The 446,056-nt window shown below is 68.1% G+C and carries 404 protein-coding genes, 1 tRNA gene and 1 pseudogene (2 of these 406 running past the window's edge); 216 read left to right on the top strand and 190 right to left on the bottom strand.

All coding sequences use genetic code 11. The features are described 5' to 3' along the window. The 5 genes in view from rbbA to AC57B5_RS18240 are tightly spaced (at most 33 nt apart) and all read right to left on the bottom strand, a layout consistent with a single transcriptional unit that may run on beyond the window. Positions 1-525 carry the start of a ribosome-associated ATPase/putative transporter RbbA gene (gene rbbA / locus AC57B5_RS18260; RefSeq protein ID WP_043820141.1) on the bottom strand. Its footprint begins 2,232 nt before the window's first position, so 525 of the gene's 2,757 nt are visible here — the first part of the coding sequence; the start codon lies at positions 523-525; the stop codon falls past the left edge of the window. Next, positions 522-1,613: an HlyD family secretion protein gene (locus AC57B5_RS18255; protein WP_012202692.1), complete on the bottom strand. Its 1,092-nt coding sequence runs from the start codon at positions 1,611-1,613 to the stop codon at positions 522-524. Before AC57B5_RS18255 ends, rbbA begins: the two co-directional genes overlap by 4 nt. Positions 1,614-1,630: 17 nt before the next feature. Then, positions 1,631-3,106, bottom strand: coding sequence for an efflux transporter outer membrane subunit (locus AC57B5_RS18250; protein ID WP_496400066.1), 1,476 nt, complete (start codon positions 3,104-3,106; stop codon positions 1,631-1,633). 33 nt (positions 3,107-3,139) lie between these two features. After that, positions 3,140-3,907, bottom strand: coding sequence for an enoyl-ACP reductase FabI (fabI, locus tag AC57B5_RS18245; protein ID WP_013804678.1), 768 nt, complete (start codon positions 3,905-3,907; stop codon positions 3,140-3,142). Between the two features lie 15 nt (positions 3,908-3,922). Beyond that, positions 3,923-4,087 (bottom strand): hypothetical protein, encoded by a 165-nt coding sequence (locus AC57B5_RS18240; RefSeq protein WP_155294163.1) that lies wholly within the window; start codon positions 4,085-4,087, stop codon positions 3,923-3,925. Positions 4,088-4,468: 381 nt separating this feature from the next. Between AC57B5_RS18240 and AC57B5_RS18235 the strand changes: the two genes are divergently transcribed. From AC57B5_RS18235 to AC57B5_RS18185, 11 genes are all read left to right on the top strand, one after another. Continuing rightward, positions 4,469-5,965, top strand: coding sequence for a hypothetical protein (locus AC57B5_RS18235; protein ID WP_496400065.1), 1,497 nt, complete (start codon positions 4,469-4,471; stop codon positions 5,963-5,965). Positions 5,966-6,104: 139 nt separating this feature from the next. Beyond that, positions 6,105-7,217 carry a hypothetical protein gene (locus AC57B5_RS18230; RefSeq protein ID WP_492905925.1) on the top strand — a complete coding sequence of 371 codons (1,113 nt, stop codon included), beginning with the start codon at positions 6,105-6,107 and terminating at the stop codon, positions 7,215-7,217. 22 nt (positions 7,218-7,239) lie between these two features. Continuing rightward, positions 7,240-8,472, top strand: a complete 1,233-nt coding sequence (locus AC57B5_RS18225; protein ID WP_496400064.1) for a toxic anion resistance protein — start codon at positions 7,240-7,242, stop codon at positions 8,470-8,472. A 2-nt stretch (positions 8,473-8,474) separates the two neighbouring features. Beyond that, a complete protein-coding gene (locus AC57B5_RS18220) occupies positions 8,475-10,085 on the top strand; it encodes a vWA domain-containing protein (RefSeq protein WP_238001410.1) in 1,611 nt (536 codons plus the stop codon). Between the two features lie 28 nt (positions 10,086-10,113). Then, complete coding sequence (locus tag AC57B5_RS18215) at positions 10,114-10,737, top strand: hypothetical protein (protein WP_013804673.1); 624 nt, start codon at positions 10,114-10,116, stop codon at positions 10,735-10,737. A 398-nt stretch (positions 10,738-11,135) separates the two neighbouring features. Further along, positions 11,136-11,723, top strand: coding sequence for an anthranilate synthase component II (locus AC57B5_RS18210; RefSeq protein WP_012202700.1), 588 nt, complete (start codon positions 11,136-11,138; stop codon positions 11,721-11,723). 29 nt (positions 11,724-11,752) lie between these two features. Beyond that, positions 11,753-12,787, top strand: a complete 1,035-nt coding sequence (trpD, locus tag AC57B5_RS18205) for an anthranilate phosphoribosyltransferase (protein WP_013804671.1) — start codon at positions 11,753-11,755, stop codon at positions 12,785-12,787. A 50-nt stretch (positions 12,788-12,837) separates the two neighbouring features. Next, the gene (trpC, locus tag AC57B5_RS18200) at positions 12,838-13,641 is read left to right on the top strand and encodes an indole-3-glycerol phosphate synthase TrpC (protein WP_012202702.1); all 804 of its coding nucleotides are present in this window, start codon (positions 12,838-12,840) and stop codon (positions 13,639-13,641) included. A gap of 193 nt (positions 13,642-13,834) precedes the next feature. Beyond that, entirely contained in the window at positions 13,835-14,569 is a 735-nt protein-coding gene (locus AC57B5_RS18195; RefSeq protein ID WP_197485502.1) for a right-handed parallel beta-helix repeat-containing protein, read from the top strand. 18 nt (positions 14,570-14,587) lie between these two features. Continuing rightward, positions 14,588-16,081, top strand: coding sequence for a fibronectin type III domain-containing protein (locus AC57B5_RS18190; protein ID WP_496400063.1), 1,494 nt, complete (start codon positions 14,588-14,590; stop codon positions 16,079-16,081). A gap of 157 nt (positions 16,082-16,238) precedes the next feature. Further along, positions 16,239-16,970, top strand: a complete 732-nt coding sequence (locus tag AC57B5_RS18185) for a uracil-DNA glycosylase (RefSeq protein WP_043780562.1) — start codon at positions 16,239-16,241, stop codon at positions 16,968-16,970. On the opposite strand, the gene AC57B5_RS18180 is transcribed toward AC57B5_RS18185, so the two are convergent. Further along, the gene (locus AC57B5_RS18180) at positions 16,964-18,997 is read right to left on the bottom strand and encodes an alkyl/aryl-sulfatase (RefSeq protein WP_496400062.1); all 2,034 of its coding nucleotides are present in this window, start codon (positions 18,995-18,997) and stop codon (positions 16,964-16,966) included. The two genes, AC57B5_RS18185 and AC57B5_RS18180, sit on opposite strands and share 7 nt — an antisense overlap. A gap of 89 nt (positions 18,998-19,086) precedes the next feature. Here AC57B5_RS18180 and AC57B5_RS18175 point away from each other — a divergent pair, with 89 nt between their 5' ends. Continuing rightward, on the top strand, positions 19,087-19,800 hold the full coding sequence (locus tag AC57B5_RS18175) for a Crp/Fnr family transcriptional regulator (protein ID WP_496400061.1): 714 nt from the start codon (positions 19,087-19,089) through the stop codon (positions 19,798-19,800). Positions 19,801-19,827: 27 nt separating this feature from the next. On the opposite strand, the gene AC57B5_RS18170 is transcribed toward AC57B5_RS18175, so the two are convergent. The 5 genes from AC57B5_RS18170 to AC57B5_RS18150 form a co-directional block, all read right to left on the bottom strand. Then, a complete protein-coding gene (locus AC57B5_RS18170) occupies positions 19,828-20,187 on the bottom strand; it encodes a hypothetical protein (protein WP_043820161.1) in 360 nt (119 codons plus the stop codon). A 95-nt stretch (positions 20,188-20,282) separates the two neighbouring features. Beyond that, positions 20,283-20,666, bottom strand: coding sequence for a roadblock/LC7 domain-containing protein (locus tag AC57B5_RS18165; protein WP_016449547.1), 384 nt, complete (start codon positions 20,664-20,666; stop codon positions 20,283-20,285). After that, positions 20,656-21,204 (bottom strand): GTP-binding protein, encoded by a 549-nt coding sequence (locus AC57B5_RS18160; protein WP_496400060.1) that lies wholly within the window; start codon positions 21,202-21,204, stop codon positions 20,656-20,658. Before AC57B5_RS18160 ends, AC57B5_RS18165 begins: the two co-directional genes overlap by 11 nt. After that, a complete protein-coding gene (locus tag AC57B5_RS18155; RefSeq protein WP_034389665.1) occupies positions 21,201-21,869 on the bottom strand; it encodes a hypothetical protein in 669 nt (222 codons plus the stop codon). The genes AC57B5_RS18160 and AC57B5_RS18155 overlap by 4 nt, the downstream gene beginning before the upstream one ends. Before the next feature lie 436 nt (positions 21,870-22,305). Beyond that, positions 22,306-23,226: a LysR family transcriptional regulator gene (locus AC57B5_RS18150; RefSeq protein WP_198820613.1), complete on the bottom strand. Its 921-nt coding sequence runs from the start codon at positions 23,224-23,226 to the stop codon at positions 22,306-22,308. Between the two features lie 153 nt (positions 23,227-23,379). Here AC57B5_RS18150 and AC57B5_RS18145 point away from each other — a divergent pair, with 153 nt between their 5' ends. From AC57B5_RS18145 to AC57B5_RS18130, 4 genes are all read left to right on the top strand, one after another. Continuing rightward, positions 23,380-24,387 (top strand): Bug family tripartite tricarboxylate transporter substrate binding protein, encoded by a 1,008-nt coding sequence (locus tag AC57B5_RS18145; protein WP_043825478.1) that lies wholly within the window; start codon positions 23,380-23,382, stop codon positions 24,385-24,387. Between the two features lie 157 nt (positions 24,388-24,544). Then, positions 24,545-26,146, top strand: coding sequence for a gamma-glutamyltransferase family protein (locus AC57B5_RS18140; RefSeq protein WP_496400059.1), 1,602 nt, complete (start codon positions 24,545-24,547; stop codon positions 26,144-26,146). Positions 26,147-26,243: 97 nt separating this feature from the next. Then, a complete protein-coding gene (locus tag AC57B5_RS18135) occupies positions 26,244-26,534 on the top strand; it encodes a hypothetical protein (protein ID WP_034366457.1) in 291 nt (96 codons plus the stop codon). Positions 26,535-26,544: 10 nt separating this feature from the next. Beyond that, positions 26,545-27,126: a DUF6036 family nucleotidyltransferase gene (locus AC57B5_RS18130; protein WP_233174748.1), complete on the top strand. Its 582-nt coding sequence runs from the start codon at positions 26,545-26,547 to the stop codon at positions 27,124-27,126. 36 nt (positions 27,127-27,162) lie between these two features. On the opposite strand, the gene AC57B5_RS18125 is transcribed toward AC57B5_RS18130, so the two are convergent. The 6 genes from AC57B5_RS18125 to AC57B5_RS18100 are packed head-to-tail and all read right to left on the bottom strand — an operon-like array spanning position 27,163 to position 33,236. After that, positions 27,163-27,804, bottom strand: a complete 642-nt coding sequence (locus AC57B5_RS18125; protein ID WP_012202713.1) for a nucleoside/nucleotide kinase family protein — start codon at positions 27,802-27,804, stop codon at positions 27,163-27,165. Continuing rightward, positions 27,801-28,670 carry a sugar phosphate isomerase/epimerase family protein gene (locus AC57B5_RS18120; RefSeq protein ID WP_496400058.1) on the bottom strand — a complete coding sequence of 290 codons (870 nt, stop codon included), beginning with the start codon at positions 28,668-28,670 and terminating at the stop codon, positions 27,801-27,803. The genes AC57B5_RS18125 and AC57B5_RS18120 overlap by 4 nt, the downstream gene beginning before the upstream one ends. Further along, positions 28,667-29,704 carry an ABC transporter permease gene (locus tag AC57B5_RS18115; protein ID WP_496400057.1) on the bottom strand — a complete coding sequence of 346 codons (1,038 nt, stop codon included), beginning with the start codon at positions 29,702-29,704 and terminating at the stop codon, positions 28,667-28,669. Before AC57B5_RS18115 ends, AC57B5_RS18120 begins: the two co-directional genes overlap by 4 nt. Continuing rightward, a complete protein-coding gene (locus AC57B5_RS18110) occupies positions 29,701-30,741 on the bottom strand; it encodes an ABC transporter permease (protein WP_496400056.1) in 1,041 nt (346 codons plus the stop codon). Before AC57B5_RS18110 ends, AC57B5_RS18115 begins: the two co-directional genes overlap by 4 nt. Continuing rightward, positions 30,734-32,233, bottom strand: coding sequence for a sugar ABC transporter ATP-binding protein (locus AC57B5_RS18105; protein WP_496400055.1), 1,500 nt, complete (start codon positions 32,231-32,233; stop codon positions 30,734-30,736). Before AC57B5_RS18105 ends, AC57B5_RS18110 begins: the two co-directional genes overlap by 8 nt. Before the next feature lie 13 nt (positions 32,234-32,246). Continuing rightward, positions 32,247-33,236: a substrate-binding domain-containing protein gene (locus AC57B5_RS18100; RefSeq protein WP_099752576.1), complete on the bottom strand. Its 990-nt coding sequence runs from the start codon at positions 33,234-33,236 to the stop codon at positions 32,247-32,249. Between the two features lie 177 nt (positions 33,237-33,413). Between AC57B5_RS18100 and AC57B5_RS18095 the strand changes: the two genes are divergently transcribed. Next, on the top strand, positions 33,414-34,433 hold the full coding sequence (locus AC57B5_RS18095; protein WP_496400054.1) for a LacI family DNA-binding transcriptional regulator: 1,020 nt from the start codon (positions 33,414-33,416) through the stop codon (positions 34,431-34,433). Positions 34,434-34,482: 49 nt separating this feature from the next. Here the strand turns inward: AC57B5_RS18095 and AC57B5_RS18090 are convergent, their stop codons facing one another. The 3 genes from AC57B5_RS18090 to AC57B5_RS18080 are packed head-to-tail and all read right to left on the bottom strand — an operon-like array spanning position 34,483 to position 37,059. Beyond that, on the bottom strand, positions 34,483-35,316 hold the full coding sequence (locus tag AC57B5_RS18090) for a DUF3037 domain-containing protein (protein ID WP_074923592.1): 834 nt from the start codon (positions 35,314-35,316) through the stop codon (positions 34,483-34,485). Next, positions 35,313-36,041: a HipA family kinase gene (locus AC57B5_RS18085; protein ID WP_017405896.1), complete on the bottom strand. Its 729-nt coding sequence runs from the start codon at positions 36,039-36,041 to the stop codon at positions 35,313-35,315. The genes AC57B5_RS18090 and AC57B5_RS18085 overlap by 4 nt, the downstream gene beginning before the upstream one ends. Further along, on the bottom strand, positions 36,022-37,059 hold the full coding sequence (locus AC57B5_RS18080; protein WP_496400053.1) for a LysR family transcriptional regulator: 1,038 nt from the start codon (positions 37,057-37,059) through the stop codon (positions 36,022-36,024). The genes AC57B5_RS18085 and AC57B5_RS18080 overlap by 20 nt, the downstream gene beginning before the upstream one ends. 111 nt (positions 37,060-37,170) lie before the next feature. Here AC57B5_RS18080 and AC57B5_RS18075 point away from each other — a divergent pair, with 111 nt between their 5' ends. The 3 genes from AC57B5_RS18075 (at position 37,171) to AC57B5_RS18065 (ending at position 40,088) form a co-directional block, all read left to right on the top strand. Beyond that, positions 37,171-38,400: an alpha-hydroxy acid oxidase gene (locus tag AC57B5_RS18075; RefSeq protein ID WP_496400052.1), complete on the top strand. Its 1,230-nt coding sequence runs from the start codon at positions 37,171-37,173 to the stop codon at positions 38,398-38,400. 51 nt (positions 38,401-38,451) lie between these two features. Continuing rightward, positions 38,452-39,438, top strand: a complete 987-nt coding sequence (locus AC57B5_RS18070; protein ID WP_496400051.1) for a tripartite tricarboxylate transporter substrate binding protein BugE — start codon at positions 38,452-38,454, stop codon at positions 39,436-39,438. A 146-nt stretch (positions 39,439-39,584) separates the two neighbouring features. Then, entirely contained in the window at positions 39,585-40,088 is a 504-nt protein-coding gene (locus AC57B5_RS18065; RefSeq protein ID WP_012202723.1) for a carboxymuconolactone decarboxylase family protein, read from the top strand. 15 nt (positions 40,089-40,103) lie between these two features. On the opposite strand, the gene AC57B5_RS18060 is transcribed toward AC57B5_RS18065, so the two are convergent. The 5 genes from AC57B5_RS18060 to AC57B5_RS18040 form a co-directional block, all read right to left on the bottom strand. Continuing rightward, a complete protein-coding gene (locus AC57B5_RS18060; RefSeq protein ID WP_180288355.1) occupies positions 40,104-41,084 on the bottom strand; it encodes a Bug family tripartite tricarboxylate transporter substrate binding protein in 981 nt (326 codons plus the stop codon). 42 nt (positions 41,085-41,126) lie between these two features. Beyond that, a complete protein-coding gene (gene tcuB / locus AC57B5_RS18055; protein ID WP_496400050.1) occupies positions 41,127-42,329 on the bottom strand; it encodes a tricarballylate utilization 4Fe-4S protein TcuB in 1,203 nt (400 codons plus the stop codon). Positions 42,330-42,334: 5 nt separating this feature from the next. After that, on the bottom strand, positions 42,335-43,759 hold the full coding sequence (gene tcuA, locus AC57B5_RS18050) for an FAD-dependent tricarballylate dehydrogenase TcuA (protein WP_496400049.1): 1,425 nt from the start codon (positions 43,757-43,759) through the stop codon (positions 42,335-42,337). A gap of 87 nt (positions 43,760-43,846) precedes the next feature. Continuing rightward, positions 43,847-44,809, bottom strand: coding sequence for a LysR substrate-binding domain-containing protein (locus tag AC57B5_RS18045; protein WP_012202727.1), 963 nt, complete (start codon positions 44,807-44,809; stop codon positions 43,847-43,849). A gap of 56 nt (positions 44,810-44,865) precedes the next feature. Next, positions 44,866-45,672 (bottom strand): IclR family transcriptional regulator, encoded by an 807-nt coding sequence (locus AC57B5_RS18040; RefSeq protein ID WP_496400048.1) that lies wholly within the window; start codon positions 45,670-45,672, stop codon positions 44,866-44,868. A 143-nt stretch (positions 45,673-45,815) separates the two neighbouring features. On the opposite strand from AC57B5_RS18040, the gene AC57B5_RS18035 reads away from it, so the two are divergent. The 6 genes from AC57B5_RS18035 to AC57B5_RS18010 all read left to right on the top strand — a co-directional run bounded on the left by AC57B5_RS18035 (position 45,816) and on the right by AC57B5_RS18010 (position 52,615). Then, complete coding sequence (locus AC57B5_RS18035; RefSeq protein ID WP_071954077.1) at positions 45,816-46,844, top strand: tripartite tricarboxylate transporter substrate binding protein; 1,029 nt, start codon at positions 45,816-45,818, stop codon at positions 46,842-46,844. Between the two features lie 56 nt (positions 46,845-46,900). Beyond that, complete coding sequence (locus AC57B5_RS18030) at positions 46,901-48,400, top strand: class I adenylate-forming enzyme family protein (protein ID WP_496400047.1); 1,500 nt, start codon at positions 46,901-46,903, stop codon at positions 48,398-48,400. A gap of 31 nt (positions 48,401-48,431) precedes the next feature. Further along, on the top strand, positions 48,432-49,193 hold the full coding sequence (locus AC57B5_RS18025) for a citryl-CoA lyase (RefSeq protein ID WP_034398065.1): 762 nt from the start codon (positions 48,432-48,434) through the stop codon (positions 49,191-49,193). Positions 49,194-49,610: 417 nt separating this feature from the next. After that, on the top strand, positions 49,611-50,777 hold the full coding sequence (locus AC57B5_RS18020) for a CaiB/BaiF CoA transferase family protein (protein ID WP_496400046.1): 1,167 nt from the start codon (positions 49,611-49,613) through the stop codon (positions 50,775-50,777). A 36-nt stretch (positions 50,778-50,813) separates the two neighbouring features. Next, on the top strand, positions 50,814-51,827 hold the full coding sequence (locus tag AC57B5_RS18015; protein WP_133072506.1) for a Bug family tripartite tricarboxylate transporter substrate binding protein: 1,014 nt from the start codon (positions 50,814-50,816) through the stop codon (positions 51,825-51,827). A gap of 11 nt (positions 51,828-51,838) precedes the next feature. Further along, on the top strand, positions 51,839-52,615 hold the full coding sequence (locus AC57B5_RS18010) for an enoyl-CoA hydratase (protein ID WP_496400045.1): 777 nt from the start codon (positions 51,839-51,841) through the stop codon (positions 52,613-52,615). A gap of 8 nt (positions 52,616-52,623) precedes the next feature. Here the strand turns inward: AC57B5_RS18010 and AC57B5_RS18005 are convergent, their stop codons facing one another. Next, positions 52,624-53,550, bottom strand: coding sequence for a LysR substrate-binding domain-containing protein (locus AC57B5_RS18005; protein WP_333905366.1), 927 nt, complete (start codon positions 53,548-53,550; stop codon positions 52,624-52,626). 103 nt (positions 53,551-53,653) lie between these two features. Between AC57B5_RS18005 and mnmA the strand changes: the two genes are divergently transcribed. Next, positions 53,654-54,772, top strand: coding sequence for a tRNA 2-thiouridine(34) synthase MnmA (gene mnmA, locus AC57B5_RS18000; protein WP_047219070.1), 1,119 nt, complete (start codon positions 53,654-53,656; stop codon positions 54,770-54,772). Positions 54,773-54,914: 142 nt separating this feature from the next. After that, positions 54,915-56,474, top strand: a complete 1,560-nt coding sequence (locus AC57B5_RS17995) for a serine hydrolase (protein ID WP_496400044.1) — start codon at positions 54,915-54,917, stop codon at positions 56,472-56,474. On the opposite strand, the gene AC57B5_RS17990 is transcribed toward AC57B5_RS17995, so the two are convergent. Together AC57B5_RS17990 and AC57B5_RS17985 are read right to left on the bottom strand one after the other, a co-directional pair. Continuing rightward, positions 56,443-58,425, bottom strand: coding sequence for a sensor histidine kinase (locus tag AC57B5_RS17990; protein WP_496400043.1), 1,983 nt, complete (start codon positions 58,423-58,425; stop codon positions 56,443-56,445). The two genes, AC57B5_RS17995 and AC57B5_RS17990, sit on opposite strands and share 32 nt — an antisense overlap. A gap of 5 nt (positions 58,426-58,430) precedes the next feature. Further along, positions 58,431-59,114, bottom strand: coding sequence for a LuxR C-terminal-related transcriptional regulator (locus AC57B5_RS17985; protein WP_088165764.1), 684 nt, complete (start codon positions 59,112-59,114; stop codon positions 58,431-58,433). A gap of 191 nt (positions 59,115-59,305) precedes the next feature. On the opposite strand from AC57B5_RS17985, the gene AC57B5_RS17980 reads away from it, so the two are divergent. After that, positions 59,306-59,941 (top strand): TetR/AcrR family transcriptional regulator, encoded by a 636-nt coding sequence (locus tag AC57B5_RS17980; protein WP_496400042.1) that lies wholly within the window; start codon positions 59,306-59,308, stop codon positions 59,939-59,941. Positions 59,942-59,956: 15 nt separating this feature from the next. Here the strand turns inward: AC57B5_RS17980 and paaN are convergent, their stop codons facing one another. Next, complete coding sequence (paaN, locus tag AC57B5_RS17975; RefSeq protein WP_496400041.1) at positions 59,957-61,615, bottom strand: phenylacetic acid degradation protein PaaN; 1,659 nt, start codon at positions 61,613-61,615, stop codon at positions 59,957-59,959. Between the two features lie 148 nt (positions 61,616-61,763). Between paaN and paaK the strand changes: the two genes are divergently transcribed. From paaK to paaE, 6 genes are read left to right on the top strand one after another with little or no spacing between them, the layout of a single operon-like run. After that, positions 61,764-63,083: a phenylacetate--CoA ligase PaaK gene (gene paaK / locus AC57B5_RS17970; RefSeq protein WP_496400040.1), complete on the top strand. Its 1,320-nt coding sequence runs from the start codon at positions 61,764-61,766 to the stop codon at positions 63,081-63,083. Between the two features lie 45 nt (positions 63,084-63,128). Further along, complete coding sequence (paaA, locus tag AC57B5_RS17965; RefSeq protein ID WP_012202742.1) at positions 63,129-64,151, top strand: 1,2-phenylacetyl-CoA epoxidase subunit PaaA; 1,023 nt, start codon at positions 63,129-63,131, stop codon at positions 64,149-64,151. Beyond that, positions 64,148-64,453 carry a 1,2-phenylacetyl-CoA epoxidase subunit PaaB gene (gene paaB / locus AC57B5_RS17960; protein WP_012202743.1) on the top strand — a complete coding sequence of 102 codons (306 nt, stop codon included), beginning with the start codon at positions 64,148-64,150 and terminating at the stop codon, positions 64,451-64,453. Before paaA ends, paaB begins: the two co-directional genes overlap by 4 nt. Before the next feature lie 13 nt (positions 64,454-64,466). Next, positions 64,467-65,249: a 1,2-phenylacetyl-CoA epoxidase subunit PaaC gene (gene paaC / locus AC57B5_RS17955; RefSeq protein ID WP_017406894.1), complete on the top strand. Its 783-nt coding sequence runs from the start codon at positions 64,467-64,469 to the stop codon at positions 65,247-65,249. Continuing rightward, on the top strand, positions 65,249-65,818 hold the full coding sequence (gene paaD / locus AC57B5_RS17950) for a 1,2-phenylacetyl-CoA epoxidase subunit PaaD (RefSeq protein ID WP_071954092.1): 570 nt from the start codon (positions 65,249-65,251) through the stop codon (positions 65,816-65,818). Before paaC ends, paaD begins: the two co-directional genes overlap by 1 nt. Beyond that, entirely contained in the window at positions 65,815-66,912 is a 1,098-nt protein-coding gene (gene paaE, locus AC57B5_RS17945) for a 1,2-phenylacetyl-CoA epoxidase subunit PaaE (RefSeq protein WP_013804628.1), read from the top strand. The genes paaD and paaE overlap by 4 nt, the downstream gene beginning before the upstream one ends. A gap of 33 nt (positions 66,913-66,945) precedes the next feature. Here the strand turns inward: paaE and AC57B5_RS17940 are convergent, their stop codons facing one another. From AC57B5_RS17940 to AC57B5_RS17910, 7 genes are all read right to left on the bottom strand, one after another. After that, positions 66,946-67,638, bottom strand: a complete 693-nt coding sequence (locus AC57B5_RS17940; RefSeq protein WP_016449342.1) for a hypothetical protein — start codon at positions 67,636-67,638, stop codon at positions 66,946-66,948. A gap of 2 nt (positions 67,639-67,640) precedes the next feature. Next, the gene (locus tag AC57B5_RS17935) at positions 67,641-67,949 is read right to left on the bottom strand and encodes a hypothetical protein (RefSeq protein ID WP_496400039.1); all 309 of its coding nucleotides are present in this window, start codon (positions 67,947-67,949) and stop codon (positions 67,641-67,643) included. 396 nt (positions 67,950-68,345) lie between these two features. After that, positions 68,346-69,800 carry a SulP family inorganic anion transporter gene (locus AC57B5_RS17930; RefSeq protein WP_496400038.1) on the bottom strand — a complete coding sequence of 485 codons (1,455 nt, stop codon included), beginning with the start codon at positions 69,798-69,800 and terminating at the stop codon, positions 68,346-68,348. A 349-nt stretch (positions 69,801-70,149) separates the two neighbouring features. Continuing rightward, positions 70,150-71,403: a type II toxin-antitoxin system HipA family toxin gene (locus AC57B5_RS17925; RefSeq protein WP_496400037.1), complete on the bottom strand. Its 1,254-nt coding sequence runs from the start codon at positions 71,401-71,403 to the stop codon at positions 70,150-70,152. Further along, positions 71,387-71,707: a helix-turn-helix transcriptional regulator gene (locus tag AC57B5_RS17920; RefSeq protein WP_496400036.1), complete on the bottom strand. Its 321-nt coding sequence runs from the start codon at positions 71,705-71,707 to the stop codon at positions 71,387-71,389. The genes AC57B5_RS17925 and AC57B5_RS17920 overlap by 17 nt, the downstream gene beginning before the upstream one ends. Positions 71,708-71,931: 224 nt before the next feature. Further along, positions 71,932-72,498, bottom strand: a complete 567-nt coding sequence (gene ssb, locus AC57B5_RS17915; RefSeq protein WP_088165774.1) for a single-stranded DNA-binding protein — start codon at positions 72,496-72,498, stop codon at positions 71,932-71,934. A 160-nt stretch (positions 72,499-72,658) separates the two neighbouring features. Continuing rightward, positions 72,659-73,834 carry an MFS transporter gene (locus AC57B5_RS17910; RefSeq protein ID WP_496400121.1) on the bottom strand — a complete coding sequence of 392 codons (1,176 nt, stop codon included), beginning with the start codon at positions 73,832-73,834 and terminating at the stop codon, positions 72,659-72,661. Positions 73,835-74,107: 273 nt separating this feature from the next. Here AC57B5_RS17910 and uvrA point away from each other — a divergent pair, with 273 nt between their 5' ends. Together uvrA and AC57B5_RS17900 are read left to right on the top strand one after the other, a co-directional pair. Next, on the top strand, positions 74,108-77,221 hold the full coding sequence (uvrA, locus tag AC57B5_RS17905; RefSeq protein WP_496400035.1) for an excinuclease ABC subunit UvrA: 3,114 nt from the start codon (positions 74,108-74,110) through the stop codon (positions 77,219-77,221). 8 nt (positions 77,222-77,229) lie between these two features. Further along, positions 77,230-78,384, top strand: a complete 1,155-nt coding sequence (locus tag AC57B5_RS17900; protein WP_496400034.1) for an NAD(P)/FAD-dependent oxidoreductase — start codon at positions 77,230-77,232, stop codon at positions 78,382-78,384. Positions 78,385-78,405: 21 nt separating this feature from the next. Here the strand turns inward: AC57B5_RS17900 and AC57B5_RS17895 are convergent, their stop codons facing one another. From AC57B5_RS17895 to pyrF, 4 genes are all read right to left on the bottom strand, one after another. After that, a complete protein-coding gene (locus AC57B5_RS17895) occupies positions 78,406-79,383 on the bottom strand; it encodes a M14 family metallopeptidase (RefSeq protein WP_496400033.1) in 978 nt (325 codons plus the stop codon). Between the two features lie 150 nt (positions 79,384-79,533). Then, on the bottom strand, positions 79,534-80,517 hold the full coding sequence (locus AC57B5_RS17890; RefSeq protein ID WP_496400032.1) for a Bug family tripartite tricarboxylate transporter substrate binding protein: 984 nt from the start codon (positions 80,515-80,517) through the stop codon (positions 79,534-79,536). A gap of 156 nt (positions 80,518-80,673) precedes the next feature. Next, positions 80,674-81,579 (bottom strand): LysR family transcriptional regulator, encoded by a 906-nt coding sequence (locus AC57B5_RS17885; RefSeq protein ID WP_012202755.1) that lies wholly within the window; start codon positions 81,577-81,579, stop codon positions 80,674-80,676. 20 nt (positions 81,580-81,599) lie between these two features. Continuing rightward, positions 81,600-82,427, bottom strand: coding sequence for an orotidine-5'-phosphate decarboxylase (pyrF, locus tag AC57B5_RS17880; protein ID WP_012202756.1), 828 nt, complete (start codon positions 82,425-82,427; stop codon positions 81,600-81,602). An 88-nt stretch (positions 82,428-82,515) separates the two neighbouring features. Here pyrF and AC57B5_RS17875 point away from each other — a divergent pair, with 88 nt between their 5' ends. Beyond that, the gene (locus tag AC57B5_RS17875; RefSeq protein ID WP_034389732.1) at positions 82,516-83,397 is read left to right on the top strand and encodes a DMT family transporter; all 882 of its coding nucleotides are present in this window, start codon (positions 82,516-82,518) and stop codon (positions 83,395-83,397) included. A gap of 74 nt (positions 83,398-83,471) precedes the next feature. Here the strand turns inward: AC57B5_RS17875 and AC57B5_RS17870 are convergent, their stop codons facing one another. The 8 genes from AC57B5_RS17870 to def all read right to left on the bottom strand — a co-directional run bounded on the left by AC57B5_RS17870 (position 83,472) and on the right by def (position 89,375). Further along, a complete protein-coding gene (locus tag AC57B5_RS17870) occupies positions 83,472-84,071 on the bottom strand; it encodes a FlgO family outer membrane protein (RefSeq protein WP_012202758.1) in 600 nt (199 codons plus the stop codon). Continuing rightward, positions 84,068-84,607 carry a hypothetical protein gene (locus AC57B5_RS17865; protein WP_012202759.1) on the bottom strand — a complete coding sequence of 180 codons (540 nt, stop codon included), beginning with the start codon at positions 84,605-84,607 and terminating at the stop codon, positions 84,068-84,070. The genes AC57B5_RS17870 and AC57B5_RS17865 overlap by 4 nt, the downstream gene beginning before the upstream one ends. 119 nt (positions 84,608-84,726) lie before the next feature. Beyond that, positions 84,727-85,920, bottom strand: coding sequence for a phosphoglycerate kinase (locus AC57B5_RS17860; RefSeq protein WP_043783159.1), 1,194 nt, complete (start codon positions 85,918-85,920; stop codon positions 84,727-84,729). Between the two features lie 192 nt (positions 85,921-86,112). After that, positions 86,113-86,448, bottom strand: coding sequence for an AzlD domain-containing protein (locus AC57B5_RS17855; protein WP_012202761.1), 336 nt, complete (start codon positions 86,446-86,448; stop codon positions 86,113-86,115). Then, positions 86,448-87,311 (bottom strand): AzlC family ABC transporter permease, encoded by an 864-nt coding sequence (locus AC57B5_RS17850; protein WP_492906007.1) that lies wholly within the window; start codon positions 87,309-87,311, stop codon positions 86,448-86,450. Before AC57B5_RS17850 ends, AC57B5_RS17855 begins: the two co-directional genes overlap by 1 nt. Next, the gene (fmt, locus tag AC57B5_RS17845; RefSeq protein ID WP_496400031.1) at positions 87,308-88,291 is read right to left on the bottom strand and encodes a methionyl-tRNA formyltransferase; all 984 of its coding nucleotides are present in this window, start codon (positions 88,289-88,291) and stop codon (positions 87,308-87,310) included. The genes AC57B5_RS17850 and fmt overlap by 4 nt, the downstream gene beginning before the upstream one ends. A gap of 35 nt (positions 88,292-88,326) precedes the next feature. Continuing rightward, positions 88,327-88,866, bottom strand: a complete 540-nt coding sequence (locus AC57B5_RS17840; RefSeq protein ID WP_063327534.1) for a hypothetical protein — start codon at positions 88,864-88,866, stop codon at positions 88,327-88,329. Beyond that, positions 88,863-89,375: a peptide deformylase gene (gene def, locus AC57B5_RS17835; protein WP_012202765.1), complete on the bottom strand. Its 513-nt coding sequence runs from the start codon at positions 89,373-89,375 to the stop codon at positions 88,863-88,865. Before def ends, AC57B5_RS17840 begins: the two co-directional genes overlap by 4 nt. Positions 89,376-89,574: 199 nt before the next feature. On the opposite strand from def, the gene AC57B5_RS17830 reads away from it, so the two are divergent. Together AC57B5_RS17830 and dprA are read left to right on the top strand one after the other, a co-directional pair. Beyond that, a complete protein-coding gene (locus tag AC57B5_RS17830) occupies positions 89,575-90,780 on the top strand; it encodes a LysM peptidoglycan-binding domain-containing protein (RefSeq protein ID WP_063327532.1) in 1,206 nt (401 codons plus the stop codon). A gap of 25 nt (positions 90,781-90,805) precedes the next feature. Next, complete coding sequence (gene dprA, locus AC57B5_RS17825) at positions 90,806-92,023, top strand: DNA-processing protein DprA (RefSeq protein ID WP_496400030.1); 1,218 nt, start codon at positions 90,806-90,808, stop codon at positions 92,021-92,023. A 144-nt stretch (positions 92,024-92,167) separates the two neighbouring features. Here the strand turns inward: dprA and AC57B5_RS17820 are convergent, their stop codons facing one another. The 5 genes from AC57B5_RS17820 to AC57B5_RS17800 form a co-directional block, all read right to left on the bottom strand. Further along, positions 92,168-94,561: a DUF1631 family protein gene (locus AC57B5_RS17820; protein ID WP_496400029.1), complete on the bottom strand. Its 2,394-nt coding sequence runs from the start codon at positions 94,559-94,561 to the stop codon at positions 92,168-92,170. Between the two features lie 39 nt (positions 94,562-94,600). Next, positions 94,601-95,551: a protein translocase subunit SecF gene (gene secF, locus AC57B5_RS17815; RefSeq protein ID WP_012202769.1), complete on the bottom strand. Its 951-nt coding sequence runs from the start codon at positions 95,549-95,551 to the stop codon at positions 94,601-94,603. A 13-nt stretch (positions 95,552-95,564) separates the two neighbouring features. After that, positions 95,565-97,487 (bottom strand): protein translocase subunit SecD, encoded by a 1,923-nt coding sequence (gene secD, locus AC57B5_RS17810; RefSeq protein WP_043825337.1) that lies wholly within the window; start codon positions 97,485-97,487, stop codon positions 95,565-95,567. Between the two features lie 91 nt (positions 97,488-97,578). Further along, positions 97,579-97,914: a preprotein translocase subunit YajC gene (gene yajC / locus AC57B5_RS17805; protein WP_012202771.1), complete on the bottom strand. Its 336-nt coding sequence runs from the start codon at positions 97,912-97,914 to the stop codon at positions 97,579-97,581. Positions 97,915-98,245: 331 nt separating this feature from the next. Beyond that, positions 98,246-101,827: an indolepyruvate ferredoxin oxidoreductase family protein gene (locus AC57B5_RS17800; RefSeq protein WP_496400028.1), complete on the bottom strand. Its 3,582-nt coding sequence runs from the start codon at positions 101,825-101,827 to the stop codon at positions 98,246-98,248. A 188-nt stretch (positions 101,828-102,015) separates the two neighbouring features. On the opposite strand from AC57B5_RS17800, the gene AC57B5_RS17795 reads away from it, so the two are divergent. Next, positions 102,016-102,519: an Lrp/AsnC family transcriptional regulator gene (locus tag AC57B5_RS17795; protein ID WP_071954106.1), complete on the top strand. Its 504-nt coding sequence runs from the start codon at positions 102,016-102,018 to the stop codon at positions 102,517-102,519. 161 nt (positions 102,520-102,680) lie between these two features. After that, positions 102,681-104,441, top strand: a complete 1,761-nt coding sequence (locus AC57B5_RS17790) for an MFS transporter (RefSeq protein ID WP_063327528.1) — start codon at positions 102,681-102,683, stop codon at positions 104,439-104,441. Positions 104,442-104,462: 21 nt separating this feature from the next. Here the strand turns inward: AC57B5_RS17790 and mltA are convergent, their stop codons facing one another. Next, positions 104,463-105,647, bottom strand: coding sequence for a murein transglycosylase A (mltA, locus tag AC57B5_RS17785; protein WP_034389752.1), 1,185 nt, complete (start codon positions 105,645-105,647; stop codon positions 104,463-104,465). Between mltA and AC57B5_RS17780 the strand changes: the two genes are divergently transcribed. From AC57B5_RS17780 to AC57B5_RS17770, 3 genes are all read left to right on the top strand, one after another. Next, positions 105,646-105,816 carry a hypothetical protein gene (locus tag AC57B5_RS17780; protein ID WP_016449371.1) on the top strand — a complete coding sequence of 57 codons (171 nt, stop codon included), beginning with the start codon at positions 105,646-105,648 and terminating at the stop codon, positions 105,814-105,816. The two genes, mltA and AC57B5_RS17780, sit on opposite strands and share 2 nt — an antisense overlap. Positions 105,817-105,962: 146 nt before the next feature. Then, on the top strand, positions 105,963-106,673 hold the full coding sequence (locus AC57B5_RS17775; RefSeq protein ID WP_017404061.1) for a YiaD family glycine zipper/OmpA-like lipoprotein: 711 nt from the start codon (positions 105,963-105,965) through the stop codon (positions 106,671-106,673). Between the two features lie 105 nt (positions 106,674-106,778). Continuing rightward, positions 106,779-108,053, top strand: coding sequence for an amino acid deaminase (locus AC57B5_RS17770; protein WP_496400027.1), 1,275 nt, complete (start codon positions 106,779-106,781; stop codon positions 108,051-108,053). A gap of 5 nt (positions 108,054-108,058) precedes the next feature. Here the strand turns inward: AC57B5_RS17770 and AC57B5_RS17765 are convergent, their stop codons facing one another. Genes AC57B5_RS17765 through AC57B5_RS17750 form a run of 4 tightly spaced genes read right to left on the bottom strand, consistent with a single transcriptional unit; the run spans position 108,059 to position 115,776 of the window. Further along, positions 108,059-108,688, bottom strand: coding sequence for a response regulator transcription factor (locus AC57B5_RS17765; protein WP_012202778.1), 630 nt, complete (start codon positions 108,686-108,688; stop codon positions 108,059-108,061). 16 nt (positions 108,689-108,704) lie between these two features. Next, complete coding sequence (locus tag AC57B5_RS17760; RefSeq protein WP_496400026.1) at positions 108,705-110,792, bottom strand: two-component system sensor histidine kinase NtrB; 2,088 nt, start codon at positions 110,790-110,792, stop codon at positions 108,705-108,707. A 26-nt stretch (positions 110,793-110,818) separates the two neighbouring features. Next, positions 110,819-111,634, bottom strand: coding sequence for a carbon-nitrogen hydrolase family protein (locus AC57B5_RS17755; protein ID WP_496400025.1), 816 nt, complete (start codon positions 111,632-111,634; stop codon positions 110,819-110,821). Beyond that, positions 111,631-115,776, bottom strand: coding sequence for a YhdP family protein (locus AC57B5_RS17750; RefSeq protein ID WP_496400024.1), 4,146 nt, complete (start codon positions 115,774-115,776; stop codon positions 111,631-111,633). Before AC57B5_RS17750 ends, AC57B5_RS17755 begins: the two co-directional genes overlap by 4 nt. A 133-nt stretch (positions 115,777-115,909) precedes the next feature. On the opposite strand from AC57B5_RS17750, the gene glnE reads away from it, so the two are divergent. Beyond that, on the top strand, positions 115,910-118,654 hold the full coding sequence (gene glnE / locus AC57B5_RS17745) for a bifunctional [glutamate--ammonia ligase]-adenylyl-L-tyrosine phosphorylase/[glutamate--ammonia-ligase] adenylyltransferase (protein ID WP_034389764.1): 2,745 nt from the start codon (positions 115,910-115,912) through the stop codon (positions 118,652-118,654). Positions 118,655-119,027: 373 nt separating this feature from the next. Here glnE and AC57B5_RS17740 read toward each other — a convergent pair whose 3' ends face one another. Beyond that, on the bottom strand, positions 119,028-119,648 hold the full coding sequence (locus tag AC57B5_RS17740) for a glutathione S-transferase family protein (RefSeq protein ID WP_013804599.1): 621 nt from the start codon (positions 119,646-119,648) through the stop codon (positions 119,028-119,030). Between the two features lie 115 nt (positions 119,649-119,763). Between AC57B5_RS17740 and purB the strand changes: the two genes are divergently transcribed. The 3 genes from purB to AC57B5_RS17725 are packed head-to-tail and all read left to right on the top strand — an operon-like array spanning position 119,764 to position 122,815. Then, positions 119,764-121,143 carry an adenylosuccinate lyase gene (purB, locus tag AC57B5_RS17735; RefSeq protein WP_492906024.1) on the top strand — a complete coding sequence of 460 codons (1,380 nt, stop codon included), beginning with the start codon at positions 119,764-119,766 and terminating at the stop codon, positions 121,141-121,143. A 4-nt stretch (positions 121,144-121,147) separates the two neighbouring features. Continuing rightward, entirely contained in the window at positions 121,148-122,227 is a 1,080-nt protein-coding gene (locus tag AC57B5_RS17730; protein WP_496400023.1) for an acyltransferase family protein, read from the top strand. A gap of 27 nt (positions 122,228-122,254) precedes the next feature. Further along, complete coding sequence (locus AC57B5_RS17725; protein WP_012202786.1) at positions 122,255-122,815, top strand: YaeQ family protein; 561 nt, start codon at positions 122,255-122,257, stop codon at positions 122,813-122,815. Positions 122,816-122,840: 25 nt separating this feature from the next. Here the strand turns inward: AC57B5_RS17725 and AC57B5_RS17720 are convergent, their stop codons facing one another. The 3 genes from AC57B5_RS17720 to AC57B5_RS17710 form a co-directional block, all read right to left on the bottom strand. After that, positions 122,841-123,554: a hypothetical protein gene (locus tag AC57B5_RS17720; RefSeq protein WP_013804596.1), complete on the bottom strand. Its 714-nt coding sequence runs from the start codon at positions 123,552-123,554 to the stop codon at positions 122,841-122,843. Between the two features lie 140 nt (positions 123,555-123,694). Then, complete coding sequence (locus AC57B5_RS17715) at positions 123,695-123,829, bottom strand: hypothetical protein (protein ID WP_260263915.1); 135 nt, start codon at positions 123,827-123,829, stop codon at positions 123,695-123,697. A gap of 131 nt (positions 123,830-123,960) precedes the next feature. Beyond that, on the bottom strand, positions 123,961-124,392 hold the full coding sequence (locus tag AC57B5_RS17710; protein WP_012202788.1) for a DUF3717 domain-containing protein: 432 nt from the start codon (positions 124,390-124,392) through the stop codon (positions 123,961-123,963). A 511-nt stretch (positions 124,393-124,903) separates the two neighbouring features. Between AC57B5_RS17710 and AC57B5_RS17705 the strand changes: the two genes are divergently transcribed. From AC57B5_RS17705 to AC57B5_RS17695, 3 genes are all read left to right on the top strand, one after another. After that, positions 124,904-125,644: a TerC family protein gene (locus AC57B5_RS17705; protein WP_012202789.1), complete on the top strand. Its 741-nt coding sequence runs from the start codon at positions 124,904-124,906 to the stop codon at positions 125,642-125,644. Positions 125,645-125,779: 135 nt separating this feature from the next. Beyond that, a complete protein-coding gene (locus tag AC57B5_RS17700) occupies positions 125,780-126,238 on the top strand; it encodes a hypothetical protein (protein ID WP_496400022.1) in 459 nt (152 codons plus the stop codon). A 152-nt stretch (positions 126,239-126,390) separates the two neighbouring features. Further along, the gene (locus tag AC57B5_RS17695) at positions 126,391-126,738 is read left to right on the top strand and encodes a phage holin family protein (RefSeq protein ID WP_012202791.1); all 348 of its coding nucleotides are present in this window, start codon (positions 126,391-126,393) and stop codon (positions 126,736-126,738) included. Here the strand turns inward: AC57B5_RS17695 and AC57B5_RS17690 are convergent. Next, positions 126,712-128,337, bottom strand: coding sequence for a M48 family metalloprotease (locus tag AC57B5_RS17690; protein ID WP_496400021.1), 1,626 nt, complete (start codon positions 128,335-128,337; stop codon positions 126,712-126,714). The genes AC57B5_RS17695 and AC57B5_RS17690 overlap by 27 nt on opposite strands. A 154-nt stretch (positions 128,338-128,491) precedes the next feature. Between AC57B5_RS17690 and moaC the strand changes: the two genes are divergently transcribed. Next, positions 128,492-128,965 (top strand): cyclic pyranopterin monophosphate synthase MoaC, encoded by a 474-nt coding sequence (gene moaC, locus AC57B5_RS17685; RefSeq protein WP_496400020.1) that lies wholly within the window; start codon positions 128,492-128,494, stop codon positions 128,963-128,965. 30 nt (positions 128,966-128,995) lie between these two features. Here the strand turns inward: moaC and tfpZ are convergent, their stop codons facing one another. The 10 genes from tfpZ to sucC all read right to left on the bottom strand — a co-directional run bounded on the left by tfpZ (position 128,996) and on the right by sucC (position 139,492). Continuing rightward, positions 128,996-129,757: a TfpX/TfpZ family type IV pilin accessory protein gene (gene tfpZ, locus AC57B5_RS17680; protein WP_496400019.1), complete on the bottom strand. Its 762-nt coding sequence runs from the start codon at positions 129,755-129,757 to the stop codon at positions 128,996-128,998. Between the two features lie 14 nt (positions 129,758-129,771). Further along, positions 129,772-131,283: an MFS transporter gene (locus AC57B5_RS17675; RefSeq protein ID WP_496400018.1), complete on the bottom strand. Its 1,512-nt coding sequence runs from the start codon at positions 131,281-131,283 to the stop codon at positions 129,772-129,774. Continuing rightward, positions 131,280-131,927, bottom strand: a complete 648-nt coding sequence (locus AC57B5_RS17670; protein ID WP_496400017.1) for a fused MFS/spermidine synthase — start codon at positions 131,925-131,927, stop codon at positions 131,280-131,282. The genes AC57B5_RS17675 and AC57B5_RS17670 overlap by 4 nt, the downstream gene beginning before the upstream one ends. Before the next feature lie 26 nt (positions 131,928-131,953). After that, a complete protein-coding gene (locus tag AC57B5_RS17665) occupies positions 131,954-133,720 on the bottom strand; it encodes a phosphoethanolamine transferase (protein WP_496400016.1) in 1,767 nt (588 codons plus the stop codon). 59 nt (positions 133,721-133,779) lie between these two features. Continuing rightward, on the bottom strand, positions 133,780-134,304 hold the full coding sequence (locus AC57B5_RS17660; RefSeq protein WP_496400015.1) for a pilin: 525 nt from the start codon (positions 134,302-134,304) through the stop codon (positions 133,780-133,782). 224 nt (positions 134,305-134,528) lie between these two features. Continuing rightward, positions 134,529-135,239: an FHA domain-containing protein gene (locus tag AC57B5_RS17655; RefSeq protein ID WP_333906294.1), complete on the bottom strand. Its 711-nt coding sequence runs from the start codon at positions 135,237-135,239 to the stop codon at positions 134,529-134,531. 244 nt (positions 135,240-135,483) lie between these two features. Further along, a complete protein-coding gene (locus AC57B5_RS17650) occupies positions 135,484-136,266 on the bottom strand; it encodes a PP2C family protein-serine/threonine phosphatase (protein ID WP_496400014.1) in 783 nt (260 codons plus the stop codon). Positions 136,267-136,558: 292 nt separating this feature from the next. Continuing rightward, positions 136,559-137,251: a TerC family protein gene (locus AC57B5_RS17645; protein WP_013804582.1), complete on the bottom strand. Its 693-nt coding sequence runs from the start codon at positions 137,249-137,251 to the stop codon at positions 136,559-136,561. A gap of 166 nt (positions 137,252-137,417) precedes the next feature. After that, a complete protein-coding gene (sucD, locus tag AC57B5_RS17640; RefSeq protein ID WP_012202800.1) occupies positions 137,418-138,311 on the bottom strand; it encodes a succinate--CoA ligase subunit alpha in 894 nt (297 codons plus the stop codon). A gap of 20 nt (positions 138,312-138,331) precedes the next feature. Next, positions 138,332-139,492, bottom strand: a complete 1,161-nt coding sequence (gene sucC / locus AC57B5_RS17635) for an ADP-forming succinate--CoA ligase subunit beta (RefSeq protein ID WP_012202801.1) — start codon at positions 139,490-139,492, stop codon at positions 138,332-138,334. A 436-nt stretch (positions 139,493-139,928) separates the two neighbouring features. On the opposite strand from sucC, the gene argC reads away from it, so the two are divergent. Genes argC through yddG form a run of 3 tightly spaced genes read left to right on the top strand, consistent with a single transcriptional unit; the run spans position 139,929 to position 143,687 of the window. After that, positions 139,929-140,861 (top strand): N-acetyl-gamma-glutamyl-phosphate reductase, encoded by a 933-nt coding sequence (gene argC, locus AC57B5_RS17630; RefSeq protein WP_034389794.1) that lies wholly within the window; start codon positions 139,929-139,931, stop codon positions 140,859-140,861. Beyond that, a complete protein-coding gene (locus tag AC57B5_RS17625) occupies positions 140,858-142,744 on the top strand; it encodes a hypothetical protein (protein ID WP_496400013.1) in 1,887 nt (628 codons plus the stop codon). The genes argC and AC57B5_RS17625 overlap by 4 nt, the downstream gene beginning before the upstream one ends. Before the next feature lie 22 nt (positions 142,745-142,766). Further along, entirely contained in the window at positions 142,767-143,687 is a 921-nt protein-coding gene (gene yddG / locus AC57B5_RS17620) for an aromatic amino acid DMT transporter YddG (RefSeq protein ID WP_496400012.1), read from the top strand. Here yddG and recX read toward each other — a convergent pair. Together recX and recA are read right to left on the bottom strand one after the other, a co-directional pair. Then, a complete protein-coding gene (gene recX, locus AC57B5_RS17615) occupies positions 143,684-144,160 on the bottom strand; it encodes a recombination regulator RecX (protein WP_043825371.1) in 477 nt (158 codons plus the stop codon). The two genes, yddG and recX, sit on opposite strands and share 4 nt — an antisense overlap. A 201-nt stretch (positions 144,161-144,361) precedes the next feature. Then, a complete protein-coding gene (recA, locus tag AC57B5_RS17610; protein WP_496400011.1) occupies positions 144,362-145,465 on the bottom strand; it encodes a recombinase RecA in 1,104 nt (367 codons plus the stop codon). Positions 145,466-145,612: 147 nt separating this feature from the next. Between recA and AC57B5_RS17605 the strand changes: the two genes are divergently transcribed. The 3 genes from AC57B5_RS17605 (at position 145,613) to AC57B5_RS17595 (ending at position 148,484) form a co-directional block, all read left to right on the top strand. After that, on the top strand, positions 145,613-146,113 hold the full coding sequence (locus tag AC57B5_RS17605) for a MarR family winged helix-turn-helix transcriptional regulator (RefSeq protein ID WP_012202807.1): 501 nt from the start codon (positions 145,613-145,615) through the stop codon (positions 146,111-146,113). A gap of 99 nt (positions 146,114-146,212) precedes the next feature. Then, positions 146,213-146,887: a response regulator gene (locus tag AC57B5_RS17600; protein WP_012202808.1), complete on the top strand. Its 675-nt coding sequence runs from the start codon at positions 146,213-146,215 to the stop codon at positions 146,885-146,887. Between the two features lie 94 nt (positions 146,888-146,981). Further along, positions 146,982-148,484, top strand: coding sequence for a sensor histidine kinase (locus AC57B5_RS17595; protein WP_496400010.1), 1,503 nt, complete (start codon positions 146,982-146,984; stop codon positions 148,482-148,484). Here the strand turns inward: AC57B5_RS17595 and AC57B5_RS17590 are convergent. Beyond that, the gene (locus AC57B5_RS17590; protein ID WP_496400009.1) at positions 148,441-149,451 is read right to left on the bottom strand and encodes a LysR substrate-binding domain-containing protein; all 1,011 of its coding nucleotides are present in this window, start codon (positions 149,449-149,451) and stop codon (positions 148,441-148,443) included. The two genes, AC57B5_RS17595 and AC57B5_RS17590, sit on opposite strands and share 44 nt — an antisense overlap. Before the next feature lie 109 nt (positions 149,452-149,560). Between AC57B5_RS17590 and AC57B5_RS17585 the strand changes: the two genes are divergently transcribed. Then, complete coding sequence (locus AC57B5_RS17585; protein WP_012202811.1) at positions 149,561-150,529, top strand: Bug family tripartite tricarboxylate transporter substrate binding protein; 969 nt, start codon at positions 149,561-149,563, stop codon at positions 150,527-150,529. Between the two features lie 175 nt (positions 150,530-150,704). Then, positions 150,705-151,637, top strand: coding sequence for an N-formylglutamate amidohydrolase (locus tag AC57B5_RS17580; RefSeq protein WP_496400008.1), 933 nt, complete (start codon positions 150,705-150,707; stop codon positions 151,635-151,637). A gap of 75 nt (positions 151,638-151,712) precedes the next feature. On the opposite strand, the gene AC57B5_RS17575 is transcribed toward AC57B5_RS17580, so the two are convergent. From AC57B5_RS17575 to AC57B5_RS17565, 3 genes are read right to left on the bottom strand one after another with little or no spacing between them, the layout of a single operon-like run. Continuing rightward, positions 151,713-152,459, bottom strand: coding sequence for an SPOR domain-containing protein (locus tag AC57B5_RS17575; protein WP_199138210.1), 747 nt, complete (start codon positions 152,457-152,459; stop codon positions 151,713-151,715). A gap of 35 nt (positions 152,460-152,494) precedes the next feature. After that, positions 152,495-153,325 carry a biotin--[acetyl-CoA-carboxylase] ligase gene (locus AC57B5_RS17570; RefSeq protein WP_012202814.1) on the bottom strand — a complete coding sequence of 277 codons (831 nt, stop codon included), beginning with the start codon at positions 153,323-153,325 and terminating at the stop codon, positions 152,495-152,497. Beyond that, the gene (locus AC57B5_RS17565) at positions 153,322-153,984 is read right to left on the bottom strand and encodes an SET domain-containing protein (RefSeq protein ID WP_013804571.1); all 663 of its coding nucleotides are present in this window, start codon (positions 153,982-153,984) and stop codon (positions 153,322-153,324) included. Before AC57B5_RS17565 ends, AC57B5_RS17570 begins: the two co-directional genes overlap by 4 nt. Positions 153,985-154,111: 127 nt before the next feature. Between AC57B5_RS17565 and AC57B5_RS17560 the strand changes: the two genes are divergently transcribed. Further along, positions 154,112-157,027 (top strand): DNA topoisomerase III, encoded by a 2,916-nt coding sequence (locus AC57B5_RS17560; RefSeq protein ID WP_445608473.1) that lies wholly within the window; start codon positions 154,112-154,114, stop codon positions 157,025-157,027. Between the two features lie 203 nt (positions 157,028-157,230). Next, positions 157,231-158,010 (top strand): tyrosine-protein phosphatase, encoded by a 780-nt coding sequence (locus AC57B5_RS17555; RefSeq protein WP_013804569.1) that lies wholly within the window; start codon positions 157,231-157,233, stop codon positions 158,008-158,010. 647 nt (positions 158,011-158,657) lie between these two features. Here AC57B5_RS17555 and AC57B5_RS17550 read toward each other — a convergent pair. Then, positions 158,658-161,183 carry a penicillin-binding protein 1A gene (locus tag AC57B5_RS17550; protein ID WP_496400007.1) on the bottom strand — a complete coding sequence of 842 codons (2,526 nt, stop codon included), beginning with the start codon at positions 161,181-161,183 and terminating at the stop codon, positions 158,658-158,660. Between the two features lie 163 nt (positions 161,184-161,346). Beyond that, positions 161,347-161,916: a ferritin-like domain-containing protein gene (locus tag AC57B5_RS17545; protein ID WP_013804567.1), complete on the bottom strand. Its 570-nt coding sequence runs from the start codon at positions 161,914-161,916 to the stop codon at positions 161,347-161,349. A gap of 241 nt (positions 161,917-162,157) precedes the next feature. On the opposite strand from AC57B5_RS17545, the gene AC57B5_RS17540 reads away from it, so the two are divergent. From AC57B5_RS17540 to AC57B5_RS17530, 3 genes are all read left to right on the top strand, one after another. After that, positions 162,158-162,664, top strand: coding sequence for a glutathione peroxidase (locus tag AC57B5_RS17540; RefSeq protein WP_180318300.1), 507 nt, complete (start codon positions 162,158-162,160; stop codon positions 162,662-162,664). Positions 162,665-162,783: 119 nt separating this feature from the next. Then, positions 162,784-163,848 carry an asparaginase gene (locus AC57B5_RS17535; RefSeq protein WP_496400006.1) on the top strand — a complete coding sequence of 355 codons (1,065 nt, stop codon included), beginning with the start codon at positions 162,784-162,786 and terminating at the stop codon, positions 163,846-163,848. A 113-nt stretch (positions 163,849-163,961) separates the two neighbouring features. After that, entirely contained in the window at positions 163,962-164,420 is a 459-nt protein-coding gene (locus AC57B5_RS17530; protein WP_013804563.1) for an RDD family protein, read from the top strand. Between the two features lie 37 nt (positions 164,421-164,457). On the opposite strand, the gene AC57B5_RS17525 is transcribed toward AC57B5_RS17530, so the two are convergent. The 5 genes from AC57B5_RS17525 to sbcD all read right to left on the bottom strand — a co-directional run bounded on the left by AC57B5_RS17525 (position 164,458) and on the right by sbcD (position 171,710). Continuing rightward, positions 164,458-164,901 carry a lysozyme inhibitor LprI family protein gene (locus AC57B5_RS17525; RefSeq protein ID WP_496400005.1) on the bottom strand — a complete coding sequence of 148 codons (444 nt, stop codon included), beginning with the start codon at positions 164,899-164,901 and terminating at the stop codon, positions 164,458-164,460. Then, positions 164,889-165,629, bottom strand: a complete 741-nt coding sequence (locus AC57B5_RS17520; RefSeq protein ID WP_047326375.1) for a LysM peptidoglycan-binding domain-containing protein — start codon at positions 165,627-165,629, stop codon at positions 164,889-164,891. The genes AC57B5_RS17525 and AC57B5_RS17520 overlap by 13 nt, the downstream gene beginning before the upstream one ends. Before the next feature lie 606 nt (positions 165,630-166,235). Then, positions 166,236-166,844 carry a hypothetical protein gene (locus tag AC57B5_RS17515; protein ID WP_496400004.1) on the bottom strand — a complete coding sequence of 203 codons (609 nt, stop codon included), beginning with the start codon at positions 166,842-166,844 and terminating at the stop codon, positions 166,236-166,238. 94 nt (positions 166,845-166,938) lie between these two features. Next, a complete protein-coding gene (locus AC57B5_RS17510) occupies positions 166,939-170,436 on the bottom strand; it encodes an AAA family ATPase (protein WP_496400003.1) in 3,498 nt (1,165 codons plus the stop codon). Next, positions 170,433-171,710, bottom strand: a complete 1,278-nt coding sequence (gene sbcD, locus AC57B5_RS17505) for an exonuclease subunit SbcD (RefSeq protein ID WP_496400002.1) — start codon at positions 171,708-171,710, stop codon at positions 170,433-170,435. Before sbcD ends, AC57B5_RS17510 begins: the two co-directional genes overlap by 4 nt. Positions 171,711-171,849: 139 nt before the next feature. On the opposite strand from sbcD, the gene AC57B5_RS17500 reads away from it, so the two are divergent. From AC57B5_RS17500 to AC57B5_RS17485, 4 genes are all read left to right on the top strand, one after another. Further along, entirely contained in the window at positions 171,850-172,236 is a 387-nt protein-coding gene (locus AC57B5_RS17500; protein WP_154836116.1) for a VOC family protein, read from the top strand. A gap of 90 nt (positions 172,237-172,326) precedes the next feature. Then, entirely contained in the window at positions 172,327-172,938 is a 612-nt protein-coding gene (locus tag AC57B5_RS17495; RefSeq protein ID WP_013804555.1) for a class I SAM-dependent DNA methyltransferase, read from the top strand. 8 nt (positions 172,939-172,946) lie between these two features. Continuing rightward, positions 172,947-173,792, top strand: coding sequence for a tRNA-uridine aminocarboxypropyltransferase (locus tag AC57B5_RS17490; RefSeq protein ID WP_496400001.1), 846 nt, complete (start codon positions 172,947-172,949; stop codon positions 173,790-173,792). Between the two features lie 500 nt (positions 173,793-174,292). Then, on the top strand, positions 174,293-175,441 hold the full coding sequence (locus tag AC57B5_RS17485) for an acyltransferase family protein (protein ID WP_013804553.1): 1,149 nt from the start codon (positions 174,293-174,295) through the stop codon (positions 175,439-175,441). Between the two features lie 81 nt (positions 175,442-175,522). Here AC57B5_RS17485 and AC57B5_RS17480 read toward each other — a convergent pair whose 3' ends face one another. From AC57B5_RS17480 to AC57B5_RS17470, 3 genes are all read right to left on the bottom strand, one after another. Further along, on the bottom strand, positions 175,523-176,170 hold the full coding sequence (locus tag AC57B5_RS17480) for a DUF924 family protein (RefSeq protein ID WP_496400000.1): 648 nt from the start codon (positions 176,168-176,170) through the stop codon (positions 175,523-175,525). A gap of 199 nt (positions 176,171-176,369) precedes the next feature. Beyond that, the gene (gene yjjJ / locus AC57B5_RS17475) at positions 176,370-177,740 is read right to left on the bottom strand and encodes a type II toxin-antitoxin system HipA family toxin YjjJ (RefSeq protein WP_496399999.1); all 1,371 of its coding nucleotides are present in this window, start codon (positions 177,738-177,740) and stop codon (positions 176,370-176,372) included. 280 nt (positions 177,741-178,020) lie between these two features. Beyond that, positions 178,021-179,094 carry a porin gene (locus tag AC57B5_RS17470; RefSeq protein WP_043825391.1) on the bottom strand — a complete coding sequence of 358 codons (1,074 nt, stop codon included), beginning with the start codon at positions 179,092-179,094 and terminating at the stop codon, positions 178,021-178,023. Positions 179,095-179,367: 273 nt separating this feature from the next. On the opposite strand from AC57B5_RS17470, the gene AC57B5_RS17465 reads away from it, so the two are divergent. Continuing rightward, positions 179,368-179,937, top strand: a complete 570-nt coding sequence (locus tag AC57B5_RS17465; protein WP_065346849.1) for a DUF1439 domain-containing protein — start codon at positions 179,368-179,370, stop codon at positions 179,935-179,937. Positions 179,938-179,976: 39 nt separating this feature from the next. Here the strand turns inward: AC57B5_RS17465 and AC57B5_RS17460 are convergent, their stop codons facing one another. Then, positions 179,977-180,963 (bottom strand): Bug family tripartite tricarboxylate transporter substrate binding protein, encoded by a 987-nt coding sequence (locus AC57B5_RS17460; protein WP_013804548.1) that lies wholly within the window; start codon positions 180,961-180,963, stop codon positions 179,977-179,979. Between the two features lie 142 nt (positions 180,964-181,105). Between AC57B5_RS17460 and AC57B5_RS17455 the strand changes: the two genes are divergently transcribed. After that, on the top strand, positions 181,106-181,828 hold the full coding sequence (locus AC57B5_RS17455) for a glutathione S-transferase C-terminal domain-containing protein (RefSeq protein WP_012202839.1): 723 nt from the start codon (positions 181,106-181,108) through the stop codon (positions 181,826-181,828). Positions 181,829-181,960: 132 nt separating this feature from the next. Then, on the top strand, positions 181,961-183,007 hold the full coding sequence (locus tag AC57B5_RS17450; protein ID WP_496399998.1) for a pirin family protein: 1,047 nt from the start codon (positions 181,961-181,963) through the stop codon (positions 183,005-183,007). 16 nt (positions 183,008-183,023) lie between these two features. Here the strand turns inward: AC57B5_RS17450 and AC57B5_RS17445 are convergent, their stop codons facing one another. Genes AC57B5_RS17445 through AC57B5_RS17435 form a run of 3 tightly spaced genes read right to left on the bottom strand, consistent with a single transcriptional unit; the run spans position 183,024 to position 185,896 of the window. Next, entirely contained in the window at positions 183,024-183,476 is a 453-nt protein-coding gene (locus AC57B5_RS17445) for a carboxymuconolactone decarboxylase family protein (protein ID WP_088165816.1), read from the bottom strand. A 16-nt stretch (positions 183,477-183,492) separates the two neighbouring features. Then, complete coding sequence (locus tag AC57B5_RS17440) at positions 183,493-184,863, bottom strand: lyase family protein (RefSeq protein WP_492385948.1); 1,371 nt, start codon at positions 184,861-184,863, stop codon at positions 183,493-183,495. 16 nt (positions 184,864-184,879) lie between these two features. Further along, complete coding sequence (locus tag AC57B5_RS17435; protein ID WP_496399997.1) at positions 184,880-185,896, bottom strand: Bug family tripartite tricarboxylate transporter substrate binding protein; 1,017 nt, start codon at positions 185,894-185,896, stop codon at positions 184,880-184,882. A 100-nt stretch (positions 185,897-185,996) separates the two neighbouring features. On the opposite strand from AC57B5_RS17435, the gene AC57B5_RS17430 reads away from it, so the two are divergent. Both AC57B5_RS17430 and AC57B5_RS17425 read left to right on the top strand, forming a co-directional pair. Next, on the top strand, positions 185,997-186,899 hold the full coding sequence (locus AC57B5_RS17430) for a LysR family transcriptional regulator (RefSeq protein ID WP_013804542.1): 903 nt from the start codon (positions 185,997-185,999) through the stop codon (positions 186,897-186,899). 111 nt (positions 186,900-187,010) lie between these two features. Beyond that, the gene (locus AC57B5_RS17425; RefSeq protein ID WP_034399899.1) at positions 187,011-187,481 is read left to right on the top strand and encodes an FKBP-type peptidyl-prolyl cis-trans isomerase; all 471 of its coding nucleotides are present in this window, start codon (positions 187,011-187,013) and stop codon (positions 187,479-187,481) included. Between the two features lie 87 nt (positions 187,482-187,568). Here AC57B5_RS17425 and AC57B5_RS17420 read toward each other — a convergent pair whose 3' ends face one another. Both AC57B5_RS17420 and AC57B5_RS17415 read right to left on the bottom strand, forming a co-directional pair. Then, complete coding sequence (locus tag AC57B5_RS17420) at positions 187,569-188,414, bottom strand: class III extradiol dioxygenase family protein (RefSeq protein ID WP_496399996.1); 846 nt, start codon at positions 188,412-188,414, stop codon at positions 187,569-187,571. Between the two features lie 47 nt (positions 188,415-188,461). After that, on the bottom strand, positions 188,462-188,803 hold the full coding sequence (locus tag AC57B5_RS17415) for a protocatechuate 4,5-dioxygenase subunit alpha (protein ID WP_012202847.1): 342 nt from the start codon (positions 188,801-188,803) through the stop codon (positions 188,462-188,464). 76 nt (positions 188,804-188,879) lie between these two features. Here AC57B5_RS17415 and AC57B5_RS17410 point away from each other — a divergent pair, with 76 nt between their 5' ends. After that, the gene (locus tag AC57B5_RS17410; protein WP_496399995.1) at positions 188,880-189,905 is read left to right on the top strand and encodes a LysR family transcriptional regulator; all 1,026 of its coding nucleotides are present in this window, start codon (positions 188,880-188,882) and stop codon (positions 189,903-189,905) included. Here the strand turns inward: AC57B5_RS17410 and AC57B5_RS17405 are convergent. Then, positions 189,807-190,688 carry a gamma-glutamyl-gamma-aminobutyrate hydrolase family protein gene (locus AC57B5_RS17405; RefSeq protein WP_012202849.1) on the bottom strand — a complete coding sequence of 294 codons (882 nt, stop codon included), beginning with the start codon at positions 190,686-190,688 and terminating at the stop codon, positions 189,807-189,809. The genes AC57B5_RS17410 and AC57B5_RS17405 overlap by 99 nt on opposite strands. Positions 190,689-191,060: 372 nt before the next feature. Between AC57B5_RS17405 and AC57B5_RS17400 the strand changes: the two genes are divergently transcribed. Then, complete coding sequence (locus AC57B5_RS17400) at positions 191,061-191,441, top strand: HPF/RaiA family ribosome-associated protein (RefSeq protein WP_012202850.1); 381 nt, start codon at positions 191,061-191,063, stop codon at positions 191,439-191,441. Between the two features lie 101 nt (positions 191,442-191,542). On the opposite strand, the gene AC57B5_RS17395 is transcribed toward AC57B5_RS17400, so the two are convergent. After that, complete coding sequence (locus tag AC57B5_RS17395; protein ID WP_445608455.1) at positions 191,543-192,496, bottom strand: pirin family protein; 954 nt, start codon at positions 192,494-192,496, stop codon at positions 191,543-191,545. A 191-nt stretch (positions 192,497-192,687) separates the two neighbouring features. Between AC57B5_RS17395 and AC57B5_RS17390 the strand changes: the two genes are divergently transcribed. Further along, entirely contained in the window at positions 192,688-192,984 is a 297-nt protein-coding gene (locus tag AC57B5_RS17390; RefSeq protein ID WP_012202852.1) for a hypothetical protein, read from the top strand. Positions 192,985-193,065: 81 nt separating this feature from the next. Here AC57B5_RS17390 and AC57B5_RS17385 read toward each other — a convergent pair whose 3' ends face one another. Both AC57B5_RS17385 and AC57B5_RS17380 read right to left on the bottom strand, forming a co-directional pair. After that, the gene (locus AC57B5_RS17385; protein WP_034389837.1) at positions 193,066-193,476 is read right to left on the bottom strand and encodes an OsmC family protein; all 411 of its coding nucleotides are present in this window, start codon (positions 193,474-193,476) and stop codon (positions 193,066-193,068) included. 56 nt (positions 193,477-193,532) lie between these two features. Continuing rightward, positions 193,533-194,428 (bottom strand): annotated as a pseudogene (locus AC57B5_RS17380) (MBL fold metallo-hydrolase). Between the two features lie 85 nt (positions 194,429-194,513). On the opposite strand from AC57B5_RS17380, the gene AC57B5_RS17375 reads away from it, so the two are divergent. The 4 genes from AC57B5_RS17375 (at position 194,514) to AC57B5_RS17360 (ending at position 197,683) form a co-directional block, all read left to right on the top strand. After that, positions 194,514-194,831, top strand: coding sequence for an ArsR/SmtB family transcription factor (locus AC57B5_RS17375; RefSeq protein WP_012202855.1), 318 nt, complete (start codon positions 194,514-194,516; stop codon positions 194,829-194,831). Between the two features lie 27 nt (positions 194,832-194,858). Next, positions 194,859-195,389 carry a rhodanese family protein gene (locus tag AC57B5_RS17370; RefSeq protein ID WP_496399994.1) on the top strand — a complete coding sequence of 177 codons (531 nt, stop codon included), beginning with the start codon at positions 194,859-194,861 and terminating at the stop codon, positions 195,387-195,389. A 100-nt stretch (positions 195,390-195,489) separates the two neighbouring features. Beyond that, positions 195,490-196,872 (top strand): aminopeptidase P N-terminal domain-containing protein, encoded by a 1,383-nt coding sequence (locus AC57B5_RS17365; protein ID WP_043825414.1) that lies wholly within the window; start codon positions 195,490-195,492, stop codon positions 196,870-196,872. Then, positions 196,865-197,683, top strand: a complete 819-nt coding sequence (locus AC57B5_RS17360) for a hypothetical protein (protein ID WP_012202858.1) — start codon at positions 196,865-196,867, stop codon at positions 197,681-197,683. Before AC57B5_RS17365 ends, AC57B5_RS17360 begins: the two co-directional genes overlap by 8 nt. Before the next feature lie 2 nt (positions 197,684-197,685). Here the strand turns inward: AC57B5_RS17360 and AC57B5_RS17355 are convergent, their stop codons facing one another. The 3 genes from AC57B5_RS17355 to AC57B5_RS17345 form a co-directional block, all read right to left on the bottom strand. Next, positions 197,686-198,951 carry a TIGR03118 family protein gene (locus AC57B5_RS17355; protein ID WP_012202859.1) on the bottom strand — a complete coding sequence of 422 codons (1,266 nt, stop codon included), beginning with the start codon at positions 198,949-198,951 and terminating at the stop codon, positions 197,686-197,688. A 190-nt stretch (positions 198,952-199,141) separates the two neighbouring features. Then, positions 199,142-200,803, bottom strand: a complete 1,662-nt coding sequence (locus tag AC57B5_RS17350) for an AMP-binding protein (RefSeq protein WP_063327485.1) — start codon at positions 200,801-200,803, stop codon at positions 199,142-199,144. After that, positions 200,800-201,783, bottom strand: coding sequence for a cyclase family protein (locus AC57B5_RS17345; protein ID WP_063327484.1), 984 nt, complete (start codon positions 201,781-201,783; stop codon positions 200,800-200,802). The genes AC57B5_RS17350 and AC57B5_RS17345 overlap by 4 nt, the downstream gene beginning before the upstream one ends. Positions 201,784-202,156: 373 nt before the next feature. Between AC57B5_RS17345 and pyk the strand changes: the two genes are divergently transcribed. After that, positions 202,157-203,593, top strand: a complete 1,437-nt coding sequence (gene pyk / locus AC57B5_RS17340) for a pyruvate kinase (RefSeq protein WP_012202862.1) — start codon at positions 202,157-202,159, stop codon at positions 203,591-203,593. A gap of 75 nt (positions 203,594-203,668) precedes the next feature. Here the strand turns inward: pyk and AC57B5_RS17335 are convergent, their stop codons facing one another. Continuing rightward, the gene (locus AC57B5_RS17335) at positions 203,669-204,238 is read right to left on the bottom strand and encodes a phosphatase PAP2 family protein (RefSeq protein ID WP_063327483.1); all 570 of its coding nucleotides are present in this window, start codon (positions 204,236-204,238) and stop codon (positions 203,669-203,671) included. A 12-nt stretch (positions 204,239-204,250) separates the two neighbouring features. Then, positions 204,251-205,027, bottom strand: coding sequence for a phosphatase PAP2 family protein (locus AC57B5_RS17330; RefSeq protein ID WP_063327482.1), 777 nt, complete (start codon positions 205,025-205,027; stop codon positions 204,251-204,253). A gap of 93 nt (positions 205,028-205,120) precedes the next feature. Here AC57B5_RS17330 and AC57B5_RS17325 point away from each other — a divergent pair, with 93 nt between their 5' ends. The 3 genes from AC57B5_RS17325 to fba all read left to right on the top strand — a co-directional run bounded on the left by AC57B5_RS17325 (position 205,121) and on the right by fba (position 208,395). Beyond that, positions 205,121-205,819 (top strand): response regulator transcription factor, encoded by a 699-nt coding sequence (locus AC57B5_RS17325; protein WP_013804530.1) that lies wholly within the window; start codon positions 205,121-205,123, stop codon positions 205,817-205,819. Further along, positions 205,816-207,201, top strand: a complete 1,386-nt coding sequence (locus tag AC57B5_RS17320) for an ATP-binding protein (protein ID WP_097204082.1) — start codon at positions 205,816-205,818, stop codon at positions 207,199-207,201. Before AC57B5_RS17325 ends, AC57B5_RS17320 begins: the two co-directional genes overlap by 4 nt. A gap of 129 nt (positions 207,202-207,330) precedes the next feature. Further along, positions 207,331-208,395: a class II fructose-bisphosphate aldolase gene (gene fba, locus AC57B5_RS17315; RefSeq protein ID WP_013804528.1), complete on the top strand. Its 1,065-nt coding sequence runs from the start codon at positions 207,331-207,333 to the stop codon at positions 208,393-208,395. Between the two features lie 56 nt (positions 208,396-208,451). Here the strand turns inward: fba and AC57B5_RS17310 are convergent, their stop codons facing one another. Beyond that, on the bottom strand, positions 208,452-209,288 hold the full coding sequence (locus AC57B5_RS17310; protein ID WP_496399993.1) for a TSUP family transporter: 837 nt from the start codon (positions 209,286-209,288) through the stop codon (positions 208,452-208,454). 132 nt (positions 209,289-209,420) lie between these two features. After that, positions 209,421-210,206, bottom strand: a complete 786-nt coding sequence (locus AC57B5_RS17305) for a nucleotidyltransferase family protein (RefSeq protein ID WP_454725546.1) — start codon at positions 210,204-210,206, stop codon at positions 209,421-209,423. Between the two features lie 117 nt (positions 210,207-210,323). Here AC57B5_RS17305 and tkt point away from each other — a divergent pair, with 117 nt between their 5' ends. The 3 genes from tkt to AC57B5_RS17290 all read left to right on the top strand — a co-directional run bounded on the left by tkt (position 210,324) and on the right by AC57B5_RS17290 (position 213,991). Then, complete coding sequence (gene tkt, locus AC57B5_RS17300) at positions 210,324-212,369, top strand: transketolase (RefSeq protein ID WP_496399992.1); 2,046 nt, start codon at positions 210,324-210,326, stop codon at positions 212,367-212,369. A 109-nt stretch (positions 212,370-212,478) separates the two neighbouring features. After that, positions 212,479-213,480 (top strand): type I glyceraldehyde-3-phosphate dehydrogenase, encoded by a 1,002-nt coding sequence (gene gap / locus AC57B5_RS17295; protein ID WP_012202871.1) that lies wholly within the window; start codon positions 212,479-212,481, stop codon positions 213,478-213,480. A gap of 151 nt (positions 213,481-213,631) precedes the next feature. Beyond that, positions 213,632-213,991, top strand: coding sequence for a tRNA-binding protein (locus tag AC57B5_RS17290; protein WP_496399991.1), 360 nt, complete (start codon positions 213,632-213,634; stop codon positions 213,989-213,991). A gap of 28 nt (positions 213,992-214,019) precedes the next feature. Here the strand turns inward: AC57B5_RS17290 and AC57B5_RS17285 are convergent, their stop codons facing one another. The 3 genes from AC57B5_RS17285 to AC57B5_RS17275 all read right to left on the bottom strand — a co-directional run bounded on the left by AC57B5_RS17285 (position 214,020) and on the right by AC57B5_RS17275 (position 217,271). After that, positions 214,020-214,994, bottom strand: a complete 975-nt coding sequence (locus tag AC57B5_RS17285) for a tripartite tricarboxylate transporter substrate binding protein (protein ID WP_043825429.1) — start codon at positions 214,992-214,994, stop codon at positions 214,020-214,022. Next, positions 214,991-216,244: a M20 aminoacylase family protein gene (locus AC57B5_RS17280; RefSeq protein ID WP_043825431.1), complete on the bottom strand. Its 1,254-nt coding sequence runs from the start codon at positions 216,242-216,244 to the stop codon at positions 214,991-214,993. The genes AC57B5_RS17285 and AC57B5_RS17280 overlap by 4 nt, the downstream gene beginning before the upstream one ends. Positions 216,245-216,377: 133 nt before the next feature. Continuing rightward, positions 216,378-217,271 (bottom strand): LysR substrate-binding domain-containing protein, encoded by an 894-nt coding sequence (locus AC57B5_RS17275; RefSeq protein ID WP_496399990.1) that lies wholly within the window; start codon positions 217,269-217,271, stop codon positions 216,378-216,380. A 141-nt stretch (positions 217,272-217,412) separates the two neighbouring features. Here AC57B5_RS17275 and dkgB point away from each other — a divergent pair, with 141 nt between their 5' ends. Beyond that, the gene (gene dkgB, locus AC57B5_RS17270) at positions 217,413-218,234 is read left to right on the top strand and encodes a 2,5-didehydrogluconate reductase DkgB (protein WP_349613930.1); all 822 of its coding nucleotides are present in this window, start codon (positions 217,413-217,415) and stop codon (positions 218,232-218,234) included. A gap of 158 nt (positions 218,235-218,392) precedes the next feature. Further along, on the top strand, positions 218,393-220,072 hold the full coding sequence (locus AC57B5_RS17265; RefSeq protein ID WP_099734856.1) for a long-chain-fatty-acid--CoA ligase: 1,680 nt from the start codon (positions 218,393-218,395) through the stop codon (positions 220,070-220,072). Positions 220,073-220,140: 68 nt separating this feature from the next. Here AC57B5_RS17265 and AC57B5_RS17260 read toward each other — a convergent pair whose 3' ends face one another. Continuing rightward, the gene (locus AC57B5_RS17260; protein ID WP_496399989.1) at positions 220,141-221,586 is read right to left on the bottom strand and encodes an L-lactate permease; all 1,446 of its coding nucleotides are present in this window, start codon (positions 221,584-221,586) and stop codon (positions 220,141-220,143) included. Positions 221,587-221,729: 143 nt separating this feature from the next. Here AC57B5_RS17260 and AC57B5_RS17255 point away from each other — a divergent pair, with 143 nt between their 5' ends. The 9 genes from AC57B5_RS17255 (at position 221,730) to AC57B5_RS17215 (ending at position 229,413) form a co-directional block, all read left to right on the top strand. Then, entirely contained in the window at positions 221,730-222,221 is a 492-nt protein-coding gene (locus AC57B5_RS17255; RefSeq protein ID WP_016449824.1) for an Lrp/AsnC family transcriptional regulator, read from the top strand. An 81-nt stretch (positions 222,222-222,302) separates the two neighbouring features. After that, entirely contained in the window at positions 222,303-222,893 is a 591-nt protein-coding gene (locus tag AC57B5_RS17250) for a TetR/AcrR family transcriptional regulator (RefSeq protein ID WP_013804518.1), read from the top strand. A gap of 136 nt (positions 222,894-223,029) precedes the next feature. Further along, a complete protein-coding gene (locus AC57B5_RS17245; protein ID WP_016449823.1) occupies positions 223,030-223,914 on the top strand; it encodes an NAD(P)-dependent oxidoreductase in 885 nt (294 codons plus the stop codon). A 22-nt stretch (positions 223,915-223,936) separates the two neighbouring features. Further along, positions 223,937-225,133 carry an MFS transporter gene (locus AC57B5_RS17240; protein ID WP_496399988.1) on the top strand — a complete coding sequence of 399 codons (1,197 nt, stop codon included), beginning with the start codon at positions 223,937-223,939 and terminating at the stop codon, positions 225,131-225,133. A 182-nt stretch (positions 225,134-225,315) separates the two neighbouring features. Beyond that, positions 225,316-225,846, top strand: coding sequence for a cupin domain-containing protein (locus tag AC57B5_RS17235; protein WP_012202881.1), 531 nt, complete (start codon positions 225,316-225,318; stop codon positions 225,844-225,846). A 188-nt stretch (positions 225,847-226,034) separates the two neighbouring features. Next, on the top strand, positions 226,035-226,865 hold the full coding sequence (locus tag AC57B5_RS17230) for an alpha/beta fold hydrolase (protein WP_496399987.1): 831 nt from the start codon (positions 226,035-226,037) through the stop codon (positions 226,863-226,865). A 22-nt stretch (positions 226,866-226,887) separates the two neighbouring features. Beyond that, positions 226,888-227,694 (top strand): IclR family transcriptional regulator, encoded by an 807-nt coding sequence (locus AC57B5_RS17225; protein WP_012202883.1) that lies wholly within the window; start codon positions 226,888-226,890, stop codon positions 227,692-227,694. Positions 227,695-227,748: 54 nt separating this feature from the next. Continuing rightward, positions 227,749-228,546, top strand: a complete 798-nt coding sequence (locus tag AC57B5_RS17220; RefSeq protein ID WP_486301014.1) for an aspartate dehydrogenase — start codon at positions 227,749-227,751, stop codon at positions 228,544-228,546. A 111-nt stretch (positions 228,547-228,657) separates the two neighbouring features. Further along, on the top strand, positions 228,658-229,413 hold the full coding sequence (locus tag AC57B5_RS17215) for a 5'-methylthioadenosine/adenosylhomocysteine nucleosidase (protein WP_088165838.1): 756 nt from the start codon (positions 228,658-228,660) through the stop codon (positions 229,411-229,413). Between the two features lie 367 nt (positions 229,414-229,780). Here AC57B5_RS17215 and AC57B5_RS17210 read toward each other — a convergent pair whose 3' ends face one another. Further along, on the bottom strand, positions 229,781-230,056 hold the full coding sequence (locus tag AC57B5_RS17210; protein WP_012202887.1) for a hypothetical protein: 276 nt from the start codon (positions 230,054-230,056) through the stop codon (positions 229,781-229,783). A gap of 832 nt (positions 230,057-230,888) precedes the next feature. Here AC57B5_RS17210 and AC57B5_RS17205 point away from each other — a divergent pair. The 12 genes from AC57B5_RS17205 to AC57B5_RS17150 all read left to right on the top strand — a co-directional run bounded on the left by AC57B5_RS17205 (position 230,889) and on the right by AC57B5_RS17150 (position 243,345). Then, positions 230,889-231,659, top strand: a complete 771-nt coding sequence (locus tag AC57B5_RS17205; protein ID WP_197944800.1) for an SDR family oxidoreductase — start codon at positions 230,889-230,891, stop codon at positions 231,657-231,659. Positions 231,660-231,670: 11 nt separating this feature from the next. Then, a complete protein-coding gene (locus tag AC57B5_RS17200) occupies positions 231,671-232,564 on the top strand; it encodes an IclR family transcriptional regulator (protein ID WP_192367399.1) in 894 nt (297 codons plus the stop codon). Next, entirely contained in the window at positions 232,557-233,354 is a 798-nt protein-coding gene (locus tag AC57B5_RS17195) for an SDR family oxidoreductase (RefSeq protein ID WP_047217882.1), read from the top strand. Before AC57B5_RS17200 ends, AC57B5_RS17195 begins: the two co-directional genes overlap by 8 nt. 34 nt (positions 233,355-233,388) lie before the next feature. Beyond that, a complete protein-coding gene (locus AC57B5_RS17190) occupies positions 233,389-235,095 on the top strand; it encodes a thiamine pyrophosphate-binding protein (protein ID WP_065348026.1) in 1,707 nt (568 codons plus the stop codon). A gap of 35 nt (positions 235,096-235,130) precedes the next feature. Continuing rightward, positions 235,131-236,606 carry an aldehyde dehydrogenase gene (locus tag AC57B5_RS17185; RefSeq protein WP_096914723.1) on the top strand — a complete coding sequence of 492 codons (1,476 nt, stop codon included), beginning with the start codon at positions 235,131-235,133 and terminating at the stop codon, positions 236,604-236,606. Between the two features lie 11 nt (positions 236,607-236,617). Then, complete coding sequence (locus AC57B5_RS17180) at positions 236,618-237,580, top strand: VOC family protein (RefSeq protein WP_099735220.1); 963 nt, start codon at positions 236,618-236,620, stop codon at positions 237,578-237,580. Positions 237,581-237,631: 51 nt separating this feature from the next. Then, positions 237,632-238,609 (top strand): Bug family tripartite tricarboxylate transporter substrate binding protein, encoded by a 978-nt coding sequence (locus AC57B5_RS17175; protein ID WP_199135944.1) that lies wholly within the window; start codon positions 237,632-237,634, stop codon positions 238,607-238,609. 38 nt (positions 238,610-238,647) lie between these two features. Next, complete coding sequence (locus AC57B5_RS17170; protein WP_012202895.1) at positions 238,648-238,869, top strand: recombinase-like helix-turn-helix domain-containing protein; 222 nt, start codon at positions 238,648-238,650, stop codon at positions 238,867-238,869. 24 nt (positions 238,870-238,893) lie between these two features. Next, a complete protein-coding gene (locus AC57B5_RS17165) occupies positions 238,894-239,919 on the top strand; it encodes a Rieske 2Fe-2S domain-containing protein (protein ID WP_012202896.1) in 1,026 nt (341 codons plus the stop codon). Further along, positions 239,916-240,875: a PDR/VanB family oxidoreductase gene (locus AC57B5_RS17160; RefSeq protein ID WP_496399986.1), complete on the top strand. Its 960-nt coding sequence runs from the start codon at positions 239,916-239,918 to the stop codon at positions 240,873-240,875. Before AC57B5_RS17165 ends, AC57B5_RS17160 begins: the two co-directional genes overlap by 4 nt. A 77-nt stretch (positions 240,876-240,952) precedes the next feature. Further along, entirely contained in the window at positions 240,953-242,020 is a 1,068-nt protein-coding gene (locus AC57B5_RS17155; protein ID WP_496399985.1) for a porin, read from the top strand. Positions 242,021-242,049: 29 nt separating this feature from the next. Next, entirely contained in the window at positions 242,050-243,345 is a 1,296-nt protein-coding gene (locus AC57B5_RS17150; protein ID WP_099752337.1) for an MFS transporter, read from the top strand. Between the two features lie 6 nt (positions 243,346-243,351). Here AC57B5_RS17150 and AC57B5_RS17145 read toward each other — a convergent pair whose 3' ends face one another. Continuing rightward, positions 243,352-244,260 carry a LysR family transcriptional regulator gene (locus AC57B5_RS17145; RefSeq protein WP_496399984.1) on the bottom strand — a complete coding sequence of 303 codons (909 nt, stop codon included), beginning with the start codon at positions 244,258-244,260 and terminating at the stop codon, positions 243,352-243,354. 72 nt (positions 244,261-244,332) lie between these two features. Here AC57B5_RS17145 and AC57B5_RS17140 point away from each other — a divergent pair, with 72 nt between their 5' ends. The 3 genes from AC57B5_RS17140 to AC57B5_RS17130 are packed head-to-tail and all read left to right on the top strand — an operon-like array spanning position 244,333 to position 246,563. After that, the gene (locus AC57B5_RS17140) at positions 244,333-245,007 is read left to right on the top strand and encodes an HAD-IA family hydrolase (RefSeq protein ID WP_496399983.1); all 675 of its coding nucleotides are present in this window, start codon (positions 244,333-244,335) and stop codon (positions 245,005-245,007) included. Between the two features lie 28 nt (positions 245,008-245,035). Next, positions 245,036-246,178 (top strand): DSD1 family PLP-dependent enzyme, encoded by a 1,143-nt coding sequence (locus AC57B5_RS17135; RefSeq protein WP_496399982.1) that lies wholly within the window; start codon positions 245,036-245,038, stop codon positions 246,176-246,178. Further along, complete coding sequence (locus tag AC57B5_RS17130) at positions 246,168-246,563, top strand: RidA family protein (protein ID WP_043822535.1); 396 nt, start codon at positions 246,168-246,170, stop codon at positions 246,561-246,563. The genes AC57B5_RS17135 and AC57B5_RS17130 overlap by 11 nt, the downstream gene beginning before the upstream one ends. 34 nt (positions 246,564-246,597) lie before the next feature. Here AC57B5_RS17130 and corA read toward each other — a convergent pair whose 3' ends face one another. The 4 genes from corA to tsaB form a co-directional block, all read right to left on the bottom strand. Further along, complete coding sequence (gene corA / locus AC57B5_RS17125; RefSeq protein ID WP_013804498.1) at positions 246,598-247,584, bottom strand: magnesium/cobalt transporter CorA; 987 nt, start codon at positions 247,582-247,584, stop codon at positions 246,598-246,600. 173 nt (positions 247,585-247,757) lie between these two features. Beyond that, positions 247,758-248,696 (bottom strand): uracil-DNA glycosylase family protein, encoded by a 939-nt coding sequence (locus AC57B5_RS17120; RefSeq protein ID WP_207475798.1) that lies wholly within the window; start codon positions 248,694-248,696, stop codon positions 247,758-247,760. Beyond that, a complete protein-coding gene (gene rimI / locus AC57B5_RS17115; protein WP_496399981.1) occupies positions 248,687-249,217 on the bottom strand; it encodes a ribosomal protein S18-alanine N-acetyltransferase in 531 nt (176 codons plus the stop codon). The genes AC57B5_RS17120 and rimI overlap by 10 nt, the downstream gene beginning before the upstream one ends. Beyond that, positions 249,214-249,954 (bottom strand): tRNA (adenosine(37)-N6)-threonylcarbamoyltransferase complex dimerization subunit type 1 TsaB, encoded by a 741-nt coding sequence (tsaB, locus tag AC57B5_RS17110; protein ID WP_088166335.1) that lies wholly within the window; start codon positions 249,952-249,954, stop codon positions 249,214-249,216. Before tsaB ends, rimI begins: the two co-directional genes overlap by 4 nt. A 102-nt stretch (positions 249,955-250,056) precedes the next feature. On the opposite strand from tsaB, the gene dacB reads away from it, so the two are divergent. The 3 genes from dacB to AC57B5_RS17095 all read left to right on the top strand — a co-directional run bounded on the left by dacB (position 250,057) and on the right by AC57B5_RS17095 (position 253,681). Continuing rightward, on the top strand, positions 250,057-251,592 hold the full coding sequence (gene dacB / locus AC57B5_RS17105) for a D-alanyl-D-alanine carboxypeptidase/D-alanyl-D-alanine endopeptidase (RefSeq protein ID WP_238003595.1): 1,536 nt from the start codon (positions 250,057-250,059) through the stop codon (positions 251,590-251,592). Positions 251,593-251,844: 252 nt separating this feature from the next. After that, positions 251,845-252,978, top strand: a complete 1,134-nt coding sequence (locus AC57B5_RS17100) for an SGNH/GDSL hydrolase family protein (protein WP_496399980.1) — start codon at positions 251,845-251,847, stop codon at positions 252,976-252,978. A 31-nt stretch (positions 252,979-253,009) separates the two neighbouring features. Continuing rightward, positions 253,010-253,681 (top strand): OmpW/AlkL family protein, encoded by a 672-nt coding sequence (locus tag AC57B5_RS17095; RefSeq protein ID WP_013804492.1) that lies wholly within the window; start codon positions 253,010-253,012, stop codon positions 253,679-253,681. A 64-nt stretch (positions 253,682-253,745) separates the two neighbouring features. On the opposite strand, the gene AC57B5_RS17090 is transcribed toward AC57B5_RS17095, so the two are convergent. Beyond that, a complete protein-coding gene (locus AC57B5_RS17090; RefSeq protein WP_496399979.1) occupies positions 253,746-255,284 on the bottom strand; it encodes a CoA-acylating methylmalonate-semialdehyde dehydrogenase in 1,539 nt (512 codons plus the stop codon). Between the two features lie 82 nt (positions 255,285-255,366). Here AC57B5_RS17090 and AC57B5_RS17085 point away from each other — a divergent pair, with 82 nt between their 5' ends. Next, on the top strand, positions 255,367-256,341 hold the full coding sequence (locus AC57B5_RS17085) for a LysR family transcriptional regulator (protein WP_496399978.1): 975 nt from the start codon (positions 255,367-255,369) through the stop codon (positions 256,339-256,341). 10 nt (positions 256,342-256,351) lie between these two features. Here AC57B5_RS17085 and AC57B5_RS17080 read toward each other — a convergent pair whose 3' ends face one another. The 4 genes from AC57B5_RS17080 to AC57B5_RS17065 form a co-directional block, all read right to left on the bottom strand. Continuing rightward, positions 256,352-257,332 (bottom strand): Bug family tripartite tricarboxylate transporter substrate binding protein, encoded by a 981-nt coding sequence (locus AC57B5_RS17080; RefSeq protein ID WP_183017304.1) that lies wholly within the window; start codon positions 257,330-257,332, stop codon positions 256,352-256,354. Positions 257,333-257,374: 42 nt separating this feature from the next. Beyond that, complete coding sequence (locus AC57B5_RS17075; protein ID WP_012202915.1) at positions 257,375-258,394, bottom strand: Bug family tripartite tricarboxylate transporter substrate binding protein; 1,020 nt, start codon at positions 258,392-258,394, stop codon at positions 257,375-257,377. Positions 258,395-258,438: 44 nt separating this feature from the next. Continuing rightward, positions 258,439-259,242, bottom strand: coding sequence for a 5-deoxy-glucuronate isomerase (gene iolB, locus AC57B5_RS17070; protein ID WP_496399977.1), 804 nt, complete (start codon positions 259,240-259,242; stop codon positions 258,439-258,441). A gap of 62 nt (positions 259,243-259,304) precedes the next feature. After that, positions 259,305-261,278, bottom strand: coding sequence for a bifunctional 5-dehydro-2-deoxygluconokinase/5-dehydro-2-deoxyphosphogluconate aldolase (locus tag AC57B5_RS17065; RefSeq protein ID WP_496399976.1), 1,974 nt, complete (start codon positions 261,276-261,278; stop codon positions 259,305-259,307). Positions 261,279-261,378: 100 nt separating this feature from the next. Here AC57B5_RS17065 and AC57B5_RS17060 point away from each other — a divergent pair, with 100 nt between their 5' ends. Then, positions 261,379-262,275: a MurR/RpiR family transcriptional regulator gene (locus AC57B5_RS17060; RefSeq protein WP_496399975.1), complete on the top strand. Its 897-nt coding sequence runs from the start codon at positions 261,379-261,381 to the stop codon at positions 262,273-262,275. 15 nt (positions 262,276-262,290) lie between these two features. Here AC57B5_RS17060 and AC57B5_RS17055 read toward each other — a convergent pair whose 3' ends face one another. From AC57B5_RS17055 to AC57B5_RS17035, 5 genes are all read right to left on the bottom strand, one after another. Beyond that, on the bottom strand, positions 262,291-263,289 hold the full coding sequence (locus AC57B5_RS17055; protein WP_034389903.1) for an L-threonylcarbamoyladenylate synthase: 999 nt from the start codon (positions 263,287-263,289) through the stop codon (positions 262,291-262,293). A gap of 11 nt (positions 263,290-263,300) precedes the next feature. Then, positions 263,301-264,464 (bottom strand): 5-(carboxyamino)imidazole ribonucleotide synthase, encoded by a 1,164-nt coding sequence (locus AC57B5_RS17050; protein ID WP_047470698.1) that lies wholly within the window; start codon positions 264,462-264,464, stop codon positions 263,301-263,303. After that, positions 264,461-264,958, bottom strand: coding sequence for a 5-(carboxyamino)imidazole ribonucleotide mutase (gene purE, locus AC57B5_RS17045; RefSeq protein ID WP_012202922.1), 498 nt, complete (start codon positions 264,956-264,958; stop codon positions 264,461-264,463). The genes AC57B5_RS17050 and purE overlap by 4 nt, the downstream gene beginning before the upstream one ends. A gap of 83 nt (positions 264,959-265,041) precedes the next feature. Continuing rightward, complete coding sequence (locus AC57B5_RS17040) at positions 265,042-266,430, bottom strand: hypothetical protein (RefSeq protein ID WP_496399974.1); 1,389 nt, start codon at positions 266,428-266,430, stop codon at positions 265,042-265,044. Continuing rightward, positions 266,427-267,413 carry an ABC transporter ATP-binding protein gene (locus AC57B5_RS17035; protein ID WP_496399973.1) on the bottom strand — a complete coding sequence of 329 codons (987 nt, stop codon included), beginning with the start codon at positions 267,411-267,413 and terminating at the stop codon, positions 266,427-266,429. The genes AC57B5_RS17040 and AC57B5_RS17035 overlap by 4 nt, the downstream gene beginning before the upstream one ends. A 275-nt stretch (positions 267,414-267,688) precedes the next feature. On the opposite strand from AC57B5_RS17035, the gene trxA reads away from it, so the two are divergent. Continuing rightward, positions 267,689-268,645 carry a thioredoxin gene (gene trxA, locus AC57B5_RS17030; RefSeq protein WP_012202925.1) on the top strand — a complete coding sequence of 319 codons (957 nt, stop codon included), beginning with the start codon at positions 267,689-267,691 and terminating at the stop codon, positions 268,643-268,645. Positions 268,646-268,709: 64 nt separating this feature from the next. Here trxA and AC57B5_RS17025 read toward each other — a convergent pair whose 3' ends face one another. After that, positions 268,710-269,516 carry an aminotransferase class IV family protein gene (locus AC57B5_RS17025; RefSeq protein WP_013804480.1) on the bottom strand — a complete coding sequence of 269 codons (807 nt, stop codon included), beginning with the start codon at positions 269,514-269,516 and terminating at the stop codon, positions 268,710-268,712. A gap of 96 nt (positions 269,517-269,612) precedes the next feature. Between AC57B5_RS17025 and AC57B5_RS17020 the strand changes: the two genes are divergently transcribed. After that, positions 269,613-270,524, top strand: coding sequence for a LysR substrate-binding domain-containing protein (locus AC57B5_RS17020; protein ID WP_279210770.1), 912 nt, complete (start codon positions 269,613-269,615; stop codon positions 270,522-270,524). Between the two features lie 3 nt (positions 270,525-270,527). Here the strand turns inward: AC57B5_RS17020 and AC57B5_RS17015 are convergent, their stop codons facing one another. Further along, entirely contained in the window at positions 270,528-271,424 is an 897-nt protein-coding gene (locus AC57B5_RS17015; RefSeq protein WP_065345957.1) for a LysR family transcriptional regulator, read from the bottom strand. Positions 271,425-271,518: 94 nt separating this feature from the next. On the opposite strand from AC57B5_RS17015, the gene AC57B5_RS17010 reads away from it, so the two are divergent. Further along, positions 271,519-272,379 carry a DMT family transporter gene (locus tag AC57B5_RS17010; protein WP_012202929.1) on the top strand — a complete coding sequence of 287 codons (861 nt, stop codon included), beginning with the start codon at positions 271,519-271,521 and terminating at the stop codon, positions 272,377-272,379. A 29-nt stretch (positions 272,380-272,408) separates the two neighbouring features. Here the strand turns inward: AC57B5_RS17010 and AC57B5_RS17005 are convergent, their stop codons facing one another. Together AC57B5_RS17005 and AC57B5_RS17000 are read right to left on the bottom strand one after the other, a co-directional pair. Continuing rightward, positions 272,409-272,993 (bottom strand): DJ-1/PfpI family protein, encoded by a 585-nt coding sequence (locus AC57B5_RS17005; RefSeq protein ID WP_012202930.1) that lies wholly within the window; start codon positions 272,991-272,993, stop codon positions 272,409-272,411. A 155-nt stretch (positions 272,994-273,148) separates the two neighbouring features. Further along, the gene (locus AC57B5_RS17000) at positions 273,149-274,072 is read right to left on the bottom strand and encodes a phosphoribosylaminoimidazolesuccinocarboxamide synthase (protein ID WP_012202931.1); all 924 of its coding nucleotides are present in this window, start codon (positions 274,070-274,072) and stop codon (positions 273,149-273,151) included. Positions 274,073-274,436: 364 nt separating this feature from the next. On the opposite strand from AC57B5_RS17000, the gene hpf reads away from it, so the two are divergent. The 9 genes from hpf (at position 274,437) to AC57B5_RS16955 (ending at position 284,428) form a co-directional block, all read left to right on the top strand. Further along, positions 274,437-274,796 carry a ribosome hibernation-promoting factor, HPF/YfiA family gene (gene hpf, locus AC57B5_RS16995; RefSeq protein WP_012202932.1) on the top strand — a complete coding sequence of 120 codons (360 nt, stop codon included), beginning with the start codon at positions 274,437-274,439 and terminating at the stop codon, positions 274,794-274,796. 155 nt (positions 274,797-274,951) lie between these two features. Then, positions 274,952-275,425, top strand: a complete 474-nt coding sequence (locus AC57B5_RS16990; RefSeq protein ID WP_013804474.1) for a PTS sugar transporter subunit IIA — start codon at positions 274,952-274,954, stop codon at positions 275,423-275,425. Between the two features lie 40 nt (positions 275,426-275,465). Continuing rightward, positions 275,466-276,422: an HPr(Ser) kinase/phosphatase gene (gene hprK / locus AC57B5_RS16985; RefSeq protein WP_012202934.1), complete on the top strand. Its 957-nt coding sequence runs from the start codon at positions 275,466-275,468 to the stop codon at positions 276,420-276,422. Positions 276,423-276,662: 240 nt separating this feature from the next. Then, positions 276,663-278,852 (top strand): TonB-dependent receptor, encoded by a 2,190-nt coding sequence (locus tag AC57B5_RS16980; RefSeq protein WP_496399972.1) that lies wholly within the window; start codon positions 276,663-276,665, stop codon positions 278,850-278,852. 4 nt (positions 278,853-278,856) lie between these two features. Beyond that, positions 278,857-280,623, top strand: a complete 1,767-nt coding sequence (locus AC57B5_RS16975; RefSeq protein ID WP_496399971.1) for an enterochelin esterase domain-containing protein — start codon at positions 278,857-278,859, stop codon at positions 280,621-280,623. Positions 280,624-280,637: 14 nt separating this feature from the next. Beyond that, positions 280,638-281,648 (top strand): siderophore ABC transporter substrate-binding protein, encoded by a 1,011-nt coding sequence (locus AC57B5_RS16970; RefSeq protein ID WP_063327444.1) that lies wholly within the window; start codon positions 280,638-280,640, stop codon positions 281,646-281,648. 46 nt (positions 281,649-281,694) lie between these two features. Then, positions 281,695-282,678 (top strand): ABC transporter permease, encoded by a 984-nt coding sequence (locus tag AC57B5_RS16965; protein ID WP_063328031.1) that lies wholly within the window; start codon positions 281,695-281,697, stop codon positions 282,676-282,678. Next, the gene (locus tag AC57B5_RS16960; RefSeq protein ID WP_496399970.1) at positions 282,675-283,673 is read left to right on the top strand and encodes an iron chelate uptake ABC transporter family permease subunit; all 999 of its coding nucleotides are present in this window, start codon (positions 282,675-282,677) and stop codon (positions 283,671-283,673) included. The genes AC57B5_RS16965 and AC57B5_RS16960 overlap by 4 nt, the downstream gene beginning before the upstream one ends. Further along, positions 283,670-284,428: an iron ABC transporter ATP-binding protein gene (locus AC57B5_RS16955; protein WP_197953804.1), complete on the top strand. Its 759-nt coding sequence runs from the start codon at positions 283,670-283,672 to the stop codon at positions 284,426-284,428. Before AC57B5_RS16960 ends, AC57B5_RS16955 begins: the two co-directional genes overlap by 4 nt. A 182-nt stretch (positions 284,429-284,610) precedes the next feature. On the opposite strand, the gene queA is transcribed toward AC57B5_RS16955, so the two are convergent. Beyond that, complete coding sequence (queA, locus tag AC57B5_RS16950) at positions 284,611-285,711, bottom strand: tRNA preQ1(34) S-adenosylmethionine ribosyltransferase-isomerase QueA (protein ID WP_034389929.1); 1,101 nt, start codon at positions 285,709-285,711, stop codon at positions 284,611-284,613. Between the two features lie 98 nt (positions 285,712-285,809). Then, complete coding sequence (locus tag AC57B5_RS16945; protein ID WP_013804466.1) at positions 285,810-287,069, bottom strand: HD-GYP domain-containing protein; 1,260 nt, start codon at positions 287,067-287,069, stop codon at positions 285,810-285,812. 194 nt (positions 287,070-287,263) lie between these two features. Here AC57B5_RS16945 and recG point away from each other — a divergent pair, with 194 nt between their 5' ends. The 6 genes from recG to ubiA all read left to right on the top strand — a co-directional run bounded on the left by recG (position 287,264) and on the right by ubiA (position 294,366). Next, on the top strand, positions 287,264-289,486 hold the full coding sequence (gene recG, locus AC57B5_RS16940; protein WP_496399969.1) for an ATP-dependent DNA helicase RecG: 2,223 nt from the start codon (positions 287,264-287,266) through the stop codon (positions 289,484-289,486). A 335-nt stretch (positions 289,487-289,821) separates the two neighbouring features. Beyond that, on the top strand, positions 289,822-290,595 hold the full coding sequence (locus AC57B5_RS16935; protein ID WP_013804464.1) for an MHYT domain-containing protein: 774 nt from the start codon (positions 289,822-289,824) through the stop codon (positions 290,593-290,595). A 226-nt stretch (positions 290,596-290,821) separates the two neighbouring features. Next, positions 290,822-291,787: a LysR substrate-binding domain-containing protein gene (locus AC57B5_RS16930; RefSeq protein WP_013804463.1), complete on the top strand. Its 966-nt coding sequence runs from the start codon at positions 290,822-290,824 to the stop codon at positions 291,785-291,787. 120 nt (positions 291,788-291,907) lie between these two features. After that, positions 291,908-292,513 (top strand): Dps family protein, encoded by a 606-nt coding sequence (locus AC57B5_RS16925; RefSeq protein WP_043822499.1) that lies wholly within the window; start codon positions 291,908-291,910, stop codon positions 292,511-292,513. A gap of 59 nt (positions 292,514-292,572) precedes the next feature. Beyond that, complete coding sequence (locus AC57B5_RS16920) at positions 292,573-293,370, top strand: phosphatase PAP2 family protein (RefSeq protein WP_496399968.1); 798 nt, start codon at positions 292,573-292,575, stop codon at positions 293,368-293,370. Positions 293,371-293,496: 126 nt separating this feature from the next. Beyond that, positions 293,497-294,366, top strand: a complete 870-nt coding sequence (gene ubiA, locus AC57B5_RS16915) for a 4-hydroxybenzoate octaprenyltransferase (RefSeq protein WP_496400120.1) — start codon at positions 293,497-293,499, stop codon at positions 294,364-294,366. Here ubiA and AC57B5_RS16910 read toward each other — a convergent pair. The 5 genes from AC57B5_RS16910 to AC57B5_RS16890 form a co-directional block, all read right to left on the bottom strand. Further along, complete coding sequence (locus tag AC57B5_RS16910) at positions 294,299-297,238, bottom strand: IPTL-CTERM sorting domain-containing protein (RefSeq protein WP_496399967.1); 2,940 nt, start codon at positions 297,236-297,238, stop codon at positions 294,299-294,301. The genes ubiA and AC57B5_RS16910 overlap by 68 nt on opposite strands. Positions 297,239-297,661: 423 nt before the next feature. Further along, entirely contained in the window at positions 297,662-298,501 is an 840-nt protein-coding gene (gene proC, locus AC57B5_RS16905) for a pyrroline-5-carboxylate reductase (RefSeq protein WP_445608410.1), read from the bottom strand. Positions 298,502-298,533: 32 nt separating this feature from the next. Further along, a complete protein-coding gene (locus tag AC57B5_RS16900) occupies positions 298,534-299,325 on the bottom strand; it encodes a VOC family protein (protein ID WP_496399966.1) in 792 nt (263 codons plus the stop codon). 40 nt (positions 299,326-299,365) lie between these two features. After that, positions 299,366-300,346 (bottom strand): tripartite tricarboxylate transporter substrate binding protein, encoded by a 981-nt coding sequence (locus AC57B5_RS16895; protein ID WP_496399965.1) that lies wholly within the window; start codon positions 300,344-300,346, stop codon positions 299,366-299,368. A 65-nt stretch (positions 300,347-300,411) separates the two neighbouring features. Further along, on the bottom strand, positions 300,412-302,109 hold the full coding sequence (locus AC57B5_RS16890) for a thiamine pyrophosphate-binding protein (protein WP_496399964.1): 1,698 nt from the start codon (positions 302,107-302,109) through the stop codon (positions 300,412-300,414). 96 nt (positions 302,110-302,205) lie between these two features. Here AC57B5_RS16890 and AC57B5_RS16885 point away from each other — a divergent pair, with 96 nt between their 5' ends. Continuing rightward, on the top strand, positions 302,206-302,901 hold the full coding sequence (locus tag AC57B5_RS16885) for a GntR family transcriptional regulator (RefSeq protein WP_097205430.1): 696 nt from the start codon (positions 302,206-302,208) through the stop codon (positions 302,899-302,901). Between the two features lie 7 nt (positions 302,902-302,908). On the opposite strand, the gene AC57B5_RS16880 is transcribed toward AC57B5_RS16885, so the two are convergent. From AC57B5_RS16880 to AC57B5_RS16870, 3 genes are all read right to left on the bottom strand, one after another. Continuing rightward, positions 302,909-304,114 carry an esterase-like activity of phytase family protein gene (locus AC57B5_RS16880; RefSeq protein ID WP_496399963.1) on the bottom strand — a complete coding sequence of 402 codons (1,206 nt, stop codon included), beginning with the start codon at positions 304,112-304,114 and terminating at the stop codon, positions 302,909-302,911. Continuing rightward, entirely contained in the window at positions 304,083-305,579 is a 1,497-nt protein-coding gene (gene glpK, locus AC57B5_RS16875) for a glycerol kinase GlpK (RefSeq protein ID WP_012202955.1), read from the bottom strand. Before glpK ends, AC57B5_RS16880 begins: the two co-directional genes overlap by 32 nt. A 73-nt stretch (positions 305,580-305,652) precedes the next feature. Next, positions 305,653-306,417: a DeoR/GlpR family DNA-binding transcription regulator gene (locus tag AC57B5_RS16870; RefSeq protein ID WP_012202956.1), complete on the bottom strand. Its 765-nt coding sequence runs from the start codon at positions 306,415-306,417 to the stop codon at positions 305,653-305,655. Positions 306,418-306,687: 270 nt separating this feature from the next. On the opposite strand from AC57B5_RS16870, the gene AC57B5_RS16865 reads away from it, so the two are divergent. The 25 genes from AC57B5_RS16865 (at position 306,688) to AC57B5_RS16745 (ending at position 324,719) form a co-directional block, all read left to right on the top strand. Beyond that, on the top strand, positions 306,688-307,767 hold the full coding sequence (locus AC57B5_RS16865; protein WP_315529972.1) for an ABC transporter ATP-binding protein: 1,080 nt from the start codon (positions 306,688-306,690) through the stop codon (positions 307,765-307,767). Position 307,768: 1 nt separating this feature from the next. After that, positions 307,769-308,848 (top strand): ABC transporter ATP-binding protein, encoded by a 1,080-nt coding sequence (locus AC57B5_RS16860; protein ID WP_496399962.1) that lies wholly within the window; start codon positions 307,769-307,771, stop codon positions 308,846-308,848. A 156-nt stretch (positions 308,849-309,004) separates the two neighbouring features. Next, positions 309,005-309,895, top strand: coding sequence for a carbohydrate ABC transporter permease (locus tag AC57B5_RS16855; protein ID WP_496399961.1), 891 nt, complete (start codon positions 309,005-309,007; stop codon positions 309,893-309,895). A gap of 75 nt (positions 309,896-309,970) precedes the next feature. After that, on the top strand, positions 309,971-310,786 hold the full coding sequence (locus AC57B5_RS16850; protein WP_013804448.1) for a carbohydrate ABC transporter permease: 816 nt from the start codon (positions 309,971-309,973) through the stop codon (positions 310,784-310,786). A gap of 160 nt (positions 310,787-310,946) precedes the next feature. Further along, a complete protein-coding gene (locus AC57B5_RS16845; protein ID WP_043820414.1) occupies positions 310,947-311,255 on the top strand; it encodes a DUF2160 domain-containing protein in 309 nt (102 codons plus the stop codon). Between the two features lie 100 nt (positions 311,256-311,355). Continuing rightward, positions 311,356-313,089, top strand: a complete 1,734-nt coding sequence (locus AC57B5_RS16840) for an ABC transporter substrate-binding protein (protein WP_012202962.1) — start codon at positions 311,356-311,358, stop codon at positions 313,087-313,089. A gap of 358 nt (positions 313,090-313,447) precedes the next feature. Beyond that, positions 313,448-315,037 carry a glycerol-3-phosphate dehydrogenase/oxidase gene (locus AC57B5_RS16835; protein WP_496399960.1) on the top strand — a complete coding sequence of 530 codons (1,590 nt, stop codon included), beginning with the start codon at positions 313,448-313,450 and terminating at the stop codon, positions 315,035-315,037. Positions 315,038-315,724: 687 nt separating this feature from the next. Beyond that, positions 315,725-316,093 carry a 50S ribosomal protein L14 gene (gene rplN, locus AC57B5_RS16830; RefSeq protein ID WP_012202964.1) on the top strand — a complete coding sequence of 123 codons (369 nt, stop codon included), beginning with the start codon at positions 315,725-315,727 and terminating at the stop codon, positions 316,091-316,093. Between the two features lie 10 nt (positions 316,094-316,103). Then, positions 316,104-316,424, top strand: coding sequence for a 50S ribosomal protein L24 (gene rplX / locus AC57B5_RS16825; protein WP_012202965.1), 321 nt, complete (start codon positions 316,104-316,106; stop codon positions 316,422-316,424). Positions 316,425-316,434: 10 nt separating this feature from the next. Next, positions 316,435-316,974: a 50S ribosomal protein L5 gene (gene rplE, locus AC57B5_RS16820; RefSeq protein WP_012202966.1), complete on the top strand. Its 540-nt coding sequence runs from the start codon at positions 316,435-316,437 to the stop codon at positions 316,972-316,974. 8 nt (positions 316,975-316,982) lie between these two features. Further along, positions 316,983-317,288 (top strand): 30S ribosomal protein S14, encoded by a 306-nt coding sequence (gene rpsN / locus AC57B5_RS16815; RefSeq protein WP_012202967.1) that lies wholly within the window; start codon positions 316,983-316,985, stop codon positions 317,286-317,288. Between the two features lie 20 nt (positions 317,289-317,308). Continuing rightward, the gene (rpsH, locus tag AC57B5_RS16810; protein ID WP_012202968.1) at positions 317,309-317,704 is read left to right on the top strand and encodes a 30S ribosomal protein S8; all 396 of its coding nucleotides are present in this window, start codon (positions 317,309-317,311) and stop codon (positions 317,702-317,704) included. A 24-nt stretch (positions 317,705-317,728) separates the two neighbouring features. Further along, on the top strand, positions 317,729-318,262 hold the full coding sequence (rplF, locus tag AC57B5_RS16805; RefSeq protein ID WP_013804444.1) for a 50S ribosomal protein L6: 534 nt from the start codon (positions 317,729-317,731) through the stop codon (positions 318,260-318,262). Positions 318,263-318,273: 11 nt separating this feature from the next. After that, positions 318,274-318,639, top strand: a complete 366-nt coding sequence (rplR, locus tag AC57B5_RS16800) for a 50S ribosomal protein L18 (RefSeq protein WP_012202970.1) — start codon at positions 318,274-318,276, stop codon at positions 318,637-318,639. Between the two features lie 15 nt (positions 318,640-318,654). Continuing rightward, entirely contained in the window at positions 318,655-319,176 is a 522-nt protein-coding gene (rpsE, locus tag AC57B5_RS16795; RefSeq protein ID WP_012202971.1) for a 30S ribosomal protein S5, read from the top strand. 14 nt (positions 319,177-319,190) lie between these two features. After that, positions 319,191-319,373 carry a 50S ribosomal protein L30 gene (gene rpmD / locus AC57B5_RS16790; protein WP_012202972.1) on the top strand — a complete coding sequence of 61 codons (183 nt, stop codon included), beginning with the start codon at positions 319,191-319,193 and terminating at the stop codon, positions 319,371-319,373. A gap of 11 nt (positions 319,374-319,384) precedes the next feature. After that, positions 319,385-319,816: a 50S ribosomal protein L15 gene (gene rplO, locus AC57B5_RS16785; protein ID WP_012202973.1), complete on the top strand. Its 432-nt coding sequence runs from the start codon at positions 319,385-319,387 to the stop codon at positions 319,814-319,816. A 24-nt stretch (positions 319,817-319,840) separates the two neighbouring features. Continuing rightward, positions 319,841-321,160 carry a preprotein translocase subunit SecY gene (gene secY, locus AC57B5_RS16780; protein WP_012202974.1) on the top strand — a complete coding sequence of 440 codons (1,320 nt, stop codon included), beginning with the start codon at positions 319,841-319,843 and terminating at the stop codon, positions 321,158-321,160. 132 nt (positions 321,161-321,292) lie between these two features. Beyond that, entirely contained in the window at positions 321,293-321,406 is a 114-nt protein-coding gene (gene rpmJ, locus AC57B5_RS16775; RefSeq protein WP_003050535.1) for a 50S ribosomal protein L36, read from the top strand. Between the two features lie 22 nt (positions 321,407-321,428). Continuing rightward, positions 321,429-321,794, top strand: coding sequence for a 30S ribosomal protein S13 (gene rpsM / locus AC57B5_RS16770; RefSeq protein WP_012202975.1), 366 nt, complete (start codon positions 321,429-321,431; stop codon positions 321,792-321,794). An 18-nt stretch (positions 321,795-321,812) separates the two neighbouring features. Further along, complete coding sequence (gene rpsK, locus AC57B5_RS16765; protein ID WP_012202976.1) at positions 321,813-322,217, top strand: 30S ribosomal protein S11; 405 nt, start codon at positions 321,813-321,815, stop codon at positions 322,215-322,217. 90 nt (positions 322,218-322,307) lie between these two features. Next, the gene (gene rpsD, locus AC57B5_RS16760) at positions 322,308-322,931 is read left to right on the top strand and encodes a 30S ribosomal protein S4 (RefSeq protein WP_012202977.1); all 624 of its coding nucleotides are present in this window, start codon (positions 322,308-322,310) and stop codon (positions 322,929-322,931) included. Positions 322,932-323,043: 112 nt separating this feature from the next. Then, a complete protein-coding gene (locus AC57B5_RS16755; protein WP_012202978.1) occupies positions 323,044-324,042 on the top strand; it encodes a DNA-directed RNA polymerase subunit alpha in 999 nt (332 codons plus the stop codon). Positions 324,043-324,228: 186 nt separating this feature from the next. Further along, complete coding sequence (gene rplQ, locus AC57B5_RS16750) at positions 324,229-324,621, top strand: 50S ribosomal protein L17 (RefSeq protein WP_012202979.1); 393 nt, start codon at positions 324,229-324,231, stop codon at positions 324,619-324,621. A gap of 21 nt (positions 324,622-324,642) precedes the next feature. Next, positions 324,643-324,719: transfer RNA gene (locus tag AC57B5_RS16745), tRNA-Met, on the top strand. Positions 324,720-324,801: 82 nt separating this feature from the next. On the opposite strand, the gene AC57B5_RS16740 is transcribed toward AC57B5_RS16745, so the two are convergent. Beyond that, the gene (locus AC57B5_RS16740; RefSeq protein ID WP_012202980.1) at positions 324,802-325,119 is read right to left on the bottom strand and encodes a hypothetical protein; all 318 of its coding nucleotides are present in this window, start codon (positions 325,117-325,119) and stop codon (positions 324,802-324,804) included. Between the two features lie 294 nt (positions 325,120-325,413). Here AC57B5_RS16740 and AC57B5_RS16735 point away from each other — a divergent pair, with 294 nt between their 5' ends. After that, the gene (locus AC57B5_RS16735) at positions 325,414-326,919 is read left to right on the top strand and encodes a DASS family sodium-coupled anion symporter (protein WP_496399959.1); all 1,506 of its coding nucleotides are present in this window, start codon (positions 325,414-325,416) and stop codon (positions 326,917-326,919) included. A gap of 12 nt (positions 326,920-326,931) precedes the next feature. Here AC57B5_RS16735 and AC57B5_RS16730 read toward each other — a convergent pair whose 3' ends face one another. From AC57B5_RS16730 to AC57B5_RS16700, 7 genes are read right to left on the bottom strand one after another with little or no spacing between them, the layout of a single operon-like run. Further along, positions 326,932-327,519: an alkylhydroperoxidase domain protein gene (locus AC57B5_RS16730; protein WP_013804442.1), complete on the bottom strand. Its 588-nt coding sequence runs from the start codon at positions 327,517-327,519 to the stop codon at positions 326,932-326,934. Continuing rightward, entirely contained in the window at positions 327,516-328,211 is a 696-nt protein-coding gene (locus tag AC57B5_RS16725) for a CMD domain protein (protein ID WP_097203996.1), read from the bottom strand. Before AC57B5_RS16725 ends, AC57B5_RS16730 begins: the two co-directional genes overlap by 4 nt. Next, the gene (locus AC57B5_RS16720; RefSeq protein WP_496399958.1) at positions 328,208-329,338 is read right to left on the bottom strand and encodes a putative FMN-dependent luciferase-like monooxygenase; all 1,131 of its coding nucleotides are present in this window, start codon (positions 329,336-329,338) and stop codon (positions 328,208-328,210) included. The genes AC57B5_RS16725 and AC57B5_RS16720 overlap by 4 nt, the downstream gene beginning before the upstream one ends. Continuing rightward, on the bottom strand, positions 329,319-331,010 hold the full coding sequence (locus AC57B5_RS16715; RefSeq protein WP_496399957.1) for a dipeptide ABC transporter ATP-binding protein: 1,692 nt from the start codon (positions 331,008-331,010) through the stop codon (positions 329,319-329,321). Before AC57B5_RS16715 ends, AC57B5_RS16720 begins: the two co-directional genes overlap by 20 nt. Then, the gene (locus AC57B5_RS16710) at positions 331,007-331,963 is read right to left on the bottom strand and encodes an ABC transporter permease (RefSeq protein ID WP_496399956.1); all 957 of its coding nucleotides are present in this window, start codon (positions 331,961-331,963) and stop codon (positions 331,007-331,009) included. The genes AC57B5_RS16715 and AC57B5_RS16710 overlap by 4 nt, the downstream gene beginning before the upstream one ends. Continuing rightward, the gene (locus AC57B5_RS16705; protein ID WP_496399955.1) at positions 331,960-332,907 is read right to left on the bottom strand and encodes an ABC transporter permease; all 948 of its coding nucleotides are present in this window, start codon (positions 332,905-332,907) and stop codon (positions 331,960-331,962) included. The genes AC57B5_RS16710 and AC57B5_RS16705 overlap by 4 nt, the downstream gene beginning before the upstream one ends. A 28-nt stretch (positions 332,908-332,935) precedes the next feature. Beyond that, on the bottom strand, positions 332,936-334,609 hold the full coding sequence (locus AC57B5_RS16700) for a TIGR04028 family ABC transporter substrate-binding protein (protein WP_097203985.1): 1,674 nt from the start codon (positions 334,607-334,609) through the stop codon (positions 332,936-332,938). 251 nt (positions 334,610-334,860) lie between these two features. Here AC57B5_RS16700 and AC57B5_RS16695 point away from each other — a divergent pair, with 251 nt between their 5' ends. From AC57B5_RS16695 to AC57B5_RS16685, 3 genes are all read left to right on the top strand, one after another. Further along, a complete protein-coding gene (locus AC57B5_RS16695) occupies positions 334,861-335,412 on the top strand; it encodes an OsmC family protein (RefSeq protein WP_013804436.1) in 552 nt (183 codons plus the stop codon). 25 nt (positions 335,413-335,437) lie between these two features. Beyond that, on the top strand, positions 335,438-336,277 hold the full coding sequence (locus tag AC57B5_RS16690) for a VOC family protein (protein ID WP_496399954.1): 840 nt from the start codon (positions 335,438-335,440) through the stop codon (positions 336,275-336,277). A gap of 116 nt (positions 336,278-336,393) precedes the next feature. Beyond that, the gene (locus AC57B5_RS16685; protein ID WP_043783186.1) at positions 336,394-337,650 is read left to right on the top strand and encodes an Hsp70 family protein; all 1,257 of its coding nucleotides are present in this window, start codon (positions 336,394-336,396) and stop codon (positions 337,648-337,650) included. Here AC57B5_RS16685 and rsmI read toward each other — a convergent pair whose 3' ends face one another. After that, positions 337,651-338,592, bottom strand: coding sequence for a 16S rRNA (cytidine(1402)-2'-O)-methyltransferase (rsmI, locus tag AC57B5_RS16680; RefSeq protein ID WP_088165889.1), 942 nt, complete (start codon positions 338,590-338,592; stop codon positions 337,651-337,653). Between rsmI and AC57B5_RS16675 the strand changes: the two genes are divergently transcribed. From AC57B5_RS16675 to AC57B5_RS16665, 3 genes are all read left to right on the top strand, one after another. Next, positions 338,592-339,008 (top strand): YraN family protein, encoded by a 417-nt coding sequence (locus AC57B5_RS16675; RefSeq protein WP_043820402.1) that lies wholly within the window; start codon positions 338,592-338,594, stop codon positions 339,006-339,008. The genes rsmI and AC57B5_RS16675 overlap by 1 nt on opposite strands. Before the next feature lie 73 nt (positions 339,009-339,081). After that, positions 339,082-339,690 carry an SIS domain-containing protein gene (locus tag AC57B5_RS16670; RefSeq protein WP_012202994.1) on the top strand — a complete coding sequence of 203 codons (609 nt, stop codon included), beginning with the start codon at positions 339,082-339,084 and terminating at the stop codon, positions 339,688-339,690. Then, on the top strand, positions 339,687-340,418 hold the full coding sequence (locus AC57B5_RS16665; protein WP_063327425.1) for a BON domain-containing protein: 732 nt from the start codon (positions 339,687-339,689) through the stop codon (positions 340,416-340,418). The genes AC57B5_RS16670 and AC57B5_RS16665 overlap by 4 nt, the downstream gene beginning before the upstream one ends. 199 nt (positions 340,419-340,617) lie before the next feature. Here AC57B5_RS16665 and AC57B5_RS16660 read toward each other — a convergent pair whose 3' ends face one another. From AC57B5_RS16660 to AC57B5_RS16645, 4 genes are all read right to left on the bottom strand, one after another. Further along, positions 340,618-341,529 (bottom strand): NAD(P)-dependent oxidoreductase, encoded by a 912-nt coding sequence (locus AC57B5_RS16660; protein WP_012202996.1) that lies wholly within the window; start codon positions 341,527-341,529, stop codon positions 340,618-340,620. Between the two features lie 125 nt (positions 341,530-341,654). After that, the gene (locus AC57B5_RS16655; protein WP_012202997.1) at positions 341,655-342,791 is read right to left on the bottom strand and encodes a PilT/PilU family type 4a pilus ATPase; all 1,137 of its coding nucleotides are present in this window, start codon (positions 342,789-342,791) and stop codon (positions 341,655-341,657) included. Positions 342,792-342,912: 121 nt separating this feature from the next. Beyond that, positions 342,913-343,545: a cyclic nucleotide-binding domain-containing protein gene (locus AC57B5_RS16650; RefSeq protein WP_012202998.1), complete on the bottom strand. Its 633-nt coding sequence runs from the start codon at positions 343,543-343,545 to the stop codon at positions 342,913-342,915. 31 nt (positions 343,546-343,576) lie between these two features. Further along, positions 343,577-344,620 carry a type IV pilus twitching motility protein PilT gene (locus AC57B5_RS16645; RefSeq protein WP_012202999.1) on the bottom strand — a complete coding sequence of 348 codons (1,044 nt, stop codon included), beginning with the start codon at positions 344,618-344,620 and terminating at the stop codon, positions 343,577-343,579. A 37-nt stretch (positions 344,621-344,657) separates the two neighbouring features. On the opposite strand from AC57B5_RS16645, the gene AC57B5_RS16640 reads away from it, so the two are divergent. Continuing rightward, the gene (locus AC57B5_RS16640) at positions 344,658-345,383 is read left to right on the top strand and encodes a YggS family pyridoxal phosphate-dependent enzyme (protein WP_013804429.1); all 726 of its coding nucleotides are present in this window, start codon (positions 344,658-344,660) and stop codon (positions 345,381-345,383) included. A 38-nt stretch (positions 345,384-345,421) separates the two neighbouring features. Here AC57B5_RS16640 and AC57B5_RS16635 read toward each other — a convergent pair whose 3' ends face one another. Continuing rightward, positions 345,422-346,705, bottom strand: a complete 1,284-nt coding sequence (locus AC57B5_RS16635) for a branched-chain amino acid ABC transporter substrate-binding protein (protein WP_496399953.1) — start codon at positions 346,703-346,705, stop codon at positions 345,422-345,424. A gap of 26 nt (positions 346,706-346,731) precedes the next feature. After that, positions 346,732-347,454, bottom strand: a complete 723-nt coding sequence (locus tag AC57B5_RS16630; protein WP_016446678.1) for a TetR/AcrR family transcriptional regulator — start codon at positions 347,452-347,454, stop codon at positions 346,732-346,734. Positions 347,455-347,612: 158 nt separating this feature from the next. Between AC57B5_RS16630 and AC57B5_RS16625 the strand changes: the two genes are divergently transcribed. The 5 genes from AC57B5_RS16625 to AC57B5_RS16605 all read left to right on the top strand — a co-directional run bounded on the left by AC57B5_RS16625 (position 347,613) and on the right by AC57B5_RS16605 (position 355,223). Beyond that, entirely contained in the window at positions 347,613-349,208 is a 1,596-nt protein-coding gene (locus tag AC57B5_RS16625) for an AMP-binding protein (protein ID WP_496399952.1), read from the top strand. A gap of 16 nt (positions 349,209-349,224) precedes the next feature. Beyond that, positions 349,225-352,518 carry a carboxyl transferase domain-containing protein gene (locus tag AC57B5_RS16620; RefSeq protein WP_496399951.1) on the top strand — a complete coding sequence of 1,098 codons (3,294 nt, stop codon included), beginning with the start codon at positions 349,225-349,227 and terminating at the stop codon, positions 352,516-352,518. 100 nt (positions 352,519-352,618) lie between these two features. Continuing rightward, entirely contained in the window at positions 352,619-353,761 is a 1,143-nt protein-coding gene (locus tag AC57B5_RS16615) for a pyridoxal-phosphate-dependent aminotransferase family protein (protein WP_013804424.1), read from the top strand. A 33-nt stretch (positions 353,762-353,794) separates the two neighbouring features. Further along, entirely contained in the window at positions 353,795-354,214 is a 420-nt protein-coding gene (locus AC57B5_RS16610; protein ID WP_043820392.1) for an FKBP-type peptidyl-prolyl cis-trans isomerase, read from the top strand. Positions 354,215-354,302: 88 nt separating this feature from the next. Beyond that, complete coding sequence (locus AC57B5_RS16605; protein ID WP_496399950.1) at positions 354,303-355,223, top strand: DMT family transporter; 921 nt, start codon at positions 354,303-354,305, stop codon at positions 355,221-355,223. Here the strand turns inward: AC57B5_RS16605 and norR are convergent. Further along, positions 355,207-356,790, bottom strand: coding sequence for a nitric oxide reductase transcriptional regulator NorR (norR, locus tag AC57B5_RS16600; protein WP_496399949.1), 1,584 nt, complete (start codon positions 356,788-356,790; stop codon positions 355,207-355,209). The two genes, AC57B5_RS16605 and norR, sit on opposite strands and share 17 nt — an antisense overlap. Before the next feature lie 120 nt (positions 356,791-356,910). On the opposite strand from norR, the gene hmpA reads away from it, so the two are divergent. After that, positions 356,911-358,137, top strand: a complete 1,227-nt coding sequence (hmpA, locus tag AC57B5_RS16595; RefSeq protein ID WP_043820387.1) for an NO-inducible flavohemoprotein — start codon at positions 356,911-356,913, stop codon at positions 358,135-358,137. Between the two features lie 80 nt (positions 358,138-358,217). On the opposite strand, the gene AC57B5_RS16590 is transcribed toward hmpA, so the two are convergent. After that, entirely contained in the window at positions 358,218-360,173 is a 1,956-nt protein-coding gene (locus tag AC57B5_RS16590) for a putative bifunctional diguanylate cyclase/phosphodiesterase (protein ID WP_013804419.1), read from the bottom strand. A 73-nt stretch (positions 360,174-360,246) separates the two neighbouring features. Between AC57B5_RS16590 and purU the strand changes: the two genes are divergently transcribed. The 3 genes from purU to AC57B5_RS16575 all read left to right on the top strand — a co-directional run bounded on the left by purU (position 360,247) and on the right by AC57B5_RS16575 (position 363,701). Continuing rightward, positions 360,247-361,095 carry a formyltetrahydrofolate deformylase gene (purU, locus tag AC57B5_RS16585; protein ID WP_013804418.1) on the top strand — a complete coding sequence of 283 codons (849 nt, stop codon included), beginning with the start codon at positions 360,247-360,249 and terminating at the stop codon, positions 361,093-361,095. A 19-nt stretch (positions 361,096-361,114) separates the two neighbouring features. Next, complete coding sequence (locus AC57B5_RS16580; protein ID WP_012203013.1) at positions 361,115-362,038, top strand: LysR substrate-binding domain-containing protein; 924 nt, start codon at positions 361,115-361,117, stop codon at positions 362,036-362,038. A gap of 151 nt (positions 362,039-362,189) precedes the next feature. After that, complete coding sequence (locus tag AC57B5_RS16575) at positions 362,190-363,701, top strand: FAD-linked oxidase C-terminal domain-containing protein (protein ID WP_013804417.1); 1,512 nt, start codon at positions 362,190-362,192, stop codon at positions 363,699-363,701. 104 nt (positions 363,702-363,805) lie between these two features. Here the strand turns inward: AC57B5_RS16575 and AC57B5_RS16570 are convergent, their stop codons facing one another. Beyond that, positions 363,806-364,828: a hypothetical protein gene (locus AC57B5_RS16570; RefSeq protein WP_496399948.1), complete on the bottom strand. Its 1,023-nt coding sequence runs from the start codon at positions 364,826-364,828 to the stop codon at positions 363,806-363,808. Between the two features lie 118 nt (positions 364,829-364,946). Here AC57B5_RS16570 and AC57B5_RS16565 point away from each other — a divergent pair, with 118 nt between their 5' ends. After that, complete coding sequence (locus AC57B5_RS16565) at positions 364,947-365,369, top strand: hypothetical protein (protein WP_063327414.1); 423 nt, start codon at positions 364,947-364,949, stop codon at positions 365,367-365,369. A 62-nt stretch (positions 365,370-365,431) separates the two neighbouring features. Here AC57B5_RS16565 and AC57B5_RS16560 read toward each other — a convergent pair whose 3' ends face one another. From AC57B5_RS16560 to AC57B5_RS16530, 7 genes are all read right to left on the bottom strand, one after another. Next, on the bottom strand, positions 365,432-365,782 hold the full coding sequence (locus AC57B5_RS16560) for a DUF4148 domain-containing protein (RefSeq protein ID WP_012203017.1): 351 nt from the start codon (positions 365,780-365,782) through the stop codon (positions 365,432-365,434). 186 nt (positions 365,783-365,968) lie between these two features. Continuing rightward, positions 365,969-366,721, bottom strand: coding sequence for a carbon-nitrogen hydrolase family protein (locus AC57B5_RS16555; RefSeq protein ID WP_496399947.1), 753 nt, complete (start codon positions 366,719-366,721; stop codon positions 365,969-365,971). Continuing rightward, positions 366,718-368,250, bottom strand: a complete 1,533-nt coding sequence (locus tag AC57B5_RS16550; RefSeq protein WP_496399946.1) for a purine-cytosine permease family protein — start codon at positions 368,248-368,250, stop codon at positions 366,718-366,720. Before AC57B5_RS16550 ends, AC57B5_RS16555 begins: the two co-directional genes overlap by 4 nt. A 227-nt stretch (positions 368,251-368,477) precedes the next feature. Further along, positions 368,478-371,651 (bottom strand): efflux RND transporter permease subunit, encoded by a 3,174-nt coding sequence (locus tag AC57B5_RS16545; protein WP_199960527.1) that lies wholly within the window; start codon positions 371,649-371,651, stop codon positions 368,478-368,480. A 23-nt stretch (positions 371,652-371,674) separates the two neighbouring features. Then, a complete protein-coding gene (locus AC57B5_RS16540; protein ID WP_071954220.1) occupies positions 371,675-373,045 on the bottom strand; it encodes an efflux RND transporter periplasmic adaptor subunit in 1,371 nt (456 codons plus the stop codon). Between the two features lie 30 nt (positions 373,046-373,075). Then, positions 373,076-374,410 (bottom strand): TolC family protein, encoded by a 1,335-nt coding sequence (locus AC57B5_RS16535; protein ID WP_496399945.1) that lies wholly within the window; start codon positions 374,408-374,410, stop codon positions 373,076-373,078. Between the two features lie 167 nt (positions 374,411-374,577). Next, positions 374,578-374,982: a hypothetical protein gene (locus AC57B5_RS16530; protein WP_063328026.1), complete on the bottom strand. Its 405-nt coding sequence runs from the start codon at positions 374,980-374,982 to the stop codon at positions 374,578-374,580. Positions 374,983-375,146: 164 nt separating this feature from the next. On the opposite strand from AC57B5_RS16530, the gene AC57B5_RS16525 reads away from it, so the two are divergent. Genes AC57B5_RS16525 through AC57B5_RS16515 form a run of 3 tightly spaced genes read left to right on the top strand, consistent with a single transcriptional unit; the run spans position 375,147 to position 377,679 of the window. Then, positions 375,147-375,836 (top strand): heavy metal response regulator transcription factor, encoded by a 690-nt coding sequence (locus tag AC57B5_RS16525; protein ID WP_169807217.1) that lies wholly within the window; start codon positions 375,147-375,149, stop codon positions 375,834-375,836. Further along, on the top strand, positions 375,833-377,215 hold the full coding sequence (locus AC57B5_RS16520) for a heavy metal sensor histidine kinase (RefSeq protein WP_496399944.1): 1,383 nt from the start codon (positions 375,833-375,835) through the stop codon (positions 377,213-377,215). Before AC57B5_RS16525 ends, AC57B5_RS16520 begins: the two co-directional genes overlap by 4 nt. Positions 377,216-377,250: 35 nt before the next feature. Further along, entirely contained in the window at positions 377,251-377,679 is a 429-nt protein-coding gene (locus tag AC57B5_RS16515) for a hypothetical protein (protein ID WP_016446659.1), read from the top strand. A gap of 7 nt (positions 377,680-377,686) precedes the next feature. Here the strand turns inward: AC57B5_RS16515 and AC57B5_RS16510 are convergent, their stop codons facing one another. The 6 genes from AC57B5_RS16510 to AC57B5_RS16485 are packed head-to-tail and all read right to left on the bottom strand — an operon-like array spanning position 377,687 to position 384,430. Continuing rightward, positions 377,687-378,124, bottom strand: a complete 438-nt coding sequence (locus AC57B5_RS16510; RefSeq protein WP_013804406.1) for a PaaI family thioesterase — start codon at positions 378,122-378,124, stop codon at positions 377,687-377,689. Beyond that, positions 378,121-378,345 (bottom strand): acyl-CoA carboxylase biotin carboxyl carrier protein subunit, encoded by a 225-nt coding sequence (locus tag AC57B5_RS16505; RefSeq protein WP_012203026.1) that lies wholly within the window; start codon positions 378,343-378,345, stop codon positions 378,121-378,123. The genes AC57B5_RS16510 and AC57B5_RS16505 overlap by 4 nt, the downstream gene beginning before the upstream one ends. Before the next feature lie 11 nt (positions 378,346-378,356). Then, complete coding sequence (locus AC57B5_RS16500) at positions 378,357-379,718, bottom strand: acetyl-CoA carboxylase biotin carboxylase subunit (RefSeq protein ID WP_496399943.1); 1,362 nt, start codon at positions 379,716-379,718, stop codon at positions 378,357-378,359. Further along, entirely contained in the window at positions 379,715-381,823 is a 2,109-nt protein-coding gene (locus AC57B5_RS16495; RefSeq protein WP_496399942.1) for an acetate--CoA ligase family protein, read from the bottom strand. The genes AC57B5_RS16500 and AC57B5_RS16495 overlap by 4 nt, the downstream gene beginning before the upstream one ends. Positions 381,824-381,833: 10 nt before the next feature. Next, entirely contained in the window at positions 381,834-382,853 is a 1,020-nt protein-coding gene (locus tag AC57B5_RS16490) for a tripartite tricarboxylate transporter substrate binding protein (protein WP_063327405.1), read from the bottom strand. Between the two features lie 29 nt (positions 382,854-382,882). Next, positions 382,883-384,430, bottom strand: coding sequence for an acyl-CoA carboxylase subunit beta (locus AC57B5_RS16485; RefSeq protein ID WP_012203030.1), 1,548 nt, complete (start codon positions 384,428-384,430; stop codon positions 382,883-382,885). Positions 384,431-384,652: 222 nt separating this feature from the next. Between AC57B5_RS16485 and AC57B5_RS16480 the strand changes: the two genes are divergently transcribed. After that, positions 384,653-386,335, top strand: coding sequence for a sigma-54 interaction domain-containing protein (locus tag AC57B5_RS16480; protein ID WP_496399941.1), 1,683 nt, complete (start codon positions 384,653-384,655; stop codon positions 386,333-386,335). Between the two features lie 114 nt (positions 386,336-386,449). Further along, a complete protein-coding gene (locus tag AC57B5_RS16475; protein ID WP_496399940.1) occupies positions 386,450-387,451 on the top strand; it encodes an arsenic resistance protein in 1,002 nt (333 codons plus the stop codon). On the opposite strand, the gene AC57B5_RS16470 is transcribed toward AC57B5_RS16475, so the two are convergent. Together AC57B5_RS16470 and AC57B5_RS16465 are read right to left on the bottom strand one after the other, a co-directional pair. Further along, entirely contained in the window at positions 387,427-388,371 is a 945-nt protein-coding gene (locus AC57B5_RS16470; protein WP_202758011.1) for a siderophore ABC transporter substrate-binding protein, read from the bottom strand. The two genes, AC57B5_RS16475 and AC57B5_RS16470, sit on opposite strands and share 25 nt — an antisense overlap. Positions 388,372-388,491: 120 nt before the next feature. Continuing rightward, positions 388,492-390,519 carry a ligand-gated channel protein gene (locus AC57B5_RS16465; RefSeq protein WP_496399939.1) on the bottom strand — a complete coding sequence of 676 codons (2,028 nt, stop codon included), beginning with the start codon at positions 390,517-390,519 and terminating at the stop codon, positions 388,492-388,494. On the opposite strand from AC57B5_RS16465, the gene AC57B5_RS16460 reads away from it, so the two are divergent. Continuing rightward, positions 390,518-390,685, top strand: a complete 168-nt coding sequence (locus tag AC57B5_RS16460; RefSeq protein ID WP_156815065.1) for a hypothetical protein — start codon at positions 390,518-390,520, stop codon at positions 390,683-390,685. The two genes, AC57B5_RS16465 and AC57B5_RS16460, sit on opposite strands and share 2 nt — an antisense overlap. A 166-nt stretch (positions 390,686-390,851) precedes the next feature. On the opposite strand, the gene AC57B5_RS16455 is transcribed toward AC57B5_RS16460, so the two are convergent. Continuing rightward, positions 390,852-392,156, bottom strand: coding sequence for a DUF445 domain-containing protein (locus AC57B5_RS16455; protein WP_496399938.1), 1,305 nt, complete (start codon positions 392,154-392,156; stop codon positions 390,852-390,854). 121 nt (positions 392,157-392,277) lie between these two features. Between AC57B5_RS16455 and AC57B5_RS16450 the strand changes: the two genes are divergently transcribed. Beyond that, complete coding sequence (locus tag AC57B5_RS16450; RefSeq protein ID WP_013804396.1) at positions 392,278-392,535, top strand: DUF3297 family protein; 258 nt, start codon at positions 392,278-392,280, stop codon at positions 392,533-392,535. A gap of 51 nt (positions 392,536-392,586) precedes the next feature. Here AC57B5_RS16450 and AC57B5_RS16445 read toward each other — a convergent pair whose 3' ends face one another. Further along, a complete protein-coding gene (locus AC57B5_RS16445; RefSeq protein ID WP_496399937.1) occupies positions 392,587-393,462 on the bottom strand; it encodes a ChaN family lipoprotein in 876 nt (291 codons plus the stop codon). A gap of 161 nt (positions 393,463-393,623) precedes the next feature. Here AC57B5_RS16445 and AC57B5_RS16440 point away from each other — a divergent pair, with 161 nt between their 5' ends. Together AC57B5_RS16440 and AC57B5_RS16435 are read left to right on the top strand one after the other, a co-directional pair. Then, positions 393,624-395,522 carry a type IV pili methyl-accepting chemotaxis transducer N-terminal domain-containing protein gene (locus AC57B5_RS16440; RefSeq protein ID WP_496399936.1) on the top strand — a complete coding sequence of 633 codons (1,899 nt, stop codon included), beginning with the start codon at positions 393,624-393,626 and terminating at the stop codon, positions 395,520-395,522. A 28-nt stretch (positions 395,523-395,550) separates the two neighbouring features. Continuing rightward, positions 395,551-396,222 (top strand): response regulator, encoded by a 672-nt coding sequence (locus AC57B5_RS16435; RefSeq protein ID WP_198820065.1) that lies wholly within the window; start codon positions 395,551-395,553, stop codon positions 396,220-396,222. Positions 396,223-396,226: 4 nt separating this feature from the next. Here the strand turns inward: AC57B5_RS16435 and AC57B5_RS16430 are convergent, their stop codons facing one another. From AC57B5_RS16430 to AC57B5_RS16420, 3 genes are read right to left on the bottom strand one after another with little or no spacing between them, the layout of a single operon-like run. Further along, the gene (locus AC57B5_RS16430; protein ID WP_496399935.1) at positions 396,227-397,468 is read right to left on the bottom strand and encodes an MFS transporter; all 1,242 of its coding nucleotides are present in this window, start codon (positions 397,466-397,468) and stop codon (positions 396,227-396,229) included. Continuing rightward, entirely contained in the window at positions 397,465-398,544 is a 1,080-nt protein-coding gene (locus tag AC57B5_RS16425; RefSeq protein WP_496399934.1) for a class I SAM-dependent methyltransferase, read from the bottom strand. The genes AC57B5_RS16430 and AC57B5_RS16425 overlap by 4 nt, the downstream gene beginning before the upstream one ends. 26 nt (positions 398,545-398,570) lie before the next feature. Continuing rightward, entirely contained in the window at positions 398,571-400,565 is a 1,995-nt protein-coding gene (locus AC57B5_RS16420) for a TonB-dependent receptor (RefSeq protein ID WP_496399933.1), read from the bottom strand. Positions 400,566-400,695: 130 nt separating this feature from the next. On the opposite strand from AC57B5_RS16420, the gene AC57B5_RS16415 reads away from it, so the two are divergent. The 12 genes from AC57B5_RS16415 to AC57B5_RS16360 all read left to right on the top strand — a co-directional run bounded on the left by AC57B5_RS16415 (position 400,696) and on the right by AC57B5_RS16360 (position 417,338). Then, the gene (locus tag AC57B5_RS16415; RefSeq protein ID WP_013804390.1) at positions 400,696-401,658 is read left to right on the top strand and encodes a helix-turn-helix transcriptional regulator; all 963 of its coding nucleotides are present in this window, start codon (positions 400,696-400,698) and stop codon (positions 401,656-401,658) included. A gap of 156 nt (positions 401,659-401,814) precedes the next feature. Next, positions 401,815-403,137 (top strand): MFS transporter, encoded by a 1,323-nt coding sequence (locus AC57B5_RS16410; protein ID WP_012203038.1) that lies wholly within the window; start codon positions 401,815-401,817, stop codon positions 403,135-403,137. Between the two features lie 16 nt (positions 403,138-403,153). Beyond that, the gene (locus tag AC57B5_RS16405) at positions 403,154-404,614 is read left to right on the top strand and encodes an MFS transporter (RefSeq protein WP_013804389.1); all 1,461 of its coding nucleotides are present in this window, start codon (positions 403,154-403,156) and stop codon (positions 404,612-404,614) included. Between the two features lie 67 nt (positions 404,615-404,681). After that, a complete protein-coding gene (locus AC57B5_RS16400) occupies positions 404,682-408,467 on the top strand; it encodes a nitrate reductase subunit alpha (protein WP_496399932.1) in 3,786 nt (1,261 codons plus the stop codon). 18 nt (positions 408,468-408,485) lie between these two features. Continuing rightward, positions 408,486-410,027, top strand: coding sequence for a nitrate reductase subunit beta (gene narH, locus AC57B5_RS16395; protein ID WP_012203041.1), 1,542 nt, complete (start codon positions 408,486-408,488; stop codon positions 410,025-410,027). A gap of 11 nt (positions 410,028-410,038) precedes the next feature. After that, the gene (gene narJ, locus AC57B5_RS16390) at positions 410,039-410,752 is read left to right on the top strand and encodes a nitrate reductase molybdenum cofactor assembly chaperone (RefSeq protein ID WP_047326399.1); all 714 of its coding nucleotides are present in this window, start codon (positions 410,039-410,041) and stop codon (positions 410,750-410,752) included. After that, positions 410,749-411,486 (top strand): respiratory nitrate reductase subunit gamma, encoded by a 738-nt coding sequence (gene narI, locus AC57B5_RS16385; protein ID WP_012203043.1) that lies wholly within the window; start codon positions 410,749-410,751, stop codon positions 411,484-411,486. The genes narJ and narI overlap by 4 nt, the downstream gene beginning before the upstream one ends. Positions 411,487-411,583: 97 nt before the next feature. Next, entirely contained in the window at positions 411,584-412,405 is an 822-nt protein-coding gene (locus AC57B5_RS16380) for a peptidylprolyl isomerase (RefSeq protein WP_043780720.1), read from the top strand. Positions 412,406-412,419: 14 nt separating this feature from the next. Continuing rightward, positions 412,420-413,097, top strand: coding sequence for a carbonic anhydrase (locus tag AC57B5_RS16375; RefSeq protein ID WP_034390039.1), 678 nt, complete (start codon positions 412,420-412,422; stop codon positions 413,095-413,097). Positions 413,098-413,152: 55 nt separating this feature from the next. Continuing rightward, positions 413,153-415,597 (top strand): adenosylcobalamin-dependent ribonucleoside-diphosphate reductase, encoded by a 2,445-nt coding sequence (locus AC57B5_RS16370; protein ID WP_496399931.1) that lies wholly within the window; start codon positions 413,153-413,155, stop codon positions 415,595-415,597. Next, positions 415,594-416,172, top strand: a complete 579-nt coding sequence (locus AC57B5_RS16365) for a hemerythrin domain-containing protein (RefSeq protein WP_496399930.1) — start codon at positions 415,594-415,596, stop codon at positions 416,170-416,172. The genes AC57B5_RS16370 and AC57B5_RS16365 overlap by 4 nt, the downstream gene beginning before the upstream one ends. 71 nt (positions 416,173-416,243) lie before the next feature. Continuing rightward, complete coding sequence (locus AC57B5_RS16360) at positions 416,244-417,338, top strand: AbrB family transcriptional regulator (RefSeq protein WP_043820322.1); 1,095 nt, start codon at positions 416,244-416,246, stop codon at positions 417,336-417,338. 8 nt (positions 417,339-417,346) lie between these two features. On the opposite strand, the gene AC57B5_RS16355 is transcribed toward AC57B5_RS16360, so the two are convergent. The 8 genes from AC57B5_RS16355 to AC57B5_RS16320 all read right to left on the bottom strand — a co-directional run bounded on the left by AC57B5_RS16355 (position 417,347) and on the right by AC57B5_RS16320 (position 426,977). Then, the gene (locus AC57B5_RS16355; RefSeq protein ID WP_012203049.1) at positions 417,347-417,913 is read right to left on the bottom strand and encodes a glycerol-3-phosphate responsive antiterminator; all 567 of its coding nucleotides are present in this window, start codon (positions 417,911-417,913) and stop codon (positions 417,347-417,349) included. Between the two features lies 1 nt (position 417,914). Then, on the bottom strand, positions 417,915-419,465 hold the full coding sequence (locus AC57B5_RS16350; protein ID WP_012203050.1) for an FAD-binding oxidoreductase: 1,551 nt from the start codon (positions 419,463-419,465) through the stop codon (positions 417,915-417,917). Further along, positions 419,459-421,141 (bottom strand): glycerol-3-phosphate dehydrogenase/oxidase, encoded by a 1,683-nt coding sequence (locus AC57B5_RS16345; protein ID WP_496399929.1) that lies wholly within the window; start codon positions 421,139-421,141, stop codon positions 419,459-419,461. The genes AC57B5_RS16350 and AC57B5_RS16345 overlap by 7 nt, the downstream gene beginning before the upstream one ends. After that, on the bottom strand, positions 421,138-422,679 hold the full coding sequence (locus AC57B5_RS16340; RefSeq protein WP_496399928.1) for an FGGY family carbohydrate kinase: 1,542 nt from the start codon (positions 422,677-422,679) through the stop codon (positions 421,138-421,140). The genes AC57B5_RS16345 and AC57B5_RS16340 overlap by 4 nt, the downstream gene beginning before the upstream one ends. A 13-nt stretch (positions 422,680-422,692) precedes the next feature. After that, positions 422,693-424,141 carry an MFS transporter gene (locus AC57B5_RS16335; protein WP_034390051.1) on the bottom strand — a complete coding sequence of 483 codons (1,449 nt, stop codon included), beginning with the start codon at positions 424,139-424,141 and terminating at the stop codon, positions 422,693-422,695. A 241-nt stretch (positions 424,142-424,382) separates the two neighbouring features. Beyond that, a complete protein-coding gene (locus tag AC57B5_RS16330; RefSeq protein ID WP_012203054.1) occupies positions 424,383-424,676 on the bottom strand; it encodes a BTH_I0359 family protein in 294 nt (97 codons plus the stop codon). Positions 424,677-424,881: 205 nt separating this feature from the next. Continuing rightward, on the bottom strand, positions 424,882-426,030 hold the full coding sequence (locus AC57B5_RS16325) for a DUF3108 domain-containing protein (RefSeq protein ID WP_496399927.1): 1,149 nt from the start codon (positions 426,028-426,030) through the stop codon (positions 424,882-424,884). A gap of 167 nt (positions 426,031-426,197) precedes the next feature. Beyond that, entirely contained in the window at positions 426,198-426,977 is a 780-nt protein-coding gene (locus tag AC57B5_RS16320) for an IclR family transcriptional regulator (protein WP_012203056.1), read from the bottom strand. Between the two features lie 126 nt (positions 426,978-427,103). On the opposite strand from AC57B5_RS16320, the gene AC57B5_RS16315 reads away from it, so the two are divergent. From AC57B5_RS16315 to AC57B5_RS16305, 3 genes are all read left to right on the top strand, one after another. After that, positions 427,104-428,126 (top strand): fumarylacetoacetate hydrolase family protein, encoded by a 1,023-nt coding sequence (locus tag AC57B5_RS16315; RefSeq protein ID WP_034390060.1) that lies wholly within the window; start codon positions 427,104-427,106, stop codon positions 428,124-428,126. Beyond that, complete coding sequence (locus tag AC57B5_RS16310) at positions 428,123-429,136, top strand: TraB/GumN family protein (RefSeq protein ID WP_496399926.1); 1,014 nt, start codon at positions 428,123-428,125, stop codon at positions 429,134-429,136. Before AC57B5_RS16315 ends, AC57B5_RS16310 begins: the two co-directional genes overlap by 4 nt. An 81-nt stretch (positions 429,137-429,217) precedes the next feature. Beyond that, on the top strand, positions 429,218-430,192 hold the full coding sequence (locus tag AC57B5_RS16305) for a Bug family tripartite tricarboxylate transporter substrate binding protein (RefSeq protein ID WP_071954246.1): 975 nt from the start codon (positions 429,218-429,220) through the stop codon (positions 430,190-430,192). A 239-nt stretch (positions 430,193-430,431) separates the two neighbouring features. Here the strand turns inward: AC57B5_RS16305 and AC57B5_RS16300 are convergent, their stop codons facing one another. Both AC57B5_RS16300 and AC57B5_RS16295 read right to left on the bottom strand, forming a co-directional pair. After that, on the bottom strand, positions 430,432-432,189 hold the full coding sequence (locus AC57B5_RS16300) for an ABC1 kinase family protein (protein WP_496399925.1): 1,758 nt from the start codon (positions 432,187-432,189) through the stop codon (positions 430,432-430,434). A gap of 90 nt (positions 432,190-432,279) precedes the next feature. Further along, entirely contained in the window at positions 432,280-434,358 is a 2,079-nt protein-coding gene (locus tag AC57B5_RS16295) for a molybdopterin-containing oxidoreductase family protein (RefSeq protein ID WP_099735211.1), read from the bottom strand. 198 nt (positions 434,359-434,556) lie between these two features. Here AC57B5_RS16295 and AC57B5_RS16290 point away from each other — a divergent pair, with 198 nt between their 5' ends. From AC57B5_RS16290 to AC57B5_RS16275, 4 genes are all read left to right on the top strand, one after another. Then, on the top strand, positions 434,557-435,714 hold the full coding sequence (locus tag AC57B5_RS16290) for an ABC transporter substrate-binding protein (RefSeq protein WP_013804370.1): 1,158 nt from the start codon (positions 434,557-434,559) through the stop codon (positions 435,712-435,714). A gap of 26 nt (positions 435,715-435,740) precedes the next feature. Then, positions 435,741-436,949 carry a M20 aminoacylase family protein gene (locus AC57B5_RS16285; RefSeq protein WP_496399924.1) on the top strand — a complete coding sequence of 403 codons (1,209 nt, stop codon included), beginning with the start codon at positions 435,741-435,743 and terminating at the stop codon, positions 436,947-436,949. 61 nt (positions 436,950-437,010) lie between these two features. Next, complete coding sequence (locus AC57B5_RS16280) at positions 437,011-437,790, top strand: ABC transporter ATP-binding protein (protein WP_496399923.1); 780 nt, start codon at positions 437,011-437,013, stop codon at positions 437,788-437,790. A 115-nt stretch (positions 437,791-437,905) separates the two neighbouring features. After that, a complete protein-coding gene (locus tag AC57B5_RS16275; protein WP_012203065.1) occupies positions 437,906-438,160 on the top strand; it encodes an acyl-CoA-binding protein in 255 nt (84 codons plus the stop codon). 226 nt (positions 438,161-438,386) lie between these two features. Here the strand turns inward: AC57B5_RS16275 and AC57B5_RS16270 are convergent, their stop codons facing one another. Next, positions 438,387-439,409 carry an isopenicillin N synthase family dioxygenase gene (locus AC57B5_RS16270; RefSeq protein ID WP_012203066.1) on the bottom strand — a complete coding sequence of 341 codons (1,023 nt, stop codon included), beginning with the start codon at positions 439,407-439,409 and terminating at the stop codon, positions 438,387-438,389. A 597-nt stretch (positions 439,410-440,006) separates the two neighbouring features. Between AC57B5_RS16270 and AC57B5_RS16265 the strand changes: the two genes are divergently transcribed. The 6 genes from AC57B5_RS16265 (at position 440,007) to AC57B5_RS16240 (ending at position 444,850) form a co-directional block, all read left to right on the top strand. Beyond that, positions 440,007-441,035 (top strand): ABC transporter substrate-binding protein, encoded by a 1,029-nt coding sequence (locus AC57B5_RS16265; protein ID WP_071954250.1) that lies wholly within the window; start codon positions 440,007-440,009, stop codon positions 441,033-441,035. A gap of 10 nt (positions 441,036-441,045) precedes the next feature. Further along, a complete protein-coding gene (locus tag AC57B5_RS16260) occupies positions 441,046-441,561 on the top strand; it encodes a nucleoside deaminase (RefSeq protein WP_496399922.1) in 516 nt (171 codons plus the stop codon). Between the two features lie 55 nt (positions 441,562-441,616). Next, positions 441,617-442,654, top strand: a complete 1,038-nt coding sequence (locus AC57B5_RS16255; protein WP_203400039.1) for an ABC transporter substrate-binding protein — start codon at positions 441,617-441,619, stop codon at positions 442,652-442,654. Positions 442,655-442,723: 69 nt separating this feature from the next. Further along, the gene (locus AC57B5_RS16250) at positions 442,724-443,566 is read left to right on the top strand and encodes an ABC transporter ATP-binding protein (protein WP_012203070.1); all 843 of its coding nucleotides are present in this window, start codon (positions 442,724-442,726) and stop codon (positions 443,564-443,566) included. A 16-nt stretch (positions 443,567-443,582) separates the two neighbouring features. Beyond that, positions 443,583-444,350 carry an ABC transporter permease gene (locus tag AC57B5_RS16245; RefSeq protein WP_012203071.1) on the top strand — a complete coding sequence of 256 codons (768 nt, stop codon included), beginning with the start codon at positions 443,583-443,585 and terminating at the stop codon, positions 444,348-444,350. 14 nt (positions 444,351-444,364) lie between these two features. Further along, positions 444,365-444,850 carry a nucleoside deaminase gene (locus tag AC57B5_RS16240; RefSeq protein ID WP_123694698.1) on the top strand — a complete coding sequence of 162 codons (486 nt, stop codon included), beginning with the start codon at positions 444,365-444,367 and terminating at the stop codon, positions 444,848-444,850. A 24-nt stretch (positions 444,851-444,874) separates the two neighbouring features. On the opposite strand, the gene AC57B5_RS16235 is transcribed toward AC57B5_RS16240, so the two are convergent. Beyond that, positions 444,875-446,056, bottom strand: the 3' portion of a protein-coding gene (locus AC57B5_RS16235) for a phosphoethanolamine transferase (RefSeq protein WP_496399921.1). 576 nt of this gene lie beyond the right edge of the window; only the last 1,182 of its 1,758 coding nucleotides appear in the window; its start codon lies off the right edge, out of view; its stop codon occupies positions 444,875-444,877.

Below are 446,056 nucleotides of genomic sequence, written 5' to 3'. Positions count from 1 at the left end.
GGGCTCGTCAAGAATGAGCAGGTCGGGGTCGTGGATCAGCGCGCAGCACAGGCCCAGCTTCTGCTTCATGCCGCCAGACAGCTTGCCGGCCGGCCGCTCCAGGAATTTGCGCAGGCCCGTGGCCTGGGTGAGGTCGTCGATGCGCCGGCGCCGCTCGGCCGCGTCATGGCCGAACAGGCGCGCGAAGAACTGCAGGTTCTCCTCCACCGACAGGGTGGGATAGAGGTTGCGCCCCAGGCCCTGCGGCATGTAGGCCACGCGCGGGCAGACGGCCTCGCGGTGGCGGCGCTGGGCCATGTCGCCGCCCAGCACCTCGACGCTGCCTTCCTGGATCTTGCGCGCCCCGGAGATCAGCGCCATGAGGCTGGACTTGCCCACGCCGTCCGGCCCGATCAGACCGACCATGCGGCCTTCGGGAATGTCCAGATCTATGCCCGCCAGCGCCTCGACCTGGCCATAGCGCTGGTGCACGCCCTTCAGGCGCACGACCCAGCCGCTGGCATGGGGCGTCGTGCTCTCGCTCATTGCGCGGGCTGGGCTGGCAGCTTGATGGCCAGGTTGGCGGGCCACTCATGGCTGGCATCGGTGCGCAGCCAGGCCATGCCGGGCACGCCGGTCTTGACCTGTTCCAGATGGCGGCGCAGCAGCTCCGGCGGGATCTGGGCGCGCACGCGGAACATCAGCTTCTGGCGCTCGCTGGCGGTCTCCACGGTCTTGGGCGTGAACTGGGCCTGGCTGGCGACGAAGGAGACGCGGGCGGGGATCACGTACTCGGGCGCGGCGTCCAGCACCAGGCGCACCTCGCTGCCCAGGGCGATGCGCCCGGCGGCGGTCTCGGGCACGAAGAAGGTCATATAGACATCGGACAGGTCCAGCAGGTTGAGCACGCGCCCGCCTGCGCCCAGCACTTCGCCGGGCTGGGCCACGCGCAGCTGCACGCGGCCGTCGCGCGGGGCCTTGAGCACGCCGTCGTCGATGTCGGCCTGCACGCGCGCCACCGTGGCCGTGGCCGCCTGCACCTGGGAGCGCACGCCGACCACCTGGGCCTCGGCCGCCTTCACGGCGGCCTGGGCAGCGGCGGCCTGGGCTCGCGTGGCGGCCAGCGCCGCCTCGCTGCCGCGCACGCGGGCGCGGTCGTCATCGAGCTCCTGCACCGAGGAGGCACCCTCGCGCGCCAGCGTTTCCGAGCGCTTGAAGCGGCGCTGCGCGGCGTCCACCTCGGTCTCGCGCTGCACGATCAGGGCCTGGGCGGCGGCCAGGTCGCTGCGGCGCAGGGTGACCTGGGCCTCGGCCGCGGCCACGCTGTGCTCGGCCTGCTGGCGCATGGCGTCGGCTTCCTGGCGCTGGGCGCGCAGGGTGTCGATCTGCATGCGCGCCACGGGCTGGCCGGCCTGCACGAAGTCGCCCTCGCGCACCAGGATTTCCTCCACGCGGCCGGGCAGCTTGGTGGAGATGTCGATCTCGGTGGCCTCGACACGGCCGTTGCTGCCGACGAAGCCCTCGCCCGGGCCCTTGGGCGTGAAGGTCTTCCAGGCCCACCAGGCCACGAGGGCCAGGACCGCCACGGCGGCGATCGGCACGATCTTGTTCTTCAGAGAGGTGTTCTTGTCCATGGGCGGGTCCGGAGGCTTCAGGAATTCGGGGGATCGGCAGGCGTGGCCGGCAGGGTGGCGGGCAGCGCGGCAGGTTCGGCGCCGCTGCCGCCGCCCAGGGCGGCATACAGGCCCACCTGGCTGGACAGCAGGGCGCGCCGCGCCTGCACCAGTTGCTGGCGTGCGGCCAGCAGGTCGCGCTGGGCGTCCAGCACCTCCAGGTAGGCGGCCGAGCCGTTGTCGTAGCGCAGCTGCGCCAGCCGCGCACGCTCGGCCTGGGCCTGCACGGCGGTGCGCTGCACGGTGATCTGCTCGGACAGCCAGCGGCGCGCGGCCAGGCCATCGGCCACCTCGCGGAAGGCGGTCTGGATGGCTTTCTCGTACTGGGCCACGGCCATGTCGCTGCGGATCTCGCCCAGCTCCAGGTTGGCGCGGCGCCGGCCGCCGTCGAAGATGGGCAGGGACACCGTGGGCACGAAGGCCCAGGCGCGGCTGCCGCCGTCGAACAGGCCGTCGAGTTCGGCGCTGGCCGTGCCCCAGCGGGCCGTGAGCGCAATGCGCGGGAAGAAGGCGGCGCGCGCCGCGCCGATCTGGGCCCGGGCCGCGCGCAGCTGATGCTCGGCGGCGGCAATGTCGGGCCGCGCCGTGAGCAGTTCCGAGGGCAGGCCCGGCCGCAGCTCGGTTAGCACCAGGGCGTCGTCAAAGGGTGCGGCGGCGGGCAGCGGGCCCGGGTGGGCGCCGACCAGCTGGGCCAGGGCATGCAGCTGCTGCGCGCGTGCCAGCTCCAGCTGGGCCAGCAGGGCCTGCGCCTGGGTCAGCAGGGTCTGGACCTGGGCCAGCTGCAGGCGCGAGCTGGCGCCCACGGCCTCGCGGCGCGTGAAGATGCGAAAGGATTCCTGGCGCGTGGCCAGCGTCTCGCGCGCAATGGCCACGCGCTCGTCCAGCTCGCGCAGGCCCAGGTAGCCGTCGGCCACCTGGGCGATCAGCGCGGTCTGCACGGCGTGGCGGCCCGCATCGCTGGCCAGCCAGGTCTGCAGGGCCGCGTCCTTGAGGCTGCGCACGCGGCCCCACAGGTCCAGCTCCCAGCTGCTGAAGCCGACCTCGGCGCGGTACTCGCCGCTGACCACGGAGCGGCCCGAGAGGTTGAGGTCGCCAGGCACGCGCGCCCGTGCGGCCTGGCCGCCCACGCCAATGGCCGGGAACAGCTCGGAGCGCTGGATCTGGAAGGCCGCGCGCGCCTCTTCGGCGCGCAGCGCGGCCACGCGCAGGTCGCGGTTGTGCTCCAGCGCGGTGGCGATCAGCTGGCGCAGCACGGGGTCGGTGAAGTAGTCGCGCCAGGGCAGGCCGGCGGCGGCGACACCCTGGGCGCCCGCCTGCAGATGGGCAGGCCAGGCCTCGGGCGTGGGCAGGGGCGGCGGCTCGTGCGGCGGCGCCAGGGAGGCACATCCTGCCAGTGCGGCGGCCAGTGCGGCTGCCAGCGCGGCGGCGGCGGTTCGGGGGAATGGGAGGGTCATCTGCAGTGCTGCGGGGCGCCGGTGCGGCAGCCGCTAGTTGAGGATGTGGTGGCCGCCATCGACATACAGCGTGCAGCCCGTGATGGCGCGCGCCCCGTCCGAGGCCAGGAAGGCGCACAGCGGCCCCACGTCGTCGGGCTGCAGCTCGCCGGCAATGGGCGAGCGGCGCACGCTGTCGGCCACGAGTTCATCGAACGCGGCAATGCCCGAGGCCGCGCGCGTGGCGATGGGCCCGGGCGAGACGGCATTGACGCGGATGCGCGAGGGGCCGAGCTCGGCCGCCAGGTAGCGCGTGGTGGACTCCAGCGCGGCCTTGACCGGGCCCATGATTCCGTAGTGCGGCATGACCTCGCTGGCGCCCAGGTAGCTCAGCGTCATGAGGCTGCCGCCGCTGGCGGCCATCAGCGGCTCGGCCAGGTGCGCCATGCGGATGAAGGAGTGGCAGGAGATGTCCATGGCCAGCGCAAAGCCCTCGCGGGAGCTGTCCACCACGCGGCCCTGCAGGTCCTTGCGCGGGGCGTAGGCCACGGCGTGCAGCACGAAGTCCAGCCGGCCCCAGCGCACGGCGGCGGCATCGAACAGTGCGCGCATCTGCTCGTCGTCGCCCACGTCCAGCGGCATGCGCAGCTCGGCACCGATCTCGTCGAGCAGGGGCTCCACATGCACACGGGCCTTGTCGTTCTGCCAGGTCGCGCCGATCTCGGCGCCCGCCGCATGCATGGCCCGGGCACAGGCCCAGGCAATGCTGTCGCGGTTGGCGATGCCGACGATCAGGCCCTTTTTGCCAGCCAATAGCGTCATCTCGAATGCTCCAGATCAGAAGGTCTGCCGGGAAACAGGCCGCCTTGGGGCGGCTTCGTCAGGAATCACGGGGCATGGCGCGGCATTGCCGACATATGCGCCACGGCGAATGTTTGTATTTCCTGTGACTACGAAGCTTTTGATAGCTTGTTTTGATGCATGCAAATCAAAGGTTTGCATGCCAATATCGTCTCCTGGTCTTTTTCATTCTATCTATGTTGCACTGCAGCGACCGATTTTGGCGATGCCGTTTCGTTATATCGATGCAGTTCACTCCATAGTCTTGACTCAGGTCAAAGAGGGCGGCGTCACTGAGAGGATGCCGCTTGCCGCCAGTCGCTGCGTCCAGTAGAGCAATGGCGTCTTTTCTGCGCCAAAAGCCAAACATTCCCTGTATTGGCCGGATTTCAATGAATACAAGGTTTTCACACCATATTGGTGCACGGGGGTAAAGAAAATCGGAAATCTGCCGATGGTCCATGAACAGAGAAAATCCCCTGCCTGCAAAGGCCTGGGCCGCCACATTCAGTCAGGACAAGACCGAAGGAAGACGATCAATCCATGACCAGCATTTCATCCACCGGCGCCAGCTTTGCCGCCAGCGCAGCGGGCATGCGGCCCACGGTGTCCGTGAGGTCGTCAGCGACCACGGCAGCTGCTGCACCCGCCGACCCGGGCACGCAGGTCACGCTGGGCCAGTCCACAGGGTCCAGCGTCATCTATGCCAAACCGCAGCCCGTGGAACTGGGCCAGTTCAGGCTGACCCGGGCCTGGGCCTCGCAAGACAGGGACGACATCAGCACCCTGATGGCGCGCAACCTGAGCCTGGGCCCGTCGGCCAGCCTGGCCGACCGCTGGCGCGGCCTGGGCGGCGCCCTGCTGTCGCGCTTTGCGGCCACGCCGTCGGACTACCAACAGACGGTTGCGGAGTACCAGGCGCCCACGGCGGCCGACTCCGTCGCAGGCAGCGCGGATGCGCAGGCCCTGGACAAGTCCGCACTGAGCGATGTGTCCGTGGGCGCTGCCACCGTGAGCCTGAAGATCCGCACGCAATCGGGCCAGACCGTGGAGCTGCGGATTGCCACGAACGACGGCAGCGAAGCGGGCAGCAGCAGCGGGCTGCGGGTCAAGGTCAAGAGTTCCGGCACCTTGAGCCAGGCCGAGAGCGCGGCCATTGCCCAGCTGGCCGACGGGCTGGACGAAGCGCTGGAAGGCCTGGGAAAGCCGGGCAAGCCCCAGCTGGAACTGGGCAAGCTGATGGACTTCGACCGCAGCGTGCTGTCCGGCCTGGACCTGGACATCAAGAACCCCAAGCCTTCGCAGCCCCTGTCCTCGTTCAGCCTGCATGTGGGCGCCGATGGCCGATCGGTGGCGATGAAGGGCGCGGCGGGCGAGCTGGCCGTCAACCTGGAGTCCGATGCCCCCGTGGGCGCCAGCGCTTCACAGCGCCAGTCCGCGCTGGACCAGCATCTGAAGCGCTTTGATGCCGCCGCGCAGCGCGGCCGTGCGGATGCGGCGCTGGTGGACATGTTCAAGAGTGCCTTCAGTCAGCTGCACAACGCGCAGGCGCCGGCCGCGCCGGGCGCCATCGTCGCGCTCTCCGGGCTGGAGCGTTCCGTGCAGTCCCTGCAAAGCGGCCTGGCCGATTTCCAGGCCAGCTTCAGCGGTGACTTCGAGAACACCAATGAATTCGGCGCCGTGACCGAAATCGGCCGCGCCGAGTACCAGGTGGGCCAGAAGACCACCCGGCAGTCCCGCGGCAGGGAGGGCGAGTCGATCGCCCAGGTGGTGACCGAGTCCCTGAACGCCGAATCCAAAAAGGCGCGCAACCGCAGCATGCTGGATTTGCAGTCGGGCAACTATGACCTGACCAAGGTGCAGGACAGCCGCACCATCACCACGCTGATCGAGACAGCCGGCAAGCAGGTCACCGGCGCGCTGCGCAAGACGCAAGAGCGCCAGATGCAGACGTGGGACCAGCTGGTGGAGCACCGCACCCAGCAGCACCGCGAAACGCCCGGTGGGCGCAGCTTCACTGAGCAACTCGCGCTGAGGTAGTCGCGGCGCGGGCCGGGCCGCGTGTCGTCGTTGTGTCACAAAACTTCCGTATAAGAAGTTTTTTTGAACAAGACATGACAACGGCCCGCGCGTTCATGACCGAATTTCATCTTGCCGTCATCCAGGGCGGAGCCACTCAATGAACGCCCGCCGCGCTTTGGCGGCGTCGCTGGCGGCGCTGCTGCTGGCGGCCGTGGGCGGCGGCATCTGGTACTCGCGCACGGCCCTGGTGCAGGACCGCCAGGCGCAGCTGACGCAGCAGCAGTCCGTGACGGCACGCGGCCTGATCGGCTCCGAGAAGGAAGCCTTCTTCCAGGACGAGCGCGTGCGCGACGTGCTGGCGCGCCACGGCGTGACGGTGACGGTGCAAAAGGCCGGCTCGCGCAGCATTGCCAACAGCTACGACCCCAAGCAGTACGACTTCGGCTTTCCCTCGGGGGCGCCGGCTGCGGCCCAGCTCAAGGCGGCGGCCAGGGCCGGCACGGTCTATACGCCGTTCTACACGCCCATCGTGTTCGCCAGCTGGCGGCCCATTGCCGAGATCCTGATCGCCAACGGCGTTGTGCAAAAGCAGGGCGACTTCTTTTACGTGACCGATCTTCCCGCCCTGCTGGCCATGGCCGGCAAGGGCACGCGCTGGCGTGACCTAAAGGCCTCCGGCGCCTTTGCCACCGGCAAGGCCGTGCTGCCCGCCAGCACCGATGTGCGCAGCTCCAACAGCGCCGCCATGTACCTGGCGCTGGCCAGCTATGTGCTCAACGGCCAGCAGGTGGTGCAGAGCCCGGCCGACCTGGAGCGCGTGATGCCCCAGGTGGCGCCGCTGTTTTTGCGCCAGGGCTTCCAGGAAAGCTCGTCGGCCGGCCCCTTCGAGGACTACCTGGCCCTGGGCATGGGCAAGGCGCCGCTGCTGGTGGCCTATGAATCGCAGCTGGTGGAGTTCCTGCTGCGCCACCCGCAGCGCAGGAGCGGCGAGATGGTGATGCTCTACCCGCAGCCCACGCTGTATTCCAAGCATGTGCTCGTGCCCTACACGCCTGCGGGCGATCGCGTGGGCCAGCTGCTTGAATCCGATCCGCAGCTGCGCGCATTGGCGCAGGAATACGGCTTTCGCACCGGCGGCGACACGCACGGGCCCGAGCGTTGGGCCGGGCAGGGCGTGCAGGCGCCCGCGCAGCTGGTGGAGGTGATCGATCCGCCCAGCCAGGAGTGGCTGGAGCGAATGATCGTGGACATGGAACAGCGCTTCAAATGACTCAAGGACCCAGGAGCAACCGATGAGCAACACCCCCCAGGCCACCACTGCCGCCGTGCCTGCACAGGCGCAGGATTTCGTGCTGGAGCCGCCTGCGCCCGCCCTGCCCGTGCCCATCGAGTCGGCCAGCGGCAAGGTCCGCCTCAAGGCCGAGGAAGTGCAGCAGCTGGACGCGCAGGTGGCGCAGTTCATCGACGACATCACCGCCAACGACAGCCAGTCGCCCGCCTTCAAGAGCGCGGTCGAGCGCATCCACGGCATGGGCAACAAGGAGGTGCAGGCCGCTGCCGCCGTCTCCAACCGCATGCTGGAGCGCCCCGTCAAGACGCTGAACAACGGCCTGTTCGACCAGGGCAGCCAGATCGGCCAGGGCCTGATCGACCTGCGCCGCCAGGTGGAGGCGCTGGACCCCTCGCGCCAGGACGACCTGTTCAAGCCGCGCAAGCTGCTGGGCCTGATCCCCATGGGCAACAGGCTGGTGGACTACTTCGACAAGTTCCAGTCCAGCCAGAGCCACCTGAACGCCATCATCGACAGCCTCAAGCGCGGCAAGGACGAGCTGCTGCGCGACAACGCCGCCATCGAGCAGGAAAAGGCCAACCTGTGGGGCCTGATGGAGCGGCTGGAGAAATACATCCACATCGGCAAGAAGCTGGACGCGGCGCTGGAGGCCAAGGCCGCACAGCTGGACGCCAGCGACCCGGAAAAGGCCCGCGTGGTGCGCGAGGACATGCTGTTCTACGCACGCCAGAAGGTCACCGACCTGCTCACCCAGATGGCGGTGAACGTGCAGGGCTACCTGGCGCTGGACCTAGTGCGCAAGAACAACCTCGAACTGGCCAAGGGCGTGGACCGCGCGACCACCACCACGGTCTCTGCCCTGCGCACGGCCGTCATCGTGGCGCAGGCGCTGGCCAACCAGAAGCTGGTGCTGGACCAGATCACGGCGCTGAACACCACCACGGGCAACCTGATCGCCGGCACCAGCGAGCTGCTGCGCGAGCAAAGCGGGAAGATCCACGAGCAGGCGGCCAGCAGCACCATCGACATCGCCAGGCTGCAGCAGGCCTTCGGCAACATCTACCAGACCATGGACGCCATGGCCGACTTCAAGGTCAAGGCCCTGGCCTCCATGCAGACCACGGTGGACACGCTGTCGCAGGAGGTGGACAAGTCCCGCGCCTATCTGGAAAAGAGCCGCCGCGAGGACGTGCGCGAGGCGCTGCAGGCGCCCGCCGGCGAGGTGGTGCTGTGAGCATGTTCCGGCGCCTGGCGGCCTGGTGGCTGCTGGGCCTTGCGCTGGCCCTGGCCGGCTGCGGCAAGTCGCCCGAACCCGCGCCGCAGGCCGCCGCCAAGTCCGATCCGTCCGCCGCTCCCCAGGGTGCATTCACCGTGCTGGCCGGCTCCGAACTCAAGGACGTGGCGCCCGCGCTGGAGCAGGCCGCCACGGCGGCGGGCGTGCCGCTCAAGCTCAGCTATGCGGGCACGCTGGAGATGGTCGAGCGCATCAATGCGGGCGAGCAGTACGACGCCATCCTGCCGCCCAATGGCGCCTATCCCGCGCTGGCGCTGGCGAACAAGCCGCTGGCGCGCGAAAAGCTTTTCTACTCGCGCGTGGCCCTGGGCGTGAAGGCCCCCGTGCTGCAAAAGCTGGGCTGGGACAAGGCACCGCCCACCTGGGCCGACATCGCACGCGCTGCCGTCCAGGGCCGGCTGCGCTACGGCATGACCAATCCGGCCAGCTCCAACACCGGCATGAGCGCGCTGTTCGCCGTGGCCTCGGCCGTGGCCGGCAAGACCGAGGACCTGGACGCCAGGGAGGTCAACGCCAAGGTGCTCAAGGATTTTCTGTCGGGCCAGAAGCTCACCGCCGGCAGCTCCGGCTGGCTGGCCGAGGCCTTCGAGCGCGAGCCCGGCGCCGTCGATGCGCTGGTCAACTACGAGGCCGTGATCCTGCGCCTGAACGAGAAGCTGCCCGCCGCCGACCGGCTCACCCTGGTCTACCCGCGCGACGGCGTGATCTCGGCCGACTATCCGCTGATGCTGCTCAACGCAGCACGGCGCGCAGACTATGACAAGCTGGTCGCCCAGTTCAAGGCCCCCGCCTTCCAGGGCCAGCCGCTGCGCCAGGCCCAGCTGCGCCCCGCCAGCCCCGAGGCACAGGCCAGCCCGGCGCTGCCCACGGCGCCCGTGGTGGAGTTGAGCTTTCCGAACCGGCTGGAGGTGATCGATGCCGTGCTCTCGGCCTACCAGAGCGATCTGCGCCGCCCGGCCACCAGCATCTTCGTGCTGGACGTGAGCGGCTCCATGAAGGGTGCGCGGCTGGCGCAGATGAAGGAGGCGCTCAAGCTGCTGTCCGGCGCCGAGGCCTCGGCCGCCAGCCAGCGCTATGCCGCCTTCCAGGCGCGCGAGCGCGTGCTGCTGATTCCGTTCTCGGGCCTGGTCGGCCAGCCCGCGCGCGTGCAGTTCGCGGCGGGCGACCTGCAGGCCGCAAGCGCCCAGGTGCTGGCCTATGCCGACAGCCTGGTGGCCGACGGCGGCACGGCCATCTACGACGCGCTCACGCTGGCCCAGCAGCAGGCACGCCAGGAACTGCGGGCCGATCCCGAGCGCTTCGTCAGCATCGTGCTGCTGACCGATGGCGCCAACACGGCCGGCCGCGACTGGGCCGCATTCGAGCGCGAGCAGCGCATGGCGCGCGACGGCGGCGCGCCGCTGGTGCGCGTCTTTCCCATCATCTTTGGCGAGGCGCAGTCCGGCGAAATGCAGGCCCTGGCCGCGCTGACGGGCGGGCGCGCCTTCGATGCGCGCAACACCGGCAAGAGCGGGCTGCCGCTGGTGTTCAAGGAAATCCGGGGCTACCAGTGACAGCGCCGCCAGCGATCGGACCCGCCTGATGCGCCGCCTGCAGCTTTTCTTCTACGGCAACGGCAACCTCGCCGGCCTGGCGCTGGCCCTGCTGGGGCCGGTGCTGCTGTTTGCGGGCGTGATCGGCGGCGGCTGGGGCTGGATCACGCTGGGGCTGTACGTCGCGGGCCTGCTGCTGGGCTGGGCCCTGCAGCCCGCGGGCGCCAGCTTCGAGCGGGCGCTGCAGCAGCACTGGAGCGCCGAGGACATCCGCGAACGCATCGACGAGCTGGTGCAAAAGGCCCGCCCGATGCTCACGCCCGAGATGCAAAAGCACCTGGACAGCGTGCGCGGCTCGGTGCACGAGGTGCTGCCCTCGCTGGCCGAGGCCGGCCCGGTCTTCAACGACGGCCTGTTCACAGTGCGCGAGACGGTGCTGCAGTACCTGCCCGCCACGCTGTCGCACTATGCGGCGCTGCCGCCGCTATTCCGTGTCACCCAGCCCGTGCAGGACGGCAAGACGGCCAGGCAACTGCTGACCGAGCAGCTGGCGCTGCTGGCCGGGCAGATGCAGCAGGTGGTGGCCCATGTGGCGGCCAGCGATGCGCAGGCGCTGCTGGCCAATGGCCGTTTTTTGAAGCAGAAGTTCGACCAGCCGGATTTCCTGAAGTGAGGCGCCCGCAGGGTCGTCCCGCCACGCTGCGCGGACCCTGTGTTAGCATGCTTCGCCATGCAGCCTGCTGCATTCCCGTCTTCCAGACACCTGAACTCTCGATCCAAGACAGCCATGAACGGTACGCCCGTTTCGATCATCGTTGCACAGTGGTGGCGCTTCCAATAAGGAAGCGGCACGTCGTTGCGGTTGCGTACCGCGCCTTGCCGCCGTGACGGCAGCAAGGCTCACCCAGCAGATGGCTCCCCGGCACGGCGGCTCCCAGAACCCAGGAGATTGCCCAGATGCCCTCAGATTCCCCCTTCCAGACCCAGGCAGCATTGCGCGCATTCCCGCGCCAGCCTTCGCTGCGGCATGCCCGCGCCACCCGTTTTTCCCTTTGAGACCCAGGAGCCGGTATGACCAGACTGCTGATGATCGACAACTACGACAGCTTCACCTACAACATCGTCCAGTACTTCGGCGAGCTGGGTGCCGATGTCACCGTGGTGCGCAATGACGAGGCCACGCTGGACGAGGTGATCGCCCTGGTCGAGCGCGAGAAGATCGACCGCCTGGTGATCTCGCCCGGCCCCTGCTCGCCGGCCGAGGCCGGCATTTCCGTGGCGGCCATCCAGCACTTTGCAGGCCGCCTGCCCATCCTGGGCGTGTGCCTGGGCCACCAGAGCATTGGCGCGGCCTTCGGCGGCGACATCGTGCGCGCGGGCCAGCAGATGCATGGCAAGACCAGCGTCATCACCACCGACCGCAAGGGCGTGTTCGCCGACCTGCCCGAACAGTTCACGGTCAACCGCTACCACTCGCTGGCCATTGCGCGCTCCAGCCTGCCCGAATGCCTGGAGATCACGGCCACCAGCGAGGACGGCGAGATCCAGGGCGTGCGCCACACCAGCCTGGCCATCGAGGGCGTGCAATTCCACCCCGAGAGCATCCTCACCGAGCATGGCCACGCCATGCTCAAGAATTTCCTGGAACAGAAGGCCTGAGCAGGCCGGCACCCAACCGAGACACCGCAATGACCCAGATCACCCCCCAGGAAGCGCTGCAGCGCACCATCGAGCACCGCGAAATCTTCCACGACGAGATGCTGCACCTGATGCGCCTGATCATGCGCGGCGAGCTGTCGCCCGTGATGACGGCCGCCATCGTCACCGGCCTGCGCGTGAAGAAGGAGACCATCGGCGAGATCACGGCCGCGGCCGAGGTCATGCGCGAGTTCTCCAACAAGGTCCATGTGGAGGACAAGCGCCACCTGGTGGACATCGTGGGCACGGGCGGCGACGGCGCCAACACCTTCAACATCTCCACCTGCTCCATCTTCGTGATCGCGGCGGCGGGCGGCAAGGTCAGCAAGCACGGCGGGCGCAGCGTCAGCAGCAAGAGCGGCAGCGCCGACGCCATGGAGGCGCTGGGCGTCAACATCCAGCTCAGCCCCGAGCAGATCGCGCGCAGCATCGCCGACGTGGGTATCGGCTTCATGTTCGCGCCCAACCACCACCCGGCCATGAAGAACGTGGCGCCCGTGCGCAAGGAGCTGGGCGTGCGCACCATCTTCAACATCCTGGGCCCGCTGACCAATCCGGCCAGCGCGCCCAACATCCTCATGGGCGTGTTCCACGAGGACCTGGTCGGCATCCAGGTGCGCGCGCTGCAGCGCCTGGGCGCCGAGCACGCCATCGTGGTCTATGGCCGCGACGGCCTGGACGAGATCAGCCTGGGCGCGGGCACCCTGGTGGGCGAGCTCAAGGACGGCGTGGTGCGCGAGTACGAGATCCATCCCGAGGACTTCGGCCTGCGCATGGTGGGCACGCGCGCCTTCAAGGTGGACAATCCCGAGGAATCCAAGGCCATGCTGCTGGGCGTGCTCCATGGCGAAAAGAGTGCCGCGCGCGACATCGTCTGCCTGAACGCGGGTGCCGCCCTGTATGCGGCCAACGTGGCCTCCAGCATCGAGGACGGCATGGCCCGCGCCCAGGCGGCGCTGGACAGCGGCGCGGCCCTGGCCAAGCTCAACGAACTCGTGGCCTACACGGCCCGGCTGACGGCCTGAGCCGCGCAGCCCCCATCGACCACCGAATACAAGAAACCAAGGAAAGCAACGTGTCCGACATCCTCAAGCAAATCTGCGACGTGAAAGTGCAGGAAGTGGCCGCCGCCCAGAAGCGCATGCCCTTCGCGGACATGCGCCGCGACGCCGAAAGCCGCGTGCTCACGCGCGACTTCGTGGGCGCGCTGCGCGCCAAGATCGCCGCCGGCCAGGCCGGCGTGATCGCCGAGATCAAGAAGGCCAGCCCCAGCAAGGGCGTGATCCGCGAGGACTTCATCCCCGCCGACATCGCGCAAAGCTATGCCGATGGCGACGGCAAGGGCGTCAGCGCCGCCTGCCTCTCGGTGCTGACCGACAAGCAGTTCTTCCAGGGCAGCGTGGACTATCTCAAGCAGGCGCGCGCCAGCTGCCACCTGCCCGTGCTGCGCAAGGACTTCATGGTCGATCCCTACCAGATCTACGAATCGCGGGCCATGGGCGCCGACTGCGTGCTGCTGATCGCCGCCTGCCTGGACGACGCGCAGATGGCCGAGATGGAACAGATCGCCCACAGCCTGGACATGGCCGTGCTGGTCGAGGTCCACGACGGCGCCGAGCTGGACCGCGCCCTGCGGCTCAAGACGCCGCTGGTGGGCATCAACAACCGCAACCTGCGCAGCTTCGAGGTCAGCATCCAGACCACGCTGGACCTGCAAAAGAACGTGCCGGCCGACCGCCTGCTGGTCACCGAGTCGGGCATCGGCAGCCGCGAGGACGTCAAGGCCATGCGCGATGCCGGTATCCACAGCTTCCTGGTGGGCGAGGCCTTCATGCGCGCCAAGGAGCCGGGAGAGGCGCTGGCCAAGCTGTTTGCCTGAAGCCAAGACCGGATCGGTCCCTCGGTGGTGCGCCACCGAAGCAGCCCGCCGCAGCCATGCGTGCGGGCTTTTTTTGTGCAAATAGTGTTTCTAAAAGTTTTTCGTTTGCATGATAATTATTGACAATGCGCATGAAATGCCGATCCGGCAACATGGCCGCAGCCCATCGCCTACGGAGACTCCGATGTCGTTCATGCCCCGTGCCCCTTTCCTGTCCAGCCGCGGCTGGGCTGCCCTCATCGTTTGCGCATCGGCCACGCTGGCATCGTCCGGCGCCTGGGCACAGGCCACGCGCACCTGGGTCTCGGGCGTGGGCGATGACGTCAACCCCTGCAGCCGCACGGCTCCCTGCAAGACGTTTGCGGGGGCCATCGCCAGGACGGCCGCCAACGGCGAGATCAACGTGCTGGATCCTGCGGGCGTCGGTGGAGTCACCATCACCAAGTCCATGCAGGTGGACGGCACAGGCGTGCTTGCCGGCGTGCTGGTCTCCGGTAGCGCGGGCATCACCATCAACGCGGGTGTTTCTGACACCGTGGTGCTGCGGGATCTGGACATCGTCGGCAACGGCACAGGAACGTTCGGCGTCAGAATCTTCCAGGCAGGCAAAGTGGTGCTGGACAACGTCAGGATCCAGGGCTTCACGCAGGCGGCGGTCAAGGTCGAGACGAGCGCTACTTCTGTGTCTGTTCTGGTGCAACGCTCGCAATTGCTGGGCAATGCAGTGCCAGCACAGGGCGAGCCGGAACGCGCCGCCATCAGTGTCCAGAGCACGACCGCCCAGGTCTACCTGTCCAACACCACGGTGTTCGGCAATGACAAGGCGTTCAACGCTGTGGCTGGCGGGAAGATCACCTCGTTCAACAACAACCGGGTCATGGGCAACACCCAGGACAGCGCGCCCACCGACACCGTCTACGAACGCTGATCGGCGCAAGGCAGCATCATGCACAGCGTAAAAGGCGTTGCCCGCAAGTCCTGTCTGGGGCTTGCGGTGTTTGCGGCCCTGGGCCCGGCGCAGGCCGCCGAACTGCTGGCCAACGGCAGTTTCGAGCAGAACTCCGGTCCGGGTTCCCTGGTTTTCACGGGCTGGCAATCCGTGTCCCAGGCCGGCTCCAAGGGCGGCTTCGCCGCCCAGCAAGGCACCAAAGGCGCCATCACGCCCGTGGCCGTGCCTGCACCTCCCGACGGGGCGTTTGCCCTCATGAGCGACCAGCCCGGCCCCGGCAGCCATGTGCTCTACCAGGACGTCGCCATTCCGGCGGGCAGCCCGGCCACGCTGAGCGCCCGCGTCCATGTCCAGAATGCGGCCAAGGTCGCTGCGGCGCCGGCCACGCTTGACTACACGGTGGCTGCGCCCAACCAGCAGGTGCGCATCGACGTCATGAACCCTGCCGCCGCGCCCGACAGCCTGGGCGCCGGTGTGCTGGCCAATGTCTTCCAGTGGCCGCCGGCCACGGCGCCCGGTCCTTCGGACAGCGGCAGCGGTTACCAGTCGCTGCAGTTCGACCTGTCGGCCTACGCGGGCCAGACCGTGCGGCTGCGCATTGCCGAGGTGGACAACCGGCAAAGCCTGTTCTTCGGCGTGGATGCGATGAGCGTCTGGTCCGGCAGCGTTCCGGGCGCACTTCAGCCACCTGCCGATACGGGCTTTTTCGCGCAGGGCACGGCCGTGCAGCTGACCTTCGATCCGGTGGCCTCCATCCCCGGCCAGACGGTCACGGGCTATGTGGCGCAATGTGTCCCGCAAGGCGGCGGTGCGGTGCTGACGGGTACGTCCAGCACTCCGACGGTGGCGGTCAACGGCCTGACGCCCGGCGTGGCCTACAACTGCAGCGTGGCGGCACAGTCCAGCAGCGGTGCGGGGCCCGCCTCGCAGCCCCTGACGGTCAACGCCCCTGTCGCTGGCGCCACCACCATCTCGACCCTGCAAGGCGGCAGCGCGACGCTGACCGTCAGCAATCCGGCCAGCGGCTGCAGCCTGCAATCGGCATCGCTGGTGCGTGCGCAAAGCCTGCCCACGGCGCCGCCCCAGGGTGCGGCGGCCTATCCGCTGGGTGTGCTGGACCTGCGCTCGTCGGGCTGCAACTCAGGCGCGACGCTGAAGCTCAGCGTCACCATGCCGCAGGCCCTGCCTTCGGGGGCCCAGTACTGGAAGTACGGTCCCACGGCGGCCAACCCGGCACCGCACTGGTATGCCTTCAACGATGGCTTCAAGGTGACCTCGGCCAATACCTACACCCTGGAAGTCCAGGACGGTGGCCTGGGCGACGATGACCTGCAGGCCAATGGCGTGGTGGTCGATCCGGGCGGTCTGATGGTGATGGCGGCGACCTCTCCTGCAGCCATTCCCGTGTGGAACCTCGCGGGTCTGGCGGCCACATCGGCCTCGGTGCTGCTGGCCATGGCGGCAATGCGCCGGCGCCGCCGGACGCGCTGATGCGCTGAGGTGCATGTCGCACACGCCGGGCGGCTGTGCGACTGCGGGTATCCTCAGGACATCAATGCACCGGCCGCGCGCCGGTGCATTCCCGTTTCTTTCGTACCTTCGAGGAACCACCATCGCGCGCCATGCGTGCGCTGGTGCCCCATCCGCCATGGCCCTTCAAGACGACGCAATCGCCCCGGCGCAAGCCGACCAACTCCAATCCGCCGATCCCGCCGACTGGCCCGTTGCGCCCGACTGGCAGCCCCTGGTCGAGGACTTCTTCGCGGGTGCCACGGGCCAGCAGCTGCTGACCTTTCTGCACCAGCGCCTGGAAGCCGGCGCGGTGATCTTTCCGCCCCAGCCGCTGCGCGCGCTGGAGCTGACCCCGCCCGAGGAGGTGCGCGTGGTCATCCTGGGGCAGGACCCCTACCACGGCCGGGGGCAGGCCGAAGGCCTGTCGTTCTCGGTGGCGCCGGGCGTGCGCATGCCGCCCTCGCTGCAGAACATCTTCAAGGAGATGCAGCGTGACCTGGGCGTGCCCTTCCCGCCGTTCCCCAACCCGGGCGGCAGCCTGGTCAAGTGGGCCAGGAACGGCGTGCTGCTGCTCAACACCTGTCTCACGGTGGAGGAAGGCCAGGCGGCCAGCCACTCGGGCAAGGGCTGGGAGCTGCTGACCGATGCGGTGATCCGGCACATCGCCCAGGGCGCGCGCCCCGTGGTCTTCATGCTCTGGGGCAGCCATGCGCAGTCCAAGCGCGCCTTCATTCCGGCCGACCGGGGCCATCTGGTGCTGACCAGCAACCATCCCTCGCCGCTGTCGGCGCTGCGCCCGCCCGTGCCCTTCATCGGCAACGGGCACTTCGGCAAGGCGCGCGACTTCCGCGCACAGCACGGTTACTGAGCGGCCCGCTCGGGGCGTGGCTCCACCATGGGGAACACGCTGTCGAAGCGGTCCAGCATGGACATGAGCGCCATCACCTTGGAGGCGTCGCCCTCGATGCGCAGCTGGCCGCTCTTGATGGCCTCGGCCATCGTGGTCTCCTGGCCTGCAATGGCGTCCAGCGTGGCGCGCGTCAGGCGCAGGCTGGCATGGGCGGCGGGCGCAAGGCCCGGGCTCTGGGTGAGGGCGCTGTTCTCCAGGTTCAGGCTGCGCTGCTCGCCGGTGTCGGTGAAGGTCCAGTTGAGCACGATGCGCTGGCCTGCGGCCTTGCCCGCGTCCAGCCGCACGCCCAGGTAGTCGAAGAACATCTCCAGCGGCAGGCTGCGCACCAGGTCGCGCGCGGTGCTGCCGGGCCTGGGCAGCTGGGGCACGCCCTGGCGCAGTTCCGCCGCGCCCTGCAGGAAGGCGTTGCGGGCCGTGGCCGATTCCATCTGGTAGCCCAGCTGTTCATAGGCATTGGCCGCCAGGCGGCGCGCGGCCTGGTTGGCCGGGTCGGCGAAGACCAGCTGCGAGGCGATCTGCGCAACCCAGCGGTATTCGCCGCGCTCGTAGTCGGCCTGCGCACGGCGCAGCACGGCGTCGGCGCCACCCATGTATTCCACGGTCTTGCGCGCGGCGGGCACGGGCGGCAGCGCCTCCAGCTGGGCCGGGTTGCCTTCGTAGTAGCCCAGGTAGTGCTGGTAGATGGCGCGGATGTTGTGGCGCAGGTGGCCGTAGAAGGCATGCGTTGCGCCGTCGCGGGCCAGGGATTCGGGCATCTTGAGCATCTCGGCGATCTCCGAGCCCACGTAGCCGTGGTTCATGAGGCGCACGGTCTGGTCGTGCAGGTATTTGTAGGTGTCGCGCTGGCCGGCCAGCAGGTGCTGCAGCCGGGGCTGGCCCCAGACCGGCCAGTGGTGCTGGGCGATCAGGATCTCGGCCTTGCCACCATAGGCGTGCAGGGCGTCGTTCAGGTGGCGGGACCAGCCCAGCGCGTCACGCACCTGGGCGCCGCGCAGCGGCAGCAGGTTGTGCTGGGTGTGCACGGCGATCTCGGCCATGTTCAGCACCTTGAGCTGGGGGTAGTACATGATCATCTCGGCCGGCGCCTCGGCCCCGGGCGTGAGCGCGAACTCGATGTCCACGCCGTCGATGCGCAGGGTCTCGCGCGGCTTGTCGATCACGCGCGTGGGCGCGATCAACCCCATGGTGCCGGGCGCACCCGCCTTGCCCAGCCCTGCGTCCACCTGTCCCCTGGCATCGCGCGGCAGCAGCATGCCGAACTGGTAGAGCGCGCGCCGGCCCATGGCGTGGCCGGCGATCACGTTCTCGCCCACGGCCTCGGCCATGAAACCAGCGGGCGCGATGACCTGCACGCGGCCCGTATCCACCTCTTCCTGGCGCACCACGCCGCGCACGCCGCCGAAATGGTCCACATGGCTGTGCGAGTAGACGACGGCCACCACGGGCTTGCGCGGGCGGTGCTGGAAGTACAGGTCCATGGCGGCCTGGGCGGTCTCGGTGTACATCAGCGGATCGACCACGATCAGGCCGGTCTCGCCCTCGATGATGCTCATGTTCGACAGGTCCAGGCCGCGCACCTGGTAGAGCCTGTCGGTCACCTGGAACAGGCCGCTGACGCGGTTGCGCTGGGCCTGGCGCCACAGCGCGGGGTGCACGGTGTCGGGCGCCTGGTCCTGCTCCAGGAAGGCATAGGACTGCATGCTCCAGATGGGACGGCCCTGGGCATTGCGCACGACCAGGGTGTCGGCCGGTGCGATCAGGCCGCGCCGGGCGTCCTCCATGGCCTGCGCATCGTCCAGCGGCTGCTGCGCCAAGGCCGCCTGCTGGGCCGCGCGCGTGGCGGCGCTGGCCGGCTGGGGCCTGGCCATGTCGGAGACGGGCAGGCTGCCGTGGGCGCAGGCACCCAGCAAAGCGGCTGTGGCCAGGCTGGCCAGCAGGCGGGAAGGGCGCGCCAGCGCGCGGGGCAGGGGGTGTGAGGCTTGCATGGGAAGGTCTCCTGGCATGTGTTCGATGTCAGCGGCGAAAATACGCAGGCCCGCCGGCTGTGTCTGTCAGCCACCCGACATCCCTTTCCATGCAAGCTTCCCTCGCCTCTTCCTACCTGCCCACGCTGCGCGCCGGCCGCTGGTTCAGCGCATTGGCGCCGCAGTTTGCCGATTTGCTGCTGGCGCTGGCCCAGCCGCGCAGCCTGGAGACGGGCGAGGCCCTGTTCCTGCGCGGCGATGCGCTGGAGGGTGGGCTGTTTGCCGTGGTCCGGGGCAGCATCGGTTTTTCCGGGGTGGGTGGCCAGAGCGAGCATGCGCGCGAGGCCCTGCTCACGCGCATGGGCCCGGCCACCTGGTTTGGCGAGATCGCGCTGTTCGACGGTTCGCCGCGCACCCACGATGCCCACGCCATGGAGCCCAGCGTGGTGCTGCAGGTGCCGCGCCAGCCGCTGCTGGACTGGCTGCAGCAGCATCCCGCGCACTGGCATGACCTGGGCGTGCTGATGTCGGGGCGCATGCGCGCGGCCTTTGCGGCGCTGGAGGACCTGGCCCTCCTGCCCGCGCCCCAGCGCCTGGCGCGCCGCCTGGTGGCCATGGCGCGTGGCTACGGCGAGCGGCTGGACGATGTGCCGGCCCGGCCGCGCCTGGATATCACGCAGGAGCAGCTGGCGCGCATGCTGTCGATCTCGCGCCAGACCACCAACGTGCTGCTGCAGGGCCTGCAGGCGCGCGGCCTCATCCGGGTGCAGCGCGGCGAGATCGAGATCCTGCAGTGGCAGGCGCTGTGCGCCGAGCGGTTCTGAGCGGCGCAGCCAGTCAAGGGCTGTTGTTCAGACCACCAGCGCATTCTCCACGTCCTGCACCTTGCGGCGCGCCAGCGCGAGATTGGCCTTGGTCTTGTCGAGCACCAGGTACAGGAACAGGCCCTCGTGGTGGGTGGAGGGGCGCAGGATGTGGTACTGCTTGCTCAGCGTGATGAGGATGTCCTCGATGGTGTCTTCCAGGCCCAGCGAGCGCATGGTTTTGAGTTTGGCGCGCACCAGTTCGGTGTTGCCGGCAGCAGCCAGCTCCAGGTCCACGCCCGAGCCTTCCTGCCCCAGGATCATGCCGCTGTTGTAGTCCACCAGTGCAGCGCACATGGCGCCGTCGCAGCGCATCAGTTCATCCATGGTTTGCTTGATATTGGCCATTGTTTTCCTAACTCCCTTGTGTTGCGAAAATGTTCTGCACCTTCGCGGTGCCTTCTTGCCGGATGCATATGAGCAGCCCTTGCCTGCCTTTGCCATCACGCTTGTTCCAGCGTCCGCACGGCCTCGCGCGACACATAGAGAACCTGGCCCAGAACGGCCTCGCGCGAGGCCACCACGCTGATGACCAGCGTCAGGCCCGGGCGCTGTGCCTGCAGCATGACGATGAAGCCCTCGGCCGCCTCGACCACCACGTTGGCGCAATGCCCGAGCTGGTTCTCCTCGCCGGCGATCATGCCCAGCGCCGCCATCGAGCTGGCCATGGCCGACAGCCGCGCCGTGCTGCCCTGGCCTTGCGCACGGGCGGCCACCTCGAAGCCGTCCTCGGTGCTGACCACGCAGCCACGCACGCCGTGCAACCTGCTCATCAGCGACTGCACCGCCGCCTGGGCTGCAGCCTTCAAGGCAGCGTCATTCTTCATGGGACTTCTCCTGGGCAAGGGCTTCAATCTGCAGCAGCAACAGCTCGATCAGGGCCACCACCTGCTGGGGGTTGCGCACATCGGCCGGCACCACGGGGCACAGCAGGCCGCGCGATTGCAGGTGCACGGCAAAGCTGTCCAGATCAGGCGCTGTGTACTCCTGCATGCGGCATACCGCCACCACGCATGCCGTGCTGCGCAAGATATCGGACAGGCCCTGGACATAGATATCCAGGTCGGCCAGCGGATCGGAGCGGCTGTTGTCGATCAGCAAGATCACGCCCAGCGCGCCGCGCGAGAGGATGCGCCACATGAAGTCAAAGCGCTCCTGCCCGGGCGTGCCGTAGAGGTACAGCTTCTCGCCGTTGTCCAGGGTCAGCTCGCCATAGTCCATGCCGGCCGTCGTCAGCGCCTTGTCCAGGGTGTCATCGGTGTTGCGCACGTCGGTGCTCACGGGGGCGATCTCGCTGACGCAGCGGATGGCCGTGGTCTTGCCTGCGCCTGGAGGGCCGGAAATCAGGATCTTGAGTTCGCTCATGGGCGCGCTCCTGCAAACCGGGCCAGGCGAAGGCGTATGCGTTCGAGCACGCCCCTGTCCGGCGCAGGGTTGCCGGGGGGCGGTGCGGCGGGCGGGCGGGCCGAGGCCCAGCGCAGCAGGCCGGCGGCGTCCAGCTCGTTCAGAAAACCGGCACATATCTCGGGCGGCAGGCCCGAGCGCTGGCACAGGGTCTGCATCGTCGTGGGCTGGCCTGTCAGCAAGGTGGCCAGGCGGATATGGTGGGATCTCGTCAGCAGTTGCGGCGACGGCCAGCGCCGCAGCTGCAGCAGCATCAGCTGATGCTGCGTGTGCAGGCCGCTGGCGTGTGCCTTGGCGCTGGCCGGTTTGCCGTGCACCGACAGGATGCGTGCGCCCATGGTGTTGAGGCATTCCTCCAGCGCATCGGCGCGCAGGGGCATGCTCAGATGACCGCCCGCAGGAAAGGCCCCCTTGGGCTGCCCGCCCACGCGCAGCGTCAACGCGGGCGGGGCGGCAGGCGCTTCGGCCAGTTCGCCATGCGCCACCGTCATGTCCGCCTGGGATTCGCGCCACGTCCAGCGGTGCCGTGTGCGGTGATTCACCATCAGCACATAGGAGCGGAACAGCTTGGCGTCGCGGTCCGACAGGCCATGCAGCATGAAGGTCAGTTCGGTTCGCTCATCCATGCTGTGCCTCCCGCTGCAATTGCCGCTTGCGCCCTCCGGTCTGGTTCGTGTACATGCCTTGCCTCTTGTTTGCAGGTCCGGCGATGGCCGGGTTGTCCGTGTATTCATTCAGGAGCGGGAGTCCAGGGGTTCCGTAAAGGAAGCCCGGCGACAGAGATGCGAATGATAGGAACGGCGCCGGCGGCTGGCTGTCCGGTCGCGCAGGAGAATCCGAATCGGCTGAGGCAGAATCAGAGTAGTCCTATCCGATTCATGCCCGATCCGCTCCCGTCTTCGGTGGACCGATCAGGGCGATGGAGGAATCACGGGTCTGCAGGGCAGTAAAAACCGGAGCTTTCCGAGTTTTGCCCCTCCGCCCATGTTCGGACTGTGGTCTCTTTTCTGGCCGGCCCTGTTTCCGTGGTGTCTGGCGGGCGCTGCCCGCGATGCCCTCCGGTTACCAGGGACCGGGCAACCGCAGCTGCAGCATTTCCAGGAAGGACTGCGCCGCATGCGGCAGCGTGCGGCCGGCCAGGGTCTGCACCTCGATGTCGCGCAGGTCCATGCCCCGGTCGCTGAGCGCCACGGCCACCAGTGCGCCTGTGGCCACCATGTGGCGCGCGGCGATCTCGCTGGCCACGGCCACGGCGGCGCCCTGGGCTGCAAAGTTCAGCAGGGTCTTGCCGTGGTTGCTCTCCATCACCGGCATCAGCATCAGGCCCTGGCGGCTGCAGGCCGCGTCCAGCAACTGGCGCACGGCAGTATCGGCCGGTGTGAGTGCCAGGGGGTGGCGTACCAATTGGGCCAGCGACAGGCGCCGCGCCTGCGCCAGCGCATGGCCGGGGGCGACCAGGGCCACCAGCGGCGCCGCCACGCGGCAGGCCACGGCAATGCCTTTTTCAGGCGCGCGGCTGAAGCACAGGCCGATGTCGGCCGTGCCGCTGCGCACGGCCTCTGGCACGGCAGGCGTGGGCAGCACCATCACCTCGAAGACGATGCCGGCATGCGCGCGCTGGAACGCTGCGCACAGGCGCGGCAGGAACTCGTTGGCAAAGGCGTCGGAGCTTGCGATGCGCACGCGGCCGCTGCGCAGCCCCTGCAGGGCCTCGATCTCGCCCAGCGCGCGCTCGGCGTCCAGGCCGGCGCGGCGCACATGGTCGGCCAGGATCTCCCCGGCCGCATTGAGCACCATGCCGCGCGGGTGGCGTTCGAACAGCGGCGTGCCCAGCAGCGACTCCAGCGCCGCGATCTGGCGGCTGATGGCCGAGGCCGCCACATGCAGCCGCGCCGAGGCCTCGGTCAGCGATCCGCATTGCGCCACTTCGTGGAAGTAGCGCAGCGCGGTGTCCTGCAAAAGAAGGTGGCGGGCGTCGGGCATGTCGCCCCGATTGTCATCAATTTGCCGCAGAGGCAACGCAGGTTTGCAAATTTGCTGATGGCGGCAAAGGGGAGAGGGTTCTACGATGGCCTGTTGCGGCGTTGCTGGGGAGCAGCGGCTGCAGCCGTCCAACCCCTGTCCAGGAGTGTGCCCATGAAGGCATTGCCCAGCGTTTTACTTCCACGCCGCGCCATCGTGGCTGCAGCCTGTGCCCTGGCTGGCGCCATCGCCCTGCCCGCCGTGGCACAGGGCCAGGCGTCCTGGCCCTCGCACCCGGTGCGCCTGGTCGTGCCCTTTCCGGCCAGCGGCGCCACCGACCTCGTGGCGCGCGTGGTGGCGCAGCGCATGTCCCAGGACCTGGGCCAGCAGCTGGTCATCGACAACCGCCCCGGCGCGGGCGGCACCATCGGCACGGGCGAGGCCGCCAAGGCCTCGCCGGACGGCTACACGCTACTGTTCACCACCAGCAGCACGCATGCCATCTCGCCGCACCTGATGACCCGTCTGGCCTACAAGGCCGACAAGGATTTCACGCCCATTGCCGAGATCGGCGGTGCGGCCAGCATCCTGCTGGTCACGCCCTCGCTGCCCGTGCGCAACGTGCAGGAGCTGATCGCCTATGCCAAGGCCCATCCGGGCGCCCTCAACTACGCCAGCAGCGGCAATGGCACCATCGTCCACCTGAACGCGGCGGCCTTCGCGGCGCGCGCGGGACTGCAACTGACCCATGTGCCCTACAAGGGCACGGCCCAGTCCATCACCGACCTGGCCGCTGGCCAGGTGCACCTGCTGTTCGACTCCATTCCCACCGGCATGCCCCATGTGGCCAGCGGCCGCCTGCGTGCCCTGGCCGTGACTGGCGACAAGCGCAGCGCGCTGGCGCCCGACCTGCCCACGGTGGCCGAGTCCGGCCTGCCTGGCTATTCTTCGGTCACCTGGTTCGGCGTCTATGGTCCGGCCGGCATGAAGCCCGAGCTGGTGGCGCGGATCAATCAGGCCTTCAACAAGGCCATCCAGAATCCCGAGGTGGTGGCCAGCCTGGCCAAGCAGGGCGTGGAGGCCGCTTCGCCCCGCACGCCCGCGCAGTTCGCTGCCATGGTGCAGGCCGACAGCGCGCGCTGGGCGCAGGTCATCAAAGACAACAAAATCACATTGGATTGAGTGAAGCACCCCCTGGGCGGCTTTGCCGCTTCCCCCTCTCCTGCGGGAGGGGGACGACGCCCTTGCTGCGGGGCGGCCCTTGCTTGGCGTCCCTGAGCTGGGCCGTGCCTGCGGTTCCTCAAGCTATCGGTGGCGCGTTGGCGCTATGGAAATTGATATGACAAGCACTGTTACGGACTGGACACTTCCCTACGCCTCGCACCGCTCTTCGGTGCTGGGTCGCAACATGGTCTCCACCTCGCAGCCGCTGGCCGCGCAGGCCGGCCTGTCCATGCTGCTGGCCGGCGGCAATGCCGTGGATGCGGCCATTGCCACGGCCATGGCGCTGACCGTGGTCGAGCCCACGGGCTGCGGCCTGGGCAGCGATGCCTTCTGCATCCTGTGGGATGGCAAGGAGCTGCGCGGCCTCAATGCCTCGGGCCGCTCGCCCGAAGCCTGGACGCCCGAGTACTTCGCCGCGCTGGGCGGCATTCCCGAGAAGGGGTGGAACGCCGTCACCGTGCCCGGCGCCGTCTCGGCCTGGGTGGAGCTGTCGCGCCGCTTCGGCAAGCTGCCGTTCGAGCAACTGGCCCAGCCCGCCATCCGCTATGCGCGCGACGGCTTTGCGGTCTCGCCCACCATCGCCACGCTGTGGGCGCTGGGCGGCGCCAAGCTCGGTGACCAGCCTGGTTTTGCCGAGTGCTTTCTGCCCGATGGCAAGGCCCCCAAGGCGGGCGAGGTCTTCCGCAGCGAAGCCCATGCGCGCACGCTGGAGGAGATCGCCGCCACCAAGGGCGAATCCTTCTACCGTGGCGCACTGGCGCGCTCGATGGCCGAGCACGCCAAGGCCTGCGGCGGCGCCATGACCGAGGCCGACCTGGCCGCCCACCAGGCCGACTGGGTCGGCACGGTGTCGCAGACCTTTGGCGATTCGGTGATCCACGAGATCCCGCCCAACGGCCAGGGCATTGCCGCGCTGATGGCGCTGGGCATGCTGGACGCACTGGGCGTGGGCGCCGAGCCGCTGGACGGCGTGGAGTCCGTGCACCTGCAGGTCGAGGCCATGAAGCTGGCCCTGGCCGACCTGCACGAATACAACGCCGACGGCGACCACATGCGCGTCGAATCCGCCCATCTGCTGGACGCCGGCTACCTGCGCGAACGCGCGGCGCTCATTGACCGCGAGCGCGCCAGCGCGCCCACCTACGGCGCACCGCGCCCCGGCGGCACGGTCTACCTGGCGGCGGCCGATGCCAGCGGCATGATGGTCTCGTTCATCCAGTCCAACTACATGGGCTTCGGTTCGGGCGTGGTCGTGCCGGGCACCGGCATCAGCCTGCAAAACCGCGGCCACGGCTTCACCACGCAAGCCGGCCATGCCAACGAGGTCGCGCCGCGCAAGCGCCCCTCGCACACCATCATCCCGGCCTTTGCGATGAACGCCGACGGCACGCCCCAGATGGCCTTCGGCGTCATGGGCGGCCCCATGCAGAGCCAGGGCCACCTGCAGATGGCCCTGCGTGTGCTGCGCTACGGCCAGAACCCCCAGGCCGCCGCCGATGCACCGCGCTGGCGCGTGACGGGCGGCAAGGGCTTGGCCGTGGAGCCGGCCTTCGACGCCGAGGTCGTCGCCGCCCTGCGCGCACGCGGCCACGAAGTCACGATCGAGGAAGGCCATGGCGTCTTCGCCTTCGGCGGCGCACAACTGGTTCTGCGCGACGGCGACCACTACATCGGCGGATCGGACCCGCGCAAGGATGGGGGCGTGGTGGCGTTCTGAGCGCGCGAAAGCCCCAAGGCCTGCCGCGCAGATCGAGTTCGCTTTAGAGTCATGGCATCGAAATCTTGATGCCATGGTGCGAACGGAGGTGGATGCAATGACGGCCAGAGATGATGAATCGGCGCTGCTATCGCGCTGCTCCTTCGTCGCCCGGGAGCGTGCGCAGCCCGCCCAGGACCAGCGCGAAGCCAACGTGTTTCGCCTGGCCGCCATGATCGTCCGTTCACGATTCCCCCAGGAATCTGCGAGCCTGATGCAGGCCAGCGAGCGATATTTCGCCTTGCATCCAGAAGAAAGACTGCCATCGGAAGATGTGGTCAGGCGGGGTTGGGTTCTGAGCCTGCCCCGTCTGCGCGACATGCTCAGCCTTCGGCTGCGTGGGCACTGAGGCCATGTCCATGCTCCCGATTTTTCATACCCATACGGCGCTGGCAGAAGGCCTGCGGGAGCTGTTCAAGCAGTTGGAGCAGCGGCTTGCGCTGGGCCGCCCCTTGAATGTCTATCTGGCTGGCGGCATGGCCGTTCACCTCTACACAGCAGACCGCGTCACTACCGATGTGGATGCGGAATTCGGCGGGCGCGTCCATCTGCCGAACGACCTGATGGTCGAGGTGATGCTGGAGGACGGCACCCCGCAGGTGGTCTACCTCGACACCAACTACAACTCCAGCTTTGCGCTGATGCATGAGGACTATCTGGATGACGCCATCCCTATCGATCTCGGTGTGGACCAGATTCGCGTGCATGTCCTCTCTCCCGTGGATCTTGCCGTAAGCAAGATTGCCCGGTTCGCCGACAACGACAAAGAGGACATCGCGGCCCTGGTTCGGCTCGGGCTGACCAGTGCCGATGCCATAGAGCAGCGCGCAACAAGCGCCCTGGCCGGCTACATCGGCGGACAAGCCATGCTGAAGCTGAATTTGCGGGACGCGGTGGCATTGGCGCGTCGGGAGGAAGGCGGTCGCTCCGGCACCCCCTGAAAGGCCTGGCTGCCGCAACCGTGTTCGCTCCCCCTCTCACCCCCAGCGCAACACCCAATCCGCCCGCCCCCGCGTTGCCGCAATGCGGCGCGCATTGGGCTCGTCCACCTGCGCCACCCAGTCGCGTGCGGCCTGGGGGCTGCGGCCGTGGAGTTCGTGGCGGCGGGTCAGGCGCTCGATGCGAAGGCGGTCGTCCATGTCCACGTACCAGACCTCGTCCAGCAGCGCGTGCACGGCATGCCAGTGCGTGCCCGGCGCATCCTGTTCATCCATCAGCAGGTAGTTGCCTTCGGTGATGACCAGGGGCACGCCTGGCGCGATGGCGATGGCGCCTGCAATGGGCTCCTCGATGGCGCGCCGGAATTCGGGGGCGTAGACCGTTTCACCGGCCACGGGCGTGTGCAGGCGGCGCAGCAGGGCCACGTAGCCGGCCGAGTCGAAGGTGTCGGGTGCGCCCTTGCGCTGCGCGCGGCCTAGGCGCTCCAGTGCGGACTGCGCCAGGTGGAAGCCGTCCATGGGCACGGCCGCCGCCAGCGGGCCCAGCGCCTGCAGCAGGGCGGCGCAGACCGTGCTCTTGCCTGCGCCGGGCGGGCCAGCCAGGCCCAGCAGGCGGCGGGGGCCGGAGCGTGCCAGCGCAAACGCACGCGCCAGGGCTTCGGGCGGCAGGATGGCCGTCATGCGCGTGCCTGCTGCGCGCTGGCCAGCGCGCCGGCCATGAAGCCGCGTGCGTGCAGGGCCAGGTCCATGCCGTCTTCCCACATCGGGCGCCAGATGGCCAGCGCGTTCGACAGCTGCTCGTTGACGATGGCGGACGAGAAACTCTCGAAGGTGACGGTGCCCTGGTAGCCGATCTGCGCGAGCGCACCGAAGAACTGCGCGAAGTCGATGTGGCCCGCGCCCAGGTAGCCGCGGTGGTTCTCGCCGATGTGCACATAGCCCAGCCGCTGTCCGCAGGCCAGCACGGGGGTGGCGAGGTCGGTTTCCTCGATGTTCATGTGGTAGGTGTCCAGGTGCACGCAGACATGGGGCTGGCCGACTTCGTCGATGAACTCCAGCGCCTGCGCGGCCGTGTTCAGCAGATTGCTTTCGTAGCGGTTGACCACCTCCAGGCCCAGCGTGACGCCGCGCTCGCCCGCGAAGTCGGCAATGCGCCGCACGGCCTCGATCGCGTTGCGCCGGCCCCGTGGCGTGCAGGGGTGACCGTATTTCGCCATGGCGCCGTAGAGGATGCCGCCGAAATAGCGCCCGCCCAGGCGCGCCGTGATGTCCACGCCCTCTTGCAGCAGCGCCAGGCCGCGCGCGACCACGGCGGGGTCTTCGCTGGAGACATCGGCCTCGAAGGTCAGCCCGCGCGAGCAGCCCACGCCCAGGCCGTGCTCCTGCAGCAGATCACGCGTGAGCGCCAGGTCCATGAGCCGGGGGCCGTGAAGGGACAGCTCGACCAGGTCGTAACCGGCCTGGCGCGTCTGCTCGATCACATGGCGGGTGGAGGCCGGCGACAGGTCGCCGGCCCATACAAGGGCGTGGATGCCGAGGGGGTTCATATGGGCTCCGGGTGGACGCTGCGAGAGCGTGAAGGGGAGGGTTCGGCGGGTGCCCGGGCACGGCCCCGCCAGCGCGCGAGCAGGTGGCGCGCGGCCACGGCGGCGATCATGGTGGCGCCCCACAGGGCCTGCGTGAGCTGGGCATTGGCGCCCAGCAGGTTCACCCCGCTGGACAGCACCTGCAGGATGAGCAGTGCGACGAACAGCCCCGACACCCGGCCGAAGCCGCCCATGGGATCGGTGCCGCCCAGGATGGCCGCAAGCACCGTGACCAGCAGGTAGGACTGGGCGTAGCCCGCGCTGGCCGAGTTGAAGCGCGCCATCATCAGCACGGCCGCGATCCAGCACAGCAGCGTGGACAGGGTGTAGACGCCGATCAGCACGCGGCGCGTGTCGATGCCCGCATGGCGCGTGGCCTCGGCATTGGAGCCGACCATGCAGATGGCCAGCCCGTGGCGTGTGCTGCCCAGGTACAGGCCCACCAGCAGGCACACGGCCTCGAAGATCCAGAACGGCAGCGGCAGGCCCAGCCACTGGGCGGAGCCCAGGGCCTGGAAGGTCTCGGGAAAGCCTGCAATGGGCTTGCCGCGCGTGAGCCAGACGCACAGGCCGTTGATCAGCGACATGGTGCCCAGCGTGACGAGGATGGGATGGGCGTTGACGCGCGCCACCAGCCAGCCGCTGGCCAGGCCCACCAGCAGGCTGGCGAGGGCGCCCACGGTCAGTGCCGCGGCGATGAGCAGGCCCTCATGGCCCGACAGGTCCAGGCCCAGCGCCGACAGGCCTCCCACCAGTACCCAGGCCATGGCCAGGCCCGCCATGTTGGCGCTGGCGACCACGGCCAGGTTGATGCCGCCACTGACCAGCGGCAGCATCTGCGCCAGTGCCAGCAGGCCCAGTTCCGGGATCTGCAGCAGCACCGATTGCAGCGTGCCGAGGGTGGCGAAGCTGCCGGGCAGCAGCAGCGTGAACACGGCGCACAGCAGCGCCAGCAGCGCGATCAGGCCCAGCGGCGCGCCAGGGCTGCGGTTCATGGCGCGGCCCCCGCCAAAGGCGCTGCAGGAGTGGCGTCAGCGCTGCGCTGCTGGTTGCGTCGCTGCGTGCGCCGCAGTCCCGTTGCGGCCGCGCAGGCCAGCACCACGGCGCCCAGCAGCACCTGGAAGAAATACGGCGACACGCCCAGCAGGTTCAGCCCGTTGCGCAGCACGGCCAGCAGCAGCACGCCCATCAGCACACCGCTCACGCTGCCCGTGCCGCCGAACAGGCTGGCGCCGCCCAACACGGCGGCCGCGAGCACGAACAGCTCCGTGCCGACCAGGGCGTTGGGCACCGACTCGCCCACGCGGTGCGCCTGCACCAGGCCTGCGATGGCCGCCATCATGCCGAGCCAGCCATAGGCCACGCCCTGGATGGCGCCCAGCCCGATGCCCATGCGGTGCGCGGCCTCGGGGTTGCCGCCGAAGGCGTACAGGCGCCGCCCCAGCGCGCTGCGGCCCAGCAGCAGTGCGGTCAGCAGGGCGGCCGCAGCGGCCACGGCGATGGGCAGGGTCAGGCGCACGGGGTCTGCGCTGTCGGTGCCCGCGAAGCGGGCCAGCACCACGGAGTCGCTCCACCACGACGGCAGGTCGTAGATGGACCGTCCGCCCGTACCATGCATCAGCAGCGCGAAGTACAGGTTCAGCGTGGAGATGGTGATGATGATGGAGGTGGCGCGCAGGCGGTGGATGAGCAGGGCGTTGAATGCGCCCAGCGCCAGTCCCGTGGCCAGGCCCAGCGCGATGCTGGCCGCCGGTGCCCAGCCCAGGCGTGTGGCCGCGAGGGCCGCAAGGTACTGCGCCACCGTGGCCGTGGCGGCAAACGAGATGTCGATGCCGCCCGCGACCAGCACCACCAGCAGGCCCACGGCCATGATGGCGGTGACCGATGCGCCCTCGGCCACGTCCATCCAGTTGCCCAGCGTCCAGAAGCCCGGCGCCAGGGCGCCGAACAGCAGGGCCATGGCGGCAATGGCCAGGCCGAGCCGGGCCACGGGGTGTTGCAGCAGCGCGTGTGCGTGTGCGTGTTCAGGCATGGACGGCCTCCTCGATCTGGCTTTCGGAATGCACCCCCGGCACGAACTCGCCGGCCATGCGCCCGCCGCGCATGTGCAGCACGCGGTCGCAGTGGGCATGGACCTCGGCCACCTCGTCCGAGATGACGATCACCGCCATGCCCTGTGCGGCGAGCCTGTGCACAATCTCGAAGATGCCCTGCCGGTTGCCGATGTCCACGCCCACGGTGGGCGAGTCGAGAATCAGCAGGCGTGGCGCGGTCGCCAGCCAGCGGGCCAGCACCACGCGCTGGGCATTGCCGCCGGACAGCTGGTGCACGGGCGCGTCCAGCGCGGGCAGGCGCATGTGCAGGCGGTCGCGCCACTGGGCCGCAGTGGCGGCGCGGCGACTGGCGGGCAGCCAGCCCAGCGGGCCGGACAGGCGCGGCAGCATGGCCAGCACCAGGTTGTCCTGCACGGACTGGCGCAGGTTCAGGCCGATGGACTGGCGGTCCTCGGGCACATAGGCAATGCCCGCGGCCATGGCGTCGCGGTTGCTGCGCAGCGCCAGCGTGCGGCCGCCCAGGCGGATGCTGCCGCGATCGGGCCGGCGCATGCCGAACAGGCCCAGGGCCAGCTCGGTGCGGCCCGCGCCCAGCAGCCCGGTCAGGCCCAGGATCTCGCCCTCGCGCACATCGAAGCTCACGTCCTCGTAGTCGCCGTCGCGGCCCAGGCCGCGCACTTCCAGCAGCGCGGGCGCGGCGGACATGTCGCGCGCATGCAGGCTTTCCTTCAGTTCCTGCCCGGTCATCAGCGCGGCCAGTTGCCGGCCCGACAACTGTTCGGCGGGCCAGGTGCCGAGCTTGCGCCCGTCGCGCAGCACGGTGACGCGGTCGGCGATCTCCATGACCTCGTCCAGCTTGTGGCTCACGAAGACGATGGCCATGCCATCGGCCTGGAGCCGGCGCACCACGGCCAGCAGCGCATCGACCTCGGCGCGCGTGAGCGAGGCCGTGGGCTCATCCATGAACAGCAGCCTGGCCCGGGCCGCCATGCCCCGGCAGATGGCCACAAGCTGGCGGCCCGCAATGGGCAGGTCGCCCACCCGCGCATCCAGCGGCAGCGCGATGCCCAGGCGCCGCATCACGGCCTGGGCCGCCTCGCGCTGGCGCCTGCGGCGCACGGGCGCCCACCAGCGGCCCATGGCCTGGTCGAAGGCAATGTTCTCGGCCACGCTCAGGTTGGGAAACAGCGACAGGTCCTGGTAGATCACCTGGATGCCCAGGGACTTGGCCAGGGCCGGGTCCAGCCGCTGCACGGGCTGTCCGCCGATGTCGATGCGCGCGCCCGGCTGCGGCGCATGCACGCCGCTGAGCACCTTGATCGCCGTGCTCTTGCCGCTGCCGTTGCTGCCCATCAGGCAGTGCACTTCGCCGGGCATCACGTCCCAGTCCAGCGCATGCAGCGCCGTGGCGTCGCCAAAGCGCACGGTGACCGCCTGCATGCGGACCAGTGCCGTTGTGGTGGCATCCATGGCAGCGCGCGGCTCACAGGCCCAGGTTGACCAGCCGGTCTATGGTCTGCCGGTTGATCGGCTCCAGCTTCTGGCCCTGGATGTTGCGGCGCTCGCGGTCCACCTGCACCTTGCCCAGGCCCGGTATCTCCATGCCGTCTGTGGGCTCGCGGCCGTCGATCAGCATCTTGCCCACATGCACGATGACCTCGCCGGCCAGCGCGGGGTTCCAGATGAAGCCCTCGCGGATCACGCCATCGCGCACCAGCTTTGCGCCCTGGCCCGGCGAGAACGAGCCCACCACGGCAATGCGCTCGGCTTTGCGCGCATCGGCCACCGCGCGGCCCGCGCCAATGGGGCCCTGGCTGCCGAAGGCCAGAAAGCCCTTGAGGTCGGGATGGGCGCGCATCAGGTCCTGGGCGCTGCGGTAGGAGTCGTCCAGGCTCTCGGCCACGCCGAAGCGCTCGGACACCAGCTGCATCTTCGGCCACTGTTTTTTCTGGTGGGCGATGGCCGTATCGGCCCAGGCGTTGTGCAGCGGCACGGTCAGCGAGCCCACGAAGACGACGTACTTGCCTTCGCCACCCATGGCCTTGGCCAGGCTGTCCATGTGGCGCTCGCCAAATCCCGCGACGCTGCTCAGCTCGATGTTCCAGTCGGCGCCCTTCTGGTCGGGTGACTCGTGCGTGAGCACCTTGATGCCCGCGCTGCGCGCACGCCGGAACACGGGCTCCAGCGCCCTGGCATCGTTGGGCACCACGGCGATGACCTTGCTGCGGCGCGCGATCAGGTCCTCGACCGCGCGCACCTGCTGGGCCGCATCGGCCTCGGTGGGGCCGACCATGCCGCTGGAGATGCCCAGCTCGCGGCCCGCCTTGCGGATGCCGGTCTCCATGGCGTTGAACCACGGAATGCCCCCGACCTTGGCCACCACCGACACATCCTCGGCGCTGGCCGCGCCTGCCAGCACCGCCAGGGTGAAGGCCAGCAGTGCCCTCGAGAACCGGCTGAATCCATGGAACATGGCGCTCCTCCCTGTGTTTTGCACAATCGATTGCGCAAACTATAGACAGATGGACTTCCATTGCCGATGCGGGATTTCCCGGGCCGCTGCTGCGTGCCGGTGCCGGTCCGCCCGAATCGCTGCCGCAGCGGCTACGATGGCCGCCGAGCGCTCCCGTCCCAACCCCTGCAGAGCACCGTGAACCGCCCCCGAACCTCCACCATCTACGACCTGGCCGAACTGGCCGGCACCTCGGCCTCGACGGTCAGCGCCATCCTCAACGGCAGCTGGCAGTCGCGGCGCATCAGCGAGGAGACCGCGCGCCGCGTGCAGCAGCTCGCCCAGGAACACAGCTTTGCCGTGAACCGCCAGGCCAGTGGCCTGCGCCGCCAGCGCTCGGGGCTGATCGGCATGGTGATTCCCACGCACGAGGACCGATTCTTCGGCGCGCTGTCCCAGGCCTTCGAGCGCATGGCCCATGGGCGCGGCCTGTGCCCGCTGGTGGTCAGCACGCTGCGTGACGGCGCGCTGGAGGTGGAGACCGTGCGCTCGCTGATCGCCTTTCGCGTGGAGCACCTCATCGTCACGGGCGCCACCCGGCCCGACGCCATCAGCGCCGAATGCCGCCAGGCCGGCGTGCGCCATGTCAACGTGGATCTTCCCGGGAAAAAGGCGCCCTCCGTCACCAGCGACAACCGCTGGGGTGCGGCCGAACTCACACGCCTGCTGCTGGCGCGCTCCAGGCCCCCGGCAGGTGCGCCGCAGGACGCCGTCTGCTTTCTGGGCGGCGTCCGCAAGGAGTACGCCACCGAGCAGCGCCTGGCCGGCTTTCGCGAAGCCCTGGCGCCCCACACGCCGGTGGCGGACGAGCACATCCTCTGCTGCGGCTACGACCCCGAAGCGGCCCGCCTTGCCATGGCAGCGCTCTACCAGCGCCTGGGCGGCCTGCCGCGCGCGCTGCTGTTTTCATCGGGCATCACGCTGCAAGGCGCCATCCGCTTCCTGCGCGCACTGCCCGATGCGGAACTGGCGCAATGCAGCTTTGGCAGCTATGACTGGGACCCCTATGCCGAATGCCTGCGCTTTCCGGTCCACATGGTGCGCCAGAACGTCGAAGGCCTGATGGCCGAGGCCTTCCGCGCCATCGATGGGGACGGCTTGCGCGCGGGGCAGGTGGTGCAGGTGCGGCCGCAGTTGGTGGAGTGGGGGGAGGGCTGACCGCTGGACGGCGCTGTGCCCAGTAAACGCGCGGTCGGCAGGGCTGCGCCTAGTGCTGCGCGAATTCCTTGATACTCTGCATGGCGGACTGGCCTTCGCCAGCCACCACGATCACCTTGTGGTGCTCGAGCTCCCGCATGATGTCCTGGCTGACTTCCCTGTGAGCCTGCTTGTCCTGTGGAGGCAGGTTCACGTTGACGAGGATGTCTCCGGGCAATTCACGCTGCCGGATCAGTCGCGCGATCTTGCCGGTCCAGACGTCGCCATGCGCAGCAATGTCGTTGGCATCGCTTTGGCCCAGATGCAGGGCCTTGATGATCTTGCGGGGCTTGTCGCCCACCGTCTGCACGAAGTCGAACCGGGCACTGACGTACTCGTTGCCTATGCGCGCCGGCCTGAACGGCGCATCCAATTCGAGGCCGCCCAACAAAGCCCTCAGGCGTTCGTTCATCGTGCGTTCCACGTACTCGGGCGTGGCAAAAGCATGGTCGACATAGTGGTCGAACTGCTGCTGCAACTCCCGGGCCGGATCCTGGGTGAGCACCACTCTGGCGGGGCTGAAGCGCACAATGGCTTCACGTGGCTGCTCGAGCGCGGCCATCATCCCCCTCAAAGCATCTGTCTTCGCCTGCGGCGCCAGGCTGTGGGCGAGGGTCTCGAGCCGCGACAACTCTTCCTCCACGGCCTTGACTGCGCTCTTGTAAAAATCCCTGTCAAGCGCATCGAAGAAATCGGTGACGCGCTTGGACTTGCGGCTTTGCAGCAGAAAACCGAAGTACCCGCTTTGCGGGCAGGTCAGCACAATGCCGACGTTGGCGAACTCGCCGGTCTCGGCATACGGGACAAATTGGACTATCGAATAGCGGCAGGCAAGAGGCTTCATGTGAACCTCCAAAAGTCGGGCGATTTGCACTTCGCAAGCGTCGCGGCAATGGCATTGATGTCCACCCTGGCGGGGATGTCGCATTCCGGGTTGTTCCAATGCCATTCCGGTGGAATATTGTCGCAGGCAAAGCGGAAAACGGCATCCATCGCCTCGGAAAGTTGATCCTGTAGCCGGTCGCGCGACACAAGATCTGTCTTCTGCCAGCAGCCTCTGAAAATGTGATTCTCGATAAAGGTTGCGGCGTCCAGATGCGGGTCGAAGGCGAGGTTGTGGTCGATGACCACCAATGCGCTGCGATGCGCATCCCACAGCAGGTTGGAGTTGCCGTCCATGCGGTCCACGTTCTGTACCCACCAGTCGAAGGCGAGGATGTTGGCCTGCAGGTCCTGCGGTACATGCAGGATCTGGGCTTTGTCGAACCAGGTGCATCCGGGATGACGCTGCGAGCCGAACGCTATGCCGCAGCCCAATTCACGCCATGGCCTGGGCGCCTCGTCCAGAAGTTCCTGGCTGACATGCAGCAGCTTGAAGGGCGGCAGCGGCAGGCCCAACTGCACGGCCAGATGCGCACAGATCCACTCGTTGCACAGGCTGGACCGATCCGTCTGCCGTCCTTTGACGTAGTAGGTCTGGCCATCGTCGGCCCGGCACAGAAACGGCTTTTGCGCGCCTTGCTCGGAGCGGCCCTGGATTTCAATGACTTCAGCGATGGCAGGCGGCATCTTCGTCTGTGTCGTACAGGTTACGGGAGGTCTGCTTCCACGTGCCATCTTGCCCGATTTCGGCTGGATGGCCTTTGCTGCGAGTGTGATGCGGCGAGGCGTGCGGCCCTGACCCCAACAACCCCGGCATCACCGTGAAATCCACTTGCGCCTGCGCCAGTTGCTGCATGGCCGGGATCAGGGCGCGGGCGTCGCCGCGCCGCCATTGGAAGGCGTAGTGCAGGGGCGCGAGGGCGGCCTTGGGATGGGCGCCCCCGACGGCGCGCAGGCCCAGGGCGGCGATCCAGCCGGTGGGCAGGAAGCCCACGCCCAGGCCGGCGCGCAGCATGCCGGCCACGGCGCCCCAGCTGTTGCACAGGATGCGCTCGCGCACGCTGGCGCCCTGGGCGAGCAGCCAGTCGTCCAGCAGGCGCGTGGTGCCGGCCTGCGGGGGCAGGGTGACCAGTGCATGGCGCTGCAGCAGGGCCGTGGCGCCCAGGCGGCCCGCGCCTGCCAGGCCGGGGGCCACGGCCCAGGCAAAGCGCGCGGCGCCCACGGGGCGGGACAGCAGGCTGCTGCGCGAGGAGCGGCCCGCGATGACGGCAAAGTCCAGCTCGCCGTCGTCCAGGCGCTGCTCCAGCACGCCGCCCACGTCCACATGGGGCTCCAGCACCAGTTGCGGATGGGCCTGGCGCGCGGCGGCCACGAAGGCCGGCAGCCAGGTCAGCGCCGACAGGTCGCCCACGCCGAAGCGGCAATGCCCGGCCAGCGCCTCGCGCGTGTCCAGGGCCTGGCCCAGCGCGGCCATGGCGTTGAGCACCTCCAGCGCGGCGGGCAGCAGGCGCTGGCCGGCGTCGGTGAGCACGGCGCGGTGGCCGCTGCGGTCGAACAGCGGCTGGCCCAGCGCGGATTCCAGTTCCGTGATGCGCTTGGACAGCGAGGACACGGACAGGTGCACGCGCTGCGCTGCCGTGGCGAAGTTGCTGCAGGTGGCGGCCCACCAGAAGGCTTCGAGCTGCTTGACCGAGGGTGTGGACATGGGTTTGTCATTGGCAAAAAGCGAACAAGTGCATTCTAAATAATCCACTTTCATTCAATGGGTCCGCGCCCTACAGTGGCGCCGGTTCCTGAACATTCCGAGGTCCGCACCATGGCCGCCATCGCTTCCTCCTCTGCCTCCACGCCTTCGGCATCCGCCCTGCCGGCGCCGCGCGCCCCGGCCGTGCTGCGCCGCATGCTGTCGCTGCATGATTTCGAGGGTGCCGCGCGCCGCAGGCTGCCCCGGCCCATCTTCGGCTACATCGCCGGGGCGGCAGAGGACAACGCCTCGCTGCGCGACAACCGCGAGGTGTTTGGCGAATGGGGCCTGACCACGCGCGTGCTGGCCGATGTGTCGCAGCGCTCGCAGGCCGTGGAGCTGTTCGGCGAGCGCTATGCCAGCCCCTTCGGCATTGCGCCCATGGGCATCAATGCGCTGTCCACCTACCGGGGCGACCTGGTGCTGGCGCGCGCGGCCCAGCGCGCGGGCATTGTGTCGGTGATGAGCGGCACTTCGCTGATCCCCATGGAGGAGGTGGCGCGCGAGAGCCCGGCCACCTGGTTCCAGGCCTATATCCCCGGTGACCAGGCCCGCATCGACGCGCTGATCGACCGCGTGGAGCGCGCAGGCTTTCGCACCCTGGTGGTGACGGTGGACATACCGATCTCCGCCAACCGCGAGAACAACATCCGCACCGGCTTTTCCACGCCGCTCAAGCCCAGCCTGCGCCTGGCCTGGGACGGCATGGTGCGCCCGGGCTGGGTGGCCGGCACCTTCCTGCGCACGCTGCTGCGCCACGGCATGCCGCATTTCGAGAACTCGTTTGCCACGCGCGGCGCGCCCATCATGTCGTCCAGCGTGATGCGCGATTTTTCGGCACGCGACCACCTGAGCTGGCGCCACATCGAGGCCATCCGCCGCCGCTGGAAGGGGCCGCTGGTCATCAAGGGCGTGCTCAGCGTGGAGGACGCGCTGCAGGCGCAGCGCGTGGGGGCCGACTGCATCGTGCTGTCCAACCATGGCGGGCGCCAGCTCGACGGCGCGGTGTCGGCCATGCGCATTCTTGAGGACGTGGTGGCGGCCCTGGGGCCGGACTATCCCGTGCTGATCGACGGGGGCTTCAGGCGCGGCTCCGATGTGCTCAAGGCCGTGGCGCTGGGCGCGCGCATGGTGCTGGTGGGCCGGCCCTTCAACTATGCCGCCGCCGTGGGCGGCGAGGCCGGCGTGCTGCACGCCATCGGCCTGCTGCGCGACGAGGTGGACCGCAACCTGGCCATGCTGGGCGCCTCCTCCTGCGGCGCGCTGGACCGCTCGCACATCGTGCGCCGCGCATCGGCCTGACAGAAACCTCCACCGTCCGTTCAAAACACAGCCATTCCCAGGAGACATTCCATGAACCACTTCGCTTCACGCCGCAGCCTGTGCGCCCTGCTGCTGGCCGCAGGCGCCGCACCGGGCGCCATGGCGGCCGATGCCGGCGCCTATCCCACGCGCCCGGTGCGCCTGATCGTGCCGTTTGCGGCCGGCGGCACCACCGACATCGTGGCGCGCGCGATCGCGCCGCGCATGGCAGAGGCCCTGGGCCAGCCGCTGGTGGTGGACAACAAGGGCGGCGGCGGAGGCGCCATCGGCGCGCACGAGGCCGCGCGTGCCCAGCCCGACGGCTACACGCTGGGCGTGGCCACCGTGTCCACCACGGCCACCAATCCGGCCATCAACCCGCGCCTGCCCTACAACCCGCTCACCGATTTCACGCCCATCACCAACATTGCGGCCACGCCCAATGTGCTGGCCGTGCATCCGGGCTTCAAGGCGCAGAGCTTTGCGGCCTTCGTGGAGGAGGTGAAGAAGAACCCCGGCAAGCATGCCTACGGCACGGCGGGCACGGGCTCCATAGGCCACATGCTGATGGAGCTGATGTCCAGCCGCTCGGGGCTGTCGCTCACGCATGTGCCCTACCGGGGTTCGGGCCCTGCGCTCAACGATGCGGTGGCGGGCCAGGTGCCCATCGTCTTCGACAACCTGCCCTCGGCCCTGCCCTTCATCAAGGCGGGCCGGCTCACCGCGCTGGCAGTGGCCGCGCCCGAGCGCCTGGCCCAGCTGCCCCAGGTGCCCACCTTCAAGGAGCTGGGGCTGGAGCCGGTCAACCGCAGCGCCTTCTATGGCATCTACGGCCCCAAGGGGCTGTCGCCCGAGATCGTGGCGCGCCTGCATGCGGCCGCCCAGCGCGCGCTGGCCAGCCCCGAGGTGCGCCGCCAGATCGAGGACACGGGCTCGCGCGTGATCGGCAACCGCCCCGAGGAGTTCGCGCGCGAGATCGCGGCCGAGAACGCCCTGTACCGCAAGATCGCCACGGAGCGGCGCATCGTGGCGGACTGAGCGCCAGCCAGGGCGGGAATGGGGGAGGGGGCCGGGGCTGCGAAAAAATTTTCGCCAACGCTGTCACAACGCGCACGCCCCGCGCGTCTTGAAGGTATGGGCCAGCCATTCCGGCCGGCTGCTACATCCCTCAAGGAGTGTTTTCCATGACCGCTTCGTCTTCCGCTGCCACCGGCGCCCGTCCTCTTGCCGCCCCCACGCCGCGCCTGAACTTCCAGGCCGTGGCCCCCGAGCTGTACAAGGCCCAGGCCGGCATCAACGCGCTGCTCAACCAGTCCAGCCTGGGCATCCAGCTGCTGGAGCTGGTGTTCCTGCGCGTCTCGCAGATCAACGGCTGCGCCTTCTGCGTGGACATGCACACGCGCGAACTGCTGTCCCGGGGCGAGGACCTGCAGCGCATCAACAGCATCGTCACCTGGCCCGAGGTGGATTTCTACGACGGGCGCGAGCGCGCTGCCCTGAACTGGGCCGAGCGCTGCACGCGCCTGAGCCAGGCCCATCCCGAGCAGCAGGACTTCGAGGCGCTGCGCCCGCATTTCAGCGAGCGCGAGATGGTGGAGCTGACCTATGCCATCGGCAGCATCAATGTCTGGAACCGCCTGTGCGCGGGCTTTGCAGCGCCCGTGGCACGCAAGCCCATCAAGCTCTGAACGCCTGCAAGCCGCTCACTCCGCCGAGAGCTTTCGTTCCTTCACCAGCCGGCCCCACTGCTCGTACTCCTTCTTCATGAAGGCCGCGAACTCGGCGCGCGTGGTGGGCTGGGGGGTGAGGCCGTGCTTGTTCAGCGCCTCCTTGACGCCAGGGTCATTGAGTACCTTGACGATCTCGGTGTTCCAGCGGTCCAGCATCGGCTTGGGCGTCTTGCCCGGTGCCACGAAGGCATACCAGTTCAGCGCCTCGAAGCCGGGATAGCCGGCTTCGGCCACCGTGGGGATGTCGGGCATGTACGCCGGGCGCGTGAGGCCCGTGGTGGCCAGCGGGATGAGCTTGCCGGCCTCGATGTGGGGCAGGGCCGTGGGCGGCGCGGCGAAGTAGCTGGTCACGCGCTCGCCCAGCAGGTCCTGCAGCGCGGGCGCGCCGCCCTTGTAGGGCACGTGCACCATGTCGATGCCCGCGCGCTGGTTGAACAGCTCGCCTGCCAGGTGGGAGGCCGAGCCCGCGCCCGTCGAGGCGTAGTCCACCGTGCCCGGGTTCTTCCTGGCCTTGGCCACGAACTCGGCCAGGGTCTTCACGCCCGCGCCCTTGTGCACCACCAGCACGTTGGGAAAGTTCACGCCGCCCGAGATGGGCGCCAGGTCCTTGAAGGGGTCGTAGGGCAGCTTCATCAGGTGCGGCGCAATGGTCAGCGGCCCCACCGAGCCGAACAGCAGCACCGAGCCGTCGGCCGCCGCATTGGCCACCTGCTGGTGGGCGATGTTGCCGCCCGCGCCGCCCTTGTTCTCCACCACCACGCTCTGGCCGATGTTCTCGCCCAGCTTCTTGGCGATCAGGCGCGCGGCCGCATCGGCGGCGCCTCCGGCGGCGAAGCCCACGACCAGGGACACGGGCTTCTTGGGAGGAAAGTCCTGGGCCTGCGCACTGGCGGCCAGTGCGAGCAGGGAGGCGGCCAGGGCGGTGGCGTGCAGGAAGTTGCGCTTGTTCATCATGGGGTTGTCTCCGTCATTGGCTGGGAATCGGGGCGGATGCGGCTAGTCGGCGCCCAGCCCGATGGGGCTGGGCTGGCGCTTTTCGGTGTTGTGGCGCAGCAGGGATGCCGTGCGGAACACGCCGTGCGCGAACTTGCCGTAGGGCAGGGTGGCGAACAGGGCGATCACCGCGCCCAGGTGCAGGCACAGCAGCAGGGCCAGGGCCGGCGTGCCGCGGCCCAGCCACAGCGCCATGCCGCTGGCGGCGACCAGGAACAGCAGGGCGATGAAGCCCAGGTCCATGGGTTTCTGGCGCGCGTCGCCATGCATCGGGTGGCGCCTGCGGTTCAGGCGCCACAGGCCTGCAGTGCCCAGCATGAGGCTGGTGCCGCCCACGGCGCCCAGCAGCTTGGGCAGGCTGGGGAATTCGTAGGGCGCGGCCCAGCCGAACAGGTAGTGGTAGACCGTGGCCAGCGCCGTGGCCGCAAAGCACAGCATGAATCCGTAGAAGGTCAGGTGGTGAAAGCGCCTGCGGCTCAGGGTGTAGGCATCGTCCTCGTTGTGGCAGCCCTCGCCGTGGCCGCCGTCCAGGTATTTGAGGCGCAGCACGTCGTGCGCGGCCTCGGCCGCCGCCGGCGTGCCCACGTCCACGCCGCCGGTGGCGGGCTTGACGTCCTTCCAGAAGCGGCGCACGCCCATGGCCAGTGCCAGCACCACGAACAGGAACACGGGCGCGAAGATGCCCACCAGCAGGTTGTGCGGGAACAGGTTGTAGAAGTTGGCGCCCAGGTCGGCGCCCCATAGCCGGCCCAGGCCGCCCTGCAGGGCCACGGCCAGCACCAGGAACAGCGACAGGCCTGCGGCCAGGGCCAGCGACAGCGTGAGCCCGTTCCTCTGGTACAGGCGCCCCAGGGCGGGCGGCCAGGCGTAGTCGGCATAGGTCTGGCCGCGCACCTCGGCCATGGCCTTGGGGATGTTGATGGCGAACTCGTGAGGCGGCGCGTACTGGCAGGCATGCAGGCAGGCGCCGCAGTTGTGGCACAGGTTGGCCAAGTAGTGCACATCGGCCTTGCCGAACTCCAGCCGCCGCGTCATGGCCGGGAAGACCGCGCAAAAGCCTTCGCAGTAGCGGCAGGCGTTGCAGATCTGCAGGGCGCGCGCCACCTCGCCTTCGGCGGCCGTTTCGGTGGAGACCGGCAGGATGGGGATGACCCGGCCGGCGGCCAGGTCCTGGGCTTCTTGGGCCAGGGCGTTCAGGGTCTGCATCTCGGTCAAGCCTTCTCTGTCACTGCGCCGCGCACGGCGGGTTGGCCCGCGGCGGCCAGGGCTGCGTTGCGGCCCGCGATGCGGCCGAACGCCGTGCCGATGGACATGCCCACGCCGGCCGTATAGCCCTTGCCCAGCACGTTGCCGGCCATCATTTCGCCGGCCACGAACAGGTTGGTGCTGGGCTGGCCGGCAAAGCGCACGGCCGCCGTGTCGTCGGTCTCCAGGCCCAGGTAGGTGAAGGTCACGCCGGGGCGCAGCTGGTAGCCGTAGAAGGGCGCCGTGTCGATGGGGCGGGCCCAGTGGGTCTTGGCGGGCACCAGGCCCTCGGTGTGGCAGTCGTCCAGCGCCGTGTGGTCGAAGTGGCCGACGCGGCAGGCGCCGTTGTAGGCATCCAGGGTCTGCATGAAGCGTTCCTCGTCCAGGCCCAGCTTGCGTGCCAGCTCGGGCAGGGAGTCGGCGCGCACGCCCGGGAAGACCGGCGGCATGAAGCGGCCTATGGCCTTGGAGTCGATGACGGACCAGGCGGTCTGGCCCGGCTGCTGGGCCACCAGGCGGCCCCAGATGGCATAGCGCTTGGGCCAGAAGTCCTCGCCCTCGTCGTAGAAGCGCTCGGCCTCGCGGTTGACCACCACGCCCAGCGAGACGCAGTCGATGCGCGTGCAGATGCCGCCGTCGTACAGCGGCGCGCGCGCATCGATGGCCACCATGTGGGCCTGGGTGGGGTCGCCGATGCGGTCGGCGCCATGGTCTTCGAGCAGGTGGCGCAGCAGCACGCCGCGGTTGAAGGCCGTGCCGCGGATCAGGAAGTTGTCGGACGGCCACTCGCCGCGTGCGTTCTGCCCCCAGGCCTCGCGCAGCCACTCGCGGTTGGACTCGAAGCCGCCCGCCGCCAGCACGCAGGTCTTTGCGGTGATGCGCTGCTCGCCCACCCAGGCGGCCTTGAACTCGCCGTCCTCGATCTCCAGCCGGTCCACGGGCGACGCGTAGCGCACCTGCACGCCCAGCCGTTCGGCGCTGCGGTAGTAGGCATTGACCAGGGCCTTGCCGCCGCCCATGAAGAAGGCATTGGTGCGCGCCACATGCAGGGCGCCCGACAGCGGCGGCTGGAAATGCACGCCGTGGCGGCGCATCCAGTCGCGGCAGGTGGAGGAGGCACGGATCACCATGCGCGCCAGGTGCTCGTTGGTGATGCCGCCCGTGACCTTGAGCAGGTCCTGCCAGAACTCCTCTTCGGGGTAGGCCTCGACCAGCACGTCCTGGGGCGCGTCGTGCATGCAGCGCAGGTTGCGCGTGTGACCGGAATTGCCGCCGCGCCAGTCGCGCGGCGCCGCCTCCAGCAGCAGCACGCTGCGGCCTGCCTCGCGCGCCATCAGGGCCGCGCACAGGGCGGCATTGCCGCCGCCTATGACCAGGACATCGGGGTCCATGGAGTTCTCCTTGCATTCGCCATCGTGGGGATTGCGAATGTAGGGAGAACGCCGCGCGGCGGGCAGGGGCCCGCCGGCATGGGGGTATCAGTCTTCGTGATGGATGAGGGCCGTGCCAGCCCAGGCGCCGCCGCGCAGCAGCTGGCGCACGCAGTCGATCAGCACCACGCGCGCGGCCAGGGCGGCGGGCGACAGCTCATCCTCGGACAGGCTGCACAGCAGGTTGGTGCGCAGGGCATCTTTGTCCGTGATACGCGACCACTCGAAGCGCTGCGCGGCATCGGCATAGCGGCCCATGGAGGCCCAGGGCTGCACCGTGCTGCCCAGGCCTGCATCCACGGCCGCCATGACCATGGACAGCGAGTCCACCTCCAGCACCAGATGCGGCGTGAAGCGCGCCTGCGAGAAGGCCGTGTCCAGCGTGCTGCGCAGGCCGTGCAGGCCCGTGGGCAGGATCAGCGATTCGCCGGCCAGGTCGGCCAGCGCCATCTGCGGCGGCAGCGGCTCGGGGTGGTGGCCGCGCGCGCGGATCAGGAACAGCTCCTCCTCGATCAGCGGGTGCACCTGCCAGCGCCGCCCGCCTGCGCGGGCCTGACCGCCGTGCAGGCGGGCGTCGAACAGCACGGCCATGTCCAGCGCGCGCGCATTGAGCATGTCGGTCAGGTGGCCGGACATGCCCTCCACCATGTGCAGGCGCACATCGGGGTAGCGCGCGCGCATGGCCTGCATCATGGGCAGGCCCAGCATGGCCGAGGTGGTGGGCGCCAGGCCCACGCTGACCGAGCCCGACAGCCGCGCCTGCTGCGCGCTGCGCACGGCCTGCTCGGCATGGCGCAGCGTGAGCTGGGCCTCGCGGAAGAAGGCCACGCCCGCCTCGGTGGGCACCACGCCGCGCGGCGTGCGCTGCAGCAGCCGGGTGGACAGCTCGCTTTCCAGGCGGCTGACCTGCTGGCTCAGCGCGGACTGGACCATGTCCAGGTCCAGGGCGGCGCGGCTCATGGAGCCCAGTTCGACGATGCGGACGAAGTAGCGGAGTTGTCTCAGTTCCATGGGGGCGGCGCTCGTGGTGTGCAGCGCCGATTGTCGGTGCAGACCGGGGCTTGGCCTCAGATGCCGCGCGGCAGCAGGGCCGCCAGGGCCTCGCCTATCGAGCGCGCAATCAGCTTCTGGCGCTCGCCGGGCATGCGCTCCAGCGTGGAGGCCACGCTGACGGCGGCCACGGGCTCGCCTTCGGCATTGCGCACCGCCATGCCCACGGCCAGCACGCCGCGCGTGGCGTGGTTGCCGATGACGGACCAGCCGCGCTGGCGCGTGGCCTTCACCAGCAGGGCCATGCGCTCGGGCGTCATGCCGCCGTACTGCTCCAGCACGGGCGCGTTGGCCGCCATCGCGGCCTGCACCTCGGCATCGGGCAGGGCGGCCAGCAGGGCCAGTCCCGCCGCTCCCACGCCCAGCGGCTGGCGCGTACCCACCTGGATCACCAGGATCTGCACCGGATGCGTGCCCACATGGCGGGCGATGCAGTGCGATGCCGCGCCTTCGCGCACGATGGCAAAGGCCGCATCCGCGCAGCCCGCGCTCACGCGCTCCAGCACGGGCTGCAGCCGCACGGCCATGTTGGGCTGGCCCGCGCTGGCGGCCGTGGCCGCCAGCCGGTGGCCGGCCGCATAGCCGAAGCGCCCCCTGTGCGCCACATAGCCGCTGTCCACCAGGGTGGACAGCAGGCGGTACACCGTGGCGCGCTCCAGCCCCGTGGCGCGGCACAGGTCAGCGACGCGCAGGCCTTCGCGGCCAGCGGCCAGCACGGCGTCCAGCACCTGCAGGCCACGGCGCAGCGTGCGGCTGCCGGCATCGTCGGCGGAGACTGAAATGTCCGCTGGCCGGACGTTTGGATTGGTGCTGCGCGAAGGCATGGAAAAGAATTTCCCGGTGATTGCAGGCAGGGCAGAAAAGGGCCTGCGTGCAGCGCGCAGTGTGCCGCAGGCCGTCGAAAGCCCACACAGGCAGACATGAGCGGACATAAGCAGACATCAGAACGATCACCTGGAGACAAGACATGACAACCCCTGCCCGTTTCAATCCGTGGGCGCGCCGGCGCCTGCTGGCCTGTTCCTTCACCTGCGCACTGGCCGGCATGGCCGCCGCGACCGTGGCGTTGGCGCCCGCGCCCGTGCTGGCGCAGCCGGCGGCCTGGCCGGCCCGGCCCGTGCGGCTCGTGGTGGGCTATGCGGCCGGCGGCGCCACCGACGTGATCGCACGCCTGGTGGCCGCCCGGATGGGCGAGCAGCTGGGCCAGAGCGTGGTGGTGGACAACCGCACGGGCGCCAACAGCAATGTGGGCGCCGAAGCCGTGGCGCGGGCGCCTGCGGACGGCTACACGCTGTATGTCTACACCATTGCCAACACCATCAATGCCTCGCTCTACCCCCGGCTCGGCTATGACCCGGTCAAGGACTTCGAACCCATCGGCCTGATCGCCAAGATTCCCAACATCCTCGTGGTCAACCCGCGCCTGCCCATACAGAACGTGGCCGACTATGTGCGCTACGCCCGTCAGAGTGCGCAGGGCATCAGCTTCGCTTCGTCGGGCAGCGGCTCGTCGATCCACCTGTCGGGCGAGATGTTCCGGCAGCTGTCGGGCCTGCGCATGCTGCACGTGCCCTACCGGGGCAGCGCACCGGCCATCACCGACCTGCTGGGCGGGCAGGTGGATTCCATGTTCGACAACGCGCCCTCGGCCCTGCCCCACGTGCAGGCCGGCAAGCTGCGCGCGATCGCCATCACCAGCGCCCGGCGCTCGGCGCTGCTGCCCGATGTGCCCACGCTGGCGGAGTCGGGCTATGCGGGCTTCGACGTGCAGTCGTGGTTCGGCCTGGCCGCCCCTGCGGGCACGCCGCCCGCCGTGATCGAGCGCCTGAACCATGCCCTGAACACCGCCCTGGCCGCACCCGAGCTGCGCCAGCGCCTGGGCGAGATGGCCGCCACGCCCGAGCCCGGCACCCCGGCGCAGATGCGCAGCTTTGCGGCGTCGGAGATCAAGCGCTGGCGCGAGGTGGTCAAGGCCTCGGGCGCCACCGCCCAGTAGTTCGGCACACGTTCGGCAAAAGCTCAACACAACCGCCCCACAAGGAGACGACCCCCATGCAACCCATTGATTTTTTCTGGCGCGCGGCCGAACGCTGGCCGCAGCGCATCGCCATCGACGCGCCGGGCGGCTGCATGCGCTATGACGCGCTGGCCCGCAAGGTGGCCGCGCTGGCGGCCGGCCTGCAGGCGCTGGAGCCCGCCGTGCAAAGCCGCGTGGGCATCTGCGCGGGCAACAGCGCAGACCATATCGCCGCGCTGCTGGCGGTGATGGCCAGCGGCAAGGTCTGGGTGCCGCTCAATCCCAAGAGCACGCAGTCCGAGGTGCGCCGCATCATCGATGCCACCGAGCCTTCCATCGTGCTGTGCGATGCCGGCGGCGCTGCACTGGTGCAAGGGGCGCCGGGCATCCACCTGATGCTGGGCGAGGGCACGGCGGCCCTGGAGCAGGCGCAGACCGGCGCTTTGCCTGTGACACCCGACCTGCCCGCCGATGCCATCCAGGCCATCAAGTTCACGGGCGGCACCACGGGCCTGCCCAAGGGCGTGATGCAGCCCTGCCGCGCCTGGATGGCCGGCATTGCCAACCAGATCCAGGCCTGGGGGTTCGATGAGCATGACCGCTACGTCATGGCCGCGCCCATCACGCATGGCACGTCCACCTATCTGCTGCCCATCCTGGCGCAGGGCGGCTGCCATGTGCTGCTGGACGGTGCGGGTGCCGAGGCCGTGCGCAGCGCCTTTGCCCTGCGCGGCGGCACCGTGTGCTTCATGCCGCCCACCCTGATCTACATGCTGATGGCGCTGCCGGGCGCCAGCCGTGCGGACTTCCCCGGCCTGCGCCGCCTCATCTACGGCGGCGCCGCCATGCCGCCCGAGAAAATCCGCCAGGTGCGCGCCTTCTTCGGCCCCGTGCTGGCCACCACCTATGGCCAGACCGAGGCGCCGCAGATCCTCACGGCCATGCGGCCCGAGGACTTCGAGGACGAAGGCCTGTGGACCTCCGTGGGCCGGGCCACCTGGTTCAGCGACCTGGCCGTCATGGCGCCCGATGGCCGCCTGCTGCCCCGGGGCGAGGTGGGCGAGGTCGTGGCGCGCGGCGATCTGCTGATGAGCGGCTACTGGCGCCTGCCCGGCAAGACCGCCGAGACCCTGGTGAACGGCTGGCTGCACACAGGGGACCGGGGCCTGATCGATGCGCAGGGCTACCTGCACCTCAAGGACCGCCTGAAGGACCTGGTCATCACGGGCGGCTTCAACGTCTATCCCGTGGATGTGGAAAACGCCCTGGGCCAGCACCCGGCCGTGCACGAGTGCGTGGTCTTCGGCATCCCCGACGATCACTGGGGCGAGGCCGTGCAGGCCGCCGTGCAATTGCGCGCCGAACTGCGCCCCGACCAGCGCCCGGACGAGGCCGAACTGATCGCCTTCGTGCGCCAGCGCCTGGGCCCCGTGCAGACACCCAAGCGCATCCACTTTCACGCCAGCCTGCCGCGCTCGCCCGTGGGCAAGCTGCTCAAGACGGCCGTGCGCGAGCTTGCGCTGGCACCCCGCTGATCCCGCACACCATCACAAGGAGACCCTGGCCATGGCAACCCCCCAACCCCCCGTCACCCGCCTGTGCACCCACACCCTCACCAGCCTGCATTACCGCGATGCCGACCTGGTCGAGGACCTGATGGGCAAGAAGACCTTCACCGAGGTGATGCTGATGCAGATCCTGGGCCGCACGCCGCGCCCCGTGGACCTGCGCATCGCCGATGTGGTGCTCATCGTGCTCATGGAGCATGGCCTCACGCCCAGCGCCATCGCCACGCGCCTCATCTACATGAGCGCGCCGGAGAACCTGCAGGGCGCCGTCTCGGCCGGCCTGCTGGCCGTGGGCAGCTCCTTCGTGGGCACCATGGAGAACTGCGCCGCGCTGCTCGACCGCATTGCCGCCGCCGCCGACCCCGAGGCCGAGGCCCGCGCCATCGCCCAGCACCACAAGGCGTTGAAAAGCCCCGTGCCCGGCTTTGGCCACCACCTGCACAAGCCCGTGGACCCGCGCGCCTACAAGCTGCTGGACATGGGCCGCGCCGAACCCGAACTGGCGGGCAGCAGAATCCGCGCGCTCGAAATCCTCTCTGCCGCCGTGGACGCCGCAGCGGGCCGGCCCATCACCATCAATGCCACGGGGGCCGTGGCCGCCCTGCTGGGCGAGATCGGCGTGCCCACGGCAGTGATGCGCGGCTTTGCCGTCATCTCGCGGGCGGCCGGGCTGGTGGCGCATGTGGTGGAGGAGCAGCAAAGCCCGTCGGGCCGGTTCATCTGGGAAACGGTGGAGGAAGCAGTAGCGCATGCCCGGTAAAGGGGCCGAGCGCAGCGACGCCCCGCAGCAACTTCCCCGTATGTCAGCGCCTGCGCCGGGTTGTCTGCGGGGTTGCAGTCCTGCCGAAGGACAGGACTGCCTCGTCATCTGACTCGCCGTGATTGTCTGAACGGAGCGCGCAGCGCGAAGTGAGTTTCACGGCGAACCCCGCAGGCGGCCCGGTGCAGGTTGCCCGCAGCGAAGCGAAGGGTCGCGGACATTCGGGGTCGCCTTCTTTGTCCCCCTTTCTTGGCGATCAAGAAAGGGGGGCGGCCGCCGGGCCGAGACCCGGCCCCTGCCTGCCGCGCAGGCAAGCCGCTGGACACGCCAAGGCACAAGCAGCATGAAGCCCACGCGAACGCAGCATGAAGCAATGACCGATGGACCGCCGGCCCCCCTGCCGCGACCATCACCCCCATGCAACACAGCCATGGACTGTCCAGCGCCCTCGACGGCCTGCGCGTGGTGGACCTGTCCCGCATCCTGGCGGGACCCTGGTGCACCCAGAACCTTGCCGACCTGGGCGCATCGGTACTCAAGATCGAGCGTCCCGGCACGGGCGACGACACGCGCGCCTGGGGCCCGCCCTTCGTGCAGGCGCCCGGTGGCGAGGCCGTGTCGGCCTACTTCCTGTCCTGCAACCGCGGCAAGCAGTCGGTGGCGCTGGACTTCACCGAGCCGGCCTCGCATGCCTGGCTGCTGCGCCAGATCCGCGATGCCGACGTGCTGGTGGAAAACTACAAGGCCGGCGCGCTGGCGCGCCACGGGCTGGACTACGCGGCGCTGGCCGCCATCAACCCCGGGCTGATCTACCTGTCGATCACGGGCTTTGGTCAGAGCGGCCCGTTTGCGCACAAGCCCGGCTACGACTATGTGTTCCAGGGCCTGGGCGGCCTCATGGGCTACACGGGCGTGGCCGATGGCGAGGAGGGCGCGGGCCCGCTGCGCACGGGCGTGGCCGTGGTGGACCTGATGACGGGCATGTATGCCACCAGCGCCGTGCTGGCGGCCGTGGTGCAGCGCCAGCGCACGGGGCGCGGCCAGCACATCGACCTGGCGCTGCTGGACGTGGCCGTGGCCATGAATGCCAACCAGGCGGCCAACTACCTGGTCAGCGGCGAGAACCCGCGCCGCACGGGCAACGCCCATCCCAATTGCGCGCCCTACGAGGTGTTTGCCTGCGAAGACGGGCATTTCATCCTGGCCATCGGCAATGACGGGCAGTTCGCCGCCCTGTGCTCCGTGCTGGGCACGGACTGGCACCTGGACGCACGCTTTGCCACCAATGCCGCGCGCCTGACCGGCATGGCGCAGCTGCGCCCGCTGTTGCGCGCGGCGCTGGGCCGCTGGCCGCTGCAGACCCTGACCGATGCGCTGGACACCGCCCAGGTGCCCTGGGGCTGCATCAACACCATGGAACAGGTCTTCGCCCATCCGCAGGTCCGGCACCGCCAGATGCTGCAGACGGTGGAGCACCCGCAGCTGGGCACGCTGAAGCTGGTGCGCAACCCCATGGTGCCGGCCGGCAGCGGCGCCCAGGTGCCGCCGCCGCCCGTGCTCGGTGCGGCGCCGCAGGACCTCTGAATCCCTAGACATCGACAAGCCAAGAAGGAGACAAGGATGACGAAACGCATGAAAGCACTGAAGGCCGCCGTGGCAGCCGCCGCGCTGGCGGGGATGCCGCTGGCATATGCAGCGGGGGCGGCAGGGGCGGCAGGGGCACCGGGGGCCGGAAGCTATCCCGAGCGGCCCGTACGCCTGGTCGTGCCCTATGCGGTGGGCGGCGCCACCGATGTGATCGCGCGCGTGGCGGCGCGCTACCTGGGCGAGACGCTGGGCCAGCCCGTGGTGGTGGAAAACCGCCCCGGCGCGGGCGGCAGCACGGGCTCGGCCTATGCGGCCAAGCAGCCGGCCGACGGCTACACCCTGGTGATGATGGTGGAGAGCTCGCATGCCGTGAATCCCAACGTCTACGCCAAGCCCGCGTATGACCCGGTGAAGGACTTCACCCCCATCACCAACATCGCCAACGTGCCGGGCGTGATGGTGGTCAGCGCGGGCTCGGCCTACAAGAGCGCCAAGGATGTGAGCGACGCGGCGCGCGCCGCGCCGGGCAAGCTCAACTATGGCTCCTCGGGCAATGGGGGGCTCAGCCACCTGAGCGGTGCGCTGTTCGGCAGCACCACGGGCACCACCCTCACCCATGTGCCCTACAAGGGCCTGGGGCCGGCGCTCAACGACCTGATGGCGGGGCAGCTCGATGTGGTGTTCGACAACATGCCGTCCTCGGGCGCGCTGATCGCGGGCGGCCAGCTGCGTGCGCTGGCCGTGTCCAGCCCCGTGCGCCTGCCGGCCCTGCCGGGCGTGCCCACCTATGCCGAGGCCGGTCTCAAGCCCATGAACGACATGTCCTGGTATGGCCTGGGCGCGCCTGCCAGGCTCGATCCCGCCATTCTTGCCAGGCTCAGCGAAGCCATGCGCAAGACCTTGCAAAAGCCCGAGCTGATCAAGACCATCGAGCAGCAGGGCGCCGTCGTGGACTTCCAGGAGCCTGCGCAGTTCAGGCAGACGGTGGAGCGCTCCAACCGCGCCTGGTCCCAGCTGATCCGCGACATCGGATTCGAGAAACTTTGAGGAGATCTGCCGTGTATGCACAAGTGACCTTTCCCACCCCGCAGACCGCCGTGCTCACCATCACCGGCGGCGGGCCGCTGAACATCCTGGGCACACCCGTGATCCGCGCGCTGACCGCGCAATTGGCCGAACTGGCCGAGCGCCCCGATCTGCACTGCCTGGTGCTGCGCGGATCGGGCACGCGCGCCTTCGTGGCGGGGGCCGACATCCGCGAGATGGCGTCGCTCAACGCCGCCTCGGCACGCGCCTTCATCAGCGGGCTGCGCGACCTGTGCAACGCGGTGCGGCATTTCCCCGTGCCCGTGATCGCCAGGCTGCAGGGCCATACGCTGGGCGGCGGGCTGGAGCTGGCCATGGCGGCCGACCTGCGCATCGCGGCCGATGATGCCGTGGTGGGCATGCCCGAGGTCAAGGTCGGCATTCCCTCGGTGATCCACGCGGCCATGATGCCCGCGCAGATCGGCGGCACGCGCGCCAGCTGGCTGCTGCTCACGGGCGAGAACATCGGTGCCCTGCAGGCCGAGCGCTGGGGCCTGCTCAACGAATGCGTGCCCGGCGACCAGCTCGATGCGCGCATCGCGCAGATTGCCGAGGGGCTGGGCGGGATCGGCATCGAGGCGCTGCGCCAGCAAAAGCGCCTGCTGCGCCGCTGGGAGGGCATGGGCGTGGACTCGGCCATCACCGACAGCGTGGCCGAGTTCGGCGCGGCCTTCAACACGGGCGAGCCGCAGCACCACATGAATGCCTTCCTGGAGCGCAAGCAGGCCAAGGCCCAGCCCCAGCCCTGAACCCGGGCCTAGGCCTTGTCGGCCAGCCCTTTCAGAAAGCTGCGCAGCCGCTGCGCGGTGGGCGTCAGCGGCCGTTCGCTGGAGCGCACCAGCTGTAGCGGGCGCCGTGCCCAGGTTTCCTCCAGCGGCAGGCAGGCCACCGCATGCGCGGTGCCGAGCCTGCGGTAGATGCTGTGCGGAATGATGGCCAGGCCCACGCCCTGCGAGACCAGCCGCACGATGGAGGTGAAATCGTCCACGTGGATGCGGCAGCGCAGCGGCCGGCCATGGCGCTTGGCCAGCTCGCGCAGAAAGGCGTAGTTGCTGCTGGTCAGCGCCATGCCCACGAAGGCATGGGACAGGGTGTCGAAGAACCGGCAGGAAGGGCCTTCGCCGTCCTCTGGCCTCTCGCCCGGCTGGGGCACCAGCGGATGGCCGGGCGGGGCGATCACCACCAGGCGGTCCAGCGCAAAGGTCTCGCAGGCCACGGCGCCCGCCATGGGCTCGCCCGCGTAGACGCCCAGGTCGGCCTCGCCCTCGGCCACGCTGGCGGCAATCGTCTCGCTGGTCTGCTCGACCAGGGTCAGGTTCACCTCGGGAAATGCGGTCAGGAACTCGCCGATGTGCGGGCCGATGAAGCCGTGCAGCGAGGAGCTGTTGGCCGCCAGCGTTGCCTTGCCCTGCAGGCTGCTGCCCAGCAGGGCGGCCTCGGCCTCCATGCCGTCGATGGCAGCGAACACGCCGCGCGCATGCTCGAGCATGGCGTGGCCTTCCTCGGTCAGCCGCATGCCCTTGTGCTCGCGCGTGAACAGCTGGCAGCCCAGGGCCTGCTCCAGATTGCGCAGGCGCTGGCTGGCGGCCGAGGGCGTCAGGTGCCGCGCCTGGCTGGCACGCGAGAGATTGCCGGCCTGGGCGATGGCCATGAACAGCTTGAGATCGGTCAGGTCGTAGCGCATGCGGGCGTTTCCTAGGGGGCAAGAGGGCCATTATTCCTGCTGGCGCAGGGCTGCAAAGCCCGTGGCGCGCAGCCTTTGAAGGGCGCGGGGATAATCGCTGCCCATGACTAAACACCGCGTCGTGGTGGGCCTGTCGGGCGGTGTGGACTCCGCTGTCACGGCCCATCTCCTCAAGCAACAGGGCCATGAAGTGGTCGGCATCTTCATGAAGAACTGGGAAGATGACGACGACAGCGAATACTGCTCGTCCAATGTCGATTTCGTCGATGCCGCCGCCGTGGCCGACGTGGTCGGCATCGAGATCGAGCATGTGAACTTCGCCTCCGAGTACAAGGACCGCGTCTTCGCCGAGTTCCTGCGCGAGTACCAGGCCGGCCGCACGCCCAACCCCGACGTGCTGTGCAATGCCGAGATCAAGTTCAAGGCCTTCCTGGACCACGCCATGCGCCTGGGCGCCGAGAAGATCGCCACGGGCCACTACGCCCGCGTGCGCCAGAACCCCGACACGCAGCTGTTCGAGCTGCTCAAGGGGCTGGACCCGGCCAAGGACCAGAGCTACTTCCTGCACCGCCTCAACCAGGCCCAGCTGTCCAGGTCCATGTTCCCCGTGGGCGAGCTGAAGAAGACCGAGGTGCGCCGCATTGCCGAGGAGATCGGCCTGCCCAACGCGAAGAAGAAGGACTCCACGGGCATCTGCTTCATCGGCGAGCGGCCGTTCCGCGACTTCCTGAACCGCTACATCAGCAAGGAGCCCGGCAACATCCTCGACGACCGCAACCGCAAGCTGGGCAAGCATGTGGGCCTGTCGTTCTACACGCTGGGCCAGCGCTCGGGCCTGGGCATCGGCGGCGTCAAGGAAAAGGGCGCGCCGCGCGGCGGCGGCGACCACGAGCCCTGGTTCGTGGCGCGCAAGGAGCTGGACACCAACACGCTGCGCGTGGTGCAGGGCCATGACCATCCCTGGCTGCTGTCGCAGTCGCTGCTGGCCGACCAGGTCAGCTGGGTGGCCGGCCATGCGCCCGCCGAGGGCAAGGCCTACGGCTCCAAGACGCGCTACCGCCAGCCCGACTCGCCGGCCCTGATCTCGGGCGCCACGCCCGAAGGCTTCCGGCTGGATTTTCCCGAGCCGCAATGGGCCGTCACGCCCGGCCAGTCGGCCGTGCTCTACGACGGCGACGTGTGCCTGGGCGGCGGCATCATCGCGGCGGTGGATCCGCGCTGATGCAGCAGTGACGCGGCACTGATGCGGCATTGATGCCGGGCAGGATTCGGCCCGGCGCGTTTTGCTATCGTCACGGGGGGCGGCACAACCGCCCCTTTTTCTTTTTCCTTTTGTTCTTCACGACAGCACCACAGGAGACCCCATGGCTTCATCGATTCTTGCGCGCCGGCATTTTCTGGGAGCGGCCCTGGGCGCCGTGGCCACGGCCGGATGCAACGGCGAGGTGTCCTGGGGCGATCCCATCGATCCGCCCGTGACGGACCGCGTCAAGCGTGCGCTCGATCAGCTCGACGGCCAGGTGCGCGCGCAGATGCGGCGCACGGGCGTGCCCGGCGTGGCCGTGGCCGTGGTGCATGAGGGGCGCCTGGTCTATGCCCAGGGCATGGGCGTGCGCCGTCTGGGCTCGTCGCTGGCCGTGGATGCGGACACGGTGTTCCAGCTCGCCTCCGTCTCCAAGTCCGTGGGCGCCACCGTGGTGGCGCAGCAGGTGGGCCAGCGCCGCGTGTCCTGGGACACGCGCGTGCAGCAGGGCCTGCCCTGGTGGACGCTGGAGGACGCCGACGCGGCCCAGCGCATCACCGTGGGCGACATGTATGCCCACCGCTCGGGCCTGCCCGGCCAGGCCGGCGATGCGCTGGAGGAGCTGGGCTACAGCCAGCGCCAGATCCTGGAGCGCCTGCGCTATCTGCCGCTGCGGCCCGTGGGCACCCAGTACGCCTACAGCAACTTCGGCCTGATCACGGGCGCCGAGTCCGTGGCCGCCATCGCGGGCCAGTCCTGGGCCGCGCTGTCGCAGCAGGCCGTCTACGGCCCGCTGGGCATGACCCGGACCAGTTCGCTGTTTGCCGATTTCGAGGCGCGCGCCAACCGCGCGGCCGGCCATTTGCGCGTCAACGGCGTCTGGCAGACGGGGCCGGTGCGCCGGCCCGATGCGCAGTCGGCTGCGGGCGGCGTCAGCTCCACGGTGCGCGACATGGCGCGCTGGATGACCATGCTGCTGGACGAGGGCCGCTTCGAGGGCCGCCAGGTGGTCGATGCGCAGGCGCTGCGCACGGCGCTGTCGCCGCAGATGCTGCAGTCGCCGGCCGGCAACGGCGAGCCTGCGCGCTACTACGGCTTCGGCTTCAACGTGGGCGTGTCCGAGGCGGGGCGCACCACCTACAGCCACTCGGGCGCCTTCGGCACGGGCAGCGCGACCAGCTTCACCGTCATGCCCGAGCTCAAGCTGGGCATCGTGGTGCTGACCAACGGCATGCCCATCGGCGTGCCCGAGATCGTGGTCTCGCAGTTCCTGGACCAGGTCGAATGGGGCCGCCAGCGCCAGGACTGGGAGAGCATCTGGACCAAGCGGCTGGCACCCATCATGCAGCCGCATGGCGAGCTGGTAGGCAAGACCCGGCCCCCTTTCCCGCGCCCGCCCCGGCCGCTGGGCGCCTATGTGGGCAGCTACGCCAACCGCTTCTACGGGCCGGCCCAGGTCAGCCTGCAGACGGGTGGCGGGGGGCTGCAGGTCAGCCTGGGTTCGCAGCGCATGCTGCTCAGCCACTGGGATGGCGAAGTCTTCAGCTTCGTGCCCGAGGGCGATTCGCCGGGCAGCCTGTCCAAGGCCACGTTCGACGGCAACCAGCTCACGCTGGAGTATTTCGACGATGTGCTGACCCCGGCCGGCGTCAGTGCGGGGATAGGGCGCTTTTCGCGCTGAGGGTGGCCTGCTCCGTGCCTTCGTGCAGGTGATCGCCGGGCACGGGCAGCCAGGCGGCCAGCACGGTGGCGCCGGGTTCTGAGTCCATGTCCAGATGGCCGCCCAGGCGCTGCAGGCGCGCCTGCATGCTGCGCAGGCCCACGCCCATGCCGGCCTGCTGCACGGCGGCCACGTCAAAGCCTGCGCCGTCGTCGGTGATGCGCAGCATCAGCCAATGCGGCTCGGGCCACTGCAGCTGCACCTGCACGCACTGGGCGCGGCTGTGCTTGATCACATTGGCCAGCGCTTCCTCCAGCACGCGCGTCAGCGCCAGGCACTGCAGCGCACCGGGCGGCTGCGGCCAGGCGGCCGGCACCTGCCAGTCGGACTGCATGTCCAGCGCGTCGAACAGGCTGGCAAAGCGGTGGCGCAGCGGCGCGATCCAGGCCTGGGGCGTGTCCGGCACGGTGACGGAGACGCTGGTGCCGCTGTCGATCATCTGGCGCAGGTCGTCGCGCAGCAGCTTGAGCACGGACAGGAACTGGCGGTTGTGCATGGGGCCGCCCGCCTGCTCCACCATGGCGATGGAGCGCACCAGGGAGCCGCCCAGGCTGTCGTGCAGGTCGTGCGCCAGCTGCATTCGTTCCTGCAGCCGCGAGTGGCTGAGCGCCAGCGCATGCTCGCGCGCCAGCGTGCCGCCGAGCTCGTCGCAGGCACGCGCCACGCTGTCGGTCAGCTCCTGGTTGAACTGTTCGATGCGGCGCATGCTGAGCACGAACTGCCGGCCCAGCACCATGGACAGGGCCAGCATGGTCAGCGGCGCGGTGTAGGGCATCCAGGGCGTGGCGGGGCCGATCACCTTCTTGAGCGCCAGCATGTCGTGCAGGCCCGCGCACAGGAAGACCAGCAGGCAGGCCGCGTAGACCAGGTGGCCCGGCTCGCGCGTGCGCCAGGCGTGCAGCGGAAAGTGCAGCGACACGGCCACGCAGATGCCGAAGTACACCAGGCCGATGTGCAGCACGCCGTCCACCAGCCACCAGGGCGCGAAGATGGCGGCGGCCATGCCGGCCAGCGTCAGCGCCCACAGCAGCTTTTCCAGCCGGGGCAGGTGCAGCCTGCCGAAGCGCCAGGTGAACAGGCAAAAGCTCTGGCTGAACAGCAAAAAGACCAGCAAATTGCCGCGTGCCACGGCCAGGGTGTCGGGGAAGGGCCAGGCCTCGGTGGCCAGGATATTGGCCAGGAACAGCGCCCAGCAGAAGGCATTGAGCGCGTACCAGCCAAAGGCCTTGCTGGCGCGCCGCTGCAGCCAGGCAAAGGCGAACAGCACGCCCAGCACCAGCGAGACCACGATGTTCATGGCAAACAGCGTGCGCTGGTTCCACCAGGTCTGCTCGTGCCACTGGCGCAGCGCCTCGGGCTCGCCCAGGCGCACCTCGCCCAGGCCCGGCGTCTGCTCGGCCAGGCCGTGCACGCGTATCCACACGCTGTTGGTGCCCGCATGCAGGGCGGATTCGGGCAGCAGCCAAAAGCGCGGCATGTTCCAGCTGCGCGACAGGGGCTCGACCAGGTGCCGGTCGCGCCACAGCAGGTCGCCGTTCACGAAGACCTCGCCGGCCATGACCATGGAGTGCAGGGCCAGCGCCACGGGATCGGCGGCGGCGGGAGCGGTGGCAGCGGCGGCAGCGGGGTGAGCGCAGCCGCGCTGCCAGTCGATGCGGTACCAGGCGGCGCCGCTGTAGCCGGGCCAGCGGTCCAGCCAGTGGTCGGGCAGGGTCACGTTGTGCCAGTCGCGTACCGCGCTGGCGATGGGCGGCGGTCCCTGGCCTGCGGCCTTGGCGGACTGGATGGACAGGATCTGCGGCAGGCAGGCCTGGGCCAAGGCGCAGGTACTGCACAGGAGAAACGCAAGGCTCAGGGCGAGGCCCAGGGCGAAGTGCCGCACCGGGCCAAACCACCGGCGCCACCCGCCCATGGCCGTCAGCCCAGCAATCCGCGCACGCGTGCCGTGTTGACGGCGCGCGTGCGCGAGGACACGGCCAGCTTGCGGTAGATGTGCTTGATGTGGCATTCCACCGTGTAGCGCGACAGGTGCAGCTGCTCGGCGATCTCGCGGTTGGTCAGGCCGTCGGCCACCAGGCGCAGGATCTGGCTTTCGCGCGCGCTCAGCGTGGACTCGGTGCCGCCGCTCTCCGGCGTGGCGGGTGCCGCGCCCTGCAGCTCGGCGATCACGCGGCGCGCAATGAAGGGGTCGATGGGCGCGCCGCCGCGCAGCACGCTGCGGATGGACAGCGACACTTCCAGGTCGTCGCGCTCCTTGAGCACATAGCCGGTGGCGCCTGCGCGCAGCGCCGCGAGGATGGCGTCCTCCGTGCTCCAGGCCGAGATCACCAGGATGCCCACGGCCGGGTCTGCGCTGCGCATCTCGGCGATCAGGTCGATGCCGCTGCCGTCGGGCAGGCCCAGGTCCACCAGGGCCAGCGCCACGGGCTCGGCCAGGCAGGCGCGGGCCTGGGCCAGGGAGCCGGCGAACAGCAGGGCATCGGGCGTGTAGCCCAGCTGGCCCAGCACGGACTGCAGCCGCTGGCGGATCAGCGGCTCGTCCTCCACCACCAGCACCGGGGCCGGAAGCGTGGACTCTGGGACAAGCAGGTGGGCGGGCATGGAAAAGGCGTGCGCAGCGGCGGGCGTAAAAAGGGGCAGGATGGCCGCCCGACTGTGGGCGAAGCCCGCATCTTTGCATATCCCTGAAAACTGGTAATCGCGGGGGCGCGCGCCGCTGCGCCGTCCATAATTCCGGCCCGGGCCGCACGGGCGGACCCTGGCAACGACACCTACCGAAAGGACGCCGCCGCATGGCACGCGTACGTGACCCTGCTGGCTACGATGGCCAGCGTGAAATGATCCTCTCCCACGCCGCCCAGCTGTTCGCGCAGCGCGGCTATGCGGGCACCTCCATGAACGAGGTGGCTGCGGCCTGCGGCGTCTCCAAGGCCACGCTCTACCACTATGTGATCGACAAGCACGACCTGGCCGTGCGCATTGCCGAAGAGCATGTGCTGCGTCTCGAAGCCCTGGTCAACGACACCCTGCAGGCCCATGCCGATCCCGAGCAGCGCCTGCATGCGCTGATCCGCGGCTTCGGCCAGGAGTACGCCCAGGCCCAGAATGCCCACCGCGTGCTGACCGAGGACGTGCGCTTCCTGCGCGAGGAAGACCAGCAGCGCATCCTGGACGTCGAGCGCCGCGTGGTCGCCGCCTTTGCGCAGACCATTGCCCAGGTGCGCGGCGAGTCCGCCGACAGCGCCCTGGGCAAGCCCCTGGCCATGCTGCTGTTCGGCATGATCAACTGGACCTTCACCTGGCTCAAGCCGGGCGGCACGCTGGACCATGACGCCATTGGCACCATGGTGTCCCAACTGTTCTTCGGCGGCGTGCGCGCGGTCAGCGTGCCGGACGGCAAGAAGCCGCGCAAGGCCCGCCAGGCCTAGGCTCGGCCCGGTCCCTCACCACCTGCGCTGCACGACCACGAAGCGGTCGGCCACGAAGGCCAGCGTGGTGTAGCTGGCATTGGCCGCGGGATTGCCGCCCGTGGCGTGGAAGTCCGAGAAGCCTGCCGACTGGTTGACCATCACGCCCTGCGTGAGGTTGATGGACAGGGCCACGCGCGAGCGCAGCGCCGAGGCCGCCACGGCATCGACAAAGGCCGCATCCGTGGAGTACAGGCCCAGCGTCATCGCGCCATGCGCGCGCACGCTGCGCTCGGCCAGCTCGCGCGCGGCCTGGGCCGAGGGCACGGCCACCAGGTAGGAGACGGGGCCGAAGCATTCGCGCTCGTAGATGGCAGCGTCCGACACGTCCAGCGCGCGCAGCGCGGGCGTGCGCACCTCGGCCTGCGGGTACTCGGGATGGGTGAGCTTTTGCGAGGCGCGCACGGCGCGGCCCACGGTGGCGGCCTGTTCCACGCGCTCCACGGTCTGCGCAGAGCCTATGGCGCCCAGCACGGTGAAGGCCACCTTGGGATCGGCCAGCAACTGGTCGATGGCGGCGGCCAGATCGGCGCCGACCTGCTCGAAGCTCTTGTGGCCCTGGTCAGTCTCTATGCCGCCGGCCGGAACCAGCAGGTTCTGCGTGGTGGTGCACATCTGGCCGCTGTACAGCGACAGTGACAGGGCCAGATTGCGCAGCATGCCTGCGTAGGCATCGGTGGACTCGATCACCACCAGGTTCACGCCGGCCATCTCGGCATACAGGCGTGCCTGCGGCGCGTTGGACTGCAGCCACTGGCCGAAGGCATTGCCGCCGGTGAAGTCGATGGAGGCCACGGCCGTGTGCGTGGCCAGGGCCTGGGTCAATTCGGGCTTGTCGCTCACGGCCAGGGTCACGAGGTTGGGGTCCAGGCCCTGCTCGGTCAGCACATCGCGCAGCACGCTCACGGTGAGCGCGGCCGGCAGCACGGCGTTGGGGTGGGGCTTGACGATCACGGGGTTGCCCGTGGCCAGCGCGGCGAACAGGCCCGGGTAGGTGTTCCAGGTCGGGAAGGTGGCGCAGCCGATGACCAGGGCCACGCCACGCCCCACGATCTCGAAGCGCTTGTGCAGCACGGCGGGCGCATGCTTGCCCTGGGGCTTTTCCCAGACGGCCTCGGCAGGCACGTCGGCCATGGCCTTCCAGGCCACGGCAATGGCTTCCAGGGCGCGGTCCTGCGCATGGGGGCCGCCGGCCTGGAAGGCCATCATCGCGCCCTGGCCCGTGGTCAGCATCACCGCATGCGCGATCTCGAAGCTGCGCTGGTGGATGCGCGTCAGCGCCTCCAGCAGCACGCCGGTGCGGCCCTGGGGTCCGAGCGCCTGCCATGCGGGCTCGGCCGCCTGGGCGGCATCCACCAGTGCCTGGGCATCGCACTCGGGGTAGCGGATGTCCAGGGCCACGCCATAGGGCGATTGCTCGGTGGCCACGCGGGCGCGTTCACCGGGCTGCTGCAGCGGATAGTCCTTGCCGAACAGCGCCTGCACGGCGGCGTGGCCCTGGGCCTGCGCGGTCTCGCCATACACCTTGGGCGAGGGCGCTTCGGGGAAGGGCGACCAGTGGCCCCGGCGGGACAGGGCCTGCAGCGCGTCGTCGAGCAGGGGGCGGTGGCGTTCGTAGAGGGCGTGGGCGGGCATGGGATGTCTCCTGGTTTGGAATGTGGCGTCGCTATCAGGGTTAGTACCGGACAACAAGCCTTGTTGCTCAAGAAAGCTGCATCTTATAATCCTACCGTCCGGTCGGTCAATTATTCTGAACCCCTTGCCTCACGACGCCAGAACCCCGATGAACAAAGACCTGCGCCCCGCCCCCGGCGACCTCGACCCCATCGAAACCGCCAGCCGCGACGAGATCGCCTCGTTGCAGCTGCAGCGCCTGCGCTGGTCGCTGCAGCATGCCTACGACAACGTGCCGCACTACCGCCGCGCCTTCGACGAGAAGGGCGTGCATCCGTCTGACCTGCGCACGCTGTCCGACCTGGCCCGCTTTCCCTTCACCACCAAGAAGGACCTGCGCGAGAACTACCCGTTCGGCATGTTCGCCGTGCCGCGCCAGAAGGTGGCGCGCGTGCATGCCTCCTCGGGCACCACGGGCAAGCCCACGGTCGTGGGCTACACGTTGAATGACATCGACAACTGGGCCAACCTGGTGGCGCGCTCCATCCGCGCGGCGGGCGGGCGGCCCGGCGACATGGTGCATGTGGCCTATGGCTACGGCCTGTTCACGGGCGGCCTGGGCGCGCACTACGGTGCCGAGCGCGCGGGCTGCACCGTGGTGCCCATGTCGGGCGGGCAGACCGAAAAGCAGGTGCAGCTGATCCAGGACTTCCGGCCCGACATCATCATGGTCACGCCCAGCTACATGCAGGTGATCGTGGAGGAGATGCAGCGCCAGGGCCTGGACCCGCGCGAGAGCTCTTTGCGGATCGGCATCTTCGGCGCCGAGCCCTGGACCGAGGCCATGCGCCGCGAGATTGAGGGCAAGGCGGGGCTGGATGCCGTGGACATATACGGCCTGTCCGAAGTCATGGGCCCGGGCGTGGCCAGCGAATGCGTGGAGAGCAAGGACGGACCGGTGATCTGGGAAGACCATTTCTACCCCGAGATCATCGACCCGGACACGGGCGAGGTGCTGCCCGACGGCAGCGAGGGCGAGCTGGTCTTCACGTCGCTGTCCAAGGAAGCCATGCCCATCATTCGTTACCGCACGCGGGACCTGACGCGGCTGCTGGCGCCGACTTCGCGCAGCTTCCGGCGCATGGGCAAGATCGTGGGGCGCAGCGACGACATGATGATCATCCGCGGCGTCAACGTGTTTCCGACCCAGATCGAGGAAATCGTGCTGGCCAATGCCAGCCTCACGGGCCTGTACCAGATGCACATCAGCCGTGAAGGCCTGCTGGACACCGTCGAGGTGCACTGCGAGCTGCAGCCGCAGCGGCGCGGCCTGGGCGATGCCGAACGCGGCGAGATCGCGCAGTGGGTGCAGCAGCGCATCAAGACCCTGGTGGGCATTTCCACGGCGGTGCGCGTCTTCGATCCCGACACCATCGAGCGCACGCAGACCGGCAAGGCCCGGCGCGTGTACGACAGGCGGCCGCGTTGAGGCACCGCCGGCCGTCGTCAACCATTTCATTGAAGGAGATCGCACATGTATACCCAGGCCATGGACACCATGGGCAAGGAAGCGGGCGATGGCGGCAAGGCCGTGCGCTCGGCCGACGAAATGCGCCTGCAGCAGCGCTTTGACGAGCGCATCGATGCCGGCGAATTCATCGAGGCCAAGGACTGGATGCCCGACAACTACCGCAAGACGCTGCTGCGCCAGATCAGCCAGCACGCGCACAGCGAGATCGTCGGCATGCTGCCCGAGGGCAACTGGATCAGCCGCGCGCCCACGCTCAAGCGCAAGGCCATCCTGCTGGCCAAGGTGCAGGACGAGGGCGGCCATGGCCTGTACCTCTACGCGGCCGCCGAGACGCTGGGCAGCAGCCGCGACCAGATGCTGCACGCGCTGCACACGGGCAAGGCCAAGTACAGCTCCATCTTCAACTACCCCACGCTGACCTGGGCCGACATGGGCACCATCGGCTGGCTGGTGGACGGCGCGGCCATCATGAACCAGGTGCCCATCTGCCGCTGCTCCTATGCGCCCTACGCGCGCGCCATGGTGCGCATTTGCCGCGAGGAGAGCTTTCACCAGCGCCAGGGCTACGAGGCGCTGCTGACCATGATGCAGCAGGGCACCGAGGCGCAGAAGGCCATGGTGCAGGACGCCGTCAACCGCTGGTGGTGGCCGTCCATCATGATGTTCGGCCCGCCCGACGACCAGTCGCCCAACAGCGCGCAGTCCATGCGCTGGGGCATCAAGCGCATCTCCAACGACGCGCTGCGCCAGAAGTTCATCGACGCCACGGTGGACCAGGCCAAGGTGCTGGGCGTGACCCTGCCCGACCCCGACCTGAAATGGAACGAGGCCCGCCAGGCCCATGACCATGGCCCCATCGACTGGGACGAGTTCTGGCGCGTGATCGCCGGAGACGGCCCCTGCAACCGCGAGCGCCTGGGCGCCCGCGTCAAGGCCTGGGACGAAGGCGCCTGGGTGCGCGAGGCCGCCCTGGCCCATGCCCGCAAGCAGACACAGAGAAACCAGACCCGCAAGGAGGCCGCATGACTGCCGTCGAACAGAACATCACCAACGAATGGCCGCTGTGGGAAGTCTTCGTCCGCAGCAAGGCCGGCCTGGACCACAAGCACTGCGGCAGCCTGCATGCGGCCGACCCGCAGATGGCGCTGCAGATGGCGCGCGATGTCTACACGCGGCGCCAGGAGGGCGTGAGCGTCTGGGTGGTGCGCTCGGACCAGATCGTGGCCAGCGACCCCGGCGACAAGGACATGTTCTTCGACCCGGCCCAGGACAAGGTCTACCGCCATCCGACCTTCTACCAGCTGCCGCCCTCGGTGGACCACATGTGAGCGGGGTGCTGCCATGAACGCCTCCGCCTCCTCCATCGCCATCGACGCCCGGCCCGACGTGCAGTACCTGCTGCGCCTGGGCGATACCTGCCTGATCCTGGCCCAGCGCCTGGGCCAGTGGTGCGGCCACGCGCCCATCCTCGAAGAGGACATCGCCATGACCAACATGGCGCTGGACCTGGTCGGCCAGGCACGAGCCCTGCTGACCCGCGCCGGCCAGCTTGAAGGCCGCGCGCACGATGAGGACCAGCTGGCCTTCCTGCGCGACGAACGCGACTACTTCAACGCCACGCTGGCCGAGCTGCCGCGCGGCGACTTCGCCTTCACCGTGCTGCGCAACGCCATGGCCGCCACCTGGCTGCGCCTGATGTGGGAGCGTCTGGTGCACTCCAGCGACGCCGAGCTGGCCGCCATCGCCGCCAAGGCGCTCAAGGAGGCGCGCTACCACGAGCAGCACGCGGGCGACTGGGTGGTGCGCCTGGGCGACGGCACCGAGGAATCGCGCCAGCGTATGGAAGCTGCGCTGGCCCAGCTGTGGCGCTATGCGGCCGAGCTGTTCACCGACGACGCCACGGACGCTGCCGCACGTGCCAGCGGCCTGGGCCCGGCCTGGTCCGAGCTGCGCGAACCCTGGCAGGCCGAAATGGCCGCCCTGCTGCAGGAGGCCACGCTGGACATGCCGGCCGAATCCGCCTTCCGCAGCACGGGCCGCAACGGCGTGCACAGCGAGCACATGGGCTTCATCCTGGCCGAGATGCAGCACCTGCAGCGCGCCTATCCCGGTGGGGTGTGGTGATGGCTGCCGCACGGCTTGTGGCCGTCACATCCGCCTTGGCCGAGCGCGAGCGCCTGGCCTGGGCCGCGCTGCAGGACGTGCCCGACCCCGAGGTGCCCGTGATCTCGGTCTGCGAGCTGGGCATCGTGCGCGAGGTCCATGCCCTGCCCGAAGGCCAGGGCATGGAGATCGTGCTCACGCCCACCTACTCGGGCTGCCCCGCCACGGAGGTCATCGAGCGCAGCGTGCTCGAGGCCATCGAGGCCGCGGGCCTGGGGCCCGCGCGCGCCGTGCTGCGCCGCGCCCCCGCCTGGACCACGGACTGGATCAGCGACGACGGCCGGCGCAAGCTGCGCGAGTACGGCATCGCGCCCCCCGGGCGCTGCGGCGACTCCGGCCTGCCGGAGGGCACTTCGCCCATTCGCCTGGTGCGCCGCCGCCAGGGCATTGCCGTGCCCGAGCCCGTTGCCTGCCCGCACTGCGGCAGCGTGCACACCGAGCGGCTTTCGGCCTTCGGCGCCACGGCCTGCAAGGCCCTGCACCGCTGCCTGGACTGCCGCGAACCCTTCGAACACTTCAAGCCGATATGACCACGACCACGATGTTCCACCCGCTGCGCGTGCGCAGCATTGCGCCCGACACGGCCGAGGCCGTGGTCGTCTCCTTCGACGTGCCCCCCGCGCTGCGCGAGGTCTTCGGCTTCACCCAGGGCCAGTACCTGACGCTGCGCCACCAGATCGACGGCCAGGACCTGCGCCGCAGCTACTCCATCTGCGCGGGCGTGGATGACGGCGAGCTGCGCGTGGGCGTGCGCAAGGTGCGCGGCGGCCAGTTCTCCAACTGGATCAACGAGCATCTGCGCCCCGGTGACACGCTGCAGGTCATGGCGCCCCAGGGCCGCTTCTTCGTGCCCATCGAGCCCGGGGCCGCGCGCCACCATGTGGGCATCGCCGGCGGCAGCGGCATCACGCCCATCCTGTCCATCATGAAGACCGTGCTGGCGCGCGAGCCCGCCAGTCGCTTCACGCTGATCTACGGCAACCGCCAGCTGCAGTCCACCATGTTCAAGGAGGAGATCGAGGACCTCAAGAACCGCTACATGTCGCGGCTGTCGCTGCAGCATGTGTTCTCGGACGAGCACACCGACCTGCCGCTGAACATGGGCGTGATGGACCGCAGCAAGATCGCCGAATTCCTGCAGGGCGTGGTGCCGGCCGCGCACATCGACCATGTCTACATCTGCGGACCCTTCCAGATGAACGACGAGGCCGAGGCCGCCCTGCTGGCCGCCGGCGTGGCCGAGGAACGCATCCACATCGAGCGCTTCGGCGTGGCCCTGCCGGCCGCAGGCCAGGGCACGGTGGGCGCCGTGGTGCACGAGGCCCAGCCTGGCGACGCCGCCACCGCCCGCATCACCCTGGTGCGCGACGGCCTCTCGCGCGAAATCCCCTTCACGCGCGGCCAGGCCAGCATCCTCGACGCGGCCTCCTCGGCCGGGCTGGAAGTGCCCTATTCCTGCACCTCGGGCGTCTGCGGCACCTGCCGCGCCAAGGTGGTCGAAGGCGAGGTGCGCATGGAGCGCAACTTCGCCCTCGACAAGAACGAAGTCGCCTGCGGCTTCGTGCTGACCTGCCAGGCGCATCCGCTGACCGAGCGCGTGGTGCTGTCGTTCGATGAGCGGTGAGGGCGCCTGCGTTCTGGCACAGGGCAGGAAGACTCAGGGAAACAGTGTCGAAAGCATGTGCTTTGGCACTGGCAGCCCATCAGATGCTTCGATGAAGTGCAGACCCTTGGATGCGGGCTGTATGGACTGAAACGCGGAAGGAAAGCGCGGCAGCTGCACATGGTGCTTGCTCTTGCATTCCTCGCAGGCGTGGAACTGCGGCTGGAAGACTTTGTTTTTATGGCTTCCCACGGGACCGTTGGCGTCCCAGACGGCCAGCGATGCCTCGGTGGAAACCGGCTTGCACAGGTTCTTCCAGTCCAGTGCCCCGTGCACGACCATGTAGAAGCCAATCAGGTTGGAAACGAGGTCTTCCTGGCTGAATCCACTGTCTGTGAGGAGCGACATGGATGCCTGCAGGCTCTCGAAGCCCATGGAAACCTCCATGAATATGGCCAGGGCCACGGAGCGCTTCGCTGAAAGAGACAGGCCTTTCTTGACGAGATAGAACTTGGCAAATTCCTGGGTCAGGCCAAAGCGGCCCATGGATTGCTTGTATTGAATCAGATGGCTATCGGAGTGACCGGGAATCCCGATGCCGCGCTCATGCAGTATGTCTTTCCAGAGATAGGCCGCACTGGCGTAGCGATTGCGATGGCTCTCGACCGATTGGAGGTGGCCCAGGTCAATCCATCCGCAGTTGCAGGTATAGATGAGTCTTCGAGGTATGTGGGATCTGCTGGACATGTTCAGTCGTAATGGGTGAGCGTGACCTTGCACAGCCCTGTTGCGATTGCCTGGGTGACCGCCAGTACGGCAACTTCGCCGGCCGATGACGCGTATTGCGCGTATTGGACAAGGTGCTCTCCCTCGGGAACAAACGATGCGGCGGCATTTTCGGCATCGATGGATCTCTGGTGGAAATCCTTCTGGCGCAGGTAGCTGGTGATGGCCGCAGTGGCCTCGGTGATGTCCTTGGCGCTGGTCTCGAAAGTCATCTCGGACTGCGGGGGCTTGTTGCCATCACCGACGGAGCCGAAGTAGGTGGGCTGCGCCATCGTCCCTGTCGCTGGCGCATTGCGTATCAGGGAAGAGATGCCTACGTAATATCTGAGCGATCCCCGCTCAGGCGAGTAGTCCTCTTGGGAGATGAGAAACCCATACACGGCCAACCAGGATGCGGATGCGGCAAAGACCAAGAGGACAAGGCCCAAGATAACGGATCTGAGTCGCATGGAAGAGGTGGGACGGGTTTGGGGAGGTGACAGCGGTCCAGATCCTAAATGAGCGGGCTGAAATCTTTATTTCAAAAGAGTAACTCTTTGAAATAGAGAATTTTCTGAATGACCCATTCGATATTTGACGGATTTCTCTTTGCGAAAGAGCAGACCGCGTCTGCCTCAGGAAAGCCAGCGGTCTGCCAGCGCAGGGAAACCATGCCCGGGGCAGGTTTCCTACTCGATGCCGATATCCAGCCGCGACACCAATGCCCGGCCGTGTTCGTTCAGGCCCGTCACCTCGACCGTGCTGCCGTGCTTGCGCAGGCGCTGGCAGACCTTGTCCAGCGCATTGACGGCCGTGATGTCCCAGAGATGCGCGTTGGTCAGTTCGATGCGTACCGGCCGGCCTTCGATGTCCCGCACGTCGAAGGCATCGACCAGCTGGTCGGCCGAGGCAAAGAAGACCTGGCCCGATACGCGGTAGGTCAGGCCTGCGCCGTCCTGCGTCTTCTCGACGGACAGCAGCCTTGAGACCTTGAAGGTGAAGAACACCCCGCTGAGCAGCACGCCGACGCCCACGCCGGCGGCCAGGTTGTCCGTGGCCACGGTGACCACCACGGTGGCCAGCATGACGGCGCTGGACAGCTTGGGATGCCTGAGCAGGGCGCGGGCCGATCCCCAGTCCAGCGTGGAGGCCGACACCATTACCATGATGGCCACCAGCGCCGCCACCGGCACCTGGGACACCCAGGGCTTGAGCAGCACCATCAGGATGAGCAGGAAGGCGCCCGCGAACAGCGTGGACAGCCGGCCGCGGCCGCCGTAGCGCACATTGCCCACGGTCTGGCCGATCATGGCGCAGCCGGCAATGCCGCCGAACAGGCTGGCCGCGATGTTGGCCACGCCGATGCCGCTGCACTCGCGGTTCTTGGAGCTGGGCGTGTCCGTGAGTTCATCGACCACGCTGGCCGTCATCATGGACTCCAGTAATCCCACCATGGCGATCGCCAGCGCGGGCAGGGCGATCAGGCGCAGCGTCTCCAGCGACCAAGGCACCTGCGGCAGCCCGAAGCTGGGCAGGCCGTCCGGCAGCAGGCCCAGGTCGGCGACCGTCTTCAATGGCAGGTCCAGCCAATGCGCCGCCACCGTCAGCACCACGATGCAGACCAGGGGCGAGGGCACGGCCGTTGTCAGCCGGGGCAGGCCGTAGATGATCAGCAGGCCGGCGCCCACCATGGCCCAGGTGGCGGCATTGGCGCCGATCAGGTGCGGCATCTGGGCCGAGAAGATCAGGATGGCCAGCGCATTGACGAAGCCCGTGCGCACCGAGCCGGACACATAGCGCATCAGCACGCCCAGGCGCAGCAGGCCGAACAGGATCTGCACGGCCCCCGCAAGAATGCCGGCCGCAAAAAGATACTGCACGCCATGCGCATGCACCAGCGGAGCGGCCACCAGGGCGACCGAGCCCGCAGCCGCCGACACCATGGCCGGGCGCGCGCCCGTGAAGGCGATGACGATGCTGATGATGAAGGAGGCGAACAGCCCGACGGCCGGATCGACCCCGGCCACGAAGGAGAAGGCGATGACCTCGGGGATCAGCGCAAAGGTGGCCACGGCGCCGGCCATGAGCTCGCGCGGAATGCTGGGCGCCCACTCGGCGCGAAAGGGATGGGGGTGTTTCGACATGGAAATGGCCAGCCCCGCCGCGCTGGATGTGACAGGGCGGGGCAGGATTTTGTAGACGGGAATGAACATGCCGGGCGTCGGGCGATGCCAGAAACCTGGCGGCTTGTACGGTTCGACCGTGCTACGGCGGCGCCAGGCGGGTGCAGCCCGAGCGCCGGCTCTGCGAGCCGCGCGCGATGCGGGCCAGCGTAAAGCTGTGAAGGCGCGCGGCATCGCGGCTGCGCGCTTGGCGAGCCTCGGGTTGACGGTGCCGGTGGACTGAAATCACGGGCGCGATTGTACGAGGGGGTGGGTGTTCGGGGGGGCGGGAAGCGCCGCTCCGATCATGAAGGCGCCATGGATGCGGCGCCTATGATGTGGCCGCTTTGATATTCTCTTGCAGAATTCTCGAGATATTCTGTTCTGTTTGCCTGCGGATGGCGCCATCGTATTCCTGCACTCGTGCAGAGAATAAAGATGCCTCCTGTGCAACTCTCGAAATGATTTCCATTGTCTCTTTTTTGCTGACTCCAGCTTCCTTGCCGAGCTGGTGCAGATGCGCCAATCGAATAATGGATGCCTCGCCTGCTACGTCCATTTGATGGTAGCCGCCCGGCCCTCTATTGAAGGTTATGTCATAAACCGGGGCAAGCTTCCAATGACCATCCTTTCCCATCCTGAAGGAGAAATTCTTTCCGTGGTCATCCCGATTGTTGAAAATCACGTTGAACACAGCGCGTTCAAAGGCTTTTTTCACTTCCCTTGAATCTCTGGTGAGGAATCGTGTTGCCTGCATCAAGGTGATATAGCCGATGGAACCGGCAACCCGGAAATCAGCGCCAACAAATGCAGCCAAGGTGTGGACAGGAACGCGGTACTTGCCTTCTCTGTCGAAGCGTTTGATGCCAAAGGCAGACAGCCCCTGTCCCAGATCCAAGCTCACGGTAGGCGGCGCCTCAAGCCCGCATGCACTGGCAGACTTGACGTAGAGGTCCTCAATGGCACAAACCTCGGAGTGTTCATTCATTGCGGGAAATTTCACCAGCCAAGGTTCAGCGCCCTCCATGGGTACGGTGCTCGCGCGATGCGTCTCGCTATTCAGATAGACCAGCGCCTTGGGCCGAGCCCCATGAGGCGAACCACCCACCAGGGCAAGTTGCGCGAGCAGAGCTGTGTCCTTGTCCTCAAGCACTTGTTGCACTTCTTGTGCAAGCATTGCCATAGGAATATCTGCTTGAGGCTGTTTCATGAAACTATCAGCAGGTGCAAATGTCATTGCACCTAGTGCGCTGTCGCCGACATATGCCAATCGATCCAGCGCAGATAACCGAGCAGGATCCAAACCACGCTTTTGGAATAGTTTGTCCATCAGGAGCAAACCCCATCCATCCGGCAAGGAATCGTAGACTGGGCCTGGCAGACCTAATTGGTGTCTTGGTAGAGATTTGGAGAAATCGCGTCCCTTTACAAGCGGGAAAAGGTAGGGCGATAGCTCCAGTCCCTTGGAAAAAGCCTCGTCGGTATATTCAAAAATAATGCTGCTTCTGGCGTCGGCTGCACCCAGGGTAGCCCAATGGAATTTGTCGCCCCAGCCTTCGTAGTAGACATTAATCTTCTGAACCATGTGAAGCTTTCGGGGAACGCACCCGCTGAGGAAGAGTTGAAATCCTTTCAAGCTCTTCAATCGTGCGTGGTTGATAAAGAAACAGCTCTTCAAGCTGAATGGCAAGGCCCAGCACCTGTACAACGGCAATCACGGTCTCGAATGAGACGTTCTTGCCTGCCTCCATGTTGACGATGGTGGCCTTGGATACGCCTACACGGCTAGCCAGTTCCGCCTGAGTGAACTTTTGGGCGATGCGATGCTTGCGCAGCCGTAACGATAGCTCTGCCGCGATTTGTGAGGAAGAGTAAAGTCCAAGAGTCATTATTTTTATCTTTAAATATTAGATACTCATTCAAAGATAAATATTTTATTCTTTATACAGAAGGCGATCAAGGTCTGGCTGGCTGGCTTGCACAGCTGCGGCACATCCGCTGGGGTCTGGGCCTCGGTTCGCTTCAGCGGGGTCAGCATTCGACAGGCAAAGAAAAAGCCCGCCTCTCCGAAGAGCAGGCGGGCCCGAATCAACAAAAACAATCCTCGTCGGATTTAGAACGGAATGTCGTCATCCATGTCGTCAAAGCCCGAGGCCGCGCGCTGGGGCGGGGGGGCCATGGGCGCGGGAGCGGGGCGCTGGGGAGGGGCCTGGCGCGGTGCGGGCGCTGCCATGGGGGCAGGGGCCGGGCGGCGCTGCTGCTGCTGGGGAGGGGCGTCGTAGCCGCTGTCGCCGTAGCCTTCATCGCCGTAGCCGCCGCCTTGCTGGCCACCGCCGCCGCCCTGGCGGCTGCCCAGCATCTGCATGCTGTCGGCACGGATTTCGGTGGCGTAGCGTTCCTGGCCGCTGGCCTGGTCGGTCCACTTGCGGGTGCGCAGGCTGCCTTCAACATAGACTTGGCTGCCCTTGCGCAGGTACTGGCCCACGATTTCGGCCAGGCGGCCGTTGAAGACCACGCGGTGCCACTCGGTGGCTTCCTTGTTCTCGCCGGTGTTCTTGTCGCGCCAGCGGTCGGTGGTGGCGATGGTCACGTTGGCCACCTGATCGCCACTCGGGAAGGTGCGCATTTCGGGGTCGCGTCCGAGGTTGCCGACGATGATGACTTTGTTGACGGATGCCATGAGTGAAATACCTTTACAGAGAGAAGTGGCCCGGGCATAGAAGGATGGATCCCGGGCCAGACGCGCCATTGTGCCGCAAGCCGTCCGCCGATGGCAGGGGGCGGGTATCCCGTGGCAACCGCCTGTGGCGGCGGCTTGTAACCGTCTGAAAATCCGCCGTTCAGCCGTGGCGGCCCACGGGGCGCAGCGGCCAGGTGACGACCAGCCACAGCACGGCCAGGACGCTCGTCAGGGTGAACAGGCCCGGCATGCCGGCCCATTTGGCGACGGCGCCGCCCAGCGCGCCGCCTGCGAACAGGCCCAGCGATTGCAGCGTGTTGTAGGCGCCCAGCGCCGCGCCGCGCAGCGGGGCCGGGGCCATGCGCGATACCAGGCTGGGCTGGGTGGCCTCCAGCGCGTTGAAGCCGCAGAAGAACACGAACATCAGCACGGCCATGGCCCACAGCGGCGGCTGCGCGCCGCCGGCCGCCAGCAGGCCCAGGCCGATCTGCACGAGGGTGATCAGGGCGATGGCGCCCAGCAGGGCCGCGCGCAGGCACCCGCGCCGCTCCATGGCGAACAGGCCGCCCATGGCGGCGAAGGACAGCACCACGGCCGGCAGGTAGACATGCCAGTGCGCCTGCTTGTCCAGGCCCGCCTGCACCAGCATGGCGGGCACGGCCACCCACATGGACATCTGCACGGTGTGCAGCACGAAGACGCCCAGGTTCAGGCGCACCAGATCGCCGTGGCGCCACAGCTCGGCCATGCGGCCGCGCGGCTGGTCAGCGTGGCGCGCGGGCTCGGGCGGGACGACCCAGAGCACGACGGCAATGCCCGCCAGCGCCAGGGCGCAGGTCAGGCCGAAGATGCCGGGCAGCCCGCCCCAGGCCGCCAGCAGGGGACTGAGCACCAGGGCCAGCGCGAACATGAGGCCGATGCTGCCGCCCACCATGGCCATGGCCTTGGTGCGCACGCTGTCGCGCGTGAGGTCGGCCAGCAGCGCGGTCACGGCGGCCGAGACGGCGCCCGCGCCCTGCAGGCCCCGGCCCCACATCAGGCCCAGCAGCGAGTCGGCCGTGGCCGCCAGCAGGCTGCCCGCGGCAAAGACCAACAGCCCGGCGACGATGACGCGCTTGCGCCCGAACCGGTCCGAAGCCAGGCCCAGGGGCAGCTGGAACACGGCCTGGGTGAGCCCGTACAGGCCCATGGCCAGGCCGATCATGGCCGGATCGTCACCGCCCGGGTATTTGCGCGCCTCCAGCGCGAACACCGGCAGCACCAGGAACAGGCCCAGCATGCGCAGCGCAAAGATCAGCGCCAGGCTGGCGCTGGATCGGCGTTCCTGCGGGGTCATGCGGCCCGATGCGGCCGAGGAGGGGGCTGGCGCCTGGGCGCCGTGGACGGGTGTGGGGGAATCGAGCACGGGGTGCACTGTTGTGGGGGCAAGCAATCCGCCATTCTCGCCCATAGGCCGGCGCTGCGGGGTGGCTGGGTTATGCAAGCCAGTGCAAGACAGTTTTGTGAATGGGCGCCGCAGAAGGCCCTGCCGCCCCGCAGACCGAGCCGCCATGCGGTGGCACGGGTTCTGACCTATCATGGCGGGTTCGCCTTCGCAGGGGTTTTCCCGATGCCTGGTTCCCATACGATTTCCGAAGACGGCGGCCTGGACCGGGCCGCCGACTCCCGCTCCCAGCCCGACGGCCGCTACCTTGGCCTGGCGCTGGCGCAGTCACGCATCGCCATCCGCGGTGCGCGCACGCACAACCTCAAGAACATCGACCTGGACATTCCGCGCAACCGCCTGGTGGTGATCACCGGGCTGTCGGGCTCGGGCAAGTCCAGCCTGGCCTTCGACACGCTGTATGCCGAGGGCCAGCGCCGCTATGTGGAGAGCCTGTCGGCCTATGCGCGCCAGTTCCTGGGGCGGCTGGACAAGCCCGATGTGGACCTGATCGAGGGCCTGTCGCCCGCCATCAGCATCGAGCAGAAGGCCACCAGCCACAACCCGCGCTCCACCGTGGGCACGGTGACCGAGATCAACGACTACCTGCGCCTGCTGTTCGCACGCGCCGGCACGCCCTACTGCCCCGACCACAACCTGCCGCTGCAGTCCCAGACCATCAGCCAGATGGTGGATGCGGCCCTGGCCCTGCCCGAGGACACGCGCCTCATGGTGCTGGGGCCGCTGGCGCGCAACAAGAAGGGCGAGTTCGCCGAGCTGTTCGCGCAGATGCAGGCCCAGGGCTATGTTCGCTTTCGCATCGACGGCAAGATCCACGAGTCCCATTCCCTGCCCGCGCTGGAGAAGAACGAGCGCCACGACATCGACGTGGTGATCGACCGCCTCAAGGTGCGCGCCGACGCCCAGCAGCGCCTGGCCGAAAGCTTCGAGGCCGCCCTGCGCGCGGGTGGCGCCGACGCCGGCGGCCGCGTGATCGCCCTGGAGATGGACAGCGGCAAGGAGCACCTCTTCAGCGCCAAGTTCGCCTGCCCGCTGTGCAGCTATTCGCTGCCCGAGCTGGAGCCGCGCCTGTTCTCGTTCAACTCGCCCATGGGCGCCTGCCCGGGCTGCGACGGCCTGGGCTGCACGGAGTCCTTCGACCCCGAGCGCGTGGTCGCCTTCCCCACGCTGAGTCTGGCCAGCGGTGCCGTCAAGGGCTGGGACCGGCGCAACGGCTACTACTTCTCCATGCTGGAGAGCGTGGCGCGCCACTACGGCACCGATGTGGAGCTGCCCTTCGAGGAGCTGCCCGAGAAGGTACGCCATGTGGTGCTCTGGGGCTCGGGCGAGGAGGAAATGCCCTTCAGCTACGTCTTCGACAGCGGCGCGCGCAAGGGCGAGTCCATGGTCAAGAGCCATCCCTTCGAGGGCATCATTCCCAACATCACGCGGCGCTGGCGCGAGACCGAGTCCAGCGTGGTGCGCGATGATCTGGCGCGGCTGCGCAGCGTCGCCGTCTGCCCCGACTGCGGCGGCACGCGGCTGCGCCGCGAGGCGCGCTTCGTGCGCATCGGCGAGGGCGAGCAGGCCCGCGCCATCTACGAGGTGGGCCACGCCACGCTGGCCGAGGCCCATGCCTGGTGCGCGTCCCTGCAGCTGTCGGGCGCCAAGGCCGAGATCGCGGGCAAGGTGGTGCGCGAGATCGCCTCGCGCCTGCTGTTCCTCAACGACGTCGGCCTGAGCTACCTGAGCCTGGAGCGCGGCGCGGACACCCTGTCCGGCGGCGAGGCCCAGCGCATCCGCCTGGCCAGCCAGATCGGCAGCGGCCTGACGGGCGTGATGTATGTGCTGGACGAGCCCAGCATCGGATTGCACCAGCGCGACAACGACAAGCTCATCGGCACGCTGCAGCACCTGCGCGACATCGGCAACAGCGTCATCGTGGTCGAGCACGACGAGGACATGATGCGCGCGGCCGACCAGATCATCGACCTGGGGCCCGGCGCGGGCGTGCATGGCGGCCGCGTCATGGCCCAGGGCAGCTACGAAGAGGTGCGCGCCAACCCCGATTCACCCACGGGCCGCTACCTGGCGGGCACCCAGCACATCGAAGTGCCTGCGCGGCGCACGCCCTGGCAACCCGTGCTGGAGGCAACGGCCGAGGGCGAGGCCCGGCCAGCGGCCAAGGGCTTCCCGGCCCGCACCCAGCAGCCCCCCGCCAATCCCGACAACGCAACCGCGCCCGGCGCGCCGCAACTGCAGGCCCTGCGCGTGGTGGGCGCACGCGGCCACAACCTCAAGGGCGTGACGGCGGACTTTCCCGTGGGCCTGCTGACCTGCGTGACCGGCGTCTCGGGCTCGGGCAAGAGCACCCTGGTCAACGACACGCTCTATACCGAGGCGGCGCGCCAGATCCACCGTGCCGGCGGCGAGGCCGCGCCGCACGACGACATCATCGGCATGGGCCATTTCGACAAGGTCATCAATGTGGACCAGTCGCCCATAGGCCGCACGCCGCGCAGCAACCCGGCCACCTACACGGGCCTGTTCACGCCCATCCGCGACCTGATGGCCGAGACCAACACCGCCAAGGAGCGCGGCTACGGCCCCGGGCGCTTCTCGTTCAACGTGGCCGGCGGCCGCTGCGAGGCCTGCCAGGGCGATGGCGTGGTCAAGGTGGAGATGCACTTCCTGCCCGACGTCTACGTGCCCTGCGACATCTGCAACGGCCAGCGCTACAACCGCGAGACGCTGGAGGTGCAGTGGAAGGGCCGCAACATCTCCCAGATCCTGGAGATGACGGTGGAGGACGCCCATGCCTTCTTTAAGGACGTGCCCACCATCGCCCGCAAGCTGCAGACCCTGCTGGACGTGGGCCTGTCCTATATCCGGCTGGGCCAGAGCGCGACCACGCTGTCGGGCGGCGAGGCGCAGCGCGTCAAGCTGGCCCAGGAACTGTCCAAGCGCGACACGGGGCGCACGCTCTACATCCTGGACGAGCCCACGACGGGCCTGCACTTCGCCGACATCGCCCTGCTGCTCAAGGTGCTGCAGCAGCTGCGCGATGCGGGCAACACCATCGTGGTCATCGAGCACAACCTGGACGTGATCAAGACGGCCGACTGGATCATCGACATGGGCCCCGAAGGCGGCTCGGGCGGCGGCCAGGTGGTGGCCACGGGCACGCCCGAGGACGTGGCCGCCAACCCGGCCAGCCACACGGGGCGCTATCTGCGGCCCTATCTGGAGGCAGCGGCGGCTCCCGCGCAGGCCAAGCCAGGCCGCAAGAACGCAAAGTGAGGCCGGCCATGGACAGCAGCATCCGTGATTTCGTGGTGGTGGGCGCGGGCATGGCCGGTGCCTCGGTGGCCTGGCAGCTGGCGCGCGATGGCGGCGCCTCGGTGCTGGTGCTGGAGCGCGAATCCCAGCCCGGCTACCACAGCACGGGCCGCTCGGCCGCGCTGTATGAGGAGCACTATGGCCCGCTGCAGGTCCAGGCGCTGACGCGCGCCAGCCGCGCCTTCTACGAGCAGCCGCCGCAAGGCTTTGTGCAGGCGCCCATCCTGGCGCCGCGCGGCGTGCTCTATGTGGGCACGGCCGCGCAGAAGGACCTGCTCGATGCTGCCCATGCCGAGGCGCTCCTGCACTCGCCCCAGGCGCGGCGCCTGGGCCCCGATGAACTCAAGGCCCTGGTGCCCTGCCTGAATACCGCGCTGCTGGTCGATGGCTTTGCGGACGACGGCGCGCGCGACATCGACGTGCACGGCCTGCACCAGGGATTCCTGCGCGGCCTGCGCCAGTGCGGCGGCGAGCTGCGCTGCGGCGCCGAGGTCCGCGCGCTGGCGCAGGACGGCGGTGTCTGGACCGTGGACCTGGCCGACGGCAGCCAGGTGCGTGCGCGCTGCGTGGTCAACGCGGCCGGCGCCTGGGCCGATGCGCTGGGCGCGCTGGCGGGCGCCGCGCCCATAGGCCTGGTGCCCAAGCGGCGCAGTGCCTTCACCTTTGCCGTACCCGAAGGCATGGATGCCGCGCACTGGCCCGCGGTGATCAGCGCCGACGAGGGCTTTTACTTCAAGCCCGATGCAGGCCAGCTGCTGGGCTCGCCCGCCAACGCCGACCCCGTGGCGCCGCAGGACGTGGCGCCCGAGGAACTGGACGTGGCCACGGGCATCTGGCGCATCGAGGAAGTGACCACGCTGCAGATCCGCCGGCCCTCCCACACCTGGGCCGGTCTGCGCAGCTTCGTGGCCGACGGCGAGATGGCCATTGGCTGGGATGCCTCGCCTGCGCCGCTGCCGGGCTTTTTCTGGGTGGCCGCCCAGGGCGGCTACGGCATACAGAGCGCCTTCGGCTACAGCCTGCTGGCGCGCAACCTGCTGCGCGGCGAGCCGCTGGATGCGCGTCTGGCCGCGCAGGGCGTGCAGCCTGAACGGCTGTCGCCCGCGCGCTGCCAGCGCGGCTGAGGTTCGGCTGAAGCGTGCCGCTCAGAGCGGCGAGCGCCTGGCGAAGCGCACCACGGTCACGCCCGCACGCGCCTGGCGCACCGAGGGCATGACCAGCACGCAGTCGCCATAGGGCGTGATCACCGGCTCGCCATCGTTGTCGCCGATCACCGTGCCGGCCTTCTCGAAGCGCTCCAGCCCCGTGAACGGCGCCGTGAAGCGAAAGCCGCTGCTCTTGGCCACCACGGGCGCCGTGACTTCCAGCGCCCACTGGGCCGGTGCGCCGGCCTGCTTCCAGCCGGGCAGGGCGGCGTGCAGCGCGCCGTTGTCGAAGATGGCGGCCACTTCGAGGAAACGCAGGCATTGGTCGTGCGCCACGTCGCGGCTGGCCAGATCGCCGTGGAAGCCGCATTCGATCAGCAGCGAGCGCGAGTCGCCGGCCTCGGCGTCGGGCAGGCCGAAGCGCCCGTAGTCGCGCAGCCGCGTGCCGTCCTTGTGGCCGGCATCCACGACGATGTTCGCCGGCGCGCCCATCTGGCGTGCCAGATCGCGGTTGCGCGGCTGCATGCCGGTCAGCAGCAGCGGGGCCGAGGGCTCGTGCATGGAATGCAGGTCCAGCAGCCAGTCGGCCTGCTGCACGAAGGGGCGCAGCGCGGCGGCGCGGCGGCGCTCGCGGGTGCTTCCCTCGTCGATGCGTGCGTCTATCCACTGGCGGTTCATGTCCTCGTCCACGAAGCGCGAGGCATCGTGGCTGGCCGCGTCGAAGCGGTCGAAGGCATCGAGGTTGGCCAGCACCAGGGTCAGGCGGCCATTGTCCAGCGCCAGACCGTTGTTCAGGGCCTGAAGCAGCCCGGAAACGGCCCAGGCGCCGCAGATCTCGTTGCCGTGCACCAGCGCGGAAATCATCACGTGGCGGCCCGGGCGTCCCGAGTCGAATTGCCACACGCCCTCGGTACCGGTATTGCCCGCGCGCCAGGCGCTCAGGTCGGGCAGGGGAAGGTCAAATCGCAAAGTTTCCATCACTCACTCCGTGGTCTACAACCCTGATGCAATGCGCACTGCCTTTGGAACTGGCGTGACCCAGGCGAGGGACAGCGAGCAAGGGCCGCCCCGCAGCGAGGCTGTCGTCCCCCTTCAAGGGGGAAGGCGCGAAGCGACTCAGGGGGTTATTTAGTTCTCAATATGGGCAAATTGGACGATCTTGGTGTACTTGGCGATCTCGGCGTTGATGTACTTGCCGGCATCCGTCTTGGGATCGGCCACCACCGAGCCAGCCTCTTCCATCTTCTTGCGGAACTCGGGCGAGGCCATGGTCTCGTCCAGCGCCTTCTTGACCTTGGCGGCCACGGGTGCGGGCAGGCCCTTGGGCGCCATCAGCGCGAACCAGACGTTGATGTCCACGTTCTTGTACTGGGGCAGCTCGGACAGGGCCGGGATGTCGGGCGTGATGGCCGAGCGCTTGGCCTCCGTCGTGCCCAGGGCGATGACCTTGCCCGCGCGGATCTGGGGCAGGCCCGAGGACAGCACGAACATGCCGAACTCGATGTTGTTGCCCACCAGGTCCGTGGTCAGGGGCGCCACGCCGCGGTAGGGAATGTGGGTCATGTGCAGCTTGCCCTGCTCCTTGATCATTTCACCGGCCAGGTGCAGTGCCGTGCCCACGCCCGAGCTGCCGTAGCTGAACTTGCCCGGGTTCTTGGCCACCAGGGCGCTGAACTCGGCGGCGGTCTTGACGCCGGCCTTCTGCGAGGCCACCAGCACCATGGGCTGGGAGCCGATCATGCCGATGGGCGTGAAGTCGCCGATGGAGTACTTGATGCTCTTGTTGATCAGCCGTGCGATGGCCAGCTCGTTGTTGGCGCCCACGAACAGCGTGTAGCCGTCGGGCGTGGCCTTGACGGCCTTTTGCGCGCCGATGGCGCCGCCTGCGCCGCCCAGGTTCTCCACCACCACGGGCTGGCCCAGGCGCGAGGCCAGGCCATCGGCCACGAAGCGGCCCACCAGGTCGGTGCTGCCGCCGGCGGGGTAGCCCACGATCATGGTGATGGCGCGGTTGGGGTAGCTGGCGGTGTCGTCGGCCAAGGCGCTGCCGGTGGCGGCGATCAGCAGGCCGCAGGCCAGGGCGGTGCGGCGCAGGAGGGAGTTGCTGGGCATGGGGTTATTCCTGAAATGTATGAGATTGATTGTGCGAAGGACTACCCAGGCATTTGGTGCTGATTCGGCACGAGGTGGAGCCATTGCAGCACCAAAACCCGCTTGTTCCACAGCGCGGTGCGGGTTTGCACCAGGAGGGCGCATGCATGCACCCCATCAGGCGCCCGTGATGTCGCTCCAGAACTGCTCGGCCGCGGGTCCCAGGTGGCGCTTGGGACGGTACAGGCGCACGTCGAAGTGCACTTCCAGGCCCGGGTCGCCGGCCACGGCCAGACGGCCGGCCTGGCAGTCGCCGCGCACCATGGACCACGGCATCCAGGCCAGGCCCAGGCCGCGCAGCACGTATTCGTAGTGGGCATCGGCCGAGTCGCAGTCCACGCAGCGGCGCAGGCGCGGCGCCAGCGGATGCCGGGCCAGGTGGTCTTCCACCAGGCGGCCCAGGGCCATGCTGTGCGAGAAGGCCAGGTAGGGCACGGGAGCGACGGGCTGGTGGCTGGCCGACAGCTCGTACAGCGGGCGGCCCTGGGCATCGGCGCGGGCCACGGGCACCAGCCTGTCCTGCATCACCGTCAGGTAGCTGAACTGGCGGCCGTCCAGGCGCACGCCAATGGCGGCGTGGTGGTAGACCAGCGTGAAGCTGACTTCGCCGCGCTGCAGCATGGCCACGGTCTCGTCCAGCGTGCGTGTGACCACGCGCAGCTCGGCCGTCTGCAGCACGCTGCCGTGGCGCGTCAGCCAGTCGGCCACGATGGTGCGCGCCAGCGTGCGCCCCGTGGCCAGGGTGATCACGCGGGCCTGGCGCCCGGCCACGGCCTGCAGCTCATCGTGCGACTGGGCCAGCGTGCGCACCAGTTGCTCGGCCGTGTCGCGGAAGGCTTCACCGGCCGGCGTCAGCCGCACGGGGCCGCCGCCGGGCTCGACCAGGGGCGTGCCGGCCCAGGCCTCCAGCGCGCGGATGCGCCGCCCGAAGGCCGGATGGGTGACATGGCGCAGCTCGGCCGCGCGCGTGAAGCTGCGCTCCTGGGCCAGCAGCAGGAAGTCTTCCAGCCATTTGCCTTGCATGGCCGGGCTTCCCTGCCGTCTCAGGCGGCGGCTGCGTCTTGCAGCGTCTGGCGCGTGGCCTGGGCGGCGGTGCGCGCGGCGGCAGCGAAGTCGTCGCCCTGCGATGCATAGAGCACCGCACGCGAGGAATTGATGATGATGGGGCCGCCGCCGATGCGCGCCGCCTTGACCGTGGCCACCGCATCGCCCCCCTGGGCGCCCACGCCGGGAATCAGCAGCGGCAGCGAGGGCGCGAATTCACGCACGCGCTCGATTTCCTGCGGGCGCGTGGCGCCCACCACCAGGCCGAGCTGGCCGTTGGTGTTCCAGGGGCCTTGCGCCAGGCGCGCCACATGCTCGAACAGGTGGGGCTGGCCCGGCAGGTCGGCCAGGCGCTGGGCCTGCAGGTCGTCGCCGCCGGGGTTGGAGGTGCGGCACAGCAGGAAGGCGCCCTTGCCCTCGTACTGCAGGTAGGGCGTGATGGAGTCGAAGCCCATGAAGGGCGACAGGGTCACGGCGTCGGCGCCGTAGCGCTCGAAGGCTTCCTTGGCGTATTGCTCGGCCGTGGAGCCGATGTCGCCGCGCTTGGCGTCCAGGATGATGGGCACATGGGGCGCGACGGCGCGCATGTGGGCCATGAGCTTTTCCAGCTGGTCTTCGGCGCGGTGGGCCGCGAAGTAGGCGATCTGGGGCTTGAAGGAGTTCACCAGGTCGGCCGTGGCGTCGACGATGGCGGCGCAGAAGTCGTAGATTTTGCTTGCATCGCCGCGCATGGCCGCAGGAAAGCGGCTGGGTTCGGGGTCCAGGCCCACGCACAGCATGGATTGGTTCTGGGCGGTGGCATTGCGCAGCATGTCGAGAAAGGTCATGGGGCGCGATTTTAGCGATCGGCCCTTCCCGGGGCCTGTCGCCGGGCATCCAGCGGGCCTGGCGGCCCGCGGGCACAATCGGCGGCCTATGCCTGCCTTCACCGCCCGACAAATCCTTTTGCTGATCGCGCTGACCCTGATCTGGGGCATCAACTGGCCGGTGATGAAGCTGGGCGTGCAGCATTTCCCGCCGCTGAGTTTCCGCATGGCCTCGATGTGGGTGGGGCTGCCCATCCTGGCGGCCTTCGTGGTCTGGCGCCGCCTGCCGCTGGCCGTGCCGCGCGCCTATTGGCCCCGGCTGGCGCAGCTGACGCTGTTCAACATGGTGCTGTGGAACAGCCTGATCATCATTGCCATCCCCATGCTCTCCAGCGGGCGGGCGGCCATCCTGGGCTACACCATGCCCATCTTCTCGGCCGTGCTGGGCAGCCTGTTCTTCCATGACCGGCTGGCGCCGCGTGCCTGGGCGGGTGTTGCGGCGGCCTTGGCGGGCGTGCTCCTGCTGCTGTGGCACGAGGTCGGCGCCCTGGGCAGCCGCCCCATCGGCGTGGGCCTGATGCTGGCCGCCGCGCTGAGCTGGGCCTTCGGCACGCAGAAGCTGCGCCGCGCCGAGGTGCCCGTGCCCCTGCTGACGATGACGCTGTGGATGGTGGCGCTGACCGCGCTGACGCTCACGGTGCTGGCCTTCGTCTTCGAGCGCCACCTGTGGCACTGGCCCGACGCCCAGGCCACGGGCGCCATCGTCTTCAACGGCGTGCTGGTGCTGGGCTTTGGCCAGACGGTCTGGTTCTTCCTGGCGCGCAGCCTGCCGCCCGTGGCGTCCACGCTGAGCGTGATGATGATCCCCGTGCTGGGCGTGTTCAGCGGCGCCTGGTGGCTGGGCGAGGTGCTGCACTGGCAGGACTGGACGGCCGTGGCGCTGATGGTGGTGGCCATCGCCTCGGTGCTGTGGCCGGCGCGCGGCCGCTGAGGGCAAGCAGGCGAAGGTCGGGAGAAGAAGACGCAGCCTGACTGCGCACACGGGCGCAGTCAGGCCGCAGGGCCTCAGCGTTGCGCCGTGGCCGGGGCGCCCAGCAGGCGCTGGATGTCGATGTTGTTGGGCAGCGCGTAGTCGTGGCTGCGCACGATGCGGCTGTCGTCGGTGCGAACCAGCTTCAGGCTCACATAGGTGTACTTGGCAGCCGCCGAGTACGTGCCCACCAGGACCAGGGCCGCATTGTGGTTGCGGGCGATGTCCTTGATCTCGCGCGACAGCAGCAGCTCGCCCGTGCCTTCCTTGACGTACACATCGCCGCGCAGCTTCAGCTCCTTGACGTTGTAGCCCTTGGCGGACAGCTGGGAGGCGTACAGCTCGCTGAGCGTGCGGCCCAGGGGGGCAGAGCGCGTCAGGTCGTTGACGTTGACCACGGTGGCCACGAGCACGGGCGCCTCGCCCAGTTCCTCGGTGTTCAGGCCCTTGACCAGCTCGTCCACGGCAGCGCGGCTGCTGGCGATGAAGGGGTTGGCTGCGGCCGACTGGTAGGTGGGCTCGCCGCGGCGCGCGGCCGACGATTCGGGCGTGGTCGCGGGAGCGGGCACGGCGCAGGCGGACAGCAGGGCCGCCGCAGCCAGCGCGGCAGGCAGGAGGGGCGTGCGCAGCGTCATTGGCCCACCACCTTCAGGTTCTTGGCGGGGAATTCGGGGCGCTCGTCCTCGGCCGTGAACAGCACGGCGTCGCTCTTTTCGAGGTAATAGACGTCGGTCTTGCGCGCCAGGTACTGGTTGTTGCGCACCACCGTCGTCGTCAGCACGAGTTCGGGGTTGGGCAGGCGCTTGCCGTGGCGCACGACCTGGGCGCCGTAGCTCACCTGCAGCTGGGCCTGGGCCGGCTGCTGCATGACGGTCACGCCGCTTTGCACGAGCTTGGTGATGATCAGCTCACGAAAGCCCTTGTCGAACTGGCTGGGCTCGGCCGGCAGGGCCACGTGGACCGGCGTGGTGCGCTCGATGCCGGTCTTTTGCAGTGTTTCCAGCGTCTTGGCGACGACATCGTTGGCCACGGAGTCCCAGTGGCCGGCAGCGCCGATCTTGGGCTGGGCCGTGGCTTCGAAGTAGCTGGTCATCGGTGCATTGACGCAGCCCGCCAGGGCCAGGCAGAGGCCCGCCAGGGCCAGGCCGCCAGCGGATTTGAACGATCGCATGGATTTCTCCTCGGTGCGGAGCGCGCTGCGGCGGATTGCTGCAGCTGCGCAAAGTGTCGATTGTGGCTTCGCCGCGAGGCACTGACAAGAAAGTGCCCCGTATCCGGATGTTGCCGTGCTCAGCCGTTGGCGCGCTTTTGCAGGATCTCGAAGGCAGGCAGGGTCTTGCCTTCCAGCACCTCCAGGAAGGCACCGCCGCCCGTGGAGATGTAGCCGACCTTGTCCTCGATGCCGTACTTGGCGATGGCGGCCAGGGTGTCGCCGCCACCGGCGATGCTGAAGGCGTCGGACTCGGCAATCGCCTGGGCCACGACCTTGGTGCCGTTGGCGAACTGGTCGAACTCGAACACGCCCATGGGGCCGTTCCAGACGATGGTGCCGGCCTTGCGCAGTTGCTCGGCCAGGCGGGCGGCGGTCTCGGGGCCGATGTCCAGGATCATGTCGTCGTCAGCCACTTCGGTGGCCTTCTTGACGGTGGCGGGCGCGTCGGCCGCAAAGGTCTTGGAGACCACCACGTCGGTGGGAATCGGCACCTCGGCGCCGCGTGCGGCCATGGCGTCGATCACGGCGCGGGCCTCGCCGACCAGATCGGCCTCGGCCAGGCTCTTGCCGATGTTCAGGCCCGCGGCCAGCATGAAGGTGTTGGCAATGCCGCCGCCCACGATGAGCTGGTCCACGTTCTTGGCCAGCGACTGCAGGATGGTCAGCTTGGTCGACACCTTGGAGCCGGCCACGATGGCGGCCAGCGGGCGGCGCGGGTTGGCCAGGGCCTTGGTGATGGCGTCGATCTCGGCCGACAGCAGGGGGCCCGCGCAGGCAATGGGCGCGAACTGGGCGATGCCGTAGGTCGTGCCTTCGGCGCGGTGGGCAGTGCCGAAGGCGTCGTGCACGAAGATGTCGCACAGCGCGGCCAGCTTGCGGGCCAGTTCTTCCTTGTTCTTCTTCTCGCCCACGTTCACGCGGCAGTTCTCCAGCAGCACGACCTGGCCGGGCGCCACCTGCACGCCGTCCACCCAGTCGGCGACCAGCGGCACTTCGCGGCCCAGCAGCTCGCCCAGGCGGCGGGCGACGGGCGCCAGCGAATCGGCGGGCTTGAACTCGCCTTCGGTGGGGCGGCCCAGGTGGCTGGTCACCATCACGGCGGCGCCGGCCTTCAGCGCCATCTCGATGGCGGGCACGGAGGCGCGCACGCGCGTGTCCTCGGTGATCTCGCCGGCATCGTTCAGGGGCACGTTGAGGTCGGCGCGGATGAAGACGCGCTGGCCCTGGGCCTTGCCCTGGGCGCACAGATCGGAGAAACGGAGAATGTTCATGACGGCGGCGTTGCGATCGGTGGCGATCGCCATGGAATTGAAACGAAAAAGAGGTAAAGCGCGGCCATTGTAGGCGGCGTGCCCGCCCCGGCAGCGGGCGTGCGCACCGGCGATCCGGGGCATCGGGAGCGCCTGTAATCCGGTTTCAGCCGGGGAGCCGGGCGCTCTCGGCCGCTCTCGCCCGCGCTGCGCCTACCAGCCCAGGCCGATATGCAGTGGCAGATAGACCGCCATGCCGAGCGCGATCGTGCCCATGATGCTGCGCTTGTAAAAAAAATACATGACCGCGCAAGCCAGGGCCGGCAGGCGCGCATCGACCACGGTGGAGATCAGCCGGCCGTTGGTCATCACGATCTCGGGCGCAATCACGGCCGCCAGGGCCGCCAGCGGCGCGTACTTGAGGCCGCGCTTGAGCCATTGAGGCAGGGGCACCTCGCGCTCGGGAATCAGGAAGAAGGCGCGTGTGAACAGCGTGATGGCCGCCAGGCCCACGCAGGCCAGCCAGGGCCACAGCCAGGACAGATCCATCAGAGCGTTTCCTTTTCCTTGGTTTGCACGGGCCGGGCTTCTTCGTCCAGCGGCAGCCGGGCATGGCGCTCGCCATGGGCTGTATCGGGCGGGAGAATCACCGGGCCCGGCTCCCCTTTTTCAGGCGCCTGCAGGGCGCGCAGGCGCTGCTGCAGCGTTTCTGCCAGCAGGCCTGCGGCCACGGCTGCCGCGATGGCCACGAGGATATTGAGCTTGAGCGGCAGCGCAAAGGCCGCCACGGCCGCGCTGGCCGCAACCACGCCTGCCACCCAGGTGGCCCGGTCGTTGAGCATGGACAGCAGCACGCCCATCAGGGCCAGCACGCCCGCAAAGCCCAGTCCCCAGGACAGGGGCACCTGGTCGGCCAGCAGGATGCCCAGCGTGGACGGGATCTGCCAGGCCAGCCAGTTGGTCGAGGCGGCACCCCAGAAATAGGGCAACTGCTCGGGCTGGGGCCGGGCATCGGGGTAGCGCTTCATGAAGCCCACGAAGATCACGTCGCCGCTGAAATAGGCGATGGCCAGGCGGTGGCGCAGGCGCAGGTGGGCAAAGTAGCTGCGCCACATGCTGCTGAGGATGACGAAGCGCAGGTTCACGCAGATGGCCGTGAACCAGACCACCCACATGGGCGCGCCCACGGCCATCAACGGCAGCACGGCCAGCTGGGCACTGCCGGCATAGACCAGCAGGCCCATGAACAGCGCCAGGGGCAGGGACATGCCGCTCTTGATCATGGCCACGCCCGTGACCAGGCCCCAGGCGCCTATGCCCAGCGCCGTGCCCGACATGTCGCGCACGCCGGTCATGAAGGCGGGATCGCGCGCAATGCCGCGTGCGCGCTCCACCAGGGGCTGCAGGTTCATGGCGTGCCGCCGCTGGCAGCACCGTCCAGAACGGCTCCTTCAGGCAGATCGAAGCCGCGCAGGAAATCGCCCGCCGCCAGCCGCTTGCCGCCCGCGCGCTGCAGCAGCGTCATGCACAGCACGCCATGGCCGCAGGCCACGCGCACGCCGTCGGCGCCTGCGGACAGCACGGTGCCCGGGGCTGCCGTCGTCACGGCGATGGCGGGGTCGGCGTGAGCCTCCCAGACCTTGATGGCTTCATCGCCGTACTGCGTGGCGCCGCCCGGGAAGGGGTTGAAGGCGCGCAGGCGCCGGGCAATGGCCTCGGCATCCTGGCGCCAGTCGATCTGGCTTTCGGCCTTTTCGATCTTGTGCGCGTAGTTCACGCCCTCGGCGGGCTGGGGCGTGCGCGGCAGGCCGCCGCAGGCGCTCATCTCCAGCGCCTCGACGATGAGGCGCCCGCCCAGGTCGGCCAGCTTGTCGTGCAGGCTGGCCGTGGTGTCGTCGGCGGTGATGGGCAGGCGCTCGACCAGGCACATGTCGCCCGTGTCCAGGCCCGCGTCCATCTGCATGATGGTGACGCCGGTCTCGGCATCGCCGGCCTCGATGGCACGGTGGATGGGGGCGGCGCCGCGCCAGCGCGGCAGCAGGCTGGCGTGGATGTTCAGGCAGCCGCGCGGGGGCGTATCGAGCACCCACTGCGGCAGGATCAGCCCGTAGGCGGCCACGACCATGACATCGGCCTGGGCCGCTTCAATGGCGGCGCGGGCGGCGGCGGCCTCTTCGGGGTATTTGCCGTCCAGGCGCAGGCTGCGCGGCTGGGCCACGGCAATGCCATGCTCCAGAGCGCACTGCTTGACGGGAGAGGCCTGCAGCTTCATGCCGCGCCCGGCGGGACGGTCGGGCTGGGTCAGCACCAGGGGGACGGTAAAGCCCGCGGCGAGCAGGCGTTCAAGGGCAACGCGCGCGAACTCGGGCGTGCCGGCAAAAATGACTCTCATGCAATCCAGTAGGGACAGTGGGACGGTGTGCCGGCTCAACGACGGTCGTCGTCGTTGAACACTTCGTCGGTGAACATCACGCGGCGCACCACGCCGGCGGGGTCGATATGCACATGGGCCTGGCGGCGAATGCCATTTTCCAGAATACGGTAGGTCCAGATGTCGCCGTTGAAACTGTAGACCCTCTCGATCAGCGCAGGCGGGCCGAAGAGCTGGCGCACGCTTTCCCGGGTGTCCTCGCCATTGCGCAGGGCGTGGAAGCGTTCGATGGTGAGCGCCTGCTCCACGCGCACCAGGCGCTGGCTGGCGTCGAAATCCATGTGGTAGACCTGCTGGCCCGCAGGCTGCCGGCTGTAGACCAGGCGCGTGCCGCCACCGTCCAGCGGCAGGCTCAGGGTCGGGCGGCCCATGGAGCGCTCGATCTCGGAGCGCGGCGTGCCGGGCTTTTGCCACTCGGGCACGGCGCAGCCGGCAAGCAGCAGGGACAAGGCCAGGGCAAGCAGCGCCCAGGCAACGAGGCCCGCGCCGTCCATCTTCCAGCGCGGCATGAAGCGAAGCGCTGGCAGGTGGGTCATGCGCGTTCTGCCTGTTTCTGCTGCTTGAGCAGCTTGGTCTTGATGCGGTTGCGCTTGAGCGGCGACAGGTACTCGACGAAGACCTTGCCCATCAGGTGGTCCATCTCGTGCTGGATGCAGATGGCCTTGAAGCCTTCGGCCTCGATGATGCGTTCGTTGCCGTTCTCGTCCAGGGCCTTGACCTTGATGGCGGTGGAGCGCTCGACGCCGTCGTAGATGCCGGGCACCGACAGGCAGCCTTCTTCGCCCAGCTGCGTTTCCTCGCTGGCCCAGAGCAGTTCCGGGTTGATCAGCGCAAAGGGCTCGTCACGGCCTTCGGAGACATCGACCACGACCACGCGCTCGTGCACGTTCACCTGGGTGGCTGCCAGGCCCACGCCCTGGGCGTCATACATGGTGGCGTACATATCCTGGACCAGCTGGCGAATGCGGTCATCGACCTTGGCAACCGGCTTGGCGACGGTGTGCAGGCGGGGGTCGGGATAGCAAAGAATGGGCAGAATGGACATGGCGTGGTCGGTGAATGTCGTTATTTTCGCCACTTTTCTGCCTGGGCGCAGCGGGACGACGCAATAAGCGTTGCCCTCTCATGGCCTTGCACGCAGAATCTTTGCTGATTTGTAAGACCTGTATGGCCGTTCATGACAAGATCGGCCGTGCCGCAGTGCCTAGGAGGGACGCTGCGTCAGCCACAAGAAGAGGAATTCCATGACTGCATTCGCCACAGCTCGTACCTGGACTGTCGCAACGGCCCTGATCGCTGCGTTCGCAGCGGCCCACGCGCAGCAGCTTCCGGTGACGGCATCGCAGCGCTCGGCCGCCCAGCAGGTGGCCCAGCAGGGCGTTCCCGTGGGCGAGCTGGCGCCCGACGCGCCCGACAGCTACACCGTCAAGCGCGGCGACACGCTGTGGGGCATCTCCGGCATGTACCTGCGCCGTCCCTGGCGCTGGCCCGAGCTGTGGGGCATGAACATGCAGGCCATCGCCAATCCCCACCTCATCTATCCGGGCCAGGTGCTGTACCTGGACAAGCGTGATGGCTATGCCCGCCTGAGCACGGCGCGTCCCATGGGCGACGGTGGCGAGCCCGGTGTGGTGCGCGTGTCTCCGAGCACGCGCAGCGAGTCGCTGGCGCAGGCGGCCCTGCCCACGCTGCAGCCCCATCTGATCGAGCCCTTCCTGGCCGAGCCGCTGGTGGTGGATGCCGAAACGCTGCTGCGCGCACCCCGCCTCATCGCCACCACGGACGAGCGCGTGCTCATGGCCAGCGGTGACCGCGCCTATGCACGCGGCACGGCCGAGGCGCCGCTGCGCAAGGGCGACGGCCTGCCGCGCCAGTACCGTGTCTTCCGCGATGCGGTGGCGCTCAAGGACCCCATCTCCGGCGAGGTGCTGGGCTACGAGGCCAAGTACCTGGGCCTGGCCGATCTCATCGAGGGCGAGACCTCGCTGGAGATCGTGGACAGCAAGGGCGAAAAGCACGAGCAGGCCTCTCCCGCCACGGTGGACCTGTCGCGCGCCAAGACCGAGATGCGTGCTGGCGACCGCCTGCTGCCCGCACCGGAACGAACCTACATGAACTATGCGCCGCATGCGCCGCAGGCTGCCGTGAAGGCCCATGTGGTGTCGCTGTACGGCGACCAGGCCGTGCGCTGGGCGGCCAACAACCAGGTCATTGCCATCAACAAGGGCACGCAGGACGGCATGGACGTGGGCACGGTGCTGGAGCTGAGCCGCCGTGGCGCGCGTATCGTGGACAAGACGGGCGACAAGAAGGAGCAGGTGCAGCTGCCCGATGAACGCAATGGCCATGCCATGGTGTTCCGCACCTTCGATCGCGTCTCCTACGCGCTGATCCTGGAGGCGCGGCGCGGCGTCGAGGTGGGCGACAGCCTGACCTCGCCGGCTCCCTGAGCCCCAGCGGCCTGCCGGCAACGCCATGGCGGCCGCCTTGCAGTCCACCGACCGGCTCGCTCCCGAGGAGCTGTCCGCCTGGCTTCGGCTGCTGCTGACGCCCGGCGTGGGCCGCACCACGGCGCGGCGCCTGCTGGCGGCCTGCGGTGGCGCGCAGAACATCTGGAGCGGCGCTCCAGCCGCCTGGCACGGCCTGGTGACGGCGGCACAGGCCCATTCGCTGCAGACCGTGCCCCAGCGTCTGGAGCAGCTTGTGGCGGCCACGGTGCAATGGCTGGACCAGCCCGCTTCCGGGCAGTTGCATGCCGTGCTTGCGCTGGGCCATCCCCAGTATCCGCAGGCGCTGCTGCAGACCGAAGATCCGCCGCTGCTGCTGCATGTGCAGGGCAGCGAGCGCTGCATGACAGGCTCTGGTCCCTGGTTCCCCTATCCACAGTCCCTGGCCATGGTCGGCAGCCGCGGGCCGACGGTCCAGGGCGCGGCCAATGCGCGTGCCATGGCGCAGGCGCTGGCCGAGGCCGGCCTGTGCATCGTCTCCGGACTGGCGCAGGGCGTGGATGGCGCTGCCCATGAGGGCGCACTGCGCGCGGTGCTGCGCACGGGCGCCCAGGCGGCGCCCGTCACCATTGCCGTCGTGGGCACGGGCCTGGACCAGGTCTATCCACGGCGCCACATCGGCCTGGCCCGCGAAGTGGCCAGCCATGGGCTGATCGTCAGCGAGTATCCGCTGGGCACCGGTCCCATGGCCGCGCACTTTCCGCAGCGCAACCGCATCATTGCGGGCCTGTCCCAGGGCACGCTGGTGGTCGAGGCGGCCCTGCAATCGGGCTCGCTGATCACGGCCAGGCTGGCCAGCGAACAGGGCCGCGAGGTCTTTGCCATTCCCGGCTCCATCCACGCGCCCCAGTCGCGCGGCTGCCATGCGCTGCTGCGCCAGGGCGCCAAGCTCGTGGAAACGGCGCAGGACGTGCTCGATGAGCTGCAGGGAACGGCCGTGCGCCTGCCGATTGCCAAGCCCGTACCGGCAGCAGCGGCGGCAGCGGCAGCTGTCCAGTCCGCACAGGCCCATGAGAACGACGCCACCCTGCGCGCCCTGGCCCACGACCCGCTGTCGCTGGACGAGCTCATGGACCGCACAGGCATGGATGCCGCAGCCCTGCAGGCCCACCTGCTGGGGCTGGAACTGGAAGGCCGCGTGGAGCGCCTGCCCGGTGGCCTGTTCCAGCGCCTGGCCCAGGCCTGAGCTCAAAAACTGGCGCGTCCCCAAGCGGGAGATGCCGAGCAAGAGCCGCCTCGCGGTGGGGGCGCCTAGCCGATGGCATCGTCCCCCTCCCCCGCGAAGCGGGTAGAGAGGCGCCGTGCCACGGGGGGGAAGGCGCGTAGCGCCTCAGGGGGAGCTTAGCCTTTCAGGGTTCGCCTGAATCTTCTCCAGCGCATCGCGCGTCGCGCGCACGGTGAGCGCCTCTTCGTCATGCACGGACAGCAGGCCGGACTGCAGGTAGGAGGCCATGCGCCGCAGCTGCAGCAGGTGGCAGGTGCCATCGAGCGCGGCGAACAGGTGCAGCTGCTTGCGGCGGCTGCGCCAGGTGTATTGCACCTGGATGCGCGCGCCGTTGTGGTCCAGCGTGAACCAGCGGCCCGGCTCCAGCGAGGTGGCCCACTCCAGCATCACCGGGTCCACGGGGGTGTTGGTGCTCGGGATGACGTTGAGCCCGGCCGTGTCCACGCCCAGGATCATCTCGATGTTCTCGGGCGACAGCGGCATGTCCTCGTCGAGCATGCCGTCTTCGCTGATGTACTGCTCCAGATGGGACAGTCGCTGGGCCATGGCCTCGATGCGGGCCGGTGCGATGGTCGCTGTCTTGGAGACGAAGGCTTCGGCCAGCGTGTCGGTGACCAGCTTGATGCGTGCGGACTGCACCTCGCCCGTGACGCCGATCAGGGCCAGCCCTTCGCGCAGCGTCTGCAGCAGCGTCGGCAACGTCTGGATCACGCGCGAGCGTTCCTGGCGCGTGGGCTTGGCGCTGGCGGCCCAGACCAGTTCGCTGGCGGCCTGCTTGAAGCGCATGGTGCGCGCGTCCTTGGCGCCGTGGCGCACGGCGGCCAGTGCCAGCACCTCGGTCCAGGTCTTGAACAGGAACTCGCGGATCTCTTCGCGCACCGGCATGTCGGTGAGCAGGTGGCGCAGCTCGATCGTGTACTGGATGGCCAAGGTTTCCTTTTGCTCCACCTGCTGGGCCACGCTGACGATCTTGGCCTTGTCCTGCGACTGGGTCAGGTAGCGCGCCAGGAAGTCCTCGAACTCGCGCAGCACCAGCACGAAGACCTTCTGGCCGGTCTCCGGGTACTGCTCGATGACCTGGACGATGCGCCGGATCTCCGACTCCAGCGCGCTGCCGCTGATGCTGGAGGCGTCGAACCCCATCACGCACGAACCCAGGCGGTCGATCAGCAGCCGGGCCGGGTGGCGCAGATTGCTGAAGAATTCCGGCTCGGCCAGGGCCACGCGCAGCACGGGCACCTGCAGCCGGGCAAACCAGACGCGCACCGAGGGCGGGATGCGGTCCTCGGTCAGGATGGCCTGGAACATCAGGGCCACGATCTCGATGGTGGCCTTTTCACCCGAGGTGGTGGCCTTGCGCTTGAGCTCGGCCGAGCGCTCGCGCACCTGGCCCACCAACTGGCCGATGGCGGCCGGGCTGGCATCGATTTGCAGCGTGGTCAGTCCCCGGGCCAGCATCTGCTGGTACTGCGTCTGGGCCACGACGCGCTGCTCCAGCAGGGCCTGGGTCAGCGCGGCCGATGCGGGGGCCTGCTGCAGGCCACCGCCCACGCCGCCCACGCCGGGCACCAGGCCCGGCACGCCCACGCCCGGCTGCATGAGCAGGCGGCGCAGTTGGCCCACGACTTCATGGGCGCGGTGGCGTGCGCGCGAAAGTGTTGTCAGGCCCACGGGCATCTGTCCCTGGGGCAGTGCTCCGTTGGGCGGATAGGAGGCGGCAGCGCCCGGCACGCCACCCATCTGCGTGGGCGCATAGGCCGAGGAAGGCTGCGAGGTCGAGGCAGGCGCCGTGGCCGGGCCCAGGCCCATGGCGCGCGTGGAGTGGCCGCCCTCGGTGCGCCGCACCCGCATGGCCACGTCCTGCGAACGGGTGACGCCCTGGCCGTCCAGCAGCTGGTGGGCCGCCTGGTATCCGGCCACCAGCAGCGGTGCCAGGGCTGTCTGCAGCAGATCGATCACGCGCTGCAGATCGCCGCGCTGCAGGCCGCTGGCGAGCCATTGCTCGACCAGATGGCGGCACACGGACTCGCTGCGCAGAATGTCGTCGGATGGCAGTTCCTGGTTTTCGATGGCCTGCATGCGCAGGCGCAGCGTATCGAAGACGGGTGCCGTGGTTTCCCCCATGGCCAGCGCCATGCGGGAGGCCAGGATCTTGTTCTCCACCACATCGTCGCTGAGCAGTTCGAACTGCAGCGCCCCGCGCTGTGGCACGGAGGCCGGTGTGGCCCTGCCCGGCTGCAGTGCGCCCTGCAGCGCCTGCATGCAGGCATTCAGCCAGGCCGCCTGATGCTGGCGGTAGCTGGACCAGGCCTCGCGACGCTCCTGCATTTCACGTGCGGTGCCCACAGCCTGGGCCTGTTGTTCCATCTGGGCCAGCAGCTGATGGGCCACGCCGGGCAGGCCCTTGCACAGTCCACGCACCCAATGCAAACGCGCCTGCTGGCCCAGTGAAGACTGGGTGCCAGCAGGCGCGTTGGAAGGGGTGGGCAGGGAGGGCATGCCCGCGAGTGTAAGCCGGTCTGGAGCTAGAACATTCGCTTACACAGTGGCGCCGGCGTTGGGATCGTTGGGGTCCGTGGAAGCCTTGGGCGCCTTGATCAGATCCTCGCGCTTGACGCCCAGCCACATGGCGATGGCGGCGGCCACGAAGACCGAGGAATAGATGCCGAAAAGGATGCCGATGGTCAGCGCCAGCGCGAAGTAATGCAGGCTGGGACCGCCGAAGAAGAACATGGACAGCACCATGGCCTCGGTGGAGGCGTGGGTGATGATGGTGCGGCTCATCGTGCTGGTGATGGCGTGGTCGATCACCTCGGTGGTGCTGAGCTTGCGGAACTTGCGGAAGGCTTCGCGGATACGGTCGAAGATCACGACCGACTCGTTGACCGAGTAGCCCAGCACAGCCAGCACGCCGGCCAGCACGGACAGCGAGAACTCCCACTGGAAGAACGCGAAGAAGCCCAGGATGATGACCACGTCGTGCAGGTTGGCGATCACGGCGGCCACGCCGAACTTCCATTCGAAGCGCATGGCCAGGTAGATCACGATGCCCAGCACCACGAAGCCCAGTGCCATCAGGCCGTTGTGCATGAGCTCGTCACCCACCTGCGGGCCCACGAACTCGGTGCGGCGCAGCGTGACTTCGGCGTCTTCCTTCTTGAGCGCCGTGAGCACCTGCTCGCTTTGCTGCGCGGAGGACACGTCCTTTTGCACGGGCAGGCGGATCATCACGTCGCGCGACGTGCCGAAGTTCTGCACCGTGACGTCGCTGTAGCCCAGCTTGGAGACGGTATCGCGCACCTTGGCGATGTCGGCGGTCTGGGTATAGGCCACCTCCATCACGGTGCCGCCCGTGAACTCCACGGACAGGTGCAGGCCGCGCGTGAGCAGGAAGAACACGGCCAGCGCGAAGGTGATGAAGGAGATCGCATTGAGGACCAACGCGTACTTCATGAAGGGGATGTCTTTGCGGATGCGGAAGAACTCCATGGTCTTCCCCCTTTCAGTTGTTGGCGCCGGAATCGGCGACGCTGGAACCCTTGGCAGCCACGGAGCGCAGCTGGCTGGTGTCTTCCGGCTTCCAGACCTGGCCGATGGAGATGCTCTTGAGCTTCTTGCGGCGGCCGTACCAGAGGTTGACCAGGCCGCGCGAGAAGAACACGGCCGAGAACATGCTGGTCAGGATGCCGATGCAGTGCACCACGGCGAAGCCGCGCACCGGGCCGGAGCCGAAGGCCAGCAGCGCCAGGCCCGCGATCAGCGTGGTCACGTTCGAGTCCAGGATGGTGTGCCATGCGTTCTCGTAGCCCGCATGGATGGCGGCCTGCGGCGAGACGCCGCCGCGCAGTTCCTCGCGAATGCGCTCGTTGATCAGCACGTTGGAGTCGATGGCCACGCCCAGCGCCAGCGCCATGGCGGCGATGCCGGGCAGGGTTAGCGTGGCCTGCAGCATGGACAGGATGGCCAGCAGCAGCAGCACGTTGACCGACAGGGCCACCGTGGAGATCACGCCGAACAGCATGTAGTACACGCACATGAAGGCCGCGATGGCCACCAGGCCCCAGACCACGGAGTGGATGCCGCGGTTGATGTTGTCGGCGCCCAGGCTGGGGCCGATGGTGTATTCCTCGATGATCTCCATGGGCGCGGCCAGCGAGCCGGCGCGCAGCAGCAGGGCCGTGTCGTTGGCTTCCGCCGTGGTCATGCGGCCCGAGATCTGCACGCGTCCGCCACCGATCTCGGTGCGGATCACGGGAGCCGTCACGACCTCGCCCTTGCCCTTTTCGAACAGGATGATGGCCATGCGCTTGCCCACGTTCTCACGCGTGATGTCCTTGAAGATGCGCGCGCCCTTGGCATCGAGCACCAGGTTGACCGTGGGTTCCTGGGTCTGGCTGTCGAAGCCGGGCTGTGCGTCGGTGAGGTTCTCGCCGGTCAGCACGACCTGCTTTTGCACGATCACAGCCTGGGCGTTGCGGTCCAGGTAGCGCTCGGAGCCGAAGGGCACGGGGCCCGAGCCCAGCTCGGCGCCGCGCGCCTCGGAGGACTCGTCGACCAGGCGCACTTCCAGCGTGGCCGTGCGGCCCAGGATGTCCTTGGCCTTGGCCGTGTCCTGCACGCCGGGCAACTGGACGATGATGCGGTCCAGACCCTGCTGCTGGATCACGGGCTCGGCCACGCCCAGCTCGTTGATCCGGTTGTGCAGGGTGACGATGTTCTGCTTGAGCGCCTGCTCCTGCACCTTGCGCAGGGCTTCGGGCTTGATGGAGGCCAGCAGCTTGAAGCCGGCGCCATCAGGCTCGGAGGTGGCCGCCAGATCGGGGAACTGGTCGGTGACCAGATTGCGTGCGGCCGTGAGCATGGCCTCGTCGCGCACGCGGATCTCGACGGTGTTGCCGTTGCGCGAGACGCCGCCGTGGCGGATGTTCTTGTCGCGCAGCGAGGTGCGCAGGTCGCCGGCAAAGGAGTCGGCCTTCTTGGTCAGGGCCGCAGCCATGTCCACCTGCAGCATGAAGTGCACGCCACCGCGCAGGTCCAGGCCCAGGTACATGGGCTTGGCGCCGACGGCCGTGAGCCATTGCGGCGACCGCGACACCAGGTTCAGCGCCACGATGTAGGCCGGGTCGTTGGCATCGGGGATCAGGGCCTTCTGGATCACGTCCTTGGCCTTGAGCTGCTCGTCGGGCGTGTTGAAGCGCGCCCGCACCGAGGTGCCCTCGATGGTCAGCACATCGGGCTTGACATCGGCGGCCTTCAAGGCCTCCTCGACCCTGTGCAGCACCGCGTTGTCCACCTTGATGGTGGCCTTGGCCGAGGAGACCTGCACGGCAGGCGCCTCACCGAAAAAATTGGGCAGGGTGTAGAGCACCCCCACCAGCAGCGCGATCACGATGATCGCGTACTTCCAGACCGGATATCGGTTCATGATCGCGCTCTTCGCTCTTTGTAGACAGCAACGCACAAAAGGGTGTGCTGCCGCCTGCGCGGTCCGCACACCCGCAAGACAGGGACAGCGCTTACTTCAGCGTGTCCTTGGGCAGCACCTGTACGACGGCGCTGCGCTGGATCTGGACTTCCACACCCGAGGCGATCTCGATGTGCAGGAATTGCTCGGACATGCGTGTCACGCGGCCGATGATGCCGCCGGACGTTGCCACTTCGTCGCCCTTGGCCAGCGCCTCGATCATGGAGCGGTGCTCCTTCTGGCGCTTCATCTGGGGGCGGATCATCACGAAGTACAGCACCACGAACATCAGTGCCAGCGGTGCCATGCCGTACAGCTGCGACATGAAGTCGCCACCGGAGGCTGCTGCTGCGGGTGCGGTCTGGGCAAAAGCGGAAGAAATAAACACGGGCAAGACTCCAGGATTGGAAGGTCGAAAAAGGGTCGCTGCGCACGCCGTATGCACGGGCCCGCGCAGGAGAACGGAGCATTGTATGCGTCAGCCCTGACCCACATGGGCTGCCAGGATCTGGCGGCTGCGGGTTTTTCGGCGACGATGGCTGCAACTGGCTGCCATCTGCCGTTTTTAAAGGGGTGGAGCGCGGTTTTTCGTGATTTTTGCGCCCGGCTTGACGGTCCATGGAACGGCCCCTGACGGAGCCGCGCCGCCCACACCTTGCGGTGCGGGCGGCGGCAGCGATCTTACAGGAGGCCCCTGGAGCAGGGCGGTCCGTGTGGTTTCAGGCGACGCCGACGGCGGGCTTGCCCGTGCTGCCGGCACCCCGTGACGGTGCGCTCCAGCGTGCCATCAGCGCCTTCCACTTGATGCGGGCCGCTGCCAGGTTGCGCTCCTTGACATGGCCGTAGCCGCGGATGTCCTCGGGAATGCTGGCGATCTCCACGGCCAGCGCCAGGCGCTCGGGCGTGAGTTCGGCCAGCAGGCCTTCGATGCACTGGCGGTATTCCTGGATCAGGGCGCGCTCGGTGCGGCGTTCCTGCGTGCGGCCGAAGGGGTCCAGCGCCGTGCCGCGCAGGCCCTTCATCTTCGCCAGCACTTCCATGGCCTTGCGCATCCAGGGACCGTAGGACTTCTTGACCAGATGGCCGTGCTCGTCCTTGCCGGCCGACGACGGCGGCGCCAGGTGGTGGACCACGCGGTAGTCGCCCTCGAACATGCCGGCGATGCGCTGGCTGAAGGCCGCATCGGTGTGCAGGCGCGCGACCTCGTACTCATCCTTGTAGGCCATGAGCTTGAACAGATAGCGGGCCACGGCCTCCGACAGGCGCGTGCCGGAGCCCGCCACGCCGCGCTCGGCGGCATGGACCTTGTCCACGAAGGCCTGGTACTCGGCTGCATAGGCGGCGTTCTGGTAGCCCGTGAGGAAGTCCACACGCTTGGCCACCATCTCGGTCAGCGAGGGCTTCTTGACGAACTGGATCACCTGGGCCGTCTGGAACAGTGCGCGCACGGCGGCCAGGTCATGGGCGCAGCGGCGGCCCCACTCGAAGGCGGCCTTGTTGTTGTCGGCCTGCACGCCGTTGAGTTCGATGGCGCGCATCAGCGCCGCATGCGACAGCGGAACGCGGCCCTTTTGCCAGGCGTAGCCCAGGATCAGCGGGTTGGTGTAGATGCTGTCGCCCAGCAGTTGCACGGCCACCTGCTCGGCGTCGAAGCTGCCCAGCAGCTCGGGTCCCACGGCCTGGGCCAGTGCGCTGGCGCAGCGGTCGTCCGGTGCCTGCCAGTCAGGGTTGGTGACGAAGGCTGCCGTGGGCGAGCCGTGGCTGTTGAGCGCCACGAAGGTGCGGCCCGGCTGCATCACGGACATGGTGGTCGGCGTGGCCGTGACGATGGGGTCGCAGCCGATCACCAGGTCGGCCTTGGCCATGTCCACCTTGGTGGTGTAGATGGCCTCGGGACGGTTGGCGATCTGGATGTGGCTCCAGGTGGAGCCGCCCTTTTGCGCCAGGCCGGCCGCATCCTGGGTGATCACGCCCTTGCCCTCCAGGTGGGCGGCCATGCCCAGCAGCGAGCCGATGGTGATCACGCCCGTGCCGCCGACGCCGGCCACCACGATGCCCCAGGCCTGCTCGGCCACCGGCAGCACGGGCTCCGGGATGGCGGGCAGCATGGACAGGTCGCCCTTCTTCTCCTTCTTGGGCTTCTTGAGCTGGCCGCCTTCGATGGTGACGAAGCTGGGGCAAAAGCCCTTCACGCAGGAGTAGTCCTTGTTGCAGGTGTTCTGGTTGATGCGGCGCTTGCGGCCGAACTCGGTCTCCACCGGCTCGACCGACAGGCAGTTGGACTGCACCGAGCAGTCGCCGCAGCCTTCGCAGACCAATTCGTTGATGACCACGGTCTTGTCGGGCGTGGCCAGCGTGCCGCGTTTGCGGCGGCGGCGCTTTTCGGTGGCGCAGGTCTGGTCGTAGATGATGGCCGTGCAGCCCTTGAGGGTGCGGAACTCGCGCTGGATGCGGTCCAGCTCGTCGCGGTGGTGCACGGTCACGCCCTCGGCCAGCGCCACGCCGTCGTACTTGGCGGGTTCGTCGGTGACGATGACCAGTTTGGCCACGCCTTCGGACTTGAGGCTGTTCATGATCTGCAGCACCGAGTGGCCCTCGGGCCGCTCGCCCACGCGCTGGCCGCCCGTCATGGCCACGGCGTCGTTGTACAGCAGCTTGTAGGTGATGTTCACGCCGGCCGCGATGCTCTGGCGTATCGCCAGCAGGCCGCTGTGGAAGTAGGTGCCGTCGCCCAGGTTGGCGAAGACATGGGCGTCCTTGGTGAAGGGCGCCTGGCCCACCCAGGTCACGCCCTCGCCACCCATCTGCGTGAAGGTGCTGGTGGAGCGGTCCATCCACACCGTCATGTAGTGGCAGCCGATGCCGGCCACGGCGCGGCTGCCCTCGGGCACGCGGGTGCTGGTGTTGTGCGGGCAGCCGCTGCAAAACCATGGCACGCGGTCGCCCGTGGGCTGGCTCTGGGCCACCTTGAGCGCGGCCTCGCGGGCGTCCAGCACGGCAATGCGCTCGTGCATGCGCTGGGCGATGTGTTCGGGCACGCCGATCTTGGTCAGGCGCTGGACGATGGCGCGCGCGATGAGGGCCGGCGTCAGGTCCGCATTGGGGCGCAGCAGCCAGTCCTGGCTGGGATTGGGCACCGACCATTCGCCGCCGTGCTCATCGCTGAACTTGCCGACCACGTTGGGCCGCACGTCGGAGCGCCAGTTGTACAGCTCTTCCTTGATCTGGTATTCGATGACCTGGCGCTTTTCCTCCACCACCAGGATTTCCTGCAGGCCGCGCGCGAAGTCGCGCGTGATGGTGGCCTCCAGCGGCCAGACCACGTTGACCTTGTGCACGCGTATGCCCAGCTGGCGGCAGGTGTCGTCGTCCAGGCCCAGGTCGGCCAGGGCCTGGCGCATGTCGTTGTAGGCCTTTCCGCTGGCGATCAGGCCGAAGCGGTCGTTGGGGCCGTCGATCACGTTGTGGTTGAGCCGGTTGGCGCGCACATAGGCCAGGGCCGCATACCACTTGTAGTTCATCAGCCGCTGCTCCTGCTCCAGCGGCGCATCGGGCCAGCGGATGTGCAGGCCGCCGGGCGGCATCTGGAAGTCCTCGGGCAGGATGATGTTCACGCGGTCCGGCTCCACCGACACGCTGGCCGAGGACTCCACCACCTCCTGGATGGTCTTCATGCCCGACCACAGGCCGGAGAAGCGGCTCATGGCAAAGGCGTGCAGCCCCATGTCCAGGATGTCCTGCACATTGCTGGGAAAGAACACCGGCGTGCCGCAGGCCTTGAAGATGTGGTCGCTCTGGTGGGCGGCCGTGCTGCTCTTGCTGATGTGGTCGTCGCCGGCCAGCGCGATCACGCCGCCGTGCTTGGCCGTGCCCGCCATGTTGGCGTGCTTGAACACGTCGGAGCAGCGGTCCACGCCCGGGCCCTTGCCGTACCACAGGCCGAAGACGCCGTCGAACTTCTTGGTCTCGGGATAGAGATCCAGTTGCTGCGTGCCCCAGACGGCCGTGGCGCCCAGCTCTTCATTGACGCCGGGCTGGAAGACGATGTTGTTGGATTCGAGGTGCTTTTTCGCGGCCCATAGCGCCTGGTCATAGCCGCCCAGCGGGGAGCCCCGGTAGCCGCTGATGAAGCCTGCGGTGTTCAGGCCCGCTGCAGCGTCGCGCTGGCGCTGCAGCATGGGCAGGCGCACAAGGGCCTGTACTCCGCTCATGAATGCACGGCCGTGCTGCAGAGCGTATTTGTCGTCGAGAGTGACCGTCTCCAGGGCGCGGCGCACGTCTTCGGGCAGTGGGGCATTCATGGCTTGTCTCCATCGATGGTCGGCGCCCTGTCATGTCCTGCCCGGAACGGGAAAGAGGCATGCACGGCACTCATTGTCTGAACCAAATCGCCTTTTTTCAGTGTATTCGTGCTCGTCTGATAGGTCTTTGCTTTCTTTGCGCTGTTTCAAGTATTCTTGGCAAGAATCTTTCTTGAAAACGGTGTTTTGTGCAAACTTTGGACAAATTCGACATTGCCATCCTCGGCCACCTGCAGGCCGACGCACGCCTGACCAATGCCGAGCTGGCCCAGCGCGTGGGCCTGTCGGCCGCGCCCTGCTGGCGCCGTGTGCGGGCGCTGGAGGAGGCGGGCTTCATCCGCGGCTACCACGCCGACATCGACCGCCACAAGATCGGCCTGGGCGTGCTGGCCTTCGTGCGGCTCGATGCCGTGCGCACGGCCGGCTCGCTGACGCTGGAGATGGAGGACGCCATCCGCAAGCTGCCCGAGGTCGTGACCTGCCACTACATCAGCGGCACCGGCACCTTCGAGCTGCAGGTGGTGGCGCGCGACCTGGACAGCTTTGCGCAGTTCGCGCGCAACACGCTGCTGAACCTGCCCAATGTGAAGGACATGCAGACCAGTTTCTCGCTGGGCGAGATCAAGTCCAGCCATGCGCTGCCGCTGTCCCAGCTGGGCCCCATGGCGGGCAAGGGCCTGCCGGACCAGTAGCCGCAGGCCGGTGGACTGGCCTGTGAAGGTCGCGCCGAAGCGACAGTGTGCTCCTGCAAAAGGAGCAAAAAACGCGTGCCGTGCAAGGCGGTGATCGTGGTTCTTAGTGCAACAACCATTTCTGGCGCCACCCCCGCGTTTGGGCCGAGAATCAGGGGCACATGGCCGCAGAACAAACAACACCAGTCCCCGCCCAGCCGCCTGCCTCTGAATCCGAGCCTTCCACCCCGCCCCCGGCCGAGCCTTCGGGCATGGGGGCGCCGGGCACCCTGATCGAAGACCCGTCAGGCATGACGGCCGCCGACAAGGCGGCTGCCGAGGCCGAAGGCCAGAAGGCGGCCCAGGCCCAGCAGGGCGTCTGGGCGCCGCTGTCCGGCCCCACTTTCCGCATGCTCTGGCTGATCTGGATGGCGGCCAACACCTGCATGTGGATGAACGATGTGGCGGCGGCCTGGCTCATGACCTCGCTGACCACCTCGCCCGTGCTCGTGGCCCTGGTGCAATCGGCCTCCACGCTGCCCGTCTTCCTGCTGGGCCTGCCCAGCGGCGCGCTGGCCGACATCCTGGACCGGCGCCGCTACTTCATCGTCACCCAGTTCTGGGTGGCGGCCGTGGCCCTGGTGCTGTGCCTGTTCGTGCTGTCCGGCCAGATGACGGCGCACTGGCTGCTGGTGCTGACCTTTGCCAACGGCATCGGCCTGGCCATGCGCTGGCCCGTGTTCTCGGCGCTGATCCCCGAACTCGTGCCCAAGCACCACCTGCCCTCGGCCATGGCGCTGAACGCGGTGGCCATGAACGCCTCGCGCATCATCGGCCCGCTGGTGGCCGGTGCCATCATCGCCAGCCTGGGCAGCGCATGGGTGTTCGTGCTGAACGCCGTGCTGTCCATCCTCTCGGGCATCGTGCTGATCCGCTGGAAGCGCCGCCATGTGGCCAACCCGCTGGGCCGCGAGCGCCTGCCCTCGGCCATGCGCGTGGGCCTGCAGTTCGTGCGCGAGTCGCCCCGCATGCATGCGGTGCTGGCGCGCACGGTGTGTTTCTTCCTGCAGTGCACGGCCGTGATGGCCTTGCTGCCCCTGGTGGCCCAGCGCCTGCACGGCCCCACCGAGGGCGGGGGCGGCGCCGAGACCTTCACGCTGCTGCTGGCCTCCATGGGTGCGGGCGCCATCGTGGGCGCCATGTTCCTGCCGCGCCTGCGCCAGGCCATGTCCAAGGAAAGCCTGATCCGGTCGGGCTCTGCCGTGCATGCGCTGGCCACGCTGGCAGTGGCCCTGTCGCCCAATGTCTACATGGCCGTGCCGGCCATGATGCTGGCCGGCATGGCGCTGATCTCCACCGCCAACGTGCTGGGCGTCTCGGCCCAGATGGCCTTGCCCAACTGGGTGCGGGCGCGCGGCATGTCCATCTACCAGATGTCCATCATGGGCGGTACGGCGACAGGCGCCGCGCTCTGGGGACAGGTGGCCAGCATGGTGGGCGTGCGGGGCAGCCTCATGGTGGCCGCCGCCAGCGGCGTGGTCTGCATGCTGCTGGTCCAGCGCCTGGTGCGCGACCGCCAGATCGAGGAGGATTTGAGTCCCTCCAAGGCCTTCCAGCGCCCCGAGGTCAACATCCCCGAAGCCGGCCGCGTGGTCGTCACCATCGAGTACCAGATCGACCCCACCCAGGCCGAGGCCTTCCGCGCCCTCATGCAGGAAAGCCGCCGCAGCCGCATGCGCCAGGGCGCGCTGGGCTGGAGCCTGCTGCACAGCATGAGCCATCCCGAGCGCTATGTGGAGCAGATCATCGACGAGTCCTGGACCGAGCACCTGCGCCGCTTCGACCGCGTCACCGCCGCCGACGTGGCCCTGCGCGACCGCAAGCTGGCCTATCACAAGGGCAAGGAACCGCCGCGCGTCACGAGGTACTTCGATACCCCCTGAGGCGCGCAGCGCCTCAGGGGGCTACCTCAAGTGCGGCGCCTGGCTGGCAAGGCTGCGCGGCCAGAAGGCCCACAGGCGCAGGTTCTGCTTGATGCGGCCGGCCAGGTCGCCGGCTTCGGGGCCCCAGCCCATGAAGTAGTCGGCACGCACGGCGCCGACGATGGCGCTGCCGGTGTCCTGGGCAAAGACCAGGCGGTTCAGGGCCACGGTGGGCCCGGATGTGGACAGCCAGACCGGCGTGCCGTAGGGAATGCTCTGCTTGTCCACGGCGATGGAGCGGCCCGGGGTCAGGGCCACGCCCTGGGCGCCCTTGGGGCCGAATTGCAGGTCCAGGCCTTCCAGCGGCTCCTCGCGGAAGAAGACATAGCGCGGGTTGCTCCACAGCATTTCATTGACGCGGCCGGGGTTGGCGGCCACCCAGGCGCTGATGCCGGGCCAGGTGGCGTCGCGCACCAGTCCCTGGTCCAGCAGCCAGCGGCCCACGCTCTTGTAGGGCTGGTCGTTGGTGCCCGCAAAGGCGACGCGGATCGTGCGTTGCGCACCTGTAGGCTCGGTGATGTTCAGGCGCCCCGATCCCTGGATGTGCAGCACCATCGCATCGACGGGGTCGCGCAGCCAAGCGATGGCGCGGCCTGCCAGGGCCGCCTGGGCCTCGGGCATCGTCTCGATCTGCTGGCGCGAGAACCAGGGCTTGCGGCTGCCGAAGCCGGCGCCGGCCGGCGTCTTGTACAGCGGCACGTTGAAGCCGTCGCCCGGCAGGCGCCGTGCCTCGAACAGCGGCTCGTAGTAGGCGGTCAGCATGCCGTCCGGGCCACCGCCCAGCGCTTCGATGCGGTAGGGCTGCAGATTGGCCATGAGCCAGGCGCGCTGCTCGTCGCCCGTGGCAATGCTCAGCTGGCGCACGTCCCGGCACAGGCCCGCAAAGACCGAGCTGGGCCGTTCGCAGTTCTTGAGCCAGGCATTCCAGGCTTCGTGCAGCGCGTCTTCCTGCAGGCCGGGCAATTCGCTCCAGTCGGCTGCGATCCAGCGGCTTTTGGTGGGGGTGCTGGTGACCAGCGGGGGCCTGGGTGTCACGGTGACCGGGCCTCCCGGCTGCAGGTCGGGCACGGGCGAAGGGTCATAGACCGGCTTGGTGGTGGTCGTGCAGGCGACCAGCGTCCCTACAATCAGCGCCATCGCGGCATGGCGCAGGAGGTGGAAATTCATGGGGTTGATTTTGCTCGAAGCACTGCTGGCCTTGGTGATTCTGGTCGCTATTGTGTGGTGGACCATGTTCTCCGGGCGCCGCAAGGGCGAGTTGCCCGTGGACACGCCACGGGATTCGCATCCGTCTCCAGACAAACCCTCTCCCGGGCAGGATCGCAGCGGCCCGTGACGGCCGTGGAGGCAGCCTCGCGGAGCGGGCGCCGTCCTACGGGTATGCCCTGCCCGCACTGATAGGCTGTGCTCAGCCTGCTTTCCACAATGGGGACCCTGGCGCTACCGCACGGTGCGTTCCCAAGATTCAAAAAGGAGTTTCCCATGCGCAAGCACATCGTTCTGGCCGCCGCAACGGCTGCCGCACTGTTCATCTCCGGCTGCGCGAACATGAGCGACACCCAGCGCCGCACGGCCACGGGCGCTGGCGTGGGCGCTGCAGCCGGCGCCGTGCTGGGCGCGGTCACCGGCGGCAGGGCCGGCACGGGCGCCGTGATCGGTGCCGGCGTGGGTGCACTGGGCACCTACATCTGGTCGCAGAACATGGAAAAGCAAAAGCGCGAGATGGAGCAGGCCACCCAGGGCACCGGCGTGAACGTGAGCCAGACGGCCGACAACCAGCTCAAGCTCGACATTCCCAGCGACATCTCGTTCGATACCAACCGCTCCGACATCAAGGGCAACTTCGCCCCCATCCTGGACCGCTTCGCAGAAGGCCTGCGCAACAACCCCAATGCCGAGGTGCGCATCATCGGCCACACCGACAGCACGGGCTCGGACGCCATCAACAACCCGCTGTCGCTGGACCGCGCCAACAGCACGCGCAACTACCTGACCATGCGCGGCGTCTCGGGCGCTCGCATCGCCACCGAAGGCCGTGGCTCGCACCAGCCCGTGGCTTCCAACGACTCGGCCAGCGGCCGCGCCATGAACCGCCGCGTGGAAATCTTCGTGGGCGAGATCCCGCAGCAACAGCAGCAGCCCCAGTATCAACAGCAGCCGCAGTACCAGCCCCAGTACCAGCAGCCCCGCTGATCCCGGCTCTGGCTCGGATGCAACGCCCCGCAACGCGGGGCGTTTTTGCGTGGGTGGCCACCTGCCTTGCCCTATGCTGGCACCCATCCATCAATGGGGAGTCGTATGAGTGAAGCAAGCACAGCAGGCATGGCCGACGTGGTCAGCCCGCTCGACAAGGGCCTGGGTGCACTGTCGGCGCCCAGCGCGCCGCAGGACGCCGCAGCGCAGGGCTGGAACCTGCTGCGCGAGGATCTGGGCCTGCCGGCCGCCGTGCTCTCGCAGTCGCGCCTGGCGCACAACCTGGCCTGGATGCAGCGCTTTGTGGACGCCTACGGCGCCAAGCTCGCGCCCCACGGCAAGACGACCATGGCGCCCCGCCTGTTCCGCCAGCAGATTGATGCGGGCGCCTGGGGCATCACCTTGGCAACCGCCCAGCAGACACGCGTGGCCCATGCCCACGGCGTGCGCCGCGTGCTCATGGCCAACCAGCTGATCGGACGGCGCAATATGGCCACCGTGGCCGAGCTGCTGGCTGATCCCGGTTTCGAGTTCTTCTGCCTGGTGGACTGCGCCGAGCAGGTCGAGCAACTGGCGGCCTTCTTTGGCGCGGCGGGCCAGTCCGTGCAGGTCCTGATCGAGCTGGGCCCGCCCGGCGGGCGCACGGGTGTGCGCTCCGATGCGCAGATGCAGCCGCTGCTGGACGCGCTGGCAAGGGCTAGCGCGGCCGTGCAACTGGCCGGCATCGAGGTCTACGAAGGCGTGCTCAAGGAAGAGGATGCCATCCGCACCCTGCTGCGGCGAGCCGTTCACTGGCTTGAGCGGCTCGCAAGCGATGGACGATTGCAGCGCAGCCCGGCCGTGCTCACGGGGGCCGGCTCGGCCTGGTACGACGTGGTGGCCCAGGAATTCGGCAAGGCCGATATAGGGGGAGCGCTGGATCTGGTGCTGCGCCCCGGTTGCTATCTCACGCATGACGCGGGCATCTACCAGGCAGCGCAGCGGCGCATCGACCAGACCAATCCCGTGGCGCAGCAGATGCGTGCCAGCCTGCAGCCTGCGCTGCAGGTCTGGGCCTATGTGCAGTCGCTGCCCGAGCCCGGCCGCGCCATCGTGGCGCTGGGCAAGCGCGATACCGCCTTCGAGGCCGTGCCGCCCCGGCCCGCGCTGCGCTACCGCCCCGGTGATGCCGCGCCGGTGGCCGCACCGCCCTATTGGGAGGTCACGGCCATGATGGACCAGCATGCTTTCCTGAAGGTGGCCGAGGACGATGGCCTGCGCGTCGGCGACATGCTGGCCTTCGATATCTCCCACCCCTGCCTGACTTTCGACAAATGGCGGCAGATGGCCGTCGTCAACGATGGCTACGACGTGGTCGACGTGATCGCCACGTATTTCTGAGGATGTCAGCCGTGCGTGCGCAGCAGGTTGGCCAGTTCCACGGCCGACTTGACCTGCATCTTGTCGAAGACGCGCGCGCGGTGGACTTCGACGGTGCGCACGCTGATGTCCAGCTGGTCGGCGATGAGCTTGTTGGGAATGCCTTCCACCACCAGCCGCATCACGTCGCGCTCGCGCTCCGTCAATTCGTTGAAGCGCGCACGCACGGCCTCGCGAGCGCGGGTCTCGGCCTGGTGCTGGGCTGACAGTTCCAGCGCCTGCTCGATGCGGTCCACAAGCGCGTTGTCCGAAAAGGGCTTCTCGCAGAAATCGAAGGCGCCGCGCTTGACCGTGTCCACGGCCGTGGGCACGTCGGCATGGCCGGTCAGGAAGATCACGGGCATGCCCGCGATCTGGTTGCGCTCCAGCATGAGGTTGAACAGCGCCAGCCCGCTCATGCCGCCCATGCGCATGTCCAGCAGCAGGCAGCAGGGATTGCGTGGTGGCGGGCGCGACTGCAGCATGGCGTCGAAGGCCTCTGCGCTGTCATAGCATTCGCTGAGCAGGCGGCGCGAGCGCAGCAGCCAGGCCAGCGCTTCGCGTACATCGGTGTCGTCATCGACGATGTAGACGGTGGCGTCGGGTACAGGTTCCATGGGCCTATTGTTCCATCTATGGTTCCACCTGTGCCGGGTTGTGGGTCGGCAGCGTGAAGGCGAAGACGGTTCCGCGCGGGCTGTGCGGGCTGTGCTGCAGGTGGCCGCCATGCTGTTCGACCACGGTGCGGCACAGGCTCAGGCCCAGGCCCATGCCCTCGTTGCGCGTGGTGAAGAAGGGCGTGAACAACTGCTCCGCCACATGCTTGGGGATGCCGCTGCCGCAGTCGATGACGGCGAATTCCACCCAGCTGCGGCGCGTGCTGGCGGCCGCACGCCGCACGCGCAACTGCAGTTCGCGGTCCACGGTCTCGGGCGAGTCCATGGCCTGCATGCCGTTGCGCGCCAGGTTGAGCAGCACCTGCTCGATCATGGTCGGATCGCAGAGCACGGGCGACAGGCCGGGCTCGATGTCGGTGGTCACGCGCACGCCCAGGTTGCGCGCCTGCAGGCTGACCAGCGGCAGCACGGCGTCTATGAGTTCGGCGGCACCTATGACTTCGCGTGACTGGTCGCGCCGCCGCACGAAGTCGCGCACGCTCTTGATCACGCGGCCTGCACGGTCGGCCTGGAAGCTGATGCGCTCCATGGCCATGCGCAAGTCCTGCAACTGCTGGCGCAGATGGGCTTCGTTGCCGGCGCTGCCTGCCGCACCGTCGTCGCTGCCCAGCATGTTCAGCGATCCCGTGGCGTAGCTGGAGATGGCCACCAGCGGCTGGGTGAGTTCATGGCTGAGCAGCGATGCCATTTCGCCCACGGTGGCCAGGCGGGCCGTGGCCTGCAGGCGCTCTTGCGAGGCGCGCGAGATCTCTTCCATGCGCTTTTGCTCGCTGATGTCGATGAAGGCGCTCATCCAGCCCGTGTGCTGGCCCTGGGCGTTGATCAGCGGCGCCTCGAAGATCAGCACCGGAATGCGTGTGCCGTCCTTGCGCATGAAGATGCTTTCGTGGCCCTCGCGCGGCGGCGGTGCGTTGCCGGACAGGCGGTTGTCACGCCGGCGCGCGTAGATTTCGGCGCGCTCGGGCGGCCAGTAGGGCGCGATGCTCAGGCCCAGCAGCTCCTCGGCCGTGAAGCCCACCATGTTGCAGAAGGCCGGATTCACATAGCTGATGCGGCCCTGCAGGTCGCGCGCGCGCAGGCCCGTGACCAGCGAGTCCTCCATGGCCTTGCGAAAGGCCAGCGCATCGCCCAGGTCGCGCTCGGCACGCAGGCGGCGGCGGTTGTCGCGCACCAGCACGGCGACCACGGAGACCAGGGCGATGGACATCAGCGTCACCAGGGCCGTGAGCACGTTGGGGAACACGCTGGGCGCGCGGTGCCAGCTGTCCATGCGCAGCACCAGGGTGCTGCCGGGCAGGTCCAGCAGCTGCTGCGCCGTGAACATGCGCGTGCCGCGCCAGGAGGCGCCCAGCAGGGCCAGGCGCGTGCCGTCGGGCTCGGTGAAGGACACTTCCTGGGTGCGCGGCAGGTTCTTGCTGACCTGGGTGATCAGCAGGCTTTGCAGGCTGTAGGTGCCGATGACGAAGCCGATGATGTGGCCGCTTTGCGTCAGCGGCAGGCAGACCTCCATCATCTCCGTGCCCAGGCCCTCGGCCAGCAGCTGGAAGTAGCTGGGCGAGTAGGCGGGGCCGTTGAGGCGGCGCGCGTGCGTGCAGGTCAGCACGGCCTCGGGGTGGGTGTTGTTCGTGCGCAGCTGGTCTTCCCACTGCACGTTGCGATAGGGGGTCTCGGCATGGGAGCGGATCTGCAGCCCCGCGTCGCGCCACTCGATGCGCATCAGCTCGCGGCGCACCTGCAGCAGCTCGGCGGCGCGGGTCTTCCATTCGGCGGGCTCGTTGTCGGGCGCGTTCAGCGCCTGCAGGTCCTGCAGGTTGCGGTTGAGCGCGGCGCGTATGTCGGCCACGGCATTGGCCGTGTCGCGCTCCAGCTTGTCCTGGACCTGGGAGGCCTCGTAGCGCCCGGCCAGCCAGACCATGGTGACGAGCATGCTCAGGACCAGGGCGACCAGCAGGCTCCACAGCGACCAGCGGCGCCAGGCCGTGCGCCAGCGGCGCCAGGGCCAGCGGCCTTCGGGCATGGACGACATCGGTGACATGGCCGGCATGGGCGGCATTGGCGGGTGCGGTGGATTCACAGGACGCGGTGCTCCAGGGCCGGCAGCTGGCGGCGCACATGCGCCAGACGCTCGCGTGTGATCTCGCCCAGCACCACGCCGGCACCCTCGGCCTGCTGCGCCAGCACCATGCCCCAGGGATCGGCCAGCAGGCTGTGGCCCCAGGTACGGCGGCCGTTTTCATGGTGGCCGCCCTGGGCGGGTGCCAGCAGGTAGGCCTGGTTTTCTATGGCGCGGGCGCGCAGCAGCACTTCCCAGTGCGCCAGCCCCGTGATGTGGGTGAATGCGGCGGGCACCAGCAGCAGGTCGGCGCCCTGCTCGGCAAGGCGGCGGTACAGCTCGGGAAAACGCAGGTCGTAGCACACGCTCAGACCCAGGCGCCAGGTCTCGCCCTCGCGCGAGGTGATGTCGCAGGTCACGGGCGTGTGGCCCGCCTGGACCACGGCGGCTTCCGTGTAGCGCTCGCGTCCGTTGTCGTAGTGGAACAGGTGGATCTTGTCGTAGCGCGCCACGCATTCGCCCTGGGGCGAGAACACCAGGGAGCTGTTGAGCACATGGGCATCGTCATCGGCCACCAGGGGCAGGGTACCGCCGACGATCCACAGCTGCAGCTCGCGTGCTGAGCGGCGCAGGAAGTCCTGGATGGGGCCTGCGCCGAAGCTCTCGCGGTAGGCCAGCTTGTCGGTGTCGCGCAGGCCCATGGCGCAGAAATACTCGGGCAGGGCCGCGAGTTCGGCCCCCTGGTCGCGCGCCTGGCGCAGCAGTGCCAGCGCCTGGTCGAGGTTGGCGCGCACATCGGGTTCCGACACCATTTGCAGGGCTGCGATTTTCATGGGTTCTCTCCTGAAGAAGCGGGCTCGGTGGCGCCGGAAGGCGTGCTGGCGGGGCTGTTGGCGGCAGGATCGGAGGGTGTCGTGGCCCGGCGCCGTGGCAGGGCCGTGACCTGGGGCTCGTCCCAGCTGCCGTCGATGCGGAATTCCTTGGTGGCCGCCGCGATCAGCGGGCCGCGCAGCAGCACCTGCGCCAGGAAGCTGCCCAGGCCGACCACGGGGTTGATGGCCGTGGCCACCAGGGAGGCCGTCATGGCATTGATCTCGGGCACCACCACCACATGCAGATTCTGCGTCTCCTGGACCAGGTCGGCCGTGCCCTCCATCAGCACGGCGGCGTTGACGCCCTTCATCTGCATGTTGTTGGTGCGCGCCACGCCGTCGGTGATCTGCACGTCGCCGCGCATGAAGTCGAAGGCGAAGCCGTTGCTGAATACATCGCGGAAATCCAGGGTCAGCCGGCGGGGCAGCGCCTGCAGGCTGAGCACGCTCAGCAGCTTGGCCAGGCCCGGCTCGGCCTTGAGGAACTGGCCGGTCTGCACATCCAGGTGCATGGAGCCAGAGAGGCTGCGGAAGTCGGGCGTGATGGGCGAGCCCGTCCAGCCCGCCGATCCCTGCAGCACGCCCTTGCCGTTGCCCACCACGCCGGGCATATCGAAGCGCGTGAGCAGCTTGCCCACATCGCGCAGGTCCAGCTGGAACTGCAACTGGCTGCGCCCCGGGTGCTCGGACTGGCCCTGGGGCAGGCGCCACTGGCCGCTGGCCGTCAGTGTGGCCTCGGGCGTGGCAATGTTGAAGCGCGACAACTGCCATTCGCGCGCCGCCGCATCGCCGGGAACGGGGCGGTTGCGGGCCTCCACTTCCAGGCGGCCCAGGGCGTGGCCTGACAGGTGCATGTCGTCCACCACGATCTGCAGGGCCGGCAACTGGCGCGGCCCCTCGCTGAACAGGGCATCCACGCGGTCGGATTTGGCCTCGGGCACCGTCAGGCGCGACAGCCGGGCCACCAGCTGCCCTTCGGGCTGGGCATCCGTGCCTTCGCGAAAGCCCACGTAGCCGTCAAGCTCCTGGGAGGCGAGGTTGCTGTGCCACGAGCCGCCATCGCGCGATATCCCCGCCACCACGTCGTGCAGCTGCCGCCCCTTGGCCTGCAGCTGCTTGACGCGCAGGGTCAGCCGGTCGGGGAGGTACTCGCGCGCAGGGTCCGCGGCATCGGCGGGCTCCGGCTTGGCGCCGCTGGACTGCGGCGCCAGTGCCAGCCAGTCGTCGAGATTGAACAGCGGCAGCTGCACGTGGGCCTGCACGCCCTGGCCCGAAGTGGAGGCCGTGCCCGCTTCCTGGCCGATGAGGATGCTGCCGTGCAGCACACGGCTGTGCTTGCCACTGATGTCGCGCTCATAGAACACCGAGCCCGTATCGCCCAGTTGCACGCTGATCTGGTCGCGCAGCGGGGCATCGGGCGAGGTGAAGCTGGCGGGTGCGAGCTGGTGGCTCACGTTCAATGGCTGGATGGACTCCGCCGCCTTGCCCAGCGGGGCGGGCAGGTTGATGCGCATGCCTTGCAGGCTGGACTGGACCTGGATTTCGGGTGTTCCGCGCCGCACCTTCAGCAGCAGGGAATAGGGCGACTGGCCTTCGGCATGGCGGGCCAGGTCGGCCACCCAGCCCAGCTCCCTGGCTTCGCGCAGCCCCTGTGCCGTGGCCGTGCCCTGCACGCGCACCTTGACGGAGGATTCGGTGGCCGGCGCATTGCGCGCCAGCGCCTGCATGCCGCCATCGGCGCGCAGCTCACCGCCCAGCGCGCGCGCCTGCAGGCCGGCCAGCGAGAAGCCGGTTTCGGAGAACTTGACGGCCCCGCGCAGCTGGCTCAGATGGGGCGTCTGATCATCGAGCTGCAGTGAGTTGCCCGCCAGCGTGACCTGTCCAGACACCTTGCTGCGGTCCAGATGGTCGATGGGCAATTGCAGCTGCAGGGCCAGTTGCGCGGCGCCCGTGGCCTCGCTGCCGTCCAGCACGTGCCCGGTCAGCGCCGACAGGGCCGAGGTCTTGACCACGCCCAGCATGTCGGCCAGCGGGCCCTGGCCCTTGGCGGTCACGGCCACCTCGGTGTGGCCCAGGTTGGGAATGCTGGCCTGGATGTCGCGCATCTGCAGCTGCGGGTAGCCCGCGAACTCGCCGCGTGCATTGCGCACGGCCATCGATGAACGGTCGAAGACCAGCTCACCCGACAGATCGACCAGGGCCGGCCAGGGCGCCTCGCCATGCGTGAGCAGATGGGGCGGCACATATTCATAGTGCACGTCATGCAGCTTGGCAGCGATATGGAACTCGCCCTGGCTCGGCTTTTCGGCCGGCACGTGGTCCAGGTGGCCGCGCACCTTGAAGTTCACCGTGCTTGCGCGCCCGGCGTGGATGGCCTCTCGCACGTAGTGGCGCGCATCGGCGGGGATTTCCAGCGGCAGGTAGCGGTGCACGCGCGTGCCGTCGGCGTTGCGCAACTGGCCCTGCAGGTCCAGCACGCCCGGAAAGCGCGGGTGCTTGTCGCTGCCGTCGCCGGTGTGCCATTGCGCACGGGCCTCGCCCTCGGTGTCATCGTTGGCAAAGCGCAGGCTGGGCACCTGCACGCTGATGGCCTGTCCGCGCAACTGCCAGCGCAGGCTGGCCTGCAGGCGGTGCAGCGGGATCTCGGGTTCCTCGAAGACGCCAGGAAAGGACAGCGCAGCCGGCTGCTGCCCCGTGCCCTCCATCTCCAATTGCGCCTGTCCGCCGTCCTGGTCCAGCGAGAAGCGCGCGTTCAGGCCCTTGATGCCGGGCATGCCCGGCTTCGTGGGGCCTTCGGACGATGCCACGCCGTCGATCGACAGCTGCTGCAGCTCGCCGCTGGCCTTGTACTGCTGCAAGGACTCCAGCGGACCGCGCCAGCTTCCCTGGAACTGGCGCAGCTGGCCGGCCGGGGCCATGTCGGCCAGATGGCGCTGCAGCTGCTCGGGCAGCGGCAGGCGCTGGCCCAACTGGGCAAGGATGGCCAGGTCAATCCCATCGGCCTGGAACTCGCCCTGCTCGCCCAGCGCCCCCTGCGTGCTGGCGCCCGCAGGGTTGTAGCGCGCACGCAGGTTGCCAGCCGGCCAGTGCAGGCCGTCACCCGTGGAGAACTCCAGGTTCTGCGCAGCGAAGCGCCAGCCGTCCTGGTGCTGCACGCTCAGCCTGCCCGTCAGCGCCTGCAGTTGCAGCGGCTCCAGGTTTTCGCGCCACTGCAGTTGCAGCGCATTCACCGCCACATCGGCCATGGCGCCCACGGGCTGGCCCTGGCGCAGGTCGATCCAGGCGCGCAGTGCGCCCCGGCCCTGCTGCAGGCGCAGGTCGGACGTATCCATGTACTGCCCGAGCCGGGACAGGTCGATCTGCGTGAACATCGCATGGGCCTGTCCGCTCCAGCGCTGCCAGTTGCCCTCGTGCGTGGACAGCAGCGGCTCGCGAAACAGGCCGGCGAGCATGAAGCGCTCGCCCCAGCCTTCGGGCGGCGTGGCATCCAGGCGGATTCCGTGGCTCCAGCCCTTGTTGCGCAGCACCATGTCCACATCGCGCAAGGCCAGCGGCGGTGCCTGGCGCAGTTCGTCCACCCACAGCAGGCTGCCGCCACGCAGGGCCAGCTCGGTCTGGGAAAACAGCCAGTCGGCGGCGGCATTGTCCCCGCCCGATGAAGGGCTGATCTCGATGCCGGCCACGAAGACACGGCCATCGGCCGCACGGCGGACCACGAGTTCGGGGCGGTCGATATAGATCTGCTCCACGCCCAGGCGCATCAGCGAGCGGGCCGAAACGGCTACCACCACGCTGGGCAGGCGCAGGGCGTCCGCGGAGTGTTCTGGGTCTTCGACCACCACGTCGCCCAGCTCGAACCGGGGGACCAGTCCCTCGCTGCGGGCCGTGATGCTGCCTATGCGCACGGGTAGGCCCAGCGTGCGTGAGGCCAGGGATTCCAGCTGAGGACGCCATTCGCCGATTCGCGGCACAATCCAGCCATGGAGCACCCCCCACACGGAGCCCAGGACCAGCCAGAAGGCCAGGACCAGCCCCAGTGACCACCGCGCAAGGCCGGCCATCCAACGGGTCAGGCGTGTGGGGTGCGGTTTCGGTTCGATCATCGGCGGCATCAGCTATGACGGGAATTATGACCGGCACCCTCGGGGACCGGACGGTAACCAAGGGTTGCTGCGATCCCTCTGCGCGTGAGTGGCCGCTTCTTTCGCGTTCCGTATGCAATCCTCAGAGCACGCAATGGCAGACACGGCCTTGAATGTCCCCGCACAGGCCGCCTATTCCCGTTTCCACCAACGGCTGCATCGTCGCTATGGCGACGAGTTGAGCCTGTTGCCGCCGGGCCCGCCCGAGCGCGCCTCCATGGAGCAGGCCCTGTCGGCGCTGCTGGAGCGCGGGCTGGACCTGTCGGCCGCGCTGCGCGTGCTACGCCAGCTGGTCATGGAGCGCACCATGGTGCTCGACTGCGAGCAGCAGGCGCCGCTGGCCGTGGTCACGCGGGCCGTGACCGAGCTGGCCGAGCTGGCGCTGGAGCGCGCCTGCATCCAGGTGCGAGCCGAACTCGATGCGCGCCATGGCGCACCGCAAGGCCCCGAGGGCCGGCCCGTGCAGCTGTGGATCATCGGCATGGGCAAGCTGGGCGCGCGCGAGCTCAATGTCTCCAGCGACATCGACCTGATCTACGTCTACGAGCAGGACGGCGACACGGCCGGCCTGCCTGACGGGCGCGGCGTTCTCTCCAACCATGAGTACTTCGCGCGCGTTGTCAAAGGCATCTATGGCCTGATCGGCGACACCACCGAGCACGGATTCGTGTTCCGCGTGGACCTGGCGCTGCGGCCCAACGGCAACTCGGGGCCGTCGGCTGTCTCGCTGGCCTCGCTGGAAGAGTATCTGCAGACCCATGGCCGCGAGTGGGAGCGCTTCGCCTGGCTCAAGAGCCGGGTGGTGGCGCCCATGGACAGCGTGCGCTCCACGCAGGTGCAGGCGCTGCGCGCCGTGGTCCTGCCCTTCGTCTTTCGCCGCTATCTGGATTACGCGGTCTTCGATGCGCTGCGTTCGCTGCACCGCCAGATCCGCGAGCATGCGGCGCGGCGCAGCGCGGGCCATCCCGGCCGCTCCAATGACGTCAAGCTCTCGCGCGGCGGCATCCGCGAGATCGAATTCACCGTGCAATTGCTGCAGGTGGTGCGTGGCGGCCAGTTCCCCGAGCTGCGCTGCCGCCCCACGCTGGAGGCGCTGGGGCGCCTGGCGCGCGCCGGCCTCATGAGCCAGGAAGTGGCCGACGCCCTGGGCGCGGCCTATACCTTTTTGCGCCGTGTCGAGCACCGCATCCAGTACCTGGACGACCAGCAGACCCATGTGCTGCCCACGCGCGATGACGACCTCGAATGGATTGCGCGCACCATGGGCTTTGCCGATACCTGCGCCTTCCTGCACCAGTTCGACGCCCACCGCGAAAAGGTGGCCGAGGAGTTCGACACCCTGCTCGGCGGCTCGGCCCCGCCGCAATGCAGCGCGGGCCGCTGCAACGGCGCCCGCAGCCCTGCCCAGGGAGGAACGCCGCGCGAGATCGATGGACTCATGGAGCAGTTGCCGCCCGCCCTGGCCGCCCACGTGGCCGACTGGCGCGGCAACGCCCGCATCGCCAACCTGCGCGACGAGGCGCGCAGCCGGCTGTTCCGCCTTGTACAGCGCACGGCGCAATGGGTGGCCGAGCGCAGCGTGCCCGAAGACGCCGCAGTGCGCTTTCTGAACTGGCTGGAGCCGCTGCTGCGCCGCGAAAGCTATCTGGCCCTGCTGCTGGAGCGCCCTGCCGTGCACGAGCGGCTGCTGGACCTGCTGGGCGCGGCGCGCTGGCCCGCGCGCTATCTGCAGCAGCACCCGGGCGTGATCGACGAGCTGGCCAACGACGCCATGCTGGGCGAGCGCTTCTCTCCCATGGATTTCGAGCATGAGCTGGCCCTGCGCCTGGCCGCGCTGCAGACCACGGGCGAGGACGACGACGAAACCCTGCTGAACCTGCTGCGCCGCGCCCACCATGCCGAGGTCTTTCGCACGCTGGCGCGTGATATCGAGGGCCGCATCACGGTCGAGCAGGTGGCGGACGACCTCAGTGCGCTGGCCGACTGCGTGCTGCGTGTGACGGCCAGCTGGTGCTGGAGCCGGCTCAAGAACCGCCACCGCGAGTCGCCGCAATTCGCCATCATTGGCTACGGCAAGCTCGGCGGAAAGGAGCTGGGCTACGGCAGCGACCTGGACATCGTCTTCGTCTTCGATGACGACGACGAGCACGCCTCCGAGATCTATGCCGCCTTTGTGCGCAAGCTCATCAACTGGCTGGCCGTCAAGACGGGCGAGGGCGATCTGTTCGAGATCGACACCGCGCTGCGCCCCAACGGCAACTCCGGCCTGTTGGTCACCAGCTTTGCCTCCTATGCCAACTACCAGCAGCAGCGCGGCAGCAACACGGCGTGGACCTGGGAGCACCAGGCCATGACGCGGGCCCGCTTCGTGCTGGGCAGCGACGATCTGCAGGCCCGCTTCGACGCCGTGCGCGAGGCCGTGATCACCGCGCCGCGCGACGCCGCGGCCCTGCGCGACGAGATCGTGGCCATGCGCGAACGCGTGCGCAGCGCGCATCCGGTGCGCGGCGGCCTCTTCGACGTCAAGCACAGCCCCGGCGGCATGGTCGATGTGGAGTTCGCCGTCCAGTACCTGGTTCTCTCGCAATCGGCCCTGCATCCGGGGCTGATGGCCAATCTGGGCAACATCGCGCTGCTGCAGCGTGCGGAAGAGGCGGGCCTGCTGCCTGCAGGCGTGGGCCAGCAGGCCGCCCGGGCCTACCGTGAACTGCGCCGCCTGCAGCACGTGGCGCGGCTGGACGAGCGGACGGCCCAATTGGTGCCGGGCCAGGCCGAACCGCTCAGTGCGCCGGTCAAGGCCCTGTGGGAAGCGGTTTTCACGGGGGCCGCTCTGGTGTGAGGATGCGGGGAGGGAAGGTGGTCGGCCCTGGCCGACGCCGTCCCGTCAGCATCCATCGAACACGGCCTACAGCAGAATGACGCTCCTCGTCAAAATGTTACATTTTTCCCGCCCCCGACCCCTGGAACTTCTGCAAAAGTAGCTCATCTATTGGACAGGTTGACGAGAGAGGGTATCCAGACCGAATTTCACGTTGCGAAGCCTCTGGGGCCACAGTCCTGAACTGTTCCGCCCGAAGCGCTTCTCCTCCCTCCCTCTCTTTATTCGTTTCGGGATGCTTCGCAACTTTTTTATGCCAGCAAAAAGGCCACCCATCGGGTGGCCTTTTTTGTTGCCGCGGCAGCTGCAGTTGTCGTTGCGAGGGTGACCGGGTTCAGGGCTGGGGCGGGCGTGTGGCCGCAAAGCTGGCGCGTTCCGCCAGCTTGGCCTGCAAGGTGGCCAGATTGGGGTGGTCGGCGCGCCAGTCCAGTTCGGGAAAGCGAAAGTCCAGCCAGCCCAGGGCACAGCCCACGCACACGTCGGCCAGGGTGAAGTGGATGCCGCAGCAATAGGGCTTGTCGCCCAGGCCCTGGGACATCACGTTCAGTGCGGCGCGCACCTTGGCCAGCTGGCGGTCTATCCAGGCCTGGCAACGCTGCTCTTCGCTGCGGCCATCCCAGGTGGCTTCGAGGCGGGCCAGGGCTCCGGCGTCCAGCACGCCATCTGCCAGGGCTTCCCAGGTCTTGATCTCGGCACGCTCGCGGCCTGTGCCGGGGATCAGCTTGCCTACCGGGGAAAGTGTGTCCAGATATTCGACGATCACGCGCGAGTCGAACATGGCATCGCTGCCGTCCATGACCAGGCGCGGCACCTTGCCCAGCGGGTTGCCGGTGCCCGGCGACAGCTCGCGGCTCCAGGGGTTTTCCTCGACGAACTGATAGTCGAGCCTTTTCTCGGCCAGTACGACGCGTACCTTGCGTACGTAGGCGCTGGTGGAGGAACCTATCAGTTTCATGGCTGTTTTCCGTGGCGAAGAGGCGGCCCATGGGCGGGCAGCCGATTCTATGCGCTGCCCGGCGATCTCCCCCTACAGCCCCCGTTTTTGCCGCGCGCACCTACAATCACGGCCCATGAATCTGCCGCACATCTCCGCCCTGTCCCCGCTCGACGGCCGCTACGCCGCCAAACTGTCTCCTCTGCGCCCGATCATGAGCGAGATGGGATACATGCACCGCCGCGTGCAGGTGGAGGTGACCTGGTTCATCGCCCTGTCGGACGCCGGCTTTGCCGAGTTCAAGCCCCTGACCGAAGGCGCCCGCGTCTATTTGCAGGATCTGGTGAAGAACTTCTCCGAGGCCGATGCCGTGGCCATCAAGGACATCGAAAAGACCACCAACCACGACGTCAAGGCCGTGGAGTACTGGATCAAGGGCAAGTTCGACGGCCGTCCCGAACTGCTCAAGGCCGCCGAATTCGTGCATTTCGCCTGCACCAGCGAAGACATCAACAACACCAGCCATGCGCTGCAACTGCGCACCGGTCGTGACAGCGTGCTGCTGCCGGCCTTGACGGGCATCACCGCCAAGCTGCGCGAGATGGCCCACGCCTACGCGGCCGTGCCCATGCTCAGCCGCACGCACGGCCAGACCGCCAGCCCCACCACCGTGGGCAAGGAAATCGCCAACGTGCTGGTGCGTCTGGAAAAGGCCTCTGCCCGCATCGCCGAGGTCAAGCTCCTGGCCAAGATGAATGGCGCCGTCGGCAACTACAACGCCCATCTGTCGGCCTGGCCCGAGTTCGACTGGGAAGCCTTCAGCAAGAAGGTGATCGAGTCGCCCGAGCCCCAGGGCCTGGGCCTGAGCTTCCAGCCCTACTCGATCCAGATCGAGCCGCATGACTACATGGCCGAGCTGTTCGACGCCATCGCGCGCGCCAACACCATCCTCATCGACTTCTCGCGCGATGTCTGGGGCTATGTGTCCCTGGGCTACTTCAAGCAGCGCCTGAAGGCCGGCGAGATCGGCTCGTCCACCATGCCGCACAAGGTCAACCCCATCGACTTCGAGAACGCCGAAGGCAATCTGGGCCTGGCCAACGCCCTGCTCAAGCACCTGGCCGAAAAGCTGCCCATCTCGCGCTGGCAGCGCGACCTGACCGACTCCACCGTGCTGCGCAACATCGGCGTGGCCATGGGCTATGCCACGCTGGCCTACAGCTCGCTGATGACGGGCCTGAACAAGCTCGAACTCAACGAAGAGCGCCTGCAGGAAGACCTGGATCACGCCTGGGAAGTCCTTGCCGAGCCCATCCAGACCGTCATGCGCCGCTACGGCGTGCAGGGCGCCTACGAAAAGCTCAAGGAAGTCACGCGCGGCAAGACCGTGCAGGCCGAAGACCTGCACCGCCTGATCAACGGCCTGGAAATCCCCCAGGCCGACAAGGACCGCCTGCTGGCCATGACGCCTGCCTCCTATGTGGGCAAGGCGGCCGAGCTGGCCCGCCGCGTCTGAGTTGATGCAGGTGATCCCAGGGTCCGAAACTGCCCCGCGCTCCAACAATTTCGATGCCTTCAGGCTGCTGGCAGCCCTGCTGGTCATTTGGAGCCACCAGTTCGCGGTCCTTGGGCGGCCTATCCCGAAGCTGCTTTACGACGAGCCCGGAGCAGTCGGCGTTGTCGTTTTTTTTGCCATCAGCGGCTATCTGGTGATGCTGTCCTGGCTGGCAGATCCACACCTGGGCCGATTCGCGATGCGCAGGGTGTTGCGCATTTGGCCGGGCTTGACTGCTGCCGTGGTCTTGTGTGCGCTGGCACTGGGGCCGCTGGTGAGTTCGCTGTCCTTGGATGCGTATTTCGCGCATCCGCTGACCTGGAGCTATTTCAGCAATCTCTGGCTGCAGACGCGATATGAGCTGCCTGGCGTATTTGAGACGAATGTGCTGCGCACAGCAGTCAACGGCCCGCTGTGGACCATTCCTCTGGAGGTCGGCTGCTATGTGGCGCTGGCCGCGGCGGGCGCTCTGGGCCTGCTGCGTTGGCGTCATACCGCACCCTTGATCTTTGTGGCATTGATGGTGGCACTATGGCGGCGCTACAGCATCGCTCCCGGTGAGCCCATGCCTGAATGGTCGTTCGCGCTGCAGTATGCGATGGTGTTCTCGCTCGGCGCCACGCTGGCATGCTGGCGCCATCTCTGGATCTCCCGGCGGATGCTGGCCCTTGCCTTATTGCTGGCCGGCTGCGTGCTGCTGCATGCCAAAGGACCTCTGATCCTGGTGCTGCAAGCGCCTTTGCTGGCAATGGCCGTGCTCGCGGTGATACTGGGCTCCGCCAGCACACCCCTGCTGCGACAAGCTGGTCGCTTTGGTGATTTGTCTTACGGCCTGTACATTTACGCCTTTCCCGTTCAACAGACAGTGGTCTGGTACTTTTCAGGCCGGATCGGTTTTGGTGCGGCGCTGGCCTGCAGTCTTGTGGGGGCTGGCCTATTGGCGATGCTGTCCTGGCACCTTGTTGAAAAGAAGGCGCTGGCCTTCAAGCCACGCAAGCCGACTGTCTCATCCTCCCTCGATATTCCTGCGCATCTGTCCTCCTGATGGCCATGCGCTGTCCCTGGTTTTCTCATGGCCCTCAAATCCACCATCTTCAAGGCGAACCTGTCCATCGCCGACATCGACCACGGCTACTACGCCGACCATGCGCTGACCCTGGCGCGCCATCCCAGCGAGACGGACGAACGCATGATGGTGCGCCTGGTGGCCCTGGCCCTCAATGCACACCAGCTCAATGACATGTGCAAGGGCGACGGCACGCTGGCGTTTGGCGCAGGCCTGTCCGATCCCGAAGACCCCGATGTCTCGCTGACCGACTTCACGGGCGCCAAGCGCCTGTGGATCGAGGTCGGCCAGCCCGAGGAAAAGCCCATCGCCAAGGCCTGCAACAAATCCGATGCGGTGGTGCTCTACGCCTTCCACCATGCAGCCGAGGTCTGGTGGAAGGGCCTGGAGGGCAAGCTGGCGCGGCTGAACAAGCTGCAGGTCTGGCGCATTCCCTCCGAAACATCCCAATCCCTGGCGGAGCTGGCCGAGCGCAGCATGCAGCTGCAGGCCACCATCCAGGAAGGCGCGTTGACGCTCAGCAGCAACCTGGGCACGGTCTTCATCGAGCCGCTGCGCTGGAAGTAAACGGGCTCCCGCTCAAGTCCCCGTCTCAACCCGGCAACTGCATCCGGACGGCCTGGGCAAAGGACTCCACGGTCCAGCCCGCGCCCAGCAGCATGCGGCGCGTGGACAGGCGGTCCATGACATCGTCCGGCACATTGCGGCCCAGATGGATGAGCGACTTGCTGTCTGCAATGCCCACATATTGGCCGTCATAGCTTCGCGCCAGATGGTTCCACAGGCCGTGGGCACCCGGCGACTGGCGTGCGCCGCTGACCAGGCAGGTGCCTTTGTCCAGCACGCTGCGATACACAGCGCTGGCAATGCCACGCCGCTGGTAGTCCGGAGCAAAGCGCGAATGCGGCGAGCGCACGCGCCGGTCGGTGCGCTTGTCCACCTCGACCAGGCGATTGAACACCGTGTAGCCGGCCAGGCAGCGCCGCTCCATGTCCTCCACGTAGGCAAACCATTCGCCGTCGGCTTCACGCCAGTGCAGCTGGAACTGCGGGTCGTGCAACGGGCGGCGCTCCAGGCCATGGAGCTTGTTGCCGGGCTGGTACAGGCGCTCGTGAATGGCTTCGAGCTCGCCCTCCACCAGCGGCTGCATCACGTCGATGCGCAGCTCGGTGACGTGGCGTGGCGCGCAGCGGGGCAGGGCGCGATGCGCCACGGTATCGCTCAGATGGCGCAGATGGCGCAAGAGCGTGGAAAAAGAGGGGGCGGCAAAAGAGGGTCCGGCTGGGGCAAGGGCTAGACAGGTCACGGCAGGGCTCGCTTCGTCGGCTGGCCTTGAGGCCAGGCAGACGCGTGAAAATCCAACCGCCTTCAGCCTAGGGATGAAGGCGGCGCAAGAAGAGCGGATTCAGTGAAGCGACGCTGCCCGGTTCCGCGCAGGGCAGCGCATCAAGACCGTGCGGCCTGTCGGGGGCCGATGTTCAGTCGTGCCGCATCACGCTCGCGCAGGCGCGCGGCCGTGGCGGGCCAGGCCTTGCCGGCCGGCACGCGCGTCTCGCCCGCATCACGTGCCGTGAGGCGCAAGCAAAGGCGGAGGCAGAGGTGGCTGTGGCGGTAAGCGGCGGTCTGCAGCATGGCGGCCGATGTTAGGCCGTCTGCAACATCGCACTGGTCCGGTGCGGTATCCGGCAGATCAGCCGGCAATCAACCAGCAATCAGCCAGAGTCACGCGATGTGTCCGTGCGCTCGGCCGCACGCTCTGCATAGCGGGTGAAACGCCAGGAGTCGCCCTCTGCCGTGATCCTGCGCCAGACCATCCGCTTTTGTGCCGGTTCCATCGCGGTCCACAGCTGCACTTCGTCAAAGCTGCGGCCGCAGCCCTTGCATCTTTCGTCGCCCTGGCTGGTGGAGCAGATGGCGATGCAGGGCGTATCGGGCGTGGTGTCGTACCAGGCCAGCCAGGCCGCCATGGCGTGCGAGGGAAAGCCCTCAACCTGTACTTCGCTCTCATGCCAGAAGATCATCAGCGCGTACACCTCGGCCAGGGCTCGTACTTCGGGCTGCAGCAGCACGCCGTCCGGGGACGGATGGCGCTCGCGCCAGTAGTTGATGGCGGCTTCGATGTCGGTGATGTGCAGTGCGGTCATGGACGGTCAGGGGGAAGGGACAGCGATGATAAGACGCCTGCCCGCGCGTGACCGGGCATGGCTGCAACACTCCGTTGGCTCAAGGGTTGCTATGGATAGTGAAGCATTTGAGGTAGGCAGATAAATGGTCTGGGGGATGCGCGACTTGCGCTTTCCGTGGAAATGAAGGGTTTTTTCACTTGCGTGCCGTGGCGGCTTTGTGTTGCAATCCACAGGTTCGAAGGGGAGTAGCTCTCTGCCGGCGTGGGTGGTTTTTGCAAAGCCACTGTGCCGGCATCGGAATGGTCGTCAATACGAAGCGCAAGCTTCCGGCCTTCCGGGCTGCGGTGCATACCGCAGCCGAGCAAGACCTTTGATGGACCTGATGACGGTCGATCAATGTGTTCTCCCCTGAGCCAGGCATGTCCTTGCCCGGGTAGGCGCTGCGGCGTTGCATCGGTCTTTCTGTGCCGGTGGGTGTTTCTCCAGGAGGGAGGAGTTCTCGCCGGCCTTACTCAACAGCGAGGACCTTATGGACTTGGACTTTCTGACTCACGCCCCGTTCTGGGTGGCCCTGGGCCAAATCATCATCATCGACATCCTTCTGGGCGGCGACAACGCGGTCGTGATCGCGCTGGCCTGCCGCAAGCTCCCGCCCGAGCAACGCAAGAAGGGCATCATCTGGGGCACGGCGGGTGCCATCATCCTGCGCGTCATCCTGATCGCCTTCGCGATGACATTGCTGGCGCTGCCTTTCCTGAAGTTCGTCGGCGCACTGCTGCTGGTGTGGATCGGCATCAAGCTGATTGCCCCTGATGAAGACGGCCACGACAACATCCAGGGCAGCGACAAGCTGCTGGCCGCCATCAAGACCATCATCGTTGCCGACCTGGTGATGAGCGTGGACAACGTGATCGCCATCGCCGGCGCTGCCCAGAGCTCGGGCGAGCACCAGATGCTGCTGGTCGTGCTGGGCCTGTTGATCTCCATCCCCATCATCGTCTGGGGCTCGCAGCTCGTGATCAAGCTGATGGAGCGCTTCCCCATCATCATCGTGGCCGGCGGCATGCTGCTGGGCTGGATTGCCGGCGGCATGCTGGTCACCGACCCCGTCTTCGCCAATACGGAGAAGTGGGACTGGATGGTCAAGCTGCCCCAGACCGACATGCTCAAGTACGGTGCCAGCGTGTTCGGAGCCCTGCTGGTGCTGGCACTGGGCAAGTACATCGCTTCGCGCCGTCCTGCTCCCAAGGCCGGTGCCCACGGAGCCTGATCCGCTGAAAAGTTGAGGTGGGCGCCGGGTTGGCCCGATGGGCCGCCCGCGCCGATTCGCGACAATCCATGGCAAGGGCGGCCCCGGCCGCCTGCCTCTCCCACTCCCGCAAACCCAGTTCGACAAGGACTTGCTTTGAACCCCATCATCGTCTACGTGGATGACGCTTCCTACGCTCTGCCTCTGGTACAGGCCCTGGCCGCCTCGCCGCAGGCCCAGGCCTCGCACTGGCTGCTGGTGGCCTGCGCGCCGCGCATTACCCACCGGGTCAGCAAATGGGTGAGCCACAGCGCGCGCGAAAGCTGGCGCGGCAAGTGGGCGGACAAGCTGTTCGCCCAATTGCTGCCGGTGTTCGGTGACAGCGCTGGCAGGATCACGCCGGTGCTGGCCAAGGGCCCGCTGGCCGAACTGGTGGCCCAGCTCCAGCAGGAGCACGGCACGGCCCAGATCGTCGATGCACGCCGCCCCAAGCAGGAAGCCCCGGCTCCCGCCGTGGCGCCTGCCGCCCCGTTGGGCCGGCGCTGGAATCTTCCGGGAACGCTGGCGGCCATCGGCGCGCTGATGGGCCTGGTGTTCGAGGAAGCGATGATCTAAAGGCTGGCGTCTGCCTGACCCCTCTGGTCAGGCGATCGCTTTCAGGACGGCATCCCGGAAAAAGGGATGCCGTTTTTCATGGGGTTCTCCGGTCCACGGTTTCCAGTGCGCCGCCTCAACCTGGATCTGCCGGCTGCTGCTATGCTGCCCGCATGAAAATCCTGATCAAATGGCTGCTCAGCGCCGGTGCCCTGCTGGTCGTGGCCTATCTTTATGGTGGCGTGCAGGTCAACAGCTTCAGCTCGGCCATGATCGCGGCGCTGGTCATCGGCCTGCTTAATGCGGTGCTGCGCCCCATCCTCGTGGTGCTGACGCTGCCCGTGACCATCGTGACGGTCGGGCTGTTTCTCTTCGTGGTCAACGGACTGATGTTCTGGGCAGCCTCGGGCCTGCTCAGCGGCTTTCACGTCGCGGGCTTCTGGGCGGCCATGCTGGGCGCGCTCATCTATTCGCTGCTGGGCCTGGCCATCGAATCACTTCTCGCGCGCCTGTTCCCTTAGCAGCTCCTCCACGGCACGCAGCCGCGTGTCCACGATGGAGGCTTCGATGAAATCCACCTTGGGCCCACCCTTGCGGGCCAGGTCCTGCGCGGCCTTGAAACGGTCCACTGCCGCCGCGTAGTCGTAGTGCGCGACCTGGGCCTCGGCCTCGGCGCGCAGCGCGCGCAACTCCTGGCCCTGGGCTCGCTGCACCTGGGCCAGCAACTGCCAGGCGCTGGCATCACGCGGGTGGTCCGTCACCCAGGTCTGCAGCGGGCCCGCCATGCTGGCAGCGCCTTGCTCGCGCAGCAGGATCTGGGTGCGCATCAGCAGCTCGGGCCGGCGCACCGCGCGGCTTTCGACCACATTGACGGTGGCCAGACTGGGGCCGCTTTCCGTTGTCTTGGCGGGGATGGATTCCGTGGGATTGGGCTGGGCAGGCGCAACTGCCGGCAGATAGAGCGGTGGCAACGCCTGCAACGCGGCGCCGGGCTTGCCGGCCGTCAGCTCCAGTTCGGCCTGCAGCAGCCTGGCCTGCCGCTGGGCGCCGGCATCTGCGGCGGTTGCCACTTGAAGCCGCCCGGACATTTCCCGCGCTTCGGCCCAATCACGCAATTGCACGGCGCTCAGCGTGGCGGCATATAGCTGCGCCACCTGCTGGGTTTGGGTTTGGCTGCCAAAGCTGGTGGAGCGCGGCTGCTCGGCCCACTGGCGCAGCACATCCACGCCGGGGCGCGACAGCACGCGGGCCCGTGCGGCCATCATCACGTGTTCCAGGGATGGTGCTGGCGCAGGCGCAACGCCACGCGGCAGGCGCGAATGCATGTCGGCCATGCGTTCCGTGGTCAGCGGATGGCTGCGCAGATAGGGCCAGCTGCCGTTGTCATTCAGGCGGTTGGCCTGCTGCAGCTTGTCGAACATGGTCACAAAGCCCTGCGGCGCGAACCCTGCAGGCGCCATCAGCCCGTAGCCCATGCGGTCGGCCTCGCGCTCCATGTCGCGAGAGAAATTGAGCTGGTTCTGCACGGCCAGCGCCTGGCCACCCATCATCATGGCCATGGCAGCATCGGGGCTGCGGCTGGCAGCAAGCGCGCCCAGAATCATCGAGCCGATCATCAGCGGCGTCTGCTTGCCCTGTTGGGCAATGAGTCGCGCGATATGGCGCTGGGTGACGTGGCTCAGCTCGTGTGCCAGCACCGATGCCAGCTCGTCGCGCGTGCTGACCACGCCGATCAGGCCCAGGTGCACCCCCAGATAGCCGCCGGGCAGCGCAAAGGCGTTGACCGATCGGTCCCGCCCCAGCAGGATCTCCCAGGCAAAGCGCTCTTCCAGCTCATCCGACAGCTCGCCACGCGTGCGTGCCGCATCGACCAGATGCTGCCAGATGCCTTCCACATACTCCTGCAGTACCGCATCGTCGATGTAGTCCGGATCGCGGTACAGCGAGCGGATGATGCGGTCACCCAACCGCCGCTCGTCACTGGTCGTCGTGGCCGCGCCGTCGCCCAGCGTGGGTAGGCGCAACTGGGCCTGTGCCGGTGTATGCGTTGCGATGGTGAGAGAGGCCGCCAGCAACTGCAGGCCGACGGCGATACGTGTCTTCAGGCGTGATGGGCGCATGGGCAGGTAGGAGGCCAGAAGGCCGGGCCCTGCACCTTGATGCCGGGCGGTGGAACACCCCACTATGATGCCTCGGTTCGCCGAACGTTCATGGCGCGTTCGACCTGCGTGTCAGGACTGCCATGGGCCGGTCAGTGCATTTTCAGGAGTTTCCATGTCTTCCCTCACCCATTTCGATGCCCAGGGCCAGGCCCACATGGTCGATGTCGGCGCCAAGCCGGCAACCCACCGCATCGCGGTCGCCGAAGGCCGCATCACCATGCAGCCCGCCACGCTGGCCATCATCCAAGGTGGCACCGCCAAGAAGGGCGACGTGCTGGGCATTGCGCGCATCGCCGGCATCATGGCTGCCAAGAAGACCAGTGACTTGATTCCGCTTTGTCATCCGCTGGCGTTGACGCGGGTGGCAGTGGAGTTTGATTCGTTGCCAGATGTATCTTCCATTCGTTGCGTGGCTACCGTGGAAACGGTGGGGCCTACCGGGGTCGAAATGGAGGCTCTGACAGCTGTGCAGGTGGCGCTGCTCACGGTCTATGACATGTGCAAGGCGGTGGACAAGTCAATGGTGATGGAGGGGGTGAGGGTGCTGGAAAAGCACGGGGGGAAGACGGGAAGTTTTGTCGCCTGAACTCCCTGTGCTTGCTGGAGGTCCATTTATTTAAAATGGGTCAAACGCAAAAAATCCAACAGGCACCGCTGTTCTGTTATCTAGAATTGCCGTCCATGTTTTTTTTCGAGAGAGCAGTGGTAGATAAGATAATTGCCCCGCAGGTAATCCTGTTTCGTTGATGGCTTTCTCGATAACTGTAGTACTGGCAGGGAAGCGATCTTTTAGCTCGTCCAATGATTTTGCGGATCGTAGTATTTCATCTTTTGCCAAGAGATACTCTTGCCATAGTTGTGGTTGTGCGGCTTGCGGCACCCCATTCATTGCGAGAAGCGTTGAATCAATGACTTCGGACTTATTCAAGGGGCGTAGTGAGAGCAGCACCGGACCTTTCAAAGGAAGAGCGCGAAACTGTTCTGGGGCTTGCTTGAGTGTTTCCTGGTCGATATCTGTTGCATGCACGACGGAGAAACGCTGATACTCAAAAACTAAATATATAGGACGTGCATTGTAGACAGTCCAACCGCCATAGAACAGTGCGAATAGTTGAAGTGTTCCAACAATAATTAGATCTGTCCTTAATTCTCTGAAGGGTTTTCTTTTGTCGAATACCACCAATGTGATTAATGGTCCTATGACGACATCAACAAAAATGATGATGAGAAATAAATCGCGCCCTCCAGAGATCTCTCTGTAAGGATATGGATACCATAGAAAGAACAGTAAAAAAGCCAGAATGCTTGCTATTGCAATGCAGATTAATAAATGGATGCTGCTGGCTCGTGCTTTATCTTTCCAATTGATCGAGTTCATTTTTATTTGCTTTATTAATAGAGTGCTCGCCCATACTTGAATTCTGTGATCATATTCTGATCAGTCACGATTTCAAACGTTCGGCCAGAAGAAACGCTCGCTTGCTGTATCGTGACAAAGGGGCGCTCAAGGAATTTTTTGGGTGCAGTGGAATCTTTTGAGAAAAGTGGTGTGCCCTGAAGCTGTATGCGCTTATATTTTTCCAAGGCCTCATTGGAATTCTTCTTTTCCCGGAAATCTTGATTTCCGGCAAAGATGAAATTGTCATAGCGGTAAGCATGATCAAATACACTGGAGGCGGTATAGAAAGCATCGCCGGAACCGGTGGAGTTGAATGCGAGAATAGCGTCAGACTTCATGTGGGATTTGACCAATTTCAAGAATTCCTCTGAAAGAAGTAGGCTGGCGTTTGATCTCCAATTCCAAGTAGTATTCATGATGACCATATCATATTTAACATCTGGATGCAGCCTGAGCCAACGTCTTGCATCGTTTATGATGATTCTAACGCGTGGATCGTTGATTGCCGTTTTCTGATGTGGGTAGTCTTCTGCAGCTGAAATGTAGCCAGGATTGATTTCGATGACATCAACATGTTCCACTCCAGTGAATTCATTTATCAAAGCAAGCCATGTGCCGATTGAGAGGCCAATCATAAGCACTCGCTTGGGCTCGGGCTGTAAAACTGTTAAAAGCAGTGGTCGATGGAGTCCGTTGGTGTTTTTGTCAGGATTGAGATTTGTTCTGCCGTCATAAACATTTCCTCCATAGACTGAGTCGTCACCATCAGATCCAGGGAAAATGGTAATGACTCCATGGCGATTTTCTATTATGCTTTTCGCTGGCGTTCCATTTGATGCAAGTTGTTGTATCAGTGAGTGTGGATTTTGGCTGCTCACCACGAAAATATATGCAACCAGTACGGAGCATGCAGGAGCAAAAATACGAGAATAGGTTTTTCTTTGTATAAGAATTGAGAAAATTGCTGCAAAGGTGAGCTGCAGTGAGGCAATAATATAAAAAGATTGTTGTAAGGTAAAGTAGTCCAGAAGAAGATAGCCGGTTGCCAGTGGGCCTAAAGCACCACCGATTACGTTGGCAGTATAAACTGTGGCTAGTTTTCTTCCTTGATTTTCGGGGATCTTATCAGATCCCAGATGATGTGCTATAGGGAATATAAATGCAATAATGAACGAAGATATTGCAATGATTGCTAGATCGATTGCCGGATTGTAATGCCCTTTGTATGTCAAGTTGGCAAATATCTTTGGCAAAAGTACTGTGCACGCCGCCGAAAGTAGAAGTGCGCCAATACTGTAGTTCCAAAGATTTTCGAATTTTCCCCGTCGACATGCTTTACTGCCAAAGTGAGCGCCGAATGCGATTCCAACAAGATAGGACATTAGCACAAAGCCAAATGCGGCAGGTGTCGATAGCTTGGCGAATCCATATAGACGGACCCATAGTATTTCCAAGCTGAGACTCGTAAATCCACAGATAAAAGACAGCAAGGCGGGAAAATTCATACCGTGACTCCTTGGCGCGATGAGAGCCAGTGTATGGATGCGGTCGCGAGAAATGCAACCAGAAGATTCCCAGCAACGCCAATCCAGATCACTTGGTGAAGTGACCAATTGGGGAAAAATATGAATGGTGTGGCCGCTGCGCCAGCAGCCGCACCCATGGTATTCAGAAAATACAGCCTGCCAATGGAAATGCCAATATTGCCACGCTTTTCATTGAGAGCGATAGTTAGCAAGGGTAGAGTCATTCCCATAAGAATGGTCGGAATGATTAGAAAAACTATGCAGGCCAGCGCACTCAGTCCAGCACTGTTTGAGGAAATCTGATTCAATATGCTCTCCAGATGGCTCAGTATTTTCAGGGAAAGTGCACCATAAATTGCAATGGATATTTCCGCGAAAATATAAAATCGCAATCGTGAATTGCTGAACCTGTCGGCGAGCCACCCCCCTGTCATTCCGCCTATGCCAATTCCCAGCATAAAAACCGAAACAATAATGGTAATAGAGTCGATATCTACTCCTATGACGCTGTAAAGTGATCTTTGCCAGCAGGTCTGATATATTAAGGCACTGGCTCCTGATATGAAAAAACTCAGGAGAAGCAATATATCTCTGAGTTTGATGCGATTTGAATGAAATCTCATTGAACGTATTGAAATTGGTTGAGATATTAATGCGATGTGATATAACAGGGGTTTTTCGTCTTTGCCATATCGAAATCGACCTGCTGCCCATTGCCTGTTGCAACCATTCTTGGTTGATTTTTTGGAGGGGGCGTCAGGAAATTATTAAGTGGCAGTCCATTTTTTATGGTTATTCCTGATAGCTCTAGAATGCTCGAGAAGAAGGCATTGGTTGAGTAAGGATAATCGACATTGCGGATGATGGTTTCCCATTTTTTCTTGTTGTTTCCTCTGAAATCATGACCAGCCCAGAGCAATGCGGGAACATGAAATGACGTTTCACTAATCCGACTGACCCCTTGGGATGAGCAACGTCCGTTGGGCAGGTCTACGCCATGGTCGGAGAAATAAGCAACGATGCTGTTTCTGGTATGTTGGCTTGCATAGTCTATGACCTGATCAAGTATGTGATCAGTATAGGCAATGCTGTTGTCATAGCTATTGATTTCCAGCGTTTTCTCGCCAATGGAGTTGCTGTAATTATTTTCTGGTGAAGTCAGGGAAGGCTGAAATATATCGAATTGCTCTGGATATCTGAGGCCGTAATTGAAATGACTTCCAAGCAAATGCAGCACCACAATGTGGCGTCCCGGTTGCTTTATTATCTCGCCCAGGGGTTGGAGCAGGATTTCGTCGTAATTGCTTCGTCCGCCATAGGTTCCTGGATTCAGAAATCGTACATCGCTGGCATCCTTTGCATAAACACTGATGGATGTATCGTGTCGTCCCAAGGGCGCCTGGTTGGAAAGCCAGTGTGTGGAGTATCCAACTTCTGCGAATGCTTTTAAAAAAGATGGTTCCGCATCCCAGTCAATGGCACCATTGGGTGTGAGAAATGGTTTTCGGGACAATACTCCTGGTATGGCAGTGCGGGTGGCCGATGACAGCGAAGCTACATTGGAGAAATATGCAACACCCTCATGTTTTTGAATTTTTGGAGTTGTATTTCTTTGATAGCCAAGAGCGCCCCAATGAGATGCACTGGCTGATTCTCCAATAACGATGATAACAATATCTGGTGAGGTGGGTATATCTGTCTGCCGTGCTTCTAATGTTTTTCCATTAAGGGAATCCCTGGCCTTTTCCATTTTACGCCTTTGGTCCAGAAATTTACTGCTAAAAAACAGGAGATTCATGGGGAATACATCGGACCATTGAGATAGCCAGCTGGAGGTCAGTTCGTCATCGAAGTAGGAGGGCGGCGTGATCTCGCTCGAACTCATGGGTTGAATATCTTGTTTGACCCAGGAGAAGAGAAGAATGGTGGGTGCAAAAATCGCAATATACCAGTATCGTGATCGGTGCTGCCAATGTAGATTAAGTTTGCTGGCGCTCCAGATGCCACTCAGGAAGATGAATCCACATATCATGTAGGCAAGAAATATGCTTGCACCATATGTAGCCAATAAATTTCCGGCTTCTGCGAGGTTGCTTTCCCATGCCAAGGCAATGATATGGTCAGTAATGGGTGTTCCGTAATATATTCTTATCCATAATTCCATGGGAAGAATAATGGCAAACGGAATGCTAATGAGCAGAAGTCGCTTGATATTTTTGCATAGAGCTGCGGCCATGATCCAGAAAATACTTCCTAGCCCGGCTGCTTCCAGGTAGCGTATTTTCCCGGATTCTGATCCATCGATCGGTAGAACTACGTTTGGAAGCCAAAGCAGTATCAGCGAAAGAAAAACGAGAAAGCAACGAGAGTTTTTTCTGAAAACCCAGGAGGTATTCGATACGATCGGTTCTTCCATGATTTGCAAATTGAAAACAAAAACGGCCCTCACGGGCCGTTTTGCTAAATCAAATCAGATTAGCTTTGGACATCCTTGCAGGAACCGGGCAGATACTTGACCGGCATAGGATTGGTTTTGGCGGGACCGCACTTCCAAGAGGTAATCACCTTGCCGCCATCGGTGGTGGCAGCAACTGCAGTGCTGCCAATGAAGGGCACCATGGCAATGGTGTTCTTGGTGCTTGTGGTATCGCCCTTCAGCGTCGTCTCGTCGCCGACAACGGTGATCACGCCGTTGGCGTCTGTTGTGACTTGCCTCACGAACTTGGTACGCGTAGTGTTGGCATCACTCACAGTGGCAGAGGCTCCGCCGGAGCTGCAGGAATCAGTCAACGATGTACCCAGATCCGTATTGGGAGAGGTGCTGACTGCTTCACTGACAGTAGAACGGCAAGACGATGCAGCCAGAATCATTTCTGATGCACGTGCACGGATCGTGTAATCCTGATAAGCCGGCAGCGCAACTGCTGCCAAGATGCCGATGATCGCCACAACGATCATCAGTTCGATCAAGGTAAAACCTTGCTGGATGGAACGCTTCATGAACTTCTCCTCATAGGGGGTTGATTGCATGCTCTATTGAGCAAGAGCCGTGCCAGTCGCGCCTTGAGGCCAAGGTTCGCGCGTGCGTATTGTTTGGTTGCAAATTACACGGTTGATCGACATTCTCTGACAAATCGATCCAATTTTGCGTGACATTTTTGTCAAGGATGGTGCGCTTGCCAACGAAGCAACAGCGAACCTTGTCAGTGGACCAAGAGGGTCCTTTATGCCACCAGGAACTGCATCTGCGTACCTGCCAGTTCCACCGTGTCGCCGTGTTGCAGCGGCATGGCGCGGCGGCCGATTTCCTGGCCGTTGAGCTTGAGGCTGAGGGCGTCACCTTCCAGCTGGGCGAGCACGAAGCCGTGGTGCCTCTGGGTGATGGAGGCGACCGCCACGCCGGGCTTGCCCAGGGTGGTGACGACCTTGACCAAGGGGACTTCGCGGCCAGCGGCGTTGCCGTTGAGCATGCGGATGGCAGCCTGGCGCGTGGCCAAGCCAGCCATCGAAGGCGGCAGTGTGTGGTCGAAGCCTGAGGGCGTCTGGGTGCTGAACTGCGATGGCAGGTCTTCCGCCAAGGGGGCTGGGCGGGTTGCCTCCACTGCTGCGGCAATGGCCGCCAGTGCCGAGCGCGAGGAGGCGCTGACCTGCTGCTGCACGAAGCGGATCTTGTACTTGCCGATGTCCAGCAGGTCGCCGTGGTTCAGGGTCTGGCGCAGTATGGGCTGGCCGTTGACATAGGTGCCGTTGGTGCTGCGCAGGTCTTCGATGATGACGGTGCCGTCGACGATGCTGAGAACGGCGTGCTCGCCGCTGACGGCGAGGTTGTCGATCACGATGTCGTTGTAGGGGCGGCGTCCCAGCGTGGTGCGCTCCTTGGCCAGCTGCACTTCCTTGATGACGGCGCCGTCGATGGAGATGACCAGGGTCGGCATGCTCAAAGTTCCTTTGTTATGCCCGGCTTGCACCATCCACTGGGCGATCCGGAGCTGGGGTGTATCTAAATATTATGTCTGCGGCCTGCGCGCGCCGAGGTCTGCCATCGTATTTGATACAGACTATGGATTGTCTTTTCCTGATTGTTGGATTTGCAATCATTTTTAACAATTGGAACCTGCGAGGGCGGTGCAGGCAAGCGCGTCCATCGGTTGGGATCTGCCGTCGATCGCTGTGTGGGGCTCAATCGAGGGAAGTGCTGGCTGTAGGGGGCGGGCTGGCCTGTATCTCGATCAGCGCTGCGCTGATGTTGTCGTTTCCGCCGGCTTCATTGGCGGCGGCGAGCAGCGAGGTCAGCAAGACGGGCAGCGGGCTGGATTGGGTGAACAGAGCGGCGATGGCTTGGTCATCGAGCATGTCGGTGAGGCCGTCGGAGCACAGCAGGATGCGGTCGCCGGGTTGCAGCGGCCACTCATTGAAATCGGGCGTGACGTCCGGCGTGACGCCCAGGGCCTGGGTGAGCAGGTGGCCCAGGCCGGATTGCCGGGCTTCGTGCTCCTGGATGCGGCCTGCGTCGATTTCTTCCTGGAGCCAGGTGTGGTCTCGGGTCAGGCGCAGCAGTTGACCCTCGCGCCAGCCGTAGGCCCGCGAGTCGCCAAGGTGGGCGAGCATCAGCAGGCCTGGCAGCAGGGCTGCGGCAATGATGGTGGTGCCCATGCCGCGACAGCCCGGTGTTTCCCGGGCAGCCGTAAGAATGGCGGCGTTGGCCAGGGTCAAGGCATTGGCCAGTGACTGCTGCAATTCCTGGCGGGCTTGCGGAGTGTTGGCTGCAGGCGCCTCGGTGGCGACGCTTTGCAGTGCCACGGATACCAGGCTGATGGCCATGGCGCTGGCGACTTCGCCGGCGTTGTAGCCGCCCATGCCATCGGCCAGCACCGCAATGGGCCAGGGCTGGGCGCTGGGGTGGATGGTGACCGCATCCTCGTTGTTGTCACGGCGCCGGCCCACATCGGTGCGCGCAACCATGGCGCAGTGTTGCGCAGGGACTGCCTGTCGGCAGGGCTGGTCCGGGGTCTTGGGTGCGCTGGGCATGGTGGCGAAGGGCGGGCGCGGCGGTGTTGCCATCAGTCCCTGTGTGCAGATGCAATGGTGAAGCCGGTGCACAGCGTAATTGAAAACAGTGCTCCCAAGTGCCAAGAATGGGCCGGCGCAGCGGCTCGTCAGCTTGACGCCACATCAAGAACGGACCCTCACAAAGCAAAAACGCACTGCCGAGGCAGTGCGTTGTGGAGGTGGCGAGGGGCCGCCTGCGGCGGTGTCAGGCCTGTGCCGCGTGCTTGGCGCCGGAGCGCGACTGCAGGAGCTTGCCAATGCCGACGACCAGCACGGCACCGGCGGCAGCCGCCACGTAGTGCAGCCAGGGATGGCTGATGGCGTAGTCGTGCAGCAGGCGATCGTTGACGATGGTTTCTCCGCCGACCCAGCCGATCAGGGCGGCGCCCAGCGTGATGATGACGGGGAAGCGCTCCATGAGCTTGATCATCAGCGTGGAGCCGAAGATCACCAGCGGGATGCTGATGGCCAGGCCCAGGATCAGCAGGACCATGTTGCCTTGCGCCGTGGCGGCCACGGCGATCACGTTGTCCAGGCTCATCACCAGGTCGGCGATCAGGATGGTGCGGATGGCGACCATCATGCTGCCGTGTCCTTTGGATTCGCCTTCATCATCTTCTTCGCCGGTCAGCAGTTGCAAGCCGATCCACAGCAGCAGGCAGCCGCCCACGATCTGCAGGAAGGACAGCTCCAGCAGCTTGGCCGCGACCACGGTCAGGATGATCCGCAGCACCACGGCGGCGCCGGAGCCGAACATGACGGCTTTCTTTTGCTGTGCGGGGGGCAGCGAGCGTGCTGCGAGGGCGATGACGACGGCGTTGTCGCCAGACAGAATGATGTTGATCCAGACGATCTTCAACAGGCCGATCCAGAAATCGGCGCTTTGCAGGTATTCCATGGTTTCTCCACTGTTATGAGTTGAAAAGCGCCAGGGCGGTGGCCTCTGGCGCTTTTTCTTTTTTGGAGTCGTCAGTGTAGGGCGGACTTGCCGCCTTACCGATTCGTAATTCTGCGTAATTTTCTCCTGGGGCGAACCCCAGGATGTCGCGCAGAACCGGTGCCGCTTAGATCAGGCCCTTGAGCAGGCGACCCATTTCGGAAGGATTGCGGGTGATGACGAAACCGCACTCTTCCATGATGGCCAGCTTGGCGTCGGCCGTGTCGGCACCGCCGGAGATCAGCGCGCCGGCGTGGCCCATGCGCTTGCCGGGAGGGGCGGTGACACCAGCGATGAAGCCGACGATCGGCTTCTTCATGTTGTCCTTGCACCAGCGGGCAGCTTCGGCTTCGTCGGGACCGCCGATTTCGCCGATCATGATGACGGCGTCGGTGTCGGGATCGTCGTTGAAGGCCTTCATCACGTCGATGTGCTTGAGACCGTTGATCGGGTCACCGCCGATGCCCACGGCCGACGACTGGCCAATGCCCAGTTCGGTCAGCTGTGCCACGGCTTCATAGGTCAGCGTGCCGGAGCGGCTGACCACGCCGATGCGGCCCTTCTTGTGGATGTGGCCGGGCATGATGCCGATCTTGATCTCGTCGGGCGTGATCAGGCCGGGGCAGTTGGGGCCCAGCAGCAGGGTGCGCTTGCCGCCTGCGGCTTCCTTGGCGCGCATCTTGTTGCGCACTTCCAGCATGTCACGGACGGGGATGCCTTCGGTGATGCAGATGGCCAGGTCCAGGTCGGCTTCCACGGCTTCCCAGATCGCGGCGGCAGCGCCTGCGGGGGGAACGTAGATCACGGAGACCGTGGCGCCCGTGCCTTGCGCGGCTTCCTTGACGGAGGCGTAGATTGGCACGTCGAAGATCTTTTCGCCGGCCTTCTTGGGGTTCACACCGGCCACGAAGCAGTTCTTGCCGTTCGCGTATTCAATGCATTTTTCAGTGTGGAACTGGCCCGTCTTGCCCGTGATGCCTTGGGTGATGACCTTGGTGTCTTTGTTGATGTAGATCGACATGGTGTTTTCTCCGGGCCTGCTTACTTGACGGCTTCGACGATCTTGGTGGCCGCTTCGGCCATCGTGTCGGCGCTGATGATGGGCAGGCCGGACTCGGCCAGCATCTTCTTGCCCAGTTCTTCGTTCGTGCCCTTCATGCGCACGACCAGGGGCACTTGCAGGTTCACGGCCTTGCAGGCAGTGATCACGCCGGTGGCGATGGTGTCGCACTTCATGATGCCGCCGAAGATGTTGACCAGAATGCCTTCGACCTTGGGGTTCTTGAGCATGATCTTGAAGGCTTCGGTGACCTTCTCGGGGGTGGCGCCGCCGCCCACGTCCAGGAAGTTGGCCGGCTCGCCGCCGAACAGCTTGATGGTGTCCATGGTGGCCATGGCCAGACCTGCACCGTTGACCAGGCAGCCGATGTTGCCGTCCAGCGAGATGTAGGCCAGATCGAACTTGGAGGCTTCGACTTCAGCGGGATCTTCTTCGTCCAGGTCGCGCAGGGCCACGATTTCGGGCAGGCGGAACAGGGCGTTGGCGTCGAAGTTGAACTTCGCGTCCAGGGCAACCACGTTGCCCTTGCTGTCACGGTTCAGCGGGTTGATCTCGACCAGCGAGGCATCGGTGTCCATGTAGCACTTGTAGAGCTTCTGGCAGATGTCGATGAACTGGGCGGTGGAGTCGGCAGGCATGCCGATGCCCTTGGCCAGTTCTTCGCCCTGGGCCTGGGTCAGGCCGACCAGGGGGTCAACGAAGATGGTGATGATCTTCTCGGGAGTGGAGTGGGCCACTTCCTCGATGTCCATGCCGCCTTCGCTGGAAGCGATGAAGGCCACCTTCTGCGTGCCGCGATCGGTCACGCACGACAGGTAGTATTCCTTCTGGATGTCGGCGCCGTCTTCGATGTACAGGCGGCGGACCTTCTGGCCTTCGGGGCCGGTCTGGTGCGTGACCAGCTGCATGCCCAGGATCTGGCCAGCCAGTGCCTTGACGTCGTCAATGCTCTTGGCGACCTTCACGCCGCCGCCCTTGCCGCGACCACCAGCGTGGATCTGGGCCTTCACGACCCACACGGGGCCGCCGAGCTTCTGGGCGGCCTCGACGGCCTCTTGCACTGTGAACGCAGGGATACCGCGAGGTACAGGCACACCAAACTGACGCAAGATGTCCTTGCCTTGGTATTCATGAATCTTCATGATGTCTCTCTCAAACAAATAGGGGGGGATTGACCCGGTAGCCCTGGGGTGCTGCCTCAAGGCGGAGTGACCTGGCAATCGCCGAATGTACCATGCTGCACTGCGCCATCCGACACGCCCCCATGCGCAGAATCCACAATTTCCTGCGGGCCAAGCAGCATGTCAGGAACTGTGCAATGCATTGATATGTCAGGGAAAAGACGGTTTCCCGACATTTCTTTCAGGCGCCACAGCTCTTTTGTCTTATAGAGGATCTGCAGACGGCGCTGCCCGCTGTTTGTAACAGGCGCATGTCAGCACGCCCTTGATCGCCACCGCCAACCGTTTTGCGACAACGGGCGCAGGGGGACCCGGTTTCGGTGAGAATCCGCAGCTGGAACGCGGCAATGGTGCCGCAGCGGCTCCAGGAGGGCCGCGCAGCAGGAGAAATACAGCGATGGCAAAAGTCTTTATCGATGGCGAAGCAGGCACGACAGGGCTGCAGATCCGTGAGCGTCTGGTCGATCTGTCCGGCGTGGAGCTGGTCAGCATTGCCCCCGAGCTGCGAAAGGATCCTGCCGCCAAGCGTGCGCTGATCGCCGGCGTGGACTTGGTCATCCTGTGCCTGCATGACGATGCCGCGCGCGAGACCGTGGCCATGGTCGATTCCATCGAGGCCGAGACCGGCCGCACCATCAAGATCATCGATGCATCCACGGCCCACCGCGTGGCGCCCGACTGGGTGTATGGCTTCCCGGAGCTGCGTGCCGGCCAGCTTGAGGCGGTCAAGACTGCCAAGCGCGTGTCCAACCCCGGCTGCTATGCGACGGGAGCCATCGCGCTGCTGCACCCGCTGGTTGCCGCGGGCCTCATCCCTGCCGACCACGGCCTGAGCCTGCCCTCGGTGTCCGGCTATTCGGGCGGCGGCCGCAGCATGATCGAAGCCTATGAGGCTGGCACGGCCGCGCCTTACGAGGCCTACGCGCTGGGCCTGACGCACAAGCACATTCCCGAGATCCTGCAATACACCGGCCTGACGCGCCGCCCGGTGTTCATTCCCGCCGTGGGCAATTTCCGCCAGGGCATGCTGGTGCAGTTGCCGCTGCATCTGGACCTGCTGCCGGGCGCGCCCAAGGCGGCTGACCTGCACGATGCGCTGGCCTCCCACTACGCGGCCACCAACACGCCGGAGCAATGGGTGTCGGTGCTGCCGCCCACCGAGGACATGAAGCTGGCCGCCGACACCCTGACGGACACCAACAAGCTGGAGTTGCGCGTGTTCGCCAATGAGCAGTACCGCCAGGCCGTGCTGATCGCCCGCCTGGACAACCTGGGCAAGGGCGCCAGCGGCGCCGCCGTGCAGAACCTGCAGATCATGCTGGGCCTGTGAGCCCGGCCACGCCACCGTCCGCGTCCCTGCCGGGCCGGCGCAGTCCGGTCTGGGGCCATGTCCTGGCCCTGGCCGTGCTGTGCCTGCTGGTCATTGTGTTTGCCTGGAAGCTGCGGCCTGCATTGCCGTCTTCATCGCGCCTGCTGCTCAGTCCGCTGCTGGGCAATATGGAGGCCTGTCTGGTGCAGGACGGGCTGCGCGAGGATTTTCCCAAGGAATTTCAGCAGATACCCGCCAGTTGCCTGGGTCCGCAGGGCTCGGCCGCAGAAATGGTGAAAGCCACGCTGCAGCGCCTGGGCCGGCCCCAGGGCGAACTGGACCTGGGCTATACGCTCAGCGTGCCGCTGCTGCGCTATGTGCAGTGGAATGGCCAGACCTGGGAGGTCCGGGGCGAGGCGCTGGACCGCGTGGTGCGCACGGTGGCGCAGGCGCACCGGCCCGTGGTGCTGTATCTGTTCGCCACGCATTTCGAGGTGCATTCCAAGGCCGAGGAGCGCCTGGCCGCCGATCCCGCCAATCTTGCGTGGACACCCAAGGGGCCGCTGCCGCTGGACAGCTATCTGGGCGCGCGCATCTTCCCGTGGTCGGTTGCGCGGCAGGACAACGAAGTCACGCGCGTGCGCAAGCTGGTCGTCGATGCCCTGGCCGAGCGCATATGCGCCGCAGGCGATGCCGCCATGCACCAGCTGCGCGCCCTCACCGTGCTGGGCGAGACGCACCAGCTGTTCCCGGGATTCGAGGCCGGCATGGGGTTCGCGGCCGAAGGCTATGCGGTCACCGACTACAGCCCGGCCTCCGTGGCGGGCTTCCATGCATTCCTGCGCCAGCGCTATGGCGACATCGCACGGTTCAATGCCCACCTGAAGTCCGGCTTTGACAGCTTCGAAGCGGTCGAGCCGCCGTCGCGCAACATCCGCAGCGAGCCGCTGCAGAACTTCTTCCAGCACATCGACAGCTATGCAGCCGGCACCGTGCCCGTGTCCGGCTGGGTCCACTCGCCCGATGCGAAGCTGCAAAAGCAGCTGGCCGTGGCCGTCTTCGTGGACGGGCATCCTTACTCGCACGCCCCCGTGCACATGCACCGCCAGGACGTGGCTCAGGCCAAGCCCGGGTTCCTCACGCCCGATGTGGGCTGGCGTGCCGACATCCGCTATCCGGCGCTGGGCGAGGGCCTGCACCGCATCGACGTGGTACTGCAGGCCGGTGGACGCAGCCTGGGCCTGCTGGCCACGCGCCAGATCGCCGTGATGGACCGCAACCAGGGCGAGCCCAGGCCCCATGCCGCCGAGGCCTTGCCCGACTTCGGCAAGCTGCCGGACGGCGTGGAATTCTGGGTGGACAGCCCGCAGGACCGGCTGGCGCTGTTCTACAACCCGCTGGTCACGGACTGGAACGATTTCCGCGAGCAGCAGGTGGCCGACTACATCCAGGGCTTTTCCGAGCACATCGGCCACGGCTGCCTGGGCCGGGTTCCTCGCTTTGCCCACCAGCTCAACCCCCATGCGAATCCGAGCTGGGACGCCAACCGCTATGCCGTGGAGCGCAGCCTGCAGCGCATGCCGGGGCTGTCCCTGGGTGTCAGCCTGTACGGCGAAGATACCTACGGCCCGCTGGTCGGCCAGATGCTGCGCCGCTATGGCCACACGGCCTATGGCGTGACGGAGTTCCATCCGCTGGTGGCCCTGTCGCCACAGCGGCTGGAGAAAGTGCTGACCATGCACCGCCGCCAAGGGGCGCGCTTCCTGTCCTTCTTCATGGAAGCCCGGCCCGAGGATGCGACGGGCACGCAGTCCAGCAACGAGTTCTCGTTCGATGCGGACAACACCGCGCATGGCTCGGATGCGCTGTACCACTCGCTGCGCCAGCTGCTGCAGCCGCACTGAGCTGCCGCGCGCAGCCATCGACGTGTCTTCCTTGCAGAACAACTCCCCTGTGGCCGCTGGCCGGGCCACCGCCATCGGACTGCTGGCCGTGGTGTGCTGGAGCTGCACCGTGGGCCTGATGCGCTCGGTAGCCGAGCCGCTGGGCGCCGTGGGCGGCGCAGCCATGCTCTACACGGTCAGCGCCCTGTGCGTGGCCGGCGTGCGTGGCTTGCCCAGGCCCTCGCAGTGGCGGGCCATGCATCCGGCCTACTTCTGGGGCTGCGGCCTGCTGTTTGCGGTCTACGAGATCTGCCTGTCGCTGGCGATTGGCCTGGCGCAGGACCGCGCCCAGGCACTGGAGCTGGGGCTGATCAATTACCTGTGGCCCAGCCTGACCATCGTCTTGGCCGTGCTGCTGCGCCAGCAGCATGCGCGCTGGTGGCTGTGGCCCGGCGTGCTGCTGTGCCTGTGGGGGCTGACGCGCGTGCTGGGCGGCGACTCGCTGCAACTGCGGGGCATGGCGGACCACATGCTGTCCAACCCGCTGGCGTATGGAATGGCTTTTGGCGCGGCCCTGCTGTGGCCCTGCTATTCGTTGGCTGCGCGGCGCTGGGGCGGTGGCCACAATGCCGTGGGCCTTTTCCTGATATGGACCGCGCTGGCGCTGTGGATCAAATGGCTGTGGCTGGGCGGTGAAGGCGGCATGCAATGGTCAGGCACCGTGGTGCTGCAATTGCTGGCCGTGGGCGGGCTCACCGCCCTGGGCTACAGCTGCTGGGAGCACGGCATACAGCACGGGCATCTGGCCGTGATGGCTGCCGCCTCGTACTTCACGCCCGTGTTCTCTGCCTTGCTGGCCAGTGCCTGGCTGCAGGTGCAGCCGGGCTGGGGCTTCTGGCAGGGCGTGGTGCTGGTGACCGTGGGGTCGCTGGTGTGCTGGGGTGCGACCCGGCGCGCAGACTAGCCTTCGTCCTCTGCTCCTGCGTCCCAGTCTTCGCTGCGCCCCCGCAGCACCTTGCTCGCAATTTCTCCACCAAAACCGCGCGCGGCCAGGAAACGCATCTGCTTGAGCCGTTCCTGCGGTGTGGCCGGTGGTGCGCCGAAGCGCTGGCGCCATACGGCAAGGGCGCGCTGCAGTTCGGTGGCGCGCAGTTGCTCTGCGGCGGCGCGCACCAGTCCATCGTCCAGCCCCTTGTTGCGCAACTCCTGCACCACGCGTGCCGTGCCAAAGCGTGCGGCCTTTTGGTGCAGCACGGACTCGGCCACGCGCTGGGCACTGATGAAGCCGCGCTGCTCCAGCGCATCGAGCATGGCGCCCAGGTCTTCGCCTTCCTCCACATGGGGGGCGAGCTTGCGTTCCAGCTCCAGCCGTGAATGTTCGCGCTGGCCCAGCAGCTTGAGCGCCCGGCCCTTGAGCGACAGCTTGGCGAATCCCATGCGGCAATGTCTCCTGAATCGTCCCGAATAAAAAAGGCCCCCACGCTCCCCTTGCTGCGCAAGGTCCGCTGCCCCCAAGGGGGCCGCTTTTTTGCCTTGGGGCGTCCCGGCGATAAAAAAGGCGCAGACGTGAGCCTGCGCCAAGATGGCAAACACAGTGTGTGCAGGCGCGGCAGCGCCTGCAGTGAGGGGTCAGGCCGCTCAGGCTTCGATCACGCCGTCCTTGTCGGCCTTGGCCTTGCCCGTCTTGGCGGCCTTGGCTTCGGGGGCATCGCCACCGGCCGTGGGCAGCAGGGCGATGCCCAGGCTGTCGCGCACCTTGTTCTCGATCTCCACGGCCAGGCCGCTGTTCTCGCGCAGGAATTCGCGGGCGTTGTCGCGGCCCTGGCCGATCTTCTCGCCGTTGTAGGCATACCAGGCGCCCGACTTGTCGAGGATCTTGGCGTTGACGCCCATGTCCAGGATTTCGCCTTCGCGCGAGATGCCTTCGCCGAAGAGGATGTCGAACTCGGCGGTCTTGAACGGAGGCGAGACCTTGTTCTTGACGACCTTGACCTTGGTCTCGTTGCCGATGGCCTCGTCGCCCTTCTTGATGGTGCCGGTGCGGCGGATGTCCAGGCGGACCGAGGCGTAGAACTTCAACGCATTGCCGCCCGTGGTGGTTTCGGGGCTGCCGAACATCACGCCGATCTTCATGCGGATCTGGTTGATGAAGATGACCATGCAGTTGGTCTTCTTGATGGTGGCTGTCAGCTTGCGCAGCGCCTGGCTCATCAGGCGGGCCTGCAGGCCGGGCAGCTGGTCGCCCATCTCGCCTTCGATTTCGGCCCGGGGTGTGAGGGCGGCCACCGAGTCCACGACGATCATGTCCACGGCGCCCGAGCGCACCAGGCTATCCACGATTTCCAGGGCCTGCTCGCCGGTATCGGGCTGGCTGATCAGCACTTCGTTGAGGTTCACGCCCAGCTTCTGGGCGTAGCTGGTGTCCAGTGCGTGCTCGGCGTCGATGAAGGCACAGGTGCCGCCCTGCTTTTGCATTTCGGCGATGACCTGCAGCGTCAGCGTGGTCTTGCCCGAGGATTCAGGGCCGTAGATCTCGATCACGCGGCCACGGGGCAGGCCGCCAACGCCCAGGGCGATGTCCAGGCCCAGCGAGCCGGTGGAGACGACCTGGATGTCCTGGATGGCTTCGCCTTCACCCAGGCGCATGATCGTGCCCTTGCCGAACTGCTTTTCGATCTGGGCGAGTGCGGCCTGCAGGGCCTTGGCTTTTTCACTGTTGGCGGTGGTGACGGCGGTGTTCATGCGGACTCCTGGGTTGGCTGGGGTTTCAGCTCTGTATTTGCATTCAGGCTGGATGCTTGAACAGTAGTTTATGGGCTTGTTGGTTTGTTTTGTTGGTGTTTTTAGTCAGTTTTCCTGACTTGTTGGATTTGCCTCCACAATGCATCCATGAGTGAGTTTTCCCCCGTCACGCCGCCCGCCGATGCCTGGCGCCAGACCCACCTGGGCCGCCTGCTCGGCCATGCCATGCGGCGGTTCGACGCGCGTGTGCTGCAGCTCATGGCGCGCGATGTGGAGGTGCCGCTGGCGCTGTCCAATCTTGCGGCGCGCGACAAGGTGGGTGCGGCCCACATCCACATCACGCGGCATCTGTCGCTGGCTGGCGACAGGCTCACCGACCTGGCCGAGCGCGCTGGCATGACCAAGCAGTCCATGGGCGACCTGGTGGCCCAATGCGAGGCCTGGGGCCTGGTCACGCGCGAAAGCGACGAGCGCGATGCGCGCGCACGCCGCATCCGCTTCACGCCTGCGGGCCTGGCATGGCTGCAGGCCTTCCATGACGCCGTGTCCCAGGCCGAGGCCGAGTTCCGCGAGGAAGTCGGCGACGACATCGCCACCGTGGTGGCGCTGGGGCTGGAGGCCTATGCGGGCGGCGGCTCACTCGGGTAAGGTCCCTGCCCGTGGGGCGGGGCGCATCCTAGAATCCTAGGAATCAAAGACGCGCATTGCCAACATCCAGAGCGCGTCTGTATTTCAGGAGACAACCCCATGCGCATTCTGATTGCCGAAGACGACCAGGTCCTGGCCGATGGTCTGCTGCGCAGCCTGCGCGGCTCGGGCGCCGTGGTCAGCCATGTGGCCAACGGCAGCGAGGCCGATACCGCGCTGATGACCAGCAGCGAGTTCGACCTGCTCATCCTGGACCTGGGCCTGCCCAAGATGCACGGGCTGGAAGTGCTCAAGAAGCTGCGCGGCCGGGGCGATGCGCTGCCGGTGCTCATCCTCACGGCGGCCGACAGCGTGGAAGAGCGTGTGCAGGGGCTGGACTACGGCGCCGACGACTACATGGCCAAGCCGTTTGCGCTGTCCGAGCTGGAGGCGCGTGTGCGCGCGCTCACGCGGCGCGGCATGGGTGGCGCCAGCAGCACCATCAAGCATGGCCCCCTTGTCTACGACCAGGCCGGCCGCGTGGCCACCATCGACGGCAAGATGGTCGAGCTGTCGGCGCGCGAGCTGGGCCTGCTGGAAGTGCTGCTGCAGCGTGCGGGCCGGCTGGTCAGCAAGGACCAGTTGGTCGAGCGCCTGTGCGAATGGGGCGACGAGGTCAGCAACAACGCCATCGAGGTCTATATCCACCGCCTGCGCAAGAAGATAGAGCGCGGCCCCATCCGCATCGCCACCGTGCGCGGCCTGGGCTACTGCCTTGAGAAGATCGCTTCCTGAGGCAGCTGCCCCGGCTGTCAGGCCCGGGTTGGCTTGCCTGCGCATAGTGGCGGATGCCACGGGGCCGTGAACCCGTCGTGAGGGCTGCCCGCCGATGAAAATCTTCCAGCGTGAACAGCGCTCACTGTTCGGCGAGATCCTTGACTGGATGCTCACGCCGCTGCTGCTGCTGTGGCCCGTGAGCCTGGCGCTGACCTGGCTGGTGGCCCAGGGCCTGGCCAACAAGCCGTTCGATCGTGCGCTGGAGTACAACGCCCAGGCGCTGGCGCAGCTGGTGATGGTGCAGCAGGGCAAGGTGCTGTTCAACCTGCCGCAATCGGCCAGCGAGATCCTGCGCGCCGACGAGTCGGACACCGTGTATTTCCAGGTGCTGGGCGTCAAGGGCGAATACCTGGCCGGCGAGCGCGATCTGCCGCTGCCGCCCGAGTCCGACGATCCGCCATCCGGCGATCTGTCGCCCGGCGGTGCACCGACCGGCGGGGCCGTGCAGCTGCGCGATGCGGAGTTTCGCGGCATTGACCTGCGCGTGGCCCATGTCTGGGTGCGCATGCCCCTGCCCGACGAGCCCCAGGCCCTGGTCCAGGTGGCCGAGACGCGCGAAAAGCGCAGCGTGCTGGCCACGGAAATCATCAAGGGCGTGATGCTGCCCCAGTTCGTCATCCTGCCCCTGGCCGCCTTGCTGGTGTGGCTGGCGCTGGCGCGCGGCATCAAGCCGCTGCACCGGCTGGAGGAGCGCATCCGCGCGCGCCGGCCCGAGGACCTCTCGCCCATCAACCACAAGGACGTGCCGCTGGAAGTCGTGCCGCTGGTGGACTCGGTCAACGACCTGCTGGGGCGGCTCGGTGATTCGCTGGCCACGCAAAAGCGCTTTCTGGCCGACGCGGCCCACCAGCTCAAGACACCGCTGGCCGGGCTGCGCATGCAGGCCGAACTGGCCCAGCGCGAGGGCGTGAGCACGGAGGAGTTGCGGCAGTCCCTGGCACAGATCGCGCGCTCCAGCATCCGCGCCACGCACACGGTGAACCAGTTGCTGGCGCTGGCGCGCGCCGAGAGCGCCGGCGTGGGCCGCGGCCTGGCCATGCAGCCCTGCAACCTGGTGCGCATCGTCACCGACGTGGTGCGCGACTGCCTTCCGCGCGCCATGGACAAGCATGTGGACCTGGGATACGACGGCGCCGAGTCATCGGCCACGGGCGTCTGGCTGCAGGGCAACGCCACGCTGCTGACGGAGCTGGTGCGCAATCTCGTGGACAACGCCATCAACTACACGCCTTCCAGCAGCAGCCGGCCCGGCATGGTCACGGTGCGCGTGCTGGTCGATCCCTTCGGCCAGGTGCTGTTGCTGCAGGTGGAGGATTCGGGACCCGGCGTACCCGAGGCCGAGCGCGAGCTGGTGTTCCAGCCGTTCTACCGCGTGCTGGGCTCGGAGGCCGATGGCTCGGGCCTGGGCCTGCCCATCGTGCTGGAGATCGCTCGCCAGCATGGCGCCCAGGTGGTGCTGGAAGATGCGCATCCTGGCCAGCAGCCGCCGGGTGCGCGTTTCAGCGTGCGCTTCAAGGCGCTGCGCTCGCCGCCGTCGCCCAAGCCTGCGGCATAGGTGGCGGGGCTTCCCCGGCTGCCGCAGATTCCCCGGGAGCCACAGGCGCCACCGCGATCCGTCCCGGCGTCTGCGCGGCATGGTCCACCAGCCAGTTGCGGAAGATGCCCAGGGTGCCGTGGTTGGCGCGGTCGGCCGGATAGCACAGCCAGTAGCCCAGGGCGCTCTGGTAGCCGTGCTGGGGCAGGGGCTCGTTCACCAGGCCGGCCGCGATCTCGTCCTGCACCAGGCAGCGCGGCACCAGGGCGATGCCCATGCCGGCCATCACGGCGCGGATGATGGTCTGGAACTGGTCGAACTGCGGGCCCGCAAGGGGGCTGATGCCGTTGACGCCATGGGCCTCGCTCCAGCGCGCCCAGGCATCGGAAATGGTCACATGGCGCAGCCGGGTGCAGCGCGCCACGTCCTGTGGGGTGGTGATGCGTGCCTCGGGGCCCGCGCCACGCGGCGGTGCGATCAGGGCCACCTGGCGGCCCACCAGATAGTGGGCATGCGCGCCATTCCAGTGCCCGTCGCCAAACAAAATTGCGCAGTCCAGCCCCGGACTGTCAAATTGGTAGCTGTGTACGTAGGGTACAAAGTGCAGCGTGATCTGTGGATAGCGCTGCTGAAACTGGGGCAGCCTGGGGATCAGCCACTTGGCCGCGAAAGTCGGCAGCGATGACAGGTGCAGCGCGCCTCGGCTGTCATCGCTGGTGATGAGTTCGAGGGTGGCTGCCTCCAGCTGGCCCAGCAGGGCGCGCACTGCGCGCTCATAGCGCTCGCCCGCGGGCGTCAGCCTCAAGCGCTTGCGCTCGCGTTCGAACAGCGGCACGCCCACCCATTTCTCCAGCTCCTGGATCTGCTTGCTGACTGCGCTTTGCGTCAGGTGCAAGGCTTCGGCCGCGCGCGAGACGCCCCCGAAGCGCACCACGGTGGAGAAAGCGCGCAGCAGATGCGTGGGCGGGTTGAGGCGGCGCAAACTCATGACAGGGATATGATGAAAGTATTCCTGTTTGGAATATTAACAGGCACAGTATTTGCTTTTTTTGTGAGCAGATTTCTTTTAATCTGAACTTGTTTGTAAGAAAGATCCTATGCAACGACGTCATTTCCTTGCTTCCATCGCCGCTTCTTCTGTCGTTCCTGGAATGTCCTTCGCCCAGGACACCTCCCGTCCCCTGCGCATCGTCGTTCCGTTCCCTGCTGGTGGCTCCACCGACATGGTCCCGCGCAACATGCAGGACGTGCTGCCCAAGCTGCTGGGCGGCCAGGCCGTGGTGATCGAAAACAAGGCCGGCGCTGGCGGCTCCATCGGCATGGCCGAAGTGGCGCGTGCCACCGACGGCGTGACCTTCGGCATCGCCACGCTGTCCACGCACGGCGTGAACCCCGCCGTGTTCAAGAAGCTGCCCTACGACGCCATCAACGACTTCGTCGGCGTGACCGAGATCGTCAAAGCCCCCGGCGTGATCGTGATCAACCCCAAGCTGGTGCCCGCCAACAACTTCGCCGAGTTCGTGAAGTACCTGAAGGCCAACCCCGGCAAGGTCAGCTTCGCAACACCCGGCAACGGCACCATCGGCCACATGTGGGGCGCCCAGTTCATGAAGAGCACGGGCACCGAGATGCAGCACATTCCCTACCGCGGTGCAGGCCCGGCCATCAACGACGTGCTCGGTGGTCAGGTTCCCGTGTACTTCGACCAGGTGGCTTCCTCGCTGCCCCACATCAAGGGCGGCAAGGTCAAGGCCCTGGCCGTGTCCTGGCATGAGCGCCTGGACGTGCTGCCCGACGTGCAGACCTACGCCGAAGCCGGCCATGCCGACCTGAACGATCCCTCCTGGTTCGGCCTGGTGGCCCCCAAGAGCACGCCGCCCGAGCAGATCGCCCGCGTGCAAAAAGCCATCGCGGCCGCGCTCAAGGACCCGGCCGTGCAAAAGCGCATGGCGGCCCAGGGTCTGTACATCTCCGGCACCAGCAGCGACGCTTTCACCAAGCAGATCGCCAGCGAAGTCGCCAAGATGAAGAAGATTGCCGCCACGGCCCAGATCCAGCTGGATTAAAGGCTCCCCCTGAGGCGCTTCGCGCCTTCCCCCTCTCTCGCTTCGCGGGAGGGGGACGACGCCCTCGCTGCGGGGCGGCCCTTGCTCGGCGTCCCTGGCCTGGGACGCGCCAGTTTCATGGCGGGCTGGCCGCAGCGCAGCGGTGCAATGCGTAACCGAGATAGACCACTTCCTCATGCATCCCGTCCTGCGACTGATCAGTCAGAACTTCCTGCAATCCCTGCCCGGCGCGGCAGGCTCCGGCGCGGCTGATGCCGCGCCGCCCATGGTCACCAGCGTTGCCGGCGCCAGTGCCGTGGTGCTGGACTCGCCGCACAGCGGCACGGTCTACCCGGCGGACTTCGGCTCCTGCCTGCCGCTGGCCACGCTGCGCCAGGCCGAGGACACGCATGTGGAGAAGATCTACGCCTTTGCGCCGGGCCTGGGCGTGAGCTGGGTGGAGGCGCATTTCCCGCGCATCTACCTGGATGCCAACCGCGACACCACCGAGATCGACACCACCATGATCGAGGGCCGGTGGCCGCTGCCCGTCACCACCGACCAGGTCGTGCTGCAGAAGGTGCGCCTGGGCAAGGGCCTGATCTGGAAGTTCACCGATGAGGGCGTGCCCATCTATGACCGCCAGCTGCCCGCCGCTGAACTGCTGCAGCGCATCGAGCGCTGCTGGAAGCCCTACCACGCCGCCGTGGAGCGCGCCATCGACGGCGCCCATGCGCGCCATGGCTACAGCATCCATATCAACTGCCACTCCATGCCTTCCGTCGCAGCCAGCCACGCCACGCTGCACCCGGGCCTGGTCCATGCCGACTTCGTCATCGGCGACCGCGACGGCAGCACGGCCAGCCCGGCGCTGTCCGAGCGCATCTGCGCCTTCCTGCGCGAGCGCGGCTACAGCGTGGACTACAACCATCCCTACAAGGGCGTGGAGCTGGTGCGCCGCTACGGCAAGCCCGCCGAGCACCGCCACAGCATCCAGATCGAGATCAACCGCAAGCTCTACATGAACGAGCAGACCCTGGATCTCGACCAGGCCGGCTACCTGCGCCTGACCACCGACCTGAAGGTGCTGGTGGAGCAGCTGATGGCCACCGATCCGCGTACGCTCTGAAGCCCCTGCGAGTGAAATGCAAAAGGCCCGCGATCACAGGATCGCGGGCCTTTTTTCATCGTGCCCTGGCGGGGCTCAGCAGGGCCTGAACGGCTTGCCCTCGAAGGCCTTGCCGCCCATGGACTCGACCTGGCTGCGCAGCGCGGGCGTGGCCTGGGGCAGGCGCAGCGTGTAGAGGGTGATGTCGGGGCGCTCCTGCACCACTCGGGCCGTGCGCACGCCCTGGCGCGCAACGTTGGTCAGCTCGCGCGTGGCCGCTTCCTCGGAGGAGAAGCGGCCCAGCGACAGGCCCGGCTCCAGCGCGCCGCCTGCGCGGTCGAAGTCGATCTTGCGTGCACGCAGTTCCGCGCGCTTGCGCTCCAGGAACTCGGCATCGGGGAATTTGCCCATGTAGACCATCCAGCGGCCCGGCTGGTGCGTGCTGCTCAGGTCCCACTGGTCGCTGGCGACCTGGGCGATGAGGCCGCGGCGCAGCGCCTCGGCATGGCGGTCTTCGATGCCCGTGGCCACCAGGCAGCTGGTGGGCTGGCCCGCGGCTTTCTCGGGGCGAGCCGGTGCGGCGGGTTCCTCGCCACTGGCAGGGGCAGCAGGTGCTGCGGGTGCCGCAGGGGATGCAGGAGCCGTGGCCGGGGTGGCCGAGGAGGGGGCTGGCGCGTTGTCCACACTCAGCAGGCTCAGCGCCTCCGGGCGCACCTGCTGGCCCAGGCGCTCGGGCTCGGTCTGGGATGGCGGTGCCAGGCCCAGGGCCTGGAGCTGGCCGTGGTTCCAGAGGTAGTAGCCGGCATTGGCCAGCACCAGCAGCAGGAAGGCGATTCGCAGCATGTCGTTTCTTGGGCCCTAGTGATGAGTCACCCGCCCTAGCCTACAGCAGCCGGGCGCACGCTGATTTCCGAGCTGGTGATGGCCTGCAGGCCGCGCGCCGTGCGTACCAGCAGCGCGCCATCGGGGCCCACGCCCTCGGCCGTGCCGCTTTCGCCATCGCTGAGATTGACGGCGCGGCCACGCAGCAGGTCGCGCTGGGCAAAGCGCTCCACCAGCGGCGCAAAGCCCTGAGCGGCAAAGGTCTGTATGTCGGAGACCAGGCCCGGCAGCACGCAGGCCAGGGCTGTGGGTGCGTCCAGGCGTTCGTCCAGCTCCAGCAGGCTGGCCGGGGGCGTGCGCATGCCGTCGCCGGGGCGCGGGCGCACGTTCAGGCCGATGCCCACGACCACGTAGCGCGGTGTGCCGGGCTCATGCGCGGCGCTGCCGACAAAACTGGCCGTCTCGATCAGGATGCCGCCGAGCTTGCGGTCGCCGTCGATCCACAGGTCGTTGGGCCATTTGAGGCCGATGCGCGGGCGCTGCGAGCCCGGGGCGGGCAATTGCGGCTGCAGGCTTTGCGCCACGCTCAGGCCCACGGCCAGCGACAGGCCGGACCAGTCGGCAGGCGCCAGCGGCATGCCCAGCGAGAAGGTCAGCGAATCGCCCACGCCGCTGGTCCACTGGCGGCCCAGCCGGCCCCGGCCGGCGGTCTGCACTTCGGTCACCAGCAGCACGGGTTCGTTGCGGCCATCGCGGGCGCGCGCCATCAGCTCGGTATTGGTCGAGCCGATGCTGGGCACGATTTCCACGGAAAAGCCCGGCAGTTGCGGCTCGATGGCCTGCCACAGCGATTCCGCAGGCCAGTGAATGGGGGACGATGCCATCATGCGCCGGCCTTTGTGGAGGATTTGCGGGATTTTTTCCTTGGTTTTTGGGGGGCCTTTTCCAAGGGCTTTTCCAAAGGCTTTTCCGCTTTGACCTGCTGCTTTTTGGCCCGCTTTGTCTTTTCAGATTGTTCCGATGCCGGCTTTGCGCTGGCCGGCAATGCATCGCCGGGCATGGGCGGGCGCCAGCCGCGCTTGGGCGCCAGCAGCGTGCCTCTGCAGGTGGCCGCGCCGCACCAGCATGGATACTCGGCCTTCAGCTTCCTGGTGTAGGGTTCGTCGATGATCAGGCCGTAGTCGTAGCTCAGCTCCTCGCCGGCGGCGATGTTGCGCAGCGCGACGATGAAAATCCGGCCATCGCGCTCATCGGTGTAGCAATTGGGAGCGCAGCTGTGGTTGATCCAGCGCGAGGAGTTGCCGCCATAGTTGGCGTCGATCACGCGGTCTTCGTCCACGTGGAAGTAGAAGGTATGGTTGGGCTGGCTGGGGTCGTGCGGATGCCGGTCCTGGGCTTCCTGCCAGCTGACGATTTCCCCTACGTACTCGACAAGGACCTCGCCTTCGGCAAGATCCTGCGCGGCGAAGACGCCCTTGCCATGGACACCCGAGCGGCGGGTCTGGATACGGCGGCCGCCGGAAGGGGCCAAAGCTGTGCGGGGCATGTTTTCTCTGATAACTTGAATAGGCACACATGCGCGTGCGCGTACACGTACGTACACGCGTGAGCCATGGATTGTAGAAGCGCAGGCTGCGACATGCAGGTCCTGCGGGGAATGACGAGTACACACAATGACAAAGACCCTGGTGATTGCTGAGAAGCCTTCGGTCGCGCAGGACATCGTCCGCGCGTTGACTCCGGTGGCGGGCAAATTCGACAAGCACGATGAATACTTCGAGAGCGAGCACTACGTCGTGACCAGCGCCGTGGGCCACCTGGTGGAAATCCAGGCGCCCGAGGAGTTCGACGTCAAGCGCGGCAAATGGAGTTTTGCCAACCTGCCGGTGATTCCGCCGTATTTCGACCTCAAGCCCGTGGACAAGACCAAGAGCCGGCTCAATGCCGTGGTCAAGCTGGCCAAGCGCAAGGATGTCACCGAACTCATCAACGCCTGCGACGCGGGCCGCGAGGGTGAGCTGATCTTCCGCCTGATCGAGCAGTACGCCGCAGGCGCCAAGCCCGACGGCAAGGGCCTGGGCAAGCCGGTCAAGCGCCTGTGGCTGCAGTCCATGACGCCGCAGGCCATCCGCGACGGCTTCCAGAACCTGCGCAGTGACGCGCAGATGCTGGGCCTGGCCAGCGCAGCGCGCAGCCGCTCCGAGGCCGACTGGCTGGTGGGCATCAACGGCACGCGCGCCATGACGGCCTTCAATTCGCGCGATGGCGGCTTCTTCCTGACCACCGTGGGCCGCGTGCAGACGCCCACGCTGTCCCTGGTGGTGGAGCGCGAGGAAAAGATCCGCAAGTTCGTGAGCCGCGACTACTGGGAAGTGCATGCCGCCTTCGATGCGCAGGCCGGCCAGTACCTGGGCAAGTGGTTCGATCCCCAATGGAAGAAGAGCGAGGATGCGGAAGCCCGCGCCGACCGCATCTGGAACCAGCGCGACGCCCAGGCCATTGCCGACGCCGTGCGCGGCAAGCCGGCCCAGGTCACCGAGGAGTCCAAGCCCACGTCCCAGGCCAGCCCGCTGCTGTTCGACCTGACCAGCCTGCAGCGCGAGGCCAACGGCAAGTTCGGCTTCTCGGCCAAGACCACGCTGTCGCTGGCGCAAAGCCTGTACGAGCGCCACAAGGCCCTGACCTACCCGCGTACCGACTCGCGTGCCCTGCCCGAGGACTACGTGCCCGTGGCGCACCAGACCTTCGCCATGCTGGCCGGCAGCGGCATGCGCCACCTGGCGCCCTTTGCCCAGCAGGCGCTGGACGAGAACTACGTGCGCCCGACCAAGCGCATCTTCGACAACAGCAAGGTGTCGGATCACTTTGCCATCATCCCGACCACGCAGGCGCCCAGCGGCCTGTCCGAGGCCGAGCAAAAGCTGTATGACCTCGTCGTGCGCCGCTTCATGGCCGTGTTCTTCCCCAGCGCCGAGCACCAGGTGACCACGCGCATCAGCAAGGTCGAGCAGCACAGCTTCAAGACCGAGGGCAAGATCCTGGTCAAGCCCGGTTGGCTGGCCATCTACGGCAAGGAGGCCGCCAACGAGGTCGAAGGTGGCAAGGACGGCGACAAGGGCCAGCCCCTGGTCGCGGTGCAGCCCGGCGAGCAGCCGCGCGCCGGCCAGGTCGATCCCAAGGGCCTCAAGACCAAGCCGCCCGCGCGCTACTCCGAAGCCACGCTGCTGGGCGCCATGGAAAGCGCCGGCAAGCAGGTCGAGGACGACGAGCTGCGCGAGGCCATGCAGGAAAAAGGCCTGGGCACGCCTGCCACGCGCGCGGCCATCATCGAAGGCCTGCTGACCGAAAAGTACATGCTGCGCGAAGGCCGCGAGCTGATTCCCACGGCCAAGGCCTTCCAGCTCATGACCCTGCTGCGCGGCCTGGGCGTGGAAGAACTCTCGCGCGCCGACCTCACCGGCGAATGGGAGTACAAGCTGGCGCAGATGGAAAAGGGCCAGCTCTCGCGCGATGCCTTCATGCAGCAGATCCAGTCCATGACGGAAAAGCTGGTCAAGAAGGCCAAGGAATACGACCGAGACACCGTGCCCGGTGACTACGCCACCCTGTCCACGCCTTGCCCCAACTGCGGCGGCGTGGTCAAGGAGAACTACCGCCGCTACGGCTGCACGGGCAGCGACGGACAGGGCGCGGGCTGCGGCTTCTCGTTCACCAAGTCGCCTGCAGGTCGCACCTTCGAGACGGCCGAGGCCGAGCAATTGCTGCGCGACCGCCGCCTGGGCCCGCTGGACGGCTTTCGCTCCAAGGCAGGCTGGCCCTTCGTGGCCGAGGTCACCATCGTGCACGATGAGGAAGGCGGCAACTACAAGCTCGAGTTCGACTTTGGCGACGACGCCGCCTCCGAAGACACGGGCGAGCTGGTGGACTTTGCCAGCCAGCAATCGCTGGGCCCCTGCCCCAAGTGCGGCGCGCCGGTCTTCGAACACGGCAGCAACTACGTCTGCGCCAAGGCTGTGCCCACGCTGGCCCAGGCCACACCCAGCTGCGACTTCAAGAGCGGCCAGATCATCCTGCAGCAGCCCATAGAGCGCGAGCAGATGCAAAAGCTGCTGCAGACCGGCAAGACCGACCTGCTGGACAAGTTCGTCTCCAACCGCACGCGCCGCAGCTTCAAGGCCTTCCTGGTCTGGGATGGTGCGGCCGGCAAGGTGAACTTCGAGTTCGAGCAGCGCGACAGCAAGTACCCGCCGCGCAAGACGGCGGCCGCCAAGAGCGCGCCGGCCAAGAAGGCGCCGGCCAAGAAGGCCGCGGCCAAGACCACGGCAAAGACGGCCACCAAGACTGCGCGCAAGCCGGCCGCCGGCACGCTGCAGCCCAGCGCGGCCCTGGCCGCCGTCATCGGCGAAGGCACGGTGGCGCGTACCGAAGTGGTCAAGAAGCTGTGGGAATACGTCAAGGCCCAGAACCTGCAGGACCCCAAGGACAAGCGCGTCATCCGCGCCGACGACAAGCTGCGCCCCGTCTTCGGCAAGGACAGCGTAAACATGTTCGAGCTGGCTGGCATCGTGGGGAAACATCTCACCCCCTGAGGCGCTTACGCGCCTTCCCCCTCTTTACTCGCTCCGCGAGGGAGGGGGACGACGCCCTCGGTGCGGGGCTGCCCTTCCTCGGTGTCCCTGGCTTTGGGGCGCGCCAGTTTTGAGGGCAGTGTTTGAGCTCTACACCAGCGGGTCGCCGGCCTGACATGGGGGCAACACATGCTTGGGCTAATCTAGCGGGCATGGATACCGAAATGCTCACCCCGGCAGCGGCTGCCGCCGCTGCTTCCTCCCTGGCGCCCTCGCGCTCCATCCGCCTGGACGGCGCCTCCAACTTCCGAGACCTTGGTGGCTACACGGGCCTGGATGGCCGGCGCGTGCGCTGGCGCACGCTGTTCCGTGCCGACCACTTGGCCGGCCTCAGCGCAGCGGACCTGGACGTGCTGCAGGGCCTGAAGCTCGCGCGCAGCGCGGACTTCCGGGGCAAGATGGAAAGCGCCCACCTGGCCTACGAATGGCCGGGCATTGCCCGCCATGCGCTCATCGTCGAGCCCACCGTGGTGCAGCGCGCCAGTGCCCTGATCGCTGCAGGCAACGACCTCACGGCCGCCCATGCCGAGGAGCTGATGCAGGACACCTACCGCAGCTTCGTGCACGACTACGCGCCACGCTTTGCACAGCTGTTCCAACTGCTGCTGGACAGCCAGGACCCGCTGGTCTTCCACTGCACGGCCGGCAAGGACCGCACGGGCTGGGCCGCCGCCCTGCTGCTCACCGCGCTGGGCGTGGACGAGGACACCGTGATGCAGGACTACCTGCTGACCAACCAGCTCTACCAGCGCCCCGCCACCACCTTCGCCCCCATGCCGGCCGAGGTGATGGATGTGCTGTGGCGCGTGCAGGCGTCCTACCTGGCGGCGGCCACCGACATGGTGCGGGCCGACTTCGGTGGAATGCAGGGGTATCTGCGGGATGCGCTGGGCATCGACAGTGCGGCACGCGAGCGGCTGGCTGCGCTTTACCTGGAAGGGTGATTACCTTCGCTCACGGGGCGGCGGGTTGGCGCGGCTAACATGGGCTGTGCCGGTCGGTTGCGCCGGAGATGAAGGAGATTGCGATGAAGTACGGCATGCGTGGGCTGGCCGCGATGGTGCTGGTGGCCCTGAGTGTGGGGCTGGCTGGTTGCGCGGGCGGGGTGCCTGGGGATGTTTCGGGGAGCCAGGCGTCCAGTGGCAGTGGGGTGACGGTGTTTGGGACTGTGGATGCCAATGTGAGTCATACGCGGACTTCGCGGTGACTTGTTTTCTTGCCTGATCTGGGCTGATCTTCTGGACTGATTTTTGCTGCTTGCCTTTGCGGCGGGCAGGAGCCGGGTTTCGGCCCGGCGGCCGACTCCCTTTCTTATCGCGCGATAAGAAAGGAAGCAAAGAAGCGCGCCCCGCACTGCCCACGACCCTTCGCTTCGCTACGGGCGACCTGCGTTGGGCGGGATGTGGGGTGCGCCGTGAAACTCGTTGCGCGCTGCGCGCTTCACTCAAACATCACGGCGAGTCAGATGACGAAGCAGCCCAGTCCTTCGGCAGGGCTGCCACCCCGCATCCCGCCCAACGCAGGCGTGGGCAGAAGGGGGAGGCTGAAGGACAGCCAACAGCCAACAGCCAGCAGCCAGCAGCCAGCAGGGTCAGGGCTGGATCGGCGTGATCACCACGCCGGTGCCTGCGGGGGCGTCTTCGCCGCCGGGCAGGGCTGGCGTGGCGGGGGTGGCTTCCTGCACTGCGCGCTGGTCCGTGGGGCCCAGCGTGCCCTGGGTGAGGGGGATGCTGGGAGCGGGCAGGGCGGGGGTGCTTTCTATGATTTCCTCGCCGGGCGACAGGCCCGGGCCGGGTGGGTCCGTGGGCTCGGGTGCGGGTTCAGGGGCCGGTGCTGGCTCCGGGGTGGTGGGTTGGCCGGGCTGGGCGGGCGGCGGCTGGTCAGGCCACCAGTCCTGCATGCGTTCGCGCAGGCGGACGACCATGTCGGACCACCAGTGGCTTTGTTCGGGCGGCGCGAAGCGGGCCTTGGCGTCGATGACGGGGCTGCGCAGGGCGCGGGACATGAAGTCTCCCACCATGGGCAGGGCGCTGCGCGAGCCCTGGCCCCAGCGGTCGCTGCGCAGGGTGATGCGCGGGTCGTTGAAGCCGGCCCAGGCGCCGGTGACGATTTCCGGGTGCATGAGGATGAACCAGCCGTCGGCATTGCCCTGGGTGGTGCCGGTCTTGCCGGCCACGTCTGCGTGGATGCCGTAGCGCTGGCGCACGGCCACGGCCGTGCCTTTGTCCACCACGGCGCGCAGCATGTCCACCAGGGCGTAGGCGTGGTCTTCGTCCAGCGCGCGCTCGGGCTTGGGCGGGCTGAATTCGGCAATGACTTTGCCCTCTGCGTCCTCGATGCGCGTGACCATCATGGGCGGCAGCCAGCGGCCACCGTGGGCCAGGCTGGCATAGGCGTTGACCATTTCCAGCAGCGACACCGGGCTGCTGCCCAGGGCCAGGGCGGGTACTTCGTCCAGCGGGCTCTGGCGCACGCCCAGGGCGCGCGCCAGGCGCGCCACGCGGGCGGGGCCCACGGATTGCATGACTTCGGCGGTGATGGTGTTCTTGGAGTAGGCCAGGGCGTCGCGCAGCGTCATCTCGCGGCCCGTGGGTGGCGTGGCGTCGGTGGGGCGCCAGACTTCGCCGCCGGGCAGCTTGATTTCCACGGGGCCGTCCACGCGCTTGTCGTCGGGGGTGGCGCCCTGCTGCAGCGCGGCGCCATAGACAAAGGGCTTGAAGGTCGATCCGGGTTGTCGCCGTGCCTGCTGCACATGGTCGTAGGCATCCTGCGTGAAGTCGCGGCTGCCCACCCATGCCAGCACTTCGGAGGTGGCCGGGTTCAGCGCCACAAAGCCTGCCTGCACTCGGGTCTTGTCCTCGCGCAGCTGCTTCATGAAGGCCTTGTCGGCCAGCAGGGCCTTGAGGGTGTCTTCCTCGCTGTCCTTGTCCGTTGCCTTGTCCTTGCCTTGGCCGTCCGCGCGTTTGCGCGCCGCGCGCCAGGCGGGGGTCTCCCGCACCAGCTGTTGCACCAGCGGGTTGGCGGCATTCCAGCCGTCGCGCTGGCTCCAGGCGCCGTTGGCCACGCCCTGCAGCGTGCGCGTCTGGCGCGCCACGGCCTGGTTGGCCCAGTTCTGCAGGCGCGAGTCGATGGTGGTGTGCACCACCAGGCCGTCGGTGTAGATGTTGTAGTCGTTGCGGTCGGCCCAGTCGATCAGCCATTTGCGCAGCTGCTGCGCGAAGTGGGGCGCCATGCCCAGGGGCTCTTCCTGGCGCTCGAAGTTGATGCGCATGGGGCGCTTCTTGAGCTGGGCGAACTCGGCCTCCTGCAGCACGCCGCGCTTGACCATTTGCGACAGCACCGTGTTGCGGCGGTACAGCGCGCGGTCGGGGTTGAGCACGGGGTTGTAGTAGCTTGTGCCCTTGAGCATGCCCACCAGCGTGGCGCTTTCCAGCACCGTCAGCCGCGCGGCCGGCTTGTCGAAATAGGTGCGCGCCGCCATCTCTATGCCGAAGGCGTTGTAGAGAAAGGGCACGGTGTTCAGATAGGTCTCGAGGATCTCGTCCTTGGTGTAGAGCGCCTCGATCTTGAAGGCCGTGATCGCCTCCTTGAGCTTGCGGTTGAGCGTGGGCGCGCGGCCGATCTCGGTCGGGTACAGATTGCGTGCGAGCTGCTGGGTGAGGGTGGAGCCGCCCTGCGGATCGCCGCGCAGCGTGTGCACCACCGAGCCCAGCGTGCGCCGCCAGTCCATGCCGTGGTGCTCGTAGAAGCGGTGGTCCTCCGTGGCGATCAGCGCCTTGATCACCGAGGGCGACATTTCGTCGAGCTTCACCCACTGCCGGTTGCTGCGCTTGAACTGCGCGAGCTGCTTGCCATCCGCGCTCATGATCTGGGCGGGCTGCTCCAGCTTGGCCTTGCGTATGTCGCGGATGCCGGGCGTGAACGGGATCAGGGCCAGCACATACAGCGCGAACAGCAGCGGCAGCGCGGCGGCGAACAGCAGCCATTCGCGCCGCGTGGGCCAGCGGTGCCACCAGGGCAGGGCCGCCACGCGCTGGCCGATGCGGCTGGCCAGCAGCCTTTGCCAGGCTGCGAGCACAGCGTCGGGCAGCTTCAAGTCATTGAAAGAAAAGCGCATATTGCAAGACGGCCCTGATGACAGGACATCAGGGCCGATAGGGCGGGACCATTCCGCGAAGCCGAGAGAATGCCCAAAAAAACGGCACCCCGCTCGCGCGGGGTGCCTTGCCTATGGGCCAAGCCCCGGTATTGTCGGGCTGGCGGGTACTGGCGGGAAGTGCTTATTTCTCCAGCCAGTCGGACAGCTCGTCCGCATGCTCCTGCTCCTGCTCCAGGATGGATTCGATCAGCCGGCGCGTGGTCGGGTCCTTGTCGCCGATCAGGTCGATCATCTGGCTGTAAGCCTCAATGGCCACGCGCTCGGCGATCAGGTTGGTGCGGATCATGGCCTTCAGGTCCATCTCGCCGTTGTAGTCGGCATGGCTGCGCTGGGTCAGCGTCTGGGGATTGAAGTCGGGCTCGCCGCCCAACTGCACGATGCGCTGGGCCAGCTTGTCGGCGTGGGCCATTTCCTCGTTGGCATGGACCAGGAACTCGTCGGCAATGGCGGGCGAAGCCAGGCCCACGGCCGTGAAGTGGTGGCGCTTGTAGCGCATCACGCACACCAGCTCGGTGGCCAGCGAGTCATTGAGCAGCTTGATGATGTCCTCGCGCCAGGGCCCGAAGTGCGGGGTCACGGCGCCATCGTCCAGGCTGTGCTTGGCGGCCTCCAGGGCCTTGGGGTCCAGCGCCAGGTGGCCGTTGCCGGCGTTGGATTTGGCTTGCTTCGTGGGGGTGCTGTTGGGATTCATACGTGGTCTCTTCATCGTGGGACGGAAACTACGGCAGGCATGCGCCTATGCGGCTTGTAAACACCTGCCAGCGAAACGGGACCAGGCGGGCCGATGTGCCCGCCTGTTGCCTTCCAAGGTAAGTTTTTGGCCGCCTGCTGTCTGTGAGACAAGTCCGCATCCCCATGCCCGGCCAGCGCGCCCCCGGGTGTCCCTGGGTATCCCGGCGCTACCATGGGCGCTCCACTCCAGGAGCACCCGCATGAACGACACCGCCGCCGCGCCCCGCTCGGCCTACGACTTCGAGGCCACCTCCATCACGGGCCAGGCCGTCCCCCTGTCGGACTACCGCGGCAAGGTGCTGCTCATCGTCAACACCGCCAGCGCCTGCGGCTTCACGCCGCAGTACGCGGGCCTGCAGGCGCTGCATGAGCAGTACGGCGGGCGCGGCCTGGTGGTGCTGGGCTTTCCCTGCAACCAGTTCGGTTCCCAGGAAAAGGGCAGCGAATCGGAAATCGCCAGCTTCTGCGACCTGAACTTTGGCGTGCGCTTTCCGCTCATGGGCAAGATCGACGTCAACGGCGCCAACGCCCACCCGCTGTACCGCTGGCTCACGGCCGAGGCGCCGGGCGTGCTCGGCACCAAGGCCATCAAGTGGAACTTCACCAAATTCCTCGTTGGCCGCGACGGCCAGGTCATCCGCCGCTATGCGCCCCAGGATGCGCCGGCCAAGCTGTCCACGGACATCGAGGCCGCGCTGGCGCTTTGATGCGTTGATGCGCGCTGATCGCGCCTGTCCATCGGGGTTTCACGCAGGGCCGGCAGCGCGGGCCGGCCGCACGCCATGGTTAGCATGCTCCTTGACATCACAACAAGGAGACAACACCCGTGAAAGCCTTCCGCCGCACCGCCCTCGCCCTGCTCACTGCCTGCACCTTGCCCATGATTGCTACCAGCGCCGCCGCCCAGGAAAAGCCCGTGGTCCAGTTCATTGCCACGGGCGGCACCATCGCCATGAAGATCGACCCGGTCAAGAACGCGCCCGTGCCCGCGATCTCGGGCGATGACCTGCTGGCCACCGTGCCCGACGTGGGCAAGTACGCGCGCATCCAGGTCAACAACCTGTCCAACGTGCCCTCCGACTACATGGACCCGGCCCGCTGGGTGCAGCTCACCCAGGCCGTACAGGCCGCGCTAGCCCGCCATGAGGTGGCCGGCGCCATCGTCTCGCACGGCACGGACACGCTGGAGGAAACCGCCTTCTGGCTGGACCTGACCGTGCAGTCGTCCAAGCCCGTCGTGCTCATAGGCGCGCAGCGCAATGCCTCGGTGTCCGACTTCGACGGCCCGCGCAACCTGCTCAACGCCGTGCGCATCGCCGTGGACCCCAAGGCGCGCGACAAGGGCGCCATGCTGGCCATGAACAACCAGATCAACGCCGCGCGCTACGTCACCAAGACACACACGGCCAACGTGGAAACCTTCCGCTCGGGTGAGTTCGGCTTTCTGGGCGAGGTCTACCCGGACCGCGTGAACTTCGCCTCCGCCCCCGCGCGCCGCCAGCACCTGCCCATCCAGGCGCAGACCATGCCCGAGGTGGAGATCTTCCCCATGTACGGCGGCGCCAACGGCCAGGCCGTGCGCCAGGCGGTGGACCGTGGCGTCAAGGGCATCGTCATCGACGCCCTGGGCATGGGCAACATGAACGTCGCCATGCTCGATGCCGCCAAGTACGCCATCGGCAAGAACGTGCCCGTGGTCGTCAGCACGCGCGTGCACAACGGCCGCGTCATGCCCAGCTACGGCTTCGAAGGCGGCGGCAAGACCTCGTTCGAGGCCGGCGCCGTCATGGCCGACGATCTGCGCGCACCCAAGGCGCGGATCCTGCTGATGCTGGCGCTGCAGTCCGGCGTGACGGGGCAGAAGGACCTGCAGGCGGTATTCGATCGATAGTTCGACCGATAGGCCGCCGCAACCCTGCCGCGCAGGCCCTGGCCTTGCGCGGCATTTCTGGCGGGGCACCGAGGTGGCACACTGGCAGCCTCATATGCCAACCAGGGCGCACCATGCAGGATGACGATCTCGAATACGTGGGCTTCTGGGCCCGCACCGGCGCCGCGCTGATCGACACCGTGATCCTGCTCGTGCTCATGCTTCCGGCCCTGATCTCCATCTATGGCTGGGAGTACCTGGAGTCCGAAAAACTGCTGCACGGCCCGGCCGATTTCGTCATCACCTGGGTGCTGCCTGCCATTGCCGTCGTCATCTTCTGGATCAAGAAACAGGCCACGCCGGGCAAGATGCTCATCGCCGCCAGGATCGTGGACGCGCAGACCGGCGCGGACATGAGCACACGGCAGGCCATCATTCGCTACCTGGCCTACTTCGTGTCCATCATCCCGCTGTGCCTGGGGCTGATCTGGGTGGCCTTTGACCCGCGCAAGCAGGGCTGGCACGACAAGATTGCGGGCACTGTGGTGGTCAGGCCCAAGCACCGGGGGGTGCAGCCTGTGAAGTTCCGCTGACACGCACCTCAGGCGCGCCCGCATCGGGCGCTCCGTGCTATTTCAACGGCAGCTCGGATGTGGCATCGCGCAGCTGCGCGGCCCGCCCGAAGTTCAGTGCTGCAGCACAGGACAGGCGCCTGATCTCCGTCGCGTTGCCGGCTGCGCCGCCAGCCAGAGAAGCAAGCCAGCTGCATTGGGCATCGCGGTACTGCGTGAATTCCTTGCCGGAGGCGGACAGCCTGGCCTTGGCCTGGGCGGCATATTTGGCATCCTCATCCCATTGCCCCAGCGCGCTGGCTGCCTGTTCCTCGGCCTGCTTCAAGGCCTTGTGGCTGTCTGCGAGCCTGCGCGCCAGGCAGTCTCGCATTCCGGCCTGGGAGTGGGCACTGCATTCCTCGCGCAAGGCGCGCTCATCGGGTTGAGAAATGATTTCCGTGGCGACGCTCCACAGAGGAATGCAGGCTGCGAGTGCCAGGGTTGTCAGCTTTATTGTGCGCATGCGACCGCCTTTGCGCTGCGAACCAGCGATAGGGTGTGGTTGAGTTTACGTGCGTAGTTGGGATCGCCGCCGCCGTTGTAGCGTTGCGCCACCATGTTGGCGGAAATGGAGCGCCAGCCTGTAATGACGCGCTGGACGGACGCCTTCTGGTACCTCAAAACCTGCCCCGGCTGTAGCGTGGCCGCTTTGGGGTTGAGTCTCTTGAGTGTCTCTGGGGTGCTGCCCTGTGCCTTTGCAATCTTTTCCAGGCTGTCACCGCGTTTGACTGTGACTTCGTACATCTTCGGATCTGAAGCAGGCACAGTCTGGAACTCGAAATTGGCCATGCGCATGAGCAGATAGCCAATACCTGCATGAATATTGTGCGTGGGTATGGAGCGAACAGATCCCGTGGTCAGACGGCCCTTCCAGGCGGGCGGCAGAATCAGGTCGCTGCCTTCGTCATTCGACAGAAATGATGACAGCCCAGGATCTCCCGTGACACCGATTTGCATGGGCTTGGAGTTCCATTGTGAGTTATTGGCGCCAGTTTCAACCCATAGCATAGCCTTGATGAGTTGCCAGTCGAGGGACACGTATCCTGCTGTACTGGAAAGATGGCGGTTGTACTCGTTGACTGCCATTTGAATGTCACAGTCCCAGGCGTTCCACTTTGGGTCACCGACAGCTTTCGTAATGCCTTCTTTCCATTGCTCAAAGTCCATTTTTTGAGGTGCTTGAGTCGCCATATAAGTCCTGCCTGAGAGTTTCCCGGTTGGTGTCCGGCATTCTGGCATACAGGAGTTGAGGCCCTTCATTGCAATCCGCGGCGATATGCTGTGGGTGGAGCTATAGCTGCTCATGATCTGGTTGTTGTTTCAATTAAATACATATTGATCTGCTGGTTTTATTGATCCTTTGAGTCCGGCGGCAAGCAAAGGTCTTTCGAGTGAAGATGGACTTCCACCGTTGCATCGGTTGGTATACGAAGCGCAGGTCGTGGCCGTCAACTGTGCTGTTGCTGCGGTCCTGCCAAGAGACCCGCATTCCAGCGTCCATGCCTTGTTCTGCGGCTCGGTCGATGGGGGTTCTTTGGTGATGCCTGAAGACAGGCGCGGCACGAAGTGAGAGTCTGCGTGCAGACCTTGGACCAAGAGTACGGCCGCCCAGCAGAGTTCAGTTGGGTCAAGACCAAGTCGCAGCGATGCTGATGGCTTTGGTGGAAGGCGCCGGGTGCTATTGAGGCTCAGATCAGCGAACTGCTACTCAATCAGTTGACCATCGATGTGTGCATGCTGGCTGCCGCGCTATTTCGAGTTGGTAGCGCCGGGCAGCACCCGTCCGCTCCCCGTGGCTCAATCCTCGTCCAGCCCCGGCTCGTCCACCACGAAGCCCGAGCCGTCCTCGTCGCAGAACACGCATTGCTGCAAGAAGCTGTCCATGCTGCTGGCGTGGAACCAGATCAGGCCCTGGTCTTCGTCGCAAAGCATGTCGGTCTGTTCGTCCACGCTGGCGGCGGCAAAGCCGCTCAGTTCCATTTCTTCGAGGAACTGCTCCAGGTCCTCGCAGCCTGCAAACAGCTCATGGTCCAGGCTGCCGATGCGGCCCTTGAAGGCGCCGTGCAGCACTTCCACGAAGGGGTTGCCGCCGGGGTCATGGCCAATGACCATGAAGTGCGCGGCAAACAGGTTCTCGCGCTGGTGGTCCTCCACGTCGCAGTGTTCCGAGCCTGCGCGGAAGTGGTGCAGGGTGCGCAGCCAGGCGTGGTTGTCGCCGGTCTCGTCATCGGCCTGCAGGTAGTCCTCGCGATCGGGCGCCGCTTCGAGCCGGTCGAAGTCCAGGCCGTTCTGCGTGATCAGGAACTGCGCGTAGGCGTCGGAGAAGCCTTGCGCGGCCTGGTATTCGCGCACCACCTGGGCGTCGGGCAGGGCCAGGCCGAAGGGATTGGGAAAGCGCACTTGCATGGAACGGTCCTTGAAAAGGAGTGAACGGCGGCCACGCAGGCCGTGCCCGCAGGATGGTGCAGGCGTTGGGCGGCAGTTTGGTGACAGTTCCGCATCACGAAGAAACCACCAGCCTCGAATGCCCCACGCCACCGCCTTTCTCCACCCGCACCTGCACGGCGATGCGCTCCTTGAGCGCCTCCACGTGGCTGATGATGCCGATCATCTTGCCGCTGTCGTTGAGCCGGTCGAGTGCGTCGAGCGCGATCTCCAGCGTGTCGGCATCGAGCGTGCCAAAGCCTTCGTCGAGGAACAGGGAGTCGATGGAGGTCTTGTGGCTGACCAGGTCCGACAGGGCCAGTGCCAAGGCCAGGCTGACGAGGAAGGCCTCGCCGCCCGATAGCGTGCGCGTGTCGCGCGGGGTGTCGCCCTGCCAGCTGTCGACGATGTCCAGTTCCAGCTCGCCCTCGGGCTTGCGGCGCAGCAGGTAGCGGCCGTGCAGGCGGGCCAGGTGGAGGTTGGCCAGGTGCAGCAGGTGGTCCAGGGTGAGGCCCTGGGCGAAGCGCCGGTATTTGTCGCCCTTGGCCGAGCCGATGAGGCCGTCCAGGTGCTGCCACAGGTCGCTGTCGCTGGCCTGGGCGGCGATGTGCTCGAACAGGGCCTGCTGACCCTGGCGGCGGCGTTGGTCGTCGGCCAGCTGGGCGCGGGCGCCGCCCAGTTGTTCGCTGAGTGCCGTATGGCGCTCCTGCAGTGTTTGCAGCAGCGCCTGGATGGCTTCGGGTGCCAGGTCGGTCAGGGCCTGGGCCTGCAGATCCGCGTGCTCGCGCTGTGCGGCTTCCTGCAGGGTGGCTGCGCGCTGTTGTGCCGCCTGCAGTTGCTGGCGCAGCGCGGCCAGGCGCTGGCGTTCGGGTGCGGGCAGCAGGGCCTGCAGGAAGGCGGGCTCGTCAACAAAGGGGCTGGTGCCCAGGGCGGCCTGCCATGCGGATTCGGCCTGGGCCGCTTCCTCACGCTGGCGGGCCAGCGTGGCCTGGGCCTGTTGCTGCTGGCCTTGCAGGGCATCCTGCTGGCGCGTGAGAGCGGCGATGTCGCTGGCGCATTCGGCCAGGGCCTGCGGCAGCTGTTCCACGGGCGGCAAGGGCAGGGAAGGCGGCTCTGCCACAGCCGTATCGGCGGGATGGGGCTGCGCCGTTCTCTGCCCCTCCCACTGTGCCTCCCACTGTGTTTCCGACTGTTTTTTCCAGCGCTGCGCATCGGCCTCGGCAGCCTCGCATTCCTTGCGCTGCAAGGCCATGGATTGGGCCAGTTGCTGCAGGTCGTGCCGGGCCTGTTGCCAGTGCTGCCATTCGGCTTCGCGCGCTTCAAGCCAGGGCTGGGCGTCGTCGGGCAGGGTGTGGCCGGCCTCGCCGAGTGAGGCCTGCAACTGCGCGTTCAGCGCCTGGGCTTCGGCCTGCAGGCCGGCGATGGATTGCTGCAGTTCTTCGCGGCGTGCGCTGTGGTCGGCCAGGGCCTGCTGCTGCAGCGCAAGCTGGCCTTGCGCGGTCTGCAGTGACTGGCGGCTGTGCTGGGCAGCGTCCTTGGCCTGTTGCACGGCCTGCTCGCCTTGCTCGGCGGCCTGCACGGCGCGCTTGAGCGTGTCCAGCTGGCGGGCGCAGGCCTGGGCCGATGCGGCGAGGGTGTCGGCCTGTTGCCAACTGTCTGGCGCGAGCTGCAGGGGTTGCGTGAGGCCCTGCCATGTGTCGTTCCATGTGTCGTGCCATCGCGCGATGTCCTGTTCCAGTTCGTCGGCCTGGCGCTGGCGCGCAGCCTGCGCGGCCGTGGTGGCGGCCAGAGTGGCGCGGGCGGTTTCGCCCTGGGTTTGCAGGGCGTCGAGTTCATCCTGCTTGCGGCGCAGCGCGGCTTCGGTGGCCGAGGCGTCCAGCGCTTCGTAGGCGGCCACGGCCGGGTGCTCGTGCGCGCCGCACAGCGGGCAGGGCTGGCCGGGCTGCAGGGCGTGGCGGTGCTCGGACAGGCTTTGGATGCGCTGCTCCTGCAGGAGCAGGGTCTGCTTGTCCGCGACCTGTTCCTTGACGCTCTTGTACTGCTGCCGCAGGGCTTGCAGCGATGTGTCCTGCGCCCGCGCCTGTGCCTCTCCATCGCGCAATTCCTGCTCCAGCGCAGCTTGCTGGCGCGCAAGTTCGCGGCGCTGCGCGGCCTGGGTTTCTGCCTGGCGCCACAGGTGCAGGCGGTCCTGCTCTGCCTGCTCGCGCGCGCGCAGCTCGGCCATGCCGCCGCTGCCTTGAAGGCGCTGCGCCTGTTCGTCCTGCGCGTGCTGGAGTGCGGCGCTGGCGCGGGCCTGGGCGTCGGTGGCGGCCTGGACCTGGGCCGCGCCGGCTTCGGCGCTTTGCGCCATGCGGGCCTGTTCGGCATCCAGCTTGCGCAGGGCTTGCTGCTGGTTGGCCGCTTGCTGTTGCTGGCTGGCGCGCAGCTTGAATTGCTGGCGCCAGCTGCCCAGGCGCTCGCCCAGCAGGGCATGTGCGGCATGGTGTGTGCAGAACTGTTCCAGCGTTTGGTGCTCGGCCTGCTGGCGTGCCAGGGTGTCTTGCGCGGCCTGGGCCAGGCGGGCGGACAGGGCCTGGGCATGGCGGTGCTGCAGCAGCAGGCGGGCCTGGGTTTGCTGTTCGTGCTCGCGCAGTTGCTGTAGTTGCTGGCGGCTGTCATCGCAGGCTGCGGTGCTGCGCTGCCAGGCCTGGTGCAGCGGCTGCAGCGCCTGCGCGGGCTCGTCGCGGGCCAGGCTTTCCAGTTCGGGCGCGGCCTGCTCCAGTGCCTGGGCGGCGTCTGCGCAGCCGGTGCGAGCGGCCTGCAGTGTCTGGGTGGCCTGGGCCAGTTGCTGCTGCCATTGGTGCTGGGCCTGGGCGCGCAGGTAGTCGGTCTGCAGCGTGGCCTGCTCCGTCACCAGGCTGTCGGCCTGGGCCTGCAGGGCATCGCGCGCCTCGGGCGTCAGCAACTCCACGCCATCGGCCTGGGCCTTGAGCTGGTCCAGGCGCTGGCGCGCATCGCGGGCGCGTTCGAAGACTTTCTGCGAGATGAGGCCGTAGATCTCGGTGCCTGTCAGCTCTTCCAGCAGGCCGGCGCGGACGTTGGCATTGGCTTCAAGGAACGCCGCAAAGCCGCCCTGGGCCAGCAGCATGGACTTGGTGAAGCGCTCGAAGTCCAGCCCGGTGATGGCGGCGGTCTGCTCCAGCTTGTCGCGCGTCTGGCTGCTGAGGATGCTGCCATCGCCACGGGCCAGTTCCACCTTGGGCGCCTGCAGTGCGCCATCGAGCCTGTCGCGTGCGCGGCGCTGGCTCCAGAAGGCGCGGTAGACCTGCCCCTTGACCTCGAATTCGACCTCGGCCAGGCAGTCTGCCGTGTGGCGCGTCATGAGGTCGTTGGCCGATGCCGAGATGTTGTTCAGCCTGGGTGTCTGGTGGTACAGCGCCAGGCAGATGGCATCGAGCAGGGTGGACTTGCCCGCGCCCGTGGCCCCGGTGATGGCGAACAGGCCGTTGCCCGCGAACGGTGCCTGCGTGAAGTCGATGCGCCATTCGCCCTTGAGCGAGTTGAGGTTCTTGAGCCGCAGCGTAAGGATCTTCATGCGCGGGCCTCCTCGCCGTATTCGCTGGCGCCTGGCTGGGGCGCATCAAGCCCGGCCACCACTTCCTGGTAGCGCCGGGTGAGGGCCTGGGCCAGGCCGGGCTCCAGTGTTTCCAGCGCCAGGCGGCGCTCGAAGACGTCGGCGGGGCTGATCTCGTGCAGCGACTCGCCAGCGGCGGCGGCCATGCCGGCCACCGCCCGGCCGCGCTGGCGCCGCACGCGCAGCAGCTCCACCGGCAGCTCATCGGCCAGGGCCTGCACGCGGTCGGTGAGCTGGGGCAGGTAGTCGTCCTGCTCCACCACCACCTCCAACCACACGGGCCGTGCAGGGCTGCCGGCCTGGGCGGTGGCGCGCATCAGATCCGGCAAGGCGGTCAGGCTGCCTGCCACCGAGGCCATGGGCTGAAAGCAGGGCACGGGCAGCGGCGTGACGGCCTGCAGCCCTTCGGGGCCCAGGTCCACCAGCAGCATCTGCTTGGACTGGCGGGCCTCGTCAAAGCTCAGCGCAATGGGCGAGCCGCTGTAGCGGATGTGCTCCAGGCCGCCCACTTTCTGCGGCTGGTGGATGTGGCCCAGGGCCACGTAGTCGGCGGGCGGAAAGGCCGAGGTGGGGAAGGCGTCCAGCGATCCCACGTAGATCTCGCGCACGGACTCGCTGCTGCTGGCGCCCACGGTGGTGAGATGGCCCGTGGCGATGATGGGCAGGCGCTGGCCGGATGCGGCGGCCAGCGCGTCACGGCGTGCCATGGCGGCGTCGTGCACGCTGCGGTAGCAGGACTCGATGGCGGCCTGCAGCGCCTGCTGCTTTTGCTCGGCGCTTTGGCCGGGCTGGCTCAGCACCAGGTCGCGCGGGCGCATGAAGGGCAGGGCGCAGACGATGCAGCCGGGCGCGGCCGGCTGCCCCGGCCGGCGCCGCAGCGGCAGCTCGACCACGTGGCTGGCCGTCTCGCCCACGGCGGCAACCACGGTGGTGTCCAGGCAGGCCAGCAGCTCGCGGTTCTCTGCCAGCGTGGCCACGGAGTCGTGGTTGCCGCCCAGCAGCAAGAGGGCCACGCCCGCCGCATGCAGGCGCACCACCAGCTGGCTGTACAGCTCGCGCGCATAGCTGGGCGGCGCGCCGGTGTCGAAGATGTCGCCCGCGATGAGCACGGCATCGACCGCCTGGGCATCGACCTGCTCCAGCAGCCAGTCGATGAGCGCAGCGTGCTCGGCCTGGCGGCTCTTGCCCATGAAGTGCTGGCCCAGGTGCCAGTCGGAAGTGTGAAGAAGGCGCATGGTTTCGGTATCGCGGTATCGGTGCAATGTCCGCCGGCTGTGGCGGGGGCGACAGTATGGTCGCTGGCGCGCATGGGTGACAGCAGGACGGCGTGCCGCAGCTAACATCCCGGTTCGCATCAACCAAGGAGACACAGGCATGTTCAGCCACGTCATGGTCGGGGTCAACGACCTCGAAAAATCCAAGCAGTTCTACGACGCATTCCTGGGCGCGCTCGGCGTTGCGCCGGGCATGGCCAACAAGAACCGTTATTTCTACCGCAGCGCGGGCGGCACGTTTGCCATTTCCACACCGATCAACGGCGAGGCCGCCTGCCACGGCAATGGCGCGACCATCGGCTTTGCGACGCAGTCGCCCGAGCAGGCCGACGCGGCCCATGCCGCCGCCGTGGCAGCCGGGGGCGTGACCTGCGAGGATCCGCCCGGCTGGCGCGAGGCTTCGCCCGGTGGCCGGCTGTACCTGGCCTATGTGCGGGATCTGGATGGCAACAAGCTGTGCCTGCTGCATCGGCCGCCGAAGGCCTGAGCGAATACCGCATCCCGGCATATACAAACCCCTCTGCGCCATACTCCCGCCCGAACGCGCCCACCGGGCGCTCACCCCCAAGGAGAATGCGTGCAATCAGCAAGTGACCAGTGGTTCGACGAGGCGTACTACCAGCGCTACTACTTCGACAAGAAGACCAGCGTGGTCGATACCGAGCATGTGAACCGTCTGGGCGCTTTCGTCTGTTCCTACCTGAGTTATGTGCGCGTGCCCGTGCGCCGCGTGCTGGATGTGGGCTGCGGCATTGGTCTGTGGCGCGAGGCGGTGCAGCGCCACTTCCCCGGTGCCAGCTACCACGGCGTGGAGTTCAGCGAGTACCTGTGCGGGCGCTTCGGTTGGGAGCGCGGCTCGGTGGTGGACTATGCAGCGCATGATCCTGCAGAGCCCTTCGATCTGGTGATCTGCCAGGGCGTGCTGCCCTATCTGAGCCCGCCGGATCTCAAGCGCGCGCTGGCCAATCTGGGGCGGTTGAGCCGAGGCGGTCTGTATGTGGAGGCGGTGGCGCGCGAGGATTACGAACGCGGCGTGATCGATGAGGATCTGACCGATCCGCGCCTGTTCCGCCACCGGGCCGATCTGTACCGGCGCGGGCTGGCCGAGCATTTCAAGGAACTGGGCGGCGGCGTGTGGCTGAGCCGCCGCGCCGAGCTGCCGCTGTTCGAGCTGGAAAGCGTGGGATGAGCCTGGAAATGTCAGCTGTGCCTGCTGCGGCGCAGGATGCCTGCGTGCCTCTGTCCTATCTGCGCGGCGTGGACTCCGGCGTGGCGCCGCATGCGGTCTCGCGGCTGCGCACGCAGCGGCTGGCGCGCAGCACGCGGCCGTTTCTGTCGCGCGGCGGGCCGCGCGGCGAGCGCTGCGAGGGTTGCCGGCTGCGGCCTTCGCACTGCCTTTGCGCGCTGCGTCCCATGCTGCCGACGCGGGCGGGCTTTTGCCTGCTGATGCACGATGCCGAGCCGCTCAAGCCCAGCAATACGGGCTGGCTGATCGCCGATGTGGTGGAGCAGACGCATGCCTTCGGCTGGGCCCGCACCGAGGCCGATGCGGGCCTGCTGGCCTTGCTCGATGATCCGCAGTGGCAGCCCTATGTGGTGTTTCCCGGCGAGTTCGTGGAGCCGCCGCAGCGCGTGGTGCATGCGCTGCCGGCGCCCCGAGCCGGGGTCGAACCGAACCAAGGCCGGCGCCCGCTGTTCATCCTGCTGGACGCGACCTGGCCCGAGGCGCGCAAGATGTTCCGCAAGAGCCCTTACCTGGACCGCTTTCCGGTGCTGAGCCTGCACCCGGATCAGGTCTCGCAGTACCGCCTGCGCCGCTCGCAGCGCGAAGACCATTTCTGCACCAGCGAGGTGGCGGCCCTGTGCCTGGAGCTGACGGGCGACGTGGGTGACCGGCGCGCGGGCCGTGCGCTGGAGAGCTACCTGGCGCTGTTCACCGAACACTATCTGCGGGCCAAGAACCAGCAGCCGGTGCAGCCAGACAGTGACGCGCGCCGTGGTCTGCAGGACGCGATCTCTTCCGTTTGTCCGTCTGCTTGTTAAAAACGATAGCGGAAGAAGCTGGTATTCATTGGGATTGGTGGCGTTTTGTTCCAAATTGTTGACGGCGCATCCAACTCCCTCGCCCCTGTGTGCGCCGGCGGCTCAGCAGGGCGGCGTGAGGTAGGGCGCAGCAGCGTCGGCGACAACTTCCTGTTACGTTCCGGCCGCGGTGCGCTGCCCATACTCGCGGCGTGCGATGAGAGGTGGACAGGCGGCGGGGCGGGGTGACCCAGGACTCCAGGCCGAATGTCCATCGAACTTGGCCCGCAGGCGGTGATGGCTAAAATCGGATTTCGCTGAAATTCATCAGCCATTGCCCTGCACTGCAGGGCATGTTCGTGCACGCAGGGCCGCCCGTAGAGGCGGCCCGCATCCTCCAGGTGCGCCGCAGCCGCGGCTCGCGGATTGCTGGTCACAGCATCCGCCGGGAACCTTGGGGCGTGCCGTCTCTCTTATCGCGCTGGACCATGCGTTGCGACCCTCCCGGGGACGGCTGCGCCATGTCCGCGTGCTCCATTTTTCATGGGGTTTGTTCATGGCCCGGGGCGTATGCCCCGGCGTTGGAAAGGTGTCCGGTTTTGGTGGTCAAGGATTTCAAACTGCACTACAACCCCGCCCTTGACGGGCTGCGGGGCGTGGCGATCCTGTTGGTGATCTTGTCGCACTCCCATGCGCCTTTGTTCGATGGCGCATTCTTCGGGGTGGACCTGTTCTTCGTGCTCAGCGGCTATCTGATCACCTCGCTGCTGCTGATGGAGAACGAATCCGAAGGCCGCATCGGCTTCTGGCGCTTCTATCGCCGCCGCTTCTATCGCCTGATGCCGGCGCTGGCCCTGTTCCTGGGCGCGTACTGCATCTTCGCGCCCTTGCTGTGGCCGGACCTGAACGACATCTACACCGATGCGCTGGTCTCCATCCTCTATCTGGCCGACTACGGCATCGCCTTCTTCGACAGCCCGGACACGCTGCTGCACATGTGGTCGCTGTCGGTGGAGGAGCATTTCTACCTGATCTGGCCGCCGCTGCTGGTGCTGCTGCTGCGCTTTTCCAAGCCGGGCCGTCTGTGGCGCCCGATTGCCCTGCTGTGGGCGCTGAGCTGGCTGTGGCGCGTGTACTGGGTGGACCAGGGCCAGCACTTCTATGAGATCTTCTTTCGCTTCGACACCCGTGCCTCGGGCCTGTTCGCCGGTGCGCTGCTGGCGGCGGTGATGATCGAGCGGCCCGACTTCATCGCTGCACTGAAGGCGCGCATGCACCACGCCATGTGGGTGCCGCTGGCCGTGCCGCTGTTGATGGCGCTGCAATGGGACAACCAGGACGCCATGGTCTGGGGCATCACCGTGGTGGAATGCGCCGCCGTGGTGCTGCTGGTGGCGGCAAGCCAGGGCTCGGGCCTGGTCTTCGACATGCTGTCGTCGCCCACGCTGGTGAAGCTGGGCCGCCTGTCCTATGGCGTCTACCTCTGGCACTACCCGGTGGTGCGCTATCTGCGCGCCGACTTCTCGTGGCCCGTGGTGGTGGCGCTGGGCCTGGCGATCTCGGTGGCGCTGTCGGCGCTGTCGTTCTACACGATCGAGCGCTGGGCGCTGCGCATGCGCGATGGCGAGCGCAAGGGCGGCGAGCGCCAGCCCCAGGCGCAGCCGGCCTGAATGCCGGAAGCGCGCCGAAAGCAAAAAAGGGAACGTTGGCACGTTCCCTTTTTTTGTGGGTGAAGGAGATCCGCTGCGCTCTCAGAACCCTGAGCCGGGCTGGGACAGGTACTGCAGTTCCTCGGCCGTGCTGGTGCGGCCCAGGATGGCATTGCGGTGCGGAAAGCGGCCGTAGCGCACGATGACGTCGCGGTGCCGGTGGGCGTAGTCAAGCGTGCCGGCGAGGAACTCGCGCACGCCCTCGCCGCCAGCGTCACCGGCCTGGTCGGCCAGGGCCTGGAAGGCGGCCACGCTGCGGTCCTGCAGGGCCAGGTCTTCGGCATGCTCCAGCGGCAGGTAGCAGAAGATGCGCGCCACGGCTGGCAGGTCGGCATGGCGGTCATGGCCCAGGGCGATGCCATCCAGCGCCAGTTGCAGCGCCTGCGGGTCGCCTGCAAAGCTGCGTGCCGTGCCCCGGAACAGGTTGCGCGTGAACTGGTCCAGCAACACGATCAGCGCCAGCCGCCCCAGGGCCGTGCGGGCCCAGCCGTCCAGTTGGCCGGCCAGCGCATCTTCGACCAGGGCGCCGAAGCGCTCGCGGATCTGATCGTCAGTGGCATCGGACTTGATGAACCACAGGTTCTTGCAGGCCAGGGCGCCCGCGTTGTCGGGATGCGCGGAGCCCAGCCAGTAGCTGAGCACGTCGGCGATGCGCGGGTCTGCGGCGTGAGAAGGGGCAATGCTTGTCATCGGTGGCCAGGCTCTTGTCGGATGAGGAAGCCTTCGATTGTGCAGGCGGTGGCGTACTGCCCTTGTGGATGGCGGTTTTGCGCAGATGAAGCACAGCTTGTGCAAATGTTTTTCAAGAGGATGTGCACAGATTTTTCAAGAGAAATTACCGGCGTTATCCACAGATTGGCATCTGAATTTCATTGCTGTTGCCTTTCAATCAGGCACTCATGAATTCAAGATTTCGCGCAGCGATGCTGCGAAATTCCCCGGAGATGCGCGCATCCTGCGCCACGGTCTGCCAGAAGCGGCGTGCCAGCGCCTGGGCATGCGGCCATTCGGCCAGCGTGGCGGCCGTGGGTCGCTGGGGCTGGGCGCCGAAGTCGCGCTCCACGATCTCGCCGTTGATGGGCATGTAGAGCATGGGCAGCATGTCGTAGGTGGGCGACAGCGCCCAGTCGCCATGGGGCTGCGGCAGCACGAAGGAGATGTTGCCGTAGTGCCGGTCGGTGTTGGCGATGAGCTGGCCGTAGGCTTCGAGCAGGCGCAGGCTGCGCGCGTCGGCCTCGGTGATGAGGCCGCGTGCGGCCAGGCGGTTGGCCGTGGCCGCCCAGTTGTCCACCTCGCCCACGTACTGGGCATTGAGCACCTGCAGGGACACCATGCCGATGCGTCCAGGGTTGCTGCCCGGGTGGGCCTGTAAGACGGGCACATCGCCATCGCCCGGCGCCGGCTGGCTGCGGTCGAAGCGCTCCGATTCGAGGAAGGCGCGGCCGCCATCGAGGAACAGCCGCGTGCGCGCTGCGGGCAGGCCGTCTTCGGCCAGGGTCTGCAGTGCCAGGTGCTCGCAGACCAGCAGGTCGCGGATGCGCTGCTCGGCCGGCGCGTTGCCTGCCGGGGAGAACTTGACGATGACGCTGCGCCCGGCCGTGATGCAGCAGAACTTGGGCTGCTCGCCGCCCGCCGACGAGCCCGGATGCGTGCCCTGCATGGCCTGCATGGCCAGGCGCGGATAGTCGGCCGCAGAGGCGGCGCGCAGCGTGCGCGCGGGCAGGGAGTGGAAGCGCTCGAAGGCGGCTTCGCCCACGATGAGGTTGCCCGGCAGGTCTTCGCCAAAGCGGGCCAGGGCGCGCAGCACATCGTCCTCGCCCCACTGGCGCGGGTCGCCGCCCAGCTGCAGTTCGGGGTGGCTGTGCGCAAAGCTGCGGCCGATGAAGCCCTGGGGCCGCATGTCGTCCAGGAACCAGGGCAGGCCGTCGTGCTGCTCGCTGAGGCCGTCGGCCTCATCCACCCAGAAGCCGCCGCCGTGCAGGGCGATCATGCGGCCGAAGGGTGATGCATGGCCTTCGGTGTCCACGCGCATGATGGCCACCTCGGCGCCCACGCCCGCCACCTGGCGCGGCAGCACATAGCGCTGCGTGCGCGCCGCCCCCACCTTGCGCACCTGGCCCGACTGGATCAGCGGTGCCAGCGCGCGCGACACCGTGGGCTGGCTCACGCCCAGCATCTGCTGCAACTCGCGCGCCGCCAGCGCACCGCCCTGGCGGCGCAGTGCTGCCAGCACCTGCAGGGAGAGGTCTTCAGTGGGCATGGGGAATCAATTCATGAATGGATGAAACAAGGGGTTAATTTATTGAAAATCAAGGATTTATGCAAATCCATGAATGGATATATGAATAGATAAAAAAACCGCGCCCAAGGGCGCGGCAAAGCTGGATTTCGCGGCGGCTTGCAGGTCTGCGAATCACGATCACAGCCTGTGAAACTGGCGTGCTCCAACTCAGAGACGCCGAGCAAGAGCCGCCTCGCGGCGGGGGCGCCTAGCCGAGGGCGTCGTCCCCTGGGGGAAGCGGCGCCAGCCGCTCAGGGGGTCAGAAATTGTGCGTGATACCCAGGCTGATGCCGCTGGCGCGTGTCTTGTTGCCTGCGCCCTGGTAACCGTTCTTCCATTTGGTCGTGTCCAGCTCCAGGAACAGGCTGGTGCGCTTGGACAGCTGGTAGTCCACGAAGCCGATCAGGCGCTGGAAGCCGTCGTCGCCCTGGCCCGTGCGCTCGCGGTCCACCTTGTAGTAGCCGCCGTTCAGGCCGATGACGGGTGTGATGGCGTAGCGTGCGCCCAGCGCCAGGATCTTGTTCGTGGTTTTCGCGGTGTCGCTGGTCTCGGCCTTGTTGCGGCCGTAGTTGAGCATCAGGCGCAGGTCGCCACGGCTCCAGGCGCCACCGATGTTGGCGGCGTCCAGCGTGCGTCCGCTGGCGTCGTGGAACTGGGTGTAGGCGCTGGTCAGCACCAGATCGTCCTGGCGCCAGTCCAGGCCCAGGCCGCGCGTGTCCAGGCGCGAGGCCGACACGCCGGTCTCCCCGAAGCTGTACATGGCGCGCGCCGTGAGGCCGCCAAAGCTGCCCGAGTACTTGATGGAGTTGTTGACGCGGTTGGAGCCCACCTTGGTGTTGGTGGCGCCCCATTCGTTGTTGAGGCCGTGGCCCGTGAGGCTGGTGACCTGGATGTTGGGGTTCAGGCCCGCAAAGCGCAGGGCGATGGGATCGACCAGGCCCACGGAGTCGGAGATCAGCGTGTTCTGCCGGCCAGCCGTGACCGCGCCCCAGTGGCCGGCCAGGCCCACGATGGCCGCCCGGTCGAAGGTGCCGGCCACGCCGCCGATGCCGCCCACGTCGGCGCCCAGCGTGGATTCGAGGTTGAAGATGGCGCGCAGGCCGCCGCCCAGGTCCTCGCTGCCGCGTATGCCCCAGCGGCTGGTGGGACCCACGCCGCTGTTGACCGAGCCCATGCTGCCCGCAGCCGGCGCATTGGCGCCCGACAGGCCGCTTTGCGCGCGCACCGACACGTCGATGATGCCGTACAGGCTCACGCTGCTGGTGGACTGCGCCAGGGCGGGGCCGGCCGCGCAGCCTGTGGCCAGCAGGGCGAGGGCGATGTTCTTCTTCATGGTGTCTCCTTGATTTCTTCTGGAAGGCGGGAACTTTGCGAGCGGCCGAGTTTCCGTATGGGAGCCGGTACTGCCTATGTCCGGCGGGCACTAGCTGCTATGTCGTTTCGTTCTCGAAGTGGCTGCGCGCAGGTGCCGGGCAACACCCACTGCCGGGACAGGGAATAGCCCCTGGCGGGACAATGTCGCTCTCAAAAAACATAGCGCCATGCGTATGACATGCATGGCGCTTCAGGGTTTCGTGTCGGGCTTTCTGAGGCTTGTGCTGTCGTGATGAATCGCCGCTTTTTGTTGATGGTCGTGGCAGCGGGCTGGAGCCTGGCCGCGACCGGATGTTCGGGAAAGTCCGGACCTGGGAATGTCTCGGTTTCGCGGCAAAGGCTGCAGGAGGTGGTGGCCCAGCGCTTTCCCCGGCAGTTCCCCGTGGCCGGCATGCTGCAGCTCAAGCTGCATTCGCCGGTGCTGGGATTGCTGCCCGAGCGCAACGCGCTCAATGCGGTGCTGCAGGCCGATCTGTCGGGGCCCGTGCTCAAGCAGGGCTATGGCGGCCATCTGAACTTGGACTTCGCGCTGCGCTACGAGCCCACGGACCGCACGCTGCGCGCCCACCAGATCAAGGTCAACAGCCTGGTCATCAATGACCTGGCGCCCGCCATGAGCGACATGCTCACCACCTACGCCAGCGCGCTGGCCGAGCAGGCGCTGGGCCAGCTCGTGCTCTACCAGCTGCAGGACAAGGAACTGGCCCTGATGGACTCGCTGAACATGGAGCCCGGCGCCATCACGGTGACGCCGGACGGCCTGAGCGTGGCCCTGGTCCAGAAGCCCGTCGCGCCGCGCTGAGCGCAGCGGCGCGCCTTCGTCCTTCCCTTCGCCCGCGTCTCAGTCCGCGCGGATATTGGCGGCGCGAATCACCTCGCCCAGCTCGGCGCTCTCGGCCTGAATGAAGGCGCCGAACTCGGCCGGCGTGCCGCCCATGGGCGATGCGCCGATGTCGGCCAGCTTCTGCAGCACGGCGGGCTGGGCCAGGCTCTTGTTCAAAGCCTGGTTCAGCGCCTGCACCACGGCCGGCGGCGTGCCGGCCGGCGCCACCAGGCCCCACCACACGGTGGCCTGCACATTCACGCCCAGCGAACGTGCCGTGGGCACGCCCGGCAACAGGCGCGAACCATTGTGGTTGAGCACCGCCAGGGCGCGCAGCGCGCCGCTGCCCACATGGCCTGCCACCTCCAGCGGGTTGATGGCCATGAAGTCCAGCCGCCCGCCCAGCAGATCGGTCACGGCGGCCGAGCCGCCCTTGTAGGGGATGTGCACGGCCTGGAAGCCGCCTGCGCGCTCCAGCAGGGCGCTGGCCATGTGGCCCGAGCTGCCCACGCCAGCCGTGCCATAGGACAGCGCGCCGGCCTTGGCCTTCCCGGCGGCGATCAGCTCGGCCAGGTTCTTGTGAGGCGACTTGGCGTTGACCACCACGACCAGCGGCGCCTCGCCGATGCGGCCCACCGGGATGAGGTCCTTGAGCGGATCGAAATTGAGCTTGGCGTACAGCGCCTTGTTGGTGGTCAGCGTGTTGGATGCCGTCAGCAGCAGGTAGCCGTCGGCCGCACCGCGTGCCACCGCGCCCATGCCGATGTTGGTGCCGCCGCCGGGCTTGTTGTCCACCACCAGGGACTGGCCCAGCAGCTCGGCCATGGGCGGCGTGACCAGGCGCGTGATGATGTCCACGCCGCCGCCGGGCGAGTAGGGCACGACCACGGTCACGGGGCGCTCGGGGTAGCCGGCCGCTGTGGCGACCAGGGGCAGGGCCGCCCAGGCGGCGGCGGTGGTGCCGAGCAGGGCCAGTGCGTGGCGGCGGGTGGAATGTCTTGTCATGCATGTCTCCGTTGATTGTTATGACCCGGCGGCAGGGCCGGGTCTGCCATTATTTAGCGTGCCAAGCATGGCTGGGCGTCGAACGTTACGATGCAGCGGCCATCGATTTCTTGGCGAACCCGTCCAGCCTTCAAGGTGCCCCATGACTTCACAGAATCCGCTTTCCGCCTTTTCCGTCACGCGCAAGTGGCCGGCCACGCAGCCGGACCGCATCCAGCTGTATTCCCTGCCCACGCCCAACGGCGTCAAGGTGTCGATCGCTCTGGAGGAGATGGGCCTGCCGTATGAGGCGCACCGCGTGGGCTTCGAGAGCAATGACCAGCTCTCGCCCGAGTTCGTGGACACCTTTCCCAACAACAAGATCCCGGCCATCCTGGACCCGCAAGGCCCGGGCGGGAAGCCGCTGGCGCTGTTCGAGTCGGGCGCCATCCTGGTCTACCTGGCCGAGAAGACCGGCAGCCCGCTGCTGCCCGCCGACCCGGCCGCGCGCTATGAAACGCTGCAGTGGCTGATGTTCCAGATGGGTGGCGTCGGCCCCATGTTCGGCCAGCTGGGTTTCTTCCACAAATTCGCGGGCAAGGACTTCGAGGACAAGCGCCCGCGCGACCGCTACGTGAACGAGTCCGTGCGCCTGCTGGGTGTGCTGGAGCGCCGCCTGGCCGGCCGCGCCTGGGTGATGGGCGAGCAGTTCACCATTGCCGACATCGCCCTGTGGCCCTGGGTGCGCAACATGGTGGTGGAGCAAGGCTACAACGCGGCCGAACTGCTGGGCTGGGAGCGCTTTCCCGAGCTGCAGCGCGTGCTGGCCGCCTTCGTGGCGCGCCCGGCCGTGCAAAAGGGCCTGGTGACGCCGCCGCGCAACTGACCCGGCGGGCGTTGCATTCCTGGGCCGCACTGTCCCAGCCATGGTGGCTTTCAAAACGGGCGCGGGGGCCGCATCTGTCCGAGAATGCAGCGCCCCCTTTTTTCTTGCGGGCGCAGCCTCACAGGAGCCACGATGACCGCAGCCACCACCCCCGTCCTCCAGAGCCAGCCGCTGGGCCCGCTGTGGCCCACCATGGACCCCTTCCTGTTCTGTGCCCACCATGACGATGCCTATCCGCCCAGCGATGGCCGCCTGGGCGTGCAGGCCGTGGACCTGGAAGGCCGCCAGATGGGCAGCGACTTCAGCCGCAAGGACGGCTTTTCCATGTACCACGGCGACGGCGTGCCGGGCTTTCCCGGCCATCCGCACCGCGGCTTCGAGACCGTGACCCTGGTGCGCAAGGGCCTGATCGACCATTCCGATTCGCTGGGCGCGGCCGCGCGCTTTGGCGGCGGCGACGTGCAGTGGCTGACGGCCGGCAAGGGAATCCAGCATTCGGAGATGTTCCCGCTGCTCGACAGCGACGCGCCCAATCCGCTGGAGCTGTTCCAGATCTGGCTGAACCTGCCTGCGCGCTCCAAGATGGTGGAGCCGCACTTCACCATGTTCTGGAACGAGCGCATCCCGCGCCTGGAGCACGCAGACGCCGCAGGCCGCAGGACCGTGGTCACCGTGGTCGCAGGCAGCCTGCCCGGCGCGGCGGCCGCCCTGCCGCCGCCGCCCGAATCCTGGGCCTCGCAACCCGAGGGCGACGTGGCCATCTGGACGCTGCGCCTGGAGCCCGGCGCACGCTGGACGCTGCCGCGCGCAGCCGGTGCGGACACGCAGCGCATGCTGTATTTCTTTGCTGGCCAGGCACTGCAGGTCGGGCCCACGGCGCTGGCCCAGCATGCGGCCCTGCATTTGGATGCCACGCAGGACTGGGAACTGCACAACAGCGGCGCCGACGCCGTGGAATGCCTGGTGCTGCAGGGCCGCCCCATTGGAGAGAGCGTGGCGCAGTACGGCCCCTTCGTGATGAACACGCAGCAGGAAATCATGCAGGCCATGCAGGACTACCGGCGCACCCAGTTCGGCGGGTGGCCCTGGGCCGAGCAGGACCCGGTGCATGGCGCAGAGAACCGGCGCTTTGCGCGCTACCCGGGCGCTGCGGCCGAGGAGCAGCCTCCGGCCGCCTGAGTCCGGTCAGGCCGCGTCAGGCCGTGTCTGCGGGCGGATGAAAGCTGGCCGGCGCGGGCGTGCGCCCCAGCTCCTTGAGGATCTTCAGCGTGATGGCCATGCCGGTGTTGCCTGCGGGCACGCCGGCATAGACAGCGGTCTGCAGCAGCACTTCGCGGATGGTGTCCAGGTCCAGCGGCGCGGCCTCGGCATCGGCCGGGTCGGCCAGCAGGCCCGTGCGGATGTGCAGCTCGAACTCTTCCCAGCGGCCCATGGAGGCCGTGATGGCCAGCACCATGATGCGGCGCGTGCGGCGCTCCAGGCCGGGGCGGCTCCAGATGCCGTCCCAGGCATAGGCCGTGATCATGCGCTGGAACTCCACATTCAGTTCGTTGGCGCGCGCCACGGATTGGTCCACCCATTCATCGCCCAGCACGCGGCGGCGGTTGGCAAGGCCGCGCTGCAGGGCGTCGGCGGAAGATTCGGTCATGGCGGGGGTTCCTGTGTCAAGCATGGAAATGGGCATTGGCGTGGGTCTGCGGCGCTGCCAGCAGCGCCAGGCACGCATCATGCGATGCCTGCACGGCGCGGGCCGGGTCGCAGGCACGGGCCAGCGCATCTTGCAGCGCCTGCAGGGCCGCTGCGTCCAGCCGGGGCGCAGCCCATTCGGCCAGCAGCAGGCGCAGCTCGCGCCCCTGCTCCAGCGCCTGCGGGGCCAGCAGCTCCACGGCGGCCAGGGCCTCGGGCTTGCCTGTCCAGGGTGCCATGGCGTGCACGCAGGCCTCTGAAAACACCAGTCCGTGCAGGCCCCGCACATGGCCCAGCATGCGCTGCGGATGCACCTGCAGCGACTGCGCGGCCTGGCGCAATGCGGCGGCGGCTCCATGCACATGGCGCCACAGGTCGGGCCAGTGTGCGACCTCGGCCTGCCACTCGCCCAGCGCGCGCTCATGGGCCTGGGCCATGCAGCCCAGCAGCAGGGCCGCGAGCTGGGGGATGGCCTGGGCCTGTGCCACTGCCTGCATCAGGTGCACGGGATTGCGCTTGTGCGGCATGGCGCTGGAGGTGCTGCCGCGCGGCGCCTCGCTGACCTCGCCCACCTCGTACTGCGACATCAGCGACCAGTCCTTGGCCAGCTTGGCCAGGCTGCCGCCGCATACGGCGGCCTCCATGGCCAGGCGCATCCAGTCGTCGCGCTGGGTATGCCAGCTGCGGCCGCAGGCCGACAGGCCCAGGCGCCGGGCCAGTGCCTGCTCCACCTCGGCACGGTGGCTTCCCAGCACGGCGCCATTGCCCACGGCGCCGCCCAATTGCACGCACAGCGCAGCGGTGGCAAGCCTTTCAAACTGTTCGATGCTGCGGCCCACGGCGGCAGCCGACTGCGCGCACTTGAAGCCGAAGCTGGTGATCTGCGCGGGCTGCAGCAGGCTGCGCGCCAGCATGGGCGTGGCCGCGTGCGTGCGGGCCAGGGCCTGCAGTGCGGACTGCAGCGCGTCCAGCTCGGCCAGCAGCGCCTGCAGGGCCTGCTGCGTGAGCAGGGCCTGCGCCGTGTCCACGGCGTCCTGCGTGGTCGCACCCCAGTGCAGCCAGGGCAGGCCTTCGGGGGCGTGGGCCTGCAGCCACTGCTGCAGCGGCCGCACCACGGCCAGGCCCAGCGCGCCGCTGGCGCGTGCCTGCTCCACCACGCCTTCGCACGTGAGCGGCGCCTGCGCGCAGGCGCGCGCTATGGCCTCGGCGGCCGGGCGCGGCACCAGGCCGCAGTCGGCCTGGGCCTGGGCCAGCGCGCTCTCGAAGCGCAGCAGCGCGTCCAGCCAGCGCGCGTCTGCAAACCAGTGGCCGCTGTCGGCCGGGCCCAGATAGTCCTTCACCAATGACATGCTGTCCTTGCCGGTCTCAGGCCGTGGCGCCCGAGGCCTTGATCACGGCCGCCCACTTGGCGCTCTCCACCTGGATGCGGGCCGCGTACTGCGCGCCATCGCCCAGCAGCGGCACGGCGCCCTCGATGCCCAGGCGCGACTGGAAGGACTCGGCAGACGCCACCTTGAGGATGTCGCGCCCCAGCGCGCGCACCGTCTCGGCAGGCGTGCCCCTGGGCGCGAGGATGCCGTAGGTCAGCGAGCTCTCGAAGTCGGCCAGCGCACGCACGCCGGACTCGGCCACCGTGGGCACGTCGGGCAGCTGGGGCTGGCGTTTGGCGCCGGTCACGGCCAGGGCGCGCAGCTTGCCGGCCTTCACCAGGGCCATGGCCGCGGGAATCACGCCAAAACTGAAGTCCACATTGCCGCCCACCAGGTCGGTCAGCGACGGGGCCGTGCCCTTGTACGGCACGTGGATGGCCTTGGCGCCCAGCGCGTGGGCGAACATCTCGCCCGTCAGGTGGCCGCCCGTGCCCGAGCCGCTGGAGGCGTAGTTCATCTCGCCGCTGCGCTTGCGCATCTGCTCGGCCAGATCGGCCACGCTGCGCGCGGGCGAGGAAGCCGGCACCACCAGCAGCAGGGCCGACGAGGCGAACATGGCCACCGGCTGCAGATCGGTGGCCGCATTGAACTTGAGGCCCGGATACAGCGAGGGATTGATGGACACCGTGCCCGTGTGGCCCAGCAGCCAGGTGCTGCCGTCGCTGGCCGCACGCACCACGGCTTCCGTGCCCAGGTTGCCCCCCGCGCCGGCCTTGTTCTCCACGATCATCCCGTAGCCGAAGGACTCGTTGAGGCCATGCGCCATCTGCCGCGCAAACACATCGTTGCCGCCGCCTGGCGCAAACGGCACCACCAGGCGGCTGCCGCGCTTTTGGGCCCAGGCCGGCAGCGCACAGGCGGCCAGCGCGGCGGCGGCGGTGGACAGCCACATCCGGCGCGGCAAAGAGGTCTGAGAGGCTTGAGCGGTTTGAGAGGTGGGCCGGGAATCCATGCGTCTGTCTCCTGAAATAGTCGTTGTCACGCAGTGTGGTGCAGCGCAGCCTGGGAAAACAGCAGTTGCATCTGCGTTGTGATTCAAGAAAATGTGTGAAATGGACGTGAGATACATACACAATTTCTTGAGAGTGGTGGACACCGGCTCCATGTCCGAGGCCGCTCGCCAGCTGGATCTGAGCCCCTCGGCCATTGCCCAGCAAATGCGCGTGCTGGAAGGCGAGCTGGGGGCGCCGCTGCTGGTGCGCCATGGCCGCAGCGTGCGCGCCACCGAGGCGGGCGAGCGGCTGTTCGAGCGTGGCCGCCAGCTGCTGCAGGACTTCGAGGGCCTGCGCGAATGGGTGGCCTCGGATACAGACGGCGGCGAGCTGCGGCTGGGCACCGTGAACACGGCGCTGCACGGCTTTGTGCCCGCCGTGATGCGGGCCTTCGTGGCGCGCCACGCCGAGGTGCGCATCAGCGTGCGCGCCGGCCTCACGCCCGAGCTGTACACGGCCCTGGTCCAGTCCGAGCTGGACGTGCTGATCTGCCTGCAACCCTCGTTCGACCTGCCCAAGACCGTGTGCTGGGCCGAGCTGCGCCAGGAGCCTTTGGTCGTGCTGTGCCGCGCCCGCGATGCGCAGCAGGACCCGCTGGCCCTGCTGCGCACCCGGCCCCTGGTGCGCTACGACCGATCCCTGGCCGGTGGCCGGCTGGCCGACCGCTACCTGCGTGCGCAGGGCATTGCGCCGCTGGAGCGCATGGAACTGAACTCGGTGCTGGCCGTGGCCATGATGGTGGACCAGGGCCTGGGCGTGGGCCTGGTGCCCGACATAGGCCCCGTGCTCTCCCAGGGCCGCGACGTGCGCGTGCTGGCGCTGCCGGAGCAGGGCGCTGCTGCGGACGGCGCCGGCTCCCGCCCCGCCGATGCGCGCAAGGTGGGCCTGCTGTGGCTCAACACCTCGGCCCGCGCGCGCTGGGCGCGCAGCCTGCTCGAATGCGCGCGCGAGTGCCTGGCTTGAGGTCGGGCGGCCGGTGAACCCACGGCCGCGACGCTGGAATGCCCCAGGTCGCCGACAATGGCAGCTTTGCGCGGCGCGCCTTCTGCGCTGCGGTTTTCCAAGGCCTTTGCCATGAACATCACCAAAGACACCGCCGTCACCATCAACTACAAGATCACCGACAAGCTGGGCAAACTGCTCGACAAGGGCGACGTGGCCTATCTGCACGGCGGCTACGACAACATCTTCGCCAAGGTGGAAGCCGCCCTGGACGGCAAGGCCGTGGGCGACACGCTGACCGTGGACCTGGCCGTGGAAGACGCCTTCGGCGCGCGCGACGAGAGCCTGACCCGCACCATCCCCAAGGGCGAGTTCCCGCCCGGCGTGAAGGTCGGCGGCCAGCTGCGCGGCACCGATGACCAGGGCCAGCCCCAGATCTACCACGTGGTCAAGATCAAGGGCCCCGTGGTGCTGCTGGACGGCAACCACCCGCTGGCCGGCATGGCGCTGCACTTTGCCTGCAAGGTGACTGAAGTGCGCGCGGCCAAGCCCGAGGAAATCGAGCACCGCCACGTGCACGGCGGCCACGGCCACCACCATTGAGAGGCAGGGCCGGGATACACCCGGTCCGCACGGCCCCGCAAAGCACAAAGGCCGCCGGGCATGCCCGGCGGCCTTTGTGTTTTCCGACTAGACCGCCTCCAGCGCCAGCAGCGCCGTGGCGGTGTTGGAGATCGGTATGTGGTAGTTGCCGTGCACGCGGCGCACGCCGGGCGCAGCCGCGGACAGGGCGCCGCGCATGGCCAGCCACATCAGCAGTTCCACGCCCTGGGTGCCGGTCTTTTCCACCAGTTCATGCACGCTGAACTGCGTGGCCCATTCGGGATTGGTGGCCATGCTTTCAAGGAACTGCAGGTCGAAGGCCTTGTTGATGAAGCCCGCGCGCTCGCCATCGAGCTGGTGCGACAGGCCTCCTGAGGCAATGACGGCCACGCGCTGGTCGCTGTTCCAGCGCGCGATGGCCCGGCCCACGGCCTGGCCCAGCGCATAGCAGCGGCGCGCCGAGGGCAGCGGGAACTGCACGGTGTTGATGCACACCGGCACGACGGCCACCGGGCAGTCGCCCTCGGGCCAGAACAGCTTGAGCGGCAGCGTGCAGGCGTGGTCCACCAGCATTTCCTGGCAGCTGACCACGTCGAAATCCTCGCCCACCAGGGACTCGATCAGGTGCCATGACAGCTCCGTGTGGCCGCGCAGCGGTGCCAGCGTGGGAATGCCCCAGCCTTCGTCGGCGTTGCAGTAGCGCTCGGCCGCGCCCACGGCGAAGGTGGGCATCTTGTCGAGGAAGAAGTTCAGGCCGTGGTCGTTGTAGAACATCACCACCACGTCGGGGCGCTGGGCGGCCAGCCATTCGCGGATGGGCGGGAAGCCGTCGAAGAAGGGCTTCCAGTAGGGCTCGTTCTGCAGGTCCTTGTGGATGGCGTTGCCGATGGCGGGAATGTGCGAGGTGCCGAGGCCGCCGATGAGATGTGCCATGGTGGGTGTCTCCTGTGCTGTGTCTTGCGTGTGGGCTGCGGCGGGGCTCAGGCGTGCGAGCGCAGCAGGGCCTGGAATTCGGCCTTGGTCATGCCGGTCTGCTGGGCGCCTATGTCCTGCATGTCCAGGTGAAAGATGCCGGCCAGCTTGGCCAGGTAGTAGGCGTTGCCGCCGGCCGCGATCATCTGCAGCACGTTGCGCGCGCGCACGGCATCGGCCTGCTCCTGGTTCAGCCCGTAGCTGCGCATATAGGCCTCCTCGTCGGCCAGGAAGGCCTGGCGGTTGGCCAGCTCGTTGAAGGAAAAGCACATGCTGTTGAGCGCATAGCCCTTGCGGGCCTGCCTGCCATCGAACAGCGTGGTGCCGGGAATCTGCGGCTGATCGGCCATGTTTTGTCTCCGGTATTTGCGTTGGATCAGCGGCAGTGTCCGGTCCGCGTTGCCAAAGATAAAGCGGCGGCCAATCATGGAATGCATGAGACAAATCGATGGATCGCAGTTGGACGGCCGGCTGCTGCAACTGCTGCTGGCCGTGCTGGAGACGGGCAGCGTCACGGCGGCGGCGCAGCGCCTGGGCGTGACGCAATCGGCCGTCAGCCATCTGCTGGACAAGCTGCGCGCCATCACGGGCGACCGATTGTTCGTGCGGCAGGGGCGGGGCATTGCACCCACGGCCCATGCGCTGGCGCTGCAGGACCCGGCGCGCGAGCTGCTGCGGCAGATGCAGCAGTTCGGCCAGGGGCCCAGCTTTGACCCCGCGCACTGGCGTGCCGAGATCACCATTGCCGCCAACGACCTGCAGCGCGAACTGCTGCTGCCCGCGCTGGCCCGGCGCCTGCGCTCAGCCGCGCCCGGGACGGTGCTGCGCGTGATCGACAGCGGCGCGCCGGATGCCGAACTGCTGCGCTCGGATGCCTGCCTGCTGGCCATCAGCCCGCGCCCGCCCGATGCCACGGACATCGTGCAAAAGCGCCTGTTCAGCGATGAGTACGCAGTCTTCTATGACAGCGCCGTGCGACAGCCGCCGGCCAGCCTGGCCGACTATCTGCAGGCCGACCACGCCACCGTGGCCTATGCCGACCGCCAGGCGCTGGACCTGGACCTGGACCTGCAACTGCAGGCGCGCGGGTTGGAGCGCCGCTTTGCCGTGCGCGTGCCGGGCTTTGCGGCGCTGGCCGCCTTTGTGCGCGGCACGCCGCTGCTGGCGACGGCGCCGTCGCTGCTGGGCCGCACGGCCCTGTCATCGCTGGCCAGCTTTGCCGTACCGGTGGACTGCCCGCCGCTGCCCATGTTCATGATCTGGCACGCGCGCCACCAGGCCGATCCAGCCCATGCGTGGCTGCGCGGGCAGTTGCAGCAGGTGGTGGCGCAGGCGCTTGGAGGCGCCGGGCCGTCAATGCCTGCGAAGCAAGGCGCGGCGCAGCAGGCGCGCGGCGCGGTTGCGGATCTGGAAGGGGCTGTGGCTCACGGCCGGGCTCACGCGGGCGCGTGAGCAGGCAGCCAGGAAGTCGCGCAGCAGCACGCTGTCATCCAGCGTGCTGGTGTCCGGGTTGCGGAACTGGAATTCGGGGTGCCACTGCGTGGCCGCGATATAGCTCTTGAGCGTGCCGGGCTTGCGGAAGATGGCCTCGGGAATGCGGTCGGGCAGGCTCCAGGCCTCCACATCGAACTCGGGCGCCACGTCCTTGATGCCCTGGTGGTGGATGCTGTTCACGCGTGCGCGGTCCAGCGTGGGGTACAGCGCCTCCAGCCGGCTGCCGGGCACGATGGCGATGTCGTGGTAGTGGCGGTCGTACTCGGTGGGATTGCGGTGCAGCTGCGAGCCGGGCACCTGGGTCTCGATGTCCTGGTAGAGCGTTCCGCCGAAGGCCACGTTGATCAGCTGCAGACCGCGGCAGACGCCGAAGATGGGCTTGCCGGCCTGGGAAAACGCCTCGACCACGGCCAGGTCGTAGAGGTCGCGCACGCGGTCGCCCAGCCATTCGGGGCGCATGGGTTCCTCGCCATAGCTGCCGGGCCAGACATCGGCGCCGCCGTGCATGACCACGCCGTCCAGCCACTCGGCATAGTGCTCCAGCGTCACGTCGCCGCGCGCGGTCTCGCCTGTGGGGCAGGGCACCATCACCACCATGGCGCCGGCCGACATGATCCAGTGCGCTATCGATTGCTCCACGTACTGCAGCGTCTTGCCCGTGAAAAGCGGACGCTGCGGGTCCGCATGGGAGAAACAGGCCGAAAGGCCGATCTTGAGGCGGCGTGAGGCAAGTGGGCTCATGGGGTGGTGGGCAAGGGGAAAGTCCTGATGGTCACGTTGTAAGCCCAATCGTGCCTGCGACCTGTAGGAAGGGGTTGAACGCCCGCGACCGGCGCAGGGCCATCACTGCAAATAGGTGTAGGTGAATGCAAGAGTTGTCTTGAGGCATCTCAAGCTTTTTCGGTCCATTCGTGCAGGCGCCCCGCCCGCGGGTGTAGCCTGTAGGCAGGGGTTGGGGCTGCGGATGCTGCAGCGCGAAAAACCTGACGACGCAGGGTGCGACTTGCTGTGCAGGCAGCCCGCATGGCGTTACGATGGATTCGCCAGTTCATCAATGGCCCCGACAACCCCGCCGCGCCGGTGGTGCGGCTTTTGGCGACTAGGAGGATATGCATGCAAGTTCAGGTTCATGCCGACGATTCGATCCAGGGTGGCGAGTCCTTGGCGCAATGGGCGCAGGAAGAGATCAACGCCAAGCTGGCGAGATTCAAGGACTACGTGGTACGCGTGGAGGTTTTCCTCACCGGCGTCGATGCGCTCAAGACCTCCGGCGCTCCCGGCAAGCGCTGCGTTCTGGAGACCCGGGCCAATGGCCGCCCGCCGATCGCCGTGAACGCCGAGGCTGAAAAGGTCAAGGATGCCTTCAACGCGGCCATTGAAAAGCTGAAGCGGGCCGTGGAGACCGACCTGGGCAAGCTCAAGGACAAGAACGGCCGCGAGAGCGTTCGCGGCGTGGAAGACGGCACCGAGGTGGATGCGGCCAGCCCGGCCTGACCCTCGAAATCCCCGCAACACAAACGGCAAGGCGCCCCATTTGGGGCGCCTTTTGGTTGGGCAGGGCCATGGCTGCAGGTCGATCCCCGCAGCAAGCGCGTTCAGCGCGAGGCGCGCAGCACCACGCCGTCCAGCGAAGGCGCATGCAGCGGCTTCAGGGGCGATGCCAGCGGCGGCCCGAAGCGGCGCGCCGCACCTGCGGGCAGGGCCTGCGCATTCTGACCGGCCTCCGCTTCCCATTGCGCGCGGGCCTCGGCGATCTCTTCGCTGGTGCGGGCCACGAAGTTCCACCACAGCAAGATGGCTTCATCCATGGGCTCGCCGCCAATGACCAGCAGGCGGCTGCCGGGCGTGGTCTCGATGGCGACCGAGGCCGTGCCCAGGGGCAGGTAGAGCAGTTCCTCCACCGGCAGGGGCTGGCCGTTCACGCTCACGCTGCCTTCCAGGCTGAGCACGGCATGCTCGAAATCGGCGCGCAGCGGCAGCGTGGCGACGGCATTGCCATTGCCCGCGCTGTCCGCATGCAGGTCCACGCTCATCAGGGGCGTGTGCACCTCGGCCGGCGATGTCAGGCCCAGCGCTTCGCCGGCCAGCACCGTGGCCGTGAAGTCGCCCACCGTGGTCCTGGGCAGCTCGGGGTAGTGCTGGAAGCGCGGCGGACCGTTGCGGTGCGACTCGGGCAGCGCAATCCACAGCTGCGCGGCGTGGATGTGCGAGGGCGTCTGGCTTTCCTCGGAGTGGGCGATGCCGTGGCCGGCCGTCATCAGGTTGACCTGGCCGGGGCGGATGATCTGGGTGTGGCCCAGGCTGTCGCGGTGCAGCACTTCGCCGCGGATCATCCAGGTGAAGGTCTGCAGGCCGATGTGCGGATGCGGGCCGACCTGCATGCCCGGTGGCGCGGGGTCGGCAGGACCGGCGTGGTCGAGAAAGCACCAGGCGCCGACCTTGCGCAGGGCGCGCTGGGGAATGGCGCGCTGGATGGGAATGCCGCCCACATCGGCGGTGCGGGTGGGCAGGTGCTGGGGCTGGGACTGGGGCTGGGACGTGTCGGACATGGTCGGATCGGCCTGTTTCGTGGGGGAAGCCACCAGTGTCGTGCAGGGCGGCGCAGCAGGCAAACGCGGCTCGCATGGATTGGGCCTGTTCGCTGACAGCGCGTTCTCAGGAACATTGTTTACATTCGAAGAACGGACCGGCGCCCGCCATTTTGGCGGGCGCCGGCCTCACTCTTACAGGAGAAAACGCCATGAATACATCCGTACAGACGCAAGCCGAAGCCGCTGAAGAGGCGGTCCAGAGCGCCGTGGAAGTCCAGCGATTCCCCGAGAAGTTCGAAGCCACGGTCACCGGCAATGTGCAGCACCGGGTAGGCGACGGCCCCCTGGAAGACATTCCGCGCGGTACCCGTGTGCAGGTGGCCACGGCCATCGGAAGCTATGTGCTGTCCTGGACCCAGGACGAGCAGCCGATCACCGTGTCGCTGGCCAAGCGCGAGTTCGAGCTCTATGTCGATACCGGGGAGATCGAGGTCAGCCAAGCCTGACGCCGGCCATGTCCCATCCACTCCCAAAAGCCCTGCGGCCTGACAGCTGCAGGGCTTTTTGCATGGTGGCCCGGCCCGCGCTCAGGCCGGCAGTTGCAGCGCGGTCTGGATGTGCACCTCGCCGGCCAGCAGCTTGTGCACGGGGCAGGCCTCGGCCACCTGCAGCAGGCGCTGGCGCTGCTCGTCGTCCAACTCGCCTTGCAGCGTGATCTGGCGCTCGATCAGGTTGCCGCTGGCGGGTGTGCCTTCGGGGTTCAGGCGCAGTTGCACGTCCACCTGCTCCAGCTTCCACTGCTTGCGCGCCGCGTACATCTGCAGCGTGACCGTGGTGCAGGCGCCCAGGGCCGACAGCAGCAGCTGCAGCGGGTTGGGCGCCGTGTCGCCGCCGCCCTTGTCCGCAGGCTCGTCCACATGCCAGCGGTGGCCTTGGGGGTCGCCAAGCGTGACGCGATAGGGGGTGTCCGTGCTGGTGGCGTGGGCGCTGTGGATCATGGAAAGTCCTTTGTCCTGGGGTGTCGCAAGAGGGGTGGGAGAGGCAACGGACGACTCTACGCCTGCTTTGCGTCCGCTGCCTGGGGCCGATGCTTCATGCGCAGCGGGATTTTGAGGTAGTGCACGCCATTGGCCTCGGCCGCAGGCCAATGGCCTGCGTGCATGTTGACCTGGATGGCCGGCAGCAGCAGGGCGGGCGCGGACAGCGTGGCGTCTCGCTGGTTGCGCATGGCCACGAAGCTGGCCTCGTCCACGCCCGTGTGCACATGCACATTGCCGGCGCGTTGCGCGTCCACCGTGGTTTCCCAGGCATGGCGGTCGCGGCCCGGCGCCTTGTAGTCATGGCACATGAACAACCGCGTTGCGGGCGGCAGGGCCAGCAGGCGCTGGATGGAGCGGAACAGCGTGCCCGCGTCGCCGCCGGGGAAGTCGGCGCGCGCCGTGCCGTAGTCGGGCATGAACAGCGTATCGCCCACGAAGACCGCGTCCGCGATGCGGTAGGACACGCAGGCCGGCGTATGGCCGGGCGTGTGCATCACCTCGATGCGCAGCCCGCCCAGCGGCAGGCTGTCGCCATCGGCCAGCAGCCGGTCGAAGGGCTGGTCGCCGCCGGACGCGGGCAGGTTGAAGACGGGGCGGAAGATGCGCTGCACCTCGCGGATGTGCTCGCCCACGGCAATCGGGGCGCCCGTGCGCTCGCGCAGGTACGGGGCTGCGCTGAGGTGATCGGCATGGGCATGGGTTCCAGAATCCAGCGCACTCGCAGGCCCAGGGCCTGCGAGGCGTCCAGCACGGCATCGGCCGAGCCGGTGTGGGCCTGGCCGCTGGCGTGGTCGTAGTCGAGCACGGGGTCGATGACGGCGGCCTCGGCCGTGTCCGCGTCCCAGGCCAGGTAGGTCACGGTGTGGGTGTTGGCGTCGAAGAACGGTGCAATGCGCAGCGGTGATGTCATGAAGGCACTCCTGGTTCGATGGCTCGTGTGCAGCCTGTCGGTAATTATATTAGAATTTACTAAATTAGATTGTTCTTGATCAACCATGACCGAACCGACGCTCTCTCCCGAACAGGCCTTTTTGCAGCAGGGCGCTGCACGTGCCGCCGCGCTGCTGCGCGCCGTGGGCAACGAGAGGCGCCTGCTGGTGCTGTGCCTGCTGATCGAGCATGGCGAGCTGTCCGTGGGCGAATTGCTGCAGCAGATCCCGCTGAGCCAGTCGGCCCTGTCCCAGCATCTGGCCCGCATGCGCGAAGAGGGTCTGGTCGCCTACCGCCGCGAGTCGCAGACGCTGTACTACCGCATCGCCAATCCCGATGTGCAAAAGCTGGTGGCCACGCTCAAGAGCATCTTCTGCGCCTGAAATCCTCTGTTCCCAAGGAGCTGATCCATGTCTCTTTCCTCCGTCTCCTCCCAAGCCGCCCGCCAGATGCAGGAGCAGGGCGCCTGGCTCATCGACATCCGCGCGCCGGACGAACATGCGCGCGAACGCATAGGCGGCGCCCGCAGCTTGCCCATGGATCGCCTGACGGCGGGAGCCCTGGCCGGCGCGCCCGCCGCCGTGGTGTTTCACTGCCGTTCCGGCCACCGCACACGCCTCAACGCCCAGGCCCTGGCGGCAGCCTTGCCGCCCGGCTGTGCCGGCCATGTGCTCGACGGCGGCCTGGACGCCTGGAAGGCACAAGGCCTGCCCGTGCTGCGCGACAGCCGCCAGCCGCTGGAGCTGCAGCGCCAGGTGCAACTGGGCGCGGGCGGGCTGGCGCTGCTGGGCGCCGTGCTTGGCGCCACGGTGTCCCCGTGGTGGCACCTGCTGTCGGCCTTCGTGGGCTGCGGCCTGATCGTGGCCGGTGCCACGGGCTTTTGCGGATTGGCGCGCGTTCTGATGAAGGCGCCCTGGAACCGGCGCGCCCTGGGGCAGTGACGGCGCCTGCACTGAATCCAGCCTGACGCCTGATGTCCGACCCCCAAGTTCCCCTGTTCAGGGGACTGTGGAGAACCCCGGACGGCAGTACGATAGCTGTATGACATCTGTTTACGCTCAACGCCGCGCACGCTTGGCCGCCCAGTTGGGCGCTGGCGGCATCGCCATCATTCCCACCGCTCCCGAGCGCCAGCGCAACCGGGACACCGGCTACCTGTACCGCCACGACAGCTACTTCTACTACCTGACCGGCTTTGCCGAGCCCAATGCCTGCCTGGTGCTGGCCGCCGACGGCACCAGCGTGCTGTTCTGCCAGCCCAAGGACCTGGAGCGCGAAATCTGGGACGGCATCCGCCTGGGCCCCGAGGCCGCCGTGGCCACGCTGGGCGTGAGCCAGGCGTTCTCCAGCGCCGAGATCGATACGCGCCTGCCCCGCCTGCTGGAGAACCGGGGCCGCCTCTGGTATCCGTTCGCCACGCATGAAGGCCTGGCCGTGCGCGTGGAAGGCTGGCTGGGCCAGGTGCGCGCGCGCGTGCGCTTCGGCGCGCTGTGCCCGGCCGAGCAGGGCGACCTGTGCACGCTGCTGGACGAGATGCGCCTGGTCAAGGACGCGCATGAGCAGGACATCATGCGCCGCGCCGCCGCCATCAGCGCCCAGGCCCATATCCGCGCCATGCAGCGCTCGGCACGCATGCTGCGCGCAGGCCAGGAGGTGCGCGAATACCACCTGGACGCCGAGTTGCTGCATGAATTCCGCCAGCAGGGCTCGCAGTACGTGGCCTACGGCTCCATCGTGGCAGCCGGCGCCAACGCCTGCGTGCTGCATTACCAGGCCGACAAGGCGCCCGTGCACGCGGGCGAGCTGGTGCTGATCGATGCGGGCTGCGAGCTCGACGGCTACGCAAGCGACATCACGCGCACCTTCCCCGCCGATGGCCGCTTCACCGGCCCGCAGCGCGCGCTCTACGAGCTGGTGCTGGAAAGCCAGAAGGCCGCCGTGGCGGCCACGCGCGCCGGCGCGCGTTTCAACGATCCGCACGACGCCACCGTGGCCGTGCTGGCGCAGGGCATGCTGGACCTGGGCCTGCTGGACAGAAAGGTCTATGGCAACGCCCAGGACGTGATCGAGCAGCGCGCCTTCTTCCAGTTCTACATGCACCGCACGGGCCACTGGCTGGGCATGGACGTGCACGACTGCGGCAGCTATGTGGAGCCCTCGGAGCTGGGCCAGTCGCACGAGCGCAAGGACCCGCTGTCGGGCGAGACCATCACCAACCGCCCCAGCCGCATCCTGCGCCCGGGAATGTGCACCACCATCGAGCCGGGCATCTACGTACGCCCTGCGGCCGGCGTGCCCGAGCAGTTCCACAACATCGGCATCCGCATCGAGGACGATGCCATCGTCACCGAGACGGGCTGCGAGCTGATCACGCGCGGCGTGCCCGTGGAGCCCGACGAGATAGAAGCCTTGATGCGTGACTGACAACGCCAGCCTGCCCACCACCGGCCCCGTGTCCACCCTCATGCCCGCCCCATCGGCCTATGTCCCGCCCGCGCTGCCACGGCTGAGCTGGCGCATCTTCACGGTGCTCTGGCTGCTGGGCCTGCCCGGCGTGGCGGCCATGGCCTGGTTCGTGCTGCCCGACTGGATGCGCCTGCTGGGCCTGCCCGTGGAGCCGCTGGCCACGCCGCTCGCCGGCATTGGCGTGATGGCCGCGCTGCTGGCCCTGCCCGTGGGCGTCGGGGTGTGGCTGGGGCCAAGGCTGGGCCTGTCCGCACCGCTGTTGACCACCTGGGTGGCCGGGCGTTCGCCCCAGCGCGCCGTGCGCTACCTTACGTTGCCGGGGCTGGCCGGCGGCGTGGTCGGCGCGGCCTGGCTGGTGACCCTGGCCCTGGCCTGGCCCGACGACCTGACCCTGATCGACCCCGTCTACGCCATGCCGCTGGGCGCCAAGATCCTGTACGCGGGCATCACGGCCGAGCTGGTGATGCGCCTGGGCGGCATGACGCTGGTGATGTGGCTGCTGTGGCGGCTGAGCGGGCGCACCGACCGCCGCCCGGGCTGGATGCTGGGCTGGTGGTCTGTGATGCTGTCGGCCCTGCTCTGGGGCTTGCTGCAGCTGGCGCTGGCCTGGGGTACCTGGGGCGGCCTGTCTGACGGGCTGGTGCTGCAGCTGCTGCTGTTCGAAATCGTCCACGGCGCCGTGGGCGGCTTCCTGTTCTGGCGCTATGGCCTGGAGGCGGCCATGGTGGCCCATGCGATCACCTATCTGCTCTCGCACGGGCTGGTGTGACTCTAGCCAAACCTCAGCGAGCCGAACAAGCCTTCGGTCTCATCCTTGGGGCCGGCCGCGAAGTACAGGGCGTTGCTGTCGCCCAGGGCCACGCCGTTGCCGAACTGCAGCGCCCACAGGCCCGGTATGGCGACCGGGCGATCCTGGCCATCGCGCAGCTCGTCCACGTAGCTGCCGCTGTCCAGGTCGAAGGCGCAGATGCGGCCCGCGCCGCCGAAGTTGCCCACCAGCAACCGGCCCGATAGCGGCCCGAAGTCGGGCGGTGCGATGGCCACGCCCCAGGGCGCGTTGAGCCTGCCATCGTCTGAATAGATCCGCTGCAGGCGGCCGTCCAGATCGAACTCGGCCAGCTTGCCGCGCGCGGGGCGGTTGCCGGTTGCAGCCTCGCGCTCTGCATCCATGGCATCTTCCTCACCCGCGAAGAAGGCGCTGGCGTCCTCGGGGTCGGGCTGGCTCATGGCGTAGAGCACGAAGACGCGGTCTCTTGAGCCGTCGTTGACAACCTGGATGTTGAACGGCACGGGATCGCCAGGTCTGGCAACGCCGGCAGGGCCGCTGGCGAAGGGGTTGACGAAGCCCTGGGTGGGGGTGAGCTGCCACTGCGCGTCCAGTGTGCGGATCTGAGGCTGGTCGCCGAAATCGGCCAGCCACAGACGGTCCCAGCGGCCCGTATGCAGGGCCGCGCCGAAGAAGGCCATGCCCCGGCCCGTGCCATCGAAGACCTCGACGGCTGGGCCGTCCACGCGCACGATGGCGCCCGTCTCTGCGTCGCGCTCGGTCCAGGCGCTGACGCTGCCGCTGTCGGTCACGAAGACAAAGCGCGCCGCGCCGTCGAGCAGGCGCCCGCCTGCGGGCTGGCTGCGCACGCGGAACAGGTGGGATTCCAGGGGCGCGCCGTGGTAGACCACGCCAGTGACCTTGCCTGCGCTGCCGTCGTCGATCCGGGAGTCCGACTGGGGCACGGCCACCTTGCGAAGGCCGTCCTGGCGCAGTGTGCGCAGGCTTGGCTCGGACGAGCGCGAGACGTCACCCAGGAATTGCCAGGAAGTGCCACCGCCGCCAATCCAGAAATGGCCGCCTGCGCCGGCCGGGCGGATGGCAATGCCCCAGCCGTTGACGAAGTCGGGTTCCGTGAAGCGCGCGCCGTAGCCAGCATGGCTGGCGAGCAGGGGTGTCTGGAGGTAGCGGTTGGCGGGTGCGCCGCCGCCGCAGGCGGTCAGCGCCGAGGAGGCGAGGGCGCTCAGAACAAAATGTCGCCGGTCGAGCATGTTGGATTTTCTGGTGGCATGGCAAAGCGGTGGACGGGTTGGCTGAGCATGCGAAACCAAGGGGCACCGGATGTTCTGGCTGCTGGCTGCGAACCCGGGGGGCCGCAGATATGAACAGGCGATGCTAGAGAGGGGCCGCCTGCCGGGTCAATGCGGCCCCGTCTGATTCTGCAGAGCGATGCAGGAGGACTCAGCGCAGCTGCCTGCGCAGAATCTTTCCGGTCACGGTCTTGGGCAGTTCCTCGCGCAGCTCGACGATGCGCGGCACCTTGTAGGCGGCCATGTGTGCCTTGCAATGGGCGATGAGTTCCTCGGGCGCGGCCTGCCGGCCCGCTTTCAGCGAGACCACGGCCTTGACGGTCTCGCCCCGGTAGTCGTCTGGCACGCCGATGACGGCGGCCTCGCGCACAGCGGGATGGGTGTAGAGCACGTCCTCGACCTCGCGCGGCCAGACCTTGTAGCCGGCTGCGTTGATCATGTCCTTCTTGCGGTCCACCAGGTAGAACCAGCCGCGCTCGTCCATGAAGCCCACGTCGCCCGTGCGCAGCCCGCCCTCGAACATGGCGTCGGCAGTGGCTTCGGGCAGGTTCCAGTAGCCGGACATGATCTGCGGGCCGGCCGAGACGATCTCGCCGATCTCGCCCGGCGCGGCCTCGCGGTGCTGGTCGTCGATGATGCGCACCACCGTGCCATAGACCGGCACGCCGATGGACAGCGCACCCGATGCCGGGTCCACCGGCGCCCGCGCGCCCAGCGGAACGAAGTGCGTGGGCGAGCAGGTCTCGGTCATGCCGAAGGCGTTGTGGATGACCAGGCCCGACAGCTGCTCGAAGGCCTGGATCACGGCCGGCGCAATGGGCGCGCCGCCCGAGTACAAGGCCTTGAAGCTGCGGAAATCCTCGCGCGAGACGCCCGGGTGGTTCATCAGCGCCACGAAGGCGGTGATGGCGCCGATGGTGAAGCTGGGCCGGTGCTCGCGCATGGATTCGAGCATGGTCTCGGGATGGAAGCGGTGGCTGAGCACCAGCGGGCAGGGCACCAGCAGGGCCAGGGCCACATGGCCGACCAGGCCGGTGATGTGGAACAGCGGCGCCAGGCCCAGCACGCTGTCGTCCGCCGTGATGCCTATCCAGTCGCGGTAGGTCTGGGCGTTGAAGGCCAGGTTGCCATGCGTGTTCATGGCGCCCTTGGGCTGGCCCGTGGTGCCCGATGTGTAGGTGATCACGGCCGTATCGTCCGCCGTGGGCCGGCGCGCCAGCGGCGCGGGCTGGCCGCCGGCCTGCACCAGCGCAAGCAGGTCCAGCGTGCCATCGGCCACGGGCAGGCGCGGACCGTCGCCGAGCACACGCGCATCGCCGCGCGTCTGCCAGTCCAGCGCCGATGTGGTGACCACGGTGGCCAGCGGCAGGCCGCCGGCCGCATGCACTTCGCGGGCCACGTCCAGGTACAGCTGGTCCAGGCACAGCAGGGCCTGGGCGCCCGCGTTGTGCAGGATGTAGTGCAGCTCGCGCTGCCGGTTCATGGGATTGACCGGCACGGCGATACCGCCCAGCTTCCAGGCCGCCACCAGGCCGATGACGAAGGCCGGATTGTTCTGCGTATAGAGGGCCAGCCGGTCGCCGGCCGCAAAGCCCCGCGCCTGCAGCGCATGGGCCAGCGCGCTGGCGGCCTGGTCGAGTTCGCGCAGGTTCAGCCCGCCGTCGAAGTAGCGCACGATGGCGCAGCCGGGTGCCGCAGCCAGCGAGGCTTCGAACAGGTCGAGCATGCTGCTGAACTGCGGCCGCATCTCGGCCGGCTGGCCCGGCGCGTAAAGGCCCAGCCAGGGCCTGTCGTGCGATGGGGCCGCGCTCATTTGATCACCACGGGATTGACGGGCGAGCCCGTGGCGCGGTGGATCTTCAGCGGCGCGGCCACGTACAGAAAGGTGTAGCGGCCGTCGCGCGCGCAGCTGTCGGCCAGGGCCTCCAGGTCGCAGATCTCGGTCAGCGTCACGCCCAGGTTGCGCATCAGCGCGCAGTGCAGCGGCAGGGCCACGCCGTGCACGGGGTCCATGGTGACTTCGTTGGCGATGGTGTCGGTGACCAGGTTGGGGATCTCCATCGCATGGAACCAGTCCACGAGTTCGGGCGAGTAGGTCAGGCCGGGCTCGCAGAAGTCGTTGTAGAAGCTCGCCTGGTCTTCGTAGAAGCCCGACAGGAAATTGGTGCGCACGATCAGGATGTCGTGCTTTTCTATGGTGTGCCCCTGGGCCTTGGCGCAGGCCATCAGGTCTTCGTGCGTGAAGGTCTCGGCACGCTCCAGCGCTGCCTTGCCGCGGTGGCGTGCCATGTCCAGCAGCACGCCGCGCCCCACGATGCCGCGCGCGCCCAGCGCCTCCACGCTGGCCTTGTCCAGCCCGCCGATGGTGGTGCGTGCGTCATAGCCATTCCAGATGCGCCCGCCGTACCAGACATGGCCCAGCGCGTCGTACTGGGTCGATCCCTGCAGGAAGGCGTCCAGCTTGTCATCGGCATAGTGCAGGCCGCCGGGGAACCGGGGTGCATCGGGGCCGTCCCAGCTGGACTCGTCAAACACCATGGTGCGCTCGGCCGGTGTGCGGCCGGGCCAGACCGGATCGCCGCGCGGGTCGCCGATCAGGCGCTGCAGCGTGAAGGTCTCGCCCGAGCGGATGTGGGACACGCCGCGCAGCACCTCGGCGGGCGTGAGGAAGTTCAGCGCCCCGACCTCGTCGTCGGGTCCCCAGCGGCCCCAGTTGCTGGGGGCCTTCCTGAGCAGATCCTCCATCAGCGGGGCGTCGTCGTGCGTATGTCCATGGTCGTGAGCATGTCCCATGTCTGTCTCCTGTCGTTGGTTTGTCGAACAAGGCGCGCAGGGCATTCAAACGCCAGGAGGGGCGCGAGGCTGTCGCGGGTTCGACACGCGGGCGGCAGGCATTGCGAACGTCCCGGGCAAAACTGCTTTCACAGGCGGCAGGCATGGCGGCGTGCCTGCGCCGGTGATGCTGCGCTGCAGCATCAAAACCCATAGCGGCAAAGGCCAGGCGCCACGGTGCTTTGCGATGCGCTGCGTGCCGCGCCTGCGCGATCTGCGGGGTGCCTGGGGCCTGGCTTTCAGCCCCTGGCCACATGCCGGAATGTTGCCTTCATGTAACCGCATTCGTGTGAGAATTGAAACCCGATTACAAACCCTGAGCGAGAGACATTCCATGCAAGTCCGCCGTGCCACCAAGATCGTCGCCACCCTGGGCCCCGCTTCCAGCGACCCGCAACTGCTGGAACAGATGGTGCGTGAAGGCGTCAACGTGGTGCGCCTGAATTTCAGCCACGGCAAGGCGCAGGACCACATCGACCGCGCCACCATGGTGCGCGAGGCGGCCCAGCGCGCAGGCCGCGAGGTGGCCATCATGGCCGACCTGCAGGGCCCCAAGATCCGCGTCGGCAAGTTCGCCGAAGGCAAGGTCATGCTGGAGCCTGGCGCGCGCTTCGTGCTCGACGCATCGCGCACAGCGCCTGGCGACCTGGGCGGCGTGGGCCTGGACTACAAGGAGCTGCCGCGCGACGTGAAGCCCGGCGATGTGCTGCTGCTCAACGACGGCCTGATCGTGCTCACCGTGGACCATGTGCGCGGAGACGAGGTGCACACCACCGTGAAGCTGGGTGGCGAGCTGTCCAACAACAAGGGCATCAACAAGCAGGGCGGCGGCCTGACGGCCCCGGCGCTGACGGCCAAGGACATGGAGGACATCAAGACCGCCATGAGCTTCCAGGCCGACTACGTGGCCGTGAGCTTTCCCAAGAACGCCACCGACATGGAGATGGCGCGCCAGCTGTGCAACGTGGCTGCTGCCCAGTACGGCCACAAGCCCGGCCTGATCGCCAAGATCGAGCGTGCCGAGGCCATTCCGCGCCTGGAAGAGATCCTGCATGTCTCCGACGGCATCATGGTCGCCCGTGGCGACCTGGCCGTGGAAGTGGGCAACGCGGCCGTGCCCGCGCTGCAAAAGAAGATGATCCGCATGGCGCGCGACATGGACAAGTTCGTGATCACCGCCACGCAGATGATGGAGAGCATGATCACCAACCCCGTGCCCACGCGCGCCGAGGTCAGCGACGTGGCCAACGCCGTGCTGGACGGCACGGACGCCGTCATGCTCAGCGCCGAGACCGCCGCCGGCAAGTACCCGCTGGAGACCGTGCAGGAAATGGCCAAGATCTGCGCCGCCGCAGAAGCCGCCGAAGACCCGGACAGCGATGCCGAGTTCACCGGCCGCCAGTTCTCGCGCATCGACCAGTCGATCGCCATCGGCGCGCTGTTCACGGCCCACCACCTGGGCGCCAAGGCCATCGTCGCCATGACGGACAGCGGCTCCACCGCGCTGTGGATGAGCCGCCACCGCATCCACATCCCCATCTACGCGCTCACGCCCAAGATCTCCACGCAGCGCAAGATGGCCATGTACCGCAACGTGCGCCCCCTGCTCATGGACACCAGCGCCGACCGCGACACCGCGCTGGACCAGGCCGAAGGCCATCTGCGCGCGCGCAACATCGTGCAAAGCGGCGATGTCTATGCCATCACCTGCGGCGAGCCCATGGGCCAGCCCGGTGGCACCAACATGCTCAAGATATGTCGTGTGAACTGATGCGCACGCATCCGCTGCGCGTCAGTAATTGAACCCACCCGGGACAGGCCCACAGGTCTTCCCGGGTTCTTTGTTTCAGAGCGTGCCTGAGCCCAGGCGTGCCAGCAGCGGCCCGCCTGCACGGCGGCGCCACAGCGCGGCATGCCAGACCAGGGTGGCGCTGCAGATGCCCACGATGGCACCGCCGACCACATCGGACGGGAAGTGCACGCCCAGGTGCACGCGGCTCCAGGCCATGCCCAGGGCCAGCGACCAGGCTGACACCATGACCCAGCGACGGTGGCGCGTGCAGCCCAGGGTTAGCGCCTGGGCCAGGGCAAAGGCGCCCGTGGCGTGCATGCTCGGGAAGCTGGACCGCAGCGCGTGATCCACCCATTGCACGCCCATGCCCAGCTGGGCAGGACGCGGCGCCGGAAAGCCCCAGCGGATCAGCCGCGCCACGGCCCAGGCGGCCAGCATGGACAGCAGGGCCAGCACCAGGGTGCGGCGCAGGGCGGGCGAGCCGCGCAGCAGCCCGGCCATCACAGGAAGGGCGCACAGCGAGGGAAGCCAGGACGAGATGGCGCGCGCCGCCTCGATCGAGATGGCGGGCGTTTGCGCGTTGGCGTTCAGCAGCGTGAACAGGGCGGGGTCCAGGGGCAGCATTGCAATGCTCGATCAGGGTGCGGAAGGCGGAAGGCTGGCGGCGGGCCACAGGGAGTCGGGCGCGCCGTCCCGGGTGCGCAGCGCACGCGTGACCGCCAGGTCGAAGAGCCAGCCCGCCGTCCAGCACAGCCAGCCGGTCCACAGCGTGTGGCTCATGAAATGGGCGCCGCGCATCTGCTGGGCCAGGCCCATCGACAGGCCTGCGGCCAGCGAGACGGCCAGCCAGATCCAGGCTGCGCGCGGTGCATGGCGGCGCAGCGCGAAATAGCCGGCCAAAAAGGCGAAGCCCGCCGAGGCATGGCCTGCGGGAAAGCAGCGGCCCGGCCCGCCATCGGCCAGGCCCAGCGACCAGTGCGAGACATGGCGCGCCACACCGCCGAACTCGGCCAGGTCCCAGGGGCAGCTGGTCGCGCTGGTGTACTTGAGCAGCGATATCAGGGCCAGCGACAGCAAGATGCCCGCCACCAGCTGCACGCGCCGCCCATGGGGCAGCAGGCGCAGCGGGCCCACGGGCCGCCAGACGCACAGCGTCAGGCCCAGCACCACCAGCCAGGCCAAGCGGCGTGCGCCTTCGTGGGCGATGTTCACGAAGAACCAGTCCGAACGCAGCGCAAAGCCATCGGCTTCGCCAAACCAGCGGGCCATGGCCAGGTCCAGGGCGCTGGCATCCCAGGCCAGGACCACGGCCAGCGCCGCCAGGGTCCACAGCAGGGTGCTTTTGAAGGAGGGGCCCTGCGCGGGGGCTGCGGAGAAATCTCGGGGTTCAGGTGTCGGCATGGCCGGCAGCATGAGAAGCGCGGCTTAAACCCGTCTTAACGCATGCCTCGGCGTGCGGCCATCGTCTGGCACCGCAGCCGGCAGCGGTCATTGCACAATGCGCGCATGCGAATACTGGTCGTCGAAGACAACGCGGGCATTGCCGCAGGCCTGCAGGCCAATCTGCAACAGCGCCGCTACGCGGTCGATGTCTGCACCACCGTGGCCGAGGCCTGGCATGCGCTGGAGATGGAGCGCTTCGATGCCGTGCTGCTGGACCTGGGCCTGCCCGATGGCGACGGCAGCGAAATCCTGCGCCGCCTGCGGGGCCCGCGCCGCCCGGGTGGCGACAGCCAGGCCCTGCCGGACCCCAACACGCCCGTGCTCATCCTGACCGCGCGCGACCAGGTGCGCGAGCGCATCGCCGGGCTGGACCTGGGTGCCGACGACTACCTGGTCAAGCCCTTCGACATCGACGAGCTGGAGGCGCGGCTGCGCGCCATGCTGCGCCGCGCAGGCGGCCAGGCGGCACCCGTGATCCGCCATGGCGAGCTGGAGGTCGACCCGGCCGCGCGCACCGTGCGCCGCGACGGAAAGCTGGTGGAGATGTCGCCGCGCGAGTTCTCGGTGCTCTGGGTGCTGCTGCAGGCGCGCGGGCGCGTGCTCTCGCGCCAGCAGATCGAAGAGCACCTCTACAGCTGGGGCACGGCCGTGGAAAGCAATGCCGTCGAAGTCCACATCCACCACCTGCGCAAGAAGCTGGGCAATGCCAGCATCGTCACCATGCGTGGCGTGGGCTATTTCCTGCCCGTGGAGAACACATGAGCACCGCGCCGGACCGCCGCCCCTCGCTGATCTGGCATCTGATGGCCTGGATGCTGGGCGCGCTGGTCGTGGTCTGGGCCAGCTTCGTGGCGCTGGGCTACCAGACCGGCGTGCACGAGGCAGACGAGCTCACCGACGGCCACCTGGCCGGCGTCGCTGCGCTGGTGCTCAACCTGGAAGTCGCAGGCGCCGTAGGCCAGGGAGCAGCCACGCCCGTGCATGAGCCCCCCGGCCTCATGGCCCACGACTACCAGCAGTCGCTGAGCGTGGCCCTGTGGGATGGCTCGGGCCGGCTCATCTCGCGCACGGGCGATGCGCCGGAGCCCTCCTTCGACACCGAGCAGGGCTTTGCCACGCTGCGCCTGGGCCCGGAGCGCCGCGCCTGGCGCAGCTTCACGCAGTGGAGCCGCGACCATGCGCGCAAGGTCAGCGTGATGATCGAGCTGCAGGAGCGCGACGAACTGGCCGACGACATTGCGGGCCAGATGGTCGAGCCCGGCCTGTGGCTGCTGCCCGTGGTGGCGCTGGCGCTGGGGCTGGCCATTCGCCGGGGCATGCGGCCGCTCAACGAACTCTCGCGCGAGGTGGAGCGCCTGGACCTGGCCCAGGCCGAGCGCGTCTCGCACCGCCACGCGCTGCGGGAATTCATGCCCGTGGTGAACTCCATCAACACCTTGCTGGACCGCCAGCAGGAGGCGCTGGAGCGAGAGCGCAGCCTGGCCAACGAAGTGGCCCATGAACTGCGTACGCCGCTGGCCTCCATCGCCTTGCAGGCGCGGGCCCTGGGCGATGCGCCGGCTGGTGCCATGGACGCCCCGGCCCAACGCCAGGCGCTGGCGCAGATAGGCCAGGACGCGTTGCATGCCGGCCATGTGCTCAGCCAGCTGCTGGCACTGGCGCGCGCCGGCCGCGCCATGCTGGCCGAGCCGCCCGTGCCCGTGGACCTGGCCGCGCTGGCCCGGCAGGTGGTGGCCGCCCATGCGCAGGCGGCATGGCAGCGCGACTGCAGCCTGTCCGTGCAGGCGCCTGAGGCACTGGGCGTGATGGGCAATGCCGTGCTGCTGGAGCTGGCGCTGCGCAATCTGGTGGAAAACGCCCTCAAGCACACGCCGCACGGCACGCAGATCGAAGTCCAGGCCGGGCAGGGGCCGGATGGCGAGGTCTGGCTGCAGGTCTGCGACGACGGCCGCCGTAGCGACGGCCGCCGCGATGGCGCCGAGCGCGCGGCAGCGCCCGTGGACAGCCTGCACCTGGGCCACGAGATCGTGGCGCGCGTGCTGCGCGCCCACCAGGGAAGCTTTGGCGAGGCCGCGCCGCCCGAAGGCTTCACGACCTGCTACCGCATGGGAATGCCCGGGACAGGGTTGGCGGCAGCTGGTTAAAATCGCCAGTTACCAAGCGGTTACTGCCGCGATCCCCCGGCCGTGGCCCCGCAGCGCACCCATGACGCAGCGGCGGCTGCCATGCGGCAGGGGCATCCCCCTCTCAACAACTTGATACGGACCCTACACATGCCTCTCGTTTCGATGCGCGAACTGCTGGACCACGCTGCCGAAAACGGCTACGGTCTTCCCGCCTTCAACGTCAACAACCTGGAGCAGGTGCAAGCCGTGATGTCGGCCGCTGACGAAGTGGGCGCGCCCGTCATCCTGCAGGCCAGCGCAGGCGCCCGCAAGTACGCCGGCGAGCCCTTCATCAAGCACCTGATCCAGGCCGCTGCCGAGCAGTATCCCCACATCCCCCTGGTCATGCACCAGGACCACGGCACCTCGCCCGCCATCTGCCAGGGCGCGCTGAACCTGGGCTTCGGCTCGGTGATGATGGACGGCTCGCTGATGGAAGACGGCAAGACGCCTTCCTCCTTCGAATACAACGTGGACGTGACCCGCAAGGTCGTGGAAATGGCCCACAAGCTGGGCGCCACCGTCGAAGGTGAGCTCGGCTGCCTGGGCTCGCTGGAAACCGGCATGGCCGGCGAGGAAGACGGCGTGGGCGCCGAAGGCGTGCTCGACCACTCGGCCCTGCTGACCGATCCCGAGGAAGCGGCCCAGTTCGTCAAGGCCACGCAGCTGGACGCGCTGGCCATTGCCATCGGCACCAGCCACGGCGCCTACAAGTTCACGCGCAAGCCCACGGGCGACATCCTGTCCATCCAGCGCGTCAAGGAAATCCACGCGCGCCTGCCCAACACCCACCTGGTCATGCACGGCTCCTCCTCCGTGCCCCAGGAACTGCTGGAAATCATCCGCCAGTACGGCGGCGCCATGAAGGAAACCTACGGCGTGCCCGTCGAGGAAATCCAGGAAGCCATCAAGCACGGCGTGCGCAAGATCAACATCGACACCGACATCCGCCTGGCGATGACCGGCGCCGTGCGCAAGTTCCTGGCCGAGAACCCCGAGAAGTTCGATGCCCGCGAATGGCTCAAGCCTGCCCGCGAAGCCGCCAAGCAGATCTGCAAGGCCCGCTACATCGAGTTCGGCTGCGAAGGCCAGGGCGCCAAGATCAAGGGCTACACGCTGGAGCAGATGGCCGCCAAGTACGCTGCCGGTTCGCTGCAGCAGGTCGTGAACTGATCGGTTCCTTCCCCTTCAAAAAAGCCCGCCGGTCCGCCCGGCGGGCTTTTTTGTTGTCAGCGCGGCGCGGGAGCCGGAGCCGGTGACCGCTGGGGTACGGCCATGGCCATCTCGTCATCGGGCACCACGGGCTGGGGGTGGCTGGCGTTCCAGCCCGACACCAGCAGGCTGGTGCCCGACAGCACCAGCAGCAGGCAGACCATCCATTCGACCAGCCGCTTGGGCAGGGCGGGCGGATGGCGCATGTGCAGCCAGGTCACCACCGTCACCACGGGAAAGGCCAGGGCCGCCGCCAGCAGCACGCTGGCGGTGATCTCTCCCTCCCAGGCCACCATCACCAGGCGCAGCAGCGCGCAGGTGAGGAACATGGCAAACAGGCACTGGCGCACCACCAGGCGGTCCAGCGGCTGGCGGTACAGGTGGTAGACCATGGGCGGGCCCGGCGTGGCAAACAGCCCGCCCAGCACCCCCGATGCCACACCGGCCACCCACAGCGACACCGGTCCCGACACCTGCGCGTTGACCTGCTTTTGCAGCAACAGCAACAGCGCGCAGGCCACGATGGCCAGGCCCAGCAGCATGCGCAGCCCGCTCAGCGCATTGCCGCTGAGCCACTGCAGCAGCAGCACGCCGCCGATCACGCCGATGACGCTGCTGATCAGCATGGGCTTGAGCAGGGACCACTGCGGCACCTGGCGGTGGGCGCGCAGGTAGGCCACGCCGTTGACCACGGACAGCAGGCAGGCCACGTTGGCCGCATCGCCAATGCCCATCAGGTGCGTGGCACCGGCCACGCCCACGAAGATCAGCCCGAAGGCAAAGCCCGTCAGGTTCTGGCAAAACGTCGCCAGGCCCACCAGGGCCAGGAACATCACATACTGGATCACGCTCATCGAAAGGCTTTCTGGCGCGCCGCTGCGCCGAACCGGCGACGCTATCACGAAGCGCGCGCCGCTGCCTGCAGGTGCAGGGGGCAGGGCGCCAAGCCGCCGATCGCCAGGCCGCACTCACCGACGCGCGGTGTCTCAGCCCGGCGCGTTGAGGCGTTCCAGCCGCTCGGGCGTGCCCACGTCGGTCCAGCGGCCCGTGTACAGGCTGGCACCCACCTGGCCGGCCGCCATGGCGCGGCGCAGCAGCAGTACCAGCGGCACGCGCCATCCCTCGGGGTTGCCGGGCGGGATGTCGCACCAGGGCGCGGCAAACAGCTCGGCGCGCAGCAGCGCAATGGTGCCGTAGGTCTGGCGCGGGCGGGCATCGCCCTCGGGCCAGTCGCAGGCCAGGCCCAGTTCGTCCACACCGAAGTCGCCACGCCGATGGTGCTCGGGGTTGGGCACCAGCCACAGATGGGCCAGGCGGCCGCTGGCGGCAAATTCGCGGGCCGCCTCGAACGGAAAATCGAAGTCCGGCGCGTAGACGTCGCCGGCCGCCAGCCAGAACACCTCGCCCAGCAGCGGCAGCGCGCGCGCAATGCCGCCGGCGGTCTCCAGCGCCTGCTCGGGCTCGGGGGAATAGGCCAACTGCAGCGGCTCGCCCCCGTTGTCAGGCACGAATTGGGGGCCGAATCGCGCCGGAATCTGCGCGCCCAGCCAGCCCGTGTTGACCACCGCGCGGCGCACGCCCGCCCGGGCCAGCGCCTGCATGTGGTGCTGCAGCAGCGGCTGGCCCTGCACCTGCAGCAGGGGCTTGGGTGTGGTGTCGGTCAGCGGCCGCATGCGCTCGCCACGGCCTGCGGCCAGCAGCATGGCAGGCGGCTGTTCGGTGAGGGAAAGCGCCTTGGCGGCGGGGAACGGCGGGATGGGCTGGGCGGTCATGGAGGGCAACTGTAGACCATTGCCAGCGGCCATTGCCCCGCGCCCGGGAGCCGAAAACCCCAGTCCTTTAAAATGGCCGGCTTATTCTGATTACCCCCTCCTTCACGGAGCGCCCTGATGGCCAACACTCAACAAATGGCGAATGCGATCCGCGCACTCGCAATGGATGCCGTTCAACAAGCCAACTCCGGCCACCCCGGCGCCCCCATGGGCATGGCCGACATGGCCGTGGCACTGTGGAGCCGTCACCTCAAGCACAACCCCGTCAACCCGCAATGGGCTGACCGTGACCGCTTCATCCTGTCCAACGGCCACGGCTCCATGCTGATCTACGCGCTGCTGCACCTCACGGGCTATGCGCTGCCGATCGACGAGCTCAAGAACTTCCGCCAGCTGCACAGCAAGACGGCCGGCCACCCCGAAGTGGGAATCACCCCCGGCGTGGAAACCACCACCGGCCCGCTGGGCCAGGGCATCACCAATGCCGTGGGCTTCGCGCTGGCCGAAAAGCTGCTGGCTGCCGAATTCAACCGTCCCGGCCACGCCATCGTCGACCACCACACCTACGTGTTCCTGGGTGACGGCTGCCTGATGGAAGGCATCAGCCACGAGGCCGCGGCCCTGGCCGGCGCCTGGAAGCTGGGCAAGCTGGTGGCGCTGTACGACGACAACGGCATCTCCATCGACGGCAAGGTCGCCCCCTGGTTCATCGACAACACGCCCGCCCGCTTCGAAGCCTATGGCTGGAACGTGATCCGCGACGTGGACGGCCACAACGTCCAGGCCCTCGATGCCGCCATCGCCGCTGCCAAGAAGAACAGCTCCAAGCCCACGCTGATCTGCTGCAAGACCAGCATCGGCAAGGGCTCGCCCAACCGCCAGGACACGGCCAAGGCCCACGGCGAGCCCCTGGGCGCCGAGGAAATCGCGCTGACCCGCGCGGCCCTGGGCTGGGAGCACGGCCCCTTCGACATCCCCGCCAGCGTCTACGGCGACTGGGATGCCAAGGCCGCCGGCGCCAAGGCCGAAGCGGCCTGGAACAAGAAGTTCGCCGCCTACGCCAAGGCCTTCCCCGAACTGGCAGCCGACTTCACGCGCCGCATGGCCGGCGACCTGCCTGCCAACTTCGGCGAGATCGCCGCGCAGATCGCCTCCGACGCGCATGACGCAGGCGCCACCGTGGCCAGCCGCAAGGCCAGCCAGCTGGCCCTGGAAGGCCTGACCGCAGCCCTGCCTGAACTGCTGGGCGGCTCGGCCGACCTGACCGGCTCCAACCTGACCAACACCAAGAGCACGCCTTCGCTGCGCGTGGACGACAAGGGTGCCGTGGTCCTGACCGAAGACGGCAAGATCGGCCGCCACATCAACTACGGTGTGCGCGAGTTCGGCATGGCCGCCATCATGAACGGCATCGCCCTGCATGGCGGCTACATCCCCTACGCAGGCACCTTCCTGACCTTCAGCGACTACAGCCGCAACGCCATCCGCATGGCCGCGCTGATGAAGCAGCGCGTGGTCCACGTCTTCACGCACGACTCCATCGGCCTGGGCGAAGACGGCCCCACCCACCAGTCCATCGAGCACGCCGCCTCGCTGCGCCTGATCCCGGGCCTGGATGTCTGGCGCCCTGCCGACACCACGGAAACCGCCGTCGCCTGGACCGTGGCCCTGAGCCAGAAGAACAAGCCCACGGCCCTGCTGCTGTCGCGCCAGAACCTGGCCTACGCAGCCAAGACCGAAGACGCGCTGGACGACATCGCCTGCGGCGCCTACGTGCTGTCCGAGCCCAAGGCCGTCGGCCTGAACAAGAAGGCCCAGGCCGTCATCATCGCCACCGGCTCCGAAGTGCAGCTGGCCCTGGCAGCCCAGAAGCTGCTGGCCGAGCGCAAGGTCGCCGTGCGCGTGGTCTCCATGCCCAGCACCACCACCTTCGACAAGCAGGACGCCAGGTACAAGAGCCAGGTGCTGCCGGCCAACCTGCCGCGCATCGCCGTGGAAATGGGCGTGACCGACTTCTGGTGGAAGTACGGCTGCGCCGCCGTCGTCGGCATCGACACCTACGGTGAATCGGCTCCAGCGCCCGTGCTGTTCAAGCACTTCGGCTTCACGGCCGAGAACGTGGCCGACACCGTGCAGGCTGCGCTGCAGCGCGCCGGCAAGTAAAGCTGCGAGAAGGGGCCTGTGGCCCCTTTTTGCCGCCCGCCAGGCCCTGCCTGGCCCTCACCGTTTCAGTTTTTCCGTTTTTCGCAATCCGTCAATCCAAGAGGCAAATATGACGATCAAGATCGGTATCAACGGCTTCGGCCGCATCGGCCGCATGGTGTTCCGCGCTGCCGTGCAGAACTTCAGCGACATCGAAGTCGTGGGCATCAACGACCTGCTCGAGCCCGACTACCTGGCCTACATGCTCAAGTACGACAGCGTGCACGGCCGTTTCAAGGGCGAGGTCTCGGTGGAGGGCTCCAACCTGATCGTCAACGGCAAGACCATCCGCCTGACGCAGGAGCGCGACCCCGCCAACCTGAAGTGGAACGAAGTCGGCGCCGACATCGTGATCGAGGCCACCGGCCTGTTCCTGACCGACGAGACCGCACGCAAGCACCTGGCTGCTGGCGCCAAGAAGGTCATCATGTCCGCGCCTTCCAAGGACAGCACCCCGATGTTCGTCTTCGGCGTGAACTGCAAGACCTACGCCGGCCAGGACGTGATCTCCAACGCCTCCTGCACCACCAACTGCCTGGCTCCCGTGGCCAAGGTGCTCAACGACAAGTGGGGCATCAAGCGCGGCCTGATGACCACCGTGCACGCTGCCACCGCCACGCAAAAGACCGTGGACGGCCCCAGCAACAAGGACTGGCGCGGCGGCCGCGGCATCCTGGAAAACATCATTCCCTCCAGCACGGGCGCAGCCAAGGCCGTGGGCGTGGTGATTCCCGAGCTCAACAAGAAGCTGACCGGCATGTCCTTCCGCGTGCCCACCTCCGACGTGTCGGTGGTGGACCTGACGGTGGAGCTGAACAGCGAAGCCAGCTACGAAGAGATCTGCGCCGAAATGAAGGCCCAGTCGCAAGGCGCGCTCAAGGGCGTGCTGGGCTATACCGAAGACAAGGTCGTGGCCACGGACTTCCGCGGCGAGTCCTGCACCTCGGTGTTCGATGCCGAAGCCGGCATCGCCCTGGACAAGACCTTCGTGAAGGTCGTGTCCTGGTACGACAACGAGTGGGGCTACTCGAACAAGTGCCTGGAAATGGTGCGCGTGGTCGCCGCCAAGTAATCCTGGCGTGAACCGCTGCGGGGCCTGTCGAGGGCCTCGCACCAGGCCGGCATCGGACGCGATGCCGGCCTTTTTCATGGCGGACAGTCTGCCCTGGCACTGCAAGCGTTGCTCGACAAAGCCGGCCCCGGCGGCGCTGCATCATGGCCGCATGACTACTTCATCCGCATTGCACGAAACGATTGGCTTTGACGACTTCCTCAAGGTGGAGCTGCGCGTGGGCCGCATCGTGGACGCCCAGGTGTTCAAGGAGGCGCGCCGCCCCGCCTATGTGCTGCAGGTCGACTTCGGCCCGGAGCTGGGCCTGCGCAAGTCCAGCGCCCAGATCACGGCGCTGTACCGGCCCGAGGAACTGATAGGCCGCCAGGTGGTGGGCGTGCTGAACTTTCCCAGCAAGCAGATCGGTCCCATGCGCTCGGAATGCCTGGTCACGGGATTCCACAACGAGAACGGCGAGGTCGCGCTGTGCGTGCCCGACCGCGAGGTGCCGCTGGGCACCAAGCTGCTGTGACGGCCTGGGTGACTATTGGCCTGGGTGACTATTCGATGCGCACGTCGGCGGCCTTGACGATGCGCCCGGACGCTTCCCAGTCGTCCTTGAGCAGGCGCTGGAATTCGGCGGCCGGCAGGGTGGCGGCTTCCACGCCCACGCGGGCCAGGCGCTCCTGGACCACGGGCTCGGCCAGCACCTTGCGTACGGCGGCGTTGATGCGCTCCACTTCGGCGGGTGGCGTGCCGGCCGGTGCCAGCAGGCCCAGCCAGGAGTCGAAGGCATAGCCGGGCACGCCGGACTCGGCCACCGTGGGCAGATCGGGCAGGAAGCGCGACCGTTGCTGGCCCGAGTAGGCCAGCAGCTTCACACGCGGGTCCTTCTGGAAGGCCAGCATGCCGATGGTGGCGCCCGTGACCAGTTGCACGCGGCCGGCCAGCAGTTCGGTGGTGGCGTCGCCCGTGGATTTCATGGGAATGTGCTGCAGCTTGATGCCCGCCTGCGCGGCCAGCGAGGCCGAGGCCAGGTGCGAGGCGCTGCCATTGCCGGCCGACGCATAGTTGAGCTGGCCCGGCTGGGCCCTGGCGCGCTGCAGCAGCTCGCCCAGGGTCTGCACGCCCGAGGCGGCCGGCACGCCCACCACATAGCCCGTGCGGCCCAGGAAGGACACGCCAACGAAGTCCTTGAGCGGGTCATAGGGCAGCTTCGCGTACAGATGGCCGGCCAGGTTGTGGCTGGCGGCAGCCAGCACCAGGGTGTTGCCGTCCGGCGCGGACTTGGCCACCTGGGCCGTGCCCACGCTGCCACCCGCGCCCGCCCGGTTTTCCACCACCACGGTGGCGCCCAGGGCCTGGCCCAGTTCATTGCTGAAGGTGCGTGCCACCGTGTCCTGCGTGGCGCCTGCGCCGAAGGGCACGACGATGCGGATCACGCGTTCGGCATGCACGGCCGGTGCCAGTCCCAGGGCCAGGGCTGCTGCCAGCAGAACGCGGCGGGTGACGGGAGAAGGGTGAGAGGTTTTCATGGGGAAGTTTCCTGGGTGACGGCAAGCCACCGCTCCACCAGCCGCACGAAGTAGCTGGCGCCGATGGCAAGGATGTCGTCGTTGAAGTCGTAGGAGCGGTTGTGGATCAGGCAGGGGCCGTCGCCATGGCCGGGCAGTCGGTGGTCGCCCTGGCCGTTGCCGATGAAGGCGTAGCAGCCGGGCCGCGCCTGCAGCATGTGGGCGAAGTCCTCGGCCGCCAGCACGCCGGGGAACTGCGTGTCCACGGCGTCGTCGCCCGCGATCTCGCGCATCACGGCGGCGGCGAAGGCGGCCTCGGCCGCGTGGTTGACCAGGGGCGGCGAGGCGCGCCGGAAATGGATCTCGGCCCTGCAGCCATGGGCCAGGGCCGTGTGCTCGGCCTGGCGGCGCAGGGCGGCTTCGAGGATGTCCAGCGCCGCCACGGAGAAGGTGCGCACCGTGCCGCCCACCCAGGCGCTGTCGGGAATCACGTTGGGCGCGTCCGAGCCCTGGATCTGCGTGACCGCCAGCAGCGCGCGTTCGCGCGAATCCACATGGCGCGCGACCAGGGCCTGCAACTGCTGGGCCAGGTCAATGGTGGCGGCCACCGGGTCGATGCCCGTGTGCGGCAGCGAGGCATGCGTGCCCTGCCCATGCAGCACGATGCGGAAGGTGTTGCTGGAGGCCATGAGCGCGCCCGGGTTGAGCGCGAAGCTGCCCACGCGGTCCAGCGCGAAGTTGTGCAGGGCGAAAACCGCATCGCAGGGAAAGCGCTCGAACAGGCCTTCGTCGATCATCCTGCGTGCGCCGGCCTTGCCCATCTCTTCGGCGGGCTGAAAGATCAGGTGCACCGTGCCCGCGAAGTCGCGCGTGCGCGCCAGATGCCAGGCCGCGGCCAGCAGCATGGTGGTGTGGCCGTCATGGCCGCAGGCATGCATGCGGCCTGCGTGCTGCGAGCGGTGGGCAAACCGGTTTTCTTCCTGCAGCGGCAGCGCATCCAGGTCGGCGCGCAGGCCGATGGTGCGCGTGCCGTGGCGTGCGTCCGTATGCCTGCCGTGCACCACGCCCACCACGCCCGTGCCGGCCAGGCCGGTGTGCACCTCCACGCCCCAGGAGGCCAGGCGTTCGGCCACGATGGCCGAGGTGCGGTGTTCCTCGAAACCCAGCTCGGGGTGGGCATGCAGGTCGCGCCGCAGGGCCACGAAGGGCGCCATGTCGGCAAAGCTTTCGATCAGGTGGGGCAAGGCGGTCTCCGGCCGCAGCCGGCCCATGCCTGCTGCGGCGAATCCCGGATTCTGTAAAACCGCCAGCCCTGTGGCAACGAAGCAAAACGCATATGCATGCGCCCTGCATGCACAAGCCGAACGGGCCGATCAAGCCGTTCAGGCGGACGTCACAGGGCCCTCAGGACTGCGCCATGCGCTGCGCGAGAAAGTCCAGGAAGGCCGTGATGCGCGCGGCCAGCGCCGTGTTGCGGTAGTAGACGGCGTGGATGGGCTGGCGCTGCTGCACGGTCTCGCGCGCCAGCACCTGCACCAGCTCGCCCTGGGCGCGATCGCGCACGGTCATGAAATCGGCCAGGCAGACCACACCCTGGCCGGCCAGGGCCAGCTGGCGCATGGTCTCGCCGCTGGATGCCGTGAGCTGGGGCGCGGCATCCCAGCGGTCGCCGCCCTCGGGCGTGCGCAGCGGCCAGTGGTTCAGGCCGGGCACCTGGCTGTTGCCAATGCGCTGGTGGCGCGCCAGCGCGGCCACGCTCGCCACGGAACCATGGGCCTGCAGGTAGGCGGGGCTGGCCAGCACGCGCAGCACGCTGTGGCACAGCAGCCGCGCATGCAGCGTGGAGTCGCGCAGCTCGCCGATGCGGATGGCGATGTCGGTGCGCTGGGCCAGCAGGTCGATGTGCAGGTCATCGGTGTTCAGCTCCAGCGTGATCAGCGGATAGAGCGCGCGGAACTCGCCGACCAGCGGCACGATGGCATGCAGCATGAAGGGCGAGGCCGCGTTGACGCGCAGCAGCCCGGCCGGAGCCTGGCGCCGCGCGGCCAGCTCCTCCTCGGCCGCGTCCAGGGCCTGCAGCACCTCGCGCGCGCGGGCCAGGAAGCGCTCGCCTTCCTCGGTCAGTTCCAGGCTGCGCGTGGTGCGCCGCACCAGGGTGGTGGCCAGCTTTTTCTCCAGGCGCGACAGGCTGCGGCTGATGCCCGAGGTGGTCTGTCCCAACTGCTCGGCCGCCGCCGTGATGCTGCCGCAGTCGATCACGGCGCGAAAGGCCTGCAACTCGTCCAGGGTGGTTTTCATGGGGCGCCAGCTTGGCGCAATTGTTGCTGCAGCGTCAAATATTTTCTGCCGATACCAGGCTTTATCTGCAAGCGTTAACCCGCCAGACTGCAGTCTTCGGGGCGTGGTTCCGCGCCTTGTTTGCTTTTTTGAAAGACCTGCATGACATCGACTGCCTCTCTCGCTTCCGTGGTGCCCGCGTTCGGCCTGGGCACCTTCCGTCTCAAGGATGAGGTGGTGCGCCACTCCGTGGGCCAGGCCCTGGAGGTGGGCTACCGCGCCATCGACACCGCCCAGATCTACGGCAACGAGGCCGATGTGGGTGCCGCCATCGCCGCCAGCGCCGTGCCGCGCGATCAGCTCTTCCTCACCACCAAGATCTGGACCGAGAACCTGTCCGCCGACGCGCTGATCCCCAGCCTGGAGCGCAGCCTTGAAGCCCTGCGCACCGACCATGTGGAGCTGACGCTGATCCACTGGCCCTCGCGCAGCGTGCCGCTGGAGGACAGCCTGGGCGCCCTCATGCGCGCCAGGGAGCAGGGGCTGACGCGCCACATCGGCGTTTCCAACTTCAACATCGCGCTGCTGCAGCAATCCATCGCCGCCGTGGGCGCCGCGAACATCGCCACCAACCAGATCGAACTGAGCCCCTATCTGCAAAACCGTGCCGTCACCGACTTCGCACGCCAGCAGGGCATTCACACCACCTCGTACATGACGCTGGGCTACGGCAAGCTGCTGGCCGATCCCGTGCTGGCCGACATCGCCACCGCCCACGGCGCCACGCCCGCCCAGGTGGCGCTGGCCTGGGCCATGGCCATGGGCTATGCCGTCATTCCCTCGTCCACCCAGCGCGCCCACCTGCAGGCCAACCTGGACAGCTGCCAGCTGGTGCTGGGCGCCGAAGACATGCAGCGCATCGCCGCGCTGGAACGCGGCGACCGCCAGGTCAGCCCTGACGGCCTGGCTCCCGCCTGGGATTGAACGGGGGGCTGTGATCGGGGGCCTGCGCGGCCCTGCGGGCTTTGACCTGGAGCAACGCAATGGTGACCCTAGGGGTAGTACTAGGGTTATCACAGTATCGAACGACCGTGCTTTTTATGAGAATGCACGTTCAATCGAGAAACCAGGAGACGAGCAGCATGAGTGACCGCCCATGGCTGGGTGCCTATCCGGCAGGTGTGCCCGCCGACATCGATCCCTCCCAATACCCCTCGCTGGTGGCCCTGATGGAGGAGGCCTTCAGCCGCTACGCGGACCGCGTGGCCTATTCCTTCATGGGCAAGGAGCTGACCTACTCGCAGGTCGATGCGCAAAGCCGCGCCTTCGCCGCCTATCTGCAGAGCCTGGGCCTGGCCCGCGGCGACCGCGTGGCGCTGATGATGCCCAACATTCCCCAGTACCCCGTGGCCGTGGCCGCCGTGCTGCGTGCGGGCTTCGTCGTGGTCAACGTCAACCCGCTGTACACGGCGCGCGAGCTGGAGCACCAGCTCAAGGACTCGGGCGCCAAGGCCATCGTCATCATCGAGAACTTCGCCCATACGCTGCAGGCCTGCAAGGCCGCCACGCCCGTGCAGCACATGGTGCTGTGCACCATGGGCGACCAGCTGGGCATGCTCAAGGGCGCCATCGTCAATTACGTGGTGCGCAAGGTCAAGAAGCTGGTGCCGCCGTTCTCGCTGCCGGGGGCCGTGCGCTTCAACGACGCGCTGGCCAAGGGCATGCGCTCGCCCTTCCAGGCGCCGCAGCTGCAGGCCTCCGACATGGCCCTGCTGCAGTACACGGGCGGCACCACGGGCGTGAGCAAGGGCGCGGTGCTGCTGCACAGCAACATCATCGCCAACGTGCTGCAGTCCGAGGCCTGGAACCAGCCCGCCATGGGCAAGGTGCCGGCCGGCGAGCAGCCCACCAGCATCTGCGCGCTGCCGCTGTACCACATCTTCGCCTTCACGGTGAACATGATGCTGTCCATGCGCACGGGCGGAAAGACCATCCTGATCCCCAACCCGCGCGACCTCAAGGCCACGCTCAAGCAGCTGTCCACGCAGCGCTTTCACAGCTTTCCCGCCGTGAGCACGCTGTTCAACGGCCTGGCCAACCACCCGGACTTCAACACCGTGGACTGGTCGCACCTGAAGGTCTCGGTCGGCGGCGGCATGGCCGTGCAAAGCGCCGTGGCCCAGCTGTGGCTGCAAAAGACCGGCTGCCCCATCTGCGAGGGCTATGGCCTGTCGGAGACCAGCCCCACGGTCAGTTGCAACCCGGTCACCTCCACCGAGTTCTCGGGCACCATCGGCGTGCCCTTGCCCAGCACCTATCTCAAGCTGGTCGATGACGACGGCAACGACGTGACCGAACTGGGCGCGCGCGGTGAACTGGCCATCAAGGGCCCGCAGGTCATGGCCGCCTACTGGCAGCGCCCCGACGAAACCGCCAAGGTCTTCACCGCCGACGGATATTTCCGCACCGGCGACATCGGCACCATGGACGAGCGCGGCTACTTCAAGATCGTGGACCGCAAGAAGGACATGGTCCTGGTCAGCGGCTTCAACGTCTATCCCAATGAAGTGGAGGACGTGGTCTCCAACTGCCCCGGCGTGCTCGAATGCGCCGTGGTCGGCGTGCCCGACGAGAAGACCGGCGAGGCCGTCAAGCTGGTCATCGTGCGCAAGGACGACAGCCTCACCGAACAGGCCGTGCGCGACTTCTGCCACGACAACCTCACGGGCTACAAGCGGCCGCGCGTGATCGAGTTCCGCACCGAACTGCCCAAGACCCCGGTGGGCAAGATCCTGCGCCGGGAGCTGCGCGACAGCAAGTAACGCGGGCGGCTTGCCGTGTTTGCAAAGAGGCGCTGCGGCGCCTCTTTTCATTGGAAAGGAACACGTCTTCAGAACATGCCCAGCCCCGCCAGGACCAGCGCCGCCAGTGCCACGGCCGCCGCATTGACGCAGGCCAGCGCAAAGCCGAAGCGCACCAGCTCGCCTTCTTCCTGGGCATTGGTCCGTGCCAGGCCCAGCATCAGCATCACGATGGACAAAGAGCCCAGTGCCGCATGCCCGGCGGCGCTGTTGTGCACGGCGGCCAGCAGCAGGCGCGAGGACTCGGGCAGCAGGGCGATGGCGGGCATGAAGATCGCGTTGCCGCCCACGTTGGAGCCCGTCATGTAGCCGGCCAGCGCGCCGAAGGCCGCCACGATGGGCGCCAGGGCAGCGGGCGCCAGCTCGGCCAGCAGCTGCACCAGGCCGGCCAGGAATCCGGCCTTGACCATCATCTGGGACATCGCCAGGAAGAAGAAGATGGTCAGCAGCGGGCGCTTGGCGCGGGCGGTGAGCGCACCGGCCAGTGGGATGCCGCTGCCGGCGCCGCGCACCAGCAGCAGGCCCAGCACCAGGGTCAGCGCCACGCCCGGGGAGGCCAGCGGCTTCCAGGCCACCTGGGCGCCCTGCACGATCCAGCGCTGGTCCCACTGCGTGGCCAGGGCCAGCAGCTTGAGCAGCACGATGGCAAGGGCCAGCGCCAGATACGGCCAGGCCTGTCGCGGCCAGCCGGGTGCCGCCTGGTCACGGCCGCGCATGCGCAGGGCACGCACCAGCATGCCCAGCGCCACTGCAAAGCCTGCGCCCACGCCCGCCACCTCGGGACCCAGCCAGCGGCTGATGCCATGCAGCACGCCCACGAACAGCAGGCCAAAGCCGCCCAGCAGCAGCCAGGCCCGCGCACCGCGCTCGCCTGCCAGCTGCAGGGACAGGGCACCCAGCACCAGGAACACCGGCGCGCTGGTCAGCGAGGACACAGCGGCCAGCGCCGCCGCATCCACATGGGCCAGCGAGGCTCCGATCACCGTGGCCAGGCCCAGCGTGCCCCAGGGCATGATGGCCATGCCCGCCAGCGCCATGCGCAGTGCGGCGCGCCGCTCGAATAGGCTCAGCAGCAGCGGCACGGTGGCGATCAGCGACACGCCAAAGCCCGTCATCGCCTCCAGCAGCGGCGCCAGGCCCAGCACGATGAACACCACCTGATCGGCCGGCCCCAGGCCCAGCGAGCGCACCCACTGGCTCAGCGCCTGGTTCACGCCCATGCGTTCGATGAGGATCACAAAGCCCAGGCCCGGCACGATCACGAAGGCCGTGCTCAGGAACAGCACGCCCGTGTCGCGCGCTGCGGCCAGGGCGGCGCCGGAAGCGGCGGTGCCCGTCGCCATCCAGGCATCGACCAGCCACAGCAGGGCGACCAGCGCCGCCCCGGCCATGGCCGCCTGCACAGGCGGGCGGCGCAAGACCATGAGCATGGACATCACAAGAAACACGGGAGACAGGTGGAGCAGGGTGGCCATGGGATGGGCTTTCTCGGCAGGCAGGTCCGCATGCGTTGGATGCGGAAAACGACGAAATACTATTTCGCGGCACCTGTTTTTTGGTCTCTGAATTGGGGGTGTTTGCGAGAAAATTTCTCACCCTCCAAAAGTCCTCGCTTCCCATGACCAAGCACACCGCCCACCCTGCTCACCTGGCCGACCTGGACGGCTTCGACCGCGCCATCCTGGCCATCGTCCAGCGCGACAGCACGGTGCCGCTGCGTCTGCTGGCCGAGCAGGTCAACCTGTCCACGGCCGCCGTGCAGCGCCGCCTCAAGCGCATGCAGGCCGAAGGCGTGATCACCGGCCAGGCCGCCACCGTGGACCCCACGCGCGTGGGCCGGCCCATCACCATCATCGTGGAGGTCATGACCGAGCGCACCAGCATCGACGCGCTCAACGCCATGAAGTCGCACTTCGCCGTGCCCGAGGTCCAGCAGTGCTACTACGTCACGGGCGAGGTGGACTTCGTGCTCGTGCTCACCGTGGCCACCATGCAGGAGTACGAGGCCCTGGCGCGGCGCCTTTTCGCCGAGAACCCCAACGTCAAATGGTTCAAGACCATCGTGGCGCTGGACCGCGTGAAGGTCGGGCTGGAAATTCCCTGCGAGTGAAGGCCCTTTGGCGCAATCTTGACAGCCGCGGAACGGCCGCCTACATTGAGTGGAATGATCGTTCCAATTCAATGAGCCACCATGCGCACCAAGGACTTCGACCCCGATGACATTGCAGACGCCGCCATGCAGGTGTTCTGGCAGCGCGGCTACGCGGCCACCTCGGTGCAGGACCTGGTGGACGGCACGGGCCTGTCGCGCAGCAGCCTGTACGGCACCTTCGAGAACAAGCAGGGGCTGTTCCAGCATGCGCTGCGCCGCTATGAGGCCGTGACCACCTCCAACGTGGAACTGCTGTCCGGCCCGGGGCGCGCCCGGGACCTGGTGCGGCAGCTGCTGCTGCGCATCGTGCAGGACGAATTGAGCGATGCCGGGCGCCGTGGCTGCCTGGTCGCCAATGCCGCGCTGGAGCTGGCCGGCCATGACGAGGCCGTGGCCGAGAGGGTGGCCGGCAACTTCCAGCGCCTGCAAAAGGCGCTGGAAAAGCTCATCCTGCGCGGCCAGCAGGAAGGCGACATCACCGACAGCAAAAAGCCGCGTGCCCTGGCGCGCTTCGTCCTGAACACCGTGCAGGGCCTGCGCGTGCTGGGCAAGGGAAGCAGCGCGCCGCAGCGCCGCCAGTGCCTGATGGACGTGGTCGACGTGGTCGACATGGCGCTGCAGGCGCAGTAGCCGGCCACCCGCCACCCGCCGCGCGCATGTCGTGCCGTTGCGGGTTTTTATTTTCCTTGAATTGGAATGATCGTTCCAGTAATCCGGATTTCAGTTTTCCGTGTCTGTTTCACTCTCTCATCACCTTGGAGTTCCCATGCATTCAAACCTTCAAACCACCATTGCCGTGCTCGGCACGGGCCTGATCGGTGCGCCCGTCGCGCGCAACCTGCAACGCAAGGGCTTCACCGTCCGCGCCTGGAACCGGACGGCCGCCAAGGCCCAGGCCCTTGCGGCCGACGGCGTTCAGGCCTGCGGCGATGCGGCCGACGCCGTGCGTGGCGCCCGCATCGTCGTCACTGTGCTCAAGGACGGGCCGGCCGTGCTGCAGGCCATGCAGGCTGCAGCGCCAGCATTGCAGCCGGGCACACTGTGGCTGCAACTGAGCACGGTGGGTGTGGACGCCATCGCGCCGCTGGCGCAATTCGCCGATCGGCATGGCCTGGTGTTCTACGACTGCCCCGTGCAGGGCACGCGCCAGCCGGCCGAGCAGGGCCAGCTGGTCATCCTGGCCGCAGGCCCGCTGGCGCAGCGCGGCCAGGTGCAGCCGGTGTTCGATGCCATTGGCAAACGCAGCCTGTGGATTGCGCAGCAGGCAGGCGCCGCCAGCCGGCTCAAGCTGGCGCTCAACCACTGGGCCTTCGCACTCACGCATGGCCTGGCCGAAAGCCTGGCGCTGGCCAAGGGGCTGGACATAGAGCCGGCCCTGGTGGTCGATGCCGTCACGGGCGGGCCCATGGACAGCGGCTTCTTCCAGGCCAAGGCCGCTGCCATGCTGTCAGGCCGCTACGACGCCAGCTTCACCGTGGCCAATGCCGTCAAGGACGCGCAACTGGTGGCCGATGCCGCCGCCGGCGCAGGCCTGCTGCTGGATGGCGCCCAGGCCGGGCTGCGCCGCTTCGAGCGCGCGCTGGCCGCCGGGCATGGCGACAAGGACATGGCGGCATCCCACCTGGCATCCCATCCAGCCTCCCATGCCTGAGATGCGCAGCGAGGACAAGGCAATGAACCAGCCCATGGACACCTCCGGCGACACGGGCCTGCCGCTGGGCAGGCTGCTGGCCCTGGCGATGGCAGGCTTTCTGGCCATCATGACCGAGACCCTGCCGGCCGGCCTGCTGCCGCAGATCGGCACGGGACTGGCAGTGTCCGAAGCCATGGCCGGCCAGATGGTCACGCTGTACGCGCTGGGTTCGGTACTGGCCGCCATTCCCGTCGTGGCCGCCACGCGCGGGCTCAGGCGCCGGCCGCTGTTCATGGCGGCGGTGGGCGGGCTGCTGCTGTTCAACAGCCTCACCGCGCTGTCCGGCCACTACGGCCTGACCCTGGTCGCCCGCTTTGCCGCAGGCATGGCTGCCGGCGTGATCTGGGGGCTGGTGGCCGGCTATGCGCGGCGCATGGTGCCGCCGCATCTGCAGGGGCGTGCACTGGCCGTGGCGGGTGTGGGCCAGCCGTTGGCCCTGGCGGCCGGCGTGCCGCTGGGCGCCTGGCTGGGCAGCCTGTTCGACTGGCGCGGCGTGTTCTGGGCGCTGTCGGCGCTGTGCCTGCTGCTGCTGGCCTGGGTGCGGCTGGGTGTGCCCGATTACGCCGGGCAGACGGCACACCAACGCCAGCCCGTGGCGCGCATCCTGCTCGTGCCCGGCGTGCGCCCCGTGCTGCTGGCGCTGTTCGGCTGGATGCTGGCCCACAACATGCTCTACACCTTCATCGCGCCTTTCCTGGTCTCTGCAGGGCTGGGGCAAAGGGTGGATGGGGTGCTGCTGCTGTTCGGCCTTGCGGCCATTGCCGGCATCTGGCTCACGGGCCTGCTGGTGGACCGCTGGTTGCGCGCGCTCACCGTGCTGAGCCTTGCCTTGTTCGCCGTGTCTGCGCTGGTGCTGGGCCTGGCCGGGCAGTCGGCCGTGGCCGTTCTGATCGGGGTTGCTGCCTGGGGCCTGAGCTTTGGCGGCGCACCCACGCTGCTGCAGACCGCGCTGGCCGACGCGGCAGGCGAGGGCGCCGACGTGGCCCAGTCCATGCTGGTGACGGTCTTCAACCTGGCCGTGGCGAGCGGCGGCGTGGCCGGCGGACTGCTGCTGGGCTGGCGGGGTGCCTCCGCCTTGCCCTGGGCTCTGGTGGTGTTGGCGCTGGCCTGCCTGTCCGTGGTCTGGCCGGCCAGCCAGGCGGGCTTTCGGCCTGGGCGGCGCAGCATGGCTGCCTGAGGCACCGCCATCGCTGTTCCCTCAACAGACGGGCAGCAAAGGGGCCACATGCCGCTGCGCATGTGGCCCTTGTTGCGTGCGATCAATCTTCCTATAATTGTTTTACCCCATGAACTGTGATTCATGGATAAAACAAATGGCGCCTTCCCCGCCATGATCCACCGACGTTGATGGAGAGACACATGTCCGAATCCGCTCAGAACACGCCCCGCACCTGGGACCAGCCCGAAGGCTCCAGCTTCGAACAATGGATGGAATCGCGCGTGGCGCGGTTTTCCACGCGCAAGTACGACTTCGACGCGCTGAAGTTCCAGGCCGACTTCGACCCCAAGTACCGCCGTGGCCAGATGCGCTACATCGGCACGGGCGGCACGGGCGTGGCTGCGGACAGCAACACCATCCCGTCCGAGAACTTCACCTTCTCCACCATGGTCATCCCGGCCGGCAATGAAGGACCCTCGCACCTGCACACCGATGTGGAGGAAGTCTTCTTCCTGATCCGCGGCAAGCTCAAGCTCGTGCTGGAGAAGGACGGCCAGCGCTTCGAGACCATCCTCACCGACCGCGACGTGGTCTCCGTGCCGCCCGGCGTGTACCGCGAGGAAATCAACATCGGCGACGAAGACGCGCTGATGTGCGTGATGCTGGGCGCCAAGAAGCCCATCACGCCCACCTATCCCCCAGAACACCCCCTGGCAAAAATCAAACGTTAGAAATGGAGCACCCCCTGAGGCGCTTCGCGCCTTCCCCCTTGAAAGGGGGACGACAGCCTCGCGGCGGGGCGGTGCAGCCGGCGCAGGCCCTTGCCTGCTGCCCCTGGCTTGGATCGTGCCAGTCTCATGGCTGAAGGGCCATGCCATCGCCATGGATAACTGAAATGACCCCCTCGGTAACAGCATGCATGGAGCAGCGCCTTCAGGCGCAGTTCCCCGAACATCTCATCGCCCTGCCCGGTGGCGCTCAGGCCGCCTGGCGCGAGGCCGGCGACACGGCCTCGGACTTTGCCGTGGTGATGCTGCACGGCATCAGCTCGGGCGCCGCCTCCTGGCTGGACGTGGCCCTGGAGCTGGCGCCGCGCACGCGTGTGCTGGCCTGGGACGCGCCCGGCTATGGCCGCTCCACGCTGCTGGCATCCGCCGCGCCCACGGGCGCCGACTACGCCCGCGTGCTGGAGCAGTCGCTGCAGGCGCTGGGCGTGCGCCGCTGCCTGCTGGTGGGCCACTCGCTGGGCGCGCTCATGGGCACTCCCTGGGCGGTGCAGGCCGGCGCCGGGCGCGTGCAGCAACTGGTGCTGATCAGCCCCGCTGGCGGCTATGGCGCACCCGGCATGGGCGAGCAGCAGGCCAAGGTACGCCAGGGCCGTCTTGCGGCCCTGCAGGAAAAAGGCATCGAAGGCCTGGCCGCCGCCATCGACCAGCGCCTGGTCTCGCCCGCCGCGCCCGAGCCCGTGCGCCAATGGGTGCGCTGGAACACGGCGCGCCTGCATGCTGCCGGCTACGCCCAGGCCGTGGAGCTGCTGTGCAGCAGTGACCTGGGGCAGGCGGCGGGGCAACTGGCCATGCCGGTCGAGGTCTGGGTGGGAGAGCACGACGTGGTCACGCCGCCCGCTGCCTGCGCGGCCTGGGCCGCAAGGCTGGGCGCGCGGTACGTTACGCTTGCGGCAGCCGGCCATGCCTCTGTCGTCGAACAACCTGCGGATGTCGCACAGAGGCTGGCCACCCTGCTGACCTGATGGCCTACCGGCCCGAATTGCGATGAGCGACACCTCCGAAACCCTCTCGAACGACAACGACCGCTACACCGTCCCCGCGCTGGAGCGCGGCCTGCGCCTGCTGGCCTGCTTCACGCCTTCGCAGCCCGTGTGGAGCGCGCCCGACCTGGCGCGCACCCTGGCGCTGCCGCGTTCCACGGTGTTCCGGATGCTGACGACGCTGGAGAACATGGGGTATCTGCAACGCTCGGGCACCGAGTACCGGCTGGGCCTGTCCGTGCTGCGCCTGGGCTACGACTACCTGTCCACCCAGCCGCTGGCCCAGCTGGCCGAGCCCGTGCTGCAGGCGCTGTGCGAGCGCCTGGGCTTCACCACCAACCTGGCGCTGCTGGACGGCACCTCCGTGGTCTACGTGGCGCGCATCGCGCCGGCCGGCGCCTTCCAGGGCGCCGTGCGCGTGGGCTCGCGCCTGCCGGCCCATGCCACCGTGCTGGGCCGCGCCCTGCTGCAGGACATGGACGCAGACCAGCTGCGCGAACTCTTCGGCGGCAGCGAGCTGCCGCAATTCTCGGAAAGCACGCCGCGCGACGTGCAGCAACTGCAGCAGCTGCTGCTGCAGGACCGCGAGCGCGGCTACGCCATGGGCGAGGGCTTCTACGAGCCCGGCGTCTCCAGCATTGCCGCGCCCGTGCGCGATGCGCAGGGCCGCATCATCGCGGGCCTGGGCATGGCCGTGGCCTTTACCGAAATCGCACCCGGGCGCATGGCGCACTGGGTGGAACAGGTGCGCGAGGCCGCCGTCGAACTGACGGGCCACCTGCGCACCCAGCATCCTGGTTTTCTGCGCTGAGGAACTGGTGCTCCCACCGGCCTTCAGCGCGTTCTTGCTCAGAAAGAAATGACGATGAATATTGCTGTGATTGGCTGCGGTGCGATTGGCGCCAGCGTGCTCGAACTGCTCAAGGGCCATGCCGCGGTGCAGGTGGGCTGGGTGCTTGTGCCCGAAGTGACGGACGCCGTGCGCGCCACCCTGGCCCGGCATGCGCCCCAGGCGCGCGCACTGCCTGCGCTGGCGGCCGAAGACCGGCCCGACCTCATCGTGGAGTGCGCGGGCCATGCCGCCATCGAGGAGCATGTGCTGCCCGCCCTGCGGCGCGGCATTCCTGCCGTCGTGGCCTCCATCGGCGCACTCAGCGCCCCCGGCATGGCCGAGGCCGTGCAGGCCGCGGCCGAGGCCGGAGGCACCCAGGTGCAATTGCTGTCGGGCGCCATCGGCGGCGTGGATGCGCTGGCCGCCGCGCGCATCGGCGGCCTGGACGAAGTGGTCTACACCGGCCGCAAGCCGCCCCTGGCCTGGACCGGCACGCCCGCAGAACAGCGCTGCGACCTCGCCAGCCTCAAGGAAGCCTTCTGCATCTTCGAAGGCAGCGCGCGCGAGGCCGCCCAGCTCTACCCCAAGAACGCCAACGTGGCCGCCACCCTGTCGCTGGCCGGCATGGGCCTGGACCGCACCACGGTGCGCCTGTACGCCGACCCGGCCGTGGACGAAAACGTGCACCATGTGGCCGCGCGCGGCGCCTTCGGTTCCATGGAATTGACCATGCGCGGCAAGCCGCTGGAGGCCAACCCCAAGACCTCGGCCCTCACCGTCTACAGCGTGGTGCGCGCCGTGCTCAACCAGGCCACGGCCATCGCCATCTGAGCCGCACCGCGCACAGGCTCGCGGCACAATGGGCGCTTTCGCCCCGCAGGCGGCCCCCGGGCCGCCTTTGCTTTTTGCCTGTGCCGTTGAAACGTTGAAAGAGAAGCCACCATGACCATCGCCATCCTCAGTGCCCTGCCGCAGGAACAGGAAGGCCTGGTCCATGCCATGTCCGACGCCCAGGGCACGGCCCACGCCGGCCGCATGTTCTGGCGCGGGCGCCTGCATGGGCACGACGTGGTCTGCGCGCTGTCGGGCATAGGCAAGGTGGCGGCGGCCACCACGGCCACGGCGCTGATCGAGCGCTTCGGCGTGCGCCGCATCGCCTTCACCGGCGTCGCCGGCGGCCTGGGCGAAGGCGTGCGCGTGGGCGATGTCGTCGTGGCCGACGAATACCTGCAGCACGACCTGGACGCTTCGCCCATCTTCCCGCGCTGGGAAATGCCCGGCTACGGACGCACTCGCCTGCCCTGCGACCCCGAAATGACCGCCGCGCTGCTGGCCGCCGCCCAGGCCTGCGTGGCCGAGGCGGGCGAAGACCTGCGCGCCGCCCACGCCACCACGGCGCCGCGCGCGCACCAGGGGCTGATTGCCAGCGGTGACCAGTTCGTGGGCACGGCGGGCGCCTCTTCCGCGCTGGCGCAGGGCCTGCGTGCTGCAGGGCATGAGGTGCTGGCGGTGGAGATGGAAGGCGCCGCCGTGGCGCAGGCCTGCCTGGACTATGGCGTGCCGTTTGCGGCCATGCGGACGGTTTCCGATCGGGCGGATGACAGTGCGCATGTGGACTTTGCGGAGTTTGTGAGGGTGGTGGCTAGTCGGTATGCGTTGCGGGTGGTGGATGGGTTTTTGCGGCGGCTTGCTGTTTGATTTTTTACCCTGGCGGGGGCGTTTTTTGATCCTGCCGGGGGGGTGTTTTTCGAGGCCGGGTTTCGGCCCGGCGGCCGACCTACTTTCTTGTCTTGCTACAAGAAAGTAGGCAAAGAAAAGCACCCCGAATGTCCGCGACCCCTTCGCTGCGCTACGGGGCAACCTGCGTCGGGCCACCTGCGGGGTTCGCCGTGAAACTCACTTCGCGCTGCGCGCTACGTTCAGACAATCACGGCGAGTCAGATGACGAAGCAAGCCTGTCCTTCGGCAGGCTTGCAACCCCGCAGGCGGCCCGACGCAGGCGCTGACATACGGGGAGTTTGCTCGGGCCTTCGCTGCGCTCGGCCGGATGTGGCCGCACTCGTGGCTATGGGCTTTGAGTGTGGTCGCAACCTACGCTTCTGGCTTCGCCTTGCACATAGTCGGCCAGTGACTCAGCGCCGTCGCGGATGGCGCGCAGTGCGTGAGCCATGGCTTGCGGACGTCGCAAGTCTTCTGGTGCATTGAGGCTGGCCAACACAAGTTGGGCCAGGGCCCATATTTCGTTGCAGCCTTCCTGTACCCATCCATTGGTGTCGGTGATGGTGCGGGCCAGTTGCTCGAAGCTGGCGCGCGTGGGAAGAGCGGTGCGCTGATCGTTCATGTTTTCGTACTCCTGTGCGAGACGGAAACACCCGACCTGCGTTTTCAAGCGCAGAAAGGGTGGATGGGATGTTGAAAACACGCACACAGACGTGCGGGCAGCCTTGCGGGTAGCCCCATCCCATCCAAAACCGTGTGGACGTGCGGGTGCGATGCCCACTGTCCAAGTGTTCAGACGTGACGAGGCCTCTCTTTCGGGGAGGCTCTGCCGCTGTGTGTTGATGGTGTTTTCAAGCACCAGCCCCGGAACAGGGGGCCACCGAAATCATAGAGGCATTCCACAACCCCGCCTCAAACCCCAGGCCGAGCGAAGCGACGGCCCGCATCCACTCCCCGTATGAACGCGCCTGCGGCGTGGTGGTTGTGGGGTTGCAGTCCTGCCGAAGGACAGGACTGCTTCGTCATCTGACTCGCTGCGGTTGTCTGAGCGGAGTTCACGCAGTGAACGCAGCGAGTTCCGCAGCGAACCCCGCAACCGCCACGACGCAGGTCGCCCCGGAGCGAAGCGCAGGGGTCGCGGGCATTTGGGCGCGTTTCTTTGCCGACTTTCTTGCCGCGCGGCAAGAAAGTCGGTCGGCCGCCGGGCCGAAACCCGGCCTCTGCCCGCCGGCCGGGCATGCGTCCAAAGCAGACCAAGGAAGCATCAAGGACGCATCAAAAAAGCCCCCGAAAAACACACACCCAGACACACCTCTGTCATCCATTTCCCACACGCCTCCGTGTTTTCCCCAATCCCACCCCGAACCATCAGTCCTAAACTCACGCTTGTTTCAAGAAAAAAGTGTCATTTCAAATTTGAAACAGACACAAACCCCCTTCGATTGAGGTACGCCATGAACACCACGCCCTCCACAGGCCAGCTTGCCGGCCGCCGCATCCTCGTCACAGGCTCGGCGCGCGGCCTGGGCTTTGCGTTCGCCAAGGCCTTTTGCGAGCAGGGCGCGCGTGTCGCCATGGCCGATCTGCGCGAGGAGCTGCTGGCCGAGTCCGTGGCCCGGCTGCGTGCGCAGGGCTTCGAGGCCCATGGCTTCGGGCTGGATGCCGGCAATCCGGAGTCGATAGAGCGCTGCGCGCAGCAGGCCGTGCAGGCGCTGGGCGGGCTGGACGGCCTGGTGAACAACGCGGCCGTGACCGATTCGGGCGGCAAGGGCATGGACGACATCGATCTGGCCAAGTGGGACCAGGTGATGAACGTGAACGTGCGCGGCGTGTGGCTGATGACGCGGGCCTGCCGCGCCGCGCTGCGCGACAGCGGCCGGGGCGCCATCGTCAACCTGGCGTCCGACACCGCGATGTGGGGCGCCCCCAACCTGATGGCCTATGTGGCCAGCAAGGGCGCGGTGATGGCCATGACGCGTTCCATGGCGCGCGAGCTGGGCGCCGACGGCATCACCATCAACGCCGTGGCGCCGGGCCTGGTGCTGGTGGAGGCCACGGAGTACGTGCCCGAGCACCGCCACCGCCTGTACATCGACCAGCGCGCGCTGCAGCGCGAGCAGCGGCCCGAGGATGTGTCGGGCGCCGTGGCCTATGCGCTGTCCGATGGCGCGCGCTTCGTGACGGGGCAGGTGCTGCCCGTCAACGGCGGCTTCGTCATGAATTGAAGGGGTTCGCCATGACCGACACCCCCTCTTCCGGGAATGCCGAGAGCGCCGAGAGCGCGGACAACGGCGCCGACAAGTACATGGTGCCCGCGCTGGAGCGCGGCCTGCGCCTGCTGCAGGAGTTCGGGCGCGGCAATGCCACGCTGGGCGCGCCCGAGCTGGCCCGCCGCCTGCAACTGCCGCGCGCCACGATTTTCCGCATGCTCAACACGCTGGAGGCCATGGGCTTTCTGCAGCGTGCCGAGGGCAGCAATGACTACCGGCTGGGCCTGTCCGTGCTGCGCCTGGGCTTCGAGTTCCTGTCGTCCATGGACCTGACCGAGCTGGGCCAGCCCGTGATCGCGCGGCTGTGCGGCGAGATCCGCTATCCCTGCAACATCGTGGTGCGCGATGGCCGCTCCATCGTCTACGTGGCCAAGGTGACGCCGCCCACGCCGCTGACCAGTTCGGTGCGTGTGGGCACGCGCCTGCCTGCCCATGCCACGGCCCTGGGCCGCGTGCTGCTGGGCGACCTGTCCCTGCCCGAGCTGCGCGCGCTCTACCCCGAGGAGCACCTGGAAGCGCACACGCCCAAGACGCCGCGCACGGTGCTGGACCTGTTCAACCTGGTCGAGGCCGACCGCGAGCGCGGCCATGTGTTCAGCGAGGGCTTCTACGAAAGCTCCATCTGCACCATCGCCGCCCCCGTGCGCGACCACAGCGGCCGCGTGGTGGCGGCGCTGGGCACGACGGTCCCCGCGCCCCATGTGGAGGAGGGCCGTGCCGAGACCCTGATCGCCGGCGTCTGCGACGCGGCGGCCGAGCTGTCCGAGCTGCTGAACTACCGCCCGCAAACGCAAACGCAAACGCAGACGGCACAGCTGCTTTCCCTCAATTCCCGGCGCGCAGGAGGCGGCCATGTTTGATTCCCAACTCAAGGACACCACGGCCGTCGTCACCGGCGGCTCTTCGGGCATTGGTCTGGCCACGGTCGATCTGCTGCTGTCGCAGGGCGCGCGTGTCGCCCTGTGCGGGCGCAGCGCCGAACGCCTGGAGCAGGCCGTGCAGCAGCTGCGCGGGCGCCATCCCGAGGCCCGCCTGTTCGCCCAGGCCTGCGACGTGCTCGACGCCGCCCAGGTGCAGCAATTCGCGCGCGACAGCGAGGCTGCGCTGGGTCCGGCCTCCATCCTCGTGAACAACGCGGGCCAGGGCCGGGTCTCGACGTTTGCCAGCACCGACGATGCGGCCTGGACCGAGGAGCTGCACCTGAAGTTCTTCTCGGTGCTGCATCCCACACGCGCCTTTTTGCCGCAGCTCGAGCGCACGGCTGAGCCGGCCATCGTCTGCGTCAATTCGCTGCTGGCCTCGCAGCCCGAGCCGCACATGGTGGCCACCTCGGCCGCGCGCGCCGGCCTCAAGAACCTGGTGCGCTCCATGGCCACCGAGTTCGCGCCCAAGGGCGTGCGCGTCAACGGCATCCTGGTCGGCCTGATCGAGTCCGGCCAGTGGCGCCGCCGCTTCGAGGCGCGCGAGGACCGCAGCCAGGACTGGAACGCCTGGAGCGCCGACCTCGCCCGCAAGAAGTCCATTCCGCTGGGCCGCCTGGGCTCGCCCGACGAGGCCGCGCGCGCCATCTTCTATCTCGCCACGCCCCTGTCCTCCTACACGACCGGCAGCCACATCGACGTCTCCGGTGGCCTTGCACGGCAAGCGTAGTGCTTCAGCCCCTTCACCCGATTCAAAGCAGAACATGACTTCTTCCGCATCCAAAATCACCGTCGGCGCCGTTGTGGCCCAGTTCCTCGAACACTGCGGCGTGCAGGCCGCGTTCGGGGTGATCTCCATCCACAACATGCCCATCCTGGACGCGATGAATGCGCGCGGCCATGTCCGCTTCGTGATGGCGCGCGGCGAGGCCGGCGCCGGCAACATGGCCGATGCCTGCGCGCGTTCCACCTCCAGCCTGGGCGTGTGCATCACCAGCACCGGCCCGGCCGCGGGCAACATTGCGGGCAGCCTGGTGGAGGCCTATACGGCCGGCACGCCGCTGCTGCACATCACGGGCCAGATCGAGACGCAGTACCTGGACCAGAAGCTGTCGTACATCCACGAGGCGCCCGACCAGCTGACCATGCTGGGCGCCGTGTCCAAGGCGGCGTTCCGCGTGCGCAGCGCCGAGACCTGCCTGTCCACCCTGAAGGCCGCCGTGCAGGCCGCCATGACCGCGCCGACCGGCCCGGTGAGCGTGGAGATTCCCATCGACATCCAGCAGACCGTGATCGACATGCCGGCCGACCTGTCGCCGCTGCCGGTGGCCGTGCTGGCACCCAGCGAGGCATCGCTGGATGCGCTGGCCGACACGCTGGCCAAGGCGCGCCGCCCGCTGCTGTGGCTGGGTGGCGGCGCACGCCACGCAGTCGCTGCCGTGCAGCGCCTGAAGGCGCTGGGCTTCGGCATCGTCAGCACGGGCCAGGGCCGCGGCATCGTGGCCGAGGACGATCCGGCCTCGCTGGGCGCCTACAACATCCAAAAGCCCGTGGAGGCCTTCTACCAGCGCTGCGACGCCATGCTGGCCGTGGGCACGCGCCTGCGCAGCAATGAGACGCTGAAGTACGAACTGAAGCTGCCGCGCCCGCTGCTGCGCATCGATGTGGACGCCGCCCAGCAGGGCCGCTGCTACGCCGATGACGGCTTTGTCTGCGGCGACTCGGCCCTGGCGCTGACGGGCCTGGCAGACCGGCTGGAGGCGCGCGGCTACAAGGCCGACCCCGAGCTGCTGGCCGACCTGCGCCAGGTGCACGACGAGGCCGTGGCCACCATGCGCGACGGCCTGGGCCCGTACAGCGTGCTGGTGCAGGAGCTGCAAAAGGCCGTGGGCCGCAACTTCAACTGGGTGCGCGACGTGACCGTCTCCAACAGCACCTGGGGCAACCGCGAGCTGCGCTTTTTCGAGCCCAACGCGGGCGTGCACGCCACGGGCGGCGGCATCGGCATGGGCATGCCCATGGCCATCGGCGCGGCCGTGGGCGCGGCGGTCAGCGGCTCGGGCCGCAAGACGCTGGGCCTGGCGGGCGATGGCGGCTTCATCCTGAACCTGGGCGAGCTGGCCACGCTGGTGCAGGAAGAGTGCGACACCCTGATCGTGCTGATGAACGACCAGCGCTACGGCGTGATCCAGAACATCCAGGACGCCTCCTACGGCGGCCGCCGCTGCTATGTGGAGCTGCACACGCCCGACTACGCGCAGCTGTGCGCCTCCATCCAGCTGCCCCATGCCCGCGTGCAGAACCTTGACGAGCTGCCCGCCGTGCTGGCCTCGGCCTGGCCGAAGAAGGGCCCCTTCCTGCTGGAGATCGACATGCGCGCCATCGGCAGCTTCAAGGCCACGTTCTCGGGCCCGCCCGTGAACAAGCTGGACCAGATCCCGGCCACCACCACGGCGTCCAAGGCCGCCTGAGGCGGCTGGATTCGAACGAACGAGAGAGGCTCACCATGTCGAACCTGGAACTGCTCCCCATCAATATCGCCGGCGAATGGCGCCTGGGCGGCGGTGGCGAATCCACCACGCTCTATCCCGCCACCGGCGAAGTGGTGGGCCGCCTGCGCGCGCCCAGCCTGGAGGATGTGGAGGAGGCCATCCAGAAGGCCGACCACGCCTTCCGCACCAGCGGCTGGGCCCAGAAAAAGCCCCATGAGCGCGCGGCCGTGCTGCACCGCGTGGCCCAGCTGATCCGCGAGCGCGCCGAGCCCCTGGCCCAGCTGCAGCGCCTGGACAACGGCAAGCCCATCAAGGAAACACGCATGCTGGTGGCCAGCGCCGCCGCCACCTTCCAGTTCTTTGCAGCGGCCTGCGAGACCATGGAGGAAACCATCACGCCCTCGCGCGGCGACTTCATGACCATGAGCGTGTACGAGCCCATGGGCGTGGTGGCGGCCATCACGCCGTGGAACTCGCCGATCGCCAGCGAGGCGCAAAAGCTGGCGCCCGCGCTGGCCGCCGGCAACGCCGTGGTCGTCAAGCCCGCCGAGGCCACGCCGCTGCTGGCGCTGGAGCTGGCCAGGATCTGCGAAGAGGCCGGCGTGCCCAAGGGCCTGGTCAGCGTGCTGCCGGGCCGTGGCTCGGTGATTGGCGATGCCATCACCAAGCATCCGCTGGTCAAGCGCGTGTCGTTCACGGGCGGTACGTCCACGGGCAAGCACATCGCCCACATCGCGGCCGACAAGATGATGCCGGTCTCGCTGGAGCTGGGCGGCAAGTCGGCCACCATGGTGCTGGCCGATGCCGACATCGACCATGCCGTCAACGGCGTGCTCTACGGCATCTTCAGCTCCTCGGGCGAGTCGTGCATCGCGGGCTCGCGCCTGTTCGTGGCGCGCAGCCTGCATGCCGAATTCATGGAGCGCCTCACGGCCAAGGCCGCCGCGCTGCAGGTGGGCGACCCGGCCGACGAGCGCACGCAGATGGGGCCGCTGATCACCGCCAAGCACCGCGAATCCATAGAGAGCTATGTGGCCCTGGGCCTGTCCGAGGGCGGCCGGCTGCTCACGGGCGGCCAGCGGCCCGAGGGCGCGCAGTTCGAGCGCGGCTACTACTACCGCCCGACCATCATCGACGGCGTGAAGAACGACTGGCAGATCTGCCAGCAGGAAATCTTCGGCCCCGTGCTCGTGGCCATGCCCTTCGACAACGAGGACGACCTGCTCGCCCAGGCCAACGACAGCGTCTACGCGCTGGCCGCCGGCATCTGGACGCGCGACTACAAGAGCGCCTGGCGCATTGGCCGCGCCGTGCAGGCCGGCACGGTCTGGATCAACACCTACAAGCAGTTCTCCATCTCCACACCCTTCGGCGGCTGGCGCGACAGCGGCCTGGGCCGCGAGAAGGGACGGCTGGGCATACAGCAGTACATGGAGCAAAAGAGCATGTACTGGGGCTTGAACGAGAGCCCCATCGCTTGGGCAAATTGAAGGAGCACGACATGAGCGTACTGGGCATAGACGAAATCACCTACGGCGCGGACGACCTGGCCACCTGCCGCCGCTTCTTCCTGGACTGGGGCCTGGCGCTGGTGCAGGAAGCGGACGACCGGCTGGTGTTCGAGACCCTCAACGGCTGCCGCGTGATCGTGGCCGCCGTGGACCATCCCGATCTGCCGCCCGCCATCGAGGCCGGCCCCACGCTGCGCGAAGTGGTCTGGGGCGTGGAAAGCGAGGCCGATCTGGCGCTGTACGCCGGTCGCATCGCCGCGCTGCCGGGCTTCTCGCAGGGCCAGGGGCGCATAGGCTGCACCGACCCCAACGGCCTGTCCGTGCGCCTGCAGGTCACGCAAAAGCGTGATGTGGATGTGCAAGGCGCCGCCTACAACACCTGGAACCGCAAGGACCGCGTCAACCAGGCCAGCCCCGCCTACGAACGCGCCCAGCCCATCGAGGTCGGCCATGTGGTGTTCTTCGTTAAGGATGTGCAGGCCTGCGAGCGCTTCTACGTGGACAACTTCGGCTTCGCGGCCTCGGACCGCTACCCCGAGCGCGGCGCCTTCCTGCGCTGCGCGCCTGACGGCGGCCACCACGACATCTTCCTGCTGCAGCGCCCGGCCAAGGACGCGGGCCTGAACCACGTGGCCTTCACGGTGCGCGACATCCACGAGGTCTTCGGCGGCGGCATGCACATCTCGCGCTGCGGCTGGGATACCCAACTGGGCCCGGGCCGCCATCCCGTGTCCTCGGCCTATTTCTGGTACTTCCGCAATCCGGCCGGCGCCCTGGTCGAGTACTACGCCGACGAGGACCAGCTCACCGCCGACTGGCAGCCGCGCGAGTTCGAGCCCGGCCCCACGGTGTTTGCCGAATGGGCCATCGATGGCGGCATCGACGGCAACACCCGGCGCCAAAAGGGCGTGGGTACCAGCGACGGGAAATTCATCACCGACAAGCGGCATTGAGACCGCGCCTGACGGCCTACCCCCACAACCCAACCACCCCACGGCCTCCCCATGAACAAGACACGTCGCCAGGTTTCTCTTGCCGCTGCATTCCTGGCTGCAGCCACGCTGTCCGGCACCGCGATGGCCCAGGCCTATCCGGCCAAGCCCATCACCATCATCGTGGCCTATCCGGCCGGTGGCGACACCGATGCCATGGCGCGCCTGTATGCCGAGAAGCTGTCCACGCGCCTGGGCCAGCCCGTGCTGGTGGACAACCGCCCCGGTGCCAGCGGCACCATCGGCAGCGTGCATGTGGCCAAGGCCGCGCCGGACGGCTACACCCTGCTGCTGGCGCCCAATACCTTCGCCATTGCGCAGTTCGTGCTCAAGACGGCCTCGGGCTCCAGCTACGACGTGCTGCACGGCTTCACGCCCATCGTGCAGACCAGCGTGCAGCCCATGTTCGTGGCCACCAACCAGGCCTCGGGCATCAAGGACATGAAGACCCTGATCGCCCAGGGCAAGCGCGACGGCCTGACCTACGCCAGCCCCGGCAGCGGCTCGCCCATGCACATCCTGGGCGAGATGTTCAACCGCGCCGCCGGCACGCGCATCGCCCACATTCCCTACAAGGGCGTGGCACCCGCCGTCAACGACCTGATCGGCGGCCATGTGCCCACGACCTTCATGACCTGGGGCCCGATTGCGCCCTACATCGGTGGCAAGGTCACCGCCCTGGCCGTGGCAGACAGCCAGCGCAGCGCGCTGGCCCCCAATGTGCCCACCCTGGCCGAGCTGGGCGTCAAGGACGTGGAAGTGTCCGCATGGCAGGGCCTGTTCGGCCCCAAGGGCATGTCGCCCGAGACCGTGAAGCTGCTGAACACGCACCTCAACGAGATCCTGAAGATGCCCGACGTGGTCTCCAAGATGGCCACCTTCGGCGCGCTGCCCGCAGGCGGCGATCCCGCGAGGCTTGAGAAGACCAATGCAGCGGACTTCAACCGCTTCGGCAAGCTCATCAAAGACCTGGATATCAGGGCTGATTGAGCACCCCCCACACAAGACAGTTTTCGAAGGAGAGAACCATGGCCGCTGATCGCTATCTCGAGCCGCACCAGGCGCGCGAACGTGCCCCCACCCTGATGGAAGACCTGCTGGGCGATTCCATCGAACGCGCCTTCGGCGAAGGCGTGCAGACCCTGCCCGAACTGGTGGCCTATCTCAACCGCAGCGGCCCCGCCGGCGAGAACGGCCAGGCCTGGACCGAAGACAGCTTCCAGGCGCTGATGGCGCGGCTGGGCTATTGATACCGAGCAGGACTGGAGAGCCCCATGAACGTACAAACCATCACCATCGATCCGGTGGACGGCCTGCTCAACAAAGGCCTGAAGAACCTCTGGTACGCGGTCTGCCCCTCGGACTTCGTGAAGACCCAGCCCGTGTCGGTGCGCCGCTTCGGCCGCAAGATCGCGCTGTGGCGCGATGCCGCCGGCCAGGTCCACGCGCTGGAAGACCATTGCCCGCACCGCGGCGCGCCGCTGTCGCAGGGCGTGATCCTGGGCGACCGCCTGGCCTGCCCCTACCACGGCGTGGAAGTGCGCGGCGACGGCACGGTGACCAAGGTCCCCGGCAGCCCCGGCTGCAAGCTCGAAGGCTCGCGCGCGGCGCTGGCCTTCCATGCGCGCGAGGCCCATGGCGCCATCTTTCTCTACAACAGCGACAAGGCCGTTGACGAGGCGCCCGAGTTCACGCTGCCCGAGGAGCTGACCTCGCCCGAGTACTCCAACTTCCTGTGCTATGCCGAGTGGCGCAGCGACTACCGCTATGCGCTGGACAACGTCATGGACCCCATGCACGGCACCTTCCTGCACAAGCAGTCGCACTCCATGGCCGAGGGCGACAGCAAGGCCACGTTCCAGGTGCGCGAGACCGATGACGGCTTCGTCTTCGAGAAGGTGGGCCAGCGCGGCGTGAACTTCGACTGGACCGAGTGGGGCAGCACGGGCGTGCACTGGATGCGCCTGGAGATTCCGTACCCCAAGACCGGCGGCCCCGGCGGCAACTTCGCCATCGTGGCCTGCGTCACGCCCATCAGCGCCGACCTGTGCGCCGTGTTCTTCTGGCGCTGCCGCAAGGTGCAGGGCTGGATGCGCGACACCTGGCGCTTCCTGTACCGCAACCGCCTGGAGGCGCGCCACTGGGCCGTGCTGGAGCAGGACCGGATCATGATGGAGCAGATGGAGCTGGACGCCAACGAGCGCGAGAACCTCTACCAGCACGACATCGGCCTGGTGCGCCTGCGCCGCCACCTGCGCCGCCTGGCCCAGGAGCAGATCGACGAAGGCGCCGCATCATGAGCACCAACCTCCAGGCCTTCGTGCACACGCTGCGCTTCGAGGCCCAGGACACCATCAGCGTGGACCTGCGGCCCGTGGCAGGCGGGGAGCTTCCCGCCTTCACGCCGGGCTCGCACATCGATCTGCACCTGCCCAACGGCCTGGTGCGCAGCTACTCGCTGAGCAACCCCAGCGAGGAGCGCCACCGCTACGTGGTCGGCGTGCTGCGCGACCGCGCCAGCCGCGGCGGCTCGCGCTGCGTGCACGAGTCGCTGCGCGTGGGCATGCCCATCACCATCTCCGAGCCGCGCAACCATTTCGCGCTGGACGAAGGCGCCGCGCACACCGTGCTGGTGGCCGGCGGCATCGGCATCACGCCGCTGCTGTGCATGGCGCGCCGGCTCAAGGGCCAGGGCCGCTCGTTCGAGATGCTGTACTTCGCCCGCGAGCGCAAGGGCGCGGCCTTCCTGGAAGAGCTGCAGGCGCTGGGCATGCCGCTGCACCTGCACTTCGACAGCGAGGCCGGCGGCCCGCCCGACCTGCGCGCACTGCTGGCCCGGCGCCAGCCCGACGCGGGCACGCACCACTACGCCTGCGGCCCCACGCCCATGCTGGACGCCTTCGAGAAGTTCTGCGCCGAGCTGGGCCACGCCAACGCCCACGTCGAGCGCTTCACGCCCGTGGAGGTCAAGGCCGCCGACGATGCGCGCAGCAACTACACGGTGGAGCTCAAGCGCAGCGGCCGCTTCATCGAGATCACGCCCGAGAAGTCGCTGCTCGACACCCTGCTGGATGCCGGCATCCAGATGGACCACAGCTGCTGCGAAGGCGTCTGCGGCTCCTGCGAGACGCGCGTGCTCGAAGGCATTCCGGACCACCGCGACTCGGTGCTCAGCCCCAAGGAAAAGGCCAGCAACAAAGTGATGATGGTCTGCGTTTCCGGCTGCAAGAGCGAACGTTTAGTGCTCGATATCTGAGCAGGCAATCAGACCTGCACGGCAACAACCCACCACCCCCAAGCCCCCCAAGCCACCACCCCAGAGGAGACAACCCCATGAAAACCATCCATACGCCCATGCTGGGCGTGGCGCTAGCCTGCCTGGCGTCCTTGCCCGGTGCCGCTTCGGCGCAGTCCAAGGTCGAGATCTTCGGCGTCGTCGATGTCGGCGTCACGCACCTGAACGGCTCCGGCCCCTCCAAGACCGGCCTGTCCACGGGCGGCGCCAACATCAGCCGCCTCGGCTTTCGCGGCACGGAAGAGCTGGGCGGCGGCCTGCGTGCGGGCTTCTGGCTGGAGGCGGGCATGGACGTGGACAGCGGCTCGGGCAAGGCCAGCGGTGGCGGCCTGAGCTTCAACCGCCGCTCCACCGTGAGCCTGTCGGGCGACTTCGGCGAAGTGCGCCTGGGCCGCGATGACTCGGCCACCTTCCTGAGCACGCTGATCTTCGACCCCTTCCTCACCAACGGCGTGGGCGGCACCATGGGCTTCACCATGCTGGGCATTCCCGGCACGGGCACGGCCACGGGCGGCGCGCCCATCCAGATCAGCAACGCGGTCAGCTACTTCCTGCCGCAGAACCTGGGCGGCTTCTACGGCCAGGTGCAGGTGGCCATGGGCGAGCAGGCGCGCAGCGCGCCCAACAAGAACCAGGGCGACTACCGCGGCCTGCGCTTCGGCTACCGCCAGGGCCCCTTCAACGGCGCGCTGGCCACGGGCAAGTTCTATGGCGACAGCGATGCGACCAACCTCACGGCCAGCAACGTGGGCCTGAGCTGGGACTTCGGCGTGGTCAAGCCCATGCTGCTGTGGGCCAGCGAAAAGCGCGGCGCCCTCAAGGTCACCGCCCTGCAGCTGGGCGTGACCGCGCCCGTGGGCATGGGCGAGTTCAAGGCCTCCTACGGCCACTACAACACCGACGGCAGCAATGCCGACTGGAACAAGATCAGCGTGGGCTACGGGCACAACCTGTCCAAGCGCACCCAGGTCTACGGCACGGTGGCCTTCCTCAAGAACAAGGACGGCGCGGCCAAGTCCATCGGCGTGCAGGGCCTGTCGGTCCCGGGCACCACGCTGGGCGGCCGCTCCTCCGGCTTCGAGGTGGGCGTGCGCCACTTCTTCTGATACAGCCCATCGGGCGATAGAGACTTGCCATGAAAGATATGCGTGCGGCCCGCTGGTGGGGGGTGATCAGCCTCTTCATCATCGTCGCCATCTCCTATGTGGACCGGATCAACCTTTCGATCCTCATCCTCGACCAGGGATTTCTGGACCACATCGGGCTGACGCACGACGACCGCACGCGCCAGGGCCTGCTGGCCACGGCCTTCATGGTGGGCTACGGCGTTTCTTCCTTCGTGTTGACGCCGTTTTGCGCGGCGCTCTTCGGCGTGCGCCGAAGCCTGGTGGTCGGCCTGCTGCTGTGGGGCGCCGTGTCCTTTCTGTCCCCGGCCATGAACAGCTACGGCCTGCTGCTGGCCTCGCGCATCCTGCTGGGCATCTCCGAAGGACCGCTGTACTCGCTGGCGGGCAGCTACATCAAGGCGCATTTCCAGAGCCACGAGAACGGTCTGCCCAACTCCTTCGTGAACATGGGCACGGGCCTGGGGCTGGCGGTGGGCTACCCGCTGATCGGCTACCTGGTGGCCGGCCATGACTGGCAGACCTCGTTCCATGTGCTGGGCCTGATCAATGTGGCCATCGGCATTCCGCTGGTGCTGGCCTTCATCCGCATGCCCCGCGTGGACACCGGCATGCCGCGCCCGCGCTCGCTGGGCGAGGCGGTGGGCCAGGTCGGCCAGATCGTGCGCGGCGCCATGCACACGCGCTATCTGGTGCTGGTAGCCGTGCTGTCGGCGGCCTTCTTCTCCTACCTCTGGGGCAGCAGCAACTGGCTGCCGGCCTATCTGGAGTCGCGCGGCTTTTCGCTGCGCGAGATGGGCTGGCTGGCCTCGCTGCCGCAGTACGCCACGGTATTGGCCGTGCTGGTCGGCGGCATCGTCATCGACCGCCTGCCGCGCCGCCAGGTGCCGCTGATCTTCGTCGGCGGCAGCCTGGGCCTGGCGCTGGCCATCTGGCTGGCCATCCACATGGACGACCGCTACGCGGCGGCCTACTGCCTGATCGCCGCCAACTTCTGCTGGGGCCTGATGAGCCCGGCCATTCCCAGCACCGTGCAGTACTGCGCGCGGCCCGAGCATGTGGCCAGCGCCTACGGCGTCGTCAACGGCACGGCGACCCTGGTGGCGGGCTTCATGCCCGCGCTCATGGGCGCCGTCATCGGCTGGACCTCGCATTCGGCCGGTGGCGGGTTCGTCGCAGGCTTCAGCCTGCTGGTGGGCACGCAACTCGTGGTCATGGTCTGCGGCCTGGTGCTGTGGCTGCGCGAGCGCGGCCAGGGCACCGGCAGTGCCAGCGATGCCCGGGACAGGTCCGCGCGCACGGCCTGACCTGCACTACAGCGCGCCCGCTGCGGCGCACTGCTCCAGAAACGTCACCAGGGCCTGCACGCGCGCCGTGCGTCCCTTGCGCGTGGGCACCAGCAGGGTGACGGGCGCGCTGCCGAAATGCCAGTCGGGCAGCACGCGCACCAGCCGGCCCTCGGCAACGGCCTGCTCCATGTCCCATTGCGAACGCAGCACCAGGCCCAGGCCCTGCTCGGCCCAGTGGCGGGCCACGCCGCCATCGTTGGTGACGTAGGACGGCGTCACGCGCAGGGTCTGGCCGTCCGCGGCACGCCGGCTGGCGGCGGGGCGCAGGTGCCACAGCGTCACATCCTCCTCGTTCTCGCGGATGCAGATGCAGGCGTGCTGCAGCAATTCGCGCGGCGTGGCGGGCGTGCCGTGGCGGCGCAGGTAGTCGGGGCTGGCGCACAGCCAGCGGTCGTTGGCAGCCAGTTCGCGCGCCACCCAGGAGGAGTCGCGCACCGCGCCGATGTGGACCACGGCGTCGGCATCGTGGCGGTCGGGGAAGGGCGTTTCGCGCAGGTCCAGCTGCAGTTTCAGTTGCGGGTGCTGGCGCGTGAAGGGCACCAGGGCCGGGGCCAGCCGGCTGCGCCCGTAGCCAAAGGGCGCGGCAATGCGCAGCGTGCCGCCCAGCTGGCGGGCATCGCCGTGCAGCGAGTCGCGCAGCTCCTCGATCTGGCCCAGCAGCCGCACGGCCTCGCGGGCGAAGCGCTCGCCCTCGGGCGTCAGCGCCAGGCGCCGCGCGCTGCGGTTGGCCAGGGACAGGCCCAGTTCGGCCTCCAGCCGGCGCAGCCGCATGGACAGGGCGGGCGGCGTCACATCGAGCGCACGGGCTGCGGCGCTCAGCGAGCTTTCGCGCAGCAGGGCGGCGGCAAGCTGCAGGTCTTCGATGGCAATCATTCAATTTGCTTTAACGATTGATGACGGCGGATTTAACCACGAGCACAGGTTCCATCCGTACAGTTCCAGGCCATGAACACCCCAGCCCCACTGACGGAACCGACCGCCGCCGCCTGGCCCCGTGCCGTGCTTTTTGACCTGCTGACCGCCTTGCTCGACTCCTGGACGGTTTGGAACAGCGCTGCCGGCAGCGAGGCCGCAGGGCGCGACTGGCGCGCCGAGTACCTGCGCCTGACCTATGGCTGCGGCGCCTACCAGCCCTATGAAGACCTGGTGCGCGACGCGGCCCGCAACCGGGGCCTGCCCGCCTCGGCCGCCGACCGGCTGGAGGCGCAATGGGACCAGCTGCAGCCCTGGGACGGCGCGCGCGAGTTGCTGGCCGCCCTGCGCCCGCACTGCCGCCTGGCCGTGGTGACCAATTGCTCCGAGCGCCTGGGTCAGCGTGCCGCCGCGCTGCTGGGCGTGGATTGGGACGTGGTGGTGACCTCGGAAGCAGCGGGCTTCTACAAGCCCGACCCCCGGCCCTACCAGCTGGCGCTGGACCGGCTGGGGCTGCCTGCGGACCAGGCCGCCTTCGTGGCCGGTTCGGGCTATGACCTGTTCGGCACCTCGGCCGTGGGCCTGCGCACCTTCTGGCACAACCGCGTGGGTCTGTCACGGCCCGATGGAGCGCCTGCCGCCGAAGCTGAAGCTTCCACGCTGGACCCCGCCTTGCCCTGGCTGCGCGGCTTTGCCGCAGGCCGCTGACTGTGCCAAGTCTTTTTCAGGAGCCGCCATGCAAGACACTCTTTTGACGCTGGACACGCCCGCTGCCGTGATCGACCTCGACCGCATGCAGCGCAACATCGCCCGCATGCAGCAGCGCATGGACGCGCAGGGCGTGCGCCTGCGCCCCCATGTGAAGACCAGCAAGAGCGTGCCCGTGGCCGCCGCGCAGCGTGCGGCCGGGGCCTCGGGCATCACGGTCTCCACCTTGAAGGAAGCCGAGGAGTTCTTTGCGGCAGGCACCACAGACATCCTCTATGCAGTCAGCATGGCGCCGCACCGCCTGCCGCATGCGCTGCAACTGCGCCGGCGCGGCTGCGATCTCAAGCTCATCGTGGACAGCGTGGCGGCGGCCCAGGCCATTGCCGCGTTCGGCCGCGAGCAGGGCGAGGCCTTCGAGGTGTGGATAGAGATCGACACCGACGGCCACCGCTCCGGCGTGGGCGCAGACGATACGCCGCTGCTGCTGGCCATTGGCCGCACGCTGCACGACGGTGGCATGCGCCTGGGCGGCGTGCTCACGCATGCGGGCTCCAGCTACGAGCTGGACACGCCCGAGGCGCTGCAGGCCCTGGCCGAGCGCGAGCGCGCCGGCTGCGTGCAGGCTGCCGAGGCCCTGCGCGCGGCCGGCCTGCCGTGCCCCGTGGTCAGCGTGGGCTCCACGCCCACGGCGCTGGCGGCCAGCCGGCTGGACGGTGTGACCGAGGTGCGCGCAGGCGTCTACGTGTTCTTCGACCTGGTGATGCGCAACATCGGCGTGTGCACGGCCGAGGACGTGGCGCTGTCGGTGCTGGCCACCGTGATCGGCCACCAGGCCGACAAGGGCTGGGCCATCGTGGACGCGGGCTGGATGGCCATGAGCCGCGACCGTGGAACGGCCCGGCAGAAGCAGGATTTCGGCTACGGCCAGGTCTGCGACCTGCAGGGGCGGGTGATGCCGGGCTTCGTGCTCACGGGCGCCAACCAGGAGCACGGCATCCTGGCCCGGGCCGATGGCACGGCGGAGGCCGACATCGCCACGCGCTTTCCCCTGGGCACGCGGCTGCGCATCCTGCCCAACCATGCCTGCGCCACGGGCGCGCAGTTCCCGGCCTACCAGGCGCTGGCGGCAGATGGCTCGGTGCAAACCTGGGAGCGGCTCCATGGCTGGTGAAAACGGGATCGATCTGCGCCATGCATCGCCGAACCTGCCTGCGCCGGGCGGCCACTACAGCCACACGGCCACGGGCCAGGGGCTGGTCTTCGTGTCAGGGCAGCTGCCCATACGGCCCGACGGCACGCGCCTGGTGGATGCCGGTTTCGAGGACCAGGCCCGGCAGGCGCTGGCCAACCTGGCAGCGGCGCTGGAGCTGGCCGGCAGCGGTGTGCCGCGGCTGCTGCAGGTGCGCGTGTACCTGGACGACATGGCGCACTGGCCGGCCTTCGACCGCATCTACGCGGACTGGGCCGGCGCGCACCGGCCCGCGCGCGCCGTGGTGCCCACGGGGGCGCTGCATTTCGGGTTGAAGGTGGAGATCGAGGCCGTGGCGCTGGCCTGAGAAGGTGTTCCGGCCCGAGGGGGGCCGGCTGCCGCTACTTCAGCCAGCCGCGCTTGCGGAAGTAGAGCATGGGCCCCACGGCGCTGAGCACCATGAGCCCGATGACGTAGACATAGCCGAACTCCCATTCCAGCTCGGGCATGAACTTGAAGTTCATGCCGTAGACGCTGGCGATCAGCGTGGGCGGCAGCAGGGCCACGCTGGCCACCGAGAAGATCTTGATGATCTTGTTCTGGTTGATGTTGATGAAGCCGACCGTGGCATCCATCAGGAAGTTGATCTTGTCGAAGAGGAAGGCCGTGTGGCTGTCCAGCGATTCGATGTCGCGCAGGATCTGGCGCGCTTCCTCGAACTGCTCGGCATTGAGCATCTTGGAACGCATCATGAAGCTGACGGCGCGGCGCGTGTCCATGACGTTGCGGCGGATGCGACCGTTCAAGTCTTCCTGGCGCGCAATGGCGCCCAGCACCTCGCGGGCCACGTCGTCGGTCACGTCGCCGGACAGCACCATCTGGCTGGCTTTTTCGAGGTCGTCGTAGATGCGCTCCAGCGTGTCGGCCGAGTATTCGGCGTCGGCGTCGAAGAGCTTGAGCAGCACGTCCTTGGCCTCGTCGATCAGGCCCGGCGCGCGGCGTGCGCGCATGCGCAGCAGGCGAAAGACCGGCACGTCCTCGTCGTGGATGGAGAACAATACGCCGCAGCTGCGCAGGTTCTTGTTGTGCTCGTTGACGATGAAGGCCACGCGCACCGAACGCGGGTCCTCGTCATCGTCGATCAGGAAGTCGCTGCGGATGTGCAGCTCGCCGTTGTCTTCTTCGTAGAAGCGGGCCGATTCCTCGATGTCGTCGTCCATCGCATCCTCGGGGATGGACAGCTCGTAGTGCTGCTTGATCCAGCGCTTTTCCTCGACCGTGGGCGACTCCAGGTCCACCCAGATCGGCTTGAAGCGGGACAGCTCCTCCAGCGACTCGATCTCTTCTTGAACCAGGCGGCCATTGGCCAGCGTAAAGATGTTGAGCATAGGCTCACTCCAGGTGTTCTTCTCAGGCGTGCGGGGTATCGGAGGTGCTTTCAACCCCACAGGCCAACCGGGAGTTGAAAGCTACCAACTGGGGTAGGTTTCCACGGAGCTTTCTCCAAGATGCAAAGCGTTGGATTATGCAGCGTTGCGCTGCAGCATGCGGGCCGGCTGCGCTATTCGGAAGCGGCTCCAGGGGGCATCTGGCGGCCTGTCACAAAAGCCTGGGCATGGCACAGGTCGGCCCAGGCGCCAGCCTTGGCCTGGGGCGCGCGCAGCAGGTAGTTGGGGTCGTAGCTGACCACGGCGGGCACGCCCGCAATGCGGTGCGGCTCGGCGCGCAGGCGGCCCAGCGCCTCCTGGCGCTGCAGCACGGCACGCGCCGTGGCCAGGCCCAGCACCAGCACGCAGGCCGGGCGCAGATCGCGCAGCAGCGCCTCCAGCGATGGCTGCAGCGCCGGTACCTCGGGCGCCTCCTGTCCTTCGGCCGCAGGCTGCACGCGGTGCAGGGCGGCGCTGTACAGGCGCGGATGGTCCTGCAGGTTCAGCGCGCGCAGCATGTTGTCCAGCAGCCGGGCCGCGTCGCCTTCCAGCGCGGTGCGCGCGCAGTCGGGGCCGGGGCGCTGGGCGGGTGGCAGGGGCAGGGAGTTGGCGGGCGGCTCCAGCAGGATCAGCCAGCCGCCTTCGCCGCCATCACCGGCAGGCGGCGTTGCCGCATAAACGGGCCGCACGGGGCCCAGCCGCCAGCCCAGCCCCGGGGCGCCGGCCACGGGCTGCTGCACGTAGCGGCGCGGCGGGCGTTCGCGTTCGGGAATGACGGGTGCGGGAGGCGGCGGCGCCTGGACAGGCGCCTGAACAGGCACCTGAACGCGTGCGGGCGTTGGCGCGGCGACAGGCGCCCGTGCAGCAGGCGCCGGGGGGGGCGCCTCCTGCACGGGCGGCGGCACGGGGCGGGCCGCCGGCGGATCTGCCAGGGGCGCCGCTGCAGGCGCATCGGCGGGCGCAGCCAGGGCCTCGGACAGCACGGCGGGTGCGGTCTCGGGCTCGGGCAGCCAGACGGTGATGCCCATGGCGTGCAGCATGGCCCGCTGGCGGGTGTCTAGATTCAGGGCCATAGCTTGAGGCTCATGAGCACGGCATGCTCGCGCGGGCCGTCGTGCATGGGGTAGTAGTTCTTGCGCAGGCCCACCTCCTGGTAGCCATGCGCGGCGTAGATGCTGCGTGCGCGGACATTGCTCTCGCGCACTTCCAGCCAGATCCATTGGGCCTTGCGCTGGCGCGCCCACAGGGCCAGCGCGTCCAGCAGGATGCGGGCCCAGCCCTGGCGCTGGCGCGACGGGGCCACGGTGATGTTGAGCAGGTGGACCTCGTCGAGCACGATCATGGCGACGAAGTAGCCCACCAGTTCGCCTCGCGCATCGACCAGCAGCTGCGCTTCATTGCCGGCCGCCATGGCATCGATGAAGTTGCCACGGGACCAGGGATGCGAGTAGGCCTGCTGCTCCACGGGCAGCAGCATGTCGAGCGACAGCACGTTCAGCGGCTCGAAGCGCACGCTGTCCCGCTCCGGCGCCGGAGCCGGGGCGTCGGTCAGGGGCGGCTGCGGCCGCGAGGGCTGTGGCGTGTGCGTGCTCATGGTGCGGGTGGGGTGGCCTCTGGAGTGGGCGTGGCCAGGGCCAGCGCGGCGGCCGCCTTGGCAGCCTCCCGCTCGGCCGTGGTCTGCGCGACTTTATCGCGGATGTAGCGCGGCAGGGCCTGGTCGGCCGGCAAGGCGCGGTCGGCCGCCAGCAGGGCCGGGGCCAGGCGCAGCATGGCGGCGGCGGTGGGCAGGGCGGCCAGGTGGCTGGCCTGGGGCGCCAGGCGCTCGCCGTAGGCGGCCAGGGCGTTGCCGGCCACCACGGTGCCGGGCGGCAGTTGCAGGGCCTCGGGCGCGCACAGGCCGAAGTCGCCGCTTTGCTCGCCAATGTCGTTCCAGCGGCCGTCGGCCCAGTGGTAGGCGGCGTGGTAGACCTCGTTCATGCGCGCATCGATCACGGCGATGAGGTCGGTGCAGCCGTATTGCATGCGGGCCTGCTCGGCCACGGCCAGGAGGCTGTCCATGGGCAGCACGGGCACGCGGGCGGCAAAGGCCAGCCCCTGGGCCACGGAGCAGGCCGTGCGCAGGCCCGTGAACGAGCCCGGACCCCGGCCGAAGACGATGGCCTGCAGCTCGGCGAATTCCAGGCCGGCCTGGGCCATCAGCGCCAGGATGGCGGGGATCAGCTCGGTCGAGGTCTGCGGGCCGCCGGGGCCGCTGTGCTCCCAGACGGCATCGCCGCGCTGCACGGCGATGGAGAGGGTGTCGGTACTGGTGTCTAGGGCAAGAAGATTCATGGCTTGGGGCAGGCGGCGGTGCCGCAGCAAGTGCAGGATTATCGGTGCCCCGCCCGTCCCGCGCCCGGCAGGGCTGCAATGACCGGCGTAGACTTGCCGGCCATGTTGCATCTTTCGACGTCTTCTTCCCTTATTTCCTCGATTTCCTCCGCCTTCTCACTCGGAACGCCGCGTTCACGCCAGTGCCTGGCGGCCGCGCTGCTGGCGGCGTCTGTCCTGCCCGGCGTGGCAAGCGCCCAGGCAGATGCGCCCACCTCGCCGGCCTCGCTGTCCACCAAGACTGCACGCGAAAGCCGGCTGCCCCCGGCCGTGGAGGCGGCGCTTGCGCGCGCCAAGCTGCCGCGCGACGCGGTCTCGGCCCTGGTGGTCGAGGTCGATGGCCGGGCCGCCCCGCGCCTGGACTGGCAAAGCCACGTGGCCATGAACCCCGCTTCGGTCATGAAGCTGGTCACCACGTATGCGGCGCTGGACCAGCTGGGTCCCGCGCATGTCTGGCGCACGCCCGTCTTCCTGGGCGGGCCGGTGCAGGACGGCGTGCTGCGCGGGCCGCTGTACATCCAGGGCCAGGGCGATCCCAAGCTCGTGATGGAGCGGCTGTGGCTGATGCTGCGCCGCCTGCAGGGCATGGGCATCAAGGTCATCGTGGGCGACATCGTGCTGGACCGCAGCGCGTTTTCCGTGAGCGGCCATGACGCGGCCACCTTCGACAACGAGCCCTGGCGCCCCTACAACGTGGCGCCCGACGCGCTGTTGGTCAACTACAAGGCCGTGACCGTGGGCTTCACGCCCGACGCGGCGGCGGGCGTGGCGCGGCTGCAATACGATCCGCCGCTGGCCGGCATCCAGCAGCAGGAAACCGTGCCGCTGGCGCCAGCCGGCAGCGAATGCGGCGACTGGCGCGCCCGTCTGCAGCTGGACATGGCCGACCCGCTGCGCATCGCCTTTGCCGGCCCGTTCCCGGCCAGCTGCGGCGACAAGAGCTGGTCGCTGGCGCCGGCCCAGCCCGAGGCCTTCGCGGCCCGCGCCATCGAGGGCATGTGGCGCGAGCTGGGCGGCAAGCTCACCGGCACCGTGCACGACGGCCGCGTGCCGGCCGGGCTGCAGCCAGCATTCCAGAGCGAATCGCCTTCGCTGGCCGAGGTGGTGCGCGACATCAACAAGTACAGCAACAACGTCATGGCCCAGCAGGTGTTCCTGACCATGGGCATGCAGCGCACGGGCGTGGCCAGCTTCGAGTCCTCGCGCCAGGCCCTGGGCCAGTGGTGGCAGGCGCGCTGGGGCGCGGCCGAGCAGCCTGTGGCCGACAACGGCGCCGGCCTGAGCCGCGAGGCGCGCATCACCGCCTCCGGCCTGGGCCGCATGCTGCAGCAGGCCTGGGCCTCGCCGGTGATGCCGGAGTTCGTGGCCTCCATGCCCATCGTCGGCGTGGATGGCACGCTGCGCCGCAGCCTCAGCCGGGCCCAGGGCATGGCGCATCTGAAGACCGGCACGCTGCGCGACGCCTCGGCCCTGGCCGGCTATGTGGACGGGGCCAGCGGCCGCCGCTACGTGCTGGTGGCCATGGCCAACCACACCAACGCCCCGGCCGCGCGCGCGGCCTGGGATGCGCTGGTGGACTGGACGGCGCGCGACCGCTGATCGGGCGCCTTCGCGTCTTGTGCAGGGCCTGCTTTCGCAGGCCCTTTTTCATTGTTTTCCCAGCAAGGGCGTTGTCCTACCCACGGGCGATGCGGCGGTCCTTATCGTCTGTTCGCCCGCGTGCGAATTGCCTTGTCGGCGTGCGATTTCTATCCGTAGTTGCCCGGTGTCGCCAATGCGCAAGTGTCGTTACGATGGCTTTAGCAAAAAAGCACGGTCGTGCTATTCATAACACTTCACGGAGATTCCATCTTGGCAAATCGTTATCGAATCCTCGCGGCCGCTCTGGCCACGGCCGGCCTGCTGGTCGCTTGCGGCGGCGGCAGCGGCGCCGACACCACCCCCCGCGCCAAGATCACTTCCGTCAAGGTGATGGGCGACAGCCTCTCCGACAGCGGCACCTTCGGCTACAAGTTCACCGTGCAGAACGCCACGCTGACGGGCGCCGGCTCCAACCAGGTCTGGGCCGAGCGCGTGGCGGGCCTGTACAACATCTCCCTGTGCCCGCGCTTCAACGGCACGGCCTTCACGCCCAACACCTCGTGCAACAACTACGCCGTGGGCGGCGGCCGCATCAACTACACCAGCGCGCCCACGGCGCCCATCTCCATCACGCAGCAGATCCTGCTGGCCGGCGCGGCAGGCTTCACGGCCGATGACCTGGCGGTGATCGACGGCGGCGCCAATGACGCGGCCGATGTGATCGGCGCCTTCCTGGCCGCCTCCAGGGACCAGGGCGCCAACTTCAAGGCGCTGCTGTCCACCAAGATCGACGCGGCCACGCTGGGCGCGCTGCTGCAGCAGGGCCAGACCGGCATGGCCCAGGCCGGTGGCCTGTACATGCAGAACCTGGCCAAGGGCTTTGTCTCCAGCATCCAGACCAATGTGCTGGGCAAGGGCGCCACGCGCGTGGCCATCCTCAACGTGCCCGCCATCACGCTGACGCCGCGCTTCCAGCTGGTGCTGCAGTCCGTGGCCCAGCAGCAGGGCTCGGCCGCCGCCGCGCAGCTGGAGACCGTGTTCGACGGCTGGGTCAAGGCCTTCAACCAGCAGGTCGCGGCCGGTTTCACGGGCGAGAGCCGCGTGGCCATCATCGATTTCTACAGCGAGTTCCGCCAGCAGATGGCCGACCCCGCCCAGTACGCCTACACCAACGTGAAAAAGGCGGCCTGCCCGGCCACCGGCGTGGGCGCCGACGGCCTGCCCACCTACAGCTTCCCGACCTGCACCGAGGCCGCGCTGTCCGCCTCCATTCCCGTGGGCGAGACCAGCGCCAACTGGTGGAAGAGCTATGCCTTTGCCGACAGCTTCCACCCCACGCCCTATGGCCACCAGCAGATGAGCCAGCTGGCCTCCCGCACCCTGGCCCGCGCCGGCTGGCTGTGATAGCAGACACGCAGCACGAGGAGACACATCCATGAAGACATTCCTGCGTATCACCGCCGCCGTGGCGATGGCCACGGCCTGCATGGCCGCCACCGCCCAGTCCGCCGGCACCTGGAGCGTGCGCCTGGGCGCCACGCGCATCGATCCCCAGACCAGCAGCGGCTGGCTGAGCACGCCCAGCTTCCCCGACACCCGCGTGGACGTGAAGGCCAACAGCCAGCTCACGGGCGGCGTGACCTACATGGTCACCAACAACTGGGCCATCGACGTGCCCATGGGCCTGCCGTTCAAGCACGACTTCGTGGGCGATGGCGCCATCTCTGGCACGGGCAAGCTCGGCCGCACCAAGGTGCTGCCCGCCACCGTGTTCGCGCAGTACCGCTTCGGCGAGGCCAACTCCGCCTTCCGCCCCTACCTGGGCCTGGGCGTGACCTATGCCAAGTTCTTCGGCGAGCGCACCACGGCCTCCCTCAACGGCCTGACCGGCGGCACGCTGGCCAACCCCACCACGGCCTCGGTGGACAGCAAGTGGGGCCTGACGCCCCAGATCGGCTTCGTCTACAACTTCAACGAGCGCTGGTTCCTGGACGTGGCCTACTACAAGAGCTTCCTGAAGACCACGGCACACCTGTCCTCGGGCCAGAGCGTGTCGCTCAAGCTGAACCCGAACGTCTACGCCATCGGCATCGGATACCGCTTCTGACAGGTCGCAGTCCCCAAAGAAAAACCAGCCCGCGGGCTGGTTTTTTCATGGAGCGGGCCTGCGCCTACTTGGCCGTGGGCATCACGAATTCCGCGCCCTTGGGCGTGCTCTCGGGCCAGCGCTGCATGATGCTCTTTTGGCGGGTATAGAAGCGCACGCCTTCCTCGCCGTAGGCATGCATGTCGCCGAACAGGCTGCGCTTCCAGCCGCCGAAGCCGTGCCAGGCCATGGGAACGGGAATCGGCACGTTGATGCCGACCATGCCGACCTCGATGCGGCGGCCGAACTCGCGCGCCACATTGCCGTCGCGCGTGAAGCAGGCCACGCCGTTGCCGAACTCATGGTCGTTGACCAGCTGCACGGCCTCGGCGAAGTCCTTGGCGCGCACCACGGCCAGCACGGGGCCGAAGATCTCTTCCTTGTAGATGCGCATGTCGGGCGTGACATGGTCGAACAGCGTGCCGCCCAGCCAGAAGCCGCCCGAGGTGTCGGTGCCCGTGGCGGCGCCGGCCGCCTTGCCGTCGAAGCCCCGGCCATCGACCAGCAGCTGCGCGCCTTCCTTGACGCCCAGGTCGATGTAGCCGCTGATGCGCTCGTGCGCGGCGCGGGTCACGATGGGGCCCATTTCCGCAGCCAGGTCCTCGCCGTCCAGCACCTTCAGCGCCTTGGTGCGCTCGATCAGGCGCGGCAGCAGCTGGTCGGCCACATCGCCCACCAGCACGGCCACGCTGATGGCCATGCAGCGCTCGCCGGCCGAGCCGTAGCCGGCGCCGATCAGTGCGTCCACGGCCTGCTCGATATCGGCGTCGGGCATGACCACCATGTGGTTCTTGGCGCCGCCCAGGGCCTGCACGCGCTTGCCGTGGCGCGCGCCCGTCTCATAGATGTAGTTGGCAATGGGCGTGGAGCCGACAAAGCTCACGGCCTTCACCTGGGGATGCTCGATCAGCGCATCCACGGCTTCCTTGTCGCCCTGGACCACGTTGAACACGCCGTCGGGCAGGCCGGCCTGCTTGAGCAGGTCGGCGATCAGCAGCGAGGGCGTGGGATCGATGGGGCTGGGCTTGAGCACGAAGGTGTTGCCCGCCGCAATGGCCACCGGGAACATCCACATCGGCACCATCACGGGGAAGTTGAACGGCGTCACGCCCGCCACCACGCCCAGCGGCTGGCGCAGCGTCCAGTTGTCGATGCCGGTGGAGACCTGATCGGTGAAATCGCCCTTGAGCAGTTGCGGGATGCCGCAGGCGAACTCCACGATGTCGATGCCGCGGCTGACCTCGCCCTGCGCATCGGTGAAGACCTTGCCGTGCTCGGCCGTGATGGCGTGGGCCAGTTCGTCCTTGTGCCGGTTGAGCAGCTCGAGGAAGCGAAACATCACGCGCGCCCGGCGCAGCGGCGGCGTGTCGGCCCACTTGGGGAAGGCCGCCTGGGCGGCCGCCACGGCGGCATCGACATCGGCGCGCGAGGCCAGGGCCACGCGGCCCGTGACCTGGCCGGTGGCCGGGTTGGTCACGTCCTGCTCGCGGCCGCTGGCACCTGCCGTGCGCTGGCCGTTGACGTAATGGACGATGGAAGCGAAGGAGGTGTTTGCGGTGTTCATGCCAGCCAGTCTAGGAGTGCGCCTTCGGCCTGCCTAGGCGCTGCGCTTGAATTGATTGTTCATTTTGCTGAACAATCCCTGCATGGCAAATGAAAAAACCGATGCCAAGGCCGAGGCCTTGTGGAGCCACCTGCACTGGCTGGTCGTGCTGGAGCAGCAAGGCAGCTTCACCTCGGCCGCCGCGCGCCTGGGCGTGAGCAAGGCGGCCATGAGCCAGCGCGTGGCCGAGCTGGAGCGCGCGGCCGGCGTGGCCCTGGTCACACGCACCACGCGCAGCGTGCGCCTGACCGAAGCGGGGCAGCGCCTGGTGGACGAGACGCGCGGTGCCTTCGAGCACATCGCCGACAGCTTTGCGGGCGTGCGCGACCTGGCGGCCGAGCCGCGCGGCCTGCTGCGCGTGACCGCGCCCGTGGCCTTCTCGCGCCAGCAGCTCATGCCCCGGCTGCCGGCCTTCCTGCGTGCCCATCCGCAGATCCGGCTGGAGCTGGACCTGTCTGACCACCTGCGCTCGCTGGCGATGGAGGGCTTCGACATCGCCGTGCGCCATGCCTCCACCCCGCCCGAAACCCATGTGGCCTGGGCGCTGGCGCCAACGCGCTCGCTGCTGGTGGCCAGCACGGACTACCTGGCCGCGCACGGTACCCCGGCCACCCCGCAGGACCTGGCCGCGCACCAGTGCCTGCACTACCCGCGCACCCAGGACGCCATGGCCTGGAGCTTCGTGCCCGCCGATGCCGGTGCGGACGCCGGTGCAGACGCCAGTGCAGACGCAGTACGCACCGTCGTGCCCGTGGCCGGCGGCTTTGCCGCCAACAACAGCGAAATGCTGCGCGACGCCGCCATGGCAGGCCTGGGCATCGCCCTGGTGCCTGACTTCAGCGCCCAGTCGGGCCTGGCCTCCGGCCATCTGCGCGAGGTGCTGCCCGGCTGGCGGCCCGTTGATGCCTTCGGCGAACACCTGTTCGCGATACGCCCCTACGCCAGCCACGTGCCGCGCGCGGTGGCGGTGTTCGTGGAGTTCCTGCGGGCGTCGTTTGCGGCGGGGTTCATTCGGTGAGGGCGAGCCCTCAGGCCTTGATCCCCAGCTTGTCCACCAGCTGCTTGAACACCGCGTTGTCGCGGTCGATCACGGCCTTGAATTCGGGCTGGTCCAGGTAGCCCTCGCCCATGTTCTGCTTGGCCATGGTTTCGCGCAGGGCGGGGTCCTTGAGGGTCAGGGCCATGGCCTTGCGCAGGGTCTGGACCACGGCGTCGGGCGTGTTGCGGGGCACGGCCAGGCCGCGCCAGCCGCCGATGAGCAGGTCGATGCCGCGCTCCTTGAGCGTGGGCACGGCTTCCCAGCCGGCCTGTATGCGCTGCTCGGCCATGATGGCCAGCGGGCGGATCTTGCCGGCCGCCACATAGGTGGCCACCTCCACGGGCGTGACGGCCACGGCCTCGATGTGGCCGCCCAGCAGGTCGAGCACGGCAGGGTTGGCGCCGCGGTAGGGCGCGTGGTTGAACTTCACGCCCGCCTTGTCCTGCAGCGCGGCGGCGGCCAGGTGGCCCAGCGAGCCCGGGCCGGCGTTGCCGATGCGCACCGCGGCCTCGTCCTTGCGCGCGGCGGCGATCAGTTCCTCGATGCTGCGATAGGGCGAGTCGGCACGCACGGCGATGGTGGCGGGGTCGGCGTTCAGGCGGGCCACGGGCAGCAGGGCGTCGGAGCTGATCTTGGTCAGCCCCATGTGCGGGATCATGGTCAGCTCTACGGTGATGATGCCGATCTTGTAGCCGTCCGGCCGGGCATTGGCCAGCTCGGTCCAGCCCACGGCGCCGCTGGCGCCTGCGCGGTTGAGCACGATCAGGTCCTGCGGCAGGTGCTTGCGCGCCACCTCGGCCAGCGCGCGTGCCAGCACGTCGGTGCCGCCGCCAGCGGCAAAGGGCACGATGAGTTCAATGGGGCGCTGGGGCCAGGCGCCGGCCGGTGCCTGCGCCATGGCGGGCAGGACCGGCGTTGCGGCCAGGGCGGCCAGCGAGTGGATGAATTGGCGGCGGGATGCGAGGGTCATGGCTTGTCTCCGGGATCTTTTTTATGTGGCGATGTCTGCGCTTCAATCCATTTTGATGTTGGCGGCCTTGATCACGCCGCTCCACAGCGCCTGTTCCGAGCGCACGAAGCCTGCGAACTGCTGCGGCGTCATCTCCATGGGCTGTATGCCGATCTCTTCGAGCTTGGCACGCGTTTCGGGGTGGCGCAGGGCGGTGGCCAGGCTTTTGTTCAGGCGCTCGGTGAGCGCGGGGCTCAGGTGGGCGGGGCCGACGAAACCCTGCCAGGCATAGGCTTCGAAACCGGGCACGCCGGCCTCGGCCATGGTGGGTACGTCGGGCAGGATGGGCAGGCGCTGGGGCGTGGCCACGGCCAGCACGCGCAGCTTGCCCGCGCGGATGGCCGAGATGCTGGGCGGCAGGTCCACGAACATGGACTGGATCTGGCCGGCCATGAGGTCCTGCAGCGCCGGGGCCGAGCCCTTGTAGGCCACGTGCAGGATCTGGGTGCCCGTGCGCTGCTTGAACAGCTCCAGCGCCACGTGCAGCGGCGAGCCCGGGCCCGACGAGGCCGAGGAGATGCCGCCCGGCTCCTTGCGCGCCATCGCCAGGAATTCCTGCACGTTCTTCGCAGGGAAGGACGGATGCACGGCCAGCACCAGCGGCATGCGGCCCAGGCCGCCGATGTAGCTGAAGTCCTTGCCCGCGTCATAGCTCAGGCGCGCATACATGGCGGGGTTGAAGGCCAGCGTGCCCGAGTCGGCCGTGCCCAGCGTGTAGCCATCGGCCGGGGCGCGTGCGATCAGCGTGGCGCCGATGATACTGGCCGCGCCGGGACGGTTGTCCACCACCACGGGCTGGCCCAGGTCCTTGCCCATCTGCACGGCCAGCTGGCGCGCGATCACGTCGGTGGTGCCGCCCGGTGCGTAGGGCACCACCCATTTGACGGGCTGGGTGGGCCAGGCTGGCGCACTCTGGGAGGACGGGGCTGGGGCGGATTGCGCCTGGGCGGTGCCCATGCCCAGCGTCAGCAGGGCGCAGGAAAGCCAGGCCTGGCGGTGCAGGGCCATTGGGTTGAACAGCATTTTTTGTCTCCGGTGGTTTTTATGGGTGTCTGTTGCGCCGTGCGTCAGCGCGGCCGCAGCATCCATTCGTGCGCGGGGTCGTTGCGGAAGGCCCAGCGCCGCTCGGGCCCGGCCATGGTGTTGAGGTAGTAGAGGTCGTAGCCGTGCGGGGCCACGCAGGGGTGGTAGCCGCGCGGCACCATCACGGTGTCGCGGTGCTCCACGGCCATGGCCTGGTCGATGCTGCGGTCATCGGTGTAGACGCGCTGGAAGGCAAAGCCCTGGCTGGGGTTGAGCAGGTGGAAGTAGGTTTCCTCCAGCACGGTCTCGGCGTCCGGCGCGGCGGGGTCGGCGCTGTCGTGCTTGTGCGGCGGATAGCTGGACGAGTTGCCTGCGGGCGTGATGACCTCGACCACCAGCAGGGACTCGGCTGCCTCGGTCTCGGGCAGGATGTCGCAGACATGGCGCGTGTTGCTGCCCTGGCCGCGCACGCTGCGGCGCATGCTTTCGGGCGCGATCACGCGCGTGGCATGGCGGCCCGTGGCGGGTGCGGCGCTCAAGGCAATGTCGGCCGGGCCGCGCGCCGTGATGCGCAGGCTTTGGCCGGGCGGCACGTAGACGGCCGTGGGCGCACTCTCCTCGAACACGCTGGAGCGGCTGCCCAGGGCGCTGAACGCCTGGCTGCCGACCTGCACGTCCACCTGGCCGGTGAGCACGGTGATGCAGTATTCAAGCGGGCCGGTGGACAGCGCCTCCACCTCGCCCGCCTGCAGCCTCAGGGCCTTGAAGTGGATGTGCTTCCAACCCGCGCTGGCGGGCGTGATGTCGGTGACGACGCGGCCGGGCGCGGCCTTGACGAGAAGGCTCATTGGGAGACCTTCGCCCTCACGGGCTGCGGTGCGAGCCCCCTTCGGAGCGGCCGGGCGGGGGCTCATGCCGCAGCTCCTTCGGTGATGTCCTGGCGCGCGGCCACGCGGCTGGCATCCCAGCCCGCGATCAGCGCGCGGAAGTTGGCGGCGACGGCATCGCGCAGCGCGGCGTCGTCCAGCTCGTTGCGCAGCCACTGCAGCGCGGGTCCGGCCCAGACGCTGCGGCCGATCATGAAACCCTTGACCACGGGCGCCCGCGCCTGGGCAAAGCCCTGCACCAGTTGCTCCACGGGCTGGGACAGCCCCAGGATCACGGCGCCCCGGCACCAGGGATCGCGTTCGTTCACCAGGGCGTCCAGTGCCTCCCAGTTCTCGCGCGCCATGGTGCCGACCTTCCACCATTCGGGCTTGAGGCCCAGGTCGTAGAAATGGCGTATGGCGCGCAGCACGGCCTCGCCCCGGTCGTCGGGCGCCAGCGTGTCCTTTGGCGGGATGACTTCCAGCAGCAGCTCATGGCCGCTGGCGCGCGTGGCGGTCCAGACCTGCTGCAGCCAGGCATCCTGCTCGGCGCGCAGTGCAGGCGTGTCGTCGGGGTGGTAGAACACCAGGCATTTGACGGTATGGCTTTGCGGCCAGTGCAGCAGCTCGGAAGCCAGCGAGTCCGTGCCGTCAAAGCGCAGCGGGCGCGAGCCCGGCAGCTCGATGGGCCGGCCTATCCACCAGCCGCGTCCCGTGGCGTCGTGCAGCGCGGCCTCGCCCAGGTGATGGCGGCCGTCGATCAGCACGCCCATGCGGCCCGCGTTGCCCGGATCGCGCTCGACCTGGGCGACCACCTCGTTGATCAGCCGCTTGAGCGGGCGCAGCCGCGCGGGCGCTGCGCCGGCCTCGCGCGCCAGATCGTCGAACTGGCTGCGGTGGTCATAGGCCAGCACGCACAGCGCGGGCCACTGCGGCCGCGCGCGGCTGACGCGGTGCAGGTGGGACAGCTCGGGGTCCTGGTCGGGACGCGGATGGCGGTGGCCCGAGAACCAGTGCGCCAGCTCGGCCTGCGTGGGCATGGCCGGCGCGCAGCCATGGCGCGAGACCACGATGGCGCCGCAGGCGTTGGCAATCGCCGCAGATTCCTCCAGGCTCTTGCCGCGCAGCAGCCCGGACAGCAGGCCCGAGGCAAAGGCATCGCCCGCGCCCAGCACATTGAGCACCTCCACGCGCTCGCCCAGCACCGTGGGCGCATCGGCGATCGCATCGGGCACCTCGCCCTCGATCAGCGAGCAGCCCAGCGGCCCGCGCTTGACCACGAAGACGGCGCGACTGCATTCGCGTACGCGGCGCAGGCTGGCGATCAGGTCGCCCTCCACGCCGCCGGCGATCAGCCATTCCTCTTCGGTGCCGATGATGAGTTCGAACTGGCCCAGCTCGGCCTGCAGCCTGCGGCTGACCTCGGCGCTGGCCACATAGCGCGTCTCGCCGTCGCCCCGTCCGGCCAGGCCCCACAGCACGGGCCGGTAGTCGATGTCCAGCACGCGCACCAGGCCGTGGCGGCCTGCCATCTCCAGTGCCTTGCGGCTGGCGGCCAGCACGCCGGGTGCGCTCAGGTGGGTGCCCGTGATGGCCAGGCAGCGGCAGCGGGCCAGGAACGCCTCGCTGATGGCCTCGGCGTCCAGGGCCATGTCGGCGCAGTTCTCGCGGGCGAAGAGCAGGGGGAAGGTCTCCTGGTCCTTGATGCCCAGCAGCACCATGCCGGTCAGGCGCTGGGCATCGACCTGCACCTGGCTGGTGTCGCAGCCCTCGCGGCGCAGCGTCTCGACCAGGAAGCGGCCATTTTGTTCATCGCCCACGCGCGAAATCATGGCCGAGCGCAGCCCCAGGCGCGCCGTGCCGAAAGCCATGTTGCCGGAGGAGCCGCCCAGGTACTTGGCAAAGCTGCCGGCCTCCTCCAGGCTGCAGCCGATCTGCTGCGCGTAAAGGTCCACGGCCAGTCGGCCCAGGCAGGCCACGTCCAGCGGCCGGTCGGAGGGAAAGTTCAGCATGCTCATCGTCATAGGCCTGTGCGTTGCGGACACCCGCGTGCGGGCCTGTCCATAATCGTTGCGTGCATACGATCATAGATCGAAATAGAAAAAGTTTTCCATATATATGAAAAATAGAAAAAACCTTGGCGATGCAGGCGCCCCCTCGCTGGCCGGCCCCTACGCCGACCGCGCCGCCTTCCTCACCGTGCTGCGCGAAGGCTTCGAGGCCCTGAGCCGCCAGCTCAAGGCCATCGGCCGCCATGTGGAAATGCAGGGCGATCGCCTGGCCTTCGACGGCATCCAGGCCACGGCCGAGCAATGTGGCGTGCAGCCTTCTGCCGTGGTGCGCTTTGCCAAGCATTTCGGGTTCTCGGGGTACTCGGAACTGCAGGCGCTGTTCCGCGCCGATGCGGCGCGCCAGCTCTCGGCCCAGCATGACTACCAGGACCGCATCCGGGGCCTGATCGCCTCGGGCAACGAGCCTCGCAGCAGCGCGCGCCTGGCGCACGAGGTCATCGAAGGCAGCATCGAAAGCCTGCAGGCCCTGCAGCGCGGCCTGCCGCCCGAGCAGTTCGAGGCGGCGGTGGACCTCATGCTGGATGCTCCCTCGCTGTGGCTGGCCGCCTCGCGCCGCGCCTTCCCCGTGGGCGCCTACCTGGCCTATGCTCTGCAGCACACCGAAAAGCCCGTGCACTGGCTGCACGGCCTGGGCGCCATGCAAAAGGGCGAGCTGCGCGCGCTGGCGCCCGGCGACGTGATGCTGGCCGTCTCCTTCGAGCCCTATGCGCCCGAAACGCTGGAAATGGTGGACGCGGCCCTGGCACGCGGCGCGCGCCTGCTGGCGCTGACCGACAGCCAGCTCAGCCCCCTGGCATCCCGCGCCACCGTCACCCTGCTGGCCCAGGACGCAGCCACTTTCGGCTTTCGCTCCCTGACCAGCACGCTGACCCTGGCGCAGTCGCTGTTCCTGGCGCTGGCCTACCGGATGGAGCTGGCGTACGAGCCTTCCCGCAAGCCTTAGAAGAGGGTGTTGGTGTTATCCGGCCGCCGCCGCGCGCAGCAGCCGGTCGCGCACGCCTTCCCAGTCCGGCGTGTCGGGCGGGGTCTCGATCCAGATCAGCCTGGCGCCGACTTCATCGAAGTCGCGCAGGGCACCGAACAGCTCGCGCGCGGTGGCGGCGGCGTCGGCGGGCATGGCGCGCAGCGTGACGGCGCGCGAGGCGGTGCGCAGCGGTGTGCGGTGGTAGACGGCCAGGTTCCTGGCGTCGGCGCCCAGCACGTCCAGCCCGGCCTGCAGCTGCTTTGCGTCCATGAGGCGCACCTGGGCGTTGGGCGCGTAGTGGGCCAGCAGGGTGCCGGAGGCGCGTGGCGTGTTCTCCTGCAGCTCTTCCTTGGACAGGGGGCGCTGGCCGCAGGCGCGCTCGATATCGTCGCGCGTGATGGCGCCGGGGCGCAGCAGCACGGGCACGCCGCGCGTGCAGTCCACGATGGTCGATTCAATTCCCACTTCGCAGGCGCCGCCGTCCAGCACCAGCAGCGTGTCGCCGAACTCGCCGGCCACATGGGCTGCCGTGGTGGGGCTGACGCGGCCGAACTTGTTGGCGCTGGGCGCCGACACGCCCCAGACGGGCGGCTGCAGCTGCTGGCAGGCGGCCAGCACGGCATGGGCGACGGGGTGGGAGGGGCAGCGCAGGCCCACGCTGTCCTGGCCGCCGGTCGAGGCCCGGGCGGCCTGGGGCAGGCGCGGCAGGATCAGGGTCAGCGGGCCGGGCCAGAAGGCGTCGATCAGCTGCTGTGCGAACAGCGGCACTTCGCGTGCATAGCGCGTGATGGCGCCGCTGTCGGCCACATGCACGATGAGCGGATGGTTGGGCGGCCTGCCCTTGGCGGTGAAGATCTGCGCGACGGCCGCGTCGTTGTCGGCATCGGCCGCGAGGCCGTAGACGGTTTCCGTGGGCAGGCCCAGCAGTTCGCCGCGCTGCAGCGCCTGTGCGGCGGCCTGGACAGAGGCCGCCAACGTTCCATCGAGAATCATCGCGCGGGCCTTCAGAACGGCTCTATACCCAGGATGGCAGCGGCCTGCAGGGCGGTGGAGCGCACAGCCTCGGGCGTGGGTCCGGTGACGTTCAGGTGGCCCATCTTGCGGCCGCGCTTGGCGTCGTGCTTGCCGTACAGGTGCAGGTGGCAGCCGGGCAGGGCCAGGACCTGGTCCCAGGCCGGCGCCTTGGCCTGTTCGCCGTCCTTGAACCACAGGTCGCCCAGCAGGTTCAGCATGATGGACGGGCTGTGCTGGCGCGGCTGCGTCAGCGGCAGGCCGGTCATGCAGCGCACCTGCAGCTCGAACTGCGAGACATCGCAGGCGTTCTGGCTGTAGTGGCCGCTGTTGTGCGGGCGCGGCGCGATCTCGTTGACCACGAGCATGCCGTCCTGCAGCACGAAGAATTCGACGCAGAGCACGCCCACGTAGTCCAGGCCGTCGGCCACGGAACGCGCGGCGGCCAGCGCCTGCTCGACCTGGGCCTGCGGCAGGTTGCCTTCGTAGACCTCGGTGACGGAGAGGATGCCTTCGCGGTGCAGATTGCGCTGCACGGGCAGGTTGACCATGGAGCCGTCACGGCCGCGCGCCACGATGACCGAGCATTCATGGGCCAGCGGCAGCATTTTTTCCAGCACGCAGGCCACGCGGCCCAGTTGCTCCCAGGCGGTGGCCAGCTCGGCGGCGTTCTTCACGCGCACCTGGCCCTTGCCGTCGTAGCCCATGCGGGCGGTCTTGAGGATGCCGGGCAGCAGGCTGGCGTGCACGGCCGCCAGCTGGGCGGGCGTCTCGATCACCGCATAGGGCGCGCAGGGCACGCCGCAGCGCACGAAGTGGGCCTTCTCCTGGGCGCGGTCCTGGGCAATGGCCACGGAGGAGCCGGCCGGCGAGACCGGCCGCTGGGCGGCCAGCAGGTTCAGCGCCGCGGCGGGCACGTTCTCGAATTCGGTGGTGACGGCGGCCGACAGGCGCGCCAGTTCGGCCAGGCCCTGCGGGTCTTCGTAGCCGGTACGGATGTGGTGGTGGCTGACCAGGCCGGCAGGGCTGGTCGGGTCGGCGTCGAGCACGGCCGTGAAATAGCCCATGGCCTGGGCCGATTGCACGAACATGCGGCCCAGTTGGCCGCCACCCAGCACGCCCAGCGTGGCGCCCGGCAGGATCACATCTGCGCTCATACGGCCACCGGGGGAAGCGTCATCGCGCGCGCTGCGGCGGTCTGCTCGGCGCGGAAGGCTTCGAGCCTGGTGCGCAGGGCCGGGTCCTCATTGGCCAGCAGGGCCACGGCGAACAGGGCCGCATTGGCCGCACCGGCCGCGCCGATGGCGAAGGTGGCCACGGGCACGCCCTTGGGCATCTGCACGATGGAGTGCAGCGAGTCCACGCCCTGCAGGTGGCGGCTGGCCACCGGCACGCCGAGCACGGGCACCACGGTCTTGGCGGCGATCATGCCGGGCAGGTGGGCAGCGCCCCCCGCACCCGCGATGATGGCCTTCAGGCCACGGCCTGCGGCGGCCTCGGCGTAGGCAAACATGTCGTCGGGCATGCGGTGGGCCGAGACGACCTGGGCCTCATGGGCGATGCCAAATTGCTGAAGAATGGCAACTGCGTGCTGCATGGTCTCCCAGTCGCTGCTGGAGCCCATGACCACACCGATCTGGATGGAGTTCATGTCGTGAGGGCGCCTGCGGCCCGGCCTAGTGGAACCCGCGATTTTACTTTTTTAGTCCTAATTCGCGTAATCCATGCGCCAAATCACCGCACAGCCGTGTGCTGCTCGCGCGCAAAACCCAGCACGCGCTGGCGAAACACATGGGCCAGCCAGGCCAGGGCCAGCCCCACCTGCACGGCCAGCGACAGCCACATTCCACTGGTGACGGGCTTTGTCAGGCCGGCTGCCAGCGGCTGGGCCAGCACGGCGGCATCGGCCCCGGCCAGGCCAAAGGCCAGCAGCGGCAGCACGATGTTGACCAGCAGCCAGGTGACGGCAAACGCGGCCAGCGGCGACTTGATGCGCCCGGCCAGCAGGGAAAAGCCCGTGGCCAGCGCGGCATCGCGCAGCAACTGCGCCGTGGCCAGCGCCGCCAGTTGGGCCGCGCCCGGCACGAGGGGCTGGCCGCCCGCGGGCCACAGCAGCCACAGCGCGCAGGCCAGCACGGCCAGCAGCCAGCTCACGGGCCACAGCGGCAGCGCTTCGAGCGCGCCACGCCAGCGCCCCTGCAGCACGCACCACTGCACCTGGCGCCAGCTGCGCAGGCCCTCGTCCATGCCGTGCAGGCAGACATAGGCCGTGCCCGCCAGCGCCAGCCCGGTGGTCCAAGCGAAGAAGGAGGCCGGGTCGGGGCCCTGCAACTGCATTGCATCGAGGTGCATGCCTCCGAAGGCCAGGCCCGCCACGCACAGGCCCAGCGGCCAGGCCCAGGGCAGGGTGCGCACATCCAGCCGCGTGCACAGCAGCCGCCACAGGGCCAGCAGGCCCAGCCCCAGCGCGATGGCGCCGAACAGGTAGATGGCGCCGCGCCCGTGCAGCGGCACGGACCACCACAGCACAGGGCGGCCTTCTTCGCGGCCCAGCTGCTCGGTCAACCGGCCCAGGATGGGTCCGGGCAGCACCATCACGAACAGCAGCGGCACCAGCACGAAGCGGATGCGGCGCGCGGGCTGCTCCTTCGGTCCCCAGCCCATGAGCACGGAGTGCATGCTCCAGGCCTGCAGGGCCAGGCCCCACAGCACGGCCTGCAGCACGGCGTGCACGCCCCAGGCCAGCCCGCCCGGCTGGCCCGCCGAGGTGGCCAGCACGGCCAGCGCGCACCACAGCATGTACAGCCAGGCCGCCAGCGGGGCGCCCAGCAGCTTGCCCCAGGCCATCTGCCAGGGCGTGAGGGCCGACAGGCGCTGCCAGTCCCAGGTGTGCTGGTGCGCCTCTTCGTTGAGGCCGCGCCCGGCCAGTACGCTGCCCAGGCCGGCCGCGGCGATCCACATGCCGATCAGGGCGGCGACCAGCAGGGCATGCAGGCGGTCTTCGGGCTGGACCAGGACCATTGGCGTGGCCAGCAGCAAGGCGGTGAGCAGCAGGCTCCAGCCCAGTTGGGCGGGCCGCCAGTTGAGCCAGAGCTGGCGCTGGAATTCGGGGTTGTGCGTCATGGCTGCTCCGCAGGGGTGAGGGGGGCTGCGGCCTGCAGGCCGCGTGCGTAGCGGTCCTGCAGGCGCTCGCGCACAGGCGCCAGGCTGGCCACGGGCAGGCCGGCGCCAACCAGGCGGGCCAGCAGGTCGGCGCGTTCGCGTGGCTGCGTGGGCAGCCACAGCTGCAGATGCACCAGGCCCTGGTCATCGGGTGGCGGCACAGGGGTGTCGGGAAGGACCTGGTGCAGCTGCCGCGCCAGCGACCCGGCCGAGGCACCCGGGGGCGGTGCCAGCTCCAGCGCGTACAGCGCCAGCGGCACATCGCCGCCGGCGGCCGGCGCCTGAATGCCGCCGTGCAGGGCCTCGTGGCTTTCCACGCGGCCGCCGCGCAGGCTCAGGATGTGGGTGCAGTACTCGTCGAGTTCGCTGAGGATGTGGCTGGAGACGATCAGGGTCATGCCCTGGGCCTGCAGCGCCCGCATCAGCTGGGACAGGCTGGCGCGGGCCTCGGGGTCCAGGCCGCTGGCCGGCTCGTCCAGCAGCAGCACGCGCGGCTGGTGGACGATGGCCTGGCCGATGGCCACGCGCTGGCGCTGGCCGCGAGACAGCTCGGTGGGCAGGCGCTCCAGCAGATCGGCCAGGCCCAGTTGCCCGGCCACGTGCGCCACACGCTGCGGCGCCTCGGACGGGGGCACGCCCATGGACAGGGCCGCGTACTGCAGGCAGCGCCGCACGCTCAGGCGGTCATAGAGGCCGAAGAAATCCGACAGATAGCCCAGGTGCCGGTGCACTTCGCGGGGCTGCTCCTGCACGGCAATGCCATGCACCTCGACTTGGCCCGACAGCGGCTGGTCCAGCCCGGCGATGCAGCGCATCAGCGTGGATTTGCCGGCGCCGTTGGGCCCCACCAGGGCCGTGACGGTGCCTGCGGCGATATGGACGCTGACGCCATCGAGCGCGCGGTGGCCGGGGTACTCGAACACCAGCTGCGAAACCTTGATCAAGGCGAGCCCTCCCTCATTGCGTTGATGGCAGGCCGCAATGGCGGCACAGCGCGCCAATATAGCCCAGCGCTGCCGCGCCGCGCCCTCGGCCGGGCGGCTTGAAATGCGCGCAGCCTGCTCCCATCTGCGGTGGCTGCCGCCCATGGCGTTCACGCCCTGGGCCTTGGAATTGCTGGAGAATCACACGGTCCGCATCGGAGGCATTCGGCCGCCGAACTCCGAACCGCCACAGTCCGCGCGCCCTGGCCGCGCGCCTTGCCACAGGGTCTGATCACATGATTGATGTCACCATTGAGAATTTCGAAGCCGAAGTCGTCGCCGCCTCCATGCAGGTGCCGGTGCTCGTCGACTTCTGGGCGCCCTGGTGCGGCCCGTGCAAGACGCTGGGCCCCATCCTGGAAAAGCTCGAAGTGGCCTACGAGGGCCGCTTCAAGCTGGTCAAGATCGACTCCGACCAGGAGCAGCAACTGGCCGGCATGTTCGGCATCCGCTCCATCCCGACCTGCATTCTGATGATGGGCGGCCGCCCCGTGGACGGCTTCATGGGCGCGCAGCCCGAAGGCAAGCTGCGCGAGTTCCTTGACAAGCACCTGCCCTCCGAAGGCGAGCTGGCCGCCGAGGCCGAAGCCGACGAGGCCCACCAGTTGCTGGAAGCCGGCGACACCCAGGCCGCCCTGCAAAAGCTGGCCGACGCCCTGGCCGCCGACCCGGCCAACGACGATGCGCGCTTCGACTACGTGCGCCTGCTGATCGCCACGGGCGGCTACGAAGAGGCCGGCGCCCTGCTGGCCGAGCCGCTCAAGCGCATTCCCCAGGCCACGCGCTTCGAGGCGCTCAACCAGTGGCTGCAGTGCATGCTGTTCGTGCACAACGACGAGCGTGGCAACTGGGAGTTTGCGCAGTTCGACGCCGTCATCGCGCAGAACAAGCGCGACTTCGACACCCGCTTTGGCAAGGCCCGGGCCCTGGCCGCCGAAGGCCAATGGGCAGCCAGCATGGACGAACTGCTGGAAATCATCATGCGCGACAAGGATTGGAACGGCCAGGCTGCGCGCAAGCTCTACGTGGGCATCCTGGAGCTGCTCACGCCCCCGAAGCCCAAGAAGCAGGACGCCATCCCCGGCAAGAGCAGCGGCGGCATCGAGCTGCTGGGCAAGGCTGGCGCCGAGCAGGACGAAGCCACGCAACTGGTCAACAGCTACCGCCGCAAGCTCAGCATGGCGCTGAACTGAGACCGGCGCTGCACGGGTGAAGAGACGGGGGAGCCTTGCGGCTCCCCTTTTTCATGGCGAGGGCTCAGGGTGCAACCGGTTCCTCGGCCGCATGCGCGCGGTGCAGCAACTGCACGAAGCCGGGCGCATCGGGCAGATGCACATCGGCCAAGCGCCTGACCGGAATGCCCGGGGACCACGAATTCATCACCACGGCGCCGGCCAGGGATGGCAGGTCGGCCCGGGTCAGCACGGCCTGGCGCTGCGCCACGCCCAGGCGCTGCAACTGGCGCCGCAGCATGGACTCGGTCGTGCCCGGCAGCACCTGGGCGCGTGGCCAGACCACGGCATCTCCATCCCAGAAAGCCAGGTTCCAGATGGTGGCCTCGCCAATGCGGCCGTGGCGGTCGGCAAAGGCGGCGTCGTCAAAGCCCTGGGCCACGGCGCGGCGCAGCAGATGCGTCTTGGCCACCTCGCCCACATGCTTGAGGTGGGGCAGCATGCGCTCATGCTCGAACAGCGCCAGGCTCAAGGGCCCGGCGGGGCCCGAGGCGGGTGCCGAGGTGCGCACCAGCATGCGCGGCCGCGCATCGGCGGCCGTGAATTCCCCGGCAGGCGAGTACACCGTGGCGGTCAGCGACACATCCTGCGGGCCGTTGGCAAGCGCCGCCCGCAGCTGTGCCTGGACATGGTCATCGGACAAGGCCTGGCCGTACAGCTCCAGCGAGGCCTGGCGCAGGCGCTGCAGATGCAGGTCCAGCCCGCGCAGCCTGCCGCCGCGCACCTGCATGGCCGTGAAATGGGCATGGCCGGCAAAGGCCAGGGCGGCGAGTTCGGCTGCCGTCGCGGGCTGCCCATCGATAAGGCTGGTGAAGAAAGAGGCGGTTTCCATGGGTTCATCCATCAAGTTTTCTTGATTGTTCGATGGCGATCCCAAAAGAGGAAGCAAGTAGTATTCGGGGCTTCATCAAGAAAAATTTGAAGATCCATGCGCCAGCTTCCACCCGGCACGCGCGCCCTGCGCAGCTTCGAGGCTGCAGGGCGCCACCTGAACTTCACGCGCGCGGCCGACGAACTGGGGCTGACCCCGGCGGCGGTCAGCCACCAGATCAAGGAGATGGAGGAACAGCTGGGCCTCGTCCTCTTCACGCGCAACAGCCGCAGCATGCAGCTCACGCCCGCAGGTAGCGTGCTGCTGGAGGCCACGGCCGAGGCGCTGGGCCTGCTGCGGCGCGCCACCGGCCGGGCGCGCCAGCTGGCCCGGGGCGAAACGCGGCTGCGCCTGTCGCTGGGCGCGCGCTTTGCCACGCAGTGGCTGCTGCCCCGGCTGCCGCGCTTTCGCGCTGCGCATCCGCAGATCGAACTGAGCTTCGACATCTGCGACGAGGTGCGCGACTTCGACGCCGATGACATCGACGCCGCCATCCGCTTCGGCACCGGCCGTGATCCGCACACCCTGGCGGTGCGCCTGTTCGATGCCAGGGTGATCCCCGTCTGCAGCCCGGCGCTGCTGCAGTCCGGCCCGCCGCTGGCCCGGCCCGTTGACCTGCTGGCGCACACGCTGTGCCATGTCGATTGCCGGGTGGACGGCCAGGTCTGGCCGAACTGGCCGATGTGGATGGCGGCGGCCGGCGTGGAGGGCCTGGACGCAGGCCGCTGCATCGCCTTCACCGACTCCAGCCACGTCGTGCAGGCCGTGCTGGACGGCGGCGCCGTGGGCCTGGTCGAGCAGGACCTGGTGGCCGAAGACCTGGCCCGTGGCCGCCTGGTGCGCCTGTTCGACATCGCTGTGGGCCTGGGCCCGGCCTACGCCTACCACCTGCTTTACCCCCAACGCAGCCAGGGCCAGCCGGCCATCGAGGCGCTGCGTGCGTGGGTGCTGCAGGAGGCCGGGCTGTAGCGCCTACTGCCGTACGGGATCGGCAAATCGCATCAACCCGCGCACCACGGCCTGCACGGCCGGGTCTTGTTGCGCGGCGCTGCGGCAGGCCAGGCCCAGCGGGCGTGTCAGGGCGGGGCTGAGTCCGCGCTGCTGCAGCGTGCGGCTGACGGCGTCCATGGGCTCCTCGCGCGGCAGGACCGTGGGGCCGTGGCCTGCTGCGACCAGGGCGCGTATGCCTTCGGGAAAGCTCATTTCCATGCGTGGCTGCGGCAGCAGGCCCGCCTGGGCGAACCATTGGGACAGCAGGCGGTGCATCTGGGTGCCGGCGGCAAAGCCTATCCAGGGCTGGGCGTTGAGCCATTCCGGCGTGATCTGGTCGGGCAGCGGCATCTGTGGCGGGGCAAACAGCTCCATGGGGTCGTTGCGCCAGGCGCGCATTTCAAGGCCTGAAGGCACGGGCTGGGGCAGCCCGACCAGGGCCAGGTCCAGGTGGCCAGTCGCCAGGCGCTGCATGGCCTGGGCGGAACTCACGACTTCCAGGCGCAGTTCCACGCCGGGCGCGTGCTCGGCCAGCCATTGCAGCAGTTCGGGCAGAAGCAGGGGGCTGACGCCGGCTGAGGCGCCTATGCGCACGCTGGCGCCAAAGCCCTCGGCACGCTTTCGCACCTGGCGCAGCAGGGATTCGCTGTCGGCCAGCAGGCGGCGTCCGCCTTCGGCCAGCAGAGCGCCTGCGGGCGTCAGCTGCGCCTGGCGCTTGCCGCGCACCAGCAGCGGTGTGTCCAGGCGCGCTTCCAGCTCCTGGATGTGCAGGCTGACGGCGGGCGGCGACAGGTGAAGGGCCTGCGCGGCGGCAGCCAGCGTGCCCAGGTCGGCCACGGCCACCAGGGTCTGGAGCTGGTCAAGATTCAGGCGTCGCATCAGGTTTCCTGAAAATGATGTTCCGAAGATTCGACTTTATCTAATCTGGGTGCGAATCCATCATCCCGTCCCGTATCAAGAACGAGGCCATGGAATGGAATTGAGCAATGCGGTGCTGGCCGCGGCCCTGGGGGCCGCGCTGATGAATGCGGGATGGAACAGCGCCATCAAGCTGGGCGGCGACAAGATGGTCGCCATGGCGCTGACCACGGGGCTGGCCAGCCTGTGGTCGCTGCTGGTGCTGCCCTGGCTGGACTGGCGCGCGGCGGGGTTGTGGGACGCATCGGTGTGGTGGTGGCTGGCGGCCTCGGTGGCCGTGCACACCGTCTACCACTTCGTGCTGCCGCGCGCCTACCAGCATGGAGAGTTCGGCGTGGTCTATCCGGTGGCACGCGGCAGTGCGCCGCTGTTCGTGACGCTGGGCGCGGCGCTGCTGGCCGGTGAGTGGCCGGGCGCGACCGGGCTGGCCGGCGTGCTGTGCCTGTCGCTGGGCGTGCTGGCGCTGTCGGTGCGCAGCGGCGCGGCCAGCGGTTATGGCGGCAGCGGCTATGCGCTGGCCACTGGCGCCATGATTGCCTGCTACACGGTCATCGACGGGCTGGGTGCGCGCGCATCCGGCTCCGCGCTGCTCTATGCGGCCCTGCTCACGCTGGGCGATGGCCTGGCCACGGTGCTGATCGTCGCCTGGCGGCGCGGCCCCGCCGTGCTGCGTGCCGATGCACGCACCTGGCGCCTGTGCGCCCTGGCCGCCGCCATGCAGCTGAGTGCCAGCTGGATGGCGACCTGGGCGCTGTCGCAGGCGCCCATGGGGCTGGTGTCTGCGCTGCGTGAAAGCAGCGTGCTGTTTGCGGGCTGGATTGCCGCCTGGCTGATGCGCGAGCGCCTGGGCCGCGTGCGCATGCTGGCCTCGGCCCTGGTCTTCGGCGGCATCGTGCTGGTGCGCTGGGGCGGTTGAGCCGCCCGGCGCCAACGTCCGCTGCGTGCTCAGCCGTGGCTGATGCGCGTGCCCAGGAGCGTCAGGAACTGGGCGATCCAGGCCGGGTGTGCGGGCCAGGCGGGGGCGCTGACCAGGTTGCCTTCGGTATGCGCCTGGTCCACGCCGATGTCGGCGTAGGTGCCGCCGGCCAGCTCGACCTCGGCACGGCAGGCCGGGTAGGCCGAGCAGGTGCGGCCCTTGAGCACGCCGGCTCCGGCCAGCAGCTGGGCGCCATGGCAGACGGCGGCCACAGGCTTGTTGTTGTCGAAGAAGTGGCGCACGGCGGCGCGCACGGCGTCGTAGTTGCGCAGGTACTCGGGGCCGCGTCCACCGGGGATCACCAGGGCGTCGTACTGCTCGGGCTTGATGTCGGCAAAGCTGGCGTTGAGCGTGAAGTTGTGGCCGGGCTTTTCGCTATAGGTCTGCGCGCCCTCGAAATCATGGATGGCCGTCTTGATGTGTTCCCCGGCCTTCTTGTCGGGGCAGACCGCATGCACCGTGTGCCCCACGGCCTGCAGGGCCTGGAAGGGGACCATGGTTTCGTAGTCCTCGCAGTAGTCGCCACAGATCATCAGAATCTTCTTGCCAGCCATGTGCTTGCTCCTTCAGAAAAAGTCAGAGGAAGCGAACATTGTGGCAGCGTCGGTGACGCAGGCATGACCGGCTGCAAAAACGCAGGCCCGCAACAAAAAAGAGAGCCGAAGCTCTCTTTTGCGGAAGGCGCGCGGGGCCGGGCTACGGCGGGCCGTCAGGCCGTCAGGCGCTGCAGGGCTTCGCGGTACTTGGCGGCCGTCTTCTCGGTCACTTCCTGGGGCAGGCGCGGGGCCGGGGCCTTCTTGTCCCAGGGCTTGCCGTTGACCTGGGCCTGCTCCAGCCAGTCGCGCACGAACTGCTTGTCATAGCTGGGCGGGTTCTCGCCATTGGCCAGGGCCTGGGCATAGCCCTCCACGGGCCAGTAGCGCGAGCTGTCGGGCGTGAGGACTTCGTCCATCAGCACGAGTTCGCCGTTCTCGTCCAGGCCGAATTCGAACTTGGTGTCGGCAATGATCATGCCCTTTTCGAGGGCGATGGCCGCAGCTTCCTTGTAGATGCGGATGGCCGTATCGCGGATCTGGGAGGCCAGCTTCTCGCCGACCATCTCCACCGTGCGCTCGTAGGTGATGTTCTCGTCATGGTCGCCCATCTCGGCCTTGGCGGCCGGGGTGTAGATGGGCTCGGGCAGCTTGGCGGCGTTGGTCAGGCCTTCGGGCAGGGGCACGCCGCAGACCGAGCGCGATTCCTGGTATTCCTTCCAGCCGCTGCCGGCCAGGTAGCCGCGCACCACGGCCTCGATCAGGACGGGCTTGAGGCGCTTGACCAGCATGGAGCGGCCCGTGACCTGGGGCACTTCGGCGGGCGTGACCACGGACTCGGGCGCTTCGCCGGTCAGGTGGTTGGGGCAGATGTGGCCGAGCTTGTCGAACCAGAACAGCGCCATTTGCGTCAGCAGCTCGCCCTTGCCGGGGATGGGCTCGCCCATGATCACGTCGAAGGCCGACAGGCGGTCCGAGGCCACCATCAGGATGCGGTCATCACCCACGGCATAGTTGTCGCGCACCTTGCCGCGCGCGAGCAGCGGCAGCGAGGCAATGTTGGAAGTGTGCAGGGCGGAGGGGCGGGACTGGGTGGTCATGTGAGGCAAGGGGCAATCTGGCAAAGAGGCTGCAGCGGCCGGATGGCTGCAAGCGGCACGCGCAGGAGCGCGATTCTAACCAACGGCGCCTCACGGTGACGGGCGGCCCTTGGCAAGCCCCACCCCAGGGGCGCAGCCTGGCAAACCCGCCGATTGTGCGCCCAATTGCATGGCGCGCAAAACCCGCCTCCAAGGCCCTGCACCGTCCTGCGCTATCGGCTTGCAGCGTTGCTTTTGGGCAGACCCCGGCGCATAGTGGATTCGCAAGCAAACGAATGCGCATTCCGGCCTGCAAGCACCTGTCCCTGCGGATCGTCTCCCGGTGGACCGGGCTGTTTTCATCCAGAGCAAGGAGTGTTTAGATATGAATCTGACGATTAGTGGGCATCACCTGGAGGTCACTCCCTCGCTGCGCAGTTACGTCATGGCCAAGCTCGAACGCATTCTTCGACACTTTGACCAGGTGGTGGATGTAAAGGTCTTGCTGACCGTTCATAACCAAAAGGAGAAGGAAAAGCGCCAACGTGCCGGTTGCACGCTGCGCGTCAAGGGCCAGGATCTTTTTGTCGAGACCTCTCACTTCGATCTCTACGCCGCCGTCGATGCGCTGGCTGACAAGCTGGACCGCGTGGTGGTGCGCTACAAGACCCGCCAGCAGGGCAGCCGCTATGGTTCGGCCAAGCGACTCGATGATGCTGGGCTGACCTTGGCGTCAGTCGGGTGACAGGTAAGGCGCCAGCCCTGTGCGGGCGCTTACAATACCTGCGCTTATGTGGCTGATGAGCCACGCACGACCACCGCCCTTCGGGGCGGTTTTTGATGGGGGTCAGGGTTTCCCCACGGTTTCCGGCACTGCGGTGCATAATTGTTTCCCGAACCATGAACCGTCTTGCCTCCATCCTGCCCGCCGCTCAAGTGCTCGTGAGCGTCGACGTCACCAGCAAAAAGCGCGCTTTCGAAGAAGCAGGTCTGCTCTTCGAGAGCCTGCATGGCCTGTCCCGCGCACTCATCACCGACAGCCTGTTTGCACGCGAACGCCTGGGCTCGACGGGGCTCGGCCACGGCGTGGCCATTCCCCATGGGCGCATCAAGGGCCTGACCGCTCCCATGGCGGCCGTGTTCCAACTGGACAATCCCATTGGTTTCGATGCCCCCGATGAGCAGCCCGTGGGCCTGCTGATCTTTCTGCTGGTGCCCGAAGCGGCCACCCAGAAGCATCTGGAAATCCTGTCCGAAATCGCCGAGCTTCTCAGCGACAGCCAGCTGCGCGAGCGCCTGAAGTCCTGCGCCGATGCGGCCCGGCTGCATGGAATGATTGCCGGCTGGCAGTCCTCCGCTGCGCCCCTGGTCTAGTCTTCCAGACTTTTTCCTTCCCTTTTTCACGGGCCTTGCCATGAGACCCAGTGCCATCAGCGCCGATGTCCTGTTCGAGGAGTTCCGCTCCAGCCTGCGCTGGGAGTGGGTGGCGGGCCTGGGAGCCTCGGAGCGCCGTTTCGACGAGATGGCCGTGCGCTCGGCGCGCTCCGGCGCGGACCTCGTCGGCTACCTGAACTACATCCATCCCTACCGGTTGCAGGTGCTGGGCGAGCGCGAGATCGCCTATCTGAGCAATGCCACGCCGCAGGACTGCCAGCGCCGCGTGGCACGCATCGTCACGCTGGAGCCGCCCGTGCTGGTGCTGGCCGACGGGCAGACGGCGCCCGAGGCGCTGCTGTCCATGTGCGAGCGCGCCCACATTCCCATGTTCTCCACGCGCGAGCAGTCGGCCTTCGTGATCGATGTGCTGCGCGCCTACCTGGCCAAGCATTTCGCCGACCGCACCACCATGCACGGCGTGTTCATGGACATCCTGGGCATGGGTGTGCTGATCACGGGCGAGTCGGGCCTGGGCAAGAGCGAGCTGGGACTGGAACTGGTGACGCGCGGCAACGGCCTGGTGGCCGATGACGCGGTGGACCTGTACCGCATCAACCAGACCACGATCGAGGGCAAGTGCCCCGAGCTGCTGCAGAACCTGCTGGAGGTGCGCGGCATCGGGCTGCTGGACATCCGCGCCATCTTTGGCGAGACGGCCGTGCGCCGCAAGATGCGCCTCAAGCTCATCGTGCACCTGGTGCGCAAGGAAACCATGGAGCGCGAGTACGAGCGCCTGCCGGCCGAGCCGCTGACGCAGGATGTGCTCGGCGTGCCCGTGCGCAAGGTGGTGATCCAGGTGGTGGCGGGCCGCAACATCGCCGTGCTGGTCGAGGCCGCCGTGCGCAATGCCATCTTGCAGCTGCGCGGCATCGACACCTACCAGGAATTCGTGCAGCGCCACCGCCGCGCCATGGAGCGCGGCGACACCTTCTAGCGACCTCTGGCGTCGCCGAGGCCGGGCCGCCTGTTGCCTGGCCCCCACTGTTTTCAACGCGATTGTTTGCTGGCCGTGCGCCCATGTTTGCGCGCGGTGCGTTGTTGCTGCTTTCTTAATAAGAATAATTCTCATTTTCTATAATTCGGACAGATGCCGTATCCGGCCTGTGTCCGAGTGTGCCCGAGTGGCTCCGGGCTGGATGCGGCGCATTTCCTTCCGTCTCGAAAGCCCTCCCGGATGTCTTCCCGTACCCGCATCGGCCTGCCGCGCACAGGCTCCGTCAGCCCCTTCACCCCTGTTTGCACCCCTGTTTGCACGCTCCACCGCCTGGGCACCATCGCCCGTGTCTGCGCCATGGTGACTGCCGCGGCGCTGCCTGCGGGCGCCTGGGCTGCTGACGCCGAGCTGGGCGAGGTCACGGTGCGCGGCACCACCGATCCCCAGACCCTTCCCACGGTGGCCCCGGGCGGCCAGGTGGCCAAGGGTGCGGGCCTGGGCGTGCTGGGCCAGCGCGATGTGATGGACACGCCGTTCAACATCACTTCCTACACGGCCGAAGGCATTGCCAACCAGAACGCGGCCACGCTGATGTCGGTGCTGGAAAACGATCCTTCGGTGCGCTTCACCACCAACACCGGCCATGCCTACGAGAACTTCACCATCCGCGGCCTGGGGGTGAATGCCTCGGAGCTGGGCTTCAACGGCCTGTATGGCCTGGCGCCCGACGGCCATGTGCCCGTCGAGATGATCGAGCGCGTGGAGGTGCTCAAGGGCCCCGGTGCGCTGATGAGCGGCATGACGCCCGGCGGCGCCGTGGGCGGCACCATCAACCTGGTGACCAAGCGCCCGCTGGCCCAGGATCTCACGCGCGTGACCACCATGTTCAGCAGCGGCTCGCAGCTGGGCCTGCAGGCCGATGTCTCGCGCCGCTTCGGCCCCGAGCGCCGCCTGGGCATACGCGTCAACGGCAGCACCTCGAGCGGCGACACCGAGATCGACGGCCAGAACCGCCGCCATGGCCTGGGCGCGCTGGCGCTGGACTACCAGGGCGACGGATTCACGCTCGGCCTGGATGCCTACAGCTACCGCTCCACCATCCGAGACGGCAGCCCGATGATGGTCAGCATGCAGAACCTCAAGCAGGTCATCGCGGCGCCCGACGCCACGACCAACCTGTTCCCCGGCATACAGGCCAAGCAGCAAAGCGATGCGCTGATGCTGCGCGGCTCGGTGGACCTGGGCGCGGACTGGACGCTGTTCGGCTCTGCAGGCACGGCGCAGCATGCCTACGACGGCATGCTCAACGGCACGCGCGTGGTGCTGCGCGCCCAGGGCGACGGCTCGGCCGTGGGCCAGACCTACAACCAGTACGGCTATACCGACAGCACCGCGGCCGAGTTCGGCGTGCGCGGGCGCCTGCGCACGGGCGGCGTGAACCACCTGCTGGTGGCCTCCCTGAACTGGATGAACCAGAAGGGCGGGCGCGCGGCCGTGGCCACCAGCGCCAGCTACATCACCAACATCTACAACCCCGCGCCCATCACGCTGGCCGGCCCCTACGGCGCCATCAAGCAGGAGCGCGACGACGTGCTCAGCAGCCTGGCCCTGGCCGACACGCTGAGCTGGGGCGGCGATGCCGTGCAACTGACCGTGGGCGCACGCCTGCAGCGCGTGAACCAGAAGATGGCGGGCTACAACGAGCAGGCCGTCTCGCCCGCGCTGGGCCTGGTGGTCAAGCCCTGGGGCGATGCGGTCTCGCTGTATGCCAACCATGTGCAGGGCCTGAGCGCGGGCTCCATCGTCGGCGCCACCTATGCCAATGCCGGAGAAGTGTTCGCGCCCTACAAGACCAAGCAGTTCGAGATCGGCGCCAAGTGGCGCATGGGTGATTTCACGCAGACGGTCTCGCTGTTCCAGATCGAGCGGCCCTCGTCCGTGGTGGAGACCGCGACCAACCGCCTGCTGATGGATGGCGAGCAGCGCAACCGGGGCCTGGAGTGGAATGTCTTCGGCGAGCCGCTGCGCGGCACGCGCGTGCTGGGCGGCCTGGCCTACACCCAGGCCATCCAGAGCAAGACCCAGGGCGGCGCGCGCGATGGCTTCGGCGTCTACGGCGTGCCGCGCTGGACGGCCAACCTGGGCGGCGAATGGGACGTGCCCGCGCTGCCGGGCGCCACGCTCACCGGCCGGCTGATCTATACGGGCGCGCAATGGGTGAATTCGGCCAACACGCTGAAGATGCCCAGCTGGACCCGCGTGGACGTGGGCGCGCGCTATGCCACCCGCATCGCGGCCAAACCCGTCACCTTCCGCGCCACGGTAGAGAACCTGTTCGACAAGTCCTACTGGGCCGGCAGCTTCAACGACAACTTCGCCACCACGGGCGGCCCGCGCACGGTGCGTGTCTCGGCCACGGTGGACTTCTGACGCCATGGCGCAAGCTGCACGACAAGGCCTGTGCGTGGCCGCCTCGCTGCTGTGCCTGCTGGGCGCAGCCGTCCATGCCGGTGAAGACATGACGGCAGCCGCATCGCGGCAGGCCCTGGCCGCACGGCCGGGCACGCTGGCGCCGGGCCAGGCGGCCACAGGGGTCCTGGCTGCCGGTGGGCGCGAGTCCTGGCGCGTCGATCTGCCCGCCGGCCACGTGGTCCAGGGTGAATTCGAAGGGCAGGGCGTGGCCCTGGACCTGGAGGATGCCCAGGGCCGGCACCTGCGCCGCCTGGCGCGGCCCGATGGCGGTGCGCAGTCGCTGATGTGGGTCACGGAGGGGGCCGGCAGGCAAAGGCTGGTGGCGCGCCACATCGCAACGGACGCGCTGATGGCCGGCGAGGTGAAATCCGCAGCCGGCCGCTTTGCGCTGCGGTTGACCTCCAGTCTTGCGCCGTTGGGCGCCAAGGCTGTGCAGGCCCCGGAGCGGCCTGCGCTGGAAAGCCCACGCCTGCAGGCCCTGGCCCAGGCTATCCAGCGCGGCGCGGGTTCGGGCGTGGCGGCAGACGCCTTCTGGCGGCGCGTGCAGGAGGAGGGCACGCCGATGGTGGAGCCGCTGCCCGGCGGCCAGTCCCTGGTCACCTTCCTGTGGCGTGGCCAGCCGCGCGCCGGCATGCAGGGGGTTCGCCTTTTCGGCAGCCCGGCCGGCAATCACGATCCCTTGCAGCACCTCGACGGCAGCGATGTCTGGTGGGCCAGCTTCCGCATGGCCGACAACGCGCGGCTCAGTTACCGCCTGGCGCCCGATGTGCCGCTGATCGCAGGCTCGGCCATGGAGCAGCGCCGCGCCCTGCTGGCCACGGCGCAGCGCGATCCGCTCAATCCCAAGGTGTTTCCGCAGCCCCCCGAGGGGGGCTTCATCGACGCCTTCCAGGGCGCCTCCGTGCTGGAGCTGCCCAAGGCCCCACCCCAGCCCTGGGTGGCGCCACGCGCGGGCGTGGCCCAGGGGGCGCTGGTGCAGCACCGCCTGTCCAGCCGCGTACTGGGCAACAGCCGCGATGTCTGGACCTACCGCCCGGCGGGCGGCCAGGCGCCCGAGGCGCTTCTGGTGCTGTTCGACGGCAACGCCTATGCGAAGCAGGTGTCCACGCCCACCCTCATCGACAACCTCATGGCCGACGGTCTGATCCCGCCCACGGCCGTGGTGCTGGTGGACAACGCCAGCCCGCAGGCGCGCGGCAGGGAGTTGCCGCCCAACACCGCCTTCGCGCGCTTTCTGGATGAGGAACTGATGCCCTGGGTGGGTGAACAGGGCCTGGGCCAGCCGGCGGCGCGCACGGTGATCGGTGGCTCCAGCTTTGGCGGCCTGGCCTCGGCCTATGCGGGTCTGGTCAATGCGCGCTGGTTTGGCAACGTGCTGAGCATGTCGGGATCGTTCTGGTGGTCGCCGGCCGGCGAGGTGCCGGGCTGGGTGCAGCGCCGCTATGCCCAGGAGCCACGCCAGCCCGTGCGCTTTTATCTGGATGCGGGCCGCTACGAGCGCGCACGCGGCGGGCAGGACGGCATCCTGGAAACCAACCGCCACCTGGCCGATGTGCTGCGCGCCAAGGGCTACGAGGTCACCCAGGCCGAGCACGAGACCAGCCATGACTACCTGCAGTGGCAGGGCTCGCTGGCCTGCGGCCTGGTGGCCCTGCTCAACCCTGGGCGCTTTGCCCAGGGCCTGCCGGCCTGCGAGCGCATGCCGGACGGCACGCCGGCACTTCCCTGATGCCGCAAAGGCCAATGTTTGAACTTCCTGGCAATACAGCAATCACTGTAAAGATGAACACCATGAATGCAAATCATTCCCGTCGTCGGATCCTGGCGAAGATGGGCCAGGGCCTGGGCGTGCTGGTCACGCTGCCGCTGGCGGCGCAGATGTCCCATGCCCAGACGGCAGCGGCTGGCAAGACCGTGACCGTGCCGCATGCCAAGGGCGAGATCCAGGTGCCCTTCAAGCCCGTGCGCGTGCTGGTGTTCGAGCTGGCGGCGCTGGACACGCTGCAGGCGCTGGGCGGCGAGGTGCGGGGAGTGCCCGAGTTCAAGATGCCGCCGCTGCTGGCCCGCTATGCCGATGCGAAATACGCACGCATCGGCAGCCTGTTCGAGCCTGACTACGAATCCATCAAGGCGCTGTCGCCCGACCTCATCATCGTTGGCGGCCGCTCCGAGGCCAAGTACAAGGAGCTGTCGCGCTTCGCCCCCGTGCTGGACCTCAGTGTCAGCGACCAGCACCAGATGGCGGACATCTACCGCAACATCCGCACGCTGGGCGCCGTCTACGGCCTGCAGGACAAGGCCGAGGCCGAGGTCCGGTCGGTGGAGCAGGCCATCACCGCACTGCATGGGAAGGCGCAGGACGCCGGCAAGGGGCTGGTGCTGCTGACCTCGGGCGGCAAGCTCAGTGCCTACGGTCCGGGCTCGCGCTTCGGCATGCTGCACGATGTGTTCGGCGTGAAGCCGGCCATCGACAACCTGACGGTGGCGCGCCATGGGCAGGTGGTCTCCTTCGAGTTCCTGCTCAAGACCAATCCCGACTGGCTGTTCGTCATCGACCGCGACGTGGCCATCGGCCAGGATGGCAAGACCGCCCAGCAACTGCTGGACAACCCGCTGGTGCGTGCCACCAAGGCCTGGCGCGGCAAGCAGGTGGTCTATCTGAATGCGGCCAACTGGTACACCCTGTCCAACGCCGGGCCGGGCGCGCTGAAGGCCAATATCCAGCAACTGTCGGATGCCTTTGCCCGCACATGACCTCAAAGCGTTGAGCCCGCCTGCCGCCACCGCGCACGCCGCGCCCATGTCACGCCCCTCTCGCCAGGCCCTTGCCTGGCTTTTCGCGCTGGGCCTGTTGCTGGCGCTGTCGCTGGCCAGCCTGATGGTGGGCGCGGGCGACATGCACTGGAGCGTGCTGTGGTCGCGCAGCGAGGACGACCTGGCCAGCCAGGTGCTGGTGTACAGCCGCGTGCCGCGCACGCTGGCCCTGGTGCTGGCCGGCGCATCAATGGCGGTCTGCGGACTGCTCATGCAGATGCTGGCGCGCAACCACTTCGTTGAGCCTTCCACCGTGGGCACGGTGGAGTCGGCCAGCTTGGGCATGCTGGCGGCGTTTGTCTGGGTGCCGCATTGGCCGGTGATGGCCAAGATGGGGATTTCGGCCGTGGCGGCACTGCTGGGCACGGCGCTGTTCCTGGCCGTGCTCTCGCGCATCCGGCTGCGCTCGTCGTGGATGGTGCCCCTGGTCGGCCTGGTGCTGGCCGGCGTGCTGGAGGCAGCCGCCAGCTTTCTGGCGCTGCAGTTCGACATGATGCAGGCGCTCAAGTCCTGGTCCAACGGCGATTTCTCGCTGGTGGTCCAAGGCCGCTACGAGTTGCTGTGGCTGTCGCTGGGCGTCACGGCCCTGGCCTGCCTGGCGGCCGACCGCTTCACCGTGGCGGGCCTGGGCGAGAGCTTTGCCACCAACCTGGGCCTGAACTACCGGCGCCTGGTCTGGCAGGGGCTGGTGGTGGTGGCCGTGGCTACTTCGGCCGTGGTGGTCACGGCCGGCAGCCTGCCCTTTGTGGGCTTGATCGTGCCCAACGTGGTGCGCCTGGTCCTGGGCGACAACGTGCGCCGCAGCGTGCTGTGGGTGGCGCTGATCGGCGCGGGCCTGACCGTGCTGTGCGACCTGGTCGGGCGGCTGCTGATCGCTCCCTATGAAATCCCCGTGGGCACCGTGCTGGGCGTGCTGGGCAGTGCCCTGTTCCTGGCGCTGATCCTGCGCCGCCGCAAGGACCGTGCATGAGCAGCCTGCCGCAATCCGTTGCTTCCGATGGGCCTGCAGCGCGCAGCTGGGGCCATGGCGCGCGCCTGGCGCTGCTGGGCGCGCTGGCCCTGCTGTGCCTGCTGGCCTTCATGACCGTGGGCGTCAAGACCGACTGGGCCTTCGTGCTGGAACACCGGGGCGCCAAGGTGCTGACCATGGCGCTGGTGGCCTGTGCCATCGGCCTGTCCACCGTGGTGTTCCAGACCGTGTCGCACAACACCATCCTCACGCCTTCCGTCATGGGGCTGGATGCGCTGTACCTGTTCGTGCAGGCATCCATGGTGCTGATGCTGGGCGCGGCGGGCGTGTCCGCCATGGGCGAGGTCGGGCGCTATGCGCTCAACATCGTGCTGATGATGGGCTTCAGCGTGTTGCTGATGCGCTGGCTGTTCGTGGGCCATGCCAGCAGCCTGCACCTGATGCTGCTGGTGGGCATGGTGGGCGGCATCTTCTTTCGCAGCCTGGCCGGGCTGGCCATGCGCGTGCTCGATCCCAATGAGTTCACGGCGCTGCAGGACCGCATGTTCGCCAACTTCAACGCGGTGAACCTGCAGCTGCTGCTGCCGTCGCTGCTGCTGATTGCCCTGGGCAGCGCCTGGATCTGGCGCCAGCGCCGCGTGCTGGACGTTATCTCGCTGGGGCGCGATGCCGCCGTCAGCCTGGGCCTGGACTACGAGGGCCGCGTGCTGCGGCTGCTCGCCGTGGTGGCCTGCATGGTGGCCGTGTCCACGGCCCTGGTCGGCCCGGTGATCTTCTTCGGCCTGCTGGTCAGCAACATGGCCTATCACGCCATGGGCACGCGCCGCCATGCCTGGGTGCTGCCTGCGGCCGCGCTCTGGGGCTGCGTGCTGCTCATGGGCGGGCAGGTGCTGCTGGAGCAGCTTTTTCAATTCAATACCGTGCTGAGCATCGTGGTGGAGTTCCTGGGTGGAATCGTCTTCATCGTGCTGCTCATGCGCAAGGGGACCCAATGATCGAGGTGCGTGATCTGCTCAAGCGCCATGGCGGCACGGCAGTGCTGCAGGAGCTCAATTTCGATGTGCCCGAGCGGGCGCTGACGGCCATCATCGGGCCCAACGGGGCGGGCAAGTCCACGCTGCTGTCCCTGGTCAGCCGCCTCATGCCCATCACGGCGGGCAAGGTGCGGGTGGCCGGCCTCGACGTGGCCACCACGCCCACCGAGGCGCTGGCGCGCATCATGGCCATCCTGCGCCAGGACAACCAGAGCGCGCTGCGCCTGACGGTGCGCGACCTGGTGGGCTTTGGCCGCTTTCCGCACAGCAAGGGCCGGCTGGGCCCCGAAGACCTGCGCCATGTGGACGAGGCGCTGGAGTACCTGCAGCTCACGCCGCTGGCCGAGCGCTTTCTCGACGAACTGTCAGGCGGCCAGCGCCAGCGCGCCTACATCGCCATGGTGCTGTGCCAGGACACGCCCTTCATCCTGCTGGACGAGCCGCTGAACAACCTGGACATGGCCCACGCCGTCAGCATGATGGGCTTGCTGCGCCGCGCCGTCACCGAGCGCGGCAAGACCGTGGTCATGGTGCTGCACGACATCAACTTCGCCTCCTGCTACGCCGACCACATCATCGCGCTCAAGGACGGCCGCCTGGCCGTGGCGGGCACGCCCGCCGAGGTGGTGCAGGACGAGGTCCTCAGCACCCTCTACGGCATCCCCGTCAGCGTGCACGAGGTCAAGGGCCGCAGGCTCTGCCATTACTTTGGTTGAACATGCGGCGTTTCGGGCTTGGCGCTTGAACCTGGCGCGGCCTGAGGCGAGGGACACCAAGCAAGGGCCTAAGCCGGCCGCGCCGCCCCGCCGCGAGGGTGTCGCCGGCTGCCCGTATGCCCCCCTCCCTCGCGAAGCGGGTAGAGAGGCGCCGTGCAACGGGGGGAAGCGGCGTAAGCCGCTCAGGGGGTGCTTTTCTTCTTCAACAGCATGGAATCGCCATAGCTGAAGAAACGGTACTCCTGCGCAATCGCATGGCGGTACAGCGCCATCACCTGCTCGTAGCCCGCGAAGGCGCTGACCAGCATCATCAGCGTGCTCTTGGGCAGGTGGAAGTTGGTGATCAGCAGATCGACCACCTGGTACTCGAAGCCGGGCGTGATGAAGATGCGCGTGTCGCCGGAGAACTGGCCTGTCTGGGCCCAGGACTCCAGCGTGCGCACCGTGGTCGTGCCCACGGCGACGACGCGGCCGCCGCGCTGGCGGCAGCGTTCCAGCGCAGCCAGCGTGGCCAGCGGGATCTCGTACCACTCGCTGTGCATCTGGTGGTCGGCCAGGTTCTCGGTCTTCACGGGCTGGAAGGTGCCGGCGCCCACGTGCAGCGTGACGCTGGCGCGCTCGATGCCGCGCTCGGCCAGGCGGGCCAGCACGGCGTCGTCAAAGTGCAGGGCGGCCGTGGGCGCGGCCACGGCGCCGGGGCGGGCCGCGAAGACGGTCTGGTAGCGCTCGCTGTCTTCGGCGGCGTCGGGGTCGTTGCCGGTGTCCTGGTGGCGCTCGATATAGGGCGGCAGCGGCAGGTGGCCGAAGCGCTCCATCAGTTCGTGCGGCGTCTCGCCGCGCGGGCCTTCGAAGCTCAGGTGGAACAGCGGGCCGTTCTCGTCGGGCCAGCGGCCGCGCAGCACGGCGTCGAAGCCGCCGCGGTTCTTGCCGCCGCACAGGTGGATGCGCGAGCCGGGCAGGGGCTTCTTGCTGACGCGCATGTGGGCCACGACATCGTTGCCTTCGAGCACGCGCTCGACCAGCAGCTCCAGCCGGCCGCCGCTGGCCTTCTCGCCGAAGATGCGCGCCTTGAGCACGCGCGTGTCGTTGAACACCAGCAGGTCGCCGGGCTGCAGCAGGTCGGGCAGCTCGTGGAAGATGCGGTCGGTGGGCGGGGTGGCATCGTCGCGGCCGTCGAGCAGGCGCGAGGCGCTGCGCTGGGCGGCAGGATGCTGGGCGATCAGGTTCTCAGGAAGCTCGAAGTCGAAATCGCTGAGCGAAAACACACGGGACAGGGAGGACATGCAGTGCTTGAGGGCCGGACATGGCCCGTTCCAAGTTCGTTGAACGGAAGTCCGCCATTGTCGCAAACCCTGGGGTCATCCCCGGAATTTCGCGGCGGTCACTTGGCCATCTGGGCCTGTGTCTGGGGCTGGCGCTCGAACTCCAGCCACAGCGTCTCCAGATCCGGGAAGTCCCAGTTCACCGGGTCCTCGCGCGCGATGATGCGGTCGTTGCCCTGGCTCTCGGACAGGTCCTCGATCTCGGGCGTGATGCGGCAGGCCTGGCGCAGCGAATAGAACACCTTGACGCGCGGCGCCAGCAGGCTGCCCGGCGAGGCATCGACCACGACGGCCAGGCGCTGCGAATGCAGGCGCACCAGCGAGCCCAGCGGATAGATGCCCACGGTCTGCACGAACTGCTCGAACAGCCGCTTGTCGAAATGGCGGGGGCTCCACTCGGCCATGCGCCGCAGCGCCTCCGAGGGCGGCCAGCCCTTCTTGTAGGGCCGGTCCGAGGTGATGGCGTCGTAGACATCGCAGATCGCCGTCATGCGCGCCAGCAGGCCGATGTCGCCCTGCTGCAGTCCGTCGGGGTAGCCGCTGCCGTCCACCTTTTCGTGGTGGTGCAGGCAGGCATCGATGACCTCGTCGTCCAGGCCCAGCGGGCGCAGCAGCTGCTCGCCATGGCGTGGGTGGGCACGCATCAGCGCCCATTCCGCATCGTCCAGCGGCCCGGGCTTGTTGAGCACGGCCACCGGGATCGCGGTCTTGCCCAGGTCGTGCATGAGACCGGCCATGCCGGCCTTGCGCAGGCTGTGGTCGTCCAGGCCCATGCGCTTGGCCAGCGCCACCATCAGCGCGCACACGGCCAGGCTGTGCATGTAGGTGTAGTCGTCGGCCGTCTTCAGCCGTGCCAGGCCGATCAGGGCGTGGGGATTGCGCGCCACGGAGGCCGTCACATCGTCCACCAGCTGCCCGGCGGCCGTGGCGTCCACGGGCCGGCCCAGCCGCGCGTCGCTGAACAGGCGGCTGAGCAATTGCTTGGCCTGCACGCAGGTCTGGGCGGCGCGGCGCAGCTCGGTGGCGGTGGAAATGGGGGCCGTGCTCTGCTCGGAGACAGGGCGGGCGCTGTCCGGGATCTGGTGGCGAAGCTCGTCCTGCGGATCAAAGCGCAGGCAAGGCACCTGGACTCCTACGTCCAGGCCCTTGCGCACGTCGATCCAGACCTCCTGGATGGAGGTGGAGCGCAGGCGCTGGAGGTCGGCCTCGGAGCGGAGCAGGAAACGGGTTCGCCAAAAAGGATGCTCCATCCAGGAGCCGCAGAACTCGTGCAGGAACATGCCCAGAGTGACATGCTGGACATTGATACGCTTCAACATGGCATTCGGTGGCGGGGTAACACTACGTAACGTCAGCGTGCATGGTAGCGGCTTCCCCAGAGACCCGGGGCCTCAAGGGTGCTTTGGGCAAGGGCATCCGGCATGAACGTGGCGTGTTGCCTACACCTGTATATTCATACACTATGCTGCATGCCCGCCCATGCCCATGCGCATGCTCTGAAACAGGATAGCCCATGCCCTTGAACGTCTCCTCTGCCTTCCCAGATCTGGGGCGCGACGCCCCCGGCGGCAAGGCCGCGCGTGCCGGCAAGGGAAAGGCCGCAGGCAAGGGCGGCAAGGCGGGAGACAAGCCCGCAGCGCCCGCCAAGCCCGCAGCCAGCGCCGCGCAGAAGGCGCTGCAGAAGATGGGCCTGGTGCGCGACATCGATCTGGCCCTGCACCTGCCGCTGCGCTATGAGGACGAGACGCGCATCACCCCGCTGCGCAATGCCCGCGAGGGCGATACGGTGCAGATCGAGGCCACGGTGACCCACAGCGAGGTGCAACTGCGCCCGCGCCGCATGCTCAAGGTCACGGTGGACGATGGCACGGCCGAATGCGTGCTGACCTTCTTCAGCTTCTACCCCTCGCACCAGAAGACCCTGTCCGTGGGCGCGCGGCTGCGCATCCGCGGCGAGGTCAAGGGCGGCTTCTGGGGCCGGCAGATGCTGCACCCGGCGTTTCGCGCGGCGGGCGGCGACCTGCCCACGGCGCTCACGCCCGTCTATCCCACGGTGGCGGGCCTGCCCCAGGCCTACATCCGCCGCGCGGCGGTCACGGCCATGCTGCGCGCCGATCTCTCCGATACGCTGCCCCAGGGCGAGCATCCGCCCGTGGCGCAGTTCCATGGCAACGGCGGGCTGCCGCCGCTGTTCAGCCTGCGCGATGCGCTGCAGTTCCTGCACCACCCCACGCCCGATGTGGCCCTGGCCACGCTGGAAGACCATTCGCACCCGGCCTGGCAGCGCCTGAAGGCCGAGGAGCTGCTGGCCCAGCAACTGTCCCAATACGAGGCCAAGCGCGAACGCGCGCGGCTCAGGGCGCCCGTGCTGCGCGCCCAGCCCATGGACAGCGCCCAGGGCCTGGCGCGCCAGTTCCTGGACCAATTGCCCTTTGGCCTGACCGGCGCCCAGCAGCGCGTGGTGGCCGAGATCCTTGCCGACATGGAGCGCCGCATGCCCATGCACCGGCTGCTGCAGGGCGATGTGGGATCGGGCAAGACCGTGGTGGCGGCGCTGTCGGCCGTGGCCTGCATCGAGGCCGGCTGGCAGTGCGCGCTGATGGCGCCCACCGAAATCCTGGCCGAGCAGCATTTCGGCAAGCTGGTCGGCTGGCTGGAGCCGCTGCTGGCCCCGCTGGGCAAGCGCGTGGCCTGGCTGGCCGGCGCGCAGAAGAAGAAGGAACGCACCGCCATGCTGGAGCTGGTCCACAGCGGCGAGGCGGCCCTGGTCGTGGGCACGCACGCCGTCATCCAGGACCAGGTGCAGTTCAAGAACCTGGCGCTGGCCGTCATTGACGAGCAGCACCGCTTCGGCGTGGCCCAGCGGCTGGCGCTGCGCCAGAAGCTCGCGGCCTCGGGCATGGAGCCCCATCTGCTGATGATGAGCGCAACGCCCATCCCGCGCACCCTGGCCATGAGCTACTACGCCGACCTGGATGTGTCCACCATCGACGAACTGCCGCCGGGCCGCACGCCCATCGTCACCAAGCTCATTGCCGACAGCCGCAAGGACGAGGTCATCGAGCGCATAGGCGCCCAGGTCGCGGAAGGACGCCAGGTCTACTGGGTCTGCCCGCTGATCGAGGAAAGCGAGGCGCTGGACCTGTCCAACGCCACGGCCACCCATGCCTACCTGAGCGAGATGCTGCCCGACGTCATGGTCGGCCTGCTGCACTCGCGCATGCCCACGGCCGAGAAGAAGGCCGTGATGGAGCTGTTCTCCGCCGGGGTCATGGGCGTGCTGGTCTCCACCACGGTGATCGAAGTGGGCGTGGACGTGCCCAACGCCTCGCTCATGGTCATCGAGCATGCGGAGCGCTTCGGCCTGTCGCAGCTGCACCAGCTGCGCGGGCGCGTGGGGCGGGGGGCGGCGGCCTCGGCCTGCGTGCTGCTGTATTCGGTGGGGGACAGCGGGCGCCTGGGCGAGACGGCCAAGGACCGGCTGCGCGCCATGGCCGAGACCAATGACGGCTTCGAGATCGCGCGGCGCGACCTGGAGATCCGCGGCCCCGGCGAATTCCTGGGCGCGCGCCAGTCCGGCGCTCCCATGCTGCGCTTCGCCGACCTGGAGCAGGACCTGATGCTGCTCGACTGGGCCCGCGAACTGGCGCCGCGCATGCTGGAGCAGCACCCGCAACTGGCCCAGCGCCATGTGGGCCGCTGGCTGGGCGGCAAGGCCGAATTCCTCAAGGCCTGATCGGTTCGTTCCATTTTTGCTGGGTGGCTGTGTTACGTATTTTTACGTGTCCAGGCGCTGCCTGGCAACGTCATCTTCCGCAGGCCTGCAGCCCGCGCCAGATATGGTTTCCACACGCGTTGTAGCCATCGAAATGGAGCGCTTCATGCCGTCCTGGCGGTGACAGCACCGTCCCGTTACGGCATTGAATATTTGTGACCTTTTGGTACATTGGGTCACAAAAAACAGGGTAGCTCCATCCGGGAGGGGATGGCCTGCCAAGCCTCCCCCACGGGGAGGACGGCCGCGATCACTCTTGTGTTGTCCCATTTTTCTGCGAATGAGGAGCTGCCAACATGAATGAAGCCGTTCAAGCGAATGAGATCGTCGAAACCTCCTGGCGCATGGGCCTGGTGGTCCTGTCCTATGGCATTGCCGTATTGGGCTCCTTCGTAGCCCTGACTGCGGCGCAGCGCATCCGGGGACGCGAGGGCATCAGCTGGCTGAACCTGCTGGCGGCAGGCACGGCGCTGGGCGGCATCGGCGTGTGGTCCATGCATTTCACGGGCATGCTGGCGCTGAACCTGGGCATGGGTTCGGGCTACTCCATGGTCGAAACCCTGCTGTCCCTGTGCGCCGCCGTTGCCGCCACCTCGGTGGCGCTGGCCTTTGTCGCGCGGCGGCCCGAAAGCGGGGCGCGCGTGCTGGGCGCGGGCACCCTGTTGGGCCTGGGCGTGGCCTTCATGCATTACCTGGGCATGTATGGCATGCGCTTTCCGGGCTTCATCGTCTGGTCCGTTCCCACCGTGCTGCTGTCCGTGGGCATCGCCGTGGCCGCGGCCAGCGCCGCGCTGTGGCTGTCGTTTCGCACCAGCTCGCCGGGCATGCGTGCGCTGGCCGCCGCCGTCATGGGCGCGGCGGTCTGTTCCATGCACTACACCGGCATGGCCGCAGCGGACTTCGTATGCATTTCAGAGACACAGCGTTATGCTAGGCCGCAAGGCTTTGCCGTGATCAGCGCCCTGGACCTTCCGGTCTTTACCGTGATCGTGGCCATAGGCCTGGCTGCATTGATAGGCATGGACCAGCTCATGCAGCAACGCGACCGGATGCGCCGGCCGTTGCACTAGGTGGATAAATACAAAAAGCCGGCGGGTCGGGGAGCGCGCAGTGGTCATGCGCGGACGAGGACTGGCACAATCGAATTAGGACAAATCCTAGAACCTGTGCAGGAACTTTTGAGGGGAGCACCCCGGCAAGCCGGCCGCAAGGCCTGATTGCACAAAGGTTCCGGCACAGGTTCTTGGTGTAAGACCATCGTATTTTCCGAGGCTCCCTCCCAGACACAGCTCGCCAATGACACTTACCGAACTCAAATACATCGTGGCCGTGGCACGTGAAAAGCATTTTGGCCGCGCCGCCGAAGCCTGTTATGTGTCCCAGCCCACGTTGTCCGTGGCGATCAAGAAGCTGGAGGAGGAGCTCGATGTCAAGCTCTTCGAGCGCAGTGCCGGCGAAGTGTCGGTCACGTCGCTGGGCGAGGAGATCATCCGTCAGGCGCAAAGCGTGCTGGAGCAGGCCGCCGAGATCAAGGAAATCGCCAAGCGCGGCAAGGACCCGCTGTCCGGCGTGCTCACCCTGGGTGTGATCTACACCATCGGCCCCTACCTGCTGCCGGACCTGGTGCGCAACTCCATCATGCGCACGCCGCAGATGCCGCTGATGCTGCAGGAGAACTACACCATCAAGCTGCTGGAGATGCTGCGCACCGGCGAGATCGACTGCGCCATCGTCGCCGAGCCCTTCCCCGACACCGGCCTGGCGCTGGCTCCGCTGTACGACGAGCCCTTCATGGCCGCCGTTCCCAGCACCCATGCGCTGGCCCAGAAGGACCATGTCTCCACCAGCGATCTCAAGAACGAGACCATGCTGCTGCTGGGCTCGGGCCACTGCTTCCGCGACCATGTGCTCCAGGTCTGCCCCGAGTTCGCACGCTATGCCAGCAATGCCGAAGGCATTCGCCGCACCTTCGAAGGCTCGTCGCTGGAGACCATCAAGCACATGGTGGCCGCCGGCATGGGCGTGACCCTGGTGCCGCGCCTGTCCGTGCCCGCCGATGCGCTGGAGACCACGGCGCGCCGCCGCAAGACCGACGAGCCGCATATCCGCTACCTGCCCATCCTCGAGGACGACGGCTCGGCCCCGCCGACACGCCGCGTAGTCCTGGCCTGGCGCCGCAGCTTCACGCGCTACGAGGCCATCGCCGCCCTGCGCAACGCGGTCTACGCCTGCGCCTTGCCCGGCGTCAAACGCCTGTCCTGATGACCGCACCGGCGCGCGCTCCGGGCCTGTGGGGCCGCTGCGCTTGCGTTATCGTTGCAACTGGCTCCCGGGCGACCTGCCGGGAGCATCTTCCGTTTGTACGAAGCTGAAAGGGATCCCATGGCCAAAAATGCCAGCAAAGACAAGTCCGGTGCAAAGAAGCCAGAGGCCGTGCAGGCCGACAAGGCGGACAAGGCAGTGCAGCCTGCAAAGGCCGCACTGGCCGACGTGGCACCGGCGTCCGTGCGCTCCTCCGCCATCCATATCGGCATCAGCGACAAGGACCGCGCGGCCATCGCCAAGGGCCTGTCGGCCCTGCTGGCCGACACCTACACGCTGTATCTGACCACGCACAATTTCCACTGGAACGTCACCGGCCCGATGTTCAACACGCTGCACACCATGTTCATGGGGCAGTACACGGAGCTGTGGAACGCCGTCGACCCCATCGCCGAGCGCATCCGTGCGCTGGGCCATTTCGCGCCGGGCTCCTATGCCGACTTCGGCAAGCTCACCAGCCTGGCCGACGTGCCCCACGACCCGCCCAAGGCCCTGGAGATGGTGCGCATCCTGGTCGCCGGCCACGAGGCCGTGGCCCGCACGGCGCGCAGTCTGTTCCCCCTGGCCGACAAGGCCAGCGACGAACCCACGGCCGACCTGCTGACCCAGCGCCTGACCGTGCACGAGCAGACCGCCTGGATGCTGCGCGCCCTGCTCGAAGACTGATGCTGCGCAAACCCCAGTCTTCCCGCGTACCCACCCTGGCCCGGGAGTGATGCCACCGCATGCTCTGGACCTGGATTGACGCACACGCCGCCACGGGCGGCCTGTGCCTGGTACTGGCCGCCCTGGGCGGCCTTTTTTTCTATCTGCGCCTGCCTGCCACGGCCCGGCTGCGCCACGCAGGCCTGCCCATGCCGCGGGGCGCATGGCTGGGCCTGGCTGCCGCCGGCGTGCTGGCCTTGCTGGCACTGGCCGTGATGGTGCGCGACATGCTGGGCCTGGCACAGCCCGCAGGCTGCGCCACCTGCACCGACTGGCCGGTGCACGACGAGGCCCTGCACCTGTGGCTGGCCGGCCATGCCACCGATGCCTGGGTGCGCCCCGTGGTCGCCTTCACCCAACTGGGCAATGTGGCCTGGATGGTGTCGCTGTCGGCCGCCGTGCTGGCGCTGCTGCTGTGGCGGCGCGACTGGCTGCATGCGGCCGCCTGGGTGGTGGCCACGGCTGGCGTGGGCCTGTGGATACGCGCCATCAAGACCAGCGTGGGCCGTCCGCGCCCCGTGGGTGGCTGGGTGCCTGAAGGCGGCTTCAGCTTCCCCAGCGGCCACAGTGCGGGCACCTTCGTGCTCTATCTGATGCTGGCCTGGCTGCTGCTGCCGTACCTGCGCCCGGCCTGGCGCTGGCCCGTGGGCCTGGCGGCCCTGGCTGTCGCCCTGGGCGTGGGCGCCAGCCGCGTGGTGCTGCGCGTGCACTATGCCAGCGATGTGCTGGCCGGCTGGCTGCTGGGCCTGGCCTGGATGGCGCTGGTGATCTGTGCCGTGGAGTGGGCGCAAACCCGCGTTGCCGGCAGGCGCTGCTGAGGCGCGCCGCCGAGCCCGCCCGCCCAGCGGCGACAATGCGGGCATTTTCGAATGTGATGCGTGCGATGGTCGGCCCACGGCCGCCATCGGCGCCCAGACGCCATGCCCACCACCTCCTCTACGCCCATGCCTGCGCCCCGGCGCAGCAAACTGTCGCTCTATCTGGACCTGGTCCGCTTCAACCGGCCGGCCGGCTGGCTGGTCCTGGTCTGGCCCACGCTGGCCGCACTGTGGGTGGCAGCGGGCGGGTTTCCGGGTTGGCATCTGCTGGTGGTCTTCGTGCTGGGCACGGTGTTGATGCGCAGCGCCGGCTGCTGCATCAACGACATTGCCGACCGCGATTTCGACCGCCACGTCAAGCGCACCACGCAGCGGCCCATCACCTCGGGGCAGGTCTCGGTCAAGGAGGCCGCGCTGCTGGGCGCGGCCCTGGCCCTGGTCTCGCTGGGCCTGGTGCTGACCACGCGCTGGGAGGCCGTGGCCTGGTCCGTGCCCGCCGTGCTGTTCACCATCCTCTACCCGTTCACCAAACGCTTCTTCGCCATGCCCCAGGCCTTCCTGGGCATTGCCTTCAACTTCGGCATCGTCATCGCCTTCGCCGCCGTGCAGGGCCAGGTGCCGGCCACGGCCTGGATTCTGTGGCTCGCCAACATGTTCCTAGTGCTGGCCTATGACACCGAATACGCCATGGTGGACCGCGACGACGACCTCAGGATCGGCATGAAGACCTCGGCCATCACCCTGGGCCGCTTCGACGTGGCGGCCGTCATGGGCTTTTTCGTGCTCTGCGGCCTGCTCACTATCTGGGCGCTGGCGCCCTATGGCCTGGCCTGGCCTTTCTGGCTGGGCCTGGCCGTGGCCGCGGCCCAGGTGATCTGGCACTTCACCCTGATCCGCCACCGCACGCGCGAGGGCTGCTTCGTCGCCTTCAGCAAGAGCCACTGGATCGGTGCCGCCCTGTTCGCAGGCGTGGCGCTGGGATTTGCCTTGCGCTGAAGACGCCACGCCGCCGCAGTGCGTGCGCACCGAAGCCTGCCGCCATGGCACCCAGCAGCGCCAGCGGCCAAGCGCCGAGTGCGGGAATGGGCGCCGGAGCGGGCGGCGGCACAGGTGGAGTCACAGGAGGTGTCACAGGGGGTGTCACAGGGGGAATTACGGGGGGAGTTACAGGAGGCGGCACAACCGCAGTCAGCTCAATGTCCTGCGCCACGCCGGTGGCCGGCATCCACCGCGCATCGCCGGGCTGGCTGGCGGTCACCGTGCAGATGCCTTCGCCCGCCATCGTGACCCTGTTGCCCGAGACCGTGCAGATGCCTGGGGTCGTGCTGGCGTATTCCACCGGCAGGCCGGAGCTGGCCGTGGCGGGCGGGTCGATGGCAAAGACCGTTCCCGCCTCGAAGGACCGGCTGGCCTGTGCCGGGAAGCGGATGGCCTGGGCTCTGCGGATGCGGACATCGGCGTTTGCGTCGGCGGCCTGCCACTGGGCATTGCCCGCCTGGCGGGCGACCAGCGTGCAGATGCCGTCATCGAGCATTGTGACGGTGGTGCCCGAGACGGTGCAGATGGCCGGGGTGGCGCTGCCGTAGTCCACCGGCAGGCCGGAGCTGGCCATGGCGGGAGGGTCTATGGTGAAGGTGGAGCCAGGGCTGCCGAGGACCTGGCTGGCCTGTGGCGCAAAGGTGATGGTCTGGGGGGAGACGGCGCGCAGGTCGGCGGACAGGCGTGTGATGAAGCCTATGACGCCGCTGCTGTTGGTCCCTGGCTGCGCCCCGCCTGCCGCGCCCGGGAAATTCCGCGAGTACGTCAACCCGCCCACGAGCACCTCGCCCGAGGGGGCTATGGCCAGCGTACTGATGGCTTCCATGTCGGTGCCGCCCAGATAGGTGCTCTGTTCCAGGGTTCGCAGGCTGGCGGACAGGCGTGCGATGAAGCCATCGTAGAACCCGCCATTGATAACTGACTGGGCGCCGCCCGCCGTGCCGGGGAAGTGGATGGCATCGGTATAGCCTCCCGCCAGCACGTCCCCCGAGGGAGCGATGGTCAGGGCTTGGACAACGTTGTAGCCTGCGCCACCCAGATAGGTGCTCTGCGCCAGGGTCCGCAGGTCGGCGGACAGGCGTGCGACGAACCCGTCATTGCCCCCGCCAGCGGCGACCGGCTGGGCGCCGCCCGCCGTGCCGGGGAACTGGGTGGAGCTGGTACTGCCTGCCACCAACACCTCGCCCGTGGGTGCAATGGCCATGGCATGGAGGTCTTCAAATTGCGAGCCGCCCAGGTAGGTGCTCTGCTCCAGGGTGCGCAGGTCGGCGGACAGGCGCGCGATGAAGCCGTCGCGCCCGCCAGCGGCGACCGGCTGTGCGCCGCCCGCCGTGCCAGGGAAGTCGGTGGAACTGGTATCGCCTGCCACCAATACCTCACCTGAGGGGGAGATGGTCAGGGCTTGGACAACGTTGTAGCCTGCGCCACCCAGATAGGTGCTCTGCGCCAGGGTCCGCAGGTCGGCGGACAGGCGTGCGACGAACCCGTCATTGCCCCAGCCAGCGGCGACCGGCTGGGCGCCGCCCGTCGTGCCGGGGAACTGGGTGGAGCTGGTATTGCCTGCCACCAATACCTCGCCCGTGGGTGCAATGGCCATGGCACGGGGGTCTTCGGATTGCGGGCCGCCCAGGTAGGTGCTCTGCTCCAGGGTGCGCAGGTCGGCGGACAGGCGTGCGATGAAGCCGTCGTAGAACCCACCAGCGGCGACTGACTGGGCGCCGTCCGCCGTGCCGGGGAAGTCGGTGGAGCTGGTAATGCCTGTCGCCAATACTTCGCCCGAGGGGGATATGGCCAGGGCTATGACAGAGTTCTGGCCCGAGCCGCCCAGATAGGTGCTCTGCTCCAGGGTCCGCAGGTCAGCGGACAGGCGCGCTATGAAGCCGTCGGTCCCACCAGTGGATGGTTGGGCGCCGCCCGCCGTGCCAGGGAATGCGCCGAGCGATGAATTGTCCGCGGTGATGCCGCCCACCAACACCTCGCCCGAGGGCGCAATGACCAGGGCCAGGACCGTGCTATCACCATCTCCACCCAGATACGTGCTCTGCAACAAAGGATCTATCACCAGCGGCAGCGCCCGGTCATAGGCCCCCAGCGCAAACCCGTAGCCGTCGCCCTGGCTGTTGAGGGCGTACTGCACAGGCACCTCCACGCGCTGCCCGGCAACTTCCTGGAACGCCACGGGTGCCGTATAGGCCACGTCGCCATGGCCTGTGGCGGCGATCAGTTCGCCGCCTTTGCCCAGGCGCAGGGACAGCGCGCCGTCCACGCGCACCTGGATCTGCCCGGGGTCGGCCTGCGGGGCCACGTGGAAGAGCTTTTCCACATTGGCGCCGCGCATGGCCAGTTCCACCTGCACGCCGGGCCAGGCCTGGCCCAGGTGCAGGTTGCGGTAGGTGGCTGGCTGGTAGCTGTGGGGGCCGCTGAAGCGGGTGATCTGGGTGGCGGCGGCCTCGCCGCCCGTGGGCGACAGCGGCAGCGCGCCGGCCAGGGTTTCGGTGAGGCTCCAGCCGGACAGGGGCCGGGTGGCCGGAGGGGTCTGGGGCGGTGCCTGGGGTTTGGTGCCTGCGGGCGTCCTGGGCGGCTTCTTGGGAGGTGCTTGGGGAGGCATCTCGGGCGGGGGGGCCGAGGTCACGCCCTGCTGCTGCGTGGGCGCGGCCAGGCTGTAGACGATCTGGCCCTGGCGGGTGACGTGGATCGCGCCCGCGAAGGTGCGGCCCGTGAAGGCCACGGCAGGGTCGAACTGGCCGCTGTTGGCCTCGAACGGCACGGACATGCCCTGCAGGGCCTGCTGCGCGTGCTGTATCTGCCGGGCCTGCGCGGAGCCATGCACTGGGGCATGTGCTGGTGAGTGCGCTGGTGTGTGCGCGCGGTGGTGGGCAGGACCTTGGGAGGGGCCGGGTACTGCGTGGGCCATGCCAGCCGATGCCCAGAGCAGGCATGCCGCCAGGGCCGGCTTGCTGCCGCGGCGCCTGGGCAAGGAAGGGGGGGGGAAACGCATGCTTTCTCCTTGGATGCAGCGAATCCAAGGCAAGCCATGGACAGGGGCGGGCAGGCGATGCACGTCCCGCCGAGGCGGATGCTTGGTGGAAACTGCGGTGGCAGGTCATGACCGGCGCGGGGCTTTCCGCGCTGCCGGTCAATTGCCGATTTCTACCGAGTGCCGCTTGCTTCCACCATCAGAACTATCTGGTTTTTGCAGGAATCTGGCGCACCGTCCCCTTGCCACCACAAAGAGGGGGCGCGCGGGCGTGTCCTACCTGCCGAATTCGGCGGCCAGCTCCTTGGCCCGTGTTTCCGCTGCCCGCATGGCGGCCACGAAATGCTCGGGCACCTGTTGCGCCTGCATGTGGGTGATGGCGGCGTGGGTGGTGCCGCCCTTGCTGGTCACGCGCTGGCGCAGCACGTCGGCGCTTTCGGTGGAGCGGGCGGCCAGTTCCGATGCGCCCTGGAAGGTGGCCACGCCCAGGCGGTAGGACTGCTCGGCCGTGAGGCCCATGTCCACGCCGGCCTGTGTCATGGCTTCGAGGAACAGGAAGACATAGGCCGGGCCCGAGCCCGACAGGGCGGTCACGGCGTCCAGGTGCGCTTCCTGGTCGACCCAGACGAACTGGCCCGTGGTGGCAACGACCTGCTCGATAGCGCTCTTGCCTGCGGCATCGACCTCGGCGCGGGCGAACAGGCCCGTCATGCCCTTGCCCACCAGGGCCGGCGTATTGGGCATGGCGCGCACGATGCGGCCCGTGCCCAGCCACTGGGCGATGGAGTCCGTGGGAATGCCGGCGGCAACGCTCAGGTGCAGGGCCTGGGCGGTGTGCGGTGCCACGGCCTGGGCGGCTTCCTTGAAGGTCTGGGGCTTGACGGCCCAGACCACGATGCTGGCACCGTCCAGCGCGCTGGCGGCGGCCGCGGCATCGGCATGGGCCGTGATGCCGAAGTTCGTGCGCAGCGCGTCGCGCGCAGCCTCGAAGGGTTCGACAACGACGATGCGGTCTGCGGATTGGCCCTGGCCGATCAGTCCGCCGATGATGGCGCTGGCCATGTTGCCGCCACCGATGAAGGCGATGACAGGGGAGGCTGTGGAAACGGTGTTCATGCTGGTGGCGGTGGAGAAGGAAAACGAAGAGTTTAGAGCGTGTTCCCACCGTGCCAGCGCATGTCCACGCCATGGCTGGCGGCCAGGTCCAGGGGCTGTGCCGGGGCGCCGGGCCGCTGGCGCAGGGTGAGCGCGCAAGGACCCTCTCCGCGCGTGGCAAGGCGCTGGCGCAATGCGTCGGAGGCCGCCAGTGCCTGTGCGCCTTGCAGCAGCAGATCGAAGCCCGGCAATGCCAGCCGCGCGCCCTGGTCGTCCAGCCTCTGCAGCGGCAGGCCCGGGCCCAACAGCGCCCGGTAGCGGTCCAGGCTGGCGTCCAGATCGTGCACGGCGACGGTCAGCGAGGCCACGCCCAGCGCGCCGTTGGGATGCTCCCGCACGCTGCCTTCGGGCACGCGCAGGGCGCGCGGCGTGACGTCGCCGCACAGGAAGGGCAGGTCGGGCGTGGCGTGGCGCGCCGTCTGCCACAGCAGTTGCGCGCCGTCGGGGCGCACGCGGCCTCCGTCCACGGGGCCGACCAGGGTATCCAGCCCCCGCCCGCGTGCCTCGGCCAGCGCCTGGGAGGTGCTTTGGGGCAGCAGGGCGAAGTCCACCAGCCCTTCGCCATGGTCGCGCAGCGTGCGGTACCAGCGCTCTTCGGGCGCCGGGGCGGTCCAGGCAATGATCTCCAGGTAGGCGCCGTCGGCAAACACGACCAGTGCGTTGTGCGAGGTGCGGCCCGGATGGCGGCCGCCGATGGCGACCTGAAAACCCAGCGCGCGGTAGTCCGCCACGGCGGCCTCGAGGTCCTGCACGGCGATGACGATGTGGTCCAGCGGAAGTGCCATGAATGCTCCTGTGTGGTGTAAGGGGGTGCCGTCCGGATTCTCAGTCTTCGAGCTGGACCTTGTTGTCGCGCACGAAGCGGCCCCAGCGCTCATATTCCTGGCGCACCCAGCGGTCGAGGGCGGGTCCGTCCGTGGCCATGACTTCAAAGCCCGACTGCACGAGCTTGCTGCGGATGTCGGGCGTGTCCAGCGTGGCCTGGAAGTCTTCGGTGAGCTTGTGCACCGTGGCTGCCGGCGTGGCGGAAGGTGCGAACACGCCGATCCACGAGTAGGCCTCGAAGCCCGGGAAGCCTGACTCGGCCACGGTGGGCACGTCGGGCAGCTCGGGCAGGCGCTTGAGGCCGGTCACCGCCAGCGGCTTGATCTTGCCTGCCGAAATCTGGCCGCGCAGCGCCGCGTAGCTGAGCAGGGTGAGGTCGGACACATTGCCGAGCACGGCCTGCACGGCCGGGCCGCCGCCGCCGTAGGGCACGTGCAGCACGTAGGTGCCCGAGCGGCGCTTGATGTCCTCCATCACCAAGTGGTTCATGGACCCCAGGCCGGTCGATGCGTAGCTGTATTTGCCCGGGTTGCGGCGCGCCAGTTCCAGGAAGCCGGCCAGGTCCCTGGCGGGCACCGAGGCCGAGGCGCCGATCACCAGCGGGAAGCGCAGCGCCAGCGACACGCCCGTGAAGTCCTTGAAGGTGTCGTAGGGCAGCCGGGACTTGGCGATGGGATTGATGGCATGGGTGTCGAAGCTGAACAGCAGGGTGTTGCCGTCCGGGGCGGACTTGGCCACGTACTGGGTGGCGATCTGGCTGGCGGCGCCGGGGCGGTTCTCCACGATCACCGGGCGCCCGGCCACCTCGCCCAGGCGCGGCTGCAGTATGCGCGCGGCGATGTCGGTGCTGCCCCCCGGCGGGAAGGTGATGACCAGCTTGAGCGGGGCGGCGCCCTGCGCGGATGCCGTGCCGGCCGGCCCCAGCAGGCATGCGGCGGCCGTGGCCAGCAGCAGCTGGCGGCGTGAGGGTGGATGGGGCATGGGAAGGCTCCTTTTCAAGCGCATTGGCGGGCAGGAAATCGGGAATCTGTGCGTGGGGCCTGGCGTCAACCCATCCACTGGCTCACCGGCACGGCCGTGTCCTGGAGCTCTTGCGAGATCACATCCACCAGCGCCGGGCCGTCGTGCATCAGCGCGGCCTTGAGCGCGGCTTCGAGATCTGCCGGGTCATGCACCTGCCATGCCTTGACGCCGAAGGCCTCGGCCACGCGGGCATGGTGGGTGCGGTTGAAGTCGACTGAAAAGTAGCGTTCATCGTAGCCGGACTTCTGGCTGGCCTTGATCCAGCCGAACACGCTGTTGGAGAACACGATCATCTTCAGCGGCACGTTGCGGCGCACGATGGTTTCCAGCTCGCCGCAGGTGAAGCCGAAGCTGCCGTCGCCCATGACCGCGACCACCACGGAATCGGGCTGGCCGATGGCGGCGCCAAAGCCGGCGGACATGGCAAAGCCCAGCGCCCCGTGCGCGCGGTTGGTGATGAAGTGCCGGCCGGCCTGGGGCGCGTCGAAATAGGCCGTGAAGTAGGGGCAGGGCGTGCCGGGGTCGGCCACCACGATGGCGCGCGGGGGCAGCAGGCGGTTGAGCGTGTCCACCACGCGCTCGGGCTTGATGGGGCGCTCCAGCGAGGCGGCCAGCGGCGCGAAGAAGGCCTGCTTGGTGGCGCGCGCGGTGGCCGCCAGCGCGGCGCCGTCTGCGGCATCGGCGGGGCGGCGGGCGATGCGCTGCTGCACGGCCGCGTGCAGCGCCTGCAGGCCCAGCAGGGCGTCGCCCACCAGGGCCACGTCGGTGCGGTAGTTGGTGCCTATGGTCATGGCGTCCACGTCCAGATGGACGATGGTCACCTTGCGCGAGGGCATCTGCCAGTGCTCGGTGGTGGTGGAGCCGGCCCGGGCGCCGATGAACATCACCAGGTCCGCCTGCGCCACCACGGCGCGCGTGGCCTCCACGCCGCCATTGGTGCCCACCACGCCGGCATTGAGCGGATGGCTGCCCGCCAGGCTGCCCTGGCCGCTGACGCTGGAGCACACGGGCGCGTTGAGCAGGGTGGCCAGCGCATCCAGTTCGGCGCTGGCGCCTGCGATGAGCACGCCGCCGCCGCAGATCAGCACGGGGCAGCGTGCCGCCACCAGGCGGTCGGCAGCCTCGGCCACGGCCGCCGGATCGGGCACGGACCGGTAGGCCGGATAGTGGTCATGCCCTGGCTGGGCCCAGACATCGGCCGGATCCAGCGTGTGCTTTTGCACGTCATAGGGCAGGCAGATATGGGTGGCGCCGGGCCGGCCCGTGGTCATGGCGCGAAAGGCGCTGCGCACGGCGTGCGGAATCTGGTCCACGCGGTCGATGGTGGTATTCCACTTGGTCAGGGGCCTGTACAGCGCCTGCTGGTCCAGTTCGGTCAGCGGGAACTTGCCTCGCGCGCCCACGGAAACGTCCGAGGTGATGCCCAGCACAGGCACCGAGGATTCGTTGGCCTCGGCCAGGCCGGGCAGCAGGTAGGTGGCGCCGCCGCCGCTGGGGCCTTCGCACACGCCCACCTTGCCGGTGACGCGCGCATAGGCGTCGGCCATGTAGCCGGCGCTGCGCTCGTCCCGCGTGAGGATGTGATCCATGCCGTGGTCCAGCCGCGCCATGGCGTCGTAGAAGGGCAGGCTGGTGTCGCCGCACAGGCCGAAGATGTGCTTGACGCCATTGAGCTGCAGCATGCGGACCATGGCGTCGGCGCCATTGAAAGCGGTGGTCATGTCGGGAGTCTCCAGGCAGGTTGGGTGACGGGATTTTTAAGAATCCATTTCAGTATACTTAAAAGAATGCGCAGCGCCAAAGGGCACAATGGCGCCATGAAAATCTCCAACATCCGCCATGAACGGGGCTCCAGCGTCTACAGCACGCTGCGTGACATGGCCATCTCCTACGAGTTCAAGCCAGGCGAGCGCCTGAGCGAGAGCGAACTGGCGCTGCGCCTGGGCGTGAGCCGCACGCCCGTGCGCGAGGCGCTGACGCGGCTGGTGGCCGATGGCTTTTTGCTGCCGGCCAGCCGCGGCTACATGCGGCGCGAACTGGACGTGAAGGAGTCGCTGGACCTGTACGAGGCCCGCGTGGCCGTGGAGCGCGAATGCGTGCGGCTGGCCGTGGAGCGCGCCACCGATGCCCAGCTCGACGAGGCCCTGGCCTACCTGGAGCAGAGCCAGCGCGTGGCCTCCGACACGCCGATCCGGCAGCTGGTGGACCTGGACGAGGGATTCCATCTGCGCATTGCCGACATGGCCGGCAACGCCGAGCTGCGGCGCATGCTGGCGAGCCTGAACGAGCGCATCCGCTTCATCCGCTGGATCGACATGGAGAGCGTGGGGCGCGCCTCCACCCAGCACGAGCACCTGGAAATCCTGCAGGCCCTGCGTGCGCGCGACGCCCAGGCCAGCGAACGCCTGATGGCCGAGCACATCGGCCTGCGGCGCGAGCAGATCGTGGAGGCCATTGCGCGCGGGCTGACGCGCATCTACCTGCCGAAGGAGCAGGTGCAGGCCACGCCCTGAAGCGCCTTCAGGGTGCGCAGGGCGGCGAGGGCCGGTAGGCGGTGATCAGGATCTGGTTGGCCTGCGCCGGGTTGAAGTTGTCGTCGCTGGCGAACACCAGCACGCGGGTGCCGTCGGGCAGCGGCGGGCCCCAGGACATGGCTTCCATGTTGTCCAGCCGGCCGGGCTGCACGGTGGACAGATCGGCCACCAGTTGCTTGACCGCCACCTGTGGCGGCGTTTGCGCGAAGCTGGCCAGGGCCAGCGTGTCAGGTGCCTTCAGGCTGATGCGGTATAGCCGCGCGCCAAAACCGTGGCCCGGGCTGTAGGAGCGCTCCAGCACCAGCAGGTGGCCGGGGCCGTCCGGCAGGAGCTCGCTGATGCCGTTGACCTCGCGCTGGGGCAGGGCCCAGCTGGCGGCCGGCACGGCATCGGGCTGGTAGGCGATCTGGCGCAGCAGCCGGCCATCGTCCAGGCTGACCAGGCTGATGCGCACGGGCGCGCCCGCCGAGCCGGCGCTGGCGCGCGGGCCGTCCTGGCGCAGCGGCGCCTCCAGGGCCAGCCAGGCCTGTTGGCCGTCCGGCGTGACGGCCAGCCCCTCGAAGCCGAAGTTCGAGCGCAGGCCCGGCCTGCCGTCCTCGTCCTTGAATGCGTAGAACCACCGCGCAATCTGGCGGCCCGTGGCGTCGGTCCTCACCAGCGAGGTGCCAAAGCCCCGGCCCGGGTCGCCTTCATCGGTCCACAGCATGCCGCCGTCCGGCAGCAGGCGGATGGCTTCGGGGTCGGGCACGGGCTGGGTGGCGGGCGCGGCATGGCGCGGGCGCAGCCAGCGGCCCTCGGCATCCAGTAGCGGATGCACTTCGGTGACCTGCGCCTGCCAGGGGTTGGGGCCGGCGCGCTGGCCCGCGTCCAGCTGCTCTATGCGCAGGCGCATCCAGCGCGCGGGGCCGCGCGCCGAGCGGTCATCGCTGATGGCCACGTAGTCGCCGCGCCGCGCGTCGTAGTCCAGGCCCGAGATGCCGCCGGTGGTGGCGCCATGGATGGGCTCATCGCGCGCAATCGTGGTGCTGCCCAGCCATTGCAGGCGCGCGCATGCCGTGGACTGCGGGGCCGGCAGGGCCTGGGGCGGCGCGGCGCAGCCGGCCAGCAGCAGGCCGGAAAGCACCAGGCTGGCCGCCTTGAACAAGACCGTGAGCCCGTTGTCAGGCCGCCAGCGCGGTCTGGGCCACCGCATGCTCCCAGCGCGCCATCAGCTCGTCGGCGCGGTGCTTGTCCAGCGTGGGCACGAAGCGGCGCTCGGCCTTCCACAGCGCCGACAGTTCCTCGGTGCTCTGGTACACGCCCGAGGACAGCCCCGCCAGGTAGGCGGCGCCCAGGGCCGTGGTCTCCACGCAGGCCGGGCGCACGACGGGAATGCCCAGCAGGTCGGCCTGGAACTGCATGAGCAGGTTGTTGACGCAGGCGCCGCCGTCCACGCGCAGTTCGCTGACCGGCGCGCCGCCGCTGGCCACCGCGTCGCGGCTCATGGCCAGCAGCAGGGCGGCGCTCTGGAAGGCAATGGATTCAAGCGCGGCCCGCGCGATGTGGGCGATGGTGGTGCCGCGCGTCAGGCCCGTGATGGTGCCGCGCGCATCGGGCTTCCAGTAGGGGGCGCCCAGGCCCGTGAAGGCCGGCACCATCATCACGCCGCCCGAGTCGGGCACGCTCTCGGCCAGTTGCTGTACCTGGCCGCTGTGCTCGATGGCACGCAGCCCGTCGCGCAGCCACTGGACCACGGCGCCTCCCACGAAGACGCTGCCTTCCAGCGCATAGGCCGGCGCAGCGGTGGGCTGTGCCGCAGCGGTGGTCAGCAGGCCGTTGGCGGAGGTCTGGAACACGCCGCCCGTGTGCATGAGCATGAAGCAGCCCGTGCCATAGGTGTTCTTGGCCATGCCGGCCGAAAAGCAGGCCTGGCCGAAGAGGGCGCTTTGCTGGTCGCCGGCCACGCCGCCGATGGCGATCTCGCCGCCCAGCACCTCGGCTGCCGTGCGGCCGAAATCGGCGGCGGAAGGCAGCACCTCGGGCATCAGCGCGCGCGGAATCTCCAGCAGCGCCAGCAGATCGTCGTCCCACTGGTTGGTGTGGACGTTGAACAGCATGGTGCGGCTGGCGTTGGAGACATCGGTCACATGGCGGCGTCCGCCCGTGAGCTGCCAGATCAGCCAGCTGTCCACGGTGCCGAAGGCCAGTTCGCCGCGCTCGGCGGCGGCGCGCGCGCCGTTGACGTTGTCCAGGATCCAGCGCAGCTTGGTGCCCGAGAAATAGGCGTCGATCAGCAGGCCCGTCTTGCGCTGGATGGTGTCGGCATGGCCGGCCTCGCGCAGTTGGGCGCACAGCGGCTCGGCGCGGCGGTCCTGCCAGACGATGGCGTGGTGTATGGGCTGGCCCGTGGCGCGGTTCCAGACCACGGTGGTCTCGCGCTGGTTGGTGATGCCCAGGGCGCGGATGTCGGCCGCCGCCAGCCCGGCCTTGGCCAGGGCCTCGCGCGCCGTGGCCAGCTGGGTGCGCCAGATCTCGCGCGGATCGTGCTCGACCCAGCCGGGCCGGGGATAGATCTGCGGCAGCTCCAGCTGGGCCGAGGCCACGATGCGGCCCTGGGTGTCGAAGACGATGCTGCGCGAACTGGAGGTGCCCTGGTCCAGGGCAAGCAGATAGGTCATGGTGCGGTATCCAGGAAAAGCAGGGCCGGTGCGCGTGTCCTGTGCGGGCGGTGGCGCAGCGGCTGCGGAAAACTTATTGCGCCACCACGCATTGCACTTCGGCTTCGCGCAGAAGGGCATCGAACGGAGCGGGGGGCGCGGTATCGGTGAACAGGCGGTCGATCTGGTCCAGGCGTGCCAGCTCCACCATGGCCTGGCGGTGGAACTTGCTGTGGTCGGCGGCCAGCCAGACCTCGCGCGACTGGGCAATGATGGTCTGGGCCACCTTGACCTCGCGCATATCGAAGTCGCGCAGGCTGCCATCGGGCTCGATGGCCGAGATGCCGATCAGGGCGATGTCCACCTTGAACTGGCGGATGAAGTCCACGGCCGCCTCGCCCACGATGCCCCGGTCGCGCGTGCGCACCACGCCGCCGGCCACGATGACTTCGCAGTCGGCGTTGGAGCTGAGGATGGCCGCCACGTTGAGGTTGTTGGTGATCACGCGCAGGCCCCGGTGCTTGAGCAGGGCCTGGGCCACGGCCTCGGTGGTGGTGCCGATGTTCAGGATCAGCGAGCAGCCGTTGGGAATGGCCTCGGCCACGGCGCGCGCAATGCGCGACTTGCCTTCGGCATGCAGCACCTGGCGCTGGGTGTGGCCCAGGTTCTCCACCGTGGCGCTGGGCACGCGCACGCCGCCGTGAAAGCGCACCATCAGGCCGGCATCGGCCAGCTTCTGTATGTCGCGGCGCACGGTCTGCAGGGTCACGCCCAGGATCTCGGCCAGCTGCTCCACCGAAGTGGACTGGCGGCTGCGCACTTCGTCGAGCAGCTGTAGTTGTCGGGGATTGGTGTTCACGGCGGCGATTCCAGATCTGGTGCGTTCTCAGGCAAACAAGGCGGGGCGACCGGTTTATAGCGCATTTGCCCCTGGCCGGCCGTGGGTTGGGGAACTTTAAAACGAAGAAAAAAGAACAGCACCTAGGGTATGTGTTGATGGGCTGCGATCTGGAAAGAACAAAAATGATCACGTTCTTGCTTTCGGATGGCGCGCAATCGCCGCCTTGAGCGAGATGTTTCTCCTTGTTCAATCGCTGCCCCCGAGGCGGCCTCGTCAGTGAGGGCGGTCGTGGAACTGGTGTTGGAGAGAATCAGCAAACGCGTGGGCGGCCAGACCTGGCTGCACCCCATGCACCTTGAACTGGAAAGCGGCGCGGTGACCGTGCTGCTGGGTGCCACGCAGGCCGGCAAGACCAGCCTGATGCGCATCATGGCCGGCCTGGACGTGCCCACCGAAGGCCGTGTGCGCGCCGATGGCGTCGATGTGACCGGCATGCCCGTGCGCGAGCGCAACGTGGCCATGGTCTACCAGCAGTTCATCAACTATCCCTCGCTCACGGTGGCGGACAACATCGCCTCGCCGCTCAAGCTGCGCGGCGACCGCGACGTGGCGCAGCGCGTGCGCGCCCTGGCCGAGCGGCTGCACATCGAGATGTTCCTGGACCGCTACCCGGCCGAGCTGTCGGGCGGCCAGCAGCAGCGTGTGGCGCTGGCGCGCGCCCTGGCCAAGGGCGCTCCGCTGATGCTGCTGGACGAGCCCCTGGTCAACCTCGACTACAAGCTGCGCGAGGAACTGCGCGAGGAACTGACCCAGCTGTTCGCCACAGGCGACTCCACCGTGGTCTATGCCACCACCGAGCCCGGCGAGGCCCTGCTGCTGGGTGGCTACACGGCGGTGCTGCATGAGGGCGAACTGCTGCAGTACGGCCCCACGGCCGAGGTCTTCCATCAGCCGAATTCGCTGCGCGTGGCGCGCGCCTTCAGCGATCCGCCCATGAACCTGATCGCGGCCAGTGCCGTGGAGGGCGGGCTGCAACTGCCGGGCGGCGCGCGGCTGCCCGTGGCGCTGCCTGCGGACCTGGCCGTGTCCGGCCCACTGACCCTGGGCCTGCGCGCCAGCGCCCTGCGCCTGCAGTCCCGGCCCGGCGATCTGGCATTGCAGGGCGTGGTGGAACTGGCCGAGATTTCGGGCTCCGACACCTTCGTGCATGCCACCACGCCCTGGGGCGAGCTGGTGGCCCAGGTCACGGGCGTGCACCACCTGGACCTGGGCAGCGCGGTCACGCTGCACCTGGATCCGGCCCATGCCTACGTGTTCGGCACGGACGGCGCGCTGCTGCTGGCGCCGGCGCGGCCCGGAGGACGATGAGATGGCCCGCATAGAACTTGATCTGGCCCACTCCTACAAGCCGAACCCGCAGCAGGATAGCGACTACGCGCTGCTGCCGCTGAGCATGGTCTTCGAGGACGGCGGCGCCTATGCGCTGCTCGGCCCCTCGGGCTGCGGCAAGACCACCATGCTCAACATCATGTCGGGCCTGCTGGTGCCCTCGCAGGGCAAGGTGCTGTTCGACGGCCGCGACATGACGCGCGCCACGCCCCAGGAACGCAACATCGCCCAGGTGTTCCAGTTCCCGGTGATCTACGACACCATGACCGTGGCCGAGAACCTGGCCTTTCCGCTGAGGAACCGCCGCATGCCCGAGGAGCGCATCCGCGCGCGGGTTGGCCAGATCGCCGAGATGCTGGAGATGAGCGGCCAGCTCGACCAGCGCGCGGCCGGCCTGTCGGCCGATGCCAAGCAGAAGATCTCGCTGGGCCGGGGCCTGGTGCGGCCCGATGTGTCGGCCGTGCTGTTCGACGAGCCGCTCACGGTGATCGACCCCCAGCTCAAGTGGCAGCTGCGCCGCAAGCTCAAGCAGATCCACCATGAACTGCGGCTCATGCTGATCTATGTGACGCACGACCAGGTGGAGGCCCTGACCTTTGCCGAGCACGTTGTGGTCATGACGCGCGGGCGCGCCGTGCAGGTGGGCACGCCCGCCCAGCTTTTCGAGCGGCCCAGCCACGCCTTCGTCGGCCACTTCATTGGCTCGCCGGGCATGAACTTCGTGCCGCTGCAGCAGGACGGCGGCCGGCTGCTGGCCGAGGGCCAGTACCTGCCCCTGCCCGAAGCGCTGGCCGGCGTGGCGCCCAGCCTGCCGCTGAGCCTGGGCATACGCCCTGAGTACCTGGCACTGGCCTCGGCCGACGCGCCCGGCGCCGTGGCCTGCACGGTGGAGCGCGTGCAGGACGTGGGCACGCACCAGTTGCTGGTGGCGCGCCTGGGCGAGCGGCTGCTCAAGCTGCGCTGCGGTGCCGATGCCTTCCTGCCCGCCGTGGGTGAAACGGTATGGGTACAGCTGCAGGGCCCCCACACCTGCTACTACGTCAACGAGGAGTTGGTATGAGGCTCCCCCTGAGCGGCTGCGCCGCTTCCCCCTCTCTCGCGACGCGGGAGGGGGACGACACCCTTGCGGCGGGGCGGCCCTTGCTCGGTGTCCCTGAGCTGGGTAGGTCCAGTCTCGTAGGCCGCGGTTTGTGCATTAGCGTGAGGGGGGCCTGAGATGAGTTCAATCAAGCCCGTCAACCAGAAGGCCTGGCTGCTGATCCTGCCGGTCATCATCTGCGTGGCCTTCTCGGCCATCATTCCGCTGATGACGGTGGTGAATTACTCGGTGCAGGACATCATCAGTCCGGACCGGCGCGTGTTCGTGGGCACGGAGTGGTTTGCCCAGGTCATGCGCGACGAGGAACTGCACTCGGCCCTGCTGCGCCAGATCGGCTTTTCGCTGGCCGTGCTGCTGGTGGAGATTCCGCTGGGCATCGCGCTGGCCCTGTCCATGCCGGCCCAGGGCTGGAAGGCCTCGGCCGTGCTGGTCGTGGTCTCGCTGTCGCTGCTGATTCCGTGGAACGTGGTCGGCACCATCTGGCAGATCTACGGCCGCGCCGATATCGGACTGCTGGGCGCGGCGCTCAACGCGCTGGGCGTGGACTACAACTACACGGGCAATGCCACCCATGCCTGGCTCACCGTGCTGGTCATGGATGTCTGGCACTGGACGCCGCTGGTGGCCCTGCTGTGCTACGCGGGCCTGCGCTCCATTCCCGACGCCTACTACCAGGCCGCGCGCATCGACGGCGCCAGCAAGTTCGCGGTGTTCCGCTACATCCAGCTGCCCAAGATGCGCGGCGTGCTGATGATCGCCGTGCTGCTGCGCTTCATGGACAGCTTCATGATCTACACCGAGCCCTTCGTGCTCACGGGCGGAGGCCCTGGCAATGCGACCACCTTCCTGTCGCAGTACCTCACGCAAAAGGCCGTGGGCCAGTTCGACCTGGGGCCGGCGGCTGCCTTCTCGCTGATCTATTTCCTCATCATCCTGCTGCTGTGCTTCATCCTCTACAACTGGATGCAGCGCGTGGGCACGGCAGACAAGGAAGGGGCAAAAGAATGACCCCCACGCTCCCTTCGTTCACTGCCCCCCGAGGGGGCTCGGCCTCCCTTGGGGCGGCCCTGCGGGAGGCCGGACATGACTGAAGACCGCCGTTTCCACAAGCGCACGCTGTTCCTCGTCGCCTACCTGCTGTTCGCCGTGCTGCCCATCTACTGGATGGTCAACATGAGCTTCAAGACCAACGAGGAGATCCTGTCGAGCTTCTCGCTGTGGCCCCAGCATTTCACCTGGGCCAACTACCAAACCATCTTCACCGACGCCTCCTGGTACTCGGGCTACATCAACAGCCTGATCTACGTGGCCATCAACACCGTGATCTCGCTCACGGTGGCGCTGCCGGCGGCCTATGCGTTCTCGCGCTACCAGTTCCTGGGCGACAAGCATGTGTTCTTCTGGCTGCTGACCAACCGCATGACGCCGCCGGCCGTCTTCCTGCTGCCCTTCTTCCAGCTCTACACCACGGTGGGCCTGATGGACACGCACATCGCCGTGGCCCTGGCCCACCTGCTGTTCAACGTGCCGCTGGCCGTCTGGATCCTGGAGGGCTTCATGAGCGGCATCCCGCGCGAGATCGACGAGACGGCCTATATCGACGGCTACTCCTTCCCGCGCTTTTTCCTCACCATCTTCCTGCCGCTGATCAAGGCCGGCGTGGGCGTGGCGGCCTTCTTCTGCTTCATGTTCAGCTGGGTGGAGCTGTTGCTGGCGCGCACGCTGACCAGCGTGAACGCCAAGCCCATCGTGGCGACCATGACGCGCACCGTTTCGGCCTCGGGCATGGACTGGGCGACGCTGGCGGCGGCGGGCGTGCTGACCATCGTGCCGGGCGCCATCGTGATCTGGTTTGTACGGCATTACATCGCCAAGGGGTTCGCCATGGGGAGAGTGTGAGGCACCCCCTGAGGCGCTTGCGCGCCTTCCCCCTCTCTACCCGCTTCGCGGGGGAGGGGGACGACAGCCTCGCGGCGGGGCGGCCCTTGCTCGCTGTCCCTCGCTTGGGGCCGCGCCAGTTTCGACGGGCAGTGGTTTTTGTTTCTGAAAGGACTCGTCAATGTTTTCCTGGATGGCCTGGACGCTGCCGGTGGCGGTGTTCTTCAGTTGCATCGTGCTGATGCTGGTGGGCATGACGCTGTGGGAGTTGCGCAGCCCGACCGTGATGCGCAAGGGCTGGCTGCCGATGGCGACGACGCGCGGGGACCGGCTGTTCATCGGGCTGCTGCTGGCGGCCTATGTCAATCTGGCCTGGGTGGGCCTGGGCGAGAGGATGGTGCAGTGGTTCTCGCTGGAGGCGGAGCCTTCGGTGTGGATCAGCCTGGTGCTGTCCATGCTCGTGCTGGCCGTGGTCATGCGCAAAGGCTGATCACTTCATTCCATTTATCGACAGCCGGGTCCGAAGCTCCCCCGGGGCCCGCTGGTGCATGTGCATGTCGGGGAGACAGCAAGAATCTAGGAGACGGCAGATGAAACAACGACTTCATACCATCGCCCTCGCGGCGGCCCTGCTGGCGGCGGGGCAGGCGTCCTGGGCCGGAGAGGCGGAAGCCAAGAAGTGGATCGACGCGGAGTTCCAGCCCAGCACGCTGTCCAAGGACCAGCAGATGGCCGAGATGAAGTGGTTCATCGAGGCGGCCAAGAAGCTGCAGGCCAAGGGCGTCAAGGAGATCGCCGTGGTGTCCGAGACCATCACCACGCACGAGTACGAGAGCAAGACGCTGGCCAAGGCCTTCACCGAGATCACGGGCATCACCGTCAAGCACGACCTGATCCAGGAAGGCGACGTGGTCGAGAAGCTGCAGACCTCGATGCAGTCGGGCAAGTCCATCTATGACGGCTGGATCTCCGACTCCGACCTGATCGGCACGCACTACCGCTACGGCCGCATCATGAGCCTGACCGACTACATGGCCGGCGCCGGCAAGGACTTCACCAATCCGGGCCTGGACATCAAGGACTTCATCGGCACCAGCTTCACCACCGCGCCCGACGGCAAGCTCTACCAGCTGCCCGACCAGCAGTTCGCCAACCTCTACTGGTTCCGCGCCGACCTCTTCGAGCGCAAGGACCTCAAGGACAAGTTCAAGGCCAAGTACGGCTACGAGCTGGGCGTGCCGCTGAACTGGAGCGCCTACGAGGACATCGCCGAGTTCTTCACCAACGACGTCAAGCAGATCGACGGCAAGCCCATCTACGGCCACATGGACTACGGCAAGAAGGACCCGTCGCTGGGCTGGCGCTTCACCGATGCCTGGCTGTCCATGGCCGGCGCGGCCGACAAGGGCATTCCCAACGGCATGCCCGTCGATGAATGGGGCATCCGCGTGGCCGACGACAAGTGCACGCCCGTGGGCGCCTCGGTCTCGCGCGGGGGCGCCACCAACTCGCCGGCCGCCGTGTTCGCGCTCACCAAGTACGTGGACTGGATGAAGAAATACGCGCCCAAGGAAGCCATGGGCATGACCTTCGGCGAGTCCGGCCCCGTGCCGGCCCAGGGCCATATCGCGCAGCAGATCTTCTGGTACACCGCCTTCACGGCCGACATGACCAAGCCCGGCCTGCCCGTGGTCAATGCCGACGGCACGCCTAAATGGCGCATGGCGCCCGGCCCCAACGGCCCGTACTGGAAGGACGGCATGCAAAACGGCTACCAGGACGTGGGCAGCTGGACCTTCTTCAAGGACCATGACGCCAACCGAACGGCCGCCGCCTGGCTCTACGCGCAGTTCGTCACCGCCAAGACCACCAGCCTCAAGAAGACCATCGTCGGCCTGACGCCCATCCGCGAGAGCGACATCCGCTCCAAGGCCATGACCGACATGGCGCCCAAGCTCGGCGGCCTGGTCGAGTTCTACCGCAGCCCCGCCCGCGTGGCCTGGACGCCCACCGGCAACAACGTGCCCGACTACCCCAAGCTGGCCCAGCTGTGGTGGAAGAACGTGGCCCAGGCCGTCACCGGCGAGAAGACGCCCCAGGGCGCCATGGACAACCTGGCAGAGGAAATGGACCAGGTCATGTCCCGCCTGCAGCGTGCCGGCATGGCGCACTGCGCGCCCAAGCTCAACCCCAAGGGCGACCCGGCCAAGTGGCTCAGCGACAAGCAGGCGCCGTGGAAGAAGCTGGCCAATGAAAAGCCCAAGGGCGAGACGATTGCGTATGACACGCTGCTCAATGCCTGGAAAAACGGCAAGGTGAGGTGACACCCCCTGAGCCGCTGCGCGGCTTCCCCCGTGGCACGGCGCCTCTCTACCCGCTTCGCGGGGGAGGGGGACGACGCCCTCGCTGCGGGGCGGCCCTTGCTTGGCGTCCCTGAGTTGGGTCGCGCCGGTTTTGGACGGCATGCGCTGTGCTGGCATCGCAGTCCATCGTTGGGGCTTCCTGGGTCGCCAAAAACACGAAACGAAAGATAGCGAAGAAAAAAATACAAAAACGAGCGAAAATAGCGGAAAACCCGATTCCGTCCCCTTCGCATTGGGCGCAGGCGTGGCGTCCCGGGTGCTGACATGGCGGCTACATGGCGCCCTGTTAACTTGCCCCACATTCCTTCGTCGAAGATCCATGTCCCTCGCTGCTTCCCCTCTGCCCACCGGCCGCGCCGCCCTGCTGGAACGCCTGGCCCAGCCTGAAACCTACGATCTGGCCATCATCGGCGGCGGTGCCACCGGCCTGGGCGTGGCCCTGGACGCGGCGGCGCGCGGGTTCAAGGTCGTGCTGGTGGAGTCGCATGACTTCGCCAAGGGCACGTCATCGCGCGCAACCAAGCTGGTCCATGGTGGCGTGCGTTACCTGGCCCAGGGCAACATCGCCCTGGTGCGCGAAGCGCTGCATGAGCGCACCACGCTGCTGCACAACGCACCCCACCTGGCGCAGCCGCTGGCCTTTGTCATGCCGTCCTACAAGCTGCTGGACACGCCGTTCTACGGCATCGGCCTCAAGATGTATGACGCGCTGGCCGGCAAGGCAGGCCTGGGCGCCACCGAATTCCTCTCGCGCTCCAGCACCGTCAAGTGTTTGCCCACCGTGCGCCAGCAAGGCCTCAAGGGCGGCGTCAAATACTGGGACGGCCAGTTCGACGATGCCCGCCTGGCGCTGGCGCTGGCACGCACGGCCGCCGCCAAGGGCGCGCTGCTGGTCAACTACTGCCCCGCGCTTGAACTGCTGCATGAAGGCGGCAAGGTCGCCGGCCTGGTCTGCGAAGACTCGGAATCGGGCCGGCGCTTCACGCTGCGCGCCAAGTGCGTGGTCAACGCCACCGGCCCCTGGGTGGACCTGTTCCGCCAGCAGGATGCCGAGGCCCAGGGCCGTCCCGTCAAGCCCATGGTCGCGCCCAGCCAGGGCGTGCACGTGGTGGTGGACCGCGACTTCCTGCCCAGCGATCACGCCCTGCTCGTGCCCAAGACGGCCGATGGCCGCGTGCTCTTTGCCGTGCCCTGGCTGGGCAAGGTCATCCTGGGCACCACCGACACCCCGCGCAACGACTTGGCACGCGAGCCCCTGCCGTTCCCCGAGGAGCTGGACTTCATCCTCACCGAGGCCGGACGCTACCTCACGCGCCAGCCCACGCTGGCCGACGTGCGCAGCATGTGGGTCGGCCTGCGCCCGCTGGTCAAGCCCCAGGACGACGACGGCGAGAACACCAAGAAGATCAGCCGCGAGCACACGGTCATGTCCAGCCGCACCGGCCTGGTCACCGTCACGGGCGGCAAATGGACCACCTACCGCGCCATGGCCGAAGACGTGCTCTCCGAGTGCTTTGCCATCGGCCGCCTGCCGCACCGGCCCGGCGGCGTCACGGCCCGCCTGCCGCTGGCCGGCGCCCCGGCCGAATCCGCCGTGCACCACCGCATGAACCAGGTCCAGGGCCTGCATTCCTATGGCACGGAAGCCTCGGCGGTGGAGGCGTTGCCGGGCAACGACGAATGGCTGGCAGACGGCCTGAACGAAGCCATGGTGCGCTTTGCCGCGCGCTTCGAATACGCGCGCACCGTGGAAGACGTGCTGGCGCGCCGCAGCCGCTTGCTGTTCCTCGATGCGCGCAAGGCCGCCGAGGTGGCGCCGCGCGTGGCAGCCATCCTCCAGGAGGAGCTGGGGCAGGACGCCGGCCTGGCGGACTTCATGCCGCTGGCGGCCCAGTACCTGCCGGCCTGATTGCGGCTGAAGTCCCTCTCAAGCAAAACGCCCTGCACTGCAGGGCGTTTTGCTTTTGGAGGCAAATGCAAGCCAAGGAAAGATTGTCAAAATTGATTGATATCTATCTTTGATTGTTTTTCTGAATCAGAATGCTACCCATGGCATCTCGTAACGGTGCCAGCGAACAGCAGCCAGCACAAGGCTGACGAGGGAGGGGGAATGATGAAGAAAGCGCTTGAAAGTCCGTTTTCCGCAGGGCAAGGGCCGTGCCCGAGCCCAACGCGGTGGCCCCAAGCCGCTGCGATGTCTGCGCCGCCGTAGCACGCGCGGCCAGTCCGCAGCAGACGATTGCGTTGAGTCTGCCACCCTTTGCCGAGCCCGCCAGGCTCGGCTTTTTTATGGGCGTTTCCGATGGTGTGCGGCCATCGGCAGGCCCAGCTTGCTCCTGGGTTGATAGCGCTCTTGTGGGGGTTGCGCAACGCTGCCGGCCAGGGGTGGAAAAGGCAGCTAAGGGTTTGACGCGCAAAGGAATTTCTGGGACAATCCCATGCTTCACGTGAAAATCGTGAAGTTATCTGCCCAGTGGAAGCGCCGAGAAATGGTTTTCGGCGTGGACGACGGGCCCAAGACTGACTGGCTGCTCGCGGCCCTTGAGAAGACTCTGGGGCTGTCGAGTGTTTGCTGGAGCAAGTTGGGAATATTGAAATGATCCAAACAGAATCTCGGTTAGAGGTTGCCGACAACACCGGCGCGAAGTCTGTTCAGTGCATCAAAGTGCTGGGCGGTTCTCATCGTCGCTATGCGAGTGTTGGTGACATCATCAAGGTGACCATCAAGGAAGCTGCACCGCGTGGACGCGTCAAAAAAGGCGAGGTCTACAGCGCGGTCGTGGTGCGTACGGCGAAGGGTATTCGCCGTGCTGATGGCTCGCTCGTCAAGTTCGACGGCAACGCCGCCGTTCTGCTGAACGCCAAGCTGGAGCCTATCGGCACCCGCATCTTTGGCCCCGTGACTCGTGAACTGCGCAACGAAAAGTTCATGAAGATCGTGTCCCTGGCACCTGAAGTTCTCTAAAGGAAGCACCATGAACAAGATTCGCAAGGGCGACCAAATCATCGTGCTGACCGGCCGTGACAAGGGCAAGCAAGGCGTGGTCTCGGCTCGCAAGGACGACTCCCACCTGTTGATCGATGGCATCAACATGGTGAAGAAGCACGTCAAGCCGAACCCCATGAAGGGCACCACCGGCGGTATCGTGGAAAAGGCCATGCCTATCCACCAATCCAACGTGGCCATCTTCAATGCAGCGACCGGCAAGGCTGATCGCGTGGGCATCAAGGTGCAGGCCGACGGCACACGCGTTCGCGTGTTCAAGTCCAGCGGCGCCGAAATCAAGGCGGCCTAAGGGGTAACACATGGCACGACTGCAAAAACTGTATCGCGAAAAGATCGCGGCTGAACTCAAGGAAAAGTTCGGCTACACCTCCTCCATGGAAGTGCCCCGTCTGACCAAGATCACCCTGAACATGGGTGTGAGCGAAGCCGTGGCCGACAAGAAGGTGATGGACAACGCCGTGGCTGACCTGACCAAGATTGCTGGTCAGAAGCCCGTGGTGACCAAGGCCAAGAAGGCTATCGCCGGCTTCAAGATCCGTGAAGGCCAGGCCATTGGCTGCATGGTGACCCTGCGTGGCGTTCAGATGTATGAATTCCTGGACCGTTTCGTCACCGTGGCTCTGCCCCGCGTGCGTGACTTCCGTGGTATCTCCGGCCGTTCTTTCGACGGTCGCGGCAACTACAACGTCGGCGTCAAGGAACAGATCATCTTCCCCGAAATCGAGTACGACAAGGTGGACGCTCTGCGTGGTCTGAACATCAGCATCACGACGACAGCTCGGACCGACGATGAGTGCAAGGCACTGCTCGCCGCTTTCCGTTTCCCCTTCAAGAACTGAGGTGGCGCATGGCTAAAGTTGCATTGATCCAGCGCGAACTCAAGCGCGAAAAGCTGGCAGCCAAGTACGCTGCCAAATACGCAGAACTGAAGGCAATCGCCGCTGACGCAAAGCGCAGCGACGAAGAGCGCGACGCCGCTCGCCTGGGCCTGCAGAAGCTGCCCCGTAACGCGAACCCCACTCGCCAGCGCAACCGCTGCGAGATCACGGGTCGTCCCCGTGGCACCTTCCGTCAATTCGGTCTGGGCCGCGCCAAGATCCGTGAACTGGCCTTCGCTGGCGACATCCCCGGTGTCACCAAGGCCAGCTGGTAAGCAAGCAGGAGAGATTAAACATGAGCATGAGTGATCCCATCGCTGACTTGCTGACCCGCATCCGCAATGCACAAATGGTCTCCAAGACCACCGTGACGGCTCCTTCCTCCAAGGTCAAGGTTGCCATCGCCCAGGTGCTGAAGGATGAAGGCTACATCGACGGCTTCCAAGTGAAGACCGACGCTGGCAAGTCCGAACTCGAAATTACCCTGAAGTACTACGCCGGCCGTCCGGTGATCGAGCGCATCGAGCGCGTGAGCCGTCCCGGCCTGCGCGTGTACAAGGGCCGTGACGCAATCCCCCAGGTCATGAACGGTATGGGCGTTGCCATCGTCACCACTCCCAAGGGCGTGATGACGGATCGCAAGGCACGCGCCACTGGCGTGGGCGGCGAAGTGCTGTGCTACGTGGCCTAACGGACATTAAGGAGAAATACTGAAATGTCTCGCGTAGCAAAGACTCCCGTGGCCATCCCCGCAGGCGTGGATGTGTCCATCAAAGACGACCAGATCAATGTGAAGGGCACCGGCGGCACGCTGTCGCAAGCCCAGAACGTTCTGGTGAAGATCTCCAACAACGAAGGCAAGCTGTCTTTCGAGCCCGTCAATGACTCGCGCGAAGCCAACGCCATGAGCGGCACCATGCGTCAGCTGGTGAACAACATGGTGGTGGGCGTGAGCAAGGGCTTCGAGAAGAAGCTGTCGCTGGTTGGCGTGGGTTTCAAGGCTTCGGCCTCGGGCTCTAAGCTGAACCTGGCGATCGGCTTTTCGCACCCGGTGAACTTCGAAATGCCGGCCGGCATCACTGTCACCACCCCCACACCGACCGAAATCTTGGTCAAGGGTGCTGACCGCCAGGCCGTTGGCCAAATGGCTGCTGAGATCCGTGCCGTTCGTCCTCCCGAGCCCTACAAGGGCAAGGGCATCCGTTACTCGGATGAGAAGGTCGTGATCAAAGAGACCAAGAAGAAGTAAGGAGCTGCATTATGTTGACCAAGAAAGAGCAGCGTCTCCGTCGTGCCCGCCAGACCCGCATCCGCATTGCACAGCAAGGCGTGGCACGTCTGAGCGTGAACCGTACGAACCTCCACATCTACGCAAGCGTGGTGTCGGAAGACGGCACCAAGGTGCTGGCTTCGGCCTCCACCGCCGAAGCCGAAGTGCGCACCCAACTGGGCGCCATCGGCAAGGGTGGCAACGTGGCTGCCGCTACGCTGATTGGCAAGCGCATTGCCGAGAAGGCGAAGGCTGCCGGCGTGGAGAAAGTGGCTTTCGATCGCGCTGGTTTCGCATACCACGGCCGCGTGAAGGCTTTGGCAGAAGCCGCTCGTGAAGCCGGCCTGCAGTTCTAAGCGGAGCGGATAGAAATGGCAAAGTTTTCTCCCAAGGTGCAAGACGAAGGTCGTGACGACGGTCTGCGCGAAAAAATGATCGCGGTGAACCGCGTCACCAAGGTTGTGAAGGGCGGTCGTATCCTCGGCTTCGCTGCACTGACCGTGGTTGGCGATGGTGATGGCCGCGTTGGCATGGGCAAGGGCAAGTCGAAGGAAGTGCCTGCAGCCGTGCAAAAGGCGATGGAAGAATCCCGTCGCAACATGATCAAGGTGTCTTTGAAGCACGGCACGATCCATCACACCGTGATGGGTCAGCATGGCGCAGCATCCGTGATGCTGAACCCCGCTCCCAAGGGTACCGGCATCATCGCCGGCGGCCCGATGCGCGCCGTTTTCGAAGTGCTGGGCATCACCGACATCGTGGCCAAGAGCCATGGTTCGTCGAATCCCTACAACATGGTCCGCGCGACTTTTGACGCTCTGAAGCACTCCACGACCCCTTCGGAAGTGGCAGCCAAGCGCGGCAAGTCGGTTGAAGACATCTTCACCGCCTGATCGGAGTCAATCACATGACAACGCAACAAACCGTGAAGGTGCAACTGGTGCGCAGCCCCATTGGCACCAAGGAATCGCACCGCGCCACCGTCCGTGGCCTGGGCCTGCGCAAGCTGAACAGCATCAGCGAACTGCAGGACACGCCTGCCGTGCGCGGCATGATCAACAAGATCAGCTACCTGGTCAAAGTTCTCTGAAAGGATTGATGATGGAACTCAATAGCATCAAGCCTGCAGAGGGCTCCAAGCACGCCAAGCGCCGTGTCGGTCGCGGCATCGGCTCCGGCCTGGGCAAGACTGCCGGCCGTGGTCACAAGGGTCAGAAGTCGCGTTCGGGTGGCTACCACAAGGTGGGCTTCGAAGGCGGTCAAATGCCTCTGCAGCGCCGTCTGCCCAAGCGTGGCTTCAAGTCGCATCTGCTGAAGTTCAATGCAGAAGTGACCCTGTCCGCTCTGGAACAGCTGGGCCTGGCCGAAGTCGATCTGGCAGCTCTGAAGCAAGCCGGTCTGGTTGGTGAAATCGCAAAGGTGGTCAAGATCATCAAGAGCGGTGAAATCAGCAAGGCTGTCAAGCTCAACGGCATCGGCGCTACCGCCGGCGCCAAGGCTGCCATCGAAGCTGCCGGTGGCAGCATCGCCTGATTAATGATCTGAAAGAAGACATCCGTGGCTACTAGCGCAGCTCAAATTGCAAAAACCGGAAAATTCGGCGATCTTCGCCGCCGTCTGGTTTTTCTGTTGCTCGCGCTGGTCGTTTACCGGATCGGGGCTCATATCCCCGTGCCGGGCATCGATCCAGCGCAGCTGCAGCAGCTGTTCAATGGCCAGCAGGGCGGCATTCTCAATCTGTTCAACATGTTCTCGGGTGGGGCGCTCTCGCGCTTCACGGTGTTCGCACTGGGGATCATGCCGTACATCTCGGCATCGATCATCATGCAGCTCATGACCTACGTGGTCCCTACATTCGAGCAGCTGAAAAAGGAAGGTGAATCGGGTCGTCGCAAGATCACCCAGTACACCCGCTACGGCACATTGGGCCTGGCGATTTTTCAGTCCCTGGGAATTGCCGTGGCTCTGGAAAGCTCCGCAGGTCTGGTTCTGAGCCCTGGCTTCGGCTTCCGCCTCACGGCGGTGGTCAGCCTGACGGCCGGCACCATGTTCCTGATGTGGCTCGGTGAACAGATCACGGAACGTGGTCTGGGCAACGGCATCTCGATCCTCATCTTTGGAGGTATCGCCGCAGGTCTGCCGAGCTCCATCGGTGGTCTGCTGGAGCTGGTGCGCACCGGTGCCATGAGCATCCTGGCCGCGATCTTCATCGTTCTCGTGGTGGCAGCCGTGACGTACTTCGTCGTGTTTGTCGAGCGGGGACAACGCAAGATCCTGGTGAACTATGCGCGTCGTCAGGTGGGTAACAAGGTGTATGGTGGCCAGTCTTCGCACTTGCCACTGAAGCTGAACATGGCGGGGGTCATTCCTCCCATCTTCGCTTCCTCGATCATCTTGCTGCCGGCGACCGTTGTGAACTGGTTCAGTGCAGGGGAATCCATGCGCTGGCTGAAGGACATTGCTAGCACGCTGACCCCCGGTCAGCCGATCTATGTGATGCTCTACGCCACTGCCATCATCTTCTTCTGCTTCTTCTACACGGCCCTGGTGTTCAACAGCCGGGAAACCGCCGACAACCTGAAGAAGAGTGGTGCTTTCATCCCCGGGATCCGTCCCGGTGACCAGACGGCCCGCTACATTGACAAGATCCTGGTTCGCCTGACCCTGGCTGGCGCGGTGTACATCACATTCGTGTGCTTGTTGCCCGAGTTCCTGATCCTGAAGTACAACGTTCCGTTCTACTTCGGTGGCACATCACTGCTGATTATTGTGGTGGTGACCATGGACTTCATGGCCCAGGTGCAGAACTACATGATGTCGCAACAGTACGAATCGCTCCTCAAAAAGGCGAACTTCAAAGCGACACTTGGCAATTGAACTAAGTGATGGGCCTGGCCGGCGGTGCCGGCGGGTCCAGTAAGAGTTAGTAGACGCCCACTCGATCTATCCATCGCGGGCATGTTTCCCGGTCGATAGGCCGTAACGGATGTAGAGTTTTAGGAGAATGAAATGAGAGTTTCGGCTTCGGTCAAAAAAATCTGCCGTAACTGCAAGATCATCCGCCGCAAAGGTGTGGTGCGAGTGATCTGCACGGACCAGCGCCACAAGCAGCGCCAGGGTTGATAGGAAAGTTTGAGGACGAATAATGGCACGTATCGCTGGCATTAACATCCCGCCGCATCAGCACGCTGAAATCGGCCTGACCGCTATCTATGGGATCGGTCGCACCACTGCACGCAAGATCTGCGAAGCCGCTGGCATCGCATATTCCAAGAAAATCAAGGAACTGACTGACGGTGATCTGGAAAAGATCCGTGATCAGCTGACTTCCCTGACTCTGGAAGGTGATCTGCGTCGCGAAACAACGATGAACATCAAGCGTTTGATGGACATCGGTTGCTATCGCGGTTTCCGTCATCGTCGTGGCCTGCCCATGCGTGGTCAACGTACCCGCACGAATGCACGTACCCGCAAGGGTCCGCGCAAGGGTGCCGCGGCTTTGAAGAAATAAAGAGATTGAAAGATCACTATGGCTAAGTCTCCCGCAAACAACGCTGCACAGCGCGTTCGCAAGAAAGTCCGTAAGAACATTTCGGACGGCATTGCCCACGTGCACGCTTCGTTCAACAACACGATCATCACCATCACCGACCGCCAAGGCAACGCTCTGTCGTGGGCCTCGTCGGGTGGCCAGGGCTTCAAGGGTTCGCGCAAGTCGACTCCCTTCGCTGCCCAGGTGGCTTCGGAAGTGGCTGGTCGTGCTGCCATCGAACAGGGCATCAAGAACCTGGACGTCGAAATCAAGGGTCCCGGTCCTGGCCGTGAATCCTCGGTTCGCGCCCTGGGCGCCCTGGGCATCCGCATCACTTCCATCGCGGACGTGACGCCGGTTCCCCACAACGGCTGCCGCCCTCAAAAGCGCCGTCGTATCTAAGCTTTTTCACCAAGCCCACCGCCGCCCAGATGTGTAACATCGCGGGCGGCTCCCGTGCTTGTGCACGGCAGATGACACAAAGGAAATCAAGTGGCACGCTATATCGGCCCCAAGGCCAAACTCTCCCGCCGTGAAGGCACTGACCTGTTCCTGAAGAGCGCACGTCGCTCGATCGCCGACAAGTCCAAGTTCGACACCAAGCCCGGCCAGCACGGCCGCACTTCCGGTCAGCGTACTTCCGACTTCGGCCTGCAGCTGCGTGAAAAGCAGAAGGTCAAGCGCATGTACGGCGTGCTGGAAAAGCAATTCCGCCGCTACTTCGAAGCCGCCGACAAGAAGAAGGGCAACACCGGTGCCAATCTGCTGTCGCTGCTGGAGTCGCGTCTGGACAACGTGGTGTACCGCATGGGCTTCGGCTCGACCCGCTCGGAAGCGCGTCAGCTGGTGTCGCACAAGGCCATCACGGTCAACGGCCAATCCGTCAACATCCCTTCCTACATGGTGAAGGTGGGTGACGTGGTCGCCGTGCGTGAAAAGTCCAAGAAGCAGGCCCGCATCGTCGAAGCCCTGCAACTGGCTGGTCAAGTCGGTTTCCCCGCATGGGTGGAAGTGTCTGCCGACAAGGCTGAAGGCACGTTCAAGAAGTCGCCTGACCGCGACGAGTTCGGTGCAGACATCAACGAATCCCTGATCGTTGAGTTGTACTCGCGTTAATTCCGCGCAGCGACATTTCTGTAAAACCGTCCCCCAGCCGCGAGGCATCGCGCTGGGGTGCTTCACCAGCCTTACCGGTGTAACGAGCCGGGGGTATTGAGAGGAAGTCTGCATGCAAACCAATTTGCTGAAGCCCAAGACGATCAATGTCGAGCAGCTTGGCCACAATCGCGCCAAAGTTGTTCTGGAGCCGTTTGAGCGTGGCTACGGCCATACGCTGGGCAACGCCCTGCGCCGTGTCCTGCTCTCGTCCATGGTGGGTTACGCAGCGACGGAAGTGACGATTGCTGGTGTGTTGCACGAGTACTCGTCCATCGACGGTGTCCAGGAAGATGTGGTCAACATCCTGCTGAACCTCAAGGGTGTGGTGTTCAAGCTGCACAACCGCGATGAGGTCACGCTCTCGCTGCGCAAGGATGGCGAAGGCGTCGTGACGGCGCGCGACATCCAGACGCCCCACGACGTGGAAATCATCAACCCTGATCATGTCATCGCCAACCTGTCGCAAGGCGGCAAGCTGGACATGCAGATCAAGGTGGAGAAGGGCCGCGGCTATGTGCCCGGCAACGTGCGCCGCTATGGCGACGAGTCCACGAAGTCGATCGGCCGCATTGTGCTGGACGCTTCGTTCTCGCCCGTCAAGCGCGTGAGCTACGCCGTCGAATCGGCCCGCGTTGAACAACGCACCGACCTCGACAAGCTGGTGGTGGAGATCGAAACCAATGGTGCGATCACTGCCGAGGACGCCGTGCGCGCATCCGCCAAGATCCTGGTGGAACAGCTCGCCGTGTTCGCTCAGCTGGACGGCGGCGATATCGCCAGCGTCTTCGATGCTCCGGCCGGTGGCCGTGGTGCCGCAACCGCCTTTGATCCCATCTTGCTGCGTCCCGTGGACGAGCTGGAACTCACCGTGCGTTCGGCCAACTGCCTCAAGGCAGAGAACATCTACTACATCGGCGACCTGATCCAGCGTACCGAAAACGAGCTGCTCAAGACCCCCAACCTGGGTCGCAAGTCGCTCAACGAGATCAAGGAAGTCCTGGCTTCCCGCGGTCTGACGCTGGGCATGAAGCTCGAGAACTGGCCGCCTGCTGGCCTGGAAAAGCGCTAAGCACTATAATTGCAGGCTCTCCTTTTTGGAGAGCCTCAGTGCCTCGGGCAGTACCTGATACGGCTGCACGAATTAATCAACAACTTGCGCAAATTCGGTTGAGGCAAGCTGCAGATCCGGTAACGGGTCCAGGCTTGCATCCTTGTTTGCGCAAGCCCTAATTACATATTTTAGGAATAAAGCACCATGCGTCACGGTCACGGCCTCCGCAAACTCAATCGCACCTCTTCGCACCGCCTGGCGATGCTGAAGAACATGATGAATTCGCTCATCGAGCACGAAGCCATCAAGACCACCGTTCCCAAGGCCAAGGAACTGCGCCGCGTGATCGAGCCCATGATCACCCTGGCCAAGGTCGACACCGTTGCCAACCGCCGCCTGGCATTCGACCGCCTGCGCGACCGCGACAGCGTGACCAAGCTCTTCAACGAGCTGGGCCCCCGCTTCGCAAAGCGTCCTGGTGGCTACACCCGTATCCTGAAGATGGGCTTCCGCGTGGGCGACAACGCCCCCATGGCCTTCGTGGAACTGGTCGAGCGCGCTGAAGAAGGCGCCGCCGAAGCCAAGGCAGCTGAATAATCTGCTATAATTTTGGAATACCGCGCGATGGAGCAGTCTGGTAGCTCGTTGGGCTCATAACCCAAAGGTCGGAGGTTCAAATCCTTCTCGCGCAACCAAATTGAAAAGGGCTACGACAACTGTCGTAGCCCTTTTTTCATGCCCTCGCGCCAGGGCAAAGACCAGGCGGACAGCCCGGCATCAGCCGCCCAGCTGGTTGCCGATGCGCTGGCCCAGCCGCAGGCGCACGCGGTGGGCAATTTCCTGGGCGACCTCGGGGCTGAGCACTTCGCTGATGTGCAGCAGCTCGGTGTAGTGCATGTACAGAAGGCCGCGCAGGGTCTTGAATGCGGCCTCGTGCTCGGCGCCGCAGACGCTGGCGTCATTGGCCAGCACGCGCTCCACCACACCGGCCTGCAGCAGCGGGATCTTGCAGATGACGGCGTGGCGGGCGATCTCCAGGTCGATCTCCTGGAGCCGGCATTCCCATTCCTCGGGCAAGAATCGGTTGGCTGGCATGTCGGCTTTTCTCCTTTTTTCACTGCATGGGTACACCGGGGCAAAAGGCACCCGGTCTGGGGATGCTGTCATGTGAGCGGGGCTCGGTGGCCTGGGTCGCTAGGTTTACTGGCCCGGCCTTGATGCCTGTCAAACTTCGGTGGCGCAGGCGCCCGCTGGAAGCCGGGCTCATGCTGCACTGCATCATGATGTCAGTCATGCGGCGCGGCCGCCAGTGCCCGTGCAGGCTGGTGGGCTTTTGCTCCCGGCAGGCCATGCTCTCTCGGCGCCGCTCCGGCAACGCAAAGGATCCACATGCTCGAGAAGATCGCCTCGCTGTTCCGCTATTTCAAGGCGGCCGTGCCGTTCCGGCTGGTGCCGGCACTGATTGCCACCGCCGTGCTGTTCGGCCTGCTGCTGATGCCCGTGCCCGAGGGGCTGACGCCCAAGGGCTGGCAGCTGGTCGCCATTTTCCTGACCACCATCGTGGCCATCATCCTCAAGGTCATGCCCATTGGCGTGATGGCCTTGATGGCCATCGTTATCGTCTCGCTGTCCCAGGTCACCTCCGGCTCGTCCAAGGGTGCCATCACCGATGCGCTGAGCAGCTTTTCCAGCCCGCTGATCTGGCTGATCGTGGTGGCCATCCTGATCTCGCGCGGCCTCAAGAAGACGGGGCTGGGCAGCCGCATCGGCCTGATGTTCATCGCCCTGCTGGGCAAGCGCACCATCGGCATCGGCTACGGCCTGGCTATCTGCGAGCTGGTGCTGGCACCGTTCACGCCCAGCAACACGGCGCGCGGTGGCGGCATCGTGCACCCGATCATGAAGTCCATCGCCAATGCCTTCGAGTCGGACCCGGCCAAGGGCACGCAGGGCAAGGTGGGCACCTACCTGGCCCTGGTCAACTACCACGCCAATCCCATCACCTCGGCCATGTTCCTGACCGCCACCGCGCCCAACCCGCTGGTGGTGGATTTCGTGGCCAAGGCCACGGGCCAGGCCTTGCACCTGAGCTGGACCACCTGGGCGCTGTACATGCTGCTGCCGGGCCTGCTGTGCCTGCTGCTGATGCCGCTGGTGATCTATCTGCTGTCGCCGCCCGAGCTCAAGGCCACGCCCAATGCCGTGGAGTACGCGCGCAGCGAGATGGCACGCATGGGGCCGCTGTCGGGCAAGGAGCACGTGATGCTGGGCACCTTCGGCCTGATGCTGCTGCTGTGGGCCAACGTGCCGCAGATGCTGTTCGGCCCGGCCTTCGTGCTGGACCCCACCGTGGTCGCCTTCCTGGGCCTGTTCGTGCTGATCATCACGGGCACCATCGACTGGGATGACGTGCTGTCCGAGAAAAGCGCCTGGGATACCCTGGTGTGGTTCGGCGCCCTGGTCATGCTGGCCGAACAGCTCAACAAGCTCGGCGTGGTGTCCTGGTTTGCCGTGGGCATGAAGAACGCCATCGTCGCCAGCGGCCTGGACTGGCTGCCGGTGGCGGCCATCCTTGTGGGCGTGTTCGTGTTCTCGCACTACCTGTTCGCCAGCACCACGGCCCACATCAGCGCGATGATGCTGGCCTTCCTGACCGTGGGCGCGCAGCTGATTCCGGCCGACTATGTCGTACCCTTCATGCTGATGATGACGGCCGGCTCGGCCATCATGATGACGCTGACCCACTACGCCACCGGCACTTCGCCCATCATCTTCGGCAGCGGCTACGTCACGCTGGGCAACTGGTGGCGCGTGGGCGCGGCCATGTGCGTGATCGAGCTGCTGATCTTTGCCGTGGGCGGCAGTGTCTGGTGGAAGCTGCTGGGGCTGTGGTGAGGGCGGCCGCCCTCAAGCCGTGGTCCGTGGCTCGCCCAGCGACAGCATGAGCCGGTTGGCCCAGTTGAAGAAGGCCGTGCCGTGCAGCACATCGGAGATGGCGGCATCGTCCAGGCCTGCGGTGCGCAGCGCATCGATGTGGGCGGGCTCCAGCGCAGGCGGCGTCTGGGTCAGCGCCACGGCCGCCGTGACGATGGCGTTCCAGCGCGGGCCCAGGTCCGTGCCCGGGCCTTCGTCGAGCAGGCGCTGCACGTCGCCGCCCCTGCGCGAGAAGTGCGTGGCAAAGCGTGCGTGCACCGAGGCGCAGTAGATGCAGCCATTGGCGCGTGAGGTGGCCGCAGCGGCCAGCTCGCGCTCGGCACGCGGCAGGCCGGCGTCGGGGTTGTAGAAGATGTCCTTGTCGGTGCGTGTGCGTGCGCCCAGCGTGTCGGGGTCGCGCGCCAGCAGGCGGAAGTAGGGCGACTGCGCGCGTGAGGCATCGACCAGGCCTGCATGGTGGCGTTCGGTCAGCTCGCTTTCTTCCAGCGGCTCAATCCATGGCAGCCAGTCGAGTTGTTCCTGGGTGAAGACCTGGGGAGCGGCGGAGTTCGTTGAGGTCATGGCTGGGCTTGCAGGGTGGTGGGTTGATGGGCTGCCTGGGGCGCGGGGCGTGCAGCCAGCACGCGCAACCCCGCCACCACGCGGATCTGAAAGGACAGGAAGGACGCCAGCTGGGACAGGATGACGATGTCCGTCTCGCTCCAGCCCGCCTGTTGCAGCGCCTGCAGGGCCCCGGCGCTGGCGTCGCGCGGGTGGTAGGCCAGCAGGTGGGCATGGGCCAGCGCCGCGGCCAGGCGCGCGCCCAGCAGTGTGGCGTGGGCCGGGTCCACGGCATAGGCGGGGCCGGGCTGGTCCTCGCGGCTCAGCGGGCCTGCCGGGTAGCTGCCGTAAGGGCCGTGCGGGCCGCTGCCGGCCTGCAGGCTCTGGGCGCGGCCACGCACCACTTCGGACGCCACCACGGCGGCCAGTTCCGCATCCTCGGTGGCCAGCGCGCGTGTATAGAAGACGGCGCTGCGCGGCTCGCCATGCAGCCCGGCCGTGAAGGCGGCCAGGGCCAGCCGCTCGCGCAGCGAGACCGTGCCGGGCACGGGCTCGGCGGGCGTGAACAGGGCGGCAAAGCTTTGCTGGGCCTGCGTGCGTGCCTCGGTGCGGTGGCGGCGCACGCGGTCCAGGGCGCTGCCGGGGGTAATGTCGGCGAGGTGGTCGATCACGTCGCCGGGAAAGCGGGGCGTTGCGGTGGTGTTCATGGTCATGCGGCTTGCAGCAGTCCGGCCCGGACTGCGGGGAGGGAAGAAGGCGCTGGGGTGGACGTGGATGTGGACTCATCGGCACGGCGCCAGCCCAGGGCCGGTGCCACATGGGCGGCCGTCAGCTCGATGGAGCGCAGGATGGCGTTGTGCGGCGGGTCGATGGAATGCACCTGGAAGACGATGTCGCTCACGCGCGCCAGCGCCGTGTCGGCGCGCAGCGAGGCGATGACCTCGTCGGGCGTGCCCACATGCACGTCGTAGGCGGCGATGAGATCGGCCAGCGGCGCCTGCGGATCGACGCGGGCCGCCCATTGCGAGGGCTGGGCGGCATGGCGCAGGGCCACGCGGCGCAGGCCGGCCTCGGCCCAGCGCAGCGCCTCGTCTCGGCGGTCGGCCACGAACAGCGTGCGCGAGCCCAGGATGCGCGGCGCCCGCCCTGCGGGCAGGCGGGCGAGGTAGGCGTCGATGATGGGGTTCTGGATCTCGGACAGCGTGGCCTGCGGCGCGCCTTCGGGCCGTGGCTGGGTGCGCGACAGCATCAGGCCGTCGCCATTGGCCCCGGCCCGCGCGCCGCCCTCGGCCGAGAACGTGGCCTGCCAGACGCGCTCCAGCAGCTGCGGCGCGGCCGGGTACAGGCGCACGCCACCGGCCAGCGCGCGCCCGGCCCAGGCGTCCTGCAGCACGCCGAAGTTGCGTGCGAAGACGGCGCCGCGCTCGGCGCCCTGCACGCCAAAGGCCTCGAAGGATTCGGCCGTGCCGCCCGTGCCCAGGCCCACCTCCAGGCGGCCGCCGGTCAGCAGGTCCAGCACGGCCGCGTCCTCGGCCACGCGCAGCGCGTTTTCCAGCGGCAGCGTGATCACGCCCGTGCCGATGCGGATGCGCCGCGTGCGCGCCGCCACATGGGCCAGAAAGACGAAGGGCGAGGGCAGGCCGCCCTCGCTTTCATGGAAATGGTGCTGGGCCACCCAGGCCGAGTCGAAGCCCTGGGCCTCGGCATGGGCGATCTGCTCGGCCACCAGACGGTAGCGTTCGCCGGCCGGCGCATCGTCGAGCAGGCGGCTGAAGAAGCCCAGGCGCGGGCCGCTGCGGTGGGCGGCGCCAGCGTGTGTGTCAGGCGGGATGGGGGACAAAATCAATGCTCCTTTTGCCGGGAATGGCGTCCATGAGTTCACGCGTGTAGTCGCTGGTGGGGCGCTGGAACACTTCCTCCACGCTGCCCGCGTCCACCACCCGGCCCGCGCGCAGCACCGACACCGTGTCGGCGATCTGGCGCACCACGGCAAGGTCGTGCGAGATGAAGAGATAGGTCAGCCCCAGGTCCTGCTGCAGCTGGGCGAGCAGGGCCAGGATCTGCGCCTGCACGGTCACGTCCAGGGCCGATACGGCCTCGTCCAGCACCAGCACCTGCGGCTGCAGCACCAGGGCGCGCGCAATCGCCACGCGCTGGCGCTGGCCGCCCGACAGCGCATGCGGGCGCCGCTGCAGCACGGCGGTCGGCAGGCCCACGCGCTCCAGCATGTCGTGCACGCGCCGGCGGCGCTCATCGGCCGGCAGCGGGTCGAAGTTCAGCAGGGGCTCCTCAATGATGTCGAACACGCTCTGGCGCGGGTCCAGAGAACTGAACGGGTTCTGGTAGACCAGCTGCACGCGGCGGCGCAGCTGGCGCAGGGCCTCGCCGCGCAGGCCCGTGACCTCGGTGCCTTCGATGCGGATGCGGCCCGCCGTGGGCCGGCCCAGGCCCACGATGGCGCGGATGGTGGTGGTCTTGCCCGAGCCCGACTCGCCCACGATGGCATGCGTGCTGCCCCGGCGCACGCGCAGCGACACGCCGTCCACGGCGCGGAAGATGCCGCGCCCGTGGGCGGAGGCATGGCCGGGCGCCGCGAACTCGTGCACCAGGTCCTCGACCTCGATGGCCCAGTCATCGGCCGTGGCGGGCCGGGGCGTGCGGCGCGGCGCGGGCGCCAGCGAAGGCGCATCGGCCAGCAGCCGCCGCGTATAGGCGCTTTGCGGATTGCGCAGCAGCTCCAGCGTGGGGCCCTGCTCCTGGATGCGGCCGCCCTGCATGACGACCAGGCGGTGCGAACGGTCGGCCGCCACGCCCAGGTCATGCGTGACCAGCAGCACGGCCGTTCCGGTCTCGCGGCGCAGCGCGTCGATCAGGTCCAGGATGCGCCGCTGCACGGTCACGTCCAGCGCGCTGGTGGGCTCGTCGGCAATGATGAGGGCGGGCCGCAGCGCGATGGCGATGGCGATCAGCACGCGCTGGCGCATGCCGCCCGACAGCTCGTGCGGATACTGGCGTGCGCGCAGCGCGGGCTGGGACAGGCCCACGCGGGCCAGCAGCTCCAGCACGCGCGCCTCCACGGCCGTGCGGTCGCGCAGTCCGTGGATGCGCAGGATCTCGCCCACCTGGTCGCCCACCGTGCGCACGGGGTTCAGCGACATGGTGGGGTCCTGCGGCACCAGGCTGACCACGCGGCCGCGGATGGCGTTCCAGCGTGCGGCCGGCCAGCCCGAGACCTCGGTGCCCTGCAGGCGGATGCTGCCGTGCTCGCGGTGGCCGTTGTCGGCCAAAAGGCCGATCACGGCCTGGGCCGTGGTGGTCTTGCCCGAACCCGATTCGCCGACCAGGGCCACCACCTCGCCCGGTGCCACGGAAAACGACACGCCGTGCACCACGCGCTGCGCCTGGCCTGCGGCATCGCGGTAGGCCACGGCCAGGTCCTGCACTTCGAGCACGGGGGCGGTCGTTGCCACCGCTGGTGCGGCGTGGATGCGTTCCTCGATGGCGGCGCTCATGCAGGCCTCCGTGCGAAGGCCGTGGCGATGCGGTTGGCCGCCAGCACCACGGCCACCACGATCAGGCCCGGCGCCGTGGTCAGCCACCAGGCGGTGGCGATGTAGTTGCGGCCTTCGGCGATCAGCAGCCCCCATTCGGGCGTGGGCGGCGGCGCGCCGTAGCCCAGAAAACCCAGCGTGGAAATCGCAAGGATCGCCGAGCCGAACTGCAGCGCCGCCATGGCGATGACCGAGGTCAGCGAATTGGGCAGCACATGGCGCCATAGCACGGCGGCAAAGCGCCCGCCGCTGCCAAAGGCGGCCTCCACGTAGTCGGAGCGGCGCACGCGCACCACCTCCGAGCGCACCAGGCGCGCGAAGCTGGCCACCGAGACCACGCCCACGGCAATGGCCGCGTTGATGGTGCCAAAGCCCAGCACGATGATGATGGTCAGCGACAGCAGCAGCGAAGGCACGGCCAGCAGCACATCGACCAGGCGCATCAGCGCATCTTCCGTGCGCCCGCCCGTGGCCCCGGCCAGCAGGCCGATCAGCGTGCCCACGGCCAGGCCCACGCCCACGGCCACGAAGGCGCCCGACAGCGAATGCACGGCGCCATGCACCACGCGCGCCCACAGGTCGCGCCCCAGCGCGTCCGTGCCCAGCCAGTGCGCGGCGCCGGGCGCCAGCAACTGCTGGCCGGCCTGGCCCGCGATCGGGTTCTGGTGGGCGAACCAGCCGGGCGCCAGCGCCCACAGCGCGGCCACGGCGATCACCAGCCAGGCCAGGGCCAGCGTGGGCGGCAGGCGCCGCAGGGATTGCAGGCGGGCTGGCAAGGCGAAGCTGCGGCGCGGGGCGGCTGGCGCAGGGGCCGGGGACGGCGCTGGCAGCGCCATGGGAATGGGAGCAGGAGTGGCGGGCGCGGCCTGGGCATCCAGGGCCGGGGAAAGAGCGCTTGAGACGGCAGTGTTCATGGCCGGTTCTCCACGGAATGGCGCAGGCGCGGATCAAGCAGCGGGTACAGCAGGTCCACGGCGAGGTTGATGAGTACGAAGGCGGCGGCCGAGACGACCACCACGGCCTGGAGCACGGCCGTGTCCTGGTTGCCCACGGCCTGCTGGGTCAGCGTGCCCAGGCCATTGAGGCCGAACACGGCCTCCGTCACCACGGCGCCGGCCAGCAGCTCGCCGAACAGCACGCCGGCAATGGTCAGCGTGGGCAGCAGGGCATTGCGTGCCACATGGCGCAGCAGCACCCAGCGGCGCGATGCTCCCTTGGCCCGTGCCACGGCCACGAAGGGCTGGGCCAGCACGGCATCGATATTGCGCAGCAGCACCTGGGCCAGCGGCGCCGAGATCGGCACGGCCAGGGTCAGCGTGGGCAGCACCAGTCCTTCCCAGGGGCCGGGATTGATCACGGCGATCCAGCCCAGGCGGAACGACACCACCTGGATCAGCATGATCCCCAGCCAGAACACGGGCACCGAGACAAAGACCGAAGGCAGCGAATACAGCGCGTTGCGCAGCCAGGCAGGGGGCGCCAGGCTGGCAGCCGCCGCCAGCGCCACGGCCAGCAGCGCGGCTGCGGCAAAGCCCAGGGCCGCGAGCTTGAGCGTGGGTGGCAGGCTGGTGGCCAGGCCCTGGCTCACCGGCACGCCGGCCTGCAGCGAATAGCCGAAGTGGCCCGTGAGGAACTGGCCCAGCGTGTGCAGGTACTGCTGCCACACGGGCTGGTCCGAGCCGTAGGCGGCGCGGATGTCGGCAATCTCCTGCGGGCCCAGGCCCAGCTCGGGGTTCAGGAACTTGATCAGCACGGCATCGCCCGGCAGCAGCTGCAGCAGGATGAACGAGACCGTGAAGGCCGCCCACAGCACCAGGGCGGCCTGGGCGATGCGGCTGAGCAGATAGCGGCGCGGCATGGGAGCGGTTCCTCAGGGAGCGTTCCGGTCAGCGCCTGGCCAGCCAGGTGCTGTAGAAGCTGGGCCGGCCCACGGCCTCGAAGCCCACGTCGCGCACCCAGCCTGCGCCCGCAAAGGCCTGGGGTTCCTCGAAGATGGGGATCACATAGGCTTGGTCGATCAGGTAGTTCTGCACCTCGCCGGCCAGCGCCAGGCGCCTGGCGGCATCGGTCTCGGCCGCGATGGCGTCGAACAGGCCGTTGAGCTTGGTGTCCTCGAAGGACTTGACCTTCTGGCTCACGCCGCCCTTTTGCAGCAGCACGTTGCGGTTGGTCGGGTAGTAGTTGCTCTTGATCACGTCGGGATCGGCGCGGCCCACCATGCCGGGCAGCACGCCGGTCTTGTCGGGGTCCAGCGTGTCCACGGCGCGGCTGCCCGCGTCGCCCGACAGCACGTTGAGCTTGACGCCGATGCGCGCCCACTGCTGGGCCACGAGCTGCAGCGTCTCCTTGTTCTGCGGCTGGGGCAGGGACTCGTAGGTGGACAGCACGAAATCGCGGCCGTCCTTCTGGCGCAGGCCGTTGGCGCCCAGCGTCCAGCCGGCTTCGTCCAGCAGCTGTTTCGCCTTGGCCTCGTCATAGGCCAGCTTGGCCGACAGGTCCACGAAGCCGGCCGCCGTGGAGGCAATCACCGAGCGCGCCTGCGGATAGCGCGGCGAGAACAGCGTCTCCACGATCTCCTTGGCATTGGTGCCATGCAGCAGGGCCTGGCGCACCTTGAGATCGGCCACCAGGGCGTTGTCCGGGCGGATGGCCACGCTGTTGTTCACGCCGCGCGTGGGCGGGGCGTAGATGCTGAACTTCTGGTCCTCGACGCGCTTTTCGTCGTAGGCCTGGATCTGGCGGATCAGCCCGGCCTGCCCGGCCAGCAGCGCGCCGATGCGCACGCTGTCCTCGGGCGTGACGATGAACTTCACCTCGTCCAGCCGCGCGCGGCCCTGGTGGGCCAGCTTGGCGGGACCCCAGGCATAGTCCTTGCGCACCTTGAGCACCAGCTCCTTGCCCAGCGTCTCGCTGGCCACCACGAAGGGGCCGGAGCCGATGATGCGCGTGGCGTCGCCCAGCTCCTCGAAGGGGCGGTCCAGCGTGGCCGGCGAGACCAGGCCCGAGCCGATCACCGAAGTGCCCTGCAGAAAGCCCGGCGAAGGCTTCCTGAAGAAGAACTTCACCGTCAGCGGGTCGACCACCTCGCTGCGCTCGTAGTTGTTGATCACCTCGGACACGGGCTGCTTGAGCGCCTTGTTGCCCAGGCCGTAGGTGTCGAAGTTGCGCGCCACGGCCGCCGCGTCCAGCGGCGTGCCGTCGGAGAAGGTGACGCCGGGGCGCAGCTTGAAGCTGTACTCGGTGGCATCGGCATTCACGGTCCAGGACTCGGCGATCCAGGGCTGGATCTCCAGCGTCTTCGGGTCCTGGTAGGTCAGCTTGTCGGTGATCTGGTTGAGCACGCCGCCGTTGGGATAGAAGCCCCCGGCCGGCGGATAGAGGTTGGTATGGGCCTGCTGCTCCAGGTAGACCAGGGTGCCGCCTTCCACGGGGCCGGCAGCCGCGCCCGCCTGGGCCGTATCGGCCTGCCTGGAGCACGCCGCCAGCAGCAGGCTGCTGCCCGCCAATACCGCTATCGCGGCCTTCCATGCCACCTGAGCCGCCTTCGATTGGGAAAACACGTTCGTACCTCGCCGCCGCTGGGGCGCTGAAAAACAAGACTGCCGGCCACAGGACCGGCTCCATGTTTTTCATGCTATCGATGCCAAATATTTGCGCTCATATATCGAGTTGCATCGTTATTTGGAAAACGACTAAGGGATGGGGCCCCCGCATATCTGCCCAGTGCATAAGCGCAGACGGATTCGTTTGTTTGCCGCGCATGCGGCGGTCCCAACAATGGGCTGGTACTTCCTTCACCGAAAGCCCGTCCATGAGCCATCTCAACGAATACCTCGCCGAAAAGCGCGCCGCCGTGCTCGCCCGCAGCGCCGCCGTCGCGGCCGGCACGGCCCAGCCCGCCCACCTCAAGGCCCATGTGCGCGCCGAGGGCCGCAGCGGCGTGCGCCGCCTGCGCATCCGCGAGCACCAGGTCATCAGCGACAGCCCGCCCGACTTCGCGGGCTACAACCTCGGCCCCAGCTCGCCCGAGCTGCAGCTGGGCGTGCTGGGCACCTGCGTGACCCACATCTTTCTGATCCAGGCGGCCGAGCGCCAGGTGCCCGTGGAGAGCCTGGAGGTCGAGGTCACGGGCATCATCGACCCGCGCGGCGGCAAGCCCGGCCACGAGGCCACGCCCATCTGGCCGCATGAGATCGGCTACACCGTGCACATCGACTCGCCTGCCAGCCGCGCCGAGATCGATGCGCTGTTCGAGGCCGTGGAGCGCACCTGCCCCATCCTCAACCTGCTGCGCAATCCGCAGAACATCCGCGCCGAAGTGCGCCACACCGACTCCAGCGCCGCCGCGCGCCTGGCAGCCTGAACACCGTGCGGAAAGCACCCCTGCCATGACCCTGCCACTCGACCACATCGTCATCGCGGTCCAGGACCTGGAACGCACCATTGCCGACTACACCGCGCTGGGCTTCAACGTGCTGCGCGGCGGCGAGCATCCGGGCCGCTCCACGCACAACGCCCTGGTGGTGTTTGCCGACGGCGCCTATTTCGAACTCATCGCCTGGCGGGCGCCCGCGCCCGAGGAGCGCTGGTGGCAGCAGCTGCAGCGCCATGGCGAGGGCATTGTCGATTTCGCGCTGCTGCCGTCGGAGACCGGCGCCGTGGTCGCTGCCGCCCAGGCGCGCGGTCTGGACTACGAGGCGCCCTACGAAGGCTGCCGCCTGCGCCCCGACGGCGCGCAGCTGCGCTGGCGCAATGCACGCGCCCGCAGCCAGGACCTGCCCTTTCTCTGCGGCGACCTCACGCCGCGCGCCCTGCGCGTGCCCGAGGGCGATGCACGTGTGCACCCCAACGGCGCCACCGGCGTGGCCCGGCTGTACGTGGCCGTGCATGACCTGCGCGCCAGCCTGGCACGCTGGCGCGCGCTGCTGGGCGAGGGAGCAGACATTGGCGAGGCCCGGCTGTCGGACGACGGCAGCGCCTACCGCGCATCGCTGAGGCTGGGCGCCACTGCGCTGGGCGCCACCGCGCTGGTGCTGGCTGCGCCTGCCCAGGGCGTTGCCACGGGCACCCTGGGCCACCGTCTGGCCACGCGCGGTGAAGGCCCTTATGCCATCGAGCTGGAGGTGCGCCAGCCCGCGTCTGCACTGGCGCTGGACGAGGCCGCCACGCATGGCGCGCGCATCGTGCTGGCCCAGGTTTCCCCGGCCAGGGAAACCGCCGCCGCCTAGGCGAAATGCGTGGGCGCTAGAATGGCGCCCCGCTGACACCCATGCCCACCCCGGTGGGCGTTTTCGTTGCAGCCGCGGCCTCCCTTGAGGGGCGCCGCGGCGCGGCGCTGCTTGCCATGACGACTGCTTCCACTCCTGCCACGCTGGGCATAGATTTCGGTACCTCCAACTCCGCCATGGCCTGGCGCGCCCCCGGCCAGACCGCACGCCTGCTGCCGCTGGAGGGCGATGCCTGCGGCATGCCCACGGCGCTGTTCTTCCATACGGACGAGCACAGCACCCATTTCGGGCGCGACGCCATGGCCCAGTACCTGGACGGCGAGCCGGGCCGGCTCATGCGCTCCCTCAAAAGCCTGCTGGGCAGTGCGCTGCTGCAGGAAAAGACGGCGGTGCACGACCAGTTCGTGAGCTACCAGGACATCATCGGCCTGTTCCTGCGCCGCGTGGCCGACCGGGCGCGTGCCTCGCTGGACGGCCGCCTGCCCGAGCGCGTGGTGCTGGGGCGGCCCGTGCATTTCGTGGACGACCATCCCGAGCGCGACCGCCAGGCGCAGCAGGCCCTGGCCGATGCCGCGCGCGCCGCAGGCCTGGGCGAAGTGGATTTCCAGATGGAGCCCATTGCCGCCGCGCTGGACTACGAGCAGCGCCTCACGCAGGAATCCGTGGTGCTGGTGGTGGACATCGGCGGCGGTACCTCCGACTTCACCGTCGTGCGCCTGGGTCCCGAGCAGGCCGGCCGCAGCGACCGCCGCGACGACATCCTGGCCACCAGCGGCGTGCACATCGGCGGCACGGACTTCGACCACCGGCTCAACCTGGCCCAGCTCATGCCGCTGCTGGGCTACCGGCACATCGGCCCCAGCGGCCGCGAAGTGCCCAGCCGCGTGTTCTTCGACCTCTCGACCTGGCACCTGATCCAGTGGCTGTACTCGCCCAAGGCCCTGGCCGAGGCGCGCAACCTGCGCACCGACTACAGCGACCAGCGCCTGCACAAGCGCCTGATGGAAGTGCTGGAACTTCGCGAAGGCCACCGCCTGGCCGCCGTGGTGGAGCAGGCCAAGATCGAGGCCTCCACGCGCCATGCCGAAGCGGCCATCGAACTGGGCTGGCTGGAATCGGGCCTGTCCGCCGCCATCTCGCCCGAGGTGCTGCACGAGCAGCTGCAAGGCCCCCTGCAACAGGTCGTTGCCTGCGCCCAGGACTGCCTGCGCCTGGCCGGCGTGGCGCCCCAGGCGCTGGACGCCATCTACCTCACGGGCGGCTCATCGGCCCTGCGCACGCTGCGCGATGCGCTGCGCGAGGCCTTCCCGGGCGTGCCGCAGGTCGAGGGCGACCTGTTCGGTGGCGTGGCCACAGGTCTGGCGTATGCCTGATCAATCCGCGTCGCCGTCCTCCTCGGCGGCCTGCTTGATCGCCAGCGCGGCGTCATAGAGGCGGTTGCGCGGTGCGCCCGTGATCTCGGCGGCCAGGCGCACGGCGGTCTTGGTGGGCAGCTCGGCCAGCAGCAGGCGCAGCACGCGCAGGGCGTCGGCGTCGGCCTCATCGCCACCCAGGGCCACCGGGTGCAGCACCACGGCGAATTCGCCCTTGCTGCGCTGGGGCACGGCCTGCAGCCAGGCCGGCAGCGCGCTGGCGGGCATGGTGGCAATGTCCTCGAACTGCTTGGTGATCTCGCGTGCCAGCGTCACCGGGCGCTCGCCCAGCGTGGCCAGTGCGGCGGCCAGGTCGGCAATGCGGTGGGGCGCCTCCAGCAGCACGGTGCAGCGCGGCTGCAGGGCCAGTTGCTGCACGGCGGCCAGGCGCTCGGCCGACTTGGTGGGCAGAAAGCCTGCGAAGACGAAACCTCCCTCTCCCTGCGAAGGCGTGACCGCACCGGCCACGCTGATGGCGGCCGTGATGCTGCTGGCGCCGGGCAGCGGAATGCAGCGCAGGCCCGCGGCCTGCACGGCGGCGCACAGGCGTGCGCCAGGGTCGCTGACGCCGGGCGTGCCCGCATCGCTGACATAGGCGATGCGCTGGCCCTGCTGCAGCCGCGCCACGATCTGCTGGGCCGCCTCGGCCTCGTTGTGCTGGTGCACGGCCAGCAGCTGGCTGCCGGGCCGGTCCAGTCCATAGGAGCGCAGCAGGCCCTGCGTGTGGCGCGTGTCCTCGCAGGCCACGCAGTCCACCAGCTGCAGCACATGCAGGGCGCGCAGGCTGATGTCGGCCAGGTTGCCGATGGGAGTGGCCACCACGTAGAGGGCGCCCTGCGGATAATGCTGGGATGCCGCAGCATCCTTGGCTGCGCCCAGCGCGGTGGCGAAAGAGGTAGTCAATGGGTTTCCTTGCGAAAAAGCCGGCAGGCGCGGGGCCGTCTGCCCTCACGACCCGGCATCGGGGCCAGCAGGCCGAGGATGCGGCGCTGGCCCATCTGCAGGCGGCCGGCCTGCGTCTGGTCGAGCGCAATTATCGGACGCCGGGCCGCGGCGGCGGCGAGATCGACCTCATCGTGCAGGCGCGCGACGGCACCGTGGTCTTCGTCGAGGTGCGCAGCCGCGGCACGCGCGCCTTCGGCGGTGCCGGCGCCAGCATCGGTGCCACCAAGCAGCGGCGCATCGTATTTGCGGCGCGCCACTACCTGATGCGCTGGTCCGCGCCGCCGCCATGCCGCTTCGACGTGGTGCTGGTCGAGCCCGGCGCCGGGCCCTCCGTGCAGTGGCTGCAGGCCGCCTTTGACGCCGAAGGCGCCTGATCCGTTACCGCTGCAGCACAAATAACGCCTGGCTACGAAAGACTTCAAGGGCGGCAGTTATCATCGGGCCTCCATGCTTGAGCAACGTATCCAACAGCATTTCATCGACAGCGCCGACCTGAAATACCAGGCCGCCCAGGCGCTGAGCCAGCCCATTGCGGCGGCAGTGCAGGCCATGCTGGCCTGCGTGACCAGTGGCGGCAAGGTTCTGGCCTGCGGCGCGGGCGCCTCTGCCAGCGATGCCCAACTCTTCGCCGCCCTGTGCGTGGCCGGCTTCGAACGCGACCGGCCCGAGCTGGCTGCCGTGGCCCTGGTCTCCGACGGCGGCCTGCTGGGCACCGTGGGCGCCACGGGCTCGGGCGGCAACGCCACCCAGTACCTGGCGCGCCAGATACGTGCCCTGGGCCAGCCCGGCGACCTGCTGCTGGTGCTGTCCGCCACGGGCAACGACGTGGCCGTGCTGGAGGCGCTGGATGCCGCCCATGAGCGCGACATGATGGCCGTGGTGCTGACCGGCCGCACGGGCGGCTCCCTGGCCGGCCGCGTGCGCGAGACCGATGTTCTGATCTGCGTGCCGCACGACCGTGCGGCGCGCGTGCGCGAAACCCATACGCTGGTGCTGCACTGCCTGTGCGACGGCGTGGATGCCCAGTTACTTGGTGAACAGGAGATGCCTCTATGAAGTTCCGTTGGTCCCGCGCCGCCTGCGGTGTGCTCGCCGTCGCGTCCCTGGGCGCCGCCCTGTCGGGCTGCGTCGCCCTGGTGGGCGGCAGCGCCGTGATGGCCGGCATGTCGGTGGCGGACCGCCGCACCACCGGCACCCAGGTGGAAGACCAGGGCATCGAGCTGCGCGCCAACAACCGCATCGCCGAAGTGCTGGGCGACAAGGCCCATGTCAACGTCACCAGCTACAACCGCCAGGTGCTGCTGACCGGCGAGGCCGGCAATGAGGCCGACCGCCAGACCATCGAGAAGCTCGTGCGCGAGCAGCCCACGGTGCGCAATGTCTTCAACGAAGTGGTGGTGGCTCCCTTCACTTCCACGCTGAGCCAGCGCTCCAAGGACACGCTGATCACCACCCAGGTCAAGGCCAGCCTGCTGGACGCCAAGGACATCCAGGCCTCGGCCTTCAAGGTCGTGACCGAGAACAAGGTCGTCTTCCTGATGGGCATCGTCACCCCGCGCGAAGCCAAGCGCGGCGCCGAGATTGCACGCGGCATCAACGACGTGACCAAGGTCGTGCGCGTGGTGGAAGTCATCTCCGAGGACGAACTGGCCCGCATGCAGCCCCAGTCCGCCCCCGTGGTCACCGACGACTCCGGTAAGGCCGCCGCAGCCAGTGCTCCCACCAGCCTCTCGGAAAGCAGCCTGTCCACCCCCGCAGGCGCCACCGCCACCCCGGTGAAGTGATCACCGCCGCCCGAAAGCAAAAGCCGGAACATGTTCCGGCTTTTTGTTTTGGACATAGGAAGATCTCGTTCCTCAGGGCATAGCACTTGAATCTGGCAGGGCCTAAAGCCAGGGACACCAAGCAAGGGCCGCCCCGCAGCGATGGTGTCGTCCCCCTCCCTTGCGAAGCAAGTAGAGAGGGGGACGCGGCGTAAGCCGCTCAGGGGGTGAGCCTCTTGATGAGGCTGGAGGTATCCCAGCGCCTGCCGCCCATCTGCTGCACATCGGCATAGAACTGGTCCACCAGGGCCGTGACGGGCAGGCGCGCGCCATTGCGCTGGGCTTCGGCCAGCACCAGGCCCAGGTCCTTGCGCATCCAGTCCACGGCAAAGCCGAAGTCGAACTTGCCTTCGGCCATGGTGCGGCCACGGTTGTCCATCTGCCAGCTCTGGGCGGCGCCCTTGCCGATGACATCGAGCACGCTGGGAATGTCCAGTCCCGCGCGCTGGCCGAAGGCGATGGCCTCGGACAGGCCCTGGACCAGGCCCGCGATGCAGATCTGGTTGACCATCTTGGTGAGCTGGCCGGCGCCGCTGTCGCCCATCAGCGTGCATGCGCGCGAGAAGGCCATGGCCACGGGCTGCATGGTGGCGAAGGCGGCCTCGTCGCCGCCGCACATCACGGTGAGCTGGCCGTTCTGGGCGCCGGCCTGGCCGCCCGAGACGGGTGCGTCGATGAACTGCAGGCCCAGCTCCAGCCCGGCCGCATGCAGCTCGCGCGCGACTTCGGCCGATGCCGTCGTGTGGTCGGCGAAGATGGCGCCGCGGCGCATGCCCGCGAAGGCGCCGTCCGGGCCCAGCACGACCGAGCGCAGGTCATCGTCATTGCCCACGCAGCTGAACACGATGTCGGCGCCGGCCACGGCCTCGCGCGGCGTGGCCGCATGGCCGCCGTTGAACTCCTCGCACCAGGCACGGGCCTTGGCCGGCGTGCGGTTGTAGACCGTGACGCGGTGGCCCGCCGTGGCCAGGTGGCCGGCCATGGGGTAGCCCATGACACCCAGCCCGAGGAAGGCCACGGAAAGAGGGGCGGTGTCCGCATAGCTGCGGGCGGCGATGGAGGAGTCGGACATGGAAGCAATCCTGAGAGGTGGTGGGAGGCGGGTGGCGCAGGGCCGCGTCCGGCGCGGCCCTGGAAGGAGCCGGCATGCCGGCTCAGCGCACTGAAGGCGCGGTCAGGGCGTGCATGGCACGCCCCTCAGACGATGGCGAAATGCTCGGTGCCCGCCGCCAGGTCCAGCGACTTGGCGCGCTGGCTGCCCAGCTTGATCTGCAGCCGCAGGTCGTTGACCGAGTCGGCATTGCGCAGTGCATCCTCGTAGGTGACCAGGTTGGACTCGAACAGGTCGAACAGCGCCTGGTCGAAGGTCTGCATGCCCAGGTTGCGGCTTTTCTTCATGATCTCCTTGATCTCGGTGACCTCGCCCTTGAAGATCAGGTCGGAGATCAGCGGCGAGTTGAGCATCACCTCGATGGCGGCCACGCGGCCCTTGCTGTCCTGCTTGGGCAGCAGGCGCTGGGAGACCATGGCGCGCAGGTTCAGCGACAGGTCCATCAGCAGCTGCGGGCGGCGGTCCTCGGGGAAGAAGTTGACGATGCGGTCCAGCGCCTGGTTGGCGCTGTTGGCGTGCAGCGTGGCCAGGCACAGGTGGCCGGTTTCCGAGAAGGCGATGGCGTGCTCCATGGTCTCGCGGTCGCGGATTTCGCCCATCAGGATCACGTCCGGCGCCTGGCGCAGGGAGTTCTTGAGCGCCGCGTCCCAGCTGTCCGTGTCCAGGCCCACTTCGCGCTGCGTGACCACGCAGTTCTTGTGCGGGTGCACGAATTCGATGGGGTCCTCGATGGTCACGATGTGGCCGTAGGAGCTCTCGTTGCGCCAGTCCACCATGGCGGCCAGCGTGGTGGACTTGCCCGAGCCCGTGGCGCCGACCAGGATGCACAGGCCGCGCTTGGTCATGGCCACCTCCTTGAGCACCTGGGGCACGCCCAGGCTGTCGATGGTGGGCAGGGCCAGCGGAATCGTCCGCATCACCATGCCCACGCGGCCCTGCTGGATGAAGGCGTTGACGCGAAAGCGCCCTATGCCCGGCGGCGAGATGGCGAAGTTGCACTCCTTGGTGCGCTCGAAATCGGCGATCTGCTTGTCGCTCATGACCGAGCGCGCCAGCGTCAGCGTGTGCACGGGCGACAGCGGCTGCGGCGACACCTTGGTGATGCGCCCGTCGATCTTGATCGCCGGCGGGAACTCCGCCGTGATGAACAAGTCGCTGCCGTTGCGGCTGACCATGAGCTTGAGCAGGTCGTTGATGAACTTGGTGGCCTGATCTCTTTCCATTGCCGTATTCCCCCGGGCATTGCGCGCCGTTGTGGTGCGCAGGTTGTTTTGTTATTTGCAGGTAGGCCGGTCCGGCCCGCAGGGGCCAGGCGTCCTCATATTCAACTCACTCACTCACTGTCTATGTGTGCTGCTCTTCGCCCAGGCGCACGCTGATGGCGCGCAGCCGGAACGAGAGCTTGCGCGCCAGCAGCGCCATCAGCTTGGCGGCCAGCGCGGCGTCCTTGGCCATCATCTCGTCCAGCGCCTCGGCGCTGAGCACGCCGATCTCGCAGTCGGTCAGCGTGGTGCAGCTGGAAAAGCGCGGACCGCCGTCCAGCAGGGACATCTCGCCCAGGATGTCGCCGGGCCGCGTCTGCGCCAGGCGCATGCGCTCGCCCCAGGGCTGCTGGCGCTCCACGGCGATCTGGCCGGACAGCACCACGGCCATGAAGCTGCCGTTCTCCTCCTGGCGGATCACGTCGCGTTGCGGTGCCACGGCCGCGTAGATGAAGTATTCACTGAGCCGCTGCAGACTGGCCGCATCCAGCTGGCCCAGGTAGCGGTCGCGCGACCACAGCTGCTCCAGCTGGCCCCCGCCGCCGCGCGGCAGCCGCGTGGCGCCGACCTCGATGGCGCGCGCCTCCCAGGGAACGGGAGGAGTATGCGGGTCCATGAAGCCATGCGCCGCCAGCGTGGTCGTGAAGAAGGCCGACTCGGAGGCCGGGGCCGAAGGCTCCTGGCCGCTTCGCAGCTTGCGGAAAATGCTTTTCATGGCGCGTGGCGAGAGGCTGGGCGGGTGGCGGTCAGCCCGGGAAGTTGTCCGGTATCTTGGCCTTGGCGCGGGCTTCCGCCGGGCTGATCAGGTTGCGCCGCACCAGATCGGTCAGGTTCTGGTCCAGCGTCTGCATGCCCACATTCTGACTCGTCTGGATGGTGGAGTACATCTGGGCCACCTTGGCCTCGCGGATCAGGTTGCGGATGGCGCTGGTGCCCAGCATGATTTCGTGGGCGGCGATGCGGCCCTGGCCGTCCTTGGTCTTGCACAGCGTCTGCGAGATCACGGCCTGCAGCGATTCGGAGAGCATGGCGCGCACCATCTCCTTTTCCTCGGCGGGGAAGACGTCGATGATGCGGTCGATGGTCTTGGCGGCGCTGGAGGTGTGCAGGGTGCCGAAGACCAAGTGGCCCGTCTCGGCCGCGGTCATGGCCAGGCGGATGGTTTCGAGGTCACGCATTTCGCCCACCAGGATGGCGTCCGGGTCCTCGCGCAGCGCCGAGCGCAGGGCGGCCGAGAACGACTGCGTCATCGGCCCGACTTCGCGCTGGTTGATCAGGCACTTCTTGGAGTCGTGCACGAATTCGATGGGGTCCTCCACCGTCAGGATGTGCCCGTACTCGGTCTCGTTGAGGTGGTTGACCATGCCGGCCAGCGTGGTGGACTTGCCCGAGCCCGTGGGGCCGGTCACCAGCACTAGGCCGCGCGGCTTCAGGGCCAGGTCGCCGAAGATGCGCGGCGCGTTGAGCTGCTCCAGCGTCAGGATCTTGCTGGGAATGGTCCGGAAGACGGCGGCCGCGCCCCGGTACTGGTTGAAGGCGTTGACACGGAAGCGCGCCAGGCCCTCGATCTCGAACGAGAAGTCCACCTCCAGGAACTCCTCGTAGGCCTTGCGCTGGGAGTCGCTCATGATGTCGTAGACCATGGCGTGGACCGTCTTGTGGTCCAGCGGGTCGACATTGATGCGGCGCACATCGCCGTGCACACGGATCATCGGCGGCAGCCCCGCGGACAGGTGCAGGTCGGAGGCCTTGTTCTTGACGCTGAATGCCAGCAATTGGGTGATGTCCACGGAGTTCGCTCCCTCGTTTGGTACGCTGGCGGCAATTATGACGACGATTGAAAACAAGCTTCAACAGATTCACGAACGGATTGCCTCGGCCTGCGCGCAGGCTGGCAGGGCGTCCGGCTCGGTGCAATTGCTGTCCGTCTCCAAGACCTTCGGTGCCGACGCCGTGCGCGAGGCCGTGCTGGCCGGCGAGCGCAGCTTCGGCGAGAACTACATCCAGGAGGGCGTGGAAAAGATCGCCGCCGTGCGCGCCATGGGCCTGCCGGGCGGCGAGGCCCTGCAATGGCATTGCATAGGCCCCATACAGAGCAACAAGACGCGCCTGGTGGCCGAGCATTTCGATTGGGCCCAGACCGTGGACCGCCTGAAGATCGCCGAGCGCCTGTCGGCCCAGCGCCCCGAGGGCCTGGCGCCGCTGCAGGTCTGCATCCAGCTGAACGTGGATGGCGGCGAGACCAAGGCCGGCGTGGCGCCGCAGCAGGCGCTGGAGCTGGCCGCTGCCATCGTGCAGCTGCCGCGCCTGGCGCTGCGCGGCGTGATGAGCATTCCCGACGATGTGGCGGGCTTCGAGGCCCAGCGCGAGGTGCATGCGCGCGCCACGGCCGTCTTCGAACAGATCCGCGCCAGCGGCCTGCCGGGGCTGGAGCGCTTCGACACGGTATCCATGGGAATGACCGGCGACCTGGAAGCGGCCGTGGCCGCAGGCAGCACGATGGTGCGCGTGGGCAGCGGCATCTTTGGCCAACGAAACTACGCCCCGCGCTGACCAGGGCGTAGCTGGCTTGGCTGGCGGGGAAGGCCGCCTCAGCGCCCGCCTGGCCGCTTCATCTGGCAGTCCGTGGGCAATTCCACCTGCTCGGGCGTGTAGACGGCATCGGTGCGAAAGCCGTAGTTCGTGCCTTCCCAACCGGCCTTGACCAGCTTGCCGTCCACGGGCGCGATGGTGTTGACCACCTGGGGCAGCAGCAGCTGGTGGTCCTTGCCGCGCATGCGCACGGGGCCGACCACGGTGTCCATCTGCAAATCCTCCATGGCCAGCGCGATCTTCACGGGTTCGGTGGACTGTGCCTTGGCCATGGCGGCGGCCAGCATGCGCGGCACCAGGTCCATGCGCGGGGCCAGGAAGTCCTTGCCCATGCGGGCCTTGTATTCCTGGGCGCGGGCGTCGGCCAGCGGGCGGCCGGCCTGGCCCGGGTGCCATTCGGCCACCCAGGTCAGCTGGCCGATGCGGGTCTGGGCGAAGGATGTCACCGTGCCCGGCATGCCGCCTGCGCTGTGGTTGAAGTAGCGCAGGTCATAGCCCGAGTCGGCGGCGGACTTGAGCAGCAGGGTCAGGTCCTGGCCCCAGTTGCCCGTGATCACCGAGTCCGCACCCGTTTCCTTGATCTTGGCCACATAGGGCGCGAAGTCCTTGACCCGGCCTATGGGGTGGAGCATCTCGCCCGTGAACTGGATATCGGGCCGGGCCGCGCTCACCATCTGGCGCCCGTACGCCGCCCACTGCTTGCCGTGGGCGTAGTCCTGGTTGAGCAGGTAGACCTTGCGGATGCCCGGCTGGGTCTTGATGTAGCTGGCAATCGCCTGCATGCGCATGGCGGTGTTGGCATCGAACATGAAATGCCAGAAGCTGCAGGCCTTGCCCGTCAGCTCGGGGTCGATGGAGGAGTGGTTGAGCACCAGCACCTCCTTGCCCGGATTGCGCTGGTTGTGGCGCGAGGCTGCCTGCACCAGGGCCGCCACCACCGAAGAGCCCGATCCCCCGGTCACCACCACGCGCGCGCCCTGGTCTATGGCCGCCTGCAGCGCGGCCTGGCTTTCCTGGGCCGAGAGCTTGCTGTCGAACTGCAACAGCTGTAGCTTCGCGCCGTTGAACAGCCCGCCCTTGGCGTTCACATCCTCGACCGCGTACTGCACGTGGTCGCGCATCAGCTCGCCCGTGCTGACGAAGGGGCCGGACAGCGGGTCGATGAAGGCGATCTTGAAGGTGTCGGTTCCCTGGGCGAGGGCGGCCGTGCTGCACAGCAGGGCGGCGGCGAGTGCCATGGATGGCTGGGAATATCGTCGGATGCAATGGCGGCGGATCGGCATGTCTTGTCTCCTCGAAGGAATGGTCGTCAGTCCTTGCCGGGCGGCTCGGCCCGGGGCCGGCTGCGCCGTGCAGGCGTCTTTTTCGCGGGGGATGCGGCAATGGCTTCGGGCGCGGTGGCTGGCGCCGTGCGCAGGCCCAGCACGCGGCTGGCCAGCTCGGTCAGCTCGGCCACCATCTCGGCCGTGCCCAGGCGGCCGCCGGGGCGGTACCAGTTGTAGAGAAAGCCCGGCAGGCTGCAGGCGGCCTGGGCGGTGATGCGCGTCTCGCGAAAGTCCAGGTGGCCGCTGGCGCGGCCTTCTTCGAGCAGCGCGCAGAACTGGCGATAGAACTGGCGCGCCAGCGTGCGCGAGGCCTTCATGTACGCAGGGCTGAAGGCCTGGGGCTCGCGGTACGGAAAGAAGGCCGCCGGATAGTGGGCAATGGTGGCCGCGATCAGGCGCTGCAGGCCGTCCACGGCCTTCTCGTGCGCGGCGCGCGGATCGTCGGCCGCGAAGTCCAGCACCGTGAAGCAGGCCTCGGTGGGCGCCCAGCACAGGGTCTCGAAGATCTCCTGCTTGTTGCGGAAGTAGTAGTAGACGAAGGGCTTGGTCACGCCCAGGGCCTGGACGATCTGCTCCATCGTGGTGTTGGCGTAGCCGTTGCGGTCGAACAGGGCCTCGGCCGCCTTGAGGATGCGTTCGCGCTTTTCATCGGAGCCGGCCGTGGGAAGGCGCTGGCGGCCGCGCGGGGTGACAGGGGGCTTGGGCATGCGGGAAATCTCGTGTCGCGTCGGTGGCTGCGATGGTTATACCGATGGGTAGCAATGTTCTACCAGCGGGTATATATTGGCAAGACGCCGATCCAAAAATCAGATCAAGGCTATCCCTTAGGACTGTTCCGGGATGGCCAGACACCCAGGAGACAAGCATGGCGGATTCCGTGACCCTCATTCCCCTGCATGAGGCCCTGCGCCGCAATGCGCGCAACCACCCCGGCCGCGACGCCTACATCTGGTATGGCCGCCACATCAGCTGGGCCGAGGTGGATGCGGCCAGCGACGCCTTTGCCGCGCGGCTGCAGGCGCTGGGCGTGGGCCGGGGCGAGCCCGTGGCGCTGTTCATGAACAACTGCCCGCAGTACATCGTGGCGCACTACGGCATCCAGAAGATCGGCGCCATCGTCTGCCCCTGCGGGCCGCTGAACAAGGAGCATGAGCTGCAGTACCAGCTCGATGACCTCAAGGCCCGCGTCATCGTCGCGGCCGATGTGCTGCTGCCCGTGGTGGACAAGGTGCGCGCCAGCACGGCGCTCAGGCATGTGCTGGCCGTGCGTTATGGCGACTGGCTTCCTGAATCGGCCACGCTGGCGCTGCCGCCCGAACTGCAGGCCCCCGTGCAGCCGCTGCCCGAGGGCGTGGAATCGTTCTGGGATGTCATGCACAGCGGCGCCAAGCCCGTGCCCGTCGATGTCGCCATGGACGATGTCTCGCTGATGACCTATACCTCGGGCACCACGGGCCTGCCCAAGGGCGCCATGCTCAGCTACGGCAACGCGGCCAGCAAGACGGCCGGCGCCTCCAGCGCCACGGGCGTGAACGCCGGGGACATGCTGCTGGCCGTGGCGCCGCTCTATCACATTGCCGGCATGTCCATGGGCGTGAACATGCCCGTGCACAGCGGCGCCACCTGCGTGCTACTGCACCGCTTCGACCCGCTGGCCGTGGCCCAGGCGCTGGAGCGCTACCGCGTGACCTGGTGGTACAGCATCGCACCCATGAACGTGGCCGTGATGCAGCTGCCGGGCGTGGAGGCCATGGACTTTTCCGCGCTGCGCCGCAACACGGTGACCAGCTTCGGCATTGCCTACACCGAGGAGCTGGCGCGGCAGTGGAGTCGCTTCACCCCGAACTGCATCTCCAGCGAGGCGGCCTATGGCCTGAGCGAGACCCACACCATGGACACCAGCATGCCGGGCGACGCCATCCGCTGGGGCACGCACGGCAAGCCGCTGCCCGGCAACGAGGTGCGCATCATCGACCCCGAGACGGGCGAGCCGCTACCGGCCGGCGAAGTGGGCGAGATCACCATCCGTGGCCCCGGCAACTTCAAGGGCTACTGGAACAAGCCCGAGGCCACGGCCAAGACCCTGAAGAACGGCTGGGTGCACACGGGCGACATGGGCCGCATCGACGCCGATGGCTACCTGACCTTCATCGGCCGCTTCAAGGAAATGATCAAGGTCTCGGGCTACAGCGTCTTCCCCGAGGAGGTGGAGGCCATCCTCATCAAGCACCCGGCCGTGGCCCAGGCCGCCGTGATCGGTGTGCCCGACCCGCAAAAGGGCGAGGTCGTGCGCGCCTTCATCGTCACGCGGCCGGGCCAGCAGATCGCGGCCGAGGACCTGGTGCAGTGGTCGCGCGAGAACATGGCCAGCTACAAGGCGCCGCGCGAGGTGCGTTTCATCGAGGCGCTGCCCGCCACCGGCGCAGGCAAGGTGCTGCGTCGCTTGCTGCGCGATCAATGAGAAAGACCGAAGTCCCATGTTCCAGAAGATCCTGATTGCCAACCGCGGCGAGATCGCGCTGCGCATCGTGCGCGCGCTGCGCGAGCTGGGTGTGCCGAGCCTGGCCGTCTTTGCCGCAGACGATGCGCAGGCGCCCCATGTATCCGCTGCGGATGCAGCCGTGCCCCTGGACGCCAGCGGCCCCTCGGCCTACCTGGACGGCGCCCACCTGCTGCGCATTGCGCGCGAGCACGGCTGCGACGGCATTCATCCCGGCTACGGCTTTCTCAGCGAGAACGCGGGCTTCGCCCAGGCCTGCGCCGATGCGGGCCTGCGCTTCATCGGCCCCGCGCCGGAGCACCTGGCGCTGCTGGGCGACAAGGCCCGCGCACGCGATCTGGCGCGCCGCTGCGGCGTGCCGCTGATGCCGGGCAGCAGCGAGGCTGTCACGCTGGAACAGGCCCAGGCCTTCTTCGAGGCGCAGCAGGCCGGGGGTGCCAGCGGCATCATGGTCAAGGCCATCGGCGGCGGCGGCGGGCGCGGCATGCGCGCCGTGGCGCGCGCCGAGGACCTGCCTGCCGCCTACGAGCGCTGCCGCAGCGAGGCGCGCGCCGCCTTCGGCGTGGACGGCGTCTATGTGGAGCGGCTGATGACGGGCGCACGCCATATCGAGGTGCAGATCCTGGGCGACGGCGGCGCAGGCCCCATCGCGCTGGGCGAGCGCGAATGCACGCTGCAGCGGCGCTTCCAGAAGCTGGTGGAGATCGCGCCCAGCCCCAGCCTGGCGCAGCCGCTGCGCGAGCGCATCACGCGCGACGCGCTGCGCATGGCCGCCGAGATCGGCTACGAGAGCCTGGGCACCTTCGAATTCCTGGTCGATGCCGGCTCCGACTCCCTGCCCTATGTCTTCATCGAGGCCAACCCGCGCCTGCAGGTCGAGCACACCATCACCGAGGAGGTCTTCGGCATCGACCTCGTGCAGGCCCAGATCCGCGTGGCGGCCGGCGATCACCTGGGCGAGCTCGGCCTGGATGCCAGGACACCGCCCGCGCCGCGCGGCTATGCCATGCAGTGGCGCATCAATGCCGAGACGCTGGATGCCGCAGGCCAGTCGCGCCCCGGCAGCGGGCGCATAGGCGCACTGCAGTGGCCGGCCGGGCCAGGCATCCGCATCGACACGCATGCGGTGGCGGGCGCCAGCCCCTCGCCGCACTACGACACGCTGCTGGCCAAGCTCATCGTGCACAGCAGCGGGCCGCGCTTTGAAGACGTGCTTCGCCGCGCACGTCGCGCACTGGACGAATGCCGCATCGACGGGCTGGCCACCAATCTGCCGCTGCTGCAGGCGCTGGCCCGGCGGCCAGAGATGGCGTCGCAGGCCGTGCACACACGCTGGCTTGAAGAGGCCCTTCCCGAGTTGGTGGCGGACGCCCAGGTGTTGGCCGAAGGCGCGCGCCGCACGGCTGTGGCCGCCGAGGTTCCGGCTGCGGCCGAGGCTGCTGGCGCGCCCGTCCCCGAAGGCGCCATCACGGCCCCCATGCCCGCGCGCATCGTACAGTGGAGCGTGGCCGTGGGCGATGCCGTAGCCGCAGGCACCGAACTGGGCGTGCTCGAAGCCATGAAGATGGAGCATGTTCTGCTGGCGCCGCAGGCCGGCACCATCACCCAACGGCTGGCCGAGGCCGGTGCCTATGTGGCCCAGGACCAGCCCCTGCTGGTGCTGGCCGCCGCCCAAGGCGTGCAGGCCGACGCACGCGCGCAGCAGTCCGCACAGGACCCGGACCACATCCGAGCCGACCTGCAGCGCGTCATCGACCGCCATGCCTTCACGCGCGATGCTGCCCGGCCCGAGGCCATGGCCAAACGCCATGCCCAGGGCAGCCGCAGCGCGCGCGAGAACATCGCCGATCTTTGCGACGCAGGCAGCTTCATCGAATACGGTGCGCTGGCCATTGCCGCGCAGACGCGCCGGCGCAGCATGGACGACCTGATCGCCAACACGCCGGCCGACGGCATGGTCACGGGCATGGGCTCCATCAACGGCGCGCAGTTCGGCCAGGAGCGCTCGCGCGCCGTCGTCATGTCTTACGACGCCACCGTGCTGGCGGGCACCCAGGGCGCGCGCAACCATGCCAAGACCGACCGCATGCTGGGCATTGCGCTGGCCCAGAAGCTGCCCGTGGTGCTGTTCGCCGAAGGCGGCGGCGGGCGGCCCGGTGACACCGACACGCCCGTGGTCGCGGGCCTGCATGTGCACACCTTTGCGGCCTATGCGGCCCTGTCGGGCCAGGTGCCCGTGATCGGCATCACCCATGGCCGCTGCTTTGCGGGCAACGCGGCCTTGCTGGGCTGCAGCGACGTGATCATCGCCACGCGCGCCAGCTGCATCGGCATGGGCGGGCCGGCCATGATCGAGGGCGGCGGGCTGGGCGTCTTCCGGCCCGAGCAGATCGGTCCCAGCAGCGTGCAGCATGCCAATGGCGTGATCGACGTGCTGGTCGAGGACGAGGCCGAAGCCGTAGCCGCCGCGCGCCACTACCTGTCCTTCTTCCAGGGCCGCACCACGGAGTGGACCGCGCCCGACACGCGCGCCCTGCGCCATGTGGTGCCCGAGAACCGGCTGCGTGCCTACGACACGCGTGCGGCCATGGCGCATCTGGTGGACGAAGGCAGCCTGCTGATGCTGCGCACGGGCTTTGGTGCAGGCATCCACACGGCGCTGGCGCGCCTCGAAGGCCGGCCCGTGGGGCTGATGGCCAACAACCCGTCCCACCTGGGCGGCGCCATCGACGCCGATGCGGCCGACAAGGCCGCGCGCTTCATGCAGCTGTGCAATGCCCATGGCCTGCCCATCGTGAGCCTGGTGGACACGCCCGGCTTCATGGTCGGCCCCGAGATCGAGAAGACGGCCCAGGTGCGCCATGTCAGCCGCCTGTTCGTCACGGCGGCCAAGCTGCGCGTGCCGTATTTCAGCGTGGTGCTGCGCAAGGGCTACGGCCTGGGGGCCATGGGCATGACGGCCGGCAGCTTCCATGCGCCGGTGTTCAACGTGGCCTGGCCCACGGGCGAGTTCGGTGCCATGGGTCTGGAAGGCGCCGTGCGCCTGGGCTTTCGCAAGGAACTGCAGGCCCTGCCCGAGGGCGCCGAACGCAACGCCCTGTTCGACCGGCTGCTGGCCCAGCAGTACGCCCACGGCGAGGCCATGCACATGGCCGGCACGCTGGAGATCGACGCCGTCATCGACCCCGCCGACACGCGCGCCTGGCTGTCGCGCGGCCTGGCAGGGGCGCGCGTTGCGCCTGCCCAAGCCGGCTTCGTGGACACCTGGTAGGCCCTGAAAACGCCACGGACGGCATGCTAAGCTGGCCGCCTTTCCGACGAACATGATGGCGGGCCTGCGGTGCAGGCCCCGCTGCCTCTGGAGACTCCCCATGCCCGGACTTCTGCCCGATATCGATCCCGACGGCCTGCTCGAATTCTCGGTGGTCTACACCGACCGCGCGCTCAACCACATGTCCAAGCGCTTCGCGGGCGTGATGCAGGACATCCTCACCACGCTGCAGGAGGTCTACCACGCCCACACGGCCGTGCTGGTGCCGGGCAGCGGCACCTTCGGCATGGAGGCCGTGGCGCGCCAGTTCGCCAACCGCGAAAAGGTGCTCATCGTGCGCAACGGCTGGTTCAGCTACCGCTGGACCCAGATCTTCGAGGAAGGCGGCCTGGGCGGTGGCGCCGTGGTCTGCAAGGCGCGTCGCCAGGGACCGGGCAGCCAGGACCCCTGGGCGCCCTGCGCGGCCGAGGACGTGGCCGCCGCCATCCGCACTGAAAAACCCAAGGTCGTGTTCGCCCCCCATGTGGAGACGGCCAGCGGCATCCTGCTGAGCGACAGCTACCTGCGCACCGTGGCCGATGCCGCGCACGAGGTGGGCGCGCTCTTCGTGCTGGACTGCGTGGCCTCGGGCGCCATGTGGGTGGACATGGAAAAGACCGGCGTGGACGTGCTGATCAGCGCGCCGCAAAAGGGCTGGAGCAGCTCGCCGTGCTGCGCCATGGTCATGCTCTCGCAGCGCGCGCGCGAAGCCATCGAGCACACGCAAAGCTCCAGCTTCTCCTGCGACCTCAAGAAGTGGATGCAGATCGCCGAGGGCTACGAAAAGGGCCAGCACGCCTACCACACCACCATGCCCACCGACGCCCTGGTCCGCCTGCGCGACGTGATGCTGGAGACGCGTGCCTACGGCTTCGCCAAGGTGCGCGACGAGCAGATCGCCCTGGGCGCCAAGGTGCGCGCCCTGCTGGAATCGCGCGGCTTTCCCAGCGTGGCGGCCGAAGGCTGGAAGGCCCCCGGCGTGGTCGTCAGCTACACCACCGACCCCGGCATCCAGAGCGGCAAGAAGTTCATGGAAGCCGGCCTGCAGACCGCCTCGGGCGTGCCCCTGCAGTGCGACGAAGGCCCGGACTTCAAGACCTTCCGCATCGGCCTGTTCGGCCTGGAAAAATGGCACAACGTGGACCGCACCGTCGGCCACATCGCCAAGGCCCTTGACGACATTGGTGTCCCCGCCAAGGCGTGAACCCGCTGCAAACATTGCATTGAAAGAACCCTGATGAAAAAGACCCTCACCACCCTGGCCGCCTCCTGCGGCCTGATGCTCGCCGCACTGACCGGCGTGGCGGCCCATGCGGCCCAGCCCGTGACCACGGCCAGCGGCCTGGTCTATGAAAGCCTCAAGGAAGGCACGGGCGCCAGCCCCAAGGCCAGCGACACGGTGCGCGTGCACTACCGCGGCTACTTCCCCGACACGGGCAAGGACTTCGACAGCTCCATCACGCGTGGCCAGCCCATCGAGTTCCCCTTGACCGGCGTGATTCCCTGCTGGACCGAAGGCGTGCAGAAGATGAAGGTCGGTGGCAAGGCCAAGCTGACCTGCCCTCCCTCCATCGCCTACGGCAGCCGTGGCGCGGGCAGCGTGATCCCACCCAACGCCACGCTGAATTTCGAGGTGGAACTGCTGGGCATCAAGTGATGGCCGGCCCGCTGGCCGGGCCAGCCCCCGCTTGATGCAAAGCCGGCCTGCGGGCCGGCTTTTTTACGGTCGTTGAAAGGGATATGCCGTGGATTCACGCAAACCGCTGGACGCGCGCGCCGCCGCGCTGATGCTCATGCTGTGCCTGATCTGGAGCCTGCAGCAGATCCTGCTCAAGGCCACGGCCGATGCCATTGCGCCCACGCTGCAGATCGCGCTGCGCTCGGGCGTGGGCGCCGTACTGGTGTGGCTGTTCATGCGCTGGCGCGGCATGCGCGTGCAGTGGGGCGACGGCAGCTGGCGCCCGGGCCTGGCCGTGGGCACGCTGTTTGCTCTGGAATTCCTGCTGGTGGGCGAGAGCATCAACCACACCTCGGCCGCCCATGTGGTGGTCTTCCTGTATTCCGCCCCCGTGTTCGCGGCGCTGGGCCTGCACTGGAAGCTGCCCTCGGAGCGCCTGGCGCCGCTGCAATGGCTGGGCATCGCACTGGCCTTTGCCGGCATAGCGCTGGCCTTCCTGGGCGGCGGCAAGCCTTCGAAGGCAGCAGGCGCCGCCATGCTGCTGGGCGACCTGCTGGCGCTGGCCGCCGGCGTGGCCTGGGGCGCCACCACGGTGGCCATCCGCACCACGCGGCTGGCATCGCTGCCCGCCGCGCAGACCCTGCTCTACCAACTGGCCACCGGCTTTGCGCTGCTGCTGCCCGCCGCCTTCCTGCTGGGCCAGACCCGCTTCGAGCCCATGCCGCTGGCCTGGGCCGGCCTGGCCTTCCAGTCCGTGCTGGTCTGCTTCGTGAGCTTCCTGGTCTGGTTCTGGCTGCTCACGCAATACCTGGCCTCGCGCCTGGGCGTGTTCTCTTTCATGACGCCCATCTTCGGCGTGGTCTTCGGGGCCTGGCTGCTCAGCGAGCCCATCGAGCCCAACTTCCTGGCCGGGGCACTGATGGTGCTGGCCGGGGTGCTGCTGGTGAGCGGGTATGGGTGGCTGATGTCGCTCAGGCGTCCTGCCTGACCAGTCCCAGCCGCCGCGCCAGCCGCTGCAGGTTGGCGCGGTCCATCTGCAGCTCGCGTGCGGCGGCGGCCCAGCTGCCTTGGTGGCGCTGCAGGCTGGCGTCGATCAGATGGCGCTCGTAGCTCTCCACGGCTTCGCGCAGGCCTTGGGGGCTGGCGCCGGGCGATGCGACCTGTGGGAGGGGCAGGGTCGGGGTGGCCGTCGCCGGGGGCTGCGCGTCATCCCGGAGATCGGCCTGGGCCAGCGTGACCATGCGAGCCCGGCCACCGGCTGGAGCGGTGGAGGGCGCACGGCTCAGCGCCCGCAGCACGCCGCGACTGATGAGGTGCTCCAGCTGCCGGACATTGCCGGGCCATTCCTGGGCGAGCAAGGCAGATTGCGCGGCGGGGTGCAGGCGCAGGCCGCCCAGGCCCAGGCGCGAACGGTTTTCCTCGAGGAAGAAGCCGGCCAGCATCAGCACGTCGCTGTCGCGCTCGCGCAGCGCGGGCACGCGCAGCGGGTACACGCTCAGGCGGTGGAAGAAATCGGCGCGCATGCGGCCCGCCGCCACCTCGGCGGCCAGGTCGCGGTTGGTGGCGGCGATCACGCGCACGTCCACATGGTGTTCGCGGTCCGAGCCCAGGCGCTGCAGCTGGCCGCTTTGCAGCACGCGCAGCAGCTTGGCCTGCACGGGCAGGGACAGCTCGCCCACCTCGTCCAGGAACAGCGTGCCCTGGTCGGCCTGCTCGAACTTGCCGCTGCGCTCGGACAGCGCACCCGTGAAGGCGCCGCGCACATGGCCGAACAGCTCGCTTTCGACCAGGTTGTCGGGCAGGGCCGCGCAGTTGATGCTGACCAGCGCGCGGCCCGCACGCGCCGACTGCGCATGCACGGCCTGGGCCACCAGTTCCTTGCCCGTGCCGGTCTCGCCCGTGATCAGCACATTGAGGTCGCTGGCCGCGACCAGGGCGATGTCCTTTTGCAGCGCGCGCATGGCCGGGCTCTGGCCGATCAGCGGACGCGATGACTCGCCCCCCGGGGCGGCGCCGGGCGCGGGCAGGGCGCGCGCACTGCGCGCCAACCGGCGCAGCCGCTCGGCCGTGGTCACGGTGGCCGCCGCCAGGTTGCTGAAGGCCTGCAGCGCCGCCAGCGCGGCGGGGTCGTCAAAGCGCCCGGGGTCCAGCGCGTCCAGCGTGAGAAGGCCCCAGGGCAGGCCGCCCGTCTGCAGCACGCAGCCCATGCAGTCGTGGACCTCCAGCGGCCCGTGACCCTGGGCCACCAGGCCGTCATAGGGATCGGGCAGCGGGCTGTCTGGCGCAAAGCGCATGGCCTGGCCAGCGGCCAGCAGCTGGGCGAAGCGCGGGTGCTCGGCAATGCGAAAGCGCCGGCCCAGCGCATCGGGCACCAGGCCATCGATGGCCACGGGCCGCAGCCACTCGCCCTCCAGCCGCAGCAGGGCGGCGGCATCGGCCGGCAGCACGGCGCGCAGGGCTGCCAGCAGGCGGCGAAAGCGCTCGCGCTCGGGCAGGTCCTGGGCCAGGTCGGCCACCAGAGGGGTCAGGGCATGCAGGGCGGTGGATGTGGTCATAAAGACTGCGGTTGCTGTCAAAAAGACTCGATTTAACGAAGGTCATATTGACGCATGAAACGCCAAACCCTTGTTCTGCAAGGGCTGCAGTCCTGGCACGGCACTTGCCTTTGTCAAGGCATGCCGGGCATCGCACCGGGCATGCCCGTCCCCGTACCCAAGGAGTTTCTTGTGCTGACCGACCGCCAACGTGCCATCGTCCAATCCACCGTCCCGCTGCTTGAAACCGGCGGCGAGGCTTTGATCACCCACTTCTACCAGACCATGCTGGGCGAGTACCCCGAGGTGCGCGCCCTGTTCAACATGGCCCACCAGCAAAGCGGTGCCCAGCCGCGTGCGCTGGCCTATAGCGTGCTCATGTACGCCAAGCACATCGACCGGCTCGAAGCCCTGGGCGATCTGCCCGCGCAGATCATCAACAAGCATGTTGCGCTGCAGGTGCAGCCCGAGCACTACCCCATCGTCGGCACCTGCCTGCTGCGCGCCATCCGCGAAGTGCTGGGCGCCGAGATCGCCACCGACGAGGTCATCGATGCCTGGGGCGCCGCCTACCAGCAGCTGGCCGACCTCCTGATCGGTGCCGAACGCCAGGCCTATGACCGCACGGCGGCGGCCGAGGGCGGCTGGCGCGGCGAGCGCGCCTTCGTGGTCGAGGACAAGGTGGCGGAAAGCGCCGAGATCACCTCGTTCTACCTGGTGCCGGCCGATGGCGGCCCCGTCATCGCCCACCAGCCCGGCCAGTACATCGGCCTGCGCCTGGTTGTGGATGGCCAGGAGCAGCGGCGCAACTACTCGCTGTCCGCGCCCGCCGATGGCCGCAGCCTGCGCATCAGCGTCAAGCGCGAGGCAGGTGGCAAGGTCTCCAACTTCCTGCACGACCGGGTCCGCGTCGGCGACACGCTGCAGCTGTTCCCGCCCGCAGGCCACTTCACGCTGCAGCCCGGCGAGCGTCCGCTGGTGCTGATCAGCGGCGGCGTGGGCATCACGCCGACCCTGCCCATGCTGGATGCGGCCTTGCCCAGCAAGCGTCCCGTGGTCTTCATCCACTGCGCGCGTGAGCGCGGTGTTCACGCCTTCCGTGAACGTGTGGATGCGCTGGCCGCGGAGCATCCGCAGCTCAGCCGGTACTACTGCTATGACCGGGTGGAGGAGGACGATGAGGCCGATGCGCAGGGACTGCTGACCGCCCGGCAGTTGGGTGAGTGGCTGCCCTCAGTGGATGCCGATGTGTATTTCCTGGGACCGCGGCCGTTCATGCGGTCGGTGAAGGAGTCGCTGCGGGTGTTGGGGGTGCCGGAAGGGCAGGTCCGCTATGAATTCTTTGGGCCGGCGGAGGCGTTGGCCTGAGTTGCCGTCGATCCGCCCGGGGTCCCCTGGCCTGAGTGGTGGAGCAGGGGCCGGGCCTCGGCCCGCCGTGCATCGGGCGATCAGCCCTGCACGGCCCACATGCCCTGGTTGTCCGACACCCACTCCCCAAACGCCTGTGCGGGCAAGGGCTTGCTGCACAGATAGCCCTGGAAGAAGTCGCACCCCTTGCCGCGCAGGAATGCCAGTTGCTCGGCCGTCTCCACGCCCTCGGCCAGAACCTTGAGCCCCATGGCATGCCCCAGCGCGATCACCGATCCGCTGATGGCCATGTCGTCCGCGCTGTGCGGGATATCGCGGATGAAGCCCTGGTCGATCTTGAGCAGGTCCAGCGGAAAGCGCTTGAGGTGGGCCAGCGAGGAATAGCCGGTGCCGAAGTCGTCGATGGCCAGCCGCAGGCCCTGGGCGCGCAGGCGGCGCATGACGGCCAGGGCCTCCTCGGGGCGCTCGGCCAGGGCGCTTTCGGTGATTTCCAGCTCCAGGCAGTGCGGGGCGAAGCCCGTGGCGGCCAGCGCGTCGGCGGTGGCACCGGCGATGTCGGTCAGCAGGAACTGGTGCAGCGAGACATTGACCGCGATGGTCATCTCGGGCAGGCCCTGATCGCGCCAGCGCTGGCCCTGGGCGCAGGCCTCGCGCAGCACCCACAGGCCCAGCGCGCCGATGACGCCCGAGCTTTCGGCCACGGGGATGAAGCGGGCCGGGGAGATGAGGCCCTCGTCCGGGTCCAGCCAGCGCACCAGGGCCTCGGCGCCCACCAGGCGGCCCGTGGCCAGGTCGATCTGGGGCTGGAAGTACAGGCGCAGGTGGCCCAGGTCTATGGCCTGCCGCAGCCGTGCCTCCATGGCCAGGCGCTCGCGCGCGGCCGAGGTCATGTCTTCCTCGAAGAAGCACCAGGCACGGCCGCTGCGTGACTTGGCGCCGTAGACGGCGGCATGCGCGCCCTGCAGCAGGTCCTGGGCATTGCCGGCGTGGGAGGGATACATGCAGATGCCCACGCTGACGCCGGCCATGACGGACAGGCCGTCCGGCGAGCTCCAGGGCTGGCCGGCCGCCGCGATCAGTTGCCGTGCGCGGGCGATGGCGTCGCCGCGCTCGCTCATGCCCTTGCACAGCACGGCCAGTTCGTCACCGGCCATGCGACCTATGAGGTCCTGGGGTCCCAGGGAATCGTGCACACGGGCGGCGATGTGGCGCAGCACCTGGTCGCCAATGGCGTGGCCGTAGCTGTCGTTGACGTCCTTGAAGCGATCGATGTTCAGCAGCATCACGGCCAGCGTGCCCTGCTCGGCGGCCGCCTCGGCCACGGCGTCTTCCAGCAGCGCTGTGAAGCGCACGCTGTTGGGCAGGCCGGTGAGCATGTCGCGGTGGGCCAGGAATTCGAGCTGGGCCTCGCGCGCCTTCTCGGCCGAGATGTCGGTGAACATGCACACGTAGTGCGTGACCTTGCCCTGTGCGTCCTTGACGGCGCTGAGCGACATGCGCTCGGGGAAGACCTCGCCGTTCTTGCGGCGGTTCCAGATCTCGCCCTGCCAGTGGCCCGTGGCCTGCATGCTGTCCCACATGGCCTCGTAGAAGGCCTTGTCATGGCGGCCGGACTTGAACATGCGCGGGGTCTTGCCCAGCATCTCCTGCTCGGTATAGCCCAGCAGCCGCGTGAAGGCGCTGTTGACCGATAGGATGCGGCTGCGCGCGTCGGTGACGACCACGCCCTCCATGGTGTTGTCCACCACGGCGGCGGCCAGGCGCTGGCGTTCGTCGGCCTCCCGCCCGGCGGCCATCGCGGCATGGGCAGTGCGCTCTCCACGGCGCATGCGCCACAGCAGCCAGCCGCCGCCCACGGCCGTGACCAGCACCAGGGTCACCGAGGACAGCATGCGCCGCTGCGCCGCCGCCTCGGGCGGAATCTGCAGGTGCGCCAGCAGCCATTCCACGCCCCAGAGCCACAGCAGACCTGCGCACACGTACAGGGTCATTGCGCCCCAGAGCGGTATTCGGGGCTGCTCTCCCTGATCTTGCATGTGGTTCCTCAGAACGTTCCCAGAACGTGTGACTTGCGCAGGGTCGTGTCCATGCTGCGACAATTGCGCCGCTATGACCCAAGCCTATATTCTTACCCTTTCGTGCCCCGACCGGCTCGGTCTGGTACATGCCGTCTCGGGCTTTCTGCTCGAGCAAGGCGGCAACATCGAAGAGGCCGCGCAGTATAACGACCCGGCCACCGGACTGTTCTTCATGCGCGTGCAATTTGCCTGCAACGGCTGCGATCCCGCGGCTCTGAGGGCGGCCCTGGCCGACCTGGGCGGCCAGTACCAGATGAAGTGGCGCCTGCACACCAAGGCCGAAGCCATGAAGACCGTGCTCATGGTCAGCAAGGAAGGCCACTGCCTCAACGACCTGCTGTTTCGCTGGAAGAGCGGCCTGCTGCCGGTGGACATCCGCGCCATCATCAGCAACCACCGCGAGTTCTACCAGCTGGCGGCCAGCTACAACATCCCCTTCCACCACATCCCCGTCACGGCTGCCACCAAGGCCCAGGCCGAGGCAAAGCAGTTCGAGATCATCGAGGCCGAAGGCGCCGAGCTCGTGGTGCTGGCGCGCTACATGCAGGTGCTGTCCAACGACCTGTGCACCAAGCTGGCAGGCCGTGCGATCAATATCCACCACAGCTTCCTGCCCAGCTTCAAGGGCGCCAAGCCCTACTACCAGGCCCATGACCGCGGCGTGAAGCTGATCGGCGCCACGGCCCACTATGTGACGGCCGACCTGGACGAAGGCCCGATCATCGAGCAGGACGTGGCCCGCGCCGACCACACCGACACCGTGGAGGACCTCACGGCCCGCGGCCGCGACACCGAGAGCCAGGTGCTGGCCCGCGCCGTCAAGTGGCACAGCGAGCACCGCGTCATCCTCAACGGCCACAAGACCGTGGTCTTCCGCTGAAGCCGGCTCCCGGCCGCCCATGGCGAACGTGACCCTTGCCGCCGGCAGCGGCTTTGCCCCGCCCGGCAGCGGCGCCCGCCGCATCCCGCCCATACAGTGCCTGCTCACTTTCGAGGCGCTGGCGCGGCTGCGCAGCGTGACGCAGACGGCCGAGGAGCTGTGCGTCACGCCCAGCGCCGTCAGCCACCGCGTGCGCCAGCTCGAGCAGATCCTGGGCACGCGGCTGTTCGGCCGCTCGGACTTTTCGCTCACCACCGAAGGCAGCGCCTACCTGTCCCACGTGCGCGAGGGCCTGGGCGCGCTGCAGCGCTTTCCGGGCGAGGTGACGGCACCGGGCCGCCGCAGGCTCAAGCTCGCCGTCACGCCCACCTTTGCGCGCGTGATCCTGATCCCGCGCCTGCGCCAGTTCACGGAAACCTATCCCGAGATCGACATCGCCCTGCAGGTCTCCATCCCGCTGCTGGACGTGGTGGCCGAGGATGCCGACCTGATGGTGCGCTTCGGCCCCGGCCACTATGCCGATGTGGAGCACATCGAGCTGGCGCGCGACGTGGTCACGCCGCTGGCCTCGCCGGCCTTCATCCGCGAGCACGGCCCCTTCGAGCAGCCCCAGGACCTGGAAGGCATGCCCCTGCTGCGCAGCCCGCTGGAGCCCTGGCGCACCTGGTTCGGCGCCACCGGCCTGGACTGGCCCGAGCCGCACGAGGGCTCGCAGTTCAACGACATCGGCCTGATGTGCGACGCGGCCTCGGCCGGCATGGGCATCGCCCTGGTGCGCCACAAGCTGGGCGCGCCCTGGCTGGACAACGGCACCCTGGTGCGCCTGTTCGACGTGGACACGGCCAGCCCCCATGCCCACTACCTGTGCTGGCGCACCGGCACCATGGACCGCTGGGAATGCGCGGCCTTTGCTGAATGGTTGAAGAGGGCGATGGCCTGCTGAGGCGCCCATAACTGATTTCGCGGATTTCACGGATTTCACGCGCCGTTGCAATAAACATCAGCGCAGTCCCGCTGCACAAAGACGGCGGCATCGCCTAAAGTCAGGCTCCATGACTTCCGCCAGCTCCCCAGCCAGCCCCGCTCCCGGCGCCATGGCGTCGGCCGCCGCCGATGCGGCCCACCAGCAGCCCACAGTCTCCGAGCGCGCACGGCGCCAGGCCGAGGTCGTGGCCGCGCTGGCCCGCCATGTGCCCGCCCACGCCCTGCTGTGGAATGCCGAGGACACCACGCCCTATGAATGCGACGGCCTCACGGCCTACCGCCAGCGCCCGCTGGTGGTCTGCCTGCCCGAGACCGAGGCCCAGGTCCAGGCCGTGCTGCGAGCCTGCCACGCCATCCAGGTGCCCGTGATCGCACGCGGCGCGGGCACCGGGCTGTCGGGCGGTGCCTTGCCCCATCCCATGGGCGTGACGCTGTCGCTGGCCAAGTTCAACAAGATCCTTCAGGTCGATGCGGCCAGCCGCACGGCCGTGGTGCAGTGCGGCGTGCGCAACCTGGCCATCAGCGAGGCCGCCGCGCCCTTCGGCCTGTACTACGCGCCCGATCCCAGCAGCCAGATCGCCTGCACCATCGGCGGCAACGTGGCCGAGAACTCGGGCGGCGTGCACTGCCTCAAGTACGGGCTGACGGTGCACAACGTGCTCAAGGTGCGCGGCTTCACCGTGGAGGGCGAGCCGGTGGAGTTCGGCTCCACGGCGCTGGATACGCCGGGCTTCGACCTGCTGGCCATCCTGGTCGGCAGCGAGGGCATGCTGGCCGTGACCACCGAAGTCACCGTGCGCCTGATCCCCAAGCCCCAGCTGGCGCGCTGCATCATGGCCAGCTTCGACGACGTGCGCAAGGCCGGCGACGCCGTGGCCGCCGTGATCGCGGCCGGCATCATCCCGGCCGGGCTGGAGATGATGGACAAGCCCATGACGGCCGCCGTCGAGGACTTCGTCAAGGCCGGCTACGACCTCACGGCCGAGGCCATCCTGCTGTGCGAGAGCGACGGCACGCCCGAGGAAGTCGAGGAAGAGATCGCCCACATGAGCGAAGTGCTGCGCGGCGCCGGGGCCACGGCCATCACCGTCAGCGAGAGCGAGGCCGAGCGCCTGCGCTTCTGGAGCGGGCGCAAGAACGCCTTTCCCGCCAGCGGGCGCATCAGCCCCGACTACATGTGCATGGACTCCACCATCCCGCGCAAGCGCCTGGCCGACATCCTGCTGGCCATCCAGGAGATGGAAAAGAAATACGGCCTGCGCTGCGCCAACGTCTTCCACGCGGGCGACGGCAACCTGCACCCGCTGATCCTGTTCGATGCCAACGACCCCGACGAGCTGCACCGCTGCGAGCTGTTCGGCGCCGACATCCTGGAGACCAGCGTGGCCATGGGCGGCACGGTCACGGGCGAGCATGGCGTGGGCGTGGAAAAGCTCAACTCCATGTGCACCCAGTTCACCACGGCCGAGAACGACCAGATGTTCGCGCTCAAGGCCGCCTTCGACCCGCAGGCCCTGCTCAACCCCGGCAAGGTGATTCCCACGCTCAACCGCTGCGCCGAGTACGGAAAGATGCTGGTGCGCGGCGGCCAGATCTCACACCCGGACCTGCCGAGATTCTGAGGCGCGGTGCAACCGGCGACGTGCAACGGGCGCGGTGCAACGGGCGCGGTGCAACCGGCTCCGTGCAAAGAGCACTGTGCAACGAGAGGCATGCAACCCGCTGGTCACGGCTGCTGCAGGCAGCGCAGCCACAGCCCATCGAGCGCGCGGGCCAGCGCAGCTTCCTGCCGGGGCACGGCCAGGTCCTCCGCGAGGTCTTCGATCATGGCCTCCAGTGGTACGGCATGGGACAGGGTGCGCAAGCCGCATTCCATCGCCAAGGCGGTGTCCAGGTAGACCACGCGCGCACCGGCCACGCCCCAGCGCGTGAGTTCGCGCACACGGCCGACCTGGTTCAGCCGCAGGCGCATCGCCTCCAGCCGCTCGGCCAGGGATCTGCGGATGCGCTCCCCTGTCTCGGGCCGGTCCTCCTCCAGTCTGCGCAGTGCCGCCTCCTGCTGCTCTAGCGTGCGCTCCAGTGCCCGCAGAGCCGCCTCGCGCCCCAGCCGGGCCTCGTCGTAGCGCGGCAGGGCTGCACGCATGCGCTCCAGCGTTTGCTTGCGTTCGCGTGCGTAGACCGGCTCGGCGGGGCGCCCGGAACGCACGCAAGCGTCGGCGGCCAGCACCAGCCGCTGCGGAGCTGCTTCGGCGCCCAGCCCTTGCGGACGGAAGCTGCGGCAGTCTGTCATTTTCTCCAGCATGCGCAGGTCTTCCAGGTGCAGGCGCATGCGTTCCGCGTCCTTCTGGGCCTCAAGCCGATGGCGGCCCAGCATCTCCTGGCGCTGGCGCTCCAGCATCAGCAATTCGCGCCAGCCGCCACGCAGCCGAGCCTCGAACCGCGCCTGCTCGCCATCGGCCGCTTGCTGCAGCTGCTCGGCATCCTGGCGCAGACGCAGCTGCAGGTATCCATGCGTGCCTGATCTCTCGCAGGTGTACTCGACGATGCGCCCGCCGCTTCCATCGCCCACGCTGCGCCATGCACTGCGCGCGCATGCGTTCCTCTCCTGGAGCACCTGGCCTATCGAGACCCCCGATGCACCGCCCCAGGATGCGGCCTGGACCGCCAGCACATCACCGTCGTCACCGCCGCAACCGCCCAGCACCAGTACAAGGCTCGAGGGCAGCAGCCACACTCGTTGCCAACGCATTTGCTCCCCCGTGCATGTGATTTCCAGATCGATGGTTGATATTAACTATCAATCAAAAAGAGATGTGATTTTTATCAATACTCACATCTCAATCAGACCAATCCCATAGCGTTCGCGCATGCAGGATGCAAAGCAACGGTTTGCTCAAAAATTACGTGATTCAATGCAGGCCCAGGGCTATGAAGCCAGGCCTGCGGTGCTGGAGCACGAGTTCAATTCCCGTTTCTGGGGCAAGCCCATGTCCCAGCACGGCGTGCGCCTTTGGCTGGTCGGCAAGACCATGCCCAACGCCAAGAAACTCGCTGCGCTGGCCGACTGGCTGCAGGTGCCGCTGGAGGAGTTCCTGCGCTCGCCGCAGCAGGTTCGCGAGGTGCGCGAGCCCAAGAGCACCTGGTCCGCAGGCCTGGGCTACGAGGACAACGAGCTGTTCAAGATCTACCTGCGCCTTCCCGTGCCCAAGCGCCGGCTGGCGCGCGACGTGATCCTGGCCATTGCGCGCGCCCATGATGCCGAGGAAGCGGAACGCGCCGCAGGCTCGTAGCCAGGCGGCGCGTCGGGTTTGCATTGATCCGGCACCTGCGGGGCACGGGCCCCGCCTGCGCATCAGCCACCCATGGCACGCTGGCGTGCATCGCGCTGGGCAGGCGTTTCGTTGATCAGTTCATTGATCACTTCCTGGCGTGTCTTGCCCGCGCCGGTCTGCGGTGCGGGAGCCGGATAGACGCTGGCATTGAAGCGCGAAGTGCCGCCCTGGCGCACGGCTGCCTCGGCGTCGGCAATCACCTGGGCGCGTGTCTTGCTGCTCTTGAAATGCTCAGGGTGGACGACGGCGCCCGCCTCGTTGTTGGCCGGATGGATGTATCCGGCCGCCGATGCCATGCCGGGCAGCAGCAGCGCTGCCGATGCGGCCAGGCCGGCGATGAGGGTGGCGGGGGTGAAGCGGCGTTGCGACATGATGTGATTCCTTTCAGGCACGTTGGTAATTCGTTCTCCCCACGCCCCGCGATGCGGAACGCCGAGGAGAGGACTCCAATGTAGAAATCACGTGCCCACACCAGCCCCACAGGATGGTGACATTGCTGTCATACAACCGGCACAGATGACCGCGATGACCGAGACACTGCGGCGCCTCGGCGCTCGTCACCCCCGGTACTGCGCACGCGCGCGGCCGGGCGCCAGAGGGTCCAGGCGCACGTCCAGCAGGCCATCGGCATCGCCCGCGATGCGCGCCAGCGTCTGGCCGAAGGGATCGGCGAACTGGCTTTCGCCGCAGAACGCGTAGCTGTCGCCGGGACCGGCGCGGTTGGCCATGGCGATGTAGCACTGGTTGTCCATGGCGCGCACGGGCACGGCGTGGCGATGGATGTGGCCGTAGGGGTGCATCATCCCGTCCATCAGCACGATCAGGTCCACGCCCTGCACGCCCAGGGCGCGGGCCGGTACCGGAAACTCGATGTCGAAGCAGATCAGCATTCCCACTCGCAGGCCGCGCCATGTGCAGACGGGCTGGCGATCCCCGGCCTCGAAGACCCCGTGGTCCGAGTCGTAGAGCATGGTCTTGCGGTAGTGCAGCAGCACCTGGCCATCGGCATCGATCAGCAGGCCTGCGTTGAAGTGGCGGCCCTGGTCTGCTTCGGCCAGGCCGATGGCGACGGCCACGCCGGCTTGCCGCGCGGCCTCGCGCAGCGCAGTGGCCGAGGGGCCGTCCAGCGGCTCGGCCAGCTGCGCCACGTTGTCCGGCCGGGGAAATCCGCTGATGCAGGTTTCGGGAAAGACCAGCAGGTCGGCCTGACCCGCGCTGGCCCTGATCGTCTTCAGCGTCATCGCCAGGTTGCCGGCAATGTCGCCGTCGCGCAGACGGGGCTGGATGATGCGGATGCGGTGCTCCGTCATGGTGTGCGCTCCTTGAGATGCAAAGGGTGGCTGTCCTGCCGCGGCTGGCAACTGGCGGCCTCCTCGGCCTGCAGATCCAGGTTGCGGGCCAGCACCCAGTAAAGGCTGCCGGCTACGAGAATGCCCGGCAGCCAGGCGAAGTCCACGCCGCCCAGCCGCTGCGCAGCCCAGCCGACGAAGACCGCATGGCCATCCGTGGCGTCGTGGATGTGGAAGAAGGGCACCATGGCCGCAAAGCCGCCCAGATAGGCGCAGATGCCGCGCCAGCCCCAGGCGCCGTAGATGCCCTGTGGCGTGAAGAAATCGGCGATGGCGTAGCGGCCCTTGCGCACCAGGAAGTAGTCCACGAGGTTGACCGCCGTCCATGGCACCAGGAAGTACAGCAGCAGCGCCAGGAAGGAGTGCAGCAATGCCACGCCGCTGCCCTGGATGGACAGCACGCACGCGAGGATGGTGGCGCTGATGGCGGCGATGGCACCGATGCGTGCACCGAGTGTGCCGAGTGCTTCGCGTGCACCGCGTGCACCGCGTGCGCTGCGTGTGGGGCGCAGGCCGCCCAGCGAATCCGCGGCCGTGAGCACGGTCAGCGCCGCGCTGTAGGTGTTGAGGGCGATGATGGGCACGAAGGCCACGACGGCCAGGGCAGGCAGCAGCCGGTCCGCGCCCGGGAACAGGCCGGTGCCGATCCGTCCCAGCGCCGCCAGCGCGTCGCCGGCCTGCAGCCGCTGCGCCATCCACGCGCCCAGCCCGATCATCCAGGCCCCGGACAGCGATGCGCCCAGGAAGATGGCTGCGATCAGGCGCCGGGGCGCGGTATGGCGCGGCAGGTAGCGCGAATAGTCGGACACATAGGGCGCATAGGAGATGTTGTAGCTGGCCGCGATGGTGAACTGCGCGGCAAAGGCGCTCCATGCGAATCCTGGCAATGGCTCCGGCCGAACGTGCAAGGCGGGCTCGCCCACGCCTGCCAGCAACGCCAGCGTGGCCAGCGCATACAGCGGCAGCGCCAGCATCAGCGCGCAGCGGAAGGCCCTGTGCATCACATCGTGGCCGCAGACCGCCAGCACGGCGCCCACCGCCACGGCCACGCAGGCCGTGGGCGCTGGCGGCAGGCCGAATACGGCCTGCATGCCCTGCATGATGAGCGAGACGTTGACGACGTTGAACCCCGTGAACACCAGCAGCGTGGCGCACAGCGGCAGGGTGACGCCGCGAAAGCCGAACTGCGCGCGCGACTGGATCATCTGCGGCAGCCCCAACTGCGGCCCCTGCGCGCCGTGCAGCGCCATGAACAGCGTGCCGAACATGATGCCCAGCGTCCCGGCCAGGGCGCTCCAGGGCGCCGAGAGCCCCAGCGACGGGCCGACGAAGCCGATGGAAAGCGTGAAGAAGTGGAAGTTGCCCAGGAACCAGAACGGCCCCTGGTCGGCGAGCCGCGCATGGCGCTCGCTGTCGGGAATGCAGTCGATGGACCGGCTCTCCACGGCGATGCGGGCACGGCCGTGCTGTCTGCTGGCGGGGCTGTTCATGGCCTTGTCTCCCTCCCGTTGTCCTTGCTGTTGTGGGACAAATTCTAGGCAGGAGCCTGCCGCCGCTCCATGCCTGATGCGCGACGTTCACATCGACTGGAAAAGATGTTTGGCCAGCCGGCCAGCCCCTGGTGCCGAGGCGGCCGGGCATGAAAAAAGCCCCGCACCGCCTGGCTGCCACAGGGCCTGCCAGGCGGCGCGGGGGGCATGGGGGCGTGGGTGGCGTGCTACGCGGCTGGTGCCGATGCCGTGGGCACTGCGCCGGCCGCGTCCGCCTCCGACGGGTCGTTGCGGTGCACCAGCCGGTACAGCAGCGGCAGCACCAGCAAGGTCAGCAGCGTGGACGACAGGATGCCGCCGATCACCACCGTGGCAAGCGGCCGCTGCACCTCGGCGCCCGTGCCCGTGGCAATGGCCATGGGAACGAAGCCCAGCGAGGCGACAAGGGCCGTCATCAGCACGGGGCGCAGCCGGGTGAGCGCGCCCTCGGTCACGGCGTCGGGCACGCTGGCGCCCTGTTCGCGCAAGGTTCTGATCCAGGAGATCATGACCAGGCCGTTGAGCACGGCCACGCCCGACAGCGCGATGAAGCCCACCGCCGCCGAGATGGACAGCGGTATGTCGCGCAGCCACAGCGCCAGGATGCCGCCCGTGAGCGCGAACGGAATGCCGGTGAAGACCACCAGCCCGTCGCGCACATTGCCGAACATGGCGAACAGCAGCACGAAGACCATCAGCAAGGCCACGGGCACGACGATCTGCAGGCGGCGCGTGGCCGACTCCAGGTTCTCGAAGGTGCCGCCCCAGCGCGTCCAGTAGCCGGGCGGCAGCGACAGGCCTTGCAGCTTTTGCTGTGCCTCGCCCACGAAGGAGCCCATGTCGCGCCCGCGCACATTGGCGCTGACCACGATGCGGCGCTTGCCGTCTTCGCGGCTGACCTGGTTGGGGCCGGGCGCGGTCTCGAACGTGGCCACGGCCGACAGCGGCACGAAGCCGATGCGCCCGTCCGCCCCGCGCGGCAGGGCGATGGGCAGGCGGCTCAGGGCCTGCAGGTCGTTGCGCACGGCGTCCGGCAGGCGCACCTGGATGTCGAAGCGCCGATCGCCCTGGAATACCGTGCCGGCCTCGGTGCCGCCCATGGCGGTGCTGATGGCGTCCTGCACATCGCCCATGTTCAGGCCGTAGCGCGAGGCCTTTTCGCGGTCGATCTGCACGGTGAGCATGGGCAGGCCCGTGGTCTGCTCGACCTTGACCTCGGAGGCGCCCGAAATCTGCTGCAGCATGCCGGCCACGGTCTGGGCGCTTTTCTCCAGCACGGCCATGTCGTCGCCGAAGATCTTCACGGCCACGTCGCTGCGCACGCCCGAGATCAGCTCGTTGAAGCGCAACTGGATGGGTTGGGAGAACTCGTAGTTGTTGCCCGGGATGCGGTCCACCGACGCCTGCACGGCGGCCAGCAGCTCATCGCGCGGGCGCGCCGGGTCGGGCCACTCGCTGCGCGGCTTGAGCATGATGTAGCCGTCCGAGATGTTGGGCGGCATGGGGTCGGAGGCGATCTCGGCCGTGCCGGTGCGCGCGAACACGCGGTCGATCTCGGGGAACTCCTTCTTGAGCGCCTTCTCGATCTGCATCTGCATTTCCAGCGACTGCGTAAGGCTGGTGCCGGGGATGCGCAGCGCCTGGATGGCGAAGTCCCCCTCGTTGAGGTTGGGCGCGAACTCGCTGCCCAGGCGCGTGGCCAGCAGCAGGCTCAGCGCCACGGCCACGGCGGCGGCCGTGAGCACCACGGCGGGCGCGGCCATGACGCGCGCCAGCACGGGCGCATAGCCGCGGCGCGCCCAGCCCATGAGGCGGTTTTCCTTCTCGGCCACCTTGTCGCCCATGAACAGCGCAATCGCCGCCGGGATGAAGGTGATGGACAGCAGCATGGCGCCGGCCAGCGCGATGACCACCGTCAGCGCCATGGGATGGAACATCTTCCCCTCCACACCTGTGAGCGCAAAGATGGGCAGGTAGACCACCATGATGATGAGCTGGCCGAACAGCAGCGGGCGGCGCGCTTCCTTCGCGGCGGCGAAGACTTCATGGAAGCGTTCGCTGCGCGTCAGCGACCGTCCTCGCGCCTCCTGCGCATGGGCCAGGCGGCGCACGCAGTTCTCCACGATGACCACGGCCCCGTCGATGATGATGCCGAAGTCCAGCGCCCCCAGGCTCATGAGGTTGGCGCTGACCTTGTAGTGCACCATGCCCGTGAAGGTGAACAGCATGGACAGCGGGATGATCAGCGCCGTGATCAGCGCCGCGCGCAGGTTGCCCAGGAACAGGAAGAGGATGACCACCACCAGGGCTGCGCCCTCCACCAGGTTCTTCTTGACCGTGGCGATGGCCTTGTCCACCAGGTTCGTGCGGTCGTAGACGGTGATGGCCTTGACGCCCGGGGGCAGGCCCCGGTTGATCTCGGCCATGCGCTGGTCCACGGCGCGCGAGACGGTGCGGCTGTTCTCGCCGATCAGCATGAACACCGTGCCCAGCACCACCTCGCGGCCGTTGTCGGTGGCCGCGCCCGTGCGCAGCTCCTGGCCCAGCCCCACCTCGGCCAGGTCGCGGATGCGGATGGGCTGGCCCTGGGCCGAGCCCACGATGACCTCGCGGATGTCGGCGATGCCGCCGACCTGGCCTGGCGCGCGGATCAGGTACTGCTCGCCCTGGCGCTCGATATAGCCCGCACCCACGTTGCTGTTGTTGCGCTGCAGGGCGGTGACGATGTCGGCCAGCGTGAAGCCGTAGGCCGCCAGCTTCTCGGGCGCTGGCGCCACCAGGTACTCCTTGGCGTAGCCGCCGATGGAGTTGATCTCGGTGACGCCGGGCACGTTGCGCAGCTGCGGCTTGATGACCCAGTCCTGGATCTCGCGCAGGTCCATGGGCGTGTAGGGCGTGCCGTCGGGCTTTTTCGCATCGTCCTCGGCCTCCACGGTCCACAGGTAGATCTCGCCCAGGCCCGTGGAGATGGGGCCCAGCGTGGGCGTGATGCCGGCAGGCAGGCTGTCGCGCGCCTGCTGTATGCGCTCGCCCACCAGTTGCCGTGCGAAGTAGATGTCCGTGCCGTCCTTGAACACCACGGTGACCTGGGACAGGCCGTAGCGCGACAGCGAGCGCGTCTGCTCCAGGTGGGGCAGGCCGGCCATCACCGTCTCTATGGGATAGGTGACGCGCTGCTCGGTCTCCAGCGGCGAGTAGCCGCTGGCCTGGGTGTTGATCTGCACCTGGACATTGGTGATGTCGGGCACGGCGTCGATGGGCAGGCGCTGGTAGTTGTAGATGCCCAGGCCCGCCATGGCCAGCACGGCCAGCAGGACCAGCCAGCGCTGCTCTATGGCGAATCGGATGATGCGTTCAAACATGGAGTTCTCCGTTCATGCCCGCATCAATGGGAGTGCTCGGCCGTGGCCTTGCCCAGCTCGGCCTTGAGCATGAAGCTGCCCTCGGCCACGTAGGATTGGCCGGGTTTCAGGCCTTCCAGCACCTCGGTGGTCTTGCCGTCGGCGCGGCCCACGCGCACCGGCTGGGCGCGAAAGCCCCCCTGCACGGGCACGAAGACCACGGTCTGCTGCTCCATCTTCTGAAGTGCCTGCGTGGCCACGGCCAGCGGCGCCTGCCGGGACGATGCCGTCAGCTCCACGTTCACGAACAGGCCCGGGCGCCACACGCCGTCGGGGTTGGGCAGGGTGATGCGCGCGGGTGCCGTGCGCGTGTCCTGGCCGATCAGGGCGCCCACATAGGCCACCTCGCCCGTGGCCGAGGAGTCGAAGGCCGTGGCGCGCACCGTGGCCTTCTCGCCCACGCGCACGGCGGGCAGGTCGGGCGCGGCCACGCGCATCTCGGCCCAGACGCTGCGCAGGTCGGAGATGGTGAAGACCTGGGTGGTGTCCTGCACGGCCTCGCCCACGGACAGGTGCTTTTCCACGATCACGCCGTCAAACGGCGCGCGCAGCTCGAAGCGGTTGAGTCCGCCCGCACCACCGCCGGCACCGGCGCCCGTGGCGGCCAGCTTCTGCTGGGCGTTGGAGACGGCGATCTCGGCCTCGCGCAGTGCCTGGCGCGCCTGCAGGTAGTCCTGCTCGGCGGAGACCTTTTCCTCCCACAGCTGCTTTTCACGTGCGTAGGTGGTGCGGGCCAGCTCCAGGCGCTTGCTGGCGGCCAGCAGTTCGCTGCGCTGCTCGGACACGGCGGCGCTGCTGAGCACGGCCAGCAGCTGGCCCTTCTTCACGTTCTGGCCCAGGTTGGCGGGAACGCTCTCGGCAATGCCGGCCACGCGTGGCACGACGTGGGCCGTGCGGTCTTCGTTGAAGCGGATCTCCCCGGGCAACTGCAGCACGGAACGCACGGTGGCCGGACCGGCCTCGGCCAGGCGCACGCCGGCCGCCTGCATGCGCTGGGCGTCCATGGCGATCAGGCCTTCGTCGTCGCCATGGCCGGCTTCTGCAGCCGGTTTGGCGGCAGGTTGGGCGGCAGGCTTGGCCTCGGCTTTTTCCGCCTTGGAGTCTTCATGGTGTTCATCGTCGGCATGGCCTTCATCGTGCTTGTGGCCATCGGCAGCGGCTGCACCGTGGTGCTCGCCATCGGCATGGCCTGCGGCCTCGCTGTGGCCGTGGCCATGGCTGTCGGCCTTGGCAGCGCCCGGCGTGCCGCTGCGCAGGATCAGCGTGGCGGCCAGCGCGCCCAGGGCCAGGATGACGGCAATGGCCACGAGGGTGCGGCGCGGTCCGAGGGGGGAGGAGGAGGGCTTGGTGTTCATGGTCTGGATGCAATCAGGTTGCTATCGGAATCAGAGGCCGGATTCGGTGCCCAGCAGGCGGTCGATGTCGGCGGCGGCGCGGTGGGTGGCCAGCAGCTGGTCCAGGTACTGGCTGCGCGCCTCGGACCAGGTGCGTTGTGCGTCCAGCACGTCGAGGTAGCCGAACTTGCCCAGCGCAAACCCGCGCGAGGCCAGCTCGTAGGCCGTGCGCGCCGTGGGCAGCACCTCCTCGGCCAGCTGGCGGGCCTGCTCGCGGCTGGCCTGCAGCAGCTCGCGCGCCTCGAACAGCTGGGCCTGCAGCTGAACGCGCGTGGCCAGCAACTGCTCCTCGGCCTGGTCGGCCAGGCGCAGCGCCTGCAGCTGGTTGCCCCGGTTGCTGTCGAGCACGGGCAGGGGCACGGAGACGCCGACCACGAGCTGGTTGCGCCCGACCTCGGCGGCGCGCTTGACGCCCAGGCTGACGGTGGGATCGGGCAGGCGCCGCGCACGCTCCAGGTCGGCCGTGGCGCGGCTTTGCTCCAGCGCCTGGCGCGCACGCAGCACGGCGGGCGCCTGTTCGATGCGCTGCTGCAGGGCTGCCAGCTCAGGCAGCTGGGGCAGGGCGTCCACAGCGCCCTCGGCCTGGCCGAAGGGGCGCACTCGCTCGCCCCACAGCGCCTGCAGCTGGCCGCGCGCCACGCGCAGGCCCGAGCGGGCCTGGGCCTGCTCCAGGCGGGCGCCGGATTCGGCCACGCGGGCCCGGGTTTCCTCCAGCGGCGCCACCTTGCCGGCCGCCACGCGGCGGGCTGCGGCCTCGCGCGCGCTGCTGGCGATCTCCAGCGTCTGCCCGGCCAGGACCACGCGCTGCTGCGCAGCCAGCACGCCGAAGAAGGCCGTGCCCACGTCGGCGCGCAGCGCAGCCTCGGCCCCCGCCAGCTCGGCCTGCGCCAGGTCGCGCCCGCGCTCGGCCACGCGCATGCGGGCCTCGCGCTTGCCGCCCACTTCCAGGGTCTGGTTCAGTTGCACGGTCAGTGTGCGGGTGCTGCGGCGCGTGTCCTCCTGCGACCAGGCCAGCTCGGGGTTGGGCCGGGCACGGCTTTGCAGCACGGCGCCATCGCTGGCCTCCAGCGCACGGCGGGCCGCACGCAGGCCGGGGTTGCCGTCCAGCGCCAGGGCCAGGGCCTGCTGCAGATCCAGCGGCGGGCCGGCCGGTGTGGACTCGGAAACAGCGGCTGCAGATGGCGCAGCCGCATTGGCAGGCTCGCCCGCCTGCACGGCGGCGCAAGCGGTCAGCACGGCCATCACCAGCAGGGCGCGCGGCCCGGGCCAGGCGCTCCATGGTGCGTGGGAAGCCGTCCTCGACGGAAAGGACGAAGGGAAAGACATACACGGACTCCTTGCCCGCGCGCAGGTCAGGCCTGATCGTTCATCAGCCGGTCAGGCCGCTGCGGCGGGCGCGCACGGCCCATGGCCGCTGAGCGCGAGGGGATTTCAGGGGAATGCCGGTCCGGGGCAGAAACAGGGCCATGCCCGGCCGGCGGCTGCAGGGGGCGTCAGCCCTGCCAGCGGGGCCGATCGGGGCGCAGCAGCACGGCCGAGGCATGGCGGCGCAGCGGCTCGGCGAATGGCATGGGGGGAGGCGCCACCGGCGCGGCCTTGGCGTAGTGGGTGGCGACGGCCACCCAGGCATGGCACATGGAGCAATCGACGCTGAGCGACGACGGCTGGCCCTGGTCCGCCTTCTTTGCCGGTTGCCCAGGTTCGGCGCCAGCGCCCGGATCTGCGTTGGCATGGCGCTCGGCGCCCATGCCATGCAGGCTCACGCCGTGGACATGGTGGCCGAAGTGCCGGGTCTCATGCCCGTCGTGCCGGCACAGCGCAGCGGCCGCCATCCAGCTCCACTGGAACAGCAGCGCGATCACGAGGACGGCGAGGGCGGCGAGACGGGGCCGGGTCATGGAGGAGGGCATGGGGCAGGTGGGGATTGTCGTGCATGGCGTTTGCCCACAACCACGACTCCCCCAAGCCGGCGAGTCTAGGGCCGTGCGGCGACCTGTGGCTGTCGGGCACATGACAAATTTGTCATCTTGGCAAACCATGCCCTTCCCCGACAATGCTCGGCATGAAAGTCCTGGTCATCGAAGACGAAATCAAGCTGGCCGACTACCTCCGCAAGGGCCTGACCGAGGAGGGGTTCGTGGTCGATGTCGCGCACGACGGCATCGACGGCCTGCACCTGGCCACCGAGCTGGCCTACGACCTCATCGTGCTCGACGGCATGCTGCCCGGCATCGACGGCCTGGCCGTGCTGGCGGCGCTGCGCCAGTCGCGCCAGACACCGGTGCTGATGCTGACGGCGCGCGGCCAGGTGGAAGACCGCGTGCGCGGCCTGCAGGGCGGCGCCGACGACTACCTGGTCAAGCCCTTTGCCTTCTCCGAACTGGTGGCGCGCATGCATGTGCTGCTGCGCCGCAGTGTCGGCACGGCGCATCCGGCGGCCGAGGCCACCATGCTGCGCATGGCCGACCTGGAGCTGGACCTGATCCGCCGACGCGCCACGCGCGCCGGCCAGCGCCTGGACCTCACGGCCAAGGAATTCAACCTGCTGAGCCTGCTGCTGCGCCGCCAGGGCGAGGTGCTGTCGCGCACCGAGCTGGCCTCCCAGGTCTGGGACATGAATTTCGACAGCGAGACCAATGTGGTCGAGGTGGCGGTGCGCCGCCTGCGCCTGAAGCTGGACCAGCCCTTCGAGCAGCCGCTGCTGCACACGGTGCGCGGCATGGGCTATGTGCTGGAGTCGCGCGCACCGTGAACACCAAGGCCCCCGCCGACATTCCCCACCTGGGCCGGCGCCTGTCGCGCTGGCTGGCGCTGCAGACCATGCTGGGCCTGGGCCTGGTGTGCGCGGCCGTCTACGGGGTGGCATCGATGACGCTGGAGCAGCACCAGCACGAGACGCTGGACCTCAAGCAGCAGGCCGTGCTGCACCTGATGACGGAAAGCCGCAGCGCCCACAACGAGGCCGGTCTGGCCCACATGCTGGACGACTTTCTCACGGGCCTGGACGAGATGTCGCTGCGCATCACCGACCTGCAGGGCCGCGTGATCTACGAGCGCCTGCGCATTCCCAAGACGCCGGGCCGCACGCTGCAGCGCAGCTTCGAGGTGGTGCTGGCCGACAGCGGCCAGCATGCACAGGCCCAGCTCACCCTGGACCGCGCCGACGATGACCGGCAGCTGTCCCTGCTGGCCTGGACGCTGGCCCTGGCCGCCGTGGGCGGCGCGCTGCTGGTGTCGCTGACCGGCATCTGGCTGGTGCGCCTGGGCCTGGCGCCGCTGCGCGAACTGACCGAGCAGACGCGCAAGCTGTCCGCCCAGGACCTGCAGCGGCGCCTGGACGACAGCGGGCAGCCGCAGGAGTTGCGCCCGCTGATCGCGCAATTCAACGCCTTGCTGGAGCGGCTGGCCGTGGCCTACCGGCAGATGGAGGCCTTCAACGCCGACGTGGCCCATGAACTGAACACGCCGCTGACCACGCTGATCAGCAGCTGCGAGCTGGCCCTGCGCAAGCCGCGCAGCGAGGCCGAACTGCGCGAGGTGCTGGCTTCCAACCTGGAGGACCTGCGGCGCATGGCCGGCATCGTGGCCGACATGCTGTTTCTCTCGCAGGCCGACCGGGGCCAGGGCGCGCGCCTGGCGCCCTGGGCCAGCCTGGCCGCGCTGGCCCATGAGGTCATCGACTTCCACGAGGCCGCGCTGCAGGAGGCCGACCTGCAGGTCGTCGTCCAGGGCGACGCGGCCGCCGAGGTCGATGCGCGGCTGCTGCGCCGGGCGCTGTCCAACCTGCTGGGCAATGCCACACGCTATGCACAGCGCGGCTCCACCATCACCGTGCAGATAGGCGCACGGCCCTGTGCCCACCACGGTGGCGCCGGTGATGTGGCGCTGGCGGTGCTCAACCGGGGCCCGACCATAGCCCCCGCCGACCTGCCGCGCCTGTTCGACCGCTTCTACCGGGCCGACGCCGCGCGCAGCCAGGCCGACCGCAACCATGGCCTGGGCCTGGCCATCGTGGCCGCCATCGCGCGCATGCACGGCGGGCGCTGCTTTGCCGAGTCCGAAGGCGGCTTCACGCGCATCGGCCTGGAACTGCCCGATAGCCCGAGCCCGCCGCGCGATTCCCCGGCCTGAACACAGGCACCGGAGCGGCGGCACAATGGCGCCCCATGACGCAAGACGCCCCCTCCTCCTACGCAACGCTGCTGGCCGAAGGCAATGCCCTGGTGGCCCAGGCACAGCGGGCCGCCACCCAGGATTTCGCCCAGGCCCGGGCGCTGTGGCAGCAGGCCGGCAAGCACTTCTACCTGGCCCACAAGGCCGACCCCGACCAGGCCGAGGGCGCGTTTCGCCTGGCCCAGGCCTGGATGGCCGAAGCCCATGCGCTGCAAAAGGAAGAATCGCCAGACGCCGTGGTGATGTGGCGCAACGCCGCCGCGCAATGCGAGCTGGCGTTCGATCTGGAGCCCGAAAACGGCCGCCTGGCCATGACGGCGGCCAGCTGTCACATGTTCGGCGGCCAGCATGACGCGGCCAAGGCCTGGCAGCAGATCGGCCAGCACCTGCTGCCGCCGGCGCCCGAAGGCGACGGCGCCTGAAGCCAGGCTACAGCGCGATCAGCTTGAACACGGCCCGCGCCGTGCACACGGCCTGGCCCGCGCTGTCCAGCACATTGCCCTCGCAGAACACGGTGCGCGCGCCTGCGCGCAGCACGCGGGCCTCGATCAGCAGGTCGGTGGTGGCCGAGGCGAGGAAATGCGTGCTCATCTCGATGGTCACCACGCCCAGCCCCAGCGGGTTGGACGAGCGCGCGGCCGCGCTCAGCGTGAAGTCCAGCGCGCTCATCAGCGCGCCGCCATGGCCATGCCCCCGGCTGTTGGCCAGGTGCGGATGCATGGGCAGCCGCGTGCGCGCAAGGCCGGGCGCCAGGCTCACGGGCTCCAGGCCGATATGGGACATGAAGGGCACGTCGATGCCGAAGTAGCCGCGCGCCAGCGCGGCGGCCTCCAGGTCCGGGGCTGTGGAGATTCCAACGGCGTTCATCCGATCTCCGCAATCGCCTGGCCTTCGGCCACCGGCTCGCCCACGGCCACGAGCATGCGGCGCACGACGCCTGCCACCTCGCTTTCCACGGGAATCTCCATCTTCATGGACTCCACGATGATGAGGGTGTCGCCCAGGGCGACGGTGCCGCCTTCGGCGGCTTCCACAGCGGCCACGAGGCCGGCGATGGGGCTTGTGATCATGTTCGGGGTGGTGGTCATGGGTAGGGCTTTCAAAGGTGGGCCAGCACGCGCTGGGCGATGCCGGTGTCGATGCGCAGGTCCAGGAAATCGGCGTGGCCCAGGATGCGTTCGATGAAGGGGATGTTGGTCTTCACGCCCTCGATGCGGGTCTGCGCCAGTGCCTGGCGCAGCCGTGCGATGGCCTGGGCGCGGTCGCTGCCATGGGCCACGAGCTTGGCGACCATGGGGTCGTAGAAGGGCGTGACGCTGCAGCCCTGGGCATAGCCGGTCTCCACGCGCAGGCCTTCGCCCTGGGGCATCTCGAAGCGGTCCAGGCGCCCCGGCGAGGGCAGGAAGCGCACGGGGTCTTCGGCATAGATGCGCGCCTCGATGGCATGGCCGCGGGCCACGGGTTCGGCGGGCAGCACATCCCGCATGCGCTCGCCGGCGGCCAGGCGGATCTGGGCCTCGACGATGTCGATGCCCGTGATCTCCTCGGTCACCGCATGCTCGACCTGCAGCCGCGTGTTCATCTCCAGGAAGACAAAGCCGTGCTGCGGCGTGTAGAGCATCTCCACGGTGCCGATCACGTCATAGCCCGTGCGCGCCAGCAGGCCGGCCAGCAGTTGCCGCATGTCGGCCAGGGCCTGCGCGGGAATGCCTGCGGGGCGGGCCTCTTCCACCACCTTCTGGTGGCGGCGCTGCACCGAGCAGTCGCGCTCGAACAGCACGCGCACCTCGCCATGGCGGTCGGCCAGCACCTGGAACTCGATGTGCCGCGGCGCCTCGATCAGCTTTTCCAGGTACAGCTCGGCCGTGCCGAAGTACTTGGCGGCAATGCCGCTGGCCTTGGACCAGGCGGCCTCCAGCTGCGGTGCATCGTGCGCGGGCAGCATGCCGATGCCGCCGCCCCCGCCTGCGGGCTTGACCAGCACGGGAAAGCCGATGCGCGCCGCCTCCTCCTGCGCCTCCTGCAGGCTGTGCAGCACGGCCGAGCTGGCCGCCTGCGGCATGCCCTGGGCGGCCATGAAGGCCCGCGCCTGGGTCTTGTGGCCCAGCGTGCGTATCCAGTGCGGCGAGGGGCCGATGAAGCACAGGCCCTGGCGCTGCACGGCCTCGGCAAACTCCGCGTTCTCGGAGAGAAAGCCGTAGCCCGGGTGCACGGCATCGGCCCCCGTCTCGCGCGCCACCTGCAGCAGCCGCGCCCGGTCCAGATAGCTTTGCGCGGCGGGCGCAGGGCCTATGCACACGGCCTGGTCGGCCGCGCGCACATAGGGCAGGCCGGCATCGGCCTCGGAGTACACGGCCACGGATTCAAGGCCCATGCGCCGCAGCGTGCGGATCACGCGCGCGGCCACGGCGCCCCGGTTGGCGACCAGCACGCGGCGGATGGGGTGCGGGGCGCCGCTCATGCCGCCTCCGAGGACAAAGCTGGCGCGGCGGCCACGGCCACCACCGCATCGACGATGACCGGCGCCTGCGCGCCGCGCGCCACGAGCACGGGATTGGCATCGACCGACTGCACGCGCCCGCCCTGGGCCAGCATCCAGTCGCCCAGCCTCACCATCATGGCGGCCATGGCGTCCAGCTCCACGGCCGGCATGCCGCGCACGGCCGCAAAGGCCGGGGCGATGGACAGGCGCGCAAGGGCATCCTGCGCCTGCCGCGCACTGAAGGGAGCCACGAGGAATTGCACGTCCCTGAGCGCCTCCACCAGCACGCCGCCCTGGCCGACCATGACCACCACGCCGAATTCGGCATCCACATGGGCACCCAGCGCCAGCTCGAAGTCGGCCCTGTGCTGGGCGCCCAGCAGCAGGCCGCCATCGGCCGCGCCCAGGCGGGCCAGCGTGGCGGCGAAGTCGCCAAAGGCCTGCAGCGCCTGCTCCGCCTCGCGGATGTTCAGCCGCACCAGGCCATGCTCGGACTTGTGCGAGAGATCGGCGGACACGCCCTTGGCCACCAGGGGCCGTGGCAGGGACTCGATGGCGGCGCGCACCTCGTCCTCGTTCCTGCAGACCAGATGGCGCATCACCGGCAGGCCGGCGCGGGCCAGCTCGGACAGGCTGGAGGGCTCGTCAAGCGTGAGGGAGCGGGAGGCCGCCACCGGCACCGATGCCTCGGCAGACGGCGCCTGTGCCTGCCTGCCACCGGCCTGCTCGGCCAGCAGCGCCAGGCCGCGCATGGCGGCGCGTTCGCTCCAGAAGGTGGGCACGCCCTGGTCTTGGAAGGCCTGGGCCACCCAGTCCTGGTTGACGCTGACCGCAATGGGCACGCCGGTGTCGCGCGCAAAGCGGCTGGCCTGGCCCGCGAAGTCGGCAAAGTCATAGCCCTCGCCGCCGATCGGGAAGCCCACGTGCACCAGATCGGCGGCACCGCTGCCCGACAAGGCCCGCAGCGTGTCGCCAAAGGTCTGCGGCCTGCCCAGCAGGGCCGTGGTCATGTCGATGGGATTGCGCGCCGTGACATAGGACGGCAGGGCCTGGGACAGGCCGTCCAGCGTGGCGGCATCGAACGGCTCCAGAGCCAGTCCGTATTCCTCGGCCGCGTCGGCCGACAGCACGCAGGTGGCGCCCGAATTGCTGATGCTGACCACGCGGCGACCGCGCGGCGCGGGCTGGGACAGGAACAGCGGCGCGTAGTCGATCAGCTCGCGGAAGTCGGCCAGGCGCGGTATGCCGTGCTGGCGCAGGAAGGCATCGGCCAGCGCGTCCTCGGCCGCCAGCGCGCCCGTGTGCGAGCTGGCCGTGGCCTGGCCTGCGCGCGTGCGGCCGGCCTTCACGGCCAGGATGGTGACGCCGCGCGCATGGGCAAGCCGCGCGGCCTCGGCCAGCCAGGCGCTTTGCCGCAGCGTCTCGATGTAGAGCACGACCAGGCGGATGCCTTCGTCCTCGACCACGGCGCGCACGGCTTCGGCTGCGCAGACATCGGCCTCGTTGCCCGTGGACAGCATGTAGCGCACGCCGATGCCCGCGCGGCGCAGGCCGCCGTAGAGAATGGCCGCGCCCGCACCGCTCTGGCTGACGATGGCCACGGGGCCGTCGGCCGGCGCGTTCTCGTTGATCATGGTCGAGAAGTTGAGGATGGCGCCCGTGGCGAAGTTGGCCACACCCTGGCAGTTGGGGCCGAACAGGCGCAGCCCGCCGCCTGGCGCCCGGCGCGCCCGCGCCACCAGGTCGGCCTGCTGCCGGCGACCCTCCTCGCCCAGCTCCGCAAAGCCCGAGGAATAGATCACGGCCAGGCGCGCGCCCACGGCCACGCAGTCGTCGATGGCGGCGGCCACGTCCTCGCCGGGCAGGCTGATGACCACGGCATCGGGCGCCTCGGGCAGCGCGCGCAGCGAGGGGTAGGCGGCCAGGCCCTGGACCTCGGCGCGCTTGGGATTGACGGGCAGGATGCGGCCTGCGAAACCATGGCGCCGCAGGTAGTCGATGGGCCGGCCACCGGCCTTGATGGGGTTGTCGGAGGCGCCAAGGATGGCGACGGAGCGGGGGTTCAGTGCTTGCAACAGTGACATGCGTACCTCATCAATCCAAAGACAAGGCTTCGCGCTGGATGACTTGGCCCCAGTCGGCCACTTCCTTGGCGATGCGCTGGCCGAACGGCGCGGGCGGCATCATCACGGGCTCGCCCTGGCTGCTGAGCACGGCGCGGATGCGTGCGTCCTGCAGCACGCCCCTGGAGGCCTCGTAGAGCCGGTTGACGATGGCCGGCGGCGTGCCCGCGGGCGCCAGCAGGCCGGCCCAGAAGGTGACGTCGAAATCGGCATAGCCGGCCTCGGCCATGGTGGGCACCTCGGGCAGTTGCTGCATGCGCCGGGGCGCGGTGACGGCCAGCGCCACGAGCTTGCCGCTGGCGATGTGGGGCAGCGCGCTCCAGGTGTCGAACTGCGTGTCCAGCTCGCCGCTGAGCACGGCCATCTGCGCCTGCGATGCGCTCTTGTAGGGCACATGCGTGGTCTTCACGCCCGTGCGGTTGCTCCAGGCCGCATAGGCCAGGTGGGCGATGTTGCCGGGGCCGGCCGAGCCGTAGCTGAGCTTGTCGGGATGGCCCTTGGCGAAGGCGATCACATCCTTGGCCGAGCGGATCTGGTGCTTCTGCGCCCACTCGGGGTTGACGGTGAGGATGAAGGGCGCATCCAGCACCATGGTGATGGGCGCGAAGTCCTTGGCGCGGTAGGTGATCTTCTTGTAGATCTGGGGGTTGATGGTGATGCTGCTGGAGTTGGTGACCAGCAGGGTGTAGCCGTCGGGCGCGGCGCGCGCCACCTCGCCCACGCCGATGGCGCCGTTGGCGCCGGGCTTGTTCTCCACCACCACGGGCTGGCCCAGCGACTTGCTCAGCGGCTCGGACAGCGCACGTGCAATGGTGTCGGTGAACGAGCCTGCAGGGAAGCCGACCACGATGCGCACGGGGCGCGTGGGCCATTTGTCCTCCTGGGGGGCCTGGGCCTGGGCCGCCGTCGCGGCGCACAGGGTCAGGCATGGCGCCAGGCACAGGGCCAGGGCGGTGCGGCGCGAGGGCGCGCGCGGTTGTCTGGTTGCCATTGCTTTGTCTCCTTGGGTTTTTTATGCGTTCAGGGCCGCAGGCCGAACTGCGGCGCTCCGGCCTCGCGCAGCGGCGCGGCCAGTTCCACGAATTCGCTGAGCAGGGCGCGCGTGTCGCGCGGATCGATCACCTCGTCGATGCCGAAGGCCTCGGCCGTGCGGAAGGGCGAGGTCAGGCTGCGCACGCGCTGCTCGATCTCGGCGCGCTTTTGCACGGGGTCGTCGGCGCCTTCGATCTCGGCCTTGTAGGCCACCTCCAGCCCGCCCTCGATGGGCAGCGAGCCCCAGTTGGCCGAGGGCCAGGCATAGCGGAAGTTGAAGCGGCCCATGTGCTGGTGGCCGGCCGCCGCCACGCCGTAGGCGCGGCGGATGAGGATGCTGCACCAGGGAACGGTGGCCTGGTAGACGGCGGCCAGGGCGCGCACGCCGTAGCGCATGACGCCGGCCTTCTCGGCCTCCACGCCGATCTGGAAGCCCGCGATGTCCACCAGGTTGACCACGGGCAGGTGGAAGGTCTGGGCCATGTCCACGAAGCGCGTGAACTTCTCGGCCGAGGGGCCGTCCCAGCCGCCGCCGTAGAAGTACGGGTCGCTGGCCACCACGGCCACGGGCCAGCCGTCGATGCGCGCCAGCCCGGTGACGATGGCCCGGCCCCAGTGGCGGCCCGTCTCCAGGAAGGAGCCCTCATCGACCAGGCATTCGACGATGGGCCGGATCTTGTAGACCTTGCGGCCATCGCGCGGAATGGCCGACAGCAGCCATTCGTCGCGCCGCCGCGGATCGTCCTGCGGCGCGGTGCGCGCAGGCAGCTCGTACACCGACGATGGCAGGTAGGACAGGAAGCGGCGCACGCGCTCGAAGGCCTCCTGCTCGGTGGCCACCTCGTCATCGACCACGCCGTTGCGCGTGTGCACCTGGCTGCCGCCCAGCTCGTTCTTGGTCACGTTCTGGCCGATGCGCGCCACCACGGGCGGGCCGGCATTGAACAGCTGGGCGGTCTCCTTGACCATCACCGAGTAATGGCTGGAGGCCACGCGCGCCGCGCCCATGCCGGCCACCGAGCCCAGGGCCAGCGAGACCACGGGCACGGTGGACAGGTTCTGCACCACCTGGCTCCAGACCTTCATGGTGGGCACGCTGGTGTAGCCCTTGGTCTCGATGTTGCGCACCGAGCCGCCGCCGCCCGTGCCATCCACCAGGCGCACCATGGGCAGGCGCAGGTCGTGCGCCATCTTCTCGGCAAAGATCAGCTTGTCGCCCACGGCGCCGTCGTTGGCTCCGCCGCGCACCGTGAAATCGTCGCCCACCACGACCACGGGCCGCCCGCCCACGCGCGCCCGGCCCATGATGAGGTTGGAGGGCGTGAAGTCCGTCAGCCTGCCCAGGCCGTCGTACTGGCCCGAGCCGGTGAGCGAGCCCACCTCCACGAAGGACTGCGCGTCCGTGCAGGCATCGATGCGCTCGCGCACCGTGAGCTTGCCCGCGGCCTTGTGCCGCGCCACCTTGTCCTCTCCGCCCAGTTTGGCCGCCAGTGCGCGGCGGTATGCGATCTCGTCCACTTCGGGTTGCCAGCTCATGTCGTCGTGTCTCCTTGTGCCTGTGAAGATGCACAAGGCGTGCCAGAACGCAGTGCGTTGAATTCAAAGGATTTTTTCCACGGCTGACCTTCACGTGTCCACATCAAGGACAACCTCGAATACACGGGTTGAGCACTGTCTTCAATGGAGACACCACGGGGACAGACCCGTAGCCTGCGCGCCGCTAGAGTGCGTTCACCCCAGCCACTGCCCGCCATGCCCATGCCCAGCTCCCCCGACCACCGATTCGGCGTTCTCGTCTGGCGACGCGACTCGCCCGAGCCCGTGGCGCGGCTGGGCCTGGCGCAGGAGCCGCTGCTGCATGCAGCCGTCACCGAGGCCCTGGCCCGCGCGCACGGCGACGGGCACAACCCCATCGGCCATGGCCAGTTGCTGCACGTGGAAACACCGGGCCCGCGCGGCACGGTGGCCCGCCATGTGGCCGTGGTGCTGGCCGATGCCGAGGGCGAGGTCGCCCTGCTGCGCCCGGCCGACGAGGCGGCGGCGCTGTTCGACATGGTGGCCAGCGTGCCCTTCGCCTTCGCCATCCTCAACATGTTCCTGACCAACCCGTACCAGGCGATCACGGTGGCCGACCATGAAGGGCTGATGCGCTACATCAGCCCCGTGCACGAGAAGTTCTTCGGCCTGGCGCCCGGCACGGCCACAGGCCGGCGCGCCGAGGACGTGATCCCCAACTCGCGCCTGCCCCACGTGGTGCGCAGCGGCCGGGCCGAGATCGGCGACCTGCAGCAACTGGGGCCTGGCGTGAGCCGCATCGTCAACCGCATGCCGGTCTACGAGGGGGGCGCCGTGGTGGGCGCCGTGGGCCAGGTCAGCTTCAGCGGCGTGGAGGCGCTCAACCGCATGCAGCAGCGCCTGAACCAGCTGCATGACGAGGTGCAGCACTACAAGCGCGAACTGAGCCAGTTGCGCGGCGGCACGCCCACGGCGCAGATGGTGGGCGCCAGCGCCCCCATGCAAAGGCTGGCCCGCGAGATCGACGCCGTGGCGCGGCTGGACGTGCCCGTGCTCATCCTGGGCGAGAGCGGCAGCGGCAAGGAGCTGGTGGCCCAGGCCCTGCATGCGCGCGGGCGCGATGCCGACGCGCCCCTGGTCAGCCTCAACCTCGCGGCGCTGCCGGCCACGCTGATCGAGTCCGAGCTGTTCGGCTACGAGGCCGGCGCCTTCACGGGCGGGCGCCGGCAGGGCCAGCCAGGCAAGCTGGAGCAGGCCGAGGGCGGCACGCTCTTCCTCGACGAGGTGGCCGACATTCCCATGGAGATCCAGGTCAAGCTGCTGCGCGTGCTGGAGGACCGCCAGGTGCAGCGCCTGGGCGCGCACAGCGGCCGGCAGGTGAACTTCCGCATCGTGGCCGCCACGCACCGCGACCTGCGCGGCCTCATCGACAGCGGGCGCTTCCGGCTGGACCTGTTCTACCGCCTCAGCGGCGTGGTGCTGCATGTGCCGGCCCTGCGCCAGCGCCTGGAGGACATCCCGGCCCTGGTGCAGCGCTTTGCCCAGTCGTTCTGCGAGCGCAACGGCATTGCGCTGCCCCGCATCGCGCCCGGTGTCATGCCCTACCTGGCCCGCCAGGCCTGGCCCGGCAATGTGCGCCAGCTGCGCCAGCGCGTGGAAGAGGCCCTGGTGTTCTGCGACGGCCACCTGCTGGGCGTGGACAACTTCGCGCGCCACGAGGACCCGCTGGCCGGCGCACGACCTTCACCCGTTGCCGAGGCCGACATGCCCTCCACTGGCGCCGTGGCCCCGCTCAAGGACCAGGAGCGCAACGCCATCCTCGACGCCATCGCACGCTGCGGCGGCAACAAGAAGCTGGCCGCGCAGGAGCTGGGCATCTCGCGCTCCTACCTCTACAAGGTGCTGGGCGCGGCATCGCCCGGCTGAGCCTGTCGTGCCGAAGGCAGGGAATTCGAGACAGCGGCTGGCCGCACCGTTGCCATACTAGGCACCCCGTACCCCCTGCCGTCCCTGCCGCCCCTGCCGCACCCGGCGCCCCGAATGCAAGACACCCGAGACGCGCTCGAACAGCGCCAGATCCCCATCTACTTCGCCGCCGTGGCCCTGGCCGCGGCCGCCGCCTGGGCGCTGCCCGGCACGGGCGTGCTGGAGCGCGCCATCAACCCCGCGCTGGCGCTGATGCTCTATGTGACCTTCTTGCAGGTGCCCGTGGCCGAGCTGCGGCGCGCCTTTGGCCAGGTGCGCTTCCTGGCCGCGCTGATGACGGCCAACTTCATTGTGGTGCCGCTGCTGGTCTGGGCCCTGCTGCAGTTCCTGCCCGCCGACCCCCTGCTGCGCCTGGGCGCGCTGCTGGTGCTGCTGGCGCCCTGCATCGACTACGTGGTCACCTTCTCCCACCTGGGACGCGCCGATGCGCGCCTGCTGCTGGCGGCCACGCCGGCCCTGCTGATCGCGCAGATGCTGGCCCTGCCCGGCTACCTGGGCCTGTTCCTGGGAGACGATGCGGCGCGGCTGGTGCAGGCGGGGCCTTTCCTGCATGCGTTCGTGTGGCTGATCGCCGTGCCGCTGGCCCTGGCCGCTGCCACGCAGCTGTGGGCGGCCCGCAGCCGGCGCTGCGCCAGCGTCTCGGCATGGCTGGGCCTGCTGCCCGTGCCGGCCACTGCGCTGGTGCTGTTCGTGGTGATCGCCTCCGTGCTGCCCCAGCTGGGCCCGGCCACGCACGCGGCCTGGAGCGTGGTGCCCGTCTATGCGGCCTTCGCGGTGGCAGCGCCCGCGCTGGGCTGGCTGGTGGCGCGCGCCTTCCGGCTTCCAGCGCCCGCAGGCCGCGCCGTCGCGTTCAGCGCGGGCACGCGCAATTCGCTGGTCGTGCTGCCGCTGGCCCTGGCCGTGCCTGGCGCCATTCCCGTGCTGCCGGCCGTCATCGTCACGCAGACGCTGGTGGAGCTGCTGGCCGAGCTGGCCTATGTGCGCGTGATTGCGCTGTGGGGCCGGGACCGGGCGCCGGCCCTGGCCCGCGGTCAACGCGATGACGCCGCGCCATAGGCCTGGCGCAGCTGCGCCATGTTGTCCAGCAGCGCTGTCGGTCCGGCGCTGCCCATCAGGTACCAGCCCTTGGGATCGAGGAAGACGACCTGCCCCTTGCGGCCGGCCGCCGTGGCGTGGATCTGCGCGTTGTCGAACACCTTGCGCGAAGCCATGATCTCGCCGCCGCCTGCCGCCTGGCCCGTGGCCGTGTTGCGGTCGATGACGTAGATCCACTCGGGGTCCAGCCGCGCCACATCATCGAAGCCGTAGGCGGTGCCGCGGGCTGGCAGTTGCGCAGCCGATAGCGCCGAGCGCGCGCCGAACACATCGAACAGAAAGCCGAAGCGCGATCCCGGTGCCTGCGGCAGGAGCTTGTCGTTCACGGCCATCAGCAGCAGGCCCGGCGCCGCCTGCGAGGCCTGGACACGCAGGCCCTGCAGCTCGGCCTGGATGCGCTGCACCAGCGCACGGCCCTGCGCCTGGCGGCCGAACAGCAGCGCCAGCGTGGCGATGTTGCGTTCGATATCGGCCAGCATGTGCTTGCCGCTGACGCTCAGGTCCAGCGTGGGCGCGATGCGTCCCAGCACCTCGGCCTTGCCGGCCGAGCGCCCGCCCACGACGATCAGGTCGGGCGCCAGGCGGCTCAGCGCCTCGTAGTCGGGCTCGAACAGCCCGCCCGCCGCAGGCCGCTGCGCGAAGCTGTCCAGATACCGGGGCAGCTGCGCCCGGGGCACGCCTGCGACCGCCGACGCGGGCACGCCCAGCGCATGCAGTGCATCCAGCGCCCCCAGGTCATAAACCACCGCGCGCCGGGGTGCGCCGGGCAGGCTGGTCATTCCCCCGGAATGCCGCACGGACAGCGGGGCCGCCACCGCAGTCCCCAGGAACAAGGCCGGCAAGGCCAGCGCCGCCGCGCGGCGCGTGATATCGAAGGTCATGGCAAAGAATCCCAGAAAAAATGAATGGAGTTCCGGCCTCCGGAGGCGGGTGCCGCGCCGGGAAGCGGCGCGGCCTGATCCGCAGGCCACGGGCAGCGGCCGCCCTTGCGGCCGGGATGCCTAGAACTTCACGTTCATGCCGATCCAGTAGCGTCGGCCGTCCTGCACCGTGGCGTAGTCCTCGTAGTACACGTCCTTGTCGAACAGGTTGTAGATGCCTGCGTAGAAGGTCACGTCCTTGCTGTAGTTGTAGGAGCCGCCCATGTCGAACATGGCATAGCTGCCAGCCACCCAGGTGCGCGCCGAACGGCCGCCCGTGGGCTGGCTTTCCTTGCCCCGGTAGGACAGCTTGGCCCAGCCCGCCCATTGCTGCGAAGGCTTCCAGTTCAGCGCCAGGTTGAGCATGTGGCGCGGCAGCTGGCTGAGCGGCTGCCCCGCGAACTCGCCGCTCTTTTGCTCGGACTTGGTGAAGGTGTAGCTGCTGCTCAGGTCCAGCGTGCGCGCCAGCGGGGCCTTGAACGTGGCTTCGATGCCGCGCGTAATGGCCTTGTCGATATTGACGTTGGTGGTGGGCGTGTTGCCCGAGGAATTGGCCGGCCCGCACTCGGGACAGGCGATGCGCGTGATCTTGTCGTTGAACTCGTTGTCGAACACCGTCAGGCCTGCCGACAGGCCGGCGCCGTTGTTGTAGAGCACGCCCAGTTCCTTGCTCAGCGAGGTTTCGGGCTTCAGGTCGGGGTTGCCGTAGATGTTGCCGCCGCGGCTGGACTGGCCCCAGTCGCCCAGGGTCTGGCGCAACGAGGGCGCGCGAAAGCCGGTGGACACGCCGCCCTTGACGGTCCATTGCGCGTCGAGGTTCCACACGCCATACAGGCGCGGGCTCCATTGCGACCCGCCCTTGCTGTCGTGGTCGTAGCGCAGGCCGCCGGTCAGGGCGAAGTTCTCGCGCAGGCGCCACTCGTCCTCGGCGAACCAGGCGTACTGCGTGCGGTCGGCCGTGGTGCGCGCCGAGCCCGGCAGCGTATTGGTCGTCGTGTCGCGCAGGTCCTGCTGGTTGTAGTACACGCCCGTGGTCAGCAGGTGCTGGCGGCCCAGCGGCGCCACCCAGCTGCTGTTGAACACCGTGTTCCTGATGGTCATGTCGCGCGACAGGTTGCGCGTTTCCTCGCGCTGCAGATAGGTGTCGGAGGAAGCCCAGCCCCAGCGGCCCTTGTGCTGTAGCGAGTAGTTCTCGCGCTCGAACTTGCGGTCGCTGGGCGCATCGTTGGGCAGCAGGGTCATGCCAGGCGACGAAACGAAGTGCTGGCGCGAAGTGCCGATCTCGGCGATCAGGTCGTGGTCCTTGCTGGGGGTCAGCGCCAGGCGCAGGTTCAGCGAACGGTTGTCGCTCTTGTTGTAGCCCTGGTAGATGCGGTCCTGGTCGCGCTTGCCGTAGTTGCCGTACAGGCTCAGGCCCAGCAGGTCGGTCTTGATCGGGCCTGACAGGTAGAAGTTGGTCTGGTAGGCATCGCCCGAGGTGGAGCGCTCCTGCAGCGTGGCGTCGGCACGCACCGAGCCATGCCAGTTCTTCGCCACCTTGCGCGTGATGATGTTGATCACGCCGCCCATGGCGTCCGAGCCGTACAGCGAGGACATGGGGCCGCGCACCACCTCGATGCGCTCGATGGCCTCCAGCGGCGGAATCCAGCTCTGGTCCGTGCCGGTGCTGCCGTTGGTCTGGGTCTCGCGCGTGCTCATGCGCTTGCCGTCCACCAGGATCAGGGTGTAGTTGGCGCCCATGCCGCGCAACGAGATGTCGTTGGAGTTGTTGTCCGAGGGCGTGAGGATCACGCCGGGCACATCGCGCAGGGCATCGTGCAGGTTGCGGTAGGCGCCCTGCTCCAGTTCCTGGCGCGTGATCACCGAGATAGAGGCCGGCGCCTGGCTGATCTCCTGCTCGAAGCCGCTGGCCGTCACGACCAGGGTTTCCAGCGTCGCCCCGCCTGCTGCCTGGGCCAGCGCGCTGCCCGAGGCCAGCAGGCCCAGGCAGGCGCCCAGCGCGGTGCGGCGCAGGGGAACGGCGGTGGAGGGAAACGAAGCACGCAGGGAGGTGCAAAGGGCGGACAGGGCAAAGCCACGGCCCGCCGCGGGGGCTGTGCAGTTGTGCATGGGAAAGCTCGCAAGAAGAATCACGGACGGTCGAACGACCGGGGTGCGCATCCGCTCTGTTGTTTTTGATGAGTGCGAATCGTTCTTATTTTATTTTCCCGCCGACAACGGCCTGGCCGACGGCAGCGCAGCTGCTGTTTTTCTTTACAAGCGGGCCGATCTGTGAGCAATTCATTCAGGATGCTGAATGTTGCCTTGTTCATCAATGACATGCAGGGCCGCCAGTGCCCGGGCGCGTGCAGCGCCCGGCACGATTCACGGCGTTCCGGCGAGCACGGCGGCTTTGTAAAGTTGGCCCGATGTCGCCCGCAGGCAACATCCTGATACGAAGATCAGGACCACAGCCGCCCCGCATTGGAGACCAGGAACAGCACCAGCCCCACGGCACCGCCGACCACGGTGCCGTTGATGCGGATGTACTGCAGGTCCTTGCCGATGTGCAGCTCGATCAGCTCGGACAGCTCGCGCGCATCCCAGCGCCGCACGGTATCGGCGATGTGCTGGGCCAGGAACTGCGAGACATCGGGCGCCAGCGCCTGGGCCCAGCGCTTGAGGCGCTCGTTCATGGAGTTGCGCAGCGCCTCGTCGTGCGCCAGCGACTGGCCCAGCCAGCGGCCCATGGCGGCGGTCTTGCGCGCCACCTGCGAATGCTCGTTGGCCAGGTCCGCCTGCAGCTTGGCGCGCAGGCCCAGCCACAGCGCCCGCAGGTAGCCGGCCAGCTTTTCGTCGTGCAGCAGGTAGTGGCGCAGCCGCTCGGCGCGCTCGGACATGGCGGGGTCGGACTGCAGCCGCGTGACCAGCCGGTCCACGGAGGCGTCGAAGGCCTTGCGCATGTGGTGCTCGGGATTGCTGGCGATGTCCTGCAGCAGGCTGTCGAGCGCGCCCGCAATGGCGCTGGCGCCCTTGTCGCTGAGCCAGTCCGTGGGCAGCATCTTTTCCTTGAGCGGATGCTCGCGCTTGAGCCACAGCACGATGGTCTGGGCGATCAGCACATGGGTCTCGGCCTCGCGCAGCACGCCGCTGACGCGGGCCAGCACGTCGTCCAGCACGGCCTGGTGGCGGCCGTCCTTGGTCAGCCCCGACAACAGATCCGCCGCCGCGCGGGGCAGATCCACCTGGGCCAGCAAGGCCTTGAATGCCTGTGTCAGAAAGCGCTCCACCTGCCGGTCCTGCACCATCTCCAGCGCCGCCAGCGCCAGCCGCGCCACCTGCCGCCCCAGCAGGGTGCTGTTGGCCGGCGTGGTCAGCCAGCTGGCCAGCACGCGCGCGGGATCATGGCGCTCGATCAGCGCCACCAGCGAAGGGCCGTCCAGGAACTTGTCGCGCACGAAATTCGCCAGGTTCTCGCCGATGCGGTCCTTGTTGCGCGGGATGATGGCCGTATGGCGCCCGACCAGGGGCAGCGGAATGCGCCGGAACAGCGCCGACACCGCAAACCAGTCGGCCAGCGCGCCGACCAGCGAGGCCTCGGTCACGGCCTTGATGCAGGCCAGCCACAGCGGCACCTGCTGCCAGTGCCCGGCCGCCACGGACGAGGCCACGAAGCCCAGTGCCACGAACAGCAGCAGCGCCAGCGGCAGGCGCTTGGCCGACTTCAGTGTTTGACGTTGCTCTGGCGACAGCATGGAGCGCAGCATACGACGCCCGTCCGCCATCCGCATGACGATGCCTGCCGCCAAAGCCTGTCAGCCAGCGCCTGCCTGCGAATTGCGCGGACAATACCGGCTTTCTTCAGAACCCTCTTGCGAGAACAAGACCATGACCGACGCCAACGCACCCGCCGATCGCCCCGCACTGCCCGACCACCTGTCCATCGACCCGCGCAGCCCGCACCATGTGGCCGCCGTGTTCGAGCACGACATCGGCATCCGCTTCAACGGCAACGAGCGCTTCGATGTGGAGGAGTACTGCGTGAGCGAGGGATGGATCAAGGTGCCGGCCGGCAAGACGGTGGACCGCAAGGGAAAGCCCCTGCTGATCAAGCTCAAGGGCGCCGTGGAAGCTTTCTACCGCTGATTTCCGGCCGGTCGCAAGGCCGGCCGCAACCTCTTCAGGAATCAGCGGGCTTCAGCCCGCATCGGCCCGCGGCGCCGGCGGATTCCTGAACTTCTCCCGCAGCTCGGCGCAGTGGTCCTTGGCCGGCAGGGCATCCGTCTTCTGCAGCCAATCCACATCCGAGGCCTGCGCCACCGATGTCTCCCCCGCCTGCGCCACGGCCACCTTGGCGCCTGCGGCCTCGGGCAGCCAGGTGGGAATGCCCACGCCGCGCAGCACGTGGCCGCGTCCTGCCACCAGCAGCACGGTCTTGCCGGGCTTGACTGCGGCCCTGGCCACCTCGGCCATGCTGGCATCGCGGGCCAGCTGGATGCGGGCCATGGGCGCCAGCTGGGTGTCGGGCAGCAGGCCGCAGTGGCCTTCGCGGATGGCGTCGAGCTGGCGCTGCCAGCCCTCGGGCGGCAGGTGGGTGTCCAGGTTCTCGTTGCGCATGGCCTGCTTCATGTCGGCGCGCGGCAGGTTGCCGCCCAGCACGGGCACGCCCGCGCGCACGGCGGCTATGACCACGCCGCGGTAGCGCGGCCAGGGCCAGGCCGCGTCCTGCCATTGCAGGGCCTGCTGCACCGCGTCCTCGGAGGCATCGCGTGCCAGGCTGGCCGTGGAGCCCGTGCGCGGCGCCATCTCGATCACCAGCGCGGCCAGGCGCTCCTGTTTTGCCAACTGCTCCACCGTGGCCTGCTGCCAGGCCTGGTGGGCGACCGCATCGTGCTGCTCGCCCAGCAGCACGATGGGCGCGTCTGACCAGCGCTGCAACTGCTGCGTCCAGTCCCGCGCCGGGGCGGAGGAGCTGGCGCAGCCGGCAAGGGCTGCCGCCAGCAATGCGGCCGCAGCCAGGCCGGCAAGGCGCGGGGTGCGGATGAAGGGGCGGGGGATGGAGCGGACTTGCATGGCCCCATGCTAAACACTGGCCTCGCCCGGGGACGCCATAGGCCCTGTGGGCGTTGGGGGCAGTTGAAAGGATCCTAGGAATCGGGGCGGGGGCACGGCGCAAACGGGCGGCGCTTGATTCAGGTCAAGACGCGCAAATGTGCCGTGGCTACAGTGCAGCCATGCATGGCAAGCCCTCGCTTTCGACCAAGCTGCTGCTCATGGGCGCGGCCTGCCTGCTCGCGGCCGTGGCCTCCATCGGTTTCACGCTGTGGGTGGCCTGGCAGCTGGAAGGCGGCGCGGCGGCGGTGAACGAGGCCGGGCGGCTGCGCATGAGCATGGTGCGCATGGCCATGGCGCGCCAGAACGAGGCGCCTGCGCAGTGGCAGGAGCGCGCACGGCAGTTCGACGCCAGCCTGGACCTGCTGCGTAGCGGCGACATGTCGCGGCCGCTGTTCGTGCCCTGGAGCGATGCGGTCAGCGCGCGCTACGAGCGCATACGCGGCGACTGGAGTGCGCTGCGCACGCAGTGGCAGGCCGAGGACCATGTCGATGCGCAGGCCATCATGGGCAGCGCCGACGCCTTCGTGCGCGAGGTGGACGGATTCGTCGAAGCCATCGAGGACCGGCTCTCGCGCTGGACGGCCATCCTGCACCTGTTTCAGATGTGTCTGATGGCGCTGGCCATCATCGCGGCCGTGAGTTTCATGGCCACCAGCTACTGGCTGGTGCTGCATCCCGTGGGCCAGCTGCGCTCGGCGCTGGAGCGCATGCGCCGCGGACACCTGGACACGCGCATGAGCGTGGAGGTGGATGACGAGTTCGGCCAGCTGGCGGCCGGCTTCAACCTCATGGCCCAGTCGCTGCAAAGTTCTCACGCCGAGCTGGAGGACAAGGTGCGCGAGAAGACCGCCAGCCTCAACGTGCAGCACCAGCAGCTGCAGGCGCTGTACGCGGTCAGCGTGCAGGCGTCGGAGGCCGCCAGCCTGCAGTCCCTGGCCGAAGGCTTTGTGCGCCAGGTCCGCCTGGCGGCCCAGGCCGATGCGGCCACGGTGCGCTGGTCCGACGAGGCCAACGAGCGCTATGTGCTGCTGGCCGGCGACGGCCTGCCCCAGTCCATGTCGGTGCAGGAGCACTGCCTGCACACGGGCGCCTGCCTGTGCGGCCAGCCGCGCGCGCAGGCTCGGCTGCGCGTGATCCCCATCACGCCGGCCAGCGACCTGCAGCTGACGCACTGCCGCGAGGCCGGCTTCCAGACCGTGGTCAGCATCCCCGTGCAACTGCAGCAGCGCCTGCTGGGCGAGGTCAACCTGTTCTTTCGCTCCACCGTGGTGCTCACGGACGACATGCGCGACCTGCTGTCCGCCATGGCGCGCCACCTGGCCAGCGCCATGGAAAGCCTGCGCGCCACGGCGCTGGAGCGCGAGGCCGCCGTGGCCGAGGAGCGCGGCCTGATCGCGCGCGAGCTGCATGACTCCATTGCCCAGTCTCTGGCCTTTCTCAAGATACAGACCCAGCTGCTGCGCGACGCCGTGGCCAAGGGCCGCGACGAGGCGCGCGACCGCAGCCTGGGCGAGCTGGAAGTGGGCGTGCGCGAATGCTATGCCGACGTGCGCGAGCTGCTGGTGCATTTCCGCACGCGCACCAGCGCCGAGGACATCGAGGCCGCGCTGCGCGCCACGCTGTCCAAGTTCGAGCACCAGACGGGCATTGCCACCTCGCTGAGCATGTCGGGCCAGGGCCTGCCGCTGGCGCCCGACGTGCAGATCCAGGTGCTGCACATGGTGCAGGAGGCGCTGTCCAACGTGCGCAAGCACGCGGGTGCCAGGCATGTGGAGTTGCGCGTGGGGCGCCACCCCTGGCGCTTCGAAGTCTGCGACGACGGCTGCGGCTTCGTCCCCGCCGCCGTTGCGCCGGACTCGCTGCATGTGGGCCTTGGCATCATGCGCGAGCGCGCCCTGCTGGCGCAGGCGCTGGTCCATGTCCACTCCCGCCCCGGCGAGGGCACGCGCGTGCTGATCGAGCTGCCGCCGTCGGCCTCGGCCGGCGCGCCAGCGCAGGCCCTCCCCTCGAACGCGTGACACGCTCCCGCCAGAAAAAGACCGCCCCATGTCCTTCTCCAGCCCCATCTCCGTCTTCGTCATCGACGACCACACGCTGTTCCGCCGCGGCCTGATCGCCCTCATCGCCCAGGACGCAGGCCTGCGCGTGGTCGGCGAGGCCGGCGACGCGGGCGAGGCCCTGCGCCTGGTACCCACGCTGGCGCCCCAGGTCATCCTGCTGGACAACCATCTGCCCGGCGTGCTGGGCGTCGATGCCATCGCGGGCCTGCGGGCCGCATCGCCCGGCAGCCGCGTCGTCATGCTCACCGTGAGCGAGGACGGCCAGGACCTGGCGGCCGCGCTGCGCAACGGTGCCCAGGGCTATCTGCTCAAGACCATCGACGGCGACCTGCTGTCCGAGGCCCTGCGCCGCGCCGCGCGCGGCGAGCCTGTGGTCAGCCCCGAGATGATGGGCAAGCTGGTGGCCGCCTTCCAGTCCCAGGGCGCGCCCGAGCCCCAGGCGCCCGAGCCGGACGAGGCCCCGGCCTCGCCGCTGTCCCCGCGCGAGGAAGAGGTGCTGGTCCAGATCGCCCGAGGCGCCAGCAACAAGGAAATCGCCCGCACGCTGGACATTGCCGAGACCACGGTCAAGATCCATGTGCAACACATCCTGCGCAAGCTCGGCCTGAGCTCGCGCGTGCAGGCGGCGGTGTATGCGTCGGAGCGGCAGCGGGATTAGCGGCCTACGCTGTGGCTGAAGCCCAACCATCCCCCGCACATCGCAGCGCCCAGACCCAGGCCAGCGCGGCCGCCACGGTCAGCCCGGTGAGCATGGCCGCCGCGCCCATGGCGTCCAGCGCCACGCCGGCCGCCAGCGGCACCAGCATGCGGCTGGCGGCAAACAGACTGGCCTGCAGGCCGTAGTCGAAGGCCTGCCAGCGCGGGCGGGCGAATTGCATCATCAGTCCGAAGACGCAGGCCGAGGAGGCGCCCATGGCCGCTGCCACGCAGGCCACGGCCGCGACCAGGCCCGGGGCCGGGGCGCCGGCTGCGATGACGGCGGCCAGCAGGGCCAGCGCCGCCACGTTGCAGCCCGCATACAGGGGCAGGGCGCGCCGGGTGCCCAGGCGGCGCGTGAGCAGGGGCGAGGCCGCGCCCGCCAGCGCGGCCACCACGCCGCCGCCCATGCCGGCCAGCAGGGCGGCCTGGGCGGGCGCGAAGCCGTGGTCCAGCATCAGCGGCTTCAGGTAGAACCAGGCCGCGCCGATGAAGGGGAAGCAGCTGACCAGCACCAGGGTCCAGCGCCAGGCGCCGGGCTGGGCGCCATAGCCGCGGACCATGGCGGCCAGTCCAGCTTTGGGCGCAGGCAGCAGCACAGGCGAGGGCGCCTCCCCGGGCTCATGGCGCACCACCCAGGCCATCAGCAGCGCGCCCAGGGCCAGCGCGCCGGCCAGGCACAGGAAGGGCGCGCGCCAGCCCCATTTCGCCTGCATGAGCAGCATCATCCCGCCGCCCACGATGGCGCCCAGCGACAGCGCCGCTGCGCGCACGCCCCCGGCGCGCATGCGCTCGGACGCGGGCAGCAGGCGGATGGCCAGGGCGCTGACGGGAATGTCGGCCCAGGTGGCGGCCAGCGCGGCCGCGAAGGCCAGGCCGAACAGCCACAGGCGCTCGGCCAGCAACTGCTGCCAGCCCAGGGCCAGCAGCACGGCCGCATAGGCCAGGCACAGGGCCAGCGCCCAGGCGCGGTAGCGCGGCTGGCCGTTCGCGCTGCGCGCTTCCACGGGCGCGGCCAGCGCGAACTTGATCAGCGCGGGCAGGCCCGCCAGCTGGAACAGGCCGATGGCCGTGCCCGACCAGCCATGCTGGCGCATGACCAGGGGCAGGCCCAGCCAGAGGTAGACGCTGGGCGCGGTGAGCGCCAGGTGCAGCCAGCCGAAAAGTGCCTGGAGCAGCCAGACAGGGCGGGGAGCTGCGGCCTTCATGGCGCGGCCTTGCGGGCAATGAGCACGGCCAGCGGCGCCATCGGAAACTCGCGCGACTCGATGCGTTCGATGCGCTCGAAACCCGCCTGCGCCAGCAGCGCCTGCAGCTCGCCGCGCCGGGTCACGCTGCGGCCCAGCAGGCGCATGGGCAGGTAGTAGGGCAGGGTGCGCAGGGCGGCTTCGGGCGTCTCATCCACCTCGGCGTGGGCGCAGACGAAGACGCCGCCGGGCGCCAGCGCGTCGAACACCTTGGCGACCACGGCTGCCGCATCGGGCACGAAGTGCAGCACGGACGAGCACCAGACCAGGTCGTAGCCGCTGCCTATGCCGTCCGTGGCCAGGTTGCCGCCCAGCGCGGTGAAGCGGCCGGACAGGCGGGACTGGCGGGCGTTGTCCGCCGCCACGGCCACGGCCTCGGGCCAGTCGAAGACGCTGGCCTGCAGCGCGGGCTGCTGGCGCAGCAGGGCCAGCGCGATCCAGCCGGGGCCGCCGCCCAGGTCCAGCATGCGGCGCGCGGTACCCGCACCGGCAGCGACCTCGGGCACCTGGTCCAGCACCTGCAGCGCAGCAGGCACGCTGACGGCGCGCTGCTCCTGGCCGATCTGGGCGCGCGCGGCGGCCGCCCAGCCTTCGGCATTGCCCGTGGCCAAGGGGGCGCTGCAGGCCGAGCCGTCCCCGGCAGGGCCGTGCTCGACCAGGCCGCGCAGCAGCGTGGCGGAGTGGCGCAGCGAGCGCAGGCGGAACAGCCAGGCCGCGCCGCAGGACTCGGGCGATGCGCTGTGCAGGTAGCGCAGCGCATCGGTGGCCAACAGGTAGCTCACGGGCTCGTGCTGGCCGCGCCGCAGGAGGCCCATGCTCCACAGCAATTCCAGCCAGTGGGAGGTATTGGCCTCGTTCCAGCCCTGGGCCTGGGCCAGCTCGGCCGGCGTCTGGGGCGTGGCCAGCCGGTCCAGCGCCCCCGATTCGAGGGCCAGCACCAGGGCCTCGGCCTGGACCTGGGCGGCGGCCAGATCCCACAGCGGCTGCAGGGCGTGGGAGGGGGCATGGGGAGGGGATTCACGGCGGGGTGTATTCATCGGAAGGTCCTTTTCACGAAAGGGAGTCACATGCGCCAGGTCAGCCGCACGCCGAACTCGCGCGGCGGGCTGTAGACCACGACCTGGCCGTTGAGGTAGCCCACGGCGTCGTAGCGGCGGTTGGCGGCATTGCGCAGGTAGGCGGCGATTTCCCAGGACCCCTGGGCATAGCCGGCCGACAGGTTGAGCAGCCCGTAGCCGGGGCGGCGGTAGGCGTTGGCGGCGTCCAGGTAGACCTTGCCCGTGCCCTGCACGGCGGCCTGCGCCCACCAGCGGCCGGGCGCGTCGTAGCGCAGGGCCACATGGGCCGTCATGTCGGGCGCAAACGGGTTGCGGTGGCCGTCGTAGACGGCGGCGCCGTCGCGGAACGTGCCGAAGCGCGTGCGGTTCAGGCCCAGGGCCGTCTGCAATTGCCAGCCGCCGCCGAACACATAGTCGAGCTCGAAGTCCGCACCCGTGGAGCGCGCCCGCGCCGCATTGGTGATGTAGACCACGCCCGGCAGGCCCATCTGCTGCACCTGCATGTCGCGCACCTGCTGGGTGTAGACCGAGGCCGCATAGCGCAGGCGCTGCCCGAGCAGCCGGCCCTTGGCGCCGATCTCCCAGGCGCGCACGGTCTCTGGCTCGTAGGCCGCATAGCCCATGGCCGGAGAGAACACGTTGAAGCCGCCCGCGCGGTAGCCCTCGCTGAGGCTGGTGTAGACCTGGCCCTGGGGCGACCACTGGTATTGCAGCGAGAGCTTGGGGCTCAAGCGCGTCCAGCTGTCGCTGCGGGCCGCTGCGCCTTGCGGCGCCAGTTCGACCCGGCTTCGCTCCACGCGCGCGCCGGCCGCCAGCGTCCAGCGCTCGGACAGCGGGACGGTCCAGTGCGTGAACAGCGCCGCCGTGCTGCCCTTGAGTCCGGCCGTGGGCCGCATCAGCGCGGCGGGCAGCTTTTGCTCGTAACGCAGGTCATGGTCGTCGCGGTCCAGGTACAGGCCGGCCAGCCAGCGCGCGTTCCGCAGGCCTGCGGCCTCGCCCTCCAGGCGCAGTTCCTGCGAGGTCGTGGCCAGGCGGTAGTCGCGCCGCACGTGGAGCAGGTCGGCGCGCTGGAAGTCCGTGTCCTGCAGCACGCGGTCGTCGAAGACATTGCGCGCGGTGATGGAGCGCAGCCGCAGGCCTGAGGCAAAGCGGTGCGAGACATCGAGCGACAGCGTCTGCCCGCGCGAGCGGTTCCAGCTGTCCGTGCCCGAGTTCACCGTGGCGCGCGGCGCGGCAATGCTGCCCCATTGCGCGGCGCCGTCGTCCCAGCGCTGCTGGGCGTAGCGCAGCGTGGCCTCGGTCTCGGCCGTGGGCGTCCAGCGCAGGGCCAGGCGGCCGCTGGCGCGCTCGCGGTCGTCCACGCGCGCTCCCGTCGCCTGCTGGCGTATGAAACCGTCCTGCGCGCGCCACTCGCCCGACAGGCCGATGTAGAGCTGGCCCGGCACCAGGGCGCGGCCCAGCTCGAAGCTGCCCGCGCGCTGGCCGTGGTTGCCGGCCTCGGCGCTGATCGATGCATAGGGCGTGTCGCCGGGCTGGCGCGTGACGATGCTGACCACGCCCGCTTCGGCATTGCGGCCGTACAAGGTCGATTGCGGGCCGCGCAGCACCTCCACGCGGTCCACGCCCTGCAGGTTGTGCTCGAAGCCCTGGGCCATCAGCGTGGGCACGCCATCGACCAGCAGCAGCGTGGACGAGGAGAACGACACGAAGTTGGCCGTCAGCCCGCGCATCACGGGCGGCTGCACGCCCGACTGGCCGAAGGCCTGGAACACAAAGCCCGGCACCTGGGCGGACAGCGCGTCCAGCCCGCGCACGCCGGCCGCCTCCAGCGCCGCGCCGTCGAAGACGGAGACGCTGGCGGGCACGGCGTCCAGGCTCTCGGCCTGCTTGTTCACCGTGACCGTGATCTCGGGCAGGGTGGCTTCGGGCGCCTGGCCCTGGGCCGCCACCGTGAAGGGGGCCAGGGCCAGCGCGGCCGGCCAGCGAAGGGGGAATGCCATGGTTTTCTCGTCCTCTCCAAAAGGGAATCTCGTTGGAGACCGATGCTAGGGAAGATGAGAATCGCTATCATTTGAAAACGTATGCGCGCCGGAGCATTTCCTATGCGAAGCGCGCCTCCATTCCTCGCACATGACCTCCCGCATCCCTTCCTCGCTTGCCTTGCCCCAGCCCTGTGCGCCGGGCTGGACGCGGCATGCCCTGCCCGCCGAGCTGGGCGACTGCCATGCGGAGCGCTTCACGCTGGGCGACGGCATCGTGCTGGCGCGCTCGCACTACTGCCCGCTGCGCGACCTGGTGGAGGACAGCGTGCAGGCCGATGCCTCGGACCAGGGCCGCACCCTGGTCATCACGCTGGGGCTGGCCGGGGAATCGGGCTTTGTGGCGCGTACGGGTGCGGCACTGCGCTTCGGCGCGGGGCAGACCACGCTGGCAGCCTTTCGCGGCAGCCAGGGCGAGCGCCGCTATGCGGCAGGCCAGACCGTGCGCCAGCTGCGCCTGCTGCTGTCGGGCGCAGCGCTGGACCGCTATCTGGGGCCTGAACTCTCGCAGCGGCTGACGCAGGTGGACGGCGCGGCCGGCGTGCGGCCCTTGGACCACCGTGCCAGCCTGCCGGCCAGCCTGGCGCTGGCGCGGCGCCTGGCCCAGCCGCCCGGGCACCAGCCCACCGATGCGCTGGACCGCCACATCGCCATGCTGAGCCTGGCCGCGCTGGAGCTGCGGCATCTTGCGCCTGCGCCGCAGCCGGCCAAGGCGGCACCGCGCTGGTCGGCCGACGAACTGGCCCGGCTGGAGCAGGCGCGCGAACTGCTGTCCACCCAGATGGACCGCGCGCTGACCCTGGCCTACCTGAGCGCCGCCGTGGGCCTGGGCGAGCACCGGCTCAAGCAGGGCTTTCGCGCGGTCTTCGGCACCACGCCCCAGGCCCTGCTGCTGGAGCTGCGCATGCGCCGCGCCTGGGCGCTGCTGGAGACCGGCTGCCAGGTCGCCCAGGCCGGCTGGCAGGTTGGCTATGCCCATCCGTCGAACTTCAGTGCCGCGTTCACGCGGTTCTATGGGCGCAGCCCGAAATCGGTCTTCGGCCGCCGTTCCTGATCTGCGTCAAGCCTTTTTGTCCCCGATAGTTCTTTGGAACTAGGCCCGCCTGCGCGCTCCTAGTTCTTCCGCCTTGTCCGAGCGTACGGCTGGCGGATGTGCGGCGCGGCCCTCGCGCGGGACCATGGAAGCCATAGCCCCCACGAGGAAAACAAAATGGCAAACACAGCGCCCACCGCACAGGGCGACCCCCGCAAGAGCACCAGCACAGGCACACGCCACGACCGCCAGGCATGGTCGGTCCTGGCCGTCAGCACCCTGGCCTTCACGGTCTGCTTCATGGTCTGGATGATGTTCGGCATCATCGGCATCCCCATCAAGAAGATGCTGGACCTGAACGCCACGCAGTTCGGCCTGCTCACGGCCATGCCCGTGCTCACGGGCTCGCTGGTGCGCGTGCCGCTGGGCATCTGGACCGACCGCTTCGGCGGGCGCATCGTGATGGCGGTGCTGATGGCCGTCACCGTGCCCGCGATCTGGGTGATGGGCTATGCCACCGAGTACTGGCACTTCCTGACCATCGGCCTGTTCGTGGGCCTGGCAGGCGGCTCGTTCTCTGTGGGCACGCCCTATGTGGCGCGCTGGTTTCCCAAGGAGCGCCAGGGCATGGCCATGGGCATCTACGGCGCGGGCAACTCGGGCGCGGCGGTCAACAAGTTCGTGGCGCCGGTGATCCTGGTGGCCTTCGGCTGGGCCGCCGTGCCGCATGCCTATGCGGCCATCATGCTGGGCGCGCTGGTGCTGTTCTGGCTGTTCAGCCACAGCGACCCGGCCCACCTGGTGCCCAGCAACGTGCGCTTCAGCGACCAGTTGAAGGCGCTCAAGGACCCGCGCGTGCTCAAGTACTGCCAGTACTACAGCATCGTCTTCGGCGGCTATGTGGCGCTGAGCCTGTGGATGGTGCAGTACTACGTGGGCGAGTACGGCCTGGACATCCGCGTGGCGGCCTTGCTGGCGGCCTGCTTTTCGCTGCCGGGCGGCGTGCTGCGCGCCATCGGCGGCTGGCTGTCGGACAAGTACGGCGCACACAGCGTGACCTGGTGGGTGCTGTGGGTGTGCTGGATCTGCCTGTTCCTGCTGTCCTATCCGCAGACCGATTTCACGGTGCTCACCACCGAGGGCAGCACCCGCTTTCACCTGGGCCTGAACGTCTATGCCTTCACCGCGCTGATGTTCGTGCTGGGCATTGCCATGGCCTTCGGCAAGGCCAGCGTCTTCAAGTACATCAGCGACGACTACCCCGGAAACATCGGCGCCATCAGCGGCATCGTGGGCCTGGCCGGCGGCATGGGCGGCTTCATCCTGCCCATCCTGTTCGGCGTGCTGCTGGACTGGACGGGCATCCGCTCCAGCGCCTTCATGCTGCTGTACGGCGTGGTCTGGGTGTCGCTGATCTGGATGTATTTCACCGAGGTGCGCCGCACCGACGTGCTCAACAGCCACGGCGGCCACAGCGATGTGCAGCCGGCCGCGCGCTGAACCGCAGGAGTTGCACATGCATGCGAACACCAAGACCGCCGCAAAGGCATCCGCGCGCAGCCGCCCCGGCAGCGTGCTGACCCTCTGGCGCCCCGAGGACAAACAGTTCTGGGAGCGCGAGGGCGAGGCCATCGCCAGGATCAACCTCTGGATCTCGGTGCCCGCCCTGTTCCTGGCCTTTGCCATCTGGCAGGTCTGGAGCGTGGTGGCCGTGAACCTGCCCGCGCTGGGCTTCACCTACTCCACCAACCAGCTGTTCTGGCTTGCGGCCGCGCCCGCGCTGTCGGGCGCCACGCTGCGCATCTTCTATTCCTTCATGGTGCCGCTGATGGGCGGGCGCCGCTGGACGGCGCTGTCCACGGCCTCGCTGCTGATCCCGGCCATCGGCATCGGCTACGCGGTGCAGGACGCCAGCACCGGCTATCCGACCATGCTGATCCTGGCCCTGCTGTGCGGCCTGGGCGGGGGCAACTTCAGCTCCAGCATGGCCAACATCAGCTTCTTCTTTCCCAAGGAGCGCAAGGGCTCGGCCCTGGGCGTGAACGCGGGCCTGGGCAACCTGGGCGTGTCGGTGGTGCAATTCCTGAGCCCGCTGGTGATCACGGCCGGCATCTTCGGCGTCTTCGGCGGCGATGCGCAGACCATCACCAAGGCCGGCGAGACCACCCGGGTCTGGGCGCAGAACGCGGCCTTCATCTGGGTGCCGTGGATCGCCATCGCCTCGCTTGCCGCTTGGTTCGGCATGAACGACATCGCCGACGCCAAGGCCAGCTTCGCGGCCCAGGCCGCCATCTTCCGGCGCAAGCACAACTGGGTGATGTGCCTGCTGTACCTGGGCACCTTCGGCTCGTTCATCGGCTTTGCCGCCGGCTTTCCGCTGCTGATCAAGAGCCAGTTCCCGGCGGTCAATCCGCTGGCCTATGCCTGGCTGGGCCCGCTGCTGGGCGCGCTGTCGCGGCCCTTTGGCGGCTGGCTGGCCGACAAGGCGGGCGGCGCGCGCGTGACGTTCTGGAACTTCCTCGTCATGGCCGTGGCCGTGGTGGGCGTGCTGTATTTCCTGCCCAAGGGCAGCGGCGGCTACGCGCTGGGCTTCGGCCCTGCCGAGGGCAGCTTCATGGGCTTCTTCCTGATGTTCCTGGTGCTGTTCCTGACCACGGGCATCGGCAACGGATCGACCTTCAGCATGATCCCGGCGATTTTCCTGGCGCTCAAGCAGCGCGAGCTCGGCGCCCATCCCAGCGAGCAAGCGCAGGCCCATGCCCTCAAGGAGGGCAATACCGAAGGCGCGGCCGCCCTGGGCTTTGCGGGCGCGCTGGGAGCCTACGGCGGCTTCTTCATCCCCAAGAGCTACGGCAGCTCCATCGCCGCCACGGGCGGGCCCGAGCTGGCGCTGTGGGTGTTTGCCGCCTTCTATGTGCTGTGCGTGGGCGTGACCTGGTGGTACTACGCGCGCAGGAACGCCGAGATGCCCTGCTGAGCCCCGGGCCGCAGGCACTACTGCGCCGAACAGCAACGCACCGCAACGAACAACAAGGAGTCCCGCGATGAGCCATTTTCTGGACAAGCTTTCCTACTTCTCCCTGCCCCGGCAGGAATTCTCCAACGGCCATGGCCAGGTGACGGGCGAGGACCGCACCTGGGAAGACGCCTACCGCGACCGCTGGGCGCATGACAAGGTGGTGCGCTCCACGCACGGCGTGAACTGCACGGGCTCGTGCTCGTGGAAGATCTACGTCAAGGGCGGCATCGTGACCTGGGAGACCCAGCAGACCGACTACCCGCGCACGCGCGCCGACCTGCCCAACCACGAGCCGCGCGGCTGCGCGCGCGGAGCCAGCTACAGCTGGTACCTGTACAGCGCCAACCGCGTCAAATACCCCATGGTGCGCGGCCGGCTGCTCAAGCACTGGCGCGCTGCCCTGGCCGTGGCCAGGAGCCCGGTCGATGCCTGGGCCGCCATCGTCGAGAACGCGGATGCGCGCAGCGAGTGGCAAAAGCAGCGCGGCCTGGGCGGCTTCGTGCGCAGCAGCTGGGACGAGGTCAACCGCATGATCGCGGCGGCCAACGTCTACACCATCAAGAAGCACGGGCCGGACCGCATCATCGGCTTCTCGCCGATTCCGGCCATGTCCATGATCTCGTATGCCGCAGGCAGCCGATACCTGAGCCTGATCGGCGGCGTGTGCATGAGCTTCTACGACTGGTACTGCGACCTGCCGCCGGCCAGCCCCCAGACCTGGGGCGAGCAGACCGACGTGCCAGAGAGCGCGGACTGGTACAACTCCAACTTCATCATCGCCTGGGGCTCCAACGTGCCCCAGACGCGCACCCCCGACGCCCACTTCTTCACCGAGGTCCGCTACAAGGGCGCCAAGGTCGTGGCCGTCACGCCCGACTACTCCGAGGTCGCCAAGCTGGCCGACCTGTGGATGCACCCCAAGCAGGGCACGGATGCCGCCGTGGCCATGGCCATGGGCCACGTCATCCTCAAGGAGTTCTACTTCGGCGAGCGCGGCCGGCCGGCCTATTTCGAGGACTATGCGCGCCGCTACACCGACCTGCCGCTGCTGATCCGCCTCAAGCGCCAGCAACTGCCCGACGGCCGCACGGCCCTGGTGCCCGAACGCTATGTGCGCGCCAGCGACTTCGACGGCCACCTGGGCCAGGACAGCAACCCCGAGTGGAAGACCGTGGCCTACGGCGAGGACGGCGGCGTGGCCCTGCCCAATGGCTCCATCGGCTTTCGCTGGGGCGAGGCCGGCCGCGCCGACGAGGGCCTGTGGAACCTCGAATCCAAGGAGGCGCGCACGGGCAACGACGTGCAGCTCAGGCTCTCGGTGCTGGACGGCCAGGGCGTGGACAGTGAAGTGGCGGACGTGGCCTTCCCCTACTTCGGCGGCCTGCAGTCGCCGGGGTTCGACGCCAACGAGCAGGGCACGGACGTGCTGCTGCGCCGCGTGCCCGTCTCGCGCATGGTGCTGGACGGCGAGGAGGCCATCGTGGCCACCGTGTTCGACCTGCTGGCGGGCAACTACGGCATCCACCGTGGCCTGGAAGGCGAGGGCGCTGATGGCGGCTATGACGCCGATGCGCCCTACACCCCGGCCTGGCAGGAAAAGATCACCGGCGTGCCGCGTGACCAGGTGATCGCCATTGCGCGCCAGTTCGCCGACAACGCCGAGAAGACGCGCGGCAAGTCCATGGTCATCATCGGCGCGGCCATGAACCACTGGTACCACTGCGACATGAACTACCGCGGCATCATCAACATGCTGATGCTGTGCGGCTGCATAGGCCAGAGCGGCGGCGGCTGGGCGCACTACGTGGGCCAGGAAAAGCTGCGCCCGCAGACCGGCTGGACCGCGCTGGCCTTTGCGCTGGACTGGCTGCGCCCGCCGCGCCAGATGAACTCCACCAGCTTCTTCTACGCCCACACCGACCAGTGGCGCTACGAGAAGCTGGGCGTGGAAGAGGTGCTGTCCCCGCTGGCCGACCGCAGCCAGTACGGCGGCGCCATGATCGACTACAACGTGCGCGCCGAGCGCATGGGCTGGCTGCCCAGCGCCCCGCAGCTGCAGGCCAACCCGCTGCAGCTGGTGCGCGACGCCCAGGCCCAGGGCCTGGACGTGAAGGACCACGTGGTGCAGTCCCTGCAGGACGGCTCGCTGTCCATGAGCTGCGAGGACCCCGACCACCCGGCCAACTGGCCACGCAACATGTTCGTGTGGCGCTCCAACATCCTGGGCAGCTCGGGCAAGGGCCACGAGTACTTCCTCAAGCACCTGCTGGGCACCACGCACGGCGTGCAAGGAAAAGACCTGGGCCACGATGAAGCCAAGCCGCAGGAAGTGCGCTGGCACGACAAGGCGCCCGAAGGCAAGCTGGACCTGCTGGTCACGCTGGACTTCCGCATGAGCACCACCTGCCTGTACTCGGACATCGTCCTGCCCACGGCCACCTGGTATGAGAAGAACGACCTCAACACCAGCGACATGCACCCCTTCATCCATCCGCTGTCGGCGGCCGTGGACCCGGCCTGGCAGGCCAGGAGCGACTGGGAGATCTACAAGGGCTTCGCCAAGTCCTTCAGCGAGGTCTGCGTGGGCCACCTGGGCGTGGAAAAGGACGTGGTGCTCACGCCGCTGATGCACGACACCCCCGCCGAGCTGGCCCAGCCCGATGGCGTGCGCGACTGGAAGAAGGGCGAGTGCGCCCTGATCCCCGGCAAGACCGCGCCGCAGATTGCGGTGGTCGAGCGCGACTATCCCAACCTCTACAAGCGCTTCACGGCCCTGGGCCCGCTGATGGACCGGCTGGGCAACGGCGGCAAGGGCATTGGCTGGAACACCGAGACCGAGGTGGAGCAGCTGGGCGAGCTCAACGGCCTGGTGCGCGAGGAAGGCGTGAGCCAGGGCCGCCCGCGCATCGTCACCGACATCGACGCCACCGAGGTGGTGATGATGCTGGCGCCCGAGACCAACGGCCACGTGGCCGTCAAGGCCTGGGAGGCGCTGTCGAAGCAGACGGGGCGCGAGCACGCCCACCTGGCCCTGCACCGCGAGGACGAGAAGATCCGCTTTCGCGACATCCAGGCCCAGCCGCGCAAGATCATCAGCTCGCCCACCTGGTCGGGCCTGGAAAGCGAGAAGGTCAGCTACAACGCCTGCTACACCAACGTGCATGAACTGATCCCATGGCGCACCCTCACCGGCCGCCAGCAGTTCTACCAGGACCATCCGTGGATGCGCGACTTCGGCGAAGGCTTCGTCAGCTACCGCCCGCCCGTGCACATGAAGGCGCTGCAGGAAGTGCAGGGCCAAAAGCCCAACGGCCACCCCGAGATCGCGCTGAACTTCATCACGCCGCACCAGAAGTGGGGCATCCACTCCACCTATGGCGACAACCTGATGATGCTCACGCTGGCGCGTGGCGGCCCCATCGTCTGGCTCAGCGAGGACGACGCCAAGAGCGCCGGCATCGCCGACAACGACTGGGTGGAGCTGTACAACGCCAACGGCGCCATCGCGGCGCGGGCCGTGGTCAGCCAGCGCGTCAAGCCGGGCATGTTGATGATGTACCACGCCCAGGAGAAGACCATCAACACGCCGGGCTCGGAGATCACCGGCACGCGCGGCGGCATCCACAACTCGGTCACGCGCATCGTGCTCAAGCCCACCCACATGATCGGCGGCTACGCGCAGTACAGCTACGGCTTCAACTATTACGGAACCATCGGCACCAACCGCGACGAGTTCGTCCTGGTCCGAAAGATGCGCCGCATCGACTGGCTGGATGACGAAGCTCCGGCCGGCGCAGCCGCCCATGCCTGAACAACAAGGAGAAACACGATGAAAATCCGCGCACAGATCGGCATGGTGCTGAACCTGGACAAGTGCATCGGCTGCCACACCTGCTCCGTCACCTGCAAGAACGTCTGGACCAGCCGCCCCGGCGTCGAATACGCCTGGTTCAACAACGTCGAGACCAAGCCCGGCATCGGCTACCCGCGCGAGTGGGAAAACCAGGCCAAGTGGAACGGCGGCTGGATGCGCCGCACGGACGGCTCCATCGCGCCCCGCCAGGGCGGCAAGTGGAGCCTGTTGATGCGCATCTTCGCCAACCCCAACCTGCCCCAGATCGACGACTACTACGAACCCTTCACCTACGACTACGAGCACCTGCAGTCGGCCAGGGAAAGCAAGGCCGCGCCCACGGCGCGCGCACGCAGCCTGATCTCGGGCCAGCGCATGGAGAAGATCGAATGGGGTCCGAACTGGGAGGAAATCCTGGGCGGCGAATTCAGCAAGCGCAGCCATGACGTGAACTTCGAGCAGATCCAGAAGGACATCTACGGCCAGTTCGAGAACACCTTCATGATGTACCTGCCGCGCCTGTGCGAGCACTGCCTGAACCCGGCCTGCGTGGCGTCCTGCCCCTCGGGCTCGATCTACAAGCGCGAGGAGGACGGCATCGTCCTCATCGACCAGGACAAGTGCCGCGGCTGGCGCATGTGCGTCTCGGGCTGCCCCTACAAGAAGATCTACTACAACTGGCAAAGCGGCAAGGCCGAAAAATGCATCTTCTGCTACCCGCGCATCGAGGCCGGCCAGCCCACCGTCTGCTCCGAAACCTGCGTGGGCCGCATCCGCTACCTGGGCGTGCTGCTGTACGACGCCGACCGCATCGAGGAAGCGGCCAGCGTGGAGCGCGACCGCGATCTCTACCAGGCGCAGCTGGACATCTTCCTGGACCCCAATGATCCCGAGGTCATCCGCCAGGCCCGCATCGACGGCATCCCCGACGCCTGGATCGAGGCCGCACAGTCCAGCCCCGTCTACAAGATGGCCGTGGACTGGAAGGTGGCCCTGCCGCTGCACCCCGAGTACCGCACCCTGCCCATGGTCTGGTATGTGCCGCCGCTGTCGCCCATCACCTCGGCGGCGAACGCCGGGCATCTCGACAGTGTCGGCCGCAGCCCCATCAATGGCGACCTGCCCGATGTCTCGCAGCTGCGCATCCCCGTGCAGTACCTGGCCAACCTGCTCACCGCCGGCGACACCACGCCCGTGGTGCGCGCGCTGGAGCGCATGCTGGCCATGCGCGCGTACCAGCGCAGCAAGCACGTGGACCAGGAACAGAACCTGGCCGTGCTCCAGTACGCGGGACTGACGGTGGACGAGGTCGAGGACATGTACCAGACCATGGCGATCGCCAACTACGAGGACCGCTTCGTCATCCCCTCGGCCCACCGCGAATACGCCGAAAGCGCGTTCGATTTGCGCGGCGGCTGCGGCTTCTCGTTCGGCAACGGCTGCTCCGACGGCAGCACCGACGCCAGCCTGTTCGGCGGCAAGAAGCCGCGCACCATCCCCATCCGCGCGCAAATGTGAGGACTGCCGCCATGTTCAATCACAACACCTCCACCCCCGTGCGCCTGACGCTGCGCGCGCTGGCCTGCCTCATCGGCTACCCCGGCGCCGAGCTGCGCGCCCTGCTGCCGGGCCTGATCGACGCCCTGCGCCTGGAGCAATCCGTGGCGCCCGCGCGGCTGCGCGAGTTGCAGCAGCTGGCCGAGCAGCTGCAGGCCATGGACCCCTTCGAGGCCGAGGCCCGCTACGTGGACACCTTCGACCGGGGCCACCAGACCTCGCTGCACCTGTTCGAGCATGTGCACGGCGACTCGGCCGACCGGGGCCCGGCGCTGATCGACCTGCAGCAGACCTACGAGCGCGCGGGCCTGGCCTTCGAGGCCGACGAACTGCCCGACCACCTGGCCGTGGTGCTGGAGTTCGCCTCCACCCAGCCGCCGGCCATCGCCCGTGAATTCCTGGGCGAGATGGCCCACATCCTCAACGCCCTGTTCACGGCGCTGGCGCGGCGCGACAGCCCCTATGCCAGCGTGATCGCGGCCGTGCTGGAGATCACCGGCCACAGGGCCGAGCGCGTGGAAATCCGCCCCGAGCCCGCCATGGACGAGGCCTGGGCCGAACCCGCCGCCTTCGACGGCTGCAGCAGCCAGGGCAAATCCCGTCCCGGCGCCGAGCAGCCCGTGCATTTCGTGCGCCGCACGGCGGCGCCCCAAGCCCAAGGACCCCGCCAAAGGAGCCTGACATGACCCCCTCCTGGATAGACCACCTGCTCTTCGGCCTCTACCCCTACATCTGCCTGGCCGTGTTCTTCATCGGCAGCTGGCTGCGCTTCGACCGCGACCAGTACACCTGGAAGAGCGATTCATCGCAGCTGCTGCGCAGCGGCAGCCTGCGCTGGGGCAGCAACCTGTTCCACATCGGTGTGCTGTTCCTGTTCTTCGGCCACACCGTGGGCATGCTCACGCCGCACTTCGTCTACGAGCCCTTCATGGCCGCAGGCGCCAAGCAGCTGCTGGCCATGGTCAGCGGCGGCATCGCGGGCACGCTGGGCTTCATCGGCCTCACCATCTTGCTGCACCGCCGGCTGTCGGACGTGCGCATCCGCGCCCACTCCAGGTTCAGCGACATCGCCATCCTCTGGCTGCTGTGGCTGCAGCTGCTGCTGGGCCTGGCCACCATTCCGCTGTCGGCAAAGCACATGGACGGCTCCATGATGATGGCCCTGGCCGAATGGGCGCAGCGCATCGTCACCTTCCGTGGCGGCGCGGCCGAACTGCTGGCCGAGGCCGGCTGGGTGTTCAAGGCCCACATGTTCCTGGGCATGAGCATCTTCCTGGTCTTCCCCTTCACGCGCCTGGTCCACGTCTGGAGCGGCTTCGGCACCCTGGTCTACCTGCTGCGCCCCTACCAGCTGGTGCGCTCGCGCCGCCTGGGCCTGCCCGCATCGTCGGCACGCCGTGACGCCAAGCCCGGCCATTGAGGAGATCGACATGGAACATGGATGCAACGGATCGGGCGGCGGCCACTGCGGCTGCGCGTCTTCAACCCCTTCTTCAACTTCTACTTCTTCTGCCCCGATGGGGGATCTCCCGGCGATTCCCGAAGTGCCGGCCTTCCAGCCCGTGGGCGAGGCCGGTGCCGAGGTGGCCCGCATCAACAACACGCCGCTGCACGCACCCGGACAGCGCCCGCCCGAGCGCGAACTGCGCCAGCGCGCCTGCACCGAGCTGCTGCGCCAGGCGGCCCAGCGCGAAGGCCTGCTGGGCGCCGATGATGCGGCCGGCGACGACGGCGTCATTAGCGAGCGCGCCTCCCAGGCCATAGAGCAGCTGCTGGAGCAATCGCTGCACCTGCCCGAGCCCGGCGAGGACGCCTGCCGCCGCCACTTCGATGCCAACCCCGCGCGCTTCGCCCAGGGCGAGCGCGTGCGCCTGCGCCACGTGCTGTTTGCCGTCACGCCCGGCGTGGACGTGCGCGCCCTCACCCAGCGGGCCGAGGCCCTGCTGATCGAGCTGCGCTGCGCCGACGACGCCGGCCTGCGCTTTGCCGAGGCCGCGCGCCAATGGTCCAACTGCCCCAGCGGCCAGCATGGCGGCGAACTGGGCTGGCTGGGCCGCAGCGACTGCGCGCCCGAATTTGCGCGCGATGTCTTTGCCTCCCAGGAAATCGGCGTGCTGCCGCGCCTGGTGCACAGCCGCTTCGGCCTGCACGTGGTCGAAGTCTGCGCGCGCGAGGCGGGCGTTCTGCCCGACTGGCAGCAGGCGCGCCCGGCCGTCGCCCAGGCCCTGCACCAGCAGACCTGGGTGAGCGCGCTCCACCAGTACCTGCAACTGTTGGCCGGCCAGTCCGAGGTGGTGGGCGTGCGCATCGCTGCGGCCGACTCGCCGCTGGTGCAATAGCCGGGGAAGTGCCCATGCCCGACGACGAACTGCTGCTGCGCCTGCGGCGCTTCCACGAGCACGCCTTTCCGCAGTACCGTGCGCAGTTCCGCACCCTGGTCGAAGAGGGCCAGCATCCGACCACGCTGTTCATCGGCTGCTCGGACTCGCGCCTGGTGCCCTACCTGCTCACGGGGGCGCCGCCGGGCGAGCTGTTCCTGGTGCGCAACGTGGGCGCCTTCGTGCCGCCGTACGACGGATCGCACGGCCACCACGGCACGGCGGCGGCCATCGAATTCGCCGTGCTCAACCTGCAGGTCAGCCGCATCGTGGTCTGCGGCCACAGCCACTGCGGAGCCATCAAGGCCCTGTATGGAGAAGTCTCGCCCGAGGCACGCAACCTGCAGCGCTGGCTGGACCTGGGCCGCGAGGCCGTGCTGCCCGTGCAGGCCGGCCCCGAGGCGCTGCGCCGCACCGAGCAGCGCGCCGTCGTGCTGCAGCTCGAACGGCTGATGGACTATCCCATGGTGCGATCGCGGGTAGAGGCCGGGCAGCTCAGCCTGCACGGATGGCACTATGTCATCGAAGACGGCGAAGTCCATGTCTTCGATGTCCAGACCGGCCGCTTTGTTGCGGCATCTCAAGCTCCGCACAGCGGCACCGGGCCGTACCCGCCCTACGTGGAGCATGATGGACAAGTGCTTGTCGACTGAGGCCCGAGCAAGTGCCAGGGACGGCGGCAGGCAAGTCAACACGGGAGCCATGCCAATGCATCGCGAAAACCTGGGCCGCGCGCAGGACGCGGCGGATCTGCAGCCCATCAGCCTCGATGTGCTGCGCGAAAAATACCTCAAGAACGGCGAGACCGGCGTGGGCGAGCTCTACGCCCGCGTGGCCCGCGCCCTGGCCTCGGTCGAGCCCGAGGCGCGCCGCGCCGAATGCGAGGCCCTGTTCCTGGCCAACCTGCAGGCCGGCGCCATAGGCGCGGGGCGCATCATGAGCGCGGCCGGCACCGACCTGCAGGCCACGCTGATCAACTGCTTCGTGCAGCCCGTGGGCGATTGCATCCAGGGCGTGGACGACGGCGGCTACCCCGGCATCTACGAAGCCCTGCGCGAAGCCGCCGAAACCATGCGCCGCGGCGGCGGCGTGGGCTACGACTTCTCGCGCATCCGCCCCCGCGGCGCCGAGGTGCGCGCCACCGCCTCGCTGGCCTCGGGCCCGTGCAGCTACATCAACGTCTTCGACCAGTCCTGCGCCACCGTGGAAAGCGCGGGCGCGCGGCGCGGCGCCCAGATGGGCGTGCTGCGCATCGACCACCCCGACGTGCTCGAATTCATCACCGCCAAGCGCACGCCGGGCCGCTGGAACAACTTCAACGTCTCGGTCGGCGTCAGCGACGCCTTCATGCAGGCCGTGGCCGAAGACCAGCCCTGGCACCTGGTGCATCGCGCCCGCCCCGGCACCGCCCTGCTGGAGCAGGGTGCCCACCAGCGCGCCGACGGCCAGTGGGTCTACCAGACCCTGCCCGCCCGCACGCTGTGGGACACCATCATGCGCTCGGCCTACGACTTCGCCGAGCCCGGCATCCTCTTCCTGGACCACATCAACGACGACAACAACCTGCGCTACTGCGAGGAGATCGCGGCGACGAATCCTTGCGGTGAAGAACCCTTGCCGCCCTACGGCTGCTGCGACCTCGGCCCCGTCATCCTCACGCGCTTCGTGCGCCATCCGTTCGGCTTCGCGGGCGAGCCTGTGTTCGACTTCGAGGCCTTCGAGCGCGCCGTGGCCGTGCAGGTGCGTGCGCTGGACAACGTGCTGGAGCTGACCTGGTGGCCGCTGCCGCAGCAGCGCGAGGAAAGCGAGGCCAAGCGGCGCATCGGCGTGGGCTTCACGGGCATGGGCAATGCGCTGGCCATGCTGCGCCTGCGCTACGACGCGCCCGACGGCAGGGCCATGGCCGCGCACATTGCCGAGCGCATGCGCGATGCGGCCTACGGCGCCTCGGTGGAGCTGGCGCGCGAGAAGGGGGCCTTCCCCAAGTTCGACGCCGATGGCTACCTGGCCGAAGGCACCTTCGCCAGCCGCCTGCCCGATGCGCTGCGCCAGCGCATACGCCAGCACGGCATACGCAACAGCCACCTGCTGTCCATCGCGCCCACGGGCACGGTCAGCCTGGCCTTTGCCGACAACGCCTCCAACGGCATAGAGCCGCCGTTCTCCTGGACCTACAAGCGCAAGAAACGCACGGCCGATGGCGGCAGCGCCGAGTACGCGGTCGAAGACCACGCCTGGCGGCTGTACCGCTCGCTGGGCGGCGACGTGCAGCAGCTGCCCGAGTACTTCGTCAGCGCGCTGCAGATGCCTGCGGCCGGCCACATCGCCATGATGCAGGCCGTGCAGCCCTTCGTGGACACGGCGATCTCCAAGACCGTCAACGTGGCGGCCGACTATCCCTATGAGGACTTCAAGGACCTGTACCGCCAGGCCTGGAAGGCAGGCCTCAAGGGCCTGGCCACCTACCGGCCCAACACCATCCTGGGTGCCGTGCTCGAAACCCATGCGCCCGAATCTGCTGAAAAGCCGGCCTCCCCCGCGCCGGCGGGAGCGGCGGCTTCCGCACCCGACCCGCTGCGCACCGTGATAGAAAGCCGCCCGCAGGGCGCGCTGGACGCCGTGGCCGAGAAGATCGAGTACTGGACCCAGCAAGGCCCCAAGCGCCTGTACCTGGTCGTCTCCTTCCTGCCCGTGGTCCTGCCCGATGGCCGCACGGTGGACCGCGCCATCGAATTCTTCATGCCCGTGGGCCAGAGCGGCGAGTCCCAGCAATGGGTGACCTCCAGCATGCGCCTGCTGTCACTGGCCGCGCGCGGCGGCTTCCTGGAGCGCGCCCTCAGCGATATGCGCAAGGTGGCCTGGGACCGGGGCCCCGTGCGCCTGGGCACCCACCAGCGCGACGACGGCACGCGTGTGCCCATGTGGCACGACTCCGAGGTGGCCGCCATCGCCTATGCGGTGCAGAACATCCTGGCCCGGCGCGGCAGCGGCGCGCCGCCCGCGCCATCGCCGCTGCCCGAGCCCGAGGCCCTGGCCACCGACCCCATGGTCATGGCCGGCCGCAAATGCGAGGAATGCGGCGCCCATGCCGTGATCCGCAAGGACGGCTGCGAGTACTGCACGGCCTGCGGCAACCTGGGGAGTTGCGGGTGAAAGTTACCGTGGCCCCGCGCCCGCAGGGCGATGCCGTGCCCGGCTGGCGCGCGCCCGGCACGGGCTTCGACCAGCCCTTCGAGATGCTCGAAGCCTGCCACGAGCGCGTGCTGCGCATGCTGGCGCTGCTGGACCGGTTGCGCGTGCATCTCCAGACCAAAGGTTGCGACGACAGCGCACGCCAGGCGGCGCGCGACATCCTGCGCTACTTCGACCAGGCGGCGCCGCTGCACCATGAGGACGAGGAGCTGCATGTCTTCCCCCCGCTGCTGGAGCAGGGCGATGCGCAGACCGTTACCCTGGTGCAGCGCCTGCAGCGCGAGCACGGCCTGATGAGCGCCGACTGGGCGCTGGCGCGCCAGCCGCTGCTGGACATGGCCGAGGGGCGGTCCCAGGGTTTTGGCGCGGCTGACGAGGCGGTGTTCGAACGCTTCGCGGCCTGCTATGCCAGCCATGTCGAGAATGAAGAGCGGCTGGCCTACCCGCAGGCGCGCGGCCTGCTGCCAGAGGCAACGCAGGCGGCCATGGGCCGTGAGATGGCCGTGCGGCGCGGCGCGGACCTGTCACGGAGATAGCGCCGCCGGCAGCGCGCGGGAGCCGGCGCGGCGATACTCGCAGGCTTTGAACCTGCCCCGCCTCGCCTGCCATGCCCGAGCGCCGCCCCATTTTCCTGCTTCGCATCGCACTGACCCTGCTGGGCGCCTTTGCCGCCGCCCAGCTGTGCCTGTGGCTGCGCACGCCGCTGCCCTGGATGCTGGGGCCGCTGATCGCCACTTCGCTGGCCTCCATCCTGGGCGCGCCCACGGCCAGTGCGGGCCGGCTGCGCAACGGCGGGCAGTGGATCATCGGCGCCTCGCTGGGCCTGTATTTCACGCCGGCCGTGGTGCAGTTGATCGCGGGGCTGTGGTGGGCGATCGCCGTGGCCATCGTCTGGGCGCTGCTGCTGGGCTGGGGCTTCGGCGCCTGGCTGTACCGCGTGCATGCGCCGCGCATGCCGCAGATACCGGCTGGCGAGATGCGCGCCACCACCTACTTCGCGGGCGCCATTGGCGCGGCCTCTGAAATGACGCTGCTGGCCGAGCGCGAGAACGCGCGCACCGACCTGGTGGCGGCCAGCCACAGCCTGCGCCTGGTCATCGTCACCGTGAGCATTCCGTTTGCGCTGCAGTGGAGCGGCCTGCACGGGCTGGAGGGGCTGACGCCGCCCAGCATCCGCATCGTCGAATGGCCGGGGCTGGCGCTGCTGGCCGTGCTCACGGGCCTGGGCGCCTGGGCCATGGACCGGCTCAAGCGGGCCAACCCCTGGTTCCTGGGCGCGCTGCTGGTGTCCATGCTGCTGACCATGTGCGGCCAGGAACTGTCGGCCGTGCCCCAGGCCCTGGTCAATGCGGCGCAGCTGGTGATCGGCATCAGCCTGGGCGTGCGCTTCAAGCGCGAATTCCTGCACACCGCGCCGCGCTGGCTGGGCTCCGTGGCTGTGGGCACCGTGGGGCTCATGGCGATCTGCGCGGGATTTGCCTGGCTGCTGCACCTGGCCGTGGACCTGCCCTGGGTCACCCTGCTGCTGGGCACCTCGCCGGGCGGCATCACCGAGATGGCCATCACCGCCAAGGTGCTGCAGCTGGGCGTGCCCGTGGTCACGGCCTTCCAGGTCTGCCGGCTGATCGCCGTGCTGCTGCTGGTGGCGCCGCTGTTCCGCTGGGTGGAGGCGCGCGGGCCGGCCGCGTCGCGCACGGCCTAGGGCCCACCTCACCACAGCCCACTGTCGCTGGTAGACACCGCAATCGCCCCACCGGCCAGCGCTTGCTGGACCTGCTCCTGGCTGCAGACGAAGCCCGAGGCCACCAGGGGCGGCAGGATGCGGCGCTCGGCCTCGGTGATGTGGGCCAGCATGGGGGCGGGCATGATCTGCACGAGGTTGGGGTCGCTCTGCTCCACGGCCTTGATGCTGCGCGGCCAGGTGGAGCGGTCGGTGACGAAGACCTTTTGCATGGTCAGCAGCCCGGCCTTGTTGGCGCGCTGGATGGTGGCCACGCGCGTGGACAGCAGGCTGCTGGCGCCCAGGTCCACAAGGTAGTCCACGCCGCCCTTGTCGGGCGAGATGCCGTCGCAGCTGTCGATGTTGACGATGGCGATCTTGCCCGCCCCGGTGATGGTGGAGATCACCGAGCGCAGGCGGCGCAGTTCGATGTTGGCGACGATGGCGACTTCGGCCTGGCTGGCCAGCAGCGCGTCCATCTGCTCGGCCCCGTACAGGGTGGCGATGACGGGGCGGCGCGCCAGCCGCGCGCCCAGGGAGTTGTCCGGGCGGCCCATGTCAGAGGTCCAGCCCCAGCTTGCCGGGGTTGAGCAGGTTCTTGGGGTCCAGCATGCGCTTGGTGGCCTCCAGCAGCGCAAAGGCCGGGCCCAGCGATTGCCGCATGTAGGGCGCGCGCAGCAGGCCCACGCCGTGGTGGTGGCTGAGCGTGGCGCCGTGGCGCAGCAGCACGGCGTTGGCCGCGTCCCAGGCCGCGCGGTACCACTGGGCGCGCTGGTCCACGGCCACCTCGCCGCGCAGCGAAAAGTACAGGCAGGCGCCATCCACATAGGCATGCGACTGGTGGGCCGATCCGGCCAGGGTGCCGGGGATGGCCTGCAGGGCGGCGACCACTTCCTCGTAGATGGCCGGCAGGTCTTTCCAGGGGCCGCACATCTCCAGCGTGTCGGCGACGAAACCGGGGCCTTTCTTGAAGCCCTCGGCGCTCTTGCCGGTCAGGTAGCGCGTGTCCAGCCAGCGCTCCAGGGTGGCGGCGCCGTCCAGCCGTTCTCCCAAAGGTGCACACACACGCTCGCAGATGGCCATGACGGCATCGACGATCTCGGGCGCGCCTTCGTCGGCGATCAGCAGCACGTTGAGGTCGCTGCGGCCGAATTGCACGCCGCTTTCCAACGCGTCATACAGCCGCAGCGCGGCGGGGTTGGCGCCTTGCTGCAGGATCTGGCGGCAGGCCTCCAGGCCCTGGGCAAAGCTGGCGAAGCCATAGGCGATGGCGCGGCCGTGGTCGGGCAGGCGGTGCAGCTTGAAGCGGATGCGCACGATCACGCCCAGCGTGCCTTCCGAGCCGATGAACAGCTGCTGCAGGTCCGGGCCGATGGCCGCGCGCGCGTAGCCGCCCACGGTGACGAGGCGGCCATCGGCCAGCACCACGTCCATGCCGTGGACCATGTCCTCGATCTTTCCGTAGCGCGTGGACAGCTGGCCCGCGCCCCGGCAGGCCACCCAGCCGCCCACGGTGCTGATGCCGAAGGACGAGGGCCAGTGGCCCATGGTCATGCCGTGGCGGCGCTGGATGGTTTCCTCGAACACGTCGCCGAACATGCCGGCCTCGACCTCGACGATCTGGCTTTGCTCGTCCATGGCGATGAAGCGATTGAGTTCGCACAGGTCCAGCACGATGCCGCCGCGCAGGGGCAGGGCCGCGCCCGTGACGTTGCTGCGCCCGGCCGAGACGGTGACGGGAATGGCGTGCGCGTCGGCAATGCGCATCACGGCCTGCACCTGCTCCACGGTGGATGCATGGGCGATGACGGCCTGTGGCGTGGCCGGGTGGCCCGAGGTCTCGGCCACCATGGTGCGCGCCCACCAGTCGCGCGTGCCGGCGACGATGTCGGCGCGCTCGGTCTGCACGCGGTCGCAGGCGGCGCGCAGCGCGGCGAGCGCGGCCTCGGGCACGGCCACGGGTTCGTGCTGCAGGCCGCAGGCAGGACCTTCGGAGGCAGGGCGGTCGGCTGCAGGTGCGGCCTGCGCCGCCCAGCCTGGGGTCGTGGGGGCGCCCACCACGTAGTTGCGGCGGTTGTAGCCGCGGGCGATTGCGTCTTTGCTCAGCATTGGATGTCTCCCATCAAAATCTGTTTTTCGCGCTCCACGGCGCGGCGGTAGTCGTGGACCTGTTGCGCGACCTGCGCGGGTGTCAGTCCCAGTTCATCGGCCAGGATGTCGCCCACGCGCTGCGCGGCGTGGGCCGAGGCATCGCGCGCCATGAGGCGGGCGCGCAGGCGGCGCGAGAGCACGTCGTCCACGCTGGCCGCCATTTCGTGGCGCACGGCGTAGAGGACTTCGGCCTCGGTATGGGGCAGTCCCTGCACGATGGGCCGGGCCAGTTCGGGCCGTGCGGCCAGCAGGTCGCTGACGAAGCGCGCCTCCGTGCCGTAGCGCTCGCCCAGGTGGGCCGACAGGCCGCCCGTGGCCGTGATGGCCTGGGCGTCGTAGCCGGCCGCACCCAGCACAAAGGCAGAGGTGGTGGTGCAGCGCGTGCGCCGGCCCAGCAGTTTCTCCACGGCGTCCACGGTCTGCTCGGCCATGTGGCGCGAGGTGGTGAGCTTGCCGCCGACGATGGTGACCAGGCCGTCGGCCGCCACATGGATTTCGTGGTTGCGCTTCATCTCCACGGTCTTGCCGCCGGGCGGGCCGACCAGGGGGCGGCAGCCGGCGATGGAGCCGACCACGTCCTCGGGCGACAGGTCCACCCTGAGCGCCGATCGGGCGCCTTCCAGCAGGAAATCCAGCTCGGTGCGCGTGCAGTGCACATCGTCCAGGCCGCCTGCGTAGTCCTCGTCGGTGGTGCCCAGGTAGGAGACATCGCCCCAGCGCGTGATGGTGGCGCGCCGGCTGCGGCCCGGCACGGGAATGGTGACGGTGCAGTCGTTGCGTATGCGCAGCCAGGGAATGGCCACGTGCACGCCTTTTGCGGGGCGCACATGCAGCCGGGGCTCCTGGCCGGGCTTGCGGCCATCCCAGTCGCGCAGCCACACGCCCGTGGCCATGACCACGCTGCGCGCGCGCACCGTGATCTCGCGGCCATCGGCCTGGACGATGGCGCCGTCCACGCGGCCGTGGGCGTTGCGCGTGACGGCGGTGGCCTGGCAGTGGTTGAGCACGGCCGCGCCATGGAAGGCCGCCGTGCGCGCCACGGCCAGCGTGAGCCGCGCATCGTCCACGCGCGCGTCGAAGTACATGTAGCCGCCCAGGAGCTGCTCTTCGCGAAAGCTCGGGCAGTGCGACAGCACCTCGGCCTTGCCGAGCTTGCGGTGCAGGATGCCTTCGCGCCAGCCGCCGGCCAGGTCATAGGTCCACAGCAGGCTGCCGAAGGCCTTGGCCAGGCGGGCGTCGAAGACGCCGTCGCGCTCCATCACGGGAAACAGGAAGGGCAGGCGCTGCACCAGGTGCCGCGCATTGCGGCGCAGGCGCTGGCGCTCCAGCAGCGAGTGCCGCACCAGTCCCAGGTTGCCCTGCTCGATGTAGCGCAGGCCGCCGTGCACCATCTTGGAGGACTTGGACGAGGTGCCCGAGGCGAAGTCGTCCTTCTCCACCAGCGCCACGCGCAGGCCGCGCAGGCTGGCGTCCAGCGCCGCATAGGCGCCCGTGATGCCGCCACCGATGACCAGCAGGTCGAAGGCCTCGTCACCCAGCCGCGTGAGCTGGTCCGCGCGCTGCAGCTGCAGCGGCGCGGTCTGGGTCAGTGCGGCGCTGTCCCTGCGCTCCTTGCCAAAGGGCCATTGCATCATGCGCAGCCCTCCAGGGCGGCGCTGCGGCCGGGGGCCCGGGCGCGGGCCAGTTCGTCGCCCACGCGGGCGCGCCAGATGCGGCGGCGCTCGCCGCGCTCGTCGGCCGCCATGCGCGGGGTGAAGACCGCTTCGGTGCGCAGCGTGGCGCAGGCCTGCTCCAGCCCGTCCCACAGCAGGCCCGCGCTGCCGGCCATGAAGGCGATGCCGCGCAGGCTGGCCTTGTCGGTATCGGCCAGGCGTCGCACGGGCAGGCCGCCCAGGTCGGCCTGGATCTGCAGCAGCGCATCGCTGCCCGACAGGCCGCCGCCCACCAGCAGCTCGCCCACCTCGGTGCCCGAGGCCGCCTCGTCCGCCTGCACGCAGGAGGCCACGGAATGCGCAATGCCTTCGAGGATGGAGCGCGCCAGCTGCGGCCGCGAGGTGGCCATGGACACGCCCGAGATCGAGGCCCGCGCGCCCGGCTCCATGGCCGGCAGGCGCAGGCCCGTGAGCGCGGGGATGAAGACCAGGTCGGCCGGCGTCTCGGCCTCGCGGGCCAGGTTGCTGATCTGCTGCGGGTTGTCGAACCACTGCAGCTTCTCGCAGATCCAGTTGAGCGCCGAGCCGGTGGTGGGCACATAGGTCTCGATGGCATAGCGCGAGACACCGCCCATGCGCCGCGCGGTCATGGTCAGCGAGCTTTCGTGGGCCGCGTCATGCGCGGGCAGCTTTGTTCCCGTGAGCACATCGACGAAGCTGCCCGTGCCATGCACGCACAGCGCCTGGCCCCGCTCCAGGCAGCCCAGGCCCACGGCGGCCGCATGCTGGTCGCCCGCGCAGGCCAGGATGGGCACGGCCAGGCCCAGCAGCTCGCTGCGCGTGCGGCCGAAGTCCTGCACGTCCTCGCACAGGCGGGGCAGCAGCTCGGCGGGAAACTCCAGCGCGTCCAGCCAGTCCTGCAGATAACGGTGATCGCCCAATGCATAGGCGTTGCCCGAGGTCACATTGGTGGGCGTGGTGACCACGGCGCGCGCATCCGACAGATGCCACAGCAGCCAGGAGTCGATGGTGCCGAAGGCCAGGCGGCGCTGCTGCCAGGCACGGGCCACGGCCGCATCCTCACGCAGCTTGCGCGCGGCCCACAGGTAAGGCGAACGCACGCCCACGGGCCGGCCCGCGTGGCGGATCAGCCGGGCATCCCAGTCGCCGGCCAGCAGGGCCAGTTCGTCGCGGTGGCGCGAGTCCTGCCATACCATGATGGGGGCCAGCGACCGGCCTGTGACCGTGTCCCAGAGCACGGCCGAGCAGCGCTGGTTGGCAATGGCCAGGGCCACGATCTGCTGGCCGCTGCCCTGGGCGCGGGCGATGGCGCGGCGGCACACGTCCAGCGTGCGCTCCAGCAGCAGGTCGGCGTCCTGCTCGACCACGCCGGGGCGCGGGCAGTGGATTTCCAGCGGCAGATAGTCCTGGGCGGACACCTGCCCGTCGCGTCCCACGACGGCGGCGCGCGTGCCCGAGGTGCCTTCGTCTATGCAAAGGATCACGGCTTCATGGTGCATGGGGTGGTCTCTTTCAGGCGGTGGTTTGAGCGACCTTGGCGGGCGGGGCGGCGTCGTCCGCGAACTGGGGCGCGCCGGGCTCGTCGTCGGGGTTCACGGTGGTGCGCGTGGGGTCCCAGCGGATGGAAAAGCAGACGATGCTGGCCAGCAGCGGCACCACGGACAGGATGAGGAAGGTGTTCTCCAGCCCGTACTGCTGGCGGAACAGCGGGAACACCAGCAGCCCCAGCGCCGCGCCCATGGCGCCCAGCGCGCCGATCACGCCGTTGGCGCCCGCGCGCAGCTCGCTGCGGAACGACAGCGTGGACAGGCTCTTGCCGTTGGCGCCGGGCCCGCCCGAGTGAAAGAGGATGAACAGCGAGGGCACGGCCACGGCCAGCCAGATGGGCATGCGGCCGTTGAACAGGCCCAGCACCAGCAGCATCAGGAACACCAGCGCAAAGCCGAAGGCCGAGGCCCGTCGCAGGCCCAGCCGGCGCCCGATGACGGGCGACAGGAAGCCGCCGACGATGCCGAACACGTTGAACACCAGCGCGCCCAGCGTGGCCTCGCGGAAGTCCTTGCCGAACAGCGAGGCGCTGATCAGCGGCAGGTACCAGCCCACGGCAAAGTACTGGATGGACTGGCCTATCTGCACCGTGGCCGCCAGCAGCGTGCGCGGCAGGTAGATGCCGCGAAAGATCAGCAGCACATTGGCCAGGCCGCGCCGGGCCGGGTTGAGCACGGGCAGGCGCTCGGCAAGGGGCGCTGCCCTGAAGGTCTGGCCATAGATGCGCGTCATGGCGCGGGCCGCGTCATCAAGCCGCTCCTTGCGTGCCAGCCAGGTGGGGCTTTCCACCAGCAGCGCGGCCTGCATGCCCAGGATGAACACGCCGAACACGGCGGTGGCCGCGACCGAGTAGCGCCACAGCGAATCGCCCACGTCCCAGGAGTGGAACCACAGCGCCAGCACCAGGTTGCTGCACACAGCCATGTACCACATGCCCTGCCAGACATTGAGCCGGCTCTTGAGGCGGGCGGGCGTGAATTCGGCCAGCACCGCCATGGCGATGGCGAAGTCGATGCCATAGGCCGCGCCCACGAAGAAGCGGCCGAAGAGGATGGTGGCGTAGTCGGGCGCCATGCTGACCAGCAGCGCACCGGCCACGGCCAGCACCTTGGCGATGACCAGGGGGCGCATGCGGCCCCAGCGGTCGGCCATCCAGCCGCCGATGGGGTTGAAGGCGATGGACACCCAGGAGGCCAGCGACGTCATCCAGGCCACCTCGGCCGGCGTGAGCTGCTGGTCGCGCGTCATGGGCCCCAGGCCCACGCTGAGCGCGGAGTTGGAAAAGGCGTCGAGGAAAAGGCCGCCGAGTGCCAGCCACCAGATGGTGCCGGCGCGGCCTGAAATGCCCTGGCGTGCGTCGATGTACGAGATGACATCCTGAACGCCACGAATGCTGTGGCCTGTGGTTTGCATCGCTGCCTCCTGGTTGTCTGCAAGAGGCCGGCGCACACCACACAGGCGCGACAAGACCATCTCACAGATGGTCTTCAAATCTTGAACCTGCGCTCAGGATTCTAGGCAGGAGGCGCAGGCTGCGGATCGGTGAAAGCACCAGGGTCCGTGCAATGGCCGCGCCCAAAGAAAAAGCCCGCCGCAGAGAACCTGCGGCGGGCTCGGCACGCGGCCCCTTCAGGGGGCCGTGCGCTGTGTGCTGTCAGTGGACCACGACGGGCTGCTGGGCCAGGCCGGCGTAGCGATCCAGCGCGTCTTCCACCTCTTCCTCGGTGGGGGCGTCGAGCTGCCAGGCAATGATCTGCTTTTGGAACATCTCGGCCCAGGAGCCGTCCAGGTAGACCTCCTTGCCCGAGCGCTTGTCCACGATCTCGAAGCCGTGGCGTGGCAGTTGGCGGGCGGTGTCGACTGCCTCATTGCCAGCCGTTGCATCCGGATCCATGTCGGGACGCAGATGGAGCACCACAAAAGATTCGGAGTCGTAAAGCATTTGCATGGTGTTCCCTTTCTGGCCCGTTGCCGGGCGTCGCACAGCCTACATGGCTGCGAAGCGCCGGATTTCAAGAACCGTGGGGGTCCCGATCTATCACAGGCACTTGCATGCAGTATTCCACGGATTGGCATGCGCGGCGGCGTGCGCCGCAGGCCGCGCTGTGGTAGGCGGGCGGCAGCGGTGCCTGCAAGTGCCGGCCTACCCGCGATCAGGGCGCCTGGCGGCCCTTGAGCTGCAGGTCGGCGAAGTCGCCGTTGTCCTGCGCCAGCCGGATGCGCACGGGCAGGTATTGCATGGACGGCGCCAGCCACAGCGAGGCCTGCTGGTCATCGCCGGCCGCCGCGATCTTGTCCAGCCGCAGCGCCTGCGTGCTGCCCGAGGGCAGGTCCAGCGTCTCGGTCTCGCCCACGCGGAAGGTCCAGCGGTCGGCGCGCCGTGCGCTGACGGTGATGAAGCTGATCTGCGTGCCCGCAGGGTAGCGCTGCGGCGCCGCCGCCAGCAGGGCCGACAGTTGCAGGAACACGCTGAGCCGGTCCTGCGCGCCGGGCGCGATGGCGGCATCGGGCGCGCCCGTGCTGAAGTGCGCCAGGTTCTGGTCGAACGCCAGCTGCGCCGATTGCTCCTTGCGTGCCTTGTCGTTGAAGCGGCTGGGCTCCAGGCCCCTGTCGGTGATGCGGCCCTCGCTGGTCTGCGAGCGCGAGCCCAGCAGGAACAGGCTGACTTCCTGGCTGGCCCGGTACTGGCCGTTGGCATGGCGCCAGACCAGCTCGGCACTGGCCGAGTAGTTGAAGCGCTTGGCCTGGCCGGTGACGGCGAACGACAGCCGCGCGGGATCGGGCAGTTGCACGGGAACGGGGGCGTCGGAGGCCAGCGGCGTGCCGTCGGGCGAGGTGATGGCCATGCCCTGGGCCAGGCCGGCCGAGGGTGTGGACGGTGTTTCGGGTTCGGGCTTGGGAGCAGGCGGCGCCGGCGGTGTGGCCGGGGTTGCCCCGCTGCCGGCATCGGCGGTTTCAGAGGCTTCCGATGCAGCAGGCTCCGGCGCTGCGGCCATCGGCAAGGGCTCCACGGTTTCGCGGATGGGCGTGTCCAGCGGCTCGGGCGTGGGCGCGGGTGCCGGGCGCTGGACCTTGGGGCGAGGCTGCTGCGGCTTGGGCGCAGGCGCCTTCGGTGCGGGTACGGGTGCTGCAGGCGGGGGGGCGGGTGGCTCGGGCAGGGACAGCGCCCGCGTCTGCATGGCTGCCACCTCGGTGTGCGGCGCCGATACCTGGCTCCACAGCGGCAGGCCCAGCAGGGCCAGGGCGTGCACGCCCAGCACCACGGCGGTGAGGGCGGGCAGGGCGCGCTGGCGTAGACTCATGTCAGTTATCCATAGTGCTGCGCGCCACCCACAGCCCATGAAACCGGCGCGGCCCAAGGCCAGGGACAGCGAGCAAGGGCCTACGCCGGCCGCGCCGCCCCGCAGCGAGGCTGTCGTCCCCCTTCCAGGGGGAAGGCGCGAAGCGACTCAGGGGGTGTAGCTTCATCTCAGGCATTCCAGCCCAGGTCCTGGGACAGCTGCACGCAGGCCTCGCGCAGCGGCGCGTCGATGGCGCCGCCGTATTCGGGGTCGAAAGTTGCAATCGAGCCCAGCGTGGTCAGGCCCAGCACGATATGGCCCGAGGAGTCGAAGACCGGCGTGCAAAAGGCCACGATGCCGGGCAGCACGGTATCGACCACGCGGGCGGTGCCGCGCTCGCGCACCTCGGCCAGCATGGCGTCTATGGCCTCGGGGGTGAGCGGCAGGTCCTTGCGCTGGATGCGGCGGGCCTTGTCCACTTCGGGCTCCAGCAGCGGGGCCGTGACCTCGCGCGGCAGCCAGGCCGCGAAGCAGCGCCCGGTGGCCGAGGCCAGCATGGGCATGACATCGCCCAGGCGCAGGTTGGCGGTGACCGACTGGGCGCTTTCCTCCCAGTGCACGATGGTCGGCCCGTGGTTGCCCCAGACGGCGATGGCCGCCGTGTGGTGGATGCGCTCCATGAGTGCGGGCATGCGTTCGCGCGCCAGCCGCACGGGGTCCAGCCGCGCCAGCGAGGCCAGGCCCAGCTTGAGCGAGGCCGGGCCCAGGTCGTAGCGGGAGGTGCGCGCGTCCTGGGTGACCAGGCCGATGCGCTGGAAGCTCACGAGGTAGCGGTGCGCCTTGGCGGCGCTCATGCCGGCGTCGGACGCCAGGTCCTTGAGCATCTGCGGGCCCCGGGCGCGCGTCAGCGCCTCCAGCAATGTAAAACCGACCTCGACCGATTGAATCCCTGCGCGTTCCTTGTCCATTGCAATAGAATTTGGTTTTGTTTAGTTAAATCAATTTAACTTATCGTAATTCGTGGCTGCGTCGCCATGGGTATCCAGGCCGCTGCCCGGATGCCGTGGCGCGCGGCGGCGGCACGGGGGAGCAGCATGAAACTTGCCACATACAAGGACGGATCGCGGGATGGGCAACTGGTCGTGGTGTCACGCGACCTGAGCCAGGCCCATTATGCGACCGGCATAGCGAGCCGCCTGCAGCAGGTGCTCGACGACTGGAGCTACATGGCGCCCCAGCTGCAGGACCTGTACCACCTGCTCAACAGCGGCAAGGCGGTCCATGCCTTTGCCTTCGATCCGCGCCAGTGCATGGCGCCGCTGCCGCGTGCCTACCAATGGGCCGACGGCTCGGCCTACATCAATCATGTGGAGCTGGTGCGCCAGGCGCGCGGCGCCGAGGTGCCCGCCAATTTCTACACCGACCCGCTGATGTACCAGGGCGGCAGCGACGATTTCCTGGGCCCCTGCGACGACGTGGTGGTGCCCAGCGAGTCCATGGGCATCGACTTCGAGGCCGAGATCGCCGTCATCACCGCCGACGTGCCCATGGGCGCCACGCCCGAGCGTGCGCTGGGCGGCGTGCGCCTGGTCATGCTGGCCAACGACGTGAGCCTGCGCAACCTGATCCCCAATGAGCTGTCCAAGGGCTTCGGCTTCTTCCAGTCCAAGCCCGCCACCTCCTTCAGCCCCGTGGCCGTGACGCTGGACGAGCTGGGCGACGCCTGGAAGGGCGGCCGCCTGCACCTGACGCTGCAGTCCACCTGGAACGGCCGCAAGGTCGGCATGTGCGATGCGGGCGAGGACATGAGCTTTCACTTCGGCCAGCTCATCGCCCATATCTGCAAGACGCGCAATGTGCGCGCCGGCTCCATCGTGGGCAGCGGCACCGTGAGCAACAAGGGCGTGGAAAGCGGCAAGGGCAAGAACCGGCGCATGGAATGGCCCAAGGGCTACAGCTGCATTGCGGAGAAGCGCTGCATAGAGACCATCCAGGACGGCGCGCCCAAGACCGAGTTCATGCGCTTTGGCGACACCATCCGCATCGAGATGAAGGGCAAGGACGGCCAGAGCATCTTCGGCGCCATCGACCAGAACATCGTCGAGCCTGCCGAATGAGCCGCGTCTGCGCACCCTGGTGGCGCCTGGCGGGCAGGTCGCTGCGCGCCGGCCTGGCCGCGCTGGCGCTGTCGCCGCTGGCCGCGGCATTCGCGGCGCCCCCGGCCGCGGACCCCGTCACCTGCCCGCCCGAGGCGCGCATGCCCAGCCCGGACGAGATCCGCGCCATGCAGCGCAAGGCGCAGGACCGTGGACTGCTGTGGCGCATCGAGCACCGGGGCCGCACCAGCTGGCTCTACGGGACCATGCATGCGGCCAAGCTTGACTGGAGCGTGCCCGGCCCCACGGTGGCGGACGCGCTGCGCGCCTCCGACAGCCTGGCGCTGGAGCTGAACATCCTCGATCCCGAGGTCATGAAGGTCTTGTTCGCAGGCATGCAGGCGCGGCCCGATGCGCCGCCGCTGCGCGGCGATCTCCAGCGCCGGCTTGAGGAGCAAAGGCGCCTGGCCTGCGCCGGCCCCGAGCTGGCCCTGCTGCGCCCCGACGCCCAGGTGATCTCCCTGTTGTCGCTGGCCGGCCGCAGCGAGGGGCTGGACGCGTCCTATGGCATCGATTTCTCGCTGGCCGGCGTGGCGCTGGCCCTGGGCAAGCCCGTGCTGTCGCTGGAGACGCCCGAGCTGCAACTGCGCGAACTGGTCTCGGACGACCCCGCGCGCGTGGCCGAGACGTTGGAGTCCGGCCTGCGCCAGCTGGAAAGCGGCATCGCCTCCCAGAAGCTGGGACTGATCGCACGCGTCTGGGCCGATGGCCGCATCCACCTGCTGGAGAGCCTGCCCGACTGGTGCGACTGCATGGCCAATGCCGCCGAGCGCGCCGACTACGACCGCATGGTCTATGGCCGCAACCCCGGCCTGGCGCGCGAAGTGGCGCGGCAGATCCGTTCCGGCCGCAGCGTGTTCGCCGCCGTGGGCGCCCTGCACATGGTGGGCACGCGCGGCCTGCCGGCGCTGCTGGCGGCCCAGGGCTTCAAGGTGCAGCGCGTGGAGTTCCCCGCAGCCAGCCCGCCCTGAAACACACGGCCGCCGCCTCCATGAACAAGAGCAACAGGGCGCGGCCAGGACCCATCCACACCCATCCCACAGGAGACAACAATGGACCGTAGACAATTCCTGGCCGCCGTGGCGGCCACATCCGCCGGCATGGCCGCGCCTTTTGCACAGGCGCAGGACTGGCCCGCCAGCAACATCCGCTGGGTCGTGCCCTATCCGCCCGGCGGCGGCACCGACGTGCTGGCGCGCACCGTGGCCGAGGCCATGCGCCAGACGCTGAACCAGACCATCGTGGTGGACAACCGCCCCGGCGCTTCCACCAACATCGGCGCCCAGATCGTGGCCACGGCCAAGCCCGACGGCTACACCATCATGTCGGCCGACAACGCCGTGCTGGCCTACAACGAGCACCTGTTCAGCAAGCTGTCCTTCAACCCCGAAAAGGACTTCACCTACATCGGCGGCATCAGCCGCTTCCCGATGGCGCTGGTGGTGAACCCGAACTTCGAGGCCAAGACCTTCAAGGAATTCCTGGCCTACGTGAAGGCGCATCCGGGCCAGGTCAACTACGCCTCTCCCGGCAACGGCTCGCCCCACCACCTGGCCATGGAGATGTTCAAGAACCGCACGGGCACCTTCCTGACGCACATCCCCTATCGCGGCGCGGCGCCTGCGCTGGCCGACGTGATGGGCGGCCAGGTGCCCTGCATGTTCCTGGACCTGGCCTCGGGCCTGCCTGTGATCCAGTCGGGCAAGGTGCGGGCCCTGGCCATCGGCACGGGCAAGCGCGTGCCCAGCCTGCCCGAGCTGCCCACGCTGGCCGAGGTCGGCGTGCCCGATACCGAGGTCTATGCCTTCCAGGGCATCCTGGGCCCGGCCAAGATGCCCCCCGCCGTGGTGCAGCGCCTGAACGCCGAACTCAACAAGGCCCTGGCCAACCCCGCCGTGGTCAAGCGCATGCAGGACTTCGGCATGGAGGCGCTGCCCGGCACGCCCGAGCAGTTCCTGGCCATGTCGCGCGCGGAATCCAAGCGCTGGGGGGCGATCATCAAGAGTGCGGGCGTGAAGCTGGACTGACCCCCTGAGGCGCTGCGCGCCTTCCCGTTGCACGTCGCCCGTTGCACGGCGCCCCTTCTCGCTTCGCGGAGGGGGCGTACGGGCAGCCGGCGACACCCTCGGTGCGGGGCGGCGCGGCCGGCGTAGGCCCTTCCTCGGTGTCTCTGGGTTGGGCCGTGGCGGTTTTGGGGGCGGCGCCCGGCTTTGATCTGATGCGCTGGTGCTGCTTTTTTTGGCGTTCCTGATCGCCAATCCAGCCATCAATCCAGCGCCTTCTGCCTGCGCATGGTGGTGAAAAGAACGGCCAGGCTGGCGGCGGCGCCGGCCACGCCCAGGGCGGCGAAGAGGGGGATGCCCCACAGGCGCGGGCCCATGGTCAGCAGGCCGGGGGCCAGGCCCAGGATGAAGGCGCCGGAGACCACGGCCAGGGCCAGGCGGGTGGCGGCGCGTTCCAGTGCCAGGGAAAGGCGGTCGATGTGGCGTATGTCCAGATCGGCCTGCAGCCGGCCCGAGCGCAGTCTTTGCATCACCAGCCGCAGGGTGTGCGGCGCGTCGTCGGCCAGTTCCAGCCACTGCGCCATGGCGGCGCGGCGCTGGCGCGCGAGGCTGCGCAGGGAGTAGCGCTGCAGCAGCTGGGCCTTGACCAGGGGCGTGGCCGTCTGCACCACGTCGAATTGCGGGTCCAGCTGCAGCAGCACCTGGTCGGCCGTGATCAGGGCCTTGAGCAGCAGGGCCATGTCGGCGGGCAGGGCCACGCCGGTTTCGCGGGCCAGGGCCATGAAGTCCTGCAGCGCGCGGGACATGACCAGGCGGCCGTTGCTGGCGCCGGGGCCATGGCGGGTCACGAAGCGGTCCACGGCGGCCTCGATGCGCGCGGCCGAGGGCGGGGCGCGGCCGGGCATTTCGCTTTCGGCAGCCCATTCCAGCAGCACGCCCGAGAGGCTGCGGCCCTGGCCCTCGACCAGGGCGCGCATCAGGCCCAGCACCTGGCGGCGGCGCTGGGGAGACAGCCGCCCGACCATGCCGAAGTCGATGAAGCCCACGCGGTTGCCGGGCAGGGCCAGCAGGTTGCCGGGGTGCGGGTCGGCGTGGAACAGGCCGTCGCGCAGCACCATCTGCAAAAACGCGCAGGCGCCACGGCGCGCCAGCAGCGGGCCGTCCAGTGCGGGGTCCGCACCCACGGCCGAGGCCGGCACGCCCGGCACGAAGTCCTGCACCAGCAGGCGCGGCCCGCTCAATGCCCAGTGGATGGCCGGCACGACGATCTCGGGCTGGGCCGCGAAGTGCCGCGCCACGGCATCGCCGTTGTGGGCTTCGACGGTGAAATCCAGTTCCTCGCGCAGCGCCTGGCCCAGCTGGCGCGTGACTTCGCGCGGGCGGTAGCGTGCCAGCTGCGGCCATTGTTCCTGGGCCAGCAGCGCCAGGTGCTCGAGCAGGCGCAGGTCGGCTTCGATCTGGGGGCGCAGCCCGGGGCGCTGGACTTTGACCACGACTTCGATGTCGGCAGCGCTGGCCGCAGGGGTGCTGTCGCTGCCGCTGCCGTCCTCCTGGTCTTGCCGGTCATCCCGGTCTTCGGCCGCAGGCAGCCGCGCGCGGTACACCTGGGCCATGGAGGCCGAGGCCAGCGGCACGGGGTCGAAATGCGTGAACACCTGCTCCACGGGCAGGCCCAGCGACTGCTCGATCAACGGCTGGGCCGTCTTCCAGGGCAGCGGGGCGGCGTGGCTGTGCAGTTGCTGCAGGGCGGCCGTCCATTCGGGCGCGAGCAGGTCTGAGCGCGTGGCCATGATCTGGCCCAGCTTGACGAAGCTGGGACCCAGGTGTTCGAGGGCCATGCGCAGGCGCTCGGGGCGGCTGGCATCCAGCGGATGCTCGGGATGGGGCTGGCTGCCGCGTGGCGCGAAGCGGGCCAGGCCCAGCGTGTCGACCAGGTCGGCCAGCCCGAAGCGCAGCAGCACGCCGACGATCTCCTGCAGCCGGGCACGGTCGCGCACGGCGACCACGGCGGTTTGCAGCATGGGCATCTCCTGTCGGTGGTGGCAATGCGGTCCATTGTGCCGATGCGCCAGACGCCATTGCGCAGGAATCGCCCGCCTTCGGGGCGGGGCTCAGGCCAGCCGCTGCACCTGCACCGCGCAGTCGTAGAAGCTGGGCGCGCGGCCCAGGTCGGTCAGGCGCTGGTGGGTGAGCTCGTTGACGTTGGTGCCGTTGTCGCCATGCTTGCGCCACCAGATGCCCAGGCCGTTGACCACGCCCCGGCGCGCGCGGCCGTTGAGGGTGGCGTGGCATTCGTAGCTGCCCCGGTCGTTGAAGACGCGCACGCGGTCGCCCTCGGCCACGCCGCGCGGGGCGGCGTCGTCGGGGTGCAGCTCCACCAGCGGGCGGCCTTCCATGGTGCGCAGGCTCTTGACGTTGACGAAGCTGCTGTTGAGAAAGTTGCGTGCCGGCGGCGAGATCATGGCCAGCGGGTAGCGCGCATCCGTTTCGGCGGTTTCGTAGTTGGGCAGGTAGTCGGGCAGCGGGTCCATGCCGCGCCGCGCCAGCTCGGCGCTGGTGAATTCGCAGCGGCCCGAGGGCGTGGCGAAGCCGCCCTCGGCAAAGGGGGCCTCGGGCAGGGCCAGGGTGGCAAAGCCCTTGTCCATCAGCTCGTTGAAGTCCACGCCGCGCCCCTCGAAGGCTTCGCGGCACAGTTGCTCGTCTCCCGTCTGGAAATGGGCGGCGGCAAAGGCGTCGTCATGCCGCGCCATGTGCGCGGCCAGGTCGCGGAAGATCTGGCCGTTGCTGCGCGCCTGGCCCAGCGGCGCGATGGCGGGGCGGTTGAGCAGCACGTCGGTATGGCCGTAGCTGCCGTGGATGTCCCAGTGCTCGATCTGCGTGGTGGCCGGCAGCACGTAGTCGGCCAGGTCGGCCGTGTCGGTCATGAACTGCTCCAGCACCACGGTGAACAGGTTCTCGCGCGCAAAGCCGGCCACGACCTTGGCCGACTCGGGCGCCACGGCCACGGGATTGCTGTTGTAGACCACGATGGCATCCACGCGCGGGCCGAAGCCGTTGCCGCCTTCGTGCAGCAAGGCGTCGCCGATGGTGCTCATGTTGATGGTGCGCGGGCGGCGTTCGCCCAGCAGGTGCGGCATCTGCAGTCGGGCGCGCTGTGCGGGCAGGGCGCCCGAGGCGGACAGCAGCAGGCCGCCCGCACGGTGGCGCCAGGCGCCCACCAGGGCCGGCAGGCAGGCGATGGCGCGCACGGCATTGCCGCCGCCGCGCGCGCGCTGCACGCCGTAGTTCAGGCGGATGGCGGCGGGCGTGGTGGTGCCGTAGTCGCGCGCCAGCTGGCGGATCTGCTCCACGGGCAGGCCGCAGACCTGGGCCGCGCGCTCGGGCGGCCACTGCAGGGCGCGGGCCTTGAGTTCCTCCCAGCCCAGCGTGTGGCGCGCAATGTAGTCATGGTCCAGCCAGCCGTGCGTGATCAGCTCGTGCATCAGGGCCAGTGCCAGGGCGGCATCGGTGCCGGGCAGCAGCTGCAGGTGCTCGTGGCATTTGTCGGCGGTCTCGGTCTTGCGCGGGTCGATGCACACCAGGCGTGCGCCGTTGCGCTTGGCCTCCAGCGCATAGCGCCAGAAATGCAGGCTGCTGCCGATGCTGTTGCTGCCCCAGATGAGGATGAGCCGGCTTTCGGTGAAATGCTCCACGCGCATGCCCAGCTTGCCGCCATAGGTCAGGTTCAGGGCCTCGCCCCCGGCGCTGGAGCAGATGGTGCGGTCCAGCAGCGAGGCGCCGAGCTGGTGGAAGAAGCGCCGGTCCATGCTCTCGCCCTGCACCAGGCCCATGGTGCCTGCGTAGCTGTAGGGCAGGATGGTTTCGGGATCGCGCGCCGCCAGCGCGTGCAGCCGGGCGGCGATGTCGGCCAGCGCCTCGTCCCAGCCCACGGGCTCGAACTGCCCGGAACCCTTGGGCCCCACGCGGCGCAGCGGGGTGAGCACGCGCTCGGGGTGGTAGCTGCGCTCGGTATATTTGCTGACCTTGGCGCAGAGCACGCCGCCCGTGTGCGGATGGGCGGGGTTGCCCTGGACTCTTTTGGCGATGCCGTCTTCGACCGTGGTCACCAGCGAGCAGGTATCGGGGCAGTCATGGGGGCAGGCGCCCAGCACCTGTGAGGTGGCCTGGAGTGGGGGCGTGGCGGAGGACATGGTGGCAGCGGTCTCGGACAGGGTGGGTACTTTGCGAAAAAACCGTGAAAAGCCGGGAAAACGGGAAAAGGCCGTCACGGGCAAGGGGCGGTGCCGGTCTTGCATGCCGCAATCGCCGCTTGTCTTTATTATGCGGACCCTTGCAGCCGGCTGCACGCAGCAACGGCGCCGATTCCAGCGACAAAAACAGGCAAGTTCATGCTCCGACCCAAGACGGCGTTCAGCCGCAGACAGTTCATCGCAGCCAGCACGGCTGCTGCCGCCACCTGGACCGGCGCAGTGCGCGCCCAGGACGCGGGTGGCACCATCGTGCTGGGCCAGTCCTGCCCGTTGACCGGTTCTGCAGCGCAGATCGGCCAGCCCTTCCATGAAGGCGCCAAGCTGTACTTCGAACAGCTCAACGCGCAGGGGGGCATTGCCCGGCGCAACATCGAACTGCGCGTGATGGACGACGGCTACGAGCCCGAGCGCTGCGCGGCCAATACCCAGCGCTTCCTGTCCGACGACGTGTTCGCCCTGTTCGGCTACGTGGGCACGTCCACCAGCATGGCCGCGCTGCCGCTGCTGCAAAAGGCGCGCGTGCCCCTGTTCGCACCGCTGACGGGCGCCGACGCGCTGCGCCAGCCCCAGCTGGCCCACCTGGTCTTCAATGTGCGCGCCTCCTATGCCGACGAGACGGCGCTGATGGTGCGCCACCTCACGGGCCTGGGCCTGAAGAAGGTGGCCGTGCTGCACCAGAACGATGCCTATGGCGAGTCGGGCCTGGCCGGTGTCAAGGCGGCGCTGGCCGCCAAGGGGCTGGAGCCCGTGGGCGCGGCCACGGTGGAGCGCAACTCGAACAATGTGGCGGCGGCCGTCAAGACGCTGGTGCCGCTGGGCGCCGATGTGATCGTGCAGATCGTCACCTACTCGGCCAGCGCGGCCTTTGTGCGCGCGGCGCGCCAGGCGGGCTTTGGCGGGCAGTTCTACAACGTGTCCTTCGTGGGTGCCCAGGCGCTGTCGGAGACGCTGGGCAAGGATGCCGAAGGCGTGGTCGTCACCCAGGTCGTGCCCTCGCCCTTCCAGACCTCGCGCCAGATCACGCGCGATTTCCTGGCGGCCATCCAGAAGGGCGGCGGCAAGCTGACGCCCAACTATTCCAGCATGGAAGGCTATCTGGCGGCGCGCGTGTTCGCCGATGCGCTGCGCCAGGCCTCGGCCTCGGGCAAGCCCACGCGCGACGGCCTGGTGGCCGCGCTCGACGCCATGCACGGCCAGCAGGTGGCCGGCTTCCCGCTGGTCTTCAAGCCGCAGTCCGGCAAGCCGCGCTTCGTGGAGTTGTCCATGCTGACCGGCGACGGCAAGGTCCGGGTGTAGGCTTGCAGCTCTAGAAGGAGAACCCCATGGCCTTGCTGCAGGAACTGCTGGACAGCGCACCCGAGATCACCGCGCTGCGCCGCGACATACATGCCCATCCCGAACTGTGTTTCGAGGAGATCCGCACCGCCGACCTCGTGTCCCGGCAATTGGAGGGATGGGGCATTGCCGTGCACCGCGGCCTGGGCCGCACGGGCGTGGTGGGCACCATCCACGGCCGTGACGGCGGCGCCAGCGGCCGGGCCATCGGGCTGCGCGCCGACATGGACGCCCTGCCCATGCAGGAGTTCAACACCTTCGAACACGCCAGCCGCCATGCCGGAAAAATGCATGCCTGCGGACATGACGGCCATGTCGCCATGCTGCTGGCCGCCGCGCAGTACCTGGCCGCGCACCGCGACAGCTTCGAGGGCACGGTGCACCTGATCTTCCAGCCGGCCGAAGAGGGCGGCGGCGGCGCGCGCGAGATGGTCGAGGACGGCCTGTTCACGCAGTTCCCCATGCAGGCCGTGTTCGGCATGCACAACTGGCCGGGCATGAAGGCCGGCACCATGGCCGTGGGCCCGGGCCCGGCCATGGCGTCGAGCAACGAGTTCCGCATCGTCGTGCGCGGCAAGGGCGGCCACGCGGCCATGCCGCACATGGTGATCGACCCGCTGCCCGTGGCGGCCCAACTGATCCTGGGCCTGCAGACCATCGTCAGCCGCAACGTCAAGCCCATCGAGGCGGGCGTGGTCTCGGTCACCATGGTCCATGCGGGCGAGGCCACGAACGTGGTGCCCGACGGCGTGGAGCTGCAGGGCACGGTGCGCACCTTCACGCTGGAGGTGCTGGACCTGATCGAGCGGCGCATGAAGACCCTGGCCGAGAGCATCTGTGCGGCGCATGACACGCGCTGCGAGTTCGAGTTCGTGCGCAACTACCCGCCCACCATCAACTCCGCGCCCGAGGCCGAGTTCGCGCGCCGCGTCATGGCCGAGGTCGTGGGCGAGGCCAATGTGCTGCCCCAGGAGCCTTCGATGGGCGCCGAGGACTTCGCCTTCATGCTGCTGGAAAAGCCCGGCGCCTACTGCTTCATCGCCAATGGCGACGGCGACCACCGCGCCATCGGCCATGGCGGCGGTCCCTGCACGCTGCACAACCCCAGCTACGACTTCAACGACCAGCTGATCCCGCAGGGCGCCACGTTCTGGGTGAAGCTGGCCCAGCGCTGGCTGAGCGAGCCCACGCGCTGAGGCCCTTGCAGGGTCCGGCCGACACCGGCATGTCACACACCGCACCTAGCATGCGGTCCCTGTGACCTCCATCGAATCCTCCTCGGCCGCCGCGCAGGGCGTGGCCGTCCAAGCCCGGCAGCTCAAGCGCATCCACGGCGGGCGTGCCGTGCTCCAGGACATCAGCCTGCAGATCGCCCCCGGCGAGGTGCTGGCCCTGCTGGGTCCTTCGGGCTGCGGCAAGACCACCCTGCTCAAGATCCTGGCCGGGCTGGAGCAGCCCAGCCGCGGCGAAGTCTGGATGGGCGGGCAGTGCGTGGCCAGCGCCTCGCAGTCCCTGCCGCCCGAGCGGCGCGAGCTGGGCCTGGTGCTCCAGGGCCATGCGCTCTGGCCCCATATGAGCCTACAGGCCAACGTGGCCTTCCCATTGGAAATGCGCGGCCTGCCTCGCGCGCAGATCCACGAGCGGGTGCAGCAGACCCTGGGCCTGGTCGGGCTGCAGGGCATGGGCGAGCGCCTTCCCGGCAGCCTGTCGGGCGGCCAGCAGCAGCGCGCGGCGCTGGCCTGCGCCGTGGTGGAGCGCCCGCGCCTGGTGCTGCTGGACGAACCCCTGTCCGGCCTCGACGGCAACCTGCGCGAGCGCCTGTGCGAGGAAATTCCCTGGCTGCTGCGCAGCCTGGGTTGTACGGCCGTCTATGCGACCCAGGACCGCCAGCAGGCCTTCGCCGTCGCCGACCGCGTGGTCGTGATGGAGCACGGCCGCATCCTGCAACCGGGCAGCGCCCGGGACCAGGCGCCGGCCCCCGTGCCTTGCGGGGCCGACCGATGGCCCATGGCCGGGCACCTGTGCAGCGCAGCATAGGAGGGGCGTAGCCGGTCTCGGTTCGGATGACGGTGAAAAAAGCACGGTCGTTCTAAATTCCTGCTTTTTTGGCTACACTGTGCCGCTACACGAACCGCCCACCAGGAGACCCGCCATGTCCGATCTGAATGCCGCCTTCGAGGCCGCCGTCAAGAACTCCACCTCGATCAGCGAGCGCCCCGACAACGCTACGCTGCTCAAGCTCTACGCGCTGTACAAGCAGGCCACCGAAGGCGACAACGAGGCCAAGAAGCCCAGCTTCACCGACATGGTCGGCCGCGCCAAGTGGGACGCCTGGGAAAAGCTCAAGGACACCTCGGCCGACGACGCCAAGCAGCAGTACATCGACCTGATCGAATCGCTGCGCTGATCACACCACCACCGATCGCAGACACAGACAAGGCCCCGGAATCCGGGGCCTTGTCGTTTCCGGCCAGGCCACACCACACTATGTCAAAGAGTGGAGCGCTGGAAACTGGCGCGGCCCAACTCAGGGACGCCGAGCAAGAGCCGCCTCGCGGCGGGGGCGCCCAGCCGAAGGCGTCGTCCCCCTCCGCGAAGCGAGAAGGGGGAAGCGGCGCAGCCGCTCAGGGGGATCAATATTTGTTCGAGAAGTTCGCGCTGATGCGCTGGCGCAGATATTCCGCGCCAGTGATGGGTGGGTACTTCTTTTGCGGACCTTCGATCACCGCGTCCTCGTTGGCCTGGCAGAAGAAGGCCAGGCTGTAGCGCGCGCCCTGGTATTCATGGGGCAGGGGGTTGCGCACGCGGTGGAAGTTGCTGGGCAGCTGGTCGTCGCTCCAGCGCGTGAGCATGTCGCCGATGTTGCAGGTGATCACGCCTTCCACAGGGTCCACGGGCGTCCATTGCTGGCCTTCCATCTCCTTGCCCGGCAGCACCTGCAGGCCGCCCTGGCCTGCGCGCTGGAACAGCAGGGTCAGGCAGTCGAAGTCGGTGTGGGCGCCTGCGCGCCACAGGCCCAGCTCGTCCTTGAGCGCGGGATCGACCGCGAAGTAGTGCAGCATGCGCAGCGTGCTCTGGTAGGCGGGCACCGAAGGGTCGTGGGCGCGCGTGAAGAAGTCCGCATCAAAGCCCAGCTTGTGCGCAAAGCACGACAGCAGCTGCATGCCCACCTGCCAGCACTGGCGCTCGAAGCCCAGCGTGGCCTGCTGAAAGCCCGGCAGCTCCTGCTGCGTGGGCCACAGGCCGGCCATGCGCGGGCGCGTCATCTGGTAGGACTCCTTCTGGTCGGGCGTGCGCGTGGAAGGCCGGATCTGAGCCTTGTGCTCCCAGCCCGCATTGCGCGACAGCGGCCACTGCGCCTTCACCTCGCGCGGCAGCGCGAACAACTGCTCGGCACGCCCGAAGGCCGCATCGATATCGGGCTGGGGAATGCCGTGGCCCGACACTTGGAAGAAGCCGATCTCCACCGAGGCCTGCCAGATCGCATCGGCAATCTCGGCCTTGCGGCGGTCAAAGTCGGAGATGTCGATCACCCGCACCTCCCGTGCGCGCGTCTCCTGCCCCTGGCCGCCCATGCGGGCCTCCTTGGCGAGTTCGCCCAGCGCGTAATCTGAAGCCGGTGCCGAAGGCAGGGTGGGGTTGGCAAGCATGTTCATGGTCTGTTTCCTTTGCCGCAAAGGCAGTGGCAAGACACGCGGCGGCCGGCGCAAAAAGACACCGATCCCGCCCGTCGCTCTTGAAGTGGCTGACAGGGCACAGGTCGCAGCCACGCCGCTCCCGCACCCGCTTCAAGAGCAATGACCCGCGCCGGCACAGGCCGGCAAGCTGAACGCTTCTACTCTTGCCAACCACCCAAGCAAACAGCGCGCCAGCCCGCGCAGGCCGGTTCAAGGCCACCTGCGTTCCATCGTGGTGCAAGAGGGCCGGGCAGCTTGGTGCACGCGCCGCATCGGAACCGTCTGGCACCAATCTGATGCATGCCCGCCGCGTCGAAAACCGGCGCGGCCCAGCCCAGTGACACCAAGGAAGGGCCGCCCCGCACCGAGGGTGTCGTCCCCCTCCCGCGCAGCGAGAGAGGGGGAAGGCGCGAAGCGACTCAGGGGGTGGTACGCACTTTGCATACAAGCATCGTTGAGTAGAAGCGTTCAGCACGCGCCCAGTGCGCGTTGCCCGGAAATTGCTCATGTCACGCCAGCCGCCCGGCCCCATGCCAGCGGCCGGTCCCCATGTTGATAGCGACTGAGAGTTCCACCATGCAACGCCGCCATTTCCTTGCCGCCGCCGCCCTTCCCGCTGCCAGTGCCGTGATGCCCGGTGCCTTCGCCCAGGGCAAGGCGCTGACACCGCTGAAGTTCACGCTGGACTTTCGCGTGACCTCGCAGACCGCGCCCTTTTTCGTGGCGCTGCAAAAGGGCTACTACCGCGACGAGGGGCTGGACGTGAGCATCGACGTGGGCTCGGGCTCGGTGGCATCCATCACGCGGGTGGCCAGCGGCGCCTACCAGCTGGGCCTGGGCGACATCAGCTCGCTGATCGAGTTCCAGGCGCAGAACGCGGGCGCGGCGCGCGTGCAGGCCGTCTACCAGTACTACAACCGCGCGCCGTTCGCCATCATCGGCCGCAAGGACCGGGGCATCACGGGCGAGTTCGCCAGCCTCAAAGGCAAGAAGGTGGCCGCCGCCGCCGTGGAGTCCACGCGCCGCGTCTGGCCCCTGGTCGCGCAGCGCCAGAACCTGCCGGCCGACCTGTTTGCCTGGACCACGACGGAGTTCTCGGCGCGCGACAACGTGGTGGTGCGCGGCGATGTGGATGCGGCCACCTATTTCCATGACTCGGCCGTGTCGCTGTTCGCACGCATCAAGCCCGAGGAGCTGTCGGTGCTGCGCTATACCGATGCGGGCGTGCAGCTGTATGGCAACGCCATCCTGGCTTCCAGCGCGCTGGTGGCCGAGCAGCCCGGCGTGGTGGCGGGATTCCTGCGCGCCAGCAACCGCGCCCTCATCGAATGCCTGGCCCAGCCCGCGCTGGCCGTGGCCGCCGTGCGCCAGCGCGAGCCCATCCTGGATGAAAAGCTGGAACTGGCGCGCTGGGCCATCACCTCGCAATACCTGGCCGCGCCCGATACGCAGCGCCACGGCCTGGGCGACATCGACCCGCAGCTGCTGGCCCGCCAGGCCGAGCAGGTCAGCCAGGCCTTCGGCCTGAAGGCACCCGTGTCGGCCGATGCGCTGTTCAACCGCAGCCTGCTGCCGCCGCTGGCCGCGCGCATGGCCAAGGCCTGAGGGAGTGCTCATGGACCACGCCACCGTTGCACTGCCCCTTGAGGCCTCGCTCGACGAGCGCGACGGCCTGTACCTGCGCCGCGCCATCGCCATGGCCGACCGCGCGCGCAAGCGCGGCAACCGCCCTTTCGGCGCGCTTATCGTGGCCGCCGATGGCCGCGTGCTCGCCGAGGCCTCCAACGCCAATGGCGAGAGCGGCGACTGCACGGCCCATGCCGAGCTGTCGGCCATCCGCCTGGCCAGCCCGCTGCATGACCGCGAGGCGCTGTCCGCAGCCACCTTGTATTCATCGGCCGAGCCCTGCGTGATGTGCGCGGGCGCCATCTTCTGGTCGGCCATAGGCCGCGTGGTCTACGGCATAGATGCCGTGCGCCTGCGCGAATTCCGCGGCGAGCGCCTGGACCAGAAGGATGCCGAGCTGTCCTGCCGCGATGTGTTCGCCGCCTCGTCCCACGCCATCGAATGCATAGGCCCGGCGCTGATCGGCGAGGCCGCCGCATCGCACCAGGGCGCCTGGAAAAGCTGATCCGGCCCCGTTCCGTCCCCACCGTTTCTTTTGACCACCAGAGAGGAAGCCCACCATGCAAAAACGACTGTTCCTGCACACCGTCCTGGCCCTGTCCGCCAGCGCGGGCCTGGCAATGGCCCAGACACAGGCCCACGCGGCCACGCCGCTGAAGTTCCAGCTGGACTGGCGCTTCGAGGGGCCGGCCGCCTTCTTCCTGCAGCCGGTGGCCAAGGGCTACTTCAAGGACGCGGGCCTGGATGTCACGGTCGATGCCGGCAGCGGCTCGGGCGGCGTGGTGCAGCGCGTGGCCTCGGGCGCCTATGACCTGGGCTTTGCCGACATCGCGGCGCTGATGGAGTTCCAGGCCAACAACCCGGACATGCCCAACAAGCCCGTGGCCGTGATGATGGTCTACAACAACACGCCGGCCTCGGTGATGGCGCTCAAGAAAAGCGGCATCGCCAAGACGGCCGACCTCACCGGCAAGAAGCTGGGCGCACCCGTGTTCGATGCGGGCCGCCGCGCCTTCCCGCTGTTCGCCAAGGCCAACCAGGTCGGCACCGTGCAGTGGACGGCCATGGACCCGCCACTGCGCGAGACCATGCTGGTGCGCGGCGATGTGGATGCCATCACGGGCTTCACCTTCACCTCGCTGCTGAACCTGGAGGCGCGCGGCATCAAGGCCGCCGATGTGGTGGTCATGCCCTATGCGGACTTCGGCGTGAAGCTGTACGGCAACGCCATCATCGCCAGCCCAAAGCTGATCAAGGAGAACCCGGCCGCCATCAAGGCCTTCCTGCAGGCCTTCGCCAAGGGGGCCAAGGAAGTCATCGCCAACCCGAGCGCGGCGATTGCCTACGTGAAGGAGCGCGACGGCATCGTCAACACCCAGCTGGAGACACGCCGCCTGCAACTGGCCATCGACACCGTGGTCAACAGCGCTGACGCGCGTGCCGAGGGCTTTGGCCAGGTCGTGCCCACGCGGCTGTCGCTGATGGCGTCGCAGGTCTCCGATGTCTACGCCACCAAGACGCGCGTGAACCCGGCCGAGGTCTGGAACGGCAGCTTCCTGCCGTCTGCGGCCGAGCTGAACATCCTGCCCAAGAAGTGACGACAAAGTGATTGACACCGTGCGCGTGCGCCAGCGGGTGGCGCGCACGGCCCTTGCCTGCTGCCTGCCATGAATTCCTCCACATCCCACGGCGATGACGACGCCTTCTTCGTCGAGTTCCGCGACGTCTGGCTTGCCTACAACGAGGAGCTGCTGCGCGCCAACCACTTCGCGGTCGAGGCCATCGACCTGCAGGTGCGGCGCGGCGAGTTCATCGCCATCGTCGGCCCCTCGGGCTGCGGCAAGTCCACCTTCATGAAGCTGACCACGGGGCTGAAGATGCCGTCCATGGGCCGCGTCATGGTCAACGGCGAGCGCGTGACCGGGCCGCTGAAGATCTCGGGCATGGCCTTCCAGGCGCCGTCGCTGCTGCCCTGGCGCACCACGGTGGACAACGTGCTGCTGCCGCTGGAGATCGTGGAGCCGCACCGCTCGCTGTTCCGCCAAAAGCGCAAGGAGTACGAGGCGCGTGCGCGCGCCCTGCTGCAGAAGGTGGGCCTGGGCGGCTACGAGGACAAGTACCCCTGGCAGCTGTCGGGCGGCATGCAGCAGCGCGCCAGCATCTGCCGCGCGCTGATCCACGAGCCCCAGATGCTGCTGCTGGACGAGCCCTTCGGCGCGCTGGACGCCTTCACGCGCGAGGAGCTGTGGTGCGTGCTGCGCGACCTGCAGGCCGAGCAGCGCTTCAACGTCATCCTGGTCACGCACGACCTGCGCGAGAGCGTCTTCCTGGCCGACACCGTGTACGTGATGAGCAAGAGCCCGGGCCGCTTCGTGGTGCGCCGCGACATCGAGCTGCCGCGCCCGCGCGAGCTGGAGCTGACCTACACGCGCGAATTCACCGACATCGTGCACGAGCTGCGCGGCCACATCGGCGCCATGCGCAAGACCGGCGCGGCCATCCAACAATAGAACGGGGGAGATTCACATGCACAAGAAATACGCGGAACGCTGGGCGCCCTGGGTGCTGCTGCTGGCGGTCATCCTGCTGTGGCAGGTCATCTGCTCGGCCTTCGAGGTCTCGGAATTCATCTTCCCCAGCCCCTGGGCCATCGGCCGGCAGCTGGCCGAGTTCAGCGGCATCATCGCCGCCCACGCCTGGCGCACCTACTGGGTGACGATGGCGGGCTTTGGCATCGCCATCGTGGTGGGCGTGCTGCTGGGCTTTCTGATCGGCTCCTCGCGCCTGGCCTATGCGGCGTTCTATCCGCTGATGACGGCCTTCAACGCGCTGCCCAAGGCGGCCTTCGTGCCCATCCTGGTGGTCTGGTTCGGCATCGGCGCGGGACCGGCCATCCTCACGGCCTTCCTGATCAGCTTCTTTCCCATCATGGTCAACATCGCCACCGGCCTGGCCACGCTGGAGCCCGAGCTGGAGGATGTGCTGCGCGTGCTGGGCGCCCGGCGCTGGGACGTGCTGATCAAGGTCGGCCTGCCGCGCTCCATGCCCTACTTCTACGGCTCGCTGAAGGTGGCGATCACCCTGGCCTTCGTGGGCACCACGGTCAGCGAGATGACGGCGGCCAACGAAGGCATCGGCTACCTGCTGGTGTCGGCCGGCTCGTCCATGCAGATGGGCCTGGCCTTTGCAGGCCTGATCGTGGTGGGCGCCATGGCCATGGTGATGTACGAGCTGTTCAGCGCCATCGAAAAGCGCACCACCGGCTGGGCCCGGCGCGGCTCGCAGGGCGAGTGATGGAGAATCCGGCCATGACGCCCCTGACCGACGAACAGGCGGCCCGCCATCTGCGCCGTGCAGGCGCCGTGGCCGGGCGGGCCATGGCCATGGGCCGCCACCCCTTTGGCGCGCTGCTGCTGGCGCCCGACGGCGAGACCGTGCTGGCCGAGCAAGGCAACATCGACACGGTGAACCATGCGGAGTCCACGCTGGCGCGCACGGCCGCCGCCAACTATCCGGGCGCCTATCTGGCGCAGTGCACCCTGGTCACCACCTTCGAGCCCTGCGCCATGTGCGCCGGAACCATCTACTGGGCCGGCATAGGCCGCGTGCTCTACGGCGCCGAGGAAACGGCGCTGCTGGCGCTGACGGGCGACCATCCCGAAAATCCCACGCTGTCCCTGCCTTGCCGCGAGGTCTTTGCGCGCGGGCAGCGCGCCGTGCAGGTCATCGGCCCGGTGCCTGCGCTGCACGAGGAGATGCTGGAGCCGCACCGGGGCTTCTGGCAGCAGCGCTGAACGGCGGCTGCGCCCCGCGCCCGCTCAACTGCGGCAGCCGGCCAGCGCGTCCAGGGGCTTCTGGTAGGTGGGGCTGGTCACGTCCAGCAGGCCCAGGGTGGTGTGGTAGAGGTTGTCGTGCGACAGCGGCGCGTCCAGCTGGCCGCGCACGCATCGCTCGGACACGCCGGTGCGCTCGCCCAGGTTGCCCAGCCAGGCAATCATGGGAATGTGCTTTTGCTCCTCGGGCGCCATGGCGTAGGGCATGCCGTGCAGGTAGATGCCCATCTCGCCCAGCGACTCGCCATGGTCCGACATGTAGACCATGCCGGTCTGGTAGCGCGACTGCTGGCTTGCCAGCCAGTCGATGGTCTGCGACAGGAAATGGTCGTTGTAGCGGATGGAGTTGTCGTAGACGTTGACCACCTGCTCGCGCGTGCAGCTGGACAGCGCATTGGTCAGGCATTCGGGCTGGAAGACCTTGGTCTCGGGCGTGGAGCGCTTGTAGTAGGCCGGGCCGTGGCTGCCCATCTCGTGCATGAACAGCACCACGCCGCGCTCACGGCGCTCGCGCGGCAGGGCGGCGATGCGTTCGTCGATGCCGCTGAGCAGGATGCCGTCCAGGCATTCGCCGTCGCTGGAGCACAGGGCCTTGCCGTCGGGCGTGTTCAGGCGGTCGGCCGTGCTGGCGTTGGGAATGCGTTCGCACACGCCCTTGCAGCCGGCCTGGTTGTCCACCCACAGCACGGCCAGGCCGGCGTTGTACAGCACGTCCACCAGGTTGTCGTAGTCCACCTTGCTCTTGTAGAAGCCCGTGCGGCCCAGGTGCGAGAACATGCAGGGCACGGATTCGCGCGTGCTGGTGCCGCAGGAGGTCACGTTGCTCCAGTTGAGCACCTTGCGCCTGGCCAGCTCGGGCGTGGTGTCGCGGGCATAGCCGTTCAGGCCCCAGTTGGCGGCGCGCGCCGTCTCGCCCACCACGATGACGAACAGCGGCGGCTTGCGCTCGGCCGCGTAGGTGGCGCCCAGCGTGGCGCCGGCCGCAATGCTGGCAAACGGGCGCTTGGGCCGCAGGATGGGCTTGAGCACCGCGTCCAGCGAGGCCAGCACGGGGCTCACGGGGTTGAGCATGTGGCGCATCCACAGGTTGTTGCGGATCACGGGGGCCAGCTCGCGGTACGAGACAAAGACCGACGCCGCCAGCAGCACCACCGAGGCGGCCAGCAG

The sequence above is a fragment of the Delftia sp. BGA-UO-ETr-SB1 genome (assembly GCF_059567865.1).
The sequence above is the reverse complement of the archived record's forward strand: the minus strand, read 5'-3'. Positions and strand labels throughout refer to the sequence as shown.

What these genes read in the sequence shown, in the direction of transcription:
- AC57B5_RS18255 (WP_012202692.1), bottom strand. Translation starts at nt 1,613, where the DNA reads ATGGACAAGAACACCTCTCTGAAGAACAAGATCGTGCCGATCGCCGCC.
- AC57B5_RS18250 (WP_496400066.1), bottom strand. Translation starts at nt 3,106, where the DNA reads ATGACCCTCCCATTCCCCCGAACCGCCGCCGCCGCGCTGGCAGCCGCA.
- fabI (WP_013804678.1), bottom strand. Translation starts at nt 3,907, where the DNA reads ATGACGCTATTGGCTGGCAAAAAGGGCCTGATCGTCGGCATCGCCAAC.
- AC57B5_RS18240 (WP_155294163.1), bottom strand. Translation starts at nt 4,087, where the DNA reads ATGCAAACCTTTGATTTGCATGCATCAAAACAAGCTATCAAAAGCTTC.
- AC57B5_RS18235 (WP_496400065.1), top strand. Translation starts at nt 4,469, where the DNA reads ATGACCAGCATTTCATCCACCGGCGCCAGCTTTGCCGCCAGCGCAGCG.
- AC57B5_RS18230 (WP_492905925.1), top strand. Translation starts at nt 6,105, where the DNA reads ATGAACGCCCGCCGCGCTTTGGCGGCGTCGCTGGCGGCGCTGCTGCTG.
- AC57B5_RS18225 (WP_496400064.1), top strand. Translation starts at nt 7,240, where the DNA reads ATGAGCAACACCCCCCAGGCCACCACTGCCGCCGTGCCTGCACAGGCG.
- AC57B5_RS18220 (WP_238001410.1), top strand. Translation starts at nt 8,475, where the DNA reads ATGTTCCGGCGCCTGGCGGCCTGGTGGCTGCTGGGCCTTGCGCTGGCC.
- AC57B5_RS18215 (WP_013804673.1), top strand. Translation starts at nt 10,114, where the DNA reads ATGCGCCGCCTGCAGCTTTTCTTCTACGGCAACGGCAACCTCGCCGGC.
- AC57B5_RS18210 (WP_012202700.1), top strand. Translation starts at nt 11,136, where the DNA reads ATGACCAGACTGCTGATGATCGACAACTACGACAGCTTCACCTACAAC.
- trpD (WP_013804671.1), top strand. Translation starts at nt 11,753, where the DNA reads ATGACCCAGATCACCCCCCAGGAAGCGCTGCAGCGCACCATCGAGCAC.
- AC57B5_RS18195 (WP_197485502.1), top strand. Translation starts at nt 13,835, where the DNA reads ATGCCCCGTGCCCCTTTCCTGTCCAGCCGCGGCTGGGCTGCCCTCATC.
- AC57B5_RS18190 (WP_496400063.1), top strand. Translation starts at nt 14,588, where the DNA reads ATGCACAGCGTAAAAGGCGTTGCCCGCAAGTCCTGTCTGGGGCTTGCG.
- AC57B5_RS18185 (WP_043780562.1), top strand. Translation starts at nt 16,239, where the DNA reads ATGGCCCTTCAAGACGACGCAATCGCCCCGGCGCAAGCCGACCAACTC.
- AC57B5_RS18180 (WP_496400062.1), bottom strand. Translation starts at nt 18,997, where the DNA reads ATGCAAGCCTCACACCCCCTGCCCCGCGCGCTGGCGCGCCCTTCCCGC.
- AC57B5_RS18175 (WP_496400061.1), top strand. Translation starts at nt 19,087, where the DNA reads ATGCAAGCTTCCCTCGCCTCTTCCTACCTGCCCACGCTGCGCGCCGGC.
- AC57B5_RS18170 (WP_043820161.1), bottom strand. Translation starts at nt 20,187, where the DNA reads ATGGCCAATATCAAGCAAACCATGGATGAACTGATGCGCTGCGACGGC.
- AC57B5_RS18165 (WP_016449547.1), bottom strand. Translation starts at nt 20,666, where the DNA reads ATGAAGAATGACGCTGCCTTGAAGGCTGCAGCCCAGGCGGCGGTGCAG.
- AC57B5_RS18160 (WP_496400060.1), bottom strand. Translation starts at nt 21,204, where the DNA reads ATGAGCGAACTCAAGATCCTGATTTCCGGCCCTCCAGGCGCAGGCAAG.
- AC57B5_RS18155 (WP_034389665.1), bottom strand. Translation starts at nt 21,869, where the DNA reads ATGGATGAGCGAACCGAACTGACCTTCATGCTGCATGGCCTGTCGGAC.
- AC57B5_RS18150 (WP_198820613.1), bottom strand. Translation starts at nt 23,226, where the DNA reads ATGCCCGACGCCCGCCACCTTCTTTTGCAGGACACCGCGCTGCGCTAC.
- AC57B5_RS18145 (WP_043825478.1), top strand. Translation starts at nt 23,380, where the DNA reads ATGAAGGCATTGCCCAGCGTTTTACTTCCACGCCGCGCCATCGTGGCT.
- AC57B5_RS18140 (WP_496400059.1), top strand. Translation starts at nt 24,545, where the DNA reads ATGACAAGCACTGTTACGGACTGGACACTTCCCTACGCCTCGCACCGC.
- AC57B5_RS18135 (WP_034366457.1), top strand. Translation starts at nt 26,244, where the DNA reads ATGACGGCCAGAGATGATGAATCGGCGCTGCTATCGCGCTGCTCCTTC.
- AC57B5_RS18130 (WP_233174748.1), top strand. Translation starts at nt 26,545, where the DNA reads ATGCTCCCGATTTTTCATACCCATACGGCGCTGGCAGAAGGCCTGCGG.
- AC57B5_RS18125 (WP_012202713.1), bottom strand. Translation starts at nt 27,804, where the DNA reads ATGACGGCCATCCTGCCGCCCGAAGCCCTGGCGCGTGCGTTTGCGCTG.
- AC57B5_RS18120 (WP_496400058.1), bottom strand. Translation starts at nt 28,670, where the DNA reads ATGAACCCCCTCGGCATCCACGCCCTTGTATGGGCCGGCGACCTGTCG.
- AC57B5_RS18115 (WP_496400057.1), bottom strand. Translation starts at nt 29,704, where the DNA reads ATGAACCGCAGCCCTGGCGCGCCGCTGGGCCTGATCGCGCTGCTGGCG.
- AC57B5_RS18110 (WP_496400056.1), bottom strand. Translation starts at nt 30,741, where the DNA reads ATGCCTGAACACGCACACGCACACGCGCTGCTGCAACACCCCGTGGCC.
- AC57B5_RS18105 (WP_496400055.1), bottom strand. Translation starts at nt 32,233, where the DNA reads ATGGATGCCACCACAACGGCACTGGTCCGCATGCAGGCGGTCACCGTG.
- AC57B5_RS18100 (WP_099752576.1), bottom strand. Translation starts at nt 33,236, where the DNA reads ATGTTCCATGGATTCAGCCGGTTCTCGAGGGCACTGCTGGCCTTCACC.
- AC57B5_RS18090 (WP_074923592.1), bottom strand. Translation starts at nt 35,316, where the DNA reads ATGAAGCCTCTTGCCTGCCGCTATTCGATAGTCCAATTTGTCCCGTAT.
- AC57B5_RS18085 (WP_017405896.1), bottom strand. Translation starts at nt 36,041, where the DNA reads ATGCCGCCTGCCATCGCTGAAGTCATTGAAATCCAGGGCCGCTCCGAG.
- AC57B5_RS18080 (WP_496400053.1), bottom strand. Translation starts at nt 37,059, where the DNA reads ATGTCCACACCCTCGGTCAAGCAGCTCGAAGCCTTCTGGTGGGCCGCC.
- AC57B5_RS18075 (WP_496400052.1), top strand. Translation starts at nt 37,171, where the DNA reads ATGGCCGCCATCGCTTCCTCCTCTGCCTCCACGCCTTCGGCATCCGCC.
- AC57B5_RS18070 (WP_496400051.1), top strand. Translation starts at nt 38,452, where the DNA reads ATGAACCACTTCGCTTCACGCCGCAGCCTGTGCGCCCTGCTGCTGGCC.
- AC57B5_RS18065 (WP_012202723.1), top strand. Translation starts at nt 39,585, where the DNA reads ATGACCGCTTCGTCTTCCGCTGCCACCGGCGCCCGTCCTCTTGCCGCC.
- AC57B5_RS18060 (WP_180288355.1), bottom strand. Translation starts at nt 41,084, where the DNA reads ATGATGAACAAGCGCAACTTCCTGCACGCCACCGCCCTGGCCGCCTCC.
- tcuB (WP_496400050.1), bottom strand. Translation starts at nt 42,329, where the DNA reads ATGCAGACCCTGAACGCCCTGGCCCAAGAAGCCCAGGACCTGGCCGCC.
- tcuA (WP_496400049.1), bottom strand. Translation starts at nt 43,759, where the DNA reads ATGGACCCCGATGTCCTGGTCATAGGCGGCGGCAATGCCGCCCTGTGC.
- AC57B5_RS18045 (WP_012202727.1), bottom strand. Translation starts at nt 44,809, where the DNA reads ATGGAACTGAGACAACTCCGCTACTTCGTCCGCATCGTCGAACTGGGC.
- AC57B5_RS18040 (WP_496400048.1), bottom strand. Translation starts at nt 45,672, where the DNA reads ATGCCTTCGCGCAGCACCAATCCAAACGTCCGGCCAGCGGACATTTCA.
- AC57B5_RS18035 (WP_071954077.1), top strand. Translation starts at nt 45,816, where the DNA reads ATGACAACCCCTGCCCGTTTCAATCCGTGGGCGCGCCGGCGCCTGCTG.
- AC57B5_RS18030 (WP_496400047.1), top strand. Translation starts at nt 46,901, where the DNA reads ATGCAACCCATTGATTTTTTCTGGCGCGCGGCCGAACGCTGGCCGCAG.
- AC57B5_RS18025 (WP_034398065.1), top strand. Translation starts at nt 48,432, where the DNA reads ATGGCAACCCCCCAACCCCCCGTCACCCGCCTGTGCACCCACACCCTC.
- AC57B5_RS18020 (WP_496400046.1), top strand. Translation starts at nt 49,611, where the DNA reads ATGCAACACAGCCATGGACTGTCCAGCGCCCTCGACGGCCTGCGCGTG.
- AC57B5_RS18015 (WP_133072506.1), top strand. Translation starts at nt 50,814, where the DNA reads ATGACGAAACGCATGAAAGCACTGAAGGCCGCCGTGGCAGCCGCCGCG.
- AC57B5_RS18005 (WP_333905366.1), bottom strand. Translation starts at nt 53,550, where the DNA reads ATGCGCTACGACCTGACCGATCTCAAGCTGTTCATGGCCATCGCCCAG.
- mnmA (WP_047219070.1), top strand. Translation starts at nt 53,654, where the DNA reads ATGACTAAACACCGCGTCGTGGTGGGCCTGTCGGGCGGTGTGGACTCC.
- AC57B5_RS17995 (WP_496400044.1), top strand. Translation starts at nt 54,915, where the DNA reads ATGGCTTCATCGATTCTTGCGCGCCGGCATTTTCTGGGAGCGGCCCTG.
- AC57B5_RS17990 (WP_496400043.1), bottom strand. Translation starts at nt 58,425, where the DNA reads ATGGGCGGGTGGCGCCGGTGGTTTGGCCCGGTGCGGCACTTCGCCCTG.
- AC57B5_RS17985 (WP_088165764.1), bottom strand. Translation starts at nt 59,114, where the DNA reads ATGCCCGCCCACCTGCTTGTCCCAGAGTCCACGCTTCCGGCCCCGGTG.
- AC57B5_RS17980 (WP_496400042.1), top strand. Translation starts at nt 59,306, where the DNA reads ATGGCACGCGTACGTGACCCTGCTGGCTACGATGGCCAGCGTGAAATG.
- paaN (WP_496400041.1), bottom strand. Translation starts at nt 61,615, where the DNA reads ATGCCCGCCCACGCCCTCTACGAACGCCACCGCCCCCTGCTCGACGAC.
- paaK (WP_496400040.1), top strand. Translation starts at nt 61,764, where the DNA reads ATGAACAAAGACCTGCGCCCCGCCCCCGGCGACCTCGACCCCATCGAA.
- paaA (WP_012202742.1), top strand. Translation starts at nt 63,129, where the DNA reads ATGTATACCCAGGCCATGGACACCATGGGCAAGGAAGCGGGCGATGGC.
- paaB (WP_012202743.1), top strand. Translation starts at nt 64,148, where the DNA reads ATGACTGCCGTCGAACAGAACATCACCAACGAATGGCCGCTGTGGGAA.
- paaC (WP_017406894.1), top strand. Translation starts at nt 64,467, where the DNA reads ATGAACGCCTCCGCCTCCTCCATCGCCATCGACGCCCGGCCCGACGTG.
- paaD (WP_071954092.1), top strand. Translation starts at nt 65,249, where the DNA reads ATGGCTGCCGCACGGCTTGTGGCCGTCACATCCGCCTTGGCCGAGCGC.
- paaE (WP_013804628.1), top strand. Translation starts at nt 65,815, where the DNA reads ATGACCACGACCACGATGTTCCACCCGCTGCGCGTGCGCAGCATTGCG.
- AC57B5_RS17940 (WP_016449342.1), bottom strand. Translation starts at nt 67,638, where the DNA reads ATGTCCAGCAGATCCCACATACCTCGAAGACTCATCTATACCTGCAAC.
- AC57B5_RS17935 (WP_496400039.1), bottom strand. Translation starts at nt 67,949, where the DNA reads ATGGCGCAGCCCACCTACTTCGGCTCCGTCGGTGATGGCAACAAGCCC.
- AC57B5_RS17930 (WP_496400038.1), bottom strand. Translation starts at nt 69,800, where the DNA reads ATGTCGAAACACCCCCATCCCTTTCGCGCCGAGTGGGCGCCCAGCATT.
- AC57B5_RS17925 (WP_496400037.1), bottom strand. Translation starts at nt 71,403, where the DNA reads ATGGTTCAGAAGATTAATGTCTACTACGAAGGCTGGGGCGACAAATTC.
- AC57B5_RS17920 (WP_496400036.1), bottom strand. Translation starts at nt 71,707, where the DNA reads ATGACTCTTGGACTTTACTCTTCCTCACAAATCGCGGCAGAGCTATCG.
- ssb (WP_088165774.1), bottom strand. Translation starts at nt 72,498, where the DNA reads ATGGCATCCGTCAACAAAGTCATCATCGTCGGCAACCTCGGACGCGAC.
- AC57B5_RS17910 (WP_496400121.1), bottom strand. Translation starts at nt 73,834, where the DNA reads ATGACCCCGCAGGAACGCCGATCCAGCGCCAGCCTGGCGCTGATCTTT.
- uvrA (WP_496400035.1), top strand. Translation starts at nt 74,108, where the DNA reads ATGCCTGGTTCCCATACGATTTCCGAAGACGGCGGCCTGGACCGGGCC.
- AC57B5_RS17900 (WP_496400034.1), top strand. Translation starts at nt 77,230, where the DNA reads ATGGACAGCAGCATCCGTGATTTCGTGGTGGTGGGCGCGGGCATGGCC.
- AC57B5_RS17895 (WP_496400033.1), bottom strand. Translation starts at nt 79,383, where the DNA reads ATGGAAACTTTGCGATTTGACCTTCCCCTGCCCGACCTGAGCGCCTGG.
- AC57B5_RS17890 (WP_496400032.1), bottom strand. Translation starts at nt 80,517, where the DNA reads ATGCCCAGCAACTCCCTCCTGCGCCGCACCGCCCTGGCCTGCGGCCTG.
- AC57B5_RS17885 (WP_012202755.1), bottom strand. Translation starts at nt 81,579, where the DNA reads ATGCAAGGCAAATGGCTGGAAGACTTCCTGCTGCTGGCCCAGGAGCGC.
- pyrF (WP_012202756.1), bottom strand. Translation starts at nt 82,427, where the DNA reads ATGACCTTTCTCGACATGCTGCGCAATGCCACCGCCCAGAACCAATCC.
- AC57B5_RS17875 (WP_034389732.1), top strand. Translation starts at nt 82,516, where the DNA reads ATGCCTGCCTTCACCGCCCGACAAATCCTTTTGCTGATCGCGCTGACC.
- AC57B5_RS17870 (WP_012202758.1), bottom strand. Translation starts at nt 84,071, where the DNA reads ATGACGCTGCGCACGCCCCTCCTGCCTGCCGCGCTGGCTGCGGCGGCC.
- AC57B5_RS17865 (WP_012202759.1), bottom strand. Translation starts at nt 84,607, where the DNA reads ATGCGATCGTTCAAATCCGCTGGCGGCCTGGCCCTGGCGGGCCTCTGC.
- AC57B5_RS17860 (WP_043783159.1), bottom strand. Translation starts at nt 85,920, where the DNA reads ATGAACATTCTCCGTTTCTCCGATCTGTGCGCCCAGGGCAAGGCCCAG.
- AC57B5_RS17855 (WP_012202761.1), bottom strand. Translation starts at nt 86,448, where the DNA reads ATGGATCTGTCCTGGCTGTGGCCCTGGCTGGCCTGCGTGGGCCTGGCG.
- AC57B5_RS17850 (WP_492906007.1), bottom strand. Translation starts at nt 87,311, where the DNA reads ATGAACCTGCAGCCCCTGGTGGAGCGCGCACGCGGCATTGCGCGCGAT.
- fmt (WP_496400031.1), bottom strand. Translation starts at nt 88,291, where the DNA reads ATGAGAGTCATTTTTGCCGGCACGCCCGAGTTCGCGCGCGTTGCCCTT.
- AC57B5_RS17840 (WP_063327534.1), bottom strand. Translation starts at nt 88,866, where the DNA reads ATGACCCACCTGCCAGCGCTTCGCTTCATGCCGCGCTGGAAGATGGAC.
- def (WP_012202765.1), bottom strand. Translation starts at nt 89,375, where the DNA reads ATGTCCATTCTGCCCATTCTTTGCTATCCCGACCCCCGCCTGCACACC.
- AC57B5_RS17830 (WP_063327532.1), top strand. Translation starts at nt 89,575, where the DNA reads ATGACTGCATTCGCCACAGCTCGTACCTGGACTGTCGCAACGGCCCTG.
- dprA (WP_496400030.1), top strand. Translation starts at nt 90,806, where the DNA reads ATGGCGGCCGCCTTGCAGTCCACCGACCGGCTCGCTCCCGAGGAGCTG.
- AC57B5_RS17820 (WP_496400029.1), bottom strand. Translation starts at nt 94,561, where the DNA reads ATGCCCTCCCTGCCCACCCCTTCCAACGCGCCTGCTGGCACCCAGTCT.
- secF (WP_012202769.1), bottom strand. Translation starts at nt 95,551, where the DNA reads ATGGAGTTCTTCCGCATCCGCAAAGACATCCCCTTCATGAAGTACGCG.
- secD (WP_043825337.1), bottom strand. Translation starts at nt 97,487, where the DNA reads ATGAACCGATATCCGGTCTGGAAGTACGCGATCATCGTGATCGCGCTG.
- AC57B5_RS17800 (WP_496400028.1), bottom strand. Translation starts at nt 101,827, where the DNA reads ATGAATGCCCCACTGCCCGAAGACGTGCGCCGCGCCCTGGAGACGGTC.
- AC57B5_RS17790 (WP_063327528.1), top strand. Translation starts at nt 102,681, where the DNA reads ATGGCCGCAGAACAAACAACACCAGTCCCCGCCCAGCCGCCTGCCTCT.
- AC57B5_RS17780 (WP_016449371.1), top strand. Translation starts at nt 105,646, where the DNA reads ATGGGGTTGATTTTGCTCGAAGCACTGCTGGCCTTGGTGATTCTGGTC.
- mltA (WP_034389752.1), bottom strand. Translation starts at nt 105,647, where the DNA reads ATGAATTTCCACCTCCTGCGCCATGCCGCGATGGCGCTGATTGTAGGG.
- AC57B5_RS17775 (WP_017404061.1), top strand. Translation starts at nt 105,963, where the DNA reads ATGCGCAAGCACATCGTTCTGGCCGCCGCAACGGCTGCCGCACTGTTC.
- AC57B5_RS17770 (WP_496400027.1), top strand. Translation starts at nt 106,779, where the DNA reads ATGAGTGAAGCAAGCACAGCAGGCATGGCCGACGTGGTCAGCCCGCTC.
- AC57B5_RS17765 (WP_012202778.1), bottom strand. Translation starts at nt 108,688, where the DNA reads ATGGAACCTGTACCCGACGCCACCGTCTACATCGTCGATGACGACACC.
- AC57B5_RS17760 (WP_496400026.1), bottom strand. Translation starts at nt 110,792, where the DNA reads ATGCCGGCCATGTCACCGATGTCGTCCATGCCCGAAGGCCGCTGGCCC.
- AC57B5_RS17755 (WP_496400025.1), bottom strand. Translation starts at nt 111,634, where the DNA reads ATGAAAATCGCAGCCCTGCAAATGGTGTCGGAACCCGATGTGCGCGCC.
- AC57B5_RS17750 (WP_496400024.1), bottom strand. Translation starts at nt 115,776, where the DNA reads ATGATCGAACCGAAACCGCACCCCACACGCCTGACCCGTTGGATGGCC.
- glnE (WP_034389764.1), top strand. Translation starts at nt 115,910, where the DNA reads ATGGCAGACACGGCCTTGAATGTCCCCGCACAGGCCGCCTATTCCCGT.
- AC57B5_RS17740 (WP_013804599.1), bottom strand. Translation starts at nt 119,648, where the DNA reads ATGAAACTGATAGGTTCCTCCACCAGCGCCTACGTACGCAAGGTACGC.
- purB (WP_492906024.1), top strand. Translation starts at nt 119,764, where the DNA reads ATGAATCTGCCGCACATCTCCGCCCTGTCCCCGCTCGACGGCCGCTAC.
- AC57B5_RS17730 (WP_496400023.1), top strand. Translation starts at nt 121,148, where the DNA reads ATGCAGGTGATCCCAGGGTCCGAAACTGCCCCGCGCTCCAACAATTTC.
- AC57B5_RS17725 (WP_012202786.1), top strand. Translation starts at nt 122,255, where the DNA reads ATGGCCCTCAAATCCACCATCTTCAAGGCGAACCTGTCCATCGCCGAC.
- AC57B5_RS17710 (WP_012202788.1), bottom strand. Translation starts at nt 124,392, where the DNA reads ATGACCGCACTGCACATCACCGACATCGAAGCCGCCATCAACTACTGG.
- AC57B5_RS17705 (WP_012202789.1), top strand. Translation starts at nt 124,904, where the DNA reads ATGGACTTGGACTTTCTGACTCACGCCCCGTTCTGGGTGGCCCTGGGC.
- AC57B5_RS17695 (WP_012202791.1), top strand. Translation starts at nt 126,391, where the DNA reads ATGAAAATCCTGATCAAATGGCTGCTCAGCGCCGGTGCCCTGCTGGTC.
- AC57B5_RS17690 (WP_496400021.1), bottom strand. Translation starts at nt 128,337, where the DNA reads ATGCGCCCATCACGCCTGAAGACACGTATCGCCGTCGGCCTGCAGTTG.
- moaC (WP_496400020.1), top strand. Translation starts at nt 128,492, where the DNA reads ATGTCTTCCCTCACCCATTTCGATGCCCAGGGCCAGGCCCACATGGTC.
- tfpZ (WP_496400019.1), bottom strand. Translation starts at nt 129,757, where the DNA reads ATGAACTCGATCAATTGGAAAGATAAAGCACGAGCCAGCAGCATCCAT.
- AC57B5_RS17675 (WP_496400018.1), bottom strand. Translation starts at nt 131,283, where the DNA reads ATGAATTTTCCCGCCTTGCTGTCTTTTATCTGTGGATTTACGAGTCTC.
- AC57B5_RS17670 (WP_496400017.1), bottom strand. Translation starts at nt 131,927, where the DNA reads ATGAGATTTCATTCAAATCGCATCAAACTCAGAGATATATTGCTTCTC.
- AC57B5_RS17665 (WP_496400016.1), bottom strand. Translation starts at nt 133,720, where the DNA reads ATGGAAGAACCGATCGTATCGAATACCTCCTGGGTTTTCAGAAAAAAC.
- AC57B5_RS17660 (WP_496400015.1), bottom strand. Translation starts at nt 134,304, where the DNA reads ATGAAGCGTTCCATCCAGCAAGGTTTTACCTTGATCGAACTGATGATC.
- AC57B5_RS17655 (WP_333906294.1), bottom strand. Translation starts at nt 135,239, where the DNA reads ATGCCGACCCTGGTCATCTCCATCGACGGCGCCGTCATCAAGGAAGTG.
- AC57B5_RS17650 (WP_496400014.1), bottom strand. Translation starts at nt 136,266, where the DNA reads ATGGTTGCGCGCACCGATGTGGGCCGGCGCCGTGACAACAACGAGGAT.
- AC57B5_RS17645 (WP_013804582.1), bottom strand. Translation starts at nt 137,251, where the DNA reads ATGGAATACCTGCAAAGCGCCGATTTCTGGATCGGCCTGTTGAAGATC.
- sucD (WP_012202800.1), bottom strand. Translation starts at nt 138,311, where the DNA reads ATGTCGATCTACATCAACAAAGACACCAAGGTCATCACCCAAGGCATC.
- sucC (WP_012202801.1), bottom strand. Translation starts at nt 139,492, where the DNA reads ATGAAGATTCATGAATACCAAGGCAAGGACATCTTGCGTCAGTTTGGT.
- argC (WP_034389794.1), top strand. Translation starts at nt 139,929, where the DNA reads ATGGCAAAAGTCTTTATCGATGGCGAAGCAGGCACGACAGGGCTGCAG.
- recX (WP_043825371.1), bottom strand. Translation starts at nt 144,160, where the DNA reads ATGGGATTCGCCAAGCTGTCGCTCAAGGGCCGGGCGCTCAAGCTGCTG.
- recA (WP_496400011.1), bottom strand. Translation starts at nt 145,465, where the DNA reads ATGAACACCGCCGTCACCACCGCCAACAGTGAAAAAGCCAAGGCCCTG.
- AC57B5_RS17605 (WP_012202807.1), top strand. Translation starts at nt 145,613, where the DNA reads ATGAGTGAGTTTTCCCCCGTCACGCCGCCCGCCGATGCCTGGCGCCAG.
- AC57B5_RS17600 (WP_012202808.1), top strand. Translation starts at nt 146,213, where the DNA reads ATGCGCATTCTGATTGCCGAAGACGACCAGGTCCTGGCCGATGGTCTG.
- AC57B5_RS17595 (WP_496400010.1), top strand. Translation starts at nt 146,982, where the DNA reads ATGAAAATCTTCCAGCGTGAACAGCGCTCACTGTTCGGCGAGATCCTT.
- AC57B5_RS17590 (WP_496400009.1), bottom strand. Translation starts at nt 149,451, where the DNA reads ATGAGTTTGCGCCGCCTCAACCCGCCCACGCATCTGCTGCGCGCTTTC.
- AC57B5_RS17585 (WP_012202811.1), top strand. Translation starts at nt 149,561, where the DNA reads ATGCAACGACGTCATTTCCTTGCTTCCATCGCCGCTTCTTCTGTCGTT.
- AC57B5_RS17580 (WP_496400008.1), top strand. Translation starts at nt 150,705, where the DNA reads ATGCATCCCGTCCTGCGACTGATCAGTCAGAACTTCCTGCAATCCCTG.
- AC57B5_RS17575 (WP_199138210.1), bottom strand. Translation starts at nt 152,459, where the DNA reads ATGCTGCGAATCGCCTTCCTGCTGCTGGTGCTGGCCAATGCCGGCTAC.
- AC57B5_RS17570 (WP_012202814.1), bottom strand. Translation starts at nt 153,325, where the DNA reads ATGATGGCATCGTCCCCCATTCACTGGCCTGCGGAATCGCTGTGGCAG.
- AC57B5_RS17565 (WP_013804571.1), bottom strand. Translation starts at nt 153,984, where the DNA reads ATGCCCCGCACAGCTTTGGCCCCTTCCGGCGGCCGCCGTATCCAGACC.
- AC57B5_RS17560 (WP_445608473.1), top strand. Translation starts at nt 154,112, where the DNA reads ATGACAAAGACCCTGGTGATTGCTGAGAAGCCTTCGGTCGCGCAGGAC.
- AC57B5_RS17555 (WP_013804569.1), top strand. Translation starts at nt 157,231, where the DNA reads ATGCTCACCCCGGCAGCGGCTGCCGCCGCTGCTTCCTCCCTGGCGCCC.
- AC57B5_RS17550 (WP_496400007.1), bottom strand. Translation starts at nt 161,183, where the DNA reads ATGCGCTTTTCTTTCAATGACTTGAAGCTGCCCGACGCTGTGCTCGCA.
- AC57B5_RS17545 (WP_013804567.1), bottom strand. Translation starts at nt 161,916, where the DNA reads ATGAATCCCAACAGCACCCCCACGAAGCAAGCCAAATCCAACGCCGGC.
- AC57B5_RS17540 (WP_180318300.1), top strand. Translation starts at nt 162,158, where the DNA reads ATGAACGACACCGCCGCCGCGCCCCGCTCGGCCTACGACTTCGAGGCC.
- AC57B5_RS17530 (WP_013804563.1), top strand. Translation starts at nt 163,962, where the DNA reads ATGCAGGATGACGATCTCGAATACGTGGGCTTCTGGGCCCGCACCGGC.
- AC57B5_RS17525 (WP_496400005.1), bottom strand. Translation starts at nt 164,901, where the DNA reads ATGCGCACAATAAAGCTGACAACCCTGGCACTCGCAGCCTGCATTCCT.
- AC57B5_RS17520 (WP_047326375.1), bottom strand. Translation starts at nt 165,629, where the DNA reads ATGGCGACTCAAGCACCTCAAAAAATGGACTTTGAGCAATGGAAAGAA.
- AC57B5_RS17515 (WP_496400004.1), bottom strand. Translation starts at nt 166,844, where the DNA reads ATGCAAGTGCGCTTTCCCAATCCCTTCGGCCTGGCCCTGCCCGACGCC.
- AC57B5_RS17510 (WP_496400003.1), bottom strand. Translation starts at nt 170,436, where the DNA reads ATGAAGATCCTTACGCTGCGGCTCAAGAACCTCAACTCGCTCAAGGGC.
- sbcD (WP_496400002.1), bottom strand. Translation starts at nt 171,710, where the DNA reads ATGCGCCTTCTTCACACTTCCGACTGGCACCTGGGCCAGCACTTCATG.
- AC57B5_RS17500 (WP_154836116.1), top strand. Translation starts at nt 171,850, where the DNA reads ATGTTCAGCCACGTCATGGTCGGGGTCAACGACCTCGAAAAATCCAAG.
- AC57B5_RS17490 (WP_496400001.1), top strand. Translation starts at nt 172,947, where the DNA reads ATGTCAGCTGTGCCTGCTGCGGCGCAGGATGCCTGCGTGCCTCTGTCC.
- AC57B5_RS17485 (WP_013804553.1), top strand. Translation starts at nt 174,293, where the DNA reads ATGTCCGCGTGCTCCATTTTTCATGGGGTTTGTTCATGGCCCGGGGCG.
- AC57B5_RS17480 (WP_496400000.1), bottom strand. Translation starts at nt 176,170, where the DNA reads ATGACAAGCATTGCCCCTTCTCACGCCGCAGACCCGCGCATCGCCGAC.
- yjjJ (WP_496399999.1), bottom strand. Translation starts at nt 177,740, where the DNA reads ATGCCCACTGAAGACCTCTCCCTGCAGGTGCTGGCAGCACTGCGCCGC.
- AC57B5_RS17470 (WP_043825391.1), bottom strand. Translation starts at nt 179,094, where the DNA reads ATGAAGAAGAACATCGCCCTCGCCCTGCTGGCCACAGGCTGCGCGGCC.
- AC57B5_RS17465 (WP_065346849.1), top strand. Translation starts at nt 179,368, where the DNA reads ATGAATCGCCGCTTTTTGTTGATGGTCGTGGCAGCGGGCTGGAGCCTG.
- AC57B5_RS17460 (WP_013804548.1), bottom strand. Translation starts at nt 180,963, where the DNA reads ATGACAAGACATTCCACCCGCCGCCACGCACTGGCCCTGCTCGGCACC.
- AC57B5_RS17455 (WP_012202839.1), top strand. Translation starts at nt 181,106, where the DNA reads ATGACTTCACAGAATCCGCTTTCCGCCTTTTCCGTCACGCGCAAGTGG.
- AC57B5_RS17450 (WP_496399998.1), top strand. Translation starts at nt 181,961, where the DNA reads ATGACCGCAGCCACCACCCCCGTCCTCCAGAGCCAGCCGCTGGGCCCG.
- AC57B5_RS17445 (WP_088165816.1), bottom strand. Translation starts at nt 183,476, where the DNA reads ATGACCGAATCTTCCGCCGACGCCCTGCAGCGCGGCCTTGCCAACCGC.
- AC57B5_RS17440 (WP_492385948.1), bottom strand. Translation starts at nt 184,863, where the DNA reads ATGTCATTGGTGAAGGACTATCTGGGCCCGGCCGACAGCGGCCACTGG.
- AC57B5_RS17435 (WP_496399997.1), bottom strand. Translation starts at nt 185,896, where the DNA reads ATGGATTCCCGGCCCACCTCTCAAACCGCTCAAGCCTCTCAGACCTCT.
- AC57B5_RS17430 (WP_013804542.1), top strand. Translation starts at nt 185,997, where the DNA reads ATGGACGTGAGATACATACACAATTTCTTGAGAGTGGTGGACACCGGC.
- AC57B5_RS17425 (WP_034399899.1), top strand. Translation starts at nt 187,011, where the DNA reads ATGAACATCACCAAAGACACCGCCGTCACCATCAACTACAAGATCACC.
- AC57B5_RS17420 (WP_496399996.1), bottom strand. Translation starts at nt 188,414, where the DNA reads ATGGCACATCTCATCGGCGGCCTCGGCACCTCGCACATTCCCGCCATC.
- AC57B5_RS17415 (WP_012202847.1), bottom strand. Translation starts at nt 188,803, where the DNA reads ATGGCCGATCAGCCGCAGATTCCCGGCACCACGCTGTTCGATGGCAGG.
- AC57B5_RS17410 (WP_496399995.1), top strand. Translation starts at nt 188,880, where the DNA reads ATGGAATGCATGAGACAAATCGATGGATCGCAGTTGGACGGCCGGCTG.
- AC57B5_RS17405 (WP_012202849.1), bottom strand. Translation starts at nt 190,688, where the DNA reads ATGAGCCCACTTGCCTCACGCCGCCTCAAGATCGGCCTTTCGGCCTGT.
- AC57B5_RS17400 (WP_012202850.1), top strand. Translation starts at nt 191,061, where the DNA reads ATGCAAGTTCAGGTTCATGCCGACGATTCGATCCAGGGTGGCGAGTCC.
- AC57B5_RS17395 (WP_445608455.1), bottom strand. Translation starts at nt 192,496, where the DNA reads ATGTCCGACACGTCCCAGCCCCAGTCCCAGCCCCAGCACCTGCCCACC.
- AC57B5_RS17390 (WP_012202852.1), top strand. Translation starts at nt 192,688, where the DNA reads ATGAATACATCCGTACAGACGCAAGCCGAAGCCGCTGAAGAGGCGGTC.
- AC57B5_RS17385 (WP_034389837.1), bottom strand. Translation starts at nt 193,476, where the DNA reads ATGATCCACAGCGCCCACGCCACCAGCACGGACACCCCCTATCGCGTC.
- AC57B5_RS17375 (WP_012202855.1), top strand. Translation starts at nt 194,514, where the DNA reads ATGACCGAACCGACGCTCTCTCCCGAACAGGCCTTTTTGCAGCAGGGC.
- AC57B5_RS17370 (WP_496399994.1), top strand. Translation starts at nt 194,859, where the DNA reads ATGTCTCTTTCCTCCGTCTCCTCCCAAGCCGCCCGCCAGATGCAGGAG.
- AC57B5_RS17365 (WP_043825414.1), top strand. Translation starts at nt 195,490, where the DNA reads ATGACATCTGTTTACGCTCAACGCCGCGCACGCTTGGCCGCCCAGTTG.
- AC57B5_RS17355 (WP_012202859.1), bottom strand. Translation starts at nt 198,951, where the DNA reads ATGCTCGACCGGCGACATTTTGTTCTGAGCGCCCTCGCCTCCTCGGCG.
- AC57B5_RS17350 (WP_063327485.1), bottom strand. Translation starts at nt 200,803, where the DNA reads ATGAGCGCGGCCCCATCGCACGACAGGCCCTGGCTGGGCCTTTACGCG.
- AC57B5_RS17345 (WP_063327484.1), bottom strand. Translation starts at nt 201,783, where the DNA reads ATGGGACATGCTCACGACCATGGACATACGCACGACGACGCCCCGCTG.
- pyk (WP_012202862.1), top strand. Translation starts at nt 202,157, where the DNA reads ATGCAAGTCCGCCGTGCCACCAAGATCGTCGCCACCCTGGGCCCCGCT.
- AC57B5_RS17335 (WP_063327483.1), bottom strand. Translation starts at nt 204,238, where the DNA reads ATGCTGCCCCTGGACCCCGCCCTGTTCACGCTGCTGAACGCCAACGCG.
- AC57B5_RS17330 (WP_063327482.1), bottom strand. Translation starts at nt 205,027, where the DNA reads ATGCTGCCGGCCATGCCGACACCTGAACCCCGAGATTTCTCCGCAGCC.
- AC57B5_RS17325 (WP_013804530.1), top strand. Translation starts at nt 205,121, where the DNA reads ATGCGAATACTGGTCGTCGAAGACAACGCGGGCATTGCCGCAGGCCTG.
- AC57B5_RS17320 (WP_097204082.1), top strand. Translation starts at nt 205,816, where the DNA reads ATGAGCACCGCGCCGGACCGCCGCCCCTCGCTGATCTGGCATCTGATG.
- fba (WP_013804528.1), top strand. Translation starts at nt 207,331, where the DNA reads ATGCCTCTCGTTTCGATGCGCGAACTGCTGGACCACGCTGCCGAAAAC.
- AC57B5_RS17310 (WP_496399993.1), bottom strand. Translation starts at nt 209,288, where the DNA reads ATGAGCGTGATCCAGTATGTGATGTTCCTGGCCCTGGTGGGCCTGGCG.
- AC57B5_RS17305 (WP_454725546.1), bottom strand. Translation starts at nt 210,206, where the DNA reads ATGACCGCCCAGCCCATCCCGCCGTTCCCCGCCGCCAAGGCGCTTTCC.
- tkt (WP_496399992.1), top strand. Translation starts at nt 210,324, where the DNA reads ATGGCCAACACTCAACAAATGGCGAATGCGATCCGCGCACTCGCAATG.
- gap (WP_012202871.1), top strand. Translation starts at nt 212,479, where the DNA reads ATGACGATCAAGATCGGTATCAACGGCTTCGGCCGCATCGGCCGCATG.
- AC57B5_RS17290 (WP_496399991.1), top strand. Translation starts at nt 213,632, where the DNA reads ATGACTACTTCATCCGCATTGCACGAAACGATTGGCTTTGACGACTTC.
- AC57B5_RS17285 (WP_043825429.1), bottom strand. Translation starts at nt 214,994, where the DNA reads ATGAAAACCTCTCACCCTTCTCCCGTCACCCGCCGCGTTCTGCTGGCA.
- AC57B5_RS17280 (WP_043825431.1), bottom strand. Translation starts at nt 216,244, where the DNA reads ATGGGCCGGCTGCGGCCGGAGACCGCCTTGCCCCACCTGATCGAAAGC.
- AC57B5_RS17275 (WP_496399990.1), bottom strand. Translation starts at nt 217,271, where the DNA reads ATGAAAACCACCCTGGACGAGTTGCAGGCCTTTCGCGCCGTGATCGAC.
- dkgB (WP_349613930.1), top strand. Translation starts at nt 217,413, where the DNA reads ATGACATCGACTGCCTCTCTCGCTTCCGTGGTGCCCGCGTTCGGCCTG.
- AC57B5_RS17265 (WP_099734856.1), top strand. Translation starts at nt 218,393, where the DNA reads ATGAGTGACCGCCCATGGCTGGGTGCCTATCCGGCAGGTGTGCCCGCC.
- AC57B5_RS17260 (WP_496399989.1), bottom strand. Translation starts at nt 221,586, where the DNA reads ATGGCCACCCTGCTCCACCTGTCTCCCGTGTTTCTTGTGATGTCCATG.
- AC57B5_RS17255 (WP_016449824.1), top strand. Translation starts at nt 221,730, where the DNA reads ATGACCAAGCACACCGCCCACCCTGCTCACCTGGCCGACCTGGACGGC.
- AC57B5_RS17250 (WP_013804518.1), top strand. Translation starts at nt 222,303, where the DNA reads ATGCGCACCAAGGACTTCGACCCCGATGACATTGCAGACGCCGCCATG.
- AC57B5_RS17245 (WP_016449823.1), top strand. Translation starts at nt 223,030, where the DNA reads ATGCATTCAAACCTTCAAACCACCATTGCCGTGCTCGGCACGGGCCTG.
- AC57B5_RS17240 (WP_496399988.1), top strand. Translation starts at nt 223,937, where the DNA reads ATGAACCAGCCCATGGACACCTCCGGCGACACGGGCCTGCCGCTGGGC.
- AC57B5_RS17235 (WP_012202881.1), top strand. Translation starts at nt 225,316, where the DNA reads ATGTCCGAATCCGCTCAGAACACGCCCCGCACCTGGGACCAGCCCGAA.
- AC57B5_RS17230 (WP_496399987.1), top strand. Translation starts at nt 226,035, where the DNA reads ATGGAGCAGCGCCTTCAGGCGCAGTTCCCCGAACATCTCATCGCCCTG.
- AC57B5_RS17225 (WP_012202883.1), top strand. Translation starts at nt 226,888, where the DNA reads ATGAGCGACACCTCCGAAACCCTCTCGAACGACAACGACCGCTACACC.
- AC57B5_RS17220 (WP_486301014.1), top strand. Translation starts at nt 227,749, where the DNA reads ATGAATATTGCTGTGATTGGCTGCGGTGCGATTGGCGCCAGCGTGCTC.
- AC57B5_RS17215 (WP_088165838.1), top strand. Translation starts at nt 228,658, where the DNA reads ATGACCATCGCCATCCTCAGTGCCCTGCCGCAGGAACAGGAAGGCCTG.
- AC57B5_RS17210 (WP_012202887.1), bottom strand. Translation starts at nt 230,056, where the DNA reads ATGAACGATCAGCGCACCGCTCTTCCCACGCGCGCCAGCTTCGAGCAA.
- AC57B5_RS17205 (WP_197944800.1), top strand. Translation starts at nt 230,889, where the DNA reads ATGAACACCACGCCCTCCACAGGCCAGCTTGCCGGCCGCCGCATCCTC.
- AC57B5_RS17200 (WP_192367399.1), top strand. Translation starts at nt 231,671, where the DNA reads ATGACCGACACCCCCTCTTCCGGGAATGCCGAGAGCGCCGAGAGCGCG.
- AC57B5_RS17195 (WP_047217882.1), top strand. Translation starts at nt 232,557, where the DNA reads ATGTTTGATTCCCAACTCAAGGACACCACGGCCGTCGTCACCGGCGGC.
- AC57B5_RS17190 (WP_065348026.1), top strand. Translation starts at nt 233,389, where the DNA reads ATGACTTCTTCCGCATCCAAAATCACCGTCGGCGCCGTTGTGGCCCAG.
- AC57B5_RS17185 (WP_096914723.1), top strand. Translation starts at nt 235,131, where the DNA reads ATGTCGAACCTGGAACTGCTCCCCATCAATATCGCCGGCGAATGGCGC.
- AC57B5_RS17180 (WP_099735220.1), top strand. Translation starts at nt 236,618, where the DNA reads ATGAGCGTACTGGGCATAGACGAAATCACCTACGGCGCGGACGACCTG.
- AC57B5_RS17175 (WP_199135944.1), top strand. Translation starts at nt 237,632, where the DNA reads ATGAACAAGACACGTCGCCAGGTTTCTCTTGCCGCTGCATTCCTGGCT.
- AC57B5_RS17170 (WP_012202895.1), top strand. Translation starts at nt 238,648, where the DNA reads ATGGCCGCTGATCGCTATCTCGAGCCGCACCAGGCGCGCGAACGTGCC.
- AC57B5_RS17165 (WP_012202896.1), top strand. Translation starts at nt 238,894, where the DNA reads ATGAACGTACAAACCATCACCATCGATCCGGTGGACGGCCTGCTCAAC.
- AC57B5_RS17160 (WP_496399986.1), top strand. Translation starts at nt 239,916, where the DNA reads ATGAGCACCAACCTCCAGGCCTTCGTGCACACGCTGCGCTTCGAGGCC.
- AC57B5_RS17155 (WP_496399985.1), top strand. Translation starts at nt 240,953, where the DNA reads ATGAAAACCATCCATACGCCCATGCTGGGCGTGGCGCTAGCCTGCCTG.
- AC57B5_RS17150 (WP_099752337.1), top strand. Translation starts at nt 242,050, where the DNA reads ATGAAAGATATGCGTGCGGCCCGCTGGTGGGGGGTGATCAGCCTCTTC.
- AC57B5_RS17145 (WP_496399984.1), bottom strand. Translation starts at nt 244,260, where the DNA reads ATGATTGCCATCGAAGACCTGCAGCTTGCCGCCGCCCTGCTGCGCGAA.
- AC57B5_RS17140 (WP_496399983.1), top strand. Translation starts at nt 244,333, where the DNA reads ATGAACACCCCAGCCCCACTGACGGAACCGACCGCCGCCGCCTGGCCC.
- AC57B5_RS17135 (WP_496399982.1), top strand. Translation starts at nt 245,036, where the DNA reads ATGCAAGACACTCTTTTGACGCTGGACACGCCCGCTGCCGTGATCGAC.
- AC57B5_RS17130 (WP_043822535.1), top strand. Translation starts at nt 246,168, where the DNA reads ATGGCTGGTGAAAACGGGATCGATCTGCGCCATGCATCGCCGAACCTG.
- corA (WP_013804498.1), bottom strand. Translation starts at nt 247,584, where the DNA reads ATGCTCAACATCTTTACGCTGGCCAATGGCCGCCTGGTTCAAGAAGAG.
- AC57B5_RS17120 (WP_207475798.1), bottom strand. Translation starts at nt 248,696, where the DNA reads ATGGCCCTGAATCTAGACACCCGCCAGCGGGCCATGCTGCACGCCATG.
- rimI (WP_496399981.1), bottom strand. Translation starts at nt 249,217, where the DNA reads ATGAGCACGCACACGCCACAGCCCTCGCGGCCGCAGCCGCCCCTGACC.
- tsaB (WP_088166335.1), bottom strand. Translation starts at nt 249,954, where the DNA reads ATGAATCTTCTTGCCCTAGACACCAGTACCGACACCCTCTCCATCGCC.
- dacB (WP_238003595.1), top strand. Translation starts at nt 250,057, where the DNA reads ATGTTGCATCTTTCGACGTCTTCTTCCCTTATTTCCTCGATTTCCTCC.
- AC57B5_RS17095 (WP_013804492.1), top strand. Translation starts at nt 253,010, where the DNA reads ATGAAGACATTCCTGCGTATCACCGCCGCCGTGGCGATGGCCACGGCC.
- AC57B5_RS17090 (WP_496399979.1), bottom strand. Translation starts at nt 255,284, where the DNA reads ATGAACACCGCAAACACCTCCTTCGCTTCCATCGTCCATTACGTCAAC.
- AC57B5_RS17085 (WP_496399978.1), top strand. Translation starts at nt 255,367, where the DNA reads ATGGCAAATGAAAAAACCGATGCCAAGGCCGAGGCCTTGTGGAGCCAC.
- AC57B5_RS17080 (WP_183017304.1), bottom strand. Translation starts at nt 257,332, where the DNA reads ATGACCCTCGCATCCCGCCGCCAATTCATCCACTCGCTGGCCGCCCTG.
- AC57B5_RS17075 (WP_012202915.1), bottom strand. Translation starts at nt 258,394, where the DNA reads ATGCTGTTCAACCCAATGGCCCTGCACCGCCAGGCCTGGCTTTCCTGC.
- iolB (WP_496399977.1), bottom strand. Translation starts at nt 259,242, where the DNA reads ATGAGCCTTCTCGTCAAGGCCGCGCCCGGCCGCGTCGTCACCGACATC.
- AC57B5_RS17065 (WP_496399976.1), bottom strand. Translation starts at nt 261,278, where the DNA reads ATGAGCATGCTGAACTTTCCCTCCGACCGGCCGCTGGACGTGGCCTGC.
- AC57B5_RS17060 (WP_496399975.1), top strand. Translation starts at nt 261,379, where the DNA reads ATGAAAAATAGAAAAAACCTTGGCGATGCAGGCGCCCCCTCGCTGGCC.
- AC57B5_RS17055 (WP_034389903.1), bottom strand. Translation starts at nt 263,289, where the DNA reads ATGATTCTCGATGGAACGTTGGCGGCCTCTGTCCAGGCCGCCGCACAG.
- AC57B5_RS17050 (WP_047470698.1), bottom strand. Translation starts at nt 264,464, where the DNA reads ATGAGCGCAGATGTGATCCTGCCGGGCGCCACGCTGGGCGTGCTGGGT.
- purE (WP_012202922.1), bottom strand. Translation starts at nt 264,958, where the DNA reads ATGAACTCCATCCAGATCGGTGTGGTCATGGGCTCCAGCAGCGACTGG.
- AC57B5_RS17040 (WP_496399974.1), bottom strand. Translation starts at nt 266,430, where the DNA reads ATGACGCACAACCCCGAATTCCAGCGCCAGCTCTGGCTCAACTGGCGG.
- trxA (WP_012202925.1), top strand. Translation starts at nt 267,689, where the DNA reads ATGATTGATGTCACCATTGAGAATTTCGAAGCCGAAGTCGTCGCCGCC.
- AC57B5_RS17025 (WP_013804480.1), bottom strand. Translation starts at nt 269,516, where the DNA reads ATGGAAACCGCCTCTTTCTTCACCAGCCTTATCGATGGGCAGCCCGCG.
- AC57B5_RS17020 (WP_279210770.1), top strand. Translation starts at nt 269,613, where the DNA reads ATGCGCCAGCTTCCACCCGGCACGCGCGCCCTGCGCAGCTTCGAGGCT.
- AC57B5_RS17015 (WP_065345957.1), bottom strand. Translation starts at nt 271,424, where the DNA reads ATGCGACGCCTGAATCTTGACCAGCTCCAGACCCTGGTGGCCGTGGCC.
- AC57B5_RS17010 (WP_012202929.1), top strand. Translation starts at nt 271,519, where the DNA reads ATGGAATTGAGCAATGCGGTGCTGGCCGCGGCCCTGGGGGCCGCGCTG.
- AC57B5_RS17005 (WP_012202930.1), bottom strand. Translation starts at nt 272,993, where the DNA reads ATGGCTGGCAAGAAGATTCTGATGATCTGTGGCGACTACTGCGAGGAC.
- AC57B5_RS17000 (WP_012202931.1), bottom strand. Translation starts at nt 274,072, where the DNA reads ATGACCACCCAGTCCCGCCCCTCCGCCCTGCACACTTCCAACATTGCC.
- hpf (WP_012202932.1), top strand. Translation starts at nt 274,437, where the DNA reads ATGAATCTGACGATTAGTGGGCATCACCTGGAGGTCACTCCCTCGCTG.
- AC57B5_RS16990 (WP_013804474.1), top strand. Translation starts at nt 274,952, where the DNA reads ATGAACCGTCTTGCCTCCATCCTGCCCGCCGCTCAAGTGCTCGTGAGC.
- hprK (WP_012202934.1), top strand. Translation starts at nt 275,466, where the DNA reads ATGAGACCCAGTGCCATCAGCGCCGATGTCCTGTTCGAGGAGTTCCGC.
- AC57B5_RS16980 (WP_496399972.1), top strand. Translation starts at nt 276,663, where the DNA reads ATGTCTTCCCGTACCCGCATCGGCCTGCCGCGCACAGGCTCCGTCAGC.
- AC57B5_RS16975 (WP_496399971.1), top strand. Translation starts at nt 278,857, where the DNA reads ATGGCGCAAGCTGCACGACAAGGCCTGTGCGTGGCCGCCTCGCTGCTG.
- AC57B5_RS16970 (WP_063327444.1), top strand. Translation starts at nt 280,638, where the DNA reads ATGTTTGAACTTCCTGGCAATACAGCAATCACTGTAAAGATGAACACC.
- AC57B5_RS16965 (WP_063328031.1), top strand. Translation starts at nt 281,695, where the DNA reads ATGTCACGCCCCTCTCGCCAGGCCCTTGCCTGGCTTTTCGCGCTGGGC.
- AC57B5_RS16960 (WP_496399970.1), top strand. Translation starts at nt 282,675, where the DNA reads ATGAGCAGCCTGCCGCAATCCGTTGCTTCCGATGGGCCTGCAGCGCGC.
- AC57B5_RS16955 (WP_197953804.1), top strand. Translation starts at nt 283,670, where the DNA reads ATGATCGAGGTGCGTGATCTGCTCAAGCGCCATGGCGGCACGGCAGTG.
- queA (WP_034389929.1), bottom strand. Translation starts at nt 285,711, where the DNA reads ATGTCCTCCCTGTCCCGTGTGTTTTCGCTCAGCGATTTCGACTTCGAG.
- AC57B5_RS16945 (WP_013804466.1), bottom strand. Translation starts at nt 287,069, where the DNA reads ATGTTGAAGCGTATCAATGTCCAGCATGTCACTCTGGGCATGTTCCTG.
- recG (WP_496399969.1), top strand. Translation starts at nt 287,264, where the DNA reads ATGCCCTTGAACGTCTCCTCTGCCTTCCCAGATCTGGGGCGCGACGCC.
- AC57B5_RS16935 (WP_013804464.1), top strand. Translation starts at nt 289,822, where the DNA reads ATGAATGAAGCCGTTCAAGCGAATGAGATCGTCGAAACCTCCTGGCGC.
- AC57B5_RS16930 (WP_013804463.1), top strand. Translation starts at nt 290,822, where the DNA reads ATGACACTTACCGAACTCAAATACATCGTGGCCGTGGCACGTGAAAAG.
- AC57B5_RS16925 (WP_043822499.1), top strand. Translation starts at nt 291,908, where the DNA reads ATGGCCAAAAATGCCAGCAAAGACAAGTCCGGTGCAAAGAAGCCAGAG.
- AC57B5_RS16920 (WP_496399968.1), top strand. Translation starts at nt 292,573, where the DNA reads ATGCTCTGGACCTGGATTGACGCACACGCCGCCACGGGCGGCCTGTGC.
- ubiA (WP_496400120.1), top strand. Translation starts at nt 293,497, where the DNA reads ATGCCTGCGCCCCGGCGCAGCAAACTGTCGCTCTATCTGGACCTGGTC.
- proC (WP_445608410.1), bottom strand. Translation starts at nt 298,501, where the DNA reads ATGAACACCGTTTCCACAGCCTCCCCTGTCATCGCCTTCATCGGTGGC.
- AC57B5_RS16900 (WP_496399966.1), bottom strand. Translation starts at nt 299,325, where the DNA reads ATGGCACTTCCGCTGGACCACATCGTCATCGCCGTGCAGGACCTCGAG.
- AC57B5_RS16895 (WP_496399965.1), bottom strand. Translation starts at nt 300,346, where the DNA reads ATGCCCCATCCACCCTCACGCCGCCAGCTGCTGCTGGCCACGGCCGCC.
- AC57B5_RS16890 (WP_496399964.1), bottom strand. Translation starts at nt 302,109, where the DNA reads ATGACCACCGCTTTCAATGGCGCCGACGCCATGGTCCGCATGCTGCAG.
- AC57B5_RS16885 (WP_097205430.1), top strand. Translation starts at nt 302,206, where the DNA reads ATGAAAATCTCCAACATCCGCCATGAACGGGGCTCCAGCGTCTACAGC.
- AC57B5_RS16880 (WP_496399963.1), bottom strand. Translation starts at nt 304,114, where the DNA reads ATGCGGTGGCCCAGACCGCGCTGGCGGCCTGACAACGGGCTCACGGTC.
- glpK (WP_012202955.1), bottom strand. Translation starts at nt 305,579, where the DNA reads ATGACCTATCTGCTTGCCCTGGACCAGGGCACCTCCAGTTCGCGCAGC.
- AC57B5_RS16860 (WP_496399962.1), top strand. Translation starts at nt 307,769, where the DNA reads ATGGCCCGCATAGAACTTGATCTGGCCCACTCCTACAAGCCGAACCCG.
- AC57B5_RS16855 (WP_496399961.1), top strand. Translation starts at nt 309,005, where the DNA reads ATGAGTTCAATCAAGCCCGTCAACCAGAAGGCCTGGCTGCTGATCCTG.
- AC57B5_RS16850 (WP_013804448.1), top strand. Translation starts at nt 309,971, where the DNA reads ATGACTGAAGACCGCCGTTTCCACAAGCGCACGCTGTTCCTCGTCGCC.
- AC57B5_RS16845 (WP_043820414.1), top strand. Translation starts at nt 310,947, where the DNA reads ATGTTTTCCTGGATGGCCTGGACGCTGCCGGTGGCGGTGTTCTTCAGT.
- AC57B5_RS16840 (WP_012202962.1), top strand. Translation starts at nt 311,356, where the DNA reads ATGAAACAACGACTTCATACCATCGCCCTCGCGGCGGCCCTGCTGGCG.
- AC57B5_RS16835 (WP_496399960.1), top strand. Translation starts at nt 313,448, where the DNA reads ATGTCCCTCGCTGCTTCCCCTCTGCCCACCGGCCGCGCCGCCCTGCTG.
- rplN (WP_012202964.1), top strand. Translation starts at nt 315,725, where the DNA reads ATGATCCAAACAGAATCTCGGTTAGAGGTTGCCGACAACACCGGCGCG.
- rplX (WP_012202965.1), top strand. Translation starts at nt 316,104, where the DNA reads ATGAACAAGATTCGCAAGGGCGACCAAATCATCGTGCTGACCGGCCGT.
- rplE (WP_012202966.1), top strand. Translation starts at nt 316,435, where the DNA reads ATGGCACGACTGCAAAAACTGTATCGCGAAAAGATCGCGGCTGAACTC.
- rpsN (WP_012202967.1), top strand. Translation starts at nt 316,983, where the DNA reads ATGGCTAAAGTTGCATTGATCCAGCGCGAACTCAAGCGCGAAAAGCTG.
- rpsH (WP_012202968.1), top strand. Translation starts at nt 317,309, where the DNA reads ATGAGCATGAGTGATCCCATCGCTGACTTGCTGACCCGCATCCGCAAT.
- rplF (WP_013804444.1), top strand. Translation starts at nt 317,729, where the DNA reads ATGTCTCGCGTAGCAAAGACTCCCGTGGCCATCCCCGCAGGCGTGGAT.
- rplR (WP_012202970.1), top strand. Translation starts at nt 318,274, where the DNA reads ATGTTGACCAAGAAAGAGCAGCGTCTCCGTCGTGCCCGCCAGACCCGC.
- rpsE (WP_012202971.1), top strand. Translation starts at nt 318,655, where the DNA reads ATGGCAAAGTTTTCTCCCAAGGTGCAAGACGAAGGTCGTGACGACGGT.
- rpmD (WP_012202972.1), top strand. Translation starts at nt 319,191, where the DNA reads ATGACAACGCAACAAACCGTGAAGGTGCAACTGGTGCGCAGCCCCATT.
- rplO (WP_012202973.1), top strand. Translation starts at nt 319,385, where the DNA reads ATGGAACTCAATAGCATCAAGCCTGCAGAGGGCTCCAAGCACGCCAAG.
- rpmJ (WP_003050535.1), top strand. Translation starts at nt 321,293, where the DNA reads ATGAGAGTTTCGGCTTCGGTCAAAAAAATCTGCCGTAACTGCAAGATC.
- rpsM (WP_012202975.1), top strand. Translation starts at nt 321,429, where the DNA reads ATGGCACGTATCGCTGGCATTAACATCCCGCCGCATCAGCACGCTGAA.
- rpsK (WP_012202976.1), top strand. Translation starts at nt 321,813, where the DNA reads ATGGCTAAGTCTCCCGCAAACAACGCTGCACAGCGCGTTCGCAAGAAA.
- AC57B5_RS16755 (WP_012202978.1), top strand. Translation starts at nt 323,044, where the DNA reads ATGCAAACCAATTTGCTGAAGCCCAAGACGATCAATGTCGAGCAGCTT.
- rplQ (WP_012202979.1), top strand. Translation starts at nt 324,229, where the DNA reads ATGCGTCACGGTCACGGCCTCCGCAAACTCAATCGCACCTCTTCGCAC.
- AC57B5_RS16740 (WP_012202980.1), bottom strand. Translation starts at nt 325,119, where the DNA reads ATGCCAGCCAACCGATTCTTGCCCGAGGAATGGGAATGCCGGCTCCAG.
- AC57B5_RS16735 (WP_496399959.1), top strand. Translation starts at nt 325,414, where the DNA reads ATGCTCGAGAAGATCGCCTCGCTGTTCCGCTATTTCAAGGCGGCCGTG.
- AC57B5_RS16730 (WP_013804442.1), bottom strand. Translation starts at nt 327,519, where the DNA reads ATGACCTCAACGAACTCCGCCGCTCCCCAGGTCTTCACCCAGGAACAA.
- AC57B5_RS16725 (WP_097203996.1), bottom strand. Translation starts at nt 328,211, where the DNA reads ATGACCATGAACACCACCGCAACGCCCCGCTTTCCCGGCGACGTGATC.
- AC57B5_RS16715 (WP_496399957.1), bottom strand. Translation starts at nt 331,010, where the DNA reads ATGAGCGCCGCCATCGAGGAACGCATCCACGCCGCACCAGCGGTGGCA.
- AC57B5_RS16710 (WP_496399956.1), bottom strand. Translation starts at nt 331,963, where the DNA reads ATGAACACTGCCGTCTCAAGCGCTCTTTCCCCGGCCCTGGATGCCCAG.
- AC57B5_RS16705 (WP_496399955.1), bottom strand. Translation starts at nt 332,907, where the DNA reads ATGCCGCGCCGCTATCTGCTCAGCCGCATCGCCCAGGCCGCCCTGGTG.
- AC57B5_RS16695 (WP_013804436.1), top strand. Translation starts at nt 334,861, where the DNA reads ATGAGCCATCTCAACGAATACCTCGCCGAAAAGCGCGCCGCCGTGCTC.
- AC57B5_RS16690 (WP_496399954.1), top strand. Translation starts at nt 335,438, where the DNA reads ATGACCCTGCCACTCGACCACATCGTCATCGCGGTCCAGGACCTGGAA.
- AC57B5_RS16685 (WP_043783186.1), top strand. Translation starts at nt 336,394, where the DNA reads ATGACGACTGCTTCCACTCCTGCCACGCTGGGCATAGATTTCGGTACC.
- AC57B5_RS16675 (WP_043820402.1), top strand. Translation starts at nt 338,592, where the DNA reads ATGGGTTTCCTTGCGAAAAAGCCGGCAGGCGCGGGGCCGTCTGCCCTC.
- AC57B5_RS16670 (WP_012202994.1), top strand. Translation starts at nt 339,082, where the DNA reads ATGCTTGAGCAACGTATCCAACAGCATTTCATCGACAGCGCCGACCTG.
- AC57B5_RS16665 (WP_063327425.1), top strand. Translation starts at nt 339,687, where the DNA reads ATGAAGTTCCGTTGGTCCCGCGCCGCCTGCGGTGTGCTCGCCGTCGCG.
- AC57B5_RS16660 (WP_012202996.1), bottom strand. Translation starts at nt 341,529, where the DNA reads ATGTCCGACTCCTCCATCGCCGCCCGCAGCTATGCGGACACCGCCCCT.
- AC57B5_RS16655 (WP_012202997.1), bottom strand. Translation starts at nt 342,791, where the DNA reads ATGGAAAGAGATCAGGCCACCAAGTTCATCAACGACCTGCTCAAGCTC.
- AC57B5_RS16650 (WP_012202998.1), bottom strand. Translation starts at nt 343,545, where the DNA reads ATGAAAAGCATTTTCCGCAAGCTGCGAAGCGGCCAGGAGCCTTCGGCC.
- AC57B5_RS16640 (WP_013804429.1), top strand. Translation starts at nt 344,658, where the DNA reads ATGACGACGATTGAAAACAAGCTTCAACAGATTCACGAACGGATTGCC.
- AC57B5_RS16635 (WP_496399953.1), bottom strand. Translation starts at nt 346,705, where the DNA reads ATGCCGATCCGCCGCCATTGCATCCGACGATATTCCCAGCCATCCATG.
- AC57B5_RS16630 (WP_016446678.1), bottom strand. Translation starts at nt 347,454, where the DNA reads ATGCCCAAGCCCCCTGTCACCCCGCGCGGCCGCCAGCGCCTTCCCACG.
- AC57B5_RS16625 (WP_496399952.1), top strand. Translation starts at nt 347,613, where the DNA reads ATGGCGGATTCCGTGACCCTCATTCCCCTGCATGAGGCCCTGCGCCGC.
- AC57B5_RS16620 (WP_496399951.1), top strand. Translation starts at nt 349,225, where the DNA reads ATGTTCCAGAAGATCCTGATTGCCAACCGCGGCGAGATCGCGCTGCGC.
- AC57B5_RS16615 (WP_013804424.1), top strand. Translation starts at nt 352,619, where the DNA reads ATGCCCGGACTTCTGCCCGATATCGATCCCGACGGCCTGCTCGAATTC.
- AC57B5_RS16610 (WP_043820392.1), top strand. Translation starts at nt 353,795, where the DNA reads ATGAAAAAGACCCTCACCACCCTGGCCGCCTCCTGCGGCCTGATGCTC.
- norR (WP_496399949.1), bottom strand. Translation starts at nt 356,790, where the DNA reads ATGACCACATCCACCGCCCTGCATGCCCTGACCCCTCTGGTGGCCGAC.
- hmpA (WP_043820387.1), top strand. Translation starts at nt 356,911, where the DNA reads ATGCCGGGCATCGCACCGGGCATGCCCGTCCCCGTACCCAAGGAGTTT.
- AC57B5_RS16590 (WP_013804419.1), bottom strand. Translation starts at nt 360,173, where the DNA reads ATGCAAGATCAGGGAGAGCAGCCCCGAATACCGCTCTGGGGCGCAATG.
- purU (WP_013804418.1), top strand. Translation starts at nt 360,247, where the DNA reads ATGACCCAAGCCTATATTCTTACCCTTTCGTGCCCCGACCGGCTCGGT.
- AC57B5_RS16580 (WP_012203013.1), top strand. Translation starts at nt 361,115, where the DNA reads ATGGCGAACGTGACCCTTGCCGCCGGCAGCGGCTTTGCCCCGCCCGGC.
- AC57B5_RS16575 (WP_013804417.1), top strand. Translation starts at nt 362,190, where the DNA reads ATGGCGTCGGCCGCCGCCGATGCGGCCCACCAGCAGCCCACAGTCTCC.
- AC57B5_RS16570 (WP_496399948.1), bottom strand. Translation starts at nt 364,828, where the DNA reads ATGCGTTGGCAACGAGTGTGGCTGCTGCCCTCGAGCCTTGTACTGGTG.
- AC57B5_RS16565 (WP_063327414.1), top strand. Translation starts at nt 364,947, where the DNA reads ATGCAGGATGCAAAGCAACGGTTTGCTCAAAAATTACGTGATTCAATG.
- AC57B5_RS16560 (WP_012203017.1), bottom strand. Translation starts at nt 365,782, where the DNA reads ATGTCGCAACGCCGCTTCACCCCCGCCACCCTCATCGCCGGCCTGGCC.
- AC57B5_RS16555 (WP_496399947.1), bottom strand. Translation starts at nt 366,721, where the DNA reads ATGACGGAGCACCGCATCCGCATCATCCAGCCCCGTCTGCGCGACGGC.
- AC57B5_RS16550 (WP_496399946.1), bottom strand. Translation starts at nt 368,250, where the DNA reads ATGAACAGCCCCGCCAGCAGACAGCACGGCCGTGCCCGCATCGCCGTG.
- AC57B5_RS16545 (WP_199960527.1), bottom strand. Translation starts at nt 371,651, where the DNA reads ATGTTTGAACGCATCATCCGATTCGCCATAGAGCAGCGCTGGCTGGTC.
- AC57B5_RS16540 (WP_071954220.1), bottom strand. Translation starts at nt 373,045, where the DNA reads ATGAACACCAAGCCCTCCTCCTCCCCCCTCGGACCGCGCCGCACCCTC.
- AC57B5_RS16535 (WP_496399945.1), bottom strand. Translation starts at nt 374,410, where the DNA reads ATGTCTTTCCCTTCGTCCTTTCCGTCGAGGACGGCTTCCCACGCACCA.
- AC57B5_RS16530 (WP_063328026.1), bottom strand. Translation starts at nt 374,982, where the DNA reads ATGACCCGGCCCCGTCTCGCCGCCCTCGCCGTCCTCGTGATCGCGCTG.
- AC57B5_RS16525 (WP_169807217.1), top strand. Translation starts at nt 375,147, where the DNA reads ATGAAAGTCCTGGTCATCGAAGACGAAATCAAGCTGGCCGACTACCTC.
- AC57B5_RS16515 (WP_016446659.1), top strand. Translation starts at nt 377,251, where the DNA reads ATGACGCAAGACGCCCCCTCCTCCTACGCAACGCTGCTGGCCGAAGGC.
- AC57B5_RS16510 (WP_013804406.1), bottom strand. Translation starts at nt 378,124, where the DNA reads ATGAACGCCGTTGGAATCTCCACAGCCCCGGACCTGGAGGCCGCCGCG.
- AC57B5_RS16505 (WP_012203026.1), bottom strand. Translation starts at nt 378,345, where the DNA reads ATGACCACCACCCCGAACATGATCACAAGCCCCATCGCCGGCCTCGTG.
- AC57B5_RS16500 (WP_496399943.1), bottom strand. Translation starts at nt 379,718, where the DNA reads ATGAGCGGCGCCCCGCACCCCATCCGCCGCGTGCTGGTCGCCAACCGG.
- AC57B5_RS16495 (WP_496399942.1), bottom strand. Translation starts at nt 381,823, where the DNA reads ATGTCACTGTTGCAAGCACTGAACCCCCGCTCCGTCGCCATCCTTGGC.
- AC57B5_RS16490 (WP_063327405.1), bottom strand. Translation starts at nt 382,853, where the DNA reads ATGGCAACCAGACAACCGCGCGCGCCCTCGCGCCGCACCGCCCTGGCC.
- AC57B5_RS16485 (WP_012203030.1), bottom strand. Translation starts at nt 384,430, where the DNA reads ATGAGCTGGCAACCCGAAGTGGACGAGATCGCATACCGCCGCGCACTG.
- AC57B5_RS16480 (WP_496399941.1), top strand. Translation starts at nt 384,653, where the DNA reads ATGCCCAGCTCCCCCGACCACCGATTCGGCGTTCTCGTCTGGCGACGC.
- AC57B5_RS16475 (WP_496399940.1), top strand. Translation starts at nt 386,450, where the DNA reads ATGCAAGACACCCGAGACGCGCTCGAACAGCGCCAGATCCCCATCTAC.
- AC57B5_RS16470 (WP_202758011.1), bottom strand. Translation starts at nt 388,371, where the DNA reads ATGACCTTCGATATCACGCGCCGCGCGGCGGCGCTGGCCTTGCCGGCC.
- AC57B5_RS16460 (WP_156815065.1), top strand. Translation starts at nt 390,518, where the DNA reads ATGGGAAAGCTCGCAAGAAGAATCACGGACGGTCGAACGACCGGGGTG.
- AC57B5_RS16465 (WP_496399939.1), bottom strand. Translation starts at nt 390,519, where the DNA reads ATGCACAACTGCACAGCCCCCGCGGCGGGCCGTGGCTTTGCCCTGTCC.
- AC57B5_RS16455 (WP_496399938.1), bottom strand. Translation starts at nt 392,156, where the DNA reads ATGCTGCGCTCCATGCTGTCGCCAGAGCAACGTCAAACACTGAAGTCG.
- AC57B5_RS16450 (WP_013804396.1), top strand. Translation starts at nt 392,278, where the DNA reads ATGACCGACGCCAACGCACCCGCCGATCGCCCCGCACTGCCCGACCAC.
- AC57B5_RS16445 (WP_496399937.1), bottom strand. Translation starts at nt 393,462, where the DNA reads ATGCAAGTCCGCTCCATCCCCCGCCCCTTCATCCGCACCCCGCGCCTT.
- AC57B5_RS16440 (WP_496399936.1), top strand. Translation starts at nt 393,624, where the DNA reads ATGCATGGCAAGCCCTCGCTTTCGACCAAGCTGCTGCTCATGGGCGCG.
- AC57B5_RS16435 (WP_198820065.1), top strand. Translation starts at nt 395,551, where the DNA reads ATGTCCTTCTCCAGCCCCATCTCCGTCTTCGTCATCGACGACCACACG.
- AC57B5_RS16430 (WP_496399935.1), bottom strand. Translation starts at nt 397,468, where the DNA reads ATGAAGGCCGCAGCTCCCCGCCCTGTCTGGCTGCTCCAGGCACTTTTC.
- AC57B5_RS16425 (WP_496399934.1), bottom strand. Translation starts at nt 398,544, where the DNA reads ATGAATACACCCCGCCGTGAATCCCCTCCCCATGCCCCCTCCCACGCC.
- AC57B5_RS16420 (WP_496399933.1), bottom strand. Translation starts at nt 400,565, where the DNA reads ATGGCATTCCCCCTTCGCTGGCCGGCCGCGCTGGCCCTGGCCCCCTTC.
- AC57B5_RS16415 (WP_013804390.1), top strand. Translation starts at nt 400,696, where the DNA reads ATGACCTCCCGCATCCCTTCCTCGCTTGCCTTGCCCCAGCCCTGTGCG.
- AC57B5_RS16410 (WP_012203038.1), top strand. Translation starts at nt 401,815, where the DNA reads ATGGCAAACACAGCGCCCACCGCACAGGGCGACCCCCGCAAGAGCACC.
- AC57B5_RS16405 (WP_013804389.1), top strand. Translation starts at nt 403,154, where the DNA reads ATGCATGCGAACACCAAGACCGCCGCAAAGGCATCCGCGCGCAGCCGC.
- AC57B5_RS16400 (WP_496399932.1), top strand. Translation starts at nt 404,682, where the DNA reads ATGAGCCATTTTCTGGACAAGCTTTCCTACTTCTCCCTGCCCCGGCAG.
- narH (WP_012203041.1), top strand. Translation starts at nt 408,486, where the DNA reads ATGAAAATCCGCGCACAGATCGGCATGGTGCTGAACCTGGACAAGTGC.
- narJ (WP_047326399.1), top strand. Translation starts at nt 410,039, where the DNA reads ATGTTCAATCACAACACCTCCACCCCCGTGCGCCTGACGCTGCGCGCG.
- narI (WP_012203043.1), top strand. Translation starts at nt 410,749, where the DNA reads ATGACCCCCTCCTGGATAGACCACCTGCTCTTCGGCCTCTACCCCTAC.
- AC57B5_RS16380 (WP_043780720.1), top strand. Translation starts at nt 411,584, where the DNA reads ATGGGGGATCTCCCGGCGATTCCCGAAGTGCCGGCCTTCCAGCCCGTG.
- AC57B5_RS16375 (WP_034390039.1), top strand. Translation starts at nt 412,420, where the DNA reads ATGCCCGACGACGAACTGCTGCTGCGCCTGCGGCGCTTCCACGAGCAC.
- AC57B5_RS16370 (WP_496399931.1), top strand. Translation starts at nt 413,153, where the DNA reads ATGCATCGCGAAAACCTGGGCCGCGCGCAGGACGCGGCGGATCTGCAG.
- AC57B5_RS16360 (WP_043820322.1), top strand. Translation starts at nt 416,244, where the DNA reads ATGCCCGAGCGCCGCCCCATTTTCCTGCTTCGCATCGCACTGACCCTG.
- AC57B5_RS16355 (WP_012203049.1), bottom strand. Translation starts at nt 417,913, where the DNA reads ATGGGCCGCCCGGACAACTCCCTGGGCGCGCGGCTGGCGCGCCGCCCC.
- AC57B5_RS16350 (WP_012203050.1), bottom strand. Translation starts at nt 419,465, where the DNA reads ATGCTGAGCAAAGACGCAATCGCCCGCGGCTACAACCGCCGCAACTAC.
- AC57B5_RS16345 (WP_496399929.1), bottom strand. Translation starts at nt 421,141, where the DNA reads ATGATGCAATGGCCCTTTGGCAAGGAGCGCAGGGACAGCGCCGCACTG.
- AC57B5_RS16340 (WP_496399928.1), bottom strand. Translation starts at nt 422,679, where the DNA reads ATGCACCATGAAGCCGTGATCCTTTGCATAGACGAAGGCACCTCGGGC.
- AC57B5_RS16335 (WP_034390051.1), bottom strand. Translation starts at nt 424,141, where the DNA reads ATGCAAACCACAGGCCACAGCATTCGTGGCGTTCAGGATGTCATCTCG.
- AC57B5_RS16330 (WP_012203054.1), bottom strand. Translation starts at nt 424,676, where the DNA reads ATGCAAATGCTTTACGACTCCGAATCTTTTGTGGTGCTCCATCTGCGT.
- AC57B5_RS16325 (WP_496399927.1), bottom strand. Translation starts at nt 426,030, where the DNA reads ATGAGTCTACGCCAGCGCGCCCTGCCCGCCCTCACCGCCGTGGTGCTG.
- AC57B5_RS16320 (WP_012203056.1), bottom strand. Translation starts at nt 426,977, where the DNA reads ATGGACAAGGAACGCGCAGGGATTCAATCGGTCGAGGTCGGTTTTACA.
- AC57B5_RS16315 (WP_034390060.1), top strand. Translation starts at nt 427,104, where the DNA reads ATGAAACTTGCCACATACAAGGACGGATCGCGGGATGGGCAACTGGTC.
- AC57B5_RS16310 (WP_496399926.1), top strand. Translation starts at nt 428,123, where the DNA reads ATGAGCCGCGTCTGCGCACCCTGGTGGCGCCTGGCGGGCAGGTCGCTG.
- AC57B5_RS16305 (WP_071954246.1), top strand. Translation starts at nt 429,218, where the DNA reads ATGGACCGTAGACAATTCCTGGCCGCCGTGGCGGCCACATCCGCCGGC.
- AC57B5_RS16300 (WP_496399925.1), bottom strand. Translation starts at nt 432,189, where the DNA reads ATGCTGCAAACCGCCGTGGTCGCCGTGCGCGACCGTGCCCGGCTGCAG.
- AC57B5_RS16295 (WP_099735211.1), bottom strand. Translation starts at nt 434,358, where the DNA reads ATGTCCTCCGCCACGCCCCCACTCCAGGCCACCTCACAGGTGCTGGGC.
- AC57B5_RS16290 (WP_013804370.1), top strand. Translation starts at nt 434,557, where the DNA reads ATGCTCCGACCCAAGACGGCGTTCAGCCGCAGACAGTTCATCGCAGCC.
- AC57B5_RS16285 (WP_496399924.1), top strand. Translation starts at nt 435,741, where the DNA reads ATGGCCTTGCTGCAGGAACTGCTGGACAGCGCACCCGAGATCACCGCG.
- AC57B5_RS16275 (WP_012203065.1), top strand. Translation starts at nt 437,906, where the DNA reads ATGTCCGATCTGAATGCCGCCTTCGAGGCCGCCGTCAAGAACTCCACC.
- AC57B5_RS16270 (WP_012203066.1), bottom strand. Translation starts at nt 439,409, where the DNA reads ATGAACATGCTTGCCAACCCCACCCTGCCTTCGGCACCGGCTTCAGAT.
- AC57B5_RS16265 (WP_071954250.1), top strand. Translation starts at nt 440,007, where the DNA reads ATGCAACGCCGCCATTTCCTTGCCGCCGCCGCCCTTCCCGCTGCCAGT.
- AC57B5_RS16260 (WP_496399922.1), top strand. Translation starts at nt 441,046, where the DNA reads ATGGACCACGCCACCGTTGCACTGCCCCTTGAGGCCTCGCTCGACGAG.
- AC57B5_RS16255 (WP_203400039.1), top strand. Translation starts at nt 441,617, where the DNA reads ATGCAAAAACGACTGTTCCTGCACACCGTCCTGGCCCTGTCCGCCAGC.
- AC57B5_RS16250 (WP_012203070.1), top strand. Translation starts at nt 442,724, where the DNA reads ATGAATTCCTCCACATCCCACGGCGATGACGACGCCTTCTTCGTCGAG.
- AC57B5_RS16245 (WP_012203071.1), top strand. Translation starts at nt 443,583, where the DNA reads ATGCACAAGAAATACGCGGAACGCTGGGCGCCCTGGGTGCTGCTGCTG.
- AC57B5_RS16240 (WP_123694698.1), top strand. Translation starts at nt 444,365, where the DNA reads ATGACGCCCCTGACCGACGAACAGGCGGCCCGCCATCTGCGCCGTGCA.